The organism is Variovorax paradoxus, from assembly GCF_030815855.1.
Taxonomy (GTDB): Bacteria; Pseudomonadota; Gammaproteobacteria; order Burkholderiales; family Burkholderiaceae_C; genus Variovorax; species Variovorax paradoxus_M.
The window spans coordinates 3,472,166-3,916,498 of record NZ_JAUSXG010000001.1 but is presented as its reverse complement, the minus strand read 5'-3'; the positions used below and the strand labels follow the sequence as shown (position 1 = coordinate 3,916,498).

Below are 444,333 nucleotides of genomic sequence, written 5' to 3'. Positions count from 1 at the left end.
TGTAGTACTTGATGGCCGAGTACAGCTCGTCCACGGTGTCGTCGAGCTGCCGCAGTTCCTGCGACAGGCGCAGGTCGTTGTGGCGGATCACGTCGAGCATGCCGATGAGCATGGTCTCCACGATGTCGGCCTGGTGCAGCGCCTCGCGCGCGGCGTTCGAAATGGCGAGCGAAGGCGTCGAGAGCGCCGAGGGATCGAGGTGGTGCGGCCGCATGGAGGTGGTCGGTTGCTGCGGCACCGGCAGCATCTTGGTGACCAGCTTGGCGACCCATTGCGTGAGGCCGATGAAACCCACGCTGATGATCACGTTGAACGCCAGGTGAAACAGCACCACGCCGTGGGTCGCATTCGGCACGTGCGGCTGCACATAGCGCAGCCAGAGCCCGACGAACGGCGCGACGATGGCCACGCCGAGCGCCTTGAAAAGCAGATTGCCGACCGTGACCTGCCGCACCGGCACCGCCGACTTGGCGGTGGTCAGCACGGCCAGCAGGCCGCTGCCGAGGTTGGCCCCGAGCACCAGCCCGAGCGCGACATCCAGTGGCACCACGTGGGAGCTCGCCATGGCCGCCACCAGCAGCACGACCGCCAGGCTCGAGTACGCCACGATGGCCAGCATGGCTCCGATGGTGATTTCGAGCAGCACGTCGCTGCTGAGCGAGGCCAGCAGGGCCCGCACGGCCGGTGCCGAGAAGAGCGGCTCGGTGGCTTCCACGACCAGTTGCAGCGCCAGCAGCATCAGCCCCAGGCCGATGAGCACCCGGCCCACACGGCCCGCCACGCTGGCCGAACGCGAAATGAAGAGCACCACGCCCACGAAGATGAACATCGGCGAGAGCCAGGAAAGGTCGGCCGAGAACAGCACCGAGATCAGCGCCGTGCCCACGTCCGCGCCGCGCATGACCGCCAGCGCCGCGGGCAGCGTGACCAGGCCCTGCCCGACGAAGGAAGAGGTCATCAGCGACGTGGCTGTGCTCGACTGCACCAGCGCCGTGACGCCAATACCCGACAGCGCGGCCGTGAAGCGGTTGCGCATGCTCTGCACCAGGATCTTGCGCAGGTTGGCCCCGAACACGCGCAGCACGCCCGTGCGAACGAGGTGCGTGCCCCACACGAGCAGTGCGACGGCGGCGAGCAGATTCAGAAGGTGCTTCATGGGTGCCGGTTTCTATCCTTTTCGTTTTAGTTCGTTTTCGCCCCCATTTTCCACATGTATGGGCTCAGCCGATCAGCGCCTCGTTGCCGTGGAAAGGAAAAGGGCCTTCAAATGTGCCGGAAGCCGCTGAATGAGTCACCAGCCGTGCGTTGCGCGCGGTCCAGGCATGGCCCCCCTGAGTCGGACTTGGTTCCCTCTCTACCGCTCCCTCAAGAGAGGATTGGGGCGACGGGAGCGGCATCAAGCCCACAACAGGCGTCCGGTAGGTGGTGCGGTGTGGGCTGTGCTGCCCCTCTGTGCCGCCGAGGAGCGCCGCGTTTCGCGGATCAGGGCTCGCAGCTGTTTGAGCCGAAGGCGAGTTCTGCGAGACGCCGCTAAACGCGAGACCGCAGGAGAGCCCGAAGGGCCGGCACAGTGGGACCGACCGCGCCGTACCGCCGGCCCGGCGCCCCTCAAGTCGTCATTTCCCTCGACGAACCCGCCGGATCTCGTCCACGATCAGGCAGATCGCCCCAAGCGTGATGGCACTGTCCGCCGCATTGAAGGCCGGAAAGTACCAGTTCCCCCAATGGAAACTCAGGAAGTCGACGACGTAGCCGTGCATCATCCGGTCGATCACATTCCCGATCGCCCCGCCCAGGATGCAGGCCATCGCGAAAGAGAACAGCTTCTGCCCCGCGTGCGACTTCAGCATCCACACGATAAACACCGCGGCCGCCACGCCAATGGCCGTGAAAAACCAGCGCTGCCACCCCGAATGGTCGGCCAGGAACGAGAACGCGGCGCCCGTGTTGTGCGCGCGAACCACGTTGAAGAAGTTCGTCACGTAGGTCGCGTCACCGAGCTTGTAGTAGCCCAGGATCAGCGTCTTGGTGAACTGGTCGATGATGAGGATGATCACCGCCAGCCCGAGCCAGGGCCAGATGCCCAGGCTGCCACCGCGCGAACGCGATGCCGATGCGGAGCGTGCGGCCGCCATCAGGCAAAGCTCCGCGGCTCGCCGGCACCGAACAGGTTGCTCGTGCACCGGCCGCAGATCGTCGGGTGCGCCGGGTCGTGGCCCACGTCGTCGCGGTAGTGCCAGCAGCGGTCGCACTTCTGCGCGGCGCTCGGCTTCACCACGGTAGACAGCGCCTCGCCCGCCGCCAGTTCGATGGCGGAAGTGATGAAGACGAACCTCAGGTCGTCGCCCAGCGTGCCCAGCAGCGCGAAGTCTTCCGCCGCTGCGCTGAGCTGCAGGTTGGCCTGCAGCGACGAACCGACCTTGCCTTCGGCGCGCACGGCTTCGATGTCCTTGTTCACCACGTCGCGGATCTCGCGGATGCGGCCCCACTTGGCGAGCAGTGCTTCGTCGGGCGCGGCGAACTGGCTGAACGTCTGGGCAAAGATCGATTCGCCCGGTTTGCCCGTGTTCACGAACTTCCACGCCTCTTCGGCGGTGAAGCTCAGGAACGGCGCCATCCAGCGCAGCATGGCTTGCGAGATGTGCCAGAGCGCGGTCTGCGCACTGCGGCGCGCGAGCGAGCCCGGCGCCGTCGTGTAGAGCCGGTCCTTCAGGATGTCGAGGTAGAAACCGCCCAGGTCTTCCGAGCAGTAGATCTGCAGCTTGGACACGACGGGATGGAACTCGTACACCTTGTAGTGCGCGAGGATCTCGGCCTGGAACTGCGATGCGCGCGCGAGCGCATAGCGATCGATCTCGAACAATTGGTCGAGCGGCACCGCATCCTTCGCGATGTCGAAGTCGCTGGTGTTCGCCATCAGGAAGCGCAGCGTGTTGCGGATGCGGCGGTACGAGTCGACCACGCGCGCCAGGATCTTGTCGTCGCCCGCGATGTCGCCCGAGTAGTCGCTCGCGGCCACCCAGAGGCGGATGATTTCCGCGCCCAGCTTGCTGCTGATTTCCTGCGGGTCGATGCCGTTCTTGAGCGACTTGCTCATCTTGATGCCCTTGGCATCCACCGTGAAGCCGTGCGTGAGCAGGCCGCGGTACGGCGCGCGGTCTTCCAGCGCGCAGGCGATCAGGAGCGACGAGTGGAACCACCCGCGGTGCTGGTCGTGGCCCTCCAGGTACAGGTCGGCTTCCGGCCCCGTCTCGTGGTGCACATTGGGGTGCGTGCCGCGCAGCACGTGATAGAAGGTCGAGCCCGAGTCGAACCACACCTCGAGGATGTCGGTGCTCTTGGTGTAGTGCGGCGCGTCCTCGGCGCCGAGGATCTCTAGAGCCGTGACGCGGCTCCAGGCCTCGATGCCACCCTTCTCGACGATGTCGGCGGCCTGGTCGAGGATTTCCATCGTGCGCGGATGCAGCTCGCCCGAATCCTTGTGCAGGAAGAACGGGATCGGCACGCCCCAGCTGCGTTGGCGGCTGATGCACCAGTCGGGCCGGTTGGCGATCATGTCGTGCAGGCGCGCCTTGCCGTTCTCCGGATAGAAGCTGGTCTGTTCGATGGCTTGGAGCGCGGTCTGGCGCAGCGTCTTGGGCGCCTTGTCCTTGGTGAACACGCCTTCGCCTTCGTCCATGCGGATGAACCACTGCGCCGCGGCGCGGTAGATCACCGGCGTCTTGTGGCGCCAGCAGTGCGGGTAGCTGTGGGTGATCGTCTCGGTGGTGAGCAGGCGGTTGGCATCGCGCAGCGCGGCGATGATCACCGGCACGGCCTTCCAGATGTTCTGGCCGCCGAAGAGCGGGAAGTCGGGCGCGTAGCTGCCGTTGCCCTGAACTGGGTTCAGGATGTCGTCGTACGCCACGCCATGGGCGATGCAGGAGTTGAAGTCGTCCACGCCGTAGGCGGGCGAGGAGTGCACGAGGCCGGTGCCGTCCGTGGCAGTGGCGTAGTCGGCCAGGTACACGGGCGACAGGCGCTTGTAGCCAGCGTCGACGTCGTACAGCGGGTGCTCGAACTCGAGCCCGCCGAGCTTCTCGCCCTTGACCGTGGCCAGCACCTTGCCGTCGAGCGCATAGCGCGTCATGCACATCTCGACCAGCGAGTTGGCGAGGATCAAGAGGCCACGTTCGGTGTCGACCAGCGAATACTCGATCTCGGGGTTGAGGTTGATCGCCTGGTTGGCCGGGATGGTCCACGCGGTGGTGGTCCAGATCACGGCAAAGATGTCACCGAGGATCGTATGGTCGGTCTCGAAGGCCTTGAGCACCTTCTCGCGGTCGTGCGCCTTGAAGGCCACGTCGAGGGTCTGGCTCTTCTTGTCGGCGTATTCGATCTCGAACTCGGCCAGCGAGGAGCCGCAGTCGAAGCACCAGTACACGGGCTTGAGGCCGCGGTACACGAAGCCGCGCTCGATCACGCGCTTGAAGGCGCGCAGCTCGCCGGCTTCGTTGGCGAAATCCATCGTCTTGTACGGGTGGTCCCACTCGCCCAGCACGCCCAGGCGCTGGAAGTCGAGCATCTGCTGCGCGATCTGCTCGGTGGCGTAGGCACGGCTCTTGGCCTGCATCTCGTCGCGGCTCAGGTTGCGGCCGAACTGCTTTTCGATGGCGTTCTCGATCGGCAGGCCGTGGCAATCCCAGCCGGGCACGTAGAGCGCGTCATAGCCTTCGAGCTGGCGCGCCTTGTTGATCATGTCTTTCAGGATCTTGTTCACCGCGTGGCCCATGTGGATCTGGCCGTTGGCGTACGGCGGGCCGTCGTGCAGGATGAACTTGGGCGCGCCGTGGCGCGCGTCGCGCAGGCGGTGGTAGCGGCCTTCGTCGTTCCATTCCTTGACCCAGCCCGGTTCGCGCTTGGGCAGGTCGCCGCGCATCGGGAAGGGGGTGTCGGGCAGGTTCAGCGTGGAACGGTAGTCGGTGGGGGAAGCAGCGTCAGACATGTTGGGGTGCGAAACAGAGGGGGCTTCGACAGGCTCAGCCCGAACTGCATTGAGCGGTCGGTGCGGAAGAAAAGCCGTTCGCCCTGAGCTTGTCGAAGGGCGGCAGCACGGGGCGTGCAGGGCTAAATTCGGTCGCGCGTGGTCTGGCGGTGGGTTTCGGCGTGGGTCGAGGCAAAGAACGCACGCGCGTCGCGCCCATCCTTGGCGATGCCCGCAGTCAGGGCCTCGAGGCTGGTGTAGCGCAATTCGTCGTGCAGTTTGTGCAGGAGTTCCACGCGGACGATTTTACCGTAGGCTCCTTCGGCCCCCAGATGCGCGGGCCACTCCAGGCAATGCGTCTCCAGCAGCACCCGGCCCGCATTGACGTCGTTGGCGTCCAGCGAGGGGCGCACGCCGAGGTTTGCCACGCCGGGCAGCGGCTGTTCGGCCAGCCCGTGCACCAGCACCGCGAAGATGCCGCTGGCGGCCGGCTTCCAGTGCTTGAAGCGCAGGTTGAGCGTGCGAAAACCGTCGTCCTTGCCCGGTGCGGAGGCGCCCAGCGCGCGGCCCAGCTTGCGGCCATGGACCACATGGCCCGAGATCGTGTAGGGCCGGCCGAGCAGGGTCTGGGCGTCGGCCATGCGGCCCTCGGCCAGTGCCTCGCGCACGGCCGAGCTGGAAACGCGCAGGCCGTGCCCGTCGCCGGGCCGCCCCAAGACGGGCGCGCCCTCTCGGGGGGCCGCGGGGCGCAGCCGCGCGTGAGGGTCCGATATTTCGTAGCTGTTCATGCGCGCCACGTCGAAGCCATGGGCATCGCCGGCCGCGTCGAGCATGGCGTAGTCGCCCGCCCGCTTGGCGCCGAAGCGGAAGTCGTCGCCCACCAGCACATAGCGCGCACCCAGGCCGTCGACCAGCACGCTCTGGATGAAGTCTTCGGGCGACTGGGACGCCAGGCGGCCATCGAAGGGCAGCACGATGGTCTGCGCCACCCCACAGGCCGCGAGTTCGGTCAGCTTGTCGCGCAGGGTGCCGATGCGCGCCGGCGCCAGGTCGGGTTTCTTGGTGACGGCGGCAAAATAGTCGCGTGGGTGCGGCTCGAACGTGAGCACGCAACTGGGCAGCCCGCGATGGCGCGCCTCGGTCTGCAGCAGCGCCAGCATGGCCTGGTGGCCACGGTGCACGCCGTCGAAATTGCCTATGGTGAGAGCGCAGGCCGGAGCCACGCCCGGGTGCCGGAAGCCGCGGAAAACCTGCATCGGTGATTATCTTTTTGATAGCGCCTTTTGCCCGTCGAATGGGCAGATCAGGCCGTTTTGTCACAAAGCCGGTATATTGTGACTCAGTGCGTCGCTTGAAGTGGTCTCCGGCGTGCTCCGTGTCCCTGGTCTTTCCGTGATTCTTCCCTTTTTGAGGAGGCGTGTGGTGAAGGTCTTGAAGCTGTCGGCCCAAGGGCTGCCCCAGTCATGGATATCGCTCGAACAGGCGGTCATCCACTATGCAGCGGACGAAGTCCGCTGGGAGGTGGGCGCGCAGGTGGCTGTGTTCCGTGGCGGCCACAACGCCATCACCGGCCAGCAGTCGCAGATTGCCATCAACAGCATCATCGGCACCAAGGGCGTGCCGCGGATCAACCCCTTTACCCAGCGTCCGGGGCTCACCAACAGCAAGCTGTTTGCGCGCGACCGCAACGTTTGCGCGTACTGCGGCGGGCATTTCCACGAAGACGAGCTCACGCGCGAGCACATCATTCCGTTCGCGCAAAAGGGCATCGACACCTGGATGAACGTGGTCACGGCCTGCAAGCCGTGCAACCACCGCAAGAGCAGCCGCACGCCGGAGCAGGCCAACATGCCGCTCTTGTATGCGCCCTACGTGCCCAGCCTGTGGGAAGATTTCATTCTGCGAAACCGCCGCATCCTGGCGGACCAGATGGAATTCCTGATGGCGCACCTGCCGCAAAGTTCGCGGCTGCACGACACCTAGCGTTTCCAGTCGGGCGGGCGCTTCTCGATGAAGGCCTGAACGCCTTCGAGCGCGCTCTCGTCCATCATGTTGCAGGCCATGGTCTGGCTGGCGTCGGCCAGCGCGGCCTCGATGCCGGTTTCGAGCTGGCGATAGAAGAGGGCTTTGCCCAGCGCGAGCGCCTGGCGCGGCTTGGCGACGATGCTGGCGACCAGCGCCTCCACCGCGGCGTCGAGCTCGCCGGGCGCGGCCACCCGGTTGACCAGGCCCTTTTCGCGGGCCTCCTGCGCGCTGATGAATTCACCCGTCACGAGCATCTCGAAGGCCTCCTTGCGGCCGAGGTTGCGCGACAAGGTAACGCTCGGCGTGGCGCAGAACAGCCCCACGTTCACGCCGCTGACCGCGAAGCGCGCCTCGCTCGAGGCCACCGCCAGGTCGCACACCGCGACCAGTTGGCAGCCCGCGGCCGTCGCGATGCCGTGCACGCGCGCGATCACCGGCACGGGGAGCCGCTGGATCGACAGCATCATCGCGCCGCAGCGCTCGAAGAGCCGCTGGTAGTAGCCGAGCGAGGGCTCCGCGCGCATTTCCTTCAGGTCGTGGCCCGCGCAGAAGGCCTTGCCCGCCGCGGCGATCACCACGGCGCGCACCGTGTCATCCGCCGCAATTTCGCCGAGCGCCTGTTCGAGCGCGCCGAGCATGCCTTCGGAGAGGGCGTTGAACGAGGTCGGGCGGTTCAGCGTCAGCGTGGCAACGCCGCGTGCATCGCGTGTCGCCAGCACGAAGGGAGAAGCCGTGTCGCTCATGTCCTTGGCCCTCGTGGATCGGTCAATACGTCAATTCGAGCACCGTCACGTGCTGCTGCGCCGCAGGCCAGGTCAGGCCCGTGATGCGCTCCGCGTTGAATTCACCGGTCACGGCGCGCTGCGGTTGCGCGGTGGTCACCCGCACTCTGGAGCTCGACACGCCGGAGCCTTTGGGCGGCACCCCGGGCGGGGGGCTCTGGCCGTCGAAGCGCATGGTGTCGCGCTCTGCATCGAAGTAGCCGCGCGGACGCGTGAAGACAACGACCGCCTGGGCGCTGCCGTCGGCAGCCACGAGGCGTTCGGGCCGCAGGTTCACGACGCGGCTGCTGCGCGCAAACGGGCTGCGGTAGATGTGCGTGATGCCGTAGCCGGGCGCGCTGAGCACGAACTCGTAGGCCGTGTCGCCGCGCGCGTTGAGCGGACCCCAGCGGCCGTCGGCGCCGATGCTTTTGCTGTGCACCGCCTCACCGCGCCGTGCGCCCGTGGCCGGATCGACGGCGTACACGGTGACCTGTCCGCCGTTGAGCGACAGGTTCTCCGCGCCCACCGCCCGGCCGTCGAGCACAACGTTCGCCTCGGGTGCCACCGCCGTGCTGCGCGGCGGCTCGCCGGTCAGGAACTGCCAGGTCGCTGCGAATGCGGCGGGCGAGAAAGAGGTCTCGCGATGATCCACGCGCGGTAGCACGACATTGGTCGCGCCCTTGAGTGCTGGCCCGTCGAAGCCGATGTTCGTCGGCTGGCCCGGCACGCCGATCCACAGGCCGTCGGGCTGTGCGTACTTGTCGTTGTTGTCGGAACGCAGCGTGAGCCACTTCACGCCCGGCGTGACCTCCTCGCCGTTCGGCCCCTTCGGCGTATTGAGCTGCTGCATGAACCCCGAGAGCCCCGAGAACTCGTTGTTCTCGCGGAAGCCCTTCACGGCCCAGATGCCGTGTGCCGGATTGCCGCCCAGCACCACGTGGCTCACGACGGCCGCGCCGCCGCCGTTCTGCACGTAGTTTCGAATGGTGTTGCCGCCACGCGAATTGCCGATCAGCACCACCTTGCCGGCACCCGTGGCTTTCAGCACCTTGTCGACCTCGCCCTTCAGGAAGACGGCCGAATCGGTGGTCGAACTGCGGCCCGGCTGCGCCACGGCATCGTCGTCGCGCGCCAGCGGATAGGGCTGGTCAACCGCGAAGAGCCGGTCGCGCGGCCAGCCGTTCGACTCGAAGCGCCAGATCGTCGTCAGCCAAAGCGCGGCCGAATCGCCGTTGCCGTGCATGAAGACGATCGGCGGGCGCTCGGCGTACGAGGGCGAAGGCGCTGTGGCGCAAGCGGTCAGCATGGCGGTCGATGCGAGCCCGAAGGCGAGAAGAGTGCGGCGTGATGGCATTGTTTTGTTCCTGGCTGGTTCCAAGTAAAAACGCCCGCCGGCACGAGGCGGGCGGGCGTTGGATGCTATGGGAAAAACACCATCAGGCGAAGACGCCGGCGGCGTCCTGCATGCGGGCCGACACTTCGCCCAGGTGATGCAGCGTGTCGCCGAAGGTCATTTCGAGCTGCGTGAGCTTGCGGAAGTAGTGGCTGCCGATGTATTCGTCGGTCACGCCGATGCCGCCGTGCAGTTGCACCGAGTTCGCGGCAACGTAGCGCATCGACACGCCCAGCTGGTACTTGGCGCGCGCCAGCGCCTGGCGCCGCTCCTCGGCCGGCGCGTTGAGCTTCAGCGTGGCGTAGTAGCTCATCGAGCGAGCGAGCTCGAGCTGCATCTTCATGTCGGCGACGCGATGGCGCAGCGCCTGGAAGGTCGAGATGGTCACGCCGAACTGCTTGCGCTGATTCATGTACTCGACCGTGAGGGCCACGGTCTTGTCCATGACGCCCACAGCTTCGGCGCAGGTGGCTGCAATGCCGACGTCGACCGCGTACTCGAGCGCCGCCAGTCCGTCTGCGGTGATCAGCGTGGCGTCGGCCTTGTCGAACACGACCTCGGCCGCGCGGCCGCCGTCCTGCGTGCCGTAGCCGCGTGCCTCGACACCGCTGGCGCTGCGCTCGACCAGGAACAGGGCGATCTTGCCGTCGGCCTGCGCGGGCACGATGAACGCGTCGGCTTCGTCGCCCACCGGCACCACGCTCTTGGCGCCGGTCAGCGACCAGCCGCCGCCCGCCTTCACGGCCTTGGCCTCGCACACGTCGAGCCGGTAGCGCGCCTTGCGCTCCTGGTAGGCCAGCACCACGATGGCCTGGCCGCCCGCAATGCGGGGCAGCCAGTTGTCCTTGAGGTCGGCGCCGGCATGGCCACCGAGCACGGCGCCGGCGATCAGCGTCTGCGCGAAAGGCTCCAGCACGATGCCGCGGCCCAGCTCTTCCATCACGACCATGCCGGCCACGGGGCCCATGCCCAGGCCGCCGTCGTCTTCGGCGATGTAGAGGCCGCCGAGGCCGAGCTCGGCCAGTTCGTCCCAGGCCTCGCGCGAGAAGCCGCCGTTGGCCTCGATGCCGCGGCGACGCTCGAAGCCATAGCCCTTGTCGACCCACTTGCGAACGGCGTCGCGCAGTTGTTCCTGGTCGTCCGAAAAATTGAAATCCATGTTCTTGTCTCCTCAGCCGAGAACGGTTTGAGCGACGATATTTCGCTGCACTTCGTTCGAGCCGCCGTAGATGGTGGTCTTGCGCATGTTGAAGAAGGTCGATGCCAGCGGTGCCAGGGCCGGGTTGCCGCCGGGGAAGTCGCCTTGCCAGCCGGCCTCCATCGCTTCGCGGACGAGAGGCAGCGAGTACGCGCCGCCGGCCAGCATCATCAGTTCGCTGTAGCGCTGCTGGATTTCGCTGCCGCGGATCTTCAAGAGGCCTGCGACGTCGAGCGAGTTCTTGCCCGAAGTGGCGGCCGAGAGCACGCGCAGCACCATCATCTCGAGCGCGACGATATCGACTTCGAGCTTGGCGATTTCGTCGCGGAAGCGCAGGTCGTCGTAGACGCCTTCGCTCTTGGCGATGCGCTTCAGGCGCTCGAGTTCGCGCTTGGCGCGGTTCACGTCGGCGATGTTGGTGCGCTCGTGCGAGAGCAGGTGCTTGGCGTAGGTCCAGCCCTTGTTTTCTTCGCCGATCAGGTTTTCGGCCGGCACCTCGACGTTGTCGAAGAACACCTCGTTGACTTCATGGCTGCCGTCGAGCAGCTTGATGGGCCGCACAGTGACGCCGGGCGATTTCATGTCGAGCAGCAAAAAGCTGATGCCGGTCTGCGGCTTGCCCTCGCTGCTGGTGCGCACGAGGTTGAACATCCAGTCGCCGTACTGGCCGAGCGTGGTCCAGGTCTTCTGGCCGTTGACGATGTACTTGTCGCCTTGTCGCTCGGCCTTGGTCTTGACCGACGCCAGGTCGGAGCCGGACCCCGGCTCGCTGTAGCCCTGGCTCCACCAGACTTCGCCGCTCGCGATGCCCGGGAGAAAGCGCTTCTGCTGCTCGGCATTGCCGAAAGCCATGATCACCGGGGCGACCATCACCGGGCCGAACGGCACGATGCGCGGCGCACCGGCAAGGGCGGTCTCTTCCTCGAACAGGTGGCGCTGGATGGCGGTCCAGCCGGGGCCGCCGAATTCCTTCGGCCAGCCGTAGCCGAGCCAGCCCTTCTTGCCGAGGATCTTGGCCCAGCCTTGCAGATCGTCGCGCGTCAGCTCGAGCGCGTTGTGCACCTTGTGCGAAATTTCCTTGGGAAGGTTGTCCTTGACCCAGGCGCGAATTTCTTCGCGGAACTGCTGTTCTTCGGGCGTGAAGCTCAAATCCATGCGTGCCTCGCTGTGTTGATCGGTTCACCGCCATCGCACCGAGGGCGGTGTGTCTCCGGAATTTCTATTTTTAGCACGGTCGTGCTGCGAACCGGTGTCCGCGCCGCGACAAGTCGACCACAGATAATCCCGCGTCCCATGAAGAACATCGTGATCCTTATTTCCGGCGGCGGCTCCAACATGGCGGCCATCGTGCATGCCGCCGAGCGCGGCCGCTGGGCCGAGCGTTTCGGCGCCCGCATTGCCGCGGTGGTCAGCAACAAGGCCGAGGCCGGCGGGCTGGCGCTCGCCAGAACGCGTGGCATCGAGACCGCCGTGGTTCCGCACAAGGAATTCCCGACCCGCGAGGCTTTCGACGAGGCGTTGGCGCAGGCCATCGACGCGCATTCGCCGGCGCTGGTGGTGCTGGCGGGTTTCATGCGCATCCTGACGCCGGGCTTTGTCGGCCGCTACGCCGGGCGCCTGATCAACATCCACCCCTCGCTGCTGCCGGCGTTTCCGGGGCTGAACACTCACCAGCGCGCCATCGACGCGGGCTGCAAGGTGGCCGGCGTCACGGTGCACCAGGTGACGACCGAGCTCGACCACGGCCCGATCCTGGCCCAGGCGGTGGTGCCGGTGCTGCCGGACGACACGGCCGCCACGCTCGCCGGCCGCGTGCTGGCGCAGGAGCATCAGTTGTATCCACGCGCCATTGCCGAATGGCTTGCAGATACAACAAGTCACATTCGTTAAAGTTGTTTATATTCGCGGGTTTTCGGGAGAAGACAAGTTGAAAACCCAATCACTACTGTTCATCGTTGCCGGCGCTGTCCTGACGACGGCTTGCGCCACCCAAGGCTCTACCAGCACTTCCGCCCCCGCTGCAGCTGTTCCGGCGCCTGAGCCAGTATTCCAGTGCAACGCCGATGGCGCGCGCTTTGCCGTCGGCCAGCCGTTGTCGCCCCAGCTCGAAGCCGCGGCCCGCGTTCGCGCCGGTGCGGGGACGGTGCGGGCTCTGAAGCCCGGCGAGGCGGTCACGATGGAGCTCAACGGCGGGCGCCTCAACCTCGACGTGGATGCGCGCGGGCGCGTGACGGACGTTCGCTGCGGCTGACACGCGTCGGCGCTATCGAATAAGTAGCAGCTAGATGTAGTTTCTCAACACGTTGTTCCCGTCGAAGCCAAGGCGAGTGATGGGAGGGCGATGAGAAGTAGCGGAGTGTGGCCGATGGAAGTTGTAGTGGTACATCCAGGGCTGCAATTCACGCGTTCGGTGCTCTGAGGTTGGGTAGATGAAGGCATAGGCCCACTCGCGCAGCAAGGTCTGGATGAAGCGTTCGGCCTTGCCGTTTGTTCGGGGCGTGTAGGGCCGGGTGCGGATGTGCTTGATGCCCAGGCGGCGCAGCAGCTTGGCGAAGCGCCGCGACTTGTAGGCCGAGCCGTTGTCGGTCATCACGCGCTCGACCTTGACGCCCAAAGTCTTGTAATAGCGCAGCGCCCCCAGCACGAAGGCGCAGGCGCTCTTGGCCGTTTCGTCGGCCAGCATCAGGCTGAAGCCCACTCGGGAGTGATCATCGATGGCCACATGCAGCGCCTGCCAGCCGGCACGCGGCGTGTTCTGCGTGCGGTCGCCCGTGACGCGATGGCCGGGCTTGTCGAATCGCCCCAGCTTCTTGGTGTCCAGATGCAGCAGTTCGCCGGGCGACTGACGCTCATAGCGGCGCACCGGCACCGCATCCTGCAGCGCGGGCAGGCGAGCCACGCCTGCCGCCTTGCACGCACGCGCCACAGTGCTTCGCGACAGGCCCACGCGCTCAGCAATGCACTCGTAGGTCAGCCGCTGGGTGCGCCGCAGCGCCACGGCTCGCTCGATCTTGCTGGCCTGGCTGCGCCGGGGACAGCGCTGCGGCCGGGAGCTTCGGTCCAACAACCCGCCCGTTCCCTCGCAGGCATGGCGCCTGTGCCACTTGCGCGCAGTGCGCTCGCTCAAGCCGGCGGCTGCAGCCGCCGGCTTGAGCCCGATGCGATCAATCTCGCGCACCAGGTGTGCTCGACCTTTGGGTGTCATTGAGGCATTCTTGTGGATGTTCATCCGGGGAGTCCTGAGGGAGGTTGGCTGGCGTGAGAACCTCCATCTTCCTTCACCTCGGGTGAACAACCTCTTGGGAAACTACAGCTAGACCGGCGCGAAGCGCAACTGGCGAACACCGTCAACGTCCACGGTTTCGCCAAACATCGCGGCCGGGCGAACCCACAGTCCCTGGTCGCCGTAAAGGGTGCGGTAGAGCGTCATCGGCTCCAGCGTTTCGCTGTGGCGCACGGTGCCCAGCACTTCGTATTCGCCGCCCTTGTAGTGGCGATAGCGGCCGGGAGGTGTCTCTATCAGCGGCGGCAGGCCGTTGTCGTTCATGGTCTTGCTTCTTTCAAAACGGTGAGGTGGAGGAAAGTCGGATGGATCGCGCTGATTTTGTTCATCTTGTCCGCCTGAGCGAGCATGCCAGTGCAGACGACAGCGCGCGCTACCGGCGCAGCGTCGCGGCCTTTGCCGCGCTCGGCTACCTCTGGGTGCTGGCGTGCCTGGCGCTCTCCGTCGGCATCATCGCCTGGGTCGCGCTGGCGGCCGGACGTGGCCGTTTCAGCTTCACGCGCGGGTGGCTGCTGGTGTTTGCCCTTGGGTTGCTCTGGGCCACGCTGCGCGCGCTCTGGGTGCGGTTCGACGAACCCGAAGGCAGGGAGCTTTCGCGCGCGGACGCCCCGGCGTTGTTCGAGGCGCTCGACCGCATCCGCAAGAAGATCAAGGGGCCGCCGGTCCACCGTGTCTATCTCGACGATGAGTTCAACGCCAGCATCCGGCAGGTGCCCCGTTTCGGGCTGTTCGGCGGCGCGGTCAATTCCCTCAGCATCGGCCTGCCGCTGCTGATGATGCTGGACCGGCGGCGGCTGCTGTCGGTGCTTGCCCACGAGTACGGGCACTTGCGCGGCAACCACGGCAAGCTCAGCGCCTGGATCTATCGCACGCGGCTCTCGTGGCTCAAGCTGGACGCCAGCCTGCAGCGCGACGAAGGCGTGATGGCGCTGGTGTCCCAAGGCTTCTTCCGCTGGTACTTCCCCCGCTTCGCGGCCCGGACCTTCGCGCTCGCCCGACAGGACGAATACGAGGCCGACCGCATTTCGGGGCGGCTGCTGGGCACGCCCGTTGCCGCGGCCGCATTGACGGAAATTGCGATCAAGGCGAGCTGGTACGCCGATGAATTCTGGTCTTCGCATTGGGCACGCGCCGAACGGGAGCCCCAGCCGATGGGCCCTTTCAAGGCGTTGAGAGAGCTTGCCGGTACGCCGCCCAGCGACGAATTCGCGCGCCAGGCGCTCCGTGACGCCATGCGGCGCGTCAGCGATCTCGAAGACACCCACCCAGTGTTGCGCGACCGGCTCGAGGCGCTCGGCCAGAAGGCCGTAGTGCCGCCCTGGTCGACCGAGCCGGCGCTGGGCATGCTGGCCGACAGCGCGAAGTGGATCGAGCATTTCGACAACCAATGGCGCCGCGCCCATGCCACCGACTGGAAGCAGCATCACGCCCACCGGTCGCGCATCCGCGAACGGATCGGGGTGCTGGCCGCGCAGGGCGAACGCAATACGCCCGATGAAATGGTCGAGTGGGCGGACTCCGAGCGGCGGCTCGATCCGGCGGCTCCGGTGCGCGACCGCTATGCACGCGTGCTCGGGATCGCTCCCGAACACCCGGGCGCCCTGCGGGGAATGGCCCAGATGCTCCCCGTGCGAGATCGCGCATCGCGCCTTGCCGTGCTCGAGCGCCTGCACGCGGCCAGTGTGGCGAGCCGGTGGTGGGCCGCGAAAAACGCCGTGGCCGCGCTCGAGAACCCCGAGGCCGGCGCGCACGACGAAGAGGCGCTCAAGCTGTGGCGCGGCCGGCTCAAGGAGGCGGAAGAAGCCGAGGCCCGGGCTTGGGAGGAGATCACCGAGACGCCATTCTTCAGCCAGATCGCGCGGCACGACCTGAGCGACTACGAACTGGGCGAACTGCGGGCCGATCTGGCGCGGTGCCTTCCCATTTCGCAGGCCTGGCTGGTGCGCAAGACGCTGCGTGAATTTCCGTGGCGCCGGGCCTACATCGTGTTCGTCGACCTGCCGGGCATGGACGACGAAGACCGCTGGCAGCTCTGCCGTCACCTCGAGCACACCTTGAGCCTGCCCGGAGCGGCGCTGGTTCTGTGGGCCGGCCATTCGCCGACGCTGGCCGATATTGAGCGGCAGGCTTTCGGGCCGATCTGGACGCGCGAGGCATAGGGGCCGCTCGGCTGAGACAATCGGGGCATGCACCCCAAAGCCCTGTTGGAGGCCACCGCCGATCTGGTCGGCCTTGTCCTGAAATTCGATCACCCGGCCGACCAGGTCGTTTCGCGCTTTTTTCGCGACCACCGCGAGTTCGGCCCCCGCGAACGCGCCACGCTTGCCGAGACGGTCTACACCGTGCTGCGCAAGAAGCTCCTGTTCGACCACCTCTCACCCTCGGGCAGCGGCTCGAAGGAGCGCCGCATGGCGATCCTCGGCTTTCACGGCCCGCGCGACTTTTTGAAAAGCGCGCTCAACGACACCGAAAAGCGCTGGCTCGACAACTGCGATGCCGTCAAGCCGGACGACCTGCTCGAGCGCCATCGCCATAACCTGCCCGAATGGCTGGTCGCGCCACTCAAGGCCCAACTGGGCGACGGTTTCTGGCCGCTGGTCGAAAGCCTGCAGCAGCCCGCGCCGCTCGATCTTCGGGTCAATGCCCTGACCGACAAGCGCGCTGAAGTCAAGGCGGAGCTTGCCAAGGCTGCTATCAAATCTGAAGCGACTCCGTTCTCGCCATGGGGCCTGCGCATCGACGGCAAGCCAGCGCTGACCAAACTGGACGCTTTCGCCCGAGGCGCGGTCGAGGTGCAGGACGAGGGCTCCCAATTGCTGGCGCTGTTGCTGGACGCCAAGCGAGGCGAAATGGTGGTCGACTTCTGCGCCGGCGCGGGCGGCAAGACGCTGGCCATCGGCGCCACCATGCGGAACACCGGCCGGCTCTATGCCTTCGACACGTCGGCACACCGGCTCGATGCGCTCAAGCCGCGGCTGGCGCGCAGCAAGCTCTCGAACGTGCATCCGGCCGCCATTGCGCATGAGCGCGACGACCGCATCAAGCGTCTGGCCGGCAAGATCGACCGGGTGCTCGTCGACGCCCCTTGCTCGGGGCTGGGCACGCTGCGCCGCAATCCGGACCTGAAGTGGCGCCAGTCGCCCAAGTCGGTCGAGGAACTGACGGCCAAGCAGGCCGCCATCCTGCAGAGCGCCGCGCGCCTCTTGAAATCGGGCGGGCGTCTCATTTATGCCACCTGCAGCGTGCTGCCCGAGGAAAACGAAGCCATCGCCGAGGCTTTCAGCGCCGCCAACCCCGATTTCGTGCCCCAGGACGCCGCAGAACTGCTGCAGGGCCTCAAGGTGGAAGGTTTCGAGGCCCTCTGCACCGGCGGAGAGGAAGGCCGCCGCTACCTGCGGCTGTGGCCCCATCGCCATGCCACGGACGGTTTCTTTGCGGCGGTGTGGAACCGCAAATAGGCGCTGCACTCCAAAGTAGGGTAAATCTGCGCTATTAAGGAAGGGTAAAAGGCCTCATTTTGGCCTTGCCACCTTAAAATCATGGGTTAACTGAAGGCTGCACCTTCGTGTGGCCATGGAGTACTTAATTCAATGTTGATTCCTGACTCTGCCGTTTTGAGCGCGGCCCTCCAGTGGCTCGGACACGGCTTGTGGGACCTGACATGGTGGCAAGTCGTGTTGTACACGCTCGTCACCACGCACATCACGATTGCCGCGGTCACCATCTTCCTGCACCGTACGCAGACGCACCGGGCCATGGATCTGGGGCCGATCCCCTCGCATTTCTTCCGTTTCTGGCTCTGGCTGGGCACCGGCATGGTCACCAAGGAATGGGTCGCCATTCACCGCAAGCACCACGCCAAGTGCGAATCCGAAGAAGATCCGCACAGCCCGCAGGTCAAGGGCATCGACGAAGTTCTGTGGCGTGGCGCCGAGTTGTATCGCGCCGAGTCGAAGAACAAGGAAACAATGGAGCGCTACGGCCACGGCACGCCCGACGACTGGATCGAGCGCAACCTGTACACGCGCTACAGCTGGCAAGGCGTGGGCTTGATGCTGGTCATCAACCTGGCGCTGTTCGGTGCGCTCGGCCTGACCGTCTGGGCCGTGCAGATGCTGTGGATTCCCATCACCGCCGCCGGCATCATCAACGGCATTGGCCACTACTGGGGCTACCGCAACTTCGAGGCGCCTGACGCCAGCCGCAATGTCTCGCCCTGGGGCCTGATCATTGGCGGTGAAGAGCTGCACAACAACCATCACACCTATCCCACGTCGGCCAAGTTCTCGGTCAAGAAGTACGAGTTCGACATCGGCTGGGTCTACATCCAGATGATGCAGGCGATCGGCTGGGCCAAGGTCAAGAAGGTGCCGCCGAAGATGCAGATGGGCGACATCCAGCCCGTGGCCAACGAGAAGACCCTCGAGGCCGTCATTGCCAACCGCTATGAAGTCATGGCTGGTTACGCCCGCGAAATGCGCCGCGTCACCAAGGCGGAGCTGGTTGCACTGAAGACGAAGGGCGGCGATATCTCGGTGCTCAAGGCCGCCAAGAACTGGCTGCATCGCGACGACGACAAGGTGCCCGCATCGGCCCGCACGCACCTCGTGCAGGCGCGCGCGGCCCACCCGGTCATCGACAAGATGGTCACGATGCGCGAAGAACTGCGCCAGCTATGGCTCAACACGTCGCAGTCGCGCGAGCAACTGGCCGCCGATCTGGCCGCCTGGTGCCATCGCGCGGAAGCCAGCGGCATTGCCGGGCTGCGGGAGTTCTCGACCCGTTTGCGCGCAGCGCGGGCCTGATCGCCCTTCGAGAGGCGGGCGTCACGCCTCCTCCCATAAAAAGCCGGTCTCTGGACCGGCTTTTTTACGCCCGCCTTTTCCCCGCTGCACGGAGCAAGGCGGGGAAGAAGGAAATGGCACGGCGAGGGAGAAGGGGAAGAAGGGAGAGGAGCAGGCAACAAAAAACCCCGCTGAGCAAGCCCGGCGGGGTTTTTTGTTGGGGTGAAACCAGTGCTGAATTACTTCAGCTTGATTTCCTTGTATTCGACGTGCTTGCGTGCCTTGGGGTCGAACTTCATGATCGACATCTTTTCAGGCATCGTCTTCTTGTTCTTGCTGGTCGTGTAGAAGTGGCCGGTACCCGCGGTGGATTCCAGCTTGATCTTTTCGCGTCCGCCTTTGCTCGTTGCCATGATTCAGCTCCTTAAGCTTGGCCGCGTGCACGCAGGTCTGCGAGCACGGCGTCGATGCCGTTCTTGTCGATCAGGCGCAGCGCGGCGCTCGAAACACGCAGGCGAACCCAGCGGTTTTCAGTCTCGACCCAGAAACGGCGGTATTGCAGGTTCGGCAGGAACCGGCGCTTGGTTTTGTTGTTGGCGTGGGAAACGTTGTTTCCGACCATCGGGCCTTTGCCCGTTACGTCGCATACGCGTGCCATGTGGACACTCTTTCTTGAACAGCTGGCACCGGCGCAATCGTGGAGATTGCAGGGTGTTTTGCAGCTTGACCTCGCCAGAAAACGGGTGGCGGTACCCCGGCTTTGCCTGGATGCTCGGAACCTCGTGAGAGGGCCCTATTTCGGCAAAGCCTCGGATTATAGCCCTTTTGGGCGCCGCCCAGTCTAGAGGGTGCCGTCCTGCTCGAGAAAGCGTTGCGCATCCAGCGCGGCCATGCAGCCGGTGCCGGCGCTCGTGATGGCCTGGCGGTACACGTTGTCCTGCACGTCGCCGGCGGCGAAGACGCCCGGAATGCTGGTCATCGTGGCGAAGCCCTGCAGGCCCGAACGCGTCAGGATGTAGTTGTCCTTCATTTCCAGCTGGCCCTGGAAGATGTCGGTGTTGGGATGGTGCCCGATGGCAATGAAGCAGCCCTTGAGGTCGATCTGCTCGGTTGCGCCGGTTTGCGTGTTCTTGATGCGGATGCCCGTCACGCCCGTCTGGTCGCCCAGCACCTGGTCGAGTTCGCTGTGCAGCTTCAGCACGATCTTGCCTTCGGCGACCTTCTCCTTGACCTTGTCGATCAGGATGGGCTCGGCGCGGAACTTGTCCCGCCGATGAACCAGCGTGACCTTGTTCGCGATGTTGGCGAGGTACAGCGCTTCCTCGACCGCGGTGTTGCCGCCGCCGATCACGCAGACTTCCTGCTCGCGGTAGAAGAAGCCGTCACAGGTTGCGCAGGCCGAGACGCCGCGGCCCATGAACTTCTGTTCCGAATCGAGCCCGAGGTATTTGGCGGAAGCGCCCGTGGCAATGATCAGCGAATCGCAGGTGTAGGTGCCGCTATCGCCCGTCAATGTAAATGGACGCTTGCTAAGGTCTACTTTGTTAATGTGGTCGAAAACAATTTGCGTCTTGAAGCGCTCGGCGTGCTCGAGAAAACGCTGCATCAGGTCAGGCCCTTGCACCCCGTGCACATCGGCGGGCCAATTGTCGACTTCCGTGGTTGTCATCAATTGCCCACCTTGGGCAATGCCGGTAATGAGCAAAGGCTGGAGGTTCGCGCGTGCTGCATAAACGGCAGCGGTATAGCCGGCCGGGCCGGAGCCCAGAATCAAAACCTTGGCGTGTTGGGGAGCGGACATGAGTAGAAAACCTAGGATTTGCGCTGCGTCAGCGTGTACATTTTCAGGGTGGTAGCGATATATGTGGAGTATCACCGCTCGGTTCAACACCGGGTGCACGGTGTTTTCAATGCGCGCGATTGTAGTAATCCATCGGCCTGCTGGTGGGCGGGCTCACACGCGCCGTATCAGGGATTGATAAATGTCGATGCTGTCCAATCTTGAATTGCTGCGGCGCGTTCCGCTGTTTGCTTCGCTGACATCCTCGCAGTCGGCGAGCATTGCGGATGCGATCATCAAAAAACGCCTCAAGCGAGCGGAAGTCATCGTGGAGCAGGGCAAGAAGTCCGACGCGCTCTACATCATTCTGACCGGGCGCGCGCGCGTCACCAGCGCTGACAGCCGTGGCCGCGAAGTGATTCTCGCCACGCTGCAGCCGGGCGACTACATCGGCGAAATGAGCCTGATCGACGACGAGCCGCACTCGGCCACGGTGCGCACCGAAATCCAGTGCGACGTCCTCATGCTGGGCCGGGACGCGTTTGCGCGCTGCCTGCCCGAAAACTCCTCGATGGCCTACAACATCATGCGCGGCCTCGTGCAGCGCCTGCGCCACGCCGACCGCAAGATCGAGTCGCTCGCGCTGATGGATGTGTATGGCCGCGTGGCGCGGTCGCTGCTCGAGTTCGCCATCGACGACGGCGCGGGCAATCTCAAGGTGCGCGACAAGATCTCCCGCCAGGATCTCGCGAAAATGGTCGGCGCCTCGCGCGAAATGGTGAGCCGCGTGATGAAGGATCTCGAGGAACGCGGTTTCGTCCAGTCCATGGACGACGGGTCCATGATCGTCAAGGAACGGCTCCTGTCCCTGACTTGAGTCCGCGGCGTTCGGGCGGCCAAGTCATTTTGTTGTAGTGTTCGGGCCTCCAGTCGCCGCTTCCAGGGCTGGGTGCTGTGTTTTTCAATGACCTATTCGCTCAATACGCTTCAATCTTCTTCTGCCGCCGAGGGGCAACCCGTGCGCATGCGCGCCATGCGCTTCGCCCACGAGATCACGCTGATCGCCGGATTTGCGGCATTGCTGTTCTGGCTGCTCGCCATGCTGAGCTTCACGCCTTCGGACGCGGCCTGGTCGACCTCCGGCACCGGCGGGGACATCAAGAATTGGGCTGGCCGTGTCGGTGCCTGGCTGGCCGACGGCAGTTATTTTCTGGCCGGCTACTCGGTGTGGTGGTGCCTTGCCGCGGGGTTGCGGGCGTGGCTCTCTTCCTTGGCGAACTGGCTGCGTGGCGGCGAGCCCGCGCCTGCCGAGCAGCCGGTGCGCGGCCGCTTCAATCGCAGCCGCCTGGCGTTCTGGTTCGGCCTTGTCCTGCTGTTGTGCGCGAGCACGATGCTCGAATGGTCCCGCCTGTACCGCCTTGAATCGCATCTGCCGGGTTCGGGCGGCGGCGTGCTCGGCTACCTCGTCGGCCCTGCAAGCGTGCGCTGGCTCGGCTTTACCGGCTCGGCGCTGGTGGCAATTGCCGCCGGCGTGATCGGCTCGGCGCTGGTGTTTCGTTTCTCGTGGACCCTGATTGCCGAGCGCATCGGCTCACGGGCCTATTCGCTGTTCGAGTCGCGCCGCGAAAAGCGCGAACTGGCGGCCGACATCGCCATGGGCAAGCAGGCCGCCCGCGAACGCGCGGAGGCCGAGGAGCCCGCGTTCTCCCGTGAAATGACCGGTGCCGGCGAGCCGATGGGCGCCGACGACGACGAAGAACTGCGCATCGAGCCGCGTCCCAAGCGCCGGGTGCCGTCGCCGCCGGTGCAGATCGAACCCGCGATGACCGAAGTGCCCAGGAGCGATCGCGTCGTCAAGGAGCGCCAGAAGCCGCTCTTCAAGGAACTGCCCGACAGCAAGCTGCCGCAGGTCGACCTGCTCGACGCCGCGCAGGCCCGGCAGGAAACGGTTTCGCCCGACACGCTCGAGATGACCTCGCGCATGATCGAGAAGAAGCTCAAGGACTTCGGCGTCGAGGTGCGTGTGGTGCTGGCCTCCCCGGGCCCGGTGATCACGCGCTACGAAATCGAGCCCGCCACGGGTGTCAAGGGTTCGCAGATCGTCGGCCTGGCCAAGGACCTTGCGCGTTCGCTCTCGCTGGTGTCGATCCGCGTGGTCGAAACCATCCCGGGCAAGAACTACATGGCGCTCGAGTTGCCGAACGCCAAGCGCCAGTCGATCAAGCTCAGCGAAATCCTCGGCTCGCAGGTCTACAACGAAGGCAAGTCGTTCCTGACGATGGGCCTCGGCAAGGACATCATCGGCAATCCCGTGGTGGCCGACCTCGCGAAGATGCCGCACGTGCTGGTGGCCGGTACCACCGGTTCGGGCAAGTCGGTCGGTATCAACGCGATGATTCTTTCGCTGCTCTACAAGGCCGAGGCACGCGACGTTCGCCTGCTCATGATCGATCCGAAGATGCTCGAAATGTCGGTCTACGAAGGCATTCCGCACCTGCTGGCGCCCGTGGTCACCGACATGCGGCAGGCCGCGCACGGCCTCAACTGGTGCGTGGCCGAAATGGAGCGCCGCTACAAGCTCATGAGCAAGCTGGGCGTGCGCAACCTGGCCGGCTACAACACCAAGATCGACGAAGCCAAGGCGCGCGAGGAGTTCATCTACAATCCCTTCAGCCTCACGCCGGACGATCCCGAACCGCTCAAGCGCGAGCCGCACATCGTGGTCGTGATCGACGAATTGGCCGACCTGATGATGGTGGTCGGCAAGAAGATCGAAGAGCTCATTGCCCGCCTTGCGCAGAAGGCGCGCGCCGCCGGCATCCACCTGATTCTTGCCACGCAGCGGCCCAGCGTCGACGTGATCACCGGCCTCATCAAGGCCAACATTCCCACCCGCATCGCGTTCTCGGTGGGCTCCAAGATCGACAGCCGCACCATCCTCGACCAGATGGGCGCCGAGGCGCTGCTGGGCATGGGCGACATGCTCTACATGGCCAGCGGGAGCGGTCTGCCGATCCGCGTGCACGGTGCGTTCGTGAGCGACGAGGAAGTGCACCGCGTGGTGGCCTACCTGAAAAGCCAGGGCGAGCCCGACTACATCGAAGGCGTGCTCGAAGGCGGCACGGTCGACGGCGACGGCGACATGCTGGGCGAGGGCGGCGATGCCGAGAAGGACCCGATGTACGACCAGGCGGTCGAGGTCGTTCTCAAGAACCGCAAGGCCAGCATCTCGCTGGTGCAGCGCCACCTGAAGATCGGCTACAACCGCGCGGCGCGGCTGGTCGAAGACATGGAAAAAGCGGGCCTCGTCAGCGCCATGAGCGGCAGCGGGCAGCGTGAAATCCTGGTGCCTGCGCGCGCCGAATGACCGGCGAATACCTGCGGACCCTGGCGTTACGCGCTGACAGGCAGGTTGCAAAAGCTGCAATAACGTTGCACAACTTCATGAAGCCCGCACACGGCGCAATGCGTGGCGGGGTATGGTCGCGTCAACGCCATCGCTTCCCAAGGAATCCAAATTGAAAATGCGTCATTGGCTGTTGATCGGCCTTCTCTCATCCGCCAACGCCTGGGCTGGCGGCCTCGAAAGTCTCGAAACCTTCGTGAAAACGGTCAAGTCGGGCCGTGCCGAGTTCACCCAGACCGTCACCGCGCCACCGCGCGAAGGGCAGCCCGGCCGCGTCAAGACGTCCACCGGCACCTTCGAATTCCAGCGCCCCGGTAAATTCAAGTTCGACTACCAGAAGCCGTTCGCCCAGCTCATCGTGGCCGACGGCAAGACGCTCTGGCTGTACGACGCCGACCTGAACCAGGTCACGCAGCGCGCCCAATCGCAGGCGCTGGGCTCCACGCCCGCCGCGCTGATTGCCGCGGCGCCGGACCTGCGCGCGCTGCAGGCCGATTTCACGCTCGAGGCCGCGCCCGAGCGCGACGGGCTTCAGTGGGTCAAGGCCACACCCAAGAACAAGGACGGCCAGCTGCAGAATGTGCAGGTCGGCTTCCAGGGCGACGCCCTGGCGGTGCTTGAAATTCTCGACAGCTTCGGCCAGCGCTCGGTGCTCAAGTTCAGCAAGGTCGAAGTGAACCCGGTGCTGGGCGTCAACGTGTTCGAGTTCAAGGCGCCGGCCGGTGCCGACGTCATCAAGCAATAGCAAACCAGACAAGCAGGCTTGGCCAACAGTTCGCACCAACCCCTCGCCGAGCGCCTGCGTCCGAAGACGCTGGGCGAGGTCATTGGCCAGCAGCACCTGCTGGGGCCGGGCATGCCGTTGCGCATTGCCTTCGAGTCGGGCCAGCCGCATTCCTGCATCCTCTGGGGCCCGCCCGGCACGGGCAAGACGACCATTGCGCGATTGATGGCCGATGCCTTCGATGCGCAGTTCCTCAGCATCAGCGCGGTGCTCGGCGGCGTGAAGGACATCCGCGAGGCGGTCGAACGCGCCACCGCCGCGCGCGACGGCCTGGAGCAGCGGCGCACGATCGTCTTCGTCGACGAGGTGCACCGGTTCAACAAGAGCCAGCAGGACGCGTTCCTGCCGCATGTGGAATCGGGCCTGTTCACCTTCATCGGCGCGACCACCGAAAACCCCTCGTTCGAGGTCAACTCGGCCTTGCTTTCGCGCGCGGCGGTGTACGTGCTGCAGCCGCTCACGGAGGGCGACCTGAAGCAGATCGTGGCCAAGGCGCAGGCCATCCAGGCCGTCCCCGCCATCGAAGATGCGGCCATCGACCGGCTCGTCGCTTATGCCGACGGCGACGCGCGGCGCCTGCTCAACACGCTCGAAACACTGGCTGTGGCGGCCAAGGCCGAAAAGCTCGACACCATCGCCGACGAATGGCTGCTGCGCGTGCTCGGCGAGCGCATGCGGCGCTACGACAAGGGCGGCGAGCAGTTCTACGACACCATCAGCGCGCTGCACAAGTCGGTGCGCGGCAGCGATCCCGACGCCGCGCTCTACTGGTTCGTGCGCATGCTCGACGGCGGTGCCGACCCGCGCTACATGGCGCGCCGACTGGTGCGCATGGCCAGCGAGGACATCGGCCTGGCCGATCCGCGCGCGCTGCGGCTGGCGCTCGATGCCGCCGAGGTCTATGAACGGCTCGGCACGCCCGAAGGCGAGCTCGCGCTGGCCGAGTGCGTGATCTACCTGGCGATGGCGCCCAAGTCGAACGCCGTCTACACCGCCTACAACGCCGTGCGTGCCCTCATCAAGAAGGACAGTACGCGTCCCGTGCCCATGCACCTGCGCAACGCCCCCACCAAGCTCATGAAGGAGCTCGACTACGGCAAGGGCTATCGCTATGCGCACGACGAGGAGGGCGGCTTTGCCGCCGGCGAGCGCTACCTGCCCGAAGGCCTCGAGGGCCAGGTTTTCTACCAACCCGTGGAGCGCGGACTCGAAATCCGCATAGCAGAAAAACTGCGCGAACTCCGCCAGCTCAACAGCCAGCGCGAGGAGTGATGCATCGCATGCACGCTGGCGTGCATGCGATGCATGGCTTCACTTACATCTGGCATGACTTGAGCGGGTAAACCCCGGTGAGCGCGCACCAAATCGGCACTGGGGCTTGCTTACAATCCCGCCCACAAATCAGCCAGCGGCACATGCTGGCTGGTTTTTTGCTTATCAAGCCAAGGTGCCAAACCGGTGCCAAGGTGGGTGAATGGCACCCCGCAACGGTGCAAAAAATAGGAACGCGTTATGGAAATATTGCTGCAGCAGATCATCAACGGTCTGGTACTCGGCAGCATGTATGCCTTGATAGCCTTGGGCTATACCATGGTGTACGGCATCATCAATTTGATCAACTTTGCGCACGGCGAGGTGCTGATGGTGGGGGCGCTCACGAGCTGGACCATCATCGGGCTCATGCAGGAATCGATGCCGGGCACGCCCGGCTGGCTGGTGCTCATCATTGCGCTGATCATTGCCTGCGTGGTTGCGGCCACGCTCAACTTCGTGATCGAGAAGGTCGCCTACCGGCCCCTTCGCAACAGCCCCAAGCTTGCGCCACTCATCACGGCCATCGGCATGTCGATCTTGCTGCAGACGCTGGCCATGATCATCTGGAAGCCCACCAACAAGGCGTATCCCAACCTGCTGTCGACCACGCCCATCGAGGTGGGAGGCGCAGTGATCTCGCCCACGCAGGTCATGATCCTGAGCGTCACGGCGTTCTCGCTCGTGGTGCTGATGTGGCTGGTCAACTACACCAAGCTCGGCCGCGCCATGCGCGCCACCGCCGAGAACCCACGCGTCGCGGCGCTCATGGGCATCCGGCCCGACATGGTCATTTCGGCCACGTTCATCATCGGTGCCGTGCTCGCGGCCATCGCGGGCGTCATGTACGCCTCGAACTACGGCATTGCGCAGCACGCCATGGGCTTCCTGCCCGGCCTCAAGGCCTTCACCGCGGCGGTATTCGGCGGCATCGGCAACCTGGCCGGCGCAGTGGTCGGCGGCATTCTGCTCGGGCTGATCGAAGCCATCGGCTCCGGCTACATCGGTTCGATCACCGGCGGCGTGCTCGGCAGCAACTACAGCGACATCTTCGCTTTCATCGTGTTGATCGTCATGCTCACGCTGCGGCCCTCGGGCCTGCTCGGCGAGCGCGTGGCGGACCGGGCCTGAGGAGCGGCACACCATGAAAAACAGCAAGAACCTTGCTCTCTACGTTCTCGGCGTCGTCGCCGTGCTTGCGCTGCCGATCTTCCTGCAGAGCCAGGGCAATGCCTGGGTGCGCATCGCCGACATCGCGCTGCTTTACGTGATGCTCTCGCTCGGCCTGAACATCGTCGTCGGCTACGCCGGCCTGCTCGACCTCGGCTATGTCGCCTTCTTTGCCGTGGGGGCCTACCTCTTCGCACTGATGGGCTCGTCGCACCTGTCGGAAACGTTCCCATGGTTCAAGGCCATGTTCCCGAACGGCCTGCACACCTCGCTGCTCATCGTGGTGCCGCTGGCACTGGTGGTGGCCGGGGTGCTGGGCGTGATGCTCGGGGCGCCCACGCTCAAGCTGCGCGGCGACTACCTGGCCATCGTGACGCTCGGCTTCGGTGAAATCATCCGGGTGTTCCTGAACAACCTCGACCAGCCGATCAACATCACGAACGGGCCGAAGGGCATCACCGCCATCGACTCCATCAAGTTCTGGGGGCTCGACCTCGGCAAGGCGTGGAAGTTCGACGGCTTCACGATTTCGTCGGTCACGCTCTACTACTACCTGTTCCTCGCGCTGGTGATTGCCACGATCATCATTTCGCACCGCCTGCAGATTTCCCGCATCGGGCGCGCCTGGATGGCCATCCGCGAAGACGAAATCGCCGCCAAGGCCATGGGCATCAACACCCGCAACATGAAGCTGCTGGCCTTCGGCATGGGCGCCAGCTTCGGCGGCGTGTCGGGCGCGATGTTCGCGGCCTTCCAGGGCTTCGTGTCGCCCGAGTCGTTCAGCCTCATGGAGTCGGTGATGATCGTCGCCATGGTGGTGCTGGGCGGCATCGGCCACTTGCCGGGCGTGATCCTGGGCGCCGTGCTACTGGCCGCCTTGCCTGAAGTGCTGCGCTACGTGGCCGGTCCGCTGCAGGCCCTGACCGACGGCCGCCTCGATGCGTCCATCCTGCGCCAGCTCTTCATTGCGCTGGCCATGATCATCATCATGCTGGTGCGCCCGCGCGGCCTCTGGCCTTCGCCCGAGCACGGCAAGACATTGCAGCGCAAGGGCGTCGCCCCCGGCACGCCGGTGGCGCCAGGTTCGCTCCAGACCCATGCGCCGGGCATTGAAACGCCCGCCGATGAACTGCCGGGCGACGCTTCGCGTCCCATGTCGATCAATCCGTGAGCCGAAGGAAGCCATCAACATGACGACAGACACCATCCTCGACGTCCGCGGAATTTCCAAGCGCTTCGGCGGCCTGCAAGCTCTTTCCGATGTCGGTATCACCATCAAGCGTGGCCAGGTCTATGGCCTGATCGGCCCCAACGGCGCCGGCAAGACCACGTTCTTCAACGTGATCACCGGGCTCTACACGCCCGACAGCGGCAGCTTCGAACTCGCCGGCAAGCCCTACCAGCCGACGGCCGTGCACGAAGTGGCCAAGGCCGGCATTGCCCGCACCTTCCAGAACATCCGCCTGTTCTCCGAAATGACGGCGCTCGAGAACGTCATGGTCGGGCGCCATATCCGCACCCATTCGGGCGTGTTCGGCGCCATGCTGCGCACGCGTTCGTTCAAGGCCGAGGAAAAGGCCATTGCCGACCGTGCGCAGGAACTGCTCGACTACGTGGGCATCGGCAAGTTTGCCGACTACAAGGCGCGCACGCTGTCGTACGGCGACCAGCGCCGGCTCGAAATTGCGCGCGCGCTGGCCACCGATCCGCAGCTCATCGCGCTCGACGAGCCCGCGGCCGGCATGAATTCGACCGAGAAGGTGCTGCTGCGCGAGCTGATCGACCGCATCCGCAAGGACGACCGCACCATCCTGATCATCGAACACGACGTCAAGCTCATCATGGGCCTGTGCGATCGCGTCACCGTGCTCGACTACGGCAAGCAGATTGCCGAAGGCACGCCGTACGACGTGCAGAAGAACGAGAAGGTGATCGAGGCTTACCTCGGCACCGGAGGACACTGAAATGGCGACGACGATGACGAGCGCAGAAGAAACAACGACGGCAACGGCAACTGCAACCCCGCCCAAGACCGCTGCCAACGCCCCCGGCAAGACGCTGCTCAAGGTCAGCGGACTGAAGGTCGGCTACGGCGGCATCCAGGCCGTGAAAGGCGTGGACTTCGAAGTTTCACGAAGGCGAACTGGTGTCGCTGATCGGCTCCAACGGCGCCGGCAAGACCACCACGATGAAGGCGATCACCGGCACGCTGCCGGCAGGCGCCGGCACCATCGAATTCCTGGGCCGCAACATCAAGGGCCGCGGTGCCTGGGACCTGGTGAGCGAAGGCCTCGTGATGGTGCCCGAAGGCCGGGGTGTGTTCACGCGCATGACGATCACCGAGAACCTGCAGATCGGTGCGTACATCCGCAAGGACAAGGCCGAGATTGCCAGCGACATGGAGCGAGTGTTCGTGACCTTCCCGCGCCTGCGCGAGCGCAAGGACCAGCTCGCAGGCACCATGTCGGGCGGCGAACAGCAGATGCTGGCCATGGGCCGCGCGCTCATGGCGCGCCCCAAGGTGCTGCTGCTCGACGAGCCCACCATGGGTCTCTCGCCCATCATGTGCGACAAGATCTTCGAGGTGGTACAGAACGTGGCCGCTCAGGGCGTGACCATTCTGCTGGTGGAGCAGAACGCCAACCGCGCGCTGCAGCTGGCCGACCGCGGCTACGTGATGGAGTCGGGGCTCATCAGCATGACGGGCGACGCCAAGGAACTGCTGCGCGACCCGCGCGTGCGGGCCGCCTACCTGGGAGAGTAGCCCGCGAGGGTCGTCAGTCGACCCGGGCGCCGGTTGCCTTCACGACGGCTTCGTACTTGGAGAGCTCGCTCTTCATGAACGCGCCGAACTGCTCCGGCGAGCTGGCCACCGGCTCGGCCAGCAGCGAGGCAAAGCGGGTCTTCGTTTCCGGTGCATTCAGCGCCGCCACGAAGGCCTGGTTGAGCTTCACGACCACGTCGTGCGGCGTGCCGGCCGGTGCGACCAGGCCCCACCAGGTGTCGATCGAAAAGCCCTTGAGCGTGTCGGCCACAGGCGGCACATCGGGCATGGCACTGCTGCGCTGCAGGGTCGTGACGGCAATGGCCTTGAGCTTGCCCGAGCGGATGTTCGGCGCCGCCGTGGCGAGGTTGTCGAAGTTGAAGTCGACCTGGCCCGAGAGCAGCGCCAGCTGCGCCGGATTGCCGCCGTTGTACGGTATGTGCAGCGCGAAGATGCCGGCCTGCTTCTTGAACAGTTCGCCCGCGAGGTGCCCGGCGCTGCCGTTGCCGCCGCTGCCGTAGTTCAGCTTGGCCGGATTGGCCTTGGCGTAGCGGACCAGGTCGGCCACGGTGTTGATCTTCAGCCGCTGCGCCGTCTCGGCATTCATCACCAGCACGTTCGGCACGCGGACCATCTGGGTGATGGGGGCGAAGTCGGTCGCCGCGTTGAACGGAATCTTGCTGTAGAGCCACGGATTGACCGCATGGGTCGCGGTGGCCGCAATGCCGATGGTGAGTCCATCGGGCGCGGCCTTGGCCACGGCGTCGGCGCCGATGTTGCCGCCTGCGCCCGGCTTGTTGTCGATGATGACCGTGCCCAGGGAGTCCTTCACGCGCTCGGCCAGGATGCGAGCGGTTACGTCGATCGGGCCGCCCGCGGCATACGGCACCACGAGGCGGATAGGGCGTTGCTGCTGTGCTGCGGCGTGGCCGGTGACGAGCAGCGTGGCGCTCGCGAGCAGCGTGAAGAGGAAGTGTCTCGTTTTCATTTTTCTGCGTTGTCTCGGGGGAATCGGATCAGGGAAGCGCCTTGTCGGCCTCGGTGGTGAAAGCGTCGGCAAAGAATTCTTCTTCGGGCAAGCCGGCGAGCGCCACGTAATCGTGCTTGGCCGAGTCGACCACGATCGGCGCGCCGCAGGCGTACACCTGGTGACCCGAGAGGTCGGCAAAGTCTTCCAGCACCGCGCGATGGACGAAGCCCGTGCGGCCGGTCCAGTTGTCTTCTGGCGTGGCGTTGGAAACCACCGGCACGTAACGCAGGTTCGGCATCTCCGCCAGTTGTTCGCGCACCCAGCCGTCCATGTAGAGGTCTTCGGGCCTGCGGCCGCCCCAGTACAGCGTGGCGGGCCGGTCGATGCCCTTGAACTTCATGTGTTCGAGCAGCGCCTTGATGGGCGCGAAGCCCGTGCCGGAGGCCAGCAGGATCATCGGCTTGCTGGAATCTTCACGCAGGAAGAAGCTGCCGTAGGGGCCTTCGATGCGAAGGATTTCCTTTTCCTTCATCACACCGAACACGTGGTCCGTGAACTTGCCACCCGGCAAATGCCGCAGGTGCAGTTCGATGCCCGTGCCCGGCTCTCCCAGCGTGTGCGGCGCATTCGCCATCGAATAGCTGCGGCGCGCGCCGTCGCGCAGAATGAATTCCACATACTGCCCCGCATGGAACTGCAGCGGCTCGCCGGCCGGCAGCTGCAGGCGCAGCTTCACCACGTCGTGCGACAGGCGCGTGAGCGCCAGCACCCGCACCGGCATCTTGCGGATCGGGAAGGCCCCGGCTTCCGTGACCTGGCGGGATTCGAGCACCACGTCGGTCTTGGCACGGGCGCAGCAGGTCAGCACGAAGCCCGCCAGCTGCTCCTCGGCGCTCAGGGCCTTGCTTTGGTGCGGGCCCAGTTCGACCTCGCCGGAGAGCTTCTTGCACTTGCACGAGCCGCAGGCGCCGTCCTTGCAGCCGTAGGGGAGGCCGATGCCTTGCCGGATGCCGGCCGCGAGAATGGTTTCGTCACCATGCACCGCGAAATGACGCCCGCTGGGCTCGACGGTGATGGAAAAGCCCGCGTCATGCGGCGCTGCAACAGTCATCGGTATTCTTCGGCTTGTTTCAGCCTGGAGCAGAAAAGAGAAAAAGGGAAAGGAAACCGGATTTTGCCCTCAATCAATAGCCCTTCCGGCGCGCTGCCGGCCCGCTTCCGGCGCGAACGCCTGCTTATCGTCGGATGCGGAGACGTCGGCCAGCGCGTGGCGCGCGATCTGCGTGGCCGTATGCAGCTGGTGGCGCTCACTTCATCGGCCGAGCGGGTGCCCGCTCTGCGGGCGGCCGGCATCCGCCCGCTCACAGGCAATCTCGACGATCCGGCCACGCTTCGCCGCCTGGCCGGCGTGGCCACCCGCGTGCTGCACCTGGCCCCTCCGGCCCGCGACGGCGGCGCGGCCTGGTGGCGCGACCAGCGCACCACCGCGCTGGCGCGGGCGCTGCGGCTGCGTTCCATGCCGCGTGCCTTCGTCTACGGCTCCACCAGCGGTGTCTACGGCGATTGCGGCGGCGCGCGAGTGAGCGAGACGCGCGCCGTGCGGCCGGACACGCCCCGCGCGCACCGCCGCGTCGATGCCGAGCGCGCCGTGCGATGGCTCGGCCGCAGCGCGGGCGTGCGCGCGAGCATCCTGCGCATTCCGGGCATCTATGCGCCCGACCGCGAGGGCGGAACGCCGCGCCAGCGCCTCGCGCGCGGCACGCCCGTGCTGCGGCGCGAAGATGATGTGTTCACCAGCCACATTCACGCCGACGATCTCGCGCGCGCCTGCGTAGCGGCGTTGTTCCGCGGCCGGCCGCAGCGCATCGTGCACGCCGCCGACGACACCGAACTGCGCATGGGCGACTACATCGACCTGGCGGCCGACATGTACGGCATGCCACGCCCGCCGCGCGTGGCAAGGGACGAAGCCGAGCGCCAGCTGCCGCTGCAACTGCTGAGTTTCATGGGGGAATCGCGCCGGCTCGACAACACGCGGCTCAAGCGCGAACTGCGCGTGCGGCTGACACATCCGACGGTGCATACAGGGCTGAGCGAAAAAGGCTGAAGCCGCGCCCCGCAACCGCGGGGCGCGGCTCGCTCGCTCACTCGGCGGTGGCCGGGTCGATCACGCTGTACACCCGGTCCACCCGGTTGGCCGGAAAGCCGCCGAGTTCCGCATGCCGGCGCACCAGGGCCTCGTCGGTGGCCTGGTAGACGCAGTAGATCCGGTCGTCGGTCACGTAGCTGTGGACCCACTGGATCTCTGGGCCCATGCTGCCCAACACGCCGCAGGACTTTTGCGAGATGGCTTTCAGGTCCGACGGGGTGAACTTGCCGGCGCCGGGGATGTCTCGTTCGATGATGAATTTGGGCATGGCGATTACTCCTGGTGTCTAGAATCGGTCGAAGGCGACCAAGACCTATGGTGCCGACGCAAGGCCTCTGCGTATTGCCCGCTTCTCCGGACTTATTGACTGAAACCCCGCCCTCGCTTGCCTGAGAGGTGACCATGGATGTCTTGTCGGACGTGCTGCGGACCATCCGCCTGGAGGGCGCGTTGTTCCTGAACGGGGACATGCATGCGCCCTGGTGCTTCAAGGTGCCCAAGGGCGCGCACATGGCACAGCTGCTCAAGCCCGGCGCACAGCGGATGGCCATCTGCCACCTGGTGCTGCAAGGCGAATGCTGGGCCCAGGTCGATGGCGGAGAGCCGGTCCGCGCTTGCGCCGGCGAAGTGATCGCCGTACCGCACGGCGACTCGCATGTGCTGGGCAGCGGCCTGCACCATGCGGCAGTGGACGTCGAGCACGTGGTGAATCCACGGGCGCCGGAGCTGGAGCGCATCCGCTACGGCGGCAACGGTGACCGCACCTTGCTGGTGTGCAGCTGGTTCGCGTACGAAGGCGATGTGCCCAATCCCCTCATGGCGAATATTCCGCGTCTGTTCACCACGTCGTTGCGCAGCAGGCCGGCAGGCCCATGGCTCGAGCAATCCGTCAATTTCGTGTTGGGCGATGCGGCTTCGCACGCGCCCGGCTCGGAGATGGTCGCGGCCAAGGTGGCGGAGGTGCTGTTCGCCGAAGTGCTGCGCGGCTATATCGAGTCCGTCCCCGCCAACAATCCTGGGTGGCTGGCCGGCCTGCGCGACCCTCATGTGAGCCGCTGCCTGGCGCTGATGCACGGCGAGCCTGCGCGCAACTGGACGGTCGACGCGCTGGCGCAGGAAACCCACGTCTCGCGCAGCGTGCTCGCGGACCGCTTCGCCGAACTGGTGGGCGCGCCGCCGATGCAGTACCTGACGCGCTGGCGCATGATCCTGGCCGCCGGCATGCTGCGCAAGGACCAGGGCAACCTGGCGCGCATCGCAGAAGGTGTCGGCTACGAGTCGGAAGCCGCTTTCAACCGCGCATTCAAGCGCGAGTACGGGGTGTCACCGGGGGTTTGGCGGCATAACGGGGCTTAGCTGCGCATCGGGCGCCTAAGTGGCCATGCCGGCTCGACATGACTGAAGAGCCGTGGTGCCCGGGGCCGGAATCGAACCGGCACACCTTTCGGTGGGGGATTTTGAGTCCCCTGCGTCTACCAATTTCACCACCCGGGCAGGGTTCTGAACGAAGCCCAAAATTATGGCACAGTCGCTGCCATGAATTATCCGACGATCGAAGACGCCATCGGCAAGACCCCCCTGGTGGCACTGCAACGCATCGATGCGGCCGAAAATGCCAGGCGCGGCAACGTGATCCTCGGAAAGCTGGAAGGCAACAACCCGGCGGGTTCGGTGAAAGACCGCCCCGCGCTCTCGATGATCAAGCGCGCCGAGGAGCGCGGCGAAATCAAGCCTGGCGACACGCTGATCGAAGCCACCTCGGGCAACACCGGCATTGCGCTGGCCATGGCGGCGGCCATCAAGGGCTACCGCATGGTGCTGATCATGCCGGAGGACCTGTCCGTCGAGCGGGCCCAGACCATGAAAGCCTTCGGCGCAGAGCTGGTGCTCACGCCCAAGAGCGGCGGCATGGAATACGCGCGCGACCTCGCCGAGCAGATGGTGGCGCAGGGCAAGGGCCGGGTGCTCGACCAGTTCGCCAACCCCGACAACCCGCGCATCCACTACGAGACGACGGGCCCCGAGATCTGGGCCGACACCAAGGGCAAGGTCACGCATTTCGTGAGCGCCATGGGCACCACCGGCACCATCACCGGCGTGTCGCGCTTTCTGAAGGAAAAGAACCCCGCGGTGCGCATCATCGGCGCGCAGCCGGCCGAGGGCTCGCGCATTCCGGGCATTCGCAAGTGGCCGACGGAATACCTGCCCAAGATCTACGACGCGAGCCGGGTCGACGAAGAAATCAGCGTGAGCCAGGACAACGCCGAGGAAATGTGCCGGCGCCTCGCGCGCGAAGAAGGCATCTTCGGCGGCATCTCGGCGGCCGGTGCGCTGTGGGTGGCGCTCGAGGTCGCAAAGACGGTGGAGAACGCCACCATCGTGTTCGTGGTGTGCGACCGCGGCGACCGCTACCTGTCGACCGGCGTGTTCCCGGCCTGACCATGCCCCATCCCAAGTTTTGCCAGGCCTGCGCCACGCCGCTCGAATGGATCGCGCTGATGGAGGACGGCGGTCCCAAGGAGCGCCTGCGCTGTCCGAATTGCGGCCACACACACTGGAACAACCCGACGCCCGTGCTCGCGGCCATCGTCGAGTACCGTGGCCAGGTGCTGCTGGCGCGCAATGCGGCCTGGCCGGTGAAGATGTACGCGCTGATCACCGGCTTCATGGAAGCCGGCGAAACGCCTGAAGAAGGCATTGCGCGCGAGGTGAAGGAAGAAACCAACCTCGACGTGAGCGCGACCAAGCTCGTCGGCGCGTACGACTTCCAGCGCATGAACCAGATCATCATCGCCTACCACGTGGTGGCCGATGGCGAGGTGAAGTTGTCGCCCGAGCTGCTGGACTACCGCCTCTACGACCTGCCCGATCTCAAGTGCTGGCCCGCGGGAACCGGCTATGCGCTGGCCGACTGGCTGCGCACCCGGGGGCACGAGCCGGTGTTCTTTACCGCGGCGGAAAACGAAGAGCGGCGGCGCGGCCTGAACTTGCCGGCCGAGGAGCCGAAGCATGCAAATTGATCGCGAGCTCGACACGCGGGGCCTGAACTGCCCGCTGCCCATCCTCAAGGCGAAGAAGTCGCTCAACGAGATGGCCAGCGGCCAGTTGCTGAAGGTGGTCTCGACCGACCCGGGTTCGCTGCGCGACTTTCAGGCCTTTGCGCGGCAGACCGGCAACGAGCTGGTCGAGCAGCAAACCGCCGGCACCGATTTCATTCACGTGCTGAAGAGACGCTGACCCGTGAAAGAAAAGGGCCCCGACGGGGCCCTTTCTTCTTTCAGAGCTCCAGGCTCTTCAGGTATTCGCGGAATTGCGCGCCCACTTCGGGGTGCGCGAGCGCCAGCTCCACCGAGGCCTGCAGAAAGCCTTCCTTGCTGCCGCAGTCGTAGCGGATGCCCTTGTAGGCATAGGCATAGACCGCTTCCTTCTTCATCAGCGCCGCGATGCCGTCGGTGAGCTGGATCTCGCCGCCGGCGCCCTTGGGCTGATTGCGGATTTCGTCGAACACGCCGGGCGTGAGGATGTAGCGGCCCGCCACGCCGAGGCGCGAAGGTGCCTTGTCCGGCGATGGCTTCTCGATCATGCGGTCGACCTTCACGAGATCGTCGCCGATGGATTCGCCCGCCACGATGCCGTAGCGCTTCACATGTTCGAGCGGCACTTCCTGCACTGCGAGCACCGAGGCGCCCAGCTTGCCGAAGGCGGCCGTCATCTGGGCCAGCACCGGCGCGCCGCCAACGGGGCCGACCATCAGGTCGTCGGCCAGCAGCACGGCGAAGGGTTCGTTGCCTACCAGGTGTTCGGCGCAGAGCACCGCATGGCCAAGACCCAGCATGCGCGGCTGGCGCACATAGGAGCAGGTCATGTCGTCGGGCATGACCGACCGCGCGATGTCGAGCAGTTCGAGCTTGCCGTTGGCTTCGAGCTGGCTCTCGAGCTCATAGGCTGTGTCGTAGTGATCTTCGATGGCACGCTTGTTTCGGCCAGTTACGAAAATCATGTCGCGAATGCCCGCCGCGTAGGCTTCCTCAACCGCATATTGGATGAGTGGCTTGTCGACAACCGGCAGCATTTCCTTTGGCTGCGCCTTGGTGGCGGGCAGAAAGCGGGTGCCGAAACCTGCAACAGGAAATACGGCCTTGCGGATGCGTGTCGAGGGAGTGGGCATGGACAATTTGGGCGTCTAGTCGTTCAGTTGAAGAATAAGGTTTTACGGTCAACGACGGCGCGGAAAAGCCGTCGTTGCCATGCTAAACCTTGCCCAGATCCAAATGTGTCAGCCGAGGCGCACAAGCTGGTCGCGCAGACGCTCCAGCGTGGTGCTGAAATCGGCCAGGCGCTTGCGCTCCTGCTCGATGACAGCGGGAGGTGCCTTAGCTACAAAGGCCTCATTTCCCAGCTTGCCGTTCACCTTCAGGATCTCGCCCTCGATGCGAGCAATTTCCTTGCCGATGCGCGCACGTTCGGCGGCCTTGTCGATCTCCATGTGCAGGCACAGCCGTGCCGTGCCGACCACCGCCACGGGCGCCGCTTCGGCCGCCGCCGACCACGACGCCTCGTCGTCGAAGACCTTCACTTCCTTGAGCTTGGCCAGGGCCTGCAGCACCGGCGCCGCATCGCGCAAGAACGCCGCGCCTTCGGCATCGTCGGCCACCGCGTAGAGCGGCAGGCGCACGGCGGGCGACACGTTCATTTCGCCGCGCAGCGTGCGGCAGGCATCGACCAGCGCCTTCAGGCGCGCCACATGCGCCTCGGCCGCTTCGTCGATTTTTTCGGGCTGGCTTTTCGGATAGGCCGCGACCATGATCGATTCGCCCTCGCGTCCGGCCACGGGCGCCACCTTCTGCCACAGCTCTTCCGTGATGAACGGAATCACCGGATGCGCAAGGCGCAGCAGCGCTTCGAGCGTGCGGATCAGCGTGCGGCGCGTGGCGCGCTTTTGCGAATCGTCGCCGGTCTGGATCTGCACCTTGGCAATCTCCAGGTACCAATCGCAGAACTCGTCCCAGGCAAACTGGTAGATAGCGTTGGCCACGTTGTCGAGCCGGTATTCCTCGAAGCCCTTGGCCACCTCGGCCTCGACGCGCTGCAGCTGCGAGGCGATCCAGAAATCGGCGCGGCTGAACTTCAGGTAGCCATGCGCCGGGCCGCCGACCGCGCACTCTTCCTTGGTGTGCTCGCGCAGGCCGCAGTCCTGCCCCTCGCAGTTCATCAGCACGAAGCGCGTGGCATTCCAGAGCTTGTTGCAGAAGTTGCGATAGCCCTCGCAGCGCTTGCTGTCGAAGTTGATGCTGCGGCCCAGCGAGGCCAGCGACGCGAAGGTAAAGCGCAGCGCATCGGCGCCAAAGGCCGGAATGCCTTCGGGAAATTCTTTCTGCGTGTTCTTGCGCACCGCGGGTGCCGTCTCGGGCTTGCGCAGGCCCTGCGTGCGCTTGTCGAGCAGTTCGGGCAGCGCGATGCCGTCGATCAGGTCAACCGGGTCGAGCACGTTGCCTTCGGACTTGCTCATCTTCTTGCCCTGCGCGTCGCGCACCAGGCCGTGGATGTACACGTCCTTGAACGGCACCTTGCCGGTGAAGTGCTTGGTCATCATGATCATCCGGGCGACCCAGAAGAAGATGATGTCGTAGCCCGTCACGAGCACGGTCGAGGGCAGGTACAGCTCGAGGTCCTTGGTCTTCTCGGGCCAGCCGAGCGAAGAGAAGGGCACCAGCGCCGACGAATACCAGGTGTCGAGCACGTCTTCATCGCGGCGCAGCTTCTTGCCCGGTGCCTTGGCCTCGGCCTCGGCCTCGTCGTGCGCCACGTACACGTTGCCTTCGTCGTCGTACCAGGCCGGAATCTGGTGGCCCCACCAGAGCTGGCGCGAGATGGTCCAGTCCTGGATGTTCTCCATCCAGTGGTTGTAGGTGTTGACCCAGTTCTCGGGCACGAAGCGCACCTCGCCGGTCTTCACCACGTCGATGGCCTTCTGCGCGATCGACTGGCCATCGGCACCGGGGCGCGTCATGGCCACGTACCACTGGTCGGTGAGCATCGGCTCGACGATGGCGCCCGAGCGCGCGCAGCGCGGCACCATCAGCTTGTGCTTCTTCACCTCGACCAGGAGGCCGAGCGCCTCGAGGTCGGCCACGATGGCCTTGCGCGCCACGAAGCGGTCCATGCCGCGGTACTTTTCGGGCGCGTTGTCGTTGATGGTGGCGTCGAGCGTCAGGATGCCGATCACCTCGAGCTTGTGGCGCTGGCCCACTGCGTAGTCGTTGTAGTCGTGCGCGGGCGTCACCTTGACCACGCCGGTGCCGAATTCCTTGTCCACATAGTCGTCGGCAATGATCGGAATCAACCGGTCCACCAGCGGCAGCTTCACGCGCTGGCCGATCAGGTGCTTGTAGCGCTCGTCTTCGGGGTGAACCATCACGGCCGTGTCGCCCAGCATGGTTTCGGGGCGGGTGGTGGCCACGGTCAGCGTGCCGCTGCCGTCCTCCAGCGGGTAGGCGATGTGCCAGAGCGAGCCGTCTTCCTCTTCGCTTTCGACTTCGAGGTCGCTCACCGAGGTCTTGAGCACCGGGTCCCAGTTGCCCAGGCGCTTGCCGCGGTAGATCAGGCCCTCTTCATACAGCGAGACGAAGGTCTGCGTCACGACCTTCGAGAGGTCGTCGTCCATCGTGAAGTATTCGCGGCTCCAGTCGACCGTGTCGCCCATGCGGCGCATCTGGCCGGTGATGGTATTGCCGCTCTTTTCCTTCCACTCCCACACCTTGGCGACGAAGTTCTTGCGTGCCTCGGCCGGCGTCGGGCCCATGTCGTGGCGGCTGATCTTCTGTTCCTGCAGCTGCCGTTCCACCACGATCTGCGTTGCGATGCCCGCATGGTCGGTGCCCGGCACCCACAGCGTGTTGTCGCCCTTCATGCGGTGGTAGCGCGCAAGGCTGTCCATGATGGTCTGGTTGAACGCATGCCCCATGTGCAGCGTGCCCGTCACGTTGGGCGGCGGCAGCTGGATGGCGAACGAATCGGCGCCTTCCTTCGGCTGCTGCGTGCCGCGGAACCCGGCCTTGGCATAGCCGCGCTTTTCCCACTCCGGGCCCCAGTGCGCCTCGATGGCGGCGGGTTCGAACGATTTGGACAGGCTGTCCAGTCCAGGTTGGGCGGTGGGGGTGGTGGGTTCGCTCATGGGGAGAATGCAAAACGGCACCCGCGGGTGCCGTCGGTCACAGGGTGGGAATGGCGGCGATTTTACCGGCGCGGTACCCCGTCATCGGTGCGCCCGATAATTCCGCGATGCTGTTTCTGCTCTCCCCTGCGAAGTCGCTCGACTACGACACGCCCGTTCCCGATGAAATCCCCGCCACCCGACCCCATTTCGAGGCTCCCCGCGGCCCTTCGGTCGAACTGATCAAGCTGCTGCGCGAAAAATCGCCGCAGCAGATTTCCGAACTCATGCACCTGTCGGACAAGCTCTCCACCCTCAACGTGGCGCGCTACCAGGCCTGGGCCGGTAAAAGCACGCCGAAGAACGCCCGCCAGGCCGCTTTCGCATTCGACGGCGACGTCTACGGGGGCCTCGATGCCCGCTCGCTCACCCCGGCTCAGCTGGCTTGGGCGCAGGAGCACGTGTGCATCCTGAGCGGCCTCTATGGCCTTTTGCGGCCGCTCGACCTGCTGCAGCCCTACCGGCTGGAGATGGGCACGCCGCTTGCCAACGGCCATGGCAAGGACCTGTATGCCTTCTGGAGCTCGCGCATTGCAGAGCACCTCAACGAGCGTCTAGCCGCAGACCGCACACCCGTGGTGGTCAATGTCGCCTCGCAGGAATACTTCAAGTCGGTCGACCGGAAGGCGCTCAAGGCGCGCGTGGTCGAATGCGTGTTCGAGGAATGGAAGGGCGACAGGTACAAGATCGTGAGCTTCTACGCCAAGCGCGCGCGCGGCCTGCTCGCACGCTGGGCCGTGCTGCACAAGGCCGCCACGCCCAAGGCGCTGGAAAAATTCGATCTCGAAGGTTATGGTTTCGACGCCGAGGTGTCGAAAGCCGACAGGCTGGTATTCCGAAGGAAGACTTGAAATGTCACAGGCGATCAGTCCCGAGTTGAAGGAATGGCTGGTGTCGCAGCTCGCGGCAGGACATTCGGTGCCCACGCTGCGCGCCTCGATGCGCGCGGCCGGCTGGCAGGACGCGGCCACCGACCTCGCGCTGGCACAGCTCGAAGCCGGGTTTCCCCACGTGGAAGTGGCCAAGCCGAAGCGCACCGACATGCCCGGTCCCAACCTCGAAGGCGCGCCGCTCTACATCGATGCCGGCGACCGCCGCGTGCAGGTGCTGCACACCATGCAGCATCCGCGTGTCGTCGTCTTCGGCAACCTCTTGTCGCCCGAAGAGTGCGAAGGCCTGATTGCCGCGGCGCGGGTGCGGCTTGCGCGCTCGCTCACGGTCGAGACCCGCACCGGGGGCGAGGTGCTCAACGTCGACCGCACCAGCGACGGCATGTTCTTCGAGCGCAGCGAAAACGAGATCGTCACGCGCCTCGAGCAGCGCATTGCCGTGCTGCTGCGCTGGCCGGTGGAGTTCGGCGAAGGCCTGCAGATCCTGCGCTATGCGCCCGGCGCGCAGTACCGCCCGCACTACGACTACTTCGACCCCGGCGAGCCCGGCACGCCCACCATCCTCAAGCGCGGCGGCCAGCGTGTGGCCACGCTCGTGATGTACCTGCAGGAGCCCGAGCAGGGCGGCGCCACGACCTTCCCCGACGTGGGCTTGGAAGTGGCGCCCGTACGCGGCACCGGCGTGTTCTTCAGCTACGACGAACCCGACCCGGCCACGCGCACGCTGCATGGCGGTGCGCCCGTGCTGGCGGGCGAGAAGTGGGTGGCCACCAAGTGGCTGCGCGAACGCGAATTCAAATAGAAGACAGCAGAACCCATGAAGCTCCAGGCCAACGGATTGCAGATCGAGGTCGAAGACACCGGCGGCGAGGGCCGCCCGGTGGCCTTGCTGATCATGGGTCTGGGCATGCAGCTCGTCGGCTGGCCGCAAGCTTTCGTGCAGTCGCTGGTGGACGCCGGGTTTCGCGTGGTGCGCCACGACAACCGCGATATCGGCCTGAGCCAAGGCTTCGACCATGCGGGCACCGGCAACATCGTGTGGGAGAGCATTCGCCAACGCCTCGGCCTGCAGGTGCGGTCGGCCTACACGCTGCAAGACATGGCGCGCGATTCGCTGGGCGTGCTCGACGCACTGGGCATCAAGCATGCGCACGTCATCGGTGCCTCGATGGGCGGCATGATCGCGCAGCACCTGGCCGCCGAAGCACCCGACCGCGTCACCAGCCTCGTGAGCATCATGAGCTCCAGCGGCGCGCGCGGCCTGCCCGGGCCCAAAAGCGACGTGGCCGCCATGCTGCTGCGCCGACCGCTGGGTGGCGGCGAGGCCGAACTGGTGGCGCACAGCGTCAGGCTGCTCAGGCTCATCCAAAGCCCCGCCTATCCGCAAAGCACCGAGGAACTCACCGAGCGCCTCACCTTCAGCATGCGGCGCGCCTACCGCCCGGCCGGCATGTTCCGCCAGATGCTCGCCATTGGCGCCGATTCGCGCCGGCCCGAAGTGCTGCCGCGCATCAAGTGCCCGACGCTGGTGCTGCACGGCGAAGCCGATGCGCTGGTGCCGATGGCGTGCGGGCAAGACACCGCCAAGCGCATTCCAGGCTCGAAGTTCATCAGCATTCCCGGCATGGGCCACGACCTGCCGCCCGAGGTGTGCGCCATTCTCGTCAATCACATCGCCCCGTTCCTGCACGCGGCCGAAGAACACCACAAGCCATGAGCCTGGACAACATCCCCCCTAACCCGAACACGCCCGAGCAGTCGCAACTGGGCCGTGCCTCGGCCTACGCGGACAAATACGACCCGTCGCTGCTTTTTCCGATTGCGCGCGCCACCCAGCGCGAGGCCATGGGCATCGCCGCCGGTGCGCTGCCCTTCTTCGGCGCCGATCTCTGGACTGCGTTCGAAGTGAGCTGGCTCAATCTGCGCGGCAAGCCGCAACTGGCCATCGCGCACTTCACCATCCCGTGCGAAACGCCCAACATCATCGAGAGCAAGTCGTTCAAGCTGTATCTCAACAGCTTCAACAGCACCGCTTTCGCGAGCATCGACGCCGTGCGTGACCGCATGCGCACCGACCTGGCCGAAGCGCTCTGGCGCGGCAGCGACCAGTCCGCCGGCATTGGCGTGAAGCTGCTCGCCCCCGACCTGTTCGACCGCGAGCCGGTGCACGAACTCGACGGGCTCGACCTCGACCGGCTCGACATCGAGTGCACGCACTACCAGCCCGCGCCCGAGCTGCTGTCGAGCGACGCCACGCAGGTGCACGTGAACGAAACCCTCACCAGCCGCCTGCTCAAGAGCAACTGCCTCGTCACCGGCCAGCCTGATTGGGGCAGTGTGCAGATCCGGTACAGCGGCCCACCGATCGACCAGGCGGGCCTGCTCGCGTATATCGTGAGCTTTCGCAATCACAACGAATTCCACGAACCCTGCGCCGAACGCATGTTCACGGACATCTGGAGCCGCTGCAAACCGACCAAGCTCGCGGTGTATGCGCGCTACACGCGGCGCGGCGGGCTCGACATCAATCCGTTCCGCACCAGTTGGCCGCAGGCGCTGCCACCGAACATCCGGACGGCGCGCCAGTAAGCGAGCGCCGCCGAAGCCCCTCTTCGGAAATCAGAAACCCGCAGCGCAGCCCCTGTGGCATTCTGGATCTTCTGCCTGCGACACTGCGGGCAGCTATCCGGAGCAGACACACATGGTTGAAGGAAAAGTAGTTGTCGTCACCGGCGCGGGCGGCGGCATCGGCCGCGACATCGCGCTGGCCATGGCCAAGAGCGGCGCCAAGGTGGTGGTCAATGACATCGGCGCCGCGCTCGACGGCGAAGGCGGCAGCGCCGGCCCCGCGCAGCAGGTGGTCGACGAAATCCGCGCCGCGGGCGGCCAGGCCGTCCCCAACACCGACAGCGTGGCCGAGGCGGCCAGCGCGGCGCGCATCGTCGAATGCGCGGTCGAGAGCTTCGGCCGCATCGACGCCGTGATCAATAACGCCGGCATCCTGCGCGACCGCTTCTTCCACAAGATGTCGGTCGACGAATGGGACGCCGTGATCAAGGTGCACCTCTACGGCGCCTACTACGTGAGCCGCGCCGCGGCCACGCACTTCAAGGAGCAGAACTCGGGCGCCATGGTGCACATGACCTCGACCTCGGGTCTCATCGGCAACTACGGCCAGGCCAACTACGCCGCGGCCAAGCTCGGGATCGCGGCGCTGTCGAAGTCGATTGCGCTCGACATGCTCAAGTTCAACGTGCGTTCCAACTGCATCGCACCCTTCGCATGGAGCCGCATGATCGGCGCCATTCCCACCGACACCGACGAGCAGCGCGCCCGCGTCGACAAGATCAAGCAGATGACGCCCGCCAAGGTGGCGCCGCTCGCCGTGTACCTTGCGAGCGATGCGGCCGGCGCGGTCAACGGCCAGATCTTTTCGGTGCGCAACAACGAGATTTCGCTCATCAGCCAGCCGCGGCCGGTGCGCTCCATCCACCGCTCCGAAGGCTGGACGCCGGAGAGCATTGCCGAGCACGCCATGCCCGCCATGCGCGCGAGCTTCTATCCGCTGGACCGCTCGGCGGACGTGTTCAGCTGGGACCCGGTCTGAGGTCAAACCCCGAGAAGGGCGCACACGGCGCCATTCGCCCGACAATGCACGCTTCTTTCCTTTCTGGCGCGCTTGTCCGGTGAACCTGCATTTCGACCTGTTCGACCTGAAACTGTTCGTCTACGTGGCGGATGCGCGCAGCCTCACGCGCGGCGCCGAGAAAGCCTGCATCTCGCTGGCGGCGGCCTCCACCCGCATCAAGCAGATGGAAGAGGCCGTGGGCGGCAAGCTGCTCCATCGCAGCGCGCAGGGCGTGACGCTCACGGCCGCGGGGCAGGCCGTGCTGTATCACGCCAAGCGCGTGATGCAGCAGATGGAGCACCTGCGCTGCGACATGCAGGATTTCGGCAAGGGCATCAAGGGCCATGTGCGCGTGTTTGCCAACACCACGTCCATCACCGAATACCTGCCGCAGAAGCTCGCCGGTTTTCTCACGCAGCACCCCGCCGTGCAGGTCGATTTGCGTGAATACCTGAGCGAAGAAATCGTGCGCGCGGTGGCCGACGGCGAGGCCGACATCGGCATTCTGGCCGGCGACGTGCACACCGGCGAGTTCGATGCACGACCGTTCGGCCGCAACCAGCTCGTGCTGGTGGTGCCCGCCACGCACCCTCTCGCGGGCGCGGCCTCGGTGGCCTTTGCAGACACGCTCGACGAGCAGCACGTGGGCCTGCACCACGGCAGCGCCATCCACCGCTTTCTGCAGCGCCGCGCCGAGCTGGCGGGCCGGGGCTTCAATCCGCGCATCCAGGTCAGCAGCTTCGAGGCGATCTGCCTGATGATCGAAGCGGGCGTGGGCGTCGGCGTGCTGCCGGCCTCGTCGGCACAGCGGCTGTCGATGGCGATGCGGATTTCAACCGTCGCCCTCAGCGATGCCTGGGCGGAGCGCGAGCTCAAGCTCATCGCGCGCAACCGCGAACAACTGCCGGCCTCGGCGCGCGAGCTGTTCGACCACCTCGTCGCGCCTTAGCGCTGTCGCGGATGCTTGCTGTCTTCAGGGCAGCCAGCGTTCCACGCGTGGGGCATCGGCCAATTGCCAGATGCGCTGGCACAGCGCCTTGGCCTCGTCGGCCGTGGCGCCCTCGCCGTAGTGCGCGAGGCGCTGCATCTTGTCCTCGATCTCGGCGCGGCTCAGGGTGTTGCCCGGGTCGCCCTTGGGTTCGTCCACACGGCCCTGCAGCGTGCGGCCATCCGCCGTCTCGACGCTGACCTTGCCGATCCAGCGCGCGGGATAGGCGGTGTCGACCTCCGCATCGAGCTGCATCGCCACCTTGTCGCGGAACGCCGCCACCTCGGGTGCGAGAAAGTCGCGGTCGAATTCGCCGAGCCCGGCGCGGCCATGCACCGCGATCAGGCCCAGCACCGTGCCCATCGAGAACTTGCCCTGGTGCACCGTGGCCGGCACGGTGACGCGGCCCAGCACGTCGATGGCGCCCTGGTGCACGTGCGTGGTCACGCGGGTCACGTCGGCAGGCTTCAGCTTGTGCTGCGTCATCACCTGCAGCAACGCATCGGCTGCGGGATGCGTGTGGCGGCAGGAGGCGTGGAACTTGAACGAGGTCTCGGCCAGTGCCCAGCGCGTGCCGAGGCGGTCGGTAAGCCGTGCCGGATCGGCATCGCTCGACATGCCGACCCCGAGCCCTTGCGCGCCCTCGAGCACTTTCGCGGCGCCCGTGAAGCCGTCCTGCGCCAGGTACGCCGACATCAAACCGCTGGCGGCCGCATGCGCGCAGTGCAGCTGCTTCGAATCCGCGGCATCGCGCAGGAACTCCCACAGTCCGGCCGATTGCGTGCCGGCCGAGCCGAAGGCATGCAGCATCCGCTGCGGCGTGAGGTTCAGAAGAAGACCCACCGCCGCAGCAGCGGCGAGCGTGCCCGCCGTCGCGGTGGTGTGAAAGGTCTTGTAGTGCGAGCGTCCCAGGAACTCGCCGACACGGATGCCGACCTCGTAGCCCGCCACCACCGCGGTCAGCAACTGCGCGCCGCTGGCTCCGATGCTCTGCGCCACGGCCAGGGCGGGCGCAATGACCACGGCCGCGGGGTGGAACACCGAGCCGTTGTGCACATCGTCCTGTTCCACGTAGTGCGAGGCCGCCGCATTGACGAGCGCGGCAAACACCGGCGAGCTGGTGCGACGCGAAGTGAGTATTTCGCTCGGCCCATCGGCGGGCCCCATCATCTGCGCGAAGCGCTCGATGCTGCGCACCGGCCGCGCCGTGCGCGCCGCGAGCACCGAGCCCAGCCAGTCGAGCATCAGGTCTTCGGTGCGGCGCAGCACGGGTGCGGGGATGTCCGCGAACTTCAGTTCGGCCGCAAAGGTGGCGAGCACCTGGCTCGGATGGTTCGAAGCGGTCATGGGGTGCGGCTCCTTCAGAACGAACGTGGAAGGCCGAGCATGTGCTCCGCCACATAGCTCAGGATGAGGTTGGTCGAGATCGGCGCCACCTGGTAGAGCCGCGTCTCGCGGAACTTGCGCTCGATGTCGTATTCGCACGCAAAACCGAAGCCGCCATGGAACTGCAGGCAGGCATTGGCCGCCTCCCAGCTGGCCTTGGCCGCCAGGTACTTGGCCATGTTGGCCTGCGCGCCGCAGGGCTCGCGCGCATCGAACAGGCGGCAGGCTTCATAGCGCATGAGGTTCGCGGCCTCGATCTCGATGAAGGCCTCGGCAATCGGAAACTGCACGCCCTGGTTCTGGCCGATGGGCCGGCCGAACACCACGCGTTCCTTGGTGTAGGCGGTGACTTTGTCGATGAACCAGTAGCCGTCGCCGATGCATTCGGCCGCAATCAGCGTGCGTTCGGCATTGAGCCCGTCGAGGATGTACTTGAAGCCCTGGCCTTCTTCGCCGATCAGGTTCTCGGCGGGAATCTCGAGGTTCTCGAAGAACAGCTCGTTGGTCTCGTGGTTGACCATGTTGAGGATGGGCCGCACGGTCATGCCCTTGCCGATGGCTTCTCGCAGGTCGACGATGAAGATCGACATGCCCTCGGACTTCTTCTTCACGTCCGCGAGCGGCGTGGTGCGCGCCAGCAGGATCATCAGGTCCGAATGCTGGATGCGCGAGATCCACACCTTCTGCCCGTTGATCACGTAGCGGTCGCCTTTCTTCACGGCCGTGGTCTTGATCTTGGTGGTGTCGGTGCCGGTGCTGGGCTCGGTCACGCCCATCGACTGCAGGCGCAGCTCACCGGTGGCGATGCGTGGCAGGTATTCGCGCTTCTGGGCCTCGCTGCCGTGGCGCAGCAGCGTGCCCATGTTGTACATCTGGCCGTGGCAGGCACCCGAGTTGCCGCCGCAGCGGTTGATCTCTTCCATGATGACCGAGGCTTCGGTCAGCCCGAGGCCGGAGCCGCCGTACGCCTGCGGAATGAGCGCGGCCATCCAGCCCGCCTTGGTGAGCGCGTCGACGAACTCGGCGGGGTAGCCGCGCGCCTCGTCGATCTTGCGGAAGTATTCGTTGGGAAACTCGGCGCACAGGTCGCGCACGGCGTCGCGAATGTCGGAAAAACGGGCGTCGTTGCTGTTGTTCACGGCTGTTCAATCCCGGCGCGGGAAGTCTGGTCTTGGATCTTGGTCATTCACCGAATCTATGCCTCTCTCGCGCGAGACGGGTCTGTGATTGCGAAACCCTCCCTTCGGCAAATGCAAATGTTGGCGGCCGGGATGTTCTGTCACGCTGCGGCAATGGATATCGAATCACTCTCCGCCATGCGCGAGGCCGCGCTCGACTACTTCGTTCGCAGCCGCTCAATCCAGCGGCGGCGCGAGCGCATGGAGCGGCCCGGTGCCGATGAAGCCCAGGGCTGGAGCGCGCTCGCCGAATTGGGCTGGACCGGCATGCTGGCGCCCGAGCTGGCGGGCGGCCTGGCGCTGGGCCTCACGGGCGCCGCGCAAATCCTGCGGGCCGCGGGCGAACACGTGGCGCCCGAACCGCTGCTGGCCGTCGCGGGCCTCAGCGCGCTGCTTCTCGCGCAGCTCGACTCGCCGCGTGCGCAAACCCTGCTCGCGGAACTCGTTGCCGGCCGCAGCCTGCCGGCGCTCGCCTGGCAAGAGAGCGCAGGCGACCTGAGCGCCGTGCCACTGGCCTGCGGCTGCGAGCCGCGCGCGGGGCATGCCGACGGCGTGTTGCTGCAGGGCGAAAAACTCATGGTGCTGCCCGGCGCTGCGGCCAGCGGCTGGCTGGTGTCGGCGAGGGGCAGCGACGATGCGGTACTGCTGTGGGTGCCGCGCGGCACGGCCGGGGTCAGCGAAACCCTGATGCCGTTGGTGGATGGAAGCCAGGCCGCGAGCCTGCGCTTTGAACAAGTGGAGCTGCCGCCGGACGCGGTGCTGGCCGAGGGGCCCGGCGCGCAGGAGGCGCTGCGCCATGCGCTCGCAGCCGGGCAGATCCTGCAGGCCGCCGAGCTGCTGGGCGTGGGGCAGGCCATGCTCACCCAGACGCTGGCCTACCTGCGCACACGCTCGCAGTTCGGCAAGCCCATCGGCAGCTTCCAGGCGCTGCAGCACCGCTGCGTGGACATGTTCATTCATCTCGAAGTGGCGCAAGCCTCGTTGGCGGAGGTGCTGGCGCTGGCGGGCCAGGGGCTTGCTGCCGAACGGCTCGAAGCCGAAGCCAGCCGCGTGAATGCCCGCTGTACCGCCGCGGCACTGCAGGTCTCGCGCGCGGCGGTGCAGCTGCATGGCGCCATCGGCTACACGCAGGAGTGCGACCTGAGCCTGTACTACAAGCGCACGCTGTGCCTTTCGGCGTGGCTCGGCAATGTCACGGCGCACCAGCGCCGCCATGCGATGCTGGCCGAAGGTGGGGACCCGCGAACGGGCGAGGCCGAATGGCAAGGCGAATTTCCGCGCATGGCCGACTGGAGCGCCATGCCCGAGGCGGAGTTCCGCCGCATGGTGCGCGGCTTTCTGCAGCAGCGGTACCCGCAGCCGCTGCGCTACCTTTCGCACCGAGCCCGCTGGAGCGAGATACGCGACTGGTATCTCACGCTCTCGGAACAAGGTTGGATCGCACCGGCCTGGCCGCAGGCGCACGGCGGCATGGGGCTTCCGGCCGACAAGCTCATTGCATGGATCGAGGAACTCGAGCAGTACGGGGTCGCGCGCACGCCCGACCAGGGCATCGTGATGATCGGGCCGCTGTTGATCCAGCACGGCACGCCAGAGCAGCAGGGCCGTTTTCTGCCGCGCATCCTGAGCGGTGAGCATGTGTGGTGCCAGGGCTATTCGGAGCCCAACGCCGGCTCCGACCTGGCCGGGCTGCGCACCGAAGCCGTGGCGGGGCACGACGCGGAGGGCGATCACTTCATCGTCAATGGCCAGAAGATCTGGACCACGCTGGCGCAGGACGCCAACCACATCTTCATGCTGGTGCGCACCGACAAGGCCGCGCGCAAGCAGGAGGGCATCAGCTTTCTGCTGTGCGACTTGCGCACGCCGGGCATCACGGTGCGGCCGATCCACACGCTCTCGGGCGAGCCCGAGTTCTGCGAGGTGTTCTTCGACAACGTGCGCGTACCGGCCGAAAACCTGGTCGGCAAGCTGCACGGCGGCTGGACCATCGCCAAGGCGCTGCTGGGCTTCGAGCGCATCTTTCTCGGCAGCCCCAAGCAGTCGCAATACGCCCTGGGACAGCTCGCGCGGCTGGCAGAGGCGCGGCGCCTCTTTGCCGACCCGGTGTTCGCGCAGCGCTTTGCGGCGCTGCGGCTCGACGTGCTCGACCTGTCGGCCGCGTACACGGGCTTTGCCGACATCGTGCGTGCGGGCAAGCCGCTGCCCGCGTCGGTGTCGCTGCTGAAGATATGGGCCAGCGAAACCTACCACCGCATCGGTGCGCTGCTGGTCGAGGCTGGGGAAGAGCAGGGCGCCGTGGCCGGCGACCAGGTGCTCGACGGGCAGAGCTTCAACGTGCTGTCGCCATTGATCGGCTCGACGGCCGCAATGATCTACGGCGGCACCAACGAGATCCAGCGGAACATCCTCGCTCGGCAGGTGCTCGATCTGGCAGTTTGAGCAGGGCGCGTCGACTCGAGAAATAAACAACGGAGACAAAGCCAATGGAACCCACCGACTTCACAAGGCGGCATGCCGTCGCCGCGCTGGCAAGCAGCGCATTGCTGGCCGCACTGCCTACGCGCGCCTTTGCGCAGCAGCCACAGCAGATGCCGCCTCTCATCAAACTCGTGGTCGGCTACTCCGCCGGCGGCCCGGTGGACGGTGCGGCGCGGCTGCTCGCGCCCGCACTGAGCCAGGAGCTCGGCACGCAGGTCATCGTGGACAACCGGCCCGGCGCCAGCGGCTCTGTGGGCGGCGATGCGGTCGCCAAGGCTGCGCCCGATGCCGCGATGCTGTTCTTCGGCGCGAGCCCGACGATCACCATCAACCCGAACATCCAGCGCAAGATGCCGTTCGATCCGATGAAGGACCTGACACCCATCGCACCGCTGGTCGACTACACCAATGTGCTGGTGGTCAACAAGGATTTGCCGGTGCACAGCGTGGCCGAGCTGCTGGCCTACGCGAAGGCCCGGCCCGGCAAGGTGTTCTACGGATCGGCCGGCATCGGCGCGTCCAACCACCTGAGCGGTGCCCTGCTCGAGAAGATGACCGGCGTGCAGCTCACGCACGTGCCGTACAAGGGCAGCGCGCCCGCGCTGGCCGACGTGATGGGCGGCACCGTGACGATGATGTTCGACATCATCGCCACCTCGCGCCCGTTCATTCAGTCGGGCAAGCTGCGCGCGCTGGCCGTCACTTCGCGCCAGCGCAACCGCATGCTGCCCGACGTGCCGACCATGATCGAATCAGGCGTCGCCGGCTACGACCTGGGCGGGTGGTTCGGCCTTTACGGACCTGCGCGCATGGACCCGGCGCTGGTCGCCCGCATCAACGCGGCCGCGCACAAGGCGCTGGCGCGCGAGGAGATTGCCAGTCGCCTGCGCGAGCAGGGCTACGAGGTCTGGAGCGGCGGCGCGGACCTGCTCGCGGCCAAGGGCCAGTCCGACCGCAAGCTCTGGGCGACAGCGTCCAAGGGCATCGAGGCGGAATAGCCGATGGCGCCCACGCGAATCCACGAACTGCTCGAGGCGCGTGCGGCGCGCTCGCCCGACGCGGCTTTTCTCTTCGGGCCTGCGGGTAGCGTGTCGTATGCGGAGTTGCAGGCCATGGCCGAGGCAGCAACGCAAGACCTGCTTGCGACCGGCGTGCAGCCGACCGACCGCGTGGTGCTGGTGGCCGAGAACTGCGCCGAGCACATTGCGCTGATCATGGCGTGCAGCCGCGTGGGGGCTTGGTCGTGCGGCGTCAATGCGCGCATGTCCCCCGGCGAGATTGCGGCGATTGCCGAGCGCGCCGACGCACGTCTGTGCTACTTCACCACCGGCGCTTCGGAGGCCGCGCTCCAGCACGCGGTGCGCGCGGGCGCCACCTCGTCGGCACTGCCCGGCGTGATGCGCTCGCCCCCGCGCGCTGAGGCTCGCCCGGAGGCCGACCCTGCGCTGGCGGCCGCGGCCGCCATCATCTTCACGTCCGGCACTTCAGGCACGCCGAAGGGCGTGATGGTGTCGCATCGCGGGCTGCTGCATTTCGGTCGCGTGTCGGCGCGCGTGCGCTCGCTGGGCGAGCGCGACCGGGTCTACGCCTTCTTGCCGATGACGCACATCTTCGGCATTGGCACGGTGCTCATGGCAGCGCTCACCGGTGGCGCAGCGCTGGTGCTGCGCGCGAGCTTCTCGCCGGCCGACATGCTGCAGGCGCTGGCGCATGAACAGGTGTCGAACCTGCTCGGCCCTCCCACCATGTATGCGCGCCTGCTGGCGCACATCGAGGCGGAGCGCACCGCGCCGCGCTTTCCGTCGCTTCGCTATGTGTATACCGGTTCGGCACCGCTCGACCTGGGGCTCAAGCAGCGCGTCGAGACGCTGTTCGGCCAGCCGCTGCACTATGGCTACGGCCTGTCGGAGTACGCCGGTTCGGTGTTCCTGACGCGCGTCGAGGCGCCGCGCGCGGACACGGCCGCGGGGTACCTCGTCGAAGGCGGCGAGGCGCGCATCGTCGGAGCCGATGGCAACGATGTCGCGCCGGGCGACACAGGCGAGATCTGGCTGCGCGGCCCGGGCCTCATGCTCGGCTATTTCCGTGATGCGGCAGCCACGGCGCAGGTGATGCGCCCGGGCGGCTGGTACGCGAGCGGCGACCTCGGGCGCTTCGATGCCGACGGCGCGCTGTTCGTGGTCGGCCGGCTCAAGGAGATGATCATCCGCTCGGGCTTCAACGTCTATCCCGCGGAGATAGAAACGGTGATCGGCCGCTTCGAGGGCGTGCATCTTTGCGCGGTGGTGGGCGTGCCCGAGGCCGACGGCAACGAGCAGATCGTCGCCTTCGTTGAGATGAAGCCTGGTGCGGTGCTGGACGAGCCCGCGCTGCGCACTTACCTGACGGAGCATCTCTCGCCCTACAAGCGCCCGGCGCGCATCGAAACCATCGACGCCCTGCCCACCACGGCCAACGGCAAGGTGCTCAAGCGGGAACTGCAGGCACGCTGCGGCCAGTAGGTACCCCTCGCTGCTCGGACTTTTCCTGCATGCGGCCGCGCCGCCGTCCTCCAGTCCGGCGCCTCGAAAAGTTGCATCGTGGCTGCATCACCTAGCAAGCATGAGAACACCATGGCAGACGATCCGAGCAAGCGCGGCCCGCAAGACCGGAGCCGCATCAATGTCAATGAGCCGCACGAGGTGCGCTACTGGACCCAGACGCTGGGCGTCACCGAGGCGCAACTGCGCTCGGCTGTGGCGGCAGCGGGCGTCGAGGTCAAGGACGTGCGGGTCTATCTCGGCAAACCCTAGCTTCGCCTCGCAATTCCGCCGATGGCCTGTTTTTGCAATGCCCAAGAGCCGAAAGCGTAGGTGCGCTCCTACACTCGGCGCGGGAGGTGGAGCCGATACTTCTTGACTTTCCTTCGCTTGAGGAAGCGCAAAGTGAACGTGCCCATTGCCGCCCCCCGACCTGCAGGCCACAGCCGCCTGCCGGCCTCTGCATCGAACGAGGCGAAGCCTTCGGCTGCCGCCGCGCAATGAAGGCCTCACCCGGAGCCCGCAGCTGGATTGCCGCCGGCGTACGCCATGAACTGCTCACGCGTGCGCTGCCGGCATTGCGCCACGACATGGCGGCGCCGGTCTCGGTCATACGCATGGCGCTGCTGATGCTCAAGCGCCAGGTCAGCGTGCCGACCATCGATGCGCCCGCATGCGAGGAGCGCGTGGCGCTGATCGACAACCAGGTGTCCGAACTTGTCGAAGGCATACGCTCGCTGCGCGACTGGGAACTGGCCACGACCGATGAAGGCATCACGCGCAGCGCGTTGGTGATGCAGTGCGTGGGCCTGATGCGCGCGGCCTTCGACATGCATGGCGTGGTGCTGGACGTGGACCCCGCGCTCGATCCGCGCGAGGACGAAGCCCGCCGGCCTCAAGGGGCGGCGTTGCGCTACCTGCTTCTCGGCGCGCTCGGCTATCTGCATGACGGCCCGTCCGAAGCCGGCGCCATACGGATCGATGCCGACGGTGCCGACGCGCTTCGGCTGAGCGCCTTGCCGCGCGAGTCCGGCGGCGTCAGTCCCGTGCTCGACGCGCACCGGGCGCCGCGCGCGCTGGCCATCGACGCCATCGCGCTCCAGAGCCTGGCCGAAGACCTGGGCTACACGCTGGCGCTGGAGCGCGACAGCGTGCGTTTTTCGCTCGCTCCGGGCTGAGGCCTTCGCCGCGCCGCGGTGCGGCGATGGTGCGGCAGGGCCTTGGCGTTGCGCTTCGTGTCCGCCTTGCGTGCCTCGCGCAGTTCGCGCGCCTGGCTTTGCCCATGCGCCCGCAAAAAGGCGAGCAGCCGCTGTTCCGCGGCATGGAGGCCGCGCGTGCGCCGCGCTGCGGTGCGCGCCGACATCTTCCGCAGCACCTCCGCCGATGCGTCCTCGCCATCGCGATCGCCCGCGAGCGCGCTGCCCAGCGCCAGCACGGCGGGATGCACATAGGCCTTCCTGCACACGGCGGGCGTGTTGCCGAGCTGTTTCGCGACCGCGGCAAGGATTTCCTTGGCGCTGTAGCGGCTGCCGTCCGCGGCCGTGCGGCCCGGCTCGCAAGCCAGCCGCGTGAGCTCCAGCGCCTGCACGGTGCCGTGCCAGGTGCGAAAGTCTTTAGCAGTGAAGCGCTCGCCCGGCGAGGCTTCGGCCAGATAGTCGTTCACGTCGGTGGACGACACGCTGCGGAGTTCGCCGTCTTCGTCCTGATACTGGAACAAGGCCTGGCCGGGCAACTGCTGGCATTGGCGCACCACCTTCGCCACCCGCGGGTCGTCCAGCAGGGCTTCGTGCATCACGCCGCTCTTGCCGCGAAAGCGCAGCCGAAGCGCCGCGCCCTGCACTGCGGCGTGCCGGTTGCGCAGCGTCGTGAGTCCGTAAGAGCCGTTGCTGCTCGCGTACTCCTCGTTGCCCACGCGAAGCAGCGTGGTGTCGAGCAGGCGCACCAGCGCGGCCAACACCTGCTGGCGCCCCGGCGGCGCCGTTCCGCTGCCCTGCTGCAGGTCGCGCGCCACGCGCGCGCGGATGCGCGGCAGCGCGAGCCCGAAGGCTTCGAGGCGTTCGAACTTGGTTTCGTCCTTGAAGAGCCGCCAGTCCGGGTGGTAGCGGTATTGCTTGCGTCCGCGCGCGTCGATGCCGGTGGCCTGCAAATGGCCGTTCGGCAGCGGGCAGATCCACACCTGGGTGTAGGCCGGCGGAATTGCCAGCATCCGGATGCGCGAGAGCTCGTCCGCATCGCGCACCCATCGGCCCTGTGCATCGCGATAGCGAAACCGATCGCCTTGCTTCAGGCGCCGGATGCCCGGCATGTCGGGGTTCACATAGACGAGGCCGTTGGCGATCGGCGTCGGCTTTGCAGGCAGTGGTGGCGGGGAGGGCGGTGAAGGCGATGTGGAGCGTGCCGGCATGTGGTTTCCGTGGAAACGGTACCCGTCGCTTGTGCCTGCACCGGCAACCGCCGCCTGTAGGACGACGCACGCGCCGCCGGTGCGATGGAGGCTCTTTGTTCCTGGAGTCAGGGCCGGACCGGCTCCAGGTGCCACACCACATTGAAATCGAACGGCGTCCACCGGCTCACCTTGACCCCCGCCTGCCGCAGGCCACGCCCGGTCCAGGTGTTGCAGGTCTCAAAGAGGTGGTAGCCGCCTTCGGCTTCGTAGAAGGCGTCGTTGTTGCCGTAGTGAGTGCCGGCGATGGGCGTTGCGCGACCCGAAGGCAGCGCGGCGCGCACGTAGCCCGCGAGTTGCGCGTACTGCGCTTCCGAGAGCGGCAGGCGGAAGGCGTTCTTGCGCAACGAGGCGCGCGAGAGATAGCTCACGTGCAGCAGCGCGCGGTTGCCGCCAAGCATCGCGCCGAGCGCGCGCGAGGCCGTCAGGTCGCCCCAGGTGGGCGTGTTCAGGTAGAACTCGCGGTCGCCCCAGCCGATGGCGATGAACTCGGCATCGGGCGGCACGGCCTTGAAGTGCGCGAGCGGAAAGAGCTGCCTCCAATCGACACCCGTCGAGCGGATCGGAAACACCAGGTCGGTGTGCACCCCGTTGCTCAGCACCCAGGCCTGCACCGCGGTCGTGTTCTCGGCGACAGTGGCCGAGGGCCCTGCGTTGGCGGGCCAGAACATCAGCACGCAGGCCGTGCCCACATACAACCCGACCAGGGCCACGAAGCCCAGCAATGTGAATGCGGCTCGCCTGAGCCAACGTCCGGCCATGGGATCAGAACAGCGACGCGGTGGTCGCTGCCGCTTCCGGCGGCACGCGCTGCGCACTCGCTCCGGTGAGTGCCGCCGCCTCGGGGCTGCCGGCCTTTGCGAGCGCGCCCACGCGCACGCCCAGGAGGCGCAGCGGACGCTCGAGCGGCACGCGCTTGAGGCACAGTCCGCCGATCTGGCGGATGGTCTTGCCGTCGGCGGTGTAGCGGTCGATGGTCTGGTCGCGCGTGGCAATCTTGAAGTCGTCGTAGCGCAGCTTGATGCCGATGGTCTTTCCCACATAGCCCTTGCGCTGCAGGTCTTCGGCCAGCTTCTCGCACAGGTGGGTGAAGATGGCGCCGAGCTCCGCACGGTCACGCACCGCATGCAGGTCGCGGTCGAAGGTGGTTTCGCGGCTCATCGACACGGGCTCGCTCTCGGTGACCACCGGCCGGTCGTCGCGGCCCCAGGCCACTTCGTGCATCCACGCGCCGGTGGATTTGCCGAAGTTCTGGATCAGCCAGTCGCGGTCGCGCGCCGCGAGCTCGCCCACGGTCTCGATACCGAAGCGCTTGAGCTTCTCGTCGGCCTTGGGGCCGATGCCGTTCACCTTGCGGCAGGACAGCGGCCAGATGCGCGTCTGCAGGTCGTCCTCGTAGACGATCGAAATTCCATTGGGCTTGTTGAACTCGCTCGCCATCTTGGCAATGAGCTTGTTGGGCGCCACGCCGATCGAGCAGGTGAGACCGGTGGCGTCGTGAATGGTCTTCTGGATCAGCCGCGCCAGCGAGCGCCCGCCGTCGCGCTGGCCGCCGGGCACGTCGGTGAAGTCGATGTACACCTCGTCCACGCCGCGGTCTTCCATCAGCGGCGCGATCTCCCGGATGATCTGCTTGAAGCTGCGCGAATACTTGCGGATCTCCTCGAAATCCACCGGCAGGATGATGGCCTGCGGGCACAGCTTGGCGGCCTTCATCAGCCCCATCGCCGAGCCCACGCCGAACTGCCGCGCCGGGTAGGTGGCCGTGGTGATCACGCCGCGGCCCGCGTAGTCTTTCAGCCGCGGAAAAGCCTCGATCGGAATGTCGGCCAGCGTGCCGCCCTCCGGCACATGGCGAATCGCCTCGTCCACGCTGCGCCGTCCGCCGCCGATCACCACCGGCAGCCCCTTGAGCTGCGGATAGCGCAGCAGCTCGACCGACGCGAAGAAGGCGTCCATGTCGAGGTGGGCGATGCGGCGGATCGGAGGCGTTGGCACGGGCGGGGAACTCACGGCACCGATTGTCTCGCGGCCGGCCCGTGTCTGCGCGCCGGCGCGTGCATGCATGCCAGAATGCGGCGGACCGCGGTTTTGACCGTCCGATGGCATCGAAGGCATGGGAAGGAAAGGGATCTGGCATGGATGACGAAGTCGAAGGATTGAGCGTCGCGCTGACACCGGTTCAGATGGCGGCGGTGTTGGGCGACCAGGAGGTGCCCGAATCCGCGAGCTTGAGCAATCGGCTCTGGGGCACCGTGGGGCTGGTGGGCGGCGTCGTGGAACTGCTCGGCGCCGGCGTGCTTTGCGTCGCACCCGAGCCCACAATGATGACCAAGGCCGGCTGCGTGGTGCTGGGCGTGCACGGCTACGACACCCTGACAACCTCGAGCCGCCAGGTCTGGACCGGCACCCCACAGCGCACGGTGACCGCCGTGACGGCCAGCTCGGCGGCCGAGGCGCTGGGTGCTTCGCGCGAAACGGCCGACGGCATCGGTCTTGCGGTGGACATCGCGGTGCCGCTGGCCGTGGCTTCCGGGTTGGTCGTCGCGCGAGTGATCGCGGTGCGCGCCGGCCGGTTTCGCCTGGAGCCGGTCGACCTGTTGCGGCATGAAGGGCCGCTGAACACCAAGATCGGCGGCCACACGATCCGCGAGCATGTCGGCAAGACTGAGGTAGAACTTTTCGAGCGCTTGGTGAAGAAGCCGTCGCTGCCCAAGGTGTCGTCGTTCCACAACCTCGACATCGCGGAGCGCGCCATTAGCGCCACCGTTCGTGCCAACGCCAGGGCCATCAAGGCGTGGTCGCGCTCGGCCGCCACCGGCTCAAAGCCCATGGTGTTCGAGCACAACGTGGGCAGCGTGGTGGGCATCGGCGTACAGCGGGGCAGCAGCACCGTCAGCCAGCTGAGCAGCGTGCGCGTGATCCTGAACATGAAGAGCTACAACGGAATGCCGTACTACATACTGACGGCGCACCCCTTCTGAAGCCAGCAGTCGAATCGCCATGAAACGCTACGAACTCATCGATAACCTCACCAAGGTCTATTTCGGCCAAGATTACGATTACTTCGGCGAGACCGGTGCCGAAGTCATGGCCGAATACCGGAAGGCCTCCACGCCGGCCGAACTCGAAGCGCTGCGCGCCGAGATCATCCATTTCATGCGCTCGCACCCGGACCTGGAAGCCGAATTCCCGCGGCGGTTCGAGCGGCCCGCCCAGCCGGAAGACTTCGGATCCACCATGCGCGAATTCCTGGAGAGCGTGCTCGCCGCACTGAAATAGCAGCGGGCGCTCCGCCCGATGCCTCAGCGCACGATGCAGGCAGTTTTCAGTGCAGATCGAGCGCCCCAGCCGGCTGCACCTCGCCATCAAGCCATGCATCCGGTCCAAGCTCTTTTGCAAGCCGGGCCACGAGCTTCACGGTGCGCTCGCGCAAGGGGGCAATGCGGGCCTGCAGGCCGGCCCTGGGCACCGCAACGGCTTGGCCGGGTTCATTATCGGAATCGTCGGGGTCGTTTTCGCGAATGTAGAGCGTACCGTTGCGGGCCCAGACCTCCACCGCCCAACCCTGGTCCTGGTCGTCGTAGATCATGCCTTCGTCGTTCCCGACCACGGCGGCGAGAAAGTGATCCATGGCGGCGAAGCTGTCGTACCAGGGGAAGGACAGGTGCACGTTCGCATCGTCGTTGTCGAGCCGCAGATCCATCCGAAAATACTGGCGCACCTGATCGAGTTTCAGCGTGTGCCGCCGGGCCAGCGCGGCCACCCGGCCGTAGTACGCGGCGAGTTCCGCCTCGTGTCCGATCACCTCCGAGGTGCACGCCAGCAATCGCGAAGCGCGCGGGAATTCCGGCAACGCGAGCGGTTCGGCCCGCCCGCCCATCGCAGGATGAAACTCGTCCTGCAAATGAAACGCGATCTCGGGCTCCAGCGAGTCGATCGGCTTGGTATCGGCGAACCAGGGTGCCATTCGCACGCTCCTTTGAATGTCGAGCGAATGATGTTAGCTCGCCGTGCGCGATAGGAACGCGCTTTTCGGCGCGGCGGGCCTGGGACTCAGCGCGTCTCCACCGTCGTCAGCAGCGGCGATTCGAACATCGCCACCGGCGAGATTACGGGCTCGTCCATCGGCACCTTGTCGCCGTAGCGCTCGCGCATCTTGGCGCGCACTGCGGGGTCGCTCAGATTGAAGCTGCGAATTTTCTGCAGCTCGCCGATGCGCACACCCAGCGCGCGCTGGTAGAGCTTCCACACGAGTTCGGAGCAGTAGATGCGCTGGTCCGACCATTCGAAGCTCAGGTCGTAGGGGCGGCCTTCGTAATCCGCGGAGCCCGCGTGCAGGCGCGCCACGGCGCCGGGCGTCAGCAGTGCATCGGCGTTGCGCAGCCGCTTCGCCACATAGTGCCCGCCGTCTCCGCGTGCGGTCCACTGCGCGAGCGGCGTGTAGCGCACCGTCGACACCGCTTCGAACACATAGGGCTTGCCGCCGCGCAGCAGCACGATGCCCATGTGGCTGTAGCGCGAGCCGGTGGCGCGCTGAACCGCCACGCTCTGGGCCGAGCGCGAGGTGTGAAAGACGATGTCGCCGTCTTTCAGCGCGGCATGGGCCGGGGCGGCGAACAGGGGGAGCAGAGCGGCTATCAGCAGGGCTGCGGCGGAGAGATGGATTTTCTTCATGTGCGGCGCATTGTGACAAGGCTTGCCTGTTGCGCCCGCTGGGGCCATCATCCGCGCCATGCAAACCGTCGCTTCCATTCTGTGGCGCAGGCTCGATGCACCGGGCCACGACGCCTGCCGCCTCGAGCGCAACGCCAACGCGTGGCAGCTCGACGGCGCCGCCGTCTTTCGCCTCGAGGACCACCGCATCGCGCAACTGCACTATCGGGTGCGTTGCGATTTGCACTGGCATGCGCAATGGGGCACCGTGCGCGGCTGGCTCGGCGGCACTGCCATCGACCTGTCGATCGCCCGCGACGCGCGCGGACACTGGAAGCTCAACGACGAGGCGGTGCCCGACCTTTCGCATTGCGTGGACCTCGACCTCGGCTTTACGCCCGCCACCAACCTGCTGCAGTTGCGCCGGCTCAATCTTTCGAAAGGCGAGGGCGCCGATGCGCCGGCGGCCTGGGTCGATCTGGACGGCGGCGGCGTGCTCAGCGAGTTGATGCAGCGCTACGAGCGCACCGGCGAGGACGAATACGCCTACGACGCGAAGCGCTTCGACTACGCGGCGACATTGCGCGCGACGCCCGAAGGCTTCGTGCGCGACTACCCCGGACTCTGGAGCGCCGAGGCGTAGCACCTCAGTCGAACTGCGACCGATCCCCCGTCACCAGCGCGCGGTTGCGCCGCCGGTCGATGGCAATCTCCTGCGCAAAGTCTTCGATGCTGCCGCCGGCCGGAATGTTGTAGGCGTCGCGCAGGCGGGCGCGCAGCGGCTCGGTTCGCAGCAGGCGGTTGATCTCCGCATGGAGGCGCTGCACCACGGCGGTGTGCGTGCGTGCCGGCGCAAAGATGCCGAAGAGCGAATCGCGGTTGGCCTTCTCGAAACCCAGTTCCGCGAGCGTGGGCACCGAGGGCAGCGCCTCGATGCGGGCGGGCGCGCCCACCGCCAGCGCGCGCAGCCGGCCGCTTTCGATGTACTGCAGCTGCTGCGCCGCAACGTTGGTCGACAGCACCTCGAACTGCGCGCTCAGCGCATCGTTGAGCTGCGGACCGCCACCCTGATACGGAATGTGGGTGATCTCGGTGCGGCTTTGCATGCGCACCTGCGCCAGCACCATGTGGCCGATGGTGGCCACGCCCGAGGTGGCCCAGCGCACGGCCCCCGGCTGGCTGCGCGCCATGGCGATCAGGTCGTCGAAGCTGCGGCCCGCGAAGGCGGGCGTGCCGACCACCAGCACCGGCGTTCGCATGACGCTGGCCACGGGCGCGAAGCCGCGCAGCGCGTCGTAGGGCACGCGGGCGAGCAGCGGATGCAGCGTGAGCGGGCTGATGGCCGAGAAGGCGAGCGTGCAGCCGTCGGGCGCCGAACGCGCGAGCGCATCCATGCCCACGCTGCCGCCCGCGCCGGCGCGGTTTTCGATGAGCACAGGAACGCCCAGCGCCTGTGCGAGCGGCTCCGCCAGCGCGCGCGCCATGCCGTCGCTCACGCCCCCGGGCGGATACACGACGATCAACCGGACCGGCCGATTCGGCCAGGGCGGCGCAGCAGCGTGCAGCAGCCACGGAGCAGCCGCACACGCGGCGGCGAGCGCCGTGCCCAGGTGGCGCACGAAGCGGCGGCGCTGGACTCGCGGGCTCACGGGTGCACCCTTGGCGCTGCGCTCACGACCGCGGGCTCTCGCTCGCGAGCCGACGCAGCAGCGCGGCAAAGTGCTGGGCGGGCAGGTTGTCTTCCTCGGCGCGCGACACCAGCGTAAGCGGCGCATCGAGCTGGCCGCCGTCGGCCAGCCGCGCATAGGCGATGGCATGCGCGTGCACGCCGGTCATCGAGGCCGGCACCACCGAGAGGCCGACACCCGCGGCCACGAGGTTCAGGTTGGTCATCATGCGATCGACTTCGGCCACCACGCGCGGGCGCAGGCCCTTGGCATGGCACAGCGCGAGCAGCTCGGCGTAGAGGCCGGGCGCGCCGGGGCGCCGCACGAGGATGATGCCTTCCTCGCACAGCTTCGCGAGCGGCAGCGGGCGCGAGCCCTTGCCGCGCGAGAGGGCCAAGCGATGGTCGCTGGGCATGGCCACCAGCACCGGTTCGCGCAGCAGCGTTTCGAACACCAGGCCGTCGGGCCGCGCCACCGGCACGCGCAGCAGGCCGCAGTGCAGGCGGCCGGCGGCCAGTGCGTCGGTGAGTTCGGCGGCGTTGTCTTCGCGCAGCTGCAGCGCCACGCCCGGGTGCGCGCGGCGAAAGGCACGCAGGGCTTCGGGCATGAAGCGATGCGCCGCCGCCGAACTCGTGAAGCCCACGGCCAGCGTGCCGGCCTGCCCCTCGGCCACGCGCGCCATGCGCTGCTTCATGGCCTCCATGTCGTGGAGCATGCGCAGTGCTTCGACCTGGAACAGCCGGCCCGCATCGGTGAGCGCCACGCCGCGCGGATGCCGCCTGAACAGCAGCACGCCCAGCTCGCGTTCGAGCGCCTTGATCTGCTGGCTCAGCGGCGGCTGCTGAATACCGAGTTGCTCTGCGGCACGCGTCATGTGGCCGCTCTCGGCCACGGCCGCGAAGTAGCGCAGCGCTCTGATGTCCATATGTTTTTCGTATTGAAAGTGCTTTGTTATTTTATTTGACCCGAAGTCACCTGTGCACCTATCGTCCGGCTGCTGGCAACGAAGCAGAGCCTGGCGGCGGGCGCGGCCGACTGCAGCTACGCCATGGCCAGCGTTCAACCACTGCGTTCTCGGCTTCGTCTCCAGATCGGGGACGGTCGCGGCGCCGGAACTCGGAGCACGGCATTGATGAACAACAGGAAACCACTTCTTCGCACATTCGCTTTCGCGCTGCTCGGCACCATAGCCGCGCTCGCGGCCGAGGCCGCCGCCTGGGGCCCCAAGCCCACGGCCTGCCCGGCGCCGGTGCCTGCGCAAACGCGTTGCTACACCGGCGACGATGGCGCCGGCGCGCTCTACTGGATCGCCATCCCGGAGGCATGGAACCGCGTGCTCGTCATGCACGCCCATGGCGGCCCCGAGACCGGTCCGCCCAGGCTCGAACGCAGCGAGGAAGACCTGAAGCGCTGGGCCGTCACCGTGAAGGCCGGCTACGCATGGGCCGGCTCCACCTACCGCCGCGGCGGCTACGGCGTGACCATGGCCGCCGAGGACACCGAACGCCTGCGCCGCATCTTCGTGCAGCGCTTCGGCCCGCCGCGGCGCACGCTGCTGCATGGCCAAAGCTACGGCGCGGGCGTGGCCGCAAAAGCCGCCGAGCTTCATGCGCCGGCGGGCGATGCGAAGAGCCCGTACGACGGCCTGCTGCTCACCAGCGGCGTGCTCGGCGGTGGCAACAGCGCCTACGATTTCCGGCTCGACCTGCGTGTGGTCTACCAGTACGTGTGCCGCAACCATCCGAAGCCCGATGAACCGCAATATCCGTTGTGGCAAGGCTTGCCGATGGATTCGACGCTCACGCGCGCCGAATTGGCAGCGCGCGTCAAGGAATGCACCGGCGTCGGCATGCCCGCGGCGCAGCGTACGCTCGAGCAGGCGGCGCGGCTCAAGACCATTCTGTCGGTCGTCAAGATCCAGGAGCGTTCGCTGGTGGGCCACCTGAACTGGGCCACCTGGCTGTTCCAGGACCTGGTGCAGCAGCGCCTGGGCGGACGCAATCCCTTCGGCAACATCGGCGTGGTCTACCAGGGCTCGGCGGACGATGCGGCGCTGAACGCCGGCGTGGCCCGCTATGCCGCCGATCCGCAAGCCAAGGGCGCGCTCGCCGCCGACAGCCAGCCCACCGGCCGCACGGCGCTGCCCACCGTGGCCCTGCATGCCATCGACGACCCCACGGCGTTCGTCGAACTCGAGAACGCCTACCGGCGCATCCGCGATGCCGCGGGCACGGGCGGCACGCTGGTGCAGAGTTTCAGCGCCGAGCGCGAGCACAGCTACCTGAGCGATTCCGAATACCCGGCGCTGTTCGGCGCCTTGATGGACTGGATCGACAAGGGCGAGAAGCCCACGCCCGCGAGCCTGGCGCGGCGGTGTGCAGCGCTGATGCCGCGCTACGACACCGATGGCAAGAACGGCTGCCACATCAAGCCCGAGTGGCAAGCGCCCGCGCTCGAAACCCGCGTGCCTGCGCGGGCGCCCTGATTTTTTCTTTATTCAACTCGTTGGAGACCCCATGAAAAAGCTGTTCGCCCGCCGGCCACTGTGCTGAAGAAGCTCGGCGACGCGCTGAAGACCGCACTCAAGGACCCCGACTTCATCAAGCGCGAAGAAGCGCTGGGCGCGGTGGTGGCCACCGATGGCCGCATCGAACCCGAGGGGCACAAGAAGTTCGTGGCCGCCGAGATCGCCAAGTGGAGCCCCATCATCAAGGCCGCGGGCGTCTACGCGGACTGACGATGAAGCAGGCCCGGCCTCAGTGGTCGTGATGCAGGTAGGCGGCTTGGCGCGGCAGCCGCAAGCTCACGAGGAAAGCAATCACCATCATGGCGCTCACGTACCAGAAGAACGCCGATTCATGCCCCAGCGACTTGAGCCCCAGCGCCACGTACTCGGCCGAGCCGCCGAAGATGGCGTTGGCCACCGCATAGGCCAGCCCCACGCCCAGTGCACGCACTTCAGGCGGAAACATCTCTGCCTTCACGATGCCGCTGATCGAGGTGTAGAAGCTCACGATGGCCAGCGCGACGATGATCAGCACGAAGGCCACCACGGGGCTGGTGGTGTGCTGCAGCGCCGTGAGAATCGGCACCGTGGCCAGTGCGCCGAGGCCGCCGAACAGCAGCATGTTGTTGCGACGCCCGATGCGGTCCGACAGCATGCCGAATACCGGCTGCATGCACATGTAGACGAAGAGCGCGCCGGTCATCACGTAACTTGCGGTCTTGATGGGCAGGTGCACCGTGTTCACCAGGTACTTCTGCATGTACGTGGTGAAGGTATAGAAGATGAGCGAGCCGCCTGCCGTGTAGCCCAGCACAGTGAGGAACGCCGGCGTGTGGTGCTTGAAGAGTCCGGCCATGGTGCCGGCTTCCTGGTTGGCCTTGGCTTCGGCGCTTTGGGTTTCGTGCAGCGTGCGCCGCAGCAGCAGCGCCACCACGGCGGCCACCGCGCCGATGACGAACGGAATGCGCCAGCCCCAGGCCTTGAGCTCGGCCTCGGTGAGCAACTGCTCGAGCACCACGATCACCAGCACCGCGAGCAACTGTCCACCGATCAGCGTGACGTACTGGAACGACGAGAAGAAGCCGCGCTGCCCACGCAGCGCCACCTCGCTCATGTAGGTGGCGGTGGTGCCGTATTCGCCGCCGACCGAAAGGCCCTGGAACAGCCGGCAGACCAGCAGCAGGAACGGCGCCCACGCGCCGATCTGCGCGTAGGTCGGCAAGAAGGCGATGACGAGCGAGCCGCCGCACATCATGGTGACGGAGATCAGCATCGAGGTCTTGCGCCCGATCTTGTCGGCAATGCGGCCGAACAGCCAGCCGCCGACGGGCCGCATCAGGAAGCCGGCCGCGAACACGCCGGCGGTGTTCAGCAGCTGTACCGTCGGGTCCGACTTCGGAAAGAAGGCCGATGCGAAGTACAGGGCCGAGAAGGCATACACATAGAAATCGAACCACTCGACCAGGTTGCCCGAGGAGGCCGCCATGATCGAGAAGACGCGGTGGCGCTTTTCTTCGGCCGTGTAGTGCTGGGGAGGGGGTGCGGAGGCCGAGGGACTTTCCGTGACAGGCGTGACTGCGCTCATGATGGGTTCTGTCGCCCATGCGGGCGATGTTGTTGGAAACAACATTTTCCGCAGGCACGCATTTGCGCGCTGTCAGCCAGCGCCGCAAGCCTCTCGCCCGAGGGGGCTTAGAAGGTGCCCGGCAGCAGAATGCCCGAATCCACGTTCTCGATATCGGTGCGGCCGCAAAAGGCCATGGTGATGTCGAGTTCCTTGTGGATGATCTGCAGCGCGCGCGTGACGCCGGCCTGGCCGTAGGCGCCCAGGCCGTAGAGAAAGCTGCGGCCGATGAGCGTGCCGCGGGCGCCGAGCGCGCGGGCCTTGAGCACGTCCTGTCCGCTGCGGATGCCGCCGTCCATCCACACCTCGATGTCGCTGCCCACGGCGTCGACGATGGCCGGCAGCGCCGAGATGGAGGAGGGCGCGCCGTCGAGCTGGCGCCCGCCGTGGTTGGAAACGATGAGCGCATCGGCGCCGCTGTCGGCGGCCAGGCGCGCGTCTTCGGCGTCCATGATGCCCTTGAGGATCAGCTTACCGCCCCAGCGCTTCTTGATCCACTCCACGTCGGCCCAGCTCAGCGCGGGGTCGAACTGCTCGGCCGTCCACGACGACAGCGACGACAGGTCTTTCACGCCCTTGGCATGGCCCGCGATGTTGCCGAAGGTGCGGCGTTTGGTGCCCAGCATGCCCAGGCACCAGTGCGGCTTGGTCGCCAGGTTGATCATGTTGGCGAGGGTTGGCTTGGGCGGCGTCGAGAGGCCGTTTCTGATGTCCTTGTGGCGCTGGCCGAGAATCTGCAGGTCGAGCGTGAGCTGCAGCGCCGAGACGTTCGCCGCGCGGGCGCGCTCGATCAGCCGCTCGATGAAGTCGCGGTCCTTCATCACATAAAGCTGGAACCAGAACGGATGCCGGCCGGTGTGCTCCGCAATGTCTTCCAGCGAGCAGATGCTCATGGTCGACAGCGTGAACGGAATGCCGAAAGCCTTGGCCGCGCGCGCACCGAGGATTTCGCCGTCGGCGTGCTGCATGCCTGTAAGGCCGGTGGGCGCAATGGCCACCGGCATGGCCACGTCCTGGCCGATCATGGTGGAACGGGTGGAGCGGCCCTCCATATTCACCGCCACGCGCTGGCGCAGCTTGATCTTCTGGAAGTCGCTCTCGTTGGCGCGGTAGGTGCTCTCGGTCCACGCGCCGGAGTCGGCATAGTCGTAGAACATCTTCGGCACGCGCCGCTTGGCAATCACCCGCAGGTCTTCGATGCAGGTGATCTTGGAAAGGTCGGGCACGAGGCGGTCTCCTGTTGGGTTTTTTATGGTCGAGCAAGGCAAAGCCATTGTCTGGCCCGCACGCAACGCCGCCGAGTGTGATTCACCCGCCTGCCGCCGACCTGAAATTTACCCGGCCCTGGCCTGAAAAGAATTCAGCTGGCTGCGCAGCGCCTCGCGCAGCCATTCGACGAAGGTCGCGCATTCCCAGCGCTCCATCGCACCGGGCCGCCAGCAGATGAAATAGGCATTGGGCGAGGGAACGCTCACATCCGAAAGCCGCACCAGCCGGCCGCTCTCGAGCCAGGCGCTGCCCAGCTTCAGGTGCATGAGCACCACGCCGAAGTCTTCGGCCGCCGCATCGAGCGCCAGGCCCAGGTCATGGAACTGGTGGCCGGCGGCCGGCTCGGGCAGTCCGATGCCGCAGGCCTTGAACCAGGTGCGCCAGGCTTCCAGCGGCGTTCGCAGCAACTGCGCGCGGGCAACCTCCGCATCGGTGGAAAAACCGTCGAAGGGGCCGTAGCGCTGCAGGTAGGCCGGGCTGCACACCGGCGAAACCTCGTCCGCCAGCAGCTGAAAAGACTCGCGGTCGTGGAACGGCCCGGTGCCGAAGCGCAGCTCGATGTCGGCCTCTTCGGCCGTCATGTTGCGCACCGGCGTGGTCACCTGCAGCATGAGTTCGATGTTCGGGTAGGCATCGCGGAACAGCGCGAGCCGGGGCAGCAGCATCTGGCGCGAGAAGGTGGGCGTGACCGCCACGCGAAGCCGCCTCACCTGCGACTCGGGCTCCCGCCCGGGCACCTGCTGAAGTGCCGCAATGGCCTCGCGCACACGGGCCAGGTAGGCGATGCCGTCGGCGCTCAGGCTGAAGTCGTTGCCGCTGAAGAACTTGAGCGCCAGCTGCGATTCGAGCTGCCGTATGCGGTGGCTCACCGCGCTGGGGGTGACGCTGAGCTCCTCCGCTGCAAGGTTCACGCTGCGCAGCCGTGCCACGGCCTCGAAGGCCTGCAGGCCCTGCGTCGAGGGAAGTCGCGTTGAAGCCATGTGTGTTGCCGTGTCCGGAGCGGATGTTATCGGCTCGCGGCCGGTGCCGGCGCGGCAACCAGGGCTTCGAGCAGGCGGCGCAGATCGTCCACGGCTTCGCGCGCCATGGCCGGGCCGCCCATCTGCGCCTTGACGATGGCACCGTCCACTCCGAGCGCGGCAGCCTGCGCGAGCGCCATGCGCGACGCAGCGCCGGCAGGCAGCAAGCCCGCGATGACCTCGACCATTTCACGCTTGTGTTCGCGCGCGCGCTCAGTAGCGCCCTGCACGCTGCCGCCCACCTCGGCCACCGAGTTGATGAACGCGCAGCCCCGAAAACCCGGGTCGGCGAACCATTCGGCCATCACCTCGGGCAGCAGCAGCAAGGCACCCGCATTGCCTGCACGTTCATGCGCGCCGCGCCGGCCCAGCGCATCGACGAACCATGCCATCCACCGTGCATGGCGGTGATCGAGAAACTCGCGCACCAGGTCGTCCTTCGACGGAAAGTGCCGGTAGAAGGTGACCTTGGTCACGCCCGAGGCCGCAATGACGCGGTCGATGCCCGTGGCGCGAATGCCGTCGGCATAGAAGAGGTCGTGCGCCGTGTGCAGGATGCGCTCGCGCGCGGGCAGTTCGGAGGTGTCCATGGGCGTATTGTAGGCGTGTAGACAGGTCTGTCTACATGTGGCACATTGCAGCCTTCGCCATCCCTCCATCCCTTTGTCGAAGAAAGACCACCATGGACTCCCGCCCGCCGCTGCCCCCCTTCACCCTCGAAACCGCCACGAAGAAGGTGCAGGCCGCCGAAGACGCCTGGAACACGCGCGACCCGGTTCGCGTGAGCCTGGCCTACACGCCGGACACCGAATGGCGCAACCGCGCCGACTTCGTCAACGGCCGCGAAGAGGTGGTGCAATTTCTCACCCGCAAGTGGGAGCGCGAGCACGACTACCGCCTGAAGAAAACGCTCTGGGCGTTCATGGACAACCGCATTGCCGTGCGCTTCGAATACGAATGGCACGACGCGGCGGGCCAGTGGTTCCGCAGCCACGGCAACGAGAACTGGGAGTTCGCCGACAACGGCCTGATGCAGCGGCGCTACGCGAGCATCAACGACCAGCCCATCGGCGAGTCGGAGCGCAAGTTTCGCTGGGAGCGCTGAGCACCCGGTTCAGGAACGTTTGTTGCTTTCTTTTGGTGCATGGAGACACCCGTACTGAACCCCACCGCCAGCCACCCGCTCTGGCAGCACCAATTGGGGTTGCTGCTCGAGTCCACCGGGGAGGGCATCTTCGGCATCGACCTGGACGGCCTTTGCATGTTCATCAACCGGGCCGGCGCGCAGATGCTGGGCCACGAGGCGCGCGATGTGATCGGCAGCAACATGCACGAGCTCACGCACCATTCGCACCCGGACGGCTCGCACTACGCCGACACGGACTGTCCCATCTTTAACGCCTTTCGCCGCGGCCTGCCATGCCGCATCGACACCGAGGTGTTCTGGCGCCGCGACGGCAGCGCCTTCGCGGTGGAGTATTCGAGCCACCCGATCATGGACGGCGCCCAGGTGCGCGGCGCCGTCATCACCTTTGTCGACATCACCGAGCGCCGCCGCCAAGCCGAGGCGCTGCAGCAGGCCAAGGACGAGCTCGGCCTGCGCGTGCAGGAGCGCACGCGCGAACTCAGCGATGCGCTGGTGCAGTTGCGCGAGCTTTCGGCCTGGCTCGACAAGGTGCGCGAAGACGAGCGCACCCGCATTGCGCGCGAGGTGCACGACGAACTCGGCAGCCTGCTGGTGGCGCTCAAGATGGACGTCAACTGGATCGGCAAGCGCCTGGGCGAACAACAGGAGCGCGCACCCGACGCAGCGCAGGCCATGCGCGAGCAGATGCGCGGCAAGTGCGGCAACATGAGCCAGCTGATCGAACGCGCGGTCGACAACGTGGGCCGCATCATCACCGACCTGCGTCCGAGCATCCTCGACCACCAGGGCCTGTGGGCGGCGCTTGAATGGCAGGCGCATGAGTTCGTGCAGTCGGCCGAGCTGGCGCTGCAGTGGCACCTCGACGTGCCGGCGGGCGTGGAGCTTCCCGAGCCCGCGGCCATGGCGGTGTTTCGCATCTTCCAGGAAATGCTCAGTAACGTCGGACGCCATGCCAGGGCGCGCAGCCTCGACATTCGCATCGATGTTCGAGAGCGGCACTTGCGCATCTGCGTGCGCGACGACGGCATCGGCGCGCCGGCGCAGGCTTTCGAGGCGACCACCGCCTATGGCGTGCTCGGCATGCGGGAGCGCGCACGCCATTTCGGCGGGCGCATCGAGATCGAAAGCCATGTGGGCGAGGGCAGCAGCTTTTGCCTCCATCTGCCGTTGCCGGTGTAGGCTCGACGAGATGAACGACATCCGTGTACTCATCGGGGACGACCACCGCATCGTGCGCGAAGGCCTCAAGCAGATGCTGGGCGACGTCTCCAACGGCCTGCCCTCGATGACAGTTCGCGCCGAGGCGCAGACGGGCCCCGAAGTGCTGGCCGCCGTACAGGAACTCGGCGGGCCCGAAGGCCTGGACGTGGTGCTGCTCGACATCGCGATGCCCGGCAGGGACGGCCTCGACGTGTTGCAGGCCCTGCGCAAAGACTGGCCCACGCTGCCGGTGCTGATGCTCAGCACCTATCCCGAAAAGCAGTACGCGGTGCGCTGCCTCAAGCTCGGCGCCTCGGGCTATTTGAACAAGAGCGCGGACGCCGACGACATGGTGGGCGCGGTGCGCAAGGTGGCGGCAGGCGGCCTGTATGTATCGGCCGCAACGGCCGAAGCGCTGGCTGTGGCCGTGGGCCGCAACGCGGGCAACGGGCCGGAACAGCTCTCGCACCGCGAGCACCAGGTGTACCGCCTGCTCAGTACCGGGCGCAGCGTGAGCGAAATTGGTGCGCAGCTGGGCCTGGCGCCCAACACCGTGAGCACTTACCGTGCGCGCATTCTCGAAAAGACCGGTACGAAGAACGACGTGGAACTCGCGCTCTACGCCGAGCGTCACGGCAAAACCGCTCCCGCGGCCTGAAAACGAAGCGGGCGGGCACCGCCGTGTAGTGCCACCCCTACACGGCCTCGACAGCGGCGGCACGATCTGTGGTCCGTGGGCCTTTCGGCCTCGCTTCCGGCCCGTGCCTTGCATCGTGGCAAGCATCTTTTCACCGAGGTGCACCACCATGTCCAGCCCGTCCGATTCGACCGCCTGCGATCTCTACGACGCCGACCGGCCACTGAACATGCGCTGCGCCTGCGGCCGCAACCATGGCCGCGGGGCGGAGATCGGCGTCGGCCCCGGCGACAAGCTCGAGGCCAGCCTCATGAAGGCGCTGTTCCCCGACGACAGCGTGCGCCGCAACTTCCTGCGCGCCGTGGGCGCCAGCACCGCGCGCGCCGCCATTGCCTCGGTGCTGCCGCTGGGCACGCTGCAGGCCATGGCGCAAGACAAGGCGCCGCTCGAGAAGACCAACCTCAAGATCGGCTTCATTCCCATCACCTGCGCCACGCCGCTCATCATGGCGCACCCGCTGGGCTTCTATCAGAAGCAGGGGCTCAACGTCGAAGTGGTCAAGACCGCAGGATGGGCGCTGATCCGCGACAAGATGCTCAACAAGGAATACGACGCCACGCATTTCCTGTCGCCCATGCCGCTGGCCATTTCGATGGGCGCTGGCTCGAACCAGGTGGCGATGAATGTCGCCACCATCCAGAACACCAACGGCCAGGCCATCACGCTTGCCAACAAGCACAGGGACAGGCGCGACCCGAAGACGTGGAAGGGCATGAAGTTTGCCGTGCCCTTCGAATACAGCATGCACAACTTCCTGTTGCGCTACTACGTGGCCGAGGCCGGCCTGAACCCCGACACCGACATCCAGATTCGCGTGGTACCGCCGCCCGAGATGGTGGCCAACCTGCGCGCCGGCAACATCGACGGCTACCTCGGCCCCGACCCTTTCAACCAGCGCGCGGTGTTCGAGGAAATCGGCTTCCTGCACCTGCTGACCAAGGACCTGTGGAACGGCCACCCGTGCTGCGCCTTCGGCACCTCGACCGAGTTCATCGAGAAGAACCCCAACACCTTTGCCGCGCTGGTGCGCTCGGTGCTCACCGCCTCCGCCATGGCGCGCGACCCGAAGAACCGCGAACTCATCGCCAAGGTGATTGCGCCCGCGCAGTACCTGAACCAGCCGGAGACGGTGATCAACCAGGTGCTCACCGGCAAGTTCGCCGACGGCCTGGGCAACATCCGCACCGTGCCTGACCGCGCCGACTTCGACCCGATTCCGTGGCAGTCGATGGCGGTGTGGATGCTCACGCAGATGAAGCGCTGGGGCTATGTGAAGGGCGACGTCAACTACAGGCAGATCGCGGAGAAGGTGTTCCTGCTGACCGACGCCAGGAAGCGCATGAAGGAGCTCGGCCAGAGCGCGCCCGATGGCGCCTACCCCAAGTTCACCATCATGGGCAAGGTGTTCGATCCCGCGAAGCCTGACGACTACGTCAAGAGCTTTGCCATCAGCAGGATGGCCTGAGCGATGAACGGAAAGAAGAGCCTTTCGCTCAAGGCGGCGCTGGTGTCGTTCTTGATGTTCCTGTTGCTTGTCGGCGCGTGGCAGCTGGCCACCCTGCCCGCGGCAGGCACCGGCGCCGCTGCTGGCATGACCGCCGAGCAGATCGAATACCAGAAGATGCTCGGCAAGGACCCGGGCGGCCAGGTCAAGAGCTCGGGCTTCCCGGCGCCGGCGGAAATGGCCGCGACCGCGTGGAAGCATCTGTCGAACCCCTTCTACGACAACGGGCCGAACGACAAGGGCATTGCCATCCAGCTGGCGTATTCGCTCGGGCGCGTGGGATTGGGCTTTCTGCTGGCCTGCGCGGTCGCGGTGCCGCTCGGCTTTGTCATCGGCATGTCGCCGCTGCTGCACAAGGCCTTCGATCCGTTCATCCAGGTGCTCAAGCCCATCTCGCCGCTCGCGTGGATGCCGCTTGCGCTCTACACCATCAAGGACTCGTCGGTCAGCGGCATCTTCGTGATCTTCATCTGCTCGGTGTGGCCGATGCTGCTCAACACCGCCTTCGGCGTGGCCTCGGTCAAGCGCGAATGGCTCCACGTGGCGAGCACGTTGGAGGTAAAGCCGCTGCGCCGCGCGTTCCGCGTGATATTGCCCGCGGCCGCGCCGACCATCCTCACGGGCATGCGCATCAGCATGAGCATCGCGTGGCTCGTCATCGTGGCGGCCGAAATGCTGGTGGGCGGCACGGGCATCGGCTACTTCGTATGGAACGAGTGGAACAACCTCTCGCTCACCAACGTGATCTTCGCAATCCTGGTGATCGGCGTCGTCGGCATGCTGCTGGACCAGGCCTTTGCCGGGCTGCAACGAAAGGTGACCTATGTGGAGTGATCGATCGGCACGAGGCGCCCTCATGACAGCTGTTCCCAACCCATCGTCGCCCGCTACCAGCGGCTTCCTGCGCATCGAGGGGCTTGCCAAGGCCTTCGCGCCCGCGCGGCCGGTGTTCGCCGACGTGTCGTTCACGCTCGACCGCGGCGAGTTCGTCTGCATCATCGGCCACTCGGGCTGCGGCAAGACCACCATCCTCAACGTGCTGGCCGGGCTCGACGAGGCCAGCGCCGGCCACGTGTTCATGGACGGCCGCGAGGTGGCCGGCCCGAGCCTGGAGCGCGGCGTGGTGTTCCAGAGCCACGCGCTCATGCCCTGGCTTACGGTGCGAAAGAACATCGCCTTTGCCGTGAGCTCGCGCTGGCCCGACTGGCCGGCCGCGCAGGTCGATGTGCAGGTGCGGCGCTTCGTGGCCATGGTGGGCCTGGAAGCCGCCATCGACAAGAAGCCCTCGCAGCTTTCGGGCGGCATGAAACAGCGCGTGGGCATTGCGCGGGCCTTTGCCATCCAGCCCAAGATGCTGCTGCTCGACGAACCCTTCGGCGCGCTCGATGCGCTCACGCGCGGCACCATCCAGGACGAGCTGATGGCCATCGTGCGCCAGACGCAGCAAACCGTCTTCATGATCACGCACGACGTGGACGAGTCCATCCTGCTGGCCGACCGCATCCTGCTGATGACCAACGGCGCCGACCAGCCTGGTGGTGGCTGGCGCCCCGGCAACATCGCCGAAACCGTGGCCAACCCGCTGCCGCGCGAACGCACGCGCGCCTCGCTGCACCACCTGGACGGCTACTACGCGCTGCGCAACCACATCGTCGATTTTCTCGTCACGCGCGCCAAGGCGTCGTGACTTTCACTTCACCCATCCAACCCATCAGGAGCAACCCCGCATGAACCGCAACGACGTTACCGAGAAGATCATCACCGTGAAGGTGTCCAAGGGCATTCAATGGGCCGACGTGGCCAGGAAGGTGGGCCTTTCCAAGGAGTGGACCACCGCCGCATGCCTGGGGCAGATGACGCTCGACGACAAGCAGGCGAAGATCATCGGCAAGATCTTCGGCCTGACCGTCGAGGAGCAGAAGTGGCTCAAGGTCGTGCCCTACAAGGGCTCGCTGCCCACGCCCGTGCCGACCGACCCGCTGATCTACCGCTGGTACGAGGTGGTGAGCGTGTATGGCACCACCATCAAGGAACTGATCCACGAGGAGTTCGGCGACGGCATCATGAGCGCGATCGACTTCAGCATGGACATCCAGCGCCAGGCCGACCCGAAGGGGGACCGCGTCAACGTGGTGCTGTCGGGCAAGTTCCTGCCTTACAAGACCTACTGACGCGGCCCGCCGGGATGCCGGCTCAGAACGCGTGCTCGGCCGGCTTCGGCCGCCAAACCGGCCGCCGCGGCGCCGAGATGCTGCTGCCTTCGATGGCGCCGGCAATCGAGCGTGCGACGGCTTCCACCGGCACCGCGATGCGCCGCCGCGTGACCATGCGCTCGAAGGTGCTGCAGGCGGCAATGCGGTCGGCGAGCGTGTTGTCAGCCTCGCTCAGGTCGGGGCGCACCACCGTCACGCGCACCCGTCCCGCATGCTCTTGCCGCAGCCCTTCGGAGATGGCGTCCACCGCGTACTGCGTGCCGCAATACACCGCCGAGTTGGGCGACACGCCGTGCGCGGGCACCGGCGCCACATTCACGATGTGGCCCCAGCCCTGTTCCTGCATGGTCGGCAGCACGGCCGCAATGCCCAGCAGCACGCCGCGCAGGTTCACGTCGATCATCAGTTCCCACTCGTCGATCTTGCGCGTCCACAGCGGCGAACGCGGCATCACGCCCGCGGCGTTCACCAGCACGTCGATGCGGTCGTGCGTCTCGAGTGCGAACTCGGCAAAGGCTTCCACGTCGGGCCGGTAGGTCACGTCGAGCCGCTGGAAGCTCGCCGTTCCGCCGGCCGCCGTGATTTCGTCGGCCAGCGCCTCGAGGTGTTGGGTGCGCCGCGCGCCGAGCACCACCTTGGCGCCGCGCCGTGCCAAGAGCCGCGCGGCCGCTGCGCCGATGCCACCGCTTGCGCCGGTGATGAGGACGACTTTTTCCTGGATTGCGCTCATAAGAAACTCCTCGTGCGGGTTGGGTGTGAACCATGGCGCAACGCTGCGCCGGCATGGTGACAAGTCTCGCGCCGATGACGCCTCGGGCGTTATCCGAATCGAACGGCGTTCTTGCCCGATTCTGCAAAACGCGTGTGTCCGGCCTCAACGCCGCGGTGTACTTTCGCGGTAGAGCACCATTCCGCCGTGGTACAGCACGCCGTCGCGAAAGTCGCCGTCGGCCGTGAAGCCGGTGTCGTCGACGTAGTCGATGTGATCGCCGCGGAGCGTGTAGCGGCCCTGGTAGGCGCTGCGGCGGTTGCCGCGCGCCTCGTCGTAGCGGCCGCCGGGCAGCAACTCATGGCGGATGTAGCCGTCCTTGGTGACCCACATGCCGACATAGCGGTTCTGATCGGTCGGCGCGCGCACCGATCCGGTCTGCGAATGCGATGGTGCCGAAGCCATCGCCAGCGAGAGCGAGAGGGCCGCGAGGGTGCTGCCGCCGCGGTGCGTGGTCGTGCCGGTGGACATGGTGTGCGCCTTTCTTTCGATGGTGCGGATCGATCGGCCGGATTGGCTTTTCGTGCCGGACCATTGTGAAAAGAGCGCCCCTGCGAGCGTTATCCGCTTCGTGTCGATTCCTTGCCCGATCCTGCGGAAGCTCTGGGCGGCGGCCCGCGCGAGCGGCACTCGGGAAAGCGATCCGTCTTTCTTCGCCTTTCCGACCACACAATGTGCTGTTCTGAGGCTCGCTGTTGAAAACCGCTGGACGTAGAACCATGCATATCGTTCTGGGAGTCGCTGCATTCGCCGCGTTCCTCGTGCTCGCGGGCGTCGTCTACGAGCGCCTCGGGCAATACCGGGCCGCGCGGGACTTTCCTCCCGCCGGGCAAATGGTCGACATCGGCGGCCGGCGAATCCAGCTGGATTGCCGGGGCGCGGGCTCTCCCACCGTCGTGTTCGAGGCGGGGCTCAGTGTCGAAGGTTCGCTGAGCTGGTCGGCCGTCCAGCCGAAGATCGACGCTCACACGCGCGCCTGCGCCTACAGCCGCGCGGGCCTGATGTGGAGCGATTCTTCAAGCGCCCCTCACAGCGCGAAGCAGGTGGTGCAAGACCTTCATGCGGCGTTGACGAACGCCGGCGAGCGCGGACCTTTCGTGCTGGTGGGCCAGTCGCTTGGAGCCCTCTACGCCATGGACTTCACGAGGTACTTCGGTCCGGATGTCGCAGGGCTTGTGTTCGTCGATCCCTCGCATCCCGATCAGGTCGAGCGGGTGGCGGACTTCATGACCGAATCGCGTTCCATGTTGTCCCGGGTCGGTGTGGCGCTCGCGTGGACGGGTGTGCTGCGCGCGGCGGCTCCCGTGCTGCTGCCCCGGCCGCCGCAGCGGACGGCAAGCGATGCACAGGCCATGCGGGCGATATGGGCCTACGCGCCCAGGTCATTGACGACGCAGCTTGCGGAGAGTGATTCAACGGACAGCACGCTCGCCGAGACCCGGGGCTTTCGGGAACTGGGCAATCGCCCGCTGGTGGTGCTCACGGCCATGGCTCCCTACACCACGGCCGAACTCCGGGGGATGAAGATCACGCCCGAGCAAGGCAGGCAGGTTCAAGTCATCTGGAAGCAGCTGCATGAGGAGGAAGTGACCTGGTCGTCTCGAAGCAGCCACCGGGTGCTGCCGAATTCAGGGCACAACATCCAGCTCGAAGATCCGGATGCCGTGATCGAAGCGGTGCTGTCGGTCGTGCGGGCGGTGCGAGCGGGAGGACCTGCCGAGGCCCCGTGAGCGCCGCACTGCAGCGGACCGATTCACGACGATGTTGTTACTCCCCACTGCGCCGCTGGGTGAATAGAGTTGCCTTGCGGCGCCATCCGAAGTGCGCCTCAAGGACCGGCGATGACCCGCAAGAGAAGCGAAGACCGCATGAGCTGCGAAAAGCAAGCTCCCGGCCGAGTTGCATTGGCGCTCGAAATCCATCAAAGCATTGCGGCATGCAATGAGCATCTGGCGCGGGGCAATGACGTCCATGCGCTCACGGCGGCGCTCATGCTGCCCTGCTATGTGGCCGAGTTCAGGAGCCTGGTGGTCGGACTGACCGAGGCGGAGGAGAACGAACTCAGGTCCGCCCTTGCAAGCTATTCCCGGGCTTCTTCGATGGAGTCGTCCCACTCGGCGCCAAGCGCGACCCGAATGTGCGATGCCACGGCCGAAAGGCGCGCGTCCGAGACGGCGACGGGTGGTGCATCGTCCAGGTGATTGGCAATGACCTCGAGTTCGGCAGCTGCCTGCGGCACGTACTTCAATACCGAAGCCAGGCATGTGGTCAGCGCGAATATGCGGCTTTCCGCAGCTTCCAGGCGGCGGGTGACTGCGTCGAGGTCCATTTTTTTTCTTTGCCTCGCGCAGAGGCCGTAATAGGAGACCTCAACGCTACAACGCGGGTTCGGCCAAATATGTCGGCGAACATCCGGAGAGCGTGTCGGGTATTCCCCCTGCCGGCATCTCGGGATTGACACGCTCATCCACAACGCGATCAGCCGATCCTCTCAGCTCGCAGATCAATAAGGCGGCGCCTTGCGCGCCCGCTGCTCGCGCGCGGCCTCGGTCCACCAGGCCAGGTCGTCGGCAAAGCGGCCGAACGAGCGCTCGAGAGATTCGCCCGCACTGCCCGTGGGCTTGCCGCCGGCGTCCAGCGTCTGGGAGATCGGCCCGACAGCCAGCGTGCTGGAGACGACGACCATGCCCATCTCCGACAGGATCGAATGCCACACGGTGCCTGAGCGCACGCCCGAAAACCGGCCGGCCGAATAGCTGGCAACCGCGGCGGGCCGCCAGAACCATTCTTCGAGAAAGTGGTCGGTGAGATTTTTCAGGCCCGGTTGCGGGCCCCAGTTGTATTCGCCCGTCACGAAGACGAAGGCGTCCGCGCCGCGAATCTTTTGCGCCAGCGCTTCCATGGGCGCGGGCGCGGTGCCCTTGGGATACTCCTTGTACATGCGGTCGAGCATGGGCAGGCCGACGGCTTGCGCATCGATCAACTCCGCATCGGTGCCTCGCGACCGGAGGCCCGCCACCAGGTAGTCCGCCAGGCGAATGCCCATGCGGTCCGATCTGTAGGAACCGTAGAACACCAGGATCTTGTCAGCCATTCGTCGCTCCGTTGCAGGCCGGGGTGGCCATGGGCGCGAAGGCTACAACATCGGAGGCGTTCGCGCGGGTGTTGCGGCTGTTGCGACTGGTTGCGCCCGATTGCCGCAATTGGTAGCAGCATCTTTCAAAGGCTCTGGCTACCATCCCGCCATGAGCAAGCTGCCTGCCTTTCGCACCGCCGCCTGGACGCTTGTCGTGCTGCTGACGGGCCACGTGTCCGCCGCACCTTCGGCGCAGGTTTTCGATGCGGTCAGAAAGCCGCAGTCGGTCGATTCGGAGTGGCGCGCGCGTTTATGTGCGCTGCTGCCGCAGCCCTGCGATGCGCAGGCGCTGGGTTTGTACCGGGTGCGCGGCGCCGCGGCAAGCGACTACGTGGTGCTTTCGGTGGAGCCGCTGGCCATGGCGCGCATCAAGCGCGACAAAGACGCCAAGACCTGGCGGGTGAACCGCTTGCATGACTTCGGCAGCTATGCGGCCCTCATGAAAAAAGACACCGGCACAGGCATGTCCGACGTCCGGCTTTCGCTCGCACCGGCGCTCTACCCGCTGGCCGAAGGGCAGTGGGCCATGGCCGTGCTGCAGACCGTTTCGGAGATGTACTCGGGCGGCGGCGCCTCGTTCAGCAAGGCCGACTTCGTGCCGCTCAACGACACCAGGGCCGTGCACGAAGGCATTCCCTTTTCTTGCTCGAAGATGATCCGCGCCTGCTTCAGCGAAAAGGAATACAAAAGCTCGAAGCATTGCCATGACGAAAGCAACGGCAGTCTTCGCATCGCCTACGAAGAACCCGGCAAGCCAGGCGGCCCCTACAGCTGGCAATACACGTGGCTGCAGAGCGAGTGGCCCGCAAACACGGCCGCAAGCGGTAGCACCACCACGCGTCTTCACTTCACCGCCAGGACGACCGAAAGGGTGAGCTTCTGCGGTGGGCCCCAGTAGCTTGCCTCAGCGCCGGGGAACCGTCACCGCGCCCACGTGCATCGCGCGACCCGCGCCGAGGCCCGCAATCACCAGTGCAATGCCCAGCCCGATGAAGAGCCACGACGATGCGCGGAAGCTGCCGGTCCAGCCGTGCAGCAGGCCGGCGGCCAGCGGACCGCACGCGGCCACGACGTAACCCACGCCCTGCGCCATGCCGGAGAGGTGCGCCGCCACGTGCGAATCGGCTGAGCGCAGCACCATGAACGTGAGCGCGAGGGCAAAGGTGCCGCCTTGCGCAATGCCCAGCAGCACGGCCCAGAACCACACGCCCGAGAGTGGCGCGAACAGCATCGCCAGCATGGCGGCCAGGGTGAGCATGGCCAACCCCACGGCAAGGCCGCGCTGGTTGCGCAGCCTGACCGCCACCGCCGGAACGACGAGGCAGGTCACCACCTGCGTCATGACGGCGAGCGACACCACGTATCCGGCGGTTTCGCCGCCAAGCCCGCGCTCGCGCAGGATCGGCGCGAGCCAGCCCATCACGATGTACGCAAGGGCCGACTGCAACCCCATGAAGAAGGTGACCTGCCAGGCCAGCCCGTCGCGCCACAGCCCGCGCACGGTAAAGCCCGATTCGCTGGCCACCGGCTTCAGCGGCAGGGCCTGCGGCGCCCAGATCAGCGTGACCAGCAGGGCCGGTAGCGCCCACATGGCCAGCGCGGTGGTCCAGCCGCCGCCCAGCGCATGTTCGAGCGGCACCGTGAGCCCCGCGGCGCTGGCCGCGCCGCCGCACACCGCCATGGTGTAGAGGCCCATCATCAGCGCCGCCTGTCCGGCGAAGTCGCGCTTCACGAGGCCGGAGAGCAGCACGTTCGACACCGCGATGCCGCTGCCCGCGACGGCCGACGCCAGGAACAGCAGCGGGATGTTGCCGGTGCCGCGCAGCGCGGTGCCCACCAGGATGAGCACCATGCAGCCGAGCAGCGTGCGCTCGGTGCCGAAGCGCCGGCCCAGGCCCGGCGCGAGCGGTGCGAACACGCCCAGGCAGACGATCGGCAGCGTCGTCAGCAGGCTCGCGGCGGTGGCGGAGAGACCCGTGGCCGCCATGATGTCGGGCAGCATCACCGAGAGGCTGGCAAACACCGGCCGCAGGTTGAAGGCAATCAGCACCACGCTCGCGCCCAGCAGGATGCGGCGGGCCAGGCTGTCCGCGGGCGTGGGCCGCGGCGCGGGCACGCTGTCGGCCTCGGCGTCGATCAGCAGCCCGTCGGAGGCACGGCGGGGGGACAGCGGCAGCGCGCTCATCGGTGCGCCCTTGCCGCGGCGCGCTTTCTTGCCGAGCCCCTCATGGCGCACCCTGCGACAGCATCTCGATCATCGGCGACATGAAAGCGCGAACCGCTTCGGCGGCACGGTCGGGGTCGCGGCTTGCAATGGCTTCGACGATGGCCTCGTGCGCGGCGATGTCGGGTTCGGGCAGGCTGGTGCTCATCGTGCTCGCGATGGTTTCCTTGATGTAGCCCGCGATGAAGCGGCAGGTTTCGGCCAGCGCCAGGTTGCCCGAGATGTCGACGATGGCCAGGTGAAAGGCCAGGTCGCGCTCGATGAAGCCCGCGCCGCCATCCTTCGCATCGGGAACGCCGCGCTTTTCGAGCAGGCTCTTGAGGTTGCGCAGGTCCTTGGCGGTGTGGCGTATCGCGGCCAGCCGCGCGGCCTCGACCTCGAGCGCGCGGCGCACTTCGAATTGGTCGCGCAGGCTGGCGCGCCGCATCTTCTGCAAGCTGACCGAAGGGTCGAAGCCCGAGCGCACATAGGTGCCGGAGCCCTGCCGCACTTCGAGCAAACCGCGCGAGACCAGTGTCTTCACGGCTTCGCGCACGGTGCCGCGGCTGACGCCGAGCAACAGGGCGAGCTGCGGTTCGATGGGAATGCGGGACCCGACGGCCCAGCGGCCGGCCGCGATTTCGGCACGGATGCTGTTTGCCGCGCTGTCGGCCAGGGAGGTTCGGGGAGCTTGGAGGAGCATATGAATAAGAAAGACCTAATTCATTGAATCATTGGATGAATTGTCACGCATTCGCATTGCCGCAGTCACGCGCAGGGGATTCGGCAGCTGCGCGCCGCCGTTACCAGCTGCCTGAGGCTCCGCCGCCGCTGCTGGAGCCGCCGCCGCCATCGGAGGAGGACGAGGACGAAGAGGAGGACGACGACGAGCTGCTGCTGCTGCTGCTCGACGAACTGCTGCTCCACCCGCTGTCGCTGTCGTCGCTGCTGCTTCTGCCGCTACCGCTCCCGAAGGGAAAAAAGGCGAACAGCAGCGCGATGAAGCTCGCCAGCCCGACGGGAATCCACCTTTCATCGGGTACCGGCCCCGGCTGAGCTGTCGACACCATGAAGGCGAAGACCCCCAGCACGACCAGCAGGCGGACCATGAAGCCCGGGACACTGCGCTGCCAGGCGTTGCGCATGCACACCGCGATGCCCACGATGGCCAGGCCGGCGCCGCCGAGGCCCAGGGCCCACAACAGCCCCCACCAGAACGGCTGGCCGACCGCCAACGCGACGGCAACCAGTGCCGCGGGCACCAGCGTGATGCCGCCCATCACGTAGCTCACCTTGCGCCAACGGCCGCAGGCATAGCCGATGCCGTAGGAGAACGCGGCCGGCGTCGCCAGCAAGGCTGCCATGGGCGGGTTCAGCAGCCCCGCGGCGGCGGCCATCGGACCGGCGCCGAGCAGGCCCAGTGCGATGCGCCAATCGGGTTTGCGCGGCGGCGCGGACGGTTCGATCGCCTTCACGGCGCCGGCCCAGGGCTCGGGCCGCTGTCCCATGGCTTTGCCCTTGCGCCGGCGGCCTGTTTTCTGCACCGCCGCTCGCCCACGTGCGTTGGCGGACACGCCGCGTCCGTACCAGATGCCCAGCAGCAGGCTCCACAGCGCGACCCCGAGCAGGCCCCAGGCCTCGCGCGTGACATGCATGCCGTTCGGCTCGGGTTCGGGTTCGGACGGGGTTTCCACCTGCATCTCCGTCGATTCGCCCGGCTCGGCCGGTTCGGCTTGGTCGGAGAGTGGAACGGCCGCGGGCTCGCCGATCAGCTGCGTCAGCGACTGCACCGCCGCTTCGATGCCGCCGGCGAAGTCGCCGCTGCGAAAGCGCGGCGTCATCTGTGCATCGATGATGCCGGCGGCCTGGATGTCGGTGATCCGGCCTTCGAGGCCCGTTCCCACTTCGATGCGCATGCGCCGGTCCTTGAGTGCCACCAGCAGCAGCACGCCGTCGTCCTGGTTCTCGCGGCCCAGCTTCCAGCGCCCGAACACGCGCGTGGCGTACTGCTCGATCGAGTCTTCGCCGGTGGTCGGCACGATCAGGACGGCGAGCTGCGCCTGGGTGTCGCTTTCGAGCACGGCGATCTGTCGCCGCAGGTCTTCGCGGGCCGACGCCGGCAGCGTGTTCGTCAGATCGACCACGCGCGTCTGCATCGGCGGCACGGGCACCGGCTTGGCCCCGGCGACCGGCATCCAGGCCAGCAGGGCGGTGCACGCCAGCCAGAGAAGAAGGCCGGACCAGGAGGAGCGCGCCGCCTTCATCGGCGCGCGCTTTTCGTGACCACGCCCGCGCCGCGCACTTCGAGCTTGCGCTGGTCGACCACCTTGCCCGTGGCGTCGACGAGTTCGATCACGTGCCGTCCGGGCCACGGCAGCCATTGCGCGCTGTTGCCGCGTGCAAAGTGCTTGCCGTCGATGCGCCACTGCACGCCGCGGCCTTCGGACTCGAAGTGCACGCGCTGGTGCAGCGGCGGAATGTCGGGGTCCAGCGCGAGGATGGTGCCGTCGGCCGGCGCGGTGATGCGTGCGGCCGCGGCGCCTGCCGATGCGCCGGTACCGGTGTCGAGCGCGAAGAGCGGCTGCTCCGTGCCTTCGAGGAACCACTCGCTGCGCGCAGCCTCGAGCGGATTGCCGTCGGCACCGGGCCCGAACGCGACGCGTGCCTCGGTGAGCCCGGCGGGCGGATGGGGTGCGCGGCTCGGCTCGCGTGCGTGCAGGAAGCGCATCACTTCGGCCCAGACCGGGGCCGCGCCGCTGGTGCCGCTCACGTCCCACATCGAGGCGCCGCTCGCGTTGCCGACCCACACGCCCACCGTGTAGCGCTGCGACCAGCCGACGGCCCAGTTGTCGCGCATGTCCTTGCTGGTGCCGGTTTTCACCGCGGTCCAGAAGCGGGTGGAAAGAATGCTGTCGAGCCCGAAGGTGCGTGTGCGCGCATTCGCATCCGACAGCACGTCGCCGACGATGAAGGCCGCGCGCGGATCGAAGAGGGGCGCGGCAGCGGAGGCGCCGGCCTTGGCTGTCGGGCCCGGCGTCGGCGCGGGATGCCGTGCGATCAGCGTCGTCGGTCCGAAGCGCCCGCCGTTGGCCAGCGCGCGGTAGGCATTGGCGAGCGACAGCAGCGACACCTCGGCGCTGCCCAGCGCGAGGCTGTAGCCGTAGTAGTCGCCGCTTTCGCGCAGCGGCAGGCCGACCGCGCGCAACCGCCGCGCGAACGATTCGGGCGACACCATCACCAGCGTGCGCACGGCCGGTACGTTGAGCGAGGCAGCCAGTGCGGTGCGCACCGACACCGGCCCCTTGAACTTGCGGTCGTAGTTCTGCGGAATGTAGAGCCCGTTCGCGGTGTTGATCTGGGCCGACGAATCGTCGATCAGCGATGCCGCGGTGAGCCGCCGCTCGGCAATGGCCTGTGCGTAGAGCAGCGGCTTGAGCGTGGAGCCGGGCTGGCGCAGGGCGGTGACCGCATCGACCTCGGCCGCCTGGCTCAGCGGGCCCGACGAGCCGACCCAGGCGAGCACTTCGCCGCTCGCGTTGTCGAGCACCACGAGTGCGCCGTCTTCCACATGCCGGCCGCGCAGTTCCTTCAGGTGGCGCTGCAGCGCATCGAGCGCGAAGCGCTGCAGCGGCGCGCGCAACGAGGTGCGCACTGCGGCTTCCTTGGGGGCCGCTTGCCGCGACGCCGCTGCGGCAGGCGCGGCGGCGGTCGCTTCGCCGGCCTCGCGCAGCTCTCTCAAGACACGCCGCGCCGCATGCGGCGCAATGCCTTCGTTCGCATCGAACGCGCGCCGCTGCACCGCTGCGCTGGTGAACATGTCGAGCGCATCGCAGTCGATCTTCTGGCCCGGTTCCATGACGCGCATGACCTCGCAGGCGCGCTGCGCCACCATCGCGGGCTTCGCGTTGGGCGCGCGCACCAGCGCGGCGGCCACGCTGGCCTCGCGCGCGTCGAGGCCGCTCGGCGCCTTGCCGAACAGCGTGCGCGAAAGCGCGTCGATGCCCACGATCTCGCCGCGAAACGGCACCGAGTTGAGATAGGCCTCGAGGATCTGGTCCTTGCGCCAGCTGCGTTCCAACTGCGTGGCCGCCACGGTCTGGCCGATCTTCTGCGTGAAGGTGCGCCCGCTGTTGGCGCGGCGCAGGTCTTCGTCGAGCAGGCCCGAGAGCTGCATCGTGATGGTCGACGCGCCGCGGGTGCGGGTGTTCCACAGGTTGGCCCAGGCGGCGGACGACACCGCGCGCCAGTCGATGCCGCTGTGCTCGTAGAAGCGCCGGTCCTCGCTCAGCACCATGGCCATGCGAAGCGCCGGCGATACATCGGCCAGCGCAATCCACTGGCCGCGCCGCACCGTGGCATCGGTGCGCACGCGCTGCAGCAGCTCGCCGTTGCGGTCGAGCACCGCGGTATCCGAAGAGCGGAACTCGCGCTTCACTTCGTCGAAGCTCACGCCGCCGGCGGCCACCGCAAGCGCCGGCTGCGCGCAGGCCGCCACGATCAACGCGGCGACGAGGCGGCTGGCGGTGGAGGACGTGCGGTGCATGAAGGGGCTTGGCGTCGGAGCAGAAGAATCGATGGCGGGGCGGCGCCATTCTCGGCGATGCGCCTGCGGGAACTGCGCCTACTCCGAGACGGGCGCACCGCCGCCTCTCTCGGAAAGGAATTACCTCCAAAGTTCGCAGCACGGTCCCACATCCGGTAACGAACTTCACGCCCGAGCGTCATTCGGGATACGGAGCCGAGACGGAGGTGGCCTTCAATGCAAACGTCGGCTTGCGGAGGCAGGCCGCGTTTCAAAACTCCAAGGAGAAATCATGAAGAAGACATTGGCCGTTCTGCTTGCCGCATCGGCTGTCCTGGCCGGCTGCGTGGTTGCGCCCTATGACCGTCCAGCACCGCGCCCGGGCTACGGCCATGGCTATGGAGATCGGGACCGCGACGGCGTACCGAACCGGTACGACCGCGATCGCGACGGCGACGGCGTGCCCAACCGCTACGACCGCAGCCCGAACAACCCGTACCGTTGACCTTGGCGGGAGCGCACCTCAGGCGGGCCGGCGCGCGAGCAGCGCCCACACGCCCGCCGCGCTCAGCAGCGAACCGCCCGCCAGGTTGAAGCGCCGCTGCGCGCGCGGCGATGAAAGCAGCTTGCGGGCCGATCCCGCAAACACCGCGTAGAGCGTGGCATTGAGCGCGGCCATGGCCACGAAGGTGACCGCCAGCACCCAGAGCTGGCGCGTCATGTCGGCTGCAGGACTCAAAAACTGCGGCAGGAACGCCACGAAGAACACGATGCCCTTGGGGTTCAGCGCCGTCACCAGGTAGGTGTTGGCGAACAGTCTCCAGCGCGAAGCAGGCGCCGCCGGCGCCGCGATTTCGGACGATGTGATGCCCGCGCGCAGCAGCTTGATGCCGAGATAGAGCAGATACAGGCCGCCCGCCCACTTCACCACCGTGAACCAGAATGCCGATGTGGCCAGCAACGCACCCAGGCCGAGCAGCGAAACCACCAACGCCGTCGAATCGCCGAGTGCCACGGCCGCAACCAGCGGCACATTGGCGCGCCGCCCGTGCGACATCGAATAGCTGATCACCGTGAGGATGGTCGGGCCGGGAATGATCAGCAGCACGGCCGATGCGGCGACGAAGGCGAGCCAGAGTTCAACGGGCATGAAGAGTCTCCATAAAAAAAGAAGTTGTCGTCGCGTTCAGGTGCCGAAGCGCGCGGCCGACCTCGCCTTGGCACGCTCGGCTTCGATCGCGCGGTCGCGCGGCTCGGCGGTGGTGACCAGCGAGTCGATCAGGCGCGCCGCCGTTGCAGCCACTTCGTCGACCGCACGCTCGAAGGCTTCCTGGTTGGCCTTTGAGGGCACACTGAAGCCGCTGAGCTTGCGCACGAATTGCAGCGCGGCGGAGCGAATTTCCTGCTCGGTGGCGGGAGGCTCGAAGTTGTAGAGGGTCTTGATGCTTCTGCACATGGGAACTCCATTCGGCAGTGGATGCACGCGCCAGTCTAGCGAAGCAGCGCCATCGCGTGCGCGTCGTGGTAGACGCCGTCGATCAGGCTGGCGCGGCGCACCAGGCCTTCGTGTTCGAAGCCGAATCGCTCGTACAGCGCTTTCGCATTCAGGTTGTCCGCGCGAACGGAGAGCTCGATGCGGGTCAGTCCTCGCGCCCACGACTTGTCGATCGCCGCCTGCAACAGCTTCGCGCCGAGCCTGCGGCCGCGTGTTTCAGGCAGCAAGGCGACGCCCAGCAGGCCGATGTGGGCGCGCGAATGGCCGAAGACCGGCGATACGTCGCACCAGCCCACGACCTTGCCCTGGCCATCGACCGCCACGAAATGAGGGAAGCCCTTGGCCAGCACGTTGCGATAGAAGGAAAGCGATTGCTCCCAAGGCGGCGCTTGAGTGAGCGCGAGGTATTTCTGTTCGCGTGCCACGATGTCGAGCGCCTTGTGGAGGCTCTCGAAGTGGTGCTCCTCGGTGGGAACGACGGAATGGTTCACTGGTGCACCCTTGGCGCTCCTTGGCGCTGCGCTCATGCGCGCGAACCGAGACGCGTGTTCACTCGATCAGCCCGCGCTCGACAGCCTGCGCCTGGTTCTCGAAGACGGCCATCGCGGTCTTCATGCGCCTGAAGCCGAACTTTTCGTAGAAGGGCTCCTTGCCGGCCACCGCATAGAGGATGATCTTGCGGTGTCCGCTCGAGAGCGCCATGAGCCGCGAGACGATCTCCTTGCCAAGGCCCGTGCCCTGATGCGTGGGGTGCACGGCCACGTCGCAGATGTAGGAGCAGTCGAGCCCGTCGGCCATGGCGCGCCCTGCGCCGACCAGGCGGCCGTCGTCATGCACGAAGCACTTGAACATGCTGTTGGAGAAAACGAGCTTCAGACCGTCGGGCTGCTTGTTGCCGAGCGGTGCGGCCTGGTAGAGCCGCGAGAGTTCTTCCCAGTCGATGTCTTCGAGCGAATGGCGCCATTCGAGCGTCATGGTGCGTGCCTCCTTTTTCCGGCCGGTCACCCGGCGGCGTTCAATCGCAGGATGGCGTCCGCCACGGCTTCGATGCCTTTGTCCGTGAGGTCCGGTGCCGCCACCTGCTGGCGCAGCGGCCATTTCTCGAAATGGCGTGCCTGCGAGCGTTCGTAGTGGGGATCGTAATGAAGCGCCATCAGTTCGGCAAAGAGTTGAGGCAGGTCGCCCTGGAGCGCCCATTCCTGCCAGCGCTGCACCACCGCCTTGCCCTGCATTTCCTTCAGCCTGTCGAGCTGGGCCGCCAGGGCGGCGCGGTCGTCGCCGAGGTAGGCGTAGTCGCGCAGCAGATAGTCGAGCCGCGATGCCGCATCCGCCTGGATCTCGATGCATGCGGCGGCGCGCATGTGCGCGACCAAGGGAATGGGCACCGAGAGCTTGCCGATGCGCGCGCTTTCGCCTTCCACGTACAGCGTGCGCGAGGCGTCGAGCGAATCGAAGCAGGTGGCGATGCGGGTCTCGAACTGCTTTTGCGATGGCTGCGGCACGCCGGGCAGCGCGCCCAGCAGCGAGCCCTTATGGCTGGCGCAATGCTCCAGGTCGAGCACCTGTTCGCCGCGCGCGGCCAGCGCTTGCAGCACGCGCGTCTTGGCGCTGCCGGTGGCGCCGCAGATCACCTGGAGCCGCAGCTTCGGCACCGTGGCCTCGATCTGCGCCAGCACATGGTGGCGAAAGCTCTTGTAGCCGCCGGCGAGCTGTTGCGCGTCCCAGCCGACAAGGCGCAGCCAGGTCACCATCGAGCCGCTGCGCAGCCCTCCGCGCCAGCAATACACGAGCGGGCGCCAGTTGGCGGGCTGTTCGCCGAAGCGTTCGCGCAGGTGCCGCGCAAGGTTGGCGGCCACCATCGCACCGCCGACGCGGCGCGCTTCGAACGCACCGGTCTGCTTGTAGATGGTGCCGACGATGCGGCGCTCTTCGTCGTCCAGCACCGGGCAGTTGATGGCACCGGGAATGTGGTCGAGCGCGAACTCCGAAGGCGAGCGTGCATCGATGACGGTGTCGAACCGGTGCAGGTCGGCCACGCGCGTGGGCTGGTGGCGCGGGTTGTCGTGTTCACGCATGGGCATGCCCCAAGTTGCGCCGCAGCCGGCCGCTTGCCAAGTCGACAAGGGCCACCAGGACGAACATTGCAATCAATACGGTCATGGCCTGCTGCTGTTGAAAGATCGACAAGTGGAAGTAGAGAAGCTGGCCCAGGCCGCCGCCGCCGACAAAACCCAGCACCGCGGCCATCCGGATGTTCATTTCCCAACGATACAGCGCATAGGCCACCCATTGCGGCAGCACGAGCGGCAGGCTGCCGTAGCCGAAGGCCGCCGCGGCGCCGGCGCCGCTGAGCGCTAGCGCCTGCTCGGGTTCGCGAGGCGCGTTCTCCAGGCTTTCGGCGAACAGGCGGCCCAGCACGCCGGTGGTGTGCAATGCGAGCGCGAGCGCGCCGGCGAACGGGCCGATGCCCGCGGCCAGCACCATGAGCGCTGCCCACACGAGTTCGGGCACGCTGCGCAGAAAATTGAGGACGAAGCGGCAGCCCTGCCGCACCAGCAGGCCCGACCTGCCCGAGGCCGGCAATGCCAGCGCGGCGGCACCTGCGGATGCCAGCAGCGTGCCCAGCGCCGACACGGCCAGTGTCTGCAGCGCGCCCCAGGCCGTCTTGGCAAGGAAGGCGCTCGAAAAATCGGGCGGAAAGAACTCGGCGATGAACTTGCCCATGAGGCCGATCGACTCCGCCGTGAACAGCGCACGGTAGTCGATGGCCAGGTAGACGAAGCTGGCCACCACAGCGGCCAGCACCAGCGCCGATGCAATCCAGCAGCGGTGGCAGCGAGGTGGCCGGCTAAATTGCGCGGGGGCGTTCATGCCAGCAACCGCCGCAATGCATTGCTCAGCGCATCCGCGAGCAGCACCAGCACCAGGAACACCAGCAGGATGCTGCTGGCTTCGCCGCCGTTGAGCATCTTCATCGACTGGTCCATGAGCTGGCCCAGCCCGCCCGCGCCCACAAAGCCCATTACGACGGAAGCCCTGACGGCGCATTCCCATCGGTACACGGTGTAAGAGATGAGCTCCTGCGCGCAGTTCGGCAAAAGGCCGTAGGCGAGCGCGGCGAAGCGCCCGCCGCCGCTTTCCATCAATGCACGGGCGGGCCGCGTGTCGGTCGATTCGAGCACCTCGGCATACACCTTGCCGAGCATGCCGCCATAGGTGATGGCCAGCGCCAGCACGCCGGCTGCGGGGCCCAGGCCGAGCGCGCGCACGAAGACCAGTGCCCAGACAATTTCTGGGATGGCGCGCAGCACCATCAGCACGGAACGCCCGGCCTGCCGCACCACCGCGGCCTGTGCGCGTCCCGGGCCGGGCCCGATGCGCGAGACCGAGAGCGCGCGCGTGGTCACGAAAGCCAGCGGCGCGCCAATCACGAATGCCAGCGCGGTGCCCGCGGTGGCCATCGCCAGCGTCTCCAGCGTGGCCTTGCCCAGCATCGCGAGAAAGTCCGGTGCGGTTTCGGGCGGCAGAAAGCCGGCCAGGAAACCGCCGATCACCTGCAGGTTGCCGGGCGCGAACAGCGCGGAGGGCGCAAAGCCCGACAGCTGGAGCATCGGCCATGCAATGACGAGCGCGGCCAACAGCCACACCACGCGGCGCCGCGCCAGCGGATCGCGCAGCGCTGGGGCTGTACGCGGCGGCAGTGGCTGCACGGTGCTCACAGGCAATCCGGTCGTTCGACGGAATTCGCCGGGCCTGCAACGAACGCACCGGATGCGATGTCGAGCGGCCGTTCGCGTGCCTGCATCGGCAGCCCGCCTTCGCTTGCATAAAGCGCCGTGAGCATCGGCTCCGTCACATTGCCGACGGGCTCGTCGAACACCACCTGCCCGCTGCGCATGCCCACGATGCGCGGAAACCAGCGCAGCGCCAGGTCGACCGCATGCAGCGAGGCCACGAGCGTGGCGCCCGTCGCTTCGCTCTGTGCCACGAGTTGCTGCAGCGTGGCATCGGCCAGCGTGGGGTCGAGCGCGGACACCGGTTCGTCGGCCAGCAGCAAGGCGGGCCGTTGATAGAGCACGCGTGCAATGCCCACACGTTGCAGCTGGCCGCCGGAGAGACGGTCGCAGCGGTCGAACAGCCGGTCTTCGAGCGAGAGGCGCGACAACACCTCGTGCGCGCCTGCAAGGTCTGACGGACGCAGCAGCGAGGCCAGTGCGCGCATCGCGCTCCATTGCCCCAGCCGCCCCGAGAGCACGGCGGTGACCACGCGCAGGCGCGGCGCAATCGGCGGGCTCTGGTGCACGGTGCCGATGCGCGCGCGCAGCTTGCGCAGGCCCGGTGTTGCCAGGCTCCATGGCGCGTCGCCGAGCAACTGCACCGTGCCTTCGCCGGGCCGCAGCGCGGCGCCGAGCACGCGCAGCAGCGTGGTCTTGCCCGCGCCCGAGGGCCCGATGACGGCCACCCGCTCGCCCGCACGCGCGGCGAACGACACGCTTTGCAGCGCGCGATGGCCGTTCGGGTGGATCAGCCCGACCTGGCCGAGCGAGAAACTCACGCGACGGCTCCGCTGGCGCGCCGCAACGACATCACTTGACCAGGCCCGCCGCCTTGGCGGCAGCTTCGATGCCGTCGTAGTTCGACGACTTGGTGGCAATGAACTTGCTCGCACGCTGCAGGTTCATGATCTCCTTCATGGCGGGGTTGGCCGGGTCCAGCTTCAGGAAGGCTTCGGTGAGCTTCTTCGTCAGTGCCGGATCGAGGCCGGGGCGCACCGTCCAGTTGTAGTCGTAGTAGGTGGGCGTGGTGGTCAGCACGCGCACCTTGGCGGCGTTCGGGTTCTTGCTTTCGACCAGCTTGTCCCACACCGATGCGTTCAGCACGCCCGCCTCGGCGCGCGATGCGGCCACGAAGGCCACGGTGGCATCGTGCGCGCCGGAGAATGCCACTGTCTTGAAGTCTTTCTCGGGGTCGATGCCCGCCTGCATCAGGAAGTAGCGCGGCATCAGGCTGCCCGAGGTGGACGAAGGCGCACCGAACGCGAAGGTCTTGCCCTTCAGGTCGGCCAGCGTCTTGGCGGTGCTGTCCTGCGGCACGATGAACTTGCTGGTGAACACCTCGTCTTCCGCGCGCTGCACGATCGGCACCGCGCCGCCGTTGGTGCGAATGCGCGCCTGCACGAAGGTGAAGCCGCCGAGCCAGGCCAGGTCGATCTTGTTCGTGGCCAGGCCTTCGACCACCGCGGCGTAGTCGGTCACGGGCGTGAACTGCACGTCCATGCCGGTTTCCTTCTTCAGGTAGTCGCCCAGCGGCGTGAACTTGCGCTGCAGCTCGGTGGGCGCCTCGTCGGGAATGGCGGACACGCGCAGCACCTTGGCCTGTGCTGAGGCACCCAGGGCGAAGGCGGACAACGAAAGTGCAAGGGCGATGCGAAGGAGGGTTTTCATAGGTGGCGCGGCCTGGCGCAGGAAAGAAGGGACAACCCTCGATTGTAGAAACCCGCTCCCGGGCGTGCTTTGGGGCGGGCTTCGATAATGGGCGACCGCCCCGATTCGAATTGCCCCATGACCGACATCCCGACGAATCCCCCGCTTTCCGTGCTCAACCCGCTGGCCCCGCTGCGGCTCACCAGCTTCTCGCATGGCGGTGGATGCGGCTGCAAGATCGCACCGGGCGTACTGTCTGAAATTCTGAAGAACAGTGGCGGCGGCCTGATTCCGCCGGAGCTGATGGTGGGCATCGAAACCGCCGACGACGCGGCTGTGTACCGCCTGAACGACAAGCAAGCGCTGATCGCGACGACCGACTTCTTCATGCCCATCGTCGACGATCCGTACGAGTTCGGCCGCATTGCCGCGACCAACGCCATCAGCGACGTCTACGCGATGGGCGGCAAGCCGATCATGGCGCTGGCGCTGGTGGCAATGCCCGTCAACCAGCTGCCGGTGGAAGTGATCGGCGACATCGTGCGCGGCGGGCAGGACGTGTGCCGCGCGGCCGGCATTCCGATTGCGGGCGGCCACACCATCGATTCGGTCGAGCCGATCTACGGCCTGGTGGTGATGGGCCTGGTCGACCCGGCCCACGTCAAGCGCAACGCCGAGGCGCGCGCGGGCGACGTGCTGGTGCTGGGCAAGCCGCTGGGCGTGGGCGTGCTCTCGGCCGCGCTCAAGAAAGAAAAGCTCTCGCTGGCCGGTTACCGGCAACTCATCGACAACACCACTCGGCTCAACACGCCGGGCATTGCGCTGGCCACGATGCCGGGCGTGCACGCGCTGACCGACGTCACCGGCTTCGGCCTGGCCGGCCATGCGCTGGAACTTGCACGCGGCGCCAAGCTCACGGCCGTTGTCGAGTGGCCGCGCGTGCCGCTGCTCGAGGGCGTGACCGCGATGGTGGCGGACGGCTTCGTGACCGGTGCCTCGGGGCGCAACTGGGCCGGCTATGGCGAAGAGGTCGAACTCGCGGACGGCCTGCCCACCGCCGCGCAGGCGCTGCTGAGCGACCCGCAGACCTCGGGCGGGCTGCTCGTGAGCTGCGCCGCCGAGTCGGTGGATGCCGTGCTGCGGGTGTTCCGCGACGAGAAATTTGCGCATGCCGCCGTGATCGGCCGCATGGAACAGGGCCCCGCGTGGCTGCGCATCTCGCTTTGAGGAGCGTACCGGTGCCGCCGCAAGGACCGACTTCGGGCCAGAATGCGGCAAAGCGGAAACACCGGAAGACTTCGGCAGCCAACAACGAGGGACGCATGATGCGCACAACGGTTCTTTTCATCTCGGTCTTTGCTGCCGCGGCCATGGGCGCGCATGCCGCGGACGTGGTTCGCTGCACCGACGCCGGCGGCCGCATCGTCTACACGGACGGCCAGTGCCCTGCCGGCAGCAAGCTCTCGCGCCAAGTGCCCATTGCCGAGCCGCTGTCGGTGGTGCCGCCTGCTTCGCCCGAAGAAGTGCGCCGGCCGGCGTACACGCCGACGCCCAGCGCGGCGCCGCCGCAGCCTCTGGCCGGCAACAACGCGCCACAGGGCCCCGCCATCATCCCGCGCAACGTCGACGAGCCGCGTGTGGCTCCCGAGCCGCCGCCGGTCTACAGCTGGGGCCCCGACCCGTACTACGACGGCGGCCGTCCGGTCGTCCGTCCGCGGCCGCAGCGGCCGCAAGACCCGGGGCCGCCTCCAGGCCAGCGGCCTTGCCAGAACCTGGCGGGCATCAAGCGCAGCAACTGCTGAGCCGACGCAGCCGATGCCACTTCGCCCCTGGACCGTGTACTGCGACGGCAGCGCCATGCCGAACCCCGGCCGCATGGGTGCCGGCGCCGTCGTCACGGAGCCCGACGGCACCCGCCACACCTTGTCTCTGGCCAGCCATGCCATCGGCTGCAACAACGAAGCCGAGCTCAGGGCGCTGACCCTCGCGCTCGAGGAGCTGAAGGCCAGGGGCGCGACAGCGGTGCTGGCCTATACCGACAACAGCATCCTCGTCGAACAGCTCGGCGAGCCCGGCGCCAAGCCCATCGCGCGCATGGCGGGCTTGTTCGAAGACGCCCGCGCGCTGCTCGGCTCGTTCGAAGAAGCGAGCCTTCGGTGGGTGCCGCGGCACCGCAACCAAGAGGCCGATGCGCTCGCGCGCGCCTCGCTGGGGTTTGCGCCCAAGGCGCCCGCCAAGGCAACAAAGAAGCGGCGTTAAGCTGCGCGCTGCAGTTTTTCAGATAGATAGATAACCGTTTATTCCATGACCGAAGCCAATTCCCTTCCGCCCCTTCCCGACCACCTGTCCACCGACCCACGCAGCCCCCATCACGTGGCGGCGGTTTTCGAGCACGACATCGGCATCCGCTTCAACGACAAGGAACGCCTCGACGTCGAGGAATACTGCGTCAGCGAAGGCTGGATCAAGGTGCCCGCCGGCAAGACGGTGGACCGCAAGGGCAAGCCGCTGCTGATCAAGCTGAAGGGCAGGGTCGAGGCGTTCTATCGGTAAGAAAGGTCGAACGGGCAGGTGCTTGTATTTAGCTAATTAGCTAAATACAATGCCGCCATGAAAGAAGAAAACGTTTTCGCAGCGCTCGCTTCGACGCCCCGCCGGAAAATCCTCTCGTACCTCTCCGAGACGCCGCTGACGGCGGGGGAGATCGCCGAGCGATTCGAGATGACGAAGCCCTCTCTTTCCAAGCATTTGCAGATCCTGGAGCATGCAGGCTTGGTAAAGAGCGAAAAGCGCGGACAGTTCGTTCACTACAGCCTGGCGGACGACAACCTGCTCGGCACTTTGCACAACTACCTTGCGGCGTTTTGTCCCGTCGGCGGTCCGCTCAAGAAGGAAAGCGCCGAGCTGGCGAAGACCAGAAAGCCAGCGGCGCCCGGCGGCAATCTCAAGAAGAACTGAGGGATCGATTCATGACTCCCTCGCTTTCGGTGCCTTCGATCCCCGCCGCCCGGGTGACCCGTCGAACCGCGACCTTCCCGTTCGTGGCATTGCCGACACGGCCGGACTGCGTACCCGTCGAAGTGAGTCTGGTTGCGCGCCTGGGCCACGGCTCGGGGACCCAGCTGTTCCACGAGGCGCTCGCGCGGCAACGGGCGCACAGCCGGTTTGTCGACGAACTCGATGAACCCTCTGCAAAGCTTGGCGGCAGCGATTTCTCCAGGGGAGACGCAACCGCGCTCTATTCATTCGGAGTCGGCCGGGGAGGCCATCCCTTTCATCGGCATGCGGGCCATCGCGTCTTCACCGCCATCTCGGGGAGCGGGGGCTCGCAACTGCGCTTTTCGAGCGCGACGCCGCAAGACATCGAGGCGGACCCGGCCAGCTTCGTTCGCGCGCTCCGCCATGTCGATGTACCGCCGGACTGCATCTTCACCGTTCGCTTCTCCGGTGAAACCTGGCATCAGTTCGTACCGCTGGAGCCGGGCTCGAGCCACCCCGCGTTCTTTGCGTTGTCGACTCACACCAATGAACTCGGTGGCCAGCTGAGCGACGAGTTGCGCTTGCAGGTCCTGCAAGACAAGGGAAATATCCCCTCGCTCACGCAACTGCTGCCCCAAGCGGTCATCGATTTGCTGAAGGCGTCACCGGTCCAGCGGGGTCAGGTACCGACTACCCAACTGTCGCTGGGCGACCGGCCTGGCGGACTCATGGAGGCCGCCTGCAAGCACTACCGCTCGGCGGCGGGCCACCTTCGCGGCATGCTGGCGCGCACCCGCGTTCGTCCCGGCTTTATCAGCGAGCCAAGTCCAGCGTCCGTTCAAGAGCAGAGCGAACTTCCCGTGCATTCGTTGCTGCGGGCTGAACTGAACGACCGAACGATTCATCACCAGGATCGTTTCTCGATCATCGTGCCCGCCGCCGCGCTCGGTGTGCCGGCGGAGGCCGACGCTGCCAGGCTGCTCTCCAGTCTGCTTGGCAGCTTCCTGGCGCATCGGCACCACGGCGTTTCGCTTCTCATGGGTTTCAGGAACCTGGTCGTGCGTCCGTTCAAGCTGCGCACCTCGCCGCTCGCCTGTCCGGTCTCGTCCCTTCTCTCGGAAGCTTCAGGCAATGTCTTTGCCGGGCGCTACCCGGTGCACTCGTACCGGGTGTCGGAAGACGGGCGCACTGCACAGGTCATCCTGGGCGCCGACGACAAGCACCTCGTGTTCCGTTCAAGCGTGGAGGCGGCCTGCCTGCCGGGCGGACGCGTCGAGTTTTCGTTGTCCACACGTGTCGCTTGCAGAAACCTGTTCGGCCGTGTCTACATGGCGCTCATTTCCGCGGCCCACCGCAAGTACATCGCACCAAGGCTTCTGAAGGTAGCCGTGGAATCCATGCTCCGGCATTGAGGGAAGCAACAAGACTGCGCAGCAGGAGCAAAGTCATGCACACACCGCTTCGCGCCCTATGCGACGACATCACCACGCTGCAGGTCGACGCCATCGTCAATGCGGCGAATTCGTCGCTGCTGGGCGGAGGCGGTGTCGATGGCGCGATCCATCGCGCCGCCGGCCCCGAGCTTTTGCATGAGTGCCGCCTGCTGGCTGGGTGCAAGACAGGCGACGCCAAGTTGACCAAAGGCTACCGGTTGCCTGCCCGGTTCATCATTCACACCGTCGGGCCGGTCTGGCATGGCGGCTCGCAGGGCGAGCCGGAGCTGCTGGCATCGTGCTATCGAAAGTCGATGGAAATCGCGGGGCAGCAGGGCGTTCGGACCCTCGCGTTTCCGTCGATCAGCACGGGCATCTACGGCTACCCGATCGAGCTCGCGGCGCCCATCGCGGTCGCCACGGTCCGGTCGGCGCTGGCCGAGAGCGCCAGCGTCCAGGAGGTCACGTTCTGCTGCTTCTCGGACGCGGACCTTGCCGTGTACGAAGCGGCGCTTGCAGCGGCCGGGCCTGCCTAGATAAGCAGGCCCGCCGCGGCTTACTTCGCCGCCTCCACCTTCACCCGCGCATTCGGCGTTTCGCCGAACATCTCGGGCGCATACATCGCTTCGACGCGGCTCGGCGGCAGCGCGAAGTCGCCCACGTTGTTGAGGCGCACGGTGTACTCCATCTTGACCACGCCCTTGGGCAGGTACTCGTAGTAGCTGCGGAACGCTTCGAAGCTGCGCTCCTCGAAAGCCGGCCAGCCGGCGCCCGACTTCTTCTCGCCTTGCGTGGCGATCTGCGAATCGCGGCCCAGGCCGCTGCCCAGGATGGTGGCGCCGCCGGGAATCGGATCGCTGATCACGACCCAGGTCATGTCGGCGCTGGCGTTCACCTCGACGGTCACGCGCAGCACGTCGCCGCGCGTGTACTTGCCCGCGGTGGCCTGCTCGACCGGGGTGATGGTCTTCTTGAGCGCGTAGCCGGCGGCGAAAGGCGCCTTCAGCTGCACCGCGGCAATCGACTGCAGCGTGAGCCACGGCTTGCCGGTGCCTTGCTGCGTGACCAGCAGCGTGTCGCGCGCCGGTGCGCCCGACGGCGAGGCGGCCCAGGGCAGGAACATCGTGTTGTTCCTCAGGTTGCCCGGCGACGCGGGCGCGCCGAAGAAGGTGCTCTGGTTGGGTGCACCGGCCGCATCGGTGGTCTTCACGCGCTCGACCTTGCTCCAGTCGACCTGCGCCTTCGCGGCGCCGAGGGTGGCGGCGGTCACGCCGGCGACGGGTGTGCTTTCGAACACCTTCGAGAACTTCTCGAGCGCGAGCCCGCCCCACAGGTTGGCGGTGGTCGTGTGCCAAGCGCCGTTCTGCTGGCGACCGATGAAACCGTTGGCGAGTTTGCCGATGTCGTCCTTCCAGGCCGGGTCGTCCATCACGCTGAGCAGCAGGCGCGCGGTGTTGACGTCGCCGTTGGTCATGAGCCACCACCAGTAGTCGTCGCGTTCGGTGCTGAAGACGAGCTTGGTGCCCTGGTACGACAGGCGCGCCTTGAGCACGTTGTTGGCCTCGTCCAGCCGCTGCTGGCGCTGTGGCACGTCCTGCACGCGCTTGAGGATGTTGAGCCAGTCGATCACGGCGCTGGTGGGCCACTGGTTGGGCGCGATGGTGATGCTGCCCAGCATGCTGCCCTTGGCCGTGCCGTAGCGCGACAGGGCCTCGAGCGCGGCGAGCTTGCGCACGTCCAGGTCTTTGCGCGGGCTCCAGAACTCGCGCTGGATGCGGCCTTCGACAAAGGCGATGAGGCCCGACTCCATCGGCGCGCGCGCCGCGTCGGGCAGCGCGAAGGCGGGGTTCAGCGCCGCCGCCTCGTGCGTGGCCGCCAGCAGGTACGAGGTGAGGATGTCGCTGCCGCGGTTCGATTCGCCGTCGCGCGGCGGAAAGTAGCTGGCCAGGCCGTCGCTGTCGAGGTAGGTGGGCAGCTGGGCCAGCACGCCCTGCCACATCTTCGCGTCGCGCAGGCCGACCGATTTGCTGGTCTTCTGCTCGAGGCAGCTGAAGGGATAGTTCGCGAACCAGTCGCGCACGCCCGGCAGGCCTTCGGCCAGCTTGGGCTGCAGGGCAAGCTTGAGGCCGCCGCGGCCGGGGAGGGCGTCGGTGGGCGGTGCCACGTCGATGGTGAAAGGGCCATCGAGCTGCGCCAGCGTGGCCTGCTGCACCGTGAGCGGCACCGAGGGCACGATGCGCTGGCGCACCTTGAGTGCATCGCGTGCGCGGCCGAGCGTGTCCTTGGCTTCGATCTCCCACAGGATGGCTTCGGCGCGCATCTGCGCGAGCTGCGCTGGCGCGGTGACGGTCCATGCCACTTCGCGCGCTTCGCCGGCGGGGATGTCCACCGTCTGCGGCTCGAGCGTGAGCAGCGTGGCGCGGGGCGTGGCCTCCACCTTCATCGGCTTCTGCGTGGTGTTGCGCAGCGTGATCTGGGCGCGGAACTGGTCGTCCTCGCGCACCAGCGGCGGCAGGCCGCTGATGATCTGCAGGTCTTGCGTGGCCTGGATGCTGGCCTGGCCGGTGCCGAAGAGGCTGGTGCCCGAATCGGCCACCGCCACGATCTTGAAGGTGGTGAGTGCATCGTTGAGCGGCACCGTCACCACGGCCTGGCCGTTGGCGTCGAGCACCACCTTCGGGTTCCACAGCAGCAGGGTGTCGAGCAGTTCGCGCGTCTGGCCCTTGCCGCCGCCGCCGCCCGCGGGCACGGCCTTGCGCCCGTAGTGACGCCGGCCGACGATTTCCATCTGCGCGGTGGAGGTGGAGACCCCCCAGCTGCGCCGCTGCAGCATGGCATTGAGCAGGTTCCAGCTGTCGTTGGGCATCAGCTCCAACAATGCTTGGTCCACTGCGGCCAGGGCCACTTCGGCACCGGCCGCGGGCTTGCCGTCGGGCAGCTTGGCGGAGATGGTGATCTGCGCTTTGCCGCGCACCGGATAGCTCGGCTTGTCGCTCGTGACGGTCACGTCGAGCTGGTGCGCGCGCGTGCCGACGCGGATCTCGGCCATGCCCAGGCGGTAGGCGGGCTTGCTCAGGTCGACCATCGCGGTGGGCGCGACGTATTCCTTGCCTTCGTACCAGAAGGCGGTCCACCACTCGCGCGGTGCCTTGAAGCCCCAGGTGAAGAAGCTGTACCACGGCACTTCGCGCAGGCGGCCGCGCAGGGCGAGCACGCTCACGTAGGCGTTCGGGCCCCATTCGGGCTTGACCTGCAGGCTCACGGTCGGGTCCTTGCCGTCGAGCTGCACCACGTGGGTCTCGATGATGCCTTCGCGTTCCACCGACACCAGCGCGGTGGCAAAACGGAACGGGCTGCGCACCTGGAACTTGGCGAGTTCGCCGGGTTGGTAGCTCTTCTTCTCGGGCAGCACGTCGATGCGGTCGTTGTCCTCGCCGCCGAACCAGAGTTCGCCCTGTTTGGTCACGTACACCGTGCTGGCGGCGCGGCTGTCGCGGCCTTCGCTGTCGGTGGCGCTGGCCACGAGTTCGACCTCGCCGGGTTCCTTCAGCTCGGACTCGCACAGCAGCAGGCCGCGCGCATCGCTCTTGCCGCTGCACACGGTGCCGATGTCCTTGGTCTCGGTCTTGTTGTCGTAGGTATAGAAACCGCCCACCATGCGCTTGCGGCTGGTGGTGGTGATGCGTGCCACCGCGCGCACGTTGAGTGTCACGCCGGCCTGGGGCTTGCCCGAAAGGTCGAGCGCGAGCGCCTGGTACTTGAGCTTCTGGCTGGTCGAAACCCAGCCCTCGGTCTTGATGCCGGCGATGACCGAAGCGGGCCACAGCGTCTGCGTGCTGCGGAGGGTCTGCACCTCGCCATTGGGGTCGGCGTAGGTGGCTTCGAGCAGCAGCTCGCGCGCGGCCTTGACCTTGGGCACCTTGTCGATCGTGACCTTGCCGGCACCGTCCTTGTTGAGCGTGAGCGGCAGCTTGTCGGCGATCACGCGGGTGTCGCTGACGCTGTTGATGTCTTCCTCGCCGGAAGACTCGGCTTCGGCCGCGGGCGCTGCCGCCGGCGAACCGTCGGCCTGCACGCGCGGCGGGTTGAAGCTGAAGGCGTCGTGGTCGGCAAAGCTCAGGCTCTTGCCGCGCACCATGGCCGAGACACGCACCGGCAGGTTGGCGGCGCCGCCGCCGGCTACGTAGTTGATCTGCACGTCGGCCGGCACCGAGGCCACGCTCACCAGCGGTTTCTTGTCGGTAGGTGCGATGCGGCCTTCGAGCACGGGCAGGCGGAATTCCTCGACCCGGAACTGGCCGGTGGAGAAATTGCGGTTGTAGTCGCCGTCGTCGCTCTCGGCGCTGTCCTTGCCGTTGCCGTTGCCGGCGCGCAGCATGACCTCGTACACGCCGAGCTTGGCGGCCGGCGGAATGGCGAAGGTGTTCTCCGCGCTCAGGCCGCCAGTTGCGGTCTTGCGCCAGGCCAAGGGCTGCGTGAAGCGCTGGCCGCTGCCGGTGTGGGTCACCACCAGCGTGTCGGGCCGGTTCTCGGGCAGGCCGAAACCCTTGCTGGTCTGGGTGCGGATCAGGTGCTTCATCGACACCGTTTCGCCGGCGCGCAGCAGCGTGCGGTCGAAGATGGTGTGGGCCACGCGGTCGGGCTCGGCCTGCAGGCTGGTGGGCACGTTGAAGCGCCAGGGCTCGATGCCGCGCTGCCAGTCGCTCCAGGTGAAGGCCAGGTCTTCGATGCCCTTGTCGTCCTTGGCGCGCGCGCTGACGAACCATGCGCCCGCGTTGTATTCGTCCGGGCCGTTGCAGTTCGGCGCTTCGGGTGCAATGCCGGCCAGCCGGACGACGCCGCTGGCGTCGGTGGTGCCCGATGCCACCGCGGTACCGCGGCAGTCGGACACGCGCACCTCGGCATTCGGCACCACCTTACCCTTGTCGAGCGTGGTGACCCAGGCCATCGAGTTCTCGCGGCCGAGCTTGAAATGCACGGCCAGGTTGGTCGCCAACGCGGTGGTTCGCACGTACATCGTGCGGCTGGCGCCGTAGCGCTCGTCGAGCAGCGCATCGCCGAGCTTCTGCGATGCGATTTCGAGCACGTGGAAGCCAGGCGTCAGCGGAATGCCGATGACTTCGAACGGACGCGGATCGCCGCTCTCGGCCTTCGGCATGTCGAGCGCTTTCACGCCGGCCTGGCCGGCGAGCAGAGACAGCATGCGGGTCTGCAGGCTGGTGCGGTCGTCCTTGTCGATGACCGGCGGCAGCGCGCCCTTGATGTCCTTGCGCGCCTGTTCGCGCGAGACGGTGTAGTTGTCATAGCGGCGCACCTTGCGGAACCACGCGATGATCTCGGCGTCAGTCTTGGGGTTCATGTCGCTGACCTTGCCGGGCGTCAGCGCCTGCACCATCAGCGCCGGTTCCACGCGTCGCACGGTCACCGGCATCATGGCCGGCGTGCCGGGTTCGGCGAGCCGCTCGACCACGCCGAAGGGCGAGGCGGCGAACTTGGCCAGCGGCGGCATGGCGCCGGTCGCCACCTTCAGCGGAAAGCTGCCGGGCGAAGCCAGCGGGCGGCCCGATGCGTCTTCGAACTTGGCGGGCAGCTCGATGGTGAACTTGGTGTCTTCCGCGAACGGCGGCGCGAAGCTCGCGGAGCTGACCACGTCGTCTTCGCTCGGCGTGCCGCCGTCGTTCTCGAGCGTGGCGGCGACGGACTTGCCGCCGCCCTTGAGCTGGATCTGCGCGGCCATCTTGCGCGTGACCGGCGCATTGAACTGCAGCTGCATCGGCCGCAGCGGCAGGCACGCGGCCTGCGCGTTCTCGCGCTCGCAAGTGAAAGACACCGCGAACGGTTCGCGCACCTGGAAGCTCAGGCGCCGTTCGACGTTGTTGACGACGCCCGAAGGCGTGGCGACACCCTTGCCATAGACGATCTGCACCTTGCTACCGGGCGTGAGCGTGCGGTTGCACTGCAGCGCGATGAAGCGCAGCGGGTCCTTCGCGGCCTCCTTGTCGCGGCCGAAGGCCTTGAGCAGGCCGGTGCGCTGCTCGCCGTCGAGCAGCTTGACGGGAATGCGCTCGCCGAGGCCGTCGGCGGCGCACCAGACGTTCTGGCGCACGCTTTCCAGCGTGGCCGCGCCGTTGAGCTCGAGCATGAACATCTGCTGCTCGTCGATCCGGCCATAGCTGCCGGGCATGAAATTGCGCACGAACGGGCCACCGCTATTGAACTGGTAGCGCTCCGGCCCGGTCAGCTCACCGCCGGCGCTCGGCTTGAAGGTGGAGATTCGCGTGACGGTGCAGCGCACGCCGGGCGGCAGGTCGTTCTCGAAGTCGTAGACCCATTGCTTGGCATCGGTCCAGCGGCCCGTGCCCTTGCCGGCCTGCGCGTCGGTGCAGCTCACGGCCAGCGGCGCGGGCGCCTTCGGGTCGCCGAAATTGACGGCGGCCTGGTCGAACTTGGCGACGATCTGGCGCACGCGCGCCACCTCGCCTTGGGGCGTCAGGCTGGTGATCTGGAGGGCAAGAGCCGGGCCGGCAAAAAAGGCGCCGGCGGCCAAAAGCAATGTTGGAATCGTTCTTTTCAATTTTTTCTCCGCCTTGAAGCACCGCGCAGCGTAGCCGATTTGAAAGGCGCTCCGGCACTGCCAGGCGTCATATGCCCCGGCGCTCTTCATACAATCGGCACTGTCGTGCGTGCGCCGCGCGGACCGCCACCAAGACCTCGCCGCCGACCGATGAAACGCTACTGGGAAATAGACGCCTTGCGCGGGCTGATGCTCGTGCTGATGACCGTCACCCATCTGCCGACGCGCCTCACCGATCCGTTCGGCCAGCCTTTCGGTTTTGTCTCGGCCGCGGAAGGCTTCGTGCTGCTGTCCGCCTTCGTGGCCGGACTGGTCTACAGCCGCATCGGCTACCAGCGCGGCGTCGACTCGATGCGCACGGCCTTCTGGCGGCGCGTGGTGAAGGTCTACCTGTGCCAGGCGGCGATCCTGCTGTTTCTCTTCACGGTGATTGCGGCGCTCGGGCTGCACATCGACCAACCGGCCGTGAAGAACCTGGTGTCCTACTACCTGGCCGAACCGCGCGAAGGTTTTCTTTTCGGGCTGCTGCTGATCTACGAGCCCGCGCTGCTCGACATCCTGCCGATGTACATCTTCTTCATGCTGATGAGCCCGTGGGTGCTGGCCTTCGCCATGCGGCACGGCTGGACGCTGGTGATGGGCGCCAGCGCCACCGTGTGGGCGCTCGCGCAATTCGACCTGAGCGAATGGATCTACGGACTGGCCGTGCACTACCTCGGCCTGTCGGTTCCGTTCCACGAAATGGGCGCCTTCAACAGCTACGCCTGGCAGTTCCTGTGGTTCGCGGGGCTTTTCCTCGGTGCCAGCCGCAACCTGCCCGGCGCGCGGCCGCTGCGCTTTCCGGTCTGGGTGTGGTTGCCCGCACTCGCCATTGCGCTCTATGGCTTCTGGTGGCGCCACCACGGCATCAACGGCCAGGCGCCGTTCGGCGGCGACGTGGAGCTGAACCTGCTGTTCGACAAGTGGCAACTGGGGCCGCTGCGCCTCGTCAATCTCGTCGGGCTGGGCATCCTAGCGGTGCGCTTCGGGCCATGGCTCATGCGCAAGATTCCGCGCCTGCACTGGCTCGAAGCCATGGGCTCGGCCTCGCTGCCGGTGTTCTGCGCGCACTTGGTCGCGGTGCTGCTGGTGCTGGCCTTCTACGGGGACAGCCAGACCGCGCGGCCCTGGTGGGGCGACGGCCTGCTGCTGCTCGCGGTGTTCGCGGGCATGTACGCGGTGGCGCGCTTCACGCGCGGGGCCGACGTGCCCCCGCCCGCGGACGACGTGCCGACCGAGCCGGCACGGGCCTGAGCCTCTTCAGGGCAGCGAAGCCGCGGGCGGGGTTGCCGGGGCCGGTATCGGGGAAGCGACCGGTACGGCCCCCGGGAGGCGGGCCGCGATGATCGACTGCCAAAGCCGGTAGCCCTCGTCGGTCATGTGCAGCCTGTCGCTTCGGAACAGTTCCAGCCGCGGCCGCCCGTCGGCGCCGAGCATCGGCGTGAAGATGTCGATGTACTCGCTGTCGGGCAGCCGGTTGAGGTAGGCCGAGATCACGTTGTTGGTTTCGCGGATCAGCGGCATCAGGTGCTCGCGCGAGGGGCTCGGCTTGACCGAGATGAAGCTGATGCGCGTGTTGGGCAGCTCGGCGCGCACCGCATTGGCAAAGCGCGCAAAGCTTTCGAGCACCTGCAGCGGCGTGCGGCCTTCGGCCAGGTCGTTGTCTCCGGCGTACACCAGCACCTGCCGCGGCTTGTAGCGCACCACCAGGTCGCGCGCGAACAGGCTGCAGTCGGCCATCGTCGAGCCGCCGAAGCCGCGGTTGACGATGCCGGGCACCTGGCGGAAATCCTGTGCGAGGCTTTTCCACATGCGCACGGTGGAACTGCCCACGAACACCACGCCGCCGGGCGCCGGAAACTGCTGCTGGTCGGCGCGGGAAAAGGCTGCGAGCTCGTTGTGCCAGCGTGCCTTGGCGGCCAGGTAGTCGGAAGACGTATCGACCGCCGTGCTGTCCAGCGATTCGTAGGGCAGCACGGCATTGTGGTTCTGGGCATGCGAGGCGAGTGCCGCGGTCAGCAGCAGGGCCGCGGCCAGCGCGGTTTTCATCGAAGGCATCGGAAGCAAGGCGGAACGCAGGTCAGATGGTTTTTTCAATCAGCGCGCCCTTGAACAGCACGGGGCCGGTGGGGCCGCGCTCGCTGGGCACGCCGCCCTTGGGCTCGAGGCTGATCGCCAGCGTGGGCACGCGAACATCCGATTCTGACGCAGTCAGCCGGAGGGCCGGCGCATTCTCGAGCACGCCGAGGGATCGCGGCGCGCCGCCCGGCGGCAGGGCCCAGAGCTGCAGCGACTTGTCGGCGCCTTCGTTGTAGCTGCCGACGCGCTGCAGCACCAACTGCCGCTTCTTGGGGTCGAAGGTCACGAGCATCGAGGCGGCGGCCTTGTCGTCGGACAGCACGGCCACGTACTGGATGGCCGGCGCGTTCTGCAACTGGTCGCGCAGGTTCAGCCCGACACCTACCGCCATGACGGTGGCCAGCGCACCCGCCGCCGCGGCGCCGCGCCAGAGCGCCAGGCTGCGCAGCCAGCCGCCCCGTTCCGGTGCGGCGACGGGAGCCGCATGGCGTTGCCGCTCGATGGCGTGCTGCGCCTGCTCGGCGTCGATCATGTTGCGGATCCGGGTCCACACCGCGGCGTCGGGAACGACCGGGGTCTGCAGCTCGGTCATGCTCGCAAGCCGGCTCTGCCACACCAGCGCCGCGGTGCGCACGGGCGCCTGCTCGCGCGCCAGCGTTTCGAAGCGGCGTCGGGCGCCACCGCGCAAGGTGCCGAGCGCATGGCTCGCGGCCAGGAGTTCGAGCAATTCGGGGTGGGCGATGAGGTTCATGGCGCGGTGGCTTTCTTGTCGCCTACGCAAAGCGTGCCATGCAGATGCGCAGCTTTTCGAGTCCGCGCCGGATCCAGGTCTTGACCGTGCCCAGCGGCAGCTTGAGCTGCTCGGCCAGGTCGCCGTGGCTCAGCTCGCGCAGATAGGCCAGGCTCACGACCTCGCGCTGGCGGCCCTCGAGCTGGCTCAGGCACTGGTGCAGCGCCCAGGCCTGCTCGCTCGCATCGGCGGTGTCGGCGGGGTTGGGTGCATCGGATTCGAGCGTTTCGGCCATCAGTTCGTCGAATTCCTGCGTGAGCTGGGCGCGGTCGGCGGTGCGGCGGCGCAGCAGGTCGAGCGCGCGGCTGCGAACGATCAGGCCCAGCCACGCGAGCGGCGGACTCAGTGTGCCCCGGTAGTCGATGGCCACGCGCCAGACCGTCATGAACGACTCCTGCAGCACGTCCTCGGCCCATTCGCGCTGCCGCACCACGCGCATCGCCAAGCCCATGAGCTTGGGCGCGGTGCGGTCGTAGAGCAGTCGCAGGGCGGCTTCGTCGCGGCGGCCGATGCGATCGATCAGCGCGATCAGTTCGGCGTCGGGGCTGGGGGCTGTCATTCGCGGATTGTGGGGCATCGGCCTGCATGCAAGTGGTACGGGCGACCCGTTCGGGCGGATTCAGTCCGCCAGGCCTGAATCTATTCGCGGCCGGCGTGCGTAGAAGCATGCGAGACGTTCCGGACGCACGGCGCCGAGGCACGGACTCGCCCTTCATTCACCTCTCGCTCATGCGACAAAGGAACCGACCATGACCATCCGCACCTTGACCGTCCTCGCCGCCGCTGCCGGCCTTACCGCCTGTTCCGGCATGGGCGCCAAGCCTCCGATGTATTCCCAGGCCGGCCTGCCGGACGCGGTGAAGGTGCCGGCCGGCCACGCCGTGGCCATGGAAACGGTGGGCGCGGGCGACATCACCTACGAGTGCCGCGCCAAGGCCAACATGCCCGGCCAGCACGAGTGGGTCTTCGTCGGCCCGGACGCCACGCTGGTGGACCGCGCCGGCCACCTGGGAGAGCATGGACGGCTCCAAGCTCACTGCCACGCAAGTGGCTGTGGCGCCCAACGGCACCGGCAACCTTCCGCACCAGCTGGTAAAGGCCAACCCGGCCATGGGCACGGGCGCGATGCAGGGCGTGAGCTACATCCAGCGCGTATCGACCCAGGGCGGCGTGGCGCCGGCGGCGGCTTGCGGCGCCTCGAACATGGGCCAGAAGCAGGTCGTGAAATACCAGGCCGACTACATCTTCTATCGCGCCATCTGAGCGCCTTCTAGGCCCCGTTTGCCGCCTCAGGAAACATTCGGCAACGTATACTGCCCCGCAAAATCGGAGCGGAGCGCACCATCGTGCGGGGCAGGGAATGAAGCAAATAGCGATCGTTGTTGCGCTCTGCGTGGGCGCGTGGTTCTTCTTCATCGGCGGGCGCAAGCTCGACGAGTCGATGGTGCGCAAGTACTACGAGAAGGAGGCGCACGCCATCTACTCGCGCGACGCGGAGAAGCTGTGCAAGCAGCTCAGCAAGAAGGCCGTCATCCAGAGCAAGACCATCATGATGGGCCGCACGCAGGAGACCACCAGCGATCGCGACCAGGCCTGCGAAGGCATTCGCAAGTCTTTCAAGATGTTCGAGGTGGTGGGTGAGGGCATGGGCGGCATTCTCACCATCGAGTACGAGTACCACATCGACAGCATCGAGGTGGCCAGCGACCGCAAGAGCGCCACCATCGAAGGCACGAGCGTGCTGAAGATGGGCGAGGCGGCCATGCAGTTCAAGAGCAATTTCACGCAGCGGCTGGAGCGCGAACTGGGCCAGATGCGGCTGGTGCGCGCCGACGATGTCACGGTGGTGCGCCTCGGCGGGCGCGGCGCCATGAGCCAGAGCGACTTCTTCAAGTAAGCAGGCACCGCCATCATGCTCGTCAACGACTCGCTGCCGACCCCGCCGCCGTTCTGGCACCGCCTCAACAGCTTCTTTGCTTTTCCGTTCCAGCTGCGGCCGTTGATGTACGGCCTGGCGCTCGCGTTTTGCAGCCTGCTGTTCGAGGCCATTCCTTTTCTGCACCCGGGACTGTCGCTGATCGTGATCGAACTGGGCATCGTGCTGGCGGCCAGCCGCTACGGCTTCAAGGTGACGGCGCTGGGTTCGCAGGGCATCTGGCGTTCGGAAGATTTTCCGCGCCAGCTCAACGAGGATTGGGTCAACCTGCCCTGGAAGCTGTTTGCCATTTCGGTGGTGCAGGGCGCGCTGATCGGCTGGCTGGCCTGGTACGAGCCGGTGCTGGGCACCGTCGCGGTGTTCGTGGTGTCGTTCACCTTTCCGGCCGCGATGATCGTGCTGGTGCAGTCGGGCAGCTTCTTCCAGGCCATGAACCCCGGCCACGTGATGGATGCGATGCGCATCATCGGCTGGCCCTATGCGCTGCTGTGCTTCTTCCTGTTTCTGCTGAGCGCGGGCGCGCAGATTGCCATCGGCATGGTGCTGCCGATGATCGACGGCCTCATCGTGCTGCCGATCGCCAATTTCGCGTTCATCTACTTCGGCTGGGTCATGGCCAGCCTGCTGGGCTACGTGATGTACCAGCACCACGACGCGTTCGGCATCGACCTCTTGCCCGGCGGCGGGCTGGACGACGGCGCGCCGGCAGACCGCCGCACGCCGGAGCAGATTGCCGCCCAGCGCATGGATGCCGAAGTGGCGCAGCTCGTGACCGACGGCGACGTGGCCGGCGCGCTCGGCGTGGCCTACGAGGCACAGCGCGTGGCGGCGCCCGACGACCTGGCCGCACAGCGCCGCTACCACCGCGTGCTGCTGCTCATGCCCGACAAGGCGGCCACGTTGCTCGACCATGCTCGGCGCTACATTCCGCTGTTGCTGCGGCGCGACCTGGCCTCCGACGCGCTCAAGGTCTTCAAGGCCTGCCGAGAAAAGGACAAGGCTTTTGCGCTCGACGATGCGCCCACCGTCATGACGCTGGCCAAGGCCGAATGGCGCAACGGCGATGCGCATGCCGCGCTGGCTTTGCTGTCGGGCTTCGACCGGCGCTTTCGCGGGCATGCCGCCATTCCGCAAGCCTACGAACTGGCCGCCAGGGTGCTGGTGCAGGGGCTCGGCCGCGCCGACATGGCACAGCCGATCTTGAAGACGCTCGAATCGCGTTTTCCGGACAGCGAGCAGACGCAGGAAGTGCGCTGGCTGCTGCGGCCGGCGGCCTGATTTCCGCCTGTAGCTAGGCGCGCTCGAGGGCGCGCGTCACCATGTCGTTGGGCGCGAGCCGCAGCAGATGCGGCAGCCAGCCCATGGCCATGTCGCGCTCACCCGCGTGCAGCAGGCCGTTGGCACAAGCCGAGAGGGTGTCGGCCAGTTCCGGGTGGTCGGGCGCAGTCTTCAGCAGCACGCGGCACAGCTTGTCGGCGTCCTGGAACTGGCGCACGCGCGTGAAGCGGCGCGCAAGCCGGGCCATGTCGTCGGGCTTCAGGCGGGCGCCGGGCTTGGCCTGGTCGAGGTAGGTGGTGTAGCTCGCGTGCTGCAGGGCCAGGGTGTCCGGGTCGGTGGCGGGCAGGCGGAAGATGCGGCGCGCGGCCTGGTGGAAGTCTTCGCTCGCGGGCTGCAGCCGCGCGGTGTTGAACCAGGCGCGCAGCGTGTCGGTGTCGCCGGGCTGCAGTGCGGCGGCGGCGCGCCATTCGGCGGTGGCGGCCTCGAACTTCATCGCGGCGCCCAGCCGGCGCGCCGCGGCCACGTGGAGTTCGAAGTCGGCGTTGTCGGGCGCTTGTTCCGATGCGACGGTCTCCGGCGTCTTCACGCGGTTCAGCGCCATGGCGCAGGCCATCAGCGCCGCGCCGGTCAGCAGGCCGCCCAAGTGCGCCATGTAGGCAATGCCCTGGCCGCCGACCGCGTGCTGGAGCAGCTCGTTGGCAATCCACGCCGGCAGCAGCAGCAAGGCCGGCGCGGTGACATAGTTGAAATAGAAGAAGAGCTGGTAGAAGAACCGGATGCGCCGCAGCCGGTACATCACGGCGTACATGCCCATCAGCGCCGACACGGCGCCGGAAGCGCCGAGCCCGTAGCTGCCCTTGCCCGCATAGGCCCAGTCGGCCAGCATCGAAGCGCCCACCGCACCGAGGATGTAGAAGCTCAGGTAGGTACCGCGGCCCAGCGCCAGCTCGACCGAAAACCCGAACAGGAAGAGGAACAGCATGTTGCCCAGCAGGTGGCCGGTGCTGCCGTGCAGGAAGGCCGCGGTGACCCAGGTCCAGGGCTTGAATTCGGCGTCCTTGGTGTAGTCCTGCGCCCAGCGTTCGGTGAACGGTGCGGGCCGCATCGAATCGTATTGCTGGCGGTCGCGCTTCCATTCGCCGTACCGTGGGTTCGCGGGCGTGACGACGGCGTCGGCCCGCAGTTTCTGCAGGAACACCTTTTCGCGCTGCATCCCGTCGAGCAGCATCCCTGTTTCCTCATGCGCCAGCAGGCGCCGGGCGGCCTTGGCGCGCGGGGAGCGCGTTTCTTCGAGCCAGGCCACGAAGGGCGGCAGCTCAAGTTCGGGCAGCACGCTTTGCGCGTAGTAGTGGGCCGCGCGTTCGTCGGCCTTTTCTTCACTGCGCTGCGGCCCCCAGAACACGATCATGTTCACGAGGATCAGCAGCACCGTCATCCACGGTGGATTGCGCCAGCTCGGCTTGTTTTCGAGCGGAATGGCGTAGAACAAGTGGGGCCTTGAAGGTCAGGCAAGCCGTGCGCGATGGCGCGCGATCTGCGCCTTCACTTGAGCCGGCGCGGTGCCGCCGAGGATGTTGCGTGCATTGAGCGAGCCGCGCAGGCTCAGCACGTCGTACACATCCTTCTCGATGTTCGGGTTGAACTGCTGCAGCACGGCCAGCGGCAGCTCCGCGAGGTCGACCTTGTGGGAGGTGGCCGCCTTCACCGCATGGGCCACGGTTTCGTGTGCGTCGCGGAAGGGCAGGCCCTTCTTCACGAGGTAGTCGGCCAGGTCGGTGGCGGTGGCGTAGCCGCGCAGGGCGGCGGCTTCCATGGCCTCGGGCTTCACGGTGATGCCGCCGATCATCTCGGCGAAGATGCGCAGCGTGTCCTTGAGCGTGTCGACGGTGTCGAACAGCGGCTCCTTGTCTTCCTGGTTGTCCTTGTTGTAGGCCAACGGCTGGCCCTTCATCAAGGTGATGAGCGCCATCAGGTGGCCGACCACGCGGCCGGTCTTGCCACGCGCCAGCTCGGGCACGTCGGGGTTCTTCTTCTGCGGCATGATCGAAGAGCCGGTCGTGAAGCGGTCGGCGATCTGGATGAAGCCGAAGTTCTGGCTCATCCAGAGAATGAGCTCTTCGCTCATGCGGCTGATGTGCACCATGCACAGGCTGGCGGCGGCGGTGAACTCGATGGCGAAATCGCGGTCGCTCACGGCGTCCAGGCTGTTCTGGCACACGCCGTCCATCTTCAGCGTTCTGGCGACCAGTTCGCGGTCGAGCGGGTAGCTGGTGCCGGCCAGCGCGGCGGCGCCCAGCGGCAGGCGGTTGACGCGCTTGCGCACGTCCTGCAGGCGCTCGGCGTCGCGGCTGAACATTTCCACGTAGGCCAGCATGTGATGGCCGAAGCTCACCGGCTGCGCCACCTGCAGATGCGTGAAGCCGGGCAGGATGACCTCGACGTTCTTCTCGGCGATGTCCACCAGCGAAACCTGCAGCGCCACGAGCAGTTCGGCAATCAGGTCGATTTCGCCGCGCAGCCACAGGCGCACGTCGGTGGCGACCTGGTCGTTGCGGCTGCGGCCGGTGTGCAGGCGCTTGCCGGCGTCGCCCACGAGCTGCGTCAGGCGGGCCTCGATGTTCAGGTGCACGTCTTCCAGGTCGAGTTTCCACTCGAAGGCGCCCGATTCGATTTCGCTGCGAATCTGCGCCATCCCACGCTCGATCTCGGCGTGGTCCTGCTTGGCGATGATGCCCTGGGCGGCGAGCATGCCGGCATGCGCCAGGGAGCCTTCGATGTCGGCCTGCCACAGCCGCTTGTCGAAGAACACGCTCGCGGTGTAGCGCTTCACAAGGTCGCTCATGGGTTCGGAGAACAGGGCCGACCAGGCTTCGGATTTCTTGTCGAGTTGGTTTTGAGTCATGGGAACCGTGCTAGAGGCAATAATGGGTTGGTTACCCAATGTATCTGTGATGCGCAATCCGGCGATTTTATCGGTCAGCTCCACCCCCACGCCTCCGGCGCCGCCGGAAAGAGGGCGTTTGCCTGCGCGCGGCAGCTCCGGGCTGTTCGACGCCTGCCAGATCGGGGTGGTTCTGCGCACTGTTCTCTTCGTCGAAGCCCTGGTGGCGGCCGCCACGCTGTTCGTGTCGTCTTCCCCGGGCGAATGGCTGGTGCAGACCGCCACCGTCACAGGCGGTGCCCTGCCTGCCACCCTGCTCTGGCTGGTGGCCGCCTGCGGGCTCAAGAAGCCACTGGGGCGGCTGCCGCGGGAGGCGCAGTACGCGGCCGGTTCCGCGCTCGGCGCCGTCTCGTCGTTGTACGGCTGCGGCCTTTTGAGGCTGACAGGCGTCCTGGGCACGGCGCCGTGGCTCGCCAGCGCCGTGGCGGGCGCCTTCGTCGCGGGCATGGTCATGGCCGCGATGGTGCTGCGAGCGCGCGGCCAGACGCCCGCCGCGATGACGGCCCGGCTCGAGGAGCTGCAATCGCGCATCCGCCCCCACTTCCTGTTCAACACGCTCAACAGCGCCATTGCGCTGGTGCGCGAGGAGCCAGCCAAGGCCGAAACCATGCTCGAAGACCTGGCCGAGCTGTTTCGGCAGGCGCTCGCCGACCCCGGCGAATCGGGCACGCTGGCCGACGAAATCGCGCTGGCCGAGCGCTACCTCGCCATCGAGCAGGTGCGTTTCGGCGACCGCCTGCGCATCCGCTGGGACCTCGATGCCGCGGCCAGCAGTGCGCGGCTGCCGCCGTTGCTGCTGCAGCCGCTGGTGGAAAACGCCATCAAGCACGGCGTGGAGCCCAGTCCTGAAGGCGCCAGGCTGCGCATCCGCACCGAGCGCCGCGGCGACGTGGTGGTGATCGAGGTGGTCAACAGCCTGCCGCCCCTGCGCTGGGCCGACGAGCCCTTGCCGCGCGGCCACGGCATTGCGCTGGCCAACGTGCGAGACCGGCTGCGGCTCTTGCACGACATGCAGATGCAGTTCAGCGCCGGCATGGACCAGAAAAACTACCGCGTGCGCATCGCCATTCCCGCTGAATCATGAGCCTCAAGACCCTGATCGTCGACGACGAAGCCCTGGCCCGCTCCCGCCTGCGCACCTTGCTGCGCGACTGCAGCGCGCCCGCCGCCGAGGTGGTGGCCGAAGCCGCGCAGGGCGCCGAGGCGCTGGAGTACCTTGCCGCGATGGGCCTCGACCTGGTGCTGCTCGATGTGCACATGCCCGGCATCGACGGCATCGAAGTGGCGCGCACCCTGCGCGAGAGAGCAGATCCGCCGGCCGTGGTGTTCGTGACGGCCCATGCGGCCCATGCGGTCACGGCCTTCGACCTCGATGCGGTCGACTACCTGACCAAGCCGGTGCGGGCCGAGCGCCTGCAGCAGGCGCTGCAGAAGGCCGAACGTTTTCTCAAGGAGCGGCGCGCGCTGCAGCCGGACGCCGCGCAGGAAAGCGTGCTCATCCAGGACCGCGGCCGCGCCGAGCGGGTGCCGCTTTCGGAGGTGCTTTACCTGAAGTCGGAGTACAAGTACCTCACGGTGCGCACCGCCGCGCGCAGCCACATCCTGGACGGCTCGCTCAACGAGTTCGAAGAGCGGTACCCAGGGCGCTTCCTGCGCGTGCACCGCAATGCGCTGGTGGCGCGCGCAGCCATCCGCGCGCTCGAGAAGTACGACGACGGGGAAGATGCCGAAGGCTGGGCCTTGCGGCTCGACGCGATTCCCGAACCCGTCGCGGTGTCGCGGCGGCAATTGGCAGCGGTGCGCGAAGTGCTTAAGGAGCCGCGATGAACGACGACAAGAAAACAACCGAAGAGACAAGGGCAGAGCCGCCAGCCGCACCGGACGTGGAGCCTCCGCCCGAGCTGCCCCCTGAACCTGCGCCGGAGCCCGCGCCGCAAGCCACGGCCGCGCAGCCGCAGCAAAAGCCCGAACCCGAACCGGAACGCTTGCTGCTGCACATGCCGGTGGACGTGCGCAGCGCATCGCTGGTCGTGCTCGCCGTGCTGGCCAGCGTGTTCGCCTTGCGGTGGGCGTCGGCGGTTTTTATTCCGCTGATGCTGAGCCTGCTGCTGAGCTATGCGCTGTCGCCGCTGGTCGACCGGCTCGAGCACTGGAAGGTGCCGCGCTGGATCGGCGCGGCGGTGATCCTGCTGGGCGTGGGCGGAGGCCTGGGGTGGACCGGCCATTCGCTCTCGACGAGCGCTTCGGAGCTCCTCGATGCCCTGCCGGTTGCGGCGCAGAAGCTGCGCCAGGCCACCCGCAGCGACAAGAATGCCAACGCCACGCCGCTCGACAACGTGCAGCAGGCCGCCGCGCAGCTCGAACGCGCGGCCGAGGAGAATTCGGCGCGCGTCGCGGCGCGCAAGGGCGTGGCGCGCGTCGTCATCGAACGGCCGGCCTTCAATGTGCGCGAATACCTGTGGAGCGGCACCGTGGGGCTGCTCGCCGCCGCGGGGCAGCTCACCTTGGTGACGTTCCTGACCTTCTTTGCGCTGTGCTCGGGCAACACGTTCCGGCGCAAGCTGATCAAGATCACCGGCCCCAGCCTCGAAAAGAAAAAGATCACCGTGCACGTGCTGGACGACATCACGCGCAACATCGAACGCTACCTGCTGATGCAAATCCTCACCAGCGTGCTGGTCGGCCTTGCCACGGGGCTCGCGTTCTGGGCGCTCCGGCTGGAGAACGCGGCAGTGTGGGGCATCGTGGCGGCGGTGACCAACCTCATTCCGTACATCGGCTCCGTCATCGTCATGGCCGCCGCGGGGCTGGTGGCTTTTCTGCAGTTCAACACCATTGAAATGGGGCTGCTGGTGGGCGGCACGTCGCTGCTCATCCACACCCTGGTCGGCAACCTGCTGCTGCCGTGGCTCACCAGCCGCACCAGCCGCATGAACCCGGTGGCGGTGTTCGTCGGCGTGATCTTCTGGGGCTGGCTCTGGGGCGTGTGGGGGCTGCTGCTGGGCATTCCCATCACCATGGTGGTCAAGTCGATCTGCGACCGGGTGGAAGACCTGCAGCCGATCGGGGAGCTGCTGGGGGAGTAATTGGCCGTTGCATGAGCACGGTGTCGACCCACTGCCCAAACTTGAAGCCGACGTTGCGCAGCACGCCCACCGTTTCGAAGCCGAGGCTTTCGTGCAGGCGTTGCGATCCGGCGTTGGCACTGTTGCCGACCACCGCGACCATCGACCTTGCATTGGTCACGCTGCCGGCGGCGGGCCGCTCGCTGAACGTGCTGCCGGTGCTCGACGACGAGTTCGTCGCCATCGGCCGCGGCGATCTCGCCCCGCCGAAAGCCCGCGTGGGGCCCGCGGACCTGGCCGCGCTGCCGCTGGTGCTGCTGGGCTACGGCATCGTGCCGCGCATGTCCATGGCGGGCCGCGGCGCCCACCCCGACTTGAAGACAAGCCGCCTCAACCCCGGCATGCACCGCACGCTGGCCATTGTGATCCGGCGCGACAAGCCGGTCAGCAAGGCCCTGCGCGTGGTGCTCGATGCGATTCTTGCGGCGGGCAAGAAGGGGAGTCCGGTCACTCCGGCGAAAAGCTCGAAGACCGCGAAGAGGTAGCCAGCGCCGCGCCGCCGCGCGCGCGACCGAGTGTGCCGACGATGAGCGCGGCAACCAGCACCAGCGCGCCGCTGAGCACCATCGCGCTCGAGATGCCGTAGTTGTCGACCGTCACGCCGCCGATCAGCGCGCCGGAAGCAATCGCCACCTGGAAGCCGCTCACGAGCAGTGCCTGGCCGGCTTCGGGTGCGTCGGGCACCGCTTCCATCATCCAGCCCGTGAGCGCCACCGGAATCAGGCCGAAAGCCACGCCCCAGATGAAGACCACGACCGCGCCCGCCACGATGCCGCTGCCGATCACCGTCGAGAGCAGCAGCGCCGTGGCGAGCATCAGCGCCGCGAGCAGGGTGGTGCCGCGCACGCTGCGCGCCACCAGGCTGCCGCCGAGAAAGGTGCCGATGAACCCCACGGCGCCGTACACCAGCAGCAGCATGGAGACGGAGTGCGGCGCCAGGCCGAACACCTGCTGCAGCAGCGGCTTCAGATAGGTGTAGGCGGCGAAGTGGCCGGCAATGAAGAACAGCACCGCAAGCAGGCCCACCTGCGCCATGCGGCGCGTCAACGGCGTGAGCAGGTCGCGTGCGCCGATGGCGCGCAGCGGCGGTATCGCGGGCAGCAGCCACAGCTGCACCAGCAGCACGGCCGCTGCAAGCGCGCCGGTGACCGCGAACGAGGCGCGCCAGCCGAACAGCGTTCCGAGGAACGAACCTGCGGGCACGCCGAGCACCGTGGCGGCCGACACGCCCGCCAGCACCAGCGACATGGCGCGCGCCTTCGAGGCCTCCGGCACCAGCTGCGTGGCCGCGGCCGGCGCAAAGGTCCAGAAGCCGCCCACGCACAGGCCGAGCATGAGCCGGGCGATCAGCATGGTGGCAAAGTTGGGCGCAAAGGCGGCCAGCAGGTTCGAGGCGATCAGCAGCGTGGTGAGCGCGATCAGCACGGTGCGCCGGTCGAGCCGGCCCGAAGCGACGATCAGCCCCGGTCCGGCGAAGGCCGCGAGGACGCCGGGCATGGTGATCATGAGCCCGGCCGTGCCGTCGGACACATTGAGCCCTCGAGCGATGTCGGTCAGCAGGCCGATGGGCATGAACTCGGTCGAAACCATTGCGAAGGTGCCGACGGCAATCGAGCCGACGGCCAGCCAGGCGGAGCGGGTCGTCCTGGCCGGCTCGCGTGCCAGATCGTCCACGCAGGGGTTGCCGGTGGGTGAATTCATCATGAGAAAGGTCCTGGAGTCGCATCGGCCAAAAAAGCGCGCGCCGATGCGTTGTTGCGAAAGGCCGTCCAGTGTCGAAGCGGATGCCTTCGTGACAAAGGGGCCTCAGGGCAGTAGTCAGTTTCCCCAGGGCGAACAATCGGCCCCTTTGCGATCGGATGGCGATCGGGTGGCGGTCGAGTGCCGGTTCGAGCCGTCATGAGGGTGGCGATCGCCACCCGGCTTCGCTACCGGGCCGACAAGACCCGGCCGTCGGCGATGAACGAGTCGTCCACCAGTACACGAAAGGCCGCACCCACGGGAAACCTGGCCCGTGCGATGTCCGGCGCCAGCAACTCGATGTCGAGCGCATGCGGCTTTCCGCGTTCGAGCTGCGTTCCGTGCGGCACGAGCCAGCGCGCGGAAAAACCTTCGTTGTCGACCACCAGCGCGCAGCGGTACTCGCCGGCGGCCAGCGGCACGTCGTGCGAAGGCAGCGCCGGCGGGCGCAGCGTGAGCTCGACCGAAAGATGCCGCGTGAATGCGCGCGCCGCGTCGAAGGTCGCAGGCTGAGCGGGTGGCGCACGCCGCGGCAGCTTGCCGATGAGCCAGGCAATGACGTTGCCGATGATCGGCACCCAGAGCACCATCAGCAGCGTGCCGATGTCGCGCGTGGTCGTGCCCGGTGTCGCGTAGTGCCGCACGAGGCCTCCGCCGACCGCGACGCAGAGCAGGATGGCGACGATGAGCTTGCGGCGGGACTGGATGGTGCTCATGAGCGGGCGGTTGCTTGTGGCCTCATTCGCATCAGCCCGTGTTGCGCAAGCCGGCCGCCACGCCGTTGATCGAGATGTGGATGCCGCGCTGCAACCGCTCGCCGCCTTCGCCCGCGCGGTAGCGCCGCATCAGCTCGACCTGCAGGTGATGCAGCGGGTCGATGTACGGAAAGCGGTGGCGCACCGAGCGCTGCATTTCGGCATTGCCCTCGAGCCGCTGCTTCGCGCCGGTGATCAGCGTGAGCGCATCGGAGGTGCGGTGCCATTCGGCATCGATCATCGAGAACACCTTCTGGCGCAGCTTGCGGTCGTTCACCAGTTCGGCATAGCGCGACGCGAGTGCGAGGTCGCTCTTGGCCAGCACCATGTCCATGTTGGAGAGCAGGGTGCGAAAGAACGGCCACTGCACATACATGCGGCGCAGCAGCGCCACGCGTTCCTTGCGGCCCGCCGGGGTGCCGGCCGCAGCGAGGAACTGCTCCACGCCCGATCCGAACCCGAACCAGCCCGGAATGGTGAGCCGGCACTGGCCCCAGCTGAAGCTCCACGGCACGGCGCGCAGATCGTCGATCTTGTGGCTCGGGTTGCGTGATGCGGGGCGCGAGCCGATGTTGAGTTCCGCGATCTCGCGGATCGGCGTGGAGCCGAAGAAGTAGTCGCCGAAGCCGGGGGTTTCGTACACCAGCTTGCGGTACGCCGCCATGCTCGCCGTCGACAGCTCGCCGGCTGCCGAAAGAAAAGTCGACGGCGCGGACTTGCCCTGCGGCAGCAGCGTGGCTTCGAGCGTGGCGGCGACCAGCGTTTCGAGGTTGCGCCGGCCGATTTCGCGGTTGGCGTATTTCGAGCCGATGACCTCGCCCTGCTCGGTGAGGCGAATCTGTCCGCGCACCGTGCCCGGCGGCTGCGCGAGGATGGCCTGGTAGCTCGGGCCGCCGCCGCGTCCCACCGTGCCGCCGCGGCCATGGAACATGCGCAGGCGAATCAAGTTGGTTTTCTTCTTCTTGTTGAGCTCGTCGAACAGCGCCACCAGTGCGGTGCCGGCGCGGTAGAGCTCCCAATTGCTCGTGAAAATGCCGCCGTCCTTGTTGCTGTCGCTGTAGCCGAGCATCACGTCCTGTTCGGCGCCCGAGCGTTCCACCAGCGCGGCAATGCCGGGCAGGGCGTAGAAGGCGCGCACGATGGGCGCGGCGTTGCGCAGGTCTTCGATGGTTTCGAACAGCGGCACCACGATCAGGTCGCAGGTCGCGTTGCCGTTCATCGCGCCGCGCAAGAGGCCCACTTCCTTTTGCAGCAGCAGCGCCTCCAGCAGGTCGCTCACCGTTTCGGTGTGGCTGATGATGTAGTGGCGGATGGCTGCTGCGCCGTATCGCGCACGCGCCGTGCGCGCGGCCGCGAAGATCGCGAGTTCGCTCTGTGCCAGCGGCGAATACTCGGCGTCGGGCACGCGCAGCGGACGTGCGTCGTCGAGCAGCTTGAGCAGCAACTGCTGCTTGGCTTCTTCGTCCAGCGAGGCGTAGGCGGGCTCGATGCGTGCGGTGGCGAGCAGCTCGGCGATCACGGCCTCGTGCTTGTCGGAGCTTTGGCGCAGGTCGACCGTCGCCAGGTGGAAACCGAACACTTCGACCGCGCGAATCAACGGCCGCAGCCGCGGTGCGGCCAAGATGCTGCCGTGCTTTTCGGCCAGCGACTGTTCCAGCGTATGCAGGTCGGCCAGGAATTCCTCGGCCGCGGCGTAGGGGTTCTGCGGCGGCACGGCATGGCGCGCCGCTTCACCACCCGTGAGGTCGCGCAGCGTGGCAGCAAGCCGCGCGTACACGCCGGTGAGTGCCCGGCGGTAGGGTTCGTCCTTGCGGTGTTCGCTGGTATCGGGCGAGCGCTCGGCCAGCGCCTGCATCTCGACCGACACATCCACCAGCGCGGCGGAGAGCGAGAGCTCGCCGCCGAGGTAATGCACCTCGGTGAGGTAGTGGCGCAGTGCCAGTTCGGCCTGGCGGCGAAGCGCGTATTCGAGGGTTTCGGCCGTGACGTTGGGATTGCCGTCGCGGTCGCCGCCGATCCACTGGCCCATGCGCAAGAAGGGCGCCACCGAAGGCACCGTGCCGCCCTGGCCCAATGCCTTTTCGAGATCGGCGTAGACACGCGGAATTTCGCGCAGGAAGGTGGCTTCGTAATAGCTCAGCGCGTTCTCGATCTCGTCGGCCACGGTGAGCTTGGAAAAACGCAGCAGGCGCGTCTGCCAGATCTGCGTGACGCGGATGCGCATTTGCGTTTCGTTCTCGGCAAATTCGAGCGGCGTGAGGGCGTCCTTGCTGCCCGCATAGGCGCTCTGGCGCAGCTTGATTTCGTCGCGCGTGGTGAGCAATTGCGCAATGGCGCGCTCCGCGTCCAGGATGCTCTTGCGCTGCACTTCGGTCGGGTGCGCGGTCAGCACCGGCGACACGTAGCTGTGCGCGAGGGACTCCACCACCTCGTCGGGCTTGATGCCGGCTTTGCGGATGCGCGCGAGGGCGGTCTGCAGATCGCCGTCGGCGCTTTCGCCGGCACGCTCGACCTCGGTGCGGCGGCGGATCAGGTGCCGGTCTTCGGCCAGGTTGGCCAGATGGCTGAAGTAGGTGAACGCGCGAATCACGCGCACCGTCTCGGCCGCGCTCAGGCCCTTGAGCAGTTGCTTGAGCGCGCGATCGGCGGTGTGGTCGGCGTCGCGGCGGAAGGCCACCGACAGCGTGCGAATCTTCTCGACCAGCGCATAACTCTCCTCGCCCTCCTGTTCGCGGATCACGTCGCCGAGGATGCGGCCCAACAGCCGGATGTCGTCGATCAGTGGCTGGTCTTCGGCTTGCCGGCGCTTGGGAGGCGCAGGAGTCTTGCTGGCTTTCATTCGATGTTTTTCCTGGACTAGAAAGGAGACGTCGCCTGCGTTGCTGCGGCGCAACATGCTAGCATTCCAGAGGTCTGAAACATGTACTTTTTGGGAGCGATCTTGAGCAATATCGTGATCGCCACGCGCGAAAGCCGGCTGGCCCTGTGGCAGGCCGAACACGTGCAAGCGCTGCTGCAGGAAAGAGGCCACACGGTCAGCCTGCTGGGCATGACCACGCGGGGCGACCAGATCCTCGACAAGTCGCTCAGCAAGGTGGGCGGCAAGGGCCTCTTCGTGAAGGAGCTCGAACTCGCCCTCGAGGAAGGCCGCGCCGACATCGCGGTGCATTCGCTCAAGGACGTGCCAATGGATTTGCCCGAGGGCTTTGTCCTGGCCTGCGTGCTGGAGCGCGAAGACCCGCGCGATGCGCTGGTGTCGCCCCGCTATGCCTCGCTCGAAGAATTGCCGCAGGGCGCGATCGTCGGTACGTCCAGCCTTCGGCGCGTGGTGCTGCTGCGGGCCATGCGGCCCGATCTGCGCATCGAGCCGTTGCGCGGCAATCTCGACACGCGCTTGCGCAAGCTCGACGAAGGCCAGTACGACGCCATCGTGCTCGCGGCGGCCGGGCTCAAGCGGCTCGGCCTCGAAGGGCGCATTCGGGTCGCCTTCGATCCCGACACCATGCTGCCGGCCGCGGGGCAGGGCGCGCTCGGCATCGAGGTGCGGGCCGACCGCGCCGACCTGATCGCATTGCTGGCTTCGCTGTCGAACCGGGGCGATTGGCTGGCCACCGCCGCCGAGCGCGCGGTGAGCCGTTCGATGGGCGGCAGCTGCTCGATGCCGCTGGCGGCGCACGCGCGCTGGCAGGCCGACGGTACGCTGCGCATCGATGCCGCGTGGGGCGACCCCGAAGGCAGCGCGGCGCTGGTGCGGGTTCATGCGCAAGCCGAAGCGCCCGACTTCACGCAGGCCGGCGCGCTCGGCGAACGAGCCGCCGACTTGCTGCGCAACGCCGGCGCCCGCTGAACACCGCCCGAGAGAAGATGGCCGCGAAGCCCGTCATCGTCACGCGGCCAGCGCGCGAAGCCGCGCAGTGGGTGAGCGAATTTCGCGCCGCGGGGCTGAAAGCGGTGGCGCTGCCGCTGATCGTCATCGAACCGGCGGCAGACGCTGAACCGCTGCGCGCGGCCTGGAACCGTTTGCCGGACTATGCGGCGCTGATGTTCGTGAGCGCCGCGGCCGTCGAGCACTTCTTTCTTCACGCCGACAGAAACAAGGTCGCCGCGACCGGTTCGCGCTTCTGGGCCACAGGACCAGGCACGGCGCGTGCCTTGCGGCGTGCCGGCGTGCCGGATGAAGCCATCGACGCGCCGCCGGCCGATGCGGTGCGCTTCGACTCCGAGGCATTGTGGGAACGGGTGAGAGGCCAGGTCTCTGCCGGCGTGCGCGTGCTGATCGTGCGCGGCGGTGACGCGGCCGGCGATCCGAATGGACGCGACTGGCTCGCCAACGAGATCGAAACCGCGCGTGGCCTGCGCGACACGGTGGTCGCCTACCGCCGGCTCGCGCCATTCTTCGGCGACGAGGAGCGTGCGATTGCGCTCGAGGGTGCCGCGGGGCGCGCGGTCTGGTTGTTCAGCAGTTCCGAGGCGATCTCCAATCTGCGGCAGGCGATGCCCGGCACCGGCTGGCAGGCGGCCGGCGCGTTGACCACCCACGCGCGCATCGGAGAAGCCGCGCGGGCCGCGGGATTCGGTTCGGTGCGCGTGTGTACGCCGCTGCGTGAGGCCCTGATCGCGTCGATAGAATCCTTCACATGAGTGCCGCGTCTCCGTCCGACGACTTCTCCCCCCCATCTGCCGCCGCGCCGGTGCCCGCCACGCTCGTGGTGCCGCAGTCGCCGGAATCGCTCGCGGCGGCCGCGGTGACGCTCTCCCGCATCGGCTTTGGCCTGCTCGCCATCGTGTCGCTGCTGGCGCTCGTGATAGCCATTGCACTCTGGCAGAAAGTCAGCGGCATGCAAGAGCAACTCGCACGCCAGAGCGCCGATGCGCAGGCCCAGTCGCTCGAGGCGCGCACGCTCGCCCGGCAGGCCATGGACACCGTGCGCGACACCGCGGCACGCGCCGCGCTCACCGAAACGCGTGTCGCCGAAGTTGCGTTGCAGCGCTCGCAGCTTGAAGAGCTGATGCAAAGCCTCTCGCGTTCGCGCGACGAGAACCTCGTGGTCGATATTGAATCCGCCGTGCGTCTTGCCCTGCAGCAGGCCCAAGTCACGGGCAACGCGGAGCCATTGCTCGCAGCGCTCAAGTCGGGCGATTTGCGCATCGCGCGCGCTGCGCAACCCCGGCTCGCGCCGTTGCAGCGCGCCATGCAGCGCGACGCCGACCGGTTGCGCAGCAGCGCGAGCGTCGACAGCGGCGAGGCACTGCAGAAACTCGACGAACTGATGCGCAGCGTGGACGACCTGCCGCCGCTCAATGCCGTGGCCACGCGCGGTGCCGGGCTCAACGCCTGGCAGCCCGAACCGATTCCGGCCGATGCGGCCTGGTGGGAGCGGGCGCTCCTGACGGTGCGCGCCGAAGTCCGATCGCTGGTACGTGTCGGCCGCATCGAGCGGCCCGAAGCGGTGCTGCTGGCGCCCGACCAGACCTACTTCCTGCGCGAGAACCTCAAGCTCAAGCTGCTCAATGCGCGGCTTTCGCTTTTGTCCCGGCAGGTGGATACCGCGCGCAGCGAACTCGCCACGGTGTCCGCATCGCTGAACCGCTATTTCGACCCTGCGTCGCGCCGCACGCAGGCGGCGGCCACGCTGCTGCAGCAGCTGCAGGCACAGGTGAAAACCTCCGAACCTCCGCGCATCGACGACACGCTGGCCGCGCTGGCAACCGCAGCGGCGGGACGCTGATCATGCGGGCGGCCCTCTGGCTTCTGGCGCTGTTCGCCATCGCCGCGGCGGTGGCGCTGTTTGCCGGCAACAACCAGGGCACGATCACGGTGTTCTGGCCGCCATGGCGGGTCGATCTTTCGCTGAACCTGGTGCTGGTGATCCTGCTCGGTGCCTTCGTTCTGCTGCACCTTGCGCTGCGCGGGCTGTCGGCGTTGTTCTCTCTTCCGACCCAGGCACGCCAGTGGCGGCTGCAGCAGAAGGAGCGCACCCTGCATACGGCTTTGCTCGACGCGATGGTGCAACTGCTGTCGGGGCGTTTCTCGCGCGCACGCAAGGCCGCGCAGGCTGCGCTGGTGCAGGAGAAAACGCTGGCGGCCTTGGGCGCCGATCTTCCGCAGGCGCAGCAGGTCCGCGTGATCTCGCATTTGCTGGCCGCCGAGAGCGCGCAGGCGCTGCAGGACCGGCCGGCGCGGGACGCCCATCTGCAGCAAGCCCTCAACGAAAGCGCGGACCGCATCATGCTGGCAAGCCCGGAGGCGCGCGAGGGCGTGCAACTGCGCGCCGCGCGCTGGGCGCTCGAAGACCGCGACCCCGCCGGCGCATTGACGCGGCTCGAGGAGCTTCCCCAAGGCGTGCAGCGGCGAACGCTCGCATTGCGCATTCGCCTGAAAGCGGCGCGCCAGGATCGGCGCACGCTCGAAGCGCTGGAAACGGCACGCCTGCTCGCCAAGCACCGCGCGTTTTCCGATGCCGCGGCGCAGAGCATCGTCCGCGGCCTGGCCACCGAACTGCTGTCCGGTGCGCATGACCCGGCGCAACTGCTGCGCGCCTGGGCCGAGCTCGATGCGGCCGAGCGCGAAATGCCCGAGGTGGCGATCCATGCCGCGCAGCGCATGGTCGCGCTGCGCGGTGACCTGGCATCGGCGCGCGGTTGGCTGCTGCCGGCCTGGGAGCGGATGGTGTCGCAGCCCCGGGGTCTCGGCGATGCGCTGCGCGTCAAGATGGCCCGCGCGCTCGAGGCCGGGCTCGATTCGGTCGATGCTGATTGGCTCGCCCGCATCGAATCGGCGCAACGTAACAATCCGAGCGATCCGAACCTGCAATACCTGGCCGGCATGGCCTGCATGAAACGCCAGCTGTGGGGCAAGGCCCAGCAGCTGCTCATGCAGGCGGGCCTGGGCCTGCAGGACACCGATCTTTATCGCCGTGCATGGCTGGCATTGGCCGAGTTGGCCGAAACGCGCGGCGACGCGGAGCAGGCCGCTGCGGCCTGGAAGCGCGCGGCGCAGACCGAGAAGGTCTGAGTCACCGGGCCACCGGGTCTTCCGGGTGAATGCGGCTCGCGCCTGCGTGTTCCGGCAGGCAGGCAAGGCGGCAGGCATCCTCTGCCTCTTTCCTTCCCTCGTTCTCCAATAAAAAAGGCGCCCATGACGGCGCCTTTTTTTGTGCTCTCAGGCCGTGAGGCCTGAGCTTCTTCAGTTCACGCCTTGCGTGTCGGACGGAGCCTTTTCGAAAGGCAGCGTCATCGCGCCGAGTTCGCGGCGGGTTTCAACCAGCACCAGCGGGCCTTCGTCGAGCGTGATGACGGGCGGGCGCTCGCGCGGCACGTGCACCGGCTTCGGCTCGGCCGCCATGGCTGCGCGAGCCTGTGCAATCCGCTCGGCGTCCGAGTTCACCCACTGCAGACCCGAACCCTCGGCGATTTGCGCGAGTTCGTTCAACGGCAGTTCGAAGGGCTGGACCTTCGGCAGCAGCGCGCGGCCGTTGGCGGCAGGCTTGCTGCCGCTGCTCTGGGCGGCGATGGGCGCAGCGACGGGAGCCGGAGCGACGGGGGCCACGGGAGCCACAGGAGCGGTAGCAGCGACAGTTGCCACGGCGGCGGGCGCCGATGCAGGGCGGTCGAAGTAGCTGCGCGGTGCCGGTGCGCGGGCTTCTTCGGGCTCGGCGGCGCGGGCTTCGGCGTGGTCCGCCACCAGCGGCAGCTGATGCTGCTGGCGGGCGGGCGCTTCGTTCGCCTCGACATTGTCGGCCGATGCGCCAGCCGCATTGGCTTCGCTGTCGTCGCGCGGACCGCGTTCGCGGCGGTCGCGTCCATAGCGGTCACGCGAACGACCGCGGCGCTCTTCGCCTTCGCGGCGAGGTGCCTGCTCGTTGGTGTCGACATCGCCTTCGTTGCCCGGTGCGATTTCGGTCGACTCGGCGGCACGGAAGCCCGCTTCGTCGGCAGGAGCCGCTGCTTCGCCGTTGGCGAAACGCGGCTGGCCTTCATTGCGGCGCTCACGGCGGCCATCGTTGCGATCGCCGCGCGGAGCGCGCTCTTCACGACCGCTGCGCGGTGCGCGTTCGGCTTGCGAGCCGTCCTGCACGGAGAGGCTGTCGTCGCCGGACGTTTCGCGCGGCGCATCGGTGCCATTGCGTTGTTCGCTGCGCTCACCGCGTTCGCCACGGTCCGCCCGATCACCGCGCTCACGGCGTTCGCCGCGGGCGCGGGGCGCGCGCTCTGCCGGCGTATTGCCTTCGTCGCCGGTGGGCGCGAGTTGCTGCGCTTCGAGGTTGCTGTCGATCAGCTCGGCCGATGCGGGCCGTGCTTCGCGGCCTTCGCCTTCGCGGCGCTCACCGCGGCCACCGCGGCGTTGTTCGCCTTCGCGCGGGCCGCGTGCTTCACGGGGTTCGCGCTGCTCGCGTGGCTCGCGTTGTTCACGCGGCTCACGTTGCTCGCGCGGTTGCGCGGCTTCGTTGCGCAGTTCGCCGCTGCGCCCTTCACCACGGCGCTCGCCACCGCGACCGCCGCGGCGTTCACCGTCGCGACCGCCGGAGCGGCCACCGTTTTCGCTGCGGCCTTCGCCGCCGCGGCCAGCACGGCGCTGTTCGCCGTCGCGCGCACCGCGCGTTTCGCCGTCGCGGCCCGAGCGGCCACCGTCACGGCGTGCGGGCTTCGGGGCCTCGACGGGAATCACGGCCGGTTTGGCGGCCGGTGCCGGCGCACCGCCGAACCAGCTCTTGATGCGGGCAAAGAAGCCCATTTCGGCGGGTGCCGGTGCGCTCGCGACAGGCGGAGCGACCGGTGCCGGAGCCACGGCGGCAGGCGCGCGCACGGCTTCGGGCCTGGGTGGCACCACGGGCGCCGGCGCATCGGGCAGCACGCCCTTGATGACCGGCGTCTGCTTGTTGGTGGGTTCCTGCGAACGGCGGGTGACGGCGGTCGGGTCTTCGATCTCGTCGGCCATCTTGTAGCTGGCTTCGATGTGGTCGAGGCGCGGATCGTCGTGCTTCAGGCGTTCGAGCTTGTAGTTCGGCGTTTCGAGCGTCTTGTTCGGAACCATCAGCACGGTGACGCGCTGCTTGAGTTCGATCTTGGCGATCTCGGGGCGCTTTTCGTTCAGCAGGAACGACGCCACTTCGACCGGCACCTGCACATGCACCGCGGCCGTGTTGTCCTTCAGGCACTCTTCCTGAATGATGCGCAGGATCTGCAGCGCGCTCGATTCGGTGTCGCGGATGTGGCCCGAGCCGCCGCAGCGGGGGCAGGGGATCGACGAGCCTTCGCTCAGCGCCGGCTTCAGGCGCTGGCGGCTCATTTCCATCAGGCCGAACTTGCTGATCGAGCCGAACTGCACGCGGGCGCGGTCTTGCCGCAGCGCATCGCGCAGGCGGCTTTCGACTTCGCGGCGGTTCTTCGACTCGTCCATGTCGATGAAGTCGATGACGATCAGGCCGCCCAGATCGCGCAGGCGCATCTGGCGGGCCACTTCGTCGGCGGCTTCGAGGTTGGTGCGGGTGGCGGTTTCTTCGATGTCGCCGCCCTTGATGGCGCGGGCCGAGTTCACGTCGACCGAGACCAGCGCCTCGGTGTGGTCGATGACGATGGCGCCGCCCGAGGGCAGCTGCACGGTGCGGGCGTAGGCCGATTCGATCTGGTGCTCGATCTGGAAGCGGCTGAACAGTGCCGCGTCGTCGCGGTAGCGCTTCACGCGGGCGGCATGCTCGGGCATGACGTGCGCCATGAACTGCTGCGCCTGCTCGTAGATGTCGTCGGTGTCGATCAGGATGTCGCCGATGTCGTGATTGAAGTAGTCACGAATGGCGCGGATGACGAGCGACGATTCCTGGTAGATCAGGAAGGCGCCCTTGGCTCCCTTGGAGGCGCCGTCGATGGCGCTCCAAAGCTTGAGCAGGTAGTTCAGGTCCCACTGGAGCTCGGGCGCCGAGCGGCCGATGCCGGCGGTGCGCGCGATGATGCTGGCACCCTTGGGGTACTGCAGCTGGTCCATCGCCTCCTTGAGTTCAGCGCGGTCGTCGCCTTCGATGCGGCGCGAAACGCCGCCGCCGCGCGGGTTGTTGGGCATCAGCACGACATAGCGGCCGGCCAGCGAGATGAAGGTAGTGAGGGCTGCGCCCTTGTTGCCGCGTTCTTCTTTTTCGACCTGGACGACCAGTTCCTGGCCTTCCTTGATGGCGTCCTGGATGCGCGCCTGGTTGGCAGACACGCCTTCGGCGAAATATTGCTTGGAGATTTCCTTGAACGGCAGGAAGCCGTGGCGGTCTTCGCCGTAGTCGACGAAACAGGCTTCGAGCGAGGGCTCGACGCGCGTCACGACGGCTTTGTAGATGTTGCCCTTGCGCTGTTCGCGCCCTTCGATCTCGATTTCGTAGTCGAGGAGCTTTTGCCCGTCGACGATGGCCAGGCGGCGTTCTTCGGCCTGCGTGGCATTGATCAGCATCCGCTTCATGATGCGTTGTCCTTATATGTATCGTTCTACAGGCCCATGACGGGCCAACGATGCACGGACGACGCCCGCGAAACGAGGGGAATTGCCGCTTGGCCCCGGTTGCTGCCACTGCCGCGACGAGCGCGAACAGGCCTCTTGAGCGTCAGCTCAAGAAGACAGCCGGGGTGGGGGCGCGTGGATGGGCGCGAGCCAGATTCGGTGTTGAGCAGCTATCTTATTGATAGCTGGTTGCGCAATGGTGGCGCGCGGTGCGGATGATTCAATGCCTGAGGCCGCTGGCAAAAGCCAGGTGGGCCAACGCAGGCACAGTTGAATCAGCAGCATCAACACAAGGGACTCGCTTCGATCCGCCGGCAGCTTGGAAGCTGCAGGCTGGGTATTCCGTATCGGTGTTTCGTGGGTGTCGGCTTGACTCGGGTACCTGGCTTGCCACTTTGCGCAATTGCGCGGGGTTTGCAGCTCGGCGCCAAAGCGGCATCGACCTCACAGCGTGGTCCTGGGCGTTTGACTGCAGTGATCTAAACTTCTGTCTAATCAAGCACTTACACGACCGCGCTGGTGAAAAACATTATAGGTGCGAAGCAAAGCCCCTCGGGGGCTCCAAATCCCTCAGATTCAAATGCGGGAACCGAGACCGGCACGCCGCACGCGGCCATCAAGTTCATCACCGTCGACGCGGAATCCGCGGGGCAGCGGCTCGACAACTTCCTGTTCCGCCACCTGAAGGGCGTGCCCAAGACGCATGTCTACCGGATCATCCGGTCGGGCGAAGTGCGCATCAACAAAGGGCGCGCGCAAGCCGAAACCCGCATCGAGACCGGTGACGTGCTGCGGTTGCCGCCGGTGCGGATATCGCCGCGCGCCGAAGAAGGCGCCACGCCCCTGGCGCCGGCACGCGAGTTCCCGGTGCTGCTGGAGGACGACGCGGTGCTGGCCATCGACAAGCCCGCCGGCGTGGCGGTGCATGGCGGCAGCGGGGTGAGCTTTGGCGTGATCGAGCAACTGCGAACCGCCCGGCCCGGCGCGAAATTCCTCGAACTCGTGCACCGGCTCGACCGCGAGACCTCGGGCATCCTGCTGGTCGCCAAGAAGCGCAGTGCGCTCGTGGCGCTGCAGGATCAGTTCCGCGAGCGCGAGACGGGCAAGACCTACCTCGCGCTGGTCGAAGGCGCCTGGCCTGCCAACAAGAAGGTGCTCGATGCGCCGCTTGCCAAGTACCTGCTGCCGGGCGACGGCGCGGGCGCCGGCGAGCGCCGCGTGCGCGTGGTGGCCAAGGACCATCCCGACGCGATGCGCGCGGTGACGCTGGTGCGCGTGCTGGCACGGCTCACGCTGCCGGGCGATGCTGCGCCGCTGTCATTGCTCGCGGTCACCATCAAGACCGGCCGCACGCACCAGATCCGTGTGCATCTTGCGTCGGCCGGCCATGCGATTGCGGGCGACGACAAGTATGGCGACTTCGAGCGTCAGCGCGCCCTGCAAAAACTCGGCCTCAAACGCATGTTCCTGCACGCCTGGCGCTTGCAGTTCAATCATCCCGCCACCGGCGAGCGCGTGGCGCTGCAGGCCGGACTGCCGCCCGAACTGCACGCGTTGATGCCGCCCCAGGCGCTCGAAGCGCTTGCCCAACACCCCACTCCCACGGCCAATGACTGATTCCTCCAGACCCCTGCGCTTCGACCTGATCGCCTTCGATTGGGACGGCACGCTTTATGACTCCACGCGCCTGATCGTGCGCTGCATCCAGGCGGCCGTGATCGACGTCGGCGGTGCCAAGCCGAGCGAGAACGACGCCGCGTGGGTCATCGGCCTGGGCTTGGCCGAGGCCCTGGCGCGTGCCGCCCCCGACGTGCCGAAAGAGAAATACGCCGAACTCGGCGCGCGCTACCGCTATCACTATCTGCAGCACCAGGACGACCTGGTGTTGTTCGACGGCGTGCTGCAGATGATCGACGCGCTGCGCGCGCGGGGCCACAAGCTTGCCGTGGCCACCGGCAAATCGCGCCGCGGCCTGAACGAAGCGCTGAAGTCGATGGCGCTGCGCGACCGTTTCGACGCCTCGCGCACCGCCGACGAAACCTTCGGCAAACCGCATCCACGCATGCTGCTGGAACTGATGGAAGAGCTCGAGGTTCCGGCCGAACGCACCCTGATGATCGGCGACACCACGCACGACCTGCAGCTCGCCCTCAATGCCGGCTGCGCCAGCGTGGGCGTGAGCTACGGCGCGCACGAGCCCGAGAGCTTCGACGAACTGAAGCCGCTGTTCGTTGCCCACTCCGTGGCCAGCCTCGAAGCATGGCTTCTGGACAACGCCTGACTGAAAATCTCGCGATGAGCGAAGAAGCACCCATTCCCTTGTGCAACACCTCGGACCTGGTCGAAGGCGGCCGGGCCGTGCCTTTCGATGTGGTCTACGGCGGCGAAACCTGCCGCGCCTTCGCGGTGCGCTTCGAAGGACAGCCGCATGCCTACCTGAACCGATGCAGCCATGTGGCGATGGAGCTGGACTTCCAGCCCGACCGCTTTTTCGACGACAGTGGCCAGTGGCTGCTCTGCGCCACCCACGGCGCGGTCTACAAGCCGGACACCGGCGAATGCGCCGGCGGCCCTTGCCGCGGCGGCCTCGTGAAGATCGCCCTCAGCGAGCGTGACGGCGTGGTGCACTGGCATACTGCCTGGAACCTCCATCCCCTGAGCTTTTGACAATGACCGACCCGAACCGCACGGAACCCGAAGGTTTTGATCCTTTTGAGCCGGCCACTCCCATTGCGTCCTCCGAGGGCGCGCCCAGAAACATGGCCAAAGACCCTACGCAACGCCCCGGGTGGGAGCGCGCAACGCTCGAAAAACTCGCCTTCGCTTCCCTGAACGAACAGAAGGCCGCGCGCCGCTGGAAGACGTTCACGCGTCTGTCGTGGCTCGCCTTCTTCATCTTCCTGGTGTGGCTCGCCATGTCGCGCAGCACGCCGAGCACGGCCAAGACCACGGCCCACACCGCGGTGGTCGAAATCAAGGGCGAGATCGCCAACGGCGGCGACGCGAGCGCGGAATTCGTGGTGGCTGCAATGAAGACCGCCTTCGAGGACGAGGGCGCCAAGGGCATCGTGCTGCTGATCAATTCGCCCGGCGGAAGCCCTGTGCAGGCCGGCATCATCAGCGACGAAATCAAGCGCCTGAAGGCCAAGCACAAGAAGCCGGTCTACGCCGTGGTCGAGGAAACTTGCGCGTCGGCGGCGTATTACATTGCCGCCGCCACCGACAAGATCTTCGTCGACAAGGCCAGCATCGTCGGCAGCATCGGCGTGCTGATGGACGGTTTCGGCTTCACCGGCGTGATGGAAAAGGTCGGCGTCGAGCGCCGGCTGCTGACGGCCGGAGACAACAAGGGCTTTCTCGACCCGTTCAGCCCGATGAGCGATGCGCAGCGCGCGCATGCCCAGACCATGCTGAACCAGATTCACCAGCAGTTCATCAACGTGGTGAAGGCGGGGCGCGGCGACCGGCTCAAGCTCGACACGCCGGGCCTTTTCAGCGGGCTGTTCTGGAGCGGCGAACAAGCCGTCCAATTCGGCCTGGCCGACCAGCTGGGCAATGTGGACTACGTGGCGCGCGAAGTCATCAAGGCCGAAGAGGTGACCGACTACACGCGGCGCGACAACGTGGCCGAAAAGCTCGCGAAGAAATTCGGCGCGGCCATGGGCGACGCCACTGTGCGCTCGCTGCAGACCACCACGCCGGCGCTGCGCTGAACCAGCGGTTCAGGCCGTGCCGTCGCTGCCCGTGAAACGGGCCGAGGCGGCCAGCGCAACGGCGAAAACCACGACCACATAGAGCGCGGCGGTCAGCGAGCTTGCCCGCGCGAGCAGGCCGATCACCGCCGGACCGGCCATGAACCCCAGATAGGCCACGGCCGAGACGGCAGCAATGCCGATGGCGGGCTCGACGCCGGGCACGCGCGCCGATGCGCCGAACAGAATCGGCACCACGTTCGCGAAACCGATACCCACGCCCGCGAAACCGATCAGCGCGAGCCAGGGCAGGTCGGTGAGCAGCACCAGCGTCATGGCGGCGGCCGCCAGCAGGCCGCTGCCGCGCAGCAACGCAACCGGCGTGAAGCGGGCGCGCATCGCATCGCCGCCGAAGCGCGCGGCAGCCATGGCCGCCGAGAAGCTCGCATACGCCAGCGCGGCCTGCTTCTGCGGACTGCCGAGTTCCTGCTGCATGTAGAGCACGCTCCAGTCGTAGATGGCGCCTTCGGCAATCAGGCCCAACGCCGCGAGCACGCCGAGCACCGCGAGCGCGCCGCGGGGCAACCGGAATTTGCGGTCGACGGGCGCCGCGTCGGTTGCGACGGGCGGTTTGGGCAGCATGCGCATCGACGACACAGCCACCACCAGCGCCATGGCCGCCGCAACCCACAGCAGATGCGCCTGCGGGCCGAGCCCCGCGGCCAGCGCCGCGCTGCCGCTCGCGGCCCCGGCCATGCCACCCAGGCTGAACATGCCGTGCATGCCGCTCATCAGCGGTGTGCCGCCGTGCAGTTCGAGTTGTGCCGCTTCGGTGTTGATGGCCACGTCGAACACGCTGGTGACAAGGCCGAAGGCCGCCAGCAAGAGCAGCAGGGCGAAGTAACCCGGCATCGCGATCAACCCGGCCAGCAGCAGCGCGTAGACGCAGCCGCATACGGCCGCCATGCGCCGCGGGCCGTGACGGCCGATCCAGCGTCCGGCGCTGGTCAGGCCGAACATCGCCCCGGCACCGGCCGCGAGCAGGGCCAGCCCCAGTTGGGCTTCGTCGATGCCGTAATGCGCCTTGACGGTGGGGACGTGCACGCCCCAGGTCGCAAAGATGAAGCCCGACGAAAAGAACTGCGCGCGCGAGGCCCAGCGCGTGCCGGCGGTCACCACCATCGTCAGCGCCCGATCGCGAACACGGCTGGCAGGCGTTCGTCCGTGGCGCTCTGCGCCTTGGCGCGCCAGGCTTTCACCGTTTCGCTGCGCACATGGGCGGTTGCAAGCGTCAGGCCGCGCGCCACGGCGAGCCGGGTGTTGTGCTGCAGCGTCTGCACCAGCGCCTGCAGCATCGCCGCATTGCGATAGGGGGTTTCGATGAACAACTGCGTCTGGCCTGTCTTGAGCGCCAACGCCTCGAGCTCGCGGATGCGGGTTTGGCGCTCGGCCGAATCCTGCGGCAGGTAACCGACGAACGCGAAGTTCTGGCCGTTGAGACCGCTCGCAGCCAGTGCCAGCAGCAGCGAAACCGGACCGGTGAGCGGCACCACGGCAATGCCCAGGTCATGCGCGGCGCGCGCCACCGAGGAACCGGGGTCGGCCACCGCCGGCATGCCGGCTTCGCTGAGCAGGCCGATGTCGTGGCCTTCGAGCGCCGCGGCCAGCAGCGGCCGAGCGTCGAACTGGCCCGCGTGGTCGCCTTTCTTGTGCACCTCGCGCGGCAATTCGCGGATGTCCTGCGCCTGCAGAGGGGCGGCCAGCGGAACCACCGCATCGATCCGCTTCAGATAGGCGCGGGCTGATTTGGCGTTTTCGCAGATCCAATGGGTGAGGCCGGCGGCCGCCTGCAGCGTGCCGAGGGGCAGGGCGTCCTGGAGCGGCGCCTGGATGTCGCAGCCGAAGTCGAGCGGCGCGGGCACGAGATAGAGCTTGCCTGGGGTCGTCACAGCAGTTCGACTCCCGCGGAACGCAGCATGCGGCAGGTGCGGATCAGCGGCAGGCCGACCAGGGCCGTGGGGTCGTCGCTGTCGATGGCGCCCAGCAACGCGATGCCGAGCCCTTCGCTCTTGGCGCTGCCCGCGCAGTCGTAGGGTTGCTCGGCCTGCAGGTACCGCTCGATGGCCGCGTCGCTGAGTTCGCGAAACACGACCCGCACCGGCGCCAGGTCGCGCTCGACGAAGCCGGTGGCTTGGCAGACAACCGCCACGGCGGTCTGGAATATCAGCGTCTGGCCGCGCATCTTGCGCAGCTGGGCCGTGGCGCGCGCGTGGTCGCCGGGCTTGCCGAGCGCTTCGCCGGCGAGGTCGGCCACCTGGTCCGAGCCGATGACCACGGCCTCGGGAAAGCGGGCGGCCACGGCGCGGGCCTTTTCCAGCGCCAGGCGCTCGGCCAATTCGCGCGGGGTTTCGCCGCTGAGTGCGGTTTCGTCGACTTCCGGAGGCTGCACATCGAAGGGCAATTGGAGGCGGGTTAGCAGTTCGCGCCGGTAGCGCGAGGTCGAAGCGAGGATCAAGGGGCGTTGCATGGAGACGATTGTGCGTGAGCCCGCAAGAGCCTTTGGCCGTGCCCCGCCAATTCCCCCGGCCGGCGCGCTAGACTGGTGCGGATGAAGAGAGAATTTGTTCCCCAGCGGCTTGACGTGGCCGCCTTTGCCGCTGAAGCCGCGGTGCTTTCAGCTGACGACCCGGTTCCTGATTACGCCCGGTTGGCGCAAGAACTGGCCGCGCCGGCGCCAGCCGCCTTGGTGCACTGGGAGGCGACCGGCGAACAGCGCGCCGGCGCTGACGGCAAGGCCGAACCCTGGCTGCACCTGACGACCGAAACGACCGTGCCTCTGGTGTGCCAGCGCTGCCTGGCACCGGTGGAGACACTTGTTGCATCGGACCGCTGGTTCCGTTTTGTGGCCGATGAGGCCACTGCCGATGCCGAAGACGACGAATCCGAAGAGGACCTGCTGGTCGTGAGCCGCGATTTCGATCTCCATGCCCTCATCGAGGACGAGCTTTTGATGGAAATCCCCGTCATGCCGGTTCACGAAGTCTGCCCGACGCCCCTCCAGCTTTCGTCCAGCGACGAGGACTTCAAGGCGGCGGAAGAGGCCAAGCCCAACCCGTTTGCGGTGCTCGGCGCGTTGCGTTCACGCAAGCCGGAAGAGGGCAAGTAGCCCTTTCTCGCAGGCTGGGCTATAATCATGGGCTTCGCGCGCGCCGCCGTGAGCAGCAAGACAGATGAATCAGTCGAGGGCATTCCATACATGCCGTTGAATTTCCTGTATTGCCACCGCAAAAGAGCGCATCCAATCACTCACCTAACAGTCCAGGAGCCATCATGGCCGTCCAGCAAAACAAGAAGTCGCCTTCCAAGCGCGGCATGCACCGTTCCCACAATGCGCTGGTCGTGCCCGGCATTGCCGTGGAACCGACCACCGGTGAAACGCACCTGCGTCACCACATCAGCCCGAACGGTTTCTACCGTGGCCGCCAGGTTCTCAAGAGCAAGTCCGAAGCCTGATTTCGCATCCCAAGGCCGAGGCCCGAAGCTACTTTTGCTGTAGCGTCGGGCCTTTGTTTTGATGGTTACGTCTTCCTCCTCCGAATCCTCCGCCGCGCCCGCCGCAATCACGCTTGCCGTGGATTGCATGGGTGGCGACCATGGGCCGCGCGTCACGCTCGCGGCCTGCCGCGCGTTTCTCGAGCGGCATGCGGAAGCGTCGCTGCTGCTGGTCGGCGCGCCCGCTGCCCTGGCCGGTTTTGCCAAGCATCCGAGAGCCCGCATCGTTGCCGCCAGCGAAGTGGTGGGCATGGACGACCCGATCGAGATCGCGCTGCGCAAGAAGAAGGACTCTTCCATGCGCGTCGCGATTCAGCAGGTCAAGGACGGCGCCGCACAGGCTGCCATCTCGGCCGGGAACACGGGCGCGCTGATGGCCATTGCGCGCTACCTGCTCAAGACGCTCGACGGCATCGACCGGCCCGCGATTGCGCCGCAGCTGCCCAACATCAAGGGTGGTGCCACCACGGTGCTCGATCTGGGGGCGAACGTCGATTGCGACGCTGAAGACCTGTTGCAGTTCGCCGTGCTCGGTTCGGCACTGGTCTCCGCGCTGACGGGCAACGAGTCGCCCTCGGTCGGTTTGCTCAATGTGGGCGAAGAAGCCATCAAAGGCAGCGAAACAATCAAAAAGGCCAGCCAACTGCTCCGTACAGCGGCGAACTCGAAAGATTTGAACTTCTACGGGAACGTGGAAGGCAACGATATTTTCAAGGGAACGACCGACATCGTCGTGTGTGACGGTTTTGTCGGAAACGTCGCCCTGAAGGCGAGCGAAGGCGTCGCGTCGATGATCGGCGAATTCATTCGTGTCGAATTTTCCCGGAGCATTTTCACCAAGGCTGCGGCGATCGTTGCCTATCCGGTGCTAAAAGCGTTTAAAAACCGCTTGGATCATCGCCGGTACAACGGCGCGGCCCTGTTGGGCCTGCGCGGGCTGGTTTTCAAGAGCCATGGCTCGGCTGACGAAGTGGCTTTCGGTCATGCGCTGGATCGCGCTTATGATGCCGCTCGCAACAACCTGCTCGATCGCGTGCGGGCCCGCATCGCCCACGCCGCGCCTTTGCTCGCGCGGCAAGAGTCGGCGGTGCCAGCGGACGCGACGGCCCTTCACGCTTGATGAGCTCTTATTCACGCATCACCGGCACCGGCAGCTATCTGCCTCCGCGCCGGGTGACCAACGACGACCTTGCCAAGGAATTGGCAACGCGCGGCATCGAAACTTCGGATCAATGGATCGTCGAGCGCACCGGCATCCATGCGCGCCACTTTGCGGCGCCCGAGGTGACGAGCAGCGATCTCGCCCTCGAGGCCGCCCGCCACGCGCTCGAAGCCGCGGGACGCAAGGCGGAAGAGATCGACCTGATCATCGTCGCCACGTCGACGCCGGACATGGTGTTTCCATCGTCGGCCGCCATTCTTCAGAACAAGCTCGGCATTGCCGGCTGCCCGGCGTTCGACGTACAGGCCGTCTGCAGCGGCTTCGTCTATGCGCTGACCGTGGCCGACGCCATGATTCGCACCGGCACCGCGCGCTGCGCGCTGGTCGTCGGCGCCGAAGTGTTCTCGCGCATCCTCGATTTCAATGACCGCACCACCTGCGTGCTGTTCGGCGACGGCGCTGGCGCCGTGGTCCTCGAGGCGAGCGAAGAGCCTGGCATCCTGGCGAGCGACCTGCATGCGGACGGCAAGCACGTCGGCATTCTTTGCGTGCCAGGCCACGTATCGGGCGGCAATGTGCTGGGCACGCCCCTGCTGCACATGGACGGCCAAGCCGTGTTCAAGCTCGCGGTTCGCGTGCTCGAGGAGGCCGCGCGTGCCACGCTTGCAAAAGCGGGCAAGACCGAGGCCGACATCGACTGGCTCATTCCGCACCAGGCCAACATCCGCATCATGGAAGGCACGGCCAAGAAGCTGAAGCTTCCGCGCGAGAAGCTCATCGTCACGGTCAACGAACACGGCAATACCTCGGCCGCCTCGATTCCGCTGGCGCTCGATGAAGCCGTGCGTTCCGGCAAGGTGAAAAAAGGCGAGACCGTCATGCTCGAAGGCGTCGGCGGTGGCTTCACCTGGGGCGCGGTGCTATTGAATCTGTAGTGTATTGCGCCACCCGTGTGGGGCCGCAGTGCGACATGACGTTTTAGAACAATGAAATCCTTCGCTTTTGTCTTTCCGGGTCAGGGCTCGCAGGCAGTCGGCATGCTCGACGCCTGGGGCGATCATCCGGCTGTGGTCGAAACCCTGCGCGAGGCCTCCGAAGCGCTGGGCGAAGACATCGCCGGGCTGATCAAGAATGGCCCCAAGGAAGAACTGGCGCTCACCACCAACACGCAGCCGGTGATGCTCGTGGCTGGCGTGGCTGCCTGGCGAGCCTGGCTGGCCGAAGGCGGCGCAGCCCCTTCCGTGGTGGCCGGACATTCGCTCGGCGAGTACTCCGCGCTGGTGGCGTCTGGCGTGCTCACGCTGGCGCAAGCTGCGCCGCTGGTGCGCTTTCGTGCGCGGGCCATGCAGCAGGCCGTGCCCGTGGGAGTTGGCGCCATGGCGGCCGTTCTGGGGATGGAGGCCGCCAAGGTCGTGGCCGGCTGCGCGGAAGCCACCGCGTCTTTCGGTGCGGGCAGCGCCGAGATCGTCGAGGCGGTGAATTTCAACGACCCGATGCAAACCGTGATCGCGGGGAGCAAGGCGGCCGTCGACAAGGCGTGCGAACTGCTCAAGGCCAATGGCGCCAAGCGCGCGCTGCTGCTGCCCGTGTCGGCGCCGTTCCATTCGAGCCTGATGAAGCCCGCCGCCGAAGCGCTGCGCGAGAAGCTCAGCACCATCACGCTCGCCGCACCCCAGATTCCGGTACTCAACAATATCGATGTGGCCGTGGAGACTGATCCGGCCCGCATCCGCGAAGCCCTGGTGCGCCAGGCCGCGGGCCCGGTCCGCTGGGTCGAAAGCGTGCAGGCCTTGAAACTGCGCGGTGTAGCCGCCATCATCGAGTGCGGGCCCGGCAAGGTGCTGGCCGGCATGGTCAAGCGCATCGCCCCCGAGCTCGAAGCCGCGTCGGTGTACGACCCGGTAACGCTCGCGGACACCCGACAACTGCTCGCCGCCTGAACGACGCAAGACCCGGACACTTCTTCTTTTATGAGCATTCCCAAATTCGAAGGGCAAGTTGCCCTGGTCACCGGCGCAACGCGCGGCATCGGCGCGGCAATTGCGCTCGAACTCGCGCAGCGCGGCGTCAAGGTGGTCGGCACCGGCACCACCGATGACGGCGCGGCAAAGATCACTTCGGCGCTCAGCGCCTTCGACGGCCGCGGCCGCGCACTCGACGTGAACGACGGCGCTGCCGTCGAGGCTTTGATCGATGAGATCGTCAAGGCCTACGGCGCCATCCACGTGCTGGTCAACAACGCCGGCATCACGCGGGACACGCTCGCCATGCGCATGAAGGACGACGACTGGGATGCCGTGCTCGACACCAACCTCAAGGCCGTGTTCGGCCTTTCGCGTGCCGTGATTCGCCCGATGATGAAGCAGCGCTACGGCCGCATCATCAGCATCACCAGCGTGGTGGGTGCCTCCGGCAATGCCGGCCAAGCCAACTATGCGGCCGCCAAGGCCGGTGTCGCGGGCATGACCCGCGCGCTGGCCCGCGAACTCGGCAGCCGCAACATCACAGTCAACTGCGTCGCGCCGGGCTTCATCGAGACCGACATGACGGCCAGCCTGCCCGAGGCGCAGCAACAGGCGCTGCTGCAGCAGATTCCGCTGGGCCACCTGGGCAAGCCGGCCGACATCGCGCATGCTGTAGCCTATCTGGCCTCGCCCCAAGCTTCCTATGTGACGGGGCAGGAGCTGCACGTCAACGGCGGCATGCACATGTAAGAGCCGCAAGGCGCAATCTTTCCCCGTCCCGGGCGCACGGCAAATGCCACAATGCGCCCGGCTAAAATCCACCTATTACCTACAACCCTCAGAGGGAACCAAATGAGCGATATCGAAGCACGTGTCAAGAAAATCATCGCCGAGCAACTCGGCGTGGAAGAGTCCCAAGTAACGAACGAAAAGGCCTTCGTGGCCGACCTCGGCGCGGACTCGCTCGACACGGTCGAACTGGTGATGGCACTCGAAGACGAATTCGGCATCGAAATTCCGGATGAAGACGCCGAGAAGATCACCACGGTGCAAAACGCCGTCGACTACGCCACCAAGAATCAAAAGGCCTGATCGGGCCAGCTGTCACTGCGACGGCCGGCGGCGCTCTTTTCCAGCCCCGTACGCGCCGCCAGCAGTTGTTCAGCGCTTCCAGAAAGGTTTGCCGGCATGACCAAACGCCGCGTCGTCGTGACCGGACTCGGTTGCATCGCTCCTGTCGGAAACACCGCAACCGAATCCTGGGCCAACCTGCTGGCCGGGAAGTCGGGTATTGCGAACATCACCGCGTTCGATGCAAGCGCCTTCGCCTGCAAGTTCGCCGGTGAGGTCAAGGGTTTCGACATCACCCAATACATCTCGGAGAAGGAAGCGCGTCACATGGACCGCTTCATTCATCTGGGGCTTGCCGCTGCCATGCAGGCTGTGCAGGACAGCGGACTGCCGACCGGCGAAGCGCTGTCCTATGAAAAAGCCGTGCGTATCGGCTGCAACATCGGCTCCGGCATCGGCGGTCTGCCGATGATCGAAGAAACGCACGGCGAATACGCGAACCGCGGCCCGCGCCGCATTTCGCCGTTCTTCGTGCCGGCGTCCATCATCAACATGATCTCGGGCCACGTGTCGATCAAGTACGGCTTCAAGGGCCCGAACATCGCCGTCGTGACCGCCTGCACCACCGGCCTGCATGCCATCGGCACCTCGGCACGCATGATCGAGTACGGCGATGCCGACGTGATGATCGCGGGCGGTGCCGAGTCGACCATTTCCCCGCTGGGCATCGGCGGCTTCACCGCGCCGCGCGCGCTCAGTACGCGCAACGACGATCCCGCGACGGCCTCGCGCCCGTGGGACAAGGACCGCGACGGCTTCGTGCTGGGCGAGGGCTCCGGCGTGCTGGTGCTCGAAGAGTACGAGCATGCCAAGGCGCGCGGCGCCAAGATCTACGCGGAAGTGGCGGGCTTCGGCCTGACGGGCGACGCGTACCACATGACCGCGCCCGACGTCGACGGTCCCCGCCGCTCGATGGCCATGGCGCTGGCCAACGCGGGCGTCAATGCCGACGAAGTGCAGTACCTGAATGCGCACGGCACCTCGACGCAGATCGGCGACCTCAACGAAACCAACGCGGTCAAGCTCGCCTTCGGCGATCACGCGAAGAAGCTGGTCGTGAACTCGACCAAGTCGATGACCGGCCACTTGCTGGGTGGCGCGGGGGGCATCGAGTCGGTGTTCACGGTGCTTGCACTGCATCACCAGAAGAGCCCGCCGACCATCAACATCTTCAACCAGGATCCGGAGTGCGACCTCGACTACTGCGCCAATGCGGCGCGCGATCTCAAGATCGACGTCGCGGTCAAGAACAACTTCGGCTTCGGCGGCACCAACGGCACGCTGGTGTTCAAGCGCGCTTGAGCCTTGCTCTTTCATGCACAGCGCGCCGTCGGTGACCTATCCGGTGGGGCGCTCGCGCGGCGCAACCCGAATCCTGATCGCCACCTGGGCCCTGGGCGCCTGCTGCGCAGGGCTGTCGTGCTATCTATTCGATAGTGCCGGCTGGCGCCAGTTGCTGCTGGTCCTGAGTGTCCTGTTTTCCGGCGTCGCGGCAGCGCTCGGGCTGCGAAGCGACGGCGCTGGCGTCTTGCACTTCGACGGGCTCTGCTGGACCTTGACGGGGACCGACCGGGGCCGCGCCGTTCATGCGGCGCGGGCCTCCGTTGCGCTCGATCTTCAATCGCTGCTTCTGGTCCGGCTGACCCAACCCGGCCGCGCGGGACGATGGATATGGATCGAGGAGCGCGCCATGCCCGAGCGCTGGCGCGATCTGCGCCGGGCGGTATATTCGCGCCCCCCGTCGGCCTCGCCGGCTGGCGAGCCTTGGCCCGCGACCGCGCCCGCCGATGCGCCCTGAATCTCCTCGATGACAACTTCTCCGCCGCCAGTGCCACCGGACTCCGGCTTGACCGAGGTGTCCGCCGAGGCGCCGCGCCCGGGCGAGGTCGACCTTCAGCTGGTTCAGCGCACGGTCGCGGGTGACCAGAAGGCCTTCGAGCTGCTGGTCATCAAATACCAGCGCCGGATCGAGCGCCTGATCGGGCGCATGGTGCGCGATGTCGACCTGGTCGAAGACATCGCGCAGGAAACCTTCATCCGGGCCTATCGGGCGCTCCACCAGTTCCGTGGCGACGCCCAGTTCTACACCTGGCTTTACCGGATCGCGGTCAATACCGCCAAGAAGGCGCTGGTCGACATGAAGCGCGACCCGACCATCTCCGAAAGCGCCTTGCGGCCGTCTTCTGAAGAAGACGATGAAACTTACCGCCCTGGAAACGAACCAATCAGCGACGAAACCCCCGAATCGATCTTGGCGGCGAACGAAATCGCCCGCGTTGTCGAGGCGGCCATGGAAGCGCTGCCTGCCGAGTTGCGCCAGGCTGTCACCCTGCGCGAGATCGAGGGCATGAGTTACGAAGAGATTGCCGAGGTCATGGATTGCCCTATCGGCACGGTGCGTTCGCGTATTTTCCGGGCGCGCGAGGCCATTTCGGCCAGGGTCAAACCGCTGCTGGACAACCAGTCCGGCAAGCGTTGGTAGGTAAGCAGGTGAATGAAATGAATCAGACGATCACGGTTCGTGAACAGGTGTCCGCATTGGCGGACGGTCATTTGCAGGGCGAGGACTTCGCCCGGGCCATCGACGCCGTCTGCGCCGAAGACGACGCGCGCGGTGCCTGGCGTTCCTATCACCTGGTGGGCGACATCCTGCGCTCGGGCGCCCATGCGCCTTGCAGCGATACCGATGCGTTCCTGACCCGGTTCCAGCAGCGCCTTGCGGCCGAGCCTGTGGTCGCGACTCCGGTCCTGGCACCGGTGACGGCAACCAAGGTGATCACGGTGCGGCGCAGGGCCGATGCGGCCAACGAACCGGTATTCCGCTGGAAGCTGGTGGCTGGCGCGGCATCGCTGGTGGCCGTGGCCGCCATCAGCTGGACCTTGGTCGGCAACGGAGCTGGCTTTCCCTCGTCGGGTGCCCAGATCGCGGCCCAGCAACAGCCGGCCGCCAATTCGGTGCTGGCCGCCGCTGCCGCCAACAACCACTCGCCCGCCGCCACCACGCTCACGCCAACCCGCGTGATGGTCGGCAACGGCAGCCCGCAAGTCATGTTGCGCGACCCGCGGCTCGACCAGTTGCTCGAGGCGCACCAGCAAGCCGGCGGCGCTTCGCAAATGCCTTCGGGCTTTCTGCGCAACGCGACCTTCGAGGGGCCGACGCGCTGATTGCGCGCCCCGTCGTCGCTCCAATGACCGTTCAGATGCCGATCTCCGCACGCGCGTTCGCGCTGGTGTTTGCAGCTTTTTGTCTTGCGCAGATCGCCACCGCCCAGACCCGTTCGGGTCCGTCGAATGCCAAGGGCGCGGCCTCGGCGCAAGCCGGCGACGCGCCCCCGGCCATGGGTGTCGTCGAGTGGCTGCAGCGCATGCACACGGGAGCGCGGCAGCGCAATTACGTCGGCACGTTCGTGGTTTCGGCGGCGGGCGGCGATCTGTCGAGCGCACGCATCTGGCATGTACGCGACGGCGATCTGCAGATCGAGCGCATCGAGGCCCTGTCGGGACCGCCGCGCTCGACATTCCGGCGCAACCACCACGTGATGACCTTCCTGCCCGAGGCCAAGGTCGTGAAGGTCGAGAAGCGCGAGAACCTCGACCTTTTTCCCAATCTGCCCGACAAGCCCGATTCGTCGATCGGCGATTTCTACGACGTTCGGGCCATCGGCAAAGACCGCGTGGCGGGTTTCGACGCCGACGTGGTGCAGCTGGTGCCGCACGACGTGTTGCGCTTCGGCTATCGCATCTGGAGCGAGCGCCGTTCCGGCCTCGTCATCAAGCTGCAGACCGTGGACGGTGAATCCCGCGTGGTGGAGCAGTCGGCGTTTTCCGAATTGCAGCTCGATGCACCGGTCAAGGCGCAGGCTCTGGCGCAGATGATGACCAACACCGGCGGCTACCGTATCGAAAAGCTGGAGCTCGAGCGCACCAGTGCGCAGGACGAAGGCTGGGTTCTCAAGACCCCCGTGGCCGGCTTCAAGCCGCGCAGCTTCTATCGCCGCCCGGCCGGCGGCGACGACAAGACTGCGCAGGACCGCACCGTTCAGTGGACCTTCTCCGATGGCCTTGCCTCGGTGTCGCTCTTCATCGAGCGCTACGATGAGAAACGCGCGCCGCGGGATGGCGTGCTGACCATCGGGGCCACCAACGCCATTCGCCGGCGATTGCCCGAGCCGGCGAGCGACTGGTGGCTCACTGCCGTGGGCGAGGTGCCGCAGCAGACGCTCAATGCATTCGCTCAAAGCCTCGCACGCACACGTTGATTCGCCGCGCATGCGCAGGTGGCGCTGAACCAAGTCCGCATCGCAGACTCATAGCTCTTCTTCTGGCTGCTCTCTGTTCTTTTGAAAGAAAACCGATGATGTTCAAAGTCGAGGGACACAAGCTTCGTTCCTATCTCTTCGCATTCGGCCTGGCCTGTTCGGCCAGCGTGGGTTTCCTGCCGGCAACGCCGGCCATGGCCCAGACGCCGCAGGCGCGTGGCTTGCCCGATTTCGCCGATCTCGTGGAGCAGGTGGGGCCGGCGGTGGTCGGAATCCGTACCGTCGAGAAGGTTTCCACGCGCGGCGGCAGCGGCGGCGGGGAAATGGACGAGGAAATGCAGGAGTTCTTCCGGCGCTTCTTCGGCCAGCCCCTGCCCGGCAATCCGCGGCCGGGCCCGCGCCCGAACCGCCCGCAGCAGCCCCAGGAAGAAGAGCGTCCGCGCGGCGTGGGCTCGGGCTTCATCCTGAGCGCCGACGGCTACGTGATGACCAACGCCCACGTGATCGAGGATGCATCCGAGATCCTGGTCACGCTGACCGACAAGCGCGAGTTCAAGGCCAAGCTGATCGGCGCCGACAAGCGCAGCGACGTCGCCGTGGTCAAGATCGAGGCAACCGGGTTGCCGGTGGTCAAGATTGGCGACATCTCGAAGCTGCGCGTCGGCGAATGGGTCATGGCGATCGGCTCGCCTTTCGGTCTCGAGAACACCGTCACCGCCGGCATCGTGAGCGCGAAGCAGCGCGACACGGGCGACCTGGTGCCGCTGATCCAGACGGACGTCGCCATCAACCCGGGCAACTCGGGCGGCCCGCTCATCAACCTGCGCGGCGAGGTGGTCGGCATCAACAGCCAGATCTATTCGCGTTCCGGCGGCTACATGGGCATTTCGTTCTCGATCCCGATCGACGAAGCGATTCGCGTCAGCGACCAGTTGCGCGCCACCGGCCGCGTTTCGCGCGGTCTCATCGGCGTGACCATTGGCTCGGTTTCGAAAGACGTGGCCGAGTCCCTCGGCCTCGGCAAGGCGCGCGGCGCCGTGGTGAGCAGCGTGGTGCCGGGTTCGGCGGCCGACAAGGCCGGCGTGCGCGAAGGCGATATCGTCACCAAGTACGGAGACAAGGTCATCGAAACACCGAGCGATCTCTCGCGCTCGGTGGCCAGCACCAAGCCCGGCGTGAAGAGCACGCTGACCGTGTTCCGCAACGGCAGTTCGCGCGAGCTCTCGATCACCATTGCAGAGGGCGATCCCGAAGCCAAGCCCTCCAGCAAGCGCCAGCAGGACCGCGAGGAGCCGCAGGCCAAGCCGTCATCCGCGGCCAGCAAGTCCCTGGGCCTGGTGGTCAGCGATCTGACCGATGCCCAGAAGAAGGAACTCAAGGTGCGTGGTGTGCGCATCGACGCGTCGAGCGACGCCGCCGCGAGGGCCGGTCTGCGCGAGGGCGACGTGATTCTTTCCGTCGGCAATATCGAAGTGTCGAGCGTCAAGGAGTTCGAGTCCGCAGTGGCCAAGGCCGACAAGAACAAGCCGCTCAGCGTGCTATTCCGCCGTGGCGAGTGGGCGCAATATGCCCTGATTCGACCCGCACGCTGATCTGGCGCTGGCGTCAAGTGGCCCCACCCGACAGTCGGGTTTGGGGCCTTTTTTTGAGGTGTTTGCGACGCTCGGCCGCCAGGTTTCAAAAAATTTTTGCGGCACGGAGAGGCTCCATTTTGTTAGTGAAAGCTAACTTATCGCCGCGCTTAGGACGGTTTTCGGTAGAATAGGGCGCGTTGGCCGGTGGGTCCATGCATAAGGAGTGTGATTTCCTTCACCATGCGAGATGTCAGACACCAGTCCACCGCTGCTCCACAGATCGCCCACAAGTTGTTCATAGAGTGCTCCACCGATCCTGTGGATAAGTTGTTTATATCTTTGATGTTGTGGACCCGCAACGACCCGTTTTGACCCTGTCCCCGGATGTACGTGCCTCCCTTTTTGCCTACAATGAAGTTCCAACTACTGCAGTTGCCATTGCTTGTTGGTTCAGGGCGCGTCTCCAGAAGACGCGCCCTTTTTTCTTGCCTGTCGCACTCTGCGCACGAGCCAATTCAAGTACTTAAGCGTTCCCGTTGATGAATCACATCAGAAATTTTTCGATCATTGCGCACATCGATCACGGCAAGTCGACACTCGCAGACCGTTTGATCCAGCGTTGCGGCGGCCTCGCGGAACGCGAGATGGAAGCGCAGGTGCTCGACTCGATGGACATCGAAAAAGAGCGTGGGATAACCATCAAGGCGCAGACCGCTGCGCTGCACTACAAGGCACTCGATGGACAGGTCTACAACCTCAATCTGATCGACACGCCGGGCCACGTCGACTTCTCGTATGAAGTGAGCCGCTCGCTGTCGGCTTGCGAAGGCGCACTGCTCGTTGTCGATGCATCGCAAGGCGTCGAAGCGCAGACGGTGGCCAACTGCTACACCGCGCTCGACCTTGGCGTGGAAGTGATTCCGGTGCTCAACAAGATGGATCTGCCGAACGCGGACCCCGACAACGCACGCACCGAAATCGAAGACGTGATCGGCATCGACGCGACCGATGCGATTCCGTGTTCCGCGAAGACGGGCATGGGCATCGACGAGATCCTCGAAGCCGTCGTGCACAAGATGCCGGCGCCGCGCGGCAATCCCGACGGTCCGCTGCGCGCGATGATCGTCGACAGCTGGTTCGATGCGTACGTCGGCGTCGTCATGCTGGTGCGCGTGGTCGACGGTCGGCTGGTGAAAGGCGAGCGCATCAAGATGATGGCGTCCGGCGCCATGTACAACGCCGACAACATCGGCGTCTTCACACCGGCCAACGAACCGCGCCCTTCGCTCGAAGCGGGCGAGGTGGGCTACATCATCGCGGGCATCAAGGAGCTGCAGGCCGCCAAGGTCGGCGACACCGTGACGCTCATCAAGCCGGGTACGGGCGGCGCGGCCGCCACCGCCACCGAAGCGCTGCCGGGCTTCAAGGAGATCCAGCCGCAGGTGTTCGCCGGCCTGTATCCGACCGAAGCCAGCGAGTACGACTCCCTGCGCGATGCGCTGGAAAAACTCAAGCTCAACGATTCGTCGCTGCGCTACGAGCCCGAGGTGAGCCAGGCGCTGGGCTTCGGCTTCCGCTGCGGCTTTCTCGGCCTGCTGCACATGGAAATCGTGCAGGAGCGGCTCGAGCGCGAATTCGACCAGGACCTGATCACCACGGCGCCGAGCGTGGTCTACCAGGTGGTGCGCAGCGACGGCGAAGTCATCATGGTCGAGAACCCGTCCAAGATGCCCGACGTCGGCAAGATGAGCGAGATCCGCGAGCCGATCGTCACCGTGCATCTCTATATGCCGCAGGAATACGTCGGCGCCGTCATGACGCTGGCCAACCAGAAGCGCGGCGTGCAGATGAACATGGCCTACCACGGCCGCCAGGTCATGCTGACCTACGAAATGCCGCTTGGCGAAATCGTGCTCGACTTCTTCGACAAGCTGAAGTCGGTGAGCCGCGGCTACGCTTCCATGGACTACGAGTTCAAGGAATATCGCGCGTCCGACGTGGTCAAGGTCGACATCCTGCTGAACGGCGAGAAGGTCGATGCGCTGTCCATCATCGTGCACCGCACCCAGTCGCAGTACCGTGGCCGGGCGGTGGTGTCGAAGATGCGAGAGATCATTTCGCGCCAGATGTTCGACGTTGCGATCCAGGCGGCCATCGGGGTCAACATCATTGCGCGTGAGACAATCAAGGCGCTGCGCAAGAACGTTCTTGCCAAGTGCTACGGCGGCGACATCTCCCGCAAGAAGAAGCTGCTCGAGAAGCAGAAAGCGGGCAAGAAAAGAATGAAGCAGATCGGCTCCGTCGAGGTCCCGCAAGAGGCCTTCCTCGCGATTCTGCAAGTCGAAGACTGATCTCAAAAAATGGCATTCATCACTACCCTGGTCCTCGCGGCCTTTGCCAGCTACGTCGGTGCCTGGTACTTTGGCGCCATCGAAGGCAATTTCGCGCTGCTGCTGTTCGTGGCGACCGCGGTCACCGGCCTCTACTGGCTGGCCGAGCGCTTCTACTTTCTGCCCCGGCGCGAGCGCACCGCCGCAGCGCTCGAGGCTTCGCTGAGCGAACGCAACGCACGCTTGGCCGGCCAGGGCATCACGCAGGTGGACACGGCCGACGCCAAGGCGAGCGAGCGCTTGCTGATGCAGCCGTGGTGGCTCGACTGGACGGCCGGGTTGTTCCCGGTGATTCTGGTGGTGTTTCTGCTGCGCTCGTTCCTGTACGAGCCCTTCAAGATTCCGTCGGGTTCGATGATGCCGACGCTGCTCACCGGCGACCTGATCCTGGTCAACAAGTTCACCTACGGCCTGCGCCTGCCGGTCATCAACACCAAGATCACCGACGGCACGCCGCTGGCGCGCGGCGATGTGGTGGTGTTCCGCTACCCGCCCAAGCCGAGCATGGACTACATCAAGCGCGTGGTCGGCATTCCGGGCGACGAAGTGGCCTACCTGAACAAGAAGCTCACGATCAACGGCCAGCCGGTTTCCAAGAATTCGATGCCCGACTACCTCGACGGCGATTCGATGCGCCTGCTCAAGCAGTTCACCGAAGACCTCGGCGGCAAGCAGCACAGGCTGCTCAACGACGACGCCGGCCCGGCTTTCGTCCAGGGCGCCACCGACTTTCCGTTCCGCGAAAACTGCCGCTACTCGGTCGAAGGCGTGGTCTGCAAAGTGCCTGCCGGCAACTATTTCATGATGGGCGACAACCGCGATAATTCGGCGGACTCCCGTTTCTGGGGTTTCGTGCCGGACAAGAACATTGTGGGCAGGGCGTTCTTCGTCTGGATGAACTTCGGCGATCTGGGTCGCATCGGTCCATTTCAATAAACAAACAGCATTGTTCGAGGGGTAAGAGGGCATGAGAAAAAATCGGTCCATCCGCAGCAGGGCCGCGCATCAGCGCGGCATCTCGTTCATCGGTCTGGTGTTTGTCGCCGTGGTGCTGGCCTGCGTGGGGGTCGTCGTCGCGCAGGTCATTCCGACGCTGATCGAATACCAGGCCATCGACAAGGCGGCCAACAAGGCCAAGGAAGGCACCACCGTACCCGAAGTGCGCGCCATCTTCGACCGGGCACAGGCCATCGACGACTTCAAGTCGGTTTCGGGCAAGGACCTCGACATCAAGAAGGTCGGCGACAAGGTCGTCGTGTCGTATGCCTACGAGCGGGAAATCCCGCTGTTCGGGCCGGCCTACCTGGTGCTCAAGTACAAGGGCCAGACCCGCTGAACGCGGCGACACGCAAGGTGGACGGTGGCCTCGTAGCGCTGCAGGAGCGCCTCAAGCATTCGTTCTCCGACACGCGGCTGCTCCAGCTCGCGCTCACGCACCGCAGTTTCTCGGCTGACCACAACGAGCGCCTGGAGTTTCTCGGCGACTCGGTGCTCAACCTCGCGGTCTCGCACCTGCTCTACATCCGCCTTTCGGCCTTGCCCGAAGGCGATCTGTCGCGTGTTCGGGCCAACCTGGTCAAGCAAGACACGCTGCACCGCCTCGCGCTCGAACTGCAGCTGTCGCCGCTGCTGCGGCTCGGGGAGGGCGAGGCACGCTCCGGCGGGCCCAACCGGCCTTCGATCCTGGCCGATGCGCTCGAAGCGCTGATCGGCGCGGTCTATCTTGACGCGGGCTTTGGGGCCGCCGAGGCCCTGGTGCGCCGTCTCTTTGAATCCGTGGAGATCAATCCACGCATGGAAGCGGCGGCCAAGGACCCGAAAACCGAATTGCAGGAATGGCTCCAGGGCCACAAAATGAAGTTGCCGGTGTACCGCGTGGCGGCCACGCTCGGGGCAGCGCACAAACAGACCTTCGATGTCGAGTGCGAGGTGCCGGAGCTGGACCTGCGCGAACGCGGCATCGGTGGCTCGCGCCGCGCCGGCGAGCAGGCTGCCGCGGCGGCCATGTTGATCCGGCTCAAGGCACGCGGGGCCGCGTGAAATCAGAATGAACGACGCTATAAATTCAGCAGCAAATCCCGAGGACGCAGCGGGCGATCCCGGTACGAACGGGCCCCAGCACTGCGGCCTGGTGGCCATTGTCGGCAAGCCCAACGTGGGCAAATCGACGCTGCTCAATGCGCTGGTGGGCCAGAAGATCAGCATCACCTCGCGCAAGGCGCAGACCACGCGGCACCGCATCACAGGCATGCGCACCATCGGCGCCACGCAGTTCGTGTTCGTCGACACCCCGGGCTTCCAGACCCTGCACGCCAACGCGCTGAACAAGTCGCTCAACAAGACCGTGCAGGGCGCGGTCGGCGATGTGGACCTGATTCTTTTCGTGGTCGAAGCGGGCAGTTTCACGCCGGCCGACGAGCGGGTGCTCAAGCTGCTCGGCAAGGGCATTCCGACCGTGCTGCTGGCCAACAAGCTCGACAACGTGCACCGCCGCGGCGACATCGCGCCCTGGCTTCAGACCATGCAGGCGAAGCACCCCTTTGCCGAGTTCGTGCCGATGTCGGCCAAGAACGCCAAGGATGTCGAGCGCCTGTTCGGCATCTGCGAAAAATACCTGCCCGAGCAGCCCTGGTTCTACGCGGAAGACGAGCTGACCGACCGCAGCGAGAAATTCCTTGCAGGCGAACTGGTGCGCGAAAAGCTGTTCCGCCTGACCGGAGACGAACTGCCCTACACCTCGACCGTCATCATCGACAAGTTCGAGGAAGAGCCGCCGCAGAAAAAAGGCCAGAAGCGGCTGCTGCGCATTGCCGCCACCATCGTGGTCGAGCGCGACGGCCACAAGGCCATGGTCATCGGCGACAAGGGTGAGCGCATCAAGCGCATCGGCATGGAAACCCGCGTCGAGCTTGAGAAACTGGCCGACGCCAAGGTTTTTCTCGAGCTGTGGGTGAAGGTGCGCTCCGGCTGGGCCGACGACGAGGCCCGCGTGCGCTCGTTCGGTTACGAATGAAGTGGCGACTGCCCACCGCGTTTCGCATGAACCGGCGTATGTGCTCCATCGCTACGACTGGAGCGAGTCGAGCCTGATTCTCGAGGTCTTCACCCGGCACCACGGGCGCATTGCGCTCGTGGCCAAGGGGGCGAAGCGGCCGAGCTCCAATTTCCGTCCCGTGCTGCTGCCGCTGCAGCCGCTGCAGCTCAACTATGGTGGGGACGCCGAGATCCGCACGCTCAAGGGCGCCGAGTGGATGGGCGGCCACGTCATGCCGACGGGCGAAGCGCTGCTCTCGGGCTACTACGTCAACGAACTGCTGCTGCGCCTGCTGGCGCGGGACGACGCCCACGAGGCGCTGTTCGATGCCTATGCGGGCGTGGTGCAGGTGCTCGCGGGCGACCATGCCGGGGCGCAGGCCGCCACCCAGGCCGCCGCGCTGCGCGCCTTCGAGCTGCTGCTGCTGCGCGGCGTGGGCCTGTTGCCGTCGCTCGACGTGCAAACGCTCACGCTCGAGCCGCTGGTGGCCGACGCGCGCTACAGTCTGGTGGCGGAAGCCGGCTTGCGGCTGGCGGGCGAGGGCGAAGCGGCACTGGCGGGCGCCGAGTGGCGGTCCCTGCAGGGCGTACTCGACGATCGCGCGCCCTTCACCGCCACGCTGCGGGAGGTCGCCACCATGAACGCCGGCAGCAACAGCGCCCTCAGAAACCAGCTGCGCGCCTTGCTCAACTACCATTGCGGTGTGTCCACGCTGCGCACGCGGCAGATGATGAGAGATTTGCAAGCCCTATGAGCACTTCCGACCATTCCGCTACCACTTCGCTGTCGGTCAACCTCAACAAGGTGGCCCTGGTGCGCAACACCCGCGCGCTCGGCATTCCGAGCGTGCTCACCGCTGCCAAGGCTTGCCTCACCGCTGGGGCGCAGGGAATCACCGTGCATCCGCGGCCCGATGCGCGCCACATCCGTGCGCATGACGTGAGCGACCTGTCCGGGTTGCTTGCCAAAGACTGGCCTGGCATCGAATTCAATATCGAAGGCAATCCGTTCCACAACCTGATGGACTTTGTGCGCGAGCTGAAGCCGCACCAGGCCACCTTCGTGCCCGACAGCGAAACCCAGTCGACCAGCGATCATGGCTGGAGCTTCCCCGAAGATGCCGGGCGCCTGCGCCCATTGATTGCCGAGGCCAAGGCCCTGGGCGTGCGCGTGAGCCTGTTCATGGATCCCATTCCGGAAATGATGGCCGCGGCCAAGGCGGTGGGCGCAGACCGCGTCGAGCTGTATACCGAAGGCTATGCCGCGTCGCGCGGTACGCCGAACGAGCAGGCCGTGCTCGCGCGCTATGTCGAGTCGGCGCGCGCGGCGCATGCTGCGGGCCTCGGCGTCAACGCGGGCCACGACCTGAGCCGCGACAACCTCACGGCGTTCTTGCGCGCCGTGCGCGGTGTCCGCGAAGTCTCGATCGGCCATGCCTTCATCGCCGATGCACTCGAACTCGGCTATGCCGCCACCACGCGGGACTACCTGCGCTGCATCGACGAGGCGAAGTGAACGCGGGAGCGGCATGATCTACGGCATCGGTACCGACATCTGCGACCTGAGGCGCATCGCCGCCACTTTCGAGCGCCAAGGCGAGCGCTTTGCCCACCGGGTGCTGAGCGACGCAGAGTTCGCGGTCTGGAAGGCCCGCAGCGAGCGCTGGCCCAAGCGTGGCCTCAGCTATCTCGCCACGCGGTTTTCCGCCAAGGAAGCCTTCAGCAAGGCCATCGGCCTCGGCATGCGCATGCCGATGACCTGGCGGTCGTGCGAGATCGCGAACCTGCGCAGCGGCAAACCCGTCATCGTGCTGCACGGCGAGCTCAAGGAGTGGTTCGAGGCCAAGGGGCTCACGGCGCATGTCACCGTGACCGATGAAACCGAATATGCCGCGAGCTTCGTGGTGGTTGAATACAAGAACGAGGCATGACCCAGGCAACGACAACCCTTCACGCGCCGCTGATCATCGATGTGGCGCGCACGGAACTCAGCGATGCGGATCGCCGCCGCATAGCCAACCCCCTGGTCGGCGGCGTCATCCATTTCGCCCGCAACTGGCGGGACCGCGCGCAGATGACGGCGCTCAATGCGGAGTTGAAGGCCATTCGCCCCGATCTGCTGATCTGCGTCGATCATGAAGGCGGCCGCGTGCAGCGCTTTCGCACCGACGGCTTCACGCGCCTGCCTTCGATGCGCGCGCTGGGTGAACTGTGGATGCGCGACGCCATGCGCGCCACGCAGGCCGCAACGGCAACAGGCCAGGTGCTCGCCGCCGAGCTGCGTGCCTCTGGCATCGATTTCAGCTTTGCACCGGTGCTCGATCTCGACCACGGGGGCAGCAGCGTGATTGGCGACCGCAGCTTTCATCGCGATCCGCGCGTGGTGGCGCTGCTGGCCAAGAGTGCGATGTACGGCATGCTGCAGATGGGCATGCGCAACTGCGGGAAGCACTTTCCGGGGCATGGCTTCGTCACGGCCGATTCGCACGTCGAGATTCCGGTCGACCGCCGCGGCCTGAAGGCGATCCTGAGCGACGACGCGCGGCCATTCGACTGGCTGTCAGGCACGCTCACAGCCGTGATGCCGGCGCACGTGATCTACCCGAAAGTGGACAAGCGGCCGGCCGGTTTCTCTTCGAAATGGTTGAAGGATGTGCTGCGCACCCGGCTCGCTTTCGACGGCGCGATCTTCAGCGACGACCTGAGCATGGAAGCGGGGCGCTACATCGGCGGCGAGCTGCTGAGCTATGCCGATGCTGCACTGGCCGCGCTCGATGCGGGCTGCGACCTGGCAATGCTGTGCAACCAGAGCATCGGCGAAGGCCGGCCGCTCGACGAGCTACTCGATGATTTCGGCGCCGCGGCGACAGCAGGGCGGTGGCAGCCCGACACGAAGAGCGAGGCCCGTAGGCGTGCGCTGCTTCCCGATGCACCGCACGCCGACTGGAATACGCTTGTCGGTTCGACGGCATACAGGCAAGCAAGGCAAGTACTGGCGAAGGCCAGCCTGATCAGCGCCTGAGCCCTCGTTACGTCGCCTGGCCCGCAGCCGAGGGGGCCGGCGAGTTCGCCCACAAACGCCCGCCGCCCGAATCCAGGTGCGTCAGGTACAGCCGAACATCGAATTCCAGCCGATGGTAGCCGGGCTCCATGTGCTCGCAGAGCGCATAGAAGCTCTTGTCGTGGTCCCGCTCCTTCATGTGCGCGAGTTCATGGACCACGATCATGCGCAGCCACTCGAGCGGCACCTCCTTGAACAGGGTTGCTACGCGAATCTCGCGCTTGGTCTTGAGCTTGCTGCCCTGCACGCGTGACACGGTGGTGTGCGTGCCGAGTGCATTGCGGATCACATGCAGCTTGCTGTCGAACGCCACCTTGGACAGCGGCGGCGCCTTGCGCATGAAGTCGCTCTTGAGTTCGCTCGCGTACTCGTACAGCGCACGGTCCGTCTGCATCTCGTGCATGGGGCCGGGATAGCGGCTGCGCAGCAACGGCGCGAGCCCGTCGGTCGCGACCAGCTGCTGAACCTGCGCCAGCAGTGCGGGTGGATAGCCCGCCAGATATTTCATGCAGCCGGTCCCACGCAGGCGAGCCCGGTCGCCACGCCGCCGAACAGGTCGCCTTCGACAAGCGTCACGCCGGCGAAGCTCTTGCGCAAGGCCTGCTGGAACGGCCGCAGGGCTGAAGAGCCACCGGTCAGGTAGATGGCGTCGAGATCGCCGCTTCGCAGCCCGGCGCGCTTGACGCACGCATGCGCGCACGCAATCACGTTCTCGAGCAGAGGAGAGAGCTGCTGCGCCATGTCGGCGGGCGAGAGCGACGCGGCCAGCCCCGGCTCGGCGCACGAGAGGTCGATGGCGGTGGGCGCATCGTTCACCGAGGTGTCGATCTTCGCCTGCTCCACTTCGCTGGCGATGCGGTGCCCGTGGCGCTCTTCCAGCACCGCCATCAGCCGGTCGTGCAGCCGCGTGTCGCTGTAGCTCGTGCGCAGGTCTTTCGCCTGCCGCACGGCCTTGGCGGCATACAGCCAGTTGATCAGGTGCCACGACGAGAGTTCGAAGAACACCTTGCTCGGCACTTCGCGCCCCTGCGGTCCCGTGTGGCGAAAGCCGAATTCCGGCATGACGCGGTCGAGGTTCAGCCGCTGGTCGAAGTCGGTGCCGCCGATGTGCACGCCGCTGGTGGCCAGTACGTCGTCGCTGCGGTCTTCGCGCGCGGCGCGATCGGGGCCGACCCGCACCACCGTGAAGTCGGAGGTGCCGCCGCCCACGTCGACGATCAGCACCAGCGACTCTTTCGTGATGCGCTGCTCATAGTCGAAGGCGGCCGCAATCGGTTCGAGCTGAAAAGCGATGTCGCGAAACCCCGCCGCGCGGGCGGCGTGGCGCAGGCTTTCTTCCGCGCGTTCGTCGCGCCTGGAGTCGTCGTCGACGAAATGAACCGGCCGGCCGATGACGACGCGCTCCGGCACCCGGCCCAGCTCACGGCCGGCCCGCACGGCGAGCTCGCGCAGGAAGCGCGCGATGATGTCCTCGAAGCTCACGAGCCCGTCGTAGACGGCTGTTTTTTCCTGCATCAGCGCGCTACCGAGCAGGCTCTTCAGCGAACGCATCAGGCGGCCTTCGACGCCCGCCAGATAGAGCGCAACGGCATCGCGGCCGAAGTGCGTGGTGCGGTCTTCCGCGTTGAAGAAGATCGCGGTCGGCAACGTGGTGGCCGTGCCCTCGATGGGCAGCAGGCGGGCCACGCCGTCGACCCGGCAGGCCACGGCGGAGTTGGAGGTGCCGAAGTCGATGCCGATCGTCGGCAGCGACGACGGTAACTTCACGCTCAAGATTCCCTGCGCAGCGCCGGGAACAGGATCACGTCGCGGATGCTCGGCGAATCGGTCAGCAGCATCATCAGCCGGTCGATGCCGATGCCGCAGCCGCCGGTGGGCGGCATGCCGTATTCCAGCGCGCGGACGAAGTCGTGGTCGTAGAACATGGCTTCGTCGTCGCCGCTGTCCTTGGCGGCCACCTGCGCGTTGAAGCGCGCGGCCTGGTCTTCGGCGTCGTTGAGCTCGCTGAAGCCGTTGCCGAACTCGCGGCCCGTGATGTAGAGCTCGAAGCGCTCGGTGACCTCAGGGCGCTCGTCGTTGGCGCGTGCCAGCGGCGAGATCTCGGTCGGGTGCTCCATGATGAAGGTCGGCTGCCAGAGCTTCTCTTCGACGGTTTCCTCGAAGTACATCACCTGCAGGCTCGCGAGGCTGCGCTGCGAGAGCTTGTCTTTTTCTTCGCTGAGGCCGATCTTGCGCAGCGCGTTGATGAGCCAGGCGGTGTCGTCCACGTTGCCGCCGGCTTCGGTGTGCTTGAGGATGGCTTCGCGGATCGTCAGGCGCTCGAAGGGCTGCGTCAGGTCGACCGGCTTGCCGCCGTAGGTGAGTTGCTGCGTGCCCACGGCCTTGTCGGCAATGGTGCGGATCAGCGTCTCGGTGAAGTCCATCAGGTCGCGGTAGTTCCAGTAGGCCGCGTAGAACTCCATCATGGTGAACTCGGGGTTGTGCCGCACCGAGATGCCCTCGTTGCGGTAGCTCCGGTTGATTTCGAACACGCGCTCGAAGCCGCCGACGATCAGGCGCTTGAGGTACAGCTCGGGCGCGATGCGCAGGAACATCTCCTGGTCGAGCGCGTTGTGGTGCGTCTTGAACGGCTTGGCATTCGCACCGCCGGGAATCGGGTGCAGCATCGGCGTTTCGACTTCGAGGAAGTCGTTGGCCACCATGAACTCGCGCAGCGCGCTCACGGCCTTGCTGCGCGCGGTGAAGCGCACGCGCGCGGATTCGTCGGTGATCAGGTCGACATAGCGCTGGCGGTACTTCTGTTCCTGGTCGGCCATGCCGTGGAACTTGTCGGGCAGCGGGCGCAGGCTCTTGGTGAGCAGGCGCAGCTTCGATACCTTGACCGACAGTTCACCGGTCTTGGTCTTCATCAACGTGCCTTCGGCGCCGACGATGTCGCCCAGGTCCCAGCGCTTGAATTCGGCATACGCCTCTTCACCGATGGCGTCGCGCGTCACGTAGAGCTGGATGCGGCTCGTGGCGTCCTGCACCGTCGCGAAGCTGGCTTTGCCCATCACGCGCTTGAGCATCATGCGGCCCGCCACGCTCACCGAAACGGCCTTTGCTTCGAGTGCTTCGGCATCGGTGGCGCCGTGCGCCTCGACCAGCGCGGCCGCACGGTGTCCCGGCTTGAAGTCGTTCGGGAACGCGACGCCCTTGCCTTCGGCCTGCGCAGTGCGCATCAGCTTGAGCTTTTCACGGCGTTCGGCGATGAGCTGGTTGTCGTCGACGGCAGGCGCGGGGGCCGGAGCCGCGGCGGACGTGGGAATGGAAGGAATCAGGTGGTCGGACATGGAGAGCGGAGGAGGGCGCAACGGGAGCATGCGCAACCCGCCATTTTAGCCGATCGGGTTCGAGCGGGACCGGCGCTCGACGCCCGTCAATCCTGTGCGATACGCTATGAAAAAGCTAGCGACTTATTCAGCGATACCCGCACGTGCCAGCAGATCGCTGACCAGTTCGAGCCGCATCAGCGGACTGTCGAGCGCCATGAGCCGTTGCCGCAGTTCGAGCTGCATGGGCACCAGTTCGCACCAGCGGTTGGCGACCCAGCCGCAATCGTTGAACTCATAGGGCTCGCCGATGGGCAGGCGCACGGCTTCCGCGCCCTGCGCGCGGCGGCGTTCTTCGAGCGTGTCGACCAGGCGCCGGAGCGCCGTGGCCGTGTGCTGGAGATCGTCGGGAATTTCGAGCGCGGTGTCCGCGGGCACGGCTTCCACTTCGGCCACCCACAAACCGTATTTCTGCAGCTCGGTATGGCGAACCCGGAAACGCTGTGTGCCGATGCATTCGATCTGGAGCAGGCCGCTTTGCGGCGAATCGAATTCACGGATGACGGCCAGCGTGCCGATGGCCGCAAAGCTTTCCGCGTCGGCGCCGGCCTTGCGCACCTCGCTGCCGCTCGTGAGGCTGACCACGCCGAACGGCGCATCGGCCTTGCGGCATTTGCCGACCATGTCGAGATAACGTACCTCGAAAATACGCAGGGGAAGCACGCCGCCGGGGAACAGAACCGTACCGAGCGGGAACAATGGCAGTGAATGCAGAAGGGGCTGTGTCGTCATCGAAGAACCTTGCATGGCTATCATCGCATTCCGCTCACGACCCTGCCCCATGCTCTACCAGATCCCCTCGTTCCTTCTCGACGTGATCGTCGGCCTGCTCGGCGGCGCTTGCCTGCTGCGCCTTTACATGCAGTACCACCGGGTGCCGTTCGGCAATCCGCTCGGGCGCTTCGTGTTCGCGATGACCGACTGGATCGTGCTGCCGCTGCGCCGCATCGTGCCGTCGGTCAAGCGCTGGGACCTGGCGAGCGCGATCGCGGCCTGGCTCCTGGTGATCGTGAAGTTCCTGCTGCTGTGGCTGCTGATCGGCAACCTGGGGCGTATTGCCGCCTTGCCGCTGGTCTCGCTGGTGGGGTTGCTGCAGCTTGCGGTGTCGGGCCTCACCGCGCTGCTGGTGGTCTATGCCGTGCTGTCGTGGATACCGGGGGCGTCGCCGATGCTGCTCGACCTGATTTCGCGGCTGGCGGAGCCGCTGGTGCGGCCGTTCAGGCGCTTCATTCCGCTGATTGGCGGCGTGGACCTGTCGCCCCTGGCCGCCATCGTGGTGCTGCAGGTGATTGCCATCGTGCTGGGCAACCTGCTGGTCTGGGCCTACCGGCTGGGCTGAGGCCCTCCGGCAGGATTCTTGTCAGATGACGGCGTCGGCTGGCTGGCGCAGCAGCATCGCGAGCGTGCTCGCAATGGTCTTGCGCAGCTCGCGGCGGTCGCTGATGAAGTCGATCGCGCCCTTGGTCTGCAGGAACTCCGCGCGCTGAAAGCCCTCGGGCAGCGTCACGCGCACGGTCGACTCGATCACGCGCGGGCCGGCAAAGCCGATCAGCGCCTTGGGCTCGGCAATGACCACGTCGCCCACGAAGGCGAAGCCGGCCGAAACGCCGCCCATGGTGGGGTCGGTCAGCACGCTGATGTAGGGCAGGCCCTTCTTCGCAAGACGCGTGAGCGCCGCGTTGGTCTTGGCCATCTGCATCAGCGAGAGCAGGCCTTCCTGCATGCGCGCGCCGCCGGTGGCGGTGAAGCAGATGAAAGGCACCTTCTGCTCGATGGCCGTTTCGACGCCGCGCACGAAGCGCTCGCCGACCACGCTGCCCATGCTGCCGCCCATGAATTCGAATTCGAAGCAGGCCACGACCACGCTGATGCTGTGGACCGAGCCGCCCATGACGACCAGCGCGTCGGTTTCGCCGGTGTTCTCGAGCGCTTCCTTGAGCCGCTCGGGGTACCGGCGGCTGTCCTTGAACTTGAGCGCGTCGACGGGAAGCACTTCCTGGCCGAGTTCATAGCGGCCTTCGGCGTCGAGAAAAGCATCGAGCCGTGCGCGGGCGCCGATGCGGTGGTGGTGGCTGCAGCTCGGGCAGACGTTCTGGTTGTGCTCGAGATCGGTCTTGTAGAGCACCGTCTCGCAGGCGGGGCATTTGATCCACAGGCCCTCGGGCACCTGGCGGCGCTCCGACGGGTCGGTTTGTGCGATCTTGGCGGGTAGCAGTTTTTCAAGCCAGCTCATAGGACTCCGGAATTAGCTCCCCTCTCCCGCATGCGGGAGAGGGGCTGGGGGTGAGGGCAGCCGTGATTATCGGCCAGCCGCATTCTTGGCGGTAGCCGCCGGCAGGGCGTCCAGCGCCTCGCGGATGCCAGCGAGAAATTCGCGCACCGCCGGCACGACTTTCTCGCGCGGCTGTCCGTCGATCAGCTGGATGATCTTCGTGCCGATCACGACCGCATCCGCCGCCGAACCCACGGCCTGCGCCGTGCGCGCGTCGCGGATGCCGAAGCCCACGCCGACCGGGATGCTCACATGCGCGCGGATGCGCGGGATCATCTGGCCGACCGCTTCGGTGTCGAGGTGGCCTGCGCCCGTCACGCCCTTGAGCGACACGTAGTAGACATAGCCGCTTGCGATGCGTGCGACCTGCGCCATGCGCTCGCTGGTGCTGGTGGGGGCCAGCAGGAAGATCAGGTCGATGCCCGCGGCCTTGAGCTCCGCGGCGAAGTCCTCGCACTCCTCGGGCGGGTAGTCGACCACCAGGAGGCCGTCGACGCCGGCGGCCGATGCGTCGCGGATGAAGGCCTTCTTGCCGTGCACCAGGTCGTAGCGCTCGACCGGATTGGCGTAGCCCATCAGCACCACGGGCGTGGTCGCGTCCTTCTGTCGGAAGGTGGCCACGATGGCGAGCACTTGCTTCATGCCGACGCCCAGGGCCAACGCGACTTCACCGGCTTTCTGGATCACGGGGCCGTCGGCCATGGGGTCGGAGAAGGGCACCCCGAGCTCGATCACGTCGGCACCCGCTTCGACCATGCCGTGCATCAGTTCGGGCGTGATGTCGGCGTAGGGAAAACCGGCCGTCACGTAAGGAATGAGCGCGCGGCGACCGTCTTTCTTCAGCGCGTCGAAGGTGGCGGCAATGCGGCTCATCACTTGCCTCCCTTCACACTGAGGCCGCGCATCGAGGGCCGGTCGTAGAAGTCGACGCCCGACAGGTCGGCCACGGTGCCGATGTCCTTGTCGCCGCGGCCCGAGAGGTTCACCAGGATCGACTGGTCCGGCCGCATGGTCTTCGCGAGTTTCATCGCATAGGCCATCGCGTGGCTCGATTCGAGGGCCGGGATGATGCCTTCGGTGCGGCACAGGTAGTGAAAGGCTTCGAGCGCCTCGGCATCGGTGATGCCGACGTACTCCGCGCGGCCGATGTCGGCCAGGTGCGCATGCTCGGGTCCCACGCCCGGGTAGTCGAGTCCGGCGCTGATGCTGTGGGTTTCGGTGATCTGGCCGTCTTCGTTCTGCAGCAGGTAGGTGCGGTTGCCGTGCAGCACACCCGGACTGCCGCGCAGGATCGACGCCGAGTGCTTGCCGCTGTCGAGCCCTTCACCCGCGGCCTCAACGCCGATCAGGCGCGTGCCCGCGAACGGAATGTAGGGGTGGAAGATGCCCATCGCGTTGCTGCCGCCGCCCACGCAGGCCACCACCACGTCGGGCTGCCGGCCTTCGGCCTCGCCGGTGATGCCTTGCGCCGCGAGCATGGCGGGCATCTGGTCGATGCACTCGGTGCCGATCACGCTCTGGAAGTCGCGCACCATCGTCGGGTACGGGTGCGGGCCGGCCACGGTGCCGATGATGTAGAAGGTGTTTTCCACGTTGGTCACCCAGTCGCGCATGGCCTCGTTGAGCGCGTCCTTCAGCGTCTTGCTGCCCGATTCCACCGGCACCACCGTGGCGCCGAGCAGGTTCATGCGGTAGACGTTCGGGCTCTGGCGCTTCACGTCCTGGCTGCCCATGTAGACCACGCATTCGAGGCCGTAGCGTGCGCAGATGGTGGCGGTGGCCACGCCGTGCTGGCCGGCGCCGGTTTCGGCGATCACGCGGGGCTTGCCCATGCGGCGCGCGAGCATCGCCTGGCCGATCACGTTGTTGATCTTGTGCGCCCCGGTGTGATTCAAGTCTTCGCGCTTCAGGTAGATCTGGGCGCCGCCCATCTCGCGGCTGGTGCGCGCGGCGTGGTAGACCGGCGAGGGCCGGCCGACGAAGTGCTTCAGCTCGTAGTGGAACTCGGCGAGAAACGCCGGATCGTCCTTGAACTTGGCGTATGCATCGCGCAGCTCGTTGATCGCATGGGTGAGCGTTTCGCTCGCGAAGGTGCCGCCGTACTTGCCGAAGTGGCCGGTGGCGTCGGGTTGCTGATAATTGTCTTGCATGGTTCTCGATCGTTGGGCCGCAGCCCGAATCACGATCGGGTGCGGCGGCTAGCTGGAGAAGGAGGCGTCGGCGGCCCTGACGGCGGCGACGAACTGCCGGATCTTTCCGGCATCCTTCAGGCCCTTGTTTCCCGGGCCATCGATTTCGACGCCCGAGCTCACATCAACGGACAGCGTCTTGCAGCGTGTCCGCAGGATGCGAATGCCATCGCTCACGTTTGCAGGTGTGAGCCCACCACTCAAGACGAGGTGAGCGTCGACGGCGGGTGGAAGAAGTGACCAATCGAATGCCTTGCCGCCACCGCCAAAACCTTCGACATGGGCGTCGAGCAGGATGGCCTGGGCGTGGGAGTAATCGGACGCGTATTTTACGAGGTCGAAGCCCGCTCCGGCAGCCCCGAGCGGAATACGGGCGGCGCGCATGTAGCGGAAACGGCCCAGACGGCAGGCTTCTTCGCATTGCTGCGGCGTTTCGTCGCCGTGAAATTGAGCGATGGCGCCCTTCACCCGGGCAAGCGAAGCTATGACTTTCGGAGCATCCTCGTTGACGAACAGCAGCACCGGCGTGATGAAGGGCGGCAGGCGCGACGCCAGCTCGGCGGCGCGCTCGGCCGTGACGGCGCGCGGGCTCGCGGCGTAAAGCACGAACCCCACCGCATCGGCGCCGGCCTCGACCGCGGCATCCACGTCGGCCTCGCGCGTGAGGCCGCAGATCTTGATTCGGGTGCGGGGAGCGGCAGTCATGGCGGCCCATCATAAGGAGCGCCGCCGCCCTGCAGCGTGGCCTCGGCCGGCAGACCCCACTTGGCGTCGTACAAAGGCCCGAGAAAGTACAGCCCGTCGGCGGAGAAGGTGGGCGCAGCCACCTTGCGGCTGCGCGCCTCGAGCACCTCGGCGATCCATTCGGGCCGCTCGTCGCCGCGCCCGATGCGCACCAGGCAACCCATCAGGTTGCGGATCATGTGGTGCAGGAAGGCGTCAGCCTCGAACTCGAAATGCCAGCGGCAGCGGTCGCCGCTGCCGACGCGCGTGATCTCGATGCGCCGCAAGTCCTTGACCGGCGAGCGTGCCTGGCAGGCCGAGGCGCGAAAAGAGCTGAAGTCGTGGCGGCCCACCAGCAGGGCGGCCGCGGCGCGCATCGCATCGCCGTCGAGCGCGTGCATCGACCAGCCGACCCGGCCCGAATCGAGGCTGGGCCGCACGGGCGATTGCGACAGTACGTAGAGGTAGCGGCGGGCCAGCGCGCTGGCGCGGCAATGGAATTCGTCGGGCACCGGCTGCGCCCACTGCACGGCGATGTCGTCGGGCAGGTAGCGGTTGGTGCCGCGCATCCAGGAAAAGGGTTCGCGTTCGACGTCGGTGTCGAAGTGCACCACCTGCATCAGCGCATGCACGCCGGCATCGGTGCGGCCGGCGCACAGCGTGCCGATGGGCTGCGCAGCGAACTTGGCAAGCGCGGCTTCCAGCTTGTCCTGCACCGTGCGGCCCGAGCGCTGGCTTTGCCAGCCCTCGTACGCCTGGCCGTTGTAGCGGATGCCGAGCGCCAGCCTCACGAATTCGAAAAGTCGGGGAACGAGCCCCGCTCAGCGCAGCTCGGCGAGCAGTTGCCTGGCCTCGGACTTGAGGTCGCCAGCGCTTTCAGCCTCGACTTCCTCGACCAGCGAGCGGGCGCCTTCGACGTCGCCGATGGCCTGCAGTTCGCGAGCCAGCGACAGCTTGACCGCATGGGGGCTGTCGTCGCCGTCGTCTTCTTCCGGCATGGCCGCAGCCGGCCTCGTTGCTTCGGCGGTGCCGGCGGTCGGGCGGCTGGGAAGGCCGGCCAGCGCGCTCATGTCGAATTCGATGAAGCCCGAGTCCGCCGGAAGACCGCCGCGCAGCACGGCCGGGCGGGTGTTGTCGTCGGCTTCGTTCAGCGCCGAGGGGCGAGTGATCGGCGCCAGCGCTCCGGGGGCGGTGTCGAAGTCGTTTTCCAGGTCGACCGGCGCCGGTGCATGCGCATGGCCGTTGGAGAGGGGCGCGGCCGCTGCGGGCGCGTAGGCAGTCTTCGGCAGGCTGGCGCTCACCGGCGCGGGGCTCGTCGCGAGTGCTGCCGGCTGGCTCAGGTCGAGGTCGAAGTCCAGCGGGGCGACCGAGGGCATGAAGGCCGGCGCGGCTGCCGCAACCGCCACGGGGGCGGGCGCTGCCGCCGGGGGAACCGCGGCAACGGGCTTGGCTGCCGTGGCCAGCGCGCCTGCAAAGGCGGCGCTTTCGGCCTGGCTCACGCCGCCGCGGGCGGTGCCCGATTCGTACAGCGGATTGCCCGGATCGAGGTCCTTGCCCATGTCGACCACGCGGTTCCAGTCGGAGCCGGCGCCGTTGGTCAGCTTGTGCACTTCGGTCGCGAGGCCTTCATAGGCGCGGACGTCGCGGCGCTTGGCGTGAATTTCGAGCAGCTTGAGGTGAATGGCCGTGCGGTCTGGATTCACGCGCAGCGCTTCGCGGAGGATTTCCTCGGCCTGCAGGTCGCGGCCATAGGCCAGGTACACGTCGGCTTCGGCGACCGGGTCGACATCGCCCGCGTCGAGCTGGCTCGGCGAGTACGACAGCGACGAGACGGTGGAATCGCCGCGGTGCTTGGTGTCGACCGATTCACCGCCGCTGGCGCCGAAGAACGAGTCTTTCGGAATGCGGCTTTCGAGGAACACGCTTTCGCTCATTTCCTCGCGCCGGCGGCCCAGCACGCGGTACAGCAGGAAGCCGATCAGCAGGGCGATCAGCGCCGCGCCGGCCAGCATCAGCGGGTTGTCCATCAATTCGTCGAAGAAGCTGCGCTCGACCGGGGGCGGTGGGGCCGCCTTGACGACTGGCTTGGGCGCCGGTGCGGGAGCCGCTGCACTCGCTGCCGCTGCCGGAGCGCCCGGCATGGTTTCGGCCGACGCCGCGGCGTCAGGCGCTGCGGCGGTGGGGGCTGCTGCCGGCGTGACCGGTGCCGCGGGTGCCGTTGTGTCTGCCGGCGCCGTAGCGGTGGGCGTTGCTGCAGGCGTTGCAGCTGGAGCGGCAGGTGTGGCGGTTGTCACTGGAGCAGCAGCGGGCGCCGCAGCCGTGGCGGGCGCGGCCGGTGCCGGGCTGGTCGCCGCTGGCGATGCCGTGGCTGCCACGCCCGGGTTGGGAACCGGAATGCCAGGCGCTGCCGGCGCCGGGGCTGGAGCGGCGGCCGGTGCTGCCGAACCGGTGGCCGACTTGAGCTTGGCCAGTTCGTTGATGTTCTTCGACAGCTCGGCAACGCGGTTGTTGCTCTCCTGCGCCTGGCGGGTCTGCGCGACCTTTTCGTCGGCGGCCCGGGTGGCGGCGCTGCCTTGCGAAATCGTCAGCTTGTCGGGTACGCTCGCCGCGGCGTTGCGGTCTTCGACATTGGCCTGCACCTTGCCTGAGGCGTTGCGGCCAGCGGCGGCCACGTTCGCGGTGGGCGCGTTCTCGGCGAGGCGTTGGCGGTAGGCGCCGAAGTCGCGGCTTTGCGCGGTGATGGTGCGCCGTGCTTCCGCGGTCGGAACGGCACCGGCTTCGGCGGCGCTCGGCAGATCGAGCACGGCACCGGCCTTCATGCGGTTGATGTTGCCGCCGATGAAGGCATCGGGGTTGGCAAGCAGGAGCGCCACCAGCATCTGGTCGAGCGAGATGTCGGCCGCCTTGTGGGCGCTGGCGATCTTGCCGGCGGTGTCGCCGCGCTGCACGGTGACTTGCTCGCCGCCACCGGCCGGGCGAGCCGGGGCCGCAGCGCTGGGTGCTTGCGGTGCTGCCGAAGCAGGCGCCGGTGCTGCTGGCGCGGTAACCGGTGCAACGGGCGCTCGCTCGCGGCGTGCTGCGCGTGCCGCAGCTGCGCCCGAACGCTCTGCGGGCGGCGTGCTGATCTGCGGCGAAGAGGGGGCAACTGGCGCGCTCGGCGCCGCCTGGCGGGTCACGGGCGGATCGAGCAGCACCGTGTAGTCGCGCACCATGCGGCCGGAGGAACCGTTGGCTTCGAGCAGTAGGTCGACGAACGGGTCGTTGAGCGGACGCGTGCCGGTCAACCGCACGACGTATTGGCCGCCGGCGCGGCGTTGCAGCGTGGCCTTGACGTCGCTCAATGCGGCGTTGTACGGAACGCCCGCGTTCTTGAAGGCGTCGGCGCTGGCGACGTTGATCTTCAGGCTTTCCGCTTCCGCGGCCGCCATTTCAGTCACGTCGATTTCAGCGCGAAGCGGCTCGCCCAGTGCCGACTGCACCTTCAACTGGCCCAGCGCAAAGGCGCTGGCATCGGTGCTTGCAACGCCCAGGGCCACCGCCATGGCGGCACCTAGAACGGAAAGGCGAAGACCTTTCAAGGGCAGAGAGGGGCGAGCGGCCGATGGGCGGGCCGCGGGCAACAGATGTCTTGTCATGCTGATAGGGGCGGCTCAGGCCCAGAAATTGTAAGAGGACGTTAGCACCAACACCGGGTACTGACAAGGCGGTGCGCCTGTTCTACCCAGTGCGCGCATACTTACGCACACATCTTCTGTTGCCATAAGGCAACATTTCGGGCTTGTGGTGAGCCGCTGCGCCCCCAATCAAGCCTCGAGCAAGATGCGCAGCGTGCGGCGCAGCGGTTCGGCAGCGCCCCACAACAGCTGGTCGCCGATGGTGAAGGCGCCGACGTATTCGGGGCCCATCGCAAGCTTGCGAATGCGGCCCACGGGGATGTTCATGGTACCTGTCACGGTCACAGGCGTCAGATCCTTGAGGGTGGCCTCGCGGGTGTTCGGCACCACCTTCGCCCAGGGGTTGTCCGCGGCGATCATGGCCTCGATGTCGGCGAGCGGCACGTCCTTCTTGAGCTTGAAGGTCAGCGCCTGGCTGTGGCAGCGCATCGCGCCAACGCGCACGCAGAAGCCGTCGACCGGCACGGCGGCGGTGCCGAAGCCCGCGCCTTGGCCGAGGATCTTGTTGGTTTCGGCGCCGGCCTTCCACTCTTCCTTGGACATGCCGTCGCCCAGGTCCTTGTCGATCCAGGGGATCAGCGAACCACCGAGCGGAGCACCGAAGTTGGCCGTTTCGGCCGCGCTCAGGTTCTGCTGCTTGTGCAGCACCTTGCGGTCAATTTCAAGAATGGCGGACTTGGGGTCGTCGAGCAACGCGCGCACCTCGGTGTTGAGGGTGCCGAATTGCGTCAGCAGTTCGCGCATGTGCTGCGCACCGCCGCCCGAAGCGGCCTGGTAGGTCATGCTGGTCATCCACTCGACCAGGCCGGCCTTGTAGAGGGCGCCCACGCCCATGAGCATGCAGCTCACGGTGCAGTTGCCGCCGATCCAGTTCTTGCCGCCCTTGGCGAGCGCGTTCTGGATCACCGGCAGGTTGACCGGATCGAGCACGATGACCGCATCGTCCTGCATGCGCAGGGTGGAGGCGGCGTCGATCCAGTGGCCGCTCCAGCCGGCGGCGCGCAGCTTGGGGAATACCTCGCTGGTGTAGTCGCCGCCCTGGCAGGTGATGATGATGTCGCACTTCTTCAGTGCGTCGATGTCGTTCGCATCCTTCAGCGCGGTTTCGTTCTTCGCCATGGCCGGGGCCTTGCCGCCGGCGTTGGAGGTCGAGAAGAACAGCGGCTCGATGAGCCCGAAATCGCCTTCGGCCTGCATGCGGTCCATCAGGACCGAGCCGACCATGCCGCGCCAGCCTACGAGGCCGACCAGAGGTTGAGATGCGTTCGCCATTTCAGTTTGCCCTATTAAAAGAAAGAAAAAAGTTGTCTTTTCTTGCCCCCGACTCGTCGAGCCGGGGAGGGGCGTGACGAAGCGGGCTGCGGTTAGCCGGTAATCGTCTTTTTGGTGATTGCTGCAACGACCGCGTCGCCCATCTCACGGGTCCCGACGCGCTTCGTACCTTCTGACCAGATGTCACCCGTGCGCAGCCCGGAGGCGAGCACATGCTTGACCGCCGACTCGATACGGTCGGCAGCTTCGGCTTGGTTGAGTGAAAAGCGGAGCATCATGGCAGCGGACAGTATTGTAGCCAATGGATTGGCAACCCCTTTGCCGGCAATGTCGGGCGCGCTGCCGTGGCTGGGTTCATACAGGCCCTGGTTGCTCGAATTGAGCGAGGCCGACGGCAGCATGCCGATGGATCCGGTAAGCATCGCCGCCTCGTCCGACAGGATGTCGCCGAACATGTTGCCGGTGACGATCACGTCGAATTTCTTGGGCGCCTTCACGAGCTGCATGGCTGCGTTGTCGACGTACATGTGGTCGAGCTCGATGTCCGGATAGTCCTTGTGCACCTCGGTCACGATGTCCTTCCAGAACTGGAAGGTCTCCAGCACGTTGGCCTTGTCGACGCTGGTCACGCGCTTGTTGCGCTTGCGTGCCGCTTCGAACGCCACGCGGGCGATGCGCTCGACCTCGGGGCGCGAATAGCGCATGGTGTCGAAAGCTTCTTCGGCGCCCGGAAAGTGACCGTCCACCGCCGTGCGGCGGCCGCGCGGCTGGCCGAAGTAGATGTCGCCGGTCAGCTCGCGAATGATGAGGATGTCCAGGCCCGCGATGAGTTCGGGCTTCAGGCTCGACGCGTCCACCAGCTGCTCGTAGCAGATGGCCGGGCGGAAGTTCGCGAACAGTCCGAGGTTCTTGCGCAGGCCCAGGATGGCCTGCTCGGGACGCAGCGGACGGTCGAGCTTGTCGTACTTCCAGTCGCCGACGGCGCCGAACAGCACCGCGTCGGACTCCTTCGCCAGCTTCAGCGTCGATTCCGGCAACGGATGGCCGTGGGCTTCGTAGGCCGCACCGCCGACCAGCGCGGTTTCCATTTCGAACGAGAGGTCGAGTGCGTCGAGCACGCGAATGGCCTCGGCCACGATTTCGGTGCCGATGCCGTCACCTGGGAGAACTGCAATTTTCATGATGGGGTCTGAGAATTTGAATACGGAAAATGCGAATGCCGATCAGGCAATCATCGAGTGCGCGAGCCAGGGCTTCTGCGCCAGGCGCTCGGCCTCGAAAGCCTTGATCTTGTCCTTGTGGCGCAGCGTGAGGCCGATGTCGTCCAGCCCGTTGATCAGGCAGTACTTGCGGAAGGCCTGCACGTCGAATGCGAACTCGCCGCCGTCGGGCTTCACCACCACCTGGCGTTCCAGGTCGATGGTCAGCGTGTAGCCGGGGAAGGCAAAGGTCTCGTCGAACAATTGCGCGACTTGCGCTTCGGGCAGCACGATCGGCAGCAGGCCGTTCTTGAAGCTGTTGTTGAAGAAGATGTCGGCATAGCTCGGCGCAATGATCGCGCGGAAGCCGTACTGGTCGAGCGCCCACGGCGCGTGCTCGCGCGACGAGCCGCAGCCGAAGTTCTTGCGCGCCAGCAGCACCGATGCGCCGGCGTAGCGCGGCTGGTTCAGCACGAAATCGGGGTTCGGCTTGCGGCTGACCGGGTCCTGGCCCGGAAAGCCGGCGTCGAGGTAGCGCCATTCGTCGAACAGGTTCTGCCCGAAGCCGGTCTTGCGGATCGACTTGAGAAATTGCTTCGGAATGATCGCGTCGGTGTCGACGTTCTCGCGGTCCATCGGGGCCACGAGGCCCTTGTGCACGGTGAATTTCTGCATGTGATGTCTCCAGGTCAGGCGAAGGTGCGCACGTCGACGAAGTGGCCGTGCACCGCGGCCGCGGCGGCCATGGCCGGGCTCACGAGGTGGGTGCGGCCGCCGGCGCCCTGGCGGCCTTCGAAATTGCGGTTGCTGGTCGATGCGCAGCGTTCGCCCGGTTCCAGCCGGTCGGCGTTCATCGCCAGGCACATCGAGCAGCCGGGCTCGCGCCATTCGAAGCCCGCGGCCTTGAAGATCACGTCGAGGCCTTCGCGCTCGGCCTGTTCCTTCACCACGCCGGAGCCCGGCACCACCATGGCGAGCTTCACGTTCTTCGCGACCTTCTGGCCGAGCTTCTTCACCACCGCGGCGGCTTCGCGCATGTCCTCGATGCGGCTGTTGGTGCACGAGCCGATGAACACCTTGTCGATGAAGATGTCGTTGATCGCCTTGTTCGGCTCCAGCCCCATGTAGACCAGCGCGCGCTCGATGGCGCCGCGCTTGCTGGCGTCTTTTTCCTTCTCGGGGTCGGGCACGCGGCCGTTGATGTCGACCACCATCTCGGGCGAAGTGCCCCAGGTCACCTGCGGCTGGATCTGCGCCGCGTCGAGCTCGACCACGGCGTCGAACTTCGCGTCGGGGTCGGACTGCAGCGTGCGCCAGTAGCTGACGGCCTGATCCCACTCCACGCCCGTGGGCGCGAGCGGGCGGCCCTTCACGTAGCCGATGGTCTTTTCGTCGACCGCCACCAGCCCCGCGCGCGCGCCGGCCTCGATGGCCATGTTGCAGACGGTCATGCGGCCTTCCATGCTCAGGTCGCGAATGGCCGAGCCTGCGAATTCGATGGTGTAGCCGGTGCCGCCGGCGGTGCCGATCTTGCCGATGATCGCGAGCACGATGTCCTTGGCGGTGCAGCCGAACGGCAGCTTGCCCTCGACCTTCACGAGCATGTTCTTCGCCTTCTTGCCGAGCAGCGTCTGCGTGGCCATCACGTGCTCGACCTCGCTGGTGCCGATGCCGTGCGCCAGCGCGCCGAAAGCGCCGTGCGTGGAGGTGTGCGAGTCGCCGCAGACCACCGTCATGCCCGGCAGCGTGGCGCCCGATTCGGGCCCGATCACGTGCACGATGCCTTGGCGCTTGCTCAGGAACGGAAAGAACGCGGCGGCGCCGAATTCGGCGATGTTCTTGTCGAGCGTGGTGACCTGTTCCTTGCTGGTCGGGTCGGCAATGCCTTCGTAGCCGCGTTCCCAGCCGGTTGTCGGCGTGTTGTGATCGGCCGTGGCCACGACCGAGCTGATGCGCCACAGCTTGCGGCCGGCTTCGCGCAGGCCTTCGAAGGCCTGCGGGCTGGTGACTTCGTGCACCAGGTGGCGGTCGATGTAGAGGATCGCGGTGCCGTCTTCCTCGGTGTGGACGACGTGTTCGTCCCAGATCTTGTCGTAGAGCGTGCGTGCCATGTCGTTCTCTTGTCTTTCGTGGGGAGATGAATTGTCTTGTTTTCTATGCGGCCACGGGCTCGGCGGCTTCGTGGGCGACCGCCGGCGCGCGCAGGTGGTTGACCAGTGTGCGCGCGGCCACCGGCAAGGTCGAGAAGTCGCGCGCCACCAGGCGGATTTCGCGGTGGGACCAGGCGTCGTTCAGCGCCACGCTGCAAAGGCGGCTGCCGATGCCCGCCTGCAGCAGCTCGAACGCGCGCTGCGGCATCACGCCGATGCCTAGTCCGTTGTCGATCATGCGGCACATGGCGTCGAGCCCGGTCACGTGGATGCGCAGCTTGACGCTGCGGCCCGCCTCGACCGCGGCCTGGTGCATGGCCACGTAGATCGAGCTGTTGGTGTGCAGGCCGACGTGGTCGTAATCGAGTGAGGCGGCGAAGTCGATCGCTCCCTGGGCGGCGAGCGGATGTCCGGCGGGCACGATCAGCGCGAGCCGGTCGTGGCGGTAGGGCAGCGTCTGCAGATCGTTCGTGCCGTCGGGAATATGGCAGATGCCGAGATCGGCGGCGCCTTCCTGGACCGCGCGCACCACTTCGTTGCTCAGGTGCTCTTCGAGGTCGATCTTGATCGCGTCGTGCTCGCGCGTGAAGGCGCCGAGATCCTCCGGGAGAAACTGCACGATGGCCGAAATGTTGGCATGCACCCGCACATGGCCGCGCACGCCTTCGGCGTATTCGCTGAGTTCGCCCTGCATCTTCTCGAGGCTGTAGAGCACCGAGCGCGCATGGTGCAGCAGGCTTTCGCCCGCGGGCGAAAGATCGACTCCGCGCGCATGGCGGTAGAGAAGGGTGGTGCCCAGCGTGGCTTCGAGGTCCGACAGCCGCTTGCTGATGGCCGAGGCGGCAATGAATTCGCGCTCCGCCGCGCGCCCGATGCTGCCGAGTTCGCAAACGGCGACGAACAGCTGCAGCGACGTGAGGTCGATGCGCCGGGCGAAGCTGCGTTCGGAAGCTGTGGAAGGGGGCATGCGGGTCTCGGCATCTCGTATGGAGATGGAGGCCTGTATTTTCCCCCTGTTTTTAGCTTTGAGTCATCGCCATGCGCGATGACATTGCTGTCGGCGCGCGATGAGCGAAAAGAGGCGTCACTGGCGCTTCTTGGACGAATCTTCCATCTTTTCCCCGGCCTTCTGCACGTCCTGGCCGGCTCCTCTCCAGGTGTTGCAACCCGACAGCGGCACGGCAAGGGCAAACGTGACGGCGAACAATGCGGCAAGCGACTTCATGGTGGAACTCCTTCGGCTTTAAGTGCTTTGCAGCCTATCGCCGGCTTCCGGGTGCCGCATGTCAGCCAAGACGCAAAAAAGCTGCCCGAGGGCAGCTTTCAGGGATGAGCGCCGGAAACGACGATCAGCGCTTGGCGATGGGCTGCACGTTGCGCTTCGGCGAACCTTCGAACAGCTGGCGCGGGCGGCCGATCTTGTACTCGGGATCGCCGATCATTTCGTTCAGCTGGGCAATCCAGCCGACCGTGCGGGCCAGCGCGAAGATCGCGGTGAACAGCGGCACCGGAATGCCGATGGCGCGCTGCACGATGCCCGAGTAGAAGTCGACGTTCGGGTAGAGCTTGCGCGACACGAAGTACTCGTCTTCCAGGGCGATCTTTTCGAGTTCCTTGGCGAGCTTGAACAGCGGATCGTTTTCCAGGCCCAGTTCGGTCAGCACTTCGTTGCAGGTTTCCTGCATCAGCTTGGCGCGCGGGTCGTAGTTCTTGTACACGCGGTGGCCGAAGCCCATGAGCTTGACGTTCGAGTTCTTGTCCTTGACCTTCTTGATGAACTCGCCGATCTTCTCCACGCCGCCTTCCTTCTGGATGTCGTAGAGCATGTTCAGCGCCGCTTCGTTGGCGCCGCCGTGGGCCGGGCCCCAGAGGCAGGCCACGCCGGCTGCAATGGCCGCGAAGGGGTTGGTGCCCGACGAGCCGCACAGGCGCACGGTCGAGGTCGATGCGTTCTGCTCGTGGTCCGCGTGCAGGATGAAGATGCGGTCGAGCGCGCGCTCGAGCACCGGGTTCACCTTGTACTCTTCGCACGGCGTGGCGAACATCATGTGCAGGAAGTTGCCCGCGTAGCTCAGGTCGTTCTTCGGGTACATGTACGGCTGGCCGATCGTGTACTTGTAGGCCATGGCCACGAGCGTGGGCATCTTCGCGATCAGGCGGATCGCGGCGATCTCGCGGTGCTCGGGATTGTTGATGTCCGTGCTGTCGTGATAGAAGGCCGACAGCGCGCCCACCAGGCCGGTCATGATGGCCATCGGGTGCGCGTCGCGGCGGAAGCCGCGCAGGAAGAACTGCATCTGCTCGTTGACCATCGTGTGGTTGGTCACGAGCTTGGTGAAGTTGGTCTTCTTGGCCTGATCGGGCAGCTCGCCGTAGAGCAGCAGGTGGCAGGTTTCGAGGAAGTCGCAGTTGGTGGCGAGCTGCTCGATGGGATAGCCGCGGTACAGCAGTTCGCCCTTGTCGCCGTCGATGTACGTGATGGCCGACTGGCATGCAGCCGTCGACATGAAACCCGGGTCATAGGTGAACATGCCGGTCTGCGCATAGAGCTTGCGGATGTCGATCACGTCGGGCCCCACGGTGCCCTTGTAGATCGGCAGTTCGACGCTGTCGCCGCCGTTGCTGAACGACAGCGTGGCCTTGATATCGGAAGCTTTCATTTCGGGTTTCTTTCAGGAGGAGTATTCAGGAGGGCGAAGAGGAAACGGAGGTGGCGGGACGCTGCGCGCCGTCGGTGCGCATCAACTGCAGCAACTCGACCACCTCGGCCCCGGCCCATGCGGGCTCGGGTTCCTTTCTTCGCAGCAGAAGATCGAGGAGGTCGTTGTCCGACAGGTCCATCAAGGTCTCCATCGCTCCCGCCTGGCCGATGGTCATGCGGGATTCGTGCCGCTCGAAGAAGCGGGCGATGAACAGGTCGTTCTCGAGCAGACCGCGCCGGCAGCGCCATTTCAGCTTGCTCAGCGCGCGTTCGCTGATCGGCTGTGCGAGTTCGGCAGCGGTTTGCATGGTTTCTCTCGGGAAAGGTTCAGATGGCGCGGCGCACCATCAGTTCCTTGATCTTGCCGATGGCCTTGGTGGGGTTCAGGTTCTTCGGGCACACGTCGACGCAGTTCATGATCGTGTGGCAGCGGAACAGGCGGTACGGGTCTTCGAGGTTGTCCAGGCGTTCGGCGGTGGCTTCGTCGCGGCTGTCGGCGATGAAGCGGTAGGCCTGCAGCAGGCCGGCGGGGCCCACGAACTTGTCGGGGTTCCACCAGAAGCTCGGGCAACTCGTGGAGCAGCTCGCGCACAGGATGCACTCGTACAGGCCGTTGAGCTCGTCGCGCTCCTCGGGGGACTGCAGGCGCTCCTTCTCGGGCGGCACGTTGTCGTTCTGCAGGTACGGCTTGATCGAGTTGTACTGCTTGAAGAACTGCGTCATGTCCACGATCAGGTCGCGGATCACCGGCAGGCCCGGCAACGGCTTCAACACGATCGTGCCCTTGAGCGTGAGCATGTTGGTCAGGCAGGCGAGGCCGTTCTTGCCGTTGATGTTCATCGCGTCGGAACCGCAGACGCCTTCGCGGCATGAGCGGCGGAACGACAGCGTGGGGTCTTGCGCCTTGAGCTTCATCAGGGCGTCGAGCAGCATGCGCTCATGGCCGTCGAGTTCGATCTCGATGGTCTGCATGTAGGGCTTGGCGTCCTTGTCCGGGTCGTAGCGGTAGATCTGGAATGTGCGCTTCATCGTAGTGACCTTGTGAATGCTTTTTGTGGGCTGACTGTGAGCCGTGTTTAGAACGTGCGGACCTTCGGCGGAACCGAGGCCACGGTGAGCGGCTGCAGCTTGACCGGCTTGTACGAGAGGCGGTTGTCCTGGCTGTACCAGAGCGTGTGCTTCATCCAGTTCGCGTCGTCGCGGCCGAGCGGTGCGACCGGGTCGTCCGCCGGGCGTTCGTAGTCTTCCACCGTGTGGGCGCCGCGGCATTCCTTGCGGGCGGCGGCCGAGACCATCGTGGCCTGCGCCACTTCGATCAGGTTGTCGACTTCGAGCGCTTCGATGCGCGCGGTGTTGAACACCTTCGACTTGTCCTTCAGGCCGATGGCGTTGACACGCTCGCGCACCGCGGCGATCTTGACCACGCCTTCGTCCATCGAGGCTTGCTTGCGGAACACGGCGGCGTGCTGCTGCATGACGGTGCGGATCTCGCCGGCCACGTCCTGCGCGTATTCGCCGCCGGTGGCGGATTCGAGGCGGTTCAGGCGCTCCAGCGTGCGGTCGGCCGCATCCTTGGGCAGTTCCTTGTGTTCCTTCAACTTGTCGTTGAACTCGACGATGTGGTTGCCGGCTGCGCGGCCGAACACCAGCAGGTCGAGCAGCGAGTTGGTGCCCAGGCGGTTCGCGCCGTGCACGCTCACGCAGGAGCATTCGCCCACGGCGTAGAGCCCGTTCACCACGGCGCTGTTCTCTTCACCCTTCTGGATGACGACCTGGCCGTTGATGTTGGTCGGAATGCCGCCCATCTGGTAATGGATGGTCGGCACCACGGGAATCGGTTCCTTGGTGATGTCGACGTTGGCGAAATTGACGCCGATTTCGTACACCGAGGGCAGGCGCTTGTGGATGGTCTCGGCACCGAGGTGGTCGAGCTTCAAGAGCACGTAGTCCTTGTTGGGACCGCAGCCGCGGCCTTCCTTGATTTCCTGGTCCATCGAGCGCGACACGAAGTCGCGCGGTGCCAGGTCTTTCAGCGTGGGCGCATAGCGCTCCATGAAGCGCTCGCCATTGCTGTTGAGCAGAATGGCGCCTTCGCCGCGGCAGCCTTCGGTCAGCAGCACGCCGGCACCGGCCACGCCGGTCGGGTGGAACTGCCAGAACTCCATGTCCTGCAATGGAATGCCCGAGCGCGCGGCCATGCCCAGGCCGTCGCCGGTGTTGATGAAGGCATTGGTCGAGGCCTGGAAGATGCGTCCTGCGCCGCCGGTGGCCAGCAGCACCGTCTTGGCCTGCAGGATGTGCAGGTCGCCGGTTTCCATTTCGAGCGCCGTCACGCCGACCACGTCGCCTTCGTCGTCGCGGATCAGGTCGAGTGCCATCCACTCGACGAAGAACTGGGTGCGCGCCTCGACGTTCTTCTGGTAGAGCGTGTGCAGCATGGCGTGGCCGGTGCGGTCGGCCGCGGCGCAGGCGCGCTGCACGGGCTTTTCGCCGTAGTTGGCCGTGTGGCCGCCGAACGGACGCTGGTAAATGGTGCCGTCGGGGTTGCGGTCGAACGGCATGCCGAAGTGTTCGAGCTCGTACACGACCTTGGGCGCTTCACGGCACATGAACTCGATCGCGTCCTGGTCGCCGAGCCAGTCGGAGCCCTTGATCGTGTCGTAGAAGTGGTAGTGCCAGTTGTCTTCGCTCATGTTGCCGAGCGAAGCGCCCACGCCGCCTTGGGCAGCCACGGTGTGCGAACGGGTGGGGAACACCTTGGAGAGCACGGCCACGTTCAGGCCGGCGCGGGCCAGTTGCAGCGAGGCGCGCATGCCGGAGCCGCCGGCACCGACGATCACGACGTCGAACTTGCGCTTGGTGATTTGTTCTTTTGTGTAGGTCATGGTGGGGGTGTCAGGTCAGATCTTCCAAAGCACTTGAATGGCCCAACCCGCACAACCGACAAGCCAGACGATGGTGAAAATTTGCAGGGCGAGGCGAATGCCGACGGGCTGGACGTAGTCCATCCACACGTCGCGCATGCCGACCCAGACGTGATAGAGCAGGGAAGCGATCACGGAGAAGGTCAGCACCTTCATCCACTGCGCGGCGAAGATGCCGGCCCAGAGGTCGTAGCCCAGCGGGCCGCGCGTGAAGATCAGCTGCGCGAGCAGGATGATCGTGAAGAGCGCCATCAGGCCGCCCGTGATGCGCTGGCTGAGCCAGTCGCGCAGACCGTAATGTGCGCCGACGACGATGCGCTTGGAGCCGTAATTCACAGACATGGTGGGCTCCTTCTCAGTACAGGCCGAACAACTTGGCGCCGAGCACCACGGTGAGCAGAATGCTCAGGGCCAGCGTGACCAGGGCCGACGTGTGGCCGAACTCCTTGGTGACGGCGGCATGGCTCACGTCCATCCAGAGATGGCGCAGGCCGGCGATGAAGTGGTGCAGGTAGCTCCAGATCAGCGCGAGAGCGACCAGCTTGATGAACCAGCCCGGAACGAAACCGAGGCCGCTGTTGAAGGCGGCCTTGAACCTGGCGAACGAATAGTCCGACGACAGCGAGGTGTCGAACATCCAGATGATGAACGGCAGCAGCAGGAACATGAGCACGCCGCTCACGCGGTGCAGGATCGACACGATGCCCGCCGGGGGCAGCCGGTAGGTCGTGAGATCGGTGAAGGCATTGATGTTTCGGAATTCGCGGCGCGGCGGCCGGGGAGGAGTTGCAAGCTCTGTCATTGGGGGAGGCTTTCGTGGTGGCTTGTTCTGAGAGCGAACGCTTTTGTTTCTTCTGCGGAATGCAAACAACGCAAAATTCTATTGCAATGCACCATTGCATGGCGGAGGTGCCCGCGTCGGCGCAGCGCCGCAGTCGGATGCTATTGACTTCGTAGCGTGTTGCCCACGAGGGGCTGGCGCTGCGCTGCGGCTGGATCGTGGGTTCATCTTGGCGTGACCTCAGCCGAGCTGGTTCCGGTAGTGGTGCGTGTCAGTGCGATAGAGGCCGCGGCGCAATTCCATCGGCGTGTCGTGATAGGTGTGGGCCAGCCGCTCCACGCTGAGCAAGGGCATTTGCAGCGACACGTCGAGCAACGCCGCCTGCTCCGCATCCGGGAGCACCGCGCGGATTTTTTCTTCCGCGCGCACCATGCGCACGCCGAATTCGGTCTCGAACATCGCGTACATCGGCCCCGGCCAAGCGCGCAGCCGCTCGGCCGTAAGGCCCTTGAACGGCGCGCCGGGGAGCCAGAGGTCTTCGAGAATCGTGGGCACGCCCCCGTAGGCGAGCACGCGCCGCACCTGCAGCACCGCGTCGCCCGTGCGCAGGCCCAGTGCGCGCGCCACGTCGGCCGAGGCGCGCTGGCGGCGGCAATCGACGATGGTGCGCTCGGCCGGGCCTTCGGTGCTCGGGGTGCCGACATCGGGCACGAGCTTCAGAAAGCGGTACTGCACGTGCTGCTCGGCATGCGTGGCGACGAAGGTGCCCTTGCCCTGGCGCCGCACCAGCAGGTTTTCGGCCGCCAGCTCGTCGATGGCCTTGCGCACCGTGCCCTGGCTCACGCGATAGCGCGCTGCAAGGTCCATCTCGCTCGGAATCGGCTCGCCCGGCTTCCACTCGCCGGCCTGCAGGCTCTGCAGGATCAATGTCTTGATCTGCTGATAGAGCGGACTGAAGGAGGGCGTCGCAGAGTCTTCGAGGACGGTGGCATTCATGGCAGCGGTGGGGTGCGCCGTGGCGGAGCCCCTGAGCATATCTTATATAAGACATAAGACGAGCCACCTCGATTCGGCTTAAAATGCGGGCCGGCCTGCGCCGCGGGAAGGATTCCCGCCCTGCAGGACCATCGGCGCCACGCGCGCCCGCCGATACCGTTTCACCACCTTCTGGAGTCTTCCCATGAGCAAAAAACCCGTCCGCGTTGCCGTCACCGGTGCCGCCGGCCAAATCGGTTACGCCCTGTTGTTCCGTATCGCGTCGGGCGAAATGCTCGGCAAAGACCAGCCGGTCATCCTGCAACTGCTCGAAATCCCCGACGAAAAAGCCCAGAAGGCGCTCAAGGGCGTGATGATGGAACTCGACGACTGCGCATTCCCGCTCTTGGCCGGCATGGAAGCCCACGGCGACCCGATGACCGCCTTCAAGGATGCCGACTACGCGCTCCTGGTCGGCTCGCGTCCGCGCGGCCCGGGCATGGAACGCGCCGAGCTGCTGGCCGTCAACGGCGCCATCTTCACGGCGCAGGGCAAGGCCCTGAACGCCGTCGCCAGCCGCAACGTCAAGGTGCTGGTGGTCGGCAACCCCGCCAACACCAACGCCTACATCGCGATGAAGAGCGCACCCGACCTGCCGCGCAAGAACTTCACCGCCATGCTACGCCTGGACCACAACCGCGCCGCCAGCCAGATCGCCGCCAAGACCGGCAAGCCCGTGGCCGACATCGAGAAGCTCACCGTCTGGGGCAACCACTCGCCCACGATGTACGCCGACTACCGCTTTGCCACCATCAAGGGCGAAAGCGTCGCCAAGATGATCAACGACCAGGAATGGAACGCCAACACCTTCCTGCCGACCGTCGGCAAGCGCGGCGCGGCCATCATCGAAGCCCGCGGCCTGTCGTCGGCCGCATCGGCCGCCAACGCCGCCATCGACCACATGCGCGACTGGGCCCTGGGCACCAACGGCAAGTGGGTCACCATGGGCATCCCGTCGGACGGCCAGTACGGCATTCCGAAGGACACGATGTTCGGCTTCCCGGTCACCTGCGAAAACGGCGAGTACAAGCTGGTCGAAGGCCTGGAAATCGACGCCTTCAGCCAGGAACGCATCAACAAGACGCTGGAAGAGCTGCAAGGCGAACAAGCCGGCGTTGCGCACCTCCTGTAATCGCAGCACCGGCATGCTCGACTGGAACCCCGCGCTATACCGTCGCTACGAGGACGAGCGCACCCGACCCGCACAGGAACTCCTGGCGCGGGTACCGTTGCCGGAGGCGGCCCGCGCGGTCGACCTCGGTTGCGGGCCGGGCAATTCCACCGAGCTGCTGGTCCATCGGTTCCCGAAGGCGCAAGTCACCGGGACCGACAACTCCGAAGCCATGCTGGCCAGCGCACGCGAGCGCCTGCCGCAAGCGCGCTTCGAGTTGAGCGACATCGCGACCTGGGCGCCGCAAGAAGCGCCCGACCTTATTTATGCCAACGCAGCCCTGCAGTGGGTGCCGGACCACGAAACGCTGATCCCGCGCCTGTTCGCTGCGCTGGCGCCGGGTGGCGTGCTCGCCATCCAGATGCCCGATAACCGCGAAGAGCCCACGCACCGCCTGATGCGCGCCGTGGCCGCCGAAGCGCCTTGGGCCGAGCCCATCGGCGACGCCGACCGCATGCGCACCCTGTTGTTGCCGCTCGGCGGCTACTACGACCTGCTGGCGCCCCAAGCGGCCAGGGTCGATGTGTGGCACACCATCTACCAGCACCCCATGGCCGATGCCGCGGCCATCGTCGAATGGGTGCGCGGCACGGGGCTCAAGCCTTTCGTCGACCGCTTGCCGGCCGACCTGCAGGCAAGCTACCTCGCCGAGTACGAGCGCCGTGTCGATCAGGCCTATCCCGCACGCGCAGACGGCAAGCGATTGCTGGCCTTTCCGCGCATGTTCATCGTGGCGCAGAGAAAAGCATGACGAAGGCCATTCATCCGGGCGAAGTGCTGCTCGGTGCACAAGCAGGCGCCGTGACGCTGCCCGTGTGCGACCACTACAGCGGCGTTGAAGCGCGCATGAAGAAGAGCCTCGCGCTCCAGGCCGAGATGGCCGAGGAGTTCGGCGCTTGCGTGTTCGACGTCACCCTCGACTGCGAAGACGGCGCCCCCGTGGGCGGCGAGGCGGAGCATGCGGCGCTCGTGACCGAACTGGCGCTCGCTGCAAAGCCGGGCATGCGCGTCGGCGTGCGCGTTCATCCGGTCGATCACGCGGCCTTCGCGGGCGACGTGGTCACCATTGCCGGACGGGCCGGCCACCGGCTCAGCCACCTGATGGTGCCCAAGGTCGAGTCCGTGGCCGATGTGTTGCAGGCTGTCGCAGCCCTCGAGGCGGCGGATGCCGATGCACTGCCGCTGCACGTGCTCATCGAGTCGCCGCTGGCCGTGCACCACGCGTTCGAAATCGCGGCGCATCCGCGCGTGCAATCGCTGAGCTTCGGCCTGATGGACTTCGTTTCGGCTCATGCTGGCGCCATTCCCGCCGACGGCATGGGCGCGGCCGGGCAGTTCACGCATCCGCTGGTGGTGCGCGCCAAGCTGGCGATTGCATCGGCGGCGCATGCGTATGGCAAGGTGCCTTCGCATTGCGTGGTTACCGAGTTCAGCGACACCGGCGCCATGCGCACGGCGGCCCGCAAGGCGGCCACCGAATTCGGCTACACGCGCATGTGGAGCATTCACCCGAGCCAGATCCGGCCGATCCTCGAGGCGTTTGCGCCGGACGAGGCCCAGATTCAAATTGCCGTAGAAATCATTACAAATGCCGCACGCGCGAATTGGGCGCCGACACAAATTGATGGCACATTGCACGACCGCGCGAGCTATCGCCATTTCTGGCAAGTGCTGACGCGCGCCCATGCAACAGGGCGCGCGCTGCCTGCAGAGGCAAAAGCCTGGTTTGCACTCGCGGCCTCCTGAAACCTACGACTCCTCAAGGAAACCCTCATGAAGAAAATTGCACTCATCGCCGCCCTGGCCCTGGCACTCCCATTCGCCGCCAGCGCGCAGACCGCCCCGGCCAAGCCCGCCGCCAACGCCGAAGCCAAGAAGGCGCCCGCCAAGAGGCAGGTCACCCGCAAGGCCGCCAAGGCCGTCGAGGAGGTCACGCCCATTGCGGACGAAACCAACATCGTGCTGACCGATGCCGATCTCGAAGTCGCGAAGCGCGTTTCGCTCGGCAAGGCCCAGTGCGAGCTCGGCGCCGACGTGACCGTGACGGCCGACGAGAAGAAGCCGGGCTTCTTCAATGTCTCGACCAAGGGCCAGAAGTTCCGCATGCACCCGGTCGAAAGCCGCACCGGCGCCATCCGCCTCGAAGACCCGCGCGCCGGCGCCATGTGGCTGCAGCTCGGCAACAAGTCGATGCTGATGAACCAGAAGGCCGGCCTGCGCCTCGCCGACGAATGCCAGACCGAAGCCCAGGTCGCCTTCGCTGCGGAAATGAAGAAGAACCCACCGAAGGACCTGTTCGAAGGTGCCGACGCGGCCAAGAAGTAAGAAGAGTACCCAACACGGGGTGCGGTGCGGCTCTTGCTTGCCGTACCGCACGCCCGCCAGCCCCAGTTTCCGGAGAAAAGAAGATGTTGCAAGCCTACGTTGACCATGTTGCCGAACGCGCCGCGCTCGGTATTCCGCCGCTGCCATTGAGCGCGAAGCAAACCGCCGAAGCCATCGAGCTCCTCAAGAGCGCGAATGCCAAGGACGGTGCCTTCCTGCTCGATCTGCTCACCTATCGCGTGCCCGCCGGCGTCGACGACGCGGCCAAGGTCAAGGCGAGCTACCTGGCGGCCGTGGCCCACGGTACCGAGAAGAACGCGTTCATTACGCGCGCCCGTGCCACCGAATTGCTCGGCACCATGCTCGGCGGCTACAACATCAGCCCGATGATCGACCTGCTCGACGACGCCGAGGTCGGCGCCGTGGCGGCCGAAGGCCTGAAGAAAACCCTGTTGATGTTCGACCAGTTCCACGACGTCAAGGAAAAGGCCGACAAGGGCAACGCCCACGCCAAGGGCGTGCTGCAAAGCTGGGCCGATGCCGAATGGTTCACCAGCCGTCCCGAAGTGCCGCAAAGCATCACGGTCAGCATCTTCAAGGTGGCCGGTGAAATCAACACCGACGATCTCTCCCCCGCACCCGACGCCACCACACGTCCCGACATTCCGATGCACGCCCTGGCGATGCACAAGAACGCCCGCCCCGGCATCGTTCCTGAAGAAGACGGCAAGCGCGGCCCGGTGAAGTTCATCGAAGACCTGCGCGCGCGCGGCCACCTCGTGGCCTATGCCGGCGACGTGGTCGGCACCGGTTCCTCGCGCAAGAGCGCCACCAACTCGGTGCTGTGGTTCACCGGCGAAGACATTCCCTTCGTGCCCAACAAGCGTTTCGGCGGCGTCTGCCTCGGCGGCAAGATCGCCCCGATCTTCTACAACACCATGGAAGACTCGGGCGCACTGCCGATCGAACTCGACGTGGCGCAGATGAACATGGGCGACGTGGTCGAACTGCGCCCCTACGAAGGCAAGGCGCTGAAGGACGGCAAGGTCATCGCCGAATTCACCGTCAAGAGCGACGTGCTGTTCGACGAAGTGCGCGCCGGCGGCCGCATTCCGCTGATCATCGGCCGCGGCCTCACGGCCAAGGCGCGCGAAGCACTGGGCCTGCCCGTGTCGACGCTGTTCCGCCTGCCGACCAGCCCGGTCGACACCAAGAAGGGCTTCTCGCTCGCGCAGAAGATGGTCGGCCGCGCCTGCGGCCTGCCCGAAGGCACCGGCGTTCGCCCCGGCACCTACTGCGAACCCAAGATGACCTCGGTCGGCTCGCAGGACACCACAGGCCCGATGACGCGCGACGAGCTGAAGGACCTGGCTTGCCTGGGCTTCTCGGCCGACCTCGTGATGCAGTCGTTCTGTCACACGGCGGCGTACCCGAAGAAGGTCGACGTCAAGATGCACCATGAACTGCCCGAGTTCATGGCCAATCGCGGCGGCGTGTCGCTGCGCCCCGGCGACGGCGTCATCCACAGCTGGCTCAACCGCCTGCTGACGCCCGACACCGTCGGCACCGGCGGCGACAGCCACACCCGTTTCCCCATCGGCATCAGCTTCCCGGCCGGCTCCGGCCTCGTGGCTTTCGCCGCGGCCACCGGCGTGATGCCGCTGGACATGCCCGAGTCGGTGCTCGTGCGCTTCAAGGGCAAGATGCAGCCCGGCGTGACGCTGCGCGACCTGGTCAACGCCATTCCGCTGTACGCCATCAAGTCGGGTCTGCTGACGGTGGCCAAGCAGGGCAAGAAGAACATCTTCTCGGGCCGTATCCTCGAAATCGAAGGCCTGCCCGACCTGAAGGTGGAGCAAGCCTTCGAACTGAGCGACGCTTCGGCCGAACGCTCGGCGGCCGGCTGCACGGTGCACCTGAACAAGGAACCGATCATCGAGTACATCAACAGCAACATCACGCTGATGAAGTGGATGATTGCCGAAGGCTATGCCGATGCCCGCACGCTGGCACGCCGCATCGCCGCGCAGGAAGCCTGGCTCAAGGACCCGCAATTGCTCAAGGGCGATGCCGACGCCGACTACGCCGCCGTCATCGAAATCGACCTGGCCGAGATCCACGAACCCATCGTGGCCTGCCCGAACGACCCTGACGACGTGAAGACGCTCAGCGACGTGGCCGGTGCCGTGATCGACGAAGTGTTCATCGGCTCGTGCATGACCAACATCGGCCACTTCCGCGCCGCGTCGAAGCTGCTCGAAGGCAAGCGCGACATCCCGGTCAAGCTGTGGATCGCGCCGCCCACCAAGATGGATGCCCAGCAGCTCACCGAAGAAGGCCACTACGGCGTGTTCGGCAATGCCGGTGCGCGCACCGAGATGCCGGGCTGCTCGCTGTGCATGGGCAACCAGGCGCAGGTGCGCGAAGGCGCCACGGTGATGTCGACCAGCACCCGCAACTTCCCGAACCGCCTGGGCAAGAACACCAACGTGTACCTGGGCTCGGCCGAACTGGCCGCCATCTGCTCGCGCCTGGGCCGCATTCCGACGCGCGAGGAGTACATGGCCGCGACGGGCGTGCTCGATGCGTCGAGCGCGCAGATCTACCAGTACCTGAACTTCGACAAGATCGACGACTACAAGACCGAAGCCGTCGCGCCTGCCGCAGTCGCAGCCTGATCCGCGCGCAGCTTGCGCTTGAAAACGAGCCCCGCTTCGGCGGGGCTTTTTTACGCGCGGCGTTCGCGGGCTGCTGCTATGGCTGCTGCATCAACGCGGCGGCGGGTTGGGTTTCAGGTATTGCCGGTCCGTCGGGCCGGCTGCGCCGCCAGGGCAGTCAGCGCCGCAGCCGTCTGCGCATCGGCCGGAAAGAACGACTCCACCGCCAGTTCCTGCAGCGTGACATCCACCGGCGTGCCGAAGATGGTGGTGGTGCTGATGAAGCTCAGCACGCCGTTCGGCGTGACCAGCTGAAAGGGCACCACGACGCCCGACAGTTCCGTGTTCGCGGCGGGCGCGTCATGGCTCACCTGGGGCGTGGGGTAGTCCTCGAGTTCGTCGTGCAGCGCCTGCAGCACCGTGTCGCCGGTCGCGGCGATCTGCTGCTGCAGCCGATCGAGCAGGTGGGCGCGCCATTGCGCAAGATTGGCGATGCGCGAGGCGAGGCCGTCGGGATGCAGGCTCAGGCGCAGCACGTTGACCGGGGCCTGCACCAGCTCCGGCGCCGCGCCGGCCATCAGCAGCGGCACCAACGCGTTGTGCGCCACGAGGTTCCAGTGGCGGTCGACCGCCAGGGCGGGAAACGGCTCGTGGCCCTTCAGCACCAGGTCCACCGCGCGGCGTGCCGAAGCCAGGGCGGGGTCGTCGAGCGAGCGCTGCCGGTACATCGGCGCGAAGCCGGCGGCGACCAGCAGCGCATTGCGCTCGCGCAGCGGCACTTCGAGCCGCTCCGCCAGTCGCAGCACCATTTCGCGGCTGGGTGCGGCGCGGCCGGTTTCCACATAGCTCAGGTGGCGCGTCGAAACCTCGGCCTCCTGCGCGAGATCGAGCTGGCTCAGCCGGCGATGGGTGCGCCAGTGCCGCAGGTGCGCGCCGAACGGGTCGCGGGCGCCGGGCTGGCCGGCCTTGGACGAGTGGGTGCGGGGCGTATTCATGGCCCGCATTCTGGCGTGGCGGCGTCGGCGCGCCATGACCTCCCAGGTTATCGACGGTATGCGTGCCCTCCGGAATCATTGGCCTCAACGCGGCAGGACAGGCTTGCGGCGTACCACCCGAAGGAGATTCTCATGTCCGTTTTTGCATCCCCCCGTTTCCTCCCCAATGTCATGTGGGCCGACGCTGCTTCCTGCGCCGCGACCGGCGCATTGCAAGTGGCGTTCACCGACGCGCTGGCGCGGCTGACTGGCCTGCCGGCGCCGCTGCTCATGGGGACAGGCGTATTCCTGCTGGCCTACGCGGCGGCTGCAGCCTTCATGGCTACGCGCCGCACGCCGCCCCGCACGCTCATCGGGCTCGTGGTGGCCGGCAACTTCGGCTGGGCCGTGGCGTGCGTGGCACTGCTGATGAGCGGCATGTTCGCGGTCACCGCATTGGGCATGGCCTGGGTGCTGGCACAGGCGCTGTGCGTGGTGGTGCTGGCCGAGCTGCAATGGACGGGGCTGCGCCGCACCCGCGGCGGCGCGAAGATGGCCCTGGCCTGAGCGCAGCAGATGCCGGCGGCACCTGTTTACCCGGCATTTCCGGCCATGAGGAAGGTGGCGCCTCGAGGGCATTGCGGGGAAGACCGACTACAACAACTGACATCGATCCCTGCTATCTTTGAGGTGCTTCCACGAACAGATCGAACCAACAGGAGTTCCTCAATGGCCAAAGCACCGGCGCACGCCTTTGCGTCCACCCTCAAGACCTTCAAGACCCCGTCCGGCGCAGCCGGCAAATACTGGTCCCTGAAGGAGCTGGCCAAGCAATATCCCTCCGTGAACCGGCTGCCGGTATCGATTCGCATCGTGCTCGAGTCGGTGCTGCGCAACTGCGACGGACAGAAGGTCTTGCCCAAGCATGTCGAAGAACTGGCCCACTGGGCGCCCAATGCAGACCGCGTCGACGAAATTCCTTTCGTCGTGACCCGCGTGGTGCTGCAGGACTTCACCGGCGTGCCGCTCCTGGCCGACCTGGCCGCCATGCGCAGCGTGGCCGCCAAGCTCGGCAAGTCGCCCAAGACCATCGAGCCGCTGGTGCCGGTGGACCTGGTGGTCGACCACTCGGTGATGGTCGACTACTACGGCACGCCCAAGGCGCTCGACCTCAACATGAAGCTGGAGTTCCAGCGCAACAACGAGCGCTACCAGTTCATGAAGTGGGGCATGCAGGCCTTCGACACCTTCCGTGTCGTGCCGCCCGGCTTCGGCATCGTGCACCAGGTCAACCTTGAGTACTTTGCGCGCGGCGTCTACAAGAGCTCGAGCGACAACGCAGAGGTGCCGGTGTACTACCCCGACTCGCTGGTCGGCACCGACAGCCACACCACCATGATCAACGGCGTGGGCGTGGTCGGCTGGGGCGTGGGCGGCATCGAGGCCGAGGCCGCCATGCTTGGCCAGCCGGTGTACATGCTGACGCCCGACGTGGTGGGCTTCGAACTCACCGGCAAGCTGCGCGAAGGCGTCACGGCCACCGACCTGGTGCTGTACGTCACGGCCATCCTGCGGGCCGAAAAAGTGGTGGGCAAGTTCGTCGAATTCTTCGGCCCCGGCGCTGCTTCGATCGGCGTGCCGGACCGTGCGACGATCGGGAACATGGCGCCCGAGTACGGCGCCACCATGGGCTTCTTCCCGGTCGACGAAGCCACCGTGGCGTACTTCGAAGGCACCGGCCGCACCAGGGAGGAAGTGGAGCGCTTCGAGGCCTACTACAAGGCGCAAGGCCTGTTCGGCATGCCGGCGCCGGGCGACATCGACTACACCAAGATCGTCAAGCTCGACCTCGGCACCGTGTCGCCGAGCCTCGCGGGCCCGAAGCGGCCGCAAGACCGCATCGACTTGGGCCATCTATCGACCAAGTTCTCCGAACTCTTCAGCAAGCCCAACGACGCCAACGGCTTCAACCAGCCCGTCGAGCGGCTGAAGCTGCGCTATCCGCTGACCACGAGCGGCCAGGGCAACGACAACGAGGCCGCACCGCCGCCGCCCGGTGCGCCGCGCGAAGTGGTCGAGATGGTGGCGAACCGGTCGACCAAGGCCGCAGCTCATGTGAACGCCACGGCGCCTGCGGCGCCCAAGAGCGGTGTGACCATCGGCAACGGCGACGTGCTGATTGCGGCCATCACTTCGTGCACCAACACCTCCAACCCGAGCGTGATGCTTGCGGCCGGCCTGCTGGCCAAGAAGGCAGTGGAGGCGGGCCTCACGGTCAAGCCGCACGTCAAGACTTCTCTGGCGCCCGGTTCGCGCATCGTCACCGAATATCTCGAGAAGGCCGGCCTGCTGCCGTACCTCGAGAAGCTCGGCTTCTACCTGGCCGGCTACGGCTGCACCACCTGCATCGGCAATGCGGGCGACCTCACGCCCGAGATCAACGACGCCATCATCAAGAACGACTTGGTCGGCGCGGCCGTGCTTTCGGGCAACCGCAACTTCGAGGCGCGCATTCATCCGAACCTGAAGGCCAACTTCCTGGCTTCGCCCCCACTGGTGGTGGCCTTTGCGATTGCGGGCAATGTGATGGTCGACCTCATGACCGAGCCGGTCGGCAAGGGCAAGAACGGCAAGGACGTGTACCTGGGCGACATCTGGCCCACGCCAAAGGAGATCGACGACAACTTGCGCCATGCGATGAACGCCAAGTCGTTCCGCGAGAACTACGACAAGGTCAAGACCGACCCCGGCAAGTTCTGGAGCAGCATCAAGGGCACCACGGGCCAGGTCTACGACTGGCCCGAGTCGACCTACATCGCCGAGCCGCCGTTCTTCCAAGGCTTCAAGATGGAGCCGCATGCGTCGGATGCGGGCTTCAAGGGCGCGCGGATCATGGCGCTCTTCGGCGACTCGATCACCACCGACCACATCTCGCCCGCCGGCTCGATCAAGGAGAGCTCGCCAGCGGGCATCTGGCTCAAGGCGCATGGAGTGGCCAAGGCCGACTTCAACAGCTACGGCTCGCGGCGCGGCAACCACGACGTGATGATGCGCGGCACCTTCGCCAACGTGCGCATCAAGAACCTGATGATTCCGCCCGACATCAACGGCACGCAGGAAGAGGGCGGCGTGACGCTGTTCCAGCCCGCTGCATCCGAAGGCGCACAAAGCGCGCCGCAGAAGATGTTCATCTACGACGCCGCCATGAAGTATATGGAGCAGGGCATCCCGACCGTGGTCTTCGGCGGCGAGGAATACGGCACCGGCTCGTCGCGCGACTGGGCCGCCAAGGGCACTCAGTTGCTGGGCATCAAGGCCGTGGTGGCGCGCAGCTTCGAGCGCATCCACCGCGCCAATCTCGTCGGCATGGGCGTGCTGCCGCTGCAGTTCCGCGGTGCCGATTCGTGGCAGACGCTGGGCCTCACGGGCGAAGAAAAGATCGACGTCGTCATCGGCGGCGAACTCAAGCCGCAGATGGACGTGAAGCTCGTCGTGCACCGCGCCGACGGCACGCACCAGGAAGTGACGGTGCGCCTGCGCATCGACACGCCGATCGAGGTCGACTACTACAAGCACGGCGGCATCCTGCCGTTCGTGCTGCGGCAGTTGCTGGCAGCTTGATTCGCGTCGGACTTATTTCCGATACCCACGGCCTTCTACGGCCGCAGGCTGTTGCAGCCCTGCAAGGATGCGACTTCATCGTGCATGGCGGGGACATCGGCGATGCGGCCATCCTCGAGACGCTGCGGGCCATCGGACCGTTGACGGTCGTTCGAGGCAACAACGACCGTGAACCTTGGGCCGCCGACATTCCCGAAACCGCGTTCCTGCAGGTTTGCGATGTGCTGATCTACGCAGTGCACGACCTGTCGCAGATCGATATCGATCCTGCCGGCCCCAAGGTTCGTGTCGTGGTGTCGGGCCACTCCCACAGGCCGAAGATCGAGGAGCGTGGTGGCGTCCTTTACGTCAACCCGGGCAGTGCGGGCCCGCGCCGATTCAAATTGCCGATCGCTGTCGCCGAGCTCATCGTGGTGGGCGATGCGGTTACGGCGCGGATTGTCGAACTGGCTTGAGCAAGCGCCGCGAAAGGCCGGGACTTTTGCGAGAACGGGCAGAGCCTGCGTGGTCAAAAGGTCTTGGTCAGGCTCCTGCGATTGAGAATCGAGCACCTAGCTTGGCATTGGTACGCGATCGGCTGCTGATGCGGCCGCAGGGGTGATCTAATAACCATGGCATCGACGGTAACGGAGCACGTGCCATTTACTCGCCTTTGGCGGCCTGGTAGACGGTGCTGACCCGCTGGGCGGCTTGGTCGAGCAGCGCAGGCCATTCGCCAGCGGGGCGTGGCGTGGGTCCCTCGCAGGTCTTGGCGCTCTTCATCGTGCACTGCATGCGCAACATGCCATAGGAGGCTGGCCAGGTCGGGTCGTGGTTGATGCGCTTGGCCGCGATCTTGTCGCGGGCATCTTGGATGCCAGCCTTGACCGCTGCGGCGGTCTGATCAGGCTGCTCCTTCATGAACCGGACAAAGTCCCGAGTGCTCCTATCGAAGGCGAGCGTGAAAAAGGCCTCGTTGTTCGAGATCTCGGCCCGGCCACTGTCGTCTGCGAAGCGCAACGCGTCGTACCAACCGATCGTGGCCTGCGCGGCAATGATTCGAAGCATTGCGTCGAAACGCGGCGGCTTTTGCTGCAACTCCTTGGGAATGTAGAAGACCTGAAACAGTTCCATGGTCTCTATGGGCGTTAGTTCGCCCTTCGCGGCGGCAGTCAAACGAGCATCAAAGTCGCGCAGCGCGCTGGCGTGCTTCGCCTGGCCGAAAGCGGCGGTGGTGATTGCAAGAAAAACGGCGAGCACTGCGATAAGTCGCTTCATGATGGCTATTGAATCCGAACCGGTTGGCTGCAATCGGTGTAGTAGACGTGGCACTTGGTGTTGCCCTTGTTCTTGCATTCCTCCATTGATGCTTGTTTGGCCGCATCAAGGGTTCTGTCGCTTGCAGATGCATACCCGGCATCCGCCGCCGAGAAAGCCGCACAACTATTTCTATAGGAATTTAGTTGCTTACATCCAACCCCACCTCTGGCTTTGCAATCAGCCAAGGCCGCGGTCTCGGCGGCAGGGCGGCTCGCCATGTTCGAGGAGGTTCCTAGCGCTCCCTGGGTCCAATCTAGATAGATCGCCCCATACCGATCCTGCCAAACCTCAGCGGGCCGCTGTGGAGTTTGTTGCGGCGCGCGATAGTTTGGGTCAGGCCCGCAATATGCGTTCGTCGGGGAGTAGTACATCGTGGTGCCCGGTGCGCACTGCGCATGTGCCGCGAAGCTCACAAGCACGCCCAGCAGCAGCCCCGTCAAGCTGCGTATTAGCGATGGTGTGCTCATCATGCTTCCCCATTGACCTTGAGTGCCTTCGATGGAGGTAGTGGAGGAACGGACGCAGTCCTGACCTCATCGCGCGGGGGCTCTGTCGAGGCGCGAGAAGGGGGTAAACGGTTGCTAGCAGAAGGCGCCTCACCCCCTCGTTCGGGGGGCGTTCCAACTGCCGGCTGATACCCCGCTTGCCCCGGTTGTCCAGAAGCATTGGCCTGCGCCCCGCCCCCGCCCGCCACCTGCGACACGCTGGAGAACTGCCCGATCGTCGCCCCGAAGAAACTCGCTGCCATCGGCGGCGCGGTCACCAGCAGCACCGTCATCAACAGCCCAATGCCGCCTTGCTGCATCGCCTGGCTGGTCAGCCCCGCGCCGCCGTCGCCCAGTCGCAGCAAGCCGTTGATGGCGCCGGCCGACCACAGCGCCCCCGCCACCTTGAACATCATCTCCATGATCACCGAGGTCATGAAACTGAGCACCGCCAGGCTGAACATGGTCGCCAGCCCGTACTTGAGCCACCCATGAAACAGCTGCTTGGTGCTGTCGTGCAGCAGGCACAGGATGAAGATGGGCCCCAGCCCCACGAACAAGGTGATGGCGAAGGTGTACATCAGCAGCATCGCCCCGGCCGTCATGGGCGGGCCGGCCGCCCCGAGCACGGCGATCAGCGAAGCGCGACCGGCCGAGGCTACGTTCTCGGCGCTGATGCCGGCGTTCAGGCCCTGGGCCCCATCCATGGCGCCCATGATCACCGCGGTGTAGGCCAGGTTCTTGTCGATGGACTTCTCGGGCGAATCGTCGTCGCCCGTGACCAGGTGGTTGATGCCGTTGGGCAAGTCCGTCAGCAGCAGTTGCTTGAGCGGGATGTTGCCCATCGCCATGGTGCTGGCCGCTATCACGATGAGCGCGTTGCGGCTCATCTCCAGCACCATGCCCATGAGGGACTCCTGGGAGCGGCCGGTGAGGATGCGAAAGCCCTTGGTGAGAACGATGAGCGTCAGCACGAGCAGTGCGATGGCGCTCATTCGATCTTCACGAACGGTCTGCTCAAGGAAGTCAACTACATGGTCACCGGCGAGAAAGAATCGCCCGTCTCGGCCATCGACAAGAACTTGGTGCTCACCCAGGTGGTCATGTCGGCCATCACCGCGCCAGGCTTGGCGGCAGAGTCGAGCACATCGCCCATGCAGCCCAGCGGCTCGGCACCGGCGGCCAGGTTGCCGAAGGGCACAAGTAACCTCCAGCCACTCACCAAAGACGACATGAAGATTCTGTCCGCCGATGGCTCCAAATTGCTGGATGTCCAGATTGGCGATCTCAGTGATCAGGGAGGCGTCGCGGCGCTGGTCGTCCTCGAGCGTTCTGCCGGCGATTCGGATTCGAATGCGGGAGAAGGCCACCCGCGCACGCTGCTGCTGCTGGCGCGTGATGCGCAAGGGCAACTGCGAACGCTGGCCCAGAACGACAAGATCGTTCCATGCGCCCGATGCGGAGGCGTTGCGGGGGATCCCTACAGCTATTCACGTGTAGCGCCAGGGCGCTTTACTGTGGTTACGGAAGGCGGCTCCAGAGAGCGTTGGTGGAATGAATTCCACTTTGAGTACGCGCCCAACATCAATGACTGGATCTTGCAGAAGGCCGTGCGCGGCGTCCGCGATACGGCAACCGGACGCAAGAAGAAGATCAGTCTCTCGGCAAGAACTCTGGGGGTCATCAGGTTCAACGACTTCGATCCGGCTTCACTGCCGCAGGTGAAATTGAAGTAGCAGCGCGTCTCAAACAACATGCACGGAGTTCCTCCGATCGAGTGGAACCGTAACAGGGAGAAAAATCATGTCCAACGACCGACAAAAACAAGTTCTTTTGGATGCCTACACGGCGGGGATCACGTCTCCCGCGGAGTTGGCTATGCAAAGTTGCATGAAGGTTGAGCATGCTTATCAAGACAAGCGTCTGAACGCAGCCTATAAGAAATTGTTGGCTCTGCTTGACAAAGACAAGCGGGGCAAATTGCGCGCCGACGAAAGAATCTGGCTTGCCTATCGCAAATCCCACTGCGCGCCCGACCCTGACGCTGGACAAGCCGACGCTCTTTCGTCCTTCGATTGCTCCACTCTGGAAACCGCCAAGCAGGCGGCCACATTGGAAAACCGCTCGTCTATAGAGCGACTCAAGCAGTAAACCGTTTCGTGGTCGATTTCAGTTTTCAGATATCAACAGGGAGAATCACATGGCAGGCGAAACAACACCGACATCAGCATCGGCAGCCGTACAGGCTTCTGTGAAGAAGCGTGCCGAGAGCGAGAAGGCGGATCTGCTGAGTTTGGCGGATGGCAAGCTCGTCCATCATGGCGGTCACGCGCACAAGCGGGCTTCCATCGGCGAAGTTCAAACCAAGCTCGGGCAGTTGGGCTATACCAATCCTGACAAGACTCCTCTCGCGACCGATGGCCACATGGGTCGCAACACGCGCGGGGCGCTCAAGGCCTTTCAGCACGAGCACCATCTCAAGGAAACCGGCACTGCAGATTCCACCACTCTGAAGGCGATCGACGCTACGCTCAAAGAGCGAGGAGTTCAGAGGCAGGCAGCACCGACGACCGAGCAGAGTAATGACCCGAAGCGCTGGGGACCGTCGCAGATCACCGACGCCGCCCATCCCGGCAACACGCTGTTCAAGCAGGCCCAGGCCGGCATGCAGGCGATCGATGCCAAGTACGGGCGCAACTCGGATCACCAGACCGACAACGCTGCAGGCCACGTGGCGCTGAAGGTGCAATGTGCCGGCATGCAGTGCATCGACCATTTGGTGTTGGGCGGCACCAGCGGCGACAAGATCATTGCCGTACAGGGCAAGCTCGGAAGCGGGCTGTCGAAGGTGGTTTCTGTGGACACGGTGGAGGCGCTGAACACGCCGCTGGCGCAGAGTTCACAGGCCTCGGCCGAGGTGCATGCCCAGCAGCAGAGCCGACGCTCGGAGCAGGTGAATCAGCCTGTCCAGACGCAAGAGGCTCCGGCCATGTCTCGCTGAGTCCGGGATTCACAGGACAAATCACCGGAAATGCCTATGTGCAAGTGCGACACAAGCCAGCAATTTGATTGCAAGCAACCCGCTCGATAGGTGGATTGCACGAGTCGGGACACGCACGCGCGCGCTGGTCGCAGTGGTGCAGTCGCTGCGGGCACTGACGGGCGGCGTGCTGACGCGAACCTGGTCAGTATCGCGGTGGTCATGGCGGCCATGGACGGCGCTCAAGCGACGATATCGCTCAGATTATTTGAACCCAAGGAAATTTGAAGTGAAATCAAAAACGCACATCACGAGCATCGCTCTCGGAGTCCTTTTCAGTGTTTTCGTGACAGCCCTTGCCGCCCACGCGCAGGACAAGATTGTCAGGGTGCAAACTCTCCAGGACGCGTGGCAGGTACGCCGCGCGGAGACTCGTGCGTTCATCACGGCAATCGGTGACGAGAAAGCCACTCACGAAACTCAAGCGGCCGCGCCAGTTCAGTGCTGTGCAGGAGTGCACGAATCGCCCGCAATCAGGCTGCACATCGTTAACACTTCGGAGAGCGCTGGCTTCTTTGCGGAGCGCGTGGGTTCCTCGTCCTCGCAGATGCGGTCGGTTCGGAAACTCTCAGGGGCGCCGCTCCTCGATATCAAGCGGGCGGAGATGGCCGGTCTAGACCAGGGTCAGGCTGTTTCAATGATAATAGTTCTCATTGCTGAGAAGACCGAGCTACAACCCGCATGACCACTCCTTTTCCCGCAGCCGCTGCCGCTGTCTCTATTCGTCTGGACGAACTGCCCAGCCATCGATGGGCCACGGTCGTGGATGTCGTACGGTCGGCTGACTCCGAGGGGCAAGAGTTGGCACTGCGCCTGACCGAAATCGGCTTCGTGCCGGGCGAGGCCGTGCGCATCGTCGCCAGCGGCCTTCCAGGGCGCGAACCGTTGGCGGTGCGGCTGGGCCACACCACGTTTGCACTGCGCCGCCATGAAGCCGCGCTCATCCAAGTCACGCCGGGAGCCGCCAACCATGGTTGAAGCCGTCATCCAGGGTCCCGGCCGCCTCGCACCCACAGCGCAGCCGGCGCGCGTCGCGCTGCTCGGCAATCCGAATTGCGGCAAGACCGCGCTCTTCAATCTGCTCACCGGCAGCCGCCAGAAAGTAGCCAACTACGCCGGCGTCACGGTCGAGCGCAAAGAAGGCACGCTCCGCACGGCCTCGGGCCGCCGCGTGTTCGTGCTCGACCTGCCGGGCGCCTACAGCCTCAACGCGCTCAGTGCCGACGAGGCCGTGACGCGCGACGTGGTCACCGGCAAGAGCAGCGAGCCATTGCCCGACCTGCTGGTGTGCGTGACCGACGCCACCAACCTGCGGCTCAACCTGCGGCTCGTGCTCGAGGCCAAGCGCCTCGGCCTGCCGATGGTGGTGGCGCTCAACATGACCGACATGGCGAAGAAGCAGGGCATTGCGGTCGACACGGCCGTGCTCTCGCGCGAACTCGGCGTGCCGGTCATAGAGACCGTCGGCGTGCACTCAGGCGGCGCACAGGGCCTGCTCGAGGCCCTCGATGCGCCCGTGGCCGCCGCCGCGCCGCGGCCCTGGCAGGCGCCGGGGCTCGACGACGTGCTGGCCACGCAGCGCGAAGTGCGCCGCATCCTCGGCATGGCCGTGCGCGAGCCGGTCGGAAGCCTGGCCACCAGCGACCGCATCGACCGCGTCGTGATGCACCCTGTGTGGGGCATGCTGGTGCTCGCGGTCACGATGTTCCTGATGTTCCAGGCCGTGTTCAGCTGGGCCAACGTGCCGATGGACGCCATCAAGGCCGGCACCGAAGGCCTTGGCGGGTTGCTCAAGACCCGCATGCCCGAAGGCATGCTGCAGAGCCTGCTGGTCGACGGCGTCATTGCCGGCGTGGGCGGCGTGGTCGTGTTCCTGCCGCAGATCCTGATCCTGTTCCTGTTCATCCTGGCGCTGGAAGACTCGGGTTACCTGCCGCGTGCCGCGTTCCTGCTCGACCGCGTGATGGGCACCGTGGGGCTTTCGGGCCGTTCCTTCATTCCGCTGCTGTCGAGCTTTGCTTGCGCCATTCCCGGCGTGATGGCCACGCGCACCATCAGCAACTGGCGCGACCGCATCACCACCATCATGATTGCGCCGCTCATGACCTGTTCGGCGCGCCTGCCGGTGTATGCGCTGCTGATCGCGGCCTTCATTCCGGCGCGCACCGTGGGCGGCGTGTTCAACCTGCAGGGCGTGGTGCTGTTCGCCCTGTATGTGTTCGGCATCGTCTCGGCGATGGCGGTGGCCTGGGTGATGAAGCGCTTTCGCGACAGCAAGCAGCACTCGCCGCTGATGATGGAGCTGCCGGCGTACCGCTGGCCCAACCTGCGAAACCTGGCGCTGGGCCTCTACGAGCGCGCATGGATTTTCATTCAGCGCGTGGGCACGATCATCCTCACGCTCACCATCCTGCTGTGGTTCCTGTCGACGTTTCCGTCGCCGCCGGAGGGCGCCACGGGGTCGGCCATCCAATACAGCCTGGCCGGCATGATCGGACGTGGCCTCGAGCACATTTTTGCGCCCATCGGCTTCAACTGGCAGATCTCCATCGCGCTGGTGCCGGGCATGGCGGCGCGCGAGGTGGCGGTGGGCGCGCTCGGCACGGTGTACGCACTCTCGGCCAGCGGCGACGACGTGGCGGGCCAGCTCGAGCCGCTGATCGCGGGCAGCTGGTCGCTGGCGACGGCGCTGTCGCTCTTGGTCTGGTACGTGTTTGCGCCGCAGTGCATCTCGACCCTGGCGGCCGTGAAGCGCGAAACCGGCTCGTGGAAGTACGTGTGGATCATGGCGGGCTACCTGTTCGCACTCGCCTATGCCGCATGCTTCATCACCTACCGCGTTGCCGTGGCGCTCGGAGCAGGTTAAAACCTGCAATGAAAGGTTTATGGAAGATATGGCACAGCAACTGATCGTCGGATTGATCGTCGCCGCCGCCGCGTTCTACGCGGTCTGGCGCTGGATGCCCGCGGGCTGGCGCCGCAGCGCCGCGCACAAGCTCGCGGCCGGCACGCACCGTGCGGGCCTTGTCGACCAGGAACGCGCCGACCAATTGGCGGCTTCGCTCGCCAAGACCTCGGGCTGCGGCTCTTGCGACAGCTGCGGCAGTTGCGGCCCCAAGGCCACCGACAAGAAAGACACTGAACAAGCGGGCCGCGGCGAGCTGTCCACGCGCGGCCGCTGAGGCCGATGCCCGCACACATCCTCGTCGTCGGGGGCGGCATCGGGGGGCTCGCGACCGCATTGGCGCTGTCCCGCGGCCATCACCGGGTCGACGTCTTCGAACAGGCGGCCGCGTTCGGCGAAATCGGCGCCGGCATTCAGATCGGCCCCAACGTCACCCGGCGCCTCCATCAACTGGGCCTCGCCGAAGGCCTGGAGGCCATTGCCGCGTGCCCTGAAGCACTGGTGGTGCGAAGTGCCGGCAGCGGCAGCGAACTGGCCCGCCTGCCGCTGGGCGATGCCATGCGCCAGCGCTACGGCGCTCCTTATCTGTGCGTGCACCGTGCCGACCTGCATTCATTGCTGCTCGAAGCCGTGCGGGCGCAAGGCACGGGCACGCTGGTGACCGATGCGCGCATTGCGCAGGTCGAGACCAGCGACGATCTCGTGTGCGTATCGAGCAGCGGGGCGCGCGCCTGGGAGGGCGAGGCGCTGGTCTGCGCCGATGGCCTCTGGAGCGTGGCGCGCCAGCAGCTCGAAGTGCCCTCGGCCGCCGAGCCGCCCCGCATCACAGGCCATACCGCGTGGCGCGGCCTGGCGGCGCAGGCGGCGTTGCCGCAGGCTCTGCGCCGCCAGCGGGTCGATGTCTGGCTCGGGCCGCGCCTGCACGTGGTGGCCTACCCAGTGCGCGGTGGCGATTGGCTCAACGTGGTGGTGATCGCGGAGTCGGCCCCGGCGGGAGATGCGCGCGACTGGGACCAGGCCAGCAGCCTCGACGCGCTGCAGAAGGCCACGGGCCGCAGCGGAAGCGGTGTACAGGCCTTGCTCGAAGCCGTACCTGGCTGGCGCGCCTGGACGCTGAGCGACCGTCCGCCGCTCGCGTCCGCCGCAGAGATGGCTCACGGGCGCGTGGCGCTGGTGGGCGACGCCGCGCATCCGATGGTGCCTTATCTTGCGCAGGGCGCAGGCATGGCGATCGAGGACGCGACGGCTTTGGCCGAAGCGCTCGGCAAAGGCGGTGCGGCCGAGGTGCCCGCCGCATTTGCCCACTATGCCGAGGCGCGTTGGCAACGCAACGCCCTCGTGCAGGCGAGGGCCCGCCGCAATGGTCGGGTCTTTCATGCGACGGGCGCGGCGCGCCTGGGTCGCGACCTGGCCATGCGCACGCTGGGCGCACGGCTGCTGGACCAGCGCTGGCTGTACGGCGGCTGAGCTGTCGGCGGAGAGCCGCTCTGCAGCAGAGGCCTCTCAGAGCCTGAATGTCTGCAGGTGCTCGATGCGCTCGGCCAGGCCCTCGGCGCCGAGATAGTGGCCGTGAGAGCCGTCGCGCACCTCGCGCAGCGTGGTCTCGAGTTCGGCCAGCATGGCATCGCGTTCGGCCACGAATGCGGGCGGCACGTCGATGCCCGCCTGCGTGCATGCATCGGCGATCAGGTGTGCGCTGGCGGGCGCACCGCAAGCCGCGCATTTGACGATGGCCGCCACGCTGGGCTCCGCGGCGTTGGCGAGCAGCGCGTTCGTCAGCTCGGGCGAGATCTGGCCGTCGATGTTGCGCAAGGCGTCGCGTGCCACGGGGGCGCCCGCGCGCACCAGCGCCATGGCCGCGGCGAAGGCGCCGTTGCCGATGGCGACATCGGTCGCCAGTGCGCTGCCTTGCTGCGGACCTTCGAAGCTCACGCCCGCGGCCGCGAGTTCAGCCACCAGATCCGCATCGTCGGTGGCCACGGCGTGGTGCAGCGCGGCGCGCGCGGCGGTCGGCAGCCGGCGTAGCGTTCCGTCCGCGAGCGGCGTGCGCCAGTCGATCACGGCGCGGCGATAGAAGGTCACGAGCTTGTCCATCAGGTCGAGATCCAGGCCATGGTCCTGGTGCCTGTCGTCTAGGTACTCGAGCAGCGTCTGGCCCGAGAAATAGTCGCCCGTGGGGGCCAGGGGGTCTTCGTCGAGGTGCAGGGCGCCGAAGGCGCCATACAGGTCGGGCGCGATGGTGCTCACACCGTCTTCGTGCAGCGCATGCGTCCAGGCCGGCGGCAGTCCATGTTTCCAGGCAGTGATGTGGCCGTGCTCGGGACCGGGCTCGACCACCGCATAGACGCGATCGAGGTACTCGAAACCACCGAAAGGCAGGTGCGTGAGCTTGCCGCTCCAGGGGCGGCCTGCGGCTTCGGCGGCTTCCTGGGCCAGCTCCTGCTCATGCGCGATCCAACCCTGCAGGTCGCGATAGCCGTCGCTGCCGTGCCAGAACAGCTCCGTCCAGCTGACCGATTCCACGTTGCCGTTCATCGGCAGCGACAGGTCGTAGTCGAGTCGGCCGCCCGCCGTTTGCCGCCACAGTTCGACCAGCGGCGCGGGGATCGGCCCCGTGCACAGCACCTGAACCGCGGCGATCTGCTGCGCGGGCATCGGCGGTTGCGCATCGAAGATCACGCGGTCCGCAAACAGGACCACACCATGCTCGCGCAGGGTGGCAAGCTCTTCGAGCGAAAACTGGTCATCGTTCATGGCAGTGCCTCCGTTGCTGCCAATGTAGCGCTTTGGGCCAATGGGGCAAGCGCTTGCATGGCGTGCGGCGGACGCAGGCTGCATCACAGGTCGGTGCGCAGCCTCCAGATTTCGGGGAACAGCACCACGTCGAGCATCTTGCGCAGGTAGCTCACGCCGCCTGTGCCGCCGGTGCCGCGCTTGAAGCCGATCACGCGCTCGACCGTGGTCACATGGCGAAAGCGCCAGAGCCGGAAAGCGTCTTCGAGGTCGGTGAGCTTCTCGCCGAGTTGATACAGGTCCCAGTGGTCGTGCGGGTTTCGATAGACCGTGAGCCACGCCGCCTCGACGCCGTCGCTGGCTTCATAAGGCTGCGTCCAGTCGCGCTCCAGATGGTCGGCGGGCACCGGCAGTCCATGGCGCGCGAGCAGCTTCAGCGACTCGTCATAGAGCGAAGGCGACCGGTAGGCCGCATCGACTTGCGCCAGCAGATCGGCGCGGTGCGCATGCGGTTTGAGCATGGCGGCGTTCTTGTTGCCGAGCGCGAACTCGATGCAGCGGTATTGCGCGCTTTGAAAGCCGCTCGAGTTGGCCAGGTAGGGGCGCATGGCCGTGTATTCGGGCGGCGTCATGGTCGAGAGCACGGTCCATGCGCTCACCAGCTGTTCCATGATGCGGCTCACGCGCGCGAGCATCTTGAAGGCATCGGCCAGTTTTTCCTGCGCAATGCAGCTGGTGGCGGCGCGCAGTTCGTGCAGCATGAGCTTCATCCAGAGCTCGCTGGTCTGGTGCTGCACGATGAACAGCATTTCGTCGTGCGCGGGCGAGAGCGGATGCTGTGCGTTGAGGATTTCGTCGAGATGCAGGTAGTCGCCGTAGCTCATCGACGCGCTGAAATCCAGCTGCGCCTTTTCTTCCTGGACGATTTTTTCGGTGCTCATGATGCTTGCCGGCCTGATCACCGCCAGACCACGGCGGTATAGGAGGCGAGGCCCATGCCTTCCTCCTTCCTGGGATAGACGAAACGCACGACCTCGTTCTTGCGCTTGAAGTCCTGGTACGTCTCGCCGCCCGGGATGCGGCCCTTTTCAGCCGGCGCGTAGCCCGCAGCGCGCACCTCCTTGACCAGGCGCTCGAAGGCGGCCTTGTCGGTCAGCGACAGCTGGACGTTGTTCTCGCCAGCGCGGCTTTCCGCGTAGGTGGACTTCATGAAGCGGATCGTATGGTCGTCGACCACCTTTTCGTATTCGATCATGCTGACCTCGCTGGTCACGGTCTTGTCGGCATAGGAGAAACCTTGGGCCTTGATTTGCTGGCGAAATGCATCGGGCGTCAGGGCGATGAAAGCCTTGAGCTGGTCCAGCGTGAAGCTCGGCTGCTGTGCGGAGGCCGGTGCGGCCAGCATCAGGAGTGAGGAAAAGATGGCGATCAATAATTTTTTCATTGCTGTTGCTCAGGTGACTGCGTTCTTGCGGTTGAATTCTTCGCGCTTCCACTCGGCCGACTCGAGCACCTGCACCAGGTGTTCGACCGAGTTCCACACGTCCTCGAAGCCAAGGTACAGCGGCGTGAAGCCGAAGCGCAGGATATCGGGCATCTGCGAATCGCCGGCGCGGTAGTCGCCGATCACGCCGCGCGCAATCAGCGCCTGTACGATGGCGTAGGCGCCTGAGCCGCTTTGCGGCTCTTCCAGATTCTGACGGCTTAGGCACACCTGAGAGCCCCGGCGCGCATGTTCGCGTGGCGTGACGAGCGAGAGGCCCTGGCCTGCGCAGCGCGCTTCGACCAGCTGGATGAAGAGGTCGGTGAGCGCGAGCGACTTGGCGCGCAGCGCGGCCATTGCGCCTTGGTCGCGGTCGAAGGCTTCGGCCGCGAGCACCGTGTCCAACCCGCATTCGAGCCCTGCCAGCGCAATGATTGGCTGCGTGCCGCAGAGGTAGCGTCCCACGCCCGGCGCGGGCCGGTAGTGCGGCGTGAACTCGAAGGGCGCCGCGTGCCCCCACCAGCCCGACAGCGGCTGCTCGAACTTGCCCGCATGCCGCGTATGGACCCACACGAAGGCCGGCGCACCGGGCCCGCCGTTCAGGTACTTGTAGCCGCACCCGACGGCGTAGTCGGCATTGCTGTCGTTCAGTGCAACCGGCACGGCGCCCGCGCTGTGCGCGAGGTCCCACACCGTGAGCGCGCCGGCGGCATGCGCGGCGGCGGTGATGGCCTTCATGTCGTGCATGGCACCGGTGCGGTAGTTGACGTGCGTGAGCATCAGCACGGCCACTTCGTCGGTCAGCACCGCGGGCAGCTCGTCTGCGTCGATCAGCTTGAGCGTGAAGCCGCGCTCGCGGCACAGGGATTCGGCGATGTAGAGGTCGGTCGGGAAGTTGCTGCGCTCGCTCACCACCAGCTTGCGGCCGCTGTCCTTCTGTTGCGAGAGCGCCGCGAAGAGCGCCTTGTAGAGGTTCACCGAGGTGCTGTCGGTGCACACCACTTCGCCGGGTGCCGCGCCGATCAGCTGGGCCACCTTGTCGCCGAGGCGCTGCGGCAGGTCGAACCAGCTGGCCGTGTTCCACGAGCGGATCAGGCCCTGGCCCCATTCCTCTGCGACCACTTCGGCAATGCGCGCAGGTGCGGCCTTGGGCAGTACGCCGAGCGAGTTGCCGTCGAGGTAGATCACGCCTTGCGGCAAGGTGAATTGATCGCGCAGTGCGCGCAGCGAGTCTTGCGCGTCGAGCGCGCGGCAGTCTTCAAGGGTCGTCATGGGGCGGGTTCAGCGTGAAAGTTCGCGCAGCACGGCGCGAACCGGGGAGGCATCGGCGCTGACCAGCTTGAGCGGCAGCGCAATGAGTTCGTAGTCGCCTTCGGGCACGTCGTCGAGCACGAGGTTCTCGAGCACGCGCAGGTCGAGGCGGCGGATGCGCTGATGGCTTTCCAGCGTCTTGCTGTCGGCCGGGTCGATGCTGGCGGTGTCGATGCCGATGAGCTTCACGCCCATGGCTGCCAGGCGCTCGACGGTGGCGGGTGCATAGGCCGCGAGTTGCGGGTCCCAGTGGCCGACGGGCATGGTGGCGTAGGTCCGCACCAGCACGCGGGGCGGCAGGTCGCTCGTGACCGCATGTGCGATGTGCTCCCACTCGATCAGCGGGCCCTTGGCGATGGCGTGAACCACACGGCAGGGGCCGATGAAGGGCGCAAGGTCGACAAGGCCGATGGTCTGGCCTTCCGGGTCGTAGTGCAGCGGGGCATCGGCATGTGCGCCGACATGGGGCGACAGCTTGATCTCGCTGACGTTCACCGGGCAGTCCGGCGAGATGGTCGCGGCCCAGCGCTGCTGGTAGGGCGTGTCGCCGGGGAACACCGGCGCGCCTTCATGCACCGGCGGCGAGATGTCCCAGAGGCGGGGTGGAGCTTGCAATGAACGCATGACGCAAAGTTAGCGCCGGGTGAGGGGTCGTGGTGTCGGTTATTTCCAACACACGGCGTGACGAGATGATCGATTCAGGAAGACAGGGCTGGCAGCCCGTGCCTTGCGCGTGCCCGCTCGCAGGCATCGCTGCCGGCCTGGAGCTCATGGCACGGGTTGGGCCGCCACTCGTAGATGCCGCACTCGACCGAGTGGCCGATCTTGCCGGTCAGCGCCGCGCAGCGCATTGGGGTGTGGTCCGTGCCGCGCATGCGGCAGAGCGCATCGTTCACTTCGACCGCGAGGCCGGACGGCACCTTGCCGCCGTTCTCGTCGAGTTCATGCACGCTGAAGTCGACGCGGTAGCTGGCGCAGCAGGCGCCGCATTGCTGGCAAGGGGACACGCGGCTGCGCCTTCTTCTTCAGTGCTCAGAGTTTGCCGAGCAGCAAGAACTCCATCAGCGCCTTTTGCGCATGCAGCCGGTTCTCGGCCTCGTCCCACACCACCGACTGCGAGCCGTCGATGACCTCGGCCTGCACTTCCTCGCCGCGGTGCGCGGGCAGGCAGTGCATGAAGAGGGCATCGGGCTGGGCGACGCGCATCATGTCCTCGTCGACGCACCAGTCGGCAAAGGCCTTGCGGCGGGCCTCGTTCTCGGACTCGTAGCCCATGCTGGTCCAGACGTCGGTGGTGACGAGGTCGGCGCCGCGGCAGGCCTCCATCGGGTCCTTGAAGACCTTGTAGCTGTCGCCCGAGCGGATGCCCGCGATCGACTGGTCGACCTCGTAGCCGCTGGGCGTGCTCACGTGCACGGTAAAGCCCAGGATCTCGGCCGCCTGCAGCCAGGTGTTGGCCATGTTGTTGCCGTCGCCCACCCAGGCAATGGTCTTCCCCTGGATCGAACCGCGGTGCTCGATGTAGGTGAAGATGTCCGCAAGGATCTGGCAGGGATGAAACTCGTTGGTCAGCCCGTTGATCACCGGCACGCGCGAATGCGCGGCAAAGGTGTCGATCTTGGTCTGCTCGTAGGTGCGGATCATCACGAGGTCGACCATGCGGCTGATGACCTTGGCGCTGTCCTCGATGGGCTCGGCGCGGCCGAGCTGGCTGTCGCCGGTGGTCAGGTGCACCACGCTGCCGCCGAGCTGGTACATGCCCGCCTCGAAGCTCACGCGCGTGCGCGTGCTGGCCTTCTCGAAAATCATGGCCAGCGTGCGGTCGGTCAGCGGCTGGTGCTTTTCGTAGGTCTTGAACTTCTTCTTGATGATCGCCATGCGATCGAAGAGGTAGGCGTATTCGTCGGCCGTGAGGTCCGAGAACTGCAGGTAGTGGCGGATGGCGTTGGGCGTGGCGGCGGTCGTCATTGCGCTGCGGGCTCCGACAAAAAGGTTTTCACCAGGGGCGCGAGGATCGCGACGATTTCGTCGGCCTCGGCAATGCTCAGGATGAGCGGCGGCACCAGGCGAATCACCTTGTCGGCCGTCACGCTCAGCAGCAGGCCGGCATCGCAGGCGCGGTTCAAGATGACACCGCAGGGCCGGTCGAGCTCGATGCCGAGCATCAGGCCCTGTCCGCGGATTTCCTTCACGCCGGCGAGGCCGCCGATTTCGCGTTCGAGCGCAGCCTTCAGGTGTTCGCCGACCGTTGCGGCGTTTTCGAGCAGCTTGTGCTCTTCCATGATGCGGATGGTCTCGATGCCGGCGCGCATCGCGAGCGGATTGCCGCCGAAAGTGGTGCCGTGGTTGCCCGGGCCGAAGATGTTGGCGGCCTTGGGGCCCGCCACCACCGCGCCGATCGGCACGCCCGAGCCCAGGCCCTTGGCCAGCGGCATCACGTCGGGCTTGATACCGGCCCACTGGTGCGCAAACCACTTGCCGGTGCGGCCCATGCCGCATTGCACCTCGTCGATCATCATGAGCCAGTCGCGCTCGTCGCAGAGGGCGCGCACCTGCTTCAGGTAATCCACGCGCATCGGGTTGATGCCGCCTTCGCCCTGGATGGTCTCGAAGAACACGGCCACCACGTTGGGGTTGCCTTCGGTGGCCTTCTTGAGCGCCTCGATGTCGTTCAGCGGCACGCGGATGAAGCCCTCGACCAGCGGACCGAAGCCGGCCTGCACCTTCGGGTTGCCGGTGGCCGACAGCGTGGCGATGCTGCGGCCGTGGAACGCGGCTTCGTACACCACGATTTCCGGCCGTTCGATGCCCTTGTCGTGGCCGAACTTGCGCGCGAGCTTCAAGGCGGCTTCGTTGGCTTCGAGGCCGGTGCAGCAGAAGAATGCGTTGGTCAGGCCCGAAATCTCGGTCAACTTGGTGGCCAGCTGCTCCTGGCCGGGCACGTGGTAGTAGTTGGAGCTGTGGATCAGCTTGCTGATCTGGTCCTGCAGCGCGGGCACCAGCTCGGGGTGGTTGTGGCCCAGCGTGTTCACGGCAATGCCGCCGAGGCCGTCCAGATAAGCCTTGCCCGCGGTGTCCCAGACTCGGCAGCCCTGGCCGTGCGACAGCGCGATCGGCAGGCGACCGTAGGTGTTCATGACGTGGGGCGAGGTGGGCTGGGCGGTAGCGCTCATTCGGGTTCTCCAGATAGGGAACCGCGGATTCTAGGCGTCCGGTCGGACGGCTTCATTGAGGATTCCGCATTACAGCAATGCCCTTCGGCCGAGGGACAAAGTGCCGCGGATAGAATCTCTTGCTGCACCGCAGCACCTGCTTCCGGGCGCCTTTTTCCACGATGATTTCCCCCACTGCCAAAGAAATCTTCATCCAGGGCATCACCCAGGATGGCCGGACTTTTCGCCCGAGCGACTGGGCCGAGCGGCTGGCCGGCGTGATGTGTTCTTTTCGTCCGGGAGGCGCGTATCCCGGCAGCCACCTGAGCTATTCGCCGTGGTGCGTTCCCACCACCATCAACGGCGTCAAGTGCGTGGTCGTGAACCGCGCCTTGCGCGACGCCGAACCCATGGCCTGGGACTTCTGCGTCAACTTCGCGCGCGACAACGATCTGCAGGTGGCCGAAGCCTGCCTGGTTCCCGACGTTCCGCCGAAGACCTGAACGCCTGAGCCGCTCCACAAAGCGAGCGCCCATGAAAAAACCGCCCGAAGGCGGTTTTTTACACTTTGCTGCAGCGCACCCCGATCAAACGGCGGACCGGAGAATTCCGATCCGGGCTTGCCTGACAGGTGTCAGGCGGCTGCCTTTTCAGGCGCGAGGGCGAGGGCCTTGACCTTCGCCGACAGGCGGCTCTTGTCGCGAGCTGCCTTGTTCTTGTGGAAGATGCCCTTGTCGGCGACGGTGTCGACGATGCTCTGGGCCTTCGCGAACAGTTCGCTTGCCTTGGTCTTGTCGCCGGCCAGAACGGCCTTTTCGACATTCTTCACGGCGGTGCGGTATTTGGAGCGCAGCGAGGTGTTCGCAGCGTTGAGCTTGGTGTCCTGGCGGACGCGCTTACGGCCGGAGGCGAGGCGCGGGTTCTTTTTCTTGGGCTTGGCGGATGCCATGATTTAGTTCCTTAGGTGTCTGAGGATGATGCAGCAAAGCCCTCCATTATAGGCCGGGCTGCGGTTTTCGCCGAATCGGGGGCTTGCCGGGCCCTACACTCGCCCCGTGTCCCTGCTCAAATCCGCCTCCACCGTCTCCCTCTTGACCCTCGCATCGCGGATCACGGGCCTCGTGCGCGACGTGCTTTTCGCCTCGGTGTTCGGCGTCAGCGCGCTGACCGATGCCTTCAACGTCGCGTTCCGCATTCCCAACCTGTTCCGGCGGGTTTTCGGCGAAGGTGCCTTCAGCCAGGCCTTTGTGCCGGTGCTGGCCGCGCACAAGACCGAAGCGGGAGCAGAGGGCGCCAAGGCGCTGATCGACCACGTGGCCACGCTGCTCACCTGGGCGCTGGTGCTCGTCTGCGTGGCCGGCGTGGTGGGAGCACCCTGGATGGTGTGGGCCATGGCCAGCGGATTGGCGGGCTTCGACGCGGCCGTGGTCATGACGCGGTGGATGTTTCCCTACATCGGCTTCATGTCGCTCGTGGCGCTGGCGGGCGGCGTGCTCAATACCTGGCGCAAGTTCGCGGTACCGGCCGCCTCGCCGGTGCTGCTCAATCTTTCGCTGATTCTTGCCATCGTGGCCGGCGCCCCGCTGTTCCGGCGCTACGGCATCGAGCCGATCTATGCGCAGTGCGCGGGCGTACTGGTCGGCGGCGTGCTGCAGCTGGCCCTGCAAGTGCCTGCCCTGCGTGCGCTGGGCCTCATGCCGCGCATCGGCGCGAGCTTCGGAGCGCTGCGTGCCGCATGGGCCGATCCGACCACCCGCAAGGTGCTGAAGCTCATGCTGCCGGCGCTGCTCGGCGTGAGCGTGGCGCAGATCTCGTTGCTCATCAATACGCAGATCGCGTCCCACCTCGCCACGGGCAGCGTGACCTGGGTGGTCAATGCCGACCGCCTGATGGAATTTCCGACCGCCATGCTCGGCGTTGCGCTCGGCGTGGTGCTGATGCCGCAGCTGGCCGGCGCGCGCGCCGCCAAGGACGACGAGCGCTATTCGGCCCTGCTCGACTGGGGCCTGCGGCTCGTGGTGCTGCTCTCGGCGCCTTGTGCCATTGCGCTGCTGCTGTTTTCCCAGCCGCTGGTCGCGGTGCTGTTCCACAACGGCGCCTATGGCGACGAGGACGTGAAGCGCACCACGCTGGCGCTCATGGGCTACGGCGTTGGGCTGGTCGGCATCGTGGCCATCAAGGTGCTTGCGCCGGGTTATTACGCCAAGCACGACATGCGCACGCCGGTGATCATCGCGGTGTCGGTGCTCGTGCTGATCCAGGTGCTCAACGTCTTTCTGGTGCCGGTGCTGCAGCATGCGGCGCTCACGCTGACCATTGGCATCGGCGCGGTGGTGAATGCCATCTGGCTCCTGGTGGGCCTGATTCGCCGCGGCAGCTACAAGCCCGAGCCGGGCTGGGGCAAGTTCATTCTGCAGGTGGCGGCGGGCACGCTGGTGCTGGCCGCCTTGCTGGCCTGGGGCTCGTACTATTTCGACTGGATCGGCCTGCGCGCCCAGCGCTTGCACCGCATCGGCTTGCTGGCTGCGCTGATCGCCGGCGCGGGGCTGCTGTATTTCGCCGTGCTGGCCGCCGTGGGCGTGCGGCTGCGCAGTTTCGTGCGCCGATAAAGCGTCGACAGACGCTCGATCATGGAGCGGACAAAGGCCCGGGTCGCGGCATCCGCAACAGGTTTGTTTTCGAATTGCGCAAGCTGAAAACACCGCCTTGACGGTCTCCGAATGCTCCTCTACAAAGACACATGACGTTCAGCTTTCAGGTTCCCACGGCCCTGGCGTATTTCGAATCGCTGGTGCAGAGCGACGACCACTTTCCGCTGCTCGAGGCTGCCGCCAGCCTGGCACAGGACGAATACCCCGACCTCGACGTGCAGCAGGTGCTCGGCGACGTCGATCAGTTGCTGGCTCGGCTCAAGCGCCGCCTGCCCGCCGACGCCGCGCCGCTCGCCCGGCTGCGCGCGCTCAACCAGTTCTTCTTCAACGACCTGAACTTCGGCGGCAACGTCAACGACTACTACGACCCCGACAACAGCTACCTGAATGCCGTCCTGCGCACGCGCCGCGGCATTCCGATCTCGCTGGCGGTGCTGTGGATGGAGTTGGCGCAGGGCCTCGGGCTGCAGGCGCGCGGCATCGGCTTTCCGGGTCATTTCATGCTCAAGGTCACCTTGCCCAAGGGCCAGGTGGTGATCGACCCCTTCACCGGCAAGTCGCTGTCGCGCGAAGAACTCGGCGAGCGGCTCGAGCCCTACAAGCGCAGCAACGGGCTGGTCGGCGATTTCGACGTGCCGCTGGGTCTTTACCTGCAGCCCGCCAGCTCGCGCGAAATCATCGGCCGCATGCTGCGCAACCTGAAGGAAGTGCACCGCGCGCAGGAAGACTGGCAGCGGGCCATCGCGGTGCAAGACCGCCTCGTTGCGCTGCTGCCCACCGCCTGGGGCGAGTACCGTGACCGCGGCATTGCACACGCCGAGCAGGGCAACACGGCGGCCGCGGTGCGCGACCTGGAAACCTACCTGGAACATGCCGAAGACGCGCTCGACGTCGACGTGATTGCCGAGCGCGTGGCCGCATTGCGCCGAGCGGCCAACTGATGAGCGCCAGGAACGGCATCGCCGGCGCATCCGATCTCGGCACGCTGCACGAATTTCACGGTGTGCAGCCGGTGCTGCCCGTGTCCGACGTCACGCGCGCCGCGCGCTGGTTTCGGGACATCCTGGGTTTCGAGCTCGATTTCATCGCCGGCGAGCCGCCCAGCTATGCGCGGGTGAAGAAGGGCGACCGCACCTATGGCGACCCGGTCTACCTGCGCCTGTGGCAGTGCAGCACGCGCGGTGCGCCGCCCTGGCGCGGCGAAATCGTGATCCACGTAGGCAAGGACATCGACGGCCTCCACGCCACCTACCTGAGCCGCGGCGTCACGGTCATCGAACCGCCCACGTCGCAGCCGTGGGGCTTGCGCGAATTCGCGATCCGCGAACCCGACGGACATACCCTGCGCTTCTGCGGCTATCTGTCCTGAGTTCTTGAAACACAAAATTACATATGGGTTGACGCAAGCGTGTCGATCCGGCTTCCTCTCGTCCGACGTGTGAACAGGAGCGCGCGGTTTCCAGCGGCTCCAGAGTTCATTCATCAACCTTCAGGAGAAACGACATGCGATTCATGGTTCTGGTCAAGGCCAACAAGGATTCCGAAGCCGGCGTGATGCCCAGCACCGAGGTGCTCACCGCCATGGGCAAGTTCAACGAGGAGCTGGTCAAGGCCGGCGTGCTGCTGGCGGGCGAAGGGCTGCATCCGTCTTCCAGGGGCGCGCGCGTCCGCTGCGAAGGGCTGAAGCGCACCGTCATCGACGGTCCGTTCGCCGAAACGAAGGAACTGCTCGCGGGCTTCTGGCTGCTTCAGGTCAAGTCGAAGGAAGAAGCCATCGAGTGGATCAAGCGCAGCCCGTTCCAGGAGGGCGAGATCGAGATCCGCCAGGTGTTCGAAGCCGCCGACTTCGGCGATTCGATGACGCCCGAGCTGCTGGCGCAGGAAGACCGCCTGCGCGCCGAGTCCCAGGCCCGCGCCAAGGCCGGCAGCTGAACCGCCCGCAAAGGAGACCCACCATGCGATTCATGATGCTGATGATCCCCCACGGCTACGAAACGGCCGCGCCGGGCACCATGCCCGAAGACGCCGAGGCGATGCGGGCGATGATGGCTTACAACGAAGCCCTGCAGAAAGCCGGCGTGCTGATCAGCTGCGACGGCCTGCATCCGCCCTCGATGGGCGCGCGCGTGAGCTTTCCGGGCCGCAAGCCGAAGGTGGTCGACGGCCCCTTCGCCGAGGCCAAGGAAGTGCTCGGCGGCTACTGGGTGATCGAGGTTGCTTCGCGCGCCGAAGCCATCGAGTGGGCCACGCGCTGCCCCGGCGGCGAGAACGAGGTCATCGAGGTCCGGCAGGTGCAGGAGCTCGGAGATTTCCCGCCCGACCTGCAGGCGTTGGCCGAGAGCTTTCCTTCGATGCAGACCGTCAAGAGGTAGGTTGCCCTAGTCTTCCCGGACCAGCCGGATGCCCACCAGCGTGTAGCGTGTGTCCGGCGCGTTCCAGTTGCGGTAGGCGGACCGGGCATAGAAGGCCCAGGTGTGCCAGGAGCCGCCGCGGCGCACCCGCACCTCGCCTTCAGCGGGGCCCTGCGGGTCGTCCAGCGGCGAGCGCGCGTAGTATTCCTCGCCATGCCAGTCGGCCACCCACTCCCACGCATTGCCGTGCATGTCGTAAAGGCCCCAGGCGTTGGGCGCAAAGCTGCCGACCGGCGCGGTGAACGCGTAGCCATCGTCGCCATCCAGCGCCATCGGCTGCCAGCGCGGCCAGTACCCGGCGCTGCTCGCGTCGAACACATTGGCCGCACGCAGCAGCGACTGCGGTTCGTCGCCCGAGCTGTAGCGGCTGCGGCTGCCCGCGCGGCAGGCGTATTCCCATTCGGCCTCGGTCGGCAGCCGGTAGCGGCGGCCCTCGGTCTTGCTGAGCCAGGCGGCCAAGGCCTGGGCGTCGTGCCAGGTCACGTTGACGACCGGATGCTCGTCGCCCTGAGCGAAACCGGGGTTGCGCCACGAATAGCGCGGGTCGCGGCCCTCGAAGGCGTCACCGCGCTTCGTGGTGGCCGGGTCGTAATCGGAGCGCCAGCCATAGCCTCCGGTCCCATCGGCCAGCGACTCGGGCACGTAACCCGAGGCTTCGACAAAGCGCTTGAATTGACCGACCGTCACCTCGTGCCGGCCCATCCAGAAAGACCGCGTGATTCGCACCCGATGAACCGGCTTCTCGTCGTCGAGTTTTGCGAAGCGTGTCGCCGGCAACTGCGGGTAGGCGCGGGCCAGCGACTCGGGTGCCTCGTCGCTGCCCATCAGGAACTCGCCGGCCGGCAGCCTGACGAAGGCCATGCCGAGGCTGTTGCGCTCAACCTCGGCGGCCTGTGCGCAGCCGAGGACCAGGGTCAGGATCAGCAGGGCCGGGAGGAACGGTTTCATGGGCGGATGCTAGCCGGTCGAAGCGGCGTAGCGGGCGCAAACGCATGAACGGCAAGGGCGAGGCCGCCATCCACCGCGCCATCGACGCGGTCTGGCGCATGGAGTCGGCAAAGATCATCGCCACCGTCGCACGCATGGTGCGCGACGTGGGCCTGGCCGAGGAACTGGCCCAGGACGCGCTGGTTTCAGCGCTCGAGCAGTGGCCCGAAGCCGGCGTGCCCGACAACCCCGCGGCCTGGCTCACCGCCGTGGCCAAGCGCCGCGCGCTCGACCGGCTGCGCCACCTGCAGCTGGCCGGGCACAAGGCCGGCGAAGTCGGCCGCGAATTCGACGCCCGGCACGAAATGGCAGAGGCCGATCTCGCCGAGGCGGTCGATGCCGCGCTCGACGACGACATCGGCGACGACCTGCTGCGGCTGGTGTTCACCGCCTGCCATCCGGTGCTTTCGACCGAGGCGCGCGTGGCGCTCACGCTGCGCCTCATGGGCGGCCTCACGACCGACGAAATCGCGCGCGCCTTCCTGGTGCCCGAAGCCACCGTGGCGCAGCGCATCGTGCGCGCCAAGCGCACGCTGCTCGAAGCGCGCGTGCCCTTCGAAGTGCCGCGCCGGCACGAACTCGAGGCGCGGCTCGCTTCGGTGCTCGAGGTGCTCTACCTGATCTTCAACGAGGGCTACTCGGCCACCGCTGGTGACGACTGGATGCGCCCCGCGCTCTGCGACGAAGCCTTGCGCCTCGGCCGCATCGTGGCCGAGCTCGTGCCCGATGCCTCGGAAGTGCACGGCCTCGTGGCACTGATGGAAATCCAGGCCTCGCGCGCCGCAGCCCGCGTGGGCGCGTCGGGCGAGCCGGTGCTGTTGCTGGCGCAGAACCGCGCGCGCTGGGACCACCTGCTGATTCGCCGCGGGCTCGCGGCGCTTGCGCGCGCCGAGGCCCTGGGCGGCGCCTTCGGTCCCTATGCGCTGCAGGCGGCCATCGCGGCCTGCCACGGCCGTGCGCGCACGGCGGAAGACACCGATTGGCCGCGAATCGCCGCGCTCTACGACGCCCTGGCCGAGCTGTCGCCGTCGCCCATCGTCGAACTCAACCGCGCGGTCGCGCTCTCGATGGCCTTTGGGCCGGCCTCGGGGCTGGAGGTGGTGGATGCGCTGGTCGGCGAGCCGGCGTTGCAGGGCTATCACCTGTTGCCGACAGTGCGCGGCGACCTGCTCTTCAAGCTCGGCCGCCGCGACGAGGCGCGCAGGGAATTCGACCGCGCCGCGTCGCTCACGCGCAATACGCGCGAGCGGGCGCTGCTGATCGCGCGCGCAAAAGCATGCGTGGCGGGGCCGGAAGACGGCTGAGGCCGCGCTCCGCCGCGCCCGAGGCGCTGTGCATCAGGTTTTCAGCGGCGCGCTTGCGGCGGACGGCGAGCCGGGCAATCCGAACTGGTGCCAGGCGCGGCGCAACTGCGTGTCGGAGCCGAAGCCCGACAGCTCCGCCGCCCGCGTGACGCTGGCGCCCGAGGCCAGCGCCAGTTGCGCGGCCGCGAGCCGCAGCCGCCGAAGGTAGGCCAGCGGCGCCACGCCCGCATGCTCCACGAAGAGCCGCGTGAGATGCCGTGCCGAGGTGTGGGCCACGTCCGCCATCCGCGGCACGCTCCAGTCGGCCTGCGGTTGCTCGCTCACGGCGTCCTGCACGCGATGCAGGGCCGCATGCAGATGGTTGCGGTGCGCCAGAAAGGGCGAGAGCTCCGGATCGTGCGGGCCGCGGCGAAGCGCGACCACCATCGTCTGCGCCACCTGCGCCGCGAGCGCTTCGCCGCAGGTCTCGGCGATGCGATGCAGCACGAGGTCGATGCCGGTCGTGACGCCCGCGCTGCTGTAGAGCGGCGGATCGATCACGAACACGCGGTTGCTCACCACGTCGCAGCGCGGCTCCACCGAGCGCAGTTCGTCGAGGTGATGATGGTGCGTGGTGGCGCGCCGGCCCGCGAGCGCCCCGGCATGCGCGGCGAGCACCGCGCCTGCGCAGATGGTGACCAGTTCCACGCGGCCACGCTCGAAACGCTGGCCGCGCAGCCAGTGCAGCAGGTCCTGCGTTTCGGGGTTGTCGATGGCGATGGTGTCGCCGGGCAGGCCGACCAGCACCACCCAGCCCGGGCCGTCCCACTGTGCGGGTAGCGGCGCCAGCCCGGCGAGCGCGACGCCGACCGATGCGATGGACGTCGGCCGCGGGCTCGCGAACTCGATCGCGAAGCGCTCGGGCTGGCCCGAGGCCCGCAACCGCTGGTTCGCAATACGCAGCGCCTCGGCCGGCCCCGCCCAGTCGAGCACCAGGCTGCCGGGCAGCAGCACGAAAACTACGCGGATGCGGTGCGGTTGCTGCTGCTGCCGTGGGTCCATGCGTAGTCCATCTGGCGCGCGGTGCGTTCGGCCAGTGCGCGGCCTGCGAGGCGTTCGACGAGATGCAAGCTCATGTCGATGCCGGCACTGATGCCCGCCGAGCTGACGATGCGGCCGCTGTCGACCCAGCGCACGTCCTGGCGCACATCGAGCGAGGGGAATTGCTCGCGCAAGTCCGCGATGTCTTCCCAATGGGTGGTGACGGCCTCGCGCGTGACCACGCCGCTTTTCGCGAGCAGGAAGACGCCGGTGCAGACCGAGGCGACCAGCTGTGCGCCGGCCGCGCATTCGGCGATCCAGCGCAGGGTGGCGGGGCTCGCCATCGGCGAATCGACCACGCCGCCGGGCACGATCAGCACGTCGGCTTCCGGATTCGCGGTCACGTGGTGATCCGCCAACAGGCGCAGGCCGGCGCGGGCCCGCACGGGTTGGCCGTCGCTTGCGAGCGCCACCGAAGCCACCTCGAACGGGGCTTTCGCGCCAGGATTCAAGCGTTGGCTGATGCGGCTCGCCGTGGTGAACACCTCGAACGGGCCCGCGAAGTCGAGTGCCTCGACGCCGTCGTAGGCGAGGATCCGCACGCGCAACGTCATGCGGCCACCTTTTCGGTGGAAAGGGCGTCGGCACGTTCGACCGCCTGCGCAACGCCGCAGACCGTGGCGAAGCGACCGTCCAGCACCGCCGCCGTGCGCGACTTGATGTCGGCCGCGGCAAGCGGGCGGCCGTCGGGCTGCACCATGTCGAAGGTCAGCGTGCCCTCGGTCACGTAGTCGACTTCCCAGCCCAGGTCGGAGGCATGGCGCGTGGTGGTTTCGCAGCATTGCTCGGTGCGGATGCCGCTCACGATCAGCCGGCCGACGCCTTGCTGCGTGAGCCAGACGTCCAGCCCGCTGTTGACCAGCGCGCTGTGGCGGTGCTTGGTGAAGGTGGCCGCGGCTTCGAAGGCCGCCAGGCCTTCGATCGGTCGCACCAGGCCGGACTCGACGGCGAAGGGGTGGCTTGCGACGGCGGGCTCGTCGACATGGAAGACACGCACGATCGGAATGCCGGCCGCGACGCAGCCGTTGATCAGTGCGTTCTGGGCGGCGAAATAGGGTTGCGCAACATCTTCGGACCAGTAGCCGCGCTGGCGGAACGATTCCTGAGCGTCGATCACTATCAGACAGGACTTCATGGGTATGAGCGCGAAGGGCGGAGTGAATGATGCCGCCTATTCTTCTGCGCCGCCAGCCGATGGTCCGCGCCGAAGCGGACCAGAACCGATCAAATCAGGACATCACACAAGTTCGGCGGCCTGCAGCTCTTTCTTGAGGTACGCGTAAAAGAGCGGTGCCGCCACCAGGCCGGCCGGCCCGAACACCGCCTCGGCCACGAACATGACGGCCAGCAGTTCCCACACCCGCATCTGCGTGCGGCTGCCGACCACCTTGGCGTTGATCACGTACTCGGCCTTGTGAATGACGATGAGAAATATCAGGCATGCCAGCGCCGTGACCGGCGACACGGAGAGCGCCACCAGCGTGATGACCGAGTTGCAGACCAGGTTGCCCACGATCGGCACCAGGCCCGCCACGAAGGTCAGCGTGATCAGTGCCGGCGTGTAGGGCAGGTGAGGGCCCCAGAGCGGCATCAGGAACAGCAGGAAGATGGCGGTCAGCAGCGTGTTGAACGCCGCGATCCAGAACTGCGCGGCAACGATCTGACCGAAGGCCTCGCCGAAGATCGTGATGCGCCGGTACAGCTGCGCGGCCAGCGGCCGGTGCCGCAACGGCGGCGGCGCAATGGCGGCGAGCCCGCCCACGATGAGCCCGACATAGGCAAACAGCAGGCCGCCCAGCCATGCCCGCCCGGCCAGCGCCAGCGAGCCGGCCTGCGCCCGGAGGTAATTGGCTACCACGCGCTGCACTTCGGCCGCGCCTTCGGGCAGGTAGACCGCGATTTCCGGCGGGAGCTTGAGCCGCAGTTCGAGGACGGTGCGGGCCGTGTAGTCGAGCAGTTCTCGGTACTGGTCGGGCGCGTCGAGGATGTACTCGCGCGCTTGCGACAACCCCAACGAAATGAGGGCGATGGGCGCCAGCAGGACCAGCGTGATCGACACGATCCGGGCCAGCACGCCGGCACGGCCGGGCGGTAGCCTCAGCCGCGCGAGGCCGTTCCCGATCAAGCGTGCGAACCAGCGCGTGGCCAGAAAGCCGATGCACACGCACAGCAGCCCTGGCAGCAGGTGCTGCCACATCACCAGCAGCAGGGCGGCCGGCATCAGCAGATAGCTGGCCAGCACCACGTTGCGCGAGGCGGGTTGGGGCTTGGTGTCGATGGTGGCGACGAGCGGTTTGGCCATCAGTGTCCGGGTGCTGCGCTTGCGAGCCTCGGAGGGGACGGTCAGCCGACCACCACGGCGGCGCCGGCGCCGCGCTCGGCGATGGTGCCGATTTCATACACCGATTCGCCGGCCGTGCGCAGCGTGGCGGCGCAGGCGGCCGCTTCGGCCGCGTCGATCACCACCACCATGCCGATGCCGTTGTTGAAGGTGCGGTTCATCTCGATGTCGTCGATGCCGGCCACCTTCTGCAGCCAGGCGAAGAGCTCGGTCTGCGGCCAGCTGCCCTTCTTGAGGTGGGCGGCGGTGCCTTCGGGCAGCACGCGGGGAATGTTCTCGAGCAGGCCGCCGCCCGTGATGTGGGCCAGCGCCTTGATCGGGTGCTTGGCCAGCGCCTCGAGCACCGGCTTCACGTAGAGGTGGGTGGGCTCCATCACGGCTTCGCGGAACGGCTTGCCGTCGAGCGTGGCGGGCAGATCGGCGCCGGCGCGTTCGATCACCTTGCGCACCAGGCTGAAACCATTGGAATGCACGCCGGCCGAGGCCAGGCCCAGCACCACGTCGCCGGGCTTCACGTTCTGACCCGTGAGGATTTTCGATTTTTCGACCGCGCCGACCGCAAAACCCGCCAGATCGTACTCGCCGGCCGGGTACATGCCGGGCATTTCGGCGGTTTCGCCGCCTATAAGCGCGCAGCCGGAGATTTCGCAGCCGCGGGCGATGCCGCCGATCACGGCCGCGGCCGTGTCCACGTCGAGCTTGCCGCAGGCGAAGTAGTCGAGAAAGAACAGGGGCTCGGCGCCCTGCACCAGCACGTCGTTGACGCTCATGGCCACGAGGTCGATGCCGACCGTGTCGTGCATGTTCCATTCGAAAGCCAGCTTGAGCTTGGTGCCCACCCCGTCGGTGCCGCTCACCAGCACCGGCTCCTTGTAGCGCTTGGGCACCTCGAACAGGGCGCCGAAGCCGCCGATGCCGGCCAGCACGCCTTCGCGCAGGGTCTTCTTGGCCAAGGGCTTGATGCGGTCGACCAATGCGTCGCCGGCATCGATATCGACACCGGCATCCTTGTAGCTGAGCGGGGTGGGCGTAGGGGAAGTCATGGTCGGACGGTGTCGGGAAAGGGACGGGAAGGAGGCGAAGAGGTGGAGGCGCCGGCGACCGAAGCGGCCGGGCCGATAGAATTCCTCACGATTTTAAGGGCCCCAGCGGCCCCTTCCATGAACCTTCCCGGGATGAAACAGCTCGCGCTCGATATCGGCATTGCGACGGGCCCCAGCTTCGACGCTTTTTTTGCCGGCCCCAACGAGGCGGCGCTGCGGCACCTGCAACTGTGGGTGGGCGGCGCCGGCAATGCGGTGCCTCACTCTCCCGTGCCCACCTATCTGTGGGGCGAAAGCGGCAGCGGCAAGACCCATCTGCTCGAATCGGTGCGTGTCGCGCTGCGCGAGCAGGGCGCAAGCGTGGGCTGGCTGCACGCGGGCCTTTTGGAGCCGCCGGAGTTCGATGAGCGCTGGGGCGCCGTGCTGCTCGACGACGTGCATCTTTACACCGCGGTGCAGCAGCACGCGGCCTTCAACTGGTTCGTCAACGCGCAGACCCTGCAGCGCGGCGTGGTGGCCGCCGGCGCCTTGCCGCCGGCCGACCTGCCGCTGCGCGAGGACCTTCGCACCCGGCTGGGCTGGGGGCACGTGTTCCATCTGCAGGTGCTCAGCGAAACCGAACGCCGCGCGGTGTTGCGGCAGGCGGCCGATACGCGCGGGGTGATGCTGTCGGACGACGTCCTCGACTACATGCTGCACCGCTTCAGCCGCGACCTGGGCAGCCTCATGGAGTTGCTCACGCAGCTCGATGGCTACGCCCTGCAGACACAGCGCGCGATCACGATCCCGCTGATCCGATCCATGCTCGAAAATGAATAAGAAGAGCTTCAACTAAACAATGATCAAGAAATTCATCGACAAGCTGCTCGGCAAATCGGCCGGCGGCGCACAGGGCAAGAGCCGTTTCGGCAAGCGCCAGGAGGTGCCTGCAGAGGTTCACAAGATCGATCCGGCCCTGGTCGACGAACGTGCGAAGAACGTCGTCACCACGCTCCAGCAGGCGGGCTACGAGGCTTATGTGGTGGGCGGCGCGGTGCGCGACCTGCTGCTGGGCCTGCGTCCCAAGGACTTCGACGTGGCCACCAACGCCACGCCGGAACAGGTCAAGTCGCTGTTCCGGCGCGCCTTCATCATCGGCCGGCGCTTTCGCATCGTGCACGTGGTGTACGGCCGCGGCCGCGAGCACGAGGTGATCGAGGTCTCGACCTTCCGCGCCTCCATGGACAGCGCCGCCGCCGAGCAGGTCGCCGGCAACGAGCGCACCAGCAAGGGCGAGCTCGCGAGCATGAAGCACGCCGTGGACGCCAGCGGCCGCGTGCTGCGCGACAACGTCTGGGGTCCGCAGGAAGAAGACGCGGCGCGCCGCGACTTCACCGTGAATGCCATGTACTACGACCCGGCCAACCAGATCGTGGTCGACTATCACAACGGCATCAAGGACGCGCAGAAGCTCACGCTGCGCATGATCGGCGATCCGGCCACGCGCTACCGCGAAGACCCGGTGCGCATCATTCGCGCGATCCGCTTCTCGGCCAAGCTCGCGGCGTTGGGCTTCAAGATGGAAGCCAAGACCGCCGCACCGCTGGTCGAGTCGAGCAAGCTGCTGGCCGATGTGCCGCAGAGCCGCCTGTTCGACGAAATGCTCAAGCTGCTGCAAACCGGCCATGCCATTGCCACGGTCGAGCAGCTGCGCAAGCTGGGTCTGGTCACCGGCATCTATCCGCTGCTCGACGTGGTGGTCGAGCGCGCCGATTCGCCGTTCGTGAAGGCGGCCCTGCAGGACACCGACCGCCGCGTCGGCGAAGGCAAGCCCGTGGCGCCCAGCTTCCTCCTGGCCTGCGTGCTGTGGGCCGATGTGCGCGACGGCTGGGCCCAGCGCATCGAAGGCCGGCACGGCCAGCGTCCGCAGCCGCCGTTCCCGGCGCTGCAAGACGCGATCGACGATGTGTTCAACGCCCGCATCGGCGACGTGTCGGGCCGCGGCAAGCTCGCCGGTGACATGCGCGAGATCTGGATGATGCAGCCGCGCTTCGACAAGCGCACCGGCTCCACGCCCTACAGCCTGGTCGAGCAGGCGCGGTTCCGTGCCGCCTTCGACTTCATGCGGCTGCGCGCCGACGTGGGCGAGGTCAGCGAGGCCATTGCCGAATGGTGGCAAGAGTTCAGCACCGCCGACGACCTGCGCCGGCAGGACCTGCTGGAGCAGGTGCGCGACGAACAAAAGACCCGGCAGCGCGTGCGCACGCGCGATCCGGTGGCGCCGAAGCCCCGCGGCGAGCCCGCCGGACGCCAGCAGCGCCAGGACGGCCAGCAGGAGCCGCAGCAGCAGGACGACGAGGTCGACGCGGAATCCGAGGCCGTTCCGGCCGACGGCGATGCCGCGGCGCCGCGCAAGCGCCGGCGTCGCCGGAAGCCTCGCACCGGTGGTGGAGGTGGTGGCACGGGTGAGGGCGGCGGGAGCGCCGCAGGCGAATGAGCGCACCCAACCATCGGCCGAAGGACGGCAAGAGCGGCAAGAGTGGTGGCAAGAGCCAGCCGGCGCCGCGCGGCAGTGCCTCCAAGCCGAAGAGCGGCTCGACCTCGGCGCGGCGCGCGCCCAGCCGGCCCTCGGGCAAGGCAGTGCCCGCCAGCCCCGCTGCTCGCCGCCCCCGTGAGGACTATCCGACCGTGCAGGCTTTTGTCGCCATCGGCGCCAACCTGGGTGACGCCCAGGCGGCCGTGAAAGCGGCGATGGAGGCGATCGACGGCATCGAGCGGACCCAGGTCACGGCGCGGTCGTCGCTCTACCGCAGTGCGCCGGTCGATGCGACCGGGCCCGACTTCATCAACGCCGTGGTGGCGGTGCGCACCGGCTTGACCGCCGAGGCGTTTCTTTCCGAGCTGCACTTGCTCGAAGACCAGGCAGGGCGCGAGAGGTCGTTTCCCAATGCGCCGCGCACGCTCGACCTCGACCTGCTGATGCATGGCAACTCGGTCAAGGACACGCCGGCGCTGACCCTGCCGCATCCGCGGATGCGCGAACGCGCCTTCGTGCTGAAGCCGCTGGCCGAGATAGCGCCGGACAAGGTGCCGCGCGTGGCGCTGTCTCGCGTTTCGTCGCAGGTCATCGAGCGAATTCGGGACTGAGCGGGCAGGGACGGAACCCTGCCGGCCCGGCCGGCTTTGCTTCGCCCATTACACTTGCGCGGTTTTTCATGACGTTGTCACGCATTTGTGGCAGCCGCGAACCCAGGAGAGCGCCATGTTCGGCAAGCTGCTGCCCCGCGAGGGTAATTTTTTCGAGATGTTCAACCAGCACGCCGAGCGCATCGTCGAAGCGGCGCGGGCGTTCGAGCAACTCGTGGCCAACTACAACGACGTGCATCTGCGCGAGCAGTACAACCGCGATGTCGACAACGCCGAGCGCGCGGCCGACCGTGTCACGCACGACGTCAACCGGCTGATTCACAAGACCTTCATCACGCCCATCGACCGCGAGCAGATCCACAAGCTCATCAACACGATGGACGACGTGGCCGACCTGATCCAGGATTCGGCCGAGACCATGGCGCTGTACGACGTGCGCCACATGACCGACGAGATCGTGCGCCTTACCGCGCTCAGCGTGAAGTGCTGCGACCGCCTCAAGGACGCCGTCAAGTTCCTCGGCAAGATCGCCGATCCGGCCGTGGCCGAAGCCACGCTCAAGACCTGCGAGGAAATCGACCGCCTCGAGTCCGACGCCGACCGTGTGATGCGCAGTGCCATGAGCAAGCTGTTCCGCGAGGAGCCCGATGTGCGCGAGGTGATCAAGCTCAAGGCAATCTACGAATTGCTCGAGACGATCACCGACAAATGCGAGGACGTGGCCAATGTGATCGAGGGCATCGTCCTCGAGAACTCCTGAACGGGTAGCGATCGATGGCAACGGTTCAGGTCGCCCTCTGGGTGGTAATGGTGCTGGTCGCGCTGGCGATCCTGTTCGACTTCATGAACGGCTTCCACGATGCGGCGAACTCGATCGCCACCGTGGTGTCGACCGGCGTGCTCAAGCCGGGGCACGCCGTGCTGTTTGCCGCCTTCTTCAACCTGATCGCGATCTTCATCTTTCACCTGAGCGTGGCGGCCACGGTCGGCAAGGGCATCGCCCAGCCCGGGGTGGTCGATGTGCACGTGGTTTTCGGCGCGCTCATCGGCGCTATCAGCTGGAACCTGGTGACCTGGTACTACGGTATTCCGAGCAGCTCGTCGCATGCGCTGATCGGCGGCATCGTCGGGGCCGTGATCGCGAAGAGCGGTACCACGGGCCTGGTGGCGGGGGGCATCTGGAAGACCGTGGCCTTCATCTTCGTTTCGCCGTTCCTCGGATTCGTGCTGGGCTCGATGATGATGGTGCTGGTGGCCTGGGGTTTCCGACGCGCCACCCCGTCGCGGGTCGACCGCTGGTTCAGGCGACTGCAGCTGGTTTCGGCCGGGGCCTACAGCCTGGGCCACGGCGGCAACGACGCGCAGAAGACCATCGGCATCATCTGGATGCTGCTGATTGCCACCGGCTACGCCTCCGCCACCGATGCAAGCCCGCCCACCTGGACCATCGTGAGCTGCTATACCGCGATTGCCCTCGGCACCATGTTCGGTGGCTGGCGCATCGTCAAGACCATGGGGCAGAAGATCACCAAGCTGAAGCCGGTGGGCGGCTTCTGCGCCGAAACCGGCGGCGCGCTGACGCTGTTCCTTGCGACCGCGCTGGGCATTCCGGTGTCGACCACCCACACCATCACCGGCGCGATCGTCGGCGTGGGCTCCGCACAGCGCGCCAGCGCCGTGCGCTGGGGCGTGGCGGGCACCATTGTCTGGGCCTGGATCTTCACGATTCCCGCGTCGGCCTTCGTGGCCGCCATCGCCTACTGGGTCAGCCTGCAGATTTTCTGAGACCGATCAGAAGCCCCGCCATCGGGTCTGCTGCTTCGTTCAGTTGCGGCTCGGCGGTCAGGCTGGCCCTGAGCCGTCATCGATCGACAGGCTCATCAGCCCGATTCCCAGCGCTCTCGCATCGGTGTTCAGTCCCAGCTCTTGCGGACTGGCGGGCATCAGTGGAACGAATTCGAGCACCATGACCCGGAGATTGGCGCACAGCGCGGCCGGTATGTCCACCGCGTAGTCGGCGTGCGACCTGCCCTCGTGAACATGGAGCACGGTCTGCCCGTTGACCTTGATCTCGAAGGCGCTCACGGCCCGCGCGGGCGGGTGCAGCAGCGCAATCGCCTCCAGGTGCAGCACCACCCGCCTCTCCATCGGCGCGGCCAGCGGCAGCACGATCTGGGCCGGCGTCGAGCCGGTCCAGCAGCCCCAGGGTTCGGGGTCCAATAGACCGACATGGATGTACCGAAGCGTTGCCGCGGTCGTGCCGAAACGGATCACTTCGCCCATGGCGTAGGGATGCAGGGCTGGCGGAAGGTCTTTCTGCGGATCGCTCAGCTGCTGCTTCAAGCCATTGATTGCGTTGGTCAGCGCCGGGTCGTTCGCTGGACGCGAGCGGGCGAATTGTTCCAGCAGGGGCGTCATGCTTCGCCGTACGATGGCGGCCCGTTGCTGTGGCGTCTGCACGTTGCTCCAGCAGCGCGCGATCTCGTCGACTCGCTCGCGGGTATCGAGTGCACGCCGGGTGTCCGACGACAGATGCAGCACCTCGGGCCACTTGTGCGAGACGTACCGGCACCACGGCTGGTAGAGAAACTGAAGCCAGAAGTGCAGATCGCTTGCCATGTGCGATGGCGCCGGCATCCAGCCGTCGGACAGCTTGCGATAGGCGTCCAGCCTGTGGCCGCCGGTGCACAGCCCGAACCCGGCCTCCCTGCGTTCCATCTTGCGGATTGCAAGCGGGTCGGCCGCGGCGTCGAACACCGCTGTGAGCACCGAGCCGTCCGGCGCCACTTCGATCTGCATGGTGTGCGCCAGGTCGTGGTGCTCGAGCAGTCCGGCCATGGTTTCCAGGTGTTCGGGCATCCACAGATCTTCGTCGCTCTGGTAGCACACGAACCGCCCGCTGGCCTGCTGCAGTGCCTCATGGCGGGCCCGCTCGCCATTGCGCTGTCCCTTGGGATTGTCGAAGAAGCGGATCCGGTCGTCGTGGGCGATCAGCTCGGCCACCACCTCGCGGGTGCGGTCGCCAACGCCGTCGCCGACGATGAACAGTTCGAAATCCTGACGGGTTTGCCATTGCACGCTCGCGACCGAGTAGCGCAGCGTGTCCTCGTGGTTGTGGGTGGGAATCAGCACCGTGAAATCGGGCATTCAGTCATTTCCCCCGAGGCCGGCCAGCGCCCGGATCCGCGCGATGGTTTCCACGATGCGCAGGCCTTCCTGCGCGCTGCTTTTCGGCGCCGGTCCGGTGCCCGCGACATGCGCCACGAAGCTGGCCAACTCGTCCAGCAGCGGCATGGTCGCCGCGAAGGGGCGCCGCTCCCATTCGGGCGCCGGTTGTCCGGCCATGCGTTCGCCCGTTCGCAACACGGCCACGTGCTCGTCATAGGCGTCGCCGAGCACTGCCACCCCGTCGCGGCAGCGCAGTTCGATCACCCGGCGGTGCCGGGGCGAGCGCACCCCGATCTCGCAGTGCATCCAGACCGGGCCGTCCAGCCAGGCACTCAGCGTGGTGAGGCCTTGTGCATCGGATTCCGCCTTGGCCAGCTTCGGTGTCGGCAGCTCGCCCAAAATTTCCAGGGCGATGCTCAGGTCGTGCGGCATCAGGATCCAGACCGGATCCACGTCATCGTGCGGACAGCCCCATTGCACCCGCGTGGCGTGTATGCCCTGCACGGGGCCCAGTTCCTGGCTTCTCGCGATGTCGCGCAGAAGGTGTACGCCCGGGTGGTAGCGCCACTTGTCCATCACGAACACTCGGCCGCCGGCGGCCTCCACGATGCGCCGCGCACTGGCAACATCCGCCGTCAGGGGTTTTTCACAAAAAACCGGGCGGCCTCGCGCCGCCAGCTCGAGCACCACCTCGCCATGCGAGACGGTCGGCACGGCCACCACATAGGCGTCGCACTCGGGCAATTCGCGGATATGGCCCAGTGCGCGTTCCGCGCCAGCAGCCAGTGCCGCGCGTTGGCCTTCTTGGCTGGGCACCGTGACGGCCACCTTGCAGTTCAGTGCGCGCAGGTCGCGCAGGATCAGGCGGCCCCATCGGCCGCAGCCCGCGAGTCCGATGCGAATCATTGGGTCGCTCCCGCAGTGGCCATGTGCTGCAACAACGTCGCCAGGTTGCCGGCGTCGCGGTCGCGGCTCGACAGCAGGGGCGAGGCGCAGCTCGCGGGCCACGGAATTTTCAGCTCGGGGTCGTTCCAAAGGCAGCCCAACTCATCGGTCTCCGGAGCCCAGTCGTGGGACATGCCATAGACCGCGAGACAGGGTGCGTCGAAGTAGAAGCCGTGCGCCACCCCGGGCGGAATCACCACCATCGTCGGCTCTTCGCCGCGCAGCGCAATCAACGAGCTCCGCCCGAACTCCGGCGAAGCTTCGCGCAGGTCGCACAGGCCCAGGTGCATCGTGCCCTCCAAGACGACGAGATTGTCGAAGTGGGTCAGGTGCACATGCACGCCGCGCAAGACGTTGCGGGCCGAGCGCAGAAGGTTCCACTGGACAGGGGCCGGCTGCTCCGGGGTGCTCCACGATTGACGAAACAATTCCGTGACGGAGCCTCGTTCGTCTCCGTGAGGGCGAAGTGGCAGGCGGCTGATCTGGATCATTGTGAAGATTTTGTTGCTCAGGCGTGCAAGCACCCGGGCGGATCATCCCTAAGGCGAGGGATCTTCACAAGCTGCTTTGAACCTCTTTTGCAAGAGAGGGGGCGGACCCTTTCAGGAAGAAGGGACGTCGCAGCTGCCCGATGGCCGGTACGAAGTGCGCGCAGCCCGGCGCGACCGCTACTGCGAAATCTTCCGGCCTTCTTCGACCTGGTGTTCGAAATAGCGCTGGAAGCTGAACACGATGCTGGCCATCAGCACCGTGGTGCCGAAGAGAAGCGCCAGCACCACGGCCCCGATCGTGGCCCAGTTCGTGCGGCCCGGCGCGGCGTCCGGCAGCGCGCCGGCGTTGAAGCGGGCGTTCCACTTTTCCGGCGTCATGAGGCCGTAGATGATGGCCATCAGCGCGCATCCCGCGATGGTGAAGCCCAGCAGCGGAATCAGCACCCAGCTCCAGCCGTCGTCCAGCCCGTACATGCGCGCGCGCTCGATGCCGTAGAGGCCGAGCGCCGTCGGAATGGGCAGCAGCCAGCCGAGCCAGTCGCCCATGCCGCGCAGATAGAAGCGGTGCAGGCCCAGCGGGCCGCCCAGGAAGGAGAGCCAGGCGGCAATGGTCTTGTTTTTCATTCGGGTTTTGTGGTGCTGCCTTCGCCCAGCACTTTTTCCATCAGGACCACGTCGCGCCATTCGCCGAACTTCCAGCCGCAGTCCTTCAGCACACCCACCTGCGTGAAGCCCTGGCTGCGATGGACGCCGATCGAACCGGCATTGGCCGAATCGCCGATGACGGCGATCAGCTTGCGGATGCCAGCCGCTTCGGCGGCCTGCGAGAGAGCGGCCAGCAACCGCGCGCCCAGGCCCTTGCCGCGCGCGGCTTCCGACATGTAGATCGAGTCTTCCGCCGAAAAGCGGTAGGCCGGACGCGGCTTGAACCAGTTGCAGTAGGCAAAACCCAACACTTCGCCATCTTCCTCGGCGACGAGGTAGGGCAGGTTCTTGCCGAGCACGTCGGCGCGGCGCGCGACCATGTCGGCCACAGAGGGCGGCTCGGTTTCGAAAGTGCCGGTGCCGTAGCGCACGTGGTGGGCATATATGGCCGTGATCGACGCGACGTCTTCGTCGCGGCTGGGGCGAATGGTGAGGGTCATGCAGATGGAAAGCGGGCGGCGCTGAGGCCGGAATTCGGAGAAAACGCGGGTCGGGCTATAATCGCAGGCTTTTCAGCGTGTCGCTGGCCGGGTGGCCATGTCGCGTGTCTCGACGCTGAAAGAACACTGTGAGCGGGCTTCTTGTTTAGAAAACGGGCTTGCTGCACCACCCAAGGATAAATCATGGTCGTCATTCGACTTTCCCGCGGCGGCTCCAAAGGCCGTCCGTTCTTCAACATCGTCGTGTCGGACAAGCGCGTTCGCCGCGATGGCCGTTTCATCGAGCGCCTGGGTTTCTACAACCCGACCGCCAAGGAAAACGAAGAAAGCATCCGTATCGCCCAGGACCGCCTGGCGTACTGGAAGAGCGTCGGCGCACAAGCTTCGCCCACCGTTCTGCGCCTGATCAAGCAAGCTGCAGCCGCAGCCCCCCAGGCGGCAGCCTGACCATGGCCCCCACGCTCGGCACTGACGTGTTCTCGCTGCCCCTCGAGGGGGCCGCAGCCGCCTTGGGGCGGCCCGTCGGCGGCTGAGCCGCCCCGCACGGCAATGTTGCCCGCACTCGAAACCGCCGAATTGCCGGCGGATGCGATCGAGGTAGGACGCATCGCCGATGCATGGGGCATCAAGGGCTGGTTCAAGGTCCTGCCCCACAGCGCCCAGCCCGAGGCGCTTTTTTCTTCCAAGCGTTGGTTTCTGCAGGCTCCCGGAGCCTCGGCAACCGCAGCTTTCCGGCTCGCAATCCGCGAAGCCAAAGAACATTCCGACTGCATCGTCGCCTCCTCCGAAGAGGTGCCTGACCGCAATGCGGCCGAGGCGCTTCGCGGCGCGCGCGTGTTCGTGCCGCGCTCGAGCTTCCCGACCGCCGGCGACGACGAGTACTACTGGGTCGACCTGATCGGCCTTTCGGTGGTCAATCGTGAAGGCGTGACGCTCGGCACGGTGCGCGAGCTGCTCGCCACGGGTCCGCAGACCACGCTGGTGCTCACGGCCGAGGAAGACGGCAAGACCGTCGAACGCATGGTTCCCTTCGTCTCGGTCTTCGTCGACAAGGTCGATCTGGCCGGCCGTCTCATCACGGTCGACTGGCAACCAGACTTCTGATCCTGGGCCCGCGCGCATGCGCTTCGACGTCCTCACGCTCTTTCCCGAACTGTTCGCGCCCTTCATGGCCAGCGGCGTGACGCGCCGCGCCTACGAGTCGAAGCAGGTCGAGGTCGTGCTCTGGAATCCACGCGATTTCGCACAGGGAAACTACAAGCGCGTGGACGACCGGCCGTTCGGCGGCGGCCCGGGCATGGTGATGATGGCCGAGCCGCTCTCGGCCTGTCTCGATGCAGCGCTGGCCGCGCGCGGCTCGCCGGCGCCCGTCGTGTTGTTTTCACCCATTGGCGAGGCGCTGCGGCATGAAGCGGTCGAGCGCTGGTCTGCCAGCGAAGGCGCGGTGCTGGTCTGCGGCCGCTACGAAGGCATCGACCAGCGCTTCATCGACACGCGCGTGACCCATCAGATCAGCCTCGGCGACTTCATTCTCTCCGGCGGCGAGATTGCGGCCATGGCGTTGCTCGATGCCGTGGCCCGGCTGCAGCCCGGCGTGCTGGGCGACGAAGCCAGCCACGTGCAGGACAGCTTCAACCCCGCGCTCGACGGCTTGCTCGACTGCCCGCATTACACGCGGCCTGAGCAATGGAACGGGCAGGGCGTGCCGGCGCCGCTGCTCTCGGGACACCATGTGCAGATCGAGCGTTGGCGGCGCGACCAGCGGCTGGCCATTACCGCGGCCCGCCGGCCCGACCTGATTGCCGCTGCGCGCGCTGCCGGGCGGCTGAACCAGGCCGATGAGACGGCGCTGAAAAAAAAGCTATAATCCGCGGTTCCCCGATCCTCTGCCCGGCCGCGCCTGGCTTTCATTGTTCACTTACGGTGAGCAAGGCAATGAAACCAAAGGCGCCTTTTGTGTAGCGCGAGCACGATCGAATATCAGGAAATCATGAACCTCATCGAAACCCTCGAGCAGGAAGAAATCGCCCGCCTCGGCAAGAAGATCCCCGATTTCATGCCCGGTGACACGGTCATCGTCAGCGTGAGCGTCGTCGAAGGCACCCGCAAGCGCGTGCAGGCCTACGAAGGCGTCGTGATCGCCAAGCGCAATCGCGGCCTCAACAGCGGCTTCACGGTGCGCAAGATCTCCAGCGGCGAAGGCGTGGAGCGTACGTTCCAGACCTACAGCCCGCTGATCGCCGGCATCGAAGTCAAGCGCCGCGGCGATGTGCGCCGCGCCAAGCTGTACTACCTGCGCGAACGCAGCGGCCGCTCGGCACGTATCAAGGAAAAGCTGCCAAGCAAGTCGACGGCTGCTGCCAAGTAAGCTGTCTTCCTGCCGTGCAAAAAGCCGCCGCTCTGGCGGCTTTTTGCGTTGGTGCGCCGTGCATGGTTCTTGCAGACTCGCTCCCAAAAGACAGCGCCGCTTTTTTACGCTCTACTCCTTCACTGAAACTCTCTCGCTTGACCGATTCCACCGCCCCCATGCAATTTGCACCCGTCGAACCCGTCAATGCCGTGGTGCCCCCCACGCTGCTGCCGATCGACCCGCGCAAGGCGCCCGTGGTCGGCGGTCCGGACGGCCTGCCCGCCGTGGCACCCGCGCAGTTGACGCCCGAGGGCCTGCGCAGGCGCTTCGCGGCGCCGCCGGAGTGGACGCCCGAGCTTCGGCGCGAGCCCCGCATGACCGATCGCGCGCCCGCGCAGGCGGCGGTGCTGGTGCCCATCGTGCAGCGTCCGCAAGGCGCGACCGTGCTGCTGACCGAGCGCACGGCGCACCTGTCGAATCACTCGGGCCAGGTCGCATTTCCAGGGGGCCGCGTCGATCCGGAAGACGCGAACATTGCGGCGGCTGCGCTGCGCGAGGCCTGGGAAGAAGTGGGCTTGTCCGCCCAGTTCGTCGAGGTGCTTGGAAGCCTTCCAACCTACACCACCGTCACTTCGTTCGTCGTGACGCCCGTGGTCGCACTCGTGAAGCCCGACTTCGAGCTGGCCATCAATCCCTACGAAGTGGCACTGGCCTTCGAAGTGCCGCTGGCCTGGCTCATGGACCCGGCCAACCACCGCCGCCATACCGTGCCCGCGCCGGACGGCACGCGGCGCGAGTGGTACTCGATGCCCTATCAAGACGGCACGGAAGAACGCTTCGTGTGGGGCGCGACTGCCGGCATGCTGCGCAATCTCTACCGTTTTCTCAGCGCCTGATCGGGTCCCGGCCTGAACCGCCGGGCTCCCTCGCTATCATCGAAGGATGAGCTTCTTTGCCATCCTGTGTGCGTTGCTGATCGAGCAGGTGAGGCCGCTCGCCTCCCACAATCCGGTGTATGGCGGCGTGCTGGCATGGACGCGCTGGACCAGCCGCAACTTCGACGCCGGCAAGCCGCATCACGGATGGGTCGCCTGGGGCCTCGCGGTGCTCGTGCCTACGCTGTTGACGCTCGGCATTCACCTGCTGCTGGTGTACACGCTGGGGCTGCCTTTCGCGGTGCTCTGGAGCATTGCGGTGCTCTACGTCACGCTCGGGTTCCGGCAGTTCAGCCATCATTTCACCGACATTCGCGATGCGCTCGACGAAGGCGACGAGCCGCTCGCGCGCTCGCTGCTGGCGCACTGGCAGGGCGTGGACGCGGCCGAGCTGCCGCGCAGCGAAATCGTGCGCCACGTGATCGAGCATTCGGTGATTGCGGCGCATCGCCATGTGTTCGGCGTGCTGGCGTGGTTCTCGATACTCGCCGCCATGGGGCTGGGGCCGGCCGGCGCGGTGTTCTATCGCATGAGCGAATTCGTGTCGCGCTACTGGATGCACAAGAACGGCGCGGCGGTGCAGCCTTCGAGCGTCTCGGTGCAAAAGGCCGCTGATCGCGCCTGGCATGCGATCGACTGGCTGCCCGCGCGCATCACCGCGCTGGGCTTCGCCGTCGTCGGCAGTTTTGAAGAAGCGATCGATTGCTGGCGCAACGATGCACGGCGCTTTCGCAGCGAGAACGACGGAGTGATTCTCGCGGCGACCTCGGGTGCCGTGAACGTGCGCCTGGGCGGTGGAGCGCTCAGCCCCATTCCGGTCACCGACCCGCTGCCGCGTGCGCAAGCCGGGGATTCGATGGCCGATGACCGCCCGCCCGACAGCGGCAGCACGCCGGGCCGCGAGCCCGAGCCCGGCCATCTGCGCAGCGTGGTCGGCCTGGTCTGGCGCTCGGTCGTGATGTGGATGGTGCTGCTGGCCTTGCTCACGCTGGCTCGCCTGCTCGGCTGAGCGACCCGGAAAAAGCGCCATGACCACCGCAGTGCCGGCCTACTGGAGCCCGCGCGTCGGCGCGCTCGAACCTTATGTGCCCGGCGAGCAGCCGCGCATCGCGAATCTCGTCAAGCTCAACACCAACGAGAACCCGTACCCGCCGTCGCCGCTCGCTGTCGAAGCGATCCAGCAAGCGGCGGCGAACGGCCTGGAGCGCTACCCCGATCCCACCTCGCTCGCGCTGCGCGAGGCGATTGCGCGGCGGCACGGCCTCCAGGCCGATCAGGTCTTTGCCGGCAACGGTTCGGACGAGGTGCTCGCGCATGCATTCTTCGCCTTCTTCCAGCAAGCCGAACCATTGCTGATGCCCGACGTGAGCTACAGCTTCTATCGGGTCTATGCGCAGCTCTACGGCATCGGCTGCGAACTGCTGCCGGTCGACGAAGGCTTGCGCATCGAGGTCGATGCCATGGCAACCAGAGCCCGCCGCGGCTGTGCGGGGCTCGTTATCGCCAACCCCAATGCGCCCACCGGCATCGGGCTGCCGCTCGCGCGCATCGAGCAACTGCTCGCCGCGTGCCCCGAGCGCGTGGTGCTGGTGGACGAGGCGTATGTCGACTTCGGCGGCGAGAGCGCGCTGCCGCTCGTCGGAAAGTATCCGAACCTGTTGGTGGTGCAGACCTTGTCCAAGTCGCGTTCGCTCGCCGGGCTGCGCACCGGCTTTGCCTGCGGGCAGGCGCACCTGATCGACGCGCTCGTGCGCGTCAAGGACAGCTTCAATTCCTATCCGCTCGACCGGTTGGCCGTGGCGGGCGCCGTAGCTGCGTTGGAAGACGAGCCCTGGTTCAACAGCACGCGCGACAAGGTCGTCGATACCCGCGAAGGCCTCAGCCTGCAGCTCGAAGACCTGGGCTTCGAAGTCTTGCCCTCGCAAACCAACTTTGTGTTCGCGCGCCATCCGCAGCGCGATGCGGCCGAGTTGGCGGCGCTACTGCGCGAGCGCGCAGTGCTGGTGCGGCATTTCAAGCAGCCACGCATCGCGCAGTACCTGCGCATCAGCATCGGGACGCGGGAGCAGTGCAGCGTGCTGGTGCAGCGCCTGCAGGAAATCCTGCTCGAAAACACTTGAAGGAAACGCCTTGTCGATGTTGACCACCACCGAGGAGCTGCGCGCGGCCGCATGCACCGCCTTCTGGCAGGCCGTGAGCGCCAATCTCCGGAGATTGAATGACTTGACCGGGCGCGACCTGGTCGACGCGCTGAACGAACTGCTGGCACCGTTCTTTCCGGATCTGGCTGCCGAAGTGATGGGCGATCCGCCTCGGTTCACGCTCGTGCTGACGGCGCATGGCTCCAAGGACCACTTCGAGGACCTGATGGCGCTGGTAGGGAGCGCCCCTGCCTTGCCGCAGGTCGAAGTGGAAGCATTCCGCCGTCGGGTCGACGAGGGCTTCAGCATGCGGATGAACGACTTCGAGCTGGCCAGCTCCGACGTGCTGGTGAAGCATGAGCCCTACCGGGGCCTGGTGGCGCTGGAGATCGGTTTCGCCAAACCGATTCCCATGGACATGCAGGACCATGCGCGCCACATGAGCTTCATCATGCTCGACCACATTTTGGGCGAGTACGACTTCGCAGTGAAGATCGGGCCCGTCGACTTTGTCGACGCGGGCGATCAGGCTTCATTCGACGGCGTGCCGCTCGACGAATTCGCGCCCGTGTTCGATGCCTGCTGGCGCGGCGAGCTCGGCCACACCGGCGTGTTCCCGGGCGGCGAGCACGCCTGGTCCAGCATTTCAGCCACGCGCGAGGCCGAAGACGGCAGCGAGATCAAGGCGGTCGTGACTCGCAACGATGCCGCCAACGCACTCGTGGCCCGGGCGGACCTGTCGCACCGCTTCTGCGCAGCCGTTCCGGTCGACTCGAGCGAGCAACTCGAGCAGGCGCAAAGCCACGAAGAGCGCTTGACGATGCTGCTGCAAAAGCACGAGGAGGGCTGCTGCACGCACGTGGTGCTGGAGCAGGGCATTCGCACCGTCAGCTACCAGGTTGCCGACCCCTTCGCAGCTTTGGCGCACGCGCGATCGCTCGAAGCGGGTACGGGCCTGTCGGTCACGCTGGATGTCATGTTCGACCCGGCATGGGACGCCTACAGGGAGTGGCTCGACGAGCCTCAGTAGCGCGACTGGCTGAGCTCAGCAAAGAGCTCGCCATAGATCCTGTAGCGCGTGGCGCTGATCGGCCCCGGCTTGGCGGGCGAATCTACGTTCGCGATCACGCCGCAGCCCGGCTCGTGCAGATGGGTGCAGTTGTAGAACTTGCAGTCGTTCGCATGCTCGGCAATGTCGGGCATCAGGCTCGCGAGCTGCATCGGCGCGATGTGATTGAGCCCGAATTCCTGAAAACCCGGCGAGTCGATCAGGCCGGTGGTGCGTGCTTCGTCGACCCAGTACCACGTGGTGCTCGTGGTGGTGTGCTTGCCCGAATTCAGCGCCTGCGAAATTTCGCCGGTCAACGCGGTGGCGCCAGGCACCAGCAGGTTGATGAGCGTGCTCTTGCCGGCGCCCGAAGGGCCCAGCACCAGCGTGCTCTTGCCCGAAAGCAGTTTCATCAGCGATGCGTAGTCGGCTTCGCCAGACGCCTTGAGCGAGAGCGGCAGCACGCCATGGTGCATGCGGCGGTAGGGCGCGAGCTTGTTCCACGCGCGTTCGAAGGGTTCCGCGAGGTCGCTCTTGTTGAGCGCGATGATCGGCGTGATGCGTTGGGCCTGGGCGGCAATCAGCGCACGCGCCAGCTGATGCTCCGAAAATTCCGGCTCGGCCGCGATCAGGATCAACACATGGTCGAGATTGGCCGCGAACGACTTGGTGCGGATCTCGTCCTGCCGGTAGAAGAGGTTGCGGCGCGGCACGACCTCTTCGATGGTGCCTTCGTCTTCGCTCGCCTGCCAGCGCACGCGGTCGCCGACCACGGCCTGGCTCTTTTTGCCGCGCGGATGGCAGATCAGGCGTTCGCCCGCGGGTGTTTCGACCAGGCAATGGCGCCCGTGGCTCGCGATGACCAGGCCGTCGAGAAGAATGCGCGCGGAGGTGCCGGCCCCCTTGGCGGGGGTGCGGCCCGGCTTAGCCAACGGCGAGTTCCCTCATCACGGCGCCGGGCTGGCTACGAGCGCATCGGCCTGGCGCGCGCAATCGAAGTCCGTGACCGAAAGTCCGCCGACATCGTGCGTGTTGAAGCGCACGGCGCAGCGGTTGTAGTGCACCGACAGGTCCGGATGATGGTCTTGCGTATGGGCGATGAAGGCCAGCGCATTCACGAACGCGATGGTCTCGAAGTAGTTGGCGAAGGTAAAGGTCTTCTCGATGGCGACGTTGGCGCCGTCGCCGCTGAGCTTCCAACCGTCGAGCTTGGCGAGACCGGAAACGATCTCGGTGGCGCTCAGCGCGTGGCGTGGAATGGCTTTCCAGTCTTTGGGCTTGAACATGCTGCTCATGGTCTCGGCTTCCGGGGAGATATATCGTTGTTCAGGCCGACGCCATGCGCGCCAGGCGCTCGGAGGCCGGAGGGTGGGAATAGTAGAACTTGACGAACACCGGGTCGGGCGTGAGCGTCGACGCGTTGTCCTGGTAGAGTTTGAGCAACGCGGCCGACAGGTCCGCGCCGCTGGTTTGCGCCACCGCATACGCATCGGCCTCGAACTCGTGCTTGCGCGACAGCAATGCCGACAGCGGCGCGACAAAGAAGCCGAACACCGGGACCGCGAGCATGAACAGCAACAGCGCGAGTGCGTTGTTCGGCGCTGTGGCCGCCATGCTGGGCTGCACGCCCAGCCCCGTATAGAACCAGGCCTGGGTCGACACCCAGCCCAGCAGCGCGAAGCCCGCGAGGCTCAGCGCAAACATCGCGACCAGCCGCTTCACGACGTGGCGGTGCTTGAAATGGCCGAGTTCGTGCGCGAGCACGGCCTCGACTTCGCTGGCATTGAGCTGGCGCAGCAGCGTGTCGTAGAACACCACCCGCTTGCTCGCGCCGAAGCCCGTGAAGTACGCATTGGCGTGGGCGCTGCGGGTGCTGCCATCCATCACGAACAGGCCCTTGGCGCGAAAGCCGCAACGCTTCATCAGCGCCGTGACGCGCTCCTTCAGCGTAGGGTCGTCGAGCGGCTTGAACTTGTTGAACAGCGGCGCGATGAACATCGGAAAGACGACCATCATCAGCAAGCTGAAGCCCATCCATGCCGCCCAGGCCCAGAGCCACCAAGTGGTGCCGGCGGTGCCCATGATCCACAGGATCAGCGCCGCGATCGGCAGCCCGATGGCCGCGCCGATCAGCGTGGAGACGATGGTGTCGCGCAGCCAGAGGCGAAACGTCATCTTGTTGAAGCCGAAGCGCTCTTCGAGCCTGAAGGTCTGCCAGAGCGTGAAAGGCAGTTCGAGCAAGCCGCCGATGGCCGCGAAAGCCGCCAAGAGGGCCAGCTGCTGCACCATGCCGCCGCCGAGCCAGGCCAGCAGCAGCTTGTTGAGCACATCGAGGCCGCCCAGCAGTGTCCAGCCCAGCAGCAATGCCGTGCTCCACGCCATCTCGACCATGCCGAAACGGGCCTTGGCAACGGTGTAGTCGGCGGCCTTCTGGTGGGCGGCGAGGGTGATGGTGTGTTCGAAAGCGGCCGGCACGGCGCCGCGATGCCGTGCGACATGGCGCACTTGCCGCGAAGCGAGCCAGAACTTCACGAGCAGGCCGGCGACCAGTGCAGCCGCGAAGGCAGTGGTGAAGATGAGCGAATAGGACATGAAGCGTCGAGTTTAGCCCTCGGGTCCGGCCGGCGCAGACCTTCGACGACAATCCTGTAATGCCCGAATCCCTTGACCCCACGATCGTCACGACCACCCCGGTTCTGAAGAAAAGCGACCAGAACCTGGTCTGGCTCGACTGCGAAATGAGCGGCCTCGACCCCGAGAAAGAGCGCCTGCTCGAGATCGCCGTGGTCGTCACCGGCCCCGACCTCACGCCCCGCATCGACGGGCCCGTGCTGGTCATTCACCAGAGCGACGCGGTGCTCGACGCCATGGACGCCTGGAACAAGGGCACGCACGGCCGCAGCGGCCTCATCGACAAGGTGAAGGCTTCCACGTTCGACGAAGCCGCGGCCGAGCAGCAGTTGCTGGAATTCATCGCCAAGTACATTCCCCGCAGCGGCTCGCCGATGTGCGGCAACACCATCGGGCAGGACAGGCGCTTCCTGGTCAAGTTCATGCCCAAGCTCGAGGCGTACTTTCACTACCGCAACCTCGATGTGAGCACCCTGAAGGAGCTTGCCAAGCGCTGGAAGCCCGCTGCCTACAGTTCCTTCAAGAAACAGCAAGCGCACACTGCGCTGGCCGATGTGCACGAATCGATCGAAGAGCTCGCGCACTACCGGGAAACCTTCCTGCGACTAACGGATTAGGTAAAAACCCCGAGCCGTGCCATAATCGAAGGCTTCGCTGATCCGGGTTCCGGTATTTTGGGTTTTCTGGTCAGCGTCTCTTGCATCTCCCTATCTTGCACACCGCGCCCGATCGCATTCGCTGATCAAAAAGGGCCGCAGCCTCCGGCGTAAGCCAGAAGTTGAATGTCGTTGGATGGTTGATGTTTTTAACCACCAACGGGGCGCCGCCTTCGGCAGCGCTCGCGTTTGAGATTGATATTCACATGACCGACGCTTTTGAAGCGCAGGGCGAGTTCGCGCCTGTGCAATCCACCAACAACAACGAATTCATCGCCGTCGCGGACACCGTGTCCGAAGCGCCGATCCTCGAGGCGCTCGACGCCGCTGCTCCCGAAGCTGCCGTGGCCGAGGAAGCCCGCATTCCCAACGGCTTCATCAAGCTAGGCCTCGCGCCGGAACTGATCGCCGCCGTGGCCGACCTGGGCTTTACCCAGCCCACCACCGTGCAAGACAAGGTGATTCCCCTCGCCATGGGCGGTGAAGCCGGCCAGGACGGCAAGGCCCGTTTCGTCGACCTGATGGTCTCGAGCCAGACCGGTTCGGGCAAGACCGCCGCTTTCCTGCTGCCCGTGCTGCACACGCTGCTCAAGCGCCAGGCCGAAGCCGAAGCCGAAGCCAAGGCCGAATTCCAGCGCCTGGCCGCCGAAGCCGCAGCCCGCGGCGAAGCCGTGCCCAAGAAGCCGAAGCGCAAGGACCCGACCAACGCGCGCCATTTCAAGGCCGCCACCCCTGGCGCCCTGATCCTCTGCCCGACGCGCGAACTCGCGCAGCAAGTTGCGCACGACGCCATCGAACTGGTCCGCCATTGCCGCGGCCTGCGCGTTGCCAACGTGGTGGGCGGCATGCCTTACCAGCTGCAGATTGCCAAGCTGCAGAACGCCGACCTCGTGGTGGCCACGCCCGGCCGCCTGCTCGACCTGCAGCGCTCGCAGCAGCTCAAGCTCGACCAGGTCAAGTTCCTGGTGGTCGACGAAGCCGACCGCATGCTCGACCTCGGCTTCTCGGATGACCTGGCTGAAGTGAACCAGCTCACCATCGAGCGCCAGCAGACCATGATGTTCAGCGCCACCTTCGCGCCGCGCATCCAGCAGCTGGCCCAGCGCGTCATGCGCGAGCCGCAACGCATCACGATCGACAGCCCGCAAGAGAAGCACGCCAACATCAAGCAATCGCTGTACTGGGCCGACAACAGCCAGCACAAGCGCAAGCTGCTCGACCACTGGCTGCGTGACACCAGCATCAACCAGGCGATCGTGTTCGCCAGCACGCAAGTCGAGTGCGACGGCCTCGCCAACGACCTGCAGCAAGAAGGCTTCAGCGCCGTGGCGCTGCACGGCGCCCTGAGCCAGGGCCTGCGCAATCGCCGCCTGATGGCGCTGCGCCAAGGCCAGGTCCAGATCCTGGTGGCCACCGACGTTGCCGCCCGCGGCATCGACGTGCCGACCATCACCCACGTCTTCAACTTCGGCCTGCCGATGAAGGCCGAGGACTACACCCACCGCATCGGCCGCACCGGCCGTGCAGGCCGCGACGGCCTGGCCATCACGTTTGCCGAGTTCCGCGATCGCCGCAAGATCATGGACATCGAGCAATACAGCCGCCAGCAGTTCAAGGCTGAAGTGGTTGCCGGCCTCGAGCCGCAACAGCGCATGCCGCAATCGCGCCCGCCGATGGGCGAGTACCGCGGTGGCCGTGGCGACAACCAGTCGCGCGACCGCAAGTTCGGCAATGGCGGCGCAGGCGGCGGCGGTGGTTACCGCGGCGGCAATGCCGGCGGCAACAGCGGCGGCTACGCCGGTGCCAGCGGCTTCAACGACCGCAACGCACGCGGTCCGGCCCAGGGCCAAGGCCCCCGCGGCTTCCAGGGCGGCAACAACGCCGGCTTCGGCGGCGGTCGCGACGACGGTGGCAGCAACGGCGGTGGCGCAGGCTACGGCCGCAAGCCGGGCTGGGGCGACAGCGCTCCGCGCGGCGGCCAGGGCCATGGCCACCACGGTGGTGGCCGCGGCGAAGGCGGCGGCTTTGCGCCCCGTGAAGGCTTCGCACCCCGCGAAGGATTCGCTCCGCGCGGCAATGGCGCAGGCCATGGCGGCCCGGGCAAGGTCTTCGTGCCCCGCGACGCCCAGAAGCGTGCGTTCAAGCCCACGCGCTGATGCATTTCGGAGCGGCCCTACGGCCGCTTCGCCCCAAAAAAAAGCCCGCGCTTCGCAAGAAGCGCGGGCTTTTTCGTTGCGGGTTTTGAAGGAGCGCTTTTCAGCTGGATCGATCGACGCGTAAATTCATGAAATCCGCCGAAATCCATCGAGTGCCGTCAACGTACTGGTCAGCAGTGCCGCGCTCGCCTGCTCATATCAACCTGATGTGCCGCAAGCAGTAAAATGGTTCAGAACTAAATCATTCAGGTATGCACGCAAATTCATTGACCGGCCGCCATGCCCTCGTGACCGGGGCCGCGCGCGGCATCGGGGCCGAAATTGCCCGCACCCTCGCGGCCGAGGGCGCAACGCTGACGCTGCTCGGGCGCGACCTCGGTGCGCTCGAGCGCGTGGCTGCGTCGCTCGCGGGCCAGGGTCACGGCGTCGCCGCCGCCGATGTGGCCAACGCGCAGGCGGTGCAGTCGGCCGTTGCGCTCGCGCGAGCCGAGCGCGGGCCGCTCGCCATCCTCGTCAACAACGCGGGTGCGGCCGAGAGCGCACCCTTTCTCAAAACTTCGGTGGAACTCTGGCAACGGATGCTGTCGGTGAATCTCACCGGCAGTTTTCTGTGCGCGCAAGCCGCGCTGCCCGACATGCTCGAAGCCGGGTGGGGCCGCATCGTCAACATCGCGAGCACCGCGGGCCAGAAGGGCTATGCCTACGTGGCGGCCTATTCGGCGGCCAAGCACGGCGTGATCGGGCTCACACGCTCGCTCGCGCTCGAAGTGGCGCGCAAGGGCGTCACGGTGAACGCGGTATGCCCCGGCTACACCGACACCGACATCCTGCGCGCGAGTGTCGCCAACGTGGTCGGCAAGACCGGCCGCAGCGAGGCCGATGCATTGGCCGAATTCTCCAGCGTCAACCCACAACGGCGCATCGTGCAGCCCGCCGAGGTGGCCGACGCGGTACGCTGGCTCTGCGGCGAGGGTGCGGCATCCGTCACCGGCCAGTCGGTTTCGGTGTCGGGCGGGGAGGTGATGTGATGCGCAACGATGCCTCGCACGCCGCGCTCAGCGATGCCGAAGAACTCGGTCACGAGGCCCGCGCCGGCCGCGAAGACCACGCCATGCTCAGGCTGTGGCTGCGCATGCTCGCAAGCACCACGCAAATCGAGGCCGAGATACGGCGCCGGCTGCGCGAGCGCTTCGGCATCTCGCTGGCGCGTTTCGACTACATGGCCCAGCTCTACCGCTATGAAGAGGGCCTCAAGATGCGCGTGCTGTCGCGCTACCTGATGGTGACCGGCGGCAACGTCACGGGCCTGACCGACGAGCTCGAGCGCGATGGCCTGGTGGCGCGCGCGCACAGTCCCGATGACCGCCGCTCGTGGATCGTGAGCCTCACGCCGAAGGGCCGCGCGAGCTTCGAAACCATGGCCAAGGAACACGAGCAGTGGATCCTGGAGATGTTCTCGGGCCTCGACATGAAGACCGTCAAGCAGATGCATACGCAGCTTGGCCAACTGCGCGTGCACGTGATGCGCAGCGAGCCAGCCGGCGAGGAGGGTTGACGATGAGCAACGGCGAAAGCGGAGCGGGCCTGGCCGAGTTCCAGCGCCCTCGGATGATCCGATTTTCCGATTGCGATCCAGCGGGCATCGTCTTCTATCCGCAGTACTTCGTCATGCTCAACGGCCTGGTGGAAGACTGGGTGGGAGAAGGGCTCGGCATCGACTACCACGCGCTCATTGCCGAGCGGCGCATCGGCCTGCCTACGGTGCGGCTCGAGGCCGACTTTCGCGCCGTGAGCCGCATGGGCGACCACGTCGCGCTGGGCTTGGCGGTGGAGAGGCTGGGTTCGCGCTCGATGACGCTCGTCTTGCGCTGCTTCGACCCGGCGAGCGGCGAACTGCGCATGCAGGTGAAGCAAGTGCTCGTGACCACCTCGCTCGACAGTCATCGCGCCGTGGAGATACCGCAGGACTTGCGCGCGGCCATCCTGCGCACATCGCCTTCTTCTACTGCCGTCTGAAGCGAGAAACGACTGACCCGGTTGTTGATGGCGAGCGGAGAACCGCAGTGCCCAGAGTGGCAGGAGGTCAGCGGCTGAAGCCCCCGAAAACGCCGTAGGCGACGATCCCCGCGGTTGCCAAGCCACCGATGATCAGGCAGATCACCTTGGTGGCGCGACCGCTGCGGCGTTTCGAACGGGTCCAATGTTCCGGACCAATCAGGTCGATGGGAACAGTGGGTTTGCCAAAATCGGAAGCCTTTTCCATGAGAGGAAATATAGCGCAGGCGGCAATGTTGCCGGCCCTCCGGCGCACTCGGCCGGCCTCGATTCGCGGTGCCTCGAGAGGCAGACAAAAAAATACCCGCCAAGGCGGGTGCAACGAGCTTGAGCTTCGACCTTATGGTCCCCCATCGTCGTGGTTCTTGTTCTTTTTGCGATGCGTGACAGCAAGTCTGACGATGCCATGCCCAGCTGCCCATCCGTGCGAGTCCGGAGGGCTGACGGAGAAATCAGTTGATAAAAATGTGAAATAGTGCCGTATGAACAAAGAAATCATCTGCGAAAGCCTGAGGCGGGCGTTGGAAAGCTGGGTTCGCCACGCTTCCGCCGAGCAACTGTGGCAAGTCCACCAAGAGGGTGGGCTGGGTGCTTCCATCACGGTGGAGGGCGATGCCGTTCATGCCCGCGTCGAGCTTGGCGGTCCGAGCAATCCATTGTCGGATCTGGGCCGAACCGACGGGCGCCTGCCCGTCACAGAAGCCTTTCTCGGCGAGAGCACCGTGTGGGGCACCCCGCCCCCGCAGGGCGATCCAGCGCGCGAGCAGTGGTTCTTGTCCAGCGAACTGGCCCAGGAACATGCGCGGCGATATCTGCTTTCGGAGGTGAGCGAGAACCGCGAGTTGCTGTCGCGCTTCGCGGAGCAGTGGTTGGCGGGCTGACCAGAGCCCAGTGGCTCGCTGCCGGCGACAGGCGGACAGACCAAAGAAAGGCGTTCATCGGCCGACCCGTGGGCCGAGAGGACGATCACCACGCCGCAGCATGGCTTTCCGCAGGCACCGGCGTCGGCCTGCTCGCATCGGCAGGGGGCCCGCCGATGCCGGTGGCAAACCAGCGGAAGGTGTTCGTCCGGTGATCGCTGCGGCCCGTGGCGCGCACAAACAGATAGCCCGATGTCGCATTGCCCAGCTCGTCGACTGGAATGCCCGCGGATCGAAGCGCCGCGAGTTCCTCGCTGGCGCTCATGTCGAGCGGCAACAGCAGCGTGATCGTCGCGTTGTGGATGATTTGATTGAGCATGGCGTTCACCCCTGTTCGAAACCCAGGAGCTTCCGTCTTTCCGAGCTCATCAGTGTGGCCGACCGGGGTAAAAAATGTGACCTTTTCACATTAAAAGAAGCTCTTCATACGGGCGGCTGTAGCCGTGTTGCCCTCGATGCCGACGGTGTCTCGGCCGGTGGCGCTTGGAGGCAGTGCCGCTTTTGCAGGCGCAGCGTCGCGACGCGGGCGTAGCAACGTTCCCGGGCGATGCGCACATGCTTGTCCACTGTCTTATCCACCGCAATGGTGGAGAACTCACCCTCTGTGAGCGGTGCGCGGGAGGGCGGCACGAAGCAAAGTTGTACACATTTGGTAGTACATATCGGCAATAACTAACTGACGTCGCCTTGTAGTCGCCAACTTCATCGGCAGTTCTCCTGGCTTGTTGGATTCCACCGATCTCTGACCCGAGATTTCCATCGAATACTGACCCACCCGCTTTGTGAGCCCGAAGGCTTCACGGTGTGGATAAGTGCTTGATGTTCTCCTTGTGTGGATCTGCCGCAGATTGCGCCGCTGTTTCCGCGATTTGGTGGCCTCGATCGCGAGCCAGTTCGCGAGCTTGTCGGCATAGGGATCGAGCTTGCTCGAGCTCGCCCGCTTGGTGTAGCGCGGCGCTTCTTCGCCCGCTCGCAGGTACTTCTTTACGGTGTTGCGAGACAGGCCTGTACGCCTGGCTATCTCGCGAATGGACATCTGCTCGCGCAGGGCCCAGCGTCTGATGACACTCAATGTCGCCACGTCTATCACTCCTAGGATCCCCTGCCTTAAAAATGAGCAGGGTAGAGTTTTACGTGGGTCAGTCTTAGACGGAAATTAGTGCGTTAGCCGGGTCAATTTTCGGCGGCAATCAACAATGGGCGCTGAGTCTCCGTTGCGCCAAAATTGCGCCAAACCCCAAGAAATCATGGCGTTCGGCGCGTCAGCGCAATCCGTAAGGAGCACAAAGAAAAACGGCCGAAACCTGCATGGATGCTTGGTTTCGACCGTTCTTGGTGTTGGTGGTGGGCCCTGAGTGACTCGAACACTCGACCTACGGATTAAGAGTCCACAGACTTCACAAGCAACATCAACAACTTAGCTAAGATTTTGTTCCGCAATCGCTGCAATGTCGCGGTCTTGAAACCCAGCATCGGCGCGGGGGTCGGAAAATTTGCGGAACAAAATGCACACCTATTCCGACTCCTTTTTCGAGGTGCCGATGCGCACCTTCTTGCCGAGCTTGTGCCGGATGTATTTGGCGGTCATCTCTTCGGTGGCATGGCCCAGCAGCGATTGCGCATCCTTGATGCCGGTGGAGTCGTCGGCATCCGTGGCGGCCTTCGCGCGCAGGTCACGGAATTGAAATGTTGCGATGTCAATGCCTGCAGCCTTCCTGGCCTTGTCGAAGCGTTTGCGCAGCATTGCCGCGGTGAGCGGGTTGCCACGCTCGTTCACCAATAGCGGAGGCGCCTGCTTCGGAAGACCGGCCTTGTAGGCCCGGATTTCCTCGATCAGCGTTTCGAGGTCGTTCTCGACCATGATGCGCAGCTTCGCCTTCGTCTTGCCCTGCTTCACGCCCAGGTATTGGCCGCGAATGTGCTCTTCGCTCATGCCCAGCACATCAGCCGGCCGCTGGCCGGTAGTGTCCGCAAGCCGCATCGCGAACTCGAGCGGCTTATCGGCGTGCTGTTTGACGCGCTCGAATAGCTCGTCGTCCACATAGACATCGCGCCCGGTCTCGCGGAACCCCTTGATGCCGGCGCACGGGTTGGGGAGCTTGGTCTTCCCTGTTGATCGCGCATAGTTCCAGATGTGCGAGATCAGCGCCTTCTCGCGATTGGCGCGTACCTGGCCGTACTTCGGTGGGATCGGCACCGACGCACGCCCGGCCTTCACCCGCGCGGCGTTGCGGGCCTCTGCAGCTTTCACGGCCTCCTTCACGCGCCAGTTGAGGTACTGCTGAATGTGCTGGGGCTCGATCTTGTCGATGGGCGCCGGTGGCGTGTTGAAGAAGCGCAGGATCCAGACGCGCTCTTTCTCGTTGTCTCGGCGGGTGCGCGGCTCCTTCGTTGGGATGATGTCCTTCCAGTAGGCCTGAACGACCGCCGCGAACGTGCCTTCGCTGGCCGGCTGCACGCCTTCGGGCCGCGGCTGCACGGCGAGTTCGCCCCACTTCTTGACGGCAAGCGCGTAGTCCGACCCGAGCGGGATTTCCTTGCGGGGCTTGCCGCCCGTGTCGAGGTAGTAGTGGATGAGGTTGCCGCGCGGCCGCGCGCGCATCCCCCGCGGCAGGTTGCCCCACCGTGATGGTTTGCGGCCCACGATCAGCCTCCGACCAAGCCGGGCGTCCAGCTGATTTCGGCCGTCGCGGAATCTTCGCGCCCCTCGACCGCCGAACGGGTCACGACCGGATGGCCGGTCGCGCTGATGCGGAAGGGCAAGCCTTCTGTCCGCAGCCAATCGATTTGCTTGGACTTGATCTTGAAGCCGGTCAGCTTCGCTAGATCGGCATCGCTGAGGAATAGATGTTCGCTCATGCAGCTATTCCGACGCGCGCGGCTTCGGCGAGCCCATCCGCACGCTCGTTGCCGATGTGGCCGGCGTGCCCCTTGACCCAGCGCACCTCATGCTGACGCTGGCGGGCAATCACCATCACTTGCCAGAGATCGGCGTTCATCACATCGCAGATCTTCTTGGTGGCCTTGTCCTTGCGCGTCCAGCCGTTGCGCTGCCACTTCGCAGACCACAGATTGAGGCCATCGACCACATAGCGGCTGTCGCTGTGCAGCACTGCGGGACGGTCGCCGAGCCACAGCAGGGCGCGCAGCATGGCGGTTTGCTCCATGCGATTGCTCGAGGTGAGACTGTCGGCCTTGCCGCTGAAGGTGCAGAGCTCGTGGCCGTTCTCGTACACGACGAAGCTCCAGCCGCCGTTGGCGCTCGGGTTGGGCCAGCAAGACCCATCGGTGTAGATCTCGATCATGCGAGACTCCGAATCGAGAAACCGATTTCCCGACGCTGGCCGGCGCCGGACACCAGTCGAAGATGGCCCACCGCCCCGGACTTCGCCCGCACGGCGTGCGCCGGATAGAAGAATTCCTCCCCGCTTTCGTTGAGGCGGCACAGGTAGCCGGGGACGTAGTCGCCGCGGGTTTCCCCGTTGCTGAATTCCCCCTCGTCATCTCTCACGCGATGCAACTTGTACGTGCTGGTCACAGTGGCGGCGTGGCCGTAGGCGAAAACTTCGTCTCCGATCACGAATGCCGCGCTTGCCTTGTAGTTCATTGCCCGCGCGCCGTCGAAGCCTGGATCTTTCTTCGGTGCGGTGCGGGCCAGTTCTTCCGCTTCCTGCCTGCGCGCTTCCTCGCGGCGGGCTCGCTCTTTGCGCGTGATCCCCTTCGTGACCCGGAGGCTGCGGCCCACGTACCGAACCTGCATCCAGCGTTCGTCCTGCATGCCCTTGACCTTCCGGCCATCGACTTGCACGCCGTTGAAGAAGGTCACAGATGCGACCTGCGGGATGTGTGCCTGGGTAATGAGGCCGGCCGCGATCAGCGCCTGGGCGCTGCCGACGTAGTGATCGCCGCCCACGCCTGCGTCGAACTCGACGCCCGGAATTGATGGGGCCTGCATCACTTGACCCCATTCAGGCTATGGAGGCGGCCTTCCACTTCGAAATCGAGGCGCTCTTTTGCCAGGTCCAGCAGTCGGGATGCACCGTGAAGGGCTGGGTCATCGAAGCCAGAAAGCACGAGGTCGAGCACTTCCGAGGCCACGCCCAATGGAGCGCTGGCGTTCTCGCATTCGGCGTTGCCCACGAGGCCGGCGAGATGCAAGAGATCTTCCTCGGCAAGGTGCCGTTCGCCGGCACGAAGCAAGACCTGTGGAACCAGCTTTGCACCTTCGCGAAGCGTACGGACTGGGTGAAGTCAAAAGACGGCTACCCGTACATGCAGTTCAGGGAAATCACCGGCAGCCCGCCGCCTTCAACGTGGCGCGCTGATGCGGCGCCCGTGGTGGACGTGTCTGATGCGCTCGCCAAGCGACTCAAGGGCAAGCGGCAGAGCCACCACATTGCAGCCGCGGCGCAGCGTCGGAAGGAGGCTGCGACCGCATGAGCAACGAAGGAAAAACATGGGGCTGGTTTGCCGCCGATGGTTCTCCGATACCTGGCACCGGTTCCGAGCGCTTCAGCTGTCCGGTGGGGCGATGGGTTTCCACGGTGCGCGAGCACCCCATGACCGGCGAGATGTTCAAGTTTGACGATGAGCCCGAGCACGTTTTCGTGTCGGAGTGCCGCATGCGGACTGCCGGCGTGAAGCTGGAAACCTGCGACTGCGGCAAGAGGTTTGTCTACCCATGAGCTTCCTTGACTTCGCCCGCGCCCATGGCGTTGAGATCAAGCCCGAGAAGTTCATTGCCTCGGACAAGATCCACCGCTGCGGGACCACCGAAAAGCCGCGCAGCACCAATGGCGCCTATCTCTGGGATGGGCAGCGCGGTTGGACGCGCCTCCCACAGGCCGAGCTGGCTCCTTCCTTCTAAAGTCCTCAATGTCAGCATCCCGCACAGCCACGGCTGATCAACGAACTCCCGCTTGCTCAGTCGGGTGCCGCCGCGGTATCTGGGTTTCATCTTCACGCGCATGAGGTATCACTCGCCGGCTCGCGGTTTCGGCAGCAGCACCGGAAACCCATGCATCACCGCTCGGACGTGGTCGCCCGCATTGCGGTCCCAATCGCCGTACTGGTCGCCGATCCTCGCGCACCTGCATGACACCAGATCGGCGAACTCCAGCAGTGTTGAGCGCATCGGCTCCCCCTCGACAAGTTCGCCGACCTGCCGCGCCATCTCGGCGAGTTCTTCTTCAATAGGGGGCTCTGGCATCACGGTCTTAATACCTTTGTACTGTACAAATATACAGTAGATTGGTTATGATGAGCCCATGGAAAACGTAACTGCAACCGTCTGGATTGCCGCCTGTGCGCACCGGCTGCAGCAGCAGCGGCACACCGTTGATCCGCTCGATCTGGAGGAAGTCGCGCATGGCTTGTGGCGCGACGAACGCCTCCGAGCGATGTCTCCTGACCAAGCGGCGGTGGACTGGTTGAGGCCAATCAACACGACGGACGACCGTTAATTAACGGCATTATTTAGTGGTCGGTCGGGCGCGTCGGCCGCGCAGCCGCTCGTTTGACCCGCTGCTGCGCCCGATGTCGCGACGCAGCAACCCTGTCAAGAAGGCAATCGTGCTATTGATTATGTAGCGGTCAACGTAGCATTGACGGGATGTCAACCGGGGAATCCACGAAAAGTTGAAACTCCCAGAGGCCGCATTCATCTACGGTACTCCCAAGGACATAGCGTTTGACCTATTAACGGAACCGTCAATTGGGTGAAAATAACTTCCGTTGGAAGTTAAGACCGCGAACAGAAATTTATGACGACCGCCGTAGTCACCGTTACCGGCCTGCAAAAGCACCTGACGCCCACGCGTCGAGCGGCGCGGGTGAGCTACGCTGTGCGCGTCCTCAAGAAGCGTCCACAGACTGTGGTGCGCGTCAGCGAGCAGACCTACAACACGTTTCGCAAGATTGCAGACCCGGCCAACGCTCGCCTCTTCACAGTCGAGTCCGCGCTCGATGCCTTCGCTCACATCGACTGAGCCGAGCCTCCGTTGGCAACCCGTTGCACGCAGGCCTTGCGTCGGCAACTCACCACGCTGAGCGAAGACCCGGACAATTTCGCTGCCGAGTTTGATCACTGGAAGTCACTCGGCGTGGCTGGGGAGTACTCCAGCTACCTGTTCGGAAAGGACAGCTCGTACATTGCCCCTGGCGGGCTGGAGCACGTTCATCTAGTCCCGCTGGAAGCCTCCGCGCTCGTTAAGTGGGATATTCAATGGCGGAGACGATCACGAAAGGTGAGTGATCGGGCGCTGGTGTATGCGAGCGATCAGACCCATGGGCACTTGCTGATCTACATCCTGGGTGAACCAACTGCGCACGAGGTGGCGTTGATGCGAACCCCAGAACATCAGACGCTGATGCGGAAGCTCTCTCTCATCGCGAAAGCGTTCATAGAGCGCGGTGCTGTGATCGGATGACGATCTAGCCCTCTCCAGAGGGCTTTTACGTCCGTAGCACGTGCTGTTGTGACAGGCGTATGTTCACGGCAGTCACGGTTCTCTGAGATGGACCTCAAGAACCCCCGACCTAGGGGCGATGTCGAGGGCGCCGACCTTGTAGCGAATCTTCAAGACCTTTGGAACGATTCCTTGGCTGATCAACTTGGCTGGCTCAAAGCCTAGCCACACCCCCCCTACCGTCGCGTGCATCGTCGGATGAAGCAATGTGTTGGCGTCGCCTGCGTGCAACCAAGTCCCGTCAATATTGCGGCCAACGTAGGGTAGCCCCTCATTCCGATTTCCATCGACGCCCCCGCCATTTCTATAAAACGGCCCATCCACCCCGAGTTCGATGAACAGGCCTCGTGCTGCGCCACGCCCGGAATTAACAATCTGGACCAAGATCTCATACGGGGCAATCTGCACTGGCCCCACTTCAAGCACCGGTCGCGCTCTTCGGCCAAACATGTCCGCGATCTGGAATTGCTCCATGCGAGAAAAGCTCAGGCCAATCCGCTGGTAGAAGCGATCCTCGCCATACCGAGCCATATGCGGTCCAGCATCACTGGCTGGAACGAACGTGGCGATGAACCCATGGGTCTCGCCGCGTTTCGCAATCGCTCGGTGCACAACCCCTGCCACTCCGGGCGAGACTGCTGTTGGCGTTAGCTCGTCAAGACGAGTTGCCTGCTGCCGCGCATTTGGGATGCCTGGAAATGAGTCGATGCAATCGATCCCTTGAATTTTTCGTGCGTCAACGCCCCAAATGCATATGCCGCCTTGCCCGTTGCCAAAACCGGAAAGTACAACAGCAAGGTTGCGCTTCATGTCGCCCTCTCCGACGATGTTCTTGCAGTCAAGGACTTGTGACTCGGGATCACCTTTCATTGCGCGGATCTTGTTGTCTGTTAGCGCGTCGAACCATTCTCGTAAATCCATCGATGCCGCTCCGCTCAACGACCACTAGGTTTCACTGCTTCGCCTGAGTCCTCACTCACCTCAGAGCTCATCTTCTTTTTCCACTTGGCGTCTACCTTCGTCAATCACTTCTTTTGGCGCTGACAAATAGACGACCTGAATCGCCCCGGATTTCGTGGAGGCTCAACACTCTGAGAGGATTGAGCCATGAAGAAGTCGAACAAGTTTTCACCCGAGGTGCGTGAGCGCGCGGTGAGGATGGTGCAGGAGCACCGTGGGGAGTACCCGTCGCTATGGGCTGCGATCGAATCGATTGCACCGAAGATCGGCTGCGTGCCGCAGACGCTGAACGAATGGGTCAAACGCGACGAGATCGACCACGGCGTGCGAGAAGGCGTGACGACCAGCGAGGCGCAGCGGTTGAAGGAACTCGAGCGCGAGGTCAAGGAGCTGCGCAGGGCCAACGAGATCCTGAAGCTGGCGAGCGCGTTTTTCGCCCAGGCGGAGCTCGACCGCCGGCTGAAGTCCTGAGGGATTTCATCGACAAGCATCGCGCCACCTTCGGGGTCGAGCCGATCTGCAAGGTCTTGCAGGTTGCCCCGTCGGGCTACCGGCGACACGCAGCACTGCTGCGCGAGCCGCACAAGCGCTGCGCCCGAGCACGCCGCGACGATGTCCTCATTACGGCGATACAACGCGTCTGGCAGGCCAACATGCAGGTCTATGGGGCCGACAAGGTCTGGAGGCAACTGGCACGCGAGGGCACTGCGGTGGCGCGCTGCACGGTCGAGCGGCTGATGCGGCGCTTGGGGCTGAGAGGCGTGATGCGCGGCAAGGTGGTGAAGACCACGATCAGCGATGCCAGGGCGCCATGCCCGCTGGACCGGGTCAACCGGCAGTTCCGCGCGCAGCGTCCGAACCAGCTGTGGGTCTCGGACTTCACGTACGTGTCGACCTGGCAGGGCTGGCTCTACGTGGCCTTCGTGATCGACGTGTTCGCCCGGCGCATTGTGGGCTGGCGGGTCAGTAGCTCGATGCGCACGGACTTCGTGCTCGATGCCTTGGAGCAAGCGCTGTACGACCGTCAGCCCGAGCGCGACGGCAGCTTGATTTGCCACTCGGATCGCGGCTCGCAATACGTCAGCATCCGGTACACCGAACGGCTGGGCGAGGCGGGCATCGAGCCGTCAGTAGGCAGCAAAGGCGACTCCTATGACAACGCCCTGGCCGAGACGATCAATGGGCTCTACAAGGCCGAGTTGATCCATCGCCGAGCACCGTGGAAGACCAAGGAGGCGGTGGAGTTCGCAACGCTCGAATGGGTGTCCTGGTTCAACCACCAACGCCTGCTCGAACCGATCGGCTACATCCCGCCTGCAGAAGCTGAGGCAAACTACTATCGGCAACTCGCCAGTCAGACCGCCACGGCGGTGGTATGACTTAAACCAACCGGCCTCCACGAAAGCCGGGGCGATTCAACCTGCCGCGGGATCAAGGTAAACGGTTCGCCGTCCACGTCGATGAAGGTCACTGTCTTCGTTCCTCCGAGCTCAAGCTCCCAGAACAGCGTGTACATCTCCTTGGGATCTTCACTGGGAGACTCTGATAGCTTTTCTTTGCCCACGAATGCTATGAGGAACTCGTGGCTGTCATTGATCCGGGAGTCTGGTGGTCCCGGGATGAAGTCCCACAAAAAGCGAGCGCCTTGGAGATGCTCCGTGTTCACGATGATGCTTCGGCCATCAATGGTGTCGAACCAAAAGAAGCCGTCCTCGAAGTCGTCGCCCGCGAGAACGTTCCTGAGCCTTTTCGTTTCTGGCTCTCTAACCTCGCAAATCAGGTCATCTTGACCAGCGAGGAGCAACCGAAGAGTAAAGGTTTGAGCCATGTTCGATGAGTAGCTGATGCGGATGGCAGCGCAGTATCGACGGTCTCCGGCCAGAAAAGAAAAAACCTCCGCGCCGATAGGCGGGAGGTTTTCAGTTTTGCGGAACACAATCCGCGATTGCGGAACAGTGCTCACAAAAAAATAGCACGGAAACCGCGCTACTTCTGGTGTTGGTGGTGGGCCCTGAGTGACTCGAACACTCGACCTACGGATTAAGAGTCCGCTGCTCTACCAACTGAGCTAAGAGCCCTTGCGCTCGAAACGTTTTGCGTTTTTAGGCAAGACCGCAAGTATAGCGCAAAAATTTTGGGGCTCAACGCTTTTGTACGGAGCGGCGGTAGGATTCGTCATCATCGACGGGCCCCGAGGCCTTCAAACCAGGAGATCTTTCATGACCGACACGATCAACACACCCCATGTCGTGATCACCGGGGCCGCGGGCGCACTGGGCCGCGCGGTGGCGCAGCATTTTCTCGAGCAGGGCGCGCGCCTGGCACTGGTCGATCATCGCGCGGACCGTTTGACCGAAGTCTTTCCGGGCCTGGACAACTCGCAGCATTTGCTGCTCGCGGGTGACGTGACCTCGCCATCAGAGATGGCCGATCTGGCCGGCCAGGCCCTCAAGGCCTTCGGCCGCATCGATGCGCTGGTGCACATTGCCGGCGGCTTCGAAATGGGCGAGGCAACGCACGCGCTCACGCGGGCAAGCTGGGACCGGATGATGAATCTCAATGCCTGGTCTTTCGTGGCGGTCACGCAGGCGGTGCTGCCTTCGATGATCGAGCGTGGTGCCGGGCGCATCGTCGCGGTCACGGCCAAGGTGGCGGCGCGCGGTCTGCCCGCGATGGCGGCGTACATCGCCTCGAAGAGCGCGCTGCAGCGCTTGGTGGAGGCCATGGCGGCCGAAGCGGCACCGCATGGCGTGGCCATCAACAGCGTGGCGCCCAGCGTGCTCGACACGCCGGCCAATCGGCAGGCCATGCCTGACGCGAATCCCGCGGAATGGGTGTCGACGTCGGTCGCCGCGCAGACCATCGGCTTCCTTGCCTCGCCGGCGGCTGCGGCGCTGCATGGCCAGCACCTGACGCTCGACACCTGACGCTCGGCGCCCGCTCAAAATAGAACAACGCCCTGGCGCAACGCCAGGGCGTTTTGCCTTGCGCCGCAGCAATGGCCCGCCCACTGTTTTCAGGCAGGCGCTTTGTCATGGGTGCGGTCGGCGGAAGCGGGGCGCTTGTCTCCCTTCGGAAGGGGCGCACCGCTCATGTGTGCAGGCAGCGCAATTTCTACAGTGACTCCACGGCAAAACGCTTTCGCCCGCTACGGGCAGCAAGCGGCGCCGGTTGGCCACCTCACTGGGGAATACGCATGGAACCGATCAATCTGCTGCCAAGAGGCTTCATGAACCTGCTGCGGGAAGACGCGGGCATGTCGTTCATGGAGTTTGCGCTCATCGGTGCGCTCGTGCTGGTCGTGTGTCTGCTCCTGCTGCTTGCACTGCGGCGCAGTGCCTGAAGGCGCAACAGATCTTTCTCTACGGAGCTCACGCACCATGAACGAATTCGACGCTTTCCTCGACCTGCTGACGATGCTGGCCTCGGACTTCCGCATGGGCGGACTCTTCGTCCTGCTGGTGATGGCCGCGGTCAGCGACGGGCGCTTCTATCGCATACCCAACTGGCTGACGTTCGGCGGCATGACGTTCGCGGTCATCTACGGAACGTTTGCGGCGCGCACGCCGCTCTCGGGCGCGTCGCATGCACTGGGAGGGCTGGGCACGGGGCTCGCGATCATGCTGCCGTTCTACGCGCTCGGAATCATGGGCGCGGGCGACGTCAAGCTGATGGCGATGGTCGGCGCCTTTCTCGGGCCTTATCAAACGCTGCAGGCCATTCTCTTCACGTGCATTGCCGGCGGCGTGGCCGCGGTGGCTTTCGCCATCCATCGCCGCCGCCTCTGCCACATGCTGGCCAACGTCAAGGCAGCCGCGCAGGGCATGGCCGTCTCGGGCATGGCCGGCGTGCGGCCGTCCGGAACGATCGATGAGAGGCAATCCGTCGGGAAGCTGCCCTACGGCATCTGCATCTGCGCAGGAACGGTGGCACAGGTTCTGGCGCACCAGCTGGGCTACGTCTAGCCCTTTCTTCACTCTTCACACACACGGCGGAGATTCGCATGAAAAACGTCAAAGCGCTCGGGCTGCTTCTGCTGGCTCTTCTGACCGGCCTGGCGGCCGCGGTCTATGCGGCGGGCTGGGTTTCCCGACAGGGCGGCATCGCTTCCAACAAGGTGGTCGTCGCGGCCGTCGACATCGAACTGGGCAGCCGCGTCAACCCGCAGATGCTGTCGATGGTCGATTGGCCGAGCGGCTCCGTTCCGACAGGCGCGTTCAAGGACACGAAGGCGCTCGAAGACCGCGTGGTCAAGGTCGGGGTGCTGCGCGGCGAAGCCATCCTCGAGGGCAAGCTCGCTCCGGTGGGTACCCAGGGCGGACTCTCCGCTGTCATTGCGAGCGGCAAGCGTGCGATGACCGTGCGGGTCAACGACGTGGTCGGCGTGGCGGGCTTCGCATTGCCGGGCAACTACGTCGATGTGATGGTCAACGCCCAGCAGGACAAGAACCGGGGCGAGGAGGGCCGCCAGATCAGCAAGACCGTGCTCGAGAAAGTGCTGGTGCTGGCCGTGGCGCAAGAGGCCAACCGCGACGAGACGAAACCGAAGGTGGTCAGCGCCGTCACGCTGGAGCTGTCGCTCGAAGACTCCGAAAAGCTCGACCTGGCGCGCAGCGTGGGAACCCTCTCGCTGGTGCTGCGCAACCAGATGGACAAGACCACGGTCGCCACCGCGGGCATCACCAAGGGGCAATTGTTCGGCGAGAAGGAAATCCTGCCGGTCGCAGCCACGGTGGCTGAGCGGCCGACCCCCGCGCGGGCGCCGCGTGCCGCCCACGTCGCGTCGCGGCCGTCCGAGTGTGTGGAAGTCATCCAGCACGCAGCCCGCTCGCTCACCTGCTTCTGATCATCCCTTCAAGGAGGAACCACAAGTGCAACATCTCTCTTCTTCACCCGCCGTGCTGCTGGCGGTACTCGCGACATTGGGGCTGCCCGTCATGGCCGCGGACGTCGCAGTTGCGGCATCGGCTGCAGCGCCGGTGGCCGTCCAGGCGGCTAGCGCACCCGCCGCGCCCGCCAACCGGCGCTGCACCGCCATCATTCCCGACGATCAACCCACGCAGGCCGTGCTCGGCAAGTCGGTGGTCATTCCGCTCAAGACACGCGTCGCGCGCATCGTGGTCAGCGGACAGCCGCCGAGCAGCGCTCCTGCGGCCGCAGCTGCAGCCACCGCGCAGCCGGCACAGCCTGCGGCGGCGGCACGAAACGCCGGCGACGGCATGGCCGACGTCGACGTCATGCTGCTGAGCCCGACCGACCTGTTCTTTCGCGGCCGCCAGGCCGGCTCGATGAACGTCGTGTTGCAGAGCGCCGATGGCACCTGCTACATCAAGGACGTTGTCGTGACGATCGATCCGGGCGCGCTGCAGTCCAAGTTGGCCGAGCTGATGCCCGAAGAGAACCGCATTCGCGTGCGCAGCGCGGAAAGATCGATTGTTCTCACCGGCGAGATCAGCGACGCGCTCAAGCTCGACGACGTGATGAGCCTGGCCTCGGCCTACGGCGCCGACGGCAAGAAGGTGGTGAACCTGCTGCGCATCACGGCGCCGCAGCAAGTCATGCTCGAAGTGAAGATCGCCGAGATCAGCAAGACCTTGCTGGACCGGCTGGGCGCGCGCGTCGGCCTGAGCCGCTCGGGCGGCGGCGGTCGCGACAGCTACTCGCTGATCTCCAGTTTCCTGAGCGGAGGCGGCGGACTGATCGAGGCGCTGAGGATCGGCCGCACGTCGATCGGCATCGACGGCCAGAAGGACGACGGCCTGGTGCGCATCCTGGCGGAGCCCAACATCATGGCCATCACTGGCCAGCAGGCCAGTTTCCTCTCGGGCGGAAAGATCTTCATCCCGGTCGCGCAGAGCGCCGCCGGCGGCGGCGGAACCAACATCACGCTGGAAGAAAAGGAATTCGGTATCGGGGTCAAGTTCACCCCGACCGTGCTCAATGGCGGCCGCATCAATCTCAAGATGGTGTCGGAAGTGTCGGACCTGTCGCAGACGGGCTCGCCCTTCACGACCGTCACCGGCGTGACCGCCGTGCTGCCCTCGCTGACCGTGCGCCGCGCCGACACCACAGTGCAGCTCAACGACGGGCAGAGCTTCGTCATCGCGGGGCTCATCAAGAGCAACTCCACCGAGACCATCAAGCGCTACCCGGGTTTGGGCGAAGTACCGGTCATGGGGGCGCTGTTCCGGAGCACCGAGTTCCAGAACGACCAGACCGAACTCATGTTCGTGATCACGCCGCGTCTTGTGAAGCCGCTGGTCGAATCGCCTCGCGTGCCGACCGACAACCACGTTGTGCCGAGCCGCGCCGAGATCTACCTGAACGGAGCCCTCGAAAGCTCCACCCCGGCACCGGCCGCCCCGGCCGGCAACACCCAATGACACCCGTGAGGAGCACCACCATGTTCATCAAGTCGACCACCCTCGCGCTGACGCTGCTCCTGGGCGCCGGATGCTCCCACGTCACGCCCAACTACGACGCGCGCTTCGGCGATGCGGTGCGCGACGCCCGCAAGAAGATGACGCTCAACCCCGAGGCCGGCAAGGACGGGAATCCGGTAGTGGGCATGGACGGCCGCGCGGCGCGCGAATCGATGCTGCAGTACCAGGAGTCCTACAAGACGCCGCCGCCTGCGGTCAATGTCATCAACATCGGCGGTGCCATTGGTGGCGGAGCCAAGTAACCGCGGCTTGCATTACCAACCCCGTTCTGAAAGGAGCGCGCCACGAACTGCAACAACTCAATTTCCCAACCTGTTTAACGAACCGACGAAATCCATTCGTCTATTTGAACCTTGAAAGGAAAACTCATGAACAACGTCCTTAAGGCCATTGGCCAATACACCCGCAGCTTCCTGCGCGACGACGATGGCGCCCAAGTCATCGAGTACGCGCTGATCATTGCGGTCGTCTCGATCGCGCTGGTCGTTGCACTGAAGGGGCTTACCGCCAATGGCGGCGGCTTCTCGACCTTTATCGCAACTGTGACCAGGTGCCTCACGACAGCCACCTGCCCCTGAGCAACTCGAGGGCGGAGCGGGCAAAGCGTTGTCCGCTTCCGTTGTCTCCACTGTCCATTCAACACAGAAACGAGGTAATCACCATGTTCAAGTCATTCCTGAAGGACGAGAGCGGCGCTCAAGTCATCGAGTACGCGCTGATCATCGCTGTCGTCTCGATCGCGCTGGTTGTTGCGCTGAAGGCGCTTACCGCCAATGGCGGCGGCTTTTCGACCTTCATCACCAACGTGGCCGACTGCCTCAAGGGAACCGGACCCTGCGCATAGACGGCTAGAGGCGGGGGGTGGCTTGACCACCCGCCGCCCACCGTCCAAGTGGCACTCAGTACAAAAGTGAGGTACTCATCATGTTCAAGTCATTCCTCTGGGATGAAAGCGGCGCCGAGGTAGTGGAGTACGCACTGCTTATCGCGGTGATCTCGATCCTGCTGATCATCGCGCTGCGGCCACTGGCAACGGGCACCAGCCTCGTCGATCTCGTCGATCGCGTCTTCACCTGCCTCGGCGGCGTGGAGTGCGACTGAAGCGCAGAGTTTTATTGAACCGCCACCATTGCACAGGAAGCCGATCATGCAAGTTCGCCACCCCGGCCGCCGTCAGCGCGGCGCGATGATCATCACCACTGCACTGGTCCTGTTGTTCCTGCTCGGATTCATGGGCGTTGCGCTGGACTTCGGTCACCTGTTCGTCGTGCGGACAGAGCTGCAGACCGCCGTCGACAGTTGCGCACTGGCCGCCGCGCGCGAGCTCGACAAGCAGGGCACCGCGATTACGCGGGCCCAGAGCGCGGGCCAGACCGCCGGCAATGCGAACCGGGTCAACATGCAGTCCGCTACATGGAGCGGGCAGGGTCAACTGGCCCTCGCCGACATCACTTTTCGCGACGCCTCCTATGCGCCCAGCGTCGACCCGGCGGTGGCCACGTATGCGCAGTGCGTGCACACCCAGCCCAACATTGTCATCTGGCTCATGAAGGCCATGGGGGCCTTCTCCGGCAATACCACCGCCTATCCTGCGACGGGCAGCGTCTTCGCCAGCGCAGTGGCCACACGGGCCAGCGCGCAGACCACCTGTCCGATTCCCGTCGCGCTGAAGCCGAAGGCGGGAGGCGTTGCGCCGAACTACGGGCTCAACGTCGGCGACTGGGTGAAGCTGATCCAGGCGCAGAACGCATCCGCCGGCGGCGAGATCGGTTGGGCCAATCTCGACGGCAGCAATAGCGCATCGGAAACCGAATCCGAACTGAACAATCACTGCGGAACGAAGGTGGGCGACACGCTCGGCACCCCGGGCGTGCAGACCTCGGTGGTCGATGTCTGGAACCAGCGCTTCGGCATCTACAAGAACAGCGGAAATCCGAGCGTGCAGCGGCCCGATTACACCGGCTATACCTATACCGCGCTCACCTGGCCCGCGCAGTCCAATGCCTACGGCGACTTCGTGGCCAAGCGCGCGTCCTTCGCATCCTGCGCCGCCAGCGGCAAGGTGAAGGATTGCGAAGACATCACTGGGCTTTCGCTCAACAGCTTCCAGAAGCTGGCCGCTTCCGGCAACGTTGCCGGAGGGCACAAGCAATACGGTCTGGATCGGCGCATCGTCACGGTGCCGGTCATCGATGGCAGTTCGCATGTCGTTGACTATGCCTGCATGCTGATGCTGCAGCCGCTGACCATTCCGATGAGCGACACATGGCTGGAGTTCCGCGGCAATGCCGGCGCTGCGGGCAGCCCGTGCACGACAAGCGGGCTCGCAGGTGGCGTGTTGGGCCCACTGGTCCCGGTCCTGGTGAGGTGATGCACGTGAAACAAACATCGAACCACCCGCAGCGCGGCGCGGCGCTGATCGAACTGGCACTCATCACGCCGCTCTTGCTGCTGCTCACGTTCATCACGACCGAGTTCGGCCGTGCGATGTACGAATACAACCTGGTCGTCAAGTCGACCCGCGACGCGGTTCGCTACCTGTCGGTGCAAACACCGGGCACGCACATCACCGAAGCGCGCAACCTCATGGTCTATGGCAACACCGCCGGTGCGGGCACGCCAGTGGCGCGCGGCCTCAGCTTGGCGAACGTGCCCGTGGGCAATTGCTGCACGTGGCAGGCGGCAGGGGCGAGTCCGCTCATCACGACCGTGACGGTGCGCATCAGCGGCTACAGCTTCCATTCGCTCTTTCCGTCGGTGATGGGCCTCGTGTTCGCCGATGCGAACGGCAACATCGTCTTCAGCGACATCACCGCCACCATGAGGGCTCCATCATGAGACACCGCACATCCGGGGCGACCACCGTGGAGTTTGCGCTGGGCCTGCTCATCTTCCTCATGCTGCTGCTGGGCATCGTGGACTTTGCGCGCATGTTGTTCACGTGGAGCATGGCCAGCGAGGCCACGCGCGCCGGCGCGCGCTACGCGGTGGTGTGCGACGACACCGCCCAGCAGGCGCTGGTGCTGGCCCGCATGCAGGCCCTGCTTCCGCAGATCGCCACCGTGAGCGTGGCCTGGACGCCCGCGGGCTGTACTGCCTCCACTTGCGAAGGCGTCACCGTGGGCATCACCGGGCTCAACTACCAATGGATCTCGCCCATCGTCGGGGCCACTGCGCCGTTGATCCCGATGCCGGCTTTCTCCACCTTCCTGCCGCGCGAAGTCATGCGGAAGGACCCCCACAGCCCGACCATCTGCTCGTAGAGAGAAACGGAACCCATCATGAAGATCTCCATCATCTCGCCCAATGCAGCCCATCTGCAGGACATGCGCAAGGTGCTCGAAGCACGTTCCCATGTCGTCTCCCCGTTCGAGGGAGGCAAGAGCCGCATGCAATGGGTCGTCGAACGGTCGGCGCCCGAGCTCCTGCTGGTGGACGGCATGTGCTGCGACCCTCATGAGCTGGCAATGGTGGAGCAGCTCACGATGCGCTATCCCGCAATCGCGGTGGTGCTGCTTTGCGCCATGCAGACGCCCGAGTTCCTGATTCTCGCCATGCGCTCGGGCGTGCGCGAAGTGTTGCCTTCGCCGCCGCAGCCGGCGGCGCTCGAGGCGGCCGTGGAGCGCATCGCGCTCAAGATGGCCGGCTCGCACGCCAGGGAGCCGGGGCAGGTGGTTGCGTTCATGCCGTGCAAGGGCGGCAGCGGCGCCACTTTTCTGGCGACCAACATCGGGCACCAGCTCTCCATGCGCCGTTCGGTACTGCTGATCGATCTGAACCTGCAGTTCGGCGATGCCCTTTCCTGCGTGAGCGACCTGCGGCCCACTTCCACGGTGGCCGACGTGGCCCGCGACATCGGCCGGCTCGATGCCTCGCTGCTTGCCGCCAGCACGGTGAAGGTGGCGCCGGGCTTCAGCATTCTTCCCGCACCCGAAGACCTCTCGCGCGCGCTGGAGGTCAAAGCCGAGCATATCGATGCAATCCTGCAGGTTGCCGCCGCGCAGTACGACTTCGTACTGTTCGACCTCGGCCTGCGCATCGATCCGCTCGCCATCCGCGTGCTGGACCGGGCGGACCGCATCTTTCCGGTGCTCCAGCCAAGCCTGCCGCACATCCGCAACGTGACGCGCCTCATGCAGATGTTCAAGGCACTCGGCTATCCGGCCGGCAAGGTCGAACTGCTGGTCAACCGCAGCGCCGGCGGCGGCGAGATCGGTTTGTCCGACATGCGCCGCTCGCTGGGCGGAGCGACGCTGGTCAGCGTGCCCGACGGCGGAAAGGATGTGGATGCCTCGATCAACCGCGGCGTGCCTCTCGCGGAAACGTCGCGGGGCAGTTCGCTGTGCAAGCGGCTCGAGGAGATCTCCCTCACCCTCAGCCCACGCCCGAAGGAAGCGCCTGGCTTCATCGGCCGGCTCTTTCGCCGAGCCTGACGCCCACGCTGCGGCCAGGCGAATCTTCTTACTCCAACAGCAAGGCAGGTCCCCATGTCATTTCGAGAACAGCTCAATGCGATCGAAGCCGAGCCGGTCGCGCGCTCGCCGGCTGTGCCCTTGGCCGATGCGGCGCTTTCGTCCTTTGCCTCGGATTCCTACAAGCTGCTGAAGGAGCGAATGCACCTGAAACTGCTGGACCGGTTCGACCTGGCGGTGCTCGAAACCCTGAAGCCCGAGGTGCTGCGCCAGGAGATATCCACCATGGTCACCCGGCTGCTGCAGGAAGAGCCCGAGGCGCTGAACGACATCGAGCGGCGCACGCTGATACGCGACATCCAGCACGAGATGCTCGGCTTCGGGCCGATCGAGCTGTTGATGGCCGACCCCACGGTGTCCGACATCCTGGTCAACTCGCATGACCAGGTCTACGTCGAGCGCAAGGGCCGCCTGGAGCTGACCGACGTGAGTTTCACCGACGAGAAGCACCTGCTGCGCATCATCGACAAGATCGTTTCCCTGGTGGGGCGGCGCATCGACGAGTTCAGCCCCATGGTCGATGCCCGGCTGCCGGACGGCTCCCGCGTCAACGCGGTGATCGCACCGGTGGCGCTGGACGGCCCGATGATGTCGATTCGCCGCTTCGCGAAGATTCCGCTGAAGATGGAGAACCTGGTCGACGACCTCAAGACGCTGACGCCGCAGATGGCACTGATGCTCGAAGGGCTGGCCAGCGCGAAGATCAACATGCTGATCTCCGGCGGCACCGGCGCCGGCAAGACGACGCTGCTGAACATTCTCTCGGGCTTCATTCCCGCCACCGAACGCATCATCACCATCGAGGACGCGGCCGAGCTCCAGCTCCAGCAGCCGCACGTGGCTCGCATGGAAACTCGGCCGATGAACATCGAAGGCAAGGGTGAGATCACGCAGCGTGCGCTGGTGCGCAACGCGCTGCGCATGCGGCCCGACCGCATCGTGATCGGCGAGGTGCGCGGCGCCGAGGCGGTCGACATGCTGCAGGCCATGAACACCGGCCACGAAGGCTCGCTGACCACCATCCACGCCAACAGCCCGCGCGATGCGCTGGCCCGGCTGGAGAACATGATCAGCATGGCCAACCTGAATCTTCCGCATCACTCGGTGCGCCAGCAGATCGCGTCGGCCATCACCGTCGTGATCCAGGTCCTGCGTCTGGTCGATGGAAGGCGCAAGGTCACCAGCATCCAGGAGATCACCGGCATGGAAGGCGAGGTGGTCACGATGCAGGAGATTTTCGCGTTCCACCAGACCGGCATGGGGCCGGACGGTTGGGTGCGCGGGTACTTTCATGCGACCGGGGTGCGGCCGAAGTTCGCCGAGCGCCTGCAATCTTTCGGCGTGGTGCTGCCCGACGCCATGTTCGATCCCGACAAGCATTACGAATAGGAGGCCATCATGTTCGACAACCTGGTCGGCGACACGCTCATCACCCTGTTCGTGCTGGTCTTCGTGACGGTGCTGATGGTGATCGAGGGCCTCTATCTGCTGTGGCGCTCGTACAGGGGCCCCGAGGCGCAGAAGATCGGGAAGCGGCTGCAGGCACTGTCGGCGGCCGCCGACCGCGTTGCCCAGGCGCGGCTCGTGAAGGACCGCGTGCTCAGCGATGCGCCATGGATGCAGCGCGCTCTGCTGAAGCTTCCGCGGGCCCACAGCCTGGACCGGTTCATTCTGCAGGCCGGGCTGGAATGGACGGTGTCCCACGTGCTGCTGGCCTGCGCGCTGTCCGGCGTGCTTTTCTTCCTGGCGACGGTGTCGCTTGCGAACCAGCCCGCATGGATCGCCATGCTGGTGGGCGCCGCCGGCGCGGCGCTGCCGCTGCTCTACCTGAACCACCGGCGCAGCCGCCGCCTGGCGCGTCTCGAGAGGCAGTTGCCGGACGCGCTGGACCTGGTGACGCGTGCATTGCGCGCGGGCCATTCGTTCGCCAGCAGCCTGCAGATGATCGGCGATGAAATGTCCGAGCCGATCGCAGGCGAGTTCCGCATGGTGGCTGACGAGGTCAACTTCGGGGTTTCGCTGCAGCAGGCGCTCACGAACATGAGCGAACGTGTGCCGCTCACCGACCTGCGCTACTTCGTGGTGTCGGTGCTGATCCAGCGCGACTCCGGCGGCAACCTGACCGAGGTGCTCGGCAACCTGAGCCGGCTCATCCGCGACCGGCTCAAGCTGCTGGCGCGGGTGCGGGTGCTGTCGGCGGAAGGGCGCTTGTCGGCCTGGATCCTCGGCCTCATGCCTCTTGCGTTGGTGGCGCTGCTGAACGCCTTCAATCCGGAGTTCATGTCTCCGCTGTGGACCGATCCGATCGGCGTCACGGCCGTCAAGTACATGCTTGGCCTGATGGTGGTCGGCGTACTGATCCTGCGCAAGATCGTGAAGATTCGCGTCTGAAGGAGAAATGCCATGCTGTTTCCTATCCTCGTGTTTGTTACCGTGTCCCTCGCCATCGGCGGATTCGCGGTCTGGGTGCTGCCCACGCGCACCGAACAGCGCCTGCGGGCGGTGGCTCCTTCATCGGGCAAGTCGGCCTGGGCCGAAACGGCCGTCAAGGTCGTCGGCTCCTTCGCGCAGCTGTCATCGCCTACGGGCGAGGGCGAAACATCGCCGCTGCGCCTGAAATTCCTCAACGCAGGCATCCGCCACCCGGACGCGAGCCTCTTCTACTTCGGCTTGAAGACGCTGCTGCCGCTGGGCTTGGCGGGCCTGGCCTTCGTCGCGATACGCGCGGCCGGAGCGGACGAGGGATTGACGACCCTGCTGTGGCTCGCGGTGGCGGCGCTGTTCGGCTGCTACCTGCCCAACATCGTGCTGCGTATGACGATCAAAAGCCGCCAACGTGAAATCTTCGAGAACTTCCCCGACGCCGCCGACCTGATGCTGGTCTGCGTCGAGGCGGGGCTCGGGCTCGATGCCGCCCTGGTCAAGGTCACTGAAGAAATCCGTGTCAAGAGCGAGGCCCTGGCGCAGGAACTGCACTGGACCAATCTCGAGATGCGCGCGGGCGGCACGCGCGAGAAGTCGCTGCGGAACCTCGCGCTGCGCACCGGCGTGGAGGAAATCGGAACCTTCGCCACCATGCTGACCCAGGCCGACCGGTTCGGCACCAGCATCGGCGAATCGCTGCGTGTGTTCTCGGACGATCTGCGCCACAAGCGTCAGGTTCGCGCGGAAGAGCTGGCGGCCAAGGTTCCGACCAAGATGCTGCTGCCACTGGTGCTGTGCATCTTTCCGTGCATCTCGGCGGTCATCCTCACGCCGGCGGCCATCCGAATGGTCCGCATCATCGGGCCGATGCTCGGTGGCGGAAGCTGAACTCGGCAGCCGCCCTCAATGGGCCGCGGCGTCGAGCTGGTGCTTGACGGCGTAGATATACAGCTCGAGCCGGTTTGCCACGTCGAGCTTCTGGTAGATCGAGGTGAGGTGATTGCGGAACGTGTGCTCGGTCACGAACAGCCGCGAGGCCAGCGTCTTGTTCGCGGCGCCGCTGCCCTGTACGACGGCGCAAATGATCTGCCGCTCCTTTTGCGTCAGGCTGGCCAGCCTGGCTGCTTCGGGGTCTGCCTTCACGGGCTTCTTCGGCGATGTCAGCTCGGAGAAGACGCGCCCCATGGCCTGCGCGTCGATGCACAGCTCGCCCTTGTGCACGCGCTCGATTGCATCGAGCACCTGCTCGGCGGAAGCGTCCTTGCTCAACACGCCTCTTGCGCCGCGCAGCACGGCGAGATCCAGCGTCTGCTGCCTGCGCTCGCCCGTGAGGACGAGCGCACGCGACACATCGTTCGAAAGCAGCGCGGGAAGAATGTCCAGGGCGCATCGGCCGCCCAGGTCCAGGTCGAGAACGATCACGTCGGGCACGACGTGCCCGGTTCGTTCCAGCGCGTCCTCGCAGCAGTTTGCCGTGGCGACAACCTTCATGCGCGGCTGCTCGCCGTCGATCAGTTTCGATAGGCCCCACAGCATGGTCTGGTGATCGTCCACGAGCATGACGCCGATCGGTTGCGTGGTGGTGCTGGGTTGCATGATTGAGCCTCTTCCTTCTTCAGATGGGTATCTCGACCAAAACCGCCGTTGCGCCGTCCGCGCCCTGACTGACCTGCGCACGCCCGCCCAGGGCGGCCGCGCGCTCGCTGATCGAGCGTGGACGGAAAGCCGCGAACTTCTCGTCCGAGGCCTCGTTCTCGATCTGGATCTGCAGCTTGCCGTCCGTGCAGCCGATGCGGATGCAACCGCGATGGGCATGGGTGTGCTTGCAGATGTTGTTCAATCCCTCGCGAACCAGCTGGAGCACTTCGGCCGTCATCCGGTCGTCGAGGTGGACGTTTCCTTCGAGCAGGATGGCAATATCGATGCCGTAGAGCGTCTTGATCCGGGCCGCCTGCCGGTGCAGGTGCGGAAGAATGAACTCGCACTGGTTGTCGGCGCCATGCTTGACCGAACCCGCATAGCGCCGCAGGTCGGCAACCACGCCTTCGGCCATGTTGGCCAGGTTTTCGAGGTCGTCGATCAACGGGTTGTCGGCCGTCGCCTTCTTGCGCAAGGCGCTCAGCCCCAGCTTGAGGCCGATATACGGCTGGATCGCCGTGTCGTGCAAGTCGAGCGAAATCTTCAGGCGCTCCTTCGAGGCTGCATCCGAAGCCATCCGGTCCAGCACTTCGATGGTCTCGATGACGGGGAAGACCTGGCCCATGATGTGCGCCAGGAACAGCGCGTCGGAACGGCGAAACGATCCGTCCTGGGACGACATATAGATCCGCCCCTCTCCCAGTCGCATGGGCAGCGGTGCGCTCATGAAGGAACGAGCCTCGAGCATTGCCCCAACCGCCGCGCTGTCATGCATGCCATGCTCGTCCAGAGGGAGCCAGTGGTGCGTGCGAGGGTCGCAAGCTTGGCTTGGCGCGCGCAGCCAGTTCAGCGGCCAGGGCCGGCGCTTGTTCAGCACGATCCGCTCGGCCTCCAGCGCCGTGAGCGGCGATTCCGAGGCGCGGCCGATCGTCTCGACACTGACGGATTCGCCCGCATGGCTTTTCCGGAGCGTGCGCATGACCCAGGTGCTGGTTGCCGTGTCGCGTGTCAGGAGGATGCAGTGGCTGGCTTCGAAAAAGGCCAGAGTCTTTTGCATCATGCCTGCGATGGTGCGGTTCACGCCGAACCGGGGGTTCGACAGGCGGCTCACCTGGCTCAGCAGAGCGAGGCGCCGCCGCAGCTCGACCTTCGATCCGCCCCAATGCCCGATCATGTGTCCCAGCGCAAGCAGGAAGGTGGTGCGCATGAGCAACTGCGGCGTGTAGGTGTCGGTGCCGGTGCCCGTGCCGAGGCTGCAGGCGACGAACGAGGCAACCGACGCCATGGTCACCCGGGCGCCTTCTTCGTAGCCCCAGCGGAACGACGATGTGAGAATGACGAAGAAGTAGAAGAGAAAGTAGAGACTGGAAACGCCGCCTGTCACGAAGGTGAGCAGCGTGAACCACAGCACGTCGAACCAATGGATGGCCTTGCCCTGGAAATACGGCTGGCCCATGCGCGTGCAGATGTACACGCCGACGCTGTAGACCAGGTAGCCGGCGAAAGCCAGCCAAACGGGGCTGCCGATGTGCTGCTGCGCTTCGCCGGCGTCAACCGCGATCGCCAGCAAGGCGGAGATCGCCAGCACCAGGCGCATCCTTGCCACCATGACCGCGTCGGCGGTCAGGTTGGAGTCGGTCCCGCAATCCGGGTCGAAGGAGGTGGCTGGCACGGCGTGCTTTCCTGTACATCGAGCTACTTATGGCGCGGGGGCCTGGGGGTAGCCCAGATTGCTCTGGAGCCAGGAGGATTAAGCACTTGGTTCACTTTTGAGTCCAAAAGGTGTACTCGAAGAATTCACATTACTACTTTTGTAGTCGAACGCAATACTTTGTTGCATCCCTCGTTTTGGTAATTTTGTTACCGAATGAAAACTTTCTACTACCTGTGACACGTTCGCACATAGGAGGCCGCCCCTGAAACGTCCGAAAAAAGCAGGAGAAGGAAAGAGAGCGGGATCAGGGAAAGTCCCAGGCAAGAAAAAAGGGGCTCGGAAGAATCCGAGCCCCTTTTGATGGGTGGTGGAGAGGATGAGGATCGAACTCACGACCTCCGCATTGCGAACGCGGCGCTCTCCCAGCTGAGCTACCCCCCCAACGCAGGGCGAATTTTAACCAGAACGCCTCCTCGCGCGCATGCACCGAGCCGAGATGGGCCAAGATGCGCGGTCTCCAAAAAGAAGGAAGCAGCAACCGCATGGCCTCGTACGAACCCGCCTGGCTGGAAGGCATGTACAACAATCTCGCGCGAGTGAAAGACCACCCCGCGTACTTCGCCCGATGGGCGAGCGATTCGGCAGCCGCGCGGGAGGCACTCCCGGGCCGGATCGACGTGCCCTACGGCAAGGGCGTCAACGAAACGCTCGACATCTTTCCCGCGCCCGTACCCGATGCGCCGGTGCTGGTGTTCATTCATGGCGGCTACTGGCGCGCCATGGACAAGCGCGACCATTCCTTCATTGCCCCTGCGTTCAACGACCGCGGCGTGTGCGTGGTCATGCCCAACTACGCGCTGTGCCCCGGAACGGTGGAGCAGCCCGTGACGGTGCCGGGCATCCTCATGCAGATGGTGCGTGCGCTCGAATGGACCTGGCGGAACGCATCGAGCTTCGGTGCGGACCCGTCGCGCGTCACCGTCGCGGGTCACTCGGCCGGCGGCCACATGGCGGCTGCGCTGCTGGCCTGCGCATGGAAGTCCGTCTCCCCCGACCTGCCGGCGCAGCTGGTGCGCAATGCGCTGTCGATTTCAGGTCTTTACGACCTTCGGCCATTGCAGCGCACGCCGTTCCTGGCGCACACGCTGAAGCTCGGCGATGCGGACGCGCTGCGCGCGAGCCCGGCACTGTGGCCGGCGCCCGCGCGCGGGCAACTCCATGCGGTGGTGGGAGGCGACGAAAGCGAGGAGTTCATTCGCCACAACGCGTTGATTCGCGAGGCCTGGGGCCGTAACACCGTGCCCGTGTGCGAGACGCTTTCCGGCCTGAATCACTTCAGCATCGTCGATGCGTTGGCCGACCCGGCCCACTGGCTGCACCGCCACGCGGCGCAACTCCTGGAAGCCTGATTCAGCGGAGCCGGCGCAGGACTCACATCAGCAGGTGTTCGCCTGCGTTGTCGCCGCCCAGCGTGACGTAGTTGACCTTGCGGATGTCCATCAGCGCGCGGCCGCCCGCGTAGCTGATGGAGCTCTGCACGTCCTGCTCCATCTCGACCAGCGTCTCGGCCAACTTGCCCTTGATCGGCTCGAGGATGCGCTTGCCCTCGACGTGCTTGTACTCGCCCTTGTTGAAGTCGCTGGCCGAGCCGTAGTACTCCTTGAAGAGCACGCCGTCGACTTCGACGGTCTTGCCCGGCGATTCTTCGTGCCCCGCGAAGAGCGAGCCGATCATCACCATCGACGCGCCGAACCGCACGCTCTTGGCAATGTCGCCGTGGTCGCGAATGCCGCCGTCCGCAATGATCGGCTTGGTGGCCACGCGCGCGCACCACTTGAGCGCGCTGAGCTGCCAGCCGCCGGTGCCGAAGCCGGTCTTGAGCTTGGTGATGCAGACCTTGCCCGGGCCGATGCCGACCTTGGTGGCATCGGCGCCCCAGTTCTCCAGGTCGATCACGGCTTCGGGCGTGCCCACATTGCCGGCGATCACGAAGGAACCCGGCAGCTTCTGCTTGAGGTAGCCGATCATGTTCTTCACGCTGTCGGCGTGGCCGTGCGCAATGTCGATCGTGATGTATTCGGGCACCAGGCCCTCGGCCACCATCTGGTCGACCGTGTCGTAGTCGGGCTTCTTCACGCCCAGCGAAATGGAGGCGAACACGCCTTCGCCCTGCATTTCCTTGACGAACTTCACGTTGTCCAGGTCGAAGCGGTGCATCACGTAGAAATAACCGTTCTGTGCGAGCCAGAGGCAGATCGGCTCGTCGACCACAGTCTTCATGTTGGCCGGCACCACCGGCAGGCGGAAGCTGCGCGCGCCCAGCGTCACGCTGGCGTCGCACTCCGAGCGGCTTTCCACGCGGCATTTGCGCGGCAGAAGCAGGATGTTGTCGTAATCGAAAATTTGCATGAGAAACCAAGCTTCCTGTGAAAGGTGCGCCGCCGAACGATTCGGCGGCGTGGGCGCTTGGTCCCGGCCCGGTCGATTGGCGCCATGCAGGCACAAAAAAACCGGGCGACAAGAAACTTGGGCCCGGTGATTGATTATAGGGAGTGGCGCCTCGCCTCCCTCCGTGCTTTCGTATAGACCTTATTCGCCGGCCGGTCTGCCCGCCCAGGCCGCCTGGCGAAGCGCGCCCCGCGGCAGTACCATTTGATGCAGATCAGTGCCGCGCGGCGGGTGCGCTCGACAATGCCGCTGGCGCAGCATGTCCTGCGCCACGTTCATTTCTTCTTCTGGAGATCGCTCCCATGCTTCGCCGCCATCTCGCTGCCACCGCCGTTCTGGCGCTCGCCTCTCTCGCCGCTTCCTCCGCCTTCGCTGCCGACTGCAGCGTGGAGATCGAAGGCAACGACGCCATGCAGTTCAACAAGCCCGCCATCGAGGTGAGCAAGAGCTGCAAGGAATTCACCGTCAGGCTCAAGCACACCGGCAAGCTGCCGAAGCAGGCCATGGGCCACAACTGGGTGCTTGCCAAGACGTCCGACGTGCCGGCGGTCGCCGCCGACGGCGTTTCTGCCGGCCTGCCGCAAAATTATGTGAAGGCCGGCGATGCGCGTGTCGTGGCGCACACCAAGGTCGTCGGCGGCGGCGAAAGCGACAGCGTGAGCTTTCCGGTCGCCAAGCTGGGCGCGGCCGACAGCTACACCTTCTTCTGCTCCTTCCCCGGCCATTCATCGATCATGAAGGGCACGCTCAAACTCGTGAAGTAAAAAGGGCGCGGGCAACCCCGCCGCTGCGTCGGGACGCCCCGGCTTCCTACAATGCCGGGATGTCTCTTTTCGGCTCGTACGACGCCACTGCCGGCGCACCCCAACCCCCAGCGGCCGATTCGCCTCTGCTCGCCAACCTGAACCCGGAGCAGCGCGCCGCGGTCACGCTGCCGGCGGGCAATGCCCTGATCCTCGCCGGTGCCGGTTCGGGCAAGACGCGGGTGCTCACCACCCGCATCGCCTGGCTGCTGCAGACCGGCCAGGTTTCCGCAGGCGGCATCTTGGCGGTGACCTTCACCAACAAGGCCGCCAAGGAAATGATGACGCGGCTGACGGCCATATTGCCCGTCAACGTGCGCGGCATGTGGATCGGCACCTTCCACGGCCTGTGCAACCGCTTGCTGCGCGCGCACTGGAAGCTGGCCAACCTGCCTTCCACTTTCCAGATCCTCGACACGCAAGACCAGCTTTCGGCCATCAAGCGGCTGATGAAGCAGTTCAACGTCGATGACGAGCGCTTTCCGGCCAAGCAGACGCAGTGGTTCATTGCGGGTGCGAAGGAAGACGGCTTGCGTCCGCGCGACGTGGAGATTCGCAGCGACGATGACCGCAAGAAGGTCGAGCTGTACCAGCTCTACGAAGAACAGTGCCAGCGCGAAGGCGTGGTCGATTTCGGCGAACTCATGCTGCGCAGCTACGAACTGCTGCGCGACAACGACCCGGTGCGGGAGCACTACCAGCGGCGCTTCCGCCACATCCTGATCGACGAGTTCCAGGACACCAACCGCCTGCAGTACGCGTGGATCAAGATGCTTTCGGGCACCACCGCAGCGGGCCAGTTCACCCCGAATCCGAACAACAGCGTGATCGCCGTGGGCGACGACGACCAGAGCATCTACGCCTTTCGCGGCGCACGCGTGGGCAACATGGCCGACTTCGTGCGCGAGTTCGACGTGCAGCACCAGATCAAGCTGGAGCAGAACTACCGCAGCTACAGCAACATCCTCGATTCGGCCAACGAGCTCATCAGCCACAACAAGAAGCGGCTGGGCAAGAACCTGCGCACCGACCAGGGCCCGGGCGAACCGGTGCGCGTGTACGAGTCGCCCACCGACCTGGCCGAGGCGCAGTGGATGGTCGAGGAAATGCGCCAGCTCGTGCGCGACGGCTTCGATCGCAAGGAAATGGCCGTGCTCTACCGCAGCAATGCGCAGAGCCGGGTGATCGAAACCGCGCTCTTCAATGCCTCGGTGCCGTACCGCGTGTACGGCGGCCTGCGCTTCTTCGAGCGCGCCGAAATCAAGCACGCGCTGGCCTACCTGCGCCTGCTCGAGAACAAGGACGACGACACCAGCTTTCTGCGCGTGGTCAACTTTCCGCCGCGCGGCATCGGCGCGCGCACGCTCGAGCAGCTGCAGGACGCGGCGCGCTCGGCCGGGCGCTCGCTGCATGACGCGGTCAGCGTCGTCGGCGGCAAGGCGGGCGCGAACCTCACGGGCTTCGTCGCCAAGATCGACGTGCTGCGCGAGCAGACGCAAGGCGTCAGCCTGCGCGAGATCATCGAGCTGGTGCTCGACCACAGCGGGCTTGTCGAGCACTACAAGGCCGACCGCGAAGGCGCCGACCGCATCGAGAACCTGGAAGAACTGGTCAACGCCGCCGAAAGCTTCGTCACGCAGGAAGGCTTCGGCCGCGATGCCGTGGCGCTGCCCATCGACGAACTGCGCCAGTCGCCCGCGAGCCAGGGCATCGACCTGACGCAGCCGCTGGTCGACGAACCGCTCGCACCCGACGCCGAAACCGGCGAAACGCTGAGCCCGCTGGCCGCGTTCCTCACGCATGCGGCGCTCGAGTCGGGCGACAACCAGGCACAGGCCGGCCAGGACGCCGTCCAGCTGATGACCGTTCACGCGGCCAAGGGCCTGGAGTTCGACTGCGTGTTCATCACCGGCATGGAAGAGGGCCTGTTCCCGCACGAAAACTCGATGAGCGATTTCGAAAGCCTCGAGGAAGAACGCCGCCTGATGTACGTGGCGATCACGCGCGCGCGCAAGCGCCTGTACCTGAGCCATTCGCAGACGCGGATGCTGCATGGCCAGACGCGCTACAACGTGAAGAGCCGCTTCTTCGAAGAGCTGCCCGAAGGCGCGCTCAAGTGGCTCACGCCCAAGAACCAGAGCTTCACGCCGTCGGCCTTCGGCTACGGCGGCGGCTATGCGAGCACGCGCGGCGGCAGCGGCAGCTATGGCGGAGGCGGCAATTACGGTGGCAGCAAGGACACCTTCGCGAGCCCGCCGGTGCCGCCGCAGAAAACCGCGCCATCGCACGGCCTGCGTTCGGGCATGCAGGTGTTCCACAACAAGTTCGGCGAAGGCACGGTGCTGTCGCTCGAAGGCACCGGTGACGACGCGCGCGCGCAGGTCAAGTTCACGCGCCATGGCGTGAAGTGGCTCGCGCTCTCGGTGGCCAAGCTCACGCCGGTGTGAGCGCCGCCGAGTTTGCTATTAAACAAATAGCTGACCGCGCAATAGCCACGGGCCTTTTCGGCGGTTTATAGAGAAGCAATCGCCGTACACTCCATGCTCGCCAAAACAAGGGGAGCTGAGGATGTGGTTCATTGGCATCATTGCCGGCCTGTTCATAGGGGCCGTCGCAGAGTCGCTTCCGGCTGCGCTGATATTGGCCGTGGTCGGTGCGTTCGCATTGCCGAAAATCGTCGGCAAGAAGAAGACTGCCGGCGAACCTGAGCGCACCGAGGCGGAACGCGCACAGCCTTCCAGCTCTGGCGGCGGCGCCGCCGCATCCGCTGCCCCTGCGGGCGGCATGCTGAAGCTGCAGCAGCGTGTGGCCGAACTCGAACAGCGCGTGGGCATGCTCGAGCGGCGGCTCGCGCAGGGCGCGGGCGAGCCTGTGCCCGCCGATGAGCAACCCGTCCCGGCAGCAAGCGCGCCCGCAACGCCGGTGGCGCAGCCGGTCCCCCACGTTGCACCGGCCACACCGGCCACACCGGCCACACCGGCCATACCGGCCGCGCCGATCACGCCGATCACCCTGACAGCCGCCGCACGGCCCGCCCAGGCAGCCGCTGCCGCAGCCGCCGCAGCGCGCGCCTCGATGGCTGCCACATCGCCCGGCACCGCGGAACCGGCTCCCGCACCGGTGGCGCCCGCAGCCGCCAAACCGCCGACGGCCGTACCGCCGCCGGTCCGGCGCTTGCCTCCACCGCCGCCGCCTCCGGCCATTCCGCTGCGCGACCGTTTGCCGGCGCCCATCGCCAACCTGATCTTCGGCGGCAACATGCTGGTGAAGCTCGGCGTGCTGATCCTGTTCCTGGGTCTGGCTTTCCTGCTGCGCTACACGGCCGAGCGCGTCACCGTGCCTGTCGAGCTGCGCTATGCGGGCGTGGCGCTCGTGGGCGCGGGCTTGCTGGCTTTGGGCTGGTTCCTGCGTCGCAAGCGCACTGGCTATGCGTTGATCTTGCAGGGTGCCGGCATCGGCGTCTTCTATCTGACCACGTTGGCGGCGATGAAGGTGCACGAGTTGCTGCCGCCGACCGCCGGTTTTGCTTTCCTGTTCGGCGTGGCCGCACTGAGCGCGGTGTTGGCGGTGCTGCAGAACGCGCCGGTGCTGGCCATCGTTGCAGCGCTCGAAGGCTTCGCAGCGCCGGTGCTGGCGTCCACAGGCTCGAACCAGCCGGTGGCGCTCTTCACCTACCTGCTGGTGCTCGACGTCGGCATTGTGCTGATCGCCTGGTTCAAGGCCTGGCGCGTGCTGAACCTGATCGGCTTCGTCGGCACCTTCACGCTGGCCGCGGGCTGGGCGCACAAGTACTACACGGACGACCAGTACGGCATCGTGCAGCCGTTCCTGCTGGTGTTCTTCCTGATGTTCGTGGGCGTCGGCCTGCTGTTCGCGCGCCGCACGCTGTTCGATGCGCCCGTGCAGCCCGCGCAGCCGCTGGCCGTGCGCGCGCTCGACACGCTGCGCCGCGCGGGCCGGGTCGACAGTTCGCTGGTGTTCGGCACGCCCATGGTCGCGTTCGGCATGCAGGTTCTGCTGATGCAGCCGTGGCCCTACGGCGCCGCGTTCTCGGCCATGGCGCTCGCGGCCTTCTACCTGGTGCTGGGGCGCCTGGTGTTCGCCACGCAGCCGAAGGGCCTGGCGCTGCTGGCGGAGGCCTACGCCATCGTGGGTGTGATTTTCGGCACGCTCGCCATTCCGCTGGGCCTCGAAGGCCAATGGACCGGCGCGGCCTGGGCCGTGGAAGCGGCCGGCATGTACTGGCTCGGCGCACGGCAGGGGCGCGTTTATGCGCGCGCCTTCTCGTTCGTGGTGTTTGCCGGCGCGGTATGGAAACTGCTCGAGGCCACGCAAGTCGATGCGGCGGCGGGGCATCCGCTGCTGCAGGGCTCGGTGATCGGGCCGATGCTGGTGGCGGTGAGCGCGTTCGCGATGTGGACCATCCACCGCCGCGCCAAGCTCGACGAAGGCAACGGCTGGGAAGCGCTGGTCGGCACCGCCTTGCCGTGGCTCGGCATGGGCGCGCTCACGCTGCTGCTGTGGCAGTGGTTCACGCCGCCGTGGGCGGCGGCGGCAACGGCCGTGCTGGCTTCCGCCGCCTTTGCGGTGGCGGTGCGCTTCAAGCTCAGGCCGCTGGCTTTCGTGACCTACGGCATGCAGGCGCTGGCGGTGGCGGGTTTCATCTCCACCTTGCATCCCGCGGTCGATGCAAGCGGCAGCGCCGGGCAGGTGCTCGCAAGCGGATGGCAAGGCGCGGCGGCGGCAAGCCTCATTGCGCTGAGCCTGCTCGCAAGCGCCGCATGGTCGATGCTGCAGGCGCACCGTGCCGCATTGGCACGCGGCATTCAGCCGGTGTGGTCGCCGGGCAATGCCGTCGCGGTGATCGCCGGCGTGAGCCTGCTGCATCTTGCGATGCTGTTCCAGGTGAACCTGGCGCAGGCCGCGCTGCTGTGGCCGCTCTCGGCCACGGTCGTGCTCTGGGTGGCGCTGCGCATCGCGCACAAGCCGCTCGCGGCGCTGGCCGGCGTCTTGCAGGTCGTCTCGGCGCTGCTCTACGCCTTGTGCCAGGTCTTCGCTCACCACGGCAGTACCCCGCCGCCGGCCTTCGCGCACCTGGGCTTCTGGACACCGGTGGTGCTGGGCCTCACGGCCCTGCTGGCCGGCGGCTGGATGAACGACGAGGCCTGGCGGCGCGCCACCGAAGGCACCACCACGGCCAAGCGCACGCGCTGGATCAACGACTGGTGCGCCAATCCGGCCGTGCTGTGGGCGCCGGTGATCTGGGGCTTGGGCTGGTGGCTCTTCGGCTGGGCGGACGAAACCGGCGAGGTGCTGCGCCGCAACGGGCTGGCGGCTCATCTGGCCGCGGCCGTCATGGCGATCGTGCTCGTCACCTCCGTGCTTTCGGCGGTGGTGGCGCACCGGCGCGGTTGGCCGCAGCTTGGCCGGGCCACCCTGGCCACGTTGCCGGGCTTCGTCCTGCTCGCCGTCCACGGCATCGCGCTGGCGGCGCCGGGGGTCTACGTGCCGTCGAGCGCTCTCGGTTGGGTGGCCTGGCCGCTGGCGCTGCTGTGGCACCTGCGGCTGCTGCATGCGCAGAAGCGCTGGCTCGCCCCCGCGGCGCTGGCACCTTGGCATGTGGCGGGCTTCTGGTTCTTCTTGCTGCTCGCGGCGCGCGAATGCCAATGGCAGCTCGGTCGCATCGGTGCCGAGTGGTCGAGTTGGCAACTGCTGGGCTGGGCCATCGTGCCCGCGGTGGCTCTGTGGCTGCTGCGCTCGCGCGCACTGCTGCAACGCTGGCCGCTGGCCGAATACCGGGCCGCGTACCTCGAATTCGCGGCGATGCCGGTGGCGGCGTACCTGCTCGCGTGGGTCTGGATCACCAACGCAGCGAGTCCGGGCAACGCGGCGCCGCTGCCCTATGTGCCGTTGCTGAACCCGCTGGAGCTCGCGCAGTGGCTGGTGCTGTTCGCGCTGGTGCTCTGGTGGCGCGCGTTGCCGCAGGGATCGTTCGCGCGCGTGCAGCCGATGGTTGCAAAGGGCGTGCTCGGCTTCACCGGGCTGGCGCTGCTGACTGGCGCCGTGCTGCGCAGCTGCCACCACTACGCGGGCGTGGAGTGGCGTTTCGATGCGCTTTATGCATCGTGGCTCACGCAGGCGGCGCTCTCGATCACCTGGGCCATCTTCGGCGTGATCGCAATGGTGCTCGGCCACTCGCGCGGGGTGCGCACGCTGTGGGTCGGCGGCGCCGCGCTGCTTGGCGTTGTGGTGCTGAAGCTGTTCTTCGTCGAACTGGCGGACCGGGGCGGCCTGTTCCGCATCGTGTCGTTCATTGCGGTGGGTGCATTGCTGCTGCTTGTAGGTTATTTCGCCCCGGTGCCGCCGAAGAAAAACGAAATGGAGAAAGATGTGTTGGCCGAAGGAGGTGCAGCATGAAGCACGGTGCGAAGCCGTCGCGCCACGTGGTGCGAATTGGTCTGGCCGTGGCGTTGGCGACGGCCTGGTGCGGTGCTGCCTTGGCGCAGCCTCCGGCCACCGCACCCATTGCCGTGCAAGGCAGCGGGCCGTACTACCGGCTCACGCTGCCGCTTGGCATTCATGCCCACGCCGCATACGGCGATCTGCGCGACCTGCGGGTGCGCAATGCGGCCGGCAACGCGGTGCCCTACGCATGGCTGCGCAACGAGGCGGCAGAGCCTCGCCTTGCGTCCAGAGAGGTGCCGATCTTCGCGCTGCCTGCAAGTGTTGCGGGCTCGGCGGATGCATCCGAAGACGCGGCGTTGAGCTTCAAGGTGCGTCCCGACGGCTCTCTGGCGCTCGCCCGCAAGCCTGCGCGCAACCAAGGCGAGACCGCGCAATGGCTCATCGATGCGAGCCAGCTCAAAGGCAGCCTGCTGCAGGCGCGCTTCGAAATGGCGGCCGAGGCACGCGGCCTGTTCGCCTTCAGGCTCGAGGCCAGCGACGACCTGCGGAACTGGCGGCCGATCGGGGGCGAAGAGCAACTGGTGCGGCTGGCCCACGGCGGCCAGACCATCGAGCGCCTGGCGGTCGACCTGGACAACGTGCAGGCACGGTTCCTGCGCCTGCGCTGGAGCGATCCGAAAAACAGCGCGCCGCTGACCCGCGTGGCGATCGACAGCGTGCAAGAGGTCGAACCCGTCGCGCCGCTCGAATGGTCGGGCGCGCTGAGGCCGGAGCGCTGCGGCGCCGACCATTGCGACTATCCACTGCCACGCGGCGTTCCGGTCGAAAGCCTGCGCATCGACCTGGCCGACGTCAACACGCTGGCGCAGGTCGGGATTTCAGGCTTGCTTGCTGCCGTTCCGTCTGTTGCCGCTGAGCCGCCGCGCGTGCCGCGCAACCCGCTGTATGCGTTGCGGCACCAGCAGCGCCGGCCGGCTTCGTCTTCGTCGGGCATGCCAGGCGAAGTGCCGCTGCTCGACACCGTGGTGTATCGCCTCGCGCAAGCCGGCGGCGAAGCGCGTTCACCGCTGCTGGCGCTCGACGGCACGAGCTATTCGTACCTGCGGCTTCGCACCTCGGGTCCGGTGAGCCTGCTGGGCGCAACGCCTCCGACGATTTCTGTGGGGGCTACGCCGCGCACGCTGGTGTTTCTGGCGCAAGGCGCCGCGCCGTTCTCGCTCACGTGGAGTACGGCGCCCGAAAAGAACGCAGTGCAGGGCGGGGCGCCGGGCGCGGCCCTGGCGCTGGCCACGCTGGTGCCGGGCTACAACCCGAACAAGCCCGTGGCGGCAGACCCCGCCACTGTGGCATTGCCACCCCCGCCGGTGGCGGCGGTCGATGCCGTGGTGGCAGCGACTGCGCAGTTGCCGGTGCCCACGCAGCCGGATCCCTCGCGCAAGTGGTGGCTGTGGGGAGCGCTGGGCGTCGGCTTTCTGCTGCTGGCGGGCATGGCGTGGTCGCTTTTCGCGAGCCTGCGCAAGGACCGCGCCCCGGCCAATTGACGAACACTCCGGCCCGCGGGCCGGCAGATCGCCTCAGCTCGGATCGAAGCTGTCGCGGAAGGTGAACCAGGTCGAGCTCATCGACATGGCCGCGAGCACCAGCGCCGAGCCCACGATCAGCACATTGCCGATGGCCGCGGCGGCGCCGCCTCCGCCCACCGAACCGACGCCGATCAGCACCGTGGCGACCAGGCCCATGCCGATGCCGGCGAGCAGGAACACGCCGAGCCAGGCCAGGCCGAACAGCGCGTAGGCGCCGAAGTTGCGAAACACCGCGACCACGCTGAAGAAGATGCTTTTCACCGGCTCCACGCCGTGCCAGTGCACGAGCGCGGGCGCATGCCACATCGCGAGCGAAAGCGGCAGGTTCAGGCACATCAGGAGCATGCGCGCCACCTGGAAGTCGCTGCTCGCCATGATCTCGGGCGTCAGTGCTTCGTCGAGCAGATAGGCCTTCGCCAGTTGGCCGCCATCAATGAACGAGGTCAGCAGCACGGCGAACACGAAGTACACCGCGGAGATCACGCCGAGCTTGACCAGCGAGCGCCACTCGGTGCGCATGGCCGCGACCACCGCCACGAACATGGCGGAGCCGGTGGGGCGCTGCGCGTGGCCTTCGGTACCGAGGCCCTCGGCGTTGTCGGTGTAGGCCACCGACGTCGCCACCATCAGCCCCAGCGTCATGAAGGGCAGCAGGACCGGCGCCAGCACGCTGCCGAGCAGCGGCAGCAGCGACGCTGTCGAGATCAGCGCCATCAGCAGGAAGAACAGCGAAATGAAGGCGAGCGGTTGCCGCCAGAAGGTCTTGAGTCCGAGGCGGACCCATGCAGCGCCGGTTCGCGCCGGCACGATGTGGAGTTTCATTTTTTTGAGAGTCAGGCGGCCAGCCGTTCGAGCGACTGCGCCATGACATGCGGGTGGTTGGCGCGCTCGCGCAGCACGCGCTCGAAGTGCGCCGGATCGTGCGGCTTCAGCATGCTGGCTTCGCGCGGAAGATGGAAGTCCCAGAGCCGCGAAATCCAGAAGCGCAGCGCCGCGGCGCGCAGCATGGCGGGCAGCAGGGCGCGCTCCGAGGCATTCAGCGGGCGCACGGTTTCGTAGGCCGACAGCAGCGAGTCCGCACGTTCGGCGTCGTGTTCGCCGCTTGGCAGGTCGATGGCCCAGTCGTTCAGGCACACGGCCAGGTCGAACAACCAGGTGTCGGTGCCCGCGAAGTAGAAGTCGAACACGCCGGTCAGGCGCGGCGCGGCGCCGGCGTCCTCGCCGGTGGCGAACATCACGTTGTCACGGAACATGTCGGCATGCACCGGGCCGCGCGGCAGTGCCGCGTAGGCCGACGTTTCGGCCACATGGTTCTGATAGGCCAGTTCGGCGCGCAGCAGCGCGGCCTGCGGTTCGTCGATGTAAGGCAGCACCACCGGTACGGTCTCGTTCCACCACGCCAGGCCGCGCAGGTTCGGCTGAATGCGCGGGAAGTCGCGCGCCGCCAGGTGCATGCGCGCCAGCATCTCGCCCAATTGGAAGCAATGCGCGGTGCCCGGCGACAGTTCGCTCCGGCCCGAGAGCCGCTGCACCAGCGCGGCCGGCTTGCCCGCCACCTTGAGCAGCAGCTCGCAAGGGGCATTCGCGGGAATCGTCAGCGCATGGCCCGACGGCGGTGCGATGGCCGGGTCGGCCACGGGTTCCGGCACCGGCAGGCCGCGGCCCGCCAGGTGCTTCATGAGACAAAGGTAATAGGGGAGCTGCTCGGCGCGGAGACGCTCGAACAGCGTCAGCACGAACTCGCCGGTTTCGGTGGTGGCGAAGTAGTTGGTGTTCTCGATGCCGCCCTCGATGCCGCGCAATTCGCGCAGAGGGCCCAGGCCCAGACGCTGCACGAGCGCGTCGGCCTCGCCGAATCCGACTTCGGTAAAAACTGCCATGGCGGTGCTCAGCGTTGCGCTGACGATTGAAGGCGCGGCACGGTCAGAACTTCATCACGTTCCAGACGCGCGGGCCGTTGCCGTTCGAGTCGGCCGAGCCCGGGCGTGCGCTGCCCGCGTCGTTGGGCAGCACTTCATAGCCGGGCACGTTGGCCTTGGGCTTCACGTTGATGCTTTGCGTGCGGCCGCCGTAGCGGACTTCGTCGACCGAAGCCCCGCTGTCTTCCGTGTGGATGTGCTCGACCTTCTGGTTGCGTCGGCCGTCGGATTGCTCCTGATTTTGTAGCGGCTCGGCCGGCGCAGGCGCCCGGGCGGGCGCGGACTGCGCCTGAACGGCGGCAAATGGGGCGGCAAAGGCCAGCGCCAGCAGAATGCGGCGGGCGACCAGGAGTGTGGGGCTAGGCATGCAAGGATTGTAGGCTCGGCCCCGCTTTCGAGGTGTCGGTCGGCGGCGTACGCCGCCGTGGTTCGGAACGCCGCGCCGGGCACGGCAAAATGGCCCGATGACCGACAAGAAAACGCTGCTGCTCGTCGATGGCTCGAGCTATCTCTACCGCGCCTTCCACGCCATGCCCGACCTGCGGGCCGTGCCCGGCGACCCGAAGAGCCCGGCCACCGGTGCCATCCGCGGAATGATCAACATGATGACGGCGCTGCGCCGCGAGGTTCGCGCCGACTACGCGGCCTGCATCTTCGACGCGCCCGGCAAGACGTTTCGCGACGACCTGTACCCCGAGTACAAGGCCAACCGCTCGCCGATGCCCGACGACCTGCGCAGCCAGATCGATCCCATCCACGAGGTGGTGAAGCTGATGGGCTGGCCCGTGCTCTGCGTGCCTGACATCGAGGCCGACGACGTGATCGGCACGCTCGCCAAGACCGCGGCGGCGCAGGGCGTCGAGGTCATCGTTTCGAGCGGCGACAAGGACCTGAGCCAGCTGGTCGACGAGCACATCACCATCATCGACACGATGAACGGCAAGAAGCGCGACGTGGCGGGTGTGACGGCCGAGTTCGGCGTCCCGCCGTCGCTGATGATCGATTACCAGACGCTGGTGGGCGACGCGGTCGACAACGTGCCCGGTGTCGAGAAGGTCGGCCCCAAGACTGCTGCCAAGTGGCTGCTCGAATACGGCTCGCTCGACGCGCTGATCGAACGCGCCGCCGAGGTGAAAGGCCAGGCCGGCGAGAACCTGCGCAAGGCGCTCGAAAAGCTGCCGCTGAGCAAGAGCCTCGTCACCATCCGCACCGATTGCGACCTGGCCGCGCACGTTGCCGGCCTGCCGTCGCTCGAAGGCCTGCCCGTGGGCGCGCCACAAACGGCCGAGCTCAAGCCCTTCTACGAGAAATTCGGTTTCAAGAGCCTGGTCAAGTCGCTCGAGGCGATGGAAGTGCCGCCCGAGCTCATCGAGGAAAACATCAAGAAGCAGCAGGCCCGAGGCGGTGCTGCGAGCGCCGACCAGGGCGGGTTGTTCGACGAATCGTCGAACCTCGGTGCCATCGAGGCCGCATCGCCCGCAAGCAACCTGAAGTACGAAACCCTCACGACCTGGGAGCAGTTCGACACCTGGCTCGCCAAGCTGCAGGCCGCGGACCTGGCCGCCATCGACACCGAAACCACCTCGCTCGACGAGATGGTGGCACAGATCGTCGGCCTGAGCTTCAGCGTCGAGCCCGGCGAGGCCGCCTACATTCCGCTTGCGCACAACTACCCCGATGCGCCCGCGCAACTGCCCATCGACGAAGTGCTCGCCAAGCTCAAGCCCTGGCTCGAAAACCCCGAGAAGAAAAAGCTCGGCCAGCACATCAAGTACGACCGCCACGTGCTCGCCAACCACGGCATCGAGGTGCAGGGCTATGCGCACGACACCATGCTGCAAAGCTATGTGCTCGAAGCGCACCGGCCGCACGGGCTCGCGAGCCTGGCCGAACGCCACCTGGGCCGCAGCGGCATCTCGTACGAAGACCTGTGCGGCAAGGGCGCGCACCAGATTCCGTTCAGCCAGGTCGACATCGCCAAGGCCGCCGAATATTCGTGCGAGGACAGCGACCAGACGCTCGACGTTCACCTCGCACTGTGGCCGCAGATCCAGCGCGACGAAAAGCTGCGCTTCATCTACCAGCTCGAGATGGATTCGAGCGAGGCGCTCTACCGCGTGGAGCGCAACGGCGTGATGATCGATGCGCCCACGCTCGCGGCGCAGAGCCACGAACTCGGCACGCGCATCATGGCGCTCGAACAGGAAGCCTACGAGATCGCCGGGCAGCCCTTCAACCTGGGCTCGCCCAAGCAGATCGGCGAGATCTTCTTCACCAAGCTGGGCCTGCCGGTGGTCAAGAAAACGCCGAGCGGCGCGCCGAGCACGGACGAAGAAGTGCTCGAGAAATTGGCCGAGGACTATCCGCTGCCGGCCAAGATCCTCGAGCACCGCGGGCTTTCCAAGCTCAAGGGCACGTACACCGACAAGCTGGGCCAGCTCGCCAACCTGCGCACCGGCCGCGTTCACACGCACTATGCGCAGGCGGTGGCGGTCACGGGCCGGCTGTCGAGCAACGACCCCAACCTGCAGAACATTCCGATCCGCACGCCCGAAGGCCGCCGCGTGCGCGAAGCCTTCATTGCGCCGGCCGGCCGCGTGATTGCCAGCGCCGACTACTCGCAGATCGAGCTACGCATCATGGCCCACATCAGCGGCGACGAATCGCTGCTGCGCGCATTCCGCGAAGGCATCGACGTGCACCGCGCCACCGCGGCGGAGGTGTTCGGCTCCACGCCCGACCAGGTGTCGAGCGAACAGCGCCGCTATGCCAAGGTGATCAACTTCGGGCTCATCTACGGCATGAGCAGCTTCGGCCTGGCGCGCAACCTGGGTATCGAGACCAAGGCCGCGGCCTCTTACATCGAACGCTACTTTGCGCGTTACCCGGGCGTGAAGGCGTACATGGACGAGACCAAGGCACTCGCGAAGGAGAAGGGCTATGTCGAGACCGTGTTCGGCCGGCGCCTCTATCTGCCCGAAATCAATTCGCCCAATGGCCCGCGCCGCGGCGGCGCCGAGCGTGCGGCCATCAACGCGCCCATGCAGGGCACGGCGGCCGACCTGATCAAGCTCAGCATGATCAAGGTGCAGGACGTGCTCGATGCCGAGAAGCGCGCCACCAAGATGATCATGCAGGTGCACGACGAACTGGTGTTCGAAGTGCCCGAGGCCGAGGTCGAATGGGTGCGCACCGAAATCCCGCGCCTGATGGCCGGCGTGGCCGAGCTGAAGGTGCCGCTATTAGCCGAGATCGGCATCGGCCCGAACTGGGACAAGGCCCACTGAGCGCCGGCCACGCCTGAAGAAGGCGCGGCTCGCCAGTGCCAGCAGCCCCACGCCGATACCGGCATAGAGCATCACGTCGCCGAATCCCTGGCGCAGGGCGGCCTGCGCGAGCGCGGGGGCTGCCGCGTCCGGAAGGATGTCCAGCTTGCCCGCCGCCACACCCTGCGCCAGTTGCAGCAGTTCGCCGGCGTCGGCGTGCAGGCCGGCTTCGCCGAGGTGCCCCGCAATGCCGCTTACCAGCACGAAGCCCATCAGCGCGATGTTCAGGGCGAGCGTGATCAGCCGCGCGCTGAAGTCGATGCCCGAAGCCATGCCCGCGCGCGCCGCCGACACCGCGCCGGTGCTCGTGTTGGTAACCGGCGAGTTCGTGAGGCCGAGGCCGATGCCCGCAGCCAGGCAGGCGGCAATCACCACCGCGTCGCTGCCGCGCGCATTGCCCGCGGCCATGAGCAGGAAGGCCGCGGCCATCAGGCCGAGGCCGCCGGGAATCACGCGTTCGGCCCCATGGCGCAGCGCCAGCCGTTCGGCCAGCGGCGGCATCAGCAGCGTGGGCAGCGTGTAGGCCAGCAGGGCCCAGCCGGCGTGCATCAGGTCATGGCCGAGTGCCGACTGGAAGTAGATCGGCAGGTAGATCATGAACGGCCAGAAGCTGAAGTTCATGCCCACCGAACCCATCATCGCGCCGTTGAAGCGGTGGATGCGAAAGACCGAGAAGTCGAACATGGGGTGCGCACTGCGCCGTTCGGCCGCGACGAACAACGCGAGGCACGCCAGCGCACCGGCCAGCAGTGCCAGCCCCGCACGGTTGCCGAAGCCCTGCACCGTGCCGAGTGTGATGAAGTAGACCAGCGCGAATACCGCGAGCGTCAGGGTGAGCATGCCCGCCACGTCGAGCCGGTGCGCGTCGGGGTCGCGCGATTCCTGCACGCTGGCGTGCACCAGGCCCAGCGTGAGCAGCGCCAGCGGGGCGTGCACCAGGAAGACCCAGCGCCAGTCGGCCAACGCCACGATGGCGGCGCCCACCAGCGGACCAAAGCCGAGCCCGATGCCCGCAACCACGCCCCAGACGGCGAAGGCGCGCGAGCGCGCCGCCGGCTCGCGGAACTGCTGCGACAGGATGGCGAACTGGCAGATCATCATGGCGCCGGCACCCACGCCCTGCACGAAACGCGCGGCAATCAAGAGCGGCGCGCTTGTCGCCAAGCCGCACGCCAGCGACGCCAGCCCGAACAGCCACAGGCTGGCCACCAGCACGCGGCGGCGGCCATACCGGTCGGCCAGCGTGCCGGCGGCCATCAGCACCGAGGTGCAGGCCAGCGTGTAGGCGTTCATGATCCACTGCGCGTCCTGGAAGTCGGCGTGCAGCACGCGCTCGAGCTCCGGCAGGATCACCGGCACGCTGGAGATTTCGAGGCCGAACATGAGGGCGACCAGGCAAACGGCGGCGAGCGCGGCGGCATCGCGGCGCGGGGTAGTCGTTGAAGAAGTTGAAGGAGTTGAAGGCGGTGTCATGCCGCCATCTTGTCGGGAAACAGGTTCTTCATTGAGGACATCGATTCAGCAGATTCGGGAATCGGAAGGCACAATTCCGTGCCATGACCGATCGTTTCGATGGCATCCAGACCTTCCTCGAGGTGGTGGAAAGTGGCAGCCTCACGCTCGCGGCCGAGCGGCTGAACCTCACGCGCTCGGCCGTGGGCAAGGCGCTTGCACGGCTGGAGGCGCGGCTCGGCGCGCGCCTGCTGCAGCGCACCACCCGCAGCCAGAGCCTGACCGAAGAAGGGCAGGCCTACTACGAGCACTGCCTGCGCGCGCAAGCCGAGCTGGAGGCCGCCGAGTCGGCGCTCGAGAGCGGCCGGCGCGAGCCGCGCGGCCGGCTGCGTGCCAGCCTGCCGCTGGCCTTCGGCCATCACCATGCAGCGCCGGCGCTGCTGGGCCTCATCGAGCGCTATCCGCAGCTGCAGGTGGACATTGCCATCAGCGACCGCGTGGTCGACCTGGTGCAGGATGGCTACGACCTGGCGGTGCGCATCGGCGAACTGCCCGACACCGACCGGCTGGTGGCCCGCCGGCTCGGCGAGCAGACCATGAGGCTCGCGGCCGCGCCCGCCTATCTGGCGCGCTTCGGGCGGCCGGCGGACGTGGCCGCACTGGCGCAGCACCGGGGCATCGACTATTGCGGCCCGGGCCATTCACAGCGCTGGGAGCTGCGCGATCCGCAGGGCCGCCTGCACACCGTGCACCTGCCCTGGCATGCGCGGCTGAACGACCTTCAGGCGGTGGCCGATGCGGCGATTGCAGGTGCCGGGCTCGCTTGGCTGCCGAACTGGCTACTGGCACGCTACGTGCAATCCGGACAACTCGAGTCCGTGCTGGCCGACCATCGCGCCGCGGCCATGCCCATTCATGTGCTGTGGCCGCGCTCGCGCCACATGCCCGCGAAGACGCGCTGCGCAGTCGATGCGCTGGTCGCCGCGATGCCGGCCTGCATGGAAGAATGCCGAGACCGCACGGTACCCGCCGCGCGGACCAGAAAAACACAAGGAAGCCGTTCATGACCCTGTTCCCCGTTCGTTCCTGGTGCCGCGCAGGCGGCGCACTCCTGATTGCCGCGGCCTGCCAGGCGGCGCTGGCCGCACCCGATGCGCGCATCGCCTCGCTGGCAGCCGAGCAGAAGCAGCCGCTGCTCGATTCGCTGTCGCAGCTCGTGGGCATCGAGTCCGGCAGCCGCGACCTGGAAGGCCTCGAAAAGATCTCCGATCTCATTGCCGGCAAGCTCAAGGCGCTGGGCGGCGAGGTCGAATTCATCGACCCCAGTGCCGAGGCCTACCGCATGGACGACACGCCCGAGAAGATCGGCCGCGTCGTGCGCGCGACATTCAAGGGCACGGGCAAGAAGAAGATCATGCTCATTGCGCACATGGACACGGTCTACACCGTGGGCATGCTCAGCAAGCAGCCGTTCCGCGTCGAAGGGGACAAGGCCTTCGGGCTCGGCATTGCCGACGACAAGCAGGGCGTGGCGGTCATCATCCATACGGTGGCGATGCTGCAGGCGCTCAAGTTCAAGGAATACGGCACGCTCACCGTGCTGATCAACGGCGACGAGGAAATCAGCTCGCCCGGTTCGCGCGCGCTCATCACGCGACTCGGCGGCGAGCACGACGCGGTGCTTTCGTTCGAAGGCGCCTCGGTCAAGGAAGACAAGCTCTCGCTCGCCACCGCGGGCATTGCCTCGGTCACGCTCAACGTCGCGGGCAAGGCGTCGCATGCGGGCTCGGCACCCGAACTCGGCGTGAACGCGCTCTACGAACTCTCGCACCAGGTGCTGCAGATGCGCGACCTGTCGGACCCCGCCACCGGCCTCAAGATGAACTGGACCATCTCGAAATCCGGCAGCAACCGCAACGTGATTCCGGCCAGCGCCACGGCCAGCGCCGACGTGCGCGTACTGAAGGTGAGCGACTACGACCGCATCGAGCAGCAGGTGCAGGAGCGCGTCAAGAAGCAGCTGATTCCCGAGGCCAAGGTCGAGCTGAAGTTCGAGCGCCGCCGTCCGCCGCTCGAGGCCACCGATGCCTCGCGCACGCTTGCCGCGCACGCGCAGCGCATCTACAAGGACGAGGTCGGCAAGCCGCTGGGCGCCGACGACAAGGCCGCCGGCGGCGGTACCGATGCGGCGTTTGCCGCGCTCAAGACCAAGGCGCCGGTGGTCGAGCGCTTCGGCCTGCAGGGCTTCGGCGCGCACTCGGCCGACGCCGAATACGTGCTGGTGGATTCGATCGAACCGAGGCTCTACCTCGCCACGCGCATGGTGATGGATCTCTCGCGCAACAAGATCGGCAACTGAGTTCCATGCGCCTGCGTCACATCGAGGTTTTCAACGCCATCATGCTCACGGGCAGCGTGAGCGCGGCGGCGCGGCTCATCAACATCACGCAGCCGGCGGTGAGCCGCACCTTGCAGCATGCCGAACTGCAATTGGGCTTTCCGCTGTTCCAGCGCGCCAAGGGCCGGCTCACACCGACCACCGAGGCGCTCACGCTGTATCCGCACATCGAGCGGCTGTTCGCGCAACTCGACGAGGTGCAACGCCTTGCGGCCAATCTGCGCGCGGGCAGCGACACCGGCGAACTGCGCATCCTGAGCGTGCTGGCGCTGAGCTACGAAGTGCTGCCGCGCGCGCTCAAGGCCTTTCGCGAAAAGCACCCGGGCTATTCCATCACGGTCGAATCGCTGCATTCGCCGCAGATCATGTCGGCACTGCTGCTGCAGGAGGCCGACGTGGGCTTTGTCTTCAGCCCTGCGGTGCATCCTTCGCTCACCCAGGAAACGCTCGCCGACACGCGCATGGTGTGTATCGCACCGAAGGGCATGCTTCCGCGTGCGCTGGTGCGCAACGGTTCGGTGGCGCTGCACGACCTGGCCGACCGGCCGGTCATCGGGCTCGACAGCCGCGACCCGGTGGGCACCAGTTTGAGCCAGGCCTGCCGACAGGCGGGCGTGGGTTTCCAGCAGGCGGTGGTCACGGTGCAGACCTATCACGCAGCGCTGTCGATGGCGCACCACGGCTTGGGCGTGGCGCTGGTCGACGGATGCACCGCCCGTTCGGCCGACAGCACCAAGGTCGACGTGCTGGCGCTGGAGCCGCACATCCCGGTGCCGGTGCGCGCCTTGCGTTTCGCGGGCCGGCCTGATTCGGTGGCGGTGCGCGGCATTACCCGCTGCATGCAGCAGGCGATCCAGGAAGCGATGTAACAGCCGGCAGGCTCAGGCGGGCAGCGCCTCGGCAATCTTGAGGGCCGAGCCGAAGGCCAGCGTGAAGCCCAGCGCCCCATGCCCCGTGTTGAACAGCATGTTCGACGGCGCGCTCGGTAGACGGCCGATGATTGGCAGCCCCTTGGGCGTCGCGGGCCGCATGCCGGTCCACGGATGCAGTTCTTCGAGCCGGCTCGCGCGCGGAAACACAGCGCGCGTCGCGGCCGCCAGCGTTTCGATGCGCGTGGCCGGAATGCTTGCGTCGTGCCCCACCAGTTCGGCCATGCCCGCCACGCGAAGGCGGGAGCCGATGCGCGCGAACACCACCTTGCGTGCGCTGTCGGTCACGTTCACGCGCGGCGCGGCATCCGGAGAAGGGTCGACCTCCACCGTGATGCTGTAGCCCTTGAGGGGATACACCGGCAGGTACGCGCCCAATGCACGCCCGAGCTTGTGCGAAGCCGAGCCCAGCGCCATCACGAAGGCGTCGGCCTCGATATCTCCTTCGCTGGACTTCACCGCGGCCACCCGCGCGCCGTTGCGCGCGAAGCCGTGCGCGTCGGTGCCGAGCAGAAAGCGCACGCCGCGCGCGCGCAGCGCACCCATGAGTTCGGCGCACACCTTGAGGCAGTCGGCAGCGCATTCGCTCGGCGTGTAGACCGCGCCCGCAATCTGGCTGCGGTAGCTCGCGAGCGCGGGCTCGATCGCCACGCATTCGTGCGGCGCGACGATGCGCTGCTTGCTGCCCATCGTGCGCTGCAGCTCGAGCTGGGTCCGCGCGCTTTCGAGCGACGATGCGTTGCTGTAGAGCACCAGCTTGCCCGTGGCGGAAAAATCGCAGTCGGGCGACAGCTCGGCCCGCATGGTTTCGAACTCGGTGCGGCTCGACGCGGCAAGCGCCAGCAACTGCGAGGTGGTGTCGCGCGAGGTCGCGGCGTTGCAGGCTGCCAGAAATTCCAGCCCCCAGCGCCACTGCAACGGATCGAGCTGGGGCCGCAGCTTGAGCGGCGAACTCGGCGAAAGCAGCAGCTTGGGCAATTGGCGCCAGATCGATGCATCGGCCAGCGGCTGCACATACGAGTAGCTGAGCTGCGCACCGTTGCCGCCGCTCGCGCCCGCACCGGGTGTGGCACGGTCGATCACCGTCACTTGATGGCCTCGGCGTTCGAGTTGCCAGGCGGTGGCCAGGCCCACGATGCCGGCGCCGAGCACGCACACATGCATAAGGGCAACTTTCCGGGAGTGAATAAGGAACGGCATCGACTGTAGGTGCGCGCCGCGCCGGCCGGAAATGCCAAAAGCGCGGTGGCCCATAGCCAAAGCGCATGCCCTCGCGCCCGTTCTTTCCTAACCCATAACCTTTGGGTATGACCTAGGGTTCATTTGGAATTGTCGCGGTGTGTCACTCCTTCTTACACTGGCCGCTCCGCTCAACCAATCTGAAGAAGGCTCGCATGAAACTCTCCGCATTGATGGCCGCCGCTGCCGTGGTGCTGCTGACCGCCACCGGCGTCCAGGCCGCCGACACGCTGGCGAAGATCGCCGAGTCCGGCAAGATCACGCTCGCCTACCGCGAGTCGTCGGTGCCCTTCAGCTACCTGGACGGTCCCAACAAGCCGATCGGCTTCTCGGTCGAACTCTCCAACGCCGTGGTCGAAGCGGTGAAGAAGAAGCTCAACAAGCCCAGCCTGCAGGTGCAGCTGATGCCGGTGACCTCGCAGAACCGCATTCCGCTGATCACCAACGGCACCGTCGACCTGGAGTGCGGCTCCACCACCAACAACAGCGCGCGCGGCAAGGACGTGGCCTTTGCCATCAACCATTTCTACACGGGCACGCGCCTGCTGACGAAGAAGTCTTCCAAGATCAAGGACTACGCCGACCTTGCCAAGAAGACGGTGGCCAGCACCACCGGCACCACCAATGCACTGGTCATGCGCAAGTACAACACCGAGAAGAACCTCGACATGGACATCGTGCTCGGCAAGGACCACGCCGACGCCTTCCTGCTCGTGGAAAGCGACCGCGCCGTGGCTTTTGCCATGGACGACATCCTGCTGTTCGGCCTGATCGCCAACGCCAAGAACCCGGCCGACTACGAGGTGGTGGGCGAAGCGCTGCAGGTCGAGCCCTATGCCTGCATGCTGCCCAAGGACGACCCTGCCTTCAAGAAGCTGGTGGACGACACCTTCATCGGCATGATGAAGAGCGGCGAGTTCGAAAAGCTCTATACCAAGTGGTTCATGTCGCCGATCCCGCCGAAGAACGTGCCGCTGAATTTGCCCATGAGCCCGCAGCTCAAGGACAACCTCAAGACGCCGTCGGACAAACCGGCGACCTGACGCGCGGAGATACACGATCCATGGCTTCCACCAACGTAGTCGGCATCCTGGGCGGCATGGGCCCTGCAGCAGGAGCCGACTTCGTCCGGCTGTTCGTGCAGGCCTGCGCCCAGCAGATGCGGGCGCGCGGGGAGCCGGTGCGGGACCAGTCCTTTCCGGAGCATTGGCTCGCGCAGGTGCCGGTGCCCGACCGAACCGACGCACTGGGCTCGGCGGAGACCGGCGCGCACCAGCCGCTCGAGCCGATGCTGCAGGCAATGGGGCGTCTTGCCGCGCTGGGCAGCCAGGCGGTGGCCATTGCCTGCAACACCGCGCATGCCTGGCATGCACGGCTGCAGGAACGTTTTCCTCACGTGGAACTGTTGCACATGGCACGCGAGGTGGCGCAGCATCTCGCTGGGCAGGGTGCGGGCAATGTGGCCTTGATGGCGACCGAAGGCACCTACCGCGTCCGTCTCTACGAGCAGGCGCTGGCCGAGGCGGGGCTCGATTGCCATGTGCCGCTGGCGGAAGAACGCCGCATCATCACGCGCGGCATCTTCGACGGCGTGAAGGCCGGGAACATGCGGCTCGCCGAAGCGTGTTTTTCTGAAGTGGCGCTGCGGCTCTCGGAACGCCACGGGCCGGTCACCATCATCATGGGATGCACCGAGGTGCCGCTCGGGCTGCAAGGGTCGGCCGCGGTGGCCGGGCTCAACCTTGTCGATCCGGCGCAGGTGCTGGCCGCTGCATTGGCGCGCCGCGCTTATCGCGACTGAAGACTTTAGGTCACACAGCAACCCTGTCGACATACAGGCCGGTCGAATACGGACGGGGCTGAATTCGCCTACATTGCGGCGTGCGTTTTCACGCATGCCCTCTTGTCCGACGATTCAACTGGAGCCCTTCCCATGTCCCTTCGCGACGACAGCCGTTCCGATTTCGATTCGCTTCGCCCCGGCGAGAGCACAGAGCAGGGCGCCACGCGCCGCACCGCACTCAAGGCCGCCATCGGTGTGGGCTACGCGGCGGCCGTCATGCCGGTCATGGCGCAGACCGCCATCAGTACCTCGGCCGAGGGCCTGAAGGCCGGCCCGATCAAGTACACCGTCAACGGCTTCGAGGTGCCCGCCTATGCGGCCGCGCCGGCCGGCAAGACGGGCCTGCCGGTGATCCTGGTGATCCAGGAGATCTTCGGCGTGCATGAATACATCGCCGACACCTGCCGTCGCTTTGCCCAACTCGGCTACCTGGCCATTGCGCCCGAACTCTATGCGCGCCAGGGCGATCCGCGCGGCTACACCGACATTCCCAAGCTGCAGGCCGACATCGTGAGCAAGGTGCCCGATGCCCAGGTACTGGCCGATCTCGACGGCGCCCTGGCCTATGCCAAGGCCAACGGCGGCGACACGAGCAAGACCGGCATCACCGGCTTCTGCTGGGGTGGCCGCTTCGTCTGGCTCTATGCAGCCACGGGCAAGGTCAAGGCCGGCGTGGCCTGGTACGGCCGCCTGGTCGGGCAGCCGAGCGAACTTTCGCCGAAGCACCCCATCGATGTCGCGGCCAACCTGCAGGCGCCCGTGCTCGGTTTGTACGGCGGAAAGGACCAGGGCATCCCCCTTGACACGGTTGATAAGATGAAAGCAGCGTTGGCAAATGGAACCCCGGCTGCCAAGGCTTCGAGCTTCGTCGTGTATCCCGAAGCAGGCCATGCGTTCCATGCCGACTACCGCCCGAGCTATGTGAAGAGCGCGGCCGATGACGGATGGCAGCGCGCCACGGCCTGGTTCAAAGCCAATGGCGTCGTCTGACGACGGCCTGTAGCCACCCACCGCCGAAGGCCGTCCTCGTGACGGCCTTTCTCTTTTTATGAACGGTATCGGGCCCAGATGCCCATCGACATTGCAGCTATGAATTTGATAGTGATCATCGTGGCGACCCTGGTTGCCGGCATCGGAAGTGTCTGGCTTGCCGCCTTGCTGTTGCGCGTGGGCGTGCGCAGCGGATCGGGCGGCGTGAATTCGCAGCACCTGCTGAGCCTGGCCGCGGGGGCGCTGCTGGCGACCGCGTTCATGCACCTTCTGCCCGAAGCCTTCGAAAGCCGCATCCAGCCCGCGATGCTGTTCGGCGTGCTGCTGTTCGGCCTGGTGTTCTTTTTCCTGCTCGACAAGGCGGAGCTCTGGCACCACGGCCACGAGCATCACTATGGCGACACCGTGCCGGGTCCGATCGGCCACAGGGCGGAGGAGCATGCGCATGGCCACGACCATGACCACGATCACGGCCATGCCCACGCTCATGCGCACGGCCATGCACCGCGTGCGGGCGGCTGGGCCGTGCTGACCGGCGACAGCGTGCACTGCTTCGGCGACGGCATCCTGATCGCTTCGGCTTTCATCGCGGACATCCGCCTCGGCCTGGTGGCGGCCATTGCCGTGCTTGCGCACGAGGTTCCGCACCACATCGGAGACCTGGTCGTGCTGCGCCAGAGTTCAGTGAACCAGCGCGCGGCGCTGGTCAAGGTGTCGCTCGCCGGCACCATGACCATGCTCGGCGGCATCGTGGGATGGTGGCTGGTCGACCAACTGCACGGCCTGTTGCCGTATTTCCTGGTGCTTGCCAGCAGCAGCTTCGTCTATGTTGCGCTGGCCGACCTGATTCCCCAATTGCAAAAGCGCCTGCCCGCGCGGCAGACCGCGGCGCAGATTGCCTGGCTGGTGGTGGGCATTGCGCTCGTCACGCTCGTGAGCCGGCTCTCGCACGGCGAGCACGGGCATGGCGAGCACGGCCACGACGAGGGCCATGGGGAGCACGGCCACGTCCACAAGGATTGACGGCAGGGCCGGCAAACCCCGGGGCGGCGCCGGACGAGAAACTTTCCGACACCGACGCTGCGCTTCAAGTGAAGCCAAATGGCCGAAACAGGCGCACTATAGGGGGCCGTTCAGTATTCAGCCCGAGGAGCCGATCATGATCAACGTCGACGCCACCGCGCGTTCCGCCTCGTCGTCCGACGAAGACGACGACAACACGCCAGCCGACGATTTCGAGGAAACCGACAGCGAAATCTCCGACGACCTGTCGGAGGAAACGGGCATCGACCTCACGGACGCCAGCGAACTCGATGCCGACAACGTCCCGGCCGACGAAGAGTTCGACCGAGTGGTGAACGCCCCGGACTGAGGAACGCTTCAGCGAACGCCGGCCGTACGTGCCACCAGGCTGCGAGCCGCAAACAGACGGTCTTGCCTTTCTCTTTCCTCAACCCACAGGTGCCGCCGCACGCAGGCGCTGCGGAGCGAGCATCTCGGCCGTGAGTCCGAAACCCGCGATGCGCTCCGGCAACGGCAGCCCGCGTGCGAGTGCCGCGCAGGCCTCGCCCATGGCCGCCGATGTCTGGATTCCGTAGCCGCCCTGCGCCGCGAGCCAGAAGAAGCCGGGCGCCTCGGGCTCGAAGCCGCCCACCAGGTCGCCGTCGGCCACGAAGGAACGCAAGCCGGCCCAGGCGCGGGTCGGGCGGCGGATCGTGAGCGTGGTGGCCTCCTCGATGCGGTGGATGGCGAAGGCGATGTCCAGTTCTTCGGGTTGCACGTCCTGCGGCTCGACCGGATCGGCATTGGCCGGCGAACCGAGCAGCATGCCGGCATCGGGCTTGATGTACCAGCCTTCATCGGCGCTGAACACCATCGGCCAGTGCGCGACGTTGCTGCCCTCAGGCGGCGCGAAGATGAAGGCCGAGCGCCGGCGCGGCTCGATGCCGATGGGCCGCACCCCCGCCAGCTGCGCGATGGTGTCGACCCATGCGCCCGCCGCGTTGATCACCACCGGCGCTTCGTACACCGCGCCGCCGGCCGTCACGCGCCAGAGCTTGCCGACGCGTTCGAGCGCCGTCACATCGGCGTCGCACACCAGCTTGCCGCCGGCCTGACGCATGCCGCGCAAATAGCCCTGGTGAATGGCGTGCACGTCCATGTCGGACGCATCGGGCTCGTAGACGCCGCCCGCCGTGTGCTCGGGCCGCAGCGCCGGCACCATATCGAGCGCCTCTTCGCTGCTGAGGCGCTTCGCGCCGGTGTTCATGGCGCGCAGCACGTCCCAGTGGGCTTCGAGTTCGGCCACATGGTCGGCGCCCGCCACCATCAAGGCGCCGCGCGGGGTGAGCAGCGGGTGCTCGGCAAAGCCTTCGGGCGGATGTTCGAGAAAGGCGCGGCTCGCCATGGTGAGGGCGCGTACCTGCGCCGTGCCATAGCTTTCCATGAAGAGCGCGGCCGAGCGGCCGGTGGAGTGATACCCCGGCTGGGCTTCGCGTTCGAGCAGGATCACGCGGGCATGCGGCGCAAGCCAGTAGGCCACCGAGGCTCCGGCAATGCCGCCGCCGATCACGAGGTAGTCGGCCGCAACGGGCGCTGGTGTGTTGGAAGTCATGGGTGAAAAGTGTAGGTAGAAATTTGCGTATACGCAAATTTAATCGTTTTCACCAGAATGAAGAATGATGCACCGTCCCGGTGAAAATCGCGTTCACGCAATTTGCGGATACGCAATTTCCGTGCGAGCGGTACGGAGATTCAGGGGGCAAGGCATGCCGCCCGGCTGGCAGAATCGCGTTGCACTACAAGAGAGAGTCAAGCGTGAATCCACACACGGGGGCCAAGCCGGGCACCAAGCCGGCGACCAGGCCGAAGGGCGAGCAACCCACGCTGGACCGCACCACGTTCGGCCACCGCCTGCGCAGCGCGCGCAAACGTTTCGGCTGGACGCTGGCGCAGCTGGCCGAGCGCTCTGGCGTGTCGATCACCACCATCTCGCGCGCGGAGCGCGGCCAGCTTGCGCTCGGCTACGAGAACTTCACCGCGCTCGGCCGCGCGTTGGAAATGGACATGAACGCGATGTTCGCGGGCGCCGGCATCAAGCCCGCGCAGCTCGCCGGGCCGGTCGTCACCCGCGCGGGCAAGGGCGTGGTGTACCGCGGCCTGTCGATCGCCTACGAGTTCCTGGGCACCACGGCAGCCGGCAAGCAGATGAGCCCGATCGTCGGCACCGTGCATGCGCGCCGCATCCACGGCCCCGAAGACTTCGTGCGGCACGCGGGCGAGGAGTTCGCCTATGTGCTCTCGGGCGAGATCGAAGTGCACTTCGACAACGGCAAGGTCGTGCGCCTTGCGCGCGGCGACTCGCTGTACTTCGACAGCCGCATCGGCCACGCCTATGTGAGCGTCAGCCGGCAGCTTGCAAAGATCGTGGGCATGACGACGGCGGAAAGCGGGCACATGAAATCGGCGCGCGAGGCGCCTGCATCCGGGCCGGTCGGCAAGGTGTCGTCCAAAGCCGAGTCCAACAAAGCCAAGTCCAAGCCGGCAGTCGCAACAAAGAAAGCCGCGCGAGGCCGCGGAGCCTGACGCTTCGCCGCGCTGGCCGCTCTCTCTCAGGGCTGTTCCTTGGAAGGTTCGCCAGGGCGCCCGGGTGGGCGGCGATGAGTTGCCGCAGCGGCTGCAGCGGCGGCCGCGTGCTGTTGGGCCTGTTGCTGGTGAATCTGCTGTTGTTGCTGCTGCTGTTGGCGTTGCTGGTGCTGTTGCTGCATCGCCTGCTGTTGCTGTTGCTGACGCGCCGCCTGCGCCTGTTGCTGCTGCTGGCGCATCTGCTCTTGCTGCTGTTGCTGCCGGGCCTGTTGCTGTGCCTGCTGGCGTTGCACGTGTTGCTGTTGAGCCTGCTGCTGCTGAAGCACACGGGCCTGCTGCTGCGTTTGTTGTTGTTGCAGCATCTGCTGGCGCCGTGATTGCTCCTGCTGCGCCGAAGACCTCTGTTGCTGGGACTGCTGCGCTGCGCGCTGCTGCTGCTGTTGTTGAGCTTGCAGGCTGGCTGCGCGTGCCTCTTGCTGGCCCCGCTGGTCCTGCTGCCGTCGTGCCTGTTCTTGCTGTTGTTGCTGTTGCTGAAGCACGGCCTGTGGCGGCGGCTGAGGGGTGTTGCGCGGCTGGTGCCGCTCCTGTCGTTGCGCCTGTTGCGCTTGCTGGCGCTGCAACCGGTCTTGCTGCTGTTGCTGCTGAAGGCGCGCTTGTCGCTCCTGCTGTTCTTGCTGGCGCCGGCGTGCTTGCAGCTGCTGGGCCTGTTGTCCGGCTTCTTGCTGCTCCTGCTGCTGCCGCATGAAGGCTTGCTGCTGCCGTGCCTGCTGCTGTTGCTGTTGCTGTTGCTGCGCCAGCTGGGCGTTCTGTTGTTGAGCCACGCCCGGAGCGGGACCTCCCGCGAAACTGGACGCGGGAGCGCCGGGCGGCATGCTGCGCGGTGCGTTGTTGTTGTAGACGTTGCGCACGTTGTTGACCACGGTGGTCGAGCGCGAAATGTAGGTGCTGTTGTTGTAGACCACCGCGGGCCGGGCGTAGGCCGGCTGCGCCGCGCGGTCGCGATCCCGATAGCGCGGTGCGCCCCAGTTCATGTCCCATGAGCGCCATCCCCAGTCGTGGCGTTCGAGCGCGGCGCCCACGACCACGCCGAGCCCGAAGGTGAATGCACCGGCCGCCGCCATCTGGCCGCGGCTGTAGCCAGGGGCAGCTTCGACGGGTGGCGCGTACCCATAGCCGGGGTACACGGGTACGGGCTCGCCGTAGATGCGCTGCGGGTCGTAGCTCGGCACGTACACCACGTCGGGCTGCGCGGGCTCGATGGTGATGAGCTGCGGAGGCGGCTCGATCACAGTGGGGCCCGCGTAGACGGGTTGCATGTCCGGCGCCGGCGTGTAGTTCCGCGGCGTCGCGGCACTGGCGATGCGCAGCTTGTCGTTGTTCTTGAGCCGGCCCGCCGCCGATGCGCGCTGGCGCATGACCTGGATGGCGTTCATCACATCGGCCGGATCGTTGTAGTAGGCCTGGCCGAGTGCCTCGGTCCACGCGATGTTGCCGGCCATCTGGTCCAGCACCGGGCGGAACGCGGTGAGCGACTTGACGCTCGGATCCCAGGGCTGCTGGTTGGCCGCATCGGCGAGTGCGCCGCCCTTGAGCGCTGCGTTCTGTGCCCGCCAGTCGTGTGCGGCGGTGATCTGGTCGGGATAGGTGGAGCCGGCCAGCACCTGCGCCACGAGCTTGTCGGGATACAGCGCGATGGGCGCGACGAGCTGGTAGAGCTGATCGGCCGAGGGGGGTGTGTAGGCCGCGGGCGCTGGAGCAGCCGGCGCCGGCGCAGGGACAGGCGCGGTAGCCGCTGGAGGTGCAGCGGGTGCTGGCGCCGGTGCCGAAGGCGTGTCGTTTGTCTTGTTGCAGCCGGCGACGGCGAGCGCGCCGATGCACAGCGAGATCGTCAGGAGCCGCGCGACCGGCGTGCGGCGCAATGGTGTTGTCATCTGGAGTTCCTGTGGGCGCAGACGCCGCGCCCTCGAAACTCTTCAACGGCGCGCGATCCGTGTCGACGACGCCAGCGTGCATCGCCGATGAAACGGTCTGTGTCGGTGTTGCGCCGCCTGTGCCGTCGGCGCAGAACCAAAGGCCCCAGGAGTCTTACTTCGCGCCGCCGGCGTACTTCGTGACGCTCGTCGCGTTCACGTGGTAGCCGCTCACGCCCATCATCGAGTCGTTGCGCATCGTTTGCAGCTTGCCGGTGACCCACACGGTGTCCATGGCGCGGAACTTGGCGCCCTTGGGCGACACCACGTGCAGGATCTGGTTGGCCGGCGGTGGTGGCGTGTGGATGCAGGCGCCGAAGTAAGGCACGAGCAGGAACTCGGTCACTTCGCCCTTGGCTTCCTCGAGCGGCACGATGAAGCCCGGAATCTTGATTTCGGCGCCGTTCATCGCGGGATTGGTCGGTGCGTTGTTCGACACCTCCTGCATCTTCATGAGCAGCTCGTTGGCACGCGGGTCGCCATCGTTGAGCGCGCTCAGATCCATGCCCTTGAACTCCTTGGCCGGATCCCAGTCCTTGGGCACCAGTTCTTCCCAGGTGATCTGGCGCGGCTGGCCTGGTGTGCCCTTGGCGGCCGCAGCAGGTGCGGCTTTGCCGCCGAGCGGGTTCGATGCGGTCGTGTCCTTGGGCGCGGGGTCGGCGGCCCATGTGACGGCTGCGAGGCCGGCGCCGGCGAGCAGCATCGAAAGCCGCGTGAAAGCTTGGAGCGTGGAGGTCTTCTTGGCGATGCGCATGATTTCAAATCCTCGGTGAGAGGCCGTCGGCCAATGAGAGCCGATAGGCACGAATGCCGGGCAGCAGGCTTGCGAGCCAGCCCGCCGCCAGCAGGCTCGCCATCAGCAGCCATTCGTTCAGTGTAGGTTCCGAAAGGCTCAATGTCAGCCCGAACTGCGACTGCAGCCATGGCGCGAGAAGGGCAATGCCGAGCACCGCCATGACCACGCCCAGGGCCACGCCCAGCACGGTGACCATGGCGCCCTCGAGAGCGAGCAGCGCCAGCACATGCCGCAAGCCGGCGCCCACGGCGCGCAGCACGGCCAACTCGCGCCGCCTTTCGTTCAGGCCCGCCATCACCACCGAGACAAGGCCCGCAAGGCTCACCAGCGCAACCAGTGCCGACATCAGCAGCAACGCGTTCTCGCCGATGCCGATCACGCTCCACAGTTCGTCGAGCGCCACGCCGGGCAGGATGGCCATCAGCGGTTCGCCGTTGTAGGTGGAAATCCAGCGCTGCACGCCGAACACGGCCGAGCGGTTTTTCAGGCCCACCAGCGCGGCCGTCACGTTCTTGGGCGTGAGATCGAACTTGCGCACCTGCTCGGCCGGAATCTTGACGCCGGGCATCGGTGCGCCGCCCACCCATTCGAGGTGGATCGCCTCCATCGCCTCGAGCCCGATGTGCACCGTGCGGTCGACCGGCGTGCCGGTCCGCGCGAGCACGCCGACCACCGTGAAGGGCTTGTCGGCGTGCTCGGCCGTGTTGAGTTCGCCGCTGCCATGGGCCAGCGTGATCTTCCGGCCGACGTGATAGCCGAGCTTGTCGGCGATCTCGGCGCCCACCACCGCGTCGAACAGTTCACTGAAGGGCTTGCCTTCGCGTAGCGCGAGCGGCTGCCGGTTGCCGTAGCGAAAGCGCGTGAAGTACTCGGGCGAAGTGGCCAGCACCGCGAAGCCGCGGTGCGAATCGCCGAGCGAGAGCGGCACCACCCAGTCGACGCCGGGGTGCGCGGACAGCGCCTGCACGCTCTTCCACGAGATGTTGTTGGTGGCCGCGCCGATGCGGAACACCGAATACAGCAGCAGCTGCGTGGAGCCCGTGCGCGCCCCCACGATCAGGTCGGTGCCAGAGACCGATGACGCGAAGTTCTCGCGCAGCTCGGTGCGGATGCGTTCGACGCCGAGCAAGAGAAATGTCGACAGCGCGATCGAGAACACCGTGAGCGCCAGCGTGAAGCGCCGGTTCCAGGCGCTGCGCCAGGCAATGGAAAAAAGCGCACTCATCGGCGTACCTTCATGCGTCCACCGCCATTGCCGTCGTCGCGGCGCGATTGATGTCGGGCAGCAGCACGTGCCGTGCAAAGCGCTGCGCAATGCGCTGGTCGTGGCTCACGAACACCAGCGCGCTCTGGTTCGTTGCGCACGCGGTCAGCAACACATCGAGAAAGGCCTCGCGCCGGTCTTCGTCGAGCGCGGAGGTGGGCTCGTCGGCAATCACCACCTCGGGCTGGCCGATGAGTGCGCGCGCCGCCGCGACGCGCTGCTGCTGGCCGACCGAGAGCTGCATGGCCTGGCGTTTCCACAGGTTGCGGTCGAGGCCCATCTGGTCGAGCAGGTGCTCGGCTTCATTGCGCGAGCTGCCGCCTTCATCGCGCGAGCTGCCGCTGCGGGCAGCCTGCGCTTCGCGCCGCTGCGAGAAGCGGCAGGGCAGCAGCACGTTGTCGAGCACGCTCAGGTAAGGCAGCAAATTGAACTGCTGAAAGATGTAGCCCACGTGCGCGACGCGGCAGCGGTCGCGTGCAGCGCCGGAAAGCTGCGACCAGTCGTGCCCCAGCAGCGTGACGCGGCCTTCGTCGGCCACCAGCACGCCGGCCAGCAGGGACAGCAGCGTGCTCTTGCCGCAACCGCTCGGCCCGTGCAGGAACACCAGCTCGCCGGCCGTGATGCGAAAGGCCTCGATGTCGATGCAGGGTGTCTTCATGCCGGGCCACGCAAAGCGCAGCGCTTCGGCGGCGAGCACGACGCGCAGCGGCGCCGACTCGGCCTGGGGAGCGGTGCTCACAGTGTCACTTGCCCCAGCCGAGGCGCACGGGCTGTGCGGCCTGGGCAGCGGCCGGGCGCTTGAGCTGGCGCTTGAACTGGCCTTGTGCCGAAGCGATCTGCGAATCGATCTGGCGCGTGCCCTTGAACGCGGCGAACAGGTTCACGTCGATGAACCTTGCCGCGGCCGCGTTCGTGCAATTGAAGGAGAAGGTGGCGTCGAGGTCCGCATGTCCCGCAGGCTCGTTCGGGTCGAGGTTGCCGAGGCCCAGGGCGCTGGAGCGCAGGTCGACGGGGCCGAGCTTGCAGTTGGCGGCAGGGTCGATGACAAAGAGCTTGTCGGCTGCGCGCAACTGGGCGATGGCGTCTTCAGCCGTCTTTTTTTCCGCAGCGGTCTTGGGCGCGCGTTCGAAGCCGACGATGTTGTCGAGCGGCGACTCCATGTCGATCACGACCGTCGGGCCGTCGATGGCCACATCGAGCTTGAGCTGGCCGTGCACATGCGCGTGCTGCTGCTGGGCGTGCGCGGAAAGTGAAAGAAAGGGCGCTGCGAGCAGTGCCGCGGCGAACAGGGCCGAGGCAGATGCGAGGCCGGATGAAATGCGTCGTCGAAGTCGGATCTGTTTCATGGTTCTGCGCCTTGCCGGGTCGGCAGCCCCGGCGTGTTGCTCCATTCGCTCCAGCTGCCGGCATAGAGCGCGGTCGTCCCCAGCCCCGCGATCTGCATCGCAAGCAGGTTGGGCACAGCGCTCACGCCGCTGCCGCATTGGTGGACGACCGTCGCCGGATCGCGTCCCGCGAGCAACGCTTCGAACTCGGCACGCAATTGCGGTGCCGGCTTGAACTTGCCGTCGGGGCCGAGGTTTTCGGCGAAGGGCCGGTTCAGAGCCCCGGGGATGTGACCCGCGATCGGGTCCAGAGGTTCCACCTCGCCGCGATATCGTGCACCGGCCCGTGCGTCGATCAGCTGCTGGTCAGGTTGGCCGAGCCGGCGCGCCACGGTGTCGGTGGTCACGAGCGCTGCAAGCGGCTCGCCCGGCACGAAGTTCGACTGGAAGCGCGCAGGCTCTTCGCGGCTCGTGACTTCGCCGCCCGCGGCTTGCCATGCTTGCAGGCCGCCGTCGAGCACGGCCACCGCGTCGTGTCCCATCCACTTGAGCATCCACCAGAGCCGCCCGCAATAGTTGGCGCCGTTGCGGTCGTACACCACGGCCTGCATGTCGTTGGAAAAACCGACGCTCGACAACCAGGCCGCGAACTTCTCGCGGCTCGGCAGCGGATGGCGTCCACCCGAGGCCGGCACGCCGTCTTCCTGGGCCACCACCACGTCGCCGTGCGCGCCGGGCATGCCATGCTTCGCACTGAGGTCGGTGTCGAGGTTCGCAAACGCGGCGCCCGGAATGTGGGCGACGGCATATTGCTGCGCGCCGGCTTCGGGCTTCATGAGGTCGAAGCTGCAGTCGAAAACCATTAGCGGCGTGCCGCCGGCTTGCAGCTGCTGGAGTTGTTCGACGCTGATGAGGGTGGTGTACATGGCGGGCTCCTTCGTTGTCGATGGGGTTCGATGCGGTTCAGTGTTCTTCGGCCGGCGCCTTGGGCACCGCCCGCTGGCGCAGCACCGTGGCCGCGATGCCGCTCACGATGATGAGCGCCATGCCGGCCCAGCCGGCGGCGTCGATGCGGTCGTCGAACAGCACCACGCTGTAGAACGCCGCGAAGACGATGCCGGAGTACTGCAGGTTGGCCACCACCAGCGTGCCGGCCTGGGTCTTGGCCGTGGCATAGGCGCGCGTCATGCAAAGCTGCCCGAGGGCCGCAAGCAGGCCGATCGGCAGCAGCCACAGCGCATGCTGCCACGTCCACGAATCTCCGCCCGAAAACCCGGTGGCGGCCGTGGCAAAAGCACCGGCCACGGCCGAGCCGACCGCGAAATAGAACACCGTGCGCAACTCGGGTTCGCCGATGCGCGACAGCGCCACCACCTGCATGTAGGCGAACGCGGCCGTAAGGCCCGACAGCAGGCCCAGCAGCCCGGCGAAACCCTGGCTCGCATCCACGCTGGGCTTGAGCATGAGCACCACGCCCACGAAGCCCGCGAGCACGGTCAGCGCGAGCGTGCCCTGCAGCGGCGGACGCTCGACGCGGCCATCGCGTCCGGGCACCGGCACCCAGGCCAGCAGCGCGCCGCCGACCAGGAAGGCCGCGATCCACACGCTGCTCATGTAGTTGAGCGTGACGGCCGTCGCCAGCGGCATGTGGGCGATGGCGTAGAACCAGGCGCCGAGCGACACCACGCCGATGGTGCTGCGCCAGGCGTGCATGCCCGGGTAGCGGGTGGCGAGCGGAACACCGCGGTTGCGCGCGAGCAGCCACAGGAACACGATGCCGATCAGCCCGCGGCCCAGCACCATCTCCCCGCTGTTGAACCAGGCCGAGGCCACCTTGACGACCACGCTCATGGTGGCGAACAAGAAGGCGCCGAGCACCATCCAGAGTGCTTGCACTACGGGCTCAGGCGTTGTTGTTCTGCATTGCGCTGCGGTACCACTCGTGGAACTGCTGCATGCCGTCTTCCATCGGGCTCTGGTAGGGGCCGCTCTCGTCGTCGCCGCGCAGCATCAGCGCGCGGCGGCCGGCGTCCATGCGCTCGGCAATCTCGTCGTCTTCCACGCAAGTTTCCATGTAGGCGGCCTGCTGGGCTTCGACGAATTCGCGCTCGAAGGCGACGATTTCCTCGGGGTAGAAGAACTCCACCATGTTGAGCGTCTTCGTGGGGCTGACCGGGTGCAGTGTCGACACCGTGAGCACGTGCGGATACCACTCGACCATCACGTGCGGGTAGTAGGTGAGCCAGATCGCGCCGTACTTCGGCGGCTTGCCCTCGCGGTACTTGAGCAGCTGCTCCTGCCACTTCTGGTAGATGGGGCTGCCCGCGCGGCCGAGCCGGTTGGCCACGCCCACGGTCTGCACCGAGTAGTTGCGGTTGAATTCCCAGCGCAGGTCGTCGCAGGTCACGAAGCTGCCGAGGCCGGGGTGGAACGGACCGACGTGGTAGTCCTCGAGGTAGACCTCGATGAAGGTCTTCCAGTTGTAGTTGCACTCGTGCAGCTCGACGCGGTCGAGTGCGTAACCCGTGAAGTCCAGATCGGCGCGCGGGCCGAGCTCGGCCATGTCGGCGGCGACGTCACGCCCGACGCCCTTCGGGCCGTTTGCGCCGCGCTCGAACAGCAGGCCGTTCCACTCGGTGAGCGGATAGTTGTGCAGGTTGAGGCACGGGTCCTGCTCGAAATGCGGCGCGCCGATCAGCGTGCCCGTGGTGCGCGGGTCGCTCGCGGCGTAGGTCCAGCGGTGCAGCGGGCAGACGATGTTGCCACCGGTCTGGTTGTCGAGCCGGCCACGGCCTTGCAGGATGAGCGCCTGCCGGTGGCGGCACACGTTGGAAATGAGCTCCACGCCCTTGGGCGTGTGCACCAGCGCCCGGCCCTGGTGCTCTTGCGGCAGCGTGTGGTAGTCGCCCGGCTCGGGCACGGCAAGGCGGTGGCCCACGTAGCGCGGACCTTGCGCAAACAGCGTTTGCATCTCGCGTGCGTAGAGCGACTCGTCGAAGTACGCGGAAACTGGAAGTTGGCTCGTGGCCTGCTGCAGTTGAAGACTTAAATCAGACATCGAGGACCTGACCAAGCTCCCCACAGGGAGAAAAAAGAAAAGACGGAAGGCGCCGTCAGGAGGGCGACGGCCCGAAGAGTTGTGCCGGGCTGGCCGGCAAGGGAAGCCGCGATTGTACCCAAGGGGCCATCGCGGTGCTCATTTGGTTCCCCGCCCTAAAATGCCCGATTTCATACTTGTTCTCTCGCATGCCCAAGGTCCCTTCCTCCGCCACGTCCAGCCCGGCAGCCATGCCCGATACGGGGCCGCTGCCGGCCAGCTATGAAGCCGGGCTCCAGGAGTTGGAACAATTGGTTGCAGAACTCGAATCGGGCCAGTTGCCGCTCGACCAGTTGCTTGGCAGCTATCAGCGCGGTGCCGCGTTGCTCGCTTTTTGCCGCGAGAAGCTCCAGGCGGTCGAAGACCAGATCAAGGTGCTGGACGCAGGCAGCCTCAAGCCCTGGACGGCCGAATGAGCGCGGCTGTGACGGCGGCGGTCGATTGGGACGCCGCGCGGCTGGCCGGCTGGAGCGAGCCGCACCTTGCGCGCGTCGAAGCGGCGCTTTCGCGCTGGGTCGGGGTCGATTCCCCCGTGCTGCTTGGCGACGCGATGCGCTACGCCGTGCTCGATGGCGGCAAGCGGCTGCGTCCTTTGCTGGTGCTGGCCGCGAGCGAAGCGGTGGGCGGCAACCCCGCCGCGGGGCTGCGCGCGGCCTGCGCCACCGAACTGATCCACGCCTACTCGCTGGTGCACGACGACTTGCCGAGCATGGACAACGACGTGCTGCGCCGTGGCAAACCCACCGTGCACGTGAAATTCGGCGAGGCCGATGCGCTGCTCGCCGGCGACGCCTTGCAGGCCCTGGCCTTCGAACTGCTGACGCCCGAGGGCGACGAGGTTCCCGCATCGACCCAGGCCACGCTGTGCCGGCTGCTTGCGCGCGCCGCGGGCAGCCAGGGCATGGCGGGCGGACAGGCGATCGATCTCGCCAGCGTGGGCCTGGCGCTCGACGAAGCGCAACTGCGCGAAATGCACCGCCTGAAGACCGGCGCGCTGCTGCAGGGCAGCGTCGAGATGGGCGCGGCCTGCGCGGGCGCCGTGGCGCCCGCCGCGCTGGCCGCCCTGCGCGACTACGGCGCCGCCATCGGATTGGCGTTCCAGGTGGTCGACGACATCCTCGATGTGACGGCCGATTCGCAGACTCTCGGCAAGACGGCCGGCAAGGACGCCGCCGCCGACAAACCCACCTATGTCTCTCTGTGGGGCCTCGACGGCGCGCGGGCACAGGCGAAACAGTTGCTTGCCGAATCGCTCGCGGCGCTGGAGCGCAGCGGCCTGCGCGACACCGCGGCACTGCGCGCGCTGGCCCACATGGTCGTCGACCGCGACCGATGAACAGTTGAACAGATGGACAAGAAGAACCACGACGCTCCCATGGCCCCGCTGCTTCCCACGCTTCATGATCCCTCGCCGATCCGGCAATACGACCGGGCCCAGCTCAAGCAGCTGTCCGACGAGGTGCGCGCCTGCGTGCTCGACAACGTTTCGCGCACCGGCGGCCACCTGAGTTCCAACCTTGGAACGGTCGAGCTCACGGTCGCTCTGCACCATGTGTTCAACACGCCGCACGACCGGCTGGTGTGGGACGTGGGCCACCAGACCTATCCGCACAAGATCCTCACCGGCCGGCGCGAGCGCATGCCCACGCTGCGCCAGATCGGCGGCATCTCGGGCTTTCCGCAGCGCAGCGAGAGCGAATACGACACCTTCGGCACCGCGCACTCGTCGACCAGCATCTCGGCCGCGCTCGGCATGGCCATGGCCGCCAAGCAGAAGGGCGAAGACCGCCATGCGGTCGCGATCATCGGCGACGGCGCGCTCACGGCCGGCATGGCCTTCGAGGCGCTCAACAACGCCGGCGTGTGCGACTGCAAGCTGCTGGTGATCCTGAACGACAACGACATGTCGATCAGCCCGCCCGTGGGCGCGCTCAACCGCTACCTCGCGCAGCTGATGAGCGGCAACTTCTACGCCGCCGCCAAGAACGTGGGCAAGAGCGTGCTGCGCGCCGCGCCGCCGCTGTTCGAGCTGGCCAAGCGCTTCGAGCAGCATGCCAAGGGCATGGTGGTCCCGGCCACGTTGTTCGAGCAGTTCGGCTTCAACTATGTGGGCCCCATCGACGGGCACGACATCGATTCGCTGGTGCCCACGCTCGAGAATCTCAAGCACCTCGACGGCCCGCAGTTCCTGCATGTGGTCACGAAGAAGGGGCAGGGCTACAAACTGGCCGAGGCCGACCCGGTGGCCTACCACGGCCCGGGCAAGTTCGATCCGCAGGTGGGGCTGGTCAAGCCCGCCGCGGTGGCCAAGCAGACCTTCACGCAGGTCTTCGGGCAATGGCTGTGCGACATGGCGGCGCACGACGGCCGGCTGGTGGGCATCACGCCCGCGATGCGAGAAGGTTCGGGGCTGGTCGAATTCGAACAGCGCTTTCCTGACCGCTACTACGACGTCGGCATTGCCGAGCAGCATGCCGTCACGTTCGCGGCCGGCTTGGCGTGCGAAGGCCTGAAGCCGGTGGTCGCGATCTATTCGACCTTTCTGCAGCGCGCCTACGACCAGCTGATTCACGACGTCGCAATCCAGAACCTGCCGGTGGTGTTCGCACTCGACCGCGCGGGCTTGGTGGGTGCCGACGGTGCCACGCATGCGGGCGCCTACGACATTCCGTTTCTGCGCTGCATTCCCAACATGAGCATTGCGTGCCCGGCCGACGAGCGCGAATGCCGCCAGCTGCTGTCGAGCGCCTACGAACAGAACCACCCGGTGGCGGTGCGCTATCCCCGCGGCGCGGGTGCCGGCGTCACGCCGCACCTGGCACTCGATGCGCTGCCCTTCGGCAAGGGCGAAGTGCGCCGCGAAGGCAAGCGCATCGCGGTCCTCGTGTTCGGCACCTTGCTGTACCCCGCGCTCGCCGCGGCCGAGTCGCTCGACGCCACGGTGGTCAACATGCGCTGGGCCAAGCCGCTCGACGTCGAGTTGCTGCTGCAGGTGGCAGGCACGCACGATGCCATCGTCACGCTCGAAGAGGGCGCCATCATGGGTGGTGCGGGCGGCGCGGTGCTCGAGGCGTTGCAGGCTGCCAACGTGCAGAAGCCCGTGCTTCAGCTGGGCTTGCCCGACAGGTTCATCGAGCATGGCGATCCGGGCAAGCTGCTCGCGTCCATCGGTCTCGACGCAGCGGGCATCGAGGCCTCGATCACTCGGCGCTTCGGGCCCGTCGCAGGGTAAACCCCGGCGGGTTGCCTGTAAGCAGGTTTTTACAATCGCCACGACTTACGAAAGTCGTCGACGCGGCCACAAGCCGCGTTTCGTTTTTTCCAATGCACTCGGAGTGAATTCAATGGATCGTCGTTCCCTCATCAAAAACGCCGGCATCGCTGGCGTTCTGGCCGCCGGCATTGCGCCCGCAGTTCATGCGCAAGCCGCCGTCCGCTGGCGCCTGGCCTCCAGCTTTCCCAAGCCGCTCGATACGATCTACGGCGGCGCTGAGGTTTTCTCCAATGCGGTCAAGGCCATGTCGGGCGGCAAGTTCGAAATTTCGGTGCATGCGGCTGGCGAACTGATGCCGGCTTTCGGCGTGGTCGACGGCGTGCAGCAAGGTTCGGTCGAGGCCTGCCACACGGTGCCCTACTACTTCTACGGCAAGAACCCCGCCTTCGCGCTCGGTTCGGCCATTCCGTTCGGCATGAACGCACGCCAGATGACCGCGTGGATGATGCACGGCAACGGCCGCAAGCTGATGGACGAGTTCTACGGCACCTACGGCATGCTGAGCTTCAACGGCGGCAACACCGGCACCCAGATGGGCGGTTGGTTCCGCAAGGAAATCAAGACCCCGGCCGACCTCAAGGGCCTGAAGATGCGCCTCGGCGGCGGCCTGGTGGGCGACGTGATGACCAAGCTCGGCGTGGTGCCGCAAAGCATTCCGGGCGGTGAGATCTATCAAGCGCTTGAAAAGGGCACGATCGACGCCGCCGAATGGGTGGGTCCGTACGACGACCAGAAGCTCGGCTTCAACAAGGTTGCGCCGAACTACTACTACCCTGGCTGGTGGGAAGGCGGCCCCGAGGTCGACTTCTTCATCAACAAGAAGGCCTTCGATGCCCTGTCGCCCGAGAACAAGGCCATCATCTCGGCGGCTTCCGCCGTCGCCTCGCAAGACATGCTGGCCAAGTACGATGCGCGCAACCCCACCGCGCTCAAGCAACTGATCGGCGCCAAGACCAAGCTGCTGCCTTTCAGCAAGGAAATTCTCGACGCGTCGTTCAAGGCTTCCCTGCAGGTCTACGAAGAAAACGCTGCCAAGAGCCCGGAGTGGAAGAAGATCTACGCCGACTTCCTCACGTTCCAGCGCGACCAGGTGGCATGGTTCCGCGTGGCCGAAGGCCGCTTCGACAACTACATGCAATCCGTGAAGCTCTGAGCTTCAGGAACACATAAAAAAACCGCGCACTGCGCGGTTTTTTTATGGGCGCTCGATGCCCGATCAGCGCGTTTGTGCGGAGCGGTGGTCAGAGCTTGCGTGCCTGCTTGAGCTCGGCCACCAGCCGCTCGAATTCGGCGATGAGCTCCGGCGTGGCTGCATAGAACACCGCGAACTTGCCGACCAGCGTGCGCACATAGAGCCGCGGCGCAATCAGCCAGTCGAGCCCGCGAACGCGGATCAGCTTGCCGAAGGCGAGGTCGTCGAGCGCCATGTGCTTGTCCCAGATCCAGCGCTGGTGCAGGCCTTGGCGGTCGATGCGGGTGCGGCTGGTCATGATGTGGAACCAGGTCCAGGCCATGAGTGCGATGCCGGCGAGAAACCAGCCGAGGCCGCCGGTCCTGGCGGAGCCCAGGGCACCCACCGACCAGAGCTGTGCCAGCCAGAAGGCGCAACCGCCCACGATCACGGTGGCCAGCAGTTTGAAGGGCAGCGAAAACGCCTGTCCCTCGACCGCATCGCCCCGCGACGGTTCGAAACGAAATGGTGCCGGACCCAAGGCGCCTACTTCTTCTCGGGTTCGGCGGCGGTACCGCCGGGAGCGGCCGGAGCCTCTTCCTTGGGCGGATCGCCGAAGGGATTTTCACCGCCACCGCTGTTGTCCGTGCCGGAATTCGGATTCATGTCGTCGGCCGGTACTTCGATCTGCACCTTGTCGGTGTCGATCGCCTCTTCCTTGGGCAGGAACATCGTCACCGTCTGCGGCACGAAGATCACGATGGCGACCAGGATCAGCTGCATCAGCACCCAGGGAATCGCACCCATGTAGATGTCGTTCGACAACACCGGCTTGGCAATCCGCTTTTCCTTGAACAGCGTGTCCGCGATGCCTCGCAGATAGAACAGCGCAAAGCCGAACGGCGGGTGCATGAAGCTGGTCTGCATGTTCACGCACAGCAGCACGCCGAACCACACCAGGTCGATGCCGAGCTTGGCCGCCACCGGGCCCAGCATCGGCAGGATGATGAAGGCGATCTCGAAGAAGTCGAGGAAGAAGGCCAGGAAGAAGATGAACAGGTTGACGACGATCAGGAAGCCGATCTGTCCACCCGGCAGGCCCGTCAGCAGGTGCTCGACCCACCGCGCGCCGTCCACGCCCTGGAACACCAGCGAGAACACGCGTGCACCGATCAGGATGAACACCACCATGGCGGTGAGCCGCATGGTGCCCACCATGGCTTCCCAGATCAGCGCCAGCGTCAGCCGCTTATGGATGGCCGCGAGGATCAGCGCGCCGACCACGCCCATCGCGCCCGCTTCGGTGGGCGTGGCAATGGCGGTGTCGATGCCCGGCAGGCCGCCCATCGAACCCAGCACCGCGAAGATCAGGATGGCCGACGGAATGATGCCGCGCAGGCACTTGGCCCACAGCTTGGCGCCGCTCAGCGTGCGGGCACTCTTGGGAATACCCGGAATGTGGTGCGGCTTGATCACGCCGAGCATGAAGGTGTAGCCCGCGAAGATCAGCACCTGGAGGATCGACGGGCCCCAGGCGCCGCGGTACATGTCGCCGACCGATCGGCCCAGCTGGTCGGCCATGACGATCAGCACCAGCGAAGGCGGCACCAATTGCGTGATGGTGCCCGACGCCGCCAGCACGCCGGTGGCATAGCGCATGTTGTAGCCGTAGCGGATCATCACCGGCAGCGAGATCAGCGCCATGGCAATCACCTGGCCCGCCACCGTACCGGTGATGGCGCCGAGAATGAAGCCCACGATGATCACCGAGTAGCCCAGGCCGCCCTTGACGGTGCCGAACAGCTGGCCCATCGAGTCGAGCATGTCTTCGGCGAGCCCGCACTTTTCGAGAATGGCGCCCATGAAGGTGAAGAACGGGATCGCCAGCAACAGGTCGTTCGACAGAATGCCGAAGATGTTGATCGGCAGGTTCTCCATGAACACCGCCGGGAACCAGCCCATCTGGATCGCGAAGAAACCGGAGGCCATGCCCAGCGCCGCCAGCGAGAACGCCACCGGGAAGCCGATCAGCATGATCAGCACCAGCCCGCCGAACATGATCGGCGCAAAGTTTTCCATCTGCATATCTGTGCTGTCCTGTAGTTCTATTTGTTCGCTGCGCTACCGGTCATTCGCCAGGCAACCGAAGCGATGCCCGTTCTTCGGGGGTGGTGCCAGTTCACTGCACCGGCTTTTCGTAGTGCGTGTCCATCTGGATCAGGCCCTTCAGGTAGGCGATGCGCTTGATCACCTCCGACACGCCCTGCAGGAACATCAAGGCAAAGCCCAGCGGCAGCAGCATCATGGCGGGCCAGCGGATCAGTCCGCCCGAATTGTTCGACATTTCGCCCGACAGCAGCATGCTGTAGAAGAGCGGCCAGCTGAGCCAGGCGATGATGCCCATCACCGGCAGCAGGAAACAGAGCAGGCCGAAAAGGTCCACGTAGACCGGCCCATGGCCCTTAAGCTTGCCGTAGATGATGTCCACGCGCACGTGCTCGTTGAGCTTGAGCACCACCGGCGCGCCGAGCATGACCGTGGCGGCGAACAGGTACCACTGGATTTCGAGCCAGGCATTGGAGCTGGTATTGAGGCCGAAGCGAACGAAGGCGTTGCCAGCGGAAATCAGCGCCGCGGAGAGCACCGTGAACGCGGCGACCTTGCCGAGCTGGCTGCTGATCCAGTCCATCCAGAACGAAAACTTGAGAAGTGCGGACAAGGGGGAGTCTCCCGACCAGATGACGAAAATGTGCGGCCCTGAGGGCACTCCGCACAAAGCCTGCGATGTTAACGCCCGCCATGCCGGGCGGCCGTCGATGCCTATCGGGGGGTTTCCCTGAGCACCATAATGAGGCAATGGCTGCGCCGCTCTCCCTGCCGCATTCGATCGATTCACCCGACATGCAGCGCGCGGGCCGCGAACTGCTGTCGCTGGCCCTTATCGACGCGCGCAACCACACGCTGCACCTGCTGTCGCTTTACGAAGAGGCGCTGGGTTCCTCGGCGCTCTCGGTGGCGCGCACCGAAGACGAAGGCGTGGTGCCGCCGGTCTGGCTGGCCGGGCACATCGGCTGGTTTGCCGAATGGTGGATCGGACGCAACACCCAGCGTGCCTTCGGCGCCGATTGCCCGGTGCGGCCGACCCGGCTCGCGGCCATCGACCCCCACGCCGACAACTGGTGGAACCCGGCACAGGCCACGCGGGAGCAACTCTGGTCGCCCGGCCTGCCGGACCTCGGGCAGACCAAGGCCTACCTGCTCGAAACGCTGGAAAGTACCCTCGAGCTGCTCGAGCATGCGGCCGAGACCGACCCGGGCCTGTACTTCTACCGCCTCGCGCTCTTGCATGAAGACCTGCGCGGCGAGCAGTTCATCGTGATGGCGCAGACGCTGGGACTGGCCCTGGGCATCGAGCAGATGCCTATGGCCGTCACGCGCGAGCCCCTGCTGCTGCCCGCTACACAGTGGGAGCTTGGCCAACCGGAGGGTTGCGGGTTTGCATTCGCGCAGGACCAGGGGCTGCAACGGGTCGACGTGCCCGAATTCGAAATCGATGCCCAGCCCGTGACCTGGAACCAGTACATCGAGTTTGTCGACGAAGGCGGCTACGACCGCGAGGAGCTCTGGCATCCGCAAGGCTGGCGCTGGCTGGATGCGCAGATCGACGGACGCCGCGGGCCGCGCCATGTCGAGCAGATCGGTGCTGCGCGCCACGGCACCGGCGGCTCGGTGCTGCAGCAACGTTTCGGTGCGACCGTGCGCGCGGCCGGGCACCACAGCGCGGTGCACCTGAGCTGGTGGGAGGCCGACGCCTGGGCGCGCTGGGCCGGACGGCGCATCGCGACCGAAGTCGAATGGGAGATTGCAGCGCACACGGCGGCAAGGCGAGGCTTTCGCTGGGCCGACGTGCATGAATGGACCGCGGGCACGCTGCAGCCATGGCCCGGTTTCCGGGCCGATCCTTGGAGCGGGGGCAGCGAGTTCGACCCGACGCCGGCATTCGGCCGGGCGCGCGTGCTGCGGGGCGCCTCGTTCGCGACCCGCGCGCGGCTGCGCTCGCCACGCCGCAGGGGCTTTGCGCTGCCCGGCCGCGATGACGGCTTTTTTGGCTTCAGAACCTGCAGTCTGTGACTCGCCCGCTCCAAGTTTTGCGCTAATCGCCGATGCCGGTGCTGCCCATGTCCGACGACAGCGGCGGCGCAATTTCCTCCAGCGGCTTGCACTCCGCATCGGCTGCATAGCGCAGGGCCAGCAGGCCCGCGACGATGACCAGCGTGGCGCCGATGGCGTAGCCCACCATCACGGCGCCCCGGCTGCCGGTCTCGATGAGCATGCCGAAGAGCACCGGCGCCACGAAGCCGCCCGCGCCCATGCCGATGGCGTAGAAGATCGCGATCGCCATGGCCCGCATCTCCAGCGGGAAGACTTCGCTGACCGTGAGGTAAGCCGAGCTTGCCGCGGCCGAGGCCAGGAAGAACACCGCCGACCAGCACAGCGCCTGGCTGCGCGCATCGAGCCAGCCCATCATGAAGGCCCAGCCGGTGAGCGCAAGGCCGATACCGGCGAGCACGTAGGTCAGCGCGATCATCTTGCGCCGGCCCACGCTGTCGAACAGCGGGCCCAGCAGCAGTGGACCAAGTACGTTGCCGAGTGCGAACGGAAAGATATAGAGCGCCACGTTGTCTTCGGCCACGCCGTAGAAACGCGTGAGCACCAGCGCGTACGTGAAGAAGATCGCGTTGTAGAAAAAGGCCTGCGAGACCATCAGCGCCACGGCGACCACGCTGCGCTCGCGGTAGCGGCGCAGCAGCACGTGGGCCACCTCGCGCATCGACGGGCTGCGGTGGCGCCCGCCGGCGTAGGCCACGCGGCCTTCCGCCACCGCCAGCGGCCCGTGCTGTGCGCGCACCTCGGCTTCAATGGTCTCGACGATGCGCAGTGCCTCGTCGGCGCGGCCGTGCGCCATCAGCCAGCGCGGGCTTTCAGGCACGTCGCGCCGCACCAGCAGAATGGCCACTGCCAGCACCGCGCCCAGCGCGAAGCCTGCGCGCCAGCCCCACACCGGGCCGATCACACGCGCATCGAGCAGCACCAGGCTGAGCCCGGCGCCCAGCGCCGCGCCGATCCAGAAGCTGCCGTTGATGGCCAGGTTGACGCGGCCGCGCACACGCGCCGGAATGAGCTCGTCGATGGCCGAGTTGATGGCCGCGTATTCGCCGCCGATGCCCAGGCCCGTGATGAAGCGGCAGACTGCAAAGAAGGCAAAGTTGGGCGAGAACGCGGTGGCCAGCGTGCCCAGCGTGTAGACCACCAGCGTGACCAGAAACAGTTTCTTGCGCCCGAGCCGGTCGGTCAGGCGGCCGAAGAGCAGAGCGCCGATCACTGCGCCCGCGATATAGATGGAGCCCGACCAGCCGATTTCGCCGGCGCTGAGCCCCAGCGTGTCGGGCCGCTCGAGCACGGCCCCGATGGAGCCGACCAGCGTCACCTCGAGGCCGTCGAGTACCCACGCCACGCCGAGCGCGATTACCACGCGCCAATGCCAGCGCGACCAGGGGAGGCGGTCGAGCCGGGCGGGAATATCGCTATGCACCGCAGCCGTCATGGGCGCAACCTTAACCCAAGCGCCCGGCAGCGCTTCAATGCGCGGGATTCTTCTCGCGCTGGAAGGTCCACCAGGGCAGCAGTGCGCGCAGCGACTGCACCTCGCCGCTGCCTGCGGTTTCGTAGCCGGGCAGCGTGCCCAGCAAATGCTGCCAGCTGGTACTGCGCAGCACCGCCACCAGCGCCTGCATGGCGGGCTGTTCGAGCGCCGACTTGAGGCAGGCCAGGTGATAGCGTTCGTGCACCAGCGGCACGAAGCCGAGGCCTTCGGCGTGGGCAGCGGACTCGAGCCCGAGTCCGGCATCGGCTTGGCCGGACGCCACCGCGTGCGCCACCGCGGCATGCGAGGTTTCGCAGCGTTCGTAGCCCGCGAGCGCGGCGGCATCGAGCCCGGCCTGCGCGAGCAGTTCGTCCAGCAGCACGCGCGTGCCGGTGCCGATGGCCCGGTTGACGTAGCGCGCGCGCAGCCGAACCACGTCGGCCAGCGAGCGCAGGCGCAGCGGATTGCCCGGCGACACGAGCAGGCCCTGCGCGCGCCGGGCGAAGCCGATGAGCTTGTGCTGCCCCGGCTTGAGCAGCGGCTGGTACGTGCGTTGGGCCAGCGAACCGCGCGGCGGATGCTCCAGCGTATGAAAGCCCGCCATCACGCAGCGGCCTTGGTTGAGCGCGCGTATGGCGTCGACGCTGCCCGTGAAGTGAATGTCGAGGTGCAGCTGCGCCGTGCCCGCCGCGTGGGTGCGCAGCAGCGCGAGCGCGTCATCGTGGCTCGCCTGCAGGCTCAGCACATGCGTGCGGTCATCAAAGGCGAGGGCGAAGGCACGCTCGAGTTCGGCGTGCAGCGCCTCGATCTGCGGCGCGAGCCTGGCCTGGGCCTGGCGCTCGGCCCACAGCAGCTTGTCACCGAAATCGGAGAGCTGCGCGCGCTGGCCCTGCTCGCCCTGCACCAGGGGATGGCCGAGCGTCTGTTCCCAGTGCTTGAGTTCTCCCCACACATGGCGGTAGGACAGGCCGAGCGCGCGCGCGGCGGCCGAGATCGAGCCGTGCTCGCGCACCGCCTGCAGCATCTGCATCAGCGGATTGCGGATCTGCCGCGGACCGCTGCGGCGGGGTCGGATCGCGTAGGAAAGGTCGATCTGTTGCACGAAGGCGGGCGGTGGATGGAGGGGGCCGGCTCATTATGCAGAGCCGCCCGCCTTCCGCCTCATGCCTGCGCGCAGCGCCGCCTCACGCCGTTTCGGCCAATGCGTCGCCCAATGCGTTGACGAGGCGATCGATCTCGGCTTTCTCCGAGACGAAAGGCGGCGCGAGCTGGATCGTGTCGCCGCCGTAGCGCACGTAGAAGCCCTTCTTCCAGCAGTTCATCGCGATCTCATAGGGACGGCGTGCCGGCTCGCCCGGCAATGCGGCGATCGTGAGGCCTGCGGCCAGGCCGTAGTTGCGGATATCGGTCACGTGCTTGCTGCCCTTCAGGCTGTGCACCGCATTCTCGAAGTGCGGCGCCAGCGCTTGCACGCGGCCGATCATGTCGTCCTTCTGCAGCACGTCGAGCGCGGCGATGCCTGCGGCGCAGGCCACCGGGTGCGCGCCGTAGGTGTAGCCGTGCGGAAACTCGAGCATGTAGTCCGGACCGCCGGCCGCCATGAAGGTGTCGTAGACCTCCTTGCTGGCGACCACTGCGCCCATCGGCTGCGCGCCGTTGGTCACCTGCTTGGCGATGTTCATGATGTCGGGCGTCACGCCGAAGGCTTCCGCGCCGGTGAGCGCGCCGCAACGGCCGAAACCGGTAATGACCTCGTCGAAGATCAACAGGATGTTGTTCGCGGTGCAGATGTCGCGCAGGCGCTTCAGGTAGCCCTTGGGCGGAATCACCACGCCGGCCGAGCCCGCGAAAGGCTCCACGATCACGGCCGCGATGTTCGATGCGTCGTGCAGCGTGATCAGGTCGAGCAGGCGGTCGGCCAACTCCGCGCCGTTCTCGGCCATGCCGCGCGTGAAGGCGTTCGATGCGAGTTGCGTGTGCGGCAGGTGGTCGGCTTCGACGCCCTGGCCGAAGAGCTTGCGGTTGGCCGCGATGCCGCCCACCGAAATGCCGCCGAAGTTGACGCCGTGGTAGCCCTTCTCGCGGCCGATCAGGCGCGTCTTGCTCGCCAGGCCCTTGGTGCGCCAGTAGGCACGCGCCATCTTGAGCGAGGTGTCGGCGGCTTCGGAGCCCGAGCCGGTGAAGAACACGTAGTCCAGGCCCGCGGGCGTGAGTTCCTTGATCTTGTTGGCCAGCTCGAACGAGAGCGGGTGGCCGAACTGGAAGGCCGGCGAGTAGTCGAGCTTGGCGATCTGGCGGCTCACCGCCTCGGTGATTTCAGGGCGGCCATGGCCGAGGCCCGAGCACCACAGACCCGAGAGGCCGTCGAAGATCTTGCGGCCGTCGCCATCGGTGAAGTAGGCGCCCTTGGCCTCCACGATCATGCGCGGATCGGCCTTGAAGTTGCGGTTGCCGGTGTAGGGCATCCAGTGCGCGTCGAGCCAGGCGGCGTCGGTGCGCAGGGCGGGCGTCGGTTCGATGGCGGGTGTTGCAAGGGTCATGGCGCTTCCCGCGCAGGGCGGGCTCCAAAGGGTGATGAGGTGTGCCGATTGTTGGCAGAGCCTTCAGTGTGGAGAATGGCGCAATATCAATGTTCACTTGACACTTTATGCAAGTAAAAGAGAAAGCCCGAAACGGTGCCCGGAATCGCGCCGTCCTGGGGCAACTCAGCGACATGGACCTGCGCCTGCTCAAGGTGTTCAAGAGCGTGGTCGACTGCGGTGGCATGGCCGCGGCGGAGCTGGAGCTGAACATCGGCACCTCCACCGTGAGCCGGCACGTGAAAGACCTGGAAACGCGGCTCGGCCTGGTGCTCTGCCGGCGCGGCCGCGCGGGCTTCGCGCTCACGGCCGAGGGCCAGCGCGTGTACGACGAGACACTGCGGCTGCTGGCGTCGGTCGATGCCTTTCGCGGCGGCATCGACGACATCCACAACCGCATGGGCGGCCAGCTGGAGGTGGCGCTGTTCGACAAGACGGCCACCAACCCGAAGGCGCGCATCGGCGAAGCCATCGCGCGCTTCACCGAGATCGCGCCCGAGGTGAACCTGGCGGTGCATGTGGGGTCGATCAACGCGATAGAGCAGGGCGTGCTCGAGGGCAACTTCCAGATCGGCATCATCCCGGCGCACCGCACCTCGAAAAGCCTGGTGTACGCCGACCTGTTCGACGAGACGATGCTGCTGTATTGCGGCAAGGGACATCCGCTTTTCGGCAGCAACAACGCAAAGCTCACATGGGCCAAGCTGCGCGAGCATCACTTCGCGGGACTGGGCTACCACTCGCCAAATATGGAGTTGAGCCACCGAGCGAAGCTCTCTCGCAAGGCGACGGGCTTCGACCAGGAGGCGATTGCGACGTTGATTCTTTCGGGACGGTTCCTGGGTTTTCTGCCGGACCACTACGCCCAGACCTTCGAGGAGCGCGGGCTCATGAAGGCGGTGCTGCCGGCGCGGTTCAACTATGCGTGCCGGTTCGTGAGCTTGCTGCGGCGCTCGCCCAAGCCTTCACGGGCGGTGTTGGCGTTTCAGGAGTGTCTGGAGAAGGCGCACAAGTAAAGCCCGTGCGCGGCCTCTGTCTTGCTCCCTCTCCCCAAGGGGAGAGGGAGCAAGAAAAACCGCCTGCTTTCAACTGGCCTGTCAACGCTGTCCGCTGGGCAGCAGCAGATGCTTGGCGCCGATGTGCGCCTCCATCTCATGCATGTGCGCCTCGGCATCGACCATGTGCTCGGTCATCAGCCGACGCACCTCGTTCGCATCCTCTCGGCGGTAGGCTGACAACAGCTGCGTGTGATAGTCGACGTTGGCCTCGCCGAAGTGGTGATGGTCCAGCGCCTTCTTGTAGACCACGAGGTCGCGCAGCAGGTCGTTGAGGAAGCGGCACATGAACGAGAGCACCGGATTGGGGCAGGCCTCGGCCAACATGGTGTGAAACGCGAGTTCGGCCTCGCGTTGCGTGCGCAGCTCGTCCTCGTTGGTGGGCTCGATGGTGCACAGGCGCACGTTCGCTTCGAGCCGCTCGAACTGCTCGGGCGTCAGCTTGCCGACCACGCTCACGGCCAGTTCGGGTTCCAGCACCTTGCGCAGCTGGTAAATGTGGTGCCCGTCCAGGTGATGGAAGTGCAGGAAGTTGCGCAGCGGCTCCGACGCATGGTCCACCGACACCTGCTGCAGATACGCGCCGCCGCCGGGGCCGGTGCGGATCGAGATCAACCCGCGCACCTCCAGCGCCTTCAACGCTTCCCGCACCGTGCTCTTCGAATAGCCGAAGAGCTCGATCAGCTCCTTCTCGTTCGGCAGCCGGTCGCCGGGCTGCTTGCGCTCGGCCACGATCCAGCGCTTGACGTCCTCGACGATGACGTCCGAGAGCTTTTGCCGCTTGGGGCGGTTCTGCCCAAAGGTCATGGCGTCCTGCGTCGATTTCATGCGTAGCGAGTCATTTTCAAGAGTAGTGCGGCATCTGGAGCAGGTATCGGGCCCGGCCGGGATTTTGGCACGGCCATTGCTAGCGGGTTTTTACCAGCATATTAATCCTATTTATCCGCTTAAATTCGCTGCCGACTTCAGGCTGCATCTTTCGCTTACCTCCCAACCACGTCCGGAGAATTCCATGCAACGCAGACACCTTCTTCAGTTCGCCGCCTTGTCGGCCACTGCTCCCGCCTCGCTCCTGACTGCCCGCGCCGCCTTCGCGCAATCGGCCGACGCGATCCGTTTCGGCTGCCCGGTGCCGATGTCGGGCGCCTTCGCGGCCAACGGCAAGTTCGCCGACCTCGGCATGAAGCTGGCCATCGATCAGTACGGCAGCGTGCTCAAGCGCCCGCTCGCCTACACGGTGCTCGACACCGAAGGCAAGCCGGCCACCGCCGTGCGCAAGGTGCAGGAAGCCTCGCAGCAGCAGGGCGCCAAGTTCTTCGCGGGCGGCATCCTGTCGTCGGAAGCGCTGGCCATGGGCAAGGAAGCCGAGAAGGCCGGCGGCATCTTCATCACCACCGCGGGTGCCGACGAGATCACCGGCAAGGACTGCAACCCCGCCACCTTCCGCTGGTCGGTGCCCACTTTCGGTGCCGTCGAGCAGACGGTGCGCCCGCTGATCGCCTCGATGCCGAAGGCCAAGCGCTGGTACACGATCACGCCGCAATATGTGTTCGGCGAAGGCTTGCTCGGTGCGGCCAAGAACATCTTCCAGGAGAAGGGCATCGAGCACGTGGGCAACAGCTACCACTCGCTCAACGAAAAGGAGTTCAGCGGCTATCTCACCAACGCGATGGCCGCCAAGCCCGACGTGCTGCTGCTCTTGAACTTCGGCGCGCAGTCGTCGGCGGCGCTGCGCCAGGCGGTGAGCTTCGGCATGCACAAGAACATGACGATCCTCATTGCCTGGGCGTCGGGCCTTGAGCAGTTCGACGAACTCGGCGCCGATCTGTGCGACGGCGTCTACTTCGGTGCGCAGTACTGGCACACGGCCGACACGGCGCTCAACAAGGACCTGGTGAAGCTCACGTCCGACAAACTCAAGATCGCGCCCAACTACAGCCTCGCGGGCTCGTACGTCTGCACCAAGATCCTCATCGACGGCATTGTGAAAGCCGGCACCGTGGACCAGAAAGCCGTCATCGCGGCGCTCGAAGGGATGAAGTACGAAGGGCTCACGGGCGCGGAAGAAATCCGCAAGGCCGACCACCAGGTCATCAAGGACTACTACCTGCTCAAGGGCAAGGCCAAGTCGAAGATGAAGAACGCGGCCGACTATGTGGACGTGGTGAGCTCGGGCAAGTCCTTCCTGCCCGTCGACAAGACCGGCTGCAAGCTGGCCTGAGGCCGCAAAAGGACACCGACGCGCCCATGACCGTCTACCTGCTCCAGACCATCAACGGAATCGGCATCGGCATGCTGTATTTCCTGCTGGCCGTTGGCTTGTCCATCGTGTTCGGCCTGCTGCGCTTCGTGAATTTCGCGCACGGGGCTTTCTATCTGTTGGGCGCGTACCTGTGCTTCCAGGCCATGCAGTGGGGGCTCGACTTCTGGGCCGCGCTGGTGCTGGTGCCGCTGTTCGTGGGCGGGCTGGGCTGGCTCGCCGAGAAGCTGCTGCTGCGCCGCGTCTATGCCAAGGCGCACGAGTTCCACATCCTCGTGACCGTGGGCCTCGCGCTCGCGGTGCAGGAGGTCGTCATCGTGTTCTGGGGACCGCTGGGCAACAGCGTGCCGACGCCCGACCTGCTGCAGGGCGTGGTGATGTGGGGCAGCTTCATCTATCCCAAGTACCGGCTGTTCGTGATCGGCTTCACCGCCGTGCTCGCGGTGCTGCTGTGGTGGGTGCTCGAAGGCACGCGGCTCGGCAGCGCGGTGCGCGCGGGCAGCGAATCGACCGAGATGGTGTCGCTGCTTGGCATCAATGTGTTCCGCGTGTTCAGCCTGGTGTTCGCGCTCGGCGCGGCCACTGCGGCGCTGGCCGGTGTGCTGGCCGCTCCGATCCGCGGCGCAGAACCGTTCATGGGCGTGGAAGCGCTCGGCGTGGCCTTCGTGGTGGTGGTGATCGGCGGGCTCGGCAGCTTCGGCGGCGCACTGGTCGGCGGCTTGCTGATCGGCATCGTGCAAAGCCTCATGAGCACCATCTGGCCACCGGGTGCGAGCCTGATGATCTACATCGCGATGGCGGCAGTGCTGCTCTTGCGTCCGCATGGCCTGCTCGGCCGCAGAGGATGACCCACGCCATGCCAAGAAAAATCACTTTCCTCCTGGCGCTGATCGTCACGCTGGCGCTGCCGCTGTGCATGCGCTCGGGCTCGCTCGCGAGCGAGGTGCTGATCTACGCGCTCGCCGCGCTGGGTTGCAACCTGCTGCTGGGCTACACGGGGCTGCTGTCGTTCGGGCAGGGCATCTTCTTCGGGCTGGGCAGCTACACCATTGCGATCCTGCTGACGCGGCTCCAGCTGCCGATGCCGCTCGCGCTGCTGGCGGCCATCGCCATGGGCGCGTTGGGCGCGGCGGTGGTCGGCTGGGTCGCCATTCGCCAGCGCGGCACCTACTTCGTGATGCTCACGCTGGCCTTCGCGCAGATGTTCTATTTCGTGGCGTACACCGCGTCGGGTCTGACCGGGGGCGACAACGGGCTGCTCGATGTGCCGCGTCCCGCCTTCATGGACACGCCCTGGAAGTACTACGCCTTCGTGGCCCTGATGTTCCTCATCGCCTTCGGCCTGCTGCTGCGCGTGACCGACTCGGTGTTCGGCCGTACGCTGCTGGCCATTCGCGACAACGAGGACCGCGCAGCGGCCGTGGGCTACGACCTCAAGCGCTTCAAGCTGCTGGCCTTCGTGATCTCCGGCGCCGTGACCGGCCTTGCGGGCGGCCTGCACGCGATGATGACCGGCATTGCGCCGCTGTCGAACGCCGAGTACCACACGAGCGAGATGATCCTGGTCATCACGGTGATCGGCGGCACCGGCAACCTGTTTGCTTCGGTGCTGGGCTCGGCCTTCTATGTGCTGTTGGCCGACTGGCTCTCGACGCTGTGGCCGCGATGGTTGTTGTTGCTGGGGCTTTTGCTGATCGGCGTGAGCATCGGCATGCAGCGTGGCCTCTGGGGGCTGGGCGAAGCCGCATGGCGGCGCGTGTTCCGCAAGGAGCCGGCAGCCAAGAACGCACCGCAAGCAACCACAGCCCAGGGAGAAAAGGCATGAGCGAACCCGTACTCATCGAAGCCATCGGCGTCACCAAGCACTACGGCAAGTTCGCCGCGCTCGGCGGCGTCGACCTGAAGATCAAGCGCAACACCGTGCACTCGGTGATCGGCCCGAACGGCGCGGGCAAGACCACGCTGTTCCACATGTTCACGGGCACCGGCACCACCACGGGCGGTCGCATCGTGTTCGACGGCCATGACGTGACGCGCGAGCCCGACCACAAGCGCGTGCAGCGCGGGATGGCGCGCTCGTTCCAGGTCACGAGCCTGTTCCCCAGCCTGTCGGTGCGCGAGAACCTGCGCGTGGCGGCGCAGGGCATCGCGCCGCGCCAGGCGATGAATTGCTGGCGCGCGCCGGTGGGCGAACGTGCCTGCGCCGAGACGGTGGCGGAGGTGCTGGAACGTGTGGGCCTCACGCGGCTGGCCGACATACCCGCGAGCGAGCTGTCGCACGGCCAGCAACGCCGCCTCGAAGTGGGCATGGCGCTCGCCGCGAAACCCAAGGCCATCTTCCTGGACGAGCCGACCTCGGGCATGGGCATCGACGACCTCGACGACATGAAGCGGCTCATCCGTGGCCTGCGCGACGCGCACACCGTGGTGCTCATCGAGCACAACATGAATATCGTGATGGACATTTCCGACACCGTGACCGTGATGCAACTGGGCCGCGTGCTGGCCGAAGGCTTGCCCGGCGACATCCGGGCCGATGCGCGTGTGCGCACGGCTTACCTGGGCAACATGATCACCGGAGGCAAGGCATGAGGAGCACCGTTTCTTTCTCCCTCTCCCCCTGGGGAGAGGGCAGGGGTGAGGGCCGCGGCCTTCGCACATGTACGGCCTTTGCCATCGCCGCTGGCCCTCACCCCAGCCCTCTCCCCGAGGGGAGAGGGGGTAACAGCCGGGCCATGGCCGGCTCCCAGAGAACGGAGGCGCCCCGATGAGCGCGAGCATCCTCGAAGTTGACGGCCTGCACGCGCACTACGGCAAGAGCCATGTGCTGCAGGGCGTGTCGATGCATGTGGGCGAGGCCGAACTGGTCACACTGCTTGGCCGCAACGGCGCGGGCAAATCGACCACGCTCAAGAGCATTGCCGGCGTGGTCGCGCCTACCAGCGGCCGCGTGCGCTTTCAAGGGGCGGACATCGCGGGGATGCCGCCGCACCGCATTGCCACGCGCGGCGTGTGCCTGGTGCCCGAGCACCGCGGAGTCTTCAAGCTGCTGACCGTCGAAGAAAACCTGCTGCTCGGCCAGCGGCGCGACTCGCCCTGGCAGCTCGACGACATCTACCGCATCTTTCCGCGCCTGAAGGAGCGGCGCCGCAACGGCGGCGGCCAGCTCTCGGGCGGCGAGCAGCAGATGCTCGCCATCGGCCGCGCGCTGATGAACCATCCGCGGCTTTTGATTCTCGACGAGCCGGTCGAAGGGCTCGCGCCGGTCATCGTGGAAGAAATCGTTGCTCAGCTCAAGCTCATCAAGGCGGCCGGCGTGGCCATCCTGCTGGTCGAGCAGAACCTGGAAGTATGCGTACAACTCGCCGACCGCCACTACATCCTGGAGCAGGGCGTGATCGTGCACGAAGCCGGCAACGCCGCCTTCATGGCCGACCACGACGTGAAAGACCGCTACCTGGGCGTGGGGCTTGCTTGAGGCTTCGCGTATCCCTTCGTCTTCTTTTTGCAAAGCCATGAACTCACAAACCCAACTCCGCATCGATGGCGGGCGCCTCTGGAGCTCGCTGATGGAACTGGCGACGCTCGGCGCGACCGAGAAGGGCGGCGTCTGCCGCATTGCACTGACCGACCTCGACCGGCAGGGCCGCGATCTTTTTACCCGCTGGGCGCGTGAAGCCGGCTGCGAGGTGCGCGTCGACCAGATCGGCAACATCTTCGCGCGCCGCGCGGGCCGCGACAACACGCTGCCCCCTGTGGTCACCGGCAGCCACATCGACACGCAGCCCACGGGTGGCAAGTTCGACGGCAACTATGGTGTGCTGGCCGGGCTGGAGGTGATTCGCAGCCTGAACGATGCCGACATCGTCACCGAGGCGCCGGTGGAGATCGCCGTGTGGACCAACGAAGAGGGTTCGCGCTTCGTGCCGGTGATGATGGGATCGGGCGTGTTCGTCGATGCCTTCACGCTCGACCATGCGCTCGCGCAGCGCGACACCGAAGGCGTCAGCGTGGCCGAAGCGCTCGCCTCGATCGGCTATGCGGGCACTGCGCCGGCCTCGGCTGCAGCATCGCCGGTGGGCGCTTATTTCGAAGCGCACATTGAGCAGGGGCCAGTGCTCGAGGCCAACGAACGTGTCATCGGCGTGGTCGAGGGCGCGTTGGGCCAGCGCTGGTACGACGTGGTGGTGCAGGGCATGGAAGCACATGCAGGCCCCACGCCGATGGAGCTGCGCAAGGACGCGCTGCTCGTGGCTTCCCAATTGGTGATCGAGGTGAACCGCATCGCGCTCGCGCACGCGCCGCACGCGCGCGGCACGGTGGGCTGGATCGACAATTATCCGAACTCGCGCAACGTGATCCCGGGCCGGGTCAAGCTCAGCGTCGACCTGCGCGCGGCGGACGACATGGTGCTGTCGGCGATGGATGCCGAATTGAAAGAAGCGGTGCAGCGCCTGGCCACCCAAGGCAAGGTCGAAGCCGCGGTGGAGCAGGTCGTGTACTTCCCGCCGCAGCCATTCACGCCCGGGCTCGTGTCCGCGGTGCGAGACGCGGCCCAGGCGCAGGGGCTCACCTGGATGAACGTCATCAGCGGTGCCGGCCACGACGCCGTGTACCTCGCCCGTGTTTGCCCCACGGCGATGATCTTCGTGCCTTGTCTCGACGGCATCAGCCACAACGAGATTGAAGACGCCGAGCCCGAGCACCTGGAGGCCGGCTGCAACGTGCTGCTGCAGGCGATGGTGCAGAGCGCGGGGGTCGCAGCGTGAGCGCGGTGCTCCGGCGCATCGGCCTGCGCGTCCTGGCGATGGGCATGGCCGTGGCATCCACTGCGGCCATGGCGGCCGGAGAGCCGATCCTGGTGGGGCAGTCCGCCGTGCTCACCGGTCCGTTCACGCCGAACAGCCTCGCCTTCATGGAAGGCCAGACGCTGTTCTTCGACCAGTTGAACAAGGCCGGTGGCGTCGGTGGCCGGCCCGTCAAGATGATCACCTACGACGATGCCTATGTCGCGGAGAAGGCGGCGGCCAATGCGGAGAAGCTGCTTGGCACCGACCGTGTCGTCTGCCTGTTCGGCACCATGGGCACGGGCATCGGCGCGGCCATGGTGCCCGTGGCGGCCAAGTACGACAGCTTCATCTTCGGCGGGCTCACCGGCGCGGCGGTGCTGCGTGGCCCGAAGGTGCCGATCTATCACGTGCGGGAGTCGTATGCCGACGAGGTTGCGCGCGTGATGAACCACCTGACGACGATCGGTGTGACGCGCATTGCGATCGTCTCGAGCGATGACGCCTACGGCAAGGGCATCGAGAAGGACGCGGTGGCCGCACTCGAAAAGAACGGACACCCGGCGCTGCTGTCGCTGCGCTTCGACCCGAAGGAAAAAGACCATCCCACCATTGCACAGCAGGTCATCGCGAGCGGCGCGCAGGCGGTGTACGTGATCGCGGCCGGCACGCCGGCGATCAACATCATCCGCTCGCTGGTGGCGGCGCCCATCCATCCGCAGATCTATACGAACTCGGTGGCGAGTTCGTTCCTTCTGTTCAAGGAACTCGGCGAGAAGAGCCGCGGCATCGTGCTGTCGCAGGTGATGCCGCCGTTCTGGAAAACGCGCTTTGCCATCGTCGATGAATACCAGCGCGCCCTCAAGGGCGCGGGCAGCAGCAGCGAAGGCTCCTACCTGGGGCTGGAGGGCTACATCACGGCGAAGGCCTTCGCGGAAGCGCTGCAGCGTGTGAAGGGGCCCATCACCACCGAATCGCTGAAGCGCAGCATCGAGAACTCGCCGCCCATGAACCTGAGCGGCTTCACGGTCGCCTTCCGCCCCGACAACCGCAATGGCTCCAGCTTCGGCGACATCACGATGCTGGGAAGCGCCGGAAAGTTTGCGCAATGAAAGTACTGATCGCGCGCCTCAACCACGAGACCAACACCTTCTCGCCGGTGCCCACGCCGCTTGCGGCCTTCGGGCCCGACGGCCCGACCTATGGCGAGCAGGCCTATCGTGACAACAAGGGCATGTGCACCGCGATGTCGGCCTTCATCGACCTGGCCGAGCGGGCGGGCGCGACGCTGATCACACCGGTCTCGGCCTCGGCCAACCCGAGCGGGCCGGTCGATGCAGAGGCCTACACCACGCTCACGCAGTGCATCGTCGACGCGGCGCCGGGCTGCGATGCGATCCTGCTCGACCTGCACGGCGCCATGGTGGCGCAGAACAGCGCGGATGGCGAAGGCGACCTGCTGGTGCGGCTGCGCGCCGCGGCACCCGGCGTGCCCATTGGCGTGGCGCTCGACCTGCATGCCAACGTGACGCCTGCGATGGTCGGCAACGCGGACGTGATCGTCGGCTTCAAGACCTATCCGCACATCGACATGTACGAGACAGGCGAGCATGCCGGCCGGCTGCTGCTCGACCTGCTCGCGGGCAGCGGCAAGCCCGCGATGCGCTGGCACCCGCTGCCCCTGATGGCGCACACGCTGCGAAGCGCATCGTTCACCGGCGCCATGCAGCGGGCCATCGAGGCGGCGCGCGAAGCCGAAAAATCGGAATCGCTTGCGGTGTCGATCTTTGCCGGCTTCTCGCTGTCGGACATCGAGGCGCCCTGCATGAGCGTGGTGGTGGTCGATGCAGAAGCGCCCGAGCGTGCGCAGGCCACGGCCGACCGCATTGCCAGGCAGATGTGGGACGAGCGCGAGGCGTTCATCTATCGTAGCGAGCCGCTGGTTGAATCGGTGGCGCGCGCGAAGGCCATCGCTGGCGGTGCAACGCGCCCAGTGCTGCTGCTCGACCATGGCGACAACTGCATGTCGGGCGGCAGCTGCGACACCATGGACGTGCTGCAGGAAGCGCTGGCGCAGGGGCTCGATGGCATCGGCGTGGGCCCGCTGTGCGACCCTGAGGCGGTGGCCGAGCTGATCTCTGCGGGCGAGGGCGCGACGGTGACTTTGGCGCTCGGCAACAAGGTGTCGCTGGAAGGCATCGGGCTCTCCAAGAAGCCCGTGACGCTGAGCGGCACGGTGCGCACCATCGGCAACGGCGAATACGTGATCACCGGCCCCACCTACACAGGCCAGCGCAGCAGCATGGGCCGCACGGTGTTGTTCGACATCGGCGCGGCGCGCATCGTGGTGACCGAGCGCACGCAGGAGCCCTGGGACATCGGCGTTTTCGAATGCGCGGGGCTCGACCCGCGCAAGGAGCGCTTTTTGCTGCTCAAGTCGCGCATGTACTGCCGCCCGGTGTTCGAGCCGATCTCGGCCGCCCTGGTCGAGTGCGACAGCCCGGGTGTGACCAGTTCGGACTACAGCCTGTTCCCGTTCTCGAAGGTGCGCAGGCCCGTGTTTCCGCTGGATGCCATCTGATTGATGGGGCATCTACCCGCCTATGCAAAAAATTGCATAGGTAATTGGAGGTACACCCCGATACTGCGGCGCTTCCACCCATGAAGCCCACCGCGTGAACACCTTTGCTCAAAGCGCCGTCTCGGCCTGGGAGTTGCTCGTGTCCGGCGATCCGGTGCTGCTGGCCATCGTCGGGCGGTCGCTGGCGGTCAGTGCCAGCGCCTGCGCGCTGGCGTGCGGGCTGGGCCTGCTGCTGGGGGCATGGCTCGGCGTAGCGCGCTTTCGCGGGCGCGCCGCGCTGCTCACACTGCTGAATACCCTGCTGGCGCTGCCCTCGGTGGTGGTCGGGCTGGTGATCTACCTGCTGCTGTCGCGCTCGGGTCCGCTCGGCTTCCTGGGCTGGCTGTTTTCGTTCAAGGCCATGGTGCTGGCGCAAACGGTGCTGGTGCTGCCGGTGGTGACGGCGCTCACGCGCCAAGCCATCGAGGATGCCGAACGTGCGCATGGCGAGCAGCTGAGTTCCCTGGGCGCCGGGCCGCTGGCGCGCGCGCTGCTCCTGGTGTGGGACGAGCGCTACGCGCTGCTCACGGTGCTCATCGCCGCATTCGGCCGAGCGGTCTCGGAAGTGGGCGCGGTGATGGTGGTGGGCGGCAACATCGACGGCTTCACGCGCGTGATGACCACCGCCATCGCACTCGAAACCAGCAAGGGCGACCTGCCGCTGGCACTGGCCCTGGGCATCGTGCTGCTGGGCGTGGTGCTGGTGCTCAACCTCGCGATCGCCGCGGTGCGGGGCTGGCGCGAGCGGGCCGACGGCGGGGGCGGCGCAGGCGGCGGCACGGCGGCCTGGTGGCGGCCGGAGGCGCGCCCGTGAACGAACACGCGCAGCTCGCGAGCGTGGACGCCACCGTCTTCGCGCTGTACGGCGTCGACGTTCGCCTGGGGCGCGTGGCGGCGCTGCAGGGCGCCACGCTCACCATCGCGGCCGGCGAGCGCGTGGCGCTCATCGGCGCCAACGGCAGCGGCAAGACCACGCTGCTGCGGCTGCTGCACGGCCTGGTGCCGCATGCGGCCGGGAGCTTCACCAGCGCCGCGCCTCGGCGTCACCAGGCCATGCTGTTCCAGCGTCCGTACATGCTGCGCGCCTCGGTGGTGGTCAACGTGGCGATGGCTTTGTGGCTGCGCGGCACGCGCTGGCGTGATGCGCGCCGCGCCGCCATTCCGGCGCTGGCCCGCGTGGGGCTGGAAGACTTGGGGGACCGCAATGCGCGCGCGCTGTCGGGCGGCCAGCAGCAGCGCGTGGCGCTGGCGCGCGCCTGGGCGCTGCATCCGGCGGTGCTGCTGCTCGACGAGCCCACCGCCAGCCTTGACCCCACTGCCAAGCGCGAGGTCGAAACACTCATTGCCGAAGCGGCAATCGGCCGCACGCTGGTGTTCGCGAGCCACAACCTCGGCCAGGTCAAGCGGCTGGCCAGCCGCGTGGTCTACCTCGAGCACGGCCGCGTGCTGGCCGACTTGCCCGTTCACGATTTCTTTCATGGGCCCCTGCCGGAAGAGGCCCGTCTGTTCGTCAAAGGAGAGTTGGCATGAATCCGTTCCTCAAGCGCCGCGGCAATGCGGGTATTCGAGCATCGCTGGCGATGGCTGTTTTCTTCGTTGCCGCGGGTGCTGCGCGCGCCGAGACCATCACCATGGCCTCGACCACCTCGACCGAGCAGTCGGGCCTGTTCTCGCACCTGCTGCCCGCGTTCAAGAAGGCCAGCGACATCGACGTCAAGGTGGTGGCGGTGGGCACTGGCCAAGCCATCGACATGGCCAAGCGCGGCGATGCCGACGTGCTGTTCGTGCACGACACCGCGGCCGAGGAAAAATTCGTGGCCGACGGCTTCAGCGCCAGGCGCTACCCCGTGATGTACAACGACTTTGTGCTCGTGGGGCCGAAGGCCGACCCCGTGGCAGTCAAGGGCAGCGACATCGCCGCCGCCCTGAAGAAGATCGCGGCCGCCAACGCGTCTTTCGTCTCGCGCGGCGACAAGAGCGGCACCGACGCGGCCGAGCGCCGCCTCTGGACGCAAACCGGCGTGGCCGAGGCGGGGCAGCCGGTGCCTAACGACCGCAAGGGCACGGGCTACAAGGAATGCGGCTGCGGCATGGGGCCGGCGCTGAACATCGCGGCTTCGTCGGGCGGCTATGTGCTTGCGGACCGCGGCACCTGGCTCAGCTTCAAGAACCGCGCCGACCTGGCGGTGCTGGTCGAGGGCGACAAGCGGCTCTTCAACCAGTACGGCGTGATGGTCGTGAGCCCGGCCAAGTTTCCCTCGCTCAACAGCAGGGGCGCGCAGAAGTTCGTCGATTGGGTGATCTCGCCCGCGGGGCAGCAGACCATTGCGGCCTACAAGATCGGCGGCGAGCAGCTGTTCTTTCCGAACGCGCTGGCGAACTGATCTGCGCGGCGGCGGCCGCGCGCCATGACCTCCAAGGTCATCGACGCCGGAAGCACCCGGCGCGACCATTCCTTCACCCCGCGATATTGCGGGTCGAAACCCTCGAAAAGGAATCGTCATCATGAACACCGCCGCACACGACGCCACCGCCATTGCTCAGCGCTACATCGCCGTCTGGAACGAAACCGACGCCGCACGCCGCGCCGAGTTGATCGAAGCCGGCTGGACCGCCGATGCGCACTATGTCGACCCGATGGCGCAGGCCAGCGGCCACGAACAGATCGGCGCGCTGGTCGGCGCCGTGCATCAGCGCTATCCGGGCTTCCGTTTCAACCTGTCCGGCAGCCCCGAAGCACATGGCGACAACCTGCGCTTTTCGTGGACGCTGGGCCCGAGCGGCGCCGAAGACCTGATCCAGGGCACCGACTTCGCCCGGCTCGATGCTGGCAAGCTGCGGTCGGTGACCGGCTTTCTCGACAAGGTTCCGGTCGGCGCCTGAAGGTCCGGTTTCAGTCGGCGGAGCCGGAAGAGCGGCCTCGCCAGAGTTTTCTGTAAACCGTGGCGCGGCTGATGCCTAGCGCGCGTGCGGCTTCGGCCACGTTGCCACGGGCGTCGGTCACGGCCTTGCGGATCAACGCGGTTTCGACGTCGCGCAGCCGGGGCTGAGTCCCGGTCTCGGCCTGGGCTTCGGGTGCGGCGCCCGGCGAGCGCTTGCCGCCGCGCCGGGGCTGCACCTGCACGCGCAGGCCCGACCAGAGCGGCACTTCGAGCACGGCATCGCCGCGCCGGGCGGCGTCGAACAGCATGTTCAGCGGCAGCGCGAACAGGTCGTTGCAATGCAGGGCATGCTGGCTGCGCGCCAGGGGCTGATGCAGCATCTGCCGCGCCGCGGCATTGGCGCCGGTGACGTTGCCACTCGCGTCGACGCACAGCAGGCCTTCGGTGGCTTCGCTGCTCGGGCAGCCGGGCCACGAGAGATGCAGCCGCAGCTCGCAGGTCTGGTTCAGCACCAAAATGTTCTCGATGCTGCGCGCCGAAAGCACGGCCAGGTGCCGAAGTTCCGGCCGCTCCACCACCTGCACGCCCGTCAGGTCGAGCATGCCGATGCAGTCGCCCTGCGGGCCGAAGAGCGGCGCCCCCGCGCAGCTGTAGACGCTGGTGTCTTCGAAGAAATGTTCGCCCCGGTGCAGCCACACCGATTCCTGCTCGGCCAGCGCGGTACTGATGGCACTGGTGCCGATGGCGGGCTCCGACAGGTCGACCCCCACGCGCGCGATGCTGCGGACACAGCGGCTGGCGTCGTCGGTGCCGTCGGGGAGCGGGCCCACGTCGACCACGACGCCGCGTGCATCCGTCAGCACCGCGAAATAGCGCGTGTCGGCAATGGCGCGCGACACCCGCTCGATCACCGGGCGGGCCGCCGCAACCAGCGCCCGGTTGCGCTCGGCCACCTCTCGAATGGCCGACTGGCCCACCGGGTCGAAGCTCACGCGCTGCTGCGGTTGCCGTCCCGCATCGATGCAGCGTTGCCAGGAGCGGGCGAGCCATGGTTCGATGCGCGTGGCGCCCCGCGCGCGGACCGCCTCGCCGTGGATCAGTTCCCGGCGGGCTTGCGCAATGGCGAGGGAACGCTCGGGAATGGACGGATCGGTGGGGGCGGACATCGGATCGATTCGCTCGGAGGGGGCGTTTTTTTACGAAGCTTGTCTGGCCGCAAGTTGTTTCATTTTGAGAATTTCGCGCGCACTGCGCAAGCGGCGAGGGTTTTGCCTAGGATAGTGCACCGGGCCGGCGTCCAAGATGCCATTCGCTGAACCAGCCATCACCTTCAACGGAGACAGCCACATGCAGGTAGCTTTCACGGTCAACGGCCGACCGGCCACGGTCGACGCACCCCCCCATACCTTCCTGGTGCACGCGATCCGCGAGCATCTTCATCTGACCGGCACCCATGTCGGCTGCGACACCGCCCAGTGCGGCGCATGCACCATTCACATGAACGGCCGTGCGGTGAAGTCGTGCAACATCCTGGTCGCGCAGGCGGCGGGTGCGGAAATCACGACCATCGAAGGCGTGGCCCAGCCCGACGGCACTATGCATCCCATGCAGGCGGCCTTCAAGGAGTGCCACGGCCTGCAGTGCGGGTTCTGCACCCCGGGCATGGTCATGAGCGCCATCGACCTGTGCACCCACCACCCCAAGTCGAGCGAATCCGAAATCCGCGAACTGCTCGACGGCAACCTGTGCCGCTGCACGGGCTACCAGAACATCGTCAAGGCGGTGCAGATGGGCGGCGAGGCCATGGCCTCGGGCAGCCCGGTCAAGACCACCGCCACAGTGTGAGGGAGCAAACATCATGGGTGCTTCCGACTTCTCCAATCTGCCCCACATCGGCGAGGCGCTTCGGCGCAAGGAAGACTACCGCTTCCTGACCGGCGCGGGCAATTACACCGACGACATCACGCTGGCCAACCAGAGCCATGCGGTCTTCGTGCGCTCGCCGCACGCCCATGCCGTGGTCAAGTCGGTCGACATTGCCGAGGCGCTGAAGATGCCCGGCGTGGTCGGCATCTTCAGCGGCAAGGACATCGAGGGCAAGATGGGCGGGCTGCCCTGCGGCTGGCTCATCAACAACCCCGACGGCACCCCCATGAAGGAGCCGATGCACCCGATCCTCGCGATCAACAAGGTGCGCTACGTGGGCGACCACGTGGCCATGGTGGTGGCCGAGACGGTCGAGCAGGCCAAGAACGCGGCCGAAGCCGTGGTGGTCGATTATGACGTGCTGCCCGCGGTCGTGAGCGTGTCCGACGCGGCGAAGAAAGCCAGCGGTGTCACCCTGCACGACGAAGCGCCCGACAACCAGTGCTACAAGTGGACGCTGGGCGACAAGGCGGCGGTCGATGGGGTGTTTGCCAATGCCGCGCACGTCACCCAACTCGACCTGGTCAACAACCGGCTGATTCCCAACCCGATCGAGCCGCGCGTGGCCATCGGCAGCTACAGCCGCGGCACCGACGACTACACGCTGTATGTGTCCAACCAGAACCCGCACGTCGAGCGCCTGTTGATGACGGCCTTCGTGCTCGGCCTGCCCGAGCACAAGGTGCGCGTGATTGCACCCGACGTGGGCGGCGGCTTCGGCTCCAAGATCTTTTTGTACGCCGAAGACGTGTGCCTGACATGGGCCGCCAAGCAGCTCAACCGCAACATCAAGTGGACGGCGGAGCGCTCCGAGTGCTTTTTGTCCGACGCACATGGCCGCGACCATGTGAGCCACGCCGAAATGGCGATGGACAGTCAAGGCAAGTTCCTCGCGATGCGGGTGCACACCGACGCCAACCTCGGCGCCTACCTGTCGACCTTCTCGACGGCGGTGCCCACCATCCTCTACGCCACGCTGCTCGCGGGCCAGTACACCACGCCGCAGATCTATGTCGAGGTCGATGCGTGGTTCACCAACACCGCACCGGTCGATGCCTACCGAGGCGCAGGGCGGCCTGAAGCCACCTACCTGCTCGAGCGGCTGGTGTCGCGCTGCGCCTGGGAAATGAACCTGGGCCAGGACGAGATCCGCAAGCGCAACTTCATCACCACCTTTCCGTACCAGACGCCGGTGGCGCTGCAGTACGACACCGGCGACTTCCATGCCTGCATGGACAAGGCCAAGGTGCTGGCCGAGGTCGAGGGCTACGCGCAGCGCAAGGCGGCCACCGAGGCCAAGGACAAGCTGCGCGGCATCGGCTACTCGAGCTACATCGAAGCCTGCGGCATTGCGCCCTCGAACATTGCGGGGGCGCTGGGCGCGCGGGCCGGTTTGTTCGAATGCGGCGAGATCCGCGTGCACCCGACCGGCAGCGTGACGGTGTTCACCGGCTCGCACAGCCATGGGCAGGGCCACGAGACCACCTTTGCGCAGGTGGTTGCGGCGCGGCTTGGCATTCCGGTCGACAACGTCGACGTGGTCCATGGCGACACGGGCCGCGTGCCCTTCGGCATGGGCACCTATGGCTCGCGCTCGATTTCGGTCGGTGGCGCGGCCATCATGAAGGCGCTCGACAAGATCGAGACCAAGGCCAAGAAGATTGCCGCGCACCTGATGGAGGCGAGCGATGCCGACATCGAGTTTGCGAACGGCGAGTTCACCGTGAAGGGGACCGACAAGAAGATTCCGTTCGGCCAGGTGGCGCTCACGGCCTACGTGCCGCACAACTACCCGCTCGACAAGCTCGAGCCGGGTCTGAACGAAACCGCGTTCTACGATCCGACCAATTTCACCTTCCCGGGCGGTACCTACATCTGCGAGGTCGAGGTGGACAGGCAGACTGGCGAGGTCCGCGTCGACCGCTTCACCGCCGTGGACGATTTCGGCACCATCATCAACCCGATGATCGTCGAGGGCCAGGTGCACGGCGGGCTGGTGCAGGGCATCGGGCAGGCGCTGCTCGAAAACTGCGTGTACGACAACGAAACCGGCCAGCTGCTCACCGGCAGCTTCATGGACTACGCCATGCCAAGGGCCGCCGACTTTCCGCAGTTCAAGCTCGACACCGTGTGCACGCCGTGCACGCACAACCCGCTGGGCACCAAGGGCTGCGGCGAGGCCGGGGCCATCGGCTCGCCGCCGGCCGTGATCAACGCTTTGCTCGACGCGCTGGCGCCGCTCGGCGTCAAGGACTTCGACATGCCTGCCTCGGCCAGCCGTGTCTGGGAAGCGATGCAGGCTGCCGCCCCTCACTGAAAAACAAGGAAGGAACCACACCATGTATGCCTTCACACTCGAACGGCCCTCCACCGTGGCCGATGCGGCCAAGCTGGCCAGCGCCGGCGCCAAGCCGCTGGCCGGCGGCCAGACGCTGCTCGCCTCCATGAAGCTCAGGCTCTCCGCGCCCGAGCGGCTGGTGGACCTGGGCGGCGTCAAGGAACTCACCGGCATCAAGAAGGACGGCAGCACGATCACGATCGGCGCCATGTCCCGCCATCTCGATGTGGCGAACAACACCGACGTGAAAGCCGCCTTTCCTGCGCTGGCCGACCTGGCCGGGCGCATCGGCGACCGGCAGGTGCGCGCGATGGGCACCATCGGCGGCTCGGTGGCCAACAACGACCCGGCCGCGTGCTATCCCAGCGCGGTGCTGGGCTCGGGCGCGACGGTGATCACCTCGAAGCGCGAGATTGCGGCCGACGATTTCTTCCTCGGCATGTTCACCACGGCACTGGAAGAGGACGAGCTGATCACCGCGATCCGCTTTCCGATTCCAAAGCGCGCCGTGTACGAAAAGCTGCGCCAGAAAGCATCGAACTTTCCGCTCGTCGGCGTGTTCCTTGCGCAGTACGACAGCGGCGTTCGGGTGGCCATCACCGGCGCGGGCAACGGCGTGTTCCGCCACGCGGGGCTTGAAGATGCGCTCAACAAGAGCTTCACCGCGGCAGCCGCCGCGGCGGTGAAGATCGATGCGGGCGAACTCAACAGCGACCTGCACGCCTCGGCCGCCTACCGCGCCAACCTGATCAGCGTGCTGACGCAGCGGGCCGTGACCAAGGCGCTGGGCTGAGAAAGCCGGGCGCCGATCGGAAGGGGAAGGCGCGACATCCACGCGTCTTCCGCTACGCTTTGCCATGATTTTTGCGACCATCGATTCCCTCTCCGAAGGCTTGATGCAGGCCGGCTACTTCGCCGACCGGCGCCTGGCGACGGCCGTGTTCCTTGCGCTCAAGCTGCAGCGTCCGCTGTTGCTCGAAGGCGAGCCCGGTGTCGGCAAGACCGAACTGGCGAAGGCCTTGTCGAAGGCGCTCAGCCGCGAGTTGCTGCGCCTGCAGTGCTACGACGGGCTGGAGCAGCGCGAAGCGCTTTACGAGTGGAACTACGCGGCGCAATTGCTGCACATGCGCGCGGCTGAGGCCACAGGCGCGGCGCGGGACGTCGAGGCCGAGGTCTACCAGCCGCACTACCTGATCCGCCGCCCGCTGTTGCAAGCTTTGCAGACGCCCATGCCGGGCGCCGTGCTGCTGATCGACGAGGTGGACCGCGCCGACGAACCTTTCGAAGCCTTCCTGCTCGAATACCTCGGCGAGTACCAGGTCAGTATTCCCGAACTGGGCACCGTGCGCGCCGTGGTGCCGCCGGTCACCATCCTCACGAGCAACCGCACGCGCGAGCTCAACGATGCGGTGAAGCGGCGCTGCCTCTATCACTGGCTCGACTACCCGGAGCGCGAACGCGAGCTGGCCATCGTGCGCGCCCAGGTGCCGCAGGCCGGCGAGAAGCTCTCGGCCCAGGTGGCCGCCTTTGTCGCACGGCTGCGCGATGCGCCTTTCGTCAACGCGTTCCAGCGCGCCCCGGGCATCGCCGAAAGTGTCGAATGGGCGAGGGCACTGATCGCGCTCGATACGGTCGAGCTCGACCCTGAAGTGGTGGTCGATACCGCGGGCATCCTGTTCAAGCAGCGCGACGACGTGGCCGCGCTCACGCGCGAACTGGCATCGGACCTGCTGAAGCCCGAGGAGCCGGTCGCGCCCTGAGCGTGGCTGAAGGCCGAGGCCGCCCCGCATGACCGGTATCCAGCAACTCGGCGATGTCCGCAGCGGCAAGCTGGCCGGCAACATCACGGCGTTCGGACGCGCGCTGCGCCGTGCCGGCGTGCGCACCGATGCCATGCGCATCGCGCTCGCCGCCGAGGCGGCCACGCTCGTGGGCGTGGAAGGCCGGCTCGACCTGAGCGCCGCGATGGAAGCCGTGATGGTGAGCCGCGAGCAGGACCGCATGGTGTTTCGCGAACTCTTCGATGCGTGGTTTCGCGACCCTGAACTTGCCAACAAGCTGCTCGCGCAGATGCTGCCGAGCGCCGAGGGCAAGGCCGAACCTTCGAAGCGGCGGCCGCGCGTGCGCGAGGCGCTCACGGCCCCGCGCGATCCTTCGAAATCCGCCGTGGCTGCCAAGCCGGACAAGGAGCTCGAGTTCGATGCCGCCATGACGTCGAGCGACCGGCAGCGGCTGCAGCACGCGGACTTCAATGCGCTCGGCGCTTCCGAATACCGGCTGGTCGAACGCCTCGCGCGCGATATTTCCTTGCCTATTCCTTCGCTGCCGTCGCGCCGGCTGCGCCCGTCCAACGATGCCGGTTCGCAGCATGCGCGCATGCACTGGCCCGGCGTGCTGCACGAGGCCGCGCGCACGGGCGGCGAAATACTTCGCCTGCCGAAGCTCAGCCGGCGCGAACAACCGTTGCCGCTGCTGGTGTTGGTCGATGTGTCGGGATCGATGGAGCGCTATGCGCGCCTGCTGCTCGCGTTCCTGCACGCAGCCACCCGCCGCGCCGGGCGGCGCGACGTGTTCGCTTTCGGCACCCGCCTGACCGACCTGACGCCTGCTTTCCGGCTGGCCGACACCGACGCCATGCTGGGCGCGGCCAGCCTCGCCATCGACGATTTTGCGGGCGGCACGCGGCTCGGCGGTTCGCTGGCCGAGCTTCGCCGCGCGCATGCGCGCCGCTTGACAGGCCGCCGCACGCTGGCGCTGGTGATCAGCGACGGGCTGGACACCGGAGAGCCTGCGCTGCTCGAAAGCGAGCTGCTCTGGCTCAAGCGCCATTCGCGCCGCCTGCTGTGGCTCAATCCGCTGTTGCGTTTCGAGGGCTACGCCCCTTTGGCGCGTGGGGCCGGCGTGCTGCACCGCCATGCGGACGCGATGCTCGCGGTCCACAATCTCAGTGCTCTCGAACAGCTGGCCGCCAGCCTCGCCGCCTTGATGCGGTCCACCCGCTAGCGGCTCACAGGAAAGAAAAAAGGAAAACCAACATGGAAATGCTCGGTAACCGCCGCCTCGGCGTGACGCAACAACAGGCCTGGGAAGCGCTCAACGATCCCGAGACGCTCAAGAAGTGCATTCCCGGCTGCGACAAGTTCGAGCTGACGGGCGACAACCAGTACAGCGTGGCGCTGGCGCTGAAGATCGGCCCGGTGTCGGCCAAGTTCAGCGGCAAGGTCGCGCTGTCGGACATCGTGGCGCCTGATGGCTATAAGCTCACCTTCGAAGGGCAGGGCGGCGTTGCGGGGTTTGCCAAAGGGTCGTCCAGCGTGACGCTCCGGCCGTTGAACGGCGCCGCCGACGCCGCGCAGGCACTGCCCGAAGGCGCGCCGTCGCCGGCCGGCTGTGAGCTCGACTACACCGTGCAGGCGCAGGTCGGCGGCAAGATCGCTCAATTGGGCCAGCGGCTCATCGACGGCGCCGCGAAGTCGACCGCCGACGATTTCTTCAAGCGCTTCGACGCCGAAATGCAGAGCCGTTACGGACCGCCGCCGGCTGCAGCCGAAGAAACGGCCGAGGCTCCAGCGGAAAAGGCGGGCGTGATGTCCGGCCTCATGAAGAAGATCGGCCTCGGCAAGAAGGACGACAAGGACGCGTCCGCCGCGCCGGGCAACGAAAGCTGAGGGCTGACCACGCATGGAAAATCTCGACGTCATGGTGTTGCGCACGCTGCGCGACTGGCGCCAGGCCGGCAAGCGCGCGCTGCTGACCACGGTGGTGCGCACCTGGGGCTCGTCGCCGCGGCCGGTCGGCTCGATCATGGCGCTGGCGGACGATGGCGCGGTGGTGGGCTCTGTCTCGGGCGGTTGCATCGAGGACGACCTGATCGCCCGCTACAGCCACGCGCACGCGAACGTCGACGGCCAGGGCGAAGAAGTGCCATTGGGCGCACCGCCCGCGCTCGTGAAGTACGGCATCACGGCCGACGAAGCGCATCGCTTCGGCCTGCCCTGCGGCGGCACGCTGGAGCTGCTGCTCGAATACGACCCGGAGGCCGCCTTGCTCGATAAGCTCGTGGCCGAGCTGGAGCAGGGCAAGCTCATGCAGCGCACGGTCGCGCTTGCGACGGGGGCCGTGCGGCTGGCCGAAGCCACCGCGCCCGACGAGCTGAAAGCGAACGACACCGAGCTCACCAACACCTTCGGCCCCGAGTACCGCATGCTGTTGATCGGTGCGGGGCAACTGGCCGAATACCTCGCGACCATGGCCAAGTTCAGCGGCTTTGCCGTGACGCTGTGCGATCCGCGCGCGGAGTACCGCACTGCGTGGTCGCTGTCCGGCGTGGAGATCACGACCGAGATGCCCGACGATGCGGTGCTGGCCTTCAAGCCCGACCGGCGCAGCTGCGTGGTCGCGCTCACGCACGATCCCAAGCTCGACGACCTGGCGCTGCTCGAAGCCTTGCAGAGCGAAGCTTTCTATGTGGGCGCCATCGGTTCGCGCCGCAATGCCGACGCGCGGCGCGACCGCATGATCGAGCACTTCGACCAGACGGTGGAATCGCTCGCGCGGCTGCGTGGCCCCATCGGCATCTACATCGGCAGCAAGACGCCGCCGGAAATTGCCGTGAGCGTGATGGCGGAGATCCTTGCGGTGAAGAACGGCGTGACGCTGCCGCGCGAAATGGAAGTGGCGCGTGCCAAGGGCCTGCAGCAGCTCGCGATGAGCTGAGCCGCCGGCGGGCTTCCTCTGTTCAGTTCAATCCGGTGCGCCCGACTTCGCCGCGGGCGGCACGTCGCCACCCTTTTGCCGCTCGCGAAAGAGCGCGGCGCGCATCAGGAAGATGGTGGTGATGGGCGCCGTGAGCGCAATGAAGAGAACGATCAGCACGGCATGCAGGAACAGACTGTAGCCCTGCACCGAGAAATACACGATGGTGGCAATGGTCATGCACCACACGCCCACCGTGGCGCCGAGCGTGGGCGCATGAATGCGGCGGAAGAAAGTGGGCAGCCGGACGAGGCCGAAGGAGCCGATGGCGGCGAAGGCCGCGCCGAGCACGGCAAATACCGCCGTGACAATCTCCGCCCACAGCGGCAGCGGCCCCACGATGAAGTCGTTCATTCGATGACCTCCCCGCGCAAGAGAAACTTGGCCATGGCCGTCGACCCGACGAAGCCGAAGAGCGCCGTGAGCATGGCCGCTTCGAAGTACACGTTGCTCGCATAGACGATGCCGAGCACCAGCATCATCAGCATGCCGTTGACGTAGAGGCAGTCCAGCGCCGTCACACGGTCTTGCGCTGTCGGGCCGATCATCAGACGGGCCAGCGCGCAGAGCATGGCCACGGCCAACAGCAGGAGCGCCAGCTTCAAGGCCCAGAAAAGTACAGGCGTCATGATTCGAAGATCTCCATCAAGGGGTGTTCGTAGCGCTGCTTGATCATGGCGATGAACGCGGCTTCGTCGTCGACGTCGAACACGTGGATCAGCAGCACGCTGCTGTCGAACGAGATTTCGCCCCAGGCGGTGCCGGGCGTGAGGCACATGATCATGGCCAGCACCGCGAGCCCGTTCGGATCGCGCAGGTCGAGCGGCACGTTCACGAACTTCGACGCAATGCGCGATGTGCGCCGCGTGAGCAACCGGCGCGCCACGAAGAGCGCCGACTGCAGCATGTCGACCGAGGCCCGGCCCGCGAGCCGCAGCGCGACCCAGGGCTTGCGCATGCGAACGGCGGCCGGCCGAAGGCCCTTGGTCAGCAGCGGCACCACAAGGGCCAGCACCAGGGCCGATGCCAGCGTGGCCGCCTCCAGCGACTGGTTGAGCAGGAGCCACACGACGAACAGCGCGATCGAAAGCGGCGGCGAAGGAATCCAGCGCTTCATGGTGCCTTGCCCTTCTCCGGAGCGACGGGGTTGGGCACCTGCCGCGCATTGAGCACCGCGTTGCGGTATGCGGCGGGCGTGCGCAGCCCTTCGGCGGTGATGAGCGCGTGGCGCATGACCGGGCCGGCCCACACCGTCAGCGCCACGCAGGCCGCGAGCAGGCCGGCCACTGGCAGCACCTCGAGCGCGGGCAGTGCGGGCATGGTGGGATGCGGCTGGGTCCAGAAATGGCGGATGCCGGTGCGGCTCAGCGCAATCAGCGCGAGAAAGCCCGAGGCGATCAGCAGCGCCAGAAAGATCCATGCCGGCGTGGAGGTGCCGCTGGTCGCGAAGGCGCCGGACAGCATCGCGAACTTGCCCACGAAGCCCGAGAGCGGCGGCAGGCCCGAGAGCAGCAAGGTGCAGCCGATGAAGCTCAGGCCGAGAAACGCCACGCCGGCGGGGATCGCGCGGCCATAGAGCGCTTGCGCCTCGTCGTCGAGGTTCACGTCGTCGAGCACGCGCAGGTCTTCGGCCAGGAAGGGCGCAGTGCCCGCCGCTTCGTGGGGCGCAACGCTCATGCCCGCATTGCGCCAGCGCTCGATCATGTCGGTCAGCAGGAAGAAGGCGCTGACCGCGAGGGTGGAGCTCAGCAGGTAGTAGAGCGCGCCGGCCCACACAGCGGGTTCGCCGAGCCCCATGGCCGCCAGCAGCGTGCCCGCCGACACCAGCACGCTGAAGCCCGCGAGGTTGGAGAGCCGCTGCGTGCCGACGATGCCCATGGCGCCTGCGAACAGCGTGGCCAGGCCGATGGCGATGAGCGCCGACTGGCCGAATCCCGCCGAGGCGCCCGCATCTGGCGCGAAGAGCAGGGTCCACAACCGCAGCAGCGTGTAGATGCCGAGCTTGGTCAACAGCGCGAAGACCGCGCCCACGGGCGACACCGCCGAGCTGTAGGCCGGCACCAGCCAGAAGTTGAGCGGCCAGGCCCCGGCCTTCGCGAAGAACGCGGTCGCGAGGATGGCGGCCGCCGCATGCACCAGGCCGCGATCGGCCGGCGCAAGCTCGGCGATGCGCACGCTCAGGTCGGCCATGTTGAGCGTGCCGGTGGCGCCGTAGAGCAGGGCCGCGCCGATCAGGAAGAGAGACGACGCCGCGAGATTGATCGCGATGTAATGCAGCCCGGCCTGCACCCGCAGCCGGCCCGAACCGTGCAGCAGCAGGCCGTAAGAGGCCGCAAGCATCACCTCGAAAAAGACGAACAGGTTGAACAGGTCGCCCGTGAGAAAGGCGCCGTTCAGGCCCATGAGCTGCAGCTGCAGCAACGGATGGAAATGCACGCCGGCCCGGTCCCAGCGCGAGGTGGAATAGATCGAGGCCGCGAAGGCGACCACGCCCGTGAGCGCCACCATCATGGTCGACAGGCGGTCCGCCACCAGCACGATGCCGAAGGGGGCTTGCCAATTGCCGGGCAGGTAGACGCCGATCGATCCGGGGCCGTCACCGGTCTCGGGTGCATTCACCCAGCGCAGCAGCGCCAAAGCTGCCAACAAACCCACCAGCCCCGAAACCACGCTCAGGGCCGACTTGGCGCGGCGCCGGTTTTCACCGAGCAGCAGCATCAGTGCCGCGGTGAGCAAAGGCACGAGGATCGGCACCGCCACGAGGTGCGGCATGCTGAAGTCGAGCAACCGGTCGAGGAGTTGAACCAATGCTGTCACTCCGACGCCTCCTGCCGCTCTTCGCCGTCCACGTGGTCGGTGCCGGCCAAGCCGCGCGAGGCGAGCATGACGACCAGGAACAGCGCGGTCATCGCAAAGCCGATCACGATCGCGGTCAGCACCAGGGCCTGCGGCATCGGGTCGGCCGTGTTGGCCAGCGTGGACGTGAAGCCCTTCACCAGCACGGGTTCGCTGTCGAGCTTGAGCCGCCCCATGCTGAAGATGAAGAGGTTGACCGCGTACGAGATGAGCGTGAGACCCATGATCACCTGGAAGGTGCGCGGGCGCAGCAGCAGGTACACGCCCGAACCGGTGAGCACGCCGATGGCGAGTGCGAGCACGATTTCCATCAGTGCACCCCCTCCACGGCTTCGGACTGGGCCTGGGCTTCCTTTTCTGCCTGCTCGTCGGCCCAGCGGTGGCTGCGTATCGACTGGTGGGCCAGCGCGGTGAGGATCAGCATGGTGGCGCCGAGCACCAGCGCGAACACGCCGATGTCGAAGAAGAGGGCGCTCGGCACGTGCAGCTCGCCGAGCACCGGAAGGTGCAGGTGGGCCGTGTGCGTGGTCATGAACGGATAGCCGAACACCACCGCGCCGCCGCCGGTGGCAAGCGCCAGCAGCAGGCCGATGGCGATCCAGCGGCGCGGATAGATACGCAGGTGCTCTTCCACCCATTCGGTGCCCGAAACGATGAACTGAAGCAGCAGCGCCACTGACATGACCAGCCCCGCGACGAAGCCGCCGCCGGGTGCGTTGTGGCCGCGCATGAAGAAGTAGACCGACACCAGCACCGCGAGCGGCAGCAACAGGCGCACCAGCACGGCCGGCACCATCAGGTAGCCCACGGCCGTATCCTTGGCGAGGCGCGGGTTCAGCAGATCGCTGCTGCCGTCGTCGGCCTGCAAGCGCTGCTGCACCGGCAGCGCCATCGATTCGCGCGCCGGACGGAAGCGGCGCAGCAGCGCATACACGGTGAGCGCCACCACGCCGAGCACTGTGATCTCGCCGAAGGTATCGAAAGCGCGGAAGTCCACCAGCATCACGTTGACCACATTGGTGCCGCCGCCTTCGGTGAGCGCGCGTTCGAGGAAGAACGGGGAGATGCTCTGCGGGAACGGCCGCGTCATCATCAGCCACGCGAGCGCCGACATGCCGCTGCCCACGGCAGCCGCCATCAGCAGGTCGCGTCCGCGCCGGCCCCAGGGGCGCAGCCTGGCGCGCGCGGGCTGGACGGCGTCCTTGCTGCGCATCGGCAGCCAGCGCAAGCCCAGCAGAATCAGCACCGTGGTCACGGCTTCGACCACGAGCTGCGTCAGCGCAAGGTCGGGCGCCGAGAACCAGATGTACGTGACCGAGCACACGAGGCCCGCGCCCGAGGCCAGCATCAGCGCGGCGAGCCGGTGGAACTTGGCCAGCCATGCCGCGGCCAGCGCGCAGGCGCCGCCGATGAGCCAGGTCATCGCGAACATCGTCGAAAAAGGCAGCAGCTCGCGGCTGCCGCGCGCCACGGGTGCGGTCCAGAGCGAAACCGCTGCGCCCGCGGCGGCCACGGCGATCAACAACAGCAACTGCGACTGCATGCGCCGGGTGCCCAGCACGCGGCGGCTGCGCCGGCCGGCTTCGCTGAGTTGGGCGAGCAGGTGCTCGAAGATGGCCTGGCCATCGAAACGGTGCAGCAGCGGCGTGTGCTCGAGATCACCGTGCGCGCGGCGGCGGCGTTGCGAGAGGTACAGCGCCATCCCGCCGGCCAGCGCCACGAAGCTCATCGCCAACGGCAGGTTGAAGCCATGCCACACGGCCAGGCTGTATTCGGGCAGCACGCCGCCGACCACCGGCATGGCGGCTGCCGCGAGCAACGGTCCAATGGACCATGCCGGCGCGACGCCGACCACGAGGCACACCAGCACCAGCAGCTCGACGGGCACGCGCATCCAGTGCGGCGGCTCGTGCGGTTGCCGCGGCACGTCGGGCCCGCAGGGCGGACCGAAGAACACGTCGAACACGAAGCGCGCCGAGTAGGCCACGCTGAAGACGCCCGCAATGGTGGCGATGATCGGCAGGCTCACGGTGATCCACGGCGTCGCCTGGATGAACACCGTCTCGGCGAAGAACATCTCCTTCGAGAGAAAGCCGTTGAGCAGCGGCACGCCGGCCATCGATGCGCTCGCGATGACGGCCAGCGTGCCGGTGATCGGCATCAGCCGCATCAGGCCGCTGAGCTTGCGGATGTCACGCGTGCCGCTCTCGTGGTCGATGATGCCGGCCGCCATGAAGAGCGAGGCCTTGAAGGTCGCATGGTTCATGACGTGGAATACCGCCGCCACCGCCGCGAGCGGGCTGTTGAGCCCGAGCAGCAGCGTGATGAGCCCGAGGTGCGAGATGGTCGAGTAGGCCAGCAGCGCCTTCAGGTCGCGTTGGAACATGGCGACGAAGCCGCCGAGCAGCAGCGTGATGGCGCCCGCGCCGCCCACCAGCCAGAACCACATCTCGGTGCCCGACAGCACCGGCCACAGGCGCGCCATCAGGAACACGCCGAGCTTCACCATGGTGGCCGAATGCAGGTAGGCCGAGACGGGCGTGGGCGCTGCCATGGCGCGCGGCAGCCAGAAGTGGAACGGGAACTGCGCGCTCTTGGTGAAGGCGCCGAGCAGGATCAGCACCAGCGCGGTGGGGTACAGCGCATGCGCGCGGATTGCGTTGCCCGAGGCGAGCACCACGTCGAGTTCGTAGCTGCCCGCAATGCGGCCCAGCACCAGCGCGCCCGCCAGCAGGCAAAGTCCGCCGGCGCCGGTCACGGTCAGCGCCATGCGCGCGCCGCGCCGCGCATCGCGCCGGTGATGCCAATACCCGATCAGCAGGAACGAGAACAGGCTGGTGAGTTCCCAGAACAGCACCAGCTGGATGAGGTTGCCCGAGAGCACCACGCCCATCATCGCGCCCATGAACGCGAGAAAGAACGAGAAGAAGCGCGGCACCGGGTCGGAGGCCGACATGTAGTAGCGCGCATAGAGCACCACCAGCGCGCCGATGCCGAGCACCAGCATGCAGAAAAGCCATGCGAAGCCGTCCATGCGGAAGACGAGGTTGAGGCCGAGTTCCGGCAGCCACGCGATTTCCTGGCGCAGCACGTTGCCGTGTGCGATTTGCGGAAAGAACCATGCGGCCTGCACCGCGCAGCCCAGTGCGACGAGCCCCGCCAGGGTCGACTCCCGATTGCGCGCGTTCGACGGCATCAACGCGGCCAGCACGCTGGCAATAAAGGGAAGTGCGACAAGAAAGACCAGGGGCATTGCGGTCGATTCTATCGACCGGCCCACTGTCTAAGGCGGGTTGAAACAGCAAGGCGTGGGGCTGTTTTCGCGTGCCGGACGCGGTGAAAAACTAGCCCAGCGCGAACTGCACGGTGCGTATGCCCAGCCAGGTCAGCATCAGCGACCCGCCCAGATGCAGCATGCTGGTGCCCAGCGCCAGCAGCGGCCGTCCCTCGAGCAGCAGCGTGACGACTTCGGCCGAGAAACTCGAGAAGGTCGTGAGGCCGCCGAGAAAGCCGGTGATGAGCAGCAGGCGCCACACCGGATCGAGCTGCGGCATGGCCTGGAAGGCGCCGACCGCCACGCCCACCAGGTAGCCGCCGATCAGGTTGGCGGCCAGCGTGCCGTAGGGCACGGGCCCGCCTGTGTTGAGCCACAGGCCGAGGCCCCACCTCGCCATGGCGCCAAAGGAGGCACCGACGCAAATCGCAAGAACCGGCAACGCGGGCATCCGTTTTTTTTCTCTTTCTTTACTTCTCGACACCCATCACCACGTTGGGCAGGACCGTGACGATACTCGGGAACAGCGTGATCAGCACGATGCACAGCACCAGGCAGAAGAAGAACGGAATCGCCGCCTTGGCGATCACGTTGCTGTCCTTCCCCGTCATGTTCTGCAGCACGAAGAGATTGAACCCCACCGGCGGCGTGACCTCGGCGATCTCGACCAGGAGCACGATGAAGATGCCGAACCAGATCAGGTCGAAGCCCGCCTTCTGGATCATCGGCAGCACCACCGCGCTGGTCAGCACGATCATCGAGATGCCGTCGAGCGCCGTGCCCAGCACCAGGTACACCAGCACCAGCGCGCCGATCAGCGCGTAGGGCGACAGGTGCATGCTGTCGACCCACTCGGCCAGCTCGCGCGGGATGCCCGTGAAGGCCATGGTCTTGGTGAGAAAGGCGGCGCCGGCCAGGATGAACATGATCATGCAGCTGGTGCGCGTGGCGCCCATGATCCCTTCCTTGAAGTTCTTCCAGGTGAGGCTCTTGCCCCAGGCCGCGATGGCCAGTGAGCCCAGCACGCCGAAGGCCGCGCACTCGGTGGCCGTGGCCCAGCCCGCCACCAGCACCCACACGATGAAGACGATCAGCAGCGCGCACGGAATGAGATTGCCCGAGAGCCGGATCTTCTCCATGAAGGTGGTCGGCGGATCGGCCGGCGGGACCTGGTCGGGGTTGCGCAGGCTCCACCAGCCGATGTAGCCCGAGAACAGCAGCATCAGCAGAAAGCCCGGCAGGAAGCCGGCCAGGAAGATGCGGATGATCGAGGCGTCAGCCGCCACGGCGTACACCACCATCGTGATCGACGGCGGAATGAGGATGCCCAGCGTGCCGGCGGTGGCGAGCGAGCCGATGGCCAGCTTCTCGTTGTAGCCGCGGCGCTTGAGTTCGGGCAGCGCCACCTTGGCGATGGTGGCGCAGGTGGCAGCCGATGAGCCCGAGACCGAGCCGAACACGCCGCAGCCAAGAATGGTGGTGTGCATCAGCCGGCCGGGCACGCGGTTGAGCCAGGGACGCAGGCCCTCGAACATCTCTTCGCTGAGCTTGGTGCGAAAGAGGATCTCGCCCATCCAGATGAAGAGCGGCAGCGCAGCGAGCTCCCAGCTCGCATTGCTTTCCCAGAAGGCCGAGAACAGGTTCTTGCCCGGCAGCGTGTTGGTGAAGAAGGCCTGGCCGACCCAGCCGACGATGGCGAGGGTCATGGCGATCCACACGCCACCGGCGAGCAGCAGCAGCATGATGCCGAGCAGCAGCGCGCCCATCAAAAGGGTTTCGAGCATCGGATATCTTTGTTGTTGTCGTTCAGACGATCAGACGTCGGAGGAGAAGTCGCCCGCGGCGTGGCGTTCTTCGATCGCGCGCTGGTAGCTCGGCTTCTCGCCGCGCACCACGCCCACCAGTTCGTCGATCATCGCGATCAGCAGCAGCCAGCAGCCGATCACGAAGGTCGATTGCGGAATCCAGATCGGGATGACCACGAGGCCGGTCGCCATCTCGGCGAATTCGTAGCTCTCGTAGGTGAAGCTGGTGGCCCAGTAGGTGAGATAGGCCACCGACACCGAGGCGATCAGCAGGCAGATCACGTCGAGCACGCGCCGCGCCTTGGCCGGCACTGCGTCGAGCAGCAGCGTCACGCGCACGAAGTCGCCGTGCCGGAAGGCATGCGCCATCGCGAAGAACGCGGCGGCGGCACACAGCCAGGAAACGACGTCGTTGAGTCCGCTCACGTGCCAGTTCATCTGGCGGCCCACGCCGGCCAGGATCATCAGCACGAAGATCAGGAACACGCAGAACGCGCCGAGCGCGCCTGCGCCGTCGTACAGGCGATCCAGGAATCGGCGCATGGATTACTTTTTCTTGTAAGCGTCGACGATCGCAGCGCCGTCCGCGCCCGTGGCCTTGAGCCAGTCGGCCTGCATGATGCCGCCGACCTGGCGCATGTCGGCATCGAGCTTGGGCGAAGGCTTGTGCACCTTCATGCCGCGCTCGGCGAGCAGGCGCTTGTACTCGTCGTTTTTCTCCTGCGCGATTTTCCAGCCGCGCGCTTCGGCGTCGGCCGCCGCCTTGGTGACGGCAGCCTTGGTGGTCGCGTCGAGCGCGTCGAAGGCCTTGGCGTTGACGAGGATCGCGTTCTTCGGAATCCAGGCTTGCGTGTCGTAGAAATTCTTGATGTGCTCGTAGGTCTTGGTGTCGTAACCGGTCGATCCCGAGCTCATGTAGCTCTCGATCACGCCCGTGGCCATGGCGGCGCTGAGTTCGGCCTGCTGGATCTGCACCGGCTGGGCGCCGATCAGTTCGGCGATCTTGGCGGTGGCCGGGCTGTAGGCGCGCCACTTGATGCCGCGAAGGTCGGCCACCGAGCTGATCTCCTTCTTGGAATAGATGCCTTGCGGTGCCCACGGCACCACGAACAGAACCTTGATGCCCTGGGCTGCGAGCAGCTTTTCCATGGCGGGCTTGGAAGCATCGTAGAGCTTGCGCGCTTCGGGATAGGTGGTGGCAAGGAAGGGGACGCCGTCGAGCGCGTAGATGGGGTTTTCGTTCGCGTAGTTGGCCAGCAGGATCTCGCCGGCCTGCGCCTGGCCGCTCTGCACGGCGCGCTTGATCTCGGGCGCCTTGAACAGCGAGGCGTTGGCATGCACCGTGATCTTGACCTTGCCGCCGGTGGCCGCGTCCACGTCTTTCGCGAACTGCGTGATGTTCTCGGTGTGGTAGTTGGTCGCCGGGTAGGCGGTGGGCAGATCCCACTTGGTTTGCGCGAAGGCCGCGGCGCCAAGGGTGAGGCCAGCCAGGGCAATGCCGAACTTGTGATTCATGAGCGCTCCGGAACGTATGAAAGTGAAAACGAAAGCGAGCATACGTGCAAATTTCGGGCCATCGCTGAGGCATTTCCCTGCCACGCGGCAGCAAAAAGCCGCCCTGAAGGCGGCTTGATTTTGCGATGCTGCCGGCGTGCCGCGAGCGCGGCTCGGGCAGCGGACCCCGTGCGCTGAATCAGGGTTTGGCCGGCTTAGCGTCGACGGCGGGGGCGGCCGCTGCCTTCACGGGCTTGGTGGTCTTGTCAGCCTTGGCTGCGGCAGATGGTGCGGCGGCTTGGCCGCCAAAGGCTTGGCCATTCACCGTGAGGCCTTCGGCCGACAGCTTTCCGGCCTTCTTTTCCTTCACGCCCTTGACGCGCTGCATGAGGTCGGGCCAATCCTTGAACTCGCCTTCCTTGCGGGCGTCGAGGATGCGCTTGGACATCGCCGGGCCGACGCCCTTGATGCCATCGAGGTCGGCTGCGGTGCCCTTGTTGACGTCGACTGCGGCGAATGAGGCAACTGCAAACAACATGGCCACGACGGCCAGGATTTTCTTCAGCATGATTTCAAGCTCCCTGATGTGTTGGTTTGACTGTCTGCCGACAGAGACGTCGGCTCGCGTTCAACGAGTTCAGGGAAAGGGGCGTTGACGGCCTTGCGCGTTGAAGAGCCGCTGGTCACCATTGTTCCGAACCATGTTCGGAACGTTGCTCAGAGTTCCTCGACGCGGCGCGGCGGGTAGCTGTCCCAGGCCTGGCAGCCGGGGCAGTGCCAGAAGTGCTGGTGCGCCTCGAAGCCGCATGCCGCGCAGCGGTAGCGCATGAGCGGGCGGGTGGCCTGGTCGAGCGCGCGCTGCACCTGCGGATGGAACTGCTCGTGCTCGAAGCGCTCGCCGGCCAGCCAGCGCGATGCGGCCACCAGCGAGGGCTGTTGCGCGAGATGCGCGATGTAGCCGTCGCGCGGCGCGAGCGGCTGCCCGTCGGCCGCCGGAACGGCCGCGGTGGGCGAGCCGCCGAGTGCCATCAGCGCCTCGAGCACGTCGATCGACGGCGAATCGGCATAGCGCCGCTGCAGCAGCGCAAGCGCTTCGCCTTCGCGGTGCGCGGCCACTGCGGCCTGCTGCAGTGCCGGTGCATACAGCGGTAGCGCGAGCGGGGCGGTGTCGCTCAGGGCAAGAAGGGTGTCGAATGCGGTGGTCGCCTCCCCATTGCGCAGCTGCAGCGTGGCGGAATCGATGGCCGGCCGAGGTGCCTGCGGAGCCAGTGCGACCGCCTCGGAGAGCAGCCGGCCCGCCGCGGCCACATCGCCGGCCGCGACCTGTTCGGCGGCCTGCTCGCACAGATGGTGCGCCCGGCGCGTGCTGTAGCTCGCCTGGTCGGACTCGTCGAGCTTCTGTGCCACGTCGGCGGCCTGGGTCCATTCGCGCGAGCGCTCGTAGATGGCCAGCAGCGAGAGCCGCGCTTCGTTCTCGTAGCGCGTGCCCTCGAGCTTTTGCAACGCGGCTTCGGCTCGGTCGAGCAGGCCGGCGCGCAGGAAGTCTTGCGCCAGCGCGTGCTGCGCACGCTCCCGGTCGGCGCGGCTCAGGTCGCCGCGGCCCAGCAGGTGCTCGTGCACGCGCACCGCACGCTGGTATTCGCCGCGCCGGCGAAACAGGTTGCCGAGCGCGAAGTGCAGCTCCTGCGTGTCGGGGTCGTTCTGCACGGCCTCGATGAATGCGTCGATGGCTTGGTCCTGCTGCTCGTTGAGCAGGAAGTTGAGGCCGCGGAAATAAGCCTTGGGGGCCTGCCTGTTCTCGAGCTTGAGCTGCCGGATGTCGAAGCGCGACGCGAGCCAGCCCAGGACAAAAGCGACGGGCAGGCTGATCAGCAACCAGCTGGGATCAAAGTCCATGTTGACGTACGGCGGGGAGGTCGGTGGCGGAAATGGAAGGCGGCGGCGCGGACGCTGGCGCGGTCGGCGCGGGGGCGGTTGCTGCGGCGTCGCCGCGCGAGGCCGGAATTTGTGCAGCCGCGGCGCGGTGCTTCCACCATCCGGGCAGCATGCCGAGCGCGCCTACCACCAGGCCGCCGGCAAAGGCTGCGAGCACGACCAGGACCAGGGGCGCACGCCAGTAGGTGCCGAAGAAGAAATAGACGGTCGCGTCGTGCTGGTTATTCAGCGCGAAGGCGAAAAGCGTAAAAAAAATGGCTGCCTTGAGCAGCCACAGGAGGTATTTCATGCACGTTCCCGTTGGCGGGACGATTCTACGTTTGGAGCCATTCGCCGATCAGGTCTTCGGGCTCTTGGCGCCCAGCTCGGCGGTCTTTGCATCGACCGCTTCGCGCAGCGCCTTGCCCGGCTTGAAATGCGGCACCCGCTTTTCCGGAATCTGAACGCTTTCGCCGGAACGCGGATTGCGGCCGATGCGCGGCGGACGCCGGTTGACCGAGAAGCTGCCGAAACCGCGGATCTCGATGCGGTGCCCGCGCACCAGCGCGTCGCTCATCGCGTCGAGGATGGTCTTGACGGCGTATTCGGCATCGCGGTGCGTCAGCTGCGCAAAGCGCGCTGCGAGTTCTTCGACGAGGTCAGAGCGGGTCATAGGCCAAACAAAAACGTGGACGAAAAAAAAGACAGAGCGGCCCCGGGGCCTGCTCTGTCTTCCGACTCAGCTTACTTGCTGTCGTTGTTGTCGAGCTTGGCGCGCAGCAGGGCGCCCAGGCTCGTCGTGCCCGCGTTTTCGCGTGCCGACTGCTGGCTCAGGTTGGCCATGGCGCCTTGTTCGTCGACCATGTCCTTCTGCTTGATCGACAGCTGGATGTTGCGGGTCTTGCGATCCACATTCAGCACGATGGCAGTGACTTCGTCGCCTTCCTTCAGCACGTTGCGGGCATCTTCGACGCGGTCGCGTGAGATTTCCGAAGCACGCAGGTAGCCGAGGATGTCTTCGCCGAGGTCGATTTCAGCGCCGCGGGCATCAACCGTCTTGACCTTGCCGGTCACGATCTGGCCCTTGTCGTTCACGGTGGTGAACGTGGTGAACGGATCGCTGTCGAGCTGCTTGATGCCCAGGCTGATGCGCTCGCGGTCGACGTCGACTGCCAGCACGATGGCTTCGACTTCCTGGCCCTTCTTGTAGTTGCGAACGGCGGTTTCGCCGGCTTCGTTCCACGAGAGGTCCGAGAGGTGAACCAGGCCGTCGATGCCGGCAGCCAGACCCACGAACACGCCGAAGTCGGTGATCGACTTGATCGGGCCCTTGACGCGGTCGCCGCGCTTGGTGTTCTGCGCGAACTCTTGCCACGGGTTGGCCTTGCACTGCTTCATGCCCAGGCTGATGCGGCGCTTGTCTTCGTCGATTTCGAGGACCATGACTTCGACTTCGTCGCCCAGCGAGACGATCTTGTTCGGAGCGATGTTCTTGTTGGTCCAGTCCATTTCGGAGACGTGCACCAGGCCTTCGATGCCGGGTTCGAGTTCGACGAACGCGCCGTAGTCGGCAATGTTCGTGACCTTGCCGAACAGGCGGGTCGATTGCGGGTAGCGGCGCGAAACGCCCATCCACGGGTCGTCGCCCATTTGCTTGAGACCCAGCGAGACACGGTTCTTTTCGGTGTCGAACTTGAGGATCTTGGCGGTGATTTCCTGGCCGGCCTGAACGACTTCGCTCGGGTGGCGAACACGGCGCCATGCCATGTCGGTGATGTGCAGCAGGCCGTCGATGCCGCCGAGGTCGACGAACGCACCGTATTCGGTGATGTTCTTGACCACGCCGCGGACAACAGCGCCTTCCTTCAGGGTTTCCATCAGCTTGGCGCGTTCTTCGCCCATGCTGGCTTCAACCACGGCACGGCGCGACAACACGACGTTGTTGCGCTTGCGGTCGAGCTTGATGACCTTGAATTCGAGGGTCTTGTTTTCGTACGGGGTCAGGTCCTTGATCGGACGCGTGTCGATCAGCGAGCCCGGCAGGAATGCGCGGATGCCGTTGACGAGCACGGTGAGGCCGCCCTTGACCTTGCCGCTGGTGGTGCCGGTGACGAAGTCGCCCGATTCCAGGGCCTTCTCCAGAGCGAGCCACGAAGCCAGACGCTTGGCGGTGTCGCGCGAGAGGATGGTGTCGCCGTAGCCGTTTTCAACGCTGCCGATGGCAACGGAAACGAAATCGCCGGCCTGGACTTCGAGTTCGCCCTTGTCGTTCTTGAACTCCTCGATCGGCACGTACGCTTCGGACTTGAGGCCGGCGTTCACGACGACGTGGTTGTGTTCGACGCGCACGACTTCGGCCGTGATGACCTCGCCGGTGCGCATTTCGGAACGCTTCAGGGACTCTTCGAATAGGTCGGCAAAAGATTCAGACATTTATGGTTCCTTCCGTCAGGCAGGGTTGGCAGGCGCTATTGCGAAATTGCGTGCGGCTGCTGTAAGTCTGGAGACGGCGGTTTGTGGGCGGGTGCCCGGGTTGGTTGAACAACCAGAAGGCCGGTGCGCTGTCGCGCGAGAAGAGCCTGCTGGAGCGGTAGGCGCCATCCGGACGACCCGGTTGGCGCGAGCCTTTCAAGCGGACTTGAAGGGCCGTACTTCAAACCGCTCAAGCGGGCTTGAACGGTTGAATTTCCTGCCACCAGTTCAACACCGTATCGATCGATTGCTCGATGGACAGCTGGGAGTTGTCGAGGTGGCGGGCATCCTGCGCCGGCTTGAGAGGGGCGACGCTGCGGGACGAGTCCCTGGCGTCGCGTGCTTCCAAGTCGGAGCGAAGACTGTCGAGTGTAGTCGAAATACCCTTTGAAATCAACTGCTTATGCCGGCGTTCAGCCCTCTGGGCCGCGCTGGCCGTCAGGAAGACCTTGAGCCCTGCGTCGGGGAAGATCACGGTCCCCATGTCGCGGCCGTCCGCCACCAGGCCCGGAAGCTGCCGAAAGCGCTGCTGAAGGGCCAGGAGCGCCTCGCGCACGGCGGGAAGCGTGGAAACGCGGGACGCGTCCATGCCTGCGGCTTCGGTGCGGATTTCGTCGCTCACGTCCTCGCCGGCCAGCAGGACCTTGCCTTCGGCGAAGAGCAGCGGAAGGGTGCTCGCGAGCGCGGCGATCTGCGCCTCGTGCTGCGGGTCGGCGCTAAGCCCGGCGCGCCGCATGGCCAAGCCGGTTACGCGGTACAGCGAACCCGAATCCAGGTAGTGGTAGCCCAGCAGGCGCGCGACTTCGGCTGCCAGCGTGCCCTTGCCCGACGCGGTCGGGCCGTCGATGCAGATCACAGGCACCTCGGCGGCTTCGGCCACCGAGAACAGCGTTTCGAAGTAGTCTGGAAAAGTCTTGGCGACGCAATGGGGCTCGAGAATGCGCACCGGCACCCCGGCCGGGTTGAACGCCGCGAGCGAGAAACACATCGCCACGCGATGATCGTCGTAGGTGCGGATGATGGCGGGTTGCCAATCGGCCGAGGCGAGCGGATGCACCCGGATGAAATCGGGACCGGATTCCACCATGGCGCCCAGCTTTTTCAGCTCGTTGGCCATGGCGTCGATGCGGTCCGTTTCCTTGACCCGCCAGCTGGCGATGTTGCGCAGCGTGCTCGGACCGTCGGCGTAGAGGGCCATCACGGCCAGCGTCATCGCGGCATCGGGAATGTGGTTCGCGTCGAGATCGATGGCCTTGAGGGGCCAGGCGCCGCGGCGCACTTCGAGCCAGTTCGGCCCGCTGTCGACCTGCGCGCCCATTTGCCGGGCGGCGTCGATGAAGCGGATGTCGCCCTGGATCGAATCGGCGCCGACGCCTTCGATCCGGATGCCGTTCCGGCCCGACGTGCCCGTTGCAATGGCGCCCAGCGCGATGAAATAGCTGGCGGACGAGGCGTCGGCCTCGACATGGATACCGCCCGGCGAGCTGTAGCTGCTACCGGCCGGAATGGTGAAGCGCTCCCAGCCGTCACGGCGCACGGCGATGCCGAAGCGCGCCAGCAGGTTCAGCGTGATCTCGATATACGGTTTGGAGATGAGTTCGCCTACGACCTCGATGACGATGTCTTTGCCGGCTGCCAGCGGCAATGCCAGTAGGAGGGCGGTCAGGAACTGGCTCGACACGTCGCCGCGCACGCGGATCGGCGCATCGAGCACCAGCTCGCCGTGATCGACCGGCCGGATGCGCAGCGGCGGATAGCCGGGGTTGCCGAGATAGTCGATGCGGCAGCCGAGCTGGGTCAGTGCATCGACCAGATCGCCGATCGGCCGCTCATGCATGCGAGGGACGCCGCTCAGTTCGAAATCGCCGCCGAGCAGCGACAGGGCCGCGGTGAGCGGTCGCATCGCCGTACCGGCATTGCCAAGAAAGAGCGCCAGCAGTTGGTCGTTGGACTTCAGTTGCCCGCCGATGCCGGTGATGCGCAGCGTGCTGCCCGCTGCATCGATGCCGCAGCCGAGCGCGCGCAGCGCATCGAGCATCACGCGGGTGTCGTCGGAGTCGAGCAGGTCGTGAATGGTGGTGGTGCCGCTCGCGAGCGCGGCCAGCAGCAGCACGCGGTTCGAAATGCTCTTGGAGCCCGGCAGCCGGACGGTGCCCGCGGCCGCCGCCAGCGGGGGAATGTCGAGGAATGCCGTCGAGAACATGTCAGGAGTCCTGCGAGGCGTCGGTGTTGGGCTGCCAGGCGGCGCGGACCTTTCGGGCGGCGGCAATCGATTGCTCCAGCGCCTGGGCGTCGGCCGCGCCCATCAGCGCCTCGAGGTCCAGCAGCGCCTTGCGGAAGGCCTGCGACTGCAGCAGCACCTGCTCGCGGTTGGCGAGCAGCACGTCGCGCCACATGACCGAATCGCTGGCCGCGATGCGCGAAAAATCGCGAAAGCCGGGCCCCGCAAGGCTCAGAAAGCGGTCGCCCTGCGGCTGCGCGATGAGGGCGTTGACATAGGCAAAGGCCAGCAGGTGCGGCAGATGGCTCACCGCTGCAAAGGCACTGTCGTGCTCTTCGTGCGTCATGGTGACGACATTGGCGCCAATGCCGCTCCAGAGCTGCGAAGCCCGCTGCACGTTCGAGCGCAGCGTGGCCTTGACCGGCGTCAGCACGACCTTGCGGCCGACGTACAGCGAAGCTTCGGCATGTTCGATGCCGGACACCTCCTTGCCGGCGATCGGGTGGGCCGGAACGAAGTTCGCGAACTGGCCTTGCAAACCGTTGCGCGCGGCTTCGATCACGTCGCCCTTGGTCGACCCCACGTCCATCACCAGCGTGTCGGTCGACATGCCGTGGCGGATGGCCTTGAAGGTCGCTTCCGATGCCGCCACCGGCACGGCCAGCAGCACGAGGTCGGCGCCCGAAACCGCGAGCAGCGCGGAAGGCGCCACCACGTCGATCACGCCGAGCTGGCGAGCCCGCTCGGTGGTGGAGGGCGATTTGCTGTAGCCGACCACCCGTTTCACGAGCTTCGCGCGCTTGAGCGCGAGCGCGAAGGAGCCGCCCATGAGGCCGCAGCCGATCAATCCCAATTGCTCGAACATGGTGCGTGTCCGGCTCAGGCTTTGACGGGGTAGGCGCCAAGCACCTTGTAGAACGCGCAGAGCCCGCGCAGTTCGGCCAGCGCGGCGGCCACGTTGGGCTGCGAGGGATGGCCGTCGAGGTCGATGTAGAAGTAGTACTCCCACTGGCCGGTGCGCGCGGGGCGCGATTCGAAGCGGGTCATGGACACGTTGTTGAGCTTCAGCGGCACCAGAAGGTCGTGCACGGCGCCGGGGCGGTTCGGCACGGAAACGATCAGGCTCGTGCAATCGCGTCCCGATGCCGGCGGCATGGCCAGCGTCTGCGGCAGGCAGATCACCGAGAAGCGGGTGCGGTTGTACGAATCGTCCTGGATGGCGTGCGCGACGATGTGCAGCCCGAACCGGGTGGCGGCGCGTTCGCCGGCCAACGCGGCCCAGGCCGGGTTGGTGGCCGCGAGTCGCGCGCCTTCGGCGTTGCTCGAAACGGCGCGCCGCTCGGCGTTGGGCAGGTGCTTCGAAAGCCAGGTCTGGCACTGTGCCAGCGCTTGCGGGTGGGCCAGCACCGCCTCCACCCCGTCGAGCGTGTTGCTGCTGCGCAGCAGATGGTGGCGCACCAGCAGGCTGACCTCGCCGACCACGTGGGTGGGCGAATGCAGGAACAGGTCGAGCGAGCGCGTGACCACGCCCTCGGTCGAGTTTTCGACGCCCACCACGCCGTACTGGGCACTGCCCGCGGCCGTGGCGTGAAACACCTCGTCGAAACTCGCGCAGTAGATCAGGTCGGCGGCACCGCCGAAGTATTCGATGGCCGCCTGCTCGCAGAAGGTGCCCTCGGGCCCCAGCACCGCGACGCGCTGCGGCGACTCGAGCGCCAGGCAGGCCGACATGATCTCGCGCCAGATGGCCGCCACATGCAGGTCCTTGAGCGGACCGCCGTTGCTCTTTTGCATCTTCTCGATGACTTGCGCCACGCGGTCGGGGCGGAAATACGGCGTGCCCTCACGTTTCTTGACCTCGCCGACCAGCTCCGCCACGTGGGCCCGCTCATTGAGCAGGCTGAGCAGTTGCTGGTCGAGCGAGTCGATCTGCACGCGCAGACCGGCAAGGCTTTCGGAGTTGTCGGGAGAGGAGGGCGGTGTTGGAGCGGAGGCGGTCATCGGTGCGAGCAGCTAGGGCATGCGCCTAGGCATGCGATCGCTCGAATTCTCGCATGTAGCTCACCAATGCCTGTACGCCTTCCAGCGGCATGGCGTTGTAGATGCTCGCGCGCATGCCGCCGACCGACTTGTGGCCCTTGAGCTGCAGCAGGCCGGCCTCCCGCGCACCGGCCAGGAACGCCTCGTTGCGGCTTTCGTCGGCGAGGAAGAAAGGCACGTTCATGCGCGAGCGGCAGCTCGGGTCGATTTTGTTGACGTAGAAGCCGGAAGCGTCGATGAACCCGTACAGCAGGTTCGCCTTCGCAATGTTGCGCTGCTCCATGGCGGCGATGCCGGTGAGCGCGCCTTCGGTTTGTTGCAGCAACCACTGAAAAGTCAGCCCTGCCATGTAGATGCCCCACGTCGGCGGGGTGTTGTACATGGACTTGTTGTCGGCGACCGTCTTGTAGTTGAACGCGCTCGGGCAGATCTCGAGCGCACGGCCGAGCAGGTCGTCGCGCACGATCACGAGCGTCAGGCCGGCCGGGCCGAGGTTCTTCTGTGCGCCGCCGAATGCAAGGCCGACGCGGCTCCAGTCGATGCTGCGCGACGCCACGTGCGACGAAAAATCGATGACCAGCGGCGCATTGCTGCCGAGGGTCGAGAGGTCGGGCAGCTGCTGAAACTCGATGCCGTTGATGGTCTCGTTGGTGCAGAGGTGCACGTACGAGGCGTCTTGGCTCAGCTGCCAGGTCGAGGGATCTGGCAGCTTGGTGTGATGGTCGCCGGCGTTGCTGGCGGCGATGTGCGCAGTGCAATAGCGCTGCGCTTCTTTCTGGGACTTGATGCTCCAGCTGCCGGTGATCACGAAGTCGGCGGTTTTGCCGCGCGACAGGTTCATCGGCACGATGGCGTTCTCGCCGAGTCCGCCACCCTGCATGAAGAGGATGTGGAAGTGCTCGGGCACAGCCAGCAGCGTGCGGATGTCGGCTTCGGCCCGGGTGCAGATGGCGCCGAATTCCTTGCCGCGATGGCTCATTTCCATCACGCTCATTCCGCTGCCCTGCCAATCGAGCATTTCGGAGGCGGCGCGTTGCAGCACCGCCTCCGGCATGGCGGCCGGACCGGCGGAAAAATTGTACGGACGCGCGCCGGCGGGTTTGGGCTGCTGCTGTTGTGTCACGTCACTTCTTGGCGGGAGCCTTGGCCGGGGCCTTGGCGGGAGCGGCGCCTTGCTGGCCGCCAGTCGGCGCACCCAGTGCCTTGGCCACGTTTTCGTCGAGCGCACGCATCTTGGGTTCGATGGTGGCGCGCGTTTCGGTCACGAGCTTTTCGGTCAACGCGGTCTGCATCTTGGGATTGAGGTCCTGATACTTCTTGCTGAGCGGCGAGTTGATCCAGGCCAGCAGCTGCTTGAGTTCTTCCTCGCTGAAGTTCTGCTCGAGCAACGGGGTCAGGGCGGTGGGTGCCAGCTGCACGGCCTTGTCGCGCACGATCGGGTAGGCGTCGTCGAAGTACTTCTTGAGTTCGGCGTCGGCTGCCTTGGCGGCCGATTCGCGCTTGGCTTCGGGCACCTGCGTTTGCAGGTACTGCGAACCGGCTTGGGCAATCGGGGCGCTCGATTGTTCGACCAGGCCGCGTGCCAGCGATTCGATGCCGGGGCGCTGCACATCGATGAACTGCTTGATAAGCGCGGCTTTGTCCTGGGCCATGGCGGCCATCGAGCTGCCAGCCAGGGCGACAGTCAGAAGTGCGAGCTTGAATTTTTTCACTGAGGGTTCTCCGTTGAAGATGTGGAAGTATCGTCTGCGTCCGGCTCGATCTCGCCGTTGGCGTCGTTCTCGACGATACGCTGTAGCCCGCTTAGTTTGGCGCCTTCGTCGAGCCCGATCAGCGTGACGCCTTGCGTTGCGCGACCTAGTTCACGAATCTCGGCTACACGGGTGCGCACAAGCACGCCCTTGTCGGTGATGAGCATGATCTCATCGTCCGCATGCACGAGGGTGGCGGCAACGACTTTGCCGTTGCGCTCACTCTGTTGAATCGCAATCATGCCTTTGGTTCCGCGGCCATGGCGGGTGTACTCGGTAATGCTTGTGCGCTTTCCGTAACCATTTTCGGTGGCGGTGAGCACGCTTTGCTGTTCGTCCTCGGCCACCAGCATGGCGATCACGCCTTGCCCCGCATCGAGCGACATGCCGCGCACGCCGCGCGCATTGCGGCCCAGCGGACGCACGTCTTCTTCGTCGAAGCGAACGGCCTTGCCGCCGTCGCTGAACAGCATCACGTCGTGCTTGCCGTCGGTAAGGGCCGCGCCGATGAGGTAGTCGCCTTCGTCGAGGTTCACGGCAATGATGCCGCCCTTGCGGGGGTTGTTGAATTCGTCGAGCGTGGTTTTCTTGACCGTGCCCATCGACGTGGCCATGAACACGTACTGGTCGGCCGGGAAGTTGCGCTTCTCGCCGGTGAGCGCGAGTGCCACGTTGATCTTCTCGCCTTCCTGCAGCGGGAACATGTTGACGATGGGGCGGCCCCGCGAACCGCGCGAACCCGCCGGTACTTCCCACACCTTGAGCCAGTAGAGCCGGCCGCGGTTGGAGAAACACAGGATGTAGTCGTGCGTATTGGCAATGAAGAGCTGGTCGATCCAGTCGTCTTCCTTCGTCACGGTGGCCTGCTTGCCGCGGCCGCCGCGCTTTTGCGCGCGGTATTCGTTCAGCGGCTGGCTCTTGATGTAGCCGCTGTGCGAAAGCGTGACCACCATGTCGGTCGGTGTGATCAGGTCTTCGGTCGAGAGATCGAAGGCGCTGTGCTCCACCAGGCTGCGGCGCGCGCCGAGCTTCGACTGGCCGAACTCGTGCTTGATGGTGCCGAGCTCTTCACCAATGATGACCGAGACCCGTTCGGGCTTGGACAGGATGTCGAGCAGGTCGTCGATCTCGGCCATGACCTCCTTGTATTCGGCAACGATCTTGTCCTGCTCGAGGCCGGTGAGGCGCTGCAGGCGCATCTGCAGGATTTCTTGCGCCTGGGTTTCCGACAGGCGATAGAGACCGTCCGAGCCCATGCCGAACTCGCGCTCCAGGCCTTCGGGACGGTAGTCGTCGGCGTTGACCACGCCGCCGTCGGCGCGCGAACGCGTGAGCATCTCGCGCACCAGCTTGCTGTCCCAGCTGCGGGTCATGAGTTCGGCCTTGGCGACCGGCGGCGTGGGCGACTCGCGGATGATGCGGATGAACTCGTCGATGTTGGCCAGCGCCACCGCCAGGCCTTCGAGCACGTGGCCGCGTTCGCGGGCCTTGCGCAGGGTGAAGACGGTGCGGCGCGTCACCACTTCGCGGCGGTGCTGCAGGAAGACCTCGATCAGGTCCTTCAGATTGCACAGCTTGGGCTGGCCGTCGACCAGCGCCACCATGTTGATGCCGAAGGTGTCCTGCAGCTGCGTCTGCTTGTAGAGGTTGTTGAGCACCACCTCGGGTACTTCGCCGCGCTTGAGTTCGATCACCAGGCGCATGCCCGACTTGTCGGACTCGTCCTGGATGTGGCTGATGCCCTCGATCTTCTTCTCGTGCACCAGTTCGGCCATGCGCTCCTGCAGCGTCTTCTTGTTGACCTGGTAGGGGAGCTCGTCGACGATGATCGCCTGGCGCTGGCCGCGATCGATGTCCTCGAAGTGGCATTTGGCGCGCATCACGACCTTGCCCCGGCCGGTGCGGTAGCCGTCCCGCACACCATTGATGCCGTAAATGATGCCGGCGGTCGGGAAGTCGGGCGCCGGCACGATTTCCATCAGTTCGTCGATGGTGGCCTGCGGATTGCGCAGCATGTGCAGGCAGGCATCCACCACCTCATTGAGATTGTGCGGTGGAATATTGGTGGCCATGCCCACCGCAATACCGCCGGAGCCATTCACCAGCAAATTGGGCAGTTTGCTCGGCAGGACCTTGGGTTCTTTTTCGGAGCCGTCGTAATTGTCTTGAAAATCGACCGTTTCCTTGTCGATATCCGCCAGCATTTCGTGCGCAATTTTGGCCAGCCGGATTTCCGTATACCGCATTGCGGCCGCGTTGTCTCCGTCGACCGAGCCGAAGTTACCTTGTCCGTCCACCAGCATATGGCGCATGGAAAAGTCCTGCGCCAGCCGCACGATGGTGTCGTAGACCGACTGGTCGCCGTGCGGGTGGTACTTACCGATCACGTCGCCCACGATACGGGCGGACTTCTTGTAGGCCCGGTTCCAGTCGTTGTTGAGCTCGTGCATGGCAAACAGCACGCGCCGGTGCACGGGCTTGAGGCCGTCGCGCGCATCGGGGAGCGCTCGGCCCACGATCACGCTCATGGCGTAATCGAGATAGCTGCTGCGCATTTCCTCTTCAAGACTGATGGGCAGGGTTTCTTTGGCGAATGAGGTCATGAGCGAGAGGCTGGCGGCAGGAAGGCGAAATTTTACGCTGTGAGGGGTGTCGTACCGCCGCAACAGATGGCGGCTATTCCGCCTCCGTCCTACGCTTCCGGGGTGCCCGCCGGGCTGTTTGCCAAAGACCCTATGGCACAATCGCCTCAACGTTTTGGGTGGTGGTCACTTAAAGCGTCCTTGATTCGCAGCGCGGCTGCGGCTTTTTCCCCAAGAGGAGAACCATGAAGAAACTGAATAAAGTGGCGATGATGTTTGCAGTCGCTGCGCTCGCCACTGCCGCCGGCGCGCAGACCCGTGTCACCGCTGCTGATGGCGGTCCTACGATCGACAATTGGCAAAACGGCACCGGCGAACTGGTTTGGAAGAACGGCACGAACGAACTGTGCTGGCGCGATGCCAACTGGACGCCGGCTACCGCCGCCGCCGGTTGCGACGGCGCTCTGGTTCCGGCAGCTCCTGCTGCAGTGGCTCCCACCCCGGGCGCTCCGGCTCCTACGCCTGCACCTCAAGTCGCTGCTTCGAAGGTTACCTTCGCTGCTGACGCATTCTTCGACTTCGACAAGTCGGTTCTCAAGCCTGAAGGTCGCGCCAAGCTGACCGATCTGGTCTCGAAGATCCGTGACGTCAACCTGGAAGTGATCATTGCCGTGGGTCACACCGACTCGATCGGTTCGGACACGTACAACCAGCGTCTGTCGGTGCGCCGCGCCGAAGCCGTCAAGGCCTTCCTGGTCTCGAAGGGCATCGAACGCAACCGCGTCTACACCGAAGGCAAGGGCGAGAAGCAACCTGTTGCGGACAACCGCACCAAGGAAGGCCGCGCCAAGAACCGTCGCGTGGAAATCGAAGTGGTTGGCACCCGCGCCAACAAGTGATTCGATTGAATCGCTAAAAAAAACCCCGCCTCGGCGGGGTTTTTTTATGCCTGTCGAATTCTTGCTAGAGGAGCGAGTGCCCGCTGATGTTCTCCGGCGCATTCTCCGTTTCATAATCACGGCATGACAGAAAACGTGAATGCCGATCCGGCGGAACTCGCCAAGTTTTCGGAACTTGCCCATCGCTGGTGGGATTTGGACAGCGAATTCCGCCCGCTCCACGAAATCAATCCGCTCCGCCTGGAATGGATCGACGGTATTGCACCCATTTCCCAGCGCAAGGTGCTCGATATCGGCTGCGGAGGAGGAATCCTTGCCGATTCGATGGCCCGAAAAGGCGCCGACGTGCTCGGAGTCGACCTGGCGAGCAAGGCGCTCAAGGTGGCCAAGCTGCATGCGCTGGAGGCCGGCACGAAGGGCGTCAAATATCGGGAAATCAGCGCGGAAGCGCTGGCCGCGGAGCAGCCAAGCAGTTTCGACGTCGTGACCTGCATGGAAATGCTCGAACACGTACCCGAGCCCGCTTCGATCGTTCAGGCCTGTGCCACGTTGGTCAAGCCTGGTGGCTGGGTGTTCTTTTCGACCATCAACCGCAGCCTCAAGTCCTTCATGCTGGCGATCGTCGGCGCCGAATACGTACTTGGCATGTTGCCGCGTGGCACGCACGAGTACGCCAAGCTGATTCGCCCCAGCGAACTTGCCGCCCATTGCCGCGCGGCCGGTCTCGATTTGCGGCATACGCGGGGGATGGAGCACAACCCGCTGACGCGGCGCTATTGGCTCAGCGGCGACACCAGCGTCAACTACATGTTCGCGACGCAAAAGCCGGCTTCGGCGGGTTCGCAAGCGTGACGGGCGCAGCAGTGCAGGCCGTGCTGTTCGACCTGGACGGCACGCTGATCGACAGCGCGCCCGACCTGGGCGCCGCAGCCGACAAGATGCGCACCGATCGCGGCCTCGAGTCCTATCCGCTGGAGCGCTACCGGTTCATGGCGGGCGCCGGCGCGCGGGGCATGCTCGGCGTGGCGTTCGGCATCACGCCCGAGGCGCCGGAGTTCGCCGAACTGCGGGAAGAGTTCTTCGTTGCCTACGAAAACCGCATGCTGCTCAACACGCAGGTGTTCGAGGGCGTGCAGGCGCTCATCGACGCCATTTGCGCGCGCGGCCTGGCCTGGGGCGTGGTTACCAACAAATCGGCACGCTTTACCGATCCGCTGACCCGCGCGATTCCGCTTTTCAGCAGCGCAGGTGCTGTCGTGAGCGGCGATACGACGCCTTTTTCCAAGCCCCACCCCGAGCCTTTGCACGAAGCGGCGCGCCGGCTTGGAATTCCGTCCAGCGCCTGCATCTATGTGGGAGACGACGAACGCGACATCATCGCGGGCCGCGCCGCAGGCATGAAAACCGTCGCCGCGACCTACGGCTACATGGGACCGCAGGCCGATGCCACGCTCTGGGAGGCGGACGCCGCAATTTCTTCGCCCTTGGAGCTCTTGCAGTTTCTCAACCTGGCCTAAAATAGAAGCCTTGGGGCTGCACTGGTTTCGACGTGGGTTCGGAGTCGCAGCGGGGCATGTCGAGCTGAATGCGCTCGTAAAACAGATTCAAACAAACTAACTGCAAACGACGAACGTTTCGCACTCGCTGCTTAATTGCCAGTGAGCCTTGCAACAGTTGGCCGATGGGCTGGGCAAGGGGGTCTGGAGCAATCCTGACCTCCCGGCTGCAAGGATAATTACATGGGCTGGCTCCGATCCGGGTACCTTGGGTCGGGGCGAGAAAATAGGGTGCTGGCGTCCGGTTTAGCGTGTGACTGCGCGACTCCGGAAGCGAGACTCAAATCAGATCACTAAACATGTAGAACTGCGCGATGAAGGCTTGCGGACGGGGGTTCAAATCCCCCCAGCTCCACCATCTAAAACGGTCAACGCCAATGAAAGACCATTGGCGTTCGCCCCTCCAAACCGCCTGGAACCGTCCAAAGTTGGCGTTCGGTTCGCACGTATTTCGCACGCAGGACGGGGGAAATTCGCACGCGGCCATCACGCCACCGCCTTCAGTTTGGCCTTCGGCTTCTGATAGTCCTCGCCGATGAACTTCCCGTAAGTCTGGAAGACCATCGTCACATCGGCATGACCGAGCTGTTGGGCGACGTACCAGGGGTTCGTCCCCGCTGTCAGGAGCGCGCTGGCGTAGGTGTGGCGCACCTGGTAGGGGTTGCGGTAGCGGATGCCCGCCCGGCCCACCAGCGGCACCCACAGTGTCTTGCGAAGCTGCGCATCGGTTTGCCACGCCTTGCCAGTGCGCGGGTTGAGCCAGATGTGCTCGCCGGCCAGCAGGCTCGCGGGCTTCTGCGCCTCCAGGGCCTCCATCGCCTCGGGGTTCAAATCCATCGTTCGGATCCCGGCTTCCGTCTTCGGCCCCTTCTCTACACCGGCCACCTGGTTCAGGTCAATCAGCGCCGTAGCGGCCTTGAAGTCGATCTTGGCCCAGCGGAGTGCCAAAAGCTCGCCGGGGCGCAGTCCGGTGGCAAACCAGAACTGCACCAGTGGGTGCTCGTCCGGCCGGGCGTGCGCGAGCAGCGTTGCACGCTCGTCGGCCGTGAATGGGTCAGCCTCGTACTCGCTGGGCTTGGAGGTCTGCTTCAGCAGCTTGGTCAGGGCGATTCGCTCGAATGGGTCGAAGGCGATCAGGTCGTCATTCAGGGCATCTTCGAACACGCTCCGCAGCGGCGTCAGGAGGTTGCGGGCAAACTTGGTCGTCACGCCCATCTCGCCGATCCAGTCACGCAGCGCGCTCGGCGTGGCCTCGGCCAGCGTTTTCTTGCGCCACTCGCTCATGCGTTCGCTCTTAATGGCCTTCCGGTAGCCATCCAGCGTGCTCGGCGAGAGCGTCTTGTTCTGAACCTGCTTCTCGTAGGTTTCCAGCTGGTCGTCGAGAAGCTTGCCGATCAGTACGTGCTTGGACGCCTTGCCGAACCGCTTCACCTTCTCGCTGCCCGGGAAGTAGTCGGCGTAGACGAAAACGCCGTCCTTGATCTTGCGCTGGATCTCCGACCGCAGGCCAGAGGCATACTGGAGCGCGCTCTTGGTGATCTTCTGCGGCGGCAGCAGCTCGCGGCATTCGGTGTTCCTGTAGCTGAAGGCGATCTGGATCCGCTCCTCGTGCTTGAACTCCCGGATGCTCACGCCGCGCGGACAGTCGAAGGCTGGTTTTCCACCCATCTGTTGTACTCCTCGGGGTTGATGTAGAGATTGCCGTCCGGCCCGAGGCGGCACTGTACGCCATCCATCCAGACCCGCTTCCGGCGCCTGGCGTGCACGGCGTCAGGGGTGTCCCCGGTGGCGTCGCAGTGCTTGGACAGCTTCACCCAGCGGTAATGTGCTTCGTTCGCGCTCATGCATCCACCTCAAAATGGTTGTGCTTGCGGCTGTTCTCTGTGTGGGTGAGAACCTGTAGGTTGGACTCGACGTGCAGTCCCGAGACTTCGCGGCCGTTCAGCGGTATGTCGTGGTCAACTTGGTGCAGAATGCCAGTCTCGGCGGTCAGCCGGCGTGCCTCAGCGTAGATCGCTTTGATTGCCTTCTTGTCGGCCCACGGGGGCATTCGCTTGAGCGCTTTCGCCCGCGCATTGCCCCCGTAGTAGTTGCGTGGCGAGTCGATGGCGGCGGCTGCCGCCCTGTCGGGGTCGGCTGGCCGTAGCCACTTCATGACCTCGACCAGGTTGTAGCGTTTGGCCTTCATCCATTCGGACGTGATCGTAGGCATGCCCTTGGCCTCAAGGCGGCGCACCGTCGATTCGCTGATCTTGAGCCGCACGCAAAGCTCTTGGCGAGTTAGATTGGTCAATCCCCGTCCTTCCTGTGACTAGAACGCCCGCGCTGCTCGGCGTAGGTCGTCGCGCTCATCCCTCACCCCCGGTAGCCCTTATTGCAGCGTCAGCGTTTCTCCACTTGAGATGGTTGCGCGTGTAGATCACGAACAAGGCGAGACACAGCGGCAGGAAACCATAGGCCTGCGCCGCGTAAATCCAGATGAGCCACAAGCACTGGATGCCAAGGCCGAACAGCCATGCATAGCGCCATAGGTTGCCCGTCAGCACAGACATGAGTAGCGAGCAGGCTGACAGCAGCCACGGCAGGTAATCGCGGATTGTGTTCATGGAGTGCCCCTTATTGCAGCGGCCACCTCTTGCTCGAAATCGACGGGGTAGCCGCCTGCGTACTTGATCGCTGCGTCGTTGGCGAGGTCGGCGGATAGCTTTGCCGCGCGCTCTGTGGCTGCGTCGAACATCGCGCGCATCTGGTCGGCGGTGTAGCCGCGCACCGGTATGGCGCCGGAAGGATGGTCTTGCCACAGCAATATCACAGCTTCCGGCATCAGCGCCTCAAACTCTGCTTGCAGTGTGGTCATGATGGCCTTCCGTATTTCTTCGCCAGCGCACTGCCTTCGAGCGCATAGTTACGCCCGCCGAGGTGAACCAGCTTTTCCTTGGTGACGCGCTCCTTTGCTCGGCGCTGCGCGTTGTGAGCGGCCTCCCAGCCGGTGTTCGCATGCTTCCAGTCACGCAGAGCGGATGCCCAGTGCTTGTCTGTCGGCGGCGTATCGAACCATTTGGCGAAGGCTTCCAGGAAGCCGTCACGAAAGGTCAGCCAGTCGCAGCAAGTGCCAGCCGGGCGGTACTCGTCGCGGTGCTTTGGAGTGCTCACGGCTTTACCTCCTGCGCTGCCCTGGCTGCGTCAATGGCGGCGCGAGCTGTCGGGTGCGATCCTTTTTGATACTCGGTGCGCTCCGGGTCGTTCTCATCGATCCAACTCAGCCAGAAGCCGTTCGTGCCTTCGCTGACTACGCAGTTGTCCTGGCCGGTCAGCCAGTCCAGCCGCGCAGCGTCTTCCCTCAGCGCGGCAATCTCTGCCTCGGCGTCGGAGAGGCGGACGATCAAGGCGAGCGCTTCTTCCTGAAGCTGCGACTGCACGACGACACGCTGCACCTTGTACGTCATGAACCGCTCCGGGTAATCGCAGAGGTGCCTAGCCAGCCACTCGTTTGCTTCTTGTTCTGGGTTGTGAGAATCGTCGCGACTGAAGCTCATGCAGTACGCGCCGTCGTCCCGGGCAACTCGCCATTCGGCGCGGCCCACGCACAGGGCGCGAATCGCCTCCAGGCCCTCGGGCGCTGGGGTTGCGGCGAGGGCGGCATCCATGGCCATCACGGCGTCGCACAGGACGCGGACCCCGTATGTCGTGATGCCTTTGCAGTCGCGCAACGTGAGCATGTTTCTGGCGAGATTCACCGCGTCAGCACGGTTCAACGTTTGCACGGCGCCTGCCGCACGATCCTTAATTCCACGCAGGGCGTCAATGAGCCAAGGCAGGCCCACGTTCCCACGGTCGCATTGGAAGAGGATCGCGTCGATAGCTTGAAGCGGCGCTTCACTCGCCTGCGCAGCGCCTGCCGCTGGCGGAGTCTCTGCCGGTGCGATGGAATCGAGGAACGCGGTCAGCGATTCGTACCACGCCATGCCTGTGTCCATGTTGTTTGGGCCACGAGCCATCCACCACGTCTCCTGAAGCAGATCATTCAGCAGCGGGTAGGCAGTCGTGAATTGCTGGCCTTGATGCTCGGGCTCTGCCGGTGCGCTCGTGAGTGCGAGCAAGGCGCGAGCGAATGGCAGCGGTCCCGTGGTGTGGTCGTTCTCATCGGTCGGAATGCTGCACTCGCGCCATAGCGCCATGATCTGCGCATCGCTCGGCTCGGCTGCTGCGCCTGCATGGGTGGCGAGGAAGGCGAGATTCGCACGCACCTTGTCGGAATCGTGGCAGCCCTTGAACATCAAGCATGCGGCGAAGGGATGGAATTCGTTCGGACCGCAGCGCATGCCGCACTCTTGGCAGACAACGGACGATTTCATGGCTTGTCTCCTTGGGGTTGGGCTGCAGGGGCGGGAGGCATTGGTTGCCAGTGCGTCACGACTCCATCGCTTTGCGGGCTGATGAACGACAGTGTTTCGCCGACAGCGGGGTCTTCGTACCAGCCCTCGGGCTCAAAGCTGCCGTCTTCGGTGTTGTCCGTCTCCACGTCTTCATCCCAATGGCCAGCTTCGATGGTGTGCTTCGGGGCATGGTGGGCGCGAACCACTCGGCCCTTGCCATGGGTGTTGCGGAAGAAGGCGAGCACGGCTACGCCAGGGCCGGGCAACCGCTCATCGACGCTGATCCACCACTCTGCCTTCCCTCCCTGCTTGGTTGCGGAGAGAGCGGCACGCAGGCGGTCCACTTCGGCGAGTAGCGCTTGCATCGCTTCGGGGTTGCAAGCGGCGATGTAGCGGGCGTTTTGCTCTCGGTACGTCGCAGTCACTCCGTTGCCCATCTGTTTCGGATACCACGTCAGCAGGGCAATGGCTTCGCTCGAATGGTCGAACACTTCAGTGTTGAACAAACCTTCATCGTTCCGGCGATGAGCCTGCATCCACGGCCCTGTCGTAGGCCCAGCAGCAAGCGCTTCACGAATGGCGCGCTCAGCCAAGCAGTCCCCATCAAGGCGGGTCATGATGCGGCTCCGGTTGCTTTGGAAATCGCAGCGGCGTAGGCGTTCAGCGCGTCTGCGATCAGTTGTGCCATCTCCTGCCGGTCATCGCTAAAGCCAGTCGCCGGGTTATAGGCACAGGTGCATACGGCGAGCCCTTGCGCCGTTCGGACGGAGTACTTTGTGTCATCCGTCTTGCCGTAAACGACGAACGGCCCGGCGCTCATACTCGCGCCCCCGTAGCGGCGGCGATGGCAGCGAGGGCGTACTCGTGCATTTGGTCGGCGGTGTAAGCATCGAGAATGCCAAGCCCTTCGCGATGGGGTACGCCGTCATACGCCTCGGGAAGTTCAGGCAATACAGCACTCCCCCCGCCACTACTACCAAGGGGGAGTTCGCCGGTTTCGCCAGAAGCGCCAAGCACTTGAGCGATGCGGTAGGTGGGTTCGGTGTTCATGCAACTTCCCTCGGCATCGATTCGGTTTGGTTTGCTTCGCGGTCGGCCTTTTGCAGGCGCTTGATCGCCGAGCGCAAGGCCGAGTTGGGCTTGAGGTAGTTCCAGACGAACATCTTTTCGTCGCTGTCGTCGATGCCGGAAACCTGCTCGTAGGCCGCGACTTCATCGCCATCGGTGAACTTCAGGATCGCCAGATCGCAGGCTTCGCGCAGTTCTTCCTCGCGCTCCTTGGTGATGCTGGAGACTTCATCGGGAGCGCCGCGCGTCGGAGAGTGGCGGGGCACTTCGGTCGCCTGCACTTCGATGATCCGCTCGGCCTCGTCCTGATCGAAGATGCCGACAAAGCCGAACGCCAGGCGCGCGCATTGAATCAGCGCCTTGTGGCGCAGCATGCGGTAGGGATGCGATTGCCACGGGCCGACAGGGCGTTTGCACTCCACCATGTACTCGGTCACGCGGATCGGATGGCCCCGGTCCTTGCGGTGGATCGTGCAAGTGCAGCTTGCTTCGTCCTGCTCGAAGTCGATGCCGTCGAACTGGGCATGACTGTTGATGATCCGGCTCCAGCCGTCCACGCCGACCACGGGCACGATGCCGTTGTTCTTGTCGGGGAAGGCGTAGATTTCCTTCGTCCAGGGGTTGAGGCCGTATTGATTGGCGACGATCAGCAGCGCCATCATTTGCTGGTCGGTGACTTGGCCCTTGAAGGCGGTGGCCTTCAGGGTGTCGATCATCCCGGAGCCGTCGCCGATGTCGAGACGCGCGGCGAGCTTGTTGGTAAGGGTTGCGAGTTGAGTGCTCATAGCAGTCTTTCAGGGAAGCCCGTGAATCACCGCAGCAACAAGCCCGGTAACCACGAAGATGATTGCGAAGAAGGCGGTCAGGACGGTTGCAAACGAAGCCGATGGCATCTCGTCTGCTGCGTCTCGGTTGTCGCCGACAGGGTTGTGGATGGGGTTCATGCGGCCACCTTTTCGCGCTCAAGTTGCGCGTTCTCGTCGGCCTCACAGCAGCCGCCGTTGTATTCGGCGCTGACCTCAGTCCACGATGCTCCGCAGTGGCTGCAAACGTGCAACTGGTCGAACTCAACGCCGACGCTTGCCACAGCATCCACATGACGCTTGATGTCCTTGGCAATCTCATCGCAGCGGTCTTGCCAGTCACGCTCGATTTGCTTCTGAGCCTCAGGGCCGCGTCCATAAACCAGACCGAGCCCTGCGCGCACATAGCCGAAGTCGCCCAGATCGCGAGGCTCCGCGACTACGCGGAAGTTTTCCTTAATGCCTAGCGCTTTCATACTGCCTCCACCGTGTGCTCGATGCACGTCAGCTTGCTGATCTTCTCGTCGATGCGAGCCAGCTTGGCGCCCATCTCCAAGCGGATTTGCCGCTTCTGCTCTTCAAGAGCGGCAACCATCTGGGGCACTGGATTGAAGTCATCGGGAACGTCGATTTCAAAATCACGCGCTCCAATGACAACCCGCCCACCGTGCTCCGACATGTCGAACGGGAAAATCTCATAGGTCGCGTGGTCGTCCCAGACTTCCTTGCAGTAGTGGACGATGCCCTTGACGATCTGCTTAGCCATGCTCACTCCTTACTCGCGACAGCCGCCGCTTCTTGGTTGTTGAATGCCGCAAACTCAGCGGCGCGGTCGTTCGATACCTCGGCAGTCAGCGCGAGCGCATCGGTTTCGTTCGGCATGTCGAGCCTTGCGGCAGCGATGTACGCCGACAGCACGAACAGCACTCCTGCAATGCCGTAGGCGCAGTCGGAGATGGTGCGGAGGATGGCGGTCATGCAATCTCCGGCTCTGGCAGAGTGAACTCGTGTCGGTAGCCTTTCAGCATCCGCTTGAACGCTGCCGAAGCAATCACGCGCAAGTTGTCCTTGCCGAACGTGCGGCCAGCCGGATCGACGAAGCTACGCAGGTAGAAGGTGCGCTCGGGGTACTTGCCCGGCTTGAACCGTCCGACGACATGCAGAACCATCTTTCCCATGGCGTCGGCTTGCCATTCCTCGTCGTATTCGTCGGACTCGCATCGAGTTCCTGGGCGCCATGTGTCCACATCGGCAGCAAACTCGCCGTCGAATGGGCCGTCATACTTGTCACGCACGAACGGGAAGGCAACCTCGTGCGTTTCCATGATGCGGTTGTCTTTCATGCAACCTCCGCAGCCCAAGCCGCCAGCGCGCGCAGCCTCGCTTCATACATGCCAAGCAGCACATGCCCGACAATGGAAGGATCACCAGACCTCACCGCAGACAGCAGCGCGTCATCGCAGCAAAGATCGCCCAGTTCCATCGCGTTGAACTCGCGGCGGTGGCGGGTAAGGGCAGCGTCGTAGTCGTACAGGCGCTGTTCGTCCGCTGCGTCAAACGTGCGGTCGAGATAGGCAGGGCCAGAATCGCGGCGCTCGATGTGGGGGTAGGCGTTCACGATGCGTTGTCCTTCACGATCTGCTCGTCGATGGCGACAAGGACTTCTTGCGCGTGAGCAATGACGCGCTTCACCGCTTCCCGGTGCGGCTCACTGGCCCAGCCGTGCATACGAGGATCAATGGCGCGACCAAGACTGCCGTTGTTGATGATTTGCAGCACGCAATCCAATTCACTTGCGTAGGTTTCGACATCGAGGCCGCGGTGAGTGCGCAAGATGGCGACCGGATGGCTTGTGCTAATGCCGCTCATTTCGCCACCTCAAGAGCCAGCTCGTTGCCAGCAAGAAACTCAGCCCAGACCATCTGCGCTTCTTCACCGTCAGAGATAACGACAGTGACCGAATCAAGGAACAGCGCCGTTTCGATGTTGAAGAGGTAGTTCATGCGGCACCGCCTTCTGCCGCCTTGCGTGCCGCTCGCGCCTTTGCACGCACTTCGGCCTCGGCGGTTTCAGCGACGTACTTGCGATCACGAAGCCACTCCAGCGCCTCCGAATCGCCGCGAAAGAACATCTTGGATGCGATAGGTGCCGCAAGGATGCCAGCCAGTTGCGGCTCGAGGGTCTTGAGCGCGGGCTCCGTGGTGCAGACTTGAAGCCAGCCGGCCAGGCAATGAGTGGTCCCGCAAACCGCTTCTTCGGCGCAAGTGCGGCCCCTCCATTCATCAGTGCCGTGCCAGTGGCCCATGTTCAGGCGCGCTTCGTCGTCGAGCACGATTGCGCGCACCTTGTCCAGGCTTTCGATTGCCTGCTCTGGCGTGGCCCGCGGGAGAGGCTTGCCATCGGCATCGCTCAGGTAGGCACCGCGCAGGTCGGCACCGCTCAGGTAGGCACCGCGCAGGTCGGCACCGCTCAGGTAGGCACCGCGCAGGTCGGCACCGCTCAGGTAGGCACCGCGCAGGTCGGCACCGCTCAGGTCGGCACCGCTCAGGTAGGCATCGCGCAGGTCGGCACCGCGCAGGTCGGCACCGCGCAGGTCGGCATCGCTCAGGTAGGCACGAGCTTGCGTCGCCTTCTCCAGCGCATGGCGCATGTAGAGGCCCGATTCCATGCCCTCGGGCGCATCGCACTCGAAGAGAACGGCGGCGGCGTTCCAGCGCGACACGATCTTGATCTTCGCGGCGCTCATGCGGTCACCTCGTGCGCATGGAAGGCTGTGGAGATGTCGAACGTCTCCTTCACCAGCTTGCGATTCACCTCGCCGTCTCGGGCGTTCAGGATCGCGTCGGAGTGCTGCTCGACGATGCGGAACAGAAGCTGCTCGGCAGTCGCCTTCTCGGCTTGCGTCGGCTTGCGGGTCTTGGGCTTGGTGGTCATCTTCTTCACTGCTCCAGGTTGGTTGGCGAGTGAATGAAGTATGGCTCAACCCAACTACCTGGTCAAGCTGGACCAGACTTACACGTCAGAATATGAAGTCATTAAGGGTTCGGTTTAACCCGACGAGACGGCATAAGCGCCCATGAAAAAGCCGCCTCAAAGGGCGGCTGTCAATGTGAAAAGACGTACTTGCTAGTAAGTCGTGCAGTTCATCTGGTTCCCCAGCCTGTTGCAGTTAGTCGTCCTTGGGCGGTTCTGCTGGAGCATCAATTGCTGCTGTTGCTGCTGTTGTTGGAGCAGCATCTGCTGGTTCTGCATGTTCTGGAGTGCGATGCCAGCATCTGCCCTGCGGCGATCTTCGTCCGCGGCCCGTGCCTGAGCATTCTGTTGGTCGCTTGCAGTTAAGTTGCCTCTCAGCTTCTGCATGTTTTCGAGCCTGGCGCTGTTGTACTCGCCATAGGTCAATTCTCCAGCGTAGAGTTTGGCCAGGAGCAGGGTGGTGCGCTGGCCGCTGCTCTCCAAATCAAACACGATATTGCCTGGCATGTTTGCCCGGCGATAGTTCGCCCCTAGTGATAGGCATTGATCTCTGGCGGCGCTGTATGCGCTCAGAGCTTCTTTTTCTTCGCCTGTTGCCCTCGACTTGTCCGTGAGCATCTGCAGAGTTGGCTGTCCCGACTTCCCGATGCCGGTTTTGTCGGCCAAGTGGGTGATGATGTAAGGGTCCTCCGACAAGCGCTTCATGCACCCAGTGGTTGGGTCGTTCGCCAGGATTTCCCCAGGAGATGGGGTGCGCCGCACTTGGCTACCTGGAGTGACGCAGCCAACCAGGCTACCGGCGCATATTGCAAGCGACAGCGCCGCAATGGTGCTCTTCCTCATCCTTGTACTCCTTGCGCAGCCTGCGCGGCAGTTTTGAATCGGTGTCTGTGCAGGCCGAGTGGCCCAGAAGGCAGGAGAAGCCTGCCTTTATAGCGTCAGCCGCTTTGTCCAGATCTGAGTCGAAGGAGCCGCACACACCAGTCGTCTGTGTGCCGTCCTCGTGCTCCATGATCCAAATTAGTCCGCGTGTGCCGGAGTACCGGGCTCTCTGCCCGATCTCGTCAACGGCCTTTTGCACGCTGGCGCCGTGGTTTGGCGCCTTCAACGGAATCACTATGCCCACTGGCCACATCCTTTTCCTTGGTCACCCACTCTCTGAAACTGTTGGATTCTTTTTCATTAGTATCAGTATGTGAATCGTTCACAGTTTTGGTGCTTTCCCTGTCAGGCTTTTTACTACTCGCATGGATGGGGGATGGCATCGGAGGCGTTCGGGTGATTGGCATCTTTGCTTCTACTGCTGAGTCCGGCGCAGCTTCGCCCATCATCTTGGCAAGTAAGGCCCGACGCTGGTCGGGAGTGAGCATTTGGATAGTGGTTTCGGCCTGAATCAGGTTCAAGTCTGCCTTTATATCCCCGAAGACCAAATAATCAGAGCTTATATTCAGTTTTAAGCATATGACACGGAGCTGGTCCGCCTTGGGGTAATGGCGGTCATTTTCCCAATCGGACACGGATGCCTTTGACGCGTCCTTGCCGTTCTCGCCCGCGCCCTTGCCCAGTTCAGTGCCGCTGAGCCCTGCCTTCTGTCGCGCCTCTTTAAGGCGTGCGCCAAACCCGAAGTTGTGATTACTTACCATGCCCGGAGCATAAGGACAGGCTTCTTCATGCCGAAATATTGGTACGGTTGAACTTGACCTAAAGAGTTGGGGTGAGCCATACTCAGGACATGCGTAATCCAGTTCTTGAGTCCCTATTCGAGCGCCGCGGCTCACAGATCGCCGTTGCGGTCGCATTGGATGTCTCCAAACAAACGGTGAACGACTGGCGCCGGCAGGGCTTCGTAGCCCCGCGACACGCGGCGAAGTTCGAAGAGTTCACCGGCATCGCACGCGAACAGGCTTGCCCTGTTTTCCCGTGGGGCACTCGCAAGCGCACCAAGCAGAAAGCCGAGGCCTGAGATGGGCCAGTTCGAAATCTTCGCCGCGCAACTGGTGGTTGAGACCGCTATCCAGACTGCTTTGATTGAAGCGCAGCGTCTATTTGCCGAAGCGAATCCAGGAAGGCTTCCAGCATCTTCGGCTGAGCTGCTTGAAATGCTGCCTGCCCAAAAGCTGCAGTCGATTCGATCTTCGCAATCACATCTCGAAGCGGTATGCCGTGCAAATGAAGCACATGAAGCAGCCCGAAGAGCACTGAGCGATACGTCGCTGAGACATCTGATTGCAGTTGGATCTCCGCTTCCAACCGAAGGAGGCGCTTTGTGATTTCTTCCTCGTCCATTTTGTCGGCCCCTTTCAAGAGCATGCGTGTTGTGGAACTCGCATTGTTCCTTGAAAGAGGGCGGGCACCCCTTTAGAGAGCCGCCATGGACGCCTTCCTGATCTTCCTCGGCATCTGGCTTGTCTTCATCGTCATGCCTTGCTGGATGGCGGGCGGCACTTGGATTGCTCGCGCTAACGAGCAGATCGGCGAGCCCGAGTAAGGCGGCGGTGTGTACGTGTTGCATATGCCGCCTATTTTTTTCCCCGCCAGTGACAACGACTGACAAGAGGTGTTTTCAGTGAATTTCACACCAGAGAAAAAGCAGCTCACGATTGACTTCGAGCCGGGCCTCATCGAGCGGCATCGCAACCTTCGTGACTGCATCGGCGCTGGCATCTATCGCCGCGGCCTTTCCACCTGTGCCATCGACCTCAACGAGTCGCCCGGCAACCTGAGCAACCAACTCAGCGACGAATCGCAGCGCAAGTTCGGCGTCGATGAATTCGAGCTCTACCTCGAAAAGACGCAGGACTACACGCCCATCTACTACCTGATGGCGAAGTTCCTGCACAAGCCCGAAGTCGAGAACTCGGCTGCATTGCAGGCGCTGCCCGAAGCAATGGCGGCACTCCAGGCGCTCATGAAGAAGGCGGGACTGGCATGAACACTGAACTCACCGATTCCATGGTCGCAGACATGGACGAAACCGCAGACTGGATGCATCAGCCCGCGCAGACCAGCGTCTTCAACTGGCGCGGCACCCCCAGCACCGTAGGCGCCCAGCTTCGCCCTCATCGCATCGACCGCAGCACCGAATCACGCCGCTACTGCTACCCGGTTGAAGGCCAAGCCGCTGGCGAGAAGTCGTTTCATCGGCGCCAGGCCATCCGGTTGGGTGGGATATAGCAGTGGCCCGTATCCGCACGATCAAGCCCGAGTTCTTCACCAGCGAAGACATTGTGAGCCTCAGCCCGCTCACACGCTTGCTGTACATCGCAATCTGGTGCGAGGCCGACAAGGAGGGGCGTCTTGCTTGGAAGCCGCTCACGTTCAAGCTGCGCTATTTCCCCGGCGATGCATGCGACATCCAGGCCATGTGCCAGGAGATTGTCGATTCGGGCCTGGTGGTGTTGTACGGCGAAGGCTACGGCGTTATCCCGACCTTCAAAGCACACCAACACATTAACCCCCGCGAGAGCGAATCAAACCTGCCAGAACCTGTCGCGATCACCACGCGTAAGGCACGCGTCACGACGCGTCAACCACGCGACAGTGACGCACAGGTAGGAAGGGAAGGGAAGGGAAAGGAAGGAGATACACGCGACGAATCGCGTGATGACCTTCCGGTTGGCTTCGCCGACTTCTGGAAAGCATGGCCGATCACTGACCGGAAACAAGCCAAGGGCAAATGCCTGGACGCTTGGAAAAAGGCGAGCGCTGAGCGTGACGCTGCGGGGATCCTGGCCCATGTGGAAAGCCTGAAGTTGTCGGCGAGCTGGACGAAGAACAGCGGCGAATTCATCCCCGCGCCGCTGGTCTACCTCAACCAGCGCCGATGGGAAGGCGCCGAAGAAGCCGCTACGGCCGCGCATCAGGAGTCATTCGTATGACCGGCCTCGAAGCCCTTCAAGCCATGCGCCGGACTCGCCGAGTGCCGCGCTGCGTCTGGGTCACGGATGGCGATGACACCCGTGAGCGGGACTGGAACGACGAACCGAACTATGCCGATATGCAGCGCCATGCCGTGCTGTCCGTTGCGGCGAACGACATCCCAGAAGCGCTGGACTTCCGGTGCTGCATCGGCTTGGAAGTCCATGTTGCCGGCGACCGCGGCGAGGCCCGCGCCCGTCGCATCCATGCCGCACTGATCGACGCCGAAGCAAAGCGCGTCATCACCTCGATCTACACGCCGCAAGGCATCGAACTACTCACTCACGGAATCTGACATGGCCGAAATCATCACCGAAGACGAAATCGACTTCGAGCGCTACGAGAAGGAAACCGACCACAAGCAGAAGGTCAAGCCGGCCGCGCTGTGGGTCGAAGAACTGATCGCCCGCATCAAGTCGCCCGTCATCCAGCCGCGCGCCGTCATGCCCTGGCGCAAGACACACCAACTGGTCCAGTTCCGACCGGGCGAGGTGACGGTATGGGGTGGCGCCAACGGGCAGGGCAAGAGCCTTGTCACTGGGCAGATCGCGCTTTCCCTTTGTGCGCAAGGCGAGAAGGTGTGCATCGCCAGTTTCGAAATGAAGCCCATGAAGACGCTTGAGCGCATGGGCCGACAGTGGTCTGGCGAGAACCCGGACCACCCCGCTTTCCGTGGACACCAAGAAGCGCAAAACCGGATGATCGACTTGTACGAGCAGTTCCGCGACTGGACGAATGGCCGCCTGTGGCTGTACGACCAGCAGGGCACTGTGTCTGCCACTCAGGTCTGCGCCGTGGTCCGCTACTGCGCCAAGGAGCGCGGCATCACGCACTTCTTTGTGGACAGCCTCATGAAGTGTGTTGCTGAAGAGGACGACTACAACGGCCAGAAGCGGATCGTGGACGAACTGACCGCCATTGCCCGCGACTACGGCATCCACATCCACCTCGTCCACCACATCAAGAAGCCGGCGAACGAGGATCACAAACCCACGAAGTACGACTACAAGGGCTCCGGCTCCGTCACCGATCAGGTGGACAACGTCATCAGCGTCTGGCGCAACAAGATCAAGGAAAAGGCCCGCGATGACGGCAAGCAAGTCAGCGACGGCGAACCCGACGCGCTCCTGATTTGCGACAAGCAACGACACGGCGAGTGGGAGGGAAAGATTGGCTTGTGGTTCCACAAGGACTCGATGCAGTACCTCGGTGTGTGCGGCGAAGACCCGCTGTCCCTATACCTGCACCCGGAGGACTGAGATGAGCCAAGCCCTAGCCCTTTTGAACATGCTCGCCGAAGGCGTGCCGCTCACCGTCAACCAGATGGCCGAGCGTACCGGCTGCACCGTCGCGCAGACCCACGATGCGCTGCAATCCCTGCGCAAGCGGAAAGCAGTCGGAGCCATGGATACGCCGTACCAGATGACGAAGGAAGGCGCCGAGTGGTTGCGGTCGCACACGGCGCGACTTGTCCGGCTGGAGAAACAGCGCGTAGAGGCCAAGGCCGCAGTTGCTGCAAGAAAGGCCGAACTCGAACGCCGCGGCCGGAGTTCTCCCGGAGTTCGCCCGATGACCGACGAGCAGCGAGAGGCAATCCGCGTTGCCAGGCTCGACCGCCGCCGCGAGAGGCGCCAAGTTGATCGGCTCACCGCCGCAGGCCGCCGGGAAGTGGAAGACGCTGATCTCCAGCTCGTGCAGAAGATCGTCGCCGCGTCGCTCAAGCATGACCCGATGATCTTGGGCATCGCCCAACGTCAGCCGGCGCTTCAGGCTGCATGGGGAGCAATGGCATGAACACGATCACCCTCTGGCTGCTCATCGCATCAGGGACCAGCTACGCCCCGGCACGCGTTGTCGAGCGATTCGTCTCGCCGACCGATTGCCAAGAAGCCCGCGCGCGCATCGACAAGGCAAGCACCGGCCGTTTTGAGTGCGTCGAGGCGAAGGTCTACAAACCATGAACTGCCTCAACTGCTCCAACTGGTCCCTCAAGGACTCGCCCCTGCGCGTCTACGGGTACGGGAAATGCCGCGCTCTCAACGCCGACGAAAACCCGGGCCGCTCGTTCTCGTCGGAGAACGTGTGCCGCTTCAACAAGTTCGCCCAGGCGCCGGCTGAGACGGTGGCGAAGCGGGAAAAGGTGATCGGATGACCACATTCACCCTCGTAAACGCACAGCAAGGCCACACCGCCATGCAATCCGCATGGATGCAAGCTAAGGCGCTGCTGATGGCTGGGCATCGTCTACGGCTCACGGTCAAGGAAGAAACCCGCACCGAAGGGCAGAACCGCTTCTTCCACAAGCTGGCCGGCGAGGTCGCCAAGACCGGCGTTGAGTGGCAGGGCAAGAAGCGTACCGCGGCGCAATGGAAGGTGCTGCTCGTGTCCGGGCATGCCGTCGCCACGCAAGAGGGCGCCGAGATCATCCCCGGCCTCGAAGGCGAGTTCGTGAACATCCGCGAGAGCACCGCCCTCATGAGCATCAAGCGCGGGGCAAGCCTCATCGAATACACGCTGGCGTTCTGCGCTATGCATGGCGTGCCGGTTCCGGCGATGGACGGGCAGGAATGAACATCATCCGCTCCGACGATTACTGGCCCGAGCCAAGCCTGCTCGGCATGTCTGGTGCTGCACACGCCGTGTCAAACGACCCGACGCACGAAGACGAAGCGATCCGGCTGCTTCACGAGGCCGTCAAAGAAGTGACCGGGAAGGCCGTCGAACCGGCACCCAAGGCGCGGATTGGATTCCTGCCGTGACCCTCTCCCGCCTCCGCACAACCTGCCCTCACTGCAAGGTGAAGTTCTCCGAAGAGGACCGCGCCCAGCATCGCCGCATCCACCCCGCATGCATCCCTGCCTATGCCGACTCTCAGGAAGCCAAGGCACAGAGGAAGGCCGAGAAGCAAGCGCGGATGGCTGCGAAGGTGGAGAGGGCGATTGATCGGCAGAGGCGGGTGGAGCAGAAGCGCATCCCCGACCTCGTCAGGGAGGCGCAGACGGCTTTCAACGCATTCATAAGGGAGCGAGATCGTGACCAACCCTGTATCTGCTGCGGACAGCCTCTTGGAACGGGCAGTGTCGGAGGCGCTTTTGACTGCGGCCATTACCGAAGCGTGGGATCAGCTTCACACCTTCGGTTCGACGTTCGTAACGCTCACGCGCAACGAAAACACTGCAATAGGTACGGGGCCGGGCGAGCCGTTGATTACCGCATTGGTCTCATCGCCCGAATCGGTCTATCCGCAGTTGAAGCCCTGGAGGCAAGCAACGTGCCCCACAAGTGGGAGCGAGACGAATTGATCGCCATCAAGGCGATGTATGTGCAGAAGCTCAAGGAACTACGGAAGGAACAAGCATGACCGGCTTTTTGGACCGCTACGACACATCCATCGACATGGACGCAGTGTGTATCCATTGCAACCGCCCCTACAGCGTTCACTGGGGGATGCGGTGCGAAGAAGACGGCGCGGTCGCATTCGAGGAGAACCCCAGCCCCATGGCGGCGGAGGTCCAACGTCTGCGTGCTCTGGCCGCTACCTGCTACGCCGGCCTGGGGGCCGAGTGCAACCTTCCGGAAGCGTGGCTCGATGTGCTGAACGCTGCAGCCAATGGCGAGCCGTTCGATACGGAGGGCCTGCTGCCATTCAAGCACGAACCATTCCCCATCCTCGACCCATCGTTACTGGAGGTGGGTAAGTAATGTGGGAATACTTCGCGCTTATCCACAACCCTCTAAACAGAGACCTGATTGATCTGAGGCCGGGCGGCATCATCCAGGTCAGTCACCCCAACGACGTGCAGTTCCTGCCTCGCCCCAAGCCAGCACCAGATTGCAAGGGTTGCGGCGCACCTCTGAAAGCCTACATCCACCACTGCGAATACTGCCGGAGGGCTGCATGCTGATGAAAACAAGACTCGAACCGATCGATTTCCACCTGGTGGACCCGAAGCACTACGCCATTCACAAGAGGCTGGAGAACTGGGCGCGCTACGTCTCAGTCCGCCGCCCGCAGTGGATGGGTCCGATCTGGAAGATGGGCAAGTCACACGGACGTCAGTGGCACGCCCCCGAACTGAGCGACCCGCTCGACCAACTCGACGGGCATGTGATCGAGAAAGCCGTGGCCGATCTGCCAGCCAAGAACCGGGACGCCATTCGGTGGAGCTACGTCATGAAGACCTCGCCGGCAGTGGCCGCCCGTGAACTGGCCGTGACCTACGAGGTTCTGGCCGCGCTTGTCCATGGCGGCAGGACGATGCTCGTGAACCGAAGAAAGTAGTTGCACACGAAAGAAACATCGTGTAGGATCGCGCGCAATCGACCGCGCAGACGCATAAATCGAACTTTCCGTGAGGATGCATAGGCGTCAGCGGGGAGGGGAAGCGGTCCATCAAGCCAGCCTTTAGCTCAGAATCGGAGAGCACCGCGCGCCGTAAGGCAGAGCGGAGGGGCCGTTGCATTTGCCGTGCTCGGAGGGCTGACTTGATGGGCAAAGCAGTAGCCTAGTCTGGTAAGGCACACGCCCACGGGGCCAGTCGAGAAATCGCGCAAGGTTCGAATCCTTGCCTGCTCCATCAACATTCAAGCCGCTCAGGTTCGCCTCGGCGGCTTTCTCGCGTTTGGGCCGAGCCACCACCCTATAGCTACATGCTTCGGGCTCGTGCCCAGCACCTATTGCGGCCTGAACTGGCCTAGGTAATTGGTAGCCGGCAAAGAACCTTCCAGTAGGGCCCGGCCTAAGTCGCACGTAGCAGCCAGCCGCATTCATTCTCAAGGAAAGACCATGCACCCCGCCTCCTTCATCGCAGACATGAACAGTCTGCAGAAGGAGTTGGACAACCTGCCCACCGAGGTTGTGCGGCTGATCCAAAGCCTCCTTGACCTCGTAGACGTTCAGCACGGGAACATCCAAACCCTGCTGACCGCCAACAAGAAGCTGCTCGATGTGATCGACCGGCTGACCTAGTACCTATCACTGTTGGACCCGGCCGCTGTGGCTCTGAACCTCCGGGAATGGCCCCGAGGGGCAGAACTAACTAACCAGGAACTAACATGGAAACACCAACCCTGAACAACGACCAAGTCATCCGCATCCAATGTCTGCAGATTTGCAGCGGATCGGTGGCAGAAGCCAAGAACGCCTATTACTGGGTGATGGGCGACCCGAACGGCGTCAAGCAAGCATCCGGACAGCAAATCGGGGCATCTTCGCAGCAAGCCAGGCAAGAGGTCGTTCAACGACAAGTTGCTGCGCATGCGCATGCGGCTGCGACTGGCGGCAGTTTCAATGATTCGCACGCAATGAACGCCCGCAATCCGTGTATCGGCGGCGGGTCGTCCGACTAATTTCTCCAAGGCTGACCACCAGCCCTTAGCCCGCCCTCGAAAGATCGGCGGGCTTCTTTCATTCAAACCGTACTTGGACGCTTCCAAGGGCCGAGAGGCAGCTATGGCACGACCAACAAAATTCAAAGAGGAGTTCATTGCCCAAGCTGAGAAGCTGTGCAAACTCGGGGCGACTGACATGGAAGTTGCTGACTTCCTGGAGATCGAAGTCAGAACGCTCTACCGTTGGAAAGCGGAGCACGAGGCGTTTTGTCAGGCCTTAAAAGCTGGCAAGGATGTTGCTGATGACCGCGTGGAGCGCAGTCTGTTTGCGCGTGCGAACGGCTACGAGCACGACGAAGTGGATATTCGGGTGGTCGCGAACGCGATTGTGCAGACGCCAACCCGCAAGTACTACCCACCTGACACCACCGCGGCAATCTTCTGGCTGAAGAACAGGAAGCCGAAGGAATGGCGCGAGACGAAGGCGGTTGAACTGACCGGCGCGAATGGCGGCCCTGTTGTGGTGTCGGCTTCGCCCCTCGACGAACGCCTGTGAAGCTGACGGCCAGGCAGCTCGCTGCACAGGAGGTGCTGGCGGGAGATGCCACGCATTGCATGCTGTTCGGCGGCAGTCGGTCGGGCAAGACGTTCCTGCTGGTGCGCAACGTGGTGATGCGAGCGCTGAAGTCGCCAGGTTCGCGGCATGTGATCCTGCGGTTCCGCTTCAATGCGGCCAAGGCGTCCATTGTTATGGACACGCTGCCGAAGGTCATGAAGCTGGCGTTTCCAGGGGTTAAGTACCACCTGAACAAGACGGACACGATCTTTGAGTACGAGAACGGCTCGCAGATCTGGATCGGCGGGTTGGACGACAAGGAGCGCACCGAAAAGATTCTGGGCATGGAGTTCGTCACGATCTACCTGAACGAGGCGAGCCAGATCCCCCAAGGGTCGCGAGATATTGCTGTCACGCGCCTGGCGCAGCAAGTCATGCAGGTCATCGAGGGCAAGGAGTCCATCCCGCTCAAGCCTCGCATGTACTACGACTGCAACCCGCCCAGCAAAGTGCATTGGGCTTACAGGTTGTTTGTAGAGAAGCGCGACCCGGAGACGAAGCAGCCAGTCCCGAACGCTGGCGACTATGCGGCGTTCCAGATCAACCCGCAGGACAACCAAGAGAACGTCTCCGCTGGATACCTGGAGACGCTCAAGAACCTGAGTGCGCGGCTGCAGAAGCGCTTCCTGAAGGGCGAATTCGCCGATGCGACGCCAAACCAGCTGTTCCACGAAGAGGACATCGACAAGTGGCGCGTGACAGACGGCGCATTGCCAGACATGGTGCGCGTGGTCGTTGCTGTGGACCCCTCTGGGTCCGATGATGTGGACAACGCAGACAACGATGCAATCGGCATTGTTGTGGCAGGACTCGGAACAGATGGCAATGGATACGTGCTCGAAGACTGCACCTTGAAGGCCGGGCCTGGTGTCTGGGGCCGCGTGGCTACTGGCGCGTTTGAACGGCACAGTGCGGATGTCGTGGTCGCGGAGGTGAATTACGGCGGCGCCATGGTGAAGCAGACGATTGAGGTGGCGCGGCCTAGAACCAACTTCAAGATGGTGACGGCAAGCCGCGGTAAAGCGGTTCGAGCAGAGCCATTCAGTGCCCTGTACGAGCAAGGAAAGATCCGGCACGTTGGCCAATTCAACGAGTTGGAGGACGAATTGACAGCGTTCTCCACCTTCGGCTACATGGGCGAGCACAGCCCAAACAGAGCCGACGCACTTATATGGGCTCTCGCAGAGATTTTCCCGGGCATCGTTCGGGCGAAGAAAGAGAAGAGTCCGCTGAAAACAATCCCCGATTCATCCGGCTCCTGGATGAACGCATAACCGAATAAGGCATCGCTGCGAAGCGCCCCTAACCTATGGCAACCAAAGACGCTGACAAGAAAGACACGGTTCTTGCTACGGCGAAGGAGCGTTTCGAGTACGCGCTGAGCCGCGAGTCAGAGAACCTTGAGCGCATGAAGGAGGACATTCGCTTTGCCGCGTCGTCTCCTGATGACCCGTGGCAATGGGATGAGGCGACCCGCAAGGAGCGGAAGAACAACCGCCCGATGCTGACGATCAACAAGCTGCCTCAGCACATCCGCCAGGTCACGAACGACATCCGCCAGAACAGGCCGTCGATCAAGTACCGGCCTGCTGACGACAAGGCAGACGTTGAGACGGCTGAGATCCTGATGGGCTTGGCCCGTCACATTGAGGCGCATTCCGACGCTGATGTGGCCTACGACACTGCAGCGGATCACCAAGTGACCTCGGGCCTCGGCTACATCCGCGTCATTGCGGACTACATCAGCGACGAGTCGTTCGACCAGGACATCTACATCAAGCGGGTGAAGAACCCGTTTCGGGTGCACATGGACCCGGACATCATCGACCCTGCCGGCTCGGATGCGAAGTGGTGCTTCATCGACGAAGACCTGAAGGAAGACGAGTTCAAGGCCCAGTATCCCGATGCCGATCCAATCGATTGGCAGTACGCCAGCGATGCCGAGTGGTATCCGGGCGACAAACAGGTGCGCGTCGTCGAGTACTTCGAGATCGTCGAGAAGAAGACCACGCTTTGCCTCTGGGCCAACGGCGAAACCTCGTTCAAGGACGAAGAGCGGCCCGAATCCGTGATGGCCGTCGAGAAGCCGCTCAAAGAGCGCAGCGTCATGAAGTGCGAATGCCGCTGGCGCAAGCTCAACGGGCAGCAGATCCTCGAAGGCGGCGACGATGGCAAGGTCTTTCCCTCGCGCTTCATCCCCGTTGCCCGTGTCGTCGGCAATGAGTACGAGGTAGACGGCAAGAACTACATCAGCGGCATCGTGCGAAATGCGAAGGACTCGCAACGCATGTACAACATCGCGCAGACCGCCATCGTCGAGCGCGTGATGCAGGCCCCGAAATCGCCGTGGGTTGCGCCTGCTGAGGCGATTGAGGGCTACGAGAAGGTATGGCAGACCGCGAACACAGCGAATCACTCGTTCCTGCCGTTCAACCACAAGGATGAGGCCGGCGAGCCGATTCCCGCACCGAACCGCACCGCCCCTGCGACCGTCGAAACCGGCCTCGCGCAAATCGCCGCATCTGCATCCGACGACATCAAGGCCGAAACCGGGCAGTACGACGCATCGCTGGGCCAGAAGTCGAACGAGACATCCGGCAAGGCCATCATGGCTCGCCAGCGTGAGGGCGACAACGCTACGTATCACTACGTGGACAACCTTGGGCGCGCGGTGCGTCACATCGGGCGAATCATCCTCGACATGATCCCTGCGATCTACGACACCAAGCGTGTGGCGCGGATTCTTGGTGAAGATGGCGAGGCAGCGAACGCGATCCTCGACCCCGATCACCCGGAAGCGTTCACCGAAGTGCGCGACGAGAACAACGAGATCAAGCGCATCTTCAACCCGAACATCGGGCTGTATGACGTGTACACGACGACTGGCCCGAGCTATTCGACCCGCCGCGTGGAAGCCACCGAAGCCATGACTGCCATTGCGCAAGGCAACCCGGAAATGTGGCAAGTGGCCGGCGACCTCATGGTGAAGTCGATGGACTGGCCTGGTGCCGAAGAACTCGCCAAGCGCATGCGCCTCATGCTCCCGCCGCAGATTCAGGCCGAGATCAGCAAGGACGAGGGTGGCCAGCCTGAACAGCCGCAGATCCCACCAGAAATGCAGCAGCGAATGATGCAGGTTGCCGAGCAAATGGAAACCATGGGCAACGAGCTGCAAGAGACGAAATCGGACCTCCAGAAGGCCCAGCAAAAGGCTTGGCAGGAAGAGGGCAAGCGCATCAAGGCCGAGATCGATGCGGACAAGGCCAACGCCCTGCTCGCCATCGAGAAGGCGCAGGACAGCGCCGCGGCGGCCAATCCCGCTGCGGGACAAGGCGACGTGCAAGAGATGGTCAATCAGGCCGTAGCCATGGCGCTCGCCAACCTCATGCAGCAGCGCGAGCCCGAGCCGATGCCGGAACCTGAACCGCCGATGGAAATGCCACAACCCGAGCAGCCGCCCATGGATGGCGGCATGCCAATGCCTGAAAGCGAAGTGCCCCAATGAACACCGCAGACAACCCGACCAAATTCCGTGCTGTCACCGCATCCGACTCCGAGCCCAATGTGGGTGTCGGCTTCAGCGTAGGCGTCACGGGCGCGGTCTCTTTCGAATTCGCTGACGGCACGAACGCCGTTTGGCCCGTGTGCACCGCAGGTGTGTACTACGCACTCTCATTCCAGAAGATCCGCTCAACTGGAACCACCGCGACCGGGATCATCCGGTTCGGTTAACACCGGGCTCAGCCCGCGTACCTGTGCGTTCACAGGGTTCTAAGCATCCGTCGCGAGACGCTGCAAGGAGAGTTAGTTGGCAAACGAAGAAGTCGTCGAGCAATCGACTGTCGTAACGGACGACCATAAACCCGTGTCGAACACTCCCGAGGTGACTGCCGCCGAAGGGGACGTGGAAAACAAAGAGCAGGAGAAGGAAAAGGTCTTCACCCAAGCAGAGGTGGATGCCCTGATCCAACGGCGACTCGTGAAGGAAGCGCGCCGACAGGCTCGAAACGCCGAACAGACAGCCCGGGAACGGATTGTCGCGGTAGAGCCCAAGCGTGACGAATTCAGAGACGACGAAGCGTACTCAGAAGCCCAGGTAAGGCACCTGGCCGAGAAGAAGGCGAGTGAGATCCTCGAACAACGAGCCAAGGCAGAACAGCACGAGCGGTTGCGCGAGCAATTCGATGAGCGTACTGAGAAAGCCAAGGAGCGTTACGTCGATTTCGCGGCGGTTGTGGAGAACCCACTTCTGTCGGTCAACGAGGCGATGGCCGAATTCATCATGGATTCGGAACACGGCCCCGATGTCGCTTACTACCTCGGCAAGAACCCTGCCAAGGCCGAACAGATCGCGCAACTGAGTCCCGTGCGAGCCGCGCGTGAACTGTCTCGAATCGAGGCGGAGATCGCAGCAAGACCCAAGGCAAGCCCGAGCAAGGCACCCGATCCCATCACTCCGGTGGGCACCCGTGGCAAGTCCGCAGCATCGCCTCTTCCGAGCGATGACGACGACATTGAAACGTGGATGCGCAAGGAGCGGGCGCGGGTAGCACAGCGAAGGTAATTCCACGACCCCAGAAGGCCGCCCATTGAGGCGGCTTTTTTATTCCCGAAAGAGAATCATGGCCAACGCATTCCTCACCCCCGCGCAGATCACGCGCAAATCGTTGCAGATCCTGCATCAGAAGCTGAACTTCATCGGCTCGATCAACCGCCAGTACGACGACTCGTTCGCCAAGTCCGGCGCCAAGATCGGCGATTCGCTGAAGATCCGCCTGCCGAACGAATACACCGTTCGCACTGGCGCAACCCTGTCAGCGCAGGACACCACGGAACAGAGCACGACCCTGCAAGTCGCGACCCAAAAGGGCGTTGACTTGAACTTCACTTCGGTCGATCTGACCCTGAACCTCGACGACTTCTCGGAACGTATCATCGAGCCTGCAATGGCCGTTCTGGCTTCCACCATGGAAGCCGACGCGCTGTCGATGGCGCTCGACGTGTACCAGGCGGTGAACAACGTTGGCGCTCCGTTGAACTTCAACAAGGCGCTCACCGCGCGCAAGTTGCTGGTCGATGCGCTCACCCCTGGCTCGGATCGCACGCTGCTGCTGAACACCCAGGACAACCTGGACATGGTTGACGCTCTGAAGGGTCTGTTCCAAGACTCGTCCGAGATCGCCAAGCAGTACCGCGAAGGCATGGTTGGCCGCACGGCTGGTTTCGGCACCATCTACGAGAACACGCTGCTTGCCTCGCAGACGACCGGTACGGCGCTCTCCGCCACGACCTACACGGTGAACGGCGCGATCACGGTGAACGGCACCGCCGCTGTGACCGTCGCAGTGGGCGCAACGACCTTCAAGAAGGGCGATGTGTTCACGGTGGCTGGTTGCAACCGCGTGCACCCGGAGACGAAGGCCGACACGGGGGTGCTGCAGCAGTTCGTCGTTGCAGCCGACTATGCCGGTGGCGCCGGTTCGCTGACGTTCGCGCCCGCGATCTACACCACGACCGGTCGTCAGAACGTCACTGCAGGCGGTATGCCCAACGGTGCGGCCATCGTGAAGGTTGGCGGAGCTGCGGCTGTCTACAAGCCGTCGCTGGCATTCCATAAGAATGCCTTCTCCTTCGCTTCTGCCGACCTCGAAATGCCCAAGGGCGTGGACTTCTCGGCTCGCGAGGTCTACGACGGCCTGTCCATGCGGATCGTTCGTCAGTACGACATCGTGAACGACAAGTTCCCGTGCCGTCTGGACGTGCTGTATGGCTACAAGACGATCCGTCCTCAGCTCGCCGTTCGCATCCTGAGCAACTAAGGAGCCAGCCATGAGCGGGATTCTGATGGGGAACCTCTTGGCTATCGGTACGGTGTCGGTGACTCTGTCGCCCGCACTTATCGCCGCCAACACATCGGCAGAACAGACGTTCACCGTTCCCGGCCTCAAGGTCGGAGACTTCGTGGATGTCAACAAGCCGACCGCGCAAGCCGGTCTCGCAATCTTCGGTGAACGGGTGAGCGCTGCGGACACGCTGGCCATCACCTTCGGCAACTTCACCGGCTCCGGCATCACTCCGACTGCATCGCAGGTTTATCTCGTGCGCTACGCACGTCCTGAATCTGTGCAGTCGGGCGTCGTCGCCTAAGACTCAAGCCCATTCCTCGGAGTGGGCTTTGTTCTTAAAGGACTGAAATGGCAACTGCTCTCGATCTGATGACCCGCGCGTTGCGCATCATCAAAGTCTATGGCACGGGCGAGATCCTGAGCGATGTCGAAGCCGCGGACGGACTTGTGTCCCTGAATGCGATGCTGGAAGACTGGGCGAACGAGCACCTGATGATCTATGCGGCAACGCTGAACTCCATCACGCTCACGCCAGCGCTTGCGACATACACGGTTGGCCCGACTGGCACCACCGTTACGGCCCGGCCAATTTCGATTGACCCCGGCACCTATCTGGAAATCAACGGCATCAGCTATCCGCTGGAACTGGTGACGCTCGATGAATACAACCAGGTAACGCTCAAGACGCTTGCTTCCAGCATCCCGCAGTACCTGCTTTACACCCCGAATTTCCCCGATGCCTCGGTGACGCTGTATCCCGTGCCAGCGACTGCCGCAACACTCAAGTTGTGGTCGTGGAAGCCGCTTTCGACGTTCGCCACGCTGACGGATGTCGTCTCGCTCCCGCCTGGTTATACGAACGCCATTGTCTACAACCTCGCCGAGTACCTGGCGCCCGAGTTCGGTGCCGACATCCACATCTCGGTGCACACCAAGGCTTCGACGCTGAAGAAGAAGCTCAAGCGCACGAACTTCACGCCGATGTTTCTGGAGTTCCCAGACGCAGTGCCTCGTGGGTTCAACATCTATACGGGGGAATAGTGCCTCTTCAGCCAACCCCCCTCTTCGGTCTTGGCAACTTCGGCAAGTCGCGCAATGTCTCGTCGCAAAAGCGCACGAATCTCTACGCCGAGATCCACCAGGACGGCGAGAAGGGCAGCCTGACGCTGTACCCGACGCCGGGCCTTACCACCTTCGTGAACTTCGGCGCGTACCCGAGCCGCGGCATGTGGAAGAAGGACGATGTCCTGTATGTCGTGAACCGCTTCACGCTGTGGAAGGTCACTAACGATGGAACGATGACCAATATTGGCACGTTGCTGACCTCGGCGGGCCGCGTGGACATCACCGACAACGGCACGCAGATCATCATCGTCGATGGCACGAACGGGTACGTCTACAACACCTCGACGTTGGCTTTCGTGCAGATCACCGACCCCGATTGGCCGGGCGCCGATACGGTCACGTTTCTGAACGGCTACTTCATCGTTCAAAAGCCGAACAGCGGGCGCTTCTATGTGTCCGGTCTATACGATGGCCTCAGCACCTGGACAGCGCTCGACTTCGCAACAGCCGAGTCCAACCCTGACAACCTGATCCGCGTCATTGCCGACAACGGGCAGATCCTGCTTCTCGGCCCTGACACGACCGAGTTCTGGAGCGATTCCGGCGCGCTCGACTTCCCGTTCGCCCGTGTAGGCGCCGCGGCTATCGAGTGGGGCCTTGCCGCGCGCTGGTCGCTGTGCAAGTTCATGGACTCAATCATCTTCCTGCGCAAAAACCGCCTGGGCGCAGTGCAGGTTTGCACCTTGTCCGGCTACAACGCAGTGCCCGTCTCAAACCCGGAAATGGATTTCATCTTCAACGAGTACTCGGCGGTGTCGAACGCTACCGGGTTTGCGTACATGGTGAGCGGGCATCCGTTCTACCAGATCAACTTCCCGTCAGCGAACGAATCGTGGGTCTATGACGGCCTCAGCAAGGAATGGCACAAAGCCGAGTCCGCGGTTGGCCGCCATCGCGCCGAGATCCAGCAAAACTTCCTTGAGAAGTCCTATGTCTCGGACTACGAGAACGGCAAGCTGTACCTCTTCGAGGACGGCGTCTACACCGATGATGGGCAGTCCATCGCGCGGGAGTTCATCTCTCGCCACCAGTCCACGGGCAACTATTCATTCCTCTCGAAGCTGTGGCTTGAGATGGAAGGTGGGGTAGGGCTGCTTACCGGCCAGGGCTCCGACCCGCAACTGATGATGCAGTACAGCAAAGACGGCGGGCACACCTGGTCGAACGAGGTCTGGGTAGACATCGGAAAGATTGGCCGCTACGGAACCCGCGCCGTTTTCAATCGCCTTGGCCGTGGCCGTGACTGGGTGTTCAAGTTCCGCGTCACCGATCCTGTGAAGACAGTATTTATTGAGGCTTGGGGGGAATTCACGCGATGACCTCCTACGACCTACCGGGCGGCGCCCCGTTCGACGAAGCCGGCAACTGGACGCCCTCATGGATGCAATGGCTCGCGCGCACGCACAGGGCCGTGCTTTCCGTACAGCAGAGCGGCCCCACTGCAGACCGCCCCGACCAGTTGCTTTGGGTGGGCCGCACCTACTACGACACCACGCTTGGCAAGCCGATCTGGCTGCACGCAATCAATCCCGTTGTCTGGCATGACGGGTCGGGTGCGGCGGTCTAGATGAAAGTCACCTACGGCAACGGCTTCGCGATGACGAAGCCGGGGGCGCTGCTCGTGCTGAAGGACGGGGAAGTGGTGTTCAACGTGCCGGACCAATCGCCCGCAGCAATTCGGGCACAGATCCGCGCATTGACGAGCAGCCTTCTCGATCTCCCCCCCACTGAACAGCGCGATTTCGACGTGCAACACACGTTGATTGATGGCGTCTACACACGGACCCTGTTCATTCCGAAAGGCTCACTCCTGGTCGGAAAGATCCACCTGAAAGAGTGCGTGAACATCGTTGCCAAGGGCGATATATCGGTGCTGACCGAGACAGGCGCGGGACGGTTCCAGGCTGGGCATGTGGCCGTCTCTCAGCCAGGTATTCAGAAGGTGGGTTACGCCCACGAAGACACCGTTTTTATCAACGTCTTCCGAACGGATGAAACCGACATCGAGAAGATCGAGGCGCAAGTCGCCACCACAGAATACGCGGAGGACTTGATATGTCAGTAGCATGGGTTGGCGCGGGTATTGCTGCCGTTGGCACGATCTCGCAGATGGACGCCGCGAAAGGCGCATCGTCTGCGCAGTCTGGATCGTCAGAGCAGGCGAATGCCATGCAGATGATGCAGCAAATGCAGTTGCGCCAGGATCTAGCGCCGTGGGTGCAAGCTGGCGGTGCGGCACAAAATCGCCTCAATCAGTACCTTGGGCTCGGTGGCGCCGGCTCGACAGGCGTCACGTCGATGGGCCTGCAAACCGGCCTCACGCCGGATCAAGTGCGTCAGCAACTGACGGCTCGATTCACGCGCAATGCTGCCGCGCCGAATGGTGGCGGAGCATCGGCACCTCAGTACCGCAATGGTCAAGAAGCGGTCAACGCCTTGGGTGCGGGCGGCGCTGCCGAGTACTTCCAAAACAGGCCGCAGGAAACAGACAAAGAGCGCCGGAATCGCCTGCTCGGCTACGCCCCGGAGGGGGCGGTTTGGAGCCAAGGCAACGGACAAGACAATGACGGCACGCATGGTGATGTTTGGTCGATGCCAGGCACGACGCAGGCAGGGCCGTCCTCCGAAGTGGACTACGAGGGCCTCGACGCTGCCATTGCCAAGTACTACGAAGAGGTCAACGCGCAGAACGCTGCAGCCCAGGCGGACCCGACATACGGCTCTCTGCTACGCGCATACCGCAACGGCGAAGAGTTCGACTCGGGGCCGGCCTTCTCGTTCACAGGCGAAAACCTAGCTTCCGACCCCGGCTACAAGTTCGGCCTCGACCAAGGCACGCAGGGCATCGAGCGCGGCCAGGCATCGCGCGGCAATTTCCTGTCTGGCGGAGCCATGAAGGAGCTTTCCCGCTTCAACGAGGACTACGCCGGCACGAAGTTCAACGACGCCTACAACCGCAACCTGAGCACATACAGCACGAATCTGAATCGTCGGCAGAACGAGTGGAATACCAACCTCGGCGCGTACAACCAGAACCGCAACACCATCTACAACTTCCTAACGGGCCAGTCGCAGATCGGCCAGAACTCGGCGGTTCAGGTTGGTGCAGCGGGGAACCAGGCTGCTACCACGATGGGCAACAACGTCATGGCCGCAGGAAACGCCAATGCAGCCGGCCAAGTGGCGAGCAGCAACGCGCTCGTGTCAGGCGCCAACTCCATTGCCAATGCATTCAATTCGAGCAGCAACCCCAATAGTGCGGTCGGCTGGAACAATCTGCTTGCCAGACAAGGAGGCGGGTATAGCGGCTACACCGGGTACACCGGCGCGACCGACTCCATCGGCGACATGAACACCCAGAGAGGATGGACCGCGTAATGCGCGCCATCCAGAAAGGCGAGGGCCGGTCGTGCAGCAAATGCGACGTATGGAAACTTTTCAGTGAGTTTGGGAAGCGTGCAAACCGGCCAAGTGGGCACAAGAGTCAGTGCAAGGCATGCGAGAAGATCAACGCATGGACTCTCACAAAGGCATGGCGCGACAAGAATCAGGAAAAATACGCCGAGAAAAAGCGCGCGTGGTCGCGCACCGAAAAAGCCAAGGCGTCGGCTGCCAATTGGATTGACCGGAATCGAGATGCCGTGTATCTCTATAACAGAGCAAAACGCAAGTTGGCAGTTGGCATTCAGGCGAAATCCATCGTCGAGCATGTGCAGAAACTGATGAAGACGCAAAAATGCAAATGTGTCGTCTGCCATGCCGACATCTCAAGCGCATATCACATCGACCACATTGTCTCGATAAAAGCAGGCGGTAGATCTGAGATCGGCAATCTTCAGTTGCTGTGCCAATCGTGCAATTGCTCGAAGGGCGCCAAGCACCCCGTTGAATTCATGCAAAGCCGTGGCTTCTTGCTCTAAGGAAACGTATGCCTTTAGACCCGTCGATCATCTTTCAGCTCGGCAAGGGCGTCACGCCCCTCATGTCTCCTGCTGACCGAGAAGACCAGCAAATGCAGCGTGAGGCCGGGCGGTACAAGCTCAACGCGCTGCGGCAGGAATCAGAAGACGACGCCGCATACCGCAACGTGCTTCGTTCTGGCGCTAAGCCTGAAGAGTTGCCGAACAAGCTCTATTCGGCGGGTCTGGGGAAGCGTGCCCAAGAGGCGCAAACGTTTCAGGCCGCGCAGGCCAAGACCGCGCGCGAGAGTGAGAAGGCGAAGTACGAGGCGGTCATTCAGAAATACGATATTGCTGCGCGGATTATTGGCCCCGTGAAGGATCAAGCCTCCTGGGACATCGCTCGGCAACAAACAGCGGAGGCATTCGGCCCCGAAGCCGCCGCACAGATGCCGGCTCAGTACGATCCCGCACTCATTGAACAGAAGCGCGCCCAAGCGATGACGGTGAAGGAGCAACTTGAGCAGAAATGGAAGGAAAGGGAGTACACCACGCCGAACGCAAATTCGGTGCTGCAGGCGCAGACCTCCACCGCGAACAACGCGGCGACACTCGCCAATTCCCAACGCACCGCGGACATGACAGACGCACGCGCTCGTGAGTTCAACTCCACGAAGGTGGAAGAGAACAAGCTGAAGCGCGAAGCCAAGGACGAGACGACGAACCTGACCAAGGCCAGCCAGATCGCGAGCTTCGACACGATGCTGGGCACGCTCGACCGTCTCAGTAAGCACCCCGGACTCTCGCGCTCTGTCGGCCTTGTGGGCGCACTGCCAACCGTGCCGGGCTCCGATTCCGCCAACTTCCAAGCCGAACTCAACACCTTCCAGTCGCAAGCCTTCCTGCCGATGGTCGCCCAGCTCAAGGGCATGGGCGCACTGTCCGATGCAGAAGGCAAGAAGCTCACCGCAGCAGTCGGCGCGCTTGACCCGAAAATGGGCGAAAAGGCGTTCCGCGATTCCGTCGCTCGAATCACGGCAGATATGGACGCTGCGCGCAAACGAATGGTAGGGGGCGGGTCTACTGCCAAGCCCGCGTTGGCTTCTGACCTCGGGGGCCTCGAAGCCGAACTCAAGCGCCGGGGGCTGCTGAAATGAAAGACTTCGCGTCCATGACCGACGCGGAGTTGATGGCCGCGTACAAGACCGCGAAAGACCCTTTCGAGTCGGCGCTTGCTGCCGAGGGCGTCACCGGGAAAGTCGCAGACATCGCCCGCAGCATCTACCAGCAGGAATCGGGCAGCGGCAAGAACACGAAGACCTCGAACGCTGGCGCTGTTGGTGGCATGCAGATCATCCCGCCGACCTTCAAGAGCGTTGCAGACAAAGATTGGGACATCAATGACCCGACGCACAATGCCCGAGCCGGAATTCGATACGTCAAGCAACTCTACGAACAAGCCGAGGGCGACCCTGCACTTACCGCCGCGGGCTACTACGGTGGCCCTGGTGGACTTGAGAAGGCTCGCCGGGGCGTTGCTGTCGCAGACCCCCGGAATCCCAACGCTCCCACCACGCTCCAGTACGGGAAGCAGGTGGCCGCGCGGCTGCCCAAGGAGCCACTGAATCCGATCATGGCTGCTGGCAAGGCGGTAACGGACGCCATCATTCCTTCGGCCAACGCTGCCGAGCCTGCGTCTCCCTACGGCGGGATGAGCGACGAAGAACTGCTTGCTGCGTATCAGAAGCTGAAGGTCGGCGCTCCTACTGCTGAAGCAGCGCCGGCGCCGGCGCTTGAGCCAGTTGCCGGTCAGCCTTCCGGCTTGGAACGCTTCATCGGCGGCGCCGTAAAGGGAACCAAGGATCTGGCAGGCGGCTTGGTTCGTGGCGCTGGATCGATTGGCGCCACGCTACTTGCTCCAGGCGATGCGATCCAAGACGCCATGGCAGGGCGACCGCTGCTTGCCACGAACAAGGCGCGCCGCTCAGAGATGGACGCAGGCTTGCAGACGGCGGGAGTCGATACGAGTTCCCTGAATTACGGCGCTGGAAAGCTGACTTCAGAAATCGCGGGCACTGCTGGCACAGGCAACGTCCTCGGAGCCGGCGCGAAAGCCGCCGGAGCTGGGCCGAAGGTCGTGAATGCGCTTCGCTCGGGAGGCATGACGCTTGGCCAGCCTGGCGGCTCCGCAGTGGGCAACCTCCTTACGCGCGCAGGCGCAGGGGCGACAGTTGGCGCCGCATCTGCCGGGCTCGTGGACCCGGAAACCGCTGGCACTGGCGCGCTCATCGGGGGTGCTCTCCCTGTAGCCACGCAGGCAATTGGGACGGCTGGCAGAGCTATTGGGCGCACTATCGCCGGCAAAGGCATGGCGCCCGAGGTAAAGGCTCTCGCCGACCGTGCGGCGGATCTCGGCATCGACATCCCTGCGGATCGATTGGTGAACAGCAAGCCGCTGAACGCCCTCGCTTCGAGCCTCGACTATGTGCCAGGCAGCGGGCGCACCGCGACGATGTCGAAGATGGAAGACCAGTTGAACACGGCAGTCTCTCGGACCTTTGGTCAGAACTCGCCCAACGTCACGCAGGCGCTGCGGAAGGCGGGGGATGAGTTGGGAGGAAAGTTCGACAAGGTTCTGAGTCAAAACACGGTCAAGATCGATCAGCAATTTCTAAATGACCTCGCCGATGCCTCTCAGATGGCGAGCAAGGAACTTGGCTCGGACGGCGCTCGCATCATCCAGAACCAAGTCGATGAGATCCTCGCCAAGGCGACGCAGACGGGCGACATAGACGGGCAGGCCGCGTACAACATCAAGAAGACTCTTGACCGCATCGGCAAGCGTCCAAGCGCGGAAGCGTTCTATGCCATCGACCTGAAGCAAAAGCTGATGGAGGCGCTGAATCGTTCGCTTGGCCCGGCTGAAGCGGAGGCGTTCAAGACCGTCCGCCAGCAGTACGGAAACATGCTCTCGCTCGAAAAGATCGCGCAAAACGGGGCGGAAGGCGGAATTTCCATTGGCCGCCTGGCGAACATGAAGAACATCAACAACCCTGAGCTTCAGGAGCTTGCCGACATCTCAGCCCAATTCCTGAAGAGCCGGGAAGGGGCGCATGGTGCGGCTCAGCGGGTTGGCGCTGGTGCGTTGACCCTTGGGCTCACCGGCCCCGGAGGACTTGCGGCAGGCATGGCGACTGGCAGGGGGGCAAACATGCTGCTCAACAGCAACATGGTGAAGAACGCTGTCACTGGAACGCCGCAGAGCAATCGGCTGCTTCAGTTCGCTCGCAGCCCGGAGGTGGAAAAGCTGCTGTACCGGGCCGCGCCGGTCGCCGGTAGTCAGTGACCGTTTAGGCCCATCCAAATTCCATAGATGAAAGCCGCCACGACGATGGCGATTGCCTTCCAGAGCATGTAGTCGGTGAATTCCACCGGCAGATTTTAGCCACTGGCCGCCTTCGGGTGGCCTTTTTGTTTTCAGGAGCCCGAATGGCGCAATTTTTAGCCCCTCTGATCAACGACCAGCAAGAAGATGCCAATGGGAACCCGCTGAGCGGCGGACAGATAGAGGTCTATCTCGCCGGAACCTCCACGCCTGCAACGACGACCAGCGACAAAGCCGGACTGATCCCGAACACCTGGCCCGTCGTTCTCAGTACCTTGGGGGTGAACAACCAAGGCGCAGTTTGGATCACTGGGGGCGCGACGTACAAATTCGTCATCAAGAACGCCGCTGGCGTGGTGCAACGCACCATCGACAACATCAGCGGCATCAATGACAACTCGGTCGTCGCTGACCAGTGGATTGTCTTCCAGGCAACGCCGACCTTCGTCAGCGCAACCTCCTTCACCGTGCCGGGCGACCAGACGCAGACATTCACCTACGGCACCCGGGTGAAGACCACGAACACGGGCGGCATCGTCTATGGCACTGTGGTTCGCTCGACGTTCGCCGCGGCCACCACCGTGGTCATCGTGCCGGACAGTGGATCGCTCGATTCCGGCCTTTCGGTGGTGTCGGTGGGCTTGATCACTCCATCGAACCCCGCGCTTCCTGGGACGCTTGCGACACCATCGTTCCGCAATCGCATCATCAACGGCTCGCTGCGGATTGACCAGAGGGCCATTTCCGCCGGGGTTACGCTCACAGCGGGGGCAGCCATCGGCTACGTGGTTGACCGCTGCTATGCCTCTTGTACCGGGGCAAACGTCACCATTCAGAAGGTGGCTGGGACGGGGTATCAAAGTGCCGTAACGATCACGGGCGCGGCGGCCAACACCGCAACCCTGTTCGGCCAGCGCATCGAGTCGTCCAACTGCTTCGATTGGGTCGGGCAACAGGTCAACGTGCAAATCCCGATCTCGGCTGTTGGCATCACCTCTGTGACCTGGAATGCCTACGTCGCAAACGCCACGGACAATTTTGCAGCGAAGACGCTGCTTGCAACCGGCTCGCTGACGTTGAGCGGCACAGTTGAGAACAAGGCGTTCAGCTTCTCCGCTGGCACAAATGCCTCCCGCGGGATCGCCATCGAGTTCGTGACCGGCGCCCTTCTTGCGGGCCAATCGATCACCTACCAAGGGGCCTGGCAAGCTGAAGTCGGTCAACTCTCGCCATTCGAGCGCGTGGAGTACGGCGAGGAATTGCGACGGTGCAGGCGGTACTACTACCGGAACAGCAACGCGGGGACGGGTCTGGTTGCGTCCGGGCTTGCGTTTGCGGCGAATAGTGCCGCCTACTACATGCCGTTTCCAGTGACTCTTCGCGCGAGCCCGACTCTCGGATCGTCCAACCTCTTTCCGACCAACGGCGCCGGCACCACGATTGCCCCCACCGGCTCGTCCCTCCTGGGAATCTCCAGCGACAGCGCGCTGGTGCAAATCAACGTCGCTGCCGGGCTGACTATCGGGCAAGCCAGTCTCTTGTACGCGGGTGCAGGTGCTGGCGGCTACATCGAGTTCATCGCGGAACTGTGATGTACACCAAATTCCCCGCCTACGTGTTGAGGGAAGACGGCGCTTGCATCCCAATGGACGAGCGCAATGCTGACTACCAGGCTTACCTCGAATGGATCGCACAGGGGAATGTCCCAAGCGATCCGCCGCAGCCCACGCTTGGCGAATTGATCCTGCGCGCCATCGCAGAGATCCGCCTGCAGCGCCAGCCGATCATTGAAATCCTAGACGGCCTGCAAGCATCTTCGCTGACCAAAGGCGAGGCATCCCGCGCACAAGTCATCGAGACGGCTAAACAGGGCCTGCGCGACCTGACCAACATCGACCTCACCGCCTGCGCGACCTATGCAGACATGAGGCTGAAAGTGAAAGCGGCGTATTTCGCGCTCGCCGCGGCGCTCCCATCGGACCTAAGACAGGCATTCAAGGACGCAATCTCATGATCTATCTGCTCTTATCCCCTTGGGTGCTCTGGGGCATCTACTGCGCCGTCATGCGGCTCAAGCAGGTACGCGAGGCCAATGCCTTGACGACCTCCATCAAGGTCATGGGATACCCGTGGCTCTTCTTTGGGTTGTTCGTCGATTTCGTCGTGAACACGATCTTTGGGAGCCTGGTGTTCCTCGACCTACCGCGCGAATGGACGCTGTCCTCTCGCCTGTGGCGGCTAAGCAATCTGGAGCCTAGCTGGCGGCAGAAGTGGGCGCTGTGGATTCGCATCAACTTGCTCGACCCGATTGACCCGAGCGGAATTCACAAGGGGTGAGCGTGAAGCAAGAAATCAAAGACATCGCTGTAGAGCTGGCAGTTCGCACCGCCCCTGCTGGTGGCATCGCGTGGTACTCGGAGATCAGTTGGACGGCTTTCCTGACCGGCATCTTGGTGTGCCTTCAGATTCTGTACCTGCTGCGTCGCTGGTGGCGCGAAGAGACGGAGTGGGGCATGAAGCTCAAGCGCTGGGTGAAGGGCGAGTTCACCAAACCAGGAGACCTGTCATGAAACTCGTAGACAACTGGCGAAAGCTCTGGAGATCGTGGACTGTGATGCTCGCCTCGGCGGGTATTTTTTTGCCCGACATCCTGCAGATCGTCGCCGAGAACATCGACGGCGTTCCGTTGATCGACACGGGCCACAAGTCGCTGATCCGGCTGGCGTGCCTGATCGCCATCGTGCTGCTTCGCCCGGTGAAGCAAGAGAGCCTGACCAAATGAACGCAAACCGACGCGCCTTTCTGGACATGCTCTCTGTGAGCGAGGGCACCAGCACCAGCCCGCTCACCCAAAACGATGGCTATGACGTGATCGTGACCGGCGTGACCGGCCCCGAGATTTTCACCGACTACTCGCAGCACCCCTTCGTGAACCGCAAGCCAAAGCAGGTGAAGGGTTCGCTGTATTCGACCGCATCAGGCCGCTACCAGCACATGCGCGTGCATTGGGAGCACTACCGCGATCAATTGAACCTGCCGGACTTCGGGCCTGAATCGCAGGATCTCTGGGCCATCCAGTTGATCCGGGAGCGTGGGGCTCTGCCGCTGATTGACGCCGGCAACTTCGATCTAGCGGTCGCGCGCGTGCGCAACATCTGGGCAAGCCTGCCCGGCGCGGGGTACGGTCAGCCGGAGCACGGCATTGAGAAGCTGCGCGCTGCCTACGTGGCGGCGGCCGGGAGCCTCTCATGAAGTGGTGCACCTACTGCGGCATGCATGGGCACAGCGCCTCCGAGTGCACGAAGCGTGTACACGTCCGCGCGACATGTCTACTTTTCCGGGGAATTTGTACATGAACCCCTATGTGCTTCTCGCCTTAGTGATCGGCTGGGGCGCCTCTGTCGCTGGTGCTGGCTGGTACGGCATGGGCGTTGGTGAAGACCGGATCATCGCCAAGCAGGCCAGTGACGACAAGATCCGCCAGGAAACCCGGGAAGCCGCCCAGCAAGGAGCCGCAGATGCCATCGCTAAACTCAAGCCGGTCAACACGACCATTCGCGCCAAGACCGAGACAATCGTTCGTGAGAGCCCTGTCTATCGCGACTGCCTCAATACTCCTGACGGCCTGCGGAGCATCAATTCCGCGCTCACCGGACGGCTTGCCGAGTCCGCTGGTGGTGAGCAGCTGCCCAAAGCTGACGGAGCTAAGTGATCCGAGTTTCGGCGCTACGGTGCTGAAGCTGGTTGAAGTGGCGGGGCAGTACAACGAATGCCGCGAGGCCGCGCTTGCAGGCCAGCCGGTCCCGAAGGCAGACTACTCGCTCTGGCCGAAGCGCTGACCGCCTCAGTAGGTATGCCTCTGGCTCGTGCCGACTGACGGACCCAAGCCGATTTCCTCAGGCGTTTCCGGCATCCGCCTCACCTCCCGCGACGACAGGATCGGCGTAGCGCCCGGGTGCTTTTTCTCTGCATCCTCGCGCGACATCTTGTAGCTCGACGGGCCACCCTTCTTTCGCCAGATGTCCGGGGGCAGGTTCCAGGTGAAGAATTCGACTTGCTTCATGCTGTAGATTTATACAGCACTCGACATCAATCCAGCAACTTGTAGCGGCTGGCCTCGTTGGCGATCATTTCGTCCAACTGGTCCCACAGCTTTTTCTCTTCAGGTGACAACTCCTGAGGAAGGCTTTCAAATTTGCCGTCAGCGTGCAGCACGTAACGAGGAATGTGGAGCGCCGTGATCTGGCACTTCATTTTCAAAAACGGCTCGATGGCATTCCGAAACGCCTTATGTGCCATCACCCCCATCACTTGCCGAAACCCAGCCTCGCTCTCGACCCCGTACTTATCGCAATGCCATCGAGCATCGCTATAGATCCGGTCCAGCTCAGGCGTGAACTGGCTCACTTTGATTGCGGTTGTCATCGCTCTATCCTATTCTTTCTGCGCCTGCATTGCGGGTGGAGAGGGTCAGCCAGCAGAGCGCGCCTTAATCTCTGCGGCGATCTGCTCGGCCTCGTAGCTCTTGTCGGACCAACTGACGGCGATGTTCGCGCAAGCCTCGCGCTCCTGCTTGACACGGCTCTCAATCAGTTCCTCGATCATGTCCGACAGGTAGCGCCCCGAAGTGTTGTTCATCAGAATGTCGCGAGTACGCGGCCCAAAGGCGGCTTCGAGCATCGCCCTGGTGTCTAGTTGGTCTTGCTTCATCTCAATCCTTTGCTATCAGACCCCATCGCTTTGGGGAGAGGGTGGGGTCTTGGCCTTGTCGATGGTGGCGGAGACCATGGCGTCGAGTGCCAAGGCGGCCCTTGACGGGCTGCACCCGAATACCGGGAACAGCACAGCGTTGCAGTCGGGCAGTCTGGCCCACGCCTCGTAGAAGTCGTCCTTGTATTCGTTCCGCCCCAGGAAGTCGAAGAAGCCCTCGAAAACGCCATCGTCATCCCAGCGGGCAAAGACGGTGTGAAAGCCGTCGCACTGGTTGTAGAGCAGGAACGAATCGAACCCGTCGCCTTTTGGCGGAGTAGCCCCGACAGCATGGAAGTCGAGTGTCAGGGCGAGCGTCTTGATGGTCATGAAGCCTCATTTCTTTGGAATTGACAGGCGCAAAGCCGCGCCAGAGCTAGGCCGGCTGGCCTGAATGTTGGGGTGGGGGAAGTGGCCGCAACCCGCATGGCTCAAGGCTTGGCGCATCGGCCTGATCGGGCGGTATTCGCCGGACTCAAATCGCACGTAATTCGCACGCGCCGGCCGGAAGCCGCATCCAGCCTGGGCCGCTCTCGGGTTCAAATCCCCCCAGCTCCACCAACATAACGTCCAAGGGCGTTCACTGAAGTCCAGTGAACGCCCTTTTTCATTGGAGAATCAGTCAGCCATTGTGCGAGGAAGTCCGATGAGATTTGATGGCAGCCAAGGCTGATTCGGGGAACAAGCCGGGGAACAGTCGGGGTAAAGGTCGCTGTATCGGAGATCGTTCGCCGGTTTCCACTTATTCCCCGCCCTGGAGCGCTGTCCATGCTGGCTGACAAGCACTGCAAGAACGCCATTCGCCCGCCCGACAACTCCGGCAACCGGCGCAGGCGCGAGACACGAACATCCAGCGTGCGCTTGTCTCCCCTTTTGTCTATCCACAACCTGGCACGAAGCCATTCGCGGGACAGGATTTGGCCCATGTTTTCGAAAGAATGTGACCGCCAGATCGAATTCGGTTGGCTTCAGCGTGACCGCCTTGCCCCAGCCAGGGCGTTGCCTGTCACCAGCTCGAAACGATAGTGCCCTCATTCCCAGCAAGCCGCCAAGACTGAGGGGCCTCGGGGTTGCAGAAGGCGCTCAATGAAGCGAAGAATTTCTTCGGTGTCAGCGGACGCTGCGATCGCATCGTCTCCAGGCCCTGCCCGCACGACCATGAACGCTCGCCGCAGATCACAGCGGGTAGCTATCAGCCCGATCGGCACATGGACCCCAACAATTGAGTGCACCTCCTCCACGGCTTCCATCGCCAACACGAGGTCGTTCGAAGCAGGGGTCACAAGCAGCAGGTCGAACGCTCGAGGACGAACGCCACGCGCGCGCAGTGCTTCTGCGTCTTGGATCGCAACAGGGAGATGGCCGAGCCGACTGACCATGCGGAAAATGCGTCTACCGGACCTTTGATCCGGATCGACGACGGCGACACACTTCTTCGAAGACTCAGCGAACACCGAACTCATCGCTCCCAGCCATCTCAATCTTCACGCGCGGGTTGGCTTGCGAATGGAGCGCCGAAACTGAGCTGGCCCCTTGAATGACAGGACAGGGTCTATCGCTTATCTTTAAAGATAGGAGTAGGACAGTGAGTACGACTAGGAATACGGATACCGTCGAAGTGATCATGAGGGACCAGCGCCGCAGGCGCTGGTCCCTTGCAGAGAAGGCCGCACTGGTTCGCCGAGCTACGAACCTGGCATGAGCGTGTCGCTCGTCGCACGTCAGGAAGGCGTTGCCGCCAGCCTGCTGTTCCAGTGGCGCAAGCTGGAGCGGCAAGGGGCGCTGACGGCTGTATCGGCGGGCGAGGCTGTGGTGCCGGCTTCGGAACTGGCAGCCGCTCGTGCCGAGATCGCCAAGCTACAGCGCGTGCTTGGCAAGAAGACGCTGGAGAACGAGATCCTCAAGGAAGCTGTGGAGTACGCCGCCGAAAAAAAGTGGATTGCGCGCTCGCCCTTGCTGGACGGGGACGGCCAGTGATCAACGCCGCATGCGTTGACCGGCCCCAAGGCCAGCTTCCCAGCGCTGCCATACTCTTTTCGTCGATGGCGATCACGATCACGCTGCTCTTGCGCACGTCGCGGCCCTGCAATGCGACGAGCGTGTCTTGCCAGATGCGGTTGGGCTGCCGCATGACCCCCGAGACATCGAGTCCCCAAACGACTATCAGCGCGAAACCCGCGAGACTCGCCCATCTGATCCAGCGCACATACTGGTTTTGAACTAAAGCGTCAGGATTGGCTCGCGCAGACCGACCGCCGCCGGAGTCTTGAACGCTGGCACGCATATTCAGGCCTGAATACGGCCAGAGGTGCTCGGGCATTGGCGCTTTCAACTGCCGTCTGCTCCCGTCGCCGTTGTCAAGCTCTGCTCGACCTCACGCCGGGGTCTAAAACGGTGCGTCGAATGCACCTCGAAGGGGAGTACGTGGTTCAAATTTGATCATTAGTCTTGTATGCAAGACTGAAACCTCAGGGTTGCACGTCAGTTCCGCAAGCTACGTGCCAATCGACGTGCCGCTGTTGCTTCAGGCGCACTGCGATCGCTCGGATGCGAGCTGCGGGTCTTTGAGGGGGCGAAGAGGCGCCGGGCGAAATCGCCGATTGCAGGCCTCGAGAAGCAACCATGGAGGCAAGCCTGAGGTGCCAGCAGCTCCGAGCGTGCTCGAGACCGAAATCAATGGAGAGATCAGGCCCTGCAGGCCATCGGGCCGATGCCCGCTCCTGAGTCCCCGACAGCTTCTAAGCGATAGCCTTGGCCGTAGACGGCAGTTAGCCGAAAGCCGTTCTCCGGCCGCAATCCCAGTACGGTTCTCACCCGAGAAATATGGGTATCCAACGAGCGCGACATCAGCTCAGTGCCAGCTGGGTTGTTTGTTTTCCATATGGTTTCCAGCATGTGCCCTCGCGAAATCAGCCGACCGGGATTTCGAAACAGAAAGAGTGCGAGATCGAACTCCCTCTGCGTCAGTTGCACGGGCTTGCCATTGATCTCGAGCTGCGTCAGAGCAGGAACGAACCGGTAGCGGCCCCAGATTTCCTCTTCGGTCCGAACCTGTGCATAGGAGCGACGCAACAGCGCTCGTACACGCGCGGTCAGCTCGCCGACGCCCACGGGCTTGCTCATGAAGTCGTCCGCGCCCAGCACCAGGCCTTCAACGATGTCGCGTTCGTCCCGCCGATTGGTCACAAAAAGGATCGGAATGTGCTCCGTCACGTTGGTTCTCACCCATCGCACGATCTCCAGCCCCGACATGCCGGGGAGCTCCCAGTCGAGAACCAGCAGATCGAACGATTCGCGGCGCAATTCGTTCAGCAGTGCCGCGCCATCCGTGAAGGTGTGGCAATGATGGTTCATCGCCTTCAGAGTGCTCTTGGTCAGGTCAAGCTGGTCTATGTCGTCGTCAAGAGCTGCGATTCGCATGGATTTCAGTACTTCGATCGGGTTGCGGATGCAGAAAGCACACGCAGTTGGTGCGCATTGATGTAATTTTAGTAATCAATCGATTGAAAGCTGAAAACTAAAATCTTAAAGATTGTCAAATCTGTGCGGACTTGGACTGACCGTGCTAGCACGTGATAGGTGCGCTTTCTTAAAAGTGCGGAAAATTTCCGGCGTTCCGTTCTGGAATGCTCAGCAATTGTCAAAATCCTGGACGTGCGTTGGCCTGTTCTCTAGGCTCGCCCCGAATTTCTTTGGATGGCCTATGGGCCAGTTTTCGGGCAGTCATGAAAAAGATCAGTCGAGCGAGCCAGAAGCCGCACCAAACCAGCGCGGCCACTTTCGGCTCTTGCGCATGATGAAGTCCGAGTTCGGGTTTTGCGCCGCGGGAGATGCGGCGAAATGGACTAGTTCGCTCAGGCCTTTTGGCGCAACGGTAGAAGCGCTTGGGCCACAAGCCCTGTCCGTCGCGTTGATTGGCACCGGCGATGGGCGCGGAGCAGCATTGGGAGCCAGGTTGGCGTCGATGGGGCATGAGCCTGTCGTATTCACCGGCGTCGCCGGTTTCTTGAGCAAATTGAGAAGCGGCCGGCACTTCGACGTGCTGCTGATGTCTCCGCATGGCGGCCTGTTTGACGAACCTCCGTTCCCGGGCGGTGAAGTTCTCCGCATACCCACGCTCTTTCTTGTCCCCTGGAGGATGTGGAGTCATCTGCCTCCGTGGGAGAGGAATTTGGAGTGGCTGGACGTTGTCGACTTCGACATTCTGCGGACGACGGACGATGAACTGAATTGGCGAATGCGCGCGCTGTTCTCGAGAAAGAGCAGAAGAACAGATGCCGCGCTTGGCCCGATCACGAAGTTGACTTGGGGTGATTACCAGTTTCTCGAGGACCGCTGCATCGTCCTGCATCGGAGTCGGAAGGTCTTTCTTCAGCCTCTGCAGTTCAAATGCGCATTGGCGTTCTTCCAGAACGTAGGTCGCGTGCTGACGCGTGACGAACTCTGGCATTCGTTCTGGGCCACGTCGTACGCTCGCGACGAAGGCTCGCGAGTCATCGATGTTTGCATCGCAAACGTGCGCAGAAAACTTGCGTTGCGCGAAGAAAGCGGGTATGCGCTCAGAGCCGTTTACAAAACGGGGTACCGGCTGTCGATGTTGTGATCCGTTCGGCGATGGCATGTGATGCCCCTCAGCCAGATAAGCGGAGTCTTGACTTGCTCGAACCTTCCGAACTTCGCCAGTTCTTCCCCGTGATCGCGACGCCAAGCCACGATGGCAAGTTCTTCCAGAACTACGTGGTCTCGATGATGAATTTCGCCATCCAAGCCGAGCGCGCGGGAATGCGACTTCAGGTGCTGTTCCACCAGGGCGAAAGCCTGGTGACCCGTGCCGCAGTTCGAGGCCACCTTCACGCGCTACACCGTCAATGCCAAGGCGTCGCCCGGAACCGACTCGCAAATCAACCTCGAAGTGCAGCCGGACGGCTTCATGAAGATGCCGGACCGGCTGTCGAAGCTGAGGTGCAAGGGTCGCGTAATCGCCCGCAACGCGTATCTGACCAGCCATGATCCAGTAGGCGCCAGCCCATTCATCACAAAAATCCAACCTGTCGAAGGTTGGCTTTTTTTTGCCCGGGCACGAGGCTATAGTCGGCGGGCGCTGTCACAACGCCACCGCTCTCTGTCCCCTCACAAAGGGCATTGCTGCCCGCATCGATCCAAAAAAAGGACGCCGTGCCCGATACCTTGACTTCGACGCTCACGAGCTACTACGACGAGGTGCCCTATGAGTCGCACCCGTTCCCGCAAACCGCCGTCGAGCATCTGGAGGCCCTCGCTTTCCTGTTCGGGCTCGAGACGCCGGCGCCAGCCAAGGCGCGGGTGCTGGAGCTCGGCTGCGCGGCCGGCGGCAACCTGATTCCGTTCGCGGCGCGCTATCCCGAAGCAAGCGCCCTGGGCCTGGATTTGTCGAAGGTGCAAGTGGAGCAGGGCGTTGGCGCCATCTCGCGGGCCGGGTTGCCGAACGTGGAGCTGCGGGCGTTCAATCTCGCGGAGGTCGATGCTTCGTTCGGCCAGTTCGACTACATCATTTGCCACGGCGTCTACAGCTGGGTGCCGGGACCGGTGCAGGACGCGATTCTGCGCGTGTGTTCCGAAAACCTCGCGCCCAACGGCGTGGCTTATGTCAGCTACAACGTGTACCCGGGCTGGAAGGCGAGAGAGATCGTGCGCGACGCGATGATCCTGCGCGGCGCCCCACGCGACACGCCCGACGAAAAGCTGTCCTATGCGCGCGGCATGCTCGAGTTTCTCGAGCAATCGGCGCGTCCCGACAGCGTTCTCAAGAAAACGCTCGAAGAAACAATGCCGATCGTGCGCGGCTCCAGCGGCTACTACCTGCTGCACGAGTTCCTCGAGCCCTGCAACGCACCCTGCTACTTCAAGGAGTTCGTCGCGCGCGCAGAGGCGCATGGCCTTGCCTATCTGGCCGATGCAGAACCCTCCACGATGTTCGTCCAGAACTATGGCGAGAAGGTTCGCGAACCGCTCTTGCGCGAGTGCGGCGGCAGCCAGGTGCTCATGGAGCAGTATCTCGACTTCCTGGTCAACCGCACCTTTCGCCAGACCTTGCTGGTGAAGCAGGACCGAGCCGCCGATGTCCGCTATCGCCTCGACCAGGGCCGCATCCGCAGTCTTGAATTTGCCGGCGTGTTCACAACGGAGGACGGCGGTGCCCTGACGCTCGATGCGCGCGAGCAGTCTTGCAATGCGCTGCGCAACCTGAAGGTCACGCTGCGCCTTCCGGTGCAAAAAGCCGCGGCGCAGGTGCTCGATGCGCACTATCCCGCCAGCGTATCGTCCGAAGCGCTGATTGCCGCGGTGCTCGCGGCCACGGGCGAGCCGCGCGCTTCGGCCGAACCGCTCGTGATGTCGATGCTCGAGGAACTGCTGATCCTCGGCGCGGTGCGGATCCGGCGTGCGCCGGTACAGGCCGCCACGGAGGTGTCCGCATGGCCGCTGGCACTGCCGTCGGTGCGCAGCGCCTCCGGGCTGGCATTGTCGGCGGGGAGCTCGGCCAATGTCTGCAATCAGTGGCACGAGTCCGTGGGGCTCTCCGCGCTCGAGCGTTGCCTGCTGCCGCTGCTCGATGGCGCGCACTCGCACGACATGCTGGCCGACTATCTCGCGGCCGAGGTGCGCGCGGATCGCTTGCGCTTCGTCCAGAACGACAAGCCGCTGACCGACCCGTCGGCGCTGAAGGAATTCGCGCTGAATCAAGTGGCGCTTGGCTTGCGGGACCTGCGGCGCAAGGCGCTGCTCGTCGCCTGACATTACCGTTCTCCATCACCGAACTCAACGAGGGATTTTCTCCATGCAGCAACTCCACTGGACCCCGACATTGCGCGCCGCGGTGGCGGCCGCGCTCGTTCTGGCGGGCGCAAGCGCTTCGAACGCCGCATCGCAAGCGCCGGTTGCGGCCGAGCACGGCATGGTCGTGAGCGCACAGCACCTGGCCACGAAGGTCGGTGTCGATGTGCTCAAGCGCGGCGGCAACGCGGTCGATGCGGCGGTCGCCGTGGGCTATGCGCTGGCCGTGGTGTATCCGGCCGCCGGCAACCTCGGCGGCGGCGGTTTCATGACCGTGCAGTTGGCCGACGGGCGCAAGACCTTTCTCGACTTCCGTGAGAAGGCTCCGCTGGCCGCCACGGCCAACATGTACCTCGACAAGGACGGCAACGTCATCAAGGGCCTGAGCACCAACGGGCATCTTGCCGTGGGCGTGCCCGGCACCGTGTCGGGCATGGAATACGCACGCGAGAAGTACGGCACCATGAAGCGCGCCGACCTGATCGCCCCCTCGATCCAGCTGGCCGACAAGGGCTTTGCGCTGGAGCAGGGCGACATCGACATGCTGCGCACCTCCACCAACGACTTCAAGAAGGACCCGGTCTCCGGCGCCATCTTCCTGAACAAGGGCGAGCCTTTCGCGGTCGGCCAGAAGCTGGTGCAGAAAGACCTCGCCAAGACGCTGCGGGCCGTCAGCGCCAAGGGTGTCGATGGTTTCTACAAAGGCTGGGTGGGGCAGGCGATCGTGGCGTCGAGCCAGGCCGGCAAGGGCATCATCACCCAGGCCGACCTCGACCAGTACAAGACGCGCGAACTGGCACCGGTCGAATGCGACTACCGCGGCTACCGCGTGGTGTCGGCGCCACCGCCGAGCTCGGGCGGCGTGATCATCTGCGAAATGCTCAACATCCTCGAGGGCTACCCGCTCAAGGAGCTGGGCTTTCGCTCGGCCGAGTCGGTGCACTACCAGATCGAAGCCATGCGCCACGCCTACGTGGACCGCAACAGCTACCTGGGTGACCCCGACTTCGTGAAGAACCCGCTCGATCGCCTGCTCGACAAGGGCTATGCCGAGAAGATCCGCGCCGCCATCGACCCCAAGAAGGCCGGCATCTCCAAGGACATCAAGCCCGGCGTGGCGCCGCACGAAGGCAGCAACACCACCCACTACTCCATCACCGACCAGCAGGGCAATGCGGTGTCGGTGACCTACACGCTCAACGACTGGTTCGGCGCCAAGGTCACGGCCGACAAGACCGGCGTGCTGCTGAACAACGAGATGGACGACTTCACCGCCAAGATCGGCGTGCCCAACATGTACGGCCTGGTGCAGGGCGAGGCCAATGCCATCGCCCCGGGCAAGCGCCCGCTCAGTTCGATGAGCCCGACCATCGTCTCCAAGGACGGCAAGCCCGTGTTCGTGGTCGGCACGCCCGGCGGCAGCCGCATCATCACCGCGGTGCTGCACACCATCCTGAACGTGGTCGACTACGGCATGAACGTGCAGGAAGCCGTCGATGCGCCGCGCTTCCACCAGCAATGGCTGCCTGACGTGACCAACGTCGAAACCTTCGCGATCAGCCCCGACACCCGGAAGATCCTGACCGACATGGGCCACAACCTGGGCGTGCCGCAGCCGGCCAACCACCTCGCGGCGATCATCGTCGGCGCGCCGTCGCTGGGCGGCAAGCCGGTCGGCGCCAACCGCTTCTACGGCGCGAACGACCCGCGCCGCAACACCGGCCTTGCCGCCGGCTACTGATCCTGCAAACTAAAAGGCGGTCGTGCCATGCCGGCGCGGCCGCTTTTTTCATTTCCATGCACCTGCAAGACATTCTTTATTCCCAAGGCTTCGGCACGCGGCGCGTGTGCGCAGGGCTCATCCAGCAAGGCCACGTGACCATCGGAGGCAAAACCGCCGACGACCCGTTCGACGATCTCGACCCTGAAGGCCTGCTTTTCACCGTCCAGGGCACCGAGTGGGCGTACCACGAGAAGGCCTACCTGATGCTGCACAAGCCGGCCGGGACCGAGTGCTCGCAAAAGCCGTCCACCTACCCGAGCATCTACACGCTGCTGCCGTCGCCGCTGCGCTTGCGGCCCAACAAGGGCGCGGTGCAGGGCGTGCAGGCCATCGGGCGGCTCGACCAGGACACGACCGGGCTGCTGTTGCTGACGGACGACGGCCAGTTCATCCACAAGATGGGCTCGCCCAAGCACCACGTTCCCAAGGTCTACGAGGTCACGGCCAAGCACCCGCTGGACGCCGCGCAAATCGAAAAACTGCTGGCCGGCGTGGTGCTCGAAGACGATCCGAAGCCGGTGCGCGCGGCGGCCTGCGAATCGGACAGTCCGCTGCACCTGCGGCTGACGCTCACGGAAGGCAAGTACCACCAGGTCAAGCGCATGCTCGCCGCGGTAGGCAACCGGGTCGAAGGGCTGCACCGTTCGCGCATCGGCCAACTGGCGCTGCCCGAAGACCTGGCACCGGGCCAGTGGCGATGGCTCAGCGCCGAGCAGGTTGCGGCCTTGCGTGCAAAAACACCGGGATAAGGCACCAGAAGCGCCGTCGGTCAGCCGGCGGTCGGGCCGGGCCGTTGATAATCGGAAGCACTCTTCCGGAAGCTTCCCTTGCGATTCCTTGCCCGACCGAATGGCCGCCTCGCGGCCTTCCTGTTTTCTTGCCTGACAGTCTGGGCGGCACAAGCCGCCGCCGCTGCGCCCCCCGAACCGCCGCCGATCTTCGTGCTCAATTCGCTGGATGCCAGCGTCAGCGTGATCAATCCGGTCGACTGGACCGAAAAGCAGCGCATCGCCACCGGCAAGGAGCCGCACCACATCTACATGACGCCCGATGAAAAATCGGTCATCGTGGCCAATTCGGCGGGTGATTCGCTCACTTTTCTCAACCCGAAGACCGCCGAAGTCCAGCGCGTGGTTTACGGCATCATCGATCCGTACCAGCTGCAGTTCTCGCGCGACATGAAGTGGTTCGTCACGGCCGGCAACCGGCTCAACCACGTCGACGTCTACCGCTGGGACGGCAAGGACCTGAAGCTCGCCAAGCGCATTGCCACCGGCAAGACGCCCAGCCACATCTGGATCGACAACACCAGCACCGTCGCCTACGTGACCATGCAGGACAGCGACGAACTCATCGCCGTCGACCTGCCCACGCAGACCGTCCGCTGGCGCATGGCCACCGGCGCCATGCCGGCCGACATTTTCGGCGTGCACAACGACAAGACCCTGCTCGTGGGCCTGACCGGCAGCGACGGCGTGCAGGTGTTCGACGTGGCGGGCCCCGAGCCCAAGCTGGTCGGCAAGATCCCGACCGGCAAGGGCGCGCATGCCTTCCGTTCGGCCGGCGACGGCAAGAGCGTTTTCGTGAGCAACCGCGTGGCCAACACCATCAGCCGGATCGACCTGGCCACGCTCAAGGTCATTGCGACGTACCCCGTGCCGGGCGGCCCCGACTGCATGGACGTGTCGGCCGACGGCAAGACGCTGTACGTCACCTCGCGCTGGGCCAAGAAGCTCAGCGTGGTCGACCTGGCCAGCCAGAAGGTCGTACGCCAGGTCAATGTCGGCCGCTCGCCGCACGGCGTCTGGACCTTGGAACATGCAAAAAGAATCTGAGCGGGTCCCGTCGGCAGCCCGGCACAGCGGGTTCCGCGCTGTTCCCGGGATCGTCCTTGCGATCGGCTGCGCCGCGATGCCCGCGGCGTGGGCGCAGGGCGCTTCCTGCGAAAAGCCGGTCTACCTGACGCTCGACACCGGCCACATGGGCGTTGCACCGCTGGTGGCCGAGGTGCTCAAGCGCCAGAACGTTCGCGTCACCTTCTTTGCGGCCGCCGAGCGCACGCAAACCGATGGCGACAGTCTCGACAGCCACTGGGCGCCCTGGTGGAAGGCGAGGGCGGCCGAAGGCCACGAATTCGCCTCGCACACCTACGACCACGCGTACTGGCGCGGCGATCTCAAGGGCGTGACGCCGAGCTTCCGCATCAAGCCCACGGCGGGCGCGCTGGCGGGGCGCGAATTCACCTGGAGCGCGGCCGAGTACTGCGCCAACATCGGCAAGGCCTCCGAGCGGCTGGCCATCATCACCGGCAAGAAGCCGCTGCCGCTGTACCGTGCGCCGGGCGGCAAGACCTCGCCCAAGCTGCTTGCCGCGGCCAAGGCCTGCGGCTTCGAGCACGTGGGCTGGTCACCGGCCGGTTTCCTGGGCGACGAGTTGCCGAGCGAGACATTCAGCAATGCAAAGCTCCTCGCGCAGGCGCTGGAGACCATCCGCCCCGGCGACATCCTGCTCGCGCACCTGGGCATCTGGTCGCGCAAGGACCCTTGGGCGCCCGCCGACCTCGAACCGCTGATCGTCGGCCTGAAGGCCAAGGGCTTCTGCTTCGAGACGCTGCGCCAGCATCCGCAATACCGCGCCTGGATCGCGTCCCACCCCTGAGGCTGCCGCCGTGATCGATTGGTTGACGGATTCCTTTTCCGCGCTGCAGGGCTGGTTCTTCGAAATCCTGATTCAGCCGCTGGTCTATGCGGTCGGCCTCGGCGGCTGGACCGAAGACGCCTTCGACGCCACCGGCTGGCTGCTCGTCGGGCTCATCCAGGTCGTGGTCCTGCTCGCGGTCATCGGGCCGCTGCAGCGTTGGCGCGCCGTCGAGCCCGTGACCGACCGCCGCGCCATCCGCATCGACGTGCTCTACACGCTGATCCATCGCCTCGGCGTGTTCCGGCTGGCCATGTTCTTCACGCTCGAGCCGTTTTTCGACGAGGCCATCGGGAGCCTGCGCACCGCGGGATGGGGCACTTTCCACCTGGACGAAGCCTGGCCCGGCGTCACCGACGTGCCGTGGGTTGCCTTTGCGATCTATCTCGTGGTGCTCGACTTCGTCGGCTACTGGATTCATCGCGGCCAGCACCAGCTCAACTGGTGGTGGGGCCTGCACTCGCTGCACCATTCGCAGCGCCAGATGACCATGTGGAGCGATGACCGCAACCATCTGCTCGACGACATCGTCCACGACACGCTCATCGTCATCGTTGCGCAGCTCATCGGCGTGGCGCCCGGCCAGTTCATTGCGTTCGTCGCGTTCACGCAACTGAGCGAAAGCCTGCAGCACGCCAACCTGAAGCTCGGCTTCGGCGCCATTGGCGAGCGGCTGTGGATCAGCCCGCGCTTTCACAGGCTGCACCACAGCATCGGGCTGGGCCACGAGTCGCGCGGCGCCCACACGCTCGGCGGCCACAACTTCGGCGTGCTGCTGCCCTGGTGGGACATGCTCTTTCGCACCGCGAACTTCGAGCAACGCTACGACCCGACCGGCATCCGCGACCAGGTCGAGCCCGGCGCCGACGGACGGGTGCGCGACTACGGCAGCGGTTTCTGGGCCCAGCAATGGTTCGGCCTGAAGCGAATGGTCGGCCGCGGCTGAACGCCGGGCCGATCCGGGGCGGTTATCCTTCGCACCCAATGCGCCTGCTCCTCGATTCCTTCTGGCGCGCGGTGGCGTATTGCATGCTGCCGCGCGTGATCGTGCTCTCTCTGCTGCCACTCGCCCTCATGGTGCTGTTGGCTGCGGGTTTCGGCTATTTCTACTGGGACGCGACAGTCGCATGGACCCGCGAGGCGCTCGAGGCCTGGCCTCTGCTGTCGAGCTTCTGGGGCTGGATCGGGCGGCTCTTTTCGGGCGACGTCACCTCCGTGCTGGCGCCGTTGGTGGTGGTGGTCGCCGCCACCCCGTTGATCGTCGTGGTGTCCTTGCTGATCGTGGCCGGCCTCATGGCGGCGCCGCTCACGGCACTGGTGGCGCACCGCCGTTTTCCCGCGCTCGAGCACAAGAAGGGCGCCTCTTTCTTCGGCAGCATGGCGCGTTCGCTCGGCCTCACGGTGCTGGCGCTGGTGGCGCTCGTGGTCTCGATGCCGCTCTGGCTGATTCCGCCGCTGGTGCTCATCCTGCCACCGTTGATCTGGGGCTGGCTCACCTACCGCGTGATGAGCTTCGACGCGCTGGCCGAACACGCAAGCCCCGAAGAGCGCGCCACCCTCCTGCGCTCGCACCGGCTGCCGCTGCTGTGCATCGGCGTGCTGTGCGGCTACCTGGGTGCCGCGCCCAGCATTGTCTGGGCGTCCGGCCTGCTGTTTGCGGCCGCCTTTTTCGTGCTCGTGCCGCTCGCGATCTGGATCTACACGCTGGTATTCGCCTTTTCGTCGCTCTGGTTCGGCCACTACTGCCTCGATGCTCTGGCGCAACTGCGCGCACAGCGGGGGGCGGCTGCCGCTTCGTCCGGCGGCGGCGCACCTGCGGCCATCGAAGCCGACCAGGCCGTTCTTTCTCAATGGAAATCCCCATGACCCGCGCATTCGGCCTGATCGTTGTCGGCGACGAAATTCTTTCAGGCAAGCGTGCCGACAAGCACATGCCCAAGGTCATCGAACTGCTTGCCGCGCGCGGGCTGCAGTTGGGCTGGGCCGAATACGTGGGCGACGAGCCCGCGCGCATCACGGCCGCGCTCGGCCGGGCCTTTGCTTCGGGGGACATCGTTTTCTCGACCGGCGGGATCGGCGCCACGCCGGACGACCACACCCGTCAGTGCGCCGCCCAGGCCTTGCAGGTGCCGCTCGAGCTGCATCCCGAGGCCGAAGCGCTGATTCGAGAGCGCATGCAGGACACCGCGCGCGAGCAGGGCATTGCCTACGAGCCGGACCGGCCCGACAACATTCATCGCCTCAACATGGGCGTGTTCCCGAAGGGTGCGGCGATCATCCGCAACCCGTACAACAAGATCCCGGGGTTCAGCGTCGATCACGTCCATTTCGTGCCGGGCTTCCCGGTCATGGCCTGGCCGATGATCGAATCGGTGCTCGACAGCCGCTATTCGGCCTTGTTCACCAGCGGGCAGTCGGCCGAAAAGTCGGTCATTGTTTTCGGTGCCATGGAAGCAACGCTCACCCCTCTGATGCTCGCCATCGAAGCCGCGCATCCGGGCATCAAGGTGTTCAGCCTGCCGAGCGTCGACCATCCCGCGTACGGCCGCCACATCGAATTGGGCGTCAAAGGCGACCCCGGCCGCCTGGAAGCCGCCTATACCCAGCTCATCGAAGGGTTGCACGCCTTTGATGCGAAGCTTGGCCCAGAATTGGTGCGCTAGATTCAATGGCACCAAATTGGTGATTATTCGCCTTTTTTTGGGGTTTGCACCTGCCGCCGGAGCCTCCCCGCGAGGGGCGACAATGGCACAGAAACTGCATCCCCCGTCCCTGTATTTCCAACCACCATCCAACTCAGGAGAAACTGATGGCAAAGACCGTCGCCGATGTACTCAAGCTCGTCAAGGAAAACGAGGTCAAGTTCATCGACTTCCGCTTCACCGACACCCGTGGCAAAGAGCAGCACGTCACCGTGCCGGTCTCGGCTTTCGATGAAGACAAATTCACCTCGGGCCACGCGTTCGACGGTTCGTCCATCGCTGGCTGGAAGGGTATCGAAGCTTCGGACATGCAGCTCATGCCCGACCCGAACACCGCCAACATCGACCCCTTCTTCGAAGAAACGACGCTGATCCTGACCTGCGACGTGATCGACCCCGCCGACGGCAAGGCCTACGAGCGCGATCCGCGTTCGCTCGCCAAGCGCGCCGAGGCGTACATGAAGGCTTCGGGCCTGGGCGACACCGCCTACTTCGGTCCGGAACCCGAATTCTTCGTGTTCGACGGCGTTCGCTGGAAGAACGACATGTCGGGCTGCTTCGTCAAGATCGACTCCGAAGAAGCCTCGTGGAACACCGACAAGGAATACGAGCACGGCAACACCGGCCATCGTCCGGCAGTCAAGGGCGGCTACTTCCCGGTTCCCCCGGTCGACAGCTTCCAGGACATGCGCTCGGAAATGTGCCTGGTGCTCGAATCGCTCGGCATCCCGGTCGAAGTGCATCACCATGAAGTGGCCAACGCCGGCCAGATGGAACTCGGCACCAAGTTCAGCACGCTGGTCCAGCGCGCCGACTGGGTCCAGCTGCAGAAGTACGTGATCCACAACGTGGCCCATGCCTACGGCAAGACCGCCACCTTCATGCCCAAGCCCATCGTCGGCGACAACGGTTCCGGCATGCACGTGCACCAGTCGGTCTGGAAGGACGGCAAGAACCTGTTCGCCGGCGACGGCTATGCAGGCCTGTCGGACTTCGCGCTGCACTACATCGGCGGCATCATCAAGCACGCCCGTGCCCTGAACGCCATCACAAACCCCGGCACCAACAGCTACAAGCGCCTGGTGCCCGGCTTCGAAGCTCCGGTGAAGCTGGCCTACTCGGCCAAGAACCGCTCGGCCTCGATCCGCATCCCGTTCGTGGCCAACCCGAAGGGCCGCCGCGTCGAAGCGCGCTTCCCCGATCCGCTGATGAACCCGTACCTCGGCTTCGCTGCGCTGCTGATGGCGGGCCTCGACGGCGTGGAAAACAAGATCCATCCGGGCGAAGCCGCCAGCAAGGACCTGTACCACCTGCCGCCGGAAGAAGACGCGCTGATCCCGACCGTGTGCCACAGCCTCGACCAAGCGCTGGAATACCTCGACAAGGACCGTGCGTTCCTGACCAAGGGCGGCGTGTTCACCGATGCCTACATCGATGCGTACATCGACCTCAAGATGCAGGAAGTCACGCGCTTCCGCATGGCGACCCATCCGGTCGAGTTCGACATGTACTACTCCCTGTAAATCGGCGGGCGCAAGCCCCTGACGGGTAAGTAAGACAGAAAGGACGGCTTCGGCCGTCCTTTTTCGTTGACGCGGAACATCTTGTCACCGATGGAGTCGAATTGCATGAAAATGCGCCTTTGTCGCGCCATCCACCGATTCTCATGAAGACTGCTTCTCTCATTTTCCTGGCTGGTTCATTGTTGGCCGTCGCCGTGCCGGCGACGTCGCAGGAGCGCGTGTGGCGCTGCGGCAATGAATACACCAACAACTCGACCATTGCGCAGCAAAAAGGCTGCAAGGTCATGGAAGGCGGCAACGTCACCGTCGTGCAAGGCTCCGGGATGCCGGCCGCCAAGTCTTCGGGCGGCGGCGGTGGCTCCTCCGCTGCGCGTGCGCCCGCAGGCAGCCCGCGCGTCGAAGGCGTCGACCAGCGCGCGCGCGACGGTGAAGCGCGTTCGGTGCTCGAAGCCGAGCTCAAGAAAGCAGAAGCCCGCCAGGCCGAGCTGCAGAAGGAATACAACAACGGCGAGCCCGAGAAGCAGGGCAGCGAAGGCCGCAACTACCAGAAGTATCTCGATCGCGTGGCTGAAATGAAGGCCGAACTGGCGCGCAACGAGAGCGACATCGCCGGCATTCGCCGCGAACTTGGCCGCCTGCCGGTCAAGCAGTAGTCAGTCCATCATGGCATTCGGGAAGAAGGCGGCCGGCGCCACGCCGCGCTTTCAGCCCTTCGATCTGCTGTCCACGCTGATTGCCGTGGTCAGCACCAACGGTTCGGTGCTGTTCGCCAACGCGGCCCTCGAAGACGCGCTGGGCACATCGCGCCGCACCCTCGAAGGTTCTCAGTTCGGCGCCTGCTTTCACGAGCCGCACGTGCTTCGCACCGCCATCGACGGCGCGCGCAGCAACGACTTCGCCACGCTGCGCTACGAAGCCTTCCTGCGCCGCGTCAACCACGAGCTGATGCCGGTGCAGGTCACCCTGGCGCAGGGCGACAAGTCGGGCGAGCTCGTCATCGAGATGTCGCCGCTCGAGCAGCAGGTGCGCCAGGACCGCGAGGAACGCCTGCTCGACCAGGCGCAGGCGAACAAGGAACTCATCCGCAATCTCGCACACGAAATCAAGAACCCGCTGGGCGGCATTCGCGGCGCGGCGCAGCTGCTGCAGATGGAGGTGGAGTCGCGCGACCTCATCGAATACACCCAGGTCATCATTCACGAAGCCGACCGGCTGCAGACGCTGGTCGACCGCTTGCTGGCGCCGCACCGGCGCCCGCACGTGGTGGGCGACGTCAACATCCACGAAGTCTGCGAGCGCGTGCGCTCGGTCATTCTTGCGGAGTTTCCGCGCGACCTGCACATCGAGCGCGACTTCGACGTGTCGATTCCCGAGTTTCGCGGCGACCGCGAGCAGCTGATCCAGGCCACGCTCAACATCGTGCACAACGCGGCGCAGGCCCTGGCGGAGCGCCGCGCGGCGGGCGACGCGCAGATCACTTTCAAGACCCGCATCGCCCGACAGGTGATATTCAATAAGCAGTGGTATCGATTGGCACTGGAATTGCATGTCATCGACAACGGACCGGGTGTGCCGGACACGATCAAGGACCGCATCTTCTATCCGCTCGTATCGGGAAGGGAAGGCGGGACAGGGCTTGGATTGACGCTCGCACAAACTTTTGTGCAACAGCATCACGGCGTGATCGAGTGCGACAGTGTCCCGGGCCGAACCGATTTCAAGATACTGATACCGCTGCCCTAGCAGCACGGCAACAAGGAGATGCATGAAGCCGATCTGGATAGTTGATGACGACCAATCGATCCGCTTCGTGCTGGAGAAGGCCTTGCTGCGCGAAGACCTGCCCACGCGCAGCTTCACCAACACGCGCGAGGTGCTGGCCGCCCTCGAACTCGCCGCCGACGACGAACAGCAGGGCCCGCAGGTCCTGGTGAGCGACATCCGCATGCCCGGCGGCTCCGGGCTCGACTTGCTCGACAAGATCAAGGCCAAGCACCCCGGCCTGCCCGTCATCATCATGACGGCGTTTTCCGACCTCGACAGCGCCGTTTCGGCGTTCCAGGGCGGTGCCTTCGAATACCTGCCCAAGCCCTTCGACCTGCCGCGTGCCGTCGAGCTCATCCGCCGCGCCGTCGACGAAAGCCAGCGTGAGGAAGTGGCCGAGGAGCGCATGGTGGCCGCGCCCGAAATGCTGGGCCAGGCGCCCGCCATGCAGGACGTGTTCCGCGCCATCGGCCGCCTCTCGCAAAGCAACGTGACGGTGCTCATCACCGGCGAATCGGGCTCGGGCAAGGAACTGGTGGCGCGCGCGCTGCACAAGCATTCGCCGCGCGCCAACGGCCCCTTCGTCGCCATCAACACCGCGGCCATTCCCAAGGACCTGCTGGAGAGCGAACTCTTCGGCCACGAGCGCGGCGCCTTCACCGGCGCGCAGACCATGCGGCGCGGCCGCTTCGAGCAGGCCGAAGGCGGCACGCTCTTTCTCGACGAAATCGGCGACATGCCTTTCGACCTTCAGACCCGCCTCTTGCGCGTGCTGAGCGACGGGCATTTCTACCGCGTGGGCGGCCACAACTCGGTCAAGGCCAACGTGCGCGTGATTGCGGCCACGCACCAGGACCTGGAGCAGCGCGTGAAGCTCGGCGGCTTCCGCGAAGACCTGTTCCACCGCCTCAACGTGATTCGCCTGCGCCTGCCCGCGCTGCGCGAGCGCGGCGAAGACGTGCCCGCGCTCACGCGCCACTTCCTGCAGGTGAGTGCGCGCCAGCTTGGCGTCGAGCCCAAGCGCATCTCCGATGCGGCGTTGGCCAAGCTCGCATCGTTCAGCTTCCCCGGCAACGTGCGCCAGCTCGAGAATATCTGCCACTGGCTCACCGTCATGGCGCCAGCCCAGCTCATCGAAGCCAAGGACCTGCCGCCCGAGGTCATGGCCGCCGCAGCCGGCGTGGAAGCAAAAGCCGCGGATACAGGCGTCGGCACGGCAACTCTCGTGCAACCCGCACCGTTGCTGTCGCCGAGCCCCGAGCGTGAATCCGCTCCGGCGAGCGCCGCGCCGGAAGCCAGCACTGAAGGCCTCGTGGGCGCCAGCAGTTGGGAGAGCGGCCTTGAAATGGAAGCCCAGGCGCTGCTGGCCGCCGGTCGCACCGACGTCTGGGACGCGCTTTCGCGCCGCTTCGAGTCGCGGCTCATCCTCACCGCCCTGGCCAACACCCGCGGCCGCCGCATCGAAGCCGCTCAAAAGCTGGGCATCGGACGCAACACCATCACCCGGAAGATCCAGGAACTGGGCATCGAATAGGCTGCCGCTTCGAATAGAGAGAAGGAGAGAGCGGCGGCCCATTCCAGGACCACCGCGACGACTGGGGCGAGCCTCAGCTACCGGCTTCGCTGTCCTAAAGTCAGCGAATCCAGCTGGAAGTTTCCGCTCTTGTCCCAAAGCCACGTGTCGACATACGTGTGGGCGCCGAGTCGCCCCGGGCTGGGCAGCGGCGATGCCGCTTTGATGAGCTCCGCGATCTTGCCCGGCACTTCCGGGGCATGGCTCGGCACGCGGCTGAACGTGACGTTCGTGACATTGCCGTTCGCATCGAGCTCGGTTTCGACCACCACCACGGCATAGACCAGCGGAGGAATCTTCCCCTTGTAGATGCGCTGGGCGTAGGCCTTGTAGATCTGGCGCGCGCCAGTCTTGCGATAGGCCCGCACGGCCGGTGTTTGCGCGGTGATCAGGCGCACGGTCGGCACGTCGGTCCTCGGGCTTGCCACCTCGTCGGGCGCGGAGGGGGCCGACTTGCCGTCTTCGGCCTTGTCCGCGGACTTGAAAGCCGAGCAGGCGACGAGGGTCAGCGCCGCTGCAATGATCGTGAGGGTGCGAATGGTCATCTTCGTCAAATTCCTTGGTCGAGATCGAGCACCACGGGTGCATGGTCGCTTGGCTTTTCCCACTTGCGCGGCACGCGGTCGATGATGCACCCTTTGACGCGCGGCACCAGCGGCTCGCTCACCAAGATGTGGTCGATGCGAAGGCCCCGGTTCTTCTGGTAGCCCAGCATCCGGTAGTCCCACCACGAATAGCTCTTCTCGGGCTGCTCGCACAGGCGGAAGCTGTCGACCAGGCCAAGCTGGAGCAGCGCCCTGAACTCCTCGCGTTCCTCGGTCGTGTGATGGATCGTTTCTTTCAGGCCCACCGGGTCATAGCTGTCGCGGTCTTCGGGCGTGATGTTGAAGTCCCCGAGCAGAACCAGGTTCGGATGCGCCGCCATCTCGGCGCGCAGCCATTCGCGCAACGCGCGCAGCCAGCCCATCTTGTATTCGAATTTGTCGGTGCCGGGCGCTTGGCCGTTGACGAAGTAGCCGTTCACCACGCGGAGTGGGCCTGCGGGTGTTTCGATGGTGGCCGCAATCACGCGCGACTGTTCGTCGGTGAAGCCGCCGATGTTCCTTGCCACGTCGCGCATCGGCGCCAGGCTCAGTACGGCCACACCGTTGTAGGTTTTCTGGCCGAATACCGCGCATTCGTAGCCGGCCGACTTGAGTACATCGAGCGGGAACTTGTCGTCGCTCATCTTGAGCTCCTGCAGGCACAGCACGTCGACCGGGTTGGCAATCAGCCAATCGAGCACATGCTGCAGGCGGGCGGTGAGAGAGTTGACGTTCCAGGTGGCAATACGCATGGAGAGTTTTGTCCTATTGATTTGAATGTCTGAATTCTTGCTTGCCGCAATGCGCTGGTCTTCGGCGGGAAGCATGCGTGGTCGCGGAGGTGAGGTTCAACGGTCTGTCCAGGCATGTCCGCTCGGCGCTCTTTTTCCCTGCGGGATTATGGCGATCATCACGCCGATCCCTGTAACCACGGTGCTCCTTACCCGTCGGCCCAAGCGCCGAAGCGAGGCGGGCATTGTTCACACTCGTAAGGAATTGAAAACTACCAATGTCGGCTACCCGACATATGGGTTCAATCGGCTTACACCACAACGTTCCGCAGCGATAGATTCCGCCCTCTTCGAGGTTTTGCACGGTCGCCCTGCCTCGAAAAACGCGATTGGCGGGGATTTCAATTGCAGCTTGGTTCTGCGATGGGCAATTCACCAAGCGCAGTTGCGTATTCGGCGATCCATTTTTATCGAGTACGAGGGAGTAAGTGTGAATAAAACATTTCGCAGCATCTGGAACGAGGCACTGGGCGCGTGGGTTGCGGCCAGCGAGGTGAGTGCCGCGCGCGGCAAGAAGTCGTCGGGTACCGTGCTGGCCGCAGGCCTCTTGGCGGCGGTCGCTTACGGCGGCGCATCGTCCGCCTGGGCGGCCAACGAGTGCGGAGCTGTCGCCGTTGGTGGAACCGTCATCTGCAACGGTGATGGAACGCCAGTGGGGGACGCCAACCCGAACACCACCGGCATTGCGTATGGCACCGACGGCATCACCGTCATCGTGGACGGCACCGCGGCGCCCTTCACCATCACGCCGGTCACCGCGCCGACAACCGCCAATGGCGTCTATTCGGGCGGTGGCGGCACCGGCAACCGACGGATCGAAGTCAATGGCCCGGTCACGATCAATGTGACCACCCCGGCGGGCAATCCTGTGTCCGGTGCCGCCTGGGCTGTGCTGGCCAACTCACTCGCGAGCGGCGCCGGCGGTGATGCGAGCATCGTCATCAATGGTGCGAACATCACCAGCAAAGGCGAGAACGCTCTGGGCGTCGCCACCAGCGTCGTGGGTAGCGGCAATGCAACCTCGATCCTCAACAGCGGTTCCATCTCCACCACGGGCACGCAAGGTTCAGGGGTCGGTCTGTTTGCAGAAACGCACGGCATCGGCACGGCGACGGTCACGGTGAACGGCGGTTCGATCAGTACCGGCACTGCGGCAGGCGGGTCGCACGCGGCTTACGCCTTGGCGCGCGGCAATGGCAATGCTGTCGCAACCATGACGGGCGGTACTGCCACCACGCAGGCTTTGAATAACTCGGTCGTTGTGGCCCAGACATTGGGCTCCGGCATTGCTTCCGCCACCATTTCTGGCGGCACGGCGACGACGAACGGCGCCAGCTCGACCGTCATCGCAGTCGGCTCAGGGTCTGGCGACGCGATTGCTAGCCAGACGGGAGGGACGGTGATCGCCAACGGCGCGGGCGGCGTCGGACTGGCCTCGTTGGCCACCGGCACGGGCGCCGCGACCGCTTCGATGACGGGTGGCAGTATTGCGACGCAAGGCAGCAATGGCTACGGAATCTGGGCCGAGGTCCTGAACTCGGCCAGCACGGCCGCGGCGACGGCAACCATGGATGCCGCAGCTTCGACGATCACCACCACCGGCACCTCCGGCTCTGGTATCTACGCACGCAACGACGGCGATGGCACGGCCACGGCCACGCTGCTGAACGGCCGCATCAGCACGGCGGGCACCTACGGCTACGGGCTCTATGCCGGCACATTGGGGGCCGGCAATGCCGTCGCCAGTTCCTCGGCGGGCACTTCCATTCAGACCAGCGGTACCGACGGCGCAAAGGGGATCCTTGCTCATGCCATGGGCACCGGCAATGCGACAGCGATGAACGGTGGAACCGTGCTGACGACCGGCGCCTCGGGTATCGACGGCAACTTCGGCGTTTACGCATTGGCTACGGGCGGCAGCGCCAACGCGGGCAATACCGGAACCATCACGACCGGTGGCACATTCGGCTACGGCGTCTATGCAGTGACCACCGGCAATGGCACGGCAACGGCCACCTCGAGCGGCGCTATCACGACGAACGGTCCCTACTCCACCGGGATCGGTGCGCATGTCGACAATTTCGATTCGTCAAAGCACGGCACGGCGATTGCGACGCTCCAGGCCGCAGGAACCGTCGCGACGAATGGGTCTCCCTACGGCATTGGCGTTTTTGCTGACGTCATGGGCTATGGGGATGCGATTGCCACCAACCAGGGGGCCATCGCGACCAAGGGGCAGTTCGCGAATGGCACGGCAGCCCGCGTGCTTTATGGTGCAGGTGACGCCACGGCCGTGAATCAAGGGACGATATCCACCACGGGTATCGCAGCCCAAGGCATCCAGGCAGCAGTTGATCAGGGCGCTGTGGGCAATGCAACGGCATTGAACACAGGGACGGTCACAACGGTTGGCCAGGATTCGGTTGGTATTTCAGCGAACGTCGGAACTGTGACCAGCACCTCGACGGCGACGGTGATCATGAACGGCGGAACGGTCAGCACGTCGGGCAGCTCTGCCTCGGGCATCGTCAGTTCCAACGCCGGCCTTGGCCTGGCTGCGGTTCAGATGAATGCGGGCACTGTGGCAGCCACCGGCCTTAATGCCGACGGCCTGCGCGCCGCCTCCGCTGGGGGCACCTACCAGGTCGACGTCACGGGCGGCAGCCTGACCAGCGGCAGCGGCCTGGCCGCGGCCATCCACACGACGGCAGCGGCAGGCGGCACCGTCAACATCGGCGCGGCCGCCACCGTCAACGGCGCCGCCTCCGGCATCGCGATTCGAGACGGCGACTTCGCCCAGACCGGCACCGACACCCTCGGCGGCAACGCCGTCGTCACCACCGCCGGCACCGTCACCGGCGACGCCATCCTCGGCCTGGGCAACGACAGCCTCGCGCTCACCGGCGGCCGCTTCAGCGGCAACATCTACGGCGACGACCGCGTGGCCAGCGCGGCCGACGGCAACGACAGCTTCACCTGGACCGGCGGCACGCTGTCAGGCGGCTTCTACGGCCAGAACGGTTCCGACACCGCCCTGGTGTCCGCCGCCGGCTACAACGGCAGCCAGGTCCTGGACGGCGGCGACGACGTCTCGGCCGCCGACGGCTGGGTCGACAAGCTCACCCTGCAAGGCGTCACCGCCACCGCGGGTGGCGACACCCTGCGCAACTGGGAAACCATCACCCTCGACAACACCCGCCTCACCCTCGCCGGCGCCCCGCTGGTGGTCGGCGCCGGAGCCGACGCCGGCGGTGCCCCCCTGGGCCTGTTCATTCAGCCCACCAGCAGCGTGTTCATGGGCCAGCCGGCCTTCAGCGTCACCGGCGACGTGCACAACGCCGGCCTCATCGACCTGCGCAACCCCGCCGGCACCCCCGGCAACCTGCTGAGCCTGTACGGCAACTACGCCGGCGCCAACGGCATCGTGCGCGTGAACACCGCCCTGGGCAGCGATGCCAGCGCCACCGACAAGCTGGTGGTCAACGGCAACACCAGCGGCACCTCGCGCGTGCTCGTGACCAATGCCGGCGGCGCCGGCGCCGCCACCATCAACGGCATCCAGGTGGTCCAGGTCACCGGCACCTCCTCGGAAGGCGACTTCACCCTGGCCGCCCCGGTGCAGGCCGGCGCCTACGAATACGGCCTGCACCGCGGCGGGCGCACCGACGGCGACGCCAACAGCTTCTACCTGAGCAGCGTCTACAACACGCCCAAGCCGGTGCCGGGCGTTCCGAGTCCGGCGCCTGTTCCGGTGCCGGCCCCCGAGGTGCTGCGCCCTGCCGTGGCCGGCTATGTGATGGGCCAGGTCGCCACCCAGGAATTGGGCCTGGGCCTGCTGGGCAGCCTGCACAAGCGCGTGGGCGAGCAGCAGACGCTCAAGTGGGACCACTGCGGCTGCGACGACAAGGCGCCCGCCGACCAGCTGTGGATGCGCCTGCATGCGCAGCGCCTGGACCTGGACGGCAAGCGCCAGTTTGGCTTCGAGCAGGAAATGCAGTACGTGCAGCTCGGCAAGGAGCTGGCGGTCCGCTACAGCGGCGACGCGGCCGACAAGTCGCGCAGCCACACCGGCCTTACCGCGGGTTACGGGCGCACCAGCACCCACTTCAGCGACCGCCGCCGCGGCGACGCCGGCATGGGCTACGACACCGGCAAGATGAAGGGCCAGATGGCCACGCTGGGCGCGTACCACACGCGCTACGCCGACAACGGCAGCTACCTCGACCTGGTCGGCCAGCTGCATGCGGTGCAGAACAAGTACACCGACAAGTACGGCGGCGAAGGCACGCAGAAGGGCACCGGCGCGGGGTTGAGCGTGGAAGTGGGCCGCCCCTGGCAGATCGGCGAGAGCCAATGGCTGATCGAGCCGCAGGCGCAGCTGAGCTACCAGGCGACGCGCTACCGCGGCTTTGCGGACAACGTGTCCACCGTGGACGGCTTCACCAGCCAGAGCCTGCGCGGCCGCGTGGGCGCACGCCTCGCCTGGAACGACAAGGCCGAGCGCGGCGACAAGCTCACGCGCACCAACACCTTCTACGTGACCGCCGATCTGCTGCACGAGTTCAAGGACCCGAAGGCCGTGACCGTCGGCAACACCGCGGTCAGCGAGGCATGGGCCAAGCAGACCTGGGCCGAGCTGGGCGTGGGCGCGCAGCTGCCGCTGAGCAAAGCGGCCTACCTGTATGGCGGCGTGCAGTACCAGCGCTCGCTCAGCGGCACGAGCCGCGAGGGCGTCTCGGGGCAGCTGGGCGTGCGGGTGGCGTGGTGAGCGTGGTGAGCGCGGTGAGCGCGGTCGAACCACTGACAACGGGAAGGAAACAAACAATGCAAACGCAAACCATGCAAACGCAAACGAAGAACACGCCGACACTGCTCGCGCTCGGCGCCACGGCCCTCGCCACTCTCGTCCTGGCCGGCTGCGGCAGCCTGCATGACGAGCGCTACAACTGGTGCCAGGGGCAGAACTGCGCGCTCACGCCCGTCGTGACGCCGGCTCCCACCCCGGCGCCAGTGCCGGTGCCGCCGGCCCCGACGACGCGGCGGGTGAACCTGAGCACCGACGCGCTCTTCAAGTTCGATCGCTCGAGTGCGGCCGACATGCTGCCGCAGGGCCGCGGCGAGCTGGATGCGCTGGCCCGTGCGCTGCAAAGCCAGGAGATGCAGGTGCAGAGCCTGACGATCACCGGCCATACCGACCGCCTCGGCGACGAGGCCTACAACGACCGCCTGGCGCTCAGGCGCGCCAACACCGTGCGCGACTACCTGAAGTCCGCGGGCGTGCGCGCGCCGATGGAAGTGCAGTCGCGGGGTGAGCGGGAACCCGTGACGCGCGACTGCCAGGGCACGGTTCGCGCGCCGCGCCTGGTCGCCTGCCTGCAGCCGGACCGCCGGGTGGTGGTGGATATCCTGGGGCAGGCAGAGAAGAAGTAATCGGGCAAACAAGACAAGCGCGCCGATACTCTCGGCTGCTGGAGGCTTGGGGACACTTGAATGCAATGATCGACGCCAGAGAGCCCTTGGAGGACGCCGCGCTCATGGAACGGGCGCTGCGCCTCACGCATGGCTTTGCCCGGTGGCCCGCCTCGGCGATGAGCAGACTGCTCGCCAACGCGCACCTCGACAGGCGCACCAGAGGCGAGATGGTTTCAATCGAGTTGGGAGCGCCAGAGACGTTTGCGATCGTGTCGGGCTATCTGGTTGTCGGCCATATTCCGCCAGGGGGAAGCCGGACCCCAGTGGCGCTCCTCGGACCCGGCTATATAGCCGGATTTACCCGAGCCATCGACCAAGAAGAGAGCGAAGAAAAAGAGGCGGATCGCGTCGTCTACGACTTCTGTGCGCTGAACGACGTCACGGTCGTTCGAATGCCAACCCTGCTGGTTCAGAAAATCCTCGACGAGGACCCGACCCTCTGGAAGGGAATGGCAAAAATGCTGATGAAGCAGCACCGGATCGTGCTTGATTCATTGCTCAGCCAAGGCGTGGGCTCATTCCCGCGGCGGCTGGCCGCGACGATCGAACGGCTGGCCGTTCTCTACGGGAGCAACGACGGACAGGGAATCAGCCTGCGCCTGCGCCTGACCCAGGAAGACCTTGCGGCGCTCCTGCAGGTCACGAGACAAACCGTCAACAAGGCACTCGGCGTCCTGGTTGCAGGCGGCGCGCTCAGCTTGAGCCAGAACACGATCACCGTTCTCGATCTGGGTGCGTTGAGAAGGCTCGCTGACAGCCAGTAGAAGTCGCGCGTCAATGCGAGCGACTTGCCATCGCTTCGGCCGGGTCATCCGCCTGCCACCCCCCACCCAGCGACTTGAATGCCCCGACCGCCGCGCGCGCCGACTCTGTCTGCGCCTGTGCTCTCGCGTCGGCCACGCGCAGCAGGCTCTCGTCCGCCTGCAGCACTTCGATCAGACTGACGACACCGCGCTGATAGGCCGCGAACGAGTCGCCTCGCGCGCGCCCGAGCGATGCCTCGCCTTGCGCGAGCAATGCGGTTTGTTCTTCGCGCTTGACGAGCGCGGAGAAGGCGTTCTCCACGTCTTCGGTGGCACGCAGCACGGCGAGCCGGTAGGCCGCGAGCAACTCCACGTCCTGCCCCTTGGCCAGTTCGATCTGCGCATCGATGCGCCCGAAGTCGAACAGCCGCCAGCGCAGCCCGAGAAGGGCCGCCGCCTGGCTGGCGTCGCCGGTGAACAAATTGCCGCTGGCCACAGACGTGGCGCTGCCGACCGTTCCCCCCAAGGACAGCTTCGGGTAGTACTCGGCCACGGCCATGCCGATGCGCGCGTTCGATGCCGCAAGGCGCCGCTCGGCGGCGATCAGGTCGGGCCGGCGCCGCAGCAATTCGGCGGGCGATCCGGTGGGGCCGATGCGCGGCGGGACGGGAATTGCAGCCGCTGCCGCCAGTTCGGCGCGGTGCGCGCCCGGCGCCGCGCCCAGCATCACGTCGAGCGCGTTCATGGCCGCAGCCTCGCCCGCTTCCAGCACCGGCACGGACGCACGCACCTGCGCCAGCGCACCTTCGGCCTGCCTCAGCTGGAGTCCGGCGGCCAGCCCCTTGCCGTGGAGCAGCTCGATCTTCGACAGCAGTTCCTGCTGTGTGCCGACCTGCCGGCGTGCCACGTCGAGGCGGGCCTGTAATCCGCGCAGCATGATGTAGATGTCCGCGGTCTGCGCGGCCACGCCGAGGCGCGTGGCGGCTGCGCCGGCCTCCGAGGCCTGGTGGTCGGCCAGCGCAGCTTCGCGTCCCCGGCGCAGGCCGCCGAAGATGTCCAGCTCCCAGCTTCCACCCAGGTTCGCTTCGTAGGCGTTGCCGTAGCGGTCGAAACCCGGCTGCGAATTCAGCACCTGGCCCAGCGGCGTCTCCACCGACTGGTAAGCCCGGGCGGCTTGTCCGCCGAGATTGCCCGAGGGCAGCAACGCAGCATTCGCCGCCCCCAGTCCGGCACGGGCCTGTGCCATGCGGGCGGATGCCTGCGCAAGATCGAGGTTCTGTTTCAGCGCCTGTTCGACATAACGGGCCAGTTGCGCATCACCGAACGCGGTCCACCATGTCACCAGTTCGGCGTTCGCGGTAGCGGCCCGCCGGTCGAGGGCGGCTTCGCCGATGAACCGGTCCGGCAAGGTCGGGGCGGGCCGGACATAGTCGGGTCCCACAGCGCAGCCTGCGAGCAGCAGGCTGAACAGCAGGGGCAGGGCGAGGGTACGTTGGGACATGGGTTGCTCCGGTACGGCTGACGGAAGGCAGAAAGAAGTGAGTGACTATAATTCAATTTGGTCACTTGTTGTCGTTTGTTTGTCCGGGCGGTAAGCTCTGGGCATGAACAACGCAACTTCTTCTCCGCCGGCCGCGCGGGGACCGGTCGACCACGACGTGCGCGCACAGATCGTCGTCGCGGCCACCGAGCATTTCAGCCGCTACGGATACGAGAAGACCACCGTTTCCGACCTCGCCAAGGCCATCGGCTTCTCGAAGGCGTACATCTACAAGTTCTTCGAGTCGAAGCAGGCAATCGGCGAAATGATCTGTTCCAACTGCCTGCGCGAGATCCAGGTGGACGTTCGCGCCGCGGTCGACGGAACCGACCGCCCGCCCGAGAAACTGCGCCGCATGTTCAAGGCTCTCGTCGATTCGGGCCTTCGCTTGTTCTTCCAGGAACGCAAGCTCTACGAGATCGCGATCTCGGCGGCCAGCGAACACTGGCAGTCGGCCATCGCCCACGAAGCCTGTATTCGGGAGCTGCTCGTCGAGGTGCTGAAGCAGGGGCGGGAGTCCGGCGACTTCGAGCGCAAGACGCCGATCGACGAGACGGCGGCGGCCATCTACCTGGTCATGCACCCTTACGTTAACCCCCTGATCCTGCAGCTCAGTTCCAGCTACACGGACCAGGCTCCGGCCCAGTTGTCGGGTTTGGTGCTGCGCAGCTTGTCGCCGTAGTCAAACAATTTTCCTGGTGACTATTGACTAAATTGGTCACTGTTATGAGAATTGGAGCCCTGATCGATTCGTCAATGGGCTCCTCATGCACTCGCGCCGCCTCCTTACATCCGCACTTGTCTGCGCCTTGCCGTTCGCATTGGCCGCCTGTGACGACAAGACCCTGGCCGATCCGCGCACCCAAACGCCACTGGTGCGCGCCGCGACGGTTCAGGCCGCCACGTTGGCACCGCGTTCGTTCACCGGCACCGTAGCCGCTCGGGTTCAGAGCGATCTGGGTTTCCGCGTCTCGGGAAAGGTGCTGGAGCGCTTGGTCGATGCAGGCCAGCCGGTCAAGCGCGGGCAACTGCTCATGCGCATCGACCCCGTCGACCTGAAGTTGGCGGCGCGTGCGCAGCAGGAGGCCGTGGCCGCGGCCCGAGCGCGTGCAAAACAGACGAGCGACGAAGAAGCGCGCTACCGCGACCTGCGCGGGACCGGCGCCATTTCCGCCTCGGCCTACGACCAGATCAAGGCCGCGGCGGATGGCGCCCAGGCCCAGCTCGGCGCGGCCGAAGCAGGGGCCGAAGTCGCGCGCAATTCCAACCGCTATTCGGAACTCATTGCCGATGCGGACGGCACGGTGCTCGAGACGCTGGCCGAGCCCGGCCAGGTCGTCAACGCCGGGCAGCCGGTGGTCCGCCTGGCGCAGGCCGGGCGCAGGGAGGCCGTGGTGCAGTTGCCCGAAACGCTGCGCCCGGCCGTCGGCTCCGGCGGGCAGGCCACGCTCTTCGGCAAGGAAGGCGCTGCCGTGCCCGTCAAGCTCAGGCAACTCTCCGACGCGGCCGACAAGCTCACGCGCACCTTCGAGGCGCGCTATGTGCTCGATGGCGAGCTCGCCAACGCGCCTTTGGGGGCCACGGTGACGGTCCGCATTGCAGACGGCAAGTCCCCCAGGACAGGGGGCGTGCAGGTGCCCATCGGCGCCCTGTTCGATACCGGCAAGGCGACGGGCGTGTGGGTCATCGGCGGCGATCCGTCCACGGTGCGCTGGCAGCCGGTGACCGTCGAGCATCTGGACGACGACCGCGCCCAGGTCGCCGGCCAGCTCAAGCAAGGTGACCAGGTCGTCGCGCTCGGCGCGCACTTGCTGCGCGAAGGCGAGCAGGTGCGTGTCGCGGCCCCGGCCGCCACGCCGGCGGTGGGCGGAGCCCACCCATGAGCGAAGGCCGCTTCAACCTGTCGGCGCTGGCCGTCCGCGAACGCGCCATCACGCTGTTCCTCATCTGCCTGATCTCGCTGGCAGGCCTGGTCGCGTTCTTCAAGCTCGGCCGCGCGGAAGATCCGGCCTTCACCGTCAAGGTGATGACCATCATCACGGCCTGGCCCGGCGCCACGGCGCAGGAGATGCAGGACCAGGTCGCCGAGAAGCTAGAGAAGCGCCTGCAGGAGCTGCGCTACTACGACCGCGCCGAAACCTACACGCGGCCCGGCCTGGCGTTCACCACCTTGACCTTGCTCGACAGCACGCCGCCCGCGCAAGTGCAGGAGCAGTTCTACCAGGCGCGCAAGAAGGTCGGTGACGAAGCGGGCAACCTGCCTTCCGGCGTGATCGGGCCGATGATCAACGACGAGTACGCGGACGTCACCTTCGCCCTGTTCGCGCTCAAGGCCAAGGGAGAGCCGCAGCGCGTGCTGGTGCGCGATGCGGAAGCGTTGCGCCAGCGGCTGCTGCATGTGCCGGGCGTGAAGAAGGTCAACATCGCCGGCGAACAGTCGGAGCGGATCTATGTCGAGTTCGCGCACGACCGGCTGGCGACCTTGGGCATCGGGCCACAGGATGTGTTCGCCGCGCTCAACAACCAGAATGCCCTGAGCCCGGCCGGGTCGGTGGACACCAGCGGCCCGCAGGTGTTCGTTCGGCTGGACGGCGCGTTCGACACGCTGCAGAAGATCCGCGACACGCCCGTGATCGCGCAAGGCCGCACCCTGAAGCTGTCGGATGTGGCCACGGTCAGGCGCGGCTACGAAGACCCGGCCACTTTCATGATCCGCAACGGCGGCGAGCCTGCCTTGCTGATCGGCGTGGTCATGCGGGAAGGCTGGAACGGGCTCGACCTGGGCAAGGCCCTGGACGTGGAAGCCCGCGCCATCAACGCCGAGTTGCCCCTGGGCCTCGGCCTCACGAAGGTCACGGACCAGTCGGTGAACATCAGCGCGTCGGTCGACGAGTTCATGGTCAAATTCTTCGCGGCCCTGCTGGTCGTCATGCTGGTGAGCTTCCTGAGCATGGGCTGGCGCGCGGGCCTGGTGGTGGCCGCCGCGGTGCCTCTGACGCTGGCCGTGGTCTTCGTGGTGATGGCCGCGACCGGCAAGAACTTCGACCGCATCACGCTCGGCTCGCTCATTCTTGCGCTCGGCCTGCTCGTGGACGACGCCATCATCGCCATCGAAATGATGGTCGTGAAGATCGAGGAGGGCTACAGCCACGTGGCCGCTTCCGCCTATGCCTGGAGCCATACCGCGGCGCCGATGCTCTCGGGCACGCTGGTCACCGCGGTGGGCTTCATGCCCAACGGCTTCGCGCCGTCGACCGCGGGCGAATACACCAGCAACATGTTCTGGATCGTCGGCATCGCGCTGATCGCATCGTGGGTGGTCGCCGTGGTGTTCACGCCGTATCTAGGTGTCAAGCTGCTGCCGAACTTCAAGAAGATCGAGGGCGGCCACGCCGCCATCTACGACACGCCGCGCTACAACCGGCTGCGCCGCGTGCTGGCGCGCGTCATCGCGCGCAAGTGGTTGGTGGCGGGCGCGGTGGTCGGCCTCTTCGTCGTGTCGATCCTCGGCATGGGCGTGGTCAAGAAGCAGTTCTTTCCTATTTCCGACCGGCCCGAAGTCCTGGTCGAAGTGCAGATGCCCTACGGCACGTCGATCACGCAGACCAGCGGCGCCGCGGCCAAGGTCGAGGCCTGGCTCTCCACCCAGCGCGAGGCGCAGATCGTCACGTCTTACATCGGGCAGGGCGCGCCGCGCTTCTACTTCGCCATGGGGCCCGAACTGCCTGACCCCTCGTTCGCGAAGATCGTGGTGCGCACGGGCGGCCAGGAAGAGCGCGAGACCCTGAAGCACCGGTTGCGCCAAGCCATTGCCGACGGCCTCGCGTCCGAGGCGCGGGTGCGCGTGACCCAGCTCGTGTTCGGTCCGTACTCTCCGTTCCCGGTCGCCTACCGCGTCAGCGGGCCCGATGCGAACGAGCTGCGCAAGATCGCCGCCGAGGTGCGGCAGGTGATGGACGCCAGCCCGATGATGCGCACCGTCAGCACCGACTGGGGCACCCGCACGCCCACGCTGCACTTCACCTTGAAGCAGGACCGCCTGCAGGCTGTGGGGCTCAGTTCCAACGCCGTGGCGCAGCAGCTGCAATTCCTGTTGAGCGGTGCGCCGGTGACCACCGTGCGCGAAGACATCCGCACCGTGCAGGTGGTGGCCCGTTCGGCCGGCGGCACCCGGCTCGACCCCGCGAAGCTCGCGGACTTCACGCTCGCCGGTGCCGGCGGCCAGCGCATTCCGCTGTCGCAGGTCGGCGAGGTCGAGGTGCGCATGGAAGAACCCGTGATGCGGCGGCGCGACCGCATACCCACGATCACGGTGCAGGGCGACATCGCCGATGGGCTGCAGCCGCCCGACGTGTCGAACGCTATCACCGCGAAGCTGCAGCCGCTGATGCAGAAGCTGCCGGCCGGCTACCGCATCGCCGAGGCCGGCTCCATCGAGGAATCGGAGAAGGCGACGAAGGCGATGCTGCCGCTGTTCCCGATCATGCTGGCGGCCACGCTCCTCATCATCATCTTCCAGGTGCGCTCGATTTCCGCGATGGTCATGGTGTTCCTCACCAGCCCGCTCGGGCTGATCGGCGTGGTGCCGACCTTGCTGCTGTTCCAGCAGCCCTTCGGCATCAATGCGCTCGTCGGTCTCATCGCGCTGTCGGGCATCCTGATGCGCAACACGCTGATCCTGCTTGGGCAGATCCACCACAACCAGCAGGAGGGGCTCGACCCGTTCCATGCGGTCGTCGAAGCGACCGTGCAGCGTGCCCGCCCCGTGATCCTGACGGCGCTCGCGGCGATCCTCGCGTTCATTCCGCTGACCCATTCGGTGTTCTGGGGCGCGCTCGCCTACACCTTGATCGGCGGGACGTTCGCCGGGACGATTCTCACGCTGGTCTTCCTGCCGGCCATGTATTCCATCTGGTTCCGGATCCGGCCCGGCGACGGCAACCCGGCGGCGCATTGACGGCGCTTCATCGCCACTCACTCATTCATTCATTCATTCATTCATTCATTCATTCATTCAAGTCGAAGGAACCACCATGTCGAGTTCATCAGTTGTCGTCGTGACCGGCGCGTCCTCGGGCATCGGGCGCGTGACCGCGGAAATGTTCGTCGCACGAGGCTGCCGGGTGTTCGGCACCGCACGCGACGTGCGCAAGGCGCCCGCGCTGCCCGGTGTCGAATTCGTCGAAATGGACGTCCGGGAAGAAGGCTCGGTTCAGGCGGGCATCGAATCCGTCATCCAAAAGGCGACGCGCATCGATGTGCTGGTCAACAACGCGGGAATGATGATGATCGGCGCGGTCGAGGAAACCGCCACGGAAGAGGCCGCCACCTTGTTCGACACCAACGTACTCGGCATGCTTCGCGTGACGCGCGCCGTGCTCCCGTACATGCGTTCGCAGCATCGCGGGCGGATCGTCAACATCAGCTCGGTGCTCGGTGTGCTGCCGGCGCCATACATGGGCATGTACGCGGCCACCAAGCATGCGGTGGAGGGGCTCTCCGAATCGCTGGATCACGAGGTGCGCCAGTTCGGCATTCGGGCGACGCTGGTGCAGCCGGCGTTCACCCGCACCAACCTCGACCTCAATGCGCCGCGCGTCAAGGCTCGGATCGCGGACTACGACCGTGAACGGGACGTGGTGGCGCTCGCCGTGGCCGAGAGCGTGAGCAAAGCGCCCGAGCCGCAAGGCGTGGCAAACACCATCGTCGAAGCGGCGCTCGGTCCGTGGCGCATGCGCTGTACGCCGCCCGGGGAGGCTTCTCTGTTGACGAAATTGCGCCGCTTCCTGCCCGCGGGGCCGGTGGACGCGAGCCTGCGAAAGAAACTCGGGCTCGCCTGAGTGCCGCCGTGGACAGCCTGGATCTCCTGCGCGCATTCGGGAGGTCGCTGCGTCCGGAAGCTTCTCCCGCACAGCCAAGCATCTCTCGCTCTCGAGGGGTACCGTCAGCAAGTACATCGCGACCCTCGAGAGCCGGTTCGGCGTCCGGTTGCTGAATCGGAGCACCCGCGCTTCTCGGCCATTACCCGGAGGTCAGCATCAGCTTGGTGCTCACGAACCGCATGGTCGACCTTGCGGAGGAAGGCATCGACATCGCGCTGCGCTTCGGCCCTTCGGCCAACGAAAACCTGATCGTTCGAAAATTGGCGTCGATGGAACTCAGCGTTTGCGCCGCGCCCATGTACTGGCGCAAGCACGGGGTGCCCGCTCATCCAGGCGAGCTTGCGCGCCACGTTTCGCTGATCAGCACCCATCTGAATCCCGCCTCCAAGTGGCGCTTCGAAGCCGACGGCCAACCGCTCGAAGTGGCGGTCCATGGAAGGCTGGAGGCCACGGAAGCCGGCCCGCTGATCCAGGCGGCACTGCTCGGGGCGGGAGTTGTCTATCTGCCGTCGGTGATGCTCGAGCGCTACGTCGAGAGCGGGCGGCTGGTGCCCGTTCTGTCGGAGTTCGTTCGCAGCGATATGTGGCTGTCGGCGGTCTATCTGCAGCGTCGGCACAGCACGGCGGTGCAGCGTGCGTTGCTGGATTTCCTGGCAGACCGGTTCAAGCCTGCAAGGCTGCGCGTGAAACATCCCGAAACCACGGAAAGAGACGGCGTGTAGAACATGTCCTGCATCAACCATGGCACGTGGCTGGCAAGGCGACCCCGTTCGGCGGTGAAACTTCCGTCTCCAACCCACCTGGAGATCCCGCGATGCCGGACGATATGGAGATTCGCGTCCCACAGGACGACGAGCAGATCGACATCACAGACCTGAAAGAGGTCGACTACTGGACAAAATGGTTCGGCGTGAGCGAGACCCGGCTGCGCATGGCGGTCGCGTCCGCGGGCACGATCAAGGACGATCTGCGGGTCTACCTTGGGCTTCCCTGACGTGAACGCGCGCGGGGGCTGAGCTCCGGCCGCACCCCCAATGGCTGAGTCGAAGGTTGCCATCTACGGCGCCATCGCCGCCAATGTCGCCATTGCCGCGACCAAGTTCGTCGTGGCCGGCATCACCGGCAGTTCGGCCATGCTGTCGGAAGGCATCCACTCGGCGGTCGATACTTTCAACGGTGTCTTGCTGCTGGTGGGAATCAGGCTGAGCCAGCGGCCCGCGACCGCCGAGCACCCGTTCGGCCATGGCAAGGAGCTGTACTTCTGGAGCCTGATCGTCGCGGTGCTCATCTTCGGGCTGGGCGGCGGCGTGTCGTTCTACGAAGGCATTCAGCACATCCGCAAGCCGGAGCCCATGCGGGACCCGACCTGGAACTACGTCGTGCTGGCCTTGGCCGCGCTGTTCGAAGGCACCAGCTTTTTCATCGCGCTGCGGCAGTTCCGGGCCCAATCCCGAGGCGCGCCCTTCTGGCTGGCACTCGAACGCAGCAAGGACCCGACCACCTACACCGTGCTGGCCGAGGATTCGGCGGCGCTGATCGGGCTGGCCGTGGCGGCGCTGGGCATCTATCTGAGCCACCGCTTCGACCTGCCGGCGCTCGACGGCGCCGCGTCGGTGGTGATCGGGCTGCTGCTGGCCGGCGTCGCGGTGCTGCTGATCGCGCAGGCGCGCGGGCTTCTCATCGGCGAGGGCATTCGCCCCGAAACGGCGCGCGCCATCCGGAGCCTGGCCATGGAACAGCCCAGCGTGCGCGACGTCGGGCGCGTGCTCTCGATGTACATCGGCCCCAACGAGGTGCTGGCCATCGTCGATGTGAACTTCAAGGAGGGCACGGCCACCGGCGAGGCCGCCGATGCCATCTCCGCGATCGAGCAGCGGGTGCGCGGGCGCTTCCCCATGATCAGGCGGCTCTTCATCGAGGCAAGCGAAGCCCCCGTGGAGGCGATTGCAGAAGCTTGAGCCGCCGTGCGCAGCAGGCTCGGGCAAACCCGGCCGAGCCCGGCCGGATCGTCGGCCTTGGCTGACCCTTGCTGCCGCCTTTGCCTGAGCGCTCCGGGGTAGCGCTTGCGCCACTGTGGAATCTCATTCAGGAGATTGCCGCATGAACACGCCCACATCGCCAACATCGCCGCGCGGGAAGCGCTCACCCGATGAACCGGAGATCACCCAGGAAGAGTCCGTGCCCACCGACGGCAGCGACACCGAGGGTGAGGACATGATGAAAAAGGTCGAGAACAGCAAGCTCGAAGACCCCGGCGAAGCCGAGCACAAGACGCCCGAGAAGTCCTGATCTGAACATCTCGAGCGGCCTTTTCGCGCGCGCCATCAAAGCCCTCGCATCCGCCATCGGCGCGGGGGCTTTGTCTTCTCCCGAAGAAGGGCGATGCCCTACAACCGCGCCGCCGCCCGGCCGCTAAAAATCTCCCGCGGGCATTGGCGCCCGGCCTGCAGAGGCGTATCCCCGCAGACAGATCGCAAACAGAACAGGGCAGAGAAGGACTGTCTGTCCATACGATGGAGGAAAAAAATGAAACTCGACGGCACGGCCGGACCGGCCATGCAGGAAAGCCTGATGAAGGTCGGCGTCCCCGGCCTCGACGATGTTCTGGGAGGCGGCCTCATGTCCAACCGCCTCTACCTGGTCGAGGGCACCCCTGGCGCGGGCAAGACCACCATCGCGCTGCAATTCCTGATCGAAGGCGCAAGGCGCGGCGAATCGGTGCTGTATGTCACCTTGTCGGAAACATCGCACGAACTCAAGGGTGTCGCGAATTCCCACGGATGGGACTTGAGCGGCATCGAAGTGCGCGAAATGCTTCCGTCGGAAGCCGCGCTGGAGCCCGACGAGCAGTACACGATGTTCCATCCGTCCGAGGTCGAGCTCAGCGAAACGACCTTGAGGATCCTGTCGGATGTCGATGTGATCAAGCCGTCGCGGGTGGTGTTCGATTCGCTGTCCGAGCTGCGCCTGCTGGCCGGCAGCTCCTTGCGCTACAGGCGGCAGATTCTGGCGCTCAAGCAGTTTTTCTCGGGCCGCCAATGCACCGTGCTGCTGCTGGACGACATGACCGCCATGAAGCACGACCTTCAGGTGCAAAGCATCGCCCACGCGGTGTTGCGGCTGGAGCAGATCAGTTCCGACTACGGCACCGCGCGGCGCCGTCTGGTGGTCAGCAAATACCGCGGCCAGCAGTTTCGCGGCGGCTATCACGACTACCGGATCGAGCGGGGCGGCTTGCGCGTGTTTCCTCGCCTGGTGGCGGCCGAGCATTCGGCAGCGCTCACGCAGGTGCGGATTCCCAGCGGCATCGAGTCGCTCGACGCCTTGCTGGGCGGCGGCATCGAGCGGGGAACGAGCACGCTGTTCGTCGGCGCGCCGGGTACCGGAAAGTCGACGGTGGCGGTCCAGTTCGCGCTTGCCGCCGCGCAGCGCGGCGAGTGCGCGGCGCTCTTCGTCTTCGACGAGAGCATTCACACCTTGCGCACGCGCTGCGACAGCATGGGGATGAACCTGGGAATGCACATCGATGCCGGCCGCATCAAGGTGCGGCAGGTCGACCCCGCCGAGTTGTCGCCCGGCGAGTTCGTGCACCTGATCCGGCTGGCGGTGGTGGAGTCCGGTGCGGCGGTCGTGGTGATCGACAGCCTGAACGGCTACCTCAACGCCATGCCCGACGAGCGCTTTCTGATCGCGCAGCTCCACGAACTGCTCTCCTATCTGGGGCAAGCGGGTGTTGCCACGCTGCTGGTGGGCGCGCAGCACGGGCTCATCGGCATGCAGATGCAGACACCCGTGGATGCGAGCTACCTGGCCGATGCCGTGGTGCTGCTGCGCTACTTCGAACTCGACGGCGAAGTGCGCCAGGCCATCTCGGTGCTGAAGAAGCGCGGCGGCGCGCACGAGCGGACCATCCGCGATTTCTCCATGACCGCCACGGGCCTCCAGGTCGGCGAGCCGCTGCGCAACTTCCGAGGCATCCTGACGGGCATTCCGATTCCCATCGACGGCGTGCAGCCCGCATCGTGAGCGCAGCACCGGCACCCGTCGAGCAGCGCATCCTGTTGCGAACCGCGACCTCCAGGGACGCCTTCATGGCCAACGCCGTATTGGCACGCGCGGAGATCACCACGCAGTCCTGCGCGAACCTGTGCGAGCTGGTCCGGGGGCTGCAGGAAGGCGCGGGCGCGATCATGCTGGCGGAAGAGGTGCTGGCCGATCCGGCCGCTGGCGCGCTGACCGAAGTGCTGGGCTCGCAGCCGCCCTGGTCCGACGTGCCGGTGCTCATCCTGGCGCGACAGGGCGCCGACTCGAACGTCATCACCGAGGCCATGGACAGGCTCGCGAACGTCACCGTCATCGAACGGCCGATGCGGGTGGCTTCGCTCATCAGCACCGTGCGCACGGCGCTGCGCGCACGCAACCGGCAATACCAGTTGCGCGACCTGCTCGACGGGCTGCGCGAATCCGACCAGCGAAAGACGGAGTTCCTTGCAACGCTGGCGCACGAACTGCGCAATCCGCTCGCGCCGATGAGCACCGCGCTCACCCTGCTGATGCGCAAGCAGCACGACGCCTCGGAGGCCAGGCGCTACTACGAACTCATGGGCCGGCAGATCGACCACATGGTGCGGCTCGTGAACGACCTGATGGAGGTCTCGCGCATCACGCGCGGCAAGATCGAACTGCGCATGGAGGCCGTTGCGCTCGAGTCGGTCATCAAGGACGCCATCGAACTGAGTCGGCCCTTGCTCGAAGGATCGAAGCACGACCTGGCCATGGAACTGTGCGATGAGCCGCTGGTGGTGCGGGGCGACGGCGTTCGCTTGACGCAGGTCTTTTCCAATCTGCTCAACAACGCCGCCAAGTACACGGCTCCCGGCGGCAAGATCAGGATCGTTCTGCGCAAAGAGGGTCGCCGCGCGGTGGTCGAGGTCTGGGACAACGGCACCGGCATTGCGCCTGAAATGCTCAAGTCGATTTTCGAGATGTTCGTTCAGGTCAGCGGCACTTCCAAGGCGGCCCAGGGCGGGCTCGGCATCGGGCTGACGCTGGTGAAGAGCCTGGTCGAACTTCACGGCGGCAGCGTAGAGGCAATCAGCGCAGGCCTCGGCCGGGGCGCGATGTTCTGCGTGCGCCTGCCGCTCACGCGGATCGACGCCGGCGTACCCACACCGCAGGCGCCGGCCGTCCGCGGTTGGCCGGCGTCCCTGCCGAACACGGTTCTGATCGTGGACGACAACAGGGACGCGGCCGATGCATTGAGCGACCTGCTGCGATCGCTGGGCGCGTCGACCCGCGTGGCCTACAGCGGCGATGCCGCGCTGCGCATGGTGGCCGACGGGCCGCCGCCCGGCCTTGCGATCCTGGACATCGGGATGCCGGGCATGGACGGCTGCGAACTGGCGATCAAGCTGCGCGCGAACCCCGCCCTCTCGGGATTGATCCTGGTCGCATTGACGGGCTGGGGCCAGCAGGGCGACAAGGAACGCATTGCCATGGCGGGGTTCGACCACCACCTGCTCAAGCCGCTCGACCTCGCGGCGCTCATCTCGATGCTGTAGCGCCGCCATGAACCACGACGCAACCACTCTTTCGACGGCAGGCACGTCGGCCGCCCGGCCTTCGCTTTGGCAGCGCTGCCGCCGGTGGGTGCTGCCGCTGCTGGGGCTCACGGTGCTGGGCCTCTTGCTGTCGCACGCGCACAAGGTCGACTGGGCGGGCGCATGGCAAGCCCTGCAGCGCTACCCCGCGACGCTGTTGCTCGGAGGGCTGGGGCTCGCAACGGCGAGCCATGCGCTCTACGGTTGCTTCGACCTGATCGGCAGGCGGCACACGCGCCACCGGGTGCCGCGCTGGCGCACCTGGGCCATCGCGGTCACCAGCTATGCGTTCAACCTCAACCTGGGCTCGCTGGTCGGTGGCATCGCGCTGCGGGCGCGGCTCTATGCGCGGGCCGGGCTGGACGAGGCCGCCGTGGCACAGATCGTCGGCATCAGCCTGGCGACCAACTGGCTCGGCTACGGGCTCCTGGCGGGCGGGCTGTTCGCGGCCGGCGCCATCACGCCGCCGCGCCAGGCGCACCTGGGCGAGGGTGCGCTGCGCGCTCTCGGCGTGCTGATGATTCTTCTTGCGGCAGCCTACGTGGTCGCGTGTGCTTTTTCGCGTGGGCGGCAGTGGCAGGTGAGGGGGCGGCGGCTGAAGCTCCCTTCCGCGCAACTCGCGCTTGTCCAGCTCACGCTTTCCACCGCCAACTGGGCGCTGATGGGCTGCACCATGTACCTGCTGCTGGGCCGGCAGGTACCGTATGCGACCACGCTGGGCGTTCTGCTCGCTGCTTCCATCGTCGGGGTGATCACGCCCATTCCGGCCGGGCTCGGCGTGCTGGAAGCCGTGTACCTGGCGCTGCTCTCGGGCAGCGTGCGCCAAGGCACGTTGATGGGGGCGGTGCTGGCATACCGCGCGCTCTATTACCTGTTGCCGCTGGGCGGCGGCATCGTGCTGTACCTGCTGCTCGAACGCTACGCAGCAAGCCATCCGCGGGATTCGGGAGCCGACACGCCATGGTGCGCGCAAACCCGCTGAAGCGCTACAAGGAGAAGCGCAACTTCGGCCTCACGCCCGAGCCGGAAGAGGGCGGCGCATCGGCACCCGGCACACTGCAGTTCGTCGTGCAGAAGCATTGGGCGAGCCGCCTGCACTACGACTTCCGTATCGAGCTCGACGGTGCGATGAAGAGCTGGGCGGTGCCCAAGGGACCGAGCTACGACACGCACGACAAGCGCATGGCCGTGCACGTCGAGGACCATCCGATCTCCTACAACCAGTTCGAGGGCGTGATACCGCCCAAACAGTACGGCGCGGGCAAGGTGATCATCTGGGACAAGGGAACCTGGACGCCCATCGGCGATGCGCGCAAGGGCTACAAGGCCGGGAACCTCAAGTTCGAGCTGCACGGCTACAAGCTGCGCGGCAGATGGGCGCTGGTGCGCATGCACGGCAACAAGGACGACAAGCAGGACGCGTGGCTGTTGATCAAGGAGCACGACGACTACGCCCGGCCGGCCGCCGAATTCAGCGTGGTCGACCAGTTTCCGGACAGCGTGGCGGAGATGCCGATGCCCACGCTGGCTGGCGCGGCATCTGCGCCCGCGCCCGCCACGGCGCCTTCGCGGGCCAAGCGCGGCAAGGCGCCCGGCGGCGGCATGCCCGCCGACGCCGTGAAGGCCGCCACGCCCGCCAAGCTGTCGCCGCTGCTCGCGACGCTGGTCGACGGTCCGCCGCCCGATCCCGGGAACTGGCTCTACGAGATCAAGTTCGACGGCTACCGCCTGCTCGCCCGCATCGATGAAAAAAAAGACGTGCAGCTCATCACGCGCAACGGGCACGACTGGAGCAGCCGCATGCCGCAGCTGGTGCGCGCCATCAAGGGCATGAAGCTCAAGCCCGGATGGCTCGACGGCGAGATCGTGGTGCTCAACGACGCCGGAAGCACCGACTTCCAGGCGCTGCAGAACGCTTTCGACAAGGAGAAGACCAGCAACATCGTCTACTTTCTTTTCGACTTGCCGTACTACGACGGCTACGACCTCACCGGCGTGCCGCTCGTCGAGCGCCGGGCCCTGCTGCAGACGCTGCTTGCCAAGGCGCCGCCTGAAATCCGCTTCAGCGAAATCTTCGATGCGCCGCCCGAAGACATCGTGGCTTCGGCCTGCAAGATCGGGCTCGAGGGCGTCATCGGAAAGCGCAAGAGCAGCACCTATGCGTCGCGGCGCTCGCCCGACTGGATCAAGCTCAAGTGCTCGCGGCGGCAGGAGTTCGTCATCGGCGGCTATACCGATCCCAAGGGCTCGCGCGTGGGCATCGGCGCGCTGCTGATCGGCGTGCACGACGAAAAGGGCGACCTCATTTACTCCGGCGCGGTAGGCGCGGGATTCAACGGCCGCACGCTCAACGAGATGCTCGAACGGTTGAAACCGCTCGGCACCGACGAGCGGCCGTTCAAGAACCCGACCGAGAACGACCGCCGCGCGCACTGGGTCAAGCCGGTGCTGCTGGCCGAAGTCACTTTTTCGGAATGGACAAAGGACGGCCATGTGCGGCACCCGGTGTTCCACAGCGTGCGCACGGACAAGCCCGCAAAGGCCATCGTTCGCGAGAAGCCGGTTCACCAAGCGGCGGCGAAGCGCAAGGCCGAGGCCCCACCCGAACCCGAAGCCGGCGCCACGATGCCCGCCAACTTCAAGGTCTCGCATGCCGACCGCGTGGTCGATCCGACCACCGGCATCACGAAGGTCGAGGTGGTGCGCTTCTACGGCCTTGTCGCACCGCTGATGATGGAGCACCTGAAAGGCCGGCCCGTGTCCTTCGTGCGCGCGCCGCAAGGCATCCAGGGCCAGCTGTTCTTCCAGAAGCATCTCGAGCTCGGCCAGATGGCCGGCGTGCGGCAGCTCGACGCGGCGCTGTGGCCGAAGCATCCCGAACTGATCGAAGTGGCCAACCCGCTCGGGCTGCTGAGCGCGGCGCAGATGAACGTCATCGAACTCCACACCTGGAACGGCGTGAAGACGCTGATCGGCAAGCCCGACCGCATGACCTTCGACCTCGACCCGGGCGAGGGTGTCGGTTGGCCCATGGTGCTGCAGGCGGCGGAGCTGATGCGCGTGGTTCTCGAAGAACTCGGCCTGCCTGCTTTCTGCAAGACCAGCGGCGGCAAAGGCCTCCACGTGGTGGTGCCGCTGAAGCGGCAGTACGACTGGGACACGGTCAAGGATTTTTCGCAAGCCATCGTGCGCCACATGGCGCGCACCGTGCCGCAGATGTTCGTGGCCAAAAGCGGGCCGAGCAATCGCGTCGGCCGCATCTTCATCGACTACCTGCGCAATGGGTTTGGCGCCACCACGGTGTGCGCCTGGTCGGTGCGTGCCCGTCCGGGCATGGGTGTGTCGGTGCCTGTGGAGTGGCCGGAGGTTCCGTCGCTCACGAGCGGCGCGCAGTGGACCTTGAGGAACATCCATGCCCGGCTCGATCGCGGCAACGAGCCGTGGGCCGGCTATGCAAAGGCCGCCATCAGCCCGGGTGCCGCGATGAAGCGGCTGGGCTTCGAGGCCGGCGCCGCGAAGCTCAGAGTTCGATGAAGGCCGAGGTGGCCTTGTTCAGCGCCAGCTTGCCCTTGGCGGTGATCGATTCCACCTGGGCGAGGTGACGTATCGCGCGGTCGTCCGGCGCTTGGCTGGACGGCGGAATGAAAGCGGTGACCAGCTCGGCCGCACGCAGCACG

461 protein-coding genes, 4 tRNA genes, 1 other RNA gene, 8 pseudogenes and 1 other annotated feature (2 of these 475 only partly in view) are annotated in these 444,333 nt (G+C 65.6%); of the genes and pseudogenes, 270 read left to right on the top strand and 204 right to left on the bottom strand.

Annotated features, from left to right (window positions below; all coding sequences use genetic code 11):
• The 4 genes from QFZ42_RS18840 to QFZ42_RS18825 form a co-directional block, all read right to left on the bottom strand.
• On the bottom strand, positions 1–1,156 hold the 5' portion of the coding sequence (locus QFZ42_RS18840; protein WP_307702417.1) for a Na/Pi cotransporter family protein. 506 nt of this gene lie to the left of the window's left edge; 1,156 of the gene's 1,662 nt are visible here — the first part of the coding sequence; the start codon lies at positions 1,154–1,156; its stop codon lies beyond the left edge, outside the window.
• Between the two features lie 460 nt (positions 1,157–1,616).
• On the bottom strand, positions 1,617–2,135 hold the full coding sequence (gene lspA, locus QFZ42_RS18835; protein WP_307702416.1) for a signal peptidase II: 519 nt from the start codon (positions 2,133–2,135) through the stop codon (positions 1,617–1,619).
• Positions 2,135–4,984 (bottom strand): isoleucine--tRNA ligase, encoded by a 2,850-nt coding sequence (gene ileS / locus QFZ42_RS18830; protein ID WP_307702415.1) that lies wholly within the window; start codon positions 4,982–4,984, stop codon positions 2,135–2,137. Before ileS ends, lspA begins: the two co-directional genes overlap by 1 nt.
• 122 nt (positions 4,985–5,106) lie before the next feature.
• A complete protein-coding gene (locus tag QFZ42_RS18825; RefSeq protein ID WP_307702414.1) occupies positions 5,107–6,219 on the bottom strand; it encodes a bifunctional riboflavin kinase/FMN adenylyltransferase in 1,113 nt (370 codons plus the stop codon).
• Between the two features lie 166 nt (positions 6,220–6,385).
• On the opposite strand from QFZ42_RS18825, the gene QFZ42_RS18820 reads away from it, so the two are divergent.
• Positions 6,386–6,946: an HNH endonuclease gene (locus QFZ42_RS18820; protein WP_307702413.1), complete on the top strand. Its 561-nt coding sequence runs from the start codon at positions 6,386–6,388 to the stop codon at positions 6,944–6,946.
• On the opposite strand, the gene QFZ42_RS18815 is transcribed toward QFZ42_RS18820, so the two are convergent.
• From QFZ42_RS18815 to QFZ42_RS18800, 4 genes are all read right to left on the bottom strand, one after another.
• Entirely contained in the window at positions 6,943–7,731 is a 789-nt protein-coding gene (locus tag QFZ42_RS18815; protein WP_307702412.1) for an enoyl-CoA hydratase, read from the bottom strand. The two genes, QFZ42_RS18820 and QFZ42_RS18815, sit on opposite strands and share 4 nt — an antisense overlap.
• Before the next feature lie 22 nt (positions 7,732–7,753).
• Positions 7,754–9,106, bottom strand: coding sequence for an alpha/beta fold hydrolase (locus QFZ42_RS18810; RefSeq protein WP_307702411.1), 1,353 nt, complete (start codon positions 9,104–9,106; stop codon positions 7,754–7,756).
• Between the two features lie 82 nt (positions 9,107–9,188).
• A complete protein-coding gene (locus tag QFZ42_RS18805) occupies positions 9,189–10,304 on the bottom strand; it encodes an acyl-CoA dehydrogenase family protein (protein ID WP_307702410.1) in 1,116 nt (371 codons plus the stop codon).
• A 12-nt stretch (positions 10,305–10,316) separates the two neighbouring features.
• Positions 10,317–11,498: an acyl-CoA dehydrogenase family protein gene (locus QFZ42_RS18800; protein WP_307702409.1), complete on the bottom strand. Its 1,182-nt coding sequence runs from the start codon at positions 11,496–11,498 to the stop codon at positions 10,317–10,319.
• Between the two features lie 138 nt (positions 11,499–11,636).
• Between QFZ42_RS18800 and purN the strand changes: the two genes are divergently transcribed.
• The gene (gene purN, locus QFZ42_RS18795) at positions 11,637–12,233 is read left to right on the top strand and encodes a phosphoribosylglycinamide formyltransferase (protein ID WP_307702408.1); all 597 of its coding nucleotides are present in this window, start codon (positions 11,637–11,639) and stop codon (positions 12,231–12,233) included.
• Between the two features lie 37 nt (positions 12,234–12,270).
• Positions 12,271–12,594 (top strand): I78 family peptidase inhibitor, encoded by a 324-nt coding sequence (locus tag QFZ42_RS18790; protein ID WP_307702407.1) that lies wholly within the window; start codon positions 12,271–12,273, stop codon positions 12,592–12,594.
• Positions 12,595–12,624: 30 nt separating this feature from the next.
• Here QFZ42_RS18790 and QFZ42_RS18785 read toward each other — a convergent pair whose 3' ends face one another.
• Positions 12,625–13,572, bottom strand: coding sequence for an IS481 family transposase (locus QFZ42_RS18785; RefSeq protein WP_307702406.1), 948 nt, complete (start codon positions 13,570–13,572; stop codon positions 12,625–12,627).
• Positions 13,573–13,656: 84 nt separating this feature from the next.
• Positions 13,657–13,890: a DUF1653 domain-containing protein gene (locus QFZ42_RS18780; protein WP_307702405.1), complete on the bottom strand. Its 234-nt coding sequence runs from the start codon at positions 13,888–13,890 to the stop codon at positions 13,657–13,659.
• 41 nt (positions 13,891–13,931) lie between these two features.
• Here QFZ42_RS18780 and QFZ42_RS18775 point away from each other — a divergent pair, with 41 nt between their 5' ends.
• The 3 genes from QFZ42_RS18775 (at position 13,932) to QFZ42_RS18765 (ending at position 18,431) form a co-directional block, all read left to right on the top strand.
• A complete protein-coding gene (locus tag QFZ42_RS18775; RefSeq protein WP_307702404.1) occupies positions 13,932–15,785 on the top strand; it encodes a M48 family metallopeptidase in 1,854 nt (617 codons plus the stop codon).
• Between the two features lie 27 nt (positions 15,786–15,812).
• The gene (locus QFZ42_RS18770) at positions 15,813–17,084 is read left to right on the top strand and encodes an RsmB/NOP family class I SAM-dependent RNA methyltransferase (RefSeq protein WP_307702403.1); all 1,272 of its coding nucleotides are present in this window, start codon (positions 15,813–15,815) and stop codon (positions 17,082–17,084) included.
• Between the two features lie 132 nt (positions 17,085–17,216).
• The gene (locus QFZ42_RS18765; protein ID WP_307702402.1) at positions 17,217–18,431 is read left to right on the top strand and encodes a DesA family fatty acid desaturase; all 1,215 of its coding nucleotides are present in this window, start codon (positions 17,217–17,219) and stop codon (positions 18,429–18,431) included.
• Positions 18,432–18,649: 218 nt separating this feature from the next.
• Here QFZ42_RS18765 and rpmG read toward each other — a convergent pair whose 3' ends face one another.
• The 3 genes from rpmG to trxB form a co-directional block, all read right to left on the bottom strand.
• Entirely contained in the window at positions 18,650–18,823 is a 174-nt protein-coding gene (gene rpmG, locus QFZ42_RS18760; RefSeq protein ID WP_007830291.1) for a 50S ribosomal protein L33, read from the bottom strand.
• 11 nt (positions 18,824–18,834) lie between these two features.
• Positions 18,835–19,068, bottom strand: a complete 234-nt coding sequence (rpmB, locus tag QFZ42_RS18755; protein ID WP_007830293.1) for a 50S ribosomal protein L28 — start codon at positions 19,066–19,068, stop codon at positions 18,835–18,837.
• A 183-nt stretch (positions 19,069–19,251) separates the two neighbouring features.
• Positions 19,252–20,211, bottom strand: coding sequence for a thioredoxin-disulfide reductase (trxB, locus tag QFZ42_RS18750; protein ID WP_307702401.1), 960 nt, complete (start codon positions 20,209–20,211; stop codon positions 19,252–19,254).
• A 181-nt stretch (positions 20,212–20,392) separates the two neighbouring features.
• Here trxB and QFZ42_RS18745 point away from each other — a divergent pair, with 181 nt between their 5' ends.
• From QFZ42_RS18745 to QFZ42_RS18710, 8 genes and pseudogenes are all read left to right on the top strand, one after another.
• Positions 20,393–21,067, top strand: a complete 675-nt coding sequence (locus QFZ42_RS18745; protein WP_307702400.1) for a Crp/Fnr family transcriptional regulator — start codon at positions 20,393–20,395, stop codon at positions 21,065–21,067.
• 87 nt (positions 21,068–21,154) lie between these two features.
• On the top strand, positions 21,155–23,557 hold the full coding sequence (locus QFZ42_RS18740) for a DNA translocase FtsK (protein ID WP_307702399.1): 2,403 nt from the start codon (positions 21,155–21,157) through the stop codon (positions 23,555–23,557).
• 151 nt (positions 23,558–23,708) lie between these two features.
• Positions 23,709–24,341 carry an outer membrane lipoprotein chaperone LolA gene (gene lolA / locus QFZ42_RS18735; protein ID WP_373423348.1) on the top strand — a complete coding sequence of 211 codons (633 nt, stop codon included), beginning with the start codon at positions 23,709–23,711 and terminating at the stop codon, positions 24,339–24,341.
• An 18-nt stretch (positions 24,342–24,359) separates the two neighbouring features.
• Entirely contained in the window at positions 24,360–25,652 is a 1,293-nt protein-coding gene (locus QFZ42_RS18730) for a replication-associated recombination protein A (protein WP_307702398.1), read from the top strand.
• Positions 25,653–25,892: 240 nt separating this feature from the next.
• Positions 25,893–26,822 carry a branched-chain amino acid ABC transporter permease gene (locus QFZ42_RS18725; RefSeq protein ID WP_307702397.1) on the top strand — a complete coding sequence of 310 codons (930 nt, stop codon included), beginning with the start codon at positions 25,893–25,895 and terminating at the stop codon, positions 26,820–26,822.
• Between the two features lie 13 nt (positions 26,823–26,835).
• The gene (locus tag QFZ42_RS18720; protein ID WP_307702396.1) at positions 26,836–28,032 is read left to right on the top strand and encodes an ABC transporter permease subunit; all 1,197 of its coding nucleotides are present in this window, start codon (positions 26,836–26,838) and stop codon (positions 28,030–28,032) included.
• Positions 28,033–28,051: 19 nt separating this feature from the next.
• Positions 28,052–28,825 carry an ABC transporter ATP-binding protein gene (locus QFZ42_RS18715; protein WP_124957304.1) on the top strand — a complete coding sequence of 258 codons (774 nt, stop codon included), beginning with the start codon at positions 28,052–28,054 and terminating at the stop codon, positions 28,823–28,825.
• Positions 28,826–28,838: 13 nt separating this feature from the next.
• Positions 28,839–29,625, top strand: a pseudogene (locus QFZ42_RS18710) (ABC transporter ATP-binding protein).
• Between the two features lie 13 nt (positions 29,626–29,638).
• On the opposite strand, the gene QFZ42_RS18705 reads toward QFZ42_RS18710, so the two are convergent.
• Both QFZ42_RS18705 and QFZ42_RS18700 read right to left on the bottom strand, forming a co-directional pair.
• Positions 29,639–30,613 carry a Bug family tripartite tricarboxylate transporter substrate binding protein gene (locus tag QFZ42_RS18705; protein WP_307702395.1) on the bottom strand — a complete coding sequence of 325 codons (975 nt, stop codon included), beginning with the start codon at positions 30,611–30,613 and terminating at the stop codon, positions 29,639–29,641.
• A 28-nt stretch (positions 30,614–30,641) separates the two neighbouring features.
• Positions 30,642–31,706, bottom strand: coding sequence for a CDP-6-deoxy-delta-3,4-glucoseen reductase (locus tag QFZ42_RS18700; protein ID WP_307702394.1), 1,065 nt, complete (start codon positions 31,704–31,706; stop codon positions 30,642–30,644).
• Positions 31,707–31,769: 63 nt separating this feature from the next.
• Between QFZ42_RS18700 and QFZ42_RS18695 the strand changes: the two genes are divergently transcribed.
• The gene (locus tag QFZ42_RS18695; protein WP_307702393.1) at positions 31,770–32,702 is read left to right on the top strand and encodes an SDR family oxidoreductase; all 933 of its coding nucleotides are present in this window, start codon (positions 31,770–31,772) and stop codon (positions 32,700–32,702) included.
• Between the two features lie 37 nt (positions 32,703–32,739).
• Here QFZ42_RS18695 and QFZ42_RS18690 read toward each other — a convergent pair whose 3' ends face one another.
• Positions 32,740–33,012, bottom strand: coding sequence for a DUF4242 domain-containing protein (locus QFZ42_RS18690; protein WP_307702392.1), 273 nt, complete (start codon positions 33,010–33,012; stop codon positions 32,740–32,742).
• Between the two features lie 134 nt (positions 33,013–33,146).
• Between QFZ42_RS18690 and QFZ42_RS18685 the strand changes: the two genes are divergently transcribed.
• Positions 33,147–34,100, top strand: a complete 954-nt coding sequence (locus QFZ42_RS18685) for an AraC family transcriptional regulator (protein ID WP_307702391.1) — start codon at positions 33,147–33,149, stop codon at positions 34,098–34,100.
• Positions 34,101–34,153: 53 nt separating this feature from the next.
• Here QFZ42_RS18685 and QFZ42_RS18680 read toward each other — a convergent pair.
• Positions 34,154–34,238 (bottom strand) — tRNA-Leu (locus QFZ42_RS18680).
• A 42-nt stretch (positions 34,239–34,280) separates the two neighbouring features.
• Between QFZ42_RS18680 and cysM the strand changes: the two genes are divergently transcribed.
• Genes cysM through QFZ42_RS18665 form a run of 3 tightly spaced genes read left to right on the top strand, consistent with a single transcriptional unit; the run spans position 34,281 to position 35,981 of the window.
• Entirely contained in the window at positions 34,281–35,183 is a 903-nt protein-coding gene (cysM, locus tag QFZ42_RS18675; RefSeq protein ID WP_307702390.1) for a cysteine synthase CysM, read from the top strand.
• Positions 35,184–35,185: 2 nt separating this feature from the next.
• The gene (locus QFZ42_RS18670; RefSeq protein WP_307702389.1) at positions 35,186–35,764 is read left to right on the top strand and encodes an NUDIX domain-containing protein; all 579 of its coding nucleotides are present in this window, start codon (positions 35,186–35,188) and stop codon (positions 35,762–35,764) included.
• On the top strand, positions 35,754–35,981 hold the full coding sequence (locus QFZ42_RS18665; protein ID WP_307702388.1) for a sulfurtransferase TusA family protein: 228 nt from the start codon (positions 35,754–35,756) through the stop codon (positions 35,979–35,981). Before QFZ42_RS18670 ends, QFZ42_RS18665 begins: the two co-directional genes overlap by 11 nt.
• A 40-nt stretch (positions 35,982–36,021) precedes the next feature.
• Here the strand turns inward: QFZ42_RS18665 and galU are convergent, their stop codons facing one another.
• On the bottom strand, positions 36,022–36,912 hold the full coding sequence (gene galU, locus QFZ42_RS18660) for a UTP--glucose-1-phosphate uridylyltransferase GalU (RefSeq protein ID WP_307702387.1): 891 nt from the start codon (positions 36,910–36,912) through the stop codon (positions 36,022–36,024).
• Between the two features lie 108 nt (positions 36,913–37,020).
• Positions 37,021–39,918, bottom strand: coding sequence for a valine--tRNA ligase (locus tag QFZ42_RS18655; RefSeq protein ID WP_307702386.1), 2,898 nt, complete (start codon positions 39,916–39,918; stop codon positions 37,021–37,023).
• Between the two features lie 107 nt (positions 39,919–40,025).
• Between QFZ42_RS18655 and yaaA the strand changes: the two genes are divergently transcribed.
• The 6 genes from yaaA to QFZ42_RS18625 all read left to right on the top strand — a co-directional run bounded on the left by yaaA (position 40,026) and on the right by QFZ42_RS18625 (position 45,424).
• Positions 40,026–40,808, top strand: a complete 783-nt coding sequence (gene yaaA / locus QFZ42_RS18650; RefSeq protein ID WP_307702385.1) for a peroxide stress protein YaaA — start codon at positions 40,026–40,028, stop codon at positions 40,806–40,808.
• A 1-nt stretch (position 40,809) separates the two neighbouring features.
• The gene (locus QFZ42_RS18645; protein ID WP_307702384.1) at positions 40,810–41,649 is read left to right on the top strand and encodes a 2OG-Fe(II) oxygenase; all 840 of its coding nucleotides are present in this window, start codon (positions 40,810–40,812) and stop codon (positions 41,647–41,649) included.
• Positions 41,650–41,664: 15 nt separating this feature from the next.
• On the top strand, positions 41,665–42,564 hold the full coding sequence (locus QFZ42_RS18640; protein ID WP_307702383.1) for an alpha/beta fold hydrolase: 900 nt from the start codon (positions 41,665–41,667) through the stop codon (positions 42,562–42,564).
• Entirely contained in the window at positions 42,561–43,436 is an 876-nt protein-coding gene (gene queF / locus QFZ42_RS18635; RefSeq protein WP_307702382.1) for an NADPH-dependent 7-cyano-7-deazaguanine reductase QueF, read from the top strand. The genes QFZ42_RS18640 and queF overlap by 4 nt, the downstream gene beginning before the upstream one ends.
• A 112-nt stretch (positions 43,437–43,548) precedes the next feature.
• The gene (locus QFZ42_RS18630; protein ID WP_307702381.1) at positions 43,549–44,454 is read left to right on the top strand and encodes an SDR family NAD(P)-dependent oxidoreductase; all 906 of its coding nucleotides are present in this window, start codon (positions 43,549–43,551) and stop codon (positions 44,452–44,454) included.
• Between the two features lie 79 nt (positions 44,455–44,533).
• Positions 44,534–45,424: a LysR substrate-binding domain-containing protein gene (locus tag QFZ42_RS18625; protein ID WP_307702380.1), complete on the top strand. Its 891-nt coding sequence runs from the start codon at positions 44,534–44,536 to the stop codon at positions 45,422–45,424.
• Positions 45,425–45,448: 24 nt separating this feature from the next.
• Here the strand turns inward: QFZ42_RS18625 and QFZ42_RS18620 are convergent, their stop codons facing one another.
• Positions 45,449–46,810, bottom strand: coding sequence for an MmgE/PrpD family protein (locus QFZ42_RS18620; RefSeq protein ID WP_307702379.1), 1,362 nt, complete (start codon positions 46,808–46,810; stop codon positions 45,449–45,451).
• A 14-nt stretch (positions 46,811–46,824) separates the two neighbouring features.
• Positions 46,825–47,988 carry an acyl-CoA dehydrogenase family protein gene (locus QFZ42_RS18615; RefSeq protein ID WP_307702378.1) on the bottom strand — a complete coding sequence of 388 codons (1,164 nt, stop codon included), beginning with the start codon at positions 47,986–47,988 and terminating at the stop codon, positions 46,825–46,827.
• A 153-nt stretch (positions 47,989–48,141) separates the two neighbouring features.
• Between QFZ42_RS18615 and QFZ42_RS18610 the strand changes: the two genes are divergently transcribed.
• From QFZ42_RS18610 to QFZ42_RS18590, 5 genes are all read left to right on the top strand, one after another.
• Complete coding sequence (locus QFZ42_RS18610; protein ID WP_307702377.1) at positions 48,142–50,469, top strand: acyl-CoA dehydrogenase; 2,328 nt, start codon at positions 48,142–48,144, stop codon at positions 50,467–50,469.
• Positions 50,470–50,513: 44 nt separating this feature from the next.
• A complete protein-coding gene (locus tag QFZ42_RS18605; RefSeq protein ID WP_307702376.1) occupies positions 50,514–51,506 on the top strand; it encodes a Bug family tripartite tricarboxylate transporter substrate binding protein in 993 nt (330 codons plus the stop codon).
• A 3-nt stretch (positions 51,507–51,509) separates the two neighbouring features.
• Positions 51,510–53,009: a class I adenylate-forming enzyme family protein gene (locus tag QFZ42_RS18600; RefSeq protein ID WP_307702375.1), complete on the top strand. Its 1,500-nt coding sequence runs from the start codon at positions 51,510–51,512 to the stop codon at positions 53,007–53,009.
• A gap of 111 nt (positions 53,010–53,120) precedes the next feature.
• Positions 53,121–53,300, top strand: a complete 180-nt coding sequence (locus tag QFZ42_RS18595) for a DUF3606 domain-containing protein (protein WP_126745678.1) — start codon at positions 53,121–53,123, stop codon at positions 53,298–53,300.
• 227 nt (positions 53,301–53,527) lie between these two features.
• The gene (locus tag QFZ42_RS18590) at positions 53,528–54,205 is read left to right on the top strand and encodes a hypothetical protein (RefSeq protein WP_307702374.1); all 678 of its coding nucleotides are present in this window, start codon (positions 53,528–53,530) and stop codon (positions 54,203–54,205) included.
• Here QFZ42_RS18590 and QFZ42_RS18585 read toward each other — a convergent pair.
• The 3 genes from QFZ42_RS18585 to QFZ42_RS18575 all read right to left on the bottom strand — a co-directional run bounded on the left by QFZ42_RS18585 (position 54,151) and on the right by QFZ42_RS18575 (position 57,537).
• Entirely contained in the window at positions 54,151–55,431 is a 1,281-nt protein-coding gene (locus QFZ42_RS18585; RefSeq protein WP_307702373.1) for a DNA topoisomerase IB, read from the bottom strand. The two genes, QFZ42_RS18590 and QFZ42_RS18585, sit on opposite strands and share 55 nt — an antisense overlap.
• A gap of 107 nt (positions 55,432–55,538) precedes the next feature.
• Complete coding sequence (locus QFZ42_RS18580) at positions 55,539–56,231, bottom strand: TIGR02117 family protein (RefSeq protein WP_307702372.1); 693 nt, start codon at positions 56,229–56,231, stop codon at positions 55,539–55,541.
• A 4-nt stretch (positions 56,232–56,235) separates the two neighbouring features.
• Entirely contained in the window at positions 56,236–57,537 is a 1,302-nt protein-coding gene (locus QFZ42_RS18575) for a Y-family DNA polymerase (protein WP_444875728.1), read from the bottom strand.
• A gap of 71 nt (positions 57,538–57,608) precedes the next feature.
• Here QFZ42_RS18575 and QFZ42_RS18570 point away from each other — a divergent pair, with 71 nt between their 5' ends.
• On the top strand, positions 57,609–58,454 hold the full coding sequence (locus tag QFZ42_RS18570) for an RNase A-like domain-containing protein (RefSeq protein ID WP_307702371.1): 846 nt from the start codon (positions 57,609–57,611) through the stop codon (positions 58,452–58,454).
• Positions 58,455–58,473: 19 nt separating this feature from the next.
• Positions 58,474–58,752 carry a contact-dependent growth inhibition system immunity protein gene (locus QFZ42_RS18565; protein WP_307702370.1) on the top strand — a complete coding sequence of 93 codons (279 nt, stop codon included), beginning with the start codon at positions 58,474–58,476 and terminating at the stop codon, positions 58,750–58,752.
• A 46-nt stretch (positions 58,753–58,798) separates the two neighbouring features.
• Here the strand turns inward: QFZ42_RS18565 and QFZ42_RS18560 are convergent, their stop codons facing one another.
• Both QFZ42_RS18560 and QFZ42_RS18555 read right to left on the bottom strand, forming a co-directional pair.
• Entirely contained in the window at positions 58,799–59,440 is a 642-nt protein-coding gene (locus QFZ42_RS18560; protein WP_307702369.1) for a hypothetical protein, read from the bottom strand.
• An 86-nt stretch (positions 59,441–59,526) separates the two neighbouring features.
• The gene (locus tag QFZ42_RS18555) at positions 59,527–60,147 is read right to left on the bottom strand and encodes a YiiX family permuted papain-like enzyme (RefSeq protein WP_307702368.1); all 621 of its coding nucleotides are present in this window, start codon (positions 60,145–60,147) and stop codon (positions 59,527–59,529) included.
• Positions 60,148–60,205: 58 nt separating this feature from the next.
• Between QFZ42_RS18555 and QFZ42_RS18550 the strand changes: the two genes are divergently transcribed.
• Positions 60,206–60,769 carry a putative glycolipid-binding domain-containing protein gene (locus tag QFZ42_RS18550; protein ID WP_307702367.1) on the top strand — a complete coding sequence of 188 codons (564 nt, stop codon included), beginning with the start codon at positions 60,206–60,208 and terminating at the stop codon, positions 60,767–60,769.
• Positions 60,770–60,773: 4 nt separating this feature from the next.
• Here QFZ42_RS18550 and QFZ42_RS18545 read toward each other — a convergent pair whose 3' ends face one another.
• Complete coding sequence (locus QFZ42_RS18545; RefSeq protein ID WP_307702366.1) at positions 60,774–61,775, bottom strand: Bug family tripartite tricarboxylate transporter substrate binding protein; 1,002 nt, start codon at positions 61,773–61,775, stop codon at positions 60,774–60,776.
• 22 nt (positions 61,776–61,797) lie between these two features.
• A complete protein-coding gene (locus QFZ42_RS18540; RefSeq protein ID WP_307702365.1) occupies positions 61,798–62,718 on the bottom strand; it encodes a LysR family transcriptional regulator in 921 nt (306 codons plus the stop codon).
• Between the two features lie 207 nt (positions 62,719–62,925).
• Here QFZ42_RS18540 and QFZ42_RS18535 point away from each other — a divergent pair, with 207 nt between their 5' ends.
• Both QFZ42_RS18535 and QFZ42_RS18530 read left to right on the top strand, forming a co-directional pair.
• Positions 62,926–64,278 (top strand): hypothetical protein, encoded by a 1,353-nt coding sequence (locus QFZ42_RS18535; RefSeq protein WP_307702364.1) that lies wholly within the window; start codon positions 62,926–62,928, stop codon positions 64,276–64,278.
• A 51-nt stretch (positions 64,279–64,329) separates the two neighbouring features.
• Positions 64,330–64,530, top strand: a pseudogene (locus QFZ42_RS18530) (tripartite tricarboxylate transporter substrate binding protein BugD); the annotation flags it as partial.
• Between the two features lie 19 nt (positions 64,531–64,549).
• Here QFZ42_RS18530 and QFZ42_RS18525 read toward each other — a convergent pair.
• The 4 genes from QFZ42_RS18525 to QFZ42_RS18510 form a co-directional block, all read right to left on the bottom strand.
• Positions 64,550–65,884, bottom strand: a complete 1,335-nt coding sequence (locus tag QFZ42_RS18525; protein ID WP_307702363.1) for an MFS family transporter — start codon at positions 65,882–65,884, stop codon at positions 64,550–64,552.
• Between the two features lie 107 nt (positions 65,885–65,991).
• Positions 65,992–67,149 (bottom strand): alpha-hydroxy acid oxidase, encoded by a 1,158-nt coding sequence (locus tag QFZ42_RS18520; RefSeq protein ID WP_307702362.1) that lies wholly within the window; start codon positions 67,147–67,149, stop codon positions 65,992–65,994.
• Positions 67,150–67,257: 108 nt separating this feature from the next.
• Positions 67,258–68,172, bottom strand: a complete 915-nt coding sequence (locus QFZ42_RS18515; RefSeq protein ID WP_307702361.1) for a LysR substrate-binding domain-containing protein — start codon at positions 68,170–68,172, stop codon at positions 67,258–67,260.
• A 26-nt stretch (positions 68,173–68,198) separates the two neighbouring features.
• A complete protein-coding gene (locus QFZ42_RS18510) occupies positions 68,199–68,801 on the bottom strand; it encodes a TetR/AcrR family transcriptional regulator (RefSeq protein ID WP_307702360.1) in 603 nt (200 codons plus the stop codon).
• Between the two features lie 92 nt (positions 68,802–68,893).
• Here QFZ42_RS18510 and QFZ42_RS18505 point away from each other — a divergent pair, with 92 nt between their 5' ends.
• The 7 genes from QFZ42_RS18505 (at position 68,894) to cynS (ending at position 74,930) form a co-directional block, all read left to right on the top strand.
• A complete protein-coding gene (locus QFZ42_RS18505; RefSeq protein WP_307702359.1) occupies positions 68,894–69,316 on the top strand; it encodes a nuclear transport factor 2 family protein in 423 nt (140 codons plus the stop codon).
• A gap of 39 nt (positions 69,317–69,355) precedes the next feature.
• Positions 69,356–70,537 carry a sensor histidine kinase gene (locus QFZ42_RS18500; protein WP_307702358.1) on the top strand — a complete coding sequence of 394 codons (1,182 nt, stop codon included), beginning with the start codon at positions 69,356–69,358 and terminating at the stop codon, positions 70,535–70,537.
• Between the two features lie 10 nt (positions 70,538–70,547).
• The gene (locus QFZ42_RS18495) at positions 70,548–71,216 is read left to right on the top strand and encodes a response regulator transcription factor (RefSeq protein ID WP_307702357.1); all 669 of its coding nucleotides are present in this window, start codon (positions 70,548–70,550) and stop codon (positions 71,214–71,216) included.
• A 148-nt stretch (positions 71,217–71,364) separates the two neighbouring features.
• Positions 71,365–72,720, top strand: a complete 1,356-nt coding sequence (locus QFZ42_RS18490) for a CmpA/NrtA family ABC transporter substrate-binding protein (protein ID WP_307702356.1) — start codon at positions 71,365–71,367, stop codon at positions 72,718–72,720.
• A 3-nt stretch (positions 72,721–72,723) separates the two neighbouring features.
• On the top strand, positions 72,724–73,593 hold the full coding sequence (gene ntrB / locus QFZ42_RS18485) for a nitrate ABC transporter permease (RefSeq protein WP_307702355.1): 870 nt from the start codon (positions 72,724–72,726) through the stop codon (positions 73,591–73,593).
• Between the two features lie 22 nt (positions 73,594–73,615).
• A complete protein-coding gene (locus QFZ42_RS18480) occupies positions 73,616–74,446 on the top strand; it encodes an ABC transporter ATP-binding protein (RefSeq protein ID WP_307702354.1) in 831 nt (276 codons plus the stop codon).
• Positions 74,447–74,486: 40 nt separating this feature from the next.
• Positions 74,487–74,930 (top strand): cyanase, encoded by a 444-nt coding sequence (cynS, locus tag QFZ42_RS18475; protein ID WP_157612740.1) that lies wholly within the window; start codon positions 74,487–74,489, stop codon positions 74,928–74,930.
• A gap of 22 nt (positions 74,931–74,952) precedes the next feature.
• Here cynS and QFZ42_RS18470 read toward each other — a convergent pair whose 3' ends face one another.
• Positions 74,953–75,702 (bottom strand): SDR family oxidoreductase, encoded by a 750-nt coding sequence (locus tag QFZ42_RS18470; protein WP_307702353.1) that lies wholly within the window; start codon positions 75,700–75,702, stop codon positions 74,953–74,955.
• A gap of 144 nt (positions 75,703–75,846) precedes the next feature.
• Positions 75,847–76,212, bottom strand: a complete 366-nt coding sequence (locus QFZ42_RS18465) for an Atu4866 domain-containing protein (protein WP_307702352.1) — start codon at positions 76,210–76,212, stop codon at positions 75,847–75,849.
• A 248-nt stretch (positions 76,213–76,460) separates the two neighbouring features.
• Between QFZ42_RS18465 and QFZ42_RS18460 the strand changes: the two genes are divergently transcribed.
• Complete coding sequence (locus QFZ42_RS18460) at positions 76,461–77,471, top strand: alpha/beta fold hydrolase (protein WP_307702351.1); 1,011 nt, start codon at positions 76,461–76,463, stop codon at positions 77,469–77,471.
• A 350-nt stretch (positions 77,472–77,821) separates the two neighbouring features.
• On the opposite strand, the gene QFZ42_RS18455 is transcribed toward QFZ42_RS18460, so the two are convergent.
• Both QFZ42_RS18455 and QFZ42_RS18450 read right to left on the bottom strand, forming a co-directional pair.
• A complete protein-coding gene (locus QFZ42_RS18455) occupies positions 77,822–78,070 on the bottom strand; it encodes a hypothetical protein (protein ID WP_307702350.1) in 249 nt (82 codons plus the stop codon).
• 174 nt (positions 78,071–78,244) lie between these two features.
• The gene (locus QFZ42_RS18450; RefSeq protein ID WP_307702349.1) at positions 78,245–78,835 is read right to left on the bottom strand and encodes an NADPH-dependent FMN reductase; all 591 of its coding nucleotides are present in this window, start codon (positions 78,833–78,835) and stop codon (positions 78,245–78,247) included.
• A 151-nt stretch (positions 78,836–78,986) separates the two neighbouring features.
• Between QFZ42_RS18450 and QFZ42_RS18445 the strand changes: the two genes are divergently transcribed.
• Positions 78,987–79,775: a hypothetical protein gene (locus tag QFZ42_RS18445; RefSeq protein ID WP_307702348.1), complete on the top strand. Its 789-nt coding sequence runs from the start codon at positions 78,987–78,989 to the stop codon at positions 79,773–79,775.
• Positions 79,776–79,781: 6 nt separating this feature from the next.
• Here QFZ42_RS18445 and QFZ42_RS18440 read toward each other — a convergent pair whose 3' ends face one another.
• The 4 genes from QFZ42_RS18440 to pbpC all read right to left on the bottom strand — a co-directional run bounded on the left by QFZ42_RS18440 (position 79,782) and on the right by pbpC (position 85,623).
• Entirely contained in the window at positions 79,782–81,062 is a 1,281-nt protein-coding gene (locus tag QFZ42_RS18440) for a CynX/NimT family MFS transporter (protein ID WP_307702347.1), read from the bottom strand.
• A gap of 40 nt (positions 81,063–81,102) precedes the next feature.
• The gene (locus tag QFZ42_RS18435; protein ID WP_307702346.1) at positions 81,103–81,783 is read right to left on the bottom strand and encodes a FadR/GntR family transcriptional regulator; all 681 of its coding nucleotides are present in this window, start codon (positions 81,781–81,783) and stop codon (positions 81,103–81,105) included.
• A 100-nt stretch (positions 81,784–81,883) separates the two neighbouring features.
• Positions 81,884–83,344: a TPM domain-containing protein gene (locus QFZ42_RS18430; protein ID WP_307702345.1), complete on the bottom strand. Its 1,461-nt coding sequence runs from the start codon at positions 83,342–83,344 to the stop codon at positions 81,884–81,886.
• Positions 83,341–85,623 (bottom strand): penicillin-binding protein 1C, encoded by a 2,283-nt coding sequence (pbpC, locus tag QFZ42_RS18425; RefSeq protein ID WP_307702344.1) that lies wholly within the window; start codon positions 85,621–85,623, stop codon positions 83,341–83,343. The genes QFZ42_RS18430 and pbpC overlap by 4 nt, the downstream gene beginning before the upstream one ends.
• A gap of 271 nt (positions 85,624–85,894) precedes the next feature.
• Here pbpC and QFZ42_RS18420 point away from each other — a divergent pair, with 271 nt between their 5' ends.
• Entirely contained in the window at positions 85,895–86,107 is a 213-nt protein-coding gene (locus QFZ42_RS18420) for a thrombospondin type 3 repeat-containing protein (RefSeq protein ID WP_307702343.1), read from the top strand.
• A gap of 18 nt (positions 86,108–86,125) precedes the next feature.
• Here the strand turns inward: QFZ42_RS18420 and QFZ42_RS18415 are convergent, their stop codons facing one another.
• The 9 genes from QFZ42_RS18415 to QFZ42_RS18375 are packed head-to-tail and all read right to left on the bottom strand — an operon-like array spanning position 86,126 to position 92,541.
• Entirely contained in the window at positions 86,126–86,752 is a 627-nt protein-coding gene (locus QFZ42_RS18415; protein ID WP_307702342.1) for a LysE family translocator, read from the bottom strand.
• Between the two features lie 36 nt (positions 86,753–86,788).
• Positions 86,789–87,058 carry a DUF2277 domain-containing protein gene (locus QFZ42_RS18410; protein ID WP_307702341.1) on the bottom strand — a complete coding sequence of 90 codons (270 nt, stop codon included), beginning with the start codon at positions 87,056–87,058 and terminating at the stop codon, positions 86,789–86,791.
• 35 nt (positions 87,059–87,093) lie between these two features.
• On the bottom strand, positions 87,094–87,588 hold the full coding sequence (locus tag QFZ42_RS18405) for a GNAT family N-acetyltransferase (RefSeq protein ID WP_307702340.1): 495 nt from the start codon (positions 87,586–87,588) through the stop codon (positions 87,094–87,096).
• 58 nt (positions 87,589–87,646) lie between these two features.
• Positions 87,647–88,072 carry a GNAT family N-acetyltransferase gene (locus tag QFZ42_RS18400; protein ID WP_307702339.1) on the bottom strand — a complete coding sequence of 142 codons (426 nt, stop codon included), beginning with the start codon at positions 88,070–88,072 and terminating at the stop codon, positions 87,647–87,649.
• Positions 88,073–88,098: 26 nt separating this feature from the next.
• Complete coding sequence (gene mnmH, locus QFZ42_RS18395) at positions 88,099–89,178, bottom strand: tRNA 2-selenouridine(34) synthase MnmH (RefSeq protein WP_307702338.1); 1,080 nt, start codon at positions 89,176–89,178, stop codon at positions 88,099–88,101.
• Positions 89,165–89,968 carry a phosphonate ABC transporter, permease protein PhnE gene (gene phnE, locus QFZ42_RS18390; RefSeq protein WP_307702337.1) on the bottom strand — a complete coding sequence of 268 codons (804 nt, stop codon included), beginning with the start codon at positions 89,966–89,968 and terminating at the stop codon, positions 89,165–89,167. The genes mnmH and phnE overlap by 14 nt, the downstream gene beginning before the upstream one ends.
• A complete protein-coding gene (locus QFZ42_RS18385) occupies positions 89,965–90,816 on the bottom strand; it encodes a PhnE/PtxC family ABC transporter permease (RefSeq protein WP_307702336.1) in 852 nt (283 codons plus the stop codon). The genes phnE and QFZ42_RS18385 overlap by 4 nt, the downstream gene beginning before the upstream one ends.
• Positions 90,813–91,652 (bottom strand): phosphonate ABC transporter ATP-binding protein, encoded by an 840-nt coding sequence (locus QFZ42_RS18380; protein WP_307702335.1) that lies wholly within the window; start codon positions 91,650–91,652, stop codon positions 90,813–90,815. The genes QFZ42_RS18385 and QFZ42_RS18380 overlap by 4 nt, the downstream gene beginning before the upstream one ends.
• Before the next feature lie 31 nt (positions 91,653–91,683).
• Positions 91,684–92,541, bottom strand: a complete 858-nt coding sequence (locus tag QFZ42_RS18375) for a putative selenate ABC transporter substrate-binding protein (protein ID WP_307702334.1) — start codon at positions 92,539–92,541, stop codon at positions 91,684–91,686.
• Positions 92,542–92,658: 117 nt separating this feature from the next.
• Between QFZ42_RS18375 and selD the strand changes: the two genes are divergently transcribed.
• The 7 genes from selD to QFZ42_RS18340 all read left to right on the top strand — a co-directional run bounded on the left by selD (position 92,659) and on the right by QFZ42_RS18340 (position 97,468).
• A complete protein-coding gene (gene selD, locus QFZ42_RS18370; protein ID WP_307702333.1) occupies positions 92,659–93,747 on the top strand; it encodes a selenide, water dikinase SelD in 1,089 nt (362 codons plus the stop codon).
• Between the two features lie 98 nt (positions 93,748–93,845).
• Positions 93,846–94,322 (top strand): DUF4124 domain-containing protein, encoded by a 477-nt coding sequence (locus tag QFZ42_RS18365; RefSeq protein WP_307702332.1) that lies wholly within the window; start codon positions 93,846–93,848, stop codon positions 94,320–94,322.
• 13 nt (positions 94,323–94,335) lie between these two features.
• Positions 94,336–94,779, top strand: a complete 444-nt coding sequence (locus tag QFZ42_RS18360; RefSeq protein WP_307702331.1) for a ribonuclease HI family protein — start codon at positions 94,336–94,338, stop codon at positions 94,777–94,779.
• A gap of 45 nt (positions 94,780–94,824) precedes the next feature.
• Entirely contained in the window at positions 94,825–95,073 is a 249-nt protein-coding gene (locus QFZ42_RS18355; protein ID WP_307702330.1) for a DUF3297 family protein, read from the top strand.
• Between the two features lie 57 nt (positions 95,074–95,130).
• Positions 95,131–95,478, top strand: a complete 348-nt coding sequence (locus QFZ42_RS18350; RefSeq protein ID WP_307702329.1) for a metalloregulator ArsR/SmtB family transcription factor — start codon at positions 95,131–95,133, stop codon at positions 95,476–95,478.
• Between the two features lie 11 nt (positions 95,479–95,489).
• On the top strand, positions 95,490–96,911 hold the full coding sequence (locus QFZ42_RS18345) for a DUF2867 domain-containing protein (RefSeq protein WP_307702328.1): 1,422 nt from the start codon (positions 95,490–95,492) through the stop codon (positions 96,909–96,911).
• A gap of 35 nt (positions 96,912–96,946) precedes the next feature.
• A complete protein-coding gene (locus QFZ42_RS18340; RefSeq protein WP_307702327.1) occupies positions 96,947–97,468 on the top strand; it encodes an O-acetyl-ADP-ribose deacetylase in 522 nt (173 codons plus the stop codon).
• 20 nt (positions 97,469–97,488) lie between these two features.
• Here QFZ42_RS18340 and QFZ42_RS18335 read toward each other — a convergent pair whose 3' ends face one another.
• Positions 97,489–103,506 carry an alpha-2-macroglobulin family protein gene (locus QFZ42_RS18335; protein WP_307702326.1) on the bottom strand — a complete coding sequence of 2,006 codons (6,018 nt, stop codon included), beginning with the start codon at positions 103,504–103,506 and terminating at the stop codon, positions 97,489–97,491.
• A gap of 150 nt (positions 103,507–103,656) precedes the next feature.
• Here QFZ42_RS18335 and opgC point away from each other — a divergent pair, with 150 nt between their 5' ends.
• The gene (gene opgC, locus QFZ42_RS18330; RefSeq protein WP_307702325.1) at positions 103,657–104,799 is read left to right on the top strand and encodes an OpgC domain-containing protein; all 1,143 of its coding nucleotides are present in this window, start codon (positions 103,657–103,659) and stop codon (positions 104,797–104,799) included.
• 6 nt (positions 104,800–104,805) lie between these two features.
• Here the strand turns inward: opgC and QFZ42_RS18325 are convergent, their stop codons facing one another.
• From QFZ42_RS18325 to QFZ42_RS18315, 3 genes are read right to left on the bottom strand one after another with little or no spacing between them, the layout of a single operon-like run.
• Positions 104,806–105,594, bottom strand: a complete 789-nt coding sequence (locus QFZ42_RS18325) for an SGNH/GDSL hydrolase family protein (protein WP_307704264.1) — start codon at positions 105,592–105,594, stop codon at positions 104,806–104,808.
• A 31-nt stretch (positions 105,595–105,625) separates the two neighbouring features.
• Positions 105,626–106,375, bottom strand: a complete 750-nt coding sequence (locus QFZ42_RS18320; protein ID WP_307702324.1) for an anti-sigma factor — start codon at positions 106,373–106,375, stop codon at positions 105,626–105,628.
• A gap of 22 nt (positions 106,376–106,397) precedes the next feature.
• Entirely contained in the window at positions 106,398–106,973 is a 576-nt protein-coding gene (locus QFZ42_RS18315) for an RNA polymerase sigma factor (RefSeq protein ID WP_307702323.1), read from the bottom strand.
• 190 nt (positions 106,974–107,163) lie between these two features.
• Here QFZ42_RS18315 and QFZ42_RS18310 point away from each other — a divergent pair.
• The 3 genes and pseudogenes from QFZ42_RS18310 to QFZ42_RS18300 all read left to right on the top strand — a co-directional run bounded on the left by QFZ42_RS18310 (position 107,164) and on the right by QFZ42_RS18300 (position 109,628).
• Positions 107,164–107,677 (top strand): annotated as a pseudogene (locus QFZ42_RS18310) (DUF3455 domain-containing protein).
• Between the two features lie 97 nt (positions 107,678–107,774).
• The gene (locus QFZ42_RS18305) at positions 107,775–108,311 is read left to right on the top strand and encodes a hypothetical protein (protein ID WP_307702322.1); all 537 of its coding nucleotides are present in this window, start codon (positions 107,775–107,777) and stop codon (positions 108,309–108,311) included.
• Positions 108,312–108,326: 15 nt separating this feature from the next.
• Entirely contained in the window at positions 108,327–109,628 is a 1,302-nt protein-coding gene (locus tag QFZ42_RS18300) for a tetratricopeptide repeat protein (RefSeq protein ID WP_307702321.1), read from the top strand.
• A 13-nt stretch (positions 109,629–109,641) separates the two neighbouring features.
• On the opposite strand, the gene QFZ42_RS18295 is transcribed toward QFZ42_RS18300, so the two are convergent.
• Positions 109,642–111,117 carry a rhomboid family protein gene (locus tag QFZ42_RS18295; protein WP_307702320.1) on the bottom strand — a complete coding sequence of 492 codons (1,476 nt, stop codon included), beginning with the start codon at positions 111,115–111,117 and terminating at the stop codon, positions 109,642–109,644.
• Positions 111,118–111,132: 15 nt separating this feature from the next.
• Positions 111,133–112,530 carry an argininosuccinate lyase gene (argH, locus tag QFZ42_RS18290; RefSeq protein WP_307702319.1) on the bottom strand — a complete coding sequence of 466 codons (1,398 nt, stop codon included), beginning with the start codon at positions 112,528–112,530 and terminating at the stop codon, positions 111,133–111,135.
• A 22-nt stretch (positions 112,531–112,552) separates the two neighbouring features.
• Here argH and QFZ42_RS18285 point away from each other — a divergent pair, with 22 nt between their 5' ends.
• The 3 genes from QFZ42_RS18285 to QFZ42_RS18275 are packed head-to-tail and all read left to right on the top strand — an operon-like array spanning position 112,553 to position 115,655.
• The gene (locus tag QFZ42_RS18285; protein WP_307702318.1) at positions 112,553–113,653 is read left to right on the top strand and encodes a sensor histidine kinase; all 1,101 of its coding nucleotides are present in this window, start codon (positions 112,553–112,555) and stop codon (positions 113,651–113,653) included.
• A complete protein-coding gene (locus QFZ42_RS18280) occupies positions 113,650–114,396 on the top strand; it encodes a LytR/AlgR family response regulator transcription factor (protein ID WP_307702317.1) in 747 nt (248 codons plus the stop codon). Before QFZ42_RS18285 ends, QFZ42_RS18280 begins: the two co-directional genes overlap by 4 nt.
• Entirely contained in the window at positions 114,393–115,655 is a 1,263-nt protein-coding gene (locus tag QFZ42_RS18275) for an AI-2E family transporter (protein ID WP_307702316.1), read from the top strand. The genes QFZ42_RS18280 and QFZ42_RS18275 overlap by 4 nt, the downstream gene beginning before the upstream one ends.
• Here the strand turns inward: QFZ42_RS18275 and QFZ42_RS18270 are convergent.
• Positions 115,594–115,797: pseudogene (locus tag QFZ42_RS18270) on the bottom strand (GNAT family N-acetyltransferase); the annotation flags it as partial. The gene QFZ42_RS18275 and the pseudogene QFZ42_RS18270 sit on opposite strands and share 62 nt — an antisense overlap.
• Between QFZ42_RS18270 and QFZ42_RS18265 the strand changes: the two are divergent.
• Positions 115,778–116,179 (top strand): LysR family transcriptional regulator substrate-binding protein, encoded by a 402-nt coding sequence (locus tag QFZ42_RS18265; protein WP_307702315.1) that lies wholly within the window; start codon positions 115,778–115,780, stop codon positions 116,177–116,179. The pseudogene QFZ42_RS18270 and the gene QFZ42_RS18265 overlap by 20 nt on opposite strands.
• Here QFZ42_RS18265 and QFZ42_RS18260 read toward each other — a convergent pair.
• From QFZ42_RS18260 to ppc, 3 genes are all read right to left on the bottom strand, one after another.
• On the bottom strand, positions 116,142–117,398 hold the full coding sequence (locus tag QFZ42_RS18260; protein ID WP_307702314.1) for an MFS transporter: 1,257 nt from the start codon (positions 117,396–117,398) through the stop codon (positions 116,142–116,144). The genes QFZ42_RS18265 and QFZ42_RS18260 overlap by 38 nt on opposite strands.
• Positions 117,399–117,622: 224 nt before the next feature.
• On the bottom strand, positions 117,623–118,150 hold the full coding sequence (locus QFZ42_RS18255; RefSeq protein ID WP_307702313.1) for a hypothetical protein: 528 nt from the start codon (positions 118,148–118,150) through the stop codon (positions 117,623–117,625).
• A 31-nt stretch (positions 118,151–118,181) separates the two neighbouring features.
• The gene (gene ppc, locus QFZ42_RS18250; RefSeq protein ID WP_307702312.1) at positions 118,182–121,028 is read right to left on the bottom strand and encodes a phosphoenolpyruvate carboxylase; all 2,847 of its coding nucleotides are present in this window, start codon (positions 121,026–121,028) and stop codon (positions 118,182–118,184) included.
• An 81-nt stretch (positions 121,029–121,109) separates the two neighbouring features.
• Between ppc and hemC the strand changes: the two genes are divergently transcribed.
• Genes hemC through QFZ42_RS18230 form a run of 4 tightly spaced genes read left to right on the top strand, consistent with a single transcriptional unit; the run spans position 121,110 to position 125,204 of the window.
• Entirely contained in the window at positions 121,110–122,036 is a 927-nt protein-coding gene (gene hemC / locus QFZ42_RS18245) for a hydroxymethylbilane synthase (RefSeq protein WP_307702311.1), read from the top strand.
• Between the two features lie 17 nt (positions 122,037–122,053).
• Entirely contained in the window at positions 122,054–122,830 is a 777-nt protein-coding gene (locus QFZ42_RS18240) for a uroporphyrinogen-III synthase (protein ID WP_307702310.1), read from the top strand.
• Positions 122,827–123,918 carry a uroporphyrinogen-III C-methyltransferase gene (locus tag QFZ42_RS18235; RefSeq protein ID WP_307702309.1) on the top strand — a complete coding sequence of 364 codons (1,092 nt, stop codon included), beginning with the start codon at positions 122,827–122,829 and terminating at the stop codon, positions 123,916–123,918. The genes QFZ42_RS18240 and QFZ42_RS18235 overlap by 4 nt, the downstream gene beginning before the upstream one ends.
• Positions 123,919–123,920: 2 nt before the next feature.
• Entirely contained in the window at positions 123,921–125,204 is a 1,284-nt protein-coding gene (locus QFZ42_RS18230; protein WP_307702308.1) for a heme biosynthesis HemY N-terminal domain-containing protein, read from the top strand.
• A 171-nt stretch (positions 125,205–125,375) separates the two neighbouring features.
• On the opposite strand, the gene QFZ42_RS18225 is transcribed toward QFZ42_RS18230, so the two are convergent.
• The gene (locus QFZ42_RS18225; protein ID WP_307702307.1) at positions 125,376–128,630 is read right to left on the bottom strand and encodes an Rne/Rng family ribonuclease; all 3,255 of its coding nucleotides are present in this window, start codon (positions 128,628–128,630) and stop codon (positions 125,376–125,378) included.
• A gap of 558 nt (positions 128,631–129,188) precedes the next feature.
• Here QFZ42_RS18225 and QFZ42_RS18220 point away from each other — a divergent pair.
• Genes QFZ42_RS18220 through QFZ42_RS18205 form a run of 4 tightly spaced genes read left to right on the top strand, consistent with a single transcriptional unit; the run spans position 129,189 to position 132,382 of the window.
• Complete coding sequence (locus QFZ42_RS18220) at positions 129,189–130,286, top strand: RluA family pseudouridine synthase (RefSeq protein WP_307702306.1); 1,098 nt, start codon at positions 129,189–129,191, stop codon at positions 130,284–130,286.
• Entirely contained in the window at positions 130,279–130,950 is a 672-nt protein-coding gene (locus tag QFZ42_RS18215; protein WP_307702305.1) for an HAD family hydrolase, read from the top strand. The genes QFZ42_RS18220 and QFZ42_RS18215 overlap by 8 nt, the downstream gene beginning before the upstream one ends.
• A 14-nt stretch (positions 130,951–130,964) precedes the next feature.
• Complete coding sequence (locus QFZ42_RS18210; protein WP_307702304.1) at positions 130,965–131,336, top strand: Rieske (2Fe-2S) protein; 372 nt, start codon at positions 130,965–130,967, stop codon at positions 131,334–131,336.
• 2 nt (positions 131,337–131,338) lie between these two features.
• Positions 131,339–132,382 carry a S49 family peptidase gene (locus QFZ42_RS18205; protein ID WP_307702303.1) on the top strand — a complete coding sequence of 348 codons (1,044 nt, stop codon included), beginning with the start codon at positions 131,339–131,341 and terminating at the stop codon, positions 132,380–132,382.
• A 9-nt stretch (positions 132,383–132,391) separates the two neighbouring features.
• Here QFZ42_RS18205 and QFZ42_RS18200 read toward each other — a convergent pair whose 3' ends face one another.
• From QFZ42_RS18200 to QFZ42_RS18190, 3 genes are read right to left on the bottom strand one after another with little or no spacing between them, the layout of a single operon-like run.
• On the bottom strand, positions 132,392–133,543 hold the full coding sequence (locus tag QFZ42_RS18200; RefSeq protein WP_307702302.1) for an MFS transporter: 1,152 nt from the start codon (positions 133,541–133,543) through the stop codon (positions 132,392–132,394).
• Between the two features lie 2 nt (positions 133,544–133,545).
• Positions 133,546–134,310, bottom strand: a complete 765-nt coding sequence (locus tag QFZ42_RS18195; RefSeq protein ID WP_307702301.1) for an SAM-dependent methyltransferase — start codon at positions 134,308–134,310, stop codon at positions 133,546–133,548.
• A complete protein-coding gene (locus QFZ42_RS18190) occupies positions 134,307–134,888 on the bottom strand; it encodes a Maf family protein (protein ID WP_307702300.1) in 582 nt (193 codons plus the stop codon). Before QFZ42_RS18190 ends, QFZ42_RS18195 begins: the two co-directional genes overlap by 4 nt.
• Before the next feature lie 81 nt (positions 134,889–134,969).
• On the opposite strand from QFZ42_RS18190, the gene QFZ42_RS18185 reads away from it, so the two are divergent.
• From QFZ42_RS18185 to nagZ, 22 genes are all read left to right on the top strand, one after another.
• Positions 134,970–135,527, top strand: a complete 558-nt coding sequence (locus QFZ42_RS18185) for a YceD family protein (protein ID WP_307702299.1) — start codon at positions 134,970–134,972, stop codon at positions 135,525–135,527.
• 164 nt (positions 135,528–135,691) lie between these two features.
• Complete coding sequence (gene rpmF / locus QFZ42_RS18180) at positions 135,692–135,874, top strand: 50S ribosomal protein L32 (RefSeq protein ID WP_307702298.1); 183 nt, start codon at positions 135,692–135,694, stop codon at positions 135,872–135,874.
• A gap of 61 nt (positions 135,875–135,935) precedes the next feature.
• Positions 135,936–137,033, top strand: coding sequence for a phosphate acyltransferase PlsX (plsX, locus tag QFZ42_RS18175; RefSeq protein ID WP_307702297.1), 1,098 nt, complete (start codon positions 135,936–135,938; stop codon positions 137,031–137,033).
• Positions 137,033–138,010, top strand: a complete 978-nt coding sequence (locus tag QFZ42_RS18170; RefSeq protein WP_307702296.1) for a beta-ketoacyl-ACP synthase III — start codon at positions 137,033–137,035, stop codon at positions 138,008–138,010. The genes plsX and QFZ42_RS18170 overlap by 1 nt, the downstream gene beginning before the upstream one ends.
• Before the next feature lie 51 nt (positions 138,011–138,061).
• Positions 138,062–139,015, top strand: a complete 954-nt coding sequence (gene fabD, locus QFZ42_RS18165) for an ACP S-malonyltransferase (protein WP_307702295.1) — start codon at positions 138,062–138,064, stop codon at positions 139,013–139,015.
• 30 nt (positions 139,016–139,045) lie between these two features.
• Complete coding sequence (gene fabG, locus QFZ42_RS18160) at positions 139,046–139,789, top strand: 3-oxoacyl-ACP reductase FabG (RefSeq protein ID WP_307702294.1); 744 nt, start codon at positions 139,046–139,048, stop codon at positions 139,787–139,789.
• A gap of 102 nt (positions 139,790–139,891) precedes the next feature.
• A complete protein-coding gene (gene acpP, locus QFZ42_RS18155) occupies positions 139,892–140,131 on the top strand; it encodes an acyl carrier protein (RefSeq protein ID WP_007830471.1) in 240 nt (79 codons plus the stop codon).
• Positions 140,132–140,227: 96 nt separating this feature from the next.
• Positions 140,228–141,472: a beta-ketoacyl-ACP synthase II gene (fabF, locus tag QFZ42_RS18150; RefSeq protein WP_307702293.1), complete on the top strand. Its 1,245-nt coding sequence runs from the start codon at positions 140,228–140,230 to the stop codon at positions 141,470–141,472.
• Positions 141,473–141,485: 13 nt separating this feature from the next.
• The gene (locus QFZ42_RS18145; protein WP_307702292.1) at positions 141,486–141,968 is read left to right on the top strand and encodes a hypothetical protein; all 483 of its coding nucleotides are present in this window, start codon (positions 141,486–141,488) and stop codon (positions 141,966–141,968) included.
• Positions 141,969–141,977: 9 nt separating this feature from the next.
• Positions 141,978–142,652, top strand: coding sequence for an RNA polymerase sigma factor RpoE (gene rpoE, locus QFZ42_RS18140; RefSeq protein ID WP_307702291.1), 675 nt, complete (start codon positions 141,978–141,980; stop codon positions 142,650–142,652).
• A gap of 17 nt (positions 142,653–142,669) precedes the next feature.
• A complete protein-coding gene (locus tag QFZ42_RS18135) occupies positions 142,670–143,335 on the top strand; it encodes a sigma-E factor negative regulatory protein (protein WP_307702290.1) in 666 nt (221 codons plus the stop codon).
• A gap of 23 nt (positions 143,336–143,358) precedes the next feature.
• Complete coding sequence (locus QFZ42_RS18130; RefSeq protein WP_307702289.1) at positions 143,359–144,429, top strand: MucB/RseB C-terminal domain-containing protein; 1,071 nt, start codon at positions 143,359–143,361, stop codon at positions 144,427–144,429.
• 95 nt (positions 144,430–144,524) lie between these two features.
• Complete coding sequence (locus QFZ42_RS18125; protein ID WP_307702288.1) at positions 144,525–146,021, top strand: DegQ family serine endoprotease; 1,497 nt, start codon at positions 144,525–144,527, stop codon at positions 146,019–146,021.
• A 521-nt stretch (positions 146,022–146,542) separates the two neighbouring features.
• Positions 146,543–148,354: a translation elongation factor 4 gene (lepA, locus tag QFZ42_RS18120; protein WP_307702287.1), complete on the top strand. Its 1,812-nt coding sequence runs from the start codon at positions 146,543–146,545 to the stop codon at positions 148,352–148,354.
• Positions 148,355–148,363: 9 nt separating this feature from the next.
• On the top strand, positions 148,364–149,329 hold the full coding sequence (gene lepB / locus QFZ42_RS18115; RefSeq protein WP_307702286.1) for a signal peptidase I: 966 nt from the start codon (positions 148,364–148,366) through the stop codon (positions 149,327–149,329).
• Between the two features lie 31 nt (positions 149,330–149,360).
• Positions 149,361–149,729, top strand: coding sequence for a DUF4845 domain-containing protein (locus tag QFZ42_RS18110; RefSeq protein WP_307702285.1), 369 nt, complete (start codon positions 149,361–149,363; stop codon positions 149,727–149,729).
• A gap of 17 nt (positions 149,730–149,746) precedes the next feature.
• Positions 149,747–150,433: a ribonuclease III gene (gene rnc / locus QFZ42_RS18105; protein WP_307702284.1), complete on the top strand. Its 687-nt coding sequence runs from the start codon at positions 149,747–149,749 to the stop codon at positions 150,431–150,433.
• A gap of 7 nt (positions 150,434–150,440) precedes the next feature.
• Entirely contained in the window at positions 150,441–151,406 is a 966-nt protein-coding gene (gene era / locus QFZ42_RS18100; protein WP_307702283.1) for a GTPase Era, read from the top strand.
• 1 nt (position 151,407) lies between these two features.
• Positions 151,408–152,181 (top strand): DNA repair protein RecO, encoded by a 774-nt coding sequence (recO, locus tag QFZ42_RS18095; RefSeq protein WP_307702282.1) that lies wholly within the window; start codon positions 151,408–151,410, stop codon positions 152,179–152,181.
• The gene (locus tag QFZ42_RS18090) at positions 152,178–152,942 is read left to right on the top strand and encodes a pyridoxine 5'-phosphate synthase (RefSeq protein ID WP_307702281.1); all 765 of its coding nucleotides are present in this window, start codon (positions 152,178–152,180) and stop codon (positions 152,940–152,942) included. Before recO ends, QFZ42_RS18090 begins: the two co-directional genes overlap by 4 nt.
• Before the next feature lie 13 nt (positions 152,943–152,955).
• Positions 152,956–153,357, top strand: coding sequence for a holo-ACP synthase (gene acpS, locus QFZ42_RS18085; protein WP_307702280.1), 402 nt, complete (start codon positions 152,956–152,958; stop codon positions 153,355–153,357).
• Complete coding sequence (gene nagZ / locus QFZ42_RS18080) at positions 153,354–154,448, top strand: beta-N-acetylhexosaminidase (RefSeq protein ID WP_307702279.1); 1,095 nt, start codon at positions 153,354–153,356, stop codon at positions 154,446–154,448. The genes acpS and nagZ overlap by 4 nt, the downstream gene beginning before the upstream one ends.
• 7 nt (positions 154,449–154,455) lie before the next feature.
• On the opposite strand, the gene QFZ42_RS18075 is transcribed toward nagZ, so the two are convergent.
• From QFZ42_RS18075 to QFZ42_RS18060, 4 genes are all read right to left on the bottom strand, one after another.
• On the bottom strand, positions 154,456–154,995 hold the full coding sequence (locus tag QFZ42_RS18075; RefSeq protein ID WP_307702278.1) for a M48 metallopeptidase family protein: 540 nt from the start codon (positions 154,993–154,995) through the stop codon (positions 154,456–154,458).
• Positions 154,992–156,260 carry an Hsp70 family protein gene (locus QFZ42_RS18070; protein ID WP_373423347.1) on the bottom strand — a complete coding sequence of 423 codons (1,269 nt, stop codon included), beginning with the start codon at positions 156,258–156,260 and terminating at the stop codon, positions 154,992–154,994. Before QFZ42_RS18070 ends, QFZ42_RS18075 begins: the two co-directional genes overlap by 4 nt.
• Positions 156,257–157,819 (bottom strand): lysine--tRNA ligase, encoded by a 1,563-nt coding sequence (lysS, locus tag QFZ42_RS18065; protein ID WP_307702276.1) that lies wholly within the window; start codon positions 157,817–157,819, stop codon positions 156,257–156,259. Before lysS ends, QFZ42_RS18070 begins: the two co-directional genes overlap by 4 nt.
• 123 nt (positions 157,820–157,942) lie before the next feature.
• Complete coding sequence (locus QFZ42_RS18060; RefSeq protein WP_307702275.1) at positions 157,943–158,590, bottom strand: LON peptidase substrate-binding domain-containing protein; 648 nt, start codon at positions 158,588–158,590, stop codon at positions 157,943–157,945.
• A 49-nt stretch (positions 158,591–158,639) separates the two neighbouring features.
• Here QFZ42_RS18060 and QFZ42_RS18055 point away from each other — a divergent pair, with 49 nt between their 5' ends.
• Positions 158,640–159,197 (top strand): YggT family protein, encoded by a 558-nt coding sequence (locus QFZ42_RS18055; RefSeq protein ID WP_307702274.1) that lies wholly within the window; start codon positions 158,640–158,642, stop codon positions 159,195–159,197.
• Positions 159,198–159,218: 21 nt separating this feature from the next.
• Here QFZ42_RS18055 and accD read toward each other — a convergent pair whose 3' ends face one another.
• From accD to QFZ42_RS17960, 19 genes are all read right to left on the bottom strand, one after another.
• On the bottom strand, positions 159,219–160,091 hold the full coding sequence (gene accD / locus QFZ42_RS18050) for an acetyl-CoA carboxylase, carboxyltransferase subunit beta (RefSeq protein WP_126745767.1): 873 nt from the start codon (positions 160,089–160,091) through the stop codon (positions 159,219–159,221).
• A gap of 66 nt (positions 160,092–160,157) precedes the next feature.
• Positions 160,158–161,003 (bottom strand): tryptophan synthase subunit alpha, encoded by an 846-nt coding sequence (gene trpA / locus QFZ42_RS18045; protein WP_307702273.1) that lies wholly within the window; start codon positions 161,001–161,003, stop codon positions 160,158–160,160.
• On the bottom strand, positions 161,003–162,280 hold the full coding sequence (gene trpB / locus QFZ42_RS18040) for a tryptophan synthase subunit beta (protein ID WP_307702272.1): 1,278 nt from the start codon (positions 162,278–162,280) through the stop codon (positions 161,003–161,005). Before trpB ends, trpA begins: the two co-directional genes overlap by 1 nt.
• A 48-nt stretch (positions 162,281–162,328) precedes the next feature.
• On the bottom strand, positions 162,329–163,024 hold the full coding sequence (locus tag QFZ42_RS18035; protein WP_307702271.1) for a phosphoribosylanthranilate isomerase: 696 nt from the start codon (positions 163,022–163,024) through the stop codon (positions 162,329–162,331).
• The gene (gene truA, locus QFZ42_RS18030; protein WP_307702270.1) at positions 163,021–163,833 is read right to left on the bottom strand and encodes a tRNA pseudouridine(38-40) synthase TruA; all 813 of its coding nucleotides are present in this window, start codon (positions 163,831–163,833) and stop codon (positions 163,021–163,023) included. The genes QFZ42_RS18035 and truA overlap by 4 nt, the downstream gene beginning before the upstream one ends.
• Positions 163,834–163,863: 30 nt before the next feature.
• Positions 163,864–166,584 (bottom strand): FimV/HubP family polar landmark protein, encoded by a 2,721-nt coding sequence (locus tag QFZ42_RS18025; protein WP_444875727.1) that lies wholly within the window; start codon positions 166,582–166,584, stop codon positions 163,864–163,866.
• A gap of 261 nt (positions 166,585–166,845) precedes the next feature.
• A complete protein-coding gene (asd, locus tag QFZ42_RS18020; protein WP_307702268.1) occupies positions 166,846–167,988 on the bottom strand; it encodes an aspartate-semialdehyde dehydrogenase in 1,143 nt (380 codons plus the stop codon).
• 92 nt (positions 167,989–168,080) lie between these two features.
• Positions 168,081–169,169: a 3-isopropylmalate dehydrogenase gene (leuB, locus tag QFZ42_RS18015; RefSeq protein WP_307702267.1), complete on the bottom strand. Its 1,089-nt coding sequence runs from the start codon at positions 169,167–169,169 to the stop codon at positions 168,081–168,083.
• A gap of 42 nt (positions 169,170–169,211) precedes the next feature.
• Positions 169,212–169,862, bottom strand: coding sequence for a 3-isopropylmalate dehydratase small subunit (leuD, locus tag QFZ42_RS18010; protein ID WP_307702266.1), 651 nt, complete (start codon positions 169,860–169,862; stop codon positions 169,212–169,214).
• Between the two features lie 14 nt (positions 169,863–169,876).
• The gene (gene leuC, locus QFZ42_RS18005; protein ID WP_307702265.1) at positions 169,877–171,298 is read right to left on the bottom strand and encodes a 3-isopropylmalate dehydratase large subunit; all 1,422 of its coding nucleotides are present in this window, start codon (positions 171,296–171,298) and stop codon (positions 169,877–169,879) included.
• Between the two features lie 43 nt (positions 171,299–171,341).
• On the bottom strand, positions 171,342–172,304 hold the full coding sequence (locus QFZ42_RS18000; protein WP_307702264.1) for a LysR substrate-binding domain-containing protein: 963 nt from the start codon (positions 172,302–172,304) through the stop codon (positions 171,342–171,344).
• Between the two features lie 117 nt (positions 172,305–172,421).
• Complete coding sequence (locus tag QFZ42_RS17995) at positions 172,422–172,562, bottom strand: entericidin A/B family lipoprotein (RefSeq protein WP_307702263.1); 141 nt, start codon at positions 172,560–172,562, stop codon at positions 172,422–172,424.
• Between the two features lie 124 nt (positions 172,563–172,686).
• Complete coding sequence (gene gltA / locus QFZ42_RS17990; protein WP_307702262.1) at positions 172,687–173,997, bottom strand: citrate synthase; 1,311 nt, start codon at positions 173,995–173,997, stop codon at positions 172,687–172,689.
• Between the two features lie 25 nt (positions 173,998–174,022).
• On the bottom strand, positions 174,023–174,346 hold the full coding sequence (locus QFZ42_RS17985; RefSeq protein WP_307702261.1) for an FAD assembly factor SdhE: 324 nt from the start codon (positions 174,344–174,346) through the stop codon (positions 174,023–174,025).
• A 19-nt stretch (positions 174,347–174,365) separates the two neighbouring features.
• A complete protein-coding gene (locus tag QFZ42_RS17980; RefSeq protein WP_055804283.1) occupies positions 174,366–175,067 on the bottom strand; it encodes a succinate dehydrogenase iron-sulfur subunit in 702 nt (233 codons plus the stop codon).
• Positions 175,068–175,114: 47 nt separating this feature from the next.
• A complete protein-coding gene (gene sdhA, locus QFZ42_RS17975) occupies positions 175,115–176,923 on the bottom strand; it encodes a succinate dehydrogenase flavoprotein subunit (RefSeq protein WP_307702260.1) in 1,809 nt (602 codons plus the stop codon).
• Between the two features lie 15 nt (positions 176,924–176,938).
• Positions 176,939–177,304, bottom strand: coding sequence for a succinate dehydrogenase, hydrophobic membrane anchor protein (gene sdhD / locus QFZ42_RS17970; protein WP_281149609.1), 366 nt, complete (start codon positions 177,302–177,304; stop codon positions 176,939–176,941).
• A 13-nt stretch (positions 177,305–177,317) separates the two neighbouring features.
• Positions 177,318–177,764, bottom strand: coding sequence for a succinate dehydrogenase, cytochrome b556 subunit (gene sdhC, locus QFZ42_RS17965; protein WP_307702259.1), 447 nt, complete (start codon positions 177,762–177,764; stop codon positions 177,318–177,320).
• A gap of 219 nt (positions 177,765–177,983) precedes the next feature.
• Positions 177,984–178,739, bottom strand: coding sequence for a GntR family transcriptional regulator (locus QFZ42_RS17960; protein ID WP_307702258.1), 756 nt, complete (start codon positions 178,737–178,739; stop codon positions 177,984–177,986).
• A gap of 184 nt (positions 178,740–178,923) precedes the next feature.
• Here QFZ42_RS17960 and QFZ42_RS17955 point away from each other — a divergent pair, with 184 nt between their 5' ends.
• From QFZ42_RS17955 to QFZ42_RS17935, 5 genes are all read left to right on the top strand, one after another.
• A complete protein-coding gene (locus QFZ42_RS17955) occupies positions 178,924–179,910 on the top strand; it encodes a malate dehydrogenase (protein ID WP_307702257.1) in 987 nt (328 codons plus the stop codon).
• Positions 179,911–179,923: 13 nt separating this feature from the next.
• Positions 179,924–180,700: a trans-aconitate 2-methyltransferase gene (tam, locus tag QFZ42_RS17950; RefSeq protein ID WP_307702256.1), complete on the top strand. Its 777-nt coding sequence runs from the start codon at positions 179,924–179,926 to the stop codon at positions 180,698–180,700.
• Entirely contained in the window at positions 180,697–181,695 is a 999-nt protein-coding gene (locus QFZ42_RS17945) for an HpcH/HpaI aldolase/citrate lyase family protein (RefSeq protein ID WP_307702255.1), read from the top strand. The genes tam and QFZ42_RS17945 overlap by 4 nt, the downstream gene beginning before the upstream one ends.
• Before the next feature lie 27 nt (positions 181,696–181,722).
• Positions 181,723–182,274: a hypothetical protein gene (locus QFZ42_RS17940; RefSeq protein WP_307702254.1), complete on the top strand. Its 552-nt coding sequence runs from the start codon at positions 181,723–181,725 to the stop codon at positions 182,272–182,274.
• Positions 182,275–182,357: 83 nt separating this feature from the next.
• Complete coding sequence (locus tag QFZ42_RS17935; protein ID WP_307702253.1) at positions 182,358–184,952, top strand: bifunctional aconitate hydratase 2/2-methylisocitrate dehydratase; 2,595 nt, start codon at positions 182,358–182,360, stop codon at positions 184,950–184,952.
• A gap of 113 nt (positions 184,953–185,065) precedes the next feature.
• On the opposite strand, the gene QFZ42_RS17930 is transcribed toward QFZ42_RS17935, so the two are convergent.
• Complete coding sequence (locus tag QFZ42_RS17930) at positions 185,066–185,926, bottom strand: helix-turn-helix domain-containing protein (protein WP_307702252.1); 861 nt, start codon at positions 185,924–185,926, stop codon at positions 185,066–185,068.
• Between the two features lie 132 nt (positions 185,927–186,058).
• On the opposite strand from QFZ42_RS17930, the gene QFZ42_RS17925 reads away from it, so the two are divergent.
• The 3 genes from QFZ42_RS17925 (at position 186,059) to QFZ42_RS17915 (ending at position 189,981) form a co-directional block, all read left to right on the top strand.
• Entirely contained in the window at positions 186,059–186,472 is a 414-nt protein-coding gene (locus QFZ42_RS17925) for a hypothetical protein (RefSeq protein WP_307702251.1), read from the top strand.
• Between the two features lie 162 nt (positions 186,473–186,634).
• On the top strand, positions 186,635–189,526 hold the full coding sequence (locus QFZ42_RS17920; protein WP_307702250.1) for an aconitate hydratase: 2,892 nt from the start codon (positions 186,635–186,637) through the stop codon (positions 189,524–189,526).
• A complete protein-coding gene (locus QFZ42_RS17915; protein WP_307702249.1) occupies positions 189,523–189,981 on the top strand; it encodes a metallophosphoesterase family protein in 459 nt (152 codons plus the stop codon). Before QFZ42_RS17920 ends, QFZ42_RS17915 begins: the two co-directional genes overlap by 4 nt.
• A gap of 187 nt (positions 189,982–190,168) precedes the next feature.
• Here QFZ42_RS17915 and QFZ42_RS17910 read toward each other — a convergent pair whose 3' ends face one another.
• From QFZ42_RS17910 to QFZ42_RS17900, 4 genes are all read right to left on the bottom strand, one after another.
• On the bottom strand, positions 190,169–190,783 hold the full coding sequence (locus tag QFZ42_RS17910; RefSeq protein ID WP_307702248.1) for a hypothetical protein: 615 nt from the start codon (positions 190,781–190,783) through the stop codon (positions 190,169–190,171).
• Between the two features lie 5 nt (positions 190,784–190,788).
• A complete protein-coding gene (locus QFZ42_RS28335; protein ID WP_373423397.1) occupies positions 190,789–191,196 on the bottom strand; it encodes a DUF4189 domain-containing protein in 408 nt (135 codons plus the stop codon).
• Between the two features lie 95 nt (positions 191,197–191,291).
• Positions 191,292–192,305, bottom strand: coding sequence for a type IV secretion system protein (locus QFZ42_RS17905; RefSeq protein WP_307702247.1), 1,014 nt, complete (start codon positions 192,303–192,305; stop codon positions 191,292–191,294).
• A 35-nt stretch (positions 192,306–192,340) separates the two neighbouring features.
• Positions 192,341–192,544, bottom strand: a complete 204-nt coding sequence (locus QFZ42_RS17900) for a hypothetical protein (RefSeq protein WP_307702246.1) — start codon at positions 192,542–192,544, stop codon at positions 192,341–192,343.
• On the opposite strand from QFZ42_RS17900, the gene QFZ42_RS17895 reads away from it, so the two are divergent.
• The 8 genes from QFZ42_RS17895 to QFZ42_RS17860 all read left to right on the top strand — a co-directional run bounded on the left by QFZ42_RS17895 (position 192,543) and on the right by QFZ42_RS17860 (position 198,722).
• Entirely contained in the window at positions 192,543–193,046 is a 504-nt protein-coding gene (locus tag QFZ42_RS17895) for a hypothetical protein (RefSeq protein ID WP_307702245.1), read from the top strand. The two genes, QFZ42_RS17900 and QFZ42_RS17895, sit on opposite strands and share 2 nt — an antisense overlap.
• A gap of 67 nt (positions 193,047–193,113) precedes the next feature.
• Positions 193,114–193,461 carry a lysozyme inhibitor LprI family protein gene (locus tag QFZ42_RS17890; RefSeq protein WP_307702244.1) on the top strand — a complete coding sequence of 116 codons (348 nt, stop codon included), beginning with the start codon at positions 193,114–193,116 and terminating at the stop codon, positions 193,459–193,461.
• A 49-nt stretch (positions 193,462–193,510) separates the two neighbouring features.
• The gene (locus QFZ42_RS17885) at positions 193,511–194,311 is read left to right on the top strand and encodes a peptidoglycan-binding protein (RefSeq protein WP_307702243.1); all 801 of its coding nucleotides are present in this window, start codon (positions 193,511–193,513) and stop codon (positions 194,309–194,311) included.
• 268 nt (positions 194,312–194,579) lie between these two features.
• Complete coding sequence (locus QFZ42_RS17880) at positions 194,580–195,035, top strand: hypothetical protein (RefSeq protein WP_307702242.1); 456 nt, start codon at positions 194,580–194,582, stop codon at positions 195,033–195,035.
• Positions 195,032–195,328 (top strand): FeoA family protein, encoded by a 297-nt coding sequence (locus tag QFZ42_RS17875; protein ID WP_307702241.1) that lies wholly within the window; start codon positions 195,032–195,034, stop codon positions 195,326–195,328. Before QFZ42_RS17880 ends, QFZ42_RS17875 begins: the two co-directional genes overlap by 4 nt.
• A complete protein-coding gene (gene feoB / locus QFZ42_RS17870) occupies positions 195,321–197,216 on the top strand; it encodes a ferrous iron transporter B (protein WP_307702240.1) in 1,896 nt (631 codons plus the stop codon). Before QFZ42_RS17875 ends, feoB begins: the two co-directional genes overlap by 8 nt.
• A gap of 19 nt (positions 197,217–197,235) precedes the next feature.
• Positions 197,236–197,532, top strand: a complete 297-nt coding sequence (locus QFZ42_RS17865; RefSeq protein WP_307702239.1) for a DUF6587 family protein — start codon at positions 197,236–197,238, stop codon at positions 197,530–197,532.
• A gap of 5 nt (positions 197,533–197,537) precedes the next feature.
• The gene (locus tag QFZ42_RS17860; protein ID WP_307702238.1) at positions 197,538–198,722 is read left to right on the top strand and encodes an FAD-dependent monooxygenase; all 1,185 of its coding nucleotides are present in this window, start codon (positions 197,538–197,540) and stop codon (positions 198,720–198,722) included.
• 36 nt (positions 198,723–198,758) lie between these two features.
• Here the strand turns inward: QFZ42_RS17860 and QFZ42_RS17855 are convergent, their stop codons facing one another.
• From QFZ42_RS17855 to QFZ42_RS17820, 8 genes are all read right to left on the bottom strand, one after another.
• On the bottom strand, positions 198,759–200,009 hold the full coding sequence (locus tag QFZ42_RS17855) for an SMI1/KNR4 family protein (protein WP_307702237.1): 1,251 nt from the start codon (positions 200,007–200,009) through the stop codon (positions 198,759–198,761).
• 83 nt (positions 200,010–200,092) lie between these two features.
• Entirely contained in the window at positions 200,093–200,929 is an 837-nt protein-coding gene (gene kynA / locus QFZ42_RS17850; protein WP_307702236.1) for a tryptophan 2,3-dioxygenase, read from the bottom strand.
• Between the two features lie 17 nt (positions 200,930–200,946).
• Positions 200,947–201,432 carry a hypothetical protein gene (locus tag QFZ42_RS17845; protein ID WP_307702235.1) on the bottom strand — a complete coding sequence of 162 codons (486 nt, stop codon included), beginning with the start codon at positions 201,430–201,432 and terminating at the stop codon, positions 200,947–200,949.
• A 9-nt stretch (positions 201,433–201,441) separates the two neighbouring features.
• Entirely contained in the window at positions 201,442–202,743 is a 1,302-nt protein-coding gene (kynU, locus tag QFZ42_RS17840) for a kynureninase (RefSeq protein WP_307702234.1), read from the bottom strand.
• A 9-nt stretch (positions 202,744–202,752) separates the two neighbouring features.
• Complete coding sequence (kynB, locus tag QFZ42_RS17835) at positions 202,753–203,406, bottom strand: arylformamidase (protein WP_307702233.1); 654 nt, start codon at positions 203,404–203,406, stop codon at positions 202,753–202,755.
• A 74-nt stretch (positions 203,407–203,480) separates the two neighbouring features.
• Positions 203,481–203,789: a YkgJ family cysteine cluster protein gene (locus QFZ42_RS17830; RefSeq protein ID WP_307702232.1), complete on the bottom strand. Its 309-nt coding sequence runs from the start codon at positions 203,787–203,789 to the stop codon at positions 203,481–203,483.
• Between the two features lie 25 nt (positions 203,790–203,814).
• Positions 203,815–204,750, bottom strand: a complete 936-nt coding sequence (gene argF / locus QFZ42_RS17825) for an ornithine carbamoyltransferase (RefSeq protein ID WP_307702231.1) — start codon at positions 204,748–204,750, stop codon at positions 203,815–203,817.
• On the bottom strand, positions 204,747–205,955 hold the full coding sequence (locus QFZ42_RS17820; protein ID WP_307702230.1) for an aspartate aminotransferase family protein: 1,209 nt from the start codon (positions 205,953–205,955) through the stop codon (positions 204,747–204,749). The genes argF and QFZ42_RS17820 overlap by 4 nt, the downstream gene beginning before the upstream one ends.
• 161 nt (positions 205,956–206,116) lie before the next feature.
• On the opposite strand from QFZ42_RS17820, the gene QFZ42_RS17815 reads away from it, so the two are divergent.
• Positions 206,117–206,437, top strand: coding sequence for a DUF3579 domain-containing protein (locus tag QFZ42_RS17815; protein WP_307702229.1), 321 nt, complete (start codon positions 206,117–206,119; stop codon positions 206,435–206,437).
• A 131-nt stretch (positions 206,438–206,568) separates the two neighbouring features.
• Here the strand turns inward: QFZ42_RS17815 and rpsT are convergent, their stop codons facing one another.
• A complete protein-coding gene (rpsT, locus tag QFZ42_RS17810) occupies positions 206,569–206,883 on the bottom strand; it encodes a 30S ribosomal protein S20 (RefSeq protein WP_007831346.1) in 315 nt (104 codons plus the stop codon).
• Positions 206,884–206,989: 106 nt separating this feature from the next.
• Between rpsT and murJ the strand changes: the two genes are divergently transcribed.
• From murJ to QFZ42_RS17785, 5 genes are all read left to right on the top strand, one after another.
• Positions 206,990–208,543 (top strand): murein biosynthesis integral membrane protein MurJ, encoded by a 1,554-nt coding sequence (gene murJ, locus QFZ42_RS17805; protein ID WP_307702228.1) that lies wholly within the window; start codon positions 206,990–206,992, stop codon positions 208,541–208,543.
• Positions 208,544–208,674: 131 nt separating this feature from the next.
• Complete coding sequence (locus QFZ42_RS17800) at positions 208,675–209,526, top strand: SirB1 family protein (RefSeq protein WP_307702227.1); 852 nt, start codon at positions 208,675–208,677, stop codon at positions 209,524–209,526.
• On the top strand, positions 209,526–209,954 hold the full coding sequence (locus QFZ42_RS17795; RefSeq protein ID WP_307702226.1) for a bleomycin resistance protein: 429 nt from the start codon (positions 209,526–209,528) through the stop codon (positions 209,952–209,954). Before QFZ42_RS17800 ends, QFZ42_RS17795 begins: the two co-directional genes overlap by 1 nt.
• Before the next feature lie 134 nt (positions 209,955–210,088).
• Positions 210,089–210,517, top strand: a complete 429-nt coding sequence (locus tag QFZ42_RS17790) for a YciI family protein (RefSeq protein ID WP_307702225.1) — start codon at positions 210,089–210,091, stop codon at positions 210,515–210,517.
• Positions 210,518–210,540: 23 nt separating this feature from the next.
• Positions 210,541–210,957, top strand: coding sequence for a YciI family protein (locus QFZ42_RS17785; protein WP_307702224.1), 417 nt, complete (start codon positions 210,541–210,543; stop codon positions 210,955–210,957).
• A 6-nt stretch (positions 210,958–210,963) separates the two neighbouring features.
• Here QFZ42_RS17785 and QFZ42_RS17780 read toward each other — a convergent pair whose 3' ends face one another.
• Positions 210,964–211,944 (bottom strand): formylglycine-generating enzyme family protein, encoded by a 981-nt coding sequence (locus QFZ42_RS17780; protein WP_307702223.1) that lies wholly within the window; start codon positions 211,942–211,944, stop codon positions 210,964–210,966.
• A gap of 44 nt (positions 211,945–211,988) precedes the next feature.
• Between QFZ42_RS17780 and QFZ42_RS17775 the strand changes: the two genes are divergently transcribed.
• Positions 211,989–213,287 carry an RNA polymerase sigma factor gene (locus QFZ42_RS17775; RefSeq protein WP_307702222.1) on the top strand — a complete coding sequence of 433 codons (1,299 nt, stop codon included), beginning with the start codon at positions 211,989–211,991 and terminating at the stop codon, positions 213,285–213,287.
• 33 nt (positions 213,288–213,320) lie between these two features.
• On the opposite strand, the gene QFZ42_RS17770 is transcribed toward QFZ42_RS17775, so the two are convergent.
• The 5 genes from QFZ42_RS17770 to purM all read right to left on the bottom strand — a co-directional run bounded on the left by QFZ42_RS17770 (position 213,321) and on the right by purM (position 217,751).
• Entirely contained in the window at positions 213,321–214,328 is a 1,008-nt protein-coding gene (locus tag QFZ42_RS17770; RefSeq protein WP_307702221.1) for a GlxA family transcriptional regulator, read from the bottom strand.
• Complete coding sequence (locus QFZ42_RS17765) at positions 214,286–214,921, bottom strand: DJ-1/PfpI family protein (protein WP_307702220.1); 636 nt, start codon at positions 214,919–214,921, stop codon at positions 214,286–214,288. The genes QFZ42_RS17770 and QFZ42_RS17765 overlap by 43 nt, the downstream gene beginning before the upstream one ends.
• Entirely contained in the window at positions 214,918–215,502 is a 585-nt protein-coding gene (locus tag QFZ42_RS17760; protein WP_307702219.1) for an isochorismatase family protein, read from the bottom strand. Before QFZ42_RS17760 ends, QFZ42_RS17765 begins: the two co-directional genes overlap by 4 nt.
• Before the next feature lie 102 nt (positions 215,503–215,604).
• Positions 215,605–216,669, bottom strand: a complete 1,065-nt coding sequence (locus QFZ42_RS17755; RefSeq protein ID WP_307702218.1) for an AI-2E family transporter — start codon at positions 216,667–216,669, stop codon at positions 215,605–215,607.
• Between the two features lie 41 nt (positions 216,670–216,710).
• On the bottom strand, positions 216,711–217,751 hold the full coding sequence (purM, locus tag QFZ42_RS17750; protein ID WP_307702217.1) for a phosphoribosylformylglycinamidine cyclo-ligase: 1,041 nt from the start codon (positions 217,749–217,751) through the stop codon (positions 216,711–216,713).
• Positions 217,752–217,883: 132 nt separating this feature from the next.
• Here purM and hda point away from each other — a divergent pair, with 132 nt between their 5' ends.
• The 5 genes from hda to QFZ42_RS17725 all read left to right on the top strand — a co-directional run bounded on the left by hda (position 217,884) and on the right by QFZ42_RS17725 (position 222,662).
• A complete protein-coding gene (hda, locus tag QFZ42_RS17745) occupies positions 217,884–218,570 on the top strand; it encodes a DnaA regulatory inactivator Hda (RefSeq protein WP_307702216.1) in 687 nt (228 codons plus the stop codon).
• A gap of 19 nt (positions 218,571–218,589) precedes the next feature.
• On the top strand, positions 218,590–220,227 hold the full coding sequence (pcnB, locus tag QFZ42_RS17740) for a polynucleotide adenylyltransferase PcnB (RefSeq protein WP_307702215.1): 1,638 nt from the start codon (positions 218,590–218,592) through the stop codon (positions 220,225–220,227).
• A complete protein-coding gene (gene folK, locus QFZ42_RS17735) occupies positions 220,224–220,877 on the top strand; it encodes a 2-amino-4-hydroxy-6-hydroxymethyldihydropteridine diphosphokinase (protein ID WP_307702214.1) in 654 nt (217 codons plus the stop codon). The genes pcnB and folK overlap by 4 nt, the downstream gene beginning before the upstream one ends.
• A 115-nt stretch (positions 220,878–220,992) precedes the next feature.
• Positions 220,993–221,637: a DUF47 domain-containing protein gene (locus QFZ42_RS17730; protein WP_021006205.1), complete on the top strand. Its 645-nt coding sequence runs from the start codon at positions 220,993–220,995 to the stop codon at positions 221,635–221,637.
• 14 nt (positions 221,638–221,651) lie between these two features.
• A complete protein-coding gene (locus tag QFZ42_RS17725) occupies positions 221,652–222,662 on the top strand; it encodes an inorganic phosphate transporter (protein WP_307702213.1) in 1,011 nt (336 codons plus the stop codon).
• A 57-nt stretch (positions 222,663–222,719) separates the two neighbouring features.
• On the opposite strand, the gene QFZ42_RS17720 is transcribed toward QFZ42_RS17725, so the two are convergent.
• From QFZ42_RS17720 to QFZ42_RS17700, 5 genes are all read right to left on the bottom strand, one after another.
• Positions 222,720–224,024, bottom strand: a complete 1,305-nt coding sequence (locus QFZ42_RS17720) for a glycosyltransferase family 2 protein (protein WP_307702212.1) — start codon at positions 224,022–224,024, stop codon at positions 222,720–222,722.
• Complete coding sequence (locus QFZ42_RS17715) at positions 224,025–224,951, bottom strand: Gfo/Idh/MocA family protein (RefSeq protein WP_307702211.1); 927 nt, start codon at positions 224,949–224,951, stop codon at positions 224,025–224,027.
• Complete coding sequence (locus QFZ42_RS17710; RefSeq protein WP_307702210.1) at positions 224,948–225,481, bottom strand: dTDP-4-dehydrorhamnose 3,5-epimerase family protein; 534 nt, start codon at positions 225,479–225,481, stop codon at positions 224,948–224,950. Before QFZ42_RS17710 ends, QFZ42_RS17715 begins: the two co-directional genes overlap by 4 nt.
• A gap of 177 nt (positions 225,482–225,658) precedes the next feature.
• Positions 225,659–226,105 carry an NINE protein gene (locus tag QFZ42_RS17705; RefSeq protein ID WP_307702209.1) on the bottom strand — a complete coding sequence of 149 codons (447 nt, stop codon included), beginning with the start codon at positions 226,103–226,105 and terminating at the stop codon, positions 225,659–225,661.
• On the bottom strand, positions 226,102–226,626 hold the full coding sequence (locus QFZ42_RS17700) for a GNAT family N-acetyltransferase (protein WP_307702208.1): 525 nt from the start codon (positions 226,624–226,626) through the stop codon (positions 226,102–226,104). Before QFZ42_RS17700 ends, QFZ42_RS17705 begins: the two co-directional genes overlap by 4 nt.
• A gap of 183 nt (positions 226,627–226,809) precedes the next feature.
• On the opposite strand from QFZ42_RS17700, the gene rpsP reads away from it, so the two are divergent.
• The 8 genes from rpsP (at position 226,810) to QFZ42_RS17660 (ending at position 233,082) form a co-directional block, all read left to right on the top strand.
• Positions 226,810–227,073 carry a 30S ribosomal protein S16 gene (rpsP, locus tag QFZ42_RS17695; protein ID WP_307702207.1) on the top strand — a complete coding sequence of 88 codons (264 nt, stop codon included), beginning with the start codon at positions 226,810–226,812 and terminating at the stop codon, positions 227,071–227,073.
• A 102-nt stretch (positions 227,074–227,175) separates the two neighbouring features.
• Positions 227,176–227,730 (top strand): ribosome maturation factor RimM, encoded by a 555-nt coding sequence (rimM, locus tag QFZ42_RS17690; protein WP_307702206.1) that lies wholly within the window; start codon positions 227,176–227,178, stop codon positions 227,728–227,730.
• A 16-nt stretch (positions 227,731–227,746) separates the two neighbouring features.
• A complete protein-coding gene (gene trmD, locus QFZ42_RS17685) occupies positions 227,747–228,493 on the top strand; it encodes a tRNA (guanosine(37)-N1)-methyltransferase TrmD (RefSeq protein WP_307702205.1) in 747 nt (248 codons plus the stop codon).
• A gap of 123 nt (positions 228,494–228,616) precedes the next feature.
• Complete coding sequence (gene rplS, locus QFZ42_RS17680; protein ID WP_124463410.1) at positions 228,617–228,994, top strand: 50S ribosomal protein L19; 378 nt, start codon at positions 228,617–228,619, stop codon at positions 228,992–228,994.
• A gap of 158 nt (positions 228,995–229,152) precedes the next feature.
• Positions 229,153–229,872 carry a CoA pyrophosphatase gene (locus QFZ42_RS17675; RefSeq protein WP_307702204.1) on the top strand — a complete coding sequence of 240 codons (720 nt, stop codon included), beginning with the start codon at positions 229,153–229,155 and terminating at the stop codon, positions 229,870–229,872.
• A gap of 46 nt (positions 229,873–229,918) precedes the next feature.
• The gene (locus tag QFZ42_RS17670; protein WP_307702203.1) at positions 229,919–230,920 is read left to right on the top strand and encodes a CobD/CbiB family protein; all 1,002 of its coding nucleotides are present in this window, start codon (positions 229,919–229,921) and stop codon (positions 230,918–230,920) included.
• A gap of 19 nt (positions 230,921–230,939) precedes the next feature.
• Entirely contained in the window at positions 230,940–232,031 is a 1,092-nt protein-coding gene (hisC, locus tag QFZ42_RS17665; RefSeq protein ID WP_307702202.1) for a histidinol-phosphate transaminase, read from the top strand.
• A gap of 16 nt (positions 232,032–232,047) precedes the next feature.
• Positions 232,048–233,082 carry a hypothetical protein gene (locus QFZ42_RS17660; protein WP_307702201.1) on the top strand — a complete coding sequence of 345 codons (1,035 nt, stop codon included), beginning with the start codon at positions 232,048–232,050 and terminating at the stop codon, positions 233,080–233,082.
• Here the strand turns inward: QFZ42_RS17660 and rsgA are convergent.
• The 3 genes from rsgA to QFZ42_RS17645 are packed head-to-tail and all read right to left on the bottom strand — an operon-like array spanning position 233,076 to position 235,692.
• Positions 233,076–234,032 carry a ribosome small subunit-dependent GTPase A gene (gene rsgA / locus QFZ42_RS17655; RefSeq protein ID WP_307702200.1) on the bottom strand — a complete coding sequence of 319 codons (957 nt, stop codon included), beginning with the start codon at positions 234,030–234,032 and terminating at the stop codon, positions 233,076–233,078. The genes QFZ42_RS17660 and rsgA overlap by 7 nt on opposite strands.
• Positions 234,033–234,047: 15 nt before the next feature.
• Positions 234,048–234,395, bottom strand: coding sequence for a 4a-hydroxytetrahydrobiopterin dehydratase (locus QFZ42_RS17650; RefSeq protein WP_307702199.1), 348 nt, complete (start codon positions 234,393–234,395; stop codon positions 234,048–234,050).
• 31 nt (positions 234,396–234,426) lie between these two features.
• Positions 234,427–235,692, bottom strand: coding sequence for a M48 family metallopeptidase (locus QFZ42_RS17645; protein ID WP_307702198.1), 1,266 nt, complete (start codon positions 235,690–235,692; stop codon positions 234,427–234,429).
• Between the two features lie 59 nt (positions 235,693–235,751).
• Between QFZ42_RS17645 and orn the strand changes: the two genes are divergently transcribed.
• The 5 genes from orn (at position 235,752) to QFZ42_RS17620 (ending at position 240,559) form a co-directional block, all read left to right on the top strand.
• On the top strand, positions 235,752–236,348 hold the full coding sequence (gene orn / locus QFZ42_RS17640) for an oligoribonuclease (RefSeq protein ID WP_307702197.1): 597 nt from the start codon (positions 235,752–235,754) through the stop codon (positions 236,346–236,348).
• 245 nt (positions 236,349–236,593) lie between these two features.
• Complete coding sequence (locus tag QFZ42_RS17635; RefSeq protein ID WP_307702196.1) at positions 236,594–238,543, top strand: DEAD/DEAH box helicase; 1,950 nt, start codon at positions 236,594–236,596, stop codon at positions 238,541–238,543.
• 251 nt (positions 238,544–238,794) lie between these two features.
• Positions 238,795–239,571, top strand: coding sequence for an SDR family NAD(P)-dependent oxidoreductase (locus QFZ42_RS17630; protein ID WP_307702195.1), 777 nt, complete (start codon positions 238,795–238,797; stop codon positions 239,569–239,571).
• Positions 239,571–240,098, top strand: coding sequence for a MarR family winged helix-turn-helix transcriptional regulator (locus QFZ42_RS17625; protein ID WP_307702194.1), 528 nt, complete (start codon positions 239,571–239,573; stop codon positions 240,096–240,098). The genes QFZ42_RS17630 and QFZ42_RS17625 overlap by 1 nt, the downstream gene beginning before the upstream one ends.
• 2 nt (positions 240,099–240,100) lie before the next feature.
• Positions 240,101–240,559, top strand: a complete 459-nt coding sequence (locus QFZ42_RS17620; protein ID WP_307702193.1) for an acyl-CoA thioesterase — start codon at positions 240,101–240,103, stop codon at positions 240,557–240,559.
• A 67-nt stretch (positions 240,560–240,626) separates the two neighbouring features.
• Here the strand turns inward: QFZ42_RS17620 and QFZ42_RS17615 are convergent, their stop codons facing one another.
• The gene (locus tag QFZ42_RS17615) at positions 240,627–240,806 is read right to left on the bottom strand and encodes a hypothetical protein (protein ID WP_307702192.1); all 180 of its coding nucleotides are present in this window, start codon (positions 240,804–240,806) and stop codon (positions 240,627–240,629) included.
• Positions 240,807–241,080: 274 nt separating this feature from the next.
• Between QFZ42_RS17615 and QFZ42_RS17610 the strand changes: the two genes are divergently transcribed.
• Entirely contained in the window at positions 241,081–241,479 is a 399-nt protein-coding gene (locus tag QFZ42_RS17610) for a hypothetical protein (RefSeq protein WP_307702191.1), read from the top strand.
• 85 nt (positions 241,480–241,564) lie between these two features.
• Here QFZ42_RS17610 and QFZ42_RS17605 read toward each other — a convergent pair whose 3' ends face one another.
• From QFZ42_RS17605 to QFZ42_RS17580, 6 genes and pseudogenes are all read right to left on the bottom strand, one after another.
• On the bottom strand, positions 241,565–241,837 hold the full coding sequence (locus QFZ42_RS17605; protein WP_307702190.1) for a hypothetical protein: 273 nt from the start codon (positions 241,835–241,837) through the stop codon (positions 241,565–241,567).
• Positions 241,838–242,350: 513 nt separating this feature from the next.
• Positions 242,351–242,608: pseudogene (locus tag QFZ42_RS17600) on the bottom strand (helix-turn-helix domain-containing protein); the annotation flags it as partial.
• Positions 242,609–243,031: 423 nt separating this feature from the next.
• Positions 243,032–244,120 carry a tyrosine-type recombinase/integrase gene (locus tag QFZ42_RS17595; protein ID WP_307704263.1) on the bottom strand — a complete coding sequence of 363 codons (1,089 nt, stop codon included), beginning with the start codon at positions 244,118–244,120 and terminating at the stop codon, positions 243,032–243,034.
• A 44-nt stretch (positions 244,121–244,164) separates the two neighbouring features.
• Entirely contained in the window at positions 244,165–244,377 is a 213-nt protein-coding gene (locus QFZ42_RS17590; RefSeq protein WP_307702189.1) for a DUF4224 domain-containing protein, read from the bottom strand.
• Positions 244,374–244,823 (bottom strand): ribonuclease H family protein, encoded by a 450-nt coding sequence (locus QFZ42_RS17585; RefSeq protein ID WP_307702188.1) that lies wholly within the window; start codon positions 244,821–244,823, stop codon positions 244,374–244,376. The genes QFZ42_RS17590 and QFZ42_RS17585 overlap by 4 nt, the downstream gene beginning before the upstream one ends.
• Positions 244,820–245,473, bottom strand: coding sequence for a hypothetical protein (locus tag QFZ42_RS17580; protein ID WP_307702187.1), 654 nt, complete (start codon positions 245,471–245,473; stop codon positions 244,820–244,822). Before QFZ42_RS17580 ends, QFZ42_RS17585 begins: the two co-directional genes overlap by 4 nt.
• 20 nt (positions 245,474–245,493) lie before the next feature.
• On the opposite strand from QFZ42_RS17580, the gene QFZ42_RS17575 reads away from it, so the two are divergent.
• From QFZ42_RS17575 to QFZ42_RS17565, 3 genes are read left to right on the top strand one after another with little or no spacing between them, the layout of a single operon-like run.
• Positions 245,494–245,958 carry a hypothetical protein gene (locus tag QFZ42_RS17575; RefSeq protein ID WP_307702186.1) on the top strand — a complete coding sequence of 155 codons (465 nt, stop codon included), beginning with the start codon at positions 245,494–245,496 and terminating at the stop codon, positions 245,956–245,958.
• Complete coding sequence (locus tag QFZ42_RS17570; RefSeq protein WP_307702185.1) at positions 245,955–246,203, top strand: hypothetical protein; 249 nt, start codon at positions 245,955–245,957, stop codon at positions 246,201–246,203. The genes QFZ42_RS17575 and QFZ42_RS17570 overlap by 4 nt, the downstream gene beginning before the upstream one ends.
• Positions 246,200–246,385 (top strand): hypothetical protein, encoded by a 186-nt coding sequence (locus tag QFZ42_RS17565; RefSeq protein ID WP_307702184.1) that lies wholly within the window; start codon positions 246,200–246,202, stop codon positions 246,383–246,385. Before QFZ42_RS17570 ends, QFZ42_RS17565 begins: the two co-directional genes overlap by 4 nt.
• 108 nt (positions 246,386–246,493) lie before the next feature.
• On the opposite strand, the gene QFZ42_RS17560 is transcribed toward QFZ42_RS17565, so the two are convergent.
• Positions 246,494–246,727, bottom strand: a complete 234-nt coding sequence (locus tag QFZ42_RS17560; RefSeq protein WP_307704262.1) for a hypothetical protein — start codon at positions 246,725–246,727, stop codon at positions 246,494–246,496.
• 58 nt (positions 246,728–246,785) lie between these two features.
• Here QFZ42_RS17560 and QFZ42_RS17555 point away from each other — a divergent pair, with 58 nt between their 5' ends.
• The 3 genes from QFZ42_RS17555 to QFZ42_RS17545 all read left to right on the top strand — a co-directional run bounded on the left by QFZ42_RS17555 (position 246,786) and on the right by QFZ42_RS17545 (position 247,946).
• Entirely contained in the window at positions 246,786–246,980 is a 195-nt protein-coding gene (locus tag QFZ42_RS17555) for a hypothetical protein (protein WP_307702183.1), read from the top strand.
• A gap of 300 nt (positions 246,981–247,280) precedes the next feature.
• Complete coding sequence (locus tag QFZ42_RS17550; protein WP_307702182.1) at positions 247,281–247,505, top strand: hypothetical protein; 225 nt, start codon at positions 247,281–247,283, stop codon at positions 247,503–247,505.
• Between the two features lie 12 nt (positions 247,506–247,517).
• Positions 247,518–247,946: a type II toxin-antitoxin system YafO family toxin gene (locus QFZ42_RS17545; protein ID WP_307702181.1), complete on the top strand. Its 429-nt coding sequence runs from the start codon at positions 247,518–247,520 to the stop codon at positions 247,944–247,946.
• 72 nt (positions 247,947–248,018) lie between these two features.
• On the opposite strand, the gene QFZ42_RS17540 is transcribed toward QFZ42_RS17545, so the two are convergent.
• A complete protein-coding gene (locus tag QFZ42_RS17540; protein WP_307702180.1) occupies positions 248,019–248,906 on the bottom strand; it encodes an AlbA family DNA-binding domain-containing protein in 888 nt (295 codons plus the stop codon).
• A 186-nt stretch (positions 248,907–249,092) separates the two neighbouring features.
• Between QFZ42_RS17540 and QFZ42_RS17535 the strand changes: the two genes are divergently transcribed.
• Positions 249,093–250,324, top strand: a protein-coding gene (locus QFZ42_RS17535; protein ID WP_307701677.1) for an IS3 family transposase whose coding sequence is annotated in 2 segments (ribosomal slippage) — positions 249,093–249,381 and positions 249,381–250,324 — 1,233 coding nt in all. Because the reading frame shifts where the segments join, the coding sequence is not laid out codon by codon here.
• Positions 249,371–249,487: a sequence feature (AL1L pseudoknot), on the top strand. (Overlaps the previous gene by 117 nt.)
• On the opposite strand, the gene QFZ42_RS17530 is transcribed toward QFZ42_RS17535, so the two are convergent.
• Together QFZ42_RS17530 and QFZ42_RS17525 are read right to left on the bottom strand one after the other, a co-directional pair.
• Positions 250,300–250,908, bottom strand: a complete 609-nt coding sequence (locus QFZ42_RS17530) for a hypothetical protein (RefSeq protein ID WP_307702179.1) — start codon at positions 250,906–250,908, stop codon at positions 250,300–250,302. The genes QFZ42_RS17535 and QFZ42_RS17530 overlap by 25 nt on opposite strands.
• 39 nt (positions 250,909–250,947) lie before the next feature.
• Positions 250,948–251,023, bottom strand: a tRNA-Lys gene (locus tag QFZ42_RS17525).
• Between the two features lie 141 nt (positions 251,024–251,164).
• Between QFZ42_RS17525 and QFZ42_RS17520 the strand changes: the two genes are divergently transcribed.
• The 16 genes from QFZ42_RS17520 to QFZ42_RS17445 all read left to right on the top strand — a co-directional run bounded on the left by QFZ42_RS17520 (position 251,165) and on the right by QFZ42_RS17445 (position 263,172).
• A complete protein-coding gene (locus tag QFZ42_RS17520) occupies positions 251,165–251,872 on the top strand; it encodes an SDR family NAD(P)-dependent oxidoreductase (RefSeq protein WP_307702178.1) in 708 nt (235 codons plus the stop codon).
• Between the two features lie 269 nt (positions 251,873–252,141).
• Positions 252,142–252,288, top strand: coding sequence for a hypothetical protein (locus QFZ42_RS17515; RefSeq protein ID WP_307702177.1), 147 nt, complete (start codon positions 252,142–252,144; stop codon positions 252,286–252,288).
• 37 nt (positions 252,289–252,325) lie between these two features.
• Entirely contained in the window at positions 252,326–252,910 is a 585-nt protein-coding gene (locus QFZ42_RS17510) for an A24 family peptidase (RefSeq protein ID WP_307702176.1), read from the top strand.
• A gap of 38 nt (positions 252,911–252,948) precedes the next feature.
• Positions 252,949–253,791 carry a Flp pilus assembly protein CpaB gene (cpaB, locus tag QFZ42_RS17505; RefSeq protein WP_307702175.1) on the top strand — a complete coding sequence of 281 codons (843 nt, stop codon included), beginning with the start codon at positions 252,949–252,951 and terminating at the stop codon, positions 253,789–253,791.
• A 25-nt stretch (positions 253,792–253,816) separates the two neighbouring features.
• Positions 253,817–255,328: a type II and III secretion system protein family protein gene (locus QFZ42_RS17500; protein ID WP_307702174.1), complete on the top strand. Its 1,512-nt coding sequence runs from the start codon at positions 253,817–253,819 to the stop codon at positions 255,326–255,328.
• A gap of 20 nt (positions 255,329–255,348) precedes the next feature.
• The gene (locus QFZ42_RS17495) at positions 255,349–255,630 is read left to right on the top strand and encodes a hypothetical protein (protein WP_307704261.1); all 282 of its coding nucleotides are present in this window, start codon (positions 255,349–255,351) and stop codon (positions 255,628–255,630) included.
• A gap of 126 nt (positions 255,631–255,756) precedes the next feature.
• The gene (locus QFZ42_RS17490) at positions 255,757–255,966 is read left to right on the top strand and encodes a Flp family type IVb pilin (protein WP_307702173.1); all 210 of its coding nucleotides are present in this window, start codon (positions 255,757–255,759) and stop codon (positions 255,964–255,966) included.
• An 83-nt stretch (positions 255,967–256,049) separates the two neighbouring features.
• Positions 256,050–256,232, top strand: coding sequence for a Flp family type IVb pilin (locus QFZ42_RS17485; RefSeq protein WP_307702172.1), 183 nt, complete (start codon positions 256,050–256,052; stop codon positions 256,230–256,232).
• Between the two features lie 80 nt (positions 256,233–256,312).
• Complete coding sequence (locus QFZ42_RS17480; RefSeq protein ID WP_307702171.1) at positions 256,313–256,489, top strand: Flp family type IVb pilin; 177 nt, start codon at positions 256,313–256,315, stop codon at positions 256,487–256,489.
• Positions 256,490–256,535: 46 nt separating this feature from the next.
• Positions 256,536–257,759, top strand: coding sequence for a Tad domain-containing protein (locus QFZ42_RS17475; protein WP_307702170.1), 1,224 nt, complete (start codon positions 256,536–256,538; stop codon positions 257,757–257,759).
• A complete protein-coding gene (locus QFZ42_RS17470) occupies positions 257,759–258,226 on the top strand; it encodes a TadE/TadG family type IV pilus assembly protein (protein ID WP_307702169.1) in 468 nt (155 codons plus the stop codon). The genes QFZ42_RS17475 and QFZ42_RS17470 overlap by 1 nt, the downstream gene beginning before the upstream one ends.
• Positions 258,223–258,651, top strand: coding sequence for a TadE/TadG family type IV pilus assembly protein (locus QFZ42_RS17465; RefSeq protein ID WP_307702168.1), 429 nt, complete (start codon positions 258,223–258,225; stop codon positions 258,649–258,651). The genes QFZ42_RS17470 and QFZ42_RS17465 overlap by 4 nt, the downstream gene beginning before the upstream one ends.
• Positions 258,652–258,669: 18 nt before the next feature.
• Positions 258,670–259,821 (top strand): AAA family ATPase, encoded by a 1,152-nt coding sequence (locus QFZ42_RS17460; RefSeq protein WP_307702167.1) that lies wholly within the window; start codon positions 258,670–258,672, stop codon positions 259,819–259,821.
• A gap of 54 nt (positions 259,822–259,875) precedes the next feature.
• Positions 259,876–261,249 (top strand): CpaF family protein, encoded by a 1,374-nt coding sequence (locus QFZ42_RS17455; protein WP_307702166.1) that lies wholly within the window; start codon positions 259,876–259,878, stop codon positions 261,247–261,249.
• A gap of 9 nt (positions 261,250–261,258) precedes the next feature.
• Positions 261,259–262,251, top strand: coding sequence for a type II secretion system F family protein (locus tag QFZ42_RS17450; protein WP_307702165.1), 993 nt, complete (start codon positions 261,259–261,261; stop codon positions 262,249–262,251).
• Positions 262,252–262,263: 12 nt separating this feature from the next.
• Positions 262,264–263,172, top strand: a complete 909-nt coding sequence (locus QFZ42_RS17445) for a type II secretion system F family protein (protein ID WP_307702164.1) — start codon at positions 262,264–262,266, stop codon at positions 263,170–263,172.
• A gap of 15 nt (positions 263,173–263,187) precedes the next feature.
• Here the strand turns inward: QFZ42_RS17445 and QFZ42_RS17440 are convergent, their stop codons facing one another.
• From QFZ42_RS17440 to QFZ42_RS17430, 3 genes are all read right to left on the bottom strand, one after another.
• The gene (locus tag QFZ42_RS17440) at positions 263,188–263,880 is read right to left on the bottom strand and encodes a response regulator (protein WP_307702163.1); all 693 of its coding nucleotides are present in this window, start codon (positions 263,878–263,880) and stop codon (positions 263,188–263,190) included.
• A 19-nt stretch (positions 263,881–263,899) separates the two neighbouring features.
• A complete protein-coding gene (locus tag QFZ42_RS17435; RefSeq protein ID WP_307702162.1) occupies positions 263,900–265,594 on the bottom strand; it encodes a sensor histidine kinase in 1,695 nt (564 codons plus the stop codon).
• 347 nt (positions 265,595–265,941) lie between these two features.
• A tRNA-Ala gene (locus QFZ42_RS17430) sits at positions 265,942–266,017 on the bottom strand.
• 101 nt (positions 266,018–266,118) lie between these two features.
• On the opposite strand from QFZ42_RS17430, the gene QFZ42_RS17425 reads away from it, so the two are divergent.
• Positions 266,119–266,985, top strand: coding sequence for an alpha/beta hydrolase (locus QFZ42_RS17425; RefSeq protein WP_307702161.1), 867 nt, complete (start codon positions 266,119–266,121; stop codon positions 266,983–266,985).
• A gap of 22 nt (positions 266,986–267,007) precedes the next feature.
• Here QFZ42_RS17425 and QFZ42_RS17420 read toward each other — a convergent pair whose 3' ends face one another.
• The gene (locus QFZ42_RS17420) at positions 267,008–267,985 is read right to left on the bottom strand and encodes a GMP reductase (RefSeq protein WP_307702160.1); all 978 of its coding nucleotides are present in this window, start codon (positions 267,983–267,985) and stop codon (positions 267,008–267,010) included.
• Between the two features lie 341 nt (positions 267,986–268,326).
• Here QFZ42_RS17420 and azu point away from each other — a divergent pair, with 341 nt between their 5' ends.
• The 4 genes from azu (at position 268,327) to QFZ42_RS17400 (ending at position 276,773) form a co-directional block, all read left to right on the top strand.
• Complete coding sequence (azu, locus tag QFZ42_RS17415; RefSeq protein WP_307702159.1) at positions 268,327–268,788, top strand: azurin; 462 nt, start codon at positions 268,327–268,329, stop codon at positions 268,786–268,788.
• Positions 268,789–268,847: 59 nt separating this feature from the next.
• Entirely contained in the window at positions 268,848–271,274 is a 2,427-nt protein-coding gene (locus QFZ42_RS17410) for a UvrD-helicase domain-containing protein (RefSeq protein WP_307702158.1), read from the top strand.
• 121 nt (positions 271,275–271,395) lie between these two features.
• The gene (locus tag QFZ42_RS17405; protein ID WP_307702157.1) at positions 271,396–275,244 is read left to right on the top strand and encodes a DUF2339 domain-containing protein; all 3,849 of its coding nucleotides are present in this window, start codon (positions 271,396–271,398) and stop codon (positions 275,242–275,244) included.
• Positions 275,241–276,773 carry a DUF3999 domain-containing protein gene (locus QFZ42_RS17400; RefSeq protein ID WP_307702156.1) on the top strand — a complete coding sequence of 511 codons (1,533 nt, stop codon included), beginning with the start codon at positions 275,241–275,243 and terminating at the stop codon, positions 276,771–276,773. The genes QFZ42_RS17405 and QFZ42_RS17400 overlap by 4 nt, the downstream gene beginning before the upstream one ends.
• A gap of 33 nt (positions 276,774–276,806) precedes the next feature.
• Here QFZ42_RS17400 and QFZ42_RS17395 read toward each other — a convergent pair whose 3' ends face one another.
• The 3 genes from QFZ42_RS17395 to QFZ42_RS17385 are packed head-to-tail and all read right to left on the bottom strand — an operon-like array spanning position 276,807 to position 279,101.
• Positions 276,807–277,637: a BPSS1780 family membrane protein gene (locus tag QFZ42_RS17395; RefSeq protein WP_307702155.1), complete on the bottom strand. Its 831-nt coding sequence runs from the start codon at positions 277,635–277,637 to the stop codon at positions 276,807–276,809.
• An 11-nt stretch (positions 277,638–277,648) separates the two neighbouring features.
• The gene (locus QFZ42_RS17390; protein WP_307702154.1) at positions 277,649–278,695 is read right to left on the bottom strand and encodes a homoserine kinase; all 1,047 of its coding nucleotides are present in this window, start codon (positions 278,693–278,695) and stop codon (positions 277,649–277,651) included.
• Positions 278,696–278,738: 43 nt separating this feature from the next.
• The gene (locus tag QFZ42_RS17385) at positions 278,739–279,101 is read right to left on the bottom strand and encodes a hypothetical protein (RefSeq protein WP_307702153.1); all 363 of its coding nucleotides are present in this window, start codon (positions 279,099–279,101) and stop codon (positions 278,739–278,741) included.
• Between the two features lie 97 nt (positions 279,102–279,198).
• Here QFZ42_RS17385 and polA point away from each other — a divergent pair, with 97 nt between their 5' ends.
• Positions 279,199–282,021, top strand: coding sequence for a DNA polymerase I (polA, locus tag QFZ42_RS17380; protein WP_307702152.1), 2,823 nt, complete (start codon positions 279,199–279,201; stop codon positions 282,019–282,021).
• Here the strand turns inward: polA and QFZ42_RS17375 are convergent.
• Complete coding sequence (locus QFZ42_RS17375; RefSeq protein ID WP_307702151.1) at positions 281,977–283,533, bottom strand: MFS transporter; 1,557 nt, start codon at positions 283,531–283,533, stop codon at positions 281,977–281,979. The genes polA and QFZ42_RS17375 overlap by 45 nt on opposite strands.
• Before the next feature lie 83 nt (positions 283,534–283,616).
• On the opposite strand from QFZ42_RS17375, the gene QFZ42_RS17370 reads away from it, so the two are divergent.
• From QFZ42_RS17370 to QFZ42_RS17360, 3 genes are read left to right on the top strand one after another with little or no spacing between them, the layout of a single operon-like run.
• Positions 283,617–284,579, top strand: coding sequence for a LysR family transcriptional regulator (locus tag QFZ42_RS17370; RefSeq protein ID WP_307702150.1), 963 nt, complete (start codon positions 283,617–283,619; stop codon positions 284,577–284,579).
• Positions 284,576–285,871: a M20/M25/M40 family metallo-hydrolase gene (locus tag QFZ42_RS17365; RefSeq protein ID WP_307702149.1), complete on the top strand. Its 1,296-nt coding sequence runs from the start codon at positions 284,576–284,578 to the stop codon at positions 285,869–285,871. The genes QFZ42_RS17370 and QFZ42_RS17365 overlap by 4 nt, the downstream gene beginning before the upstream one ends.
• A 5-nt stretch (positions 285,872–285,876) precedes the next feature.
• Positions 285,877–286,779, top strand: coding sequence for a LysR family transcriptional regulator (locus tag QFZ42_RS17360; RefSeq protein ID WP_307702148.1), 903 nt, complete (start codon positions 285,877–285,879; stop codon positions 286,777–286,779).
• Between the two features lie 12 nt (positions 286,780–286,791).
• Here QFZ42_RS17360 and QFZ42_RS17355 read toward each other — a convergent pair whose 3' ends face one another.
• Positions 286,792–288,003, bottom strand: a complete 1,212-nt coding sequence (locus QFZ42_RS17355) for a D-amino acid dehydrogenase (protein ID WP_307702147.1) — start codon at positions 288,001–288,003, stop codon at positions 286,792–286,794.
• 230 nt (positions 288,004–288,233) lie between these two features.
• On the opposite strand from QFZ42_RS17355, the gene QFZ42_RS17350 reads away from it, so the two are divergent.
• From QFZ42_RS17350 to QFZ42_RS17330, 5 genes are all read left to right on the top strand, one after another.
• Positions 288,234–289,121: a transporter substrate-binding domain-containing protein gene (locus QFZ42_RS17350; RefSeq protein WP_307702146.1), complete on the top strand. Its 888-nt coding sequence runs from the start codon at positions 288,234–288,236 to the stop codon at positions 289,119–289,121.
• Positions 289,122–289,141: 20 nt separating this feature from the next.
• Positions 289,142–289,879, top strand: coding sequence for an aspartate/glutamate racemase family protein (locus QFZ42_RS17345; protein ID WP_307702145.1), 738 nt, complete (start codon positions 289,142–289,144; stop codon positions 289,877–289,879).
• 132 nt (positions 289,880–290,011) lie between these two features.
• Complete coding sequence (locus QFZ42_RS17340; protein ID WP_307702144.1) at positions 290,012–290,911, top strand: dienelactone hydrolase family protein; 900 nt, start codon at positions 290,012–290,014, stop codon at positions 290,909–290,911.
• 99 nt (positions 290,912–291,010) lie between these two features.
• On the top strand, positions 291,011–291,934 hold the full coding sequence (locus tag QFZ42_RS17335; RefSeq protein WP_307702143.1) for a ZIP family metal transporter: 924 nt from the start codon (positions 291,011–291,013) through the stop codon (positions 291,932–291,934).
• 136 nt (positions 291,935–292,070) lie between these two features.
• Complete coding sequence (locus tag QFZ42_RS17330; RefSeq protein ID WP_307654663.1) at positions 292,071–292,283, top strand: hypothetical protein; 213 nt, start codon at positions 292,071–292,073, stop codon at positions 292,281–292,283.
• Positions 292,284–292,361: 78 nt separating this feature from the next.
• On the opposite strand, the gene QFZ42_RS17325 is transcribed toward QFZ42_RS17330, so the two are convergent.
• Complete coding sequence (locus QFZ42_RS17325) at positions 292,362–293,525, bottom strand: NAD(P)/FAD-dependent oxidoreductase (RefSeq protein WP_307702142.1); 1,164 nt, start codon at positions 293,523–293,525, stop codon at positions 292,362–292,364.
• A 203-nt stretch (positions 293,526–293,728) separates the two neighbouring features.
• Between QFZ42_RS17325 and QFZ42_RS17320 the strand changes: the two genes are divergently transcribed.
• A complete protein-coding gene (locus QFZ42_RS17320) occupies positions 293,729–294,496 on the top strand; it encodes a helix-turn-helix domain-containing protein (RefSeq protein WP_307702141.1) in 768 nt (255 codons plus the stop codon).
• A 26-nt stretch (positions 294,497–294,522) separates the two neighbouring features.
• Here QFZ42_RS17320 and QFZ42_RS17315 read toward each other — a convergent pair whose 3' ends face one another.
• The 8 genes from QFZ42_RS17315 to QFZ42_RS17280 form a co-directional block, all read right to left on the bottom strand.
• Positions 294,523–296,427, bottom strand: coding sequence for a DUF3300 domain-containing protein (locus QFZ42_RS17315; RefSeq protein ID WP_307702140.1), 1,905 nt, complete (start codon positions 296,425–296,427; stop codon positions 294,523–294,525).
• A 154-nt stretch (positions 296,428–296,581) separates the two neighbouring features.
• Entirely contained in the window at positions 296,582–297,220 is a 639-nt protein-coding gene (locus QFZ42_RS17310; protein ID WP_307702139.1) for a DUF3299 domain-containing protein, read from the bottom strand.
• Between the two features lie 4 nt (positions 297,221–297,224).
• Positions 297,225–298,487, bottom strand: coding sequence for an ABC transporter permease (locus QFZ42_RS17305; protein ID WP_307702138.1), 1,263 nt, complete (start codon positions 298,485–298,487; stop codon positions 297,225–297,227).
• A gap of 10 nt (positions 298,488–298,497) precedes the next feature.
• On the bottom strand, positions 298,498–299,265 hold the full coding sequence (locus tag QFZ42_RS17300) for an ABC transporter ATP-binding protein (protein ID WP_307702137.1): 768 nt from the start codon (positions 299,263–299,265) through the stop codon (positions 298,498–298,500).
• 4 nt (positions 299,266–299,269) lie between these two features.
• Positions 299,270–299,872: a DUF2796 domain-containing protein gene (locus QFZ42_RS17295; protein WP_307702136.1), complete on the bottom strand. Its 603-nt coding sequence runs from the start codon at positions 299,870–299,872 to the stop codon at positions 299,270–299,272.
• Entirely contained in the window at positions 299,869–300,777 is a 909-nt protein-coding gene (locus QFZ42_RS17290; protein WP_307702135.1) for a sulfurtransferase, read from the bottom strand. The genes QFZ42_RS17295 and QFZ42_RS17290 overlap by 4 nt, the downstream gene beginning before the upstream one ends.
• Before the next feature lie 37 nt (positions 300,778–300,814).
• On the bottom strand, positions 300,815–301,732 hold the full coding sequence (locus QFZ42_RS17285; RefSeq protein ID WP_307704260.1) for a DMT family transporter: 918 nt from the start codon (positions 301,730–301,732) through the stop codon (positions 300,815–300,817).
• A gap of 22 nt (positions 301,733–301,754) precedes the next feature.
• Positions 301,755–302,909: an aromatic ring-hydroxylating oxygenase subunit alpha gene (locus tag QFZ42_RS17280; protein ID WP_307702134.1), complete on the bottom strand. Its 1,155-nt coding sequence runs from the start codon at positions 302,907–302,909 to the stop codon at positions 301,755–301,757.
• A 188-nt stretch (positions 302,910–303,097) separates the two neighbouring features.
• Between QFZ42_RS17280 and xseB the strand changes: the two genes are divergently transcribed.
• From xseB to QFZ42_RS17260, 4 genes are all read left to right on the top strand, one after another.
• Positions 303,098–303,364, top strand: a complete 267-nt coding sequence (xseB, locus tag QFZ42_RS17275) for an exodeoxyribonuclease VII small subunit (RefSeq protein WP_307702133.1) — start codon at positions 303,098–303,100, stop codon at positions 303,362–303,364.
• Complete coding sequence (locus tag QFZ42_RS17270) at positions 303,361–304,284, top strand: polyprenyl synthetase family protein (protein WP_307702132.1); 924 nt, start codon at positions 303,361–303,363, stop codon at positions 304,282–304,284. Before xseB ends, QFZ42_RS17270 begins: the two co-directional genes overlap by 4 nt.
• 39 nt (positions 304,285–304,323) lie before the next feature.
• Positions 304,324–306,180, top strand: a complete 1,857-nt coding sequence (dxs, locus tag QFZ42_RS17265; protein ID WP_307702131.1) for a 1-deoxy-D-xylulose-5-phosphate synthase — start codon at positions 304,324–304,326, stop codon at positions 306,178–306,180.
• Positions 306,181–306,292: 112 nt separating this feature from the next.
• Entirely contained in the window at positions 306,293–307,375 is a 1,083-nt protein-coding gene (locus tag QFZ42_RS17260) for a TRAP transporter substrate-binding protein (protein WP_307702130.1), read from the top strand.
• Between the two features lie 88 nt (positions 307,376–307,463).
• On the opposite strand, the gene QFZ42_RS17255 is transcribed toward QFZ42_RS17260, so the two are convergent.
• From QFZ42_RS17255 to QFZ42_RS17245, 3 genes are all read right to left on the bottom strand, one after another.
• Positions 307,464–307,934 carry a hypothetical protein gene (locus tag QFZ42_RS17255; RefSeq protein WP_307702129.1) on the bottom strand — a complete coding sequence of 157 codons (471 nt, stop codon included), beginning with the start codon at positions 307,932–307,934 and terminating at the stop codon, positions 307,464–307,466.
• A gap of 5 nt (positions 307,935–307,939) precedes the next feature.
• On the bottom strand, positions 307,940–309,478 hold the full coding sequence (locus QFZ42_RS17250; RefSeq protein ID WP_307702128.1) for a TRAP transporter large permease: 1,539 nt from the start codon (positions 309,476–309,478) through the stop codon (positions 307,940–307,942).
• A 94-nt stretch (positions 309,479–309,572) separates the two neighbouring features.
• Complete coding sequence (locus QFZ42_RS17245; protein ID WP_307702127.1) at positions 309,573–310,112, bottom strand: TRAP transporter small permease subunit; 540 nt, start codon at positions 310,110–310,112, stop codon at positions 309,573–309,575.
• 137 nt (positions 310,113–310,249) lie between these two features.
• Here QFZ42_RS17245 and QFZ42_RS17240 point away from each other — a divergent pair, with 137 nt between their 5' ends.
• Complete coding sequence (locus tag QFZ42_RS17240; protein ID WP_307702126.1) at positions 310,250–311,524, top strand: SUMF1/EgtB/PvdO family nonheme iron enzyme; 1,275 nt, start codon at positions 310,250–310,252, stop codon at positions 311,522–311,524.
• Positions 311,525–311,546: 22 nt separating this feature from the next.
• Here the strand turns inward: QFZ42_RS17240 and QFZ42_RS17235 are convergent, their stop codons facing one another.
• The 3 genes from QFZ42_RS17235 to QFZ42_RS17225 form a co-directional block, all read right to left on the bottom strand.
• On the bottom strand, positions 311,547–312,998 hold the full coding sequence (locus QFZ42_RS17235) for an MFS transporter (RefSeq protein ID WP_307702125.1): 1,452 nt from the start codon (positions 312,996–312,998) through the stop codon (positions 311,547–311,549).
• Between the two features lie 34 nt (positions 312,999–313,032).
• Positions 313,033–314,139 (bottom strand): substrate-binding domain-containing protein, encoded by a 1,107-nt coding sequence (locus tag QFZ42_RS17230; RefSeq protein ID WP_307702124.1) that lies wholly within the window; start codon positions 314,137–314,139, stop codon positions 313,033–313,035.
• Positions 314,140–314,221: 82 nt separating this feature from the next.
• Complete coding sequence (locus QFZ42_RS17225; RefSeq protein ID WP_307702123.1) at positions 314,222–315,577, bottom strand: aspartate aminotransferase family protein; 1,356 nt, start codon at positions 315,575–315,577, stop codon at positions 314,222–314,224.
• 107 nt (positions 315,578–315,684) lie between these two features.
• Between QFZ42_RS17225 and QFZ42_RS17220 the strand changes: the two genes are divergently transcribed.
• Entirely contained in the window at positions 315,685–316,632 is a 948-nt protein-coding gene (locus tag QFZ42_RS17220; protein WP_307702122.1) for a LysR family transcriptional regulator, read from the top strand.
• An 81-nt stretch (positions 316,633–316,713) separates the two neighbouring features.
• Here the strand turns inward: QFZ42_RS17220 and QFZ42_RS17215 are convergent, their stop codons facing one another.
• The gene (locus QFZ42_RS17215) at positions 316,714–317,499 is read right to left on the bottom strand and encodes a FadR/GntR family transcriptional regulator (RefSeq protein WP_307702121.1); all 786 of its coding nucleotides are present in this window, start codon (positions 317,497–317,499) and stop codon (positions 316,714–316,716) included.
• Positions 317,500–317,683: 184 nt separating this feature from the next.
• On the opposite strand from QFZ42_RS17215, the gene QFZ42_RS17210 reads away from it, so the two are divergent.
• The 12 genes from QFZ42_RS17210 (at position 317,684) to QFZ42_RS17155 (ending at position 329,221) form a co-directional block, all read left to right on the top strand.
• Complete coding sequence (locus tag QFZ42_RS17210) at positions 317,684–318,892, top strand: ABC transporter substrate-binding protein (protein ID WP_307702120.1); 1,209 nt, start codon at positions 317,684–317,686, stop codon at positions 318,890–318,892.
• A gap of 26 nt (positions 318,893–318,918) precedes the next feature.
• Entirely contained in the window at positions 318,919–319,779 is an 861-nt protein-coding gene (locus tag QFZ42_RS17205) for a branched-chain amino acid ABC transporter permease (protein WP_307702119.1), read from the top strand.
• 8 nt (positions 319,780–319,787) lie between these two features.
• A complete protein-coding gene (locus QFZ42_RS17200; RefSeq protein ID WP_307702118.1) occupies positions 319,788–320,756 on the top strand; it encodes a branched-chain amino acid ABC transporter permease in 969 nt (322 codons plus the stop codon).
• On the top strand, positions 320,753–321,523 hold the full coding sequence (locus QFZ42_RS17195) for an ABC transporter ATP-binding protein (RefSeq protein WP_307702117.1): 771 nt from the start codon (positions 320,753–320,755) through the stop codon (positions 321,521–321,523). Before QFZ42_RS17200 ends, QFZ42_RS17195 begins: the two co-directional genes overlap by 4 nt.
• A 175-nt stretch (positions 321,524–321,698) precedes the next feature.
• On the top strand, positions 321,699–322,409 hold the full coding sequence (locus QFZ42_RS17190) for an ABC transporter ATP-binding protein (RefSeq protein WP_307702116.1): 711 nt from the start codon (positions 321,699–321,701) through the stop codon (positions 322,407–322,409).
• Positions 322,410–322,446: 37 nt separating this feature from the next.
• Entirely contained in the window at positions 322,447–323,700 is a 1,254-nt protein-coding gene (locus tag QFZ42_RS17185; RefSeq protein ID WP_307702115.1) for a Zn-dependent hydrolase, read from the top strand.
• On the top strand, positions 323,697–324,830 hold the full coding sequence (locus tag QFZ42_RS17180; protein WP_307702114.1) for an ABC transporter substrate-binding protein: 1,134 nt from the start codon (positions 323,697–323,699) through the stop codon (positions 324,828–324,830). The genes QFZ42_RS17185 and QFZ42_RS17180 overlap by 4 nt, the downstream gene beginning before the upstream one ends.
• A complete protein-coding gene (locus QFZ42_RS17175; protein WP_307702113.1) occupies positions 324,827–326,299 on the top strand; it encodes a M81 family metallopeptidase in 1,473 nt (490 codons plus the stop codon). Before QFZ42_RS17180 ends, QFZ42_RS17175 begins: the two co-directional genes overlap by 4 nt.
• Before the next feature lie 94 nt (positions 326,300–326,393).
• The gene (locus tag QFZ42_RS17170) at positions 326,394–327,152 is read left to right on the top strand and encodes an ABC transporter permease (RefSeq protein WP_307702112.1); all 759 of its coding nucleotides are present in this window, start codon (positions 326,394–326,396) and stop codon (positions 327,150–327,152) included.
• Complete coding sequence (locus QFZ42_RS17165) at positions 327,149–327,868, top strand: ABC transporter ATP-binding protein (RefSeq protein ID WP_307702111.1); 720 nt, start codon at positions 327,149–327,151, stop codon at positions 327,866–327,868. Before QFZ42_RS17170 ends, QFZ42_RS17165 begins: the two co-directional genes overlap by 4 nt.
• Positions 327,865–328,722 carry a substrate-binding domain-containing protein gene (locus tag QFZ42_RS17160; protein ID WP_307702110.1) on the top strand — a complete coding sequence of 286 codons (858 nt, stop codon included), beginning with the start codon at positions 327,865–327,867 and terminating at the stop codon, positions 328,720–328,722. Before QFZ42_RS17165 ends, QFZ42_RS17160 begins: the two co-directional genes overlap by 4 nt.
• Positions 328,723–328,843: 121 nt before the next feature.
• On the top strand, positions 328,844–329,221 hold the full coding sequence (locus tag QFZ42_RS17155) for a nuclear transport factor 2 family protein (RefSeq protein WP_307702109.1): 378 nt from the start codon (positions 328,844–328,846) through the stop codon (positions 329,219–329,221).
• 10 nt (positions 329,222–329,231) lie between these two features.
• Here the strand turns inward: QFZ42_RS17155 and QFZ42_RS17150 are convergent, their stop codons facing one another.
• Positions 329,232–330,386 carry a helix-turn-helix domain-containing protein gene (locus QFZ42_RS17150; protein WP_307702108.1) on the bottom strand — a complete coding sequence of 385 codons (1,155 nt, stop codon included), beginning with the start codon at positions 330,384–330,386 and terminating at the stop codon, positions 329,232–329,234.
• Between the two features lie 181 nt (positions 330,387–330,567).
• On the opposite strand from QFZ42_RS17150, the gene QFZ42_RS17145 reads away from it, so the two are divergent.
• The 7 genes from QFZ42_RS17145 to QFZ42_RS17115 all read left to right on the top strand — a co-directional run bounded on the left by QFZ42_RS17145 (position 330,568) and on the right by QFZ42_RS17115 (position 338,200).
• Positions 330,568–331,065: a (2Fe-2S)-binding protein gene (locus QFZ42_RS17145; protein WP_307702107.1), complete on the top strand. Its 498-nt coding sequence runs from the start codon at positions 330,568–330,570 to the stop codon at positions 331,063–331,065.
• Between the two features lie 13 nt (positions 331,066–331,078).
• The gene (locus QFZ42_RS17140) at positions 331,079–333,463 is read left to right on the top strand and encodes a xanthine dehydrogenase family protein molybdopterin-binding subunit (protein ID WP_307702106.1); all 2,385 of its coding nucleotides are present in this window, start codon (positions 331,079–331,081) and stop codon (positions 333,461–333,463) included.
• A gap of 22 nt (positions 333,464–333,485) precedes the next feature.
• On the top strand, positions 333,486–334,277 hold the full coding sequence (locus QFZ42_RS17135) for an FAD binding domain-containing protein (RefSeq protein ID WP_307702105.1): 792 nt from the start codon (positions 333,486–333,488) through the stop codon (positions 334,275–334,277).
• Positions 334,278–334,341: 64 nt separating this feature from the next.
• Positions 334,342–335,244 (top strand): AAA family ATPase, encoded by a 903-nt coding sequence (locus QFZ42_RS17130; RefSeq protein WP_307702104.1) that lies wholly within the window; start codon positions 334,342–334,344, stop codon positions 335,242–335,244.
• Positions 335,245–335,272: 28 nt separating this feature from the next.
• Complete coding sequence (locus QFZ42_RS17125) at positions 335,273–336,487, top strand: vWA domain-containing protein (RefSeq protein WP_307702103.1); 1,215 nt, start codon at positions 335,273–335,275, stop codon at positions 336,485–336,487.
• Positions 336,488–336,519: 32 nt separating this feature from the next.
• Positions 336,520–337,152 (top strand): CoxG family protein, encoded by a 633-nt coding sequence (locus tag QFZ42_RS17120; protein WP_307702102.1) that lies wholly within the window; start codon positions 336,520–336,522, stop codon positions 337,150–337,152.
• A 13-nt stretch (positions 337,153–337,165) separates the two neighbouring features.
• Complete coding sequence (locus tag QFZ42_RS17115; RefSeq protein ID WP_307702101.1) at positions 337,166–338,200, top strand: XdhC family protein; 1,035 nt, start codon at positions 337,166–337,168, stop codon at positions 338,198–338,200.
• 27 nt (positions 338,201–338,227) lie between these two features.
• Here QFZ42_RS17115 and mnhG read toward each other — a convergent pair whose 3' ends face one another.
• From mnhG to gyrA, 21 genes are all read right to left on the bottom strand, one after another.
• Positions 338,228–338,593: a monovalent cation/H(+) antiporter subunit G gene (gene mnhG, locus QFZ42_RS17110; protein WP_307702100.1), complete on the bottom strand. Its 366-nt coding sequence runs from the start codon at positions 338,591–338,593 to the stop codon at positions 338,228–338,230.
• Entirely contained in the window at positions 338,590–338,868 is a 279-nt protein-coding gene (locus QFZ42_RS17105; protein WP_307702099.1) for a K+/H+ antiporter subunit F, read from the bottom strand. Before QFZ42_RS17105 ends, mnhG begins: the two co-directional genes overlap by 4 nt.
• Entirely contained in the window at positions 338,865–339,356 is a 492-nt protein-coding gene (locus QFZ42_RS17100) for a Na+/H+ antiporter subunit E (RefSeq protein ID WP_307702098.1), read from the bottom strand. The genes QFZ42_RS17105 and QFZ42_RS17100 overlap by 4 nt, the downstream gene beginning before the upstream one ends.
• Positions 339,353–341,011 carry a monovalent cation/H+ antiporter subunit D gene (locus tag QFZ42_RS17095; RefSeq protein ID WP_307704259.1) on the bottom strand — a complete coding sequence of 553 codons (1,659 nt, stop codon included), beginning with the start codon at positions 341,009–341,011 and terminating at the stop codon, positions 339,353–339,355. Before QFZ42_RS17095 ends, QFZ42_RS17100 begins: the two co-directional genes overlap by 4 nt.
• Before the next feature lie 41 nt (positions 341,012–341,052).
• Positions 341,053–341,406 (bottom strand): Na+/H+ antiporter subunit C, encoded by a 354-nt coding sequence (locus tag QFZ42_RS17090; protein ID WP_307702097.1) that lies wholly within the window; start codon positions 341,404–341,406, stop codon positions 341,053–341,055.
• A complete protein-coding gene (locus QFZ42_RS17085; protein WP_307702096.1) occupies positions 341,406–344,348 on the bottom strand; it encodes a monovalent cation/H+ antiporter subunit A in 2,943 nt (980 codons plus the stop codon). Before QFZ42_RS17085 ends, QFZ42_RS17090 begins: the two co-directional genes overlap by 1 nt.
• Positions 344,349–344,439: 91 nt before the next feature.
• Positions 344,440–344,820, bottom strand: coding sequence for a fluoride efflux transporter CrcB (gene crcB, locus QFZ42_RS17080; protein WP_307702095.1), 381 nt, complete (start codon positions 344,818–344,820; stop codon positions 344,440–344,442).
• Positions 344,821–344,839: 19 nt separating this feature from the next.
• Positions 344,840–346,153 carry a TRAP transporter large permease gene (locus QFZ42_RS17075; RefSeq protein ID WP_307702094.1) on the bottom strand — a complete coding sequence of 438 codons (1,314 nt, stop codon included), beginning with the start codon at positions 346,151–346,153 and terminating at the stop codon, positions 344,840–344,842.
• 30 nt (positions 346,154–346,183) lie between these two features.
• A complete protein-coding gene (locus QFZ42_RS17070; RefSeq protein WP_307702093.1) occupies positions 346,184–346,717 on the bottom strand; it encodes a TRAP transporter small permease in 534 nt (177 codons plus the stop codon).
• A 3-nt stretch (positions 346,718–346,720) separates the two neighbouring features.
• On the bottom strand, positions 346,721–347,689 hold the full coding sequence (locus tag QFZ42_RS17065) for a TRAP transporter substrate-binding protein (protein ID WP_307702092.1): 969 nt from the start codon (positions 347,687–347,689) through the stop codon (positions 346,721–346,723).
• Between the two features lie 178 nt (positions 347,690–347,867).
• The gene (locus QFZ42_RS17060; protein ID WP_307702091.1) at positions 347,868–348,236 is read right to left on the bottom strand and encodes a ComEA family DNA-binding protein; all 369 of its coding nucleotides are present in this window, start codon (positions 348,234–348,236) and stop codon (positions 347,868–347,870) included.
• Between the two features lie 149 nt (positions 348,237–348,385).
• Positions 348,386–349,564, bottom strand: a complete 1,179-nt coding sequence (gene lapB / locus QFZ42_RS17055) for a lipopolysaccharide assembly protein LapB (protein ID WP_307702090.1) — start codon at positions 349,562–349,564, stop codon at positions 348,386–348,388.
• Positions 349,554–349,892: a LapA family protein gene (locus QFZ42_RS17050; protein WP_307702089.1), complete on the bottom strand. Its 339-nt coding sequence runs from the start codon at positions 349,890–349,892 to the stop codon at positions 349,554–349,556. The genes lapB and QFZ42_RS17050 overlap by 11 nt, the downstream gene beginning before the upstream one ends.
• Positions 349,893–349,940: 48 nt before the next feature.
• Positions 349,941–350,255, bottom strand: a complete 315-nt coding sequence (locus QFZ42_RS17045; protein WP_307702088.1) for an integration host factor subunit beta — start codon at positions 350,253–350,255, stop codon at positions 349,941–349,943.
• A 71-nt stretch (positions 350,256–350,326) separates the two neighbouring features.
• Positions 350,327–352,015 (bottom strand): 30S ribosomal protein S1, encoded by a 1,689-nt coding sequence (rpsA, locus tag QFZ42_RS17040; protein WP_281149803.1) that lies wholly within the window; start codon positions 352,013–352,015, stop codon positions 350,327–350,329.
• Between the two features lie 229 nt (positions 352,016–352,244).
• Positions 352,245–354,257, bottom strand: coding sequence for a bifunctional 3-phosphoshikimate 1-carboxyvinyltransferase/cytidylate kinase (locus QFZ42_RS17035; protein WP_307702087.1), 2,013 nt, complete (start codon positions 354,255–354,257; stop codon positions 352,245–352,247).
• Between the two features lies 1 nt (position 354,258).
• The gene (locus QFZ42_RS17030) at positions 354,259–355,140 is read right to left on the bottom strand and encodes a prephenate dehydrogenase (protein WP_307702086.1); all 882 of its coding nucleotides are present in this window, start codon (positions 355,138–355,140) and stop codon (positions 354,259–354,261) included.
• 14 nt (positions 355,141–355,154) lie between these two features.
• Positions 355,155–356,276 (bottom strand): prephenate dehydratase, encoded by a 1,122-nt coding sequence (pheA, locus tag QFZ42_RS17025; RefSeq protein WP_307702085.1) that lies wholly within the window; start codon positions 356,274–356,276, stop codon positions 355,155–355,157.
• A 25-nt stretch (positions 356,277–356,301) separates the two neighbouring features.
• Positions 356,302–357,438 (bottom strand): 3-phosphoserine/phosphohydroxythreonine transaminase, encoded by a 1,137-nt coding sequence (gene serC / locus QFZ42_RS17020; protein ID WP_307702084.1) that lies wholly within the window; start codon positions 357,436–357,438, stop codon positions 356,302–356,304.
• Position 357,439: 1 nt separating this feature from the next.
• Positions 357,440–358,027, bottom strand: coding sequence for a DUF2059 domain-containing protein (locus QFZ42_RS17015; RefSeq protein WP_307702083.1), 588 nt, complete (start codon positions 358,025–358,027; stop codon positions 357,440–357,442).
• Complete coding sequence (gyrA, locus tag QFZ42_RS17010; protein WP_307702082.1) at positions 358,024–360,669, bottom strand: DNA gyrase subunit A; 2,646 nt, start codon at positions 360,667–360,669, stop codon at positions 358,024–358,026. The genes QFZ42_RS17015 and gyrA overlap by 4 nt, the downstream gene beginning before the upstream one ends.
• A 224-nt stretch (positions 360,670–360,893) precedes the next feature.
• Between gyrA and ompA the strand changes: the two genes are divergently transcribed.
• The 4 genes from ompA (at position 360,894) to ssrA (ending at position 363,461) form a co-directional block, all read left to right on the top strand.
• Positions 360,894–361,547 (top strand): outer membrane protein OmpA, encoded by a 654-nt coding sequence (gene ompA, locus QFZ42_RS17005; protein ID WP_307702081.1) that lies wholly within the window; start codon positions 360,894–360,896, stop codon positions 361,545–361,547.
• Between the two features lie 123 nt (positions 361,548–361,670).
• Positions 361,671–362,399, top strand: coding sequence for a bifunctional 2-polyprenyl-6-hydroxyphenol methylase/3-demethylubiquinol 3-O-methyltransferase UbiG (ubiG, locus tag QFZ42_RS17000; RefSeq protein ID WP_307702080.1), 729 nt, complete (start codon positions 361,671–361,673; stop codon positions 362,397–362,399).
• Entirely contained in the window at positions 362,396–363,064 is a 669-nt protein-coding gene (locus tag QFZ42_RS16995) for an HAD-IA family hydrolase (protein WP_307702079.1), read from the top strand. Before ubiG ends, QFZ42_RS16995 begins: the two co-directional genes overlap by 4 nt.
• A 12-nt stretch (positions 363,065–363,076) precedes the next feature.
• Positions 363,077–363,461: a transfer-messenger RNA gene (ssrA, locus tag QFZ42_RS16990) on the top strand.
• Between the two features lie 128 nt (positions 363,462–363,589).
• Here ssrA and QFZ42_RS16985 read toward each other — a convergent pair.
• From QFZ42_RS16985 to QFZ42_RS16880, 22 genes are all read right to left on the bottom strand, one after another.
• Entirely contained in the window at positions 363,590–364,771 is a 1,182-nt protein-coding gene (locus QFZ42_RS16985) for a site-specific integrase (protein ID WP_307702078.1), read from the bottom strand.
• Positions 364,732–364,947, bottom strand: a complete 216-nt coding sequence (locus QFZ42_RS16980; protein WP_307702077.1) for an excisionase — start codon at positions 364,945–364,947, stop codon at positions 364,732–364,734. Before QFZ42_RS16980 ends, QFZ42_RS16985 begins: the two co-directional genes overlap by 40 nt.
• The gene (locus QFZ42_RS16975; protein ID WP_307702076.1) at positions 364,944–365,396 is read right to left on the bottom strand and encodes a hypothetical protein; all 453 of its coding nucleotides are present in this window, start codon (positions 365,394–365,396) and stop codon (positions 364,944–364,946) included. Before QFZ42_RS16975 ends, QFZ42_RS16980 begins: the two co-directional genes overlap by 4 nt.
• Positions 365,397–365,451: 55 nt before the next feature.
• Positions 365,452–365,709: a hypothetical protein gene (locus QFZ42_RS16970; protein ID WP_307702075.1), complete on the bottom strand. Its 258-nt coding sequence runs from the start codon at positions 365,707–365,709 to the stop codon at positions 365,452–365,454.
• Positions 365,706–365,960: a hypothetical protein gene (locus QFZ42_RS16965; RefSeq protein ID WP_307702074.1), complete on the bottom strand. Its 255-nt coding sequence runs from the start codon at positions 365,958–365,960 to the stop codon at positions 365,706–365,708. The genes QFZ42_RS16970 and QFZ42_RS16965 overlap by 4 nt, the downstream gene beginning before the upstream one ends.
• Positions 365,957–366,256: a hypothetical protein gene (locus QFZ42_RS16960; protein ID WP_307702073.1), complete on the bottom strand. Its 300-nt coding sequence runs from the start codon at positions 366,254–366,256 to the stop codon at positions 365,957–365,959. Before QFZ42_RS16960 ends, QFZ42_RS16965 begins: the two co-directional genes overlap by 4 nt.
• Positions 366,253–367,458: a hypothetical protein gene (locus tag QFZ42_RS16955; protein WP_307702072.1), complete on the bottom strand. Its 1,206-nt coding sequence runs from the start codon at positions 367,456–367,458 to the stop codon at positions 366,253–366,255. Before QFZ42_RS16955 ends, QFZ42_RS16960 begins: the two co-directional genes overlap by 4 nt.
• Entirely contained in the window at positions 367,455–368,096 is a 642-nt protein-coding gene (locus tag QFZ42_RS16950; RefSeq protein WP_307702071.1) for a DUF551 domain-containing protein, read from the bottom strand. Before QFZ42_RS16950 ends, QFZ42_RS16955 begins: the two co-directional genes overlap by 4 nt.
• Positions 368,097–368,295: 199 nt before the next feature.
• Positions 368,296–368,529, bottom strand: coding sequence for a hypothetical protein (locus QFZ42_RS16945; RefSeq protein WP_307702070.1), 234 nt, complete (start codon positions 368,527–368,529; stop codon positions 368,296–368,298).
• Positions 368,526–369,332: a phage recombination protein Bet gene (bet, locus tag QFZ42_RS16940; protein ID WP_307702069.1), complete on the bottom strand. Its 807-nt coding sequence runs from the start codon at positions 369,330–369,332 to the stop codon at positions 368,526–368,528. Before bet ends, QFZ42_RS16945 begins: the two co-directional genes overlap by 4 nt.
• 9 nt (positions 369,333–369,341) lie before the next feature.
• A complete protein-coding gene (locus tag QFZ42_RS16935; RefSeq protein WP_307702068.1) occupies positions 369,342–369,491 on the bottom strand; it encodes a hypothetical protein in 150 nt (49 codons plus the stop codon).
• Positions 369,488–369,826: a hypothetical protein gene (locus QFZ42_RS16930; protein WP_307702067.1), complete on the bottom strand. Its 339-nt coding sequence runs from the start codon at positions 369,824–369,826 to the stop codon at positions 369,488–369,490. The genes QFZ42_RS16935 and QFZ42_RS16930 overlap by 4 nt, the downstream gene beginning before the upstream one ends.
• On the bottom strand, positions 369,823–370,116 hold the full coding sequence (locus tag QFZ42_RS16925; RefSeq protein WP_307702066.1) for a hypothetical protein: 294 nt from the start codon (positions 370,114–370,116) through the stop codon (positions 369,823–369,825). The genes QFZ42_RS16930 and QFZ42_RS16925 overlap by 4 nt, the downstream gene beginning before the upstream one ends.
• Positions 370,117–370,118: 2 nt before the next feature.
• A complete protein-coding gene (locus QFZ42_RS16920; protein WP_307702065.1) occupies positions 370,119–370,328 on the bottom strand; it encodes a hypothetical protein in 210 nt (69 codons plus the stop codon).
• A complete protein-coding gene (locus QFZ42_RS16915) occupies positions 370,325–370,693 on the bottom strand; it encodes a hypothetical protein (RefSeq protein ID WP_307702064.1) in 369 nt (122 codons plus the stop codon). Before QFZ42_RS16915 ends, QFZ42_RS16920 begins: the two co-directional genes overlap by 4 nt.
• Positions 370,690–370,968 (bottom strand): hypothetical protein, encoded by a 279-nt coding sequence (locus tag QFZ42_RS16910; protein ID WP_307702063.1) that lies wholly within the window; start codon positions 370,966–370,968, stop codon positions 370,690–370,692. Before QFZ42_RS16910 ends, QFZ42_RS16915 begins: the two co-directional genes overlap by 4 nt.
• Entirely contained in the window at positions 370,965–371,219 is a 255-nt protein-coding gene (locus QFZ42_RS16905) for a hypothetical protein (protein WP_307702062.1), read from the bottom strand. The genes QFZ42_RS16910 and QFZ42_RS16905 overlap by 4 nt, the downstream gene beginning before the upstream one ends.
• Positions 371,216–371,353 (bottom strand): hypothetical protein, encoded by a 138-nt coding sequence (locus QFZ42_RS16900; protein ID WP_307702061.1) that lies wholly within the window; start codon positions 371,351–371,353, stop codon positions 371,216–371,218. The genes QFZ42_RS16905 and QFZ42_RS16900 overlap by 4 nt, the downstream gene beginning before the upstream one ends.
• A complete protein-coding gene (locus tag QFZ42_RS16895) occupies positions 371,350–372,096 on the bottom strand; it encodes a pentapeptide repeat-containing protein (protein ID WP_307702060.1) in 747 nt (248 codons plus the stop codon). Before QFZ42_RS16895 ends, QFZ42_RS16900 begins: the two co-directional genes overlap by 4 nt.
• Positions 372,093–372,284: a hypothetical protein gene (locus QFZ42_RS16890; RefSeq protein WP_307702059.1), complete on the bottom strand. Its 192-nt coding sequence runs from the start codon at positions 372,282–372,284 to the stop codon at positions 372,093–372,095. The genes QFZ42_RS16895 and QFZ42_RS16890 overlap by 4 nt, the downstream gene beginning before the upstream one ends.
• A 192-nt stretch (positions 372,285–372,476) precedes the next feature.
• Complete coding sequence (locus QFZ42_RS16885) at positions 372,477–373,166, bottom strand: hypothetical protein (protein ID WP_307702058.1); 690 nt, start codon at positions 373,164–373,166, stop codon at positions 372,477–372,479.
• Positions 373,167–373,387: 221 nt separating this feature from the next.
• A complete protein-coding gene (locus QFZ42_RS16880) occupies positions 373,388–373,966 on the bottom strand; it encodes a helix-turn-helix domain-containing protein (protein WP_307702057.1) in 579 nt (192 codons plus the stop codon).
• Positions 373,967–374,037: 71 nt separating this feature from the next.
• On the opposite strand from QFZ42_RS16880, the gene QFZ42_RS16875 reads away from it, so the two are divergent.
• The 40 genes from QFZ42_RS16875 to QFZ42_RS16680 all read left to right on the top strand — a co-directional run bounded on the left by QFZ42_RS16875 (position 374,038) and on the right by QFZ42_RS16680 (position 400,155).
• A complete protein-coding gene (locus QFZ42_RS16875; RefSeq protein ID WP_307702056.1) occupies positions 374,038–374,286 on the top strand; it encodes a YdaS family helix-turn-helix protein in 249 nt (82 codons plus the stop codon).
• Between the two features lies 1 nt (position 374,287).
• On the top strand, positions 374,288–374,593 hold the full coding sequence (locus QFZ42_RS16870) for a hypothetical protein (protein ID WP_307702055.1): 306 nt from the start codon (positions 374,288–374,290) through the stop codon (positions 374,591–374,593).
• Positions 374,594–374,889: 296 nt separating this feature from the next.
• Positions 374,890–375,255 carry a hypothetical protein gene (locus QFZ42_RS16865; RefSeq protein WP_307702054.1) on the top strand — a complete coding sequence of 122 codons (366 nt, stop codon included), beginning with the start codon at positions 374,890–374,892 and terminating at the stop codon, positions 375,253–375,255.
• Positions 375,252–375,497 carry a hypothetical protein gene (locus tag QFZ42_RS16860; protein ID WP_307702053.1) on the top strand — a complete coding sequence of 82 codons (246 nt, stop codon included), beginning with the start codon at positions 375,252–375,254 and terminating at the stop codon, positions 375,495–375,497. Before QFZ42_RS16865 ends, QFZ42_RS16860 begins: the two co-directional genes overlap by 4 nt.
• Positions 375,498–375,499: 2 nt before the next feature.
• Positions 375,500–376,201, top strand: coding sequence for a hypothetical protein (locus QFZ42_RS16855; protein ID WP_307702052.1), 702 nt, complete (start codon positions 375,500–375,502; stop codon positions 376,199–376,201).
• Entirely contained in the window at positions 376,198–376,536 is a 339-nt protein-coding gene (locus tag QFZ42_RS16850) for a hypothetical protein (RefSeq protein ID WP_307702051.1), read from the top strand. The genes QFZ42_RS16855 and QFZ42_RS16850 overlap by 4 nt, the downstream gene beginning before the upstream one ends.
• Before the next feature lies 1 nt (position 376,537).
• On the top strand, positions 376,538–377,500 hold the full coding sequence (locus tag QFZ42_RS16845; protein ID WP_307702050.1) for a DnaB-like helicase C-terminal domain-containing protein: 963 nt from the start codon (positions 376,538–376,540) through the stop codon (positions 377,498–377,500).
• A 1-nt stretch (position 377,501) separates the two neighbouring features.
• Positions 377,502–378,035, top strand: a complete 534-nt coding sequence (locus QFZ42_RS16840; protein WP_307702049.1) for a helix-turn-helix domain-containing protein — start codon at positions 377,502–377,504, stop codon at positions 378,033–378,035.
• Positions 378,032–378,202 carry a hypothetical protein gene (locus tag QFZ42_RS16835; protein WP_307702048.1) on the top strand — a complete coding sequence of 57 codons (171 nt, stop codon included), beginning with the start codon at positions 378,032–378,034 and terminating at the stop codon, positions 378,200–378,202. The genes QFZ42_RS16840 and QFZ42_RS16835 overlap by 4 nt, the downstream gene beginning before the upstream one ends.
• Positions 378,199–378,393 carry a hypothetical protein gene (locus tag QFZ42_RS16830; RefSeq protein ID WP_307702047.1) on the top strand — a complete coding sequence of 65 codons (195 nt, stop codon included), beginning with the start codon at positions 378,199–378,201 and terminating at the stop codon, positions 378,391–378,393. The genes QFZ42_RS16835 and QFZ42_RS16830 overlap by 4 nt, the downstream gene beginning before the upstream one ends.
• Positions 378,390–378,812 carry a recombination protein NinB gene (locus QFZ42_RS16825; protein ID WP_307702046.1) on the top strand — a complete coding sequence of 141 codons (423 nt, stop codon included), beginning with the start codon at positions 378,390–378,392 and terminating at the stop codon, positions 378,810–378,812. Before QFZ42_RS16830 ends, QFZ42_RS16825 begins: the two co-directional genes overlap by 4 nt.
• A complete protein-coding gene (locus tag QFZ42_RS16820; RefSeq protein WP_307702045.1) occupies positions 378,809–379,000 on the top strand; it encodes a hypothetical protein in 192 nt (63 codons plus the stop codon). Before QFZ42_RS16825 ends, QFZ42_RS16820 begins: the two co-directional genes overlap by 4 nt.
• Positions 378,997–379,602, top strand: a complete 606-nt coding sequence (locus QFZ42_RS16815) for a recombination protein NinG (protein ID WP_307702044.1) — start codon at positions 378,997–378,999, stop codon at positions 379,600–379,602. The genes QFZ42_RS16820 and QFZ42_RS16815 overlap by 4 nt, the downstream gene beginning before the upstream one ends.
• Positions 379,599–379,943 (top strand): hypothetical protein, encoded by a 345-nt coding sequence (locus QFZ42_RS16810; protein WP_307702043.1) that lies wholly within the window; start codon positions 379,599–379,601, stop codon positions 379,941–379,943. The genes QFZ42_RS16815 and QFZ42_RS16810 overlap by 4 nt, the downstream gene beginning before the upstream one ends.
• A gap of 202 nt (positions 379,944–380,145) precedes the next feature.
• Entirely contained in the window at positions 380,146–380,523 is a 378-nt protein-coding gene (locus tag QFZ42_RS16805; protein ID WP_307702042.1) for a hypothetical protein, read from the top strand.
• 212 nt (positions 380,524–380,735) lie between these two features.
• A tRNA-Arg gene (locus tag QFZ42_RS16800) sits at positions 380,736–380,818 on the top strand.
• Between the two features lie 209 nt (positions 380,819–381,027).
• Positions 381,028–381,210 carry a hypothetical protein gene (locus QFZ42_RS16795; RefSeq protein WP_307702041.1) on the top strand — a complete coding sequence of 61 codons (183 nt, stop codon included), beginning with the start codon at positions 381,028–381,030 and terminating at the stop codon, positions 381,208–381,210.
• Between the two features lie 86 nt (positions 381,211–381,296).
• Positions 381,297–381,590 (top strand): hypothetical protein, encoded by a 294-nt coding sequence (locus tag QFZ42_RS16790; protein WP_307702040.1) that lies wholly within the window; start codon positions 381,297–381,299, stop codon positions 381,588–381,590.
• 103 nt (positions 381,591–381,693) lie between these two features.
• Entirely contained in the window at positions 381,694–382,128 is a 435-nt protein-coding gene (locus tag QFZ42_RS16785) for a transposase (protein WP_307702039.1), read from the top strand.
• A complete protein-coding gene (locus tag QFZ42_RS16780; protein WP_307702038.1) occupies positions 382,125–383,462 on the top strand; it encodes a phage terminase large subunit in 1,338 nt (445 codons plus the stop codon). Before QFZ42_RS16785 ends, QFZ42_RS16780 begins: the two co-directional genes overlap by 4 nt.
• Before the next feature lie 35 nt (positions 383,463–383,497).
• A complete protein-coding gene (locus QFZ42_RS16775) occupies positions 383,498–385,693 on the top strand; it encodes a portal protein (protein WP_307702037.1) in 2,196 nt (731 codons plus the stop codon).
• On the top strand, positions 385,690–385,920 hold the full coding sequence (locus QFZ42_RS16770; protein WP_307702036.1) for a spike base protein, RCAP_Rcc01079 family: 231 nt from the start codon (positions 385,690–385,692) through the stop codon (positions 385,918–385,920). The genes QFZ42_RS16775 and QFZ42_RS16770 overlap by 4 nt, the downstream gene beginning before the upstream one ends.
• A 76-nt stretch (positions 385,921–385,996) precedes the next feature.
• Positions 385,997–386,752, top strand: a complete 756-nt coding sequence (locus QFZ42_RS16765) for a hypothetical protein (RefSeq protein WP_307702035.1) — start codon at positions 385,997–385,999, stop codon at positions 386,750–386,752.
• A gap of 58 nt (positions 386,753–386,810) precedes the next feature.
• Positions 386,811–388,007, top strand: coding sequence for a P22 phage major capsid protein family protein (locus QFZ42_RS16760; RefSeq protein WP_307702034.1), 1,197 nt, complete (start codon positions 386,811–386,813; stop codon positions 388,005–388,007).
• Between the two features lie 10 nt (positions 388,008–388,017).
• On the top strand, positions 388,018–388,335 hold the full coding sequence (locus tag QFZ42_RS16755; protein ID WP_307702033.1) for a hypothetical protein: 318 nt from the start codon (positions 388,018–388,020) through the stop codon (positions 388,333–388,335).
• A gap of 47 nt (positions 388,336–388,382) precedes the next feature.
• The gene (locus QFZ42_RS16750; RefSeq protein WP_307702032.1) at positions 388,383–389,075 is read left to right on the top strand and encodes a hypothetical protein; all 693 of its coding nucleotides are present in this window, start codon (positions 388,383–388,385) and stop codon (positions 389,073–389,075) included.
• Entirely contained in the window at positions 389,075–390,478 is a 1,404-nt protein-coding gene (locus QFZ42_RS16745; RefSeq protein ID WP_307702031.1) for a packaged DNA stabilization protein, read from the top strand. The genes QFZ42_RS16750 and QFZ42_RS16745 overlap by 1 nt, the downstream gene beginning before the upstream one ends.
• Positions 390,475–390,726, top strand: a complete 252-nt coding sequence (locus tag QFZ42_RS16740) for a hypothetical protein (protein WP_307702030.1) — start codon at positions 390,475–390,477, stop codon at positions 390,724–390,726. Before QFZ42_RS16745 ends, QFZ42_RS16740 begins: the two co-directional genes overlap by 4 nt.
• Positions 390,727–391,224, top strand: a complete 498-nt coding sequence (locus tag QFZ42_RS16735; protein WP_307702029.1) for a hypothetical protein — start codon at positions 390,727–390,729, stop codon at positions 391,222–391,224.
• Positions 391,215–392,537 carry a hypothetical protein gene (locus QFZ42_RS16730; RefSeq protein WP_307702028.1) on the top strand — a complete coding sequence of 441 codons (1,323 nt, stop codon included), beginning with the start codon at positions 391,215–391,217 and terminating at the stop codon, positions 392,535–392,537. Before QFZ42_RS16735 ends, QFZ42_RS16730 begins: the two co-directional genes overlap by 10 nt.
• The gene (locus QFZ42_RS16725) at positions 392,537–393,079 is read left to right on the top strand and encodes an HNH endonuclease (RefSeq protein WP_307702027.1); all 543 of its coding nucleotides are present in this window, start codon (positions 392,537–392,539) and stop codon (positions 393,077–393,079) included. Before QFZ42_RS16730 ends, QFZ42_RS16725 begins: the two co-directional genes overlap by 1 nt.
• A gap of 8 nt (positions 393,080–393,087) precedes the next feature.
• Positions 393,088–394,215: a hypothetical protein gene (locus tag QFZ42_RS16720; RefSeq protein ID WP_307702026.1), complete on the top strand. Its 1,128-nt coding sequence runs from the start codon at positions 393,088–393,090 to the stop codon at positions 394,213–394,215.
• Between the two features lie 14 nt (positions 394,216–394,229).
• Entirely contained in the window at positions 394,230–396,404 is a 2,175-nt protein-coding gene (locus tag QFZ42_RS16715; RefSeq protein WP_307702025.1) for a lytic transglycosylase domain-containing protein, read from the top strand.
• Between the two features lie 143 nt (positions 396,405–396,547).
• Positions 396,548–398,035, top strand: coding sequence for a hypothetical protein (locus tag QFZ42_RS16710; RefSeq protein ID WP_307702024.1), 1,488 nt, complete (start codon positions 396,548–396,550; stop codon positions 398,033–398,035).
• Entirely contained in the window at positions 398,035–398,457 is a 423-nt protein-coding gene (locus tag QFZ42_RS16705) for a hypothetical protein (protein ID WP_307702023.1), read from the top strand. Before QFZ42_RS16710 ends, QFZ42_RS16705 begins: the two co-directional genes overlap by 1 nt.
• Positions 398,454–398,780 carry a hypothetical protein gene (locus tag QFZ42_RS16700; protein WP_307702022.1) on the top strand — a complete coding sequence of 109 codons (327 nt, stop codon included), beginning with the start codon at positions 398,454–398,456 and terminating at the stop codon, positions 398,778–398,780. Before QFZ42_RS16705 ends, QFZ42_RS16700 begins: the two co-directional genes overlap by 4 nt.
• A gap of 2 nt (positions 398,781–398,782) precedes the next feature.
• Positions 398,783–399,013 carry a hypothetical protein gene (locus QFZ42_RS16695; RefSeq protein ID WP_307702021.1) on the top strand — a complete coding sequence of 77 codons (231 nt, stop codon included), beginning with the start codon at positions 398,783–398,785 and terminating at the stop codon, positions 399,011–399,013.
• Positions 399,010–399,225, top strand: a complete 216-nt coding sequence (locus QFZ42_RS16690) for a DUF7940 domain-containing protein (protein WP_307702020.1) — start codon at positions 399,010–399,012, stop codon at positions 399,223–399,225. The genes QFZ42_RS16695 and QFZ42_RS16690 overlap by 4 nt, the downstream gene beginning before the upstream one ends.
• A complete protein-coding gene (locus QFZ42_RS16685; RefSeq protein ID WP_307702019.1) occupies positions 399,222–399,695 on the top strand; it encodes a glycoside hydrolase family 24 protein in 474 nt (157 codons plus the stop codon). Before QFZ42_RS16690 ends, QFZ42_RS16685 begins: the two co-directional genes overlap by 4 nt.
• 100 nt (positions 399,696–399,795) lie before the next feature.
• Positions 399,796–400,155 (top strand): hypothetical protein, encoded by a 360-nt coding sequence (locus QFZ42_RS16680; protein ID WP_307702018.1) that lies wholly within the window; start codon positions 399,796–399,798, stop codon positions 400,153–400,155.
• Positions 400,156–400,287: 132 nt separating this feature from the next.
• Here the strand turns inward: QFZ42_RS16680 and QFZ42_RS16675 are convergent, their stop codons facing one another.
• The 4 genes from QFZ42_RS16675 to QFZ42_RS16660 are packed head-to-tail and all read right to left on the bottom strand — an operon-like array spanning position 400,288 to position 401,522.
• Entirely contained in the window at positions 400,288–400,506 is a 219-nt protein-coding gene (locus tag QFZ42_RS16675) for a hypothetical protein (RefSeq protein WP_307702017.1), read from the bottom strand.
• Between the two features lie 26 nt (positions 400,507–400,532).
• Complete coding sequence (locus QFZ42_RS16670; RefSeq protein ID WP_307702016.1) at positions 400,533–400,868, bottom strand: hypothetical protein; 336 nt, start codon at positions 400,866–400,868, stop codon at positions 400,533–400,535.
• Between the two features lie 45 nt (positions 400,869–400,913).
• Entirely contained in the window at positions 400,914–401,153 is a 240-nt protein-coding gene (locus tag QFZ42_RS16665) for a hypothetical protein (RefSeq protein ID WP_307702015.1), read from the bottom strand.
• Between the two features lie 15 nt (positions 401,154–401,168).
• A complete protein-coding gene (locus tag QFZ42_RS16660; RefSeq protein ID WP_307702014.1) occupies positions 401,169–401,522 on the bottom strand; it encodes a hypothetical protein in 354 nt (117 codons plus the stop codon).
• Positions 401,523–402,816: 1,294 nt separating this feature from the next.
• On the opposite strand from QFZ42_RS16660, the pseudogene QFZ42_RS16655 reads away from it, so the two are divergent.
• Positions 402,817–403,168: pseudogene (locus QFZ42_RS16655) on the top strand (transposase); the annotation flags it as partial.
• Between the two features lie 56 nt (positions 403,169–403,224).
• Here QFZ42_RS16655 and QFZ42_RS28330 read toward each other — a convergent pair.
• Positions 403,225–403,323 (bottom strand): annotated as a pseudogene (locus tag QFZ42_RS28330) (hypothetical protein); the annotation flags it as partial.
• Positions 403,324–403,877: 554 nt separating this feature from the next.
• Positions 403,878–404,612, bottom strand: coding sequence for a response regulator transcription factor (locus QFZ42_RS16650; RefSeq protein ID WP_307702013.1), 735 nt, complete (start codon positions 404,610–404,612; stop codon positions 403,878–403,880).
• A 283-nt stretch (positions 404,613–404,895) separates the two neighbouring features.
• On the opposite strand from QFZ42_RS16650, the gene QFZ42_RS16645 reads away from it, so the two are divergent.
• The 14 genes from QFZ42_RS16645 (at position 404,896) to ntrC (ending at position 420,005) form a co-directional block, all read left to right on the top strand.
• A complete protein-coding gene (locus QFZ42_RS16645) occupies positions 404,896–405,795 on the top strand; it encodes a winged helix-turn-helix domain-containing protein (protein WP_307702012.1) in 900 nt (299 codons plus the stop codon).
• Between the two features lie 53 nt (positions 405,796–405,848).
• The gene (locus tag QFZ42_RS16640; RefSeq protein WP_307702011.1) at positions 405,849–406,202 is read left to right on the top strand and encodes a hypothetical protein; all 354 of its coding nucleotides are present in this window, start codon (positions 405,849–405,851) and stop codon (positions 406,200–406,202) included.
• Between the two features lie 165 nt (positions 406,203–406,367).
• Positions 406,368–407,963 (top strand): class I SAM-dependent methyltransferase, encoded by a 1,596-nt coding sequence (locus QFZ42_RS16635; RefSeq protein ID WP_307702010.1) that lies wholly within the window; start codon positions 406,368–406,370, stop codon positions 407,961–407,963.
• A gap of 43 nt (positions 407,964–408,006) precedes the next feature.
• On the top strand, positions 408,007–409,743 hold the full coding sequence (gene ggt, locus QFZ42_RS16630; protein WP_307702009.1) for a gamma-glutamyltransferase: 1,737 nt from the start codon (positions 408,007–408,009) through the stop codon (positions 409,741–409,743).
• Between the two features lie 56 nt (positions 409,744–409,799).
• Positions 409,800–410,534, top strand: coding sequence for a pseudouridine synthase (locus tag QFZ42_RS16625; protein WP_307702008.1), 735 nt, complete (start codon positions 409,800–409,802; stop codon positions 410,532–410,534).
• Between the two features lie 78 nt (positions 410,535–410,612).
• The gene (locus QFZ42_RS16620) at positions 410,613–411,620 is read left to right on the top strand and encodes a YncE family protein (protein WP_307702007.1); all 1,008 of its coding nucleotides are present in this window, start codon (positions 410,613–410,615) and stop codon (positions 411,618–411,620) included.
• Positions 411,621–411,696: 76 nt separating this feature from the next.
• The gene (locus tag QFZ42_RS16615; protein ID WP_307704258.1) at positions 411,697–412,443 is read left to right on the top strand and encodes a polysaccharide deacetylase family protein; all 747 of its coding nucleotides are present in this window, start codon (positions 411,697–411,699) and stop codon (positions 412,441–412,443) included.
• Positions 412,444–412,453: 10 nt separating this feature from the next.
• The gene (locus QFZ42_RS16610; protein ID WP_307702006.1) at positions 412,454–413,428 is read left to right on the top strand and encodes a sterol desaturase family protein; all 975 of its coding nucleotides are present in this window, start codon (positions 412,454–412,456) and stop codon (positions 413,426–413,428) included.
• Positions 413,429–413,466: 38 nt separating this feature from the next.
• On the top strand, positions 413,467–414,348 hold the full coding sequence (locus QFZ42_RS16605) for an EI24 domain-containing protein (RefSeq protein WP_307702005.1): 882 nt from the start codon (positions 413,467–413,469) through the stop codon (positions 414,346–414,348).
• Entirely contained in the window at positions 414,345–415,145 is an 801-nt protein-coding gene (locus QFZ42_RS16600; protein ID WP_307702004.1) for a competence/damage-inducible protein A, read from the top strand. Before QFZ42_RS16605 ends, QFZ42_RS16600 begins: the two co-directional genes overlap by 4 nt.
• A gap of 146 nt (positions 415,146–415,291) precedes the next feature.
• Positions 415,292–416,707 carry a type I glutamate--ammonia ligase gene (gene glnA / locus QFZ42_RS16595; protein WP_055799147.1) on the top strand — a complete coding sequence of 472 codons (1,416 nt, stop codon included), beginning with the start codon at positions 415,292–415,294 and terminating at the stop codon, positions 416,705–416,707.
• A gap of 143 nt (positions 416,708–416,850) precedes the next feature.
• Complete coding sequence (locus tag QFZ42_RS16590; RefSeq protein WP_307702003.1) at positions 416,851–417,360, top strand: hypothetical protein; 510 nt, start codon at positions 416,851–416,853, stop codon at positions 417,358–417,360.
• 10 nt (positions 417,361–417,370) lie between these two features.
• Complete coding sequence (glnL, locus tag QFZ42_RS16585) at positions 417,371–418,450, top strand: nitrogen regulation protein NR(II) (protein WP_307702002.1); 1,080 nt, start codon at positions 417,371–417,373, stop codon at positions 418,448–418,450.
• 22 nt (positions 418,451–418,472) lie between these two features.
• Positions 418,473–420,005: a nitrogen regulation protein NR(I) gene (ntrC, locus tag QFZ42_RS16580; protein WP_307702001.1), complete on the top strand. Its 1,533-nt coding sequence runs from the start codon at positions 418,473–418,475 to the stop codon at positions 420,003–420,005.
• Between the two features lie 77 nt (positions 420,006–420,082).
• Here the strand turns inward: ntrC and QFZ42_RS16575 are convergent, their stop codons facing one another.
• Positions 420,083–420,589, bottom strand: a complete 507-nt coding sequence (locus tag QFZ42_RS16575) for a hypothetical protein (protein ID WP_307702000.1) — start codon at positions 420,587–420,589, stop codon at positions 420,083–420,085.
• Between the two features lie 5 nt (positions 420,590–420,594).
• The gene (xth, locus tag QFZ42_RS16570; protein ID WP_307701999.1) at positions 420,595–421,380 is read right to left on the bottom strand and encodes an exodeoxyribonuclease III; all 786 of its coding nucleotides are present in this window, start codon (positions 421,378–421,380) and stop codon (positions 420,595–420,597) included.
• Between the two features lie 469 nt (positions 421,381–421,849).
• On the opposite strand from xth, the gene QFZ42_RS16565 reads away from it, so the two are divergent.
• The 3 genes from QFZ42_RS16565 (at position 421,850) to QFZ42_RS16555 (ending at position 427,655) form a co-directional block, all read left to right on the top strand.
• Positions 421,850–426,187, top strand: a complete 4,338-nt coding sequence (locus QFZ42_RS16565) for an autotransporter outer membrane beta-barrel domain-containing protein (protein ID WP_307701998.1) — start codon at positions 421,850–421,852, stop codon at positions 426,185–426,187.
• A gap of 56 nt (positions 426,188–426,243) precedes the next feature.
• Entirely contained in the window at positions 426,244–426,849 is a 606-nt protein-coding gene (locus QFZ42_RS16560) for an OmpA family protein (protein ID WP_307701997.1), read from the top strand.
• 65 nt (positions 426,850–426,914) lie between these two features.
• The gene (locus QFZ42_RS16555) at positions 426,915–427,655 is read left to right on the top strand and encodes a Crp/Fnr family transcriptional regulator (protein ID WP_307704257.1); all 741 of its coding nucleotides are present in this window, start codon (positions 426,915–426,917) and stop codon (positions 427,653–427,655) included.
• 10 nt (positions 427,656–427,665) lie between these two features.
• On the opposite strand, the gene QFZ42_RS16550 is transcribed toward QFZ42_RS16555, so the two are convergent.
• The gene (locus QFZ42_RS16550; RefSeq protein WP_307701996.1) at positions 427,666–429,135 is read right to left on the bottom strand and encodes an efflux transporter outer membrane subunit; all 1,470 of its coding nucleotides are present in this window, start codon (positions 429,133–429,135) and stop codon (positions 427,666–427,668) included.
• Between the two features lie 103 nt (positions 429,136–429,238).
• On the opposite strand from QFZ42_RS16550, the gene QFZ42_RS16545 reads away from it, so the two are divergent.
• The 12 genes and pseudogenes from QFZ42_RS16545 (at position 429,239) to ligD (ending at position 444,190) form a co-directional block, all read left to right on the top strand.
• Positions 429,239–429,856: a TetR/AcrR family transcriptional regulator gene (locus QFZ42_RS16545; protein ID WP_307701995.1), complete on the top strand. Its 618-nt coding sequence runs from the start codon at positions 429,239–429,241 to the stop codon at positions 429,854–429,856.
• An 85-nt stretch (positions 429,857–429,941) separates the two neighbouring features.
• Positions 429,942–431,057: an efflux RND transporter periplasmic adaptor subunit gene (locus tag QFZ42_RS16540; RefSeq protein ID WP_307701994.1), complete on the top strand. Its 1,116-nt coding sequence runs from the start codon at positions 429,942–429,944 to the stop codon at positions 431,055–431,057.
• Positions 431,054–434,131, top strand: coding sequence for an efflux RND transporter permease subunit (locus QFZ42_RS16535; protein WP_307701993.1), 3,078 nt, complete (start codon positions 431,054–431,056; stop codon positions 434,129–434,131). The genes QFZ42_RS16540 and QFZ42_RS16535 overlap by 4 nt, the downstream gene beginning before the upstream one ends.
• Before the next feature lie 76 nt (positions 434,132–434,207).
• The gene (locus QFZ42_RS16530) at positions 434,208–435,014 is read left to right on the top strand and encodes an oxidoreductase (RefSeq protein WP_307701992.1); all 807 of its coding nucleotides are present in this window, start codon (positions 434,208–434,210) and stop codon (positions 435,012–435,014) included.
• Positions 435,015–435,022: 8 nt separating this feature from the next.
• Positions 435,023–435,778 (top strand): annotated as a pseudogene (locus QFZ42_RS16525) (LysR family transcriptional regulator).
• 92 nt (positions 435,779–435,870) lie between these two features.
• Positions 435,871–436,050: a DUF3606 domain-containing protein gene (locus tag QFZ42_RS16520; protein ID WP_307701991.1), complete on the top strand. Its 180-nt coding sequence runs from the start codon at positions 435,871–435,873 to the stop codon at positions 436,048–436,050.
• A 40-nt stretch (positions 436,051–436,090) separates the two neighbouring features.
• Positions 436,091–437,014 (top strand): cation diffusion facilitator family transporter, encoded by a 924-nt coding sequence (locus tag QFZ42_RS16515; protein WP_307701990.1) that lies wholly within the window; start codon positions 436,091–436,093, stop codon positions 437,012–437,014.
• A 142-nt stretch (positions 437,015–437,156) separates the two neighbouring features.
• The gene (locus tag QFZ42_RS16510; RefSeq protein ID WP_307701989.1) at positions 437,157–437,345 is read left to right on the top strand and encodes a hypothetical protein; all 189 of its coding nucleotides are present in this window, start codon (positions 437,157–437,159) and stop codon (positions 437,343–437,345) included.
• 237 nt (positions 437,346–437,582) lie between these two features.
• The gene (locus QFZ42_RS16505; protein ID WP_307701988.1) at positions 437,583–439,082 is read left to right on the top strand and encodes an ATPase domain-containing protein; all 1,500 of its coding nucleotides are present in this window, start codon (positions 437,583–437,585) and stop codon (positions 439,080–439,082) included.
• Positions 439,079–440,617 (top strand): hybrid sensor histidine kinase/response regulator, encoded by a 1,539-nt coding sequence (locus QFZ42_RS16500; protein ID WP_307701987.1) that lies wholly within the window; start codon positions 439,079–439,081, stop codon positions 440,615–440,617. The genes QFZ42_RS16505 and QFZ42_RS16500 overlap by 4 nt, the downstream gene beginning before the upstream one ends.
• A 7-nt stretch (positions 440,618–440,624) precedes the next feature.
• Positions 440,625–441,638: a lysylphosphatidylglycerol synthase domain-containing protein gene (locus QFZ42_RS16495; RefSeq protein ID WP_307701986.1), complete on the top strand. Its 1,014-nt coding sequence runs from the start codon at positions 440,625–440,627 to the stop codon at positions 441,636–441,638.
• Positions 441,617–444,190, top strand: coding sequence for a DNA ligase D (ligD, locus tag QFZ42_RS16490; RefSeq protein WP_307701985.1), 2,574 nt, complete (start codon positions 441,617–441,619; stop codon positions 444,188–444,190). The genes QFZ42_RS16495 and ligD overlap by 22 nt, the downstream gene beginning before the upstream one ends.
• Here ligD and QFZ42_RS16485 read toward each other — a convergent pair.
• A protein-coding gene (locus QFZ42_RS16485) for a hypothetical protein (protein WP_307701984.1) crosses the window boundary here: on the bottom strand, positions 444,177–444,333 show its 3' portion. It continues 83 nt past the right edge of the window; only the last 157 of its 240 coding nucleotides appear in the window; its start codon lies beyond the right edge, outside the window — the gene reads right to left on this strand; the stop codon is at positions 444,177–444,179. The genes ligD and QFZ42_RS16485 overlap by 14 nt on opposite strands.

Coding starts and splice junctions, on each gene's coding strand:
- QFZ42_RS17625 (WP_307702194.1), top strand. CDS start 239,571: ATGCGCAACGATGCCTCGCACGCCGCGCTCAGCGATGCCGAAGAACTC.
- QFZ42_RS18470 (WP_307702353.1), bottom strand. CDS start 75,702: ATGAGCGCAATCCAGGAAAAAGTCGTCCTCATCACCGGCGCAAGCGGT.
- QFZ42_RS17980 (WP_055804283.1), bottom strand. CDS start 175,067: ATGAAGCGCACATTCCAGATCTACCGCTACGACCCGGACAAGGACGCC.
- QFZ42_RS16885 (WP_307702058.1), bottom strand. CDS start 373,166: ATGAGGAAGAGCACCATTGCGGCGCTGTCGCTTGCAATATGCGCCGGT.
- QFZ42_RS16575 (WP_307702000.1), bottom strand. CDS start 420,589: ATGACCATTCGCACCCTCACGATCATTGCAGCGGCGCTGACCCTCGTC.
- QFZ42_RS17755 (WP_307702218.1), bottom strand. CDS start 216,669: ATGGCCAAACCGCTCGTCGCCACCATCGACACCAAGCCCCAACCCGCC.
- QFZ42_RS16880 (WP_307702057.1), bottom strand. CDS start 373,966: ATGGTAAGTAATCACAACTTCGGGTTTGGCGCACGCCTTAAAGAGGCG.
- QFZ42_RS16700 (WP_307702022.1), top strand. CDS start 398,454: ATGATCTATCTGCTCTTATCCCCTTGGGTGCTCTGGGGCATCTACTGC.
- QFZ42_RS17725 (WP_307702213.1), top strand. CDS start 221,652: ATGGCAACGGTTCAGGTCGCCCTCTGGGTGGTAATGGTGCTGGTCGCG.
- QFZ42_RS16785 (WP_307702039.1), top strand. CDS start 381,694: ATGGCACGACCAACAAAATTCAAAGAGGAGTTCATTGCCCAAGCTGAG.
- accD (WP_126745767.1), bottom strand. CDS start 160,091: ATGAGCTGGCTTGAAAAACTGCTACCCGCCAAGATCGCACAAACCGAC.
- QFZ42_RS17490 (WP_307702173.1), top strand. CDS start 255,757: ATGAACAACGTCCTTAAGGCCATTGGCCAATACACCCGCAGCTTCCTG.
- pbpC (WP_307702344.1), bottom strand. CDS start 85,623: ATGCACCGCACGTCCTCCACCGCCAGCCGCCTCGTCGCCGCGTTGATC.
- QFZ42_RS17030 (WP_307702086.1), bottom strand. CDS start 355,140: ATGTTCGAGCAATTGGGATTGATCGGCTGCGGCCTCATGGGCGGCTCC.
- phnE (WP_307702337.1), bottom strand. CDS start 89,968: ATGAACGCCCCCGCGCAATTTAGCCGGCCACCTCGCTGCCACCGCTGC.
- QFZ42_RS16510 (WP_307701989.1), top strand. CDS start 437,157: ATGAACACGCCCACATCGCCAACATCGCCGCGCGGGAAGCGCTCACCC.
- QFZ42_RS17095 (WP_307704259.1), bottom strand. CDS start 341,011: ATGCCGCACCTCGTGGCGGTGCCGATCCTCGTGCCTTTGCTCACCGCG.
- QFZ42_RS17285 (WP_307704260.1), bottom strand. CDS start 301,732: ATGGTGCTCGGCGCCTTCTTGTTCGCCACCATGAGCGTGGTCGTCAAG.
- QFZ42_RS17895 (WP_307702245.1), top strand. CDS start 192,543: ATGAAGATTCTGTCCGCCGATGGCTCCAAATTGCTGGATGTCCAGATT.
- QFZ42_RS17920 (WP_307702250.1), top strand. CDS start 186,635: ATGGCCAAAGCACCGGCGCACGCCTTTGCGTCCACCCTCAAGACCTTC.
- QFZ42_RS18355 (WP_307702330.1), top strand. CDS start 94,825: ATGACCGAAGCCAATTCCCTTCCGCCCCTTCCCGACCACCTGTCCACC.
- lepA (WP_307702287.1), top strand. CDS start 146,543: ATGAATCACATCAGAAATTTTTCGATCATTGCGCACATCGATCACGGC.
- mnmH (WP_307702338.1), bottom strand. CDS start 89,178: ATGCCCATGCGTGAACACGACAACCCGCGCCACCAGCCCACGCGCGTG.
- QFZ42_RS18190 (WP_307702300.1), bottom strand. CDS start 134,888: ATGCAACGCCCCTTGATCCTCGCTTCGACCTCGCGCTACCGGCGCGAA.
- ntrC (WP_307702001.1), top strand. CDS start 418,473: ATGAAGCCGATCTGGATAGTTGATGACGACCAATCGATCCGCTTCGTG.
- QFZ42_RS18810 (WP_307702411.1), bottom strand. CDS start 9,106: ATGCCATCACGCCGCACTCTTCTCGCCTTCGGGCTCGCATCGACCGCC.
- rimM (WP_307702206.1), top strand. CDS start 227,176: ATGTTGCCCGCACTCGAAACCGCCGAATTGCCGGCGGATGCGATCGAG.
- QFZ42_RS17720 (WP_307702212.1), bottom strand. CDS start 224,024: ATGCCCGATTTCACGGTGCTGATTCCCACCCACAACCACGAGGACACG.
- QFZ42_RS16625 (WP_307702008.1), top strand. CDS start 409,800: ATGCACCTGCAAGACATTCTTTATTCCCAAGGCTTCGGCACGCGGCGC.
- sdhC (WP_307702259.1), bottom strand. CDS start 177,764: ATGACAGAGCTTGCAACTCCTCCCCGGCCGCCGCGCCGCGAATTCCGA.
- lspA (WP_307702416.1), bottom strand. CDS start 2,135: ATGGCGGCCGCACGCTCCGCATCGGCATCGCGTTCGCGCGGTGGCAGC.
- QFZ42_RS17520 (WP_307702178.1), top strand. CDS start 251,165: ATGACCGACACGATCAACACACCCCATGTCGTGATCACCGGGGCCGCG.
- QFZ42_RS17405 (WP_307702157.1), top strand. CDS start 271,396: ATGTGGTTCATTGGCATCATTGCCGGCCTGTTCATAGGGGCCGTCGCA.
- QFZ42_RS17615 (WP_307702192.1), bottom strand. CDS start 240,806: ATGGAAAAGGCTTCCGATTTTGGCAAACCCACTGTTCCCATCGACCTG.
- QFZ42_RS18110 (WP_307702285.1), top strand. CDS start 149,361: ATGAGAAAAAATCGGTCCATCCGCAGCAGGGCCGCGCATCAGCGCGGC.
- QFZ42_RS17355 (WP_307702147.1), bottom strand. CDS start 288,003: ATGCATGTGTGCGTGCTCGGCGCCGGCATCGTGGGCCTGGCCACCGCC.
- QFZ42_RS17175 (WP_307702113.1), top strand. CDS start 324,827: ATGAAAGTACTGATCGCGCGCCTCAACCACGAGACCAACACCTTCTCG.
- QFZ42_RS18060 (WP_307702275.1), bottom strand. CDS start 158,590: ATGACGACACAGCCCCTTCTGCATTCACTGCCATTGTTCCCGCTCGGT.
- QFZ42_RS16495 (WP_307701986.1), top strand. CDS start 440,625: ATGAACCACGACGCAACCACTCTTTCGACGGCAGGCACGTCGGCCGCC.
- QFZ42_RS18145 (WP_307702292.1), top strand. CDS start 141,486: ATGCACAGCGCGCCGTCGGTGACCTATCCGGTGGGGCGCTCGCGCGGC.
- QFZ42_RS16760 (WP_307702034.1), top strand. CDS start 386,811: ATGGCCAACGCATTCCTCACCCCCGCGCAGATCACGCGCAAATCGTTG.
- QFZ42_RS18260 (WP_307702314.1), bottom strand. CDS start 117,398: ATGATGAATTCACCCACCGGCAACCCCTGCGTGGACGATCTGGCACGC.
- QFZ42_RS17270 (WP_307702132.1), top strand. CDS start 303,361: ATGAGCGCGGCTGTGACGGCGGCGGTCGATTGGGACGCCGCGCGGCTG.
- QFZ42_RS18430 (WP_307702345.1), bottom strand. CDS start 83,344: ATGAAGGCGGCGCGCTCCTCCTGGTCCGGCCTTCTTCTCTGGCTGGCG.
- QFZ42_RS18375 (WP_307702334.1), bottom strand. CDS start 92,541: ATGAAAACCCTCCTTCGCATCGCCCTTGCACTTTCGTTGTCCGCCTTC.
- QFZ42_RS17305 (WP_307702138.1), bottom strand. CDS start 298,487: ATGAGTGCGCTTTTTTCCATTGCCTGGCGCAGCGCCTGGAACCGGCGC.
- QFZ42_RS17135 (WP_307702105.1), top strand. CDS start 333,486: ATGTATGCCTTCACACTCGAACGGCCCTCCACCGTGGCCGATGCGGCC.
- QFZ42_RS18200 (WP_307702302.1), bottom strand. CDS start 133,543: ATGGTGGTGACCGCCGGCACGCGCTGGGCCTCGCGCGCGCAGTTCTTT.
- QFZ42_RS17865 (WP_307702239.1), top strand. CDS start 197,236: ATGGAAGATATGGCACAGCAACTGATCGTCGGATTGATCGTCGCCGCC.
- QFZ42_RS17225 (WP_307702123.1), bottom strand. CDS start 315,577: ATGACCCTTGCAACACCCGCCATCGAACCGACGCCCGCCCTGCGCACC.
- QFZ42_RS18345 (WP_307702328.1), top strand. CDS start 95,490: ATGACTCCCTCGCTTTCGGTGCCTTCGATCCCCGCCGCCCGGGTGACC.
- QFZ42_RS17240 (WP_307702126.1), top strand. CDS start 310,250: ATGGCTGCGCCGCTCTCCCTGCCGCATTCGATCGATTCACCCGACATG.
- QFZ42_RS17465 (WP_307702168.1), top strand. CDS start 258,223: ATGAGACACCGCACATCCGGGGCGACCACCGTGGAGTTTGCGCTGGGC.
- QFZ42_RS17200 (WP_307702118.1), top strand. CDS start 319,788: ATGCCAAGAAAAATCACTTTCCTCCTGGCGCTGATCGTCACGCTGGCG.
- QFZ42_RS16605 (WP_307702005.1), top strand. CDS start 413,467: ATGCGCCTGCTCCTCGATTCCTTCTGGCGCGCGGTGGCGTATTGCATG.
- QFZ42_RS18075 (WP_307702278.1), bottom strand. CDS start 154,995: ATGAAATATCTGGCGGGCTATCCACCCGCACTGCTGGCGCAGGTTCAG.
- hda (WP_307702216.1), top strand. CDS start 217,884: ATGAAACAGCTCGCGCTCGATATCGGCATTGCGACGGGCCCCAGCTTC.
- QFZ42_RS17550 (WP_307702182.1), top strand. CDS start 247,281: ATGACGACCGCCGTAGTCACCGTTACCGGCCTGCAAAAGCACCTGACG.
- QFZ42_RS16825 (WP_307702046.1), top strand. CDS start 378,390: ATGACCACATTCACCCTCGTAAACGCACAGCAAGGCCACACCGCCATG.
- tam (WP_307702256.1), top strand. CDS start 179,924: ATGCTCGACTGGAACCCCGCGCTATACCGTCGCTACGAGGACGAGCGC.
- QFZ42_RS17105 (WP_307702099.1), bottom strand. CDS start 338,868: ATGACGCCTGTACTTTTCTGGGCCTTGAAGCTGGCGCTCCTGCTGTTG.
- cpaB (WP_307702175.1), top strand. CDS start 252,949: ATGAAAAACGTCAAAGCGCTCGGGCTGCTTCTGCTGGCTCTTCTGACC.
- QFZ42_RS16560 (WP_307701997.1), top strand. CDS start 426,244: ATGCAAACGCAAACCATGCAAACGCAAACGAAGAACACGCCGACACTG.
- QFZ42_RS17815 (WP_307702229.1), top strand. CDS start 206,117: ATGATTTCCCCCACTGCCAAAGAAATCTTCATCCAGGGCATCACCCAG.
- QFZ42_RS18665 (WP_307702388.1), top strand. CDS start 35,754: ATGCAAATTGATCGCGAGCTCGACACGCGGGGCCTGAACTGCCCGCTG.
- QFZ42_RS18365 (WP_307702332.1), top strand. CDS start 93,846: ATGCGCACAACGGTTCTTTTCATCTCGGTCTTTGCTGCCGCGGCCATG.
- QFZ42_RS17885 (WP_307702243.1), top strand. CDS start 193,511: ATGGCAGGCGAAACAACACCGACATCAGCATCGGCAGCCGTACAGGCT.
- trpB (WP_307702272.1), bottom strand. CDS start 162,280: ATGCAAGACAATTATCAGCAACCCGACGCCACCGGCCACTTCGGCAAG.
- QFZ42_RS17510 (WP_307702176.1), top strand. CDS start 252,326: ATGAACGAATTCGACGCTTTCCTCGACCTGCTGACGATGCTGGCCTCG.
- xseB (WP_307702133.1), top strand. CDS start 303,098: ATGCCCAAGGTCCCTTCCTCCGCCACGTCCAGCCCGGCAGCCATGCCC.
- glnA (WP_055799147.1), top strand. CDS start 415,292: ATGGCAAAGACCGTCGCCGATGTACTCAAGCTCGTCAAGGAAAACGAG.
- QFZ42_RS16675 (WP_307702017.1), bottom strand. CDS start 400,506: ATGAAGCAAGTCGAATTCTTCACCTGGAACCTGCCCCCGGACATCTGG.
- QFZ42_RS17585 (WP_307702188.1), bottom strand. CDS start 244,823: ATGATCGAGATCTACACCGATGGGTCTTGCTGGCCCAACCCGAGCGCC.
- QFZ42_RS17700 (WP_307702208.1), bottom strand. CDS start 226,626: ATGACCCTCACCATTCGCCCCAGCCGCGACGAAGACGTCGCGTCGATC.
- QFZ42_RS18340 (WP_307702327.1), top strand. CDS start 96,947: ATGCACACACCGCTTCGCGCCCTATGCGACGACATCACCACGCTGCAG.
- QFZ42_RS18315 (WP_307702323.1), bottom strand. CDS start 106,973: ATGACAGCCCCCAGCCCCGACGCCGAACTGATCGCGCTGATCGATCGC.
- QFZ42_RS18300 (WP_307702321.1), top strand. CDS start 108,327: ATGCTCGTCAACGACTCGCTGCCGACCCCGCCGCCGTTCTGGCACCGC.
- QFZ42_RS17420 (WP_307702160.1), bottom strand. CDS start 267,985: ATGCAAATTTTCGATTACGACAACATCCTGCTTCTGCCGCGCAAATGC.
- QFZ42_RS16550 (WP_307701996.1), bottom strand. CDS start 429,135: ATGTCCCAACGTACCCTCGCCCTGCCCCTGCTGTTCAGCCTGCTGCTC.
- QFZ42_RS17540 (WP_307702180.1), bottom strand. CDS start 248,906: ATGGATTTACGAGAATGGTTCGACGCGCTAACAGACAACAAGATCCGC.
- QFZ42_RS17475 (WP_307702170.1), top strand. CDS start 256,536: ATGCAAGTTCGCCACCCCGGCCGCCGTCAGCGCGGCGCGATGATCATC.
- QFZ42_RS16650 (WP_307702013.1), bottom strand. CDS start 404,612: ATGCGAATCGCAGCTCTTGACGACGACATAGACCAGCTTGACCTGACC.
- lapB (WP_307702090.1), bottom strand. CDS start 349,564: ATGGACTTTGATCCCAGCTGGTTGCTGATCAGCCTGCCCGTCGCTTTT.
- QFZ42_RS17800 (WP_307702227.1), top strand. CDS start 208,675: ATGACGTTCAGCTTTCAGGTTCCCACGGCCCTGGCGTATTTCGAATCG.
- QFZ42_RS18210 (WP_307702304.1), top strand. CDS start 130,965: ATGAGCGAAGAAGCACCCATTCCCTTGTGCAACACCTCGGACCTGGTC.
- QFZ42_RS17050 (WP_307702089.1), bottom strand. CDS start 349,892: ATGAAATACCTCCTGTGGCTGCTCAAGGCAGCCATTTTTTTTACGCTT.
- QFZ42_RS18455 (WP_307702350.1), bottom strand. CDS start 78,070: ATGGACCTCGACGCAGTCACCCGCCGCCTGGAAGCTGCGGAAAGCCGC.
- QFZ42_RS16710 (WP_307702024.1), top strand. CDS start 396,548: ATGGCGCAATTTTTAGCCCCTCTGATCAACGACCAGCAAGAAGATGCC.
- QFZ42_RS16790 (WP_307702040.1), top strand. CDS start 381,297: ATGGAAACACCAACCCTGAACAACGACCAAGTCATCCGCATCCAATGT.
- QFZ42_RS17570 (WP_307702185.1), top strand. CDS start 245,955: ATGAGCAACGAAGGAAAAACATGGGGCTGGTTTGCCGCCGATGGTTCT.
- gyrA (WP_307702082.1), bottom strand. CDS start 360,669: ATGACCTCATTCGCCAAAGAAACCCTGCCCATCAGTCTTGAAGAGGAA.
- leuB (WP_307702267.1), bottom strand. CDS start 169,169: ATGAAAATTGCAGTTCTCCCAGGTGACGGCATCGGCACCGAAATCGTG.
- QFZ42_RS16795 (WP_307702041.1), top strand. CDS start 381,028: ATGCACCCCGCCTCCTTCATCGCAGACATGAACAGTCTGCAGAAGGAG.
- QFZ42_RS18225 (WP_307702307.1), bottom strand. CDS start 128,630: ATGAAGCGGATGCTGATCAATGCCACGCAGGCCGAAGAACGCCGCCTG.
- QFZ42_RS17890 (WP_307702244.1), top strand. CDS start 193,114: ATGTCCAACGACCGACAAAAACAAGTTCTTTTGGATGCCTACACGGCG.
- QFZ42_RS18535 (WP_307702364.1), top strand. CDS start 62,926: ATGAACAACAGGAAACCACTTCTTCGCACATTCGCTTTCGCGCTGCTC.
- feoB (WP_307702240.1), top strand. CDS start 195,321: ATGGTTGAAGCCGTCATCCAGGGTCCCGGCCGCCTCGCACCCACAGCG.
- QFZ42_RS17855 (WP_307702237.1), bottom strand. CDS start 200,009: ATGAACGATGACCAGTTTTCGCTCGAAGAGCTTGCCACCCTGCGCGAG.
- asd (WP_307702268.1), bottom strand. CDS start 167,988: ATGGCGAACGCATCTCAACCTCTGGTCGGCCTCGTAGGCTGGCGCGGC.
- QFZ42_RS18035 (WP_307702271.1), bottom strand. CDS start 163,024: ATGACTGCCGCTCCCCGCACCCGAATCAAGATCTGCGGCCTCACGCGC.
- QFZ42_RS18550 (WP_307702367.1), top strand. CDS start 60,206: ATGCAAACCGTCGCTTCCATTCTGTGGCGCAGGCTCGATGCACCGGGC.
- orn (WP_307702197.1), top strand. CDS start 235,752: ATGCCCGAATCCCTTGACCCCACGATCGTCACGACCACCCCGGTTCTG.
- QFZ42_RS18600 (WP_307702375.1), top strand. CDS start 51,510: ATGGCGCCCACGCGAATCCACGAACTGCTCGAGGCGCGTGCGGCGCGC.
- crcB (WP_307702095.1), bottom strand. CDS start 344,820: ATGCCCGCGTTGCCGGTTCTTGCGATTTGCGTCGGTGCCTCCTTTGGC.
- QFZ42_RS16955 (WP_307702072.1), bottom strand. CDS start 367,458: ATGAAATCGTCCGTTGTCTGCCAAGAGTGCGGCATGCGCTGCGGTCCG.
- azu (WP_307702159.1), top strand. CDS start 268,327: ATGCTTCGCCGCCATCTCGCTGCCACCGCCGTTCTGGCGCTCGCCTCT.
- QFZ42_RS18415 (WP_307702342.1), bottom strand. CDS start 86,752: ATGCCCGTTGAACTCTGGCTCGCCTTCGTCGCCGCATCGGCCGTGCTG.
- QFZ42_RS17315 (WP_307702140.1), bottom strand. CDS start 296,427: ATGACAACACCATTGCGCCGCACGCCGGTCGCGCGGCTCCTGACGATC.
- QFZ42_RS17925 (WP_307702251.1), top strand. CDS start 186,059: ATGTCCGTTTTTGCATCCCCCCGTTTCCTCCCCAATGTCATGTGGGCC.
- QFZ42_RS16590 (WP_307702003.1), top strand. CDS start 416,851: ATGAAGACTGCTTCTCTCATTTTCCTGGCTGGTTCATTGTTGGCCGTC.
- polA (WP_307702152.1), top strand. CDS start 279,199: ATGACCGACAAGAAAACGCTGCTGCTCGTCGATGGCTCGAGCTATCTC.
- QFZ42_RS17145 (WP_307702107.1), top strand. CDS start 330,568: ATGCAGGTAGCTTTCACGGTCAACGGCCGACCGGCCACGGTCGACGCA.
- QFZ42_RS16835 (WP_307702048.1), top strand. CDS start 378,032: ATGAACACGATCACCCTCTGGCTGCTCATCGCATCAGGGACCAGCTAC.
- QFZ42_RS17280 (WP_307702134.1), bottom strand. CDS start 302,909: ATGTCTGATTTAAGTCTTCAACTGCAGCAGGCCACGAGCCAACTTCCA.
- QFZ42_RS17250 (WP_307702128.1), bottom strand. CDS start 309,478: ATGCAGATGGAAAACTTTGCGCCGATCATGTTCGGCGGGCTGGTGCTG.
- QFZ42_RS18055 (WP_307702274.1), top strand. CDS start 158,640: ATGCTCTACCAGATCCCCTCGTTCCTTCTCGACGTGATCGTCGGCCTG.
- QFZ42_RS17900 (WP_307702246.1), bottom strand. CDS start 192,544: ATGTCGTCTTTGGTGAGTGGCTGGAGGTTACTTGTGCCCTTCGGCAAC.
- QFZ42_RS16680 (WP_307702018.1), top strand. CDS start 399,796: ATGAACCCCTATGTGCTTCTCGCCTTAGTGATCGGCTGGGGCGCCTCT.
- QFZ42_RS17130 (WP_307702104.1), top strand. CDS start 334,342: ATGATTTTTGCGACCATCGATTCCCTCTCCGAAGGCTTGATGCAGGCC.
- QFZ42_RS18510 (WP_307702360.1), bottom strand. CDS start 68,801: ATGGACACCTCCGAACTGCCCGCGCGCGAGCGCATCCTGCACACGGCG.
- QFZ42_RS16730 (WP_307702028.1), top strand. CDS start 391,215: ATGTCAGTAGCATGGGTTGGCGCGGGTATTGCTGCCGTTGGCACGATC.
- QFZ42_RS17790 (WP_307702225.1), top strand. CDS start 210,089: ATGCGATTCATGGTTCTGGTCAAGGCCAACAAGGATTCCGAAGCCGGC.
- QFZ42_RS18595 (WP_126745678.1), top strand. CDS start 53,121: ATGGCAGACGATCCGAGCAAGCGCGGCCCGCAAGACCGGAGCCGCATC.
- rpmF (WP_307702298.1), top strand. CDS start 135,692: ATGGCCGTCCAGCAAAACAAGAAGTCGCCTTCCAAGCGCGGCATGCAC.
- QFZ42_RS16530 (WP_307701992.1), top strand. CDS start 434,208: ATGTCGAGTTCATCAGTTGTCGTCGTGACCGGCGCGTCCTCGGGCATC.
- pcnB (WP_307702215.1), top strand. CDS start 218,590: ATGATCAAGAAATTCATCGACAAGCTGCTCGGCAAATCGGCCGGCGGC.
- QFZ42_RS17495 (WP_307704261.1), top strand. CDS start 255,349: ATGTTCATCAAGTCGACCACCCTCGCGCTGACGCTGCTCCTGGGCGCC.
- leuC (WP_307702265.1), bottom strand. CDS start 171,298: ATGGCACGCACGCTCTACGACAAGATCTGGGACGAACACGTCGTCCAC.
- QFZ42_RS17560 (WP_307704262.1), bottom strand. CDS start 246,727: ATGCCAGAGCCCCCTATTGAAGAAGAACTCGCCGAGATGGCGCGGCAG.
- QFZ42_RS17060 (WP_307702091.1), bottom strand. CDS start 348,236: ATGCTGAAGAAAATCCTGGCCGTCGTGGCCATGTTGTTTGCAGTTGCC.
- QFZ42_RS17395 (WP_307702155.1), bottom strand. CDS start 277,637: ATGAAACTCCACATCGTGCCGGCGCGAACCGGCGCTGCATGGGTCCGC.
- QFZ42_RS18630 (WP_307702381.1), top strand. CDS start 43,549: ATGGTTGAAGGAAAAGTAGTTGTCGTCACCGGCGCGGGCGGCGGCATC.
- QFZ42_RS17780 (WP_307702223.1), bottom strand. CDS start 211,944: ATGAAACCGTTCCTCCCGGCCCTGCTGATCCTGACCCTGGTCCTCGGC.
- QFZ42_RS17205 (WP_307702119.1), top strand. CDS start 318,919: ATGACCGTCTACCTGCTCCAGACCATCAACGGAATCGGCATCGGCATG.
- ligD (WP_307701985.1), top strand. CDS start 441,617: ATGGTGCGCGCAAACCCGCTGAAGCGCTACAAGGAGAAGCGCAACTTC.
- QFZ42_RS17580 (WP_307702187.1), bottom strand. CDS start 245,473: ATGCAGGCCCCATCAATTCCGGGCGTCGAGTTCGACGCAGGCGTGGGC.
- QFZ42_RS17075 (WP_307702094.1), bottom strand. CDS start 346,153: ATGCTCGAAACCCTTTTGATGGGCGCGCTGCTGCTCGGCATCATGCTG.
- QFZ42_RS18170 (WP_307702296.1), top strand. CDS start 137,033: ATGAGCTCTTATTCACGCATCACCGGCACCGGCAGCTATCTGCCTCCG.
- era (WP_307702283.1), top strand. CDS start 150,441: ATGAACGACGCTATAAATTCAGCAGCAAATCCCGAGGACGCAGCGGGC.
- QFZ42_RS18135 (WP_307702290.1), top strand. CDS start 142,670: ATGAATCAGACGATCACGGTTCGTGAACAGGTGTCCGCATTGGCGGAC.
- QFZ42_RS17845 (WP_307702235.1), bottom strand. CDS start 201,432: ATGAAAAAATTATTGATCGCCATCTTTTCCTCACTCCTGATGCTGGCC.
- rpsP (WP_307702207.1), top strand. CDS start 226,810: ATGGTCGTCATTCGACTTTCCCGCGGCGGCTCCAAAGGCCGTCCGTTC.
- bet (WP_307702069.1), bottom strand. CDS start 369,332: ATGAGCACTCAACTCGCAACCCTTACCAACAAGCTCGCCGCGCGTCTC.
- QFZ42_RS17485 (WP_307702172.1), top strand. CDS start 256,050: ATGTTCAAGTCATTCCTGAAGGACGAGAGCGGCGCTCAAGTCATCGAG.
- purM (WP_307702217.1), bottom strand. CDS start 217,751: ATGACTTCCCCTACGCCCACCCCGCTCAGCTACAAGGATGCCGGTGTC.
- QFZ42_RS18205 (WP_307702303.1), top strand. CDS start 131,339: ATGACCGACCCGAACCGCACGGAACCCGAAGGTTTTGATCCTTTTGAG.
- QFZ42_RS16980 (WP_307702077.1), bottom strand. CDS start 364,947: ATGAGCGCGAACGAAGCACATTACCGCTGGGTGAAGCTGTCCAAGCAC.
- QFZ42_RS17995 (WP_307702263.1), bottom strand. CDS start 172,562: ATGAAGTCGCTTGCCGCATTGTTCGCCGTCACGTTTGCCCTTGCCGTG.
- QFZ42_RS18770 (WP_307702403.1), top strand. CDS start 15,813: ATGCACCCCAAAGCCCTGTTGGAGGCCACCGCCGATCTGGTCGGCCTT.
- QFZ42_RS18815 (WP_307702412.1), bottom strand. CDS start 7,731: ATGAGCGACACGGCTTCTCCCTTCGTGCTGGCGACACGCGATGCACGC.
- QFZ42_RS17185 (WP_307702115.1), top strand. CDS start 322,447: ATGAACTCACAAACCCAACTCCGCATCGATGGCGGGCGCCTCTGGAGC.
- lysS (WP_307702276.1), bottom strand. CDS start 157,819: ATGTCCGACCACCTGATTCCTTCCATTCCCACGTCCGCCGCGGCTCCG.
- hisC (WP_307702202.1), top strand. CDS start 230,940: ATGACCACCGCAGTGCCGGCCTACTGGAGCCCGCGCGTCGGCGCGCTC.
- QFZ42_RS18670 (WP_307702389.1), top strand. CDS start 35,186: ATGCCCCATCCCAAGTTTTGCCAGGCCTGCGCCACGCCGCTCGAATGG.
- QFZ42_RS18360 (WP_307702331.1), top strand. CDS start 94,336: ATGCCACTTCGCCCCTGGACCGTGTACTGCGACGGCAGCGCCATGCCG.
- QFZ42_RS17730 (WP_021006205.1), top strand. CDS start 220,993: ATGTTCGGCAAGCTGCTGCCCCGCGAGGGTAATTTTTTCGAGATGTTC.
- QFZ42_RS18025 (WP_444875727.1), bottom strand. CDS start 166,584: ATGGCGGTGGCCCTGGGCGTTGCAAGCACCGATGCCAGCGCCTTTGCG.
- lepB (WP_307702286.1), top strand. CDS start 148,364: ATGGCATTCATCACTACCCTGGTCCTCGCGGCCTTTGCCAGCTACGTC.
- QFZ42_RS17155 (WP_307702109.1), top strand. CDS start 328,844: ATGAACACCGCCGCACACGACGCCACCGCCATTGCTCAGCGCTACATC.
- cysM (WP_307702390.1), top strand. CDS start 34,281: ATGAATTATCCGACGATCGAAGACGCCATCGGCAAGACCCCCCTGGTG.
- kynA (WP_307702236.1), bottom strand. CDS start 200,929: ATGAGCACCGAAAAAATCGTCCAGGAAGAAAAGGCGCAGCTGGATTTC.
- QFZ42_RS18540 (WP_307702365.1), bottom strand. CDS start 62,718: ATGGACATCAGAGCGCTGCGCTACTTCGCGGCCGTGGCCGAGAGCGGC.
- trxB (WP_307702401.1), bottom strand. CDS start 20,211: ATGTCCGCTCCCCAACACGCCAAGGTTTTGATTCTGGGCTCCGGCCCG.
- QFZ42_RS17310 (WP_307702139.1), bottom strand. CDS start 297,220: ATGCGCATCGCCAAGAAGACCTCCACGCTCCAAGCTTTCACGCGGCTT.
- QFZ42_RS18700 (WP_307702394.1), bottom strand. CDS start 31,706: ATGACTGTTGCAGCGCCGCATGACGCGGGCTTTTCCATCACCGTCGAG.
- QFZ42_RS17670 (WP_307702203.1), top strand. CDS start 229,919: ATGAGCTTCTTTGCCATCCTGTGTGCGTTGCTGATCGAGCAGGTGAGG.
- folK (WP_307702214.1), top strand. CDS start 220,224: ATGAGCGCACCCAACCATCGGCCGAAGGACGGCAAGAGCGGCAAGAGT.
- nagZ (WP_307702279.1), top strand. CDS start 153,354: ATGACCCAGGCAACGACAACCCTTCACGCGCCGCTGATCATCGATGTG.
- argH (WP_307702319.1), bottom strand. CDS start 112,530: ATGACTCAAAACCAACTCGACAAGAAATCCGAAGCCTGGTCGGCCCTG.
- QFZ42_RS18255 (WP_307702313.1), bottom strand. CDS start 118,150: ATGAGCACCATCCAGTCCCGCCGCAAGCTCATCGTCGCCATCCTGCTC.
- QFZ42_RS18275 (WP_307702316.1), top strand. CDS start 114,393: ATGAACGACGACAAGAAAACAACCGAAGAGACAAGGGCAGAGCCGCCA.
- rpsT (WP_007831346.1), bottom strand. CDS start 206,883: ATGGCATCCGCCAAGCCCAAGAAAAAGAACCCGCGCCTCGCCTCCGGC.
- xth (WP_307701999.1), bottom strand. CDS start 421,380: ATGCGTATTGCCACCTGGAACGTCAACTCTCTCACCGCCCGCCTGCAG.
- QFZ42_RS28335 (WP_373423397.1), bottom strand. CDS start 191,196: ATGTACTACTCCCCGACGAACGCATATTGCGGGCCTGACCCAAACTAT.
- QFZ42_RS16685 (WP_307702019.1), top strand. CDS start 399,222: ATGAACGCAAACCGACGCGCCTTTCTGGACATGCTCTCTGTGAGCGAG.
- QFZ42_RS17575 (WP_307702186.1), top strand. CDS start 245,494: ATGGAGGCGGCCTTCCACTTCGAAATCGAGGCGCTCTTTTGCCAGGTC.
- QFZ42_RS18240 (WP_307702310.1), top strand. CDS start 122,054: ATGGCCGCGAAGCCCGTCATCGTCACGCGGCCAGCGCGCGAAGCCGCG.
- QFZ42_RS18305 (WP_307702322.1), top strand. CDS start 107,775: ATGAAGCAAATAGCGATCGTTGTTGCGCTCTGCGTGGGCGCGTGGTTC.
- QFZ42_RS17450 (WP_307702165.1), top strand. CDS start 261,259: ATGTTCGACAACCTGGTCGGCGACACGCTCATCACCCTGTTCGTGCTG.
- QFZ42_RS17515 (WP_307702177.1), top strand. CDS start 252,142: ATGGAACCGATCAATCTGCTGCCAAGAGGCTTCATGAACCTGCTGCGG.
- fabG (WP_307702294.1), top strand. CDS start 139,046: ATGAGCATTCCCAAATTCGAAGGGCAAGTTGCCCTGGTCACCGGCGCA.
- QFZ42_RS17785 (WP_307702224.1), top strand. CDS start 210,541: ATGCGATTCATGATGCTGATGATCCCCCACGGCTACGAAACGGCCGCG.
- QFZ42_RS18515 (WP_307702361.1), bottom strand. CDS start 68,172: ATGGCTTCAACGCGACTTCCCTCGACGCAGGGCCTGCAGGCCTTCGAG.
- fabF (WP_307702293.1), top strand. CDS start 140,228: ATGACCAAACGCCGCGTCGTCGTGACCGGACTCGGTTGCATCGCTCCT.
- QFZ42_RS16600 (WP_307702004.1), top strand. CDS start 414,345: ATGACCCGCGCATTCGGCCTGATCGTTGTCGGCGACGAAATTCTTTCA.
- QFZ42_RS17440 (WP_307702163.1), bottom strand. CDS start 263,880: ATGCAACCCAGCACCACCACGCAACCGATCGGCGTCATGCTCGTGGAC.
- hemC (WP_307702311.1), top strand. CDS start 121,110: ATGTACTTTTTGGGAGCGATCTTGAGCAATATCGTGATCGCCACGCGC.
- QFZ42_RS17905 (WP_307702247.1), bottom strand. CDS start 192,305: ATGAGCGCCATCGCACTGCTCGTGCTGACGCTCATCGTTCTCACCAAG.
- QFZ42_RS18800 (WP_307702409.1), bottom strand. CDS start 11,498: ATGGATTTGAGCTTCACGCCCGAAGAACAGCAGTTCCGCGAAGAAATT.
- QFZ42_RS18610 (WP_307702377.1), top strand. CDS start 48,142: ATGGATATCGAATCACTCTCCGCCATGCGCGAGGCCGCGCTCGACTAC.
- trmD (WP_307702205.1), top strand. CDS start 227,747: ATGCGCTTCGACGTCCTCACGCTCTTTCCCGAACTGTTCGCGCCCTTC.
- QFZ42_RS16690 (WP_307702020.1), top strand. CDS start 399,010: ATGAAACTCGTAGACAACTGGCGAAAGCTCTGGAGATCGTGGACTGTG.
- QFZ42_RS17070 (WP_307702093.1), bottom strand. CDS start 346,717: ATGCGCCGATTCCTGGATCGCCTGTACGACGGCGCAGGCGCGCTCGGC.
- QFZ42_RS18420 (WP_307702343.1), top strand. CDS start 85,895: ATGAAGAAGACATTGGCCGTTCTGCTTGCCGCATCGGCTGTCCTGGCC.
- QFZ42_RS18560 (WP_307702369.1), bottom strand. CDS start 59,440: ATGGCACCCTGGTTCGCCGATACCAAGCCGATCGACTCGCTGGAGCCC.
- QFZ42_RS17260 (WP_307702130.1), top strand. CDS start 306,293: ATGGATCGTCGTTCCCTCATCAAAAACGCCGGCATCGCTGGCGTTCTG.
- QFZ42_RS16725 (WP_307702027.1), top strand. CDS start 392,537: ATGCGCGCCATCCAGAAAGGCGAGGGCCGGTCGTGCAGCAAATGCGAC.
- QFZ42_RS16985 (WP_307702078.1), bottom strand. CDS start 364,771: ATGGGTGGAAAACCAGCCTTCGACTGTCCGCGCGGCGTGAGCATCCGG.
- QFZ42_RS18640 (WP_307702383.1), top strand. CDS start 41,665: ATGAAGCTCCAGGCCAACGGATTGCAGATCGAGGTCGAAGACACCGGC.
- QFZ42_RS16555 (WP_307704257.1), top strand. CDS start 426,915: ATGATCGACGCCAGAGAGCCCTTGGAGGACGCCGCGCTCATGGAACGG.
- QFZ42_RS18185 (WP_307702299.1), top strand. CDS start 134,970: ATGAAGAGAGAATTTGTTCCCCAGCGGCTTGACGTGGCCGCCTTTGCC.
- QFZ42_RS16740 (WP_307702030.1), top strand. CDS start 390,475: ATGACCTCCTACGACCTACCGGGCGGCGCCCCGTTCGACGAAGCCGGC.
- ubiG (WP_307702080.1), top strand. CDS start 361,671: ATGACAGAAAACGTGAATGCCGATCCGGCGGAACTCGCCAAGTTTTCG.
- QFZ42_RS17330 (WP_307654663.1), top strand. CDS start 292,071: ATGATCAACGTCGACGCCACCGCGCGTTCCGCCTCGTCGTCCGACGAA.
- fabD (WP_307702295.1), top strand. CDS start 138,062: ATGAAATCCTTCGCTTTTGTCTTTCCGGGTCAGGGCTCGCAGGCAGTC.
- QFZ42_RS18435 (WP_307702346.1), bottom strand. CDS start 81,783: ATGCTCCTCCAAGCTCCCCGAACCTCCCTGGCCGACAGCGCGGCAAAC.
- pheA (WP_307702085.1), bottom strand. CDS start 356,276: ATGACCGCCTCCGCTCCAACACCGCCCTCCTCTCCCGACAACTCCGAA.
- QFZ42_RS18720 (WP_307702396.1), top strand. CDS start 26,836: ATGAAAAACAGCAAGAACCTTGCTCTCTACGTTCTCGGCGTCGTCGCC.
- QFZ42_RS16805 (WP_307702042.1), top strand. CDS start 380,146: ATGAAAACAAGACTCGAACCGATCGATTTCCACCTGGTGGACCCGAAG.
- QFZ42_RS17555 (WP_307702183.1), top strand. CDS start 246,786: ATGGAAAACGTAACTGCAACCGTCTGGATTGCCGCCTGTGCGCACCGG.
- QFZ42_RS17595 (WP_307704263.1), bottom strand. CDS start 244,120: ATGCGCGCGCGGCCGCGCGGCAACCTCATCCACTACTACCTCGACACG.
- QFZ42_RS16920 (WP_307702065.1), bottom strand. CDS start 370,328: ATGACCGCCATCCTCCGCACCATCTCCGACTGCGCCTACGGCATTGCA.
- QFZ42_RS18555 (WP_307702368.1), bottom strand. CDS start 60,147: ATGAAGAAAATCCATCTCTCCGCCGCAGCCCTGCTGATAGCCGCTCTG.
- rpoE (WP_307702291.1), top strand. CDS start 141,978: ATGACAACTTCTCCGCCGCCAGTGCCACCGGACTCCGGCTTGACCGAG.
- QFZ42_RS16890 (WP_307702059.1), bottom strand. CDS start 372,284: ATGACCACCAAGCCCAAGACCCGCAAGCCGACGCAAGCCGAGAAGGCG.
- mnhG (WP_307702100.1), bottom strand. CDS start 338,593: ATGAACGACTTCATCGTGGGGCCGCTGCCGCTGTGGGCGGAGATTGTC.
- QFZ42_RS16840 (WP_307702049.1), top strand. CDS start 377,502: ATGAGCCAAGCCCTAGCCCTTTTGAACATGCTCGCCGAAGGCGTGCCG.
- QFZ42_RS17085 (WP_307702096.1), bottom strand. CDS start 344,348: ATGCCCCTGGTCTTTCTTGTCGCACTTCCCTTTATTGCCAGCGTGCTG.
- QFZ42_RS18090 (WP_307702281.1), top strand. CDS start 152,178: ATGAGCACTTCCGACCATTCCGCTACCACTTCGCTGTCGGTCAACCTC.
- QFZ42_RS18585 (WP_307702373.1), bottom strand. CDS start 55,431: ATGCCGGCACGCTCCACATCGCCTTCACCGCCCTCCCCGCCACCACTG.
- rpmB (WP_007830293.1), bottom strand. CDS start 19,068: ATGGCACGCGTATGCGACGTAACGGGCAAAGGCCCGATGGTCGGAAAC.
- QFZ42_RS17065 (WP_307702092.1), bottom strand. CDS start 347,689: ATGAATCACAAGTTCGGCATTGCCCTGGCTGGCCTCACCCTTGGCGCC.
- QFZ42_RS17115 (WP_307702101.1), top strand. CDS start 337,166: ATGGAAAATCTCGACGTCATGGTGTTGCGCACGCTGCGCGACTGGCGC.
- QFZ42_RS18575 (WP_444875728.1), bottom strand. CDS start 57,537: ATGCATGCACGCGCCGGCGCGCAGACACGGGCCGGCCGCGAGACAATC.
- QFZ42_RS17460 (WP_307702167.1), top strand. CDS start 258,670: ATGAAGATCTCCATCATCTCGCCCAATGCAGCCCATCTGCAGGACATG.
- QFZ42_RS16670 (WP_307702016.1), bottom strand. CDS start 400,868: ATGACAACCGCAATCAAAGTGAGCCAGTTCACGCCTGAGCTGGACCGG.
- QFZ42_RS18495 (WP_307702357.1), top strand. CDS start 70,548: ATGAACGACATCCGTGTACTCATCGGGGACGACCACCGCATCGTGCGC.
- QFZ42_RS18465 (WP_307702352.1), bottom strand. CDS start 76,212: ATGTCCACCGGCACGACCACGCACCGCGGCGGCAGCACCCTCGCGGCC.
- QFZ42_RS16870 (WP_307702055.1), top strand. CDS start 374,288: ATGGGCCAGTTCGAAATCTTCGCCGCGCAACTGGTGGTTGAGACCGCT.
- galU (WP_307702387.1), bottom strand. CDS start 36,912: ATGCCCACTCCCTCGACACGCATCCGCAAGGCCGTATTTCCTGTTGCA.
- QFZ42_RS17565 (WP_307702184.1), top strand. CDS start 246,200: ATGAGCTTCCTTGACTTCGCCCGCGCCCATGGCGTTGAGATCAAGCCC.
- QFZ42_RS17385 (WP_307702153.1), bottom strand. CDS start 279,101: ATGCCTAGCCCCACACTCCTGGTCGCCCGCCGCATTCTGCTGGCGCTG.
- QFZ42_RS17605 (WP_307702190.1), bottom strand. CDS start 241,837: ATGCTCAATCAAATCATCCACAACGCGACGATCACGCTGCTGTTGCCG.
- QFZ42_RS17340 (WP_307702144.1), top strand. CDS start 290,012: ATGTCCCTTCGCGACGACAGCCGTTCCGATTTCGATTCGCTTCGCCCC.
- QFZ42_RS17370 (WP_307702150.1), top strand. CDS start 283,617: ATGACCGATCGTTTCGATGGCATCCAGACCTTCCTCGAGGTGGTGGAA.
- QFZ42_RS18350 (WP_307702329.1), top strand. CDS start 95,131: ATGAAAGAAGAAAACGTTTTCGCAGCGCTCGCTTCGACGCCCCGCCGG.
- QFZ42_RS18580 (WP_307702372.1), bottom strand. CDS start 56,231: ATGGCCGGACGTTGGCTCAGGCGAGCCGCATTCACATTGCTGGGCTTC.
- QFZ42_RS17940 (WP_307702254.1), top strand. CDS start 181,723: ATGAAGAAAATTGCACTCATCGCCGCCCTGGCCCTGGCACTCCCATTC.
- QFZ42_RS16515 (WP_307701990.1), top strand. CDS start 436,091: ATGGCTGAGTCGAAGGTTGCCATCTACGGCGCCATCGCCGCCAATGTC.
- QFZ42_RS17445 (WP_307702164.1), top strand. CDS start 262,264: ATGCTGTTTCCTATCCTCGTGTTTGTTACCGTGTCCCTCGCCATCGGC.
- QFZ42_RS18235 (WP_307702309.1), top strand. CDS start 122,827: ATGAGTGCCGCGTCTCCGTCCGACGACTTCTCCCCCCCATCTGCCGCC.
- QFZ42_RS18320 (WP_307702324.1), bottom strand. CDS start 106,375: ATGAACCTCATCGCCCACCCCGAATTGCTCGAACTCCTGGCCGCGAGC.
- QFZ42_RS17345 (WP_307702145.1), top strand. CDS start 289,142: ATGGCTTCCACCAACGTAGTCGGCATCCTGGGCGGCATGGGCCCTGCA.
- QFZ42_RS16900 (WP_307702061.1), bottom strand. CDS start 371,353: ATGAACTACCTCTTCAACATCGAAACGGCGCTGTTCCTTGATTCGGTC.
- QFZ42_RS16505 (WP_307701988.1), top strand. CDS start 437,583: ATGAAACTCGACGGCACGGCCGGACCGGCCATGCAGGAAAGCCTGATG.
- QFZ42_RS18215 (WP_307702305.1), top strand. CDS start 130,279: ATGACTGATTCCTCCAGACCCCTGCGCTTCGACCTGATCGCCTTCGAT.
- QFZ42_RS17335 (WP_307702143.1), top strand. CDS start 291,011: ATGAATTTGATAGTGATCATCGTGGCGACCCTGGTTGCCGGCATCGGA.
- QFZ42_RS17630 (WP_307702195.1), top strand. CDS start 238,795: ATGCACGCAAATTCATTGACCGGCCGCCATGCCCTCGTGACCGGGGCC.
- leuD (WP_307702266.1), bottom strand. CDS start 169,862: ATGCAGAAATTCACCGTGCACAAGGGCCTCGTGGCCCCGATGGACCGC.
- QFZ42_RS17960 (WP_307702258.1), bottom strand. CDS start 178,739: ATGAATGCCACCGTCCTCGAAGACTCTGCGACGCCCTCCTTCAGTCCG.
- QFZ42_RS16735 (WP_307702029.1), top strand. CDS start 390,727: ATGAAAGTCACCTACGGCAACGGCTTCGCGATGACGAAGCCGGGGGCG.
- queF (WP_307702382.1), top strand. CDS start 42,561: ATGAGCCTGGACAACATCCCCCCTAACCCGAACACGCCCGAGCAGTCG.
- QFZ42_RS16535 (WP_307701993.1), top strand. CDS start 431,054: ATGAGCGAAGGCCGCTTCAACCTGTCGGCGCTGGCCGTCCGCGAACGC.
- QFZ42_RS16820 (WP_307702045.1), top strand. CDS start 378,809: ATGAACATCATCCGCTCCGACGATTACTGGCCCGAGCCAAGCCTGCTC.
- QFZ42_RS18725 (WP_307702397.1), top strand. CDS start 25,893: ATGGAAATATTGCTGCAGCAGATCATCAACGGTCTGGTACTCGGCAGC.
- QFZ42_RS18780 (WP_307702405.1), bottom strand. CDS start 13,890: ATGAACGACAACGGCCTGCCGCCGCTGATAGAGACACCTCCCGGCCGC.
- QFZ42_RS18565 (WP_307702370.1), top strand. CDS start 58,474: ATGAAACGCTACGAACTCATCGATAACCTCACCAAGGTCTATTTCGGC.
- QFZ42_RS17125 (WP_307702103.1), top strand. CDS start 335,273: ATGACCGGTATCCAGCAACTCGGCGATGTCCGCAGCGGCAAGCTGGCC.
- QFZ42_RS16645 (WP_307702012.1), top strand. CDS start 404,896: ATGGGCCAGTTTTCGGGCAGTCATGAAAAAGATCAGTCGAGCGAGCCA.
- QFZ42_RS16860 (WP_307702053.1), top strand. CDS start 375,252: ATGAACACTGAACTCACCGATTCCATGGTCGCAGACATGGACGAAACC.
- QFZ42_RS18645 (WP_307702384.1), top strand. CDS start 40,810: ATGTCACAGGCGATCAGTCCCGAGTTGAAGGAATGGCTGGTGTCGCAG.
- QFZ42_RS18715 (WP_124957304.1), top strand. CDS start 28,052: ATGACGACAGACACCATCCTCGACGTCCGCGGAATTTCCAAGCGCTTC.
- QFZ42_RS18825 (WP_307702414.1), bottom strand. CDS start 6,219: ATGCAGGTTTTCCGCGGCTTCCGGCACCCGGGCGTGGCTCCGGCCTGC.
- QFZ42_RS18125 (WP_307702288.1), top strand. CDS start 144,525: ATGATGTTCAAAGTCGAGGGACACAAGCTTCGTTCCTATCTCTTCGCA.
- QFZ42_RS16810 (WP_307702043.1), top strand. CDS start 379,599: ATGACCGGCTTTTTGGACCGCTACGACACATCCATCGACATGGACGCA.
- QFZ42_RS17140 (WP_307702106.1), top strand. CDS start 331,079: ATGGGTGCTTCCGACTTCTCCAATCTGCCCCACATCGGCGAGGCGCTT.
- QFZ42_RS16665 (WP_307702015.1), bottom strand. CDS start 401,153: ATGAAGCAAGACCAACTAGACACCAGGGCGATGCTCGAAGCCGCCTTT.
- QFZ42_RS17645 (WP_307702198.1), bottom strand. CDS start 235,692: ATGTCCTATTCGCTCATCTTCACCACTGCCTTCGCGGCTGCACTGGTC.
- acpS (WP_307702280.1), top strand. CDS start 152,956: ATGATCTACGGCATCGGTACCGACATCTGCGACCTGAGGCGCATCGCC.
- ileS (WP_307702415.1), bottom strand. CDS start 4,984: ATGTCTGACGCTGCTTCCCCCACCGACTACCGTTCCACGCTGAACCTG.
- yaaA (WP_307702385.1), top strand. CDS start 40,026: ATGCTGTTTCTGCTCTCCCCTGCGAAGTCGCTCGACTACGACACGCCC.
- QFZ42_RS17120 (WP_307702102.1), top strand. CDS start 336,520: ATGGAAATGCTCGGTAACCGCCGCCTCGGCGTGACGCAACAACAGGCC.
- QFZ42_RS17360 (WP_307702148.1), top strand. CDS start 285,877: ATGCGCCTGCGTCACATCGAGGTTTTCAACGCCATCATGCTCACGGGC.
- QFZ42_RS18445 (WP_307702348.1), top strand. CDS start 78,987: ATGAGCAAGCTGCCTGCCTTTCGCACCGCCGCCTGGACGCTTGTCGTG.
- QFZ42_RS17215 (WP_307702121.1), bottom strand. CDS start 317,499: ATGAAATCGACGCAGGACGCCATGACCTTTGGGCAGAACCGCCCCAAG.
- QFZ42_RS18785 (WP_307702406.1), bottom strand. CDS start 13,572: ATGAACATCCACAAGAATGCCTCAATGACACCCAAAGGTCGAGCACAC.
- plsX (WP_307702297.1), top strand. CDS start 135,936: ATGGTTACGTCTTCCTCCTCCGAATCCTCCGCCGCGCCCGCCGCAATC.
- QFZ42_RS17455 (WP_307702166.1), top strand. CDS start 259,876: ATGTCATTTCGAGAACAGCTCAATGCGATCGAAGCCGAGCCGGTCGCG.
- QFZ42_RS17985 (WP_307702261.1), bottom strand. CDS start 174,346: ATGCAAACCGCTGCCGAACTCGCACAGCCGATCAGCGAACGCGCGCTG.
- QFZ42_RS16660 (WP_307702014.1), bottom strand. CDS start 401,522: ATGACCATCAAGACGCTCGCCCTGACACTCGACTTCCATGCTGTCGGG.
- QFZ42_RS16540 (WP_307701994.1), top strand. CDS start 429,942: ATGCACTCGCGCCGCCTCCTTACATCCGCACTTGTCTGCGCCTTGCCG.
- QFZ42_RS16545 (WP_307701995.1), top strand. CDS start 429,239: ATGAACAACGCAACTTCTTCTCCGCCGGCCGCGCGGGGACCGGTCGAC.
- QFZ42_RS16950 (WP_307702071.1), bottom strand. CDS start 368,096: ATGACCCGCCTTGATGGGGACTGCTTGGCTGAGCGCGCCATTCGTGAA.
- QFZ42_RS17100 (WP_307702098.1), bottom strand. CDS start 339,356: ATGAAGCGCTGGATTCCTTCGCCGCCGCTTTCGATCGCGCTGTTCGTC.
- QFZ42_RS16775 (WP_307702037.1), top strand. CDS start 383,498: ATGGCAACCAAAGACGCTGACAAGAAAGACACGGTTCTTGCTACGGCG.
- QFZ42_RS17290 (WP_307702135.1), bottom strand. CDS start 300,777: ATGTACACCACCCTCATCAGCGTCGAACAACTCCAGCAGCTGCAAGCC.
- QFZ42_RS17480 (WP_307702171.1), top strand. CDS start 256,313: ATGTTCAAGTCATTCCTCTGGGATGAAAGCGGCGCCGAGGTAGTGGAG.
- QFZ42_RS16720 (WP_307702026.1), top strand. CDS start 393,088: ATGCCTTTAGACCCGTCGATCATCTTTCAGCTCGGCAAGGGCGTCACG.
- QFZ42_RS17955 (WP_307702257.1), top strand. CDS start 178,924: ATGAGCAAAAAACCCGTCCGCGTTGCCGTCACCGGTGCCGCCGGCCAA.
- QFZ42_RS18590 (WP_307702374.1), top strand. CDS start 53,528: ATGAAGGCCTCACCCGGAGCCCGCAGCTGGATTGCCGCCGGCGTACGC.
- QFZ42_RS17400 (WP_307702156.1), top strand. CDS start 275,241: ATGAAGCACGGTGCGAAGCCGTCGCGCCACGTGGTGCGAATTGGTCTG.
- QFZ42_RS16970 (WP_307702075.1), bottom strand. CDS start 365,709: ATGAACACAATCCGCGATTACCTGCCGTGGCTGCTGTCAGCCTGCTCG.
- QFZ42_RS16705 (WP_307702023.1), top strand. CDS start 398,035: ATGTACACCAAATTCCCCGCCTACGTGTTGAGGGAAGACGGCGCTTGC.
- kynU (WP_307702234.1), bottom strand. CDS start 202,743: ATGACGACCCTTGAAGACTGCCGCGCGCTCGACGCGCAAGACTCGCTG.
- QFZ42_RS17295 (WP_307702136.1), bottom strand. CDS start 299,872: ATGAAACAGATCCGACTTCGACGACGCATTTCATCCGGCCTCGCATCT.
- QFZ42_RS16755 (WP_307702033.1), top strand. CDS start 388,018: ATGAGCGGGATTCTGATGGGGAACCTCTTGGCTATCGGTACGGTGTCG.
- QFZ42_RS16850 (WP_307702051.1), top strand. CDS start 376,198: ATGACCGGCCTCGAAGCCCTTCAAGCCATGCGCCGGACTCGCCGAGTG.
- QFZ42_RS16750 (WP_307702032.1), top strand. CDS start 388,383: ATGGCAACTGCTCTCGATCTGATGACCCGCGCGTTGCGCATCATCAAA.
- QFZ42_RS17650 (WP_307702199.1), bottom strand. CDS start 234,395: ATGAGCAGCATGTTCAAGCCCAAAGACTGGAAAGCCATTCCACGCCAC.
- QFZ42_RS16930 (WP_307702067.1), bottom strand. CDS start 369,826: ATGAAAGCGCTAGGCATTAAGGAAAACTTCCGCGTAGTCGCGGAGCCT.
- QFZ42_RS17235 (WP_307702125.1), bottom strand. CDS start 312,998: ATGACGGCTGCGGTGCATAGCGATATTCCCGCCCGGCTCGACCGCCTC.
- QFZ42_RS18805 (WP_307702410.1), bottom strand. CDS start 10,304: ATGGATTTCAATTTTTCGGACGACCAGGAACAACTGCGCGACGCCGTT.
- QFZ42_RS18690 (WP_307702392.1), bottom strand. CDS start 33,012: ATGCCCAAATTCATCATCGAACGAGACATCCCCGGCGCCGGCAAGTTC.
- QFZ42_RS17620 (WP_307702193.1), top strand. CDS start 240,101: ATGAGCAACGGCGAAAGCGGAGCGGGCCTGGCCGAGTTCCAGCGCCCT.
- QFZ42_RS17375 (WP_307702151.1), bottom strand. CDS start 283,533: ATGACACCGCCTTCAACTCCTTCAACTTCTTCAACGACTACCCCGCGC.
- QFZ42_RS18230 (WP_307702308.1), top strand. CDS start 123,921: ATGCGGGCGGCCCTCTGGCTTCTGGCGCTGTTCGCCATCGCCGCGGCG.
- QFZ42_RS16770 (WP_307702036.1), top strand. CDS start 385,690: ATGAACACCGCAGACAACCCGACCAAATTCCGTGCTGTCACCGCATCC.
- QFZ42_RS17715 (WP_307702211.1), bottom strand. CDS start 224,951: ATGATTCGCATCGGACTCGCGGGCTGCGGCCGATGGGGCCGCCTGATC.
- QFZ42_RS16845 (WP_307702050.1), top strand. CDS start 376,538: ATGGCCGAAATCATCACCGAAGACGAAATCGACTTCGAGCGCTACGAG.
- QFZ42_RS18410 (WP_307702341.1), bottom strand. CDS start 87,058: ATGTGCAGAAGCATCAAGACCCTCTACAACTTCGAGCCTCCCGCCACC.
- QFZ42_RS18740 (WP_307702399.1), top strand. CDS start 21,155: ATGACCTATTCGCTCAATACGCTTCAATCTTCTTCTGCCGCCGAGGGG.
- opgC (WP_307702325.1), top strand. CDS start 103,657: ATGAAACGCTACTGGGAAATAGACGCCTTGCGCGGGCTGATGCTCGTG.
- QFZ42_RS17860 (WP_307702238.1), top strand. CDS start 197,538: ATGCCCGCACACATCCTCGTCGTCGGGGGCGGCATCGGGGGGCTCGCG.
- QFZ42_RS17765 (WP_307702220.1), bottom strand. CDS start 214,921: ATGACGTTGCGCGTGCGGATCCTCGCCTACGACGGCGTCGAGGCACTC.
- QFZ42_RS18525 (WP_307702363.1), bottom strand. CDS start 65,884: ATGAGCGCAGTCACGCCTGTCACGGAAAGTCCCTCGGCCTCCGCACCC.
- purN (WP_307702408.1), top strand. CDS start 11,637: ATGAAGAACATCGTGATCCTTATTTCCGGCGGCGGCTCCAACATGGCG.
- QFZ42_RS16830 (WP_307702047.1), top strand. CDS start 378,199: ATGAACTGCCTCAACTGCTCCAACTGGTCCCTCAAGGACTCGCCCCTG.
- QFZ42_RS17160 (WP_307702110.1), top strand. CDS start 327,865: ATGAATCCGTTCCTCAAGCGCCGCGGCAATGCGGGTATTCGAGCATCG.
- QFZ42_RS16915 (WP_307702064.1), bottom strand. CDS start 370,693: ATGAAAGACAACCGCATCATGGAAACGCACGAGGTTGCCTTCCCGTTC.
- QFZ42_RS17795 (WP_307702226.1), top strand. CDS start 209,526: ATGAGCGCCAGGAACGGCATCGCCGGCGCATCCGATCTCGGCACGCTG.
- QFZ42_RS17705 (WP_307702209.1), bottom strand. CDS start 226,105: ATGAAAAACAAGACCATTGCCGCCTGGCTCTCCTTCCTGGGCGGCCCG.
- sdhA (WP_307702260.1), bottom strand. CDS start 176,923: ATGACCTACACAAAAGAACAAATCACCAAGCGCAAGTTCGACGTCGTG.
- rplS (WP_124463410.1), top strand. CDS start 228,617: ATGAACCTCATCGAAACCCTCGAGCAGGAAGAAATCGCCCGCCTCGGC.
- QFZ42_RS17775 (WP_307702222.1), top strand. CDS start 211,989: ATGAACGGCAAGGGCGAGGCCGCCATCCACCGCGCCATCGACGCGGTC.
- QFZ42_RS16615 (WP_307704258.1), top strand. CDS start 411,697: ATGCCCGCGGCGTGGGCGCAGGGCGCTTCCTGCGAAAAGCCGGTCTAC.
- QFZ42_RS17425 (WP_307702161.1), top strand. CDS start 266,119: ATGGCCTCGTACGAACCCGCCTGGCTGGAAGGCATGTACAACAATCTC.
- QFZ42_RS17190 (WP_307702116.1), top strand. CDS start 321,699: ATGAGCGCGAGCATCCTCGAAGTTGACGGCCTGCACGCGCACTACGGC.
- kynB (WP_307702233.1), bottom strand. CDS start 203,406: ATGCGTTCATTGCAAGCTCCACCCCGCCTCTGGGACATCTCGCCGCCG.
- trpA (WP_307702273.1), bottom strand. CDS start 161,003: ATGAGCCGCATTGCCGCCACCTTCGACGCGCTGAAGAAAGACGGTCGC.
- QFZ42_RS18480 (WP_307702354.1), top strand. CDS start 73,616: ATGACAGCTGTTCCCAACCCATCGTCGCCCGCTACCAGCGGCTTCCTG.
- QFZ42_RS17935 (WP_307702253.1), top strand. CDS start 182,358: ATGTTGCAAGCCTACGTTGACCATGTTGCCGAACGCGCCGCGCTCGGT.
- QFZ42_RS17325 (WP_307702142.1), bottom strand. CDS start 293,525: ATGACTTCCAACACACCAGCGCCCGTTGCGGCCGACTACCTCGTGATC.
- QFZ42_RS18440 (WP_307702347.1), bottom strand. CDS start 81,062: ATGAGCGCGCTGCCGCTGTCCCCCCGCCGTGCCTCCGACGGGCTGCTG.
- QFZ42_RS17195 (WP_307702117.1), top strand. CDS start 320,753: ATGAGCGAACCCGTACTCATCGAAGCCATCGGCGTCACCAAGCACTAC.
- QFZ42_RS16895 (WP_307702060.1), bottom strand. CDS start 372,096: ATGAGCGCCGCGAAGATCAAGATCGTGTCGCGCTGGAACGCCGCCGCC.
- acpP (WP_007830471.1), top strand. CDS start 139,892: ATGAGCGATATCGAAGCACGTGTCAAGAAAATCATCGCCGAGCAACTC.
- selD (WP_307702333.1), top strand. CDS start 92,659: ATGACCGACATCCCGACGAATCCCCCGCTTTCCGTGCTCAACCCGCTG.
- ompA (WP_307702081.1), top strand. CDS start 360,894: ATGAAGAAACTGAATAAAGTGGCGATGATGTTTGCAGTCGCTGCGCTC.
- QFZ42_RS18450 (WP_307702349.1), bottom strand. CDS start 78,835: ATGGCTGACAAGATCCTGGTGTTCTACGGTTCCTACAGATCGGACCGC.
- QFZ42_RS17635 (WP_307702196.1), top strand. CDS start 236,594: ATGACCGACGCTTTTGAAGCGCAGGGCGAGTTCGCGCCTGTGCAATCC.
- QFZ42_RS17090 (WP_307702097.1), bottom strand. CDS start 341,406: ATGGAAATCGTGCTCGCACTCGCCATCGGCGTGCTCACCGGTTCGGGC.
- QFZ42_RS18570 (WP_307702371.1), top strand. CDS start 57,609: ATGGATGACGAAGTCGAAGGATTGAGCGTCGCGCTGACACCGGTTCAG.
- QFZ42_RS18775 (WP_307702404.1), top strand. CDS start 13,932: ATGGATCGCGCTGATTTTGTTCATCTTGTCCGCCTGAGCGAGCATGCC.
- QFZ42_RS18705 (WP_307702395.1), bottom strand. CDS start 30,613: ATGAAAACGAGACACTTCCTCTTCACGCTGCTCGCGAGCGCCACGCTG.
- QFZ42_RS18605 (WP_307702376.1), top strand. CDS start 50,514: ATGGAACCCACCGACTTCACAAGGCGGCATGCCGTCGCCGCGCTGGCA.
- QFZ42_RS17220 (WP_307702122.1), top strand. CDS start 315,685: ATGCAAGTAAAAGAGAAAGCCCGAAACGGTGCCCGGAATCGCGCCGTC.
- QFZ42_RS16945 (WP_307702070.1), bottom strand. CDS start 368,529: ATGAACACCGAACCCACCTACCGCATCGCTCAAGTGCTTGGCGCTTCT.
- QFZ42_RS18280 (WP_307702317.1), top strand. CDS start 113,650: ATGAGCCTCAAGACCCTGATCGTCGACGACGAAGCCCTGGCCCGCTCC.
- ppc (WP_307702312.1), bottom strand. CDS start 121,028: ATGAAAGCCAGCAAGACTCCTGCGCCTCCCAAGCGCCGGCAAGCCGAA.
- QFZ42_RS17035 (WP_307702087.1), bottom strand. CDS start 354,257: ATGTTCTCGACGGCATTCCTCGACATTCCCCCGCTGGCGGCGGCCGCG.
- QFZ42_RS16520 (WP_307701991.1), top strand. CDS start 435,871: ATGCCGGACGATATGGAGATTCGCGTCCCACAGGACGACGAGCAGATC.
- QFZ42_RS18130 (WP_307702289.1), top strand. CDS start 143,359: ATGACCGTTCAGATGCCGATCTCCGCACGCGCGTTCGCGCTGGTGTTT.
- dxs (WP_307702131.1), top strand. CDS start 304,324: ATGGCCCCGCTGCTTCCCACGCTTCATGATCCCTCGCCGATCCGGCAA.
- ntrB (WP_307702355.1), top strand. CDS start 72,724: ATGAACGGAAAGAAGAGCCTTTCGCTCAAGGCGGCGCTGGTGTCGTTC.
- QFZ42_RS16715 (WP_307702025.1), top strand. CDS start 394,230: ATGACCGACGCGGAGTTGATGGCCGCGTACAAGACCGCGAAAGACCCT.
- gltA (WP_307702262.1), bottom strand. CDS start 173,997: ATGAAAGCTTCCGATATCAAGGCCACGCTGTCGTTCAGCAACGGCGGC.
- sdhD (WP_281149609.1), bottom strand. CDS start 177,304: ATGTCTGTGAATTACGGCTCCAAGCGCATCGTCGTCGGCGCACATTAC.
- QFZ42_RS17210 (WP_307702120.1), top strand. CDS start 317,684: ATGCAACGCAGACACCTTCTTCAGTTCGCCGCCTTGTCGGCCACTGCT.
- QFZ42_RS18505 (WP_307702359.1), top strand. CDS start 68,894: ATGGACTCCCGCCCGCCGCTGCCCCCCTTCACCCTCGAAACCGCCACG.
- QFZ42_RS17150 (WP_307702108.1), bottom strand. CDS start 330,386: ATGTCCGCCCCCACCGATCCGTCCATTCCCGAGCGTTCCCTCGCCATT.
- QFZ42_RS17410 (WP_307702158.1), top strand. CDS start 268,848: ATGTCTCTTTTCGGCTCGTACGACGCCACTGCCGGCGCACCCCAACCC.
- QFZ42_RS17390 (WP_307702154.1), bottom strand. CDS start 278,695: ATGGCAGTTTTTACCGAAGTCGGATTCGGCGAGGCCGACGCGCTCGTG.
- QFZ42_RS18400 (WP_307702339.1), bottom strand. CDS start 88,072: ATGACGCTCGAATGGCGCCATTCGCTCGAAGACATCGACTGGGAAGAA.
- QFZ42_RS18765 (WP_307702402.1), top strand. CDS start 17,217: ATGTTGATTCCTGACTCTGCCGTTTTGAGCGCGGCCCTCCAGTGGCTC.
- QFZ42_RS18490 (WP_307702356.1), top strand. CDS start 71,365: ATGTCCAGCCCGTCCGATTCGACCGCCTGCGATCTCTACGACGCCGAC.
- cynS (WP_157612740.1), top strand. CDS start 74,487: ATGAACCGCAACGACGTTACCGAGAAGATCATCACCGTGAAGGTGTCC.
- glnL (WP_307702002.1), top strand. CDS start 417,371: ATGGCATTCGGGAAGAAGGCGGCCGGCGCCACGCCGCGCTTTCAGCCC.
- QFZ42_RS17820 (WP_307702230.1), bottom strand. CDS start 205,955: ATGAGCGCTACCGCCCAGCCCACCTCGCCCCACGTCATGAACACCTAC.
- QFZ42_RS17760 (WP_307702219.1), bottom strand. CDS start 215,502: ATGAAGTCCTGTCTGATAGTGATCGACGCTCAGGAATCGTTCCGCCAG.
- QFZ42_RS18325 (WP_307704264.1), bottom strand. CDS start 105,594: ATGAAAACCGCGCTGGCCGCGGCCCTGCTGCTGACCGCGGCACTCGCC.
- QFZ42_RS17470 (WP_307702169.1), top strand. CDS start 257,759: ATGCACGTGAAACAAACATCGAACCACCCGCAGCGCGGCGCGGCGCTG.
- QFZ42_RS17875 (WP_307702241.1), top strand. CDS start 195,032: ATGACCACTCCTTTTCCCGCAGCCGCTGCCGCTGTCTCTATTCGTCTG.
- QFZ42_RS17710 (WP_307702210.1), bottom strand. CDS start 225,481: ATGATCCAGATCAGCCGCCTGCCACTTCGCCCTCACGGAGACGAACGA.
- QFZ42_RS17350 (WP_307702146.1), top strand. CDS start 288,234: ATGAAACTCTCCGCATTGATGGCCGCCGCTGCCGTGGTGCTGCTGACC.
- QFZ42_RS17910 (WP_307702248.1), bottom strand. CDS start 190,783: ATGAAGCGACTTATCGCAGTGCTCGCCGTTTTTCTTGCAATCACCACC.
- QFZ42_RS17770 (WP_307702221.1), bottom strand. CDS start 214,328: ATGGACCCACGGCAGCAGCAGCAACCGCACCGCATCCGCGTAGTTTTC.
- QFZ42_RS17365 (WP_307702149.1), top strand. CDS start 284,576: ATGACCCTGTTCCCCGTTCGTTCCTGGTGCCGCGCAGGCGGCGCACTC.
- QFZ42_RS17675 (WP_307702204.1), top strand. CDS start 229,153: ATGCAATTTGCACCCGTCGAACCCGTCAATGCCGTGGTGCCCCCCACG.
- rpsA (WP_281149803.1), bottom strand. CDS start 352,015: ATGTCTGAATCTTTTGCCGACCTATTCGAAGAGTCCCTGAAGCGTTCC.
- QFZ42_RS18000 (WP_307702264.1), bottom strand. CDS start 172,304: ATGCCCCCTTCCACAGCTTCCGAACGCAGCTTCGCCCGGCGCATCGAC.
- QFZ42_RS18500 (WP_307702358.1), top strand. CDS start 69,356: ATGGAGACACCCGTACTGAACCCCACCGCCAGCCACCCGCTCTGGCAG.
- QFZ42_RS17930 (WP_307702252.1), bottom strand. CDS start 185,926: ATGAATACGCCCCGCACCCACTCGTCCAAGGCCGGCCAGCCCGGCGCC.
- QFZ42_RS18620 (WP_307702379.1), bottom strand. CDS start 46,810: ATGACCGCTTCGAACCATCCGAGCCAGGTGCTCGCCACCTTTGCGGCC.
- QFZ42_RS18745 (WP_307702400.1), top strand. CDS start 20,393: ATGTCGATGCTGTCCAATCTTGAATTGCTGCGGCGCGTTCCGCTGTTT.
- QFZ42_RS16965 (WP_307702074.1), bottom strand. CDS start 365,960: ATGACCACACTGCAAGCAGAGTTTGAGGCGCTGATGCCGGAAGCTGTG.
- QFZ42_RS18285 (WP_307702318.1), top strand. CDS start 112,553: ATGGGTTGGTTACCCAATGTATCTGTGATGCGCAATCCGGCGATTTTA.
- QFZ42_RS17590 (WP_307702189.1), bottom strand. CDS start 244,377: ATGAGCGAACATCTATTCCTCAGCGATGCCGATCTAGCGAAGCTGACC.
- QFZ42_RS18460 (WP_307702351.1), top strand. CDS start 76,461: ATGCATATCGTTCTGGGAGTCGCTGCATTCGCCGCGTTCCTCGTGCTC.
- QFZ42_RS17610 (WP_307702191.1), top strand. CDS start 241,081: ATGAACAAAGAAATCATCTGCGAAAGCCTGAGGCGGGCGTTGGAAAGC.
- QFZ42_RS17660 (WP_307702201.1), top strand. CDS start 232,048: ATGTTGACCACCACCGAGGAGCTGCGCGCGGCCGCATGCACCGCCTTC.
- QFZ42_RS16935 (WP_307702068.1), bottom strand. CDS start 369,491: ATGAACCCCATCCACAACCCTGTCGGCGACAACCGAGACGCAGCAGAC.
- QFZ42_RS17945 (WP_307702255.1), top strand. CDS start 180,697: ATGACGAAGGCCATTCATCCGGGCGAAGTGCTGCTCGGTGCACAAGCA.
- QFZ42_RS16905 (WP_307702062.1), bottom strand. CDS start 371,219: ATGAGCGGCATTAGCACAAGCCATCCGGTCGCCATCTTGCGCACTCAC.
- QFZ42_RS18685 (WP_307702391.1), top strand. CDS start 33,147: ATGGATGTCTTGTCGGACGTGCTGCGGACCATCCGCCTGGAGGGCGCG.
- QFZ42_RS17045 (WP_307702088.1), bottom strand. CDS start 350,255: ATGACCCGCTCTGACCTCGTCGAAGAACTCGCAGCGCGCTTTGCGCAG.
- ggt (WP_307702009.1), top strand. CDS start 408,007: ATGCAGCAACTCCACTGGACCCCGACATTGCGCGCCGCGGTGGCGGCC.
- QFZ42_RS16925 (WP_307702066.1), bottom strand. CDS start 370,116: ATGGCTAAGCAGATCGTCAAGGGCATCGTCCACTACTGCAAGGAAGTC.
- argF (WP_307702231.1), bottom strand. CDS start 204,750: ATGACGACCGCCGCCACGCCCAACGCCATCCGCCACTACCTGCAGTTC.
- QFZ42_RS18655 (WP_307702386.1), bottom strand. CDS start 39,918: ATGAGCGAACCCACCACCCCCACCGCCCAACCTGGACTGGACAGCCTG.
- rpmG (WP_007830291.1), bottom strand. CDS start 18,823: ATGGCAACGAGCAAAGGCGGACGCGAAAAGATCAAGCTGGAATCCACC.